Here is a 454,655-nt window from a genome sequence, read left to right as displayed (position 1 = left end):
CTGCCGCAGCAGCGCCGCCGCGCCCGCCACGTGCGGGGTCGCCATCGAGGTGCCGGAGAGCGTGAGGCTGCCGCCGCCCGTCCTGGCGGCGGTGATGTCCACGCCGGGGGCGGTGATGTCAGGCTTGACGGCCAGGTCGGCGGTGATCGGGCCCCGGCTGGAGAACGGCGCCAGCTTGTCCTGCTTGTCCACCGCGCCGACGGTCAGCGCCTCGGGCGCGTCGCCCGGCGCGCCCACGCACTGGTCGCAGCCGTCGTTGCCGGCCGCCACCACGAACAGCGTGCCGTACTGCTTGCTGAGCTGCGTCGCGGCCGCGGTGAGCGGGCCGCCCGGCTCGCGGCTGCCGAGGCTCATGTTGACGATCTCGGCGTGCTTCTCGCCGGCCGCCCACTCCATGCCGTCGATGATCCAGGACAGCTGGCCGTAGCCGTCGGCGTCGAGCACGCGGCCGTTGAGCAGCCGCGCGCCGGGGGCGACGCCCTTGCCGATGCCGTCGGCTCCCGTGCCCGCGATGGTGCTGGCCACGTGGGTGCCGTGTCCCTGGGGGTCGCCCGTGACGTTCTGGCCGGTGAAGTCGCGCTGGTCGGCGACCTTGCCCGCCAGGTCCGGGTGGGTGGCGTCCACGCCGGTGTCGAGGACCGCCACGGTCGTGCCGGTGCCGTCGTACCCGGCGGCCCACGCCTCGGGCGCGCCGATCTGCGGCACGCTCTGCTCCAGCGCCGGCTTCACCTTGCGGTCGAGCCAGATCTTCGCCACGCCCGCCAGCGGCCCGGCGGCGCGCAGGTTCGGGGCGGACTCCAGCTTGGCCAGCTCCGCTCCGAACTGCGCCGCGTCCCGCTTGTCCACCTGGACGGCCGCGCCGCCGATGCTCTCCAGCGTCCGGACCTGCTTCGCGGCGGGGATGGCGGCCTTCGTGGTGTTGCCCGTGTACGTGAGGATGAGCGGGATCGCGGTGCCGAAGCCCTGCTCGGCTAATTCGGTCACGTTGAACAGCGCGGTGTCGAGCCGCTCGGGTACCAGGGCCGCGACGTCGTCGGGAATGACGGTCACGCCGCCGTCCGACTCCAGCACCTGGAACGTCGGAACGGACCCGTCCGCCCGCTGCGCCGGGGTGACGGTCACCGCGTGGTGCTCGCCGTCCACGGCACGCACCTGCACCTGGTCACCGGTGATCAGCGTGATCTCGCCGCTCGCCGGGGCGTTGGTGAACGACCCGGGCGGTACGGTGGCCGCGTGCGCGCCGGGAGCCGCCAGCACCGATGCGACCATGACCATGGAGACGGCCGCAGCCCCCCATCGCCCCATGGACGACCTCCAGAAAATTGGTAAGCACGAATACCGCATTCCTAGTCATCCGGATAGGGCGGTGTCTATGAGGCAGGTGTGGCAACTTCCCGACTTGTCGGGAATCCGCCACCGCACTTCGGCTGGAATCCTTCGAGGGAAGGGGTCCCAACCGAGGTACGGCCTGCACGCAGGCGGCCGACCGTGCTGGAAGCAGGTGAGGTCCGGATTGGGGGCGTAGGGACCTTGATTGCCGCCGCCGTCGGTGATCCCGCTCGGCGAACGCCCGTTGAAGGCGAAGACGTTGCCGGCCACCGGATCGGGGCTGGCGATGGCGCAGCGCGCCGCCGTGCATGGAGAAGACATTGACCACGCCGTGCACGGCGCAGCGGTCGACGGTCACCTCGTCGCCGTCCTAAACATCGCCGAAGCGGTCTCTTCACCATTCCCGGAAAGGCCGGTCAGGCGGGCCGGAATGCTCGGCTCCGCGCCGAGGCGATCAGGCGGCGGCCGAGCAGAGCCAGGTAGAGCACCCACCCGGCGGCCACCAGGCCGAGCGCGGCGACGGGCTGCCAGCCGGGCAGCTCCGCGACCGACCGCCGCACCACCGCGACGGTGATCGGCACCGTGTAGAGGGCGAAGAACCCCAGCCCGAGCACCCGCCCCACCACCAGGAACCACGCGTACACGCGGACGCTGCGGCGGGCCTGCCGCGCCCTGCCCGCGAGCACGGCACGCAGGTACGCCTGCGCGTCCGCCATCAGGTTCTTGTTCCCGCTGGCATTGGCGAAGGCGTAGTAGACGTCGGTACGCATGAAGAACAGGAACTGCCAGGCGATCTGCGACAGGCAGATGACCATGACCAGCCGCACGACGGCGAGGTCGGCGACGTACAGGACACACGCCCCCGCGCAGACGAGGAACCAGTCGACCCGCATGCCCGCCAGGTACGCACGGTAGCGTGCCCTCCTGGGCACGCCCCAGATGCCGGTGATCCTGGTCTGCACGACCAGGAACTGCAGCCGGGTGCCGAGCGACAGCTCCGCCCGCACGTTCAGGGACCTCGCGGCGGCGACGTGGCCGAGCTCGTGCGCCAGCACGAGGATCCACGAGCCGGCCGCGAAGGCCACCGTGAACGTGAGGCTGTCGGACCACACCAGCGACGAGAGGCCGGGCAGGATCTCCGGCCTGGCGACGGCGGCGGCCACCGCGGCCACGGTCAGCAGGGCCAGCACGGCGTGGGCGGGCCAGGAGAAGAGCCAGGCCACGTGGCCGGGGCGGATCCGGTCCCAGAGGTTCGGCGGGCGACTCGGCCGGCTGAGCAGGCCCGCCCCTTCGAGCCCGGTGACGAACTCGGCCACGTCCACGTCCACGCCGTGCTCGGCCAGCACCCGGGCGCGGGCCTCATCGGCCGTCCTGCTGCCGTCGAGTGCCGCGATCACGGCCGCCGCCACCCCCGGCACGTTGACGAACGTCTCGCCGTTGCCGATCACGTAGTCGTCCGGACCGTCGGCGACGACGGTGAGGAACGACAGATCGGTCCTCACCCGCAGACCTCGCAGTCGTCCGCCCGGTCGAAGTCACGGGCGGTGGTGGTGAGGGTGAGCAGGTCCAGCCAGACGCTCCTGCCCTCGATCGCGGGCACGCCGGTCCCGGTCAGGTGGCGGATCACCTCCGAGGCGAGCATCCCCGACACGATCCCGCACAAGGGCCCGAACGACGGGATCGTCCGTCCCGGGTTGTCGCTGACCGGCAACGTGGCGGCGCCGTAGCGCTCGGCGAGCGCGCGTTCCTGGCAGGCCAGGCAGCCGGTCTTGCCGGGCACGACCAGCGGCCCGAGCAGGCCGACGTGCTGGTTGAAGCCGCCGGTGACGAACGGCGTGCCCGCCTCGACGCAGGCCCGGTTGACCCAGCGGCGGATGTGCGGCTGCGGCGTGTCCACGGTGTTCACCACGAGGTCGGCGTCGGTGACGACGTCCGCCGGCCCGGAGATGCGCCGCTCGATCTGCCTGACCTCCAGGTCCGGACAGTGCTCGAGGAGGGTGCGCGCGGCGGCGACCGTCTTGGGCTCGCCGAGGTCGCGCACGGTGTAGAGGTGCTGGCGGTGCAGGTTGCTGAGCTCCACCCGGTCGTCGTCCAGGATCGTCAGCCGGCCCACGCCCGAGGTGGCGAGCTGGAGCGCGACGTGCCCGCCGATGGCGCCCGCGCCGAGCACCGCGACGTGTGTGCGCGACAGGTCCGCGATCGCCGCGGCCGCCTGCTCCGCGGGGTGGAACATGGACAGCCAGAGCCCGAACCGTGACAGCCTGGCCTCACCGGTCAGCCGGTCCAGTTCGTCCTCGGTGACGAGAATCCGCGCGGCCAGGAGTTGCTCCACCGCCGCGTCGATGTCCTCCGGATCGACGCCGTCGATGAGGGCGCGCAATTGGCTCTGCTCGACGGGCGACTCGGCGCAGAGCCGGATCAGGCGGCGCAGTGGCGGCGGGGCGGGATCCAGTATTTGACCGGTCGGCGGGAAATCGCCGAGCCGTACCCGCTCGTGTGCCTCGTCGATGAAAAGGGGAAAAGCCGGATTCACTTGAATCCTGGGCATGGAGGCGGCTCCAGGGCAGGTCGAGAGGTGGGCCTCCTGCGGATGGGGGCCTCCGCAGGAGGCCGCGAAGGCGGTCAGCAGCTGTTGCTGTTGCCCGTCGTCTCGACTTCTTCGACCTTCTTGATCTCGATCGTCATGCGCGATCCCTCCGTCGATCTCGATTGGTCGATGTGATCGTAAATAAAACGCCAGAGAAAGGGGAGGCCCAATTTGCGGAAATCGCGTTATGTCCGGCTGAGAAACGCGAGCGACCGCTTCCACATGAGCGCCGCCGACTCTTCCGAGTAGCCGGGCAGGCCGGGATCGGCGAACAGATGCCGATCACCCGGATAGACGAAGCACTCGATTCCCGCCCCCACCACTGTTGCGAGTCTGGCGATCTCCTCCTTGTCCACCCACGGATCATGCTCGGCGTAGTGCACCTGCACGGGAACGCCGTCGGGCCACTCGCCCTCGGGAGCCACCCCTCCGTGGAAGAGCAGCGCGCCCCTCGCCATCGGGTGCGTCGCGGCGAGCAGCTGCGCCCCGTACGCCCCCAGCGAGAACCCGGCGAACACCGTCGGGCCCGTCACCTCCGCCCCGATCCGGCGGAAGCGGCGGTCGAGCTCGTCAGAGCCGAGCGCGTCACGCTTGCGCAGACCCGGCTCGATATCGGCGAAGACCTCGCCGTCGTAGTAGTCGGGCGTGCGCACGACGTGCCCGCCCGACCGCAGAACCTCCGCCGCCACGCCCACCCCCGGGCGCAGGCCCTGCGCGGAGTGCAAGAGGACGATCTCTGCCATGACGACTGTGTACCACCGGGACGGAAGGTGGACCAGCGCGATCAAGTTGCTTAACGTGCTTAAGGCTGATTTATCACCTTTTTCATGGGGAGCCCCCTGATATGCATGATGACCGTAATCTGGTCGAGGCCCGCCTGAAGCGCGTGCTCGAGGAGCGCATCCGCCCGGCCGTCCACCCCGAGTCGGTGCCGCTGGACGTGGCCGTCTGGCATGCGCCGGGCGAGCCCGTACCGGTCGAGGAGGGGCTGGCGGCGACTCCCGAGCCGATCGCGCCGGGCGCCGCATGGGGTACGCCGTGGGGCACGAGCTGGTTCACGGTCACGGGCACCGTGCCGGCCGAGTGGGCGGGCAGGACCGTCGAGGCCCTGCTCGATCTGGGCTTCGACGAGAACATGCCGGGTTTCCAGTGCGAGGGCCTCGTCTACCGCCCTGACGGCTCCCCGGTGAAGGGCCTCAACCCCCTCAACCAGTGGGTACGGATCGGCTCCCCGGCCGAGGGCGGCGAGCGGGTGCGCCTGCACGTCGAGGCCGCCTCCAACCCGGTCATCCTCGGCGTCCCGCCCTTCCGGCCGACGCACCTGGGTGACAAGGAGACGGCGGGCACCGCCCCGCTGTACCGGCTGGGCCGCATGGACCTGGCCGTCTTCGACGAGACCGTGTGGCAGCTCGTGATGGACCTGGAGGTGCTGGGCGAGCTGATGGCGGAGCTGCCCGCCGACGGCACCCGCCGCTGGGAACTGCTGCGGGCCGTGGAGCGGGCGCTGGACGCCGTCGATCTCCAGGATGTCAACGGTACGGCGGCCGCCGCCAGGGCGGAGCTGACCGGCGTGCTGTCGTCCCCGGCGGTGCCGTCGGCGCACCGGATCAGCGCGGTCGGCCACGCCCACATCGACTCGGCCTGGCTCTGGCCGCTGCGCGAGACCGTGCGCAAGGTGGCCCGCACCGCCTCGAACATGACCGCGCTGCTGGAGGACGAGCCGGACTTCGTGTTCGCGATGTCGCAGGCGCAGCAGTGGGCGTGGATCAAGGAGCACCGGCCCGAGGTGTGGGCGAGGGTGGTCAAGGCGGTGGCCACGGGCCGGTTCGTGCCCGCGGGCGGCATGTGGGTGGAGTCTGACACGAACATGCCCGGCTCGGAGGCGATGGCCAGGCAGTTCGTGCACGGCAAGCGGTTCTTCATCGACGAGTTCGGCATCGACAACGAGGAGGTGTGGCTGCCGGACACGTTCGGGTTCGCGGCGGGCCTGCCGCAGATCATCAGGGCGGCCGGGTCGAAGCGGCTGCTCACGCAGAAGATCTCGTGGAGCCAGACGAACACGTTCCCGCACCACACGTTCCTGTGGGAGGGGCTCGACGGGACGCGGATCTTCACGCACTTCCCGCCGGTGGACACGTACAACTGCTCGATGAGCGGCCGTGAGCTGGCGCACGCGGAGCGCAACTTCAAGGACAAGGGGGCCGCGCGGCACTCGCTCGCGCCGACGGGCTGGGGCGACGGCGGCGGCGGCACGACGCGCGAGATGGTCGCCAAGGCGGCCAGGGTGCGCGACCTGGAGGGCTCGCCGGCCGTCACCTGGGAGACGCCCGCTGCCTTCTTCGCCAAGGCCGAGGCCGAATACCCGAACCCGCCGGTCTGGGTGGGCGAGCTCTACCTGGAGCTGCACCGCGCCACGCTCACCAGTCAGGCCAAGACCAAGCAGGGCAACCGGCGCAGCGAGTCCCTGCTGCGGGAGGCGGAGCTGTGGGCGGCGACCGCGGCCGTGCGCACGGGTGCTCCCTACCCGTACGAGCAGCTTGACCGGCTCTGGAAGACGGTGCTGCTGCACCAGTTCCACGACATCCTGCCGGGCTCCTCGATCGCCTGGGTGCACCGGGAGGCGCGCAGGACGTACGAGAGGGTGGCGGAGGAGCTGAACGGCATCATCGACGCGGCCCAGCGCGCCCTGGCGGGCGACGGCGATCGCACGGTGGTCTTCAACGGGGCCCCGCACACCCGCCACGGCGTCCCGGGAGGGGCCGCCAGGGTCGTCTCGGGTGTGCGGTGGACAGAATCGCGCGACCGGGACGGCGGCGGCTTCGTGCTGGAGAACGACCTGCTCAGGGTGGAGATCGACGCCCGCGGCCTGGTCGTCTCCGCGTACGACCTGGCCGCGGGCAGGGAGACCGTGGCCCCCGGGCAGGCGGCCAACCTCCTCCAGCTCCACCCCGACTTCCCGAACAAGTGGGACGCCTGGGACGTGGACGAGTTCTACCGCAACACGGTCACCGACCTCACGGAAGCCGACGAGGTGAGCCTCGACGGCGACGGGGTGCGCGTCCGGCGCTCGTTCGGGTCGTCCACCGTGACGCAGGTGCTCACGCTCGACGGCGGGCGGCTGGACATCCTCACCGAGGTCGACTGGCATGAGACGGAGAAGTTCCTCAAGCTGGCGTTCCCGCTGGACGTGCGCGCCGACCGGTACGCCTCCGAGAGCCAGTACGGCCACACCTTCCGCGCCACCCACACCAACACGAGCTGGGAGGCCGCCAAGTTCGAGGCGTGCAACCACCGCTTCGTGCACGTGGAGGAGCCCGGCTGGGGCGTCGCGCTGGTCACCGACTCGACCTACGGCCACGACGTCACCCGTACCGTCGGCGACTCGGGCACCACCACGACGCTGCGCGTCTCCCTGCTGCGTGCCCCGCGCTTCCCCGACCCGGAGACCGACCAGGGGGCGCACCGCTTCCGCCACGCGCTCGTGCCGGGCGCGACGATCGGCGACGCGGTGCGCGAGGGCTACTTCGTCAACCTGCCCGACCGCCCCGTGACCGGTGCCGCGGCGGCGGAGGTGGAGCCGTTGATCACGGTGGACGACGACGCGGTGGTGGTGACCGCCGTCAAACTGGCCGACGACGGGAGCGGCGACGTGATCGTACGCTTCCACGAGTCCAGGGGCGGCCGGGCCCGCGCCACGCTCACGCCAGGCTTCCCCGTCGCGGAGGTCGTGGCCACCGACCTGCTGGAACGCCCGACCGGCGAGGGGGCGCTGTCGGTGTCGCTGCGCCCGTTCGAGCTGGTCACCCTGAGGCTGAGGCGCGCCTAGTCACCCAGGCGGGGGGCGTACGTACGGTGGAAGACCAGGGAGGCCGCGCCGATCGCGGCGGCGTCGGCCGCGATCGGCGAGGTCTCCACGCGCACGGCGTGCAACCGCCTGGCCAGCGGCCTGCTCGACACGGCCCGCGCGATCACCTCGCGGTAGATCTCCCCGGCCTCCCTGAGCGCGGGCCCGCCGAGCACGAGCAGGTCGATGTCCAGCATGTTCACCACGCTCACGGCGGCGTCGGCCAGCCGCCCTGCCACGCGTTCGATGACCTGCCGCGCCTCGGGCTCGCCGGAGGCGGCGGCCGCGCAGATGGCGGCATACGGGACCGCTCCCCCGAAGGCGGCCTCGATGGCGCTCGGGCAGCACACCGCCTCCACGCATCCCCGGTTGCCGCAGTAGCACTCGGGCCCGTCGGGTTCGACCGTGATGTGCCCGAACTCGCCCGCGTTCTCCGACCGCCCCCGGTACACCTGGTCGTCCAGGAACATCCCGCCGCCGATCCCCGTCCCCAGGTAGAGGTAGGCGAAGCTGCGCGTGGTGCGGGCGATCCCCGCCCACCGCTCCCCGATCGCCGCCGCGGTGGCGTCGTTGTCCACGGTCACCGGGAAGCGCGTGTGCTCGTGCAGCAGCGCCCTGACCGGCACCCGGTCCCACTCGGGCAGGCGGGGCGGGCAGACCATCACGCCGTCCCGGTCGAGCGGCCCCGGGCAGGCCAGGCCCACGCCGAGCACCTTGCCGTCGGCCACTCCGGCCTCCCGCAGGATCCGCCGCGCCGCCCTGGCCATCTGCCGGACCACCGACTCGGGCTCGAGCCCCGGCCGTACGGGCAGGTGCAGCCGCGCGACCGGCCGCCCCGCCAGGTCGGCCAGCACGCACGAGATCTCCTCGGGGTCGAAGTGCACCCCGACCGCGTACCCGGCGCCGGGGTCCACGCGCAGGATCGTGCGCGGCTTGCCGCCGCGTGACGGCACGGACCCGTCCTCCACGACGAGCCCGTCCTCCAGCAGCCTGCGCACGATCACGGATACGGTCTGCGCGGTCAGCCTGGTGCGGGCGGCGATCTGCACCCGGCTGATGCCGTCGGACGCCTGGATCGCCTCCAGGACCACGGCCCGGTTGTAGCTCCCCACTTCCGGCAGATTCGTGCCGCGTCGCATGTGAGCCATGTCACCACAGAGTGTTGACTAAGTAAATCAAATTGATTTACGTTCACGGGCAAACCCAAGGCAACACGGGGAGACCGTGATGAAACGTGCGCTGGCCGGTTCCCTCCTCCTCCTGACCGCCGTCGCCGGGTGCGGGACCGCACAGGAAACGTCCAGTAGCGGCAAGGAACTCGAGGTCCTCTACAAGGTCGAGCCGACGTGGCCGTATCTGGAGAAGATGCTCGGCAACGCGAAGAAGGAGTACGAAGCCGCCCACCCGGGCGTCAAGATCAAGCTCACGCCCGTCCAGGGCAACAACGAGGCGTACTACACGAAGCTCGCACTCCTCAACCGCTCCCCCGACTCGGCGCCCGATCTCTACTACCACGACACGTTCCAGGTCAACGCGGACGTCGCGGCCGGCAAGCTGGCCCCGCTCGACGACTACCTGGCCAAGTGGCCCGACTGGAGCACGCAGTTCCCCGACTCGGTCAAGCAGGCCGCCAAGGGCGGCGACGGCAAGATCTACGGCGTGCCGATCAGCACGGACACGCGCGGCCTCTGGTACCAGAAGGACGTCTTCGCCAAGGCCGGACTCCCGGTCCCGTGGGAGCCGAAGACCTGGAACGACGTCCTGACGGCGGCCCGCACGATCAAGCAGAAGCTCCCCGGCGTCATCCCCTTCAGCATGTACTCCGCCAAGATCCACGGTGAGGCGTCCACCATGCAGGGCTTCGAGATGCTCCTGTACGGCACGCCCGGCGGCACTCTCTACGACGAGACGCAGAAGAAGTGGGTGGCCGGCGGGAAGAACTTCACCGACGCCCTGACCTTCGTCAACACGATCTACCGCGAGGAGCTGGGGCCGAAGCAGGCCGACGCCCACAACGCCAAGCTCGGCGACAAGGTGACCCTCGAGTGGTTCCCCGCCGCCAAGCTCGGCATCTCCCTCGACGGCGCGTGGGCCAGCTCGGCCTGGAAGCCGGCCGGCACCAAACCGTGGGCCGAATGGACGCAGAAGATCGGCTGGACGCCCATGCCGACGCAGAACGGCGAGGCGCCGGGCGCGGTCAGCATGTCGGGCGGCTGGGTCATGGCGATGAGCGCGTACACCAAGCACAAGCAGGAGGCGTTCGACTTCATCACGACGGCCACGAACAAGGAGAACTCGATGGCGTACTCGGTCGGCACAGGTGACCTGGCCGCCCGCAAGGACGTGGCCGCCGACCCGAAGTACAGCGCCGACAACCCGAGCGTCAAGTTCTGGACCGACCTGGCCTCCGTCACCCACTACCGGCCGGCTTTCGAGGCGTACCCGAAGGTGTCCGCGCAGGTTCAGGAGGCCATGGAGGCGGTCATGACGGGCTCCAGGACCCCTGAGGAGGCCACCGCGAGCTACGCCAAGGCGCTGCCCGCGGCGGTCGGCGGTCCCGGCAAGGTCCTGGCCCGATGACGATCGTCACGGCCCCGTCCCCGTCCGTGACGAGCCGCCCGGTACGCGGCTCGTCACGGCGGGGCGTCCTGCGCTGGCTCGTCCCCCTGGGCCCGGCCCTCGTGCTCCTGGCGCTCTTCCTGGCGGGGCCGATCCTCTGGAGCGTCTACATCGCCTTCACCAACGAGACGCTCACGGGGTCGGCCTCGGTTCATTCGCGTTTCGTCGGCGTGGCCAATTTCGTCAAGCTCTTCGGCGACCCGAACTTCCTCAATTCGTTCCTGCTCACGTTCGTGTTCGTGATCGGCTCGGCGGTCATCGGCCAGAACACGCTGGGCCTGATCATCGCGCTGCTCCAGCGCGGCCGCGGCCGCGTGACGCGCAGCGTCGTCAACGGCGTGGTGATAGCCGCCTGGGTGGTGCCGGAGGTCGTGGCCGCGGCGTGCTGGTTCTCCTTCCTGGCCGAGGAGGGCACCTTGAACACGGTGCTCGGCATCTCCCAGGAATGGCTCTACACCGCCCCCATGCTGGCGGTGATCCTGGCGAACATCTGGCGCGGCACGGCCTTCTCGATGCTCGTCTACTCGGCCGCCCTCTCGGAGGTCCCCGCCGACCTGCTGGAATCCGCCGCCGTGGACGGCGCGGGGCCGGGCCGCCGGCTCCTCCACATCACGCTCCCGCTGATCCGCCGTTCCGTCATGGCGAACCTCATGCTGATCACGTTGCAGACCCTGGCCAGCTTCGGCCTCATCTACGCCCTGACGGGCGGCGGCCCCGGCACGGCCAGCCAGACGACGCCGCTGTACATGTACGAGCAGGCGTTCCGCTATTTCGAGATCGGCTACGGCTCGGCGATCGCGCTGGTCATGCTCGTGATCGGCGCGCTGTTCTCGCTGATCTACCTGCGCCTGATCAAGGTGGAGGACGCATGACGCGGCTCGCCGCGCGCGGCGCCGCCTGGCTCGCGCTCGCGCTCATCACGCTGGCCTTCCTGGGCCCGTTCCTCTGGGTGCTGATCGCCTCGCTCGAGCCCGAAGCCACGCTGGCCGCCCAGCCCACGCTCTCCTTCTCGCTGGACAACTTCAAGGCCGTGCTGACCTGGGACACGATCATCCTGCCCCTGATCAACTCGATCGTCATCTCGGGCTCGACGGCGGTGCTGACGGTCCTGGTGGCGGGCCTGGCCGCGTATCCGCTGTCGCGTTACCAGCTCCGCTACCGCCGCCACTTCATGCTGACCCTCCTGTTCACCACGGGCCTGCCGGTGACGGCCATCCTCGTGCCGGTCTACGCGATGTTCTTCCGTTTCAACCTGTACGGCTCGGTGCCGGCGATGGTGCTGTTCCTGACGGCGAGCTCGCTGCCGTTCTCCATCTGGATGATGAAGAACTTCATGGACGGCGTGCCGGTGAATCTGGAGGAGGCGGCCTGGGTGGACGGCGCCGGCTGGGTCCGCTCGCTGACGGCGGTGGTCGGCCCGCTGATGGCCCCCGGGATAGCCGTGGTCGCCATCTTCGTGTTCGTCGGGCAGTGGGGGAACTTCTTCGCCCCGTTCGTGCTGCTGGACACCCCCGAGAAGCAGCCGGCCGCCGTGACCGTCTACACGTTCTTCTCCCAGTACGGGCAGGTGGCCTACGGTCAGCTGGCCGCTTTCTCTATCCTGTACACGGCGCCGGCCGTGGTCCTGTACGTAGCCGTCAACAAGTACCTGGCCAGCTCCTTCAGCTTCGCCGGTTCGGTGAAGGGCTAGGACCCGTCCTCCAGGCCTCCGGGTCCGGCGCCCGGACCGCCGGCCCCTCCGACTTCCCAGGGGGCCGTGTCGTTCTGGCCTCCCGGGCCGCCGTGGCGGGCCCGTTTCTTGGCGTGGCAGGCGGCGGGGTCCTTGGCATGCCTGCACGGTGCCGTGTAGGAGATCGTCTCCGTGGCGCCGGCCGGCCCGGCCGGCGCCGTCACCGGGGCGACGAGGGCCGACGCCGTCATCGCGCAGGCCGCGAGAGCATTGCGGCTCTTCATCATGAGAGATCACCTCTTGCCGGTCGTTGTCACTTTCAAGCTAGGCGCGGGGATGGCCGGCGGAGGCAAAGGTCAGGCCCGGATGAAAGAGATTCCCCTGGACGACGCCAGGGGAATCTCCAAGGGAGCCTCAGGCGCAGGTGTAACCGGAAGGCGTCTGTGTGTTGCCGCTCGGCCGGCTCACCTGGAAGCCGAAGGTGGTGCTGGCGTTCGGGGCCAGGGTGCCGTTGTAGCCGAGGTTCTTGGCGGTGACGGTCTGCCCGCTGACGGTGAGGGTCGCGTTCCACGAGCCGGTCAGCGTGTGGCCGGCGGGCAGGGTGAAGGTGACGGTCCAGCCGCTGATGCTGGAGGTCCCCGTGTTGGTGACGGTCACGGGCTGGACGACGTACCCGGTGCTCCACTGCGTCTGGAGGGTGCCGGTGGCCGTGCAGCCACCGCCGCCACCGGGGCCGGCCGTCGTGGTGAAGGCGCCCAGGGCGGAGTCGGCCGACACGTTCCCGGCTCCGTCACGTGCCCGCACGTACACCTGGTACTGGGTCGAGGGGCTCAGCCCGGTCAGCGCGAGCGAGTTGGTCGTGGACTGGCCGAGCAGCTGATCGGTCGCGCCCTGCTCGCGGTAGACGTCGTACCCGGCGAGCCCGCTGCCGCCGCTGTCGGTGGAGGCGGTCCAGGTGAGCGTGGCCGAGTTCGAGGTCACGTTGGCCGCCGAGGGCGTGCCGGGCGTGGTCGGCGGGGTGGGGTCGGTGGTCGAGCCGCCGGCCAGCGCGTCGTGCACGGCGGTGTACGACGGCTTCTTCTGGTAGTTCTCGTCGTAGATCAGGGCCGCGCCCTGCCCGGAGAACGTGTCAGGCACCCAGGAGTACTTGTCGGTGAAGCCCCAGATCGTCACGCCCGCGCAGGCGGTCACCGCCAGGCAGGCGTTGACGACATTGCGGTAGTAGGTGGCCTGCGTGGCGTCCTTGGTGGCGTCCCTGGGCATCACCATGCGCACGTCCAGCTCGGTGATCCGCACCTGGACGCCGAGGGCGGCGAAGCGCTGGAGGTTCTGCTGGAAGTCGCTGGGGAAGCCGTACTGGATCGCGAGGTGCGACTGGAAGCCCACGCAGTCGACCGGCACGCCCTGCTGGCGCAGCGACGAGACGAGGTTGTAGATCGCCGTGCTCTTGGCGTTGATCCCCTCGGTGTTGTAGTCGTTGATGCACAGCTTCGCGTCGGGGTCGGCGGCGCGGGCGGCGCGGAAGGCGTCGGCGATGTAGCTCTGGCCGAGCGTGTTGTACCAGAACGACGTGCGCAGGTTGCCGCTGTCGTCGAAGACCTCGTTCACCACGTCCCAGGAGACCACGGCCGGGTTGTTCGCGTAATGGCCGACGACCTGGCTGATGTGGTTCTGCATGGCCGCCCGCATGGCGCTGGCGCCGAGGCTCTGGACCCAGCCGGGCGTCTGGTTGTGCCAGACGAGCGTGTGGCCGTGGACCTGCATGTTGTTCTGGGTCGCGAAGGCGACGATGGCGTCGCCGCCGGAGAAGGTGAACTGGCCCTGGCTGGGCTCGGTGGACTCCCACTTCAGCGCGTTCTCGGGCGTGACCTGGCTGAACTCCGTGGCCGCGGTGGTGCGGTACGTGGCCTCGTTGGCGAGCTGGCCGGTGGCGAGCGCCGCCCCGATGAACTTGCCCCGGCCGGCCGCGTGTGTCCGCAGGGGCGCGGAGGCCTCGGCCGAGGTGGTCGGGAGGAGGAAGGCTGCGAGCATCCCCACCAAGGTGAGGACTCTGACGAGTAAGGACGAATGCACGGACATCTACCTCCGGAGGCAGGCACTCGGTTCCGAAAGTTTTCGATCACGTCGGATCGCATTGCAGACGGTATTGACATGCGAGAGAAGGGTCAACACCGGGCACGTACAGCTACTGAAGCAGCAGTTGGACGCCAGAAATTATCGGAGAATAAGTGAAACTTTCACAACTAGCGGGACGTACCTACCGGTCGGTACTGTGATTTATCCAGAATAATCGTCCACCAGCCGGGAGTTCTGCGCCATGTCCCTTTCGCACGCCCAGGTCCAGGCCCAGCTCACCGGACCCGGCCAGCTGTTCGAGATGGAGGAGATCGGCGACACCGGGATACGCACGTGGAAGCACGCGCCGGCGCACTTCCGGGCGCTGCTGGAGATGAGCAGGTTCCACGGCGAGAAGGTCTTCCTCGTGTACGAGGACGAACACATCACGTTCGAGGACCACTTCCGCCGCGCCGCCACCTTGGCGGGCCGCCTCATCGAGGAATACGGCGTGCGCAAGGGCGACCGGGTGGGCGTGGCCATGCGCAACTATCCCGAATGGGTGGTCTCGCTGTCGGCCGCGCTGGCGGCGGGGGCCGTAGCCGTACCGCTCAATGCCTGGTGGACGGAGGCCGAGCTGGCCTATGCCGTGAACGACTCCGGCATCAAGGTGCTGATCGCGGACGGCGAGCGGGCCACCAGGCTGGCCTCGACGGGCGTCCCGCTGATCGTCACCCGCGGCGAGGCGCCGGCGGGCGCGCGCGGGTTCGACGAGGTGATGGGCGAGGTCACCGCCGACGTCCGGCTCCCCGAGGTCGAGCTGGCCCCGGAGGACCCCGCCACGATCTTCTACACCTCCGGCACGACCGGCAACCCCAAGGGCGCGCTGGGCAGCCACCGCAACCTGGGCCAGTCCCCCATGACCGTCGCCTACGGCCTCATGCGGGCGGTGGCGATGGCGGGCAAGGACGTCGCGGCCGCGGCCGGCACCCGCAGGGTGACCCTGCTGACCGTCCCCCTGTTCCACGTCACGGGCTGCTTCTCGGCCCTGACCACCACCATGTTCGGCGGCGGCGGGCTGGTGCTCATGTACAAGTGGGACCCCGAGCAGGCGCTGCGCCTGATCGAGCGCGAACGCGTGACCGCCATGATCGGCGTGCCCACGAACGCCTGGCAGCTCATGTCCCACCCCGACTTCGGCAAGTACGACCTGTCGTCCCTGAGCACCCTCGGCTACGGCGGCGCCCCCGCCCCGCCCAGGCTCCTGGAGCGCATCACCCGGAACCTCCCCGACCGCGCCCCCTCCAACGGCTACGGCATGACCGAGACGACCGCCCTGGCCATCGGCAACGGCGGCGCCGACTACCAGGCCAGGCCCGACAGCGTCGGGCTGCCCTCACCCGTGGTGGACGTGCGCGTGGTGGACCCGGCGGGCGAGGAACTGCCGCCCGGTGAGGTGGGCGAGCTCTGCGTCCGCGGCCCCAACGTCATCATGGGCTACTGGAACAAGCCGGAGGCCACGGCGCAGACCTTCGTGGACGGCTGGCTGCACACCGGCGACCTGGCCAAGATCGACGACGAGGGCTTCGTCTACATCGTCGACCGGGCCAAGGACATGGTGATCAGGGGCGGCGAGAACGTCTACTGCGCGGAGGTGGAGGCGGCCCTGTTCGAGCACCCGGCGGTGGACGACGCGGCGGTGATCGGCGTGCCGCACGAGGAGCTCGGCGAGGAGGTGGGCGCAGTCATCCGGCTGGCGCCGGACGCCTCGGTCACCACGGAGGAGCTCCAGTCGTTCCTCAAGGACCGGATCGCCAAGTTCAAGATCCCCGCCTACTTCTGGTTCCGGGAGGGCGAACTGCCCCGCAACCCCGGCGGCAAGATCCTCAAGACCCACCTGCGCAGGGAAGTGCTGGGCGCGTAGCCCACGAAATAGGCCGCCAGAATTCGGGGGAATTCTGGTGCGACATGCTGTATTCCGGCCACGCCCGTCGATTACCAGGATGGCCTGCTATTGTGGCGCGCGGCGCCAATGGGGTGGCGTTCTCTGCGTGGGAGAACTCGGGGATAGTTGGCAATGCGCTGGCTTATTGGTTTGGTTGCTTGCGCGGTCCTGGCCGACTGGAGGCAGAACAGCTCGGGGCAGCTCGGCCTCGGCGACATCGTCAACCGCACCAGCCCGGCCCAGGTGGGCACCTTCGCCACACGGGTCACCGGCCGGGTCGTCGTCTACGGCCTGGCCGGCGGCGAAGCCGCGATCACCGACTGGAAACTGGTCTACAAGCACCAGATCCACCTCATCGGCCTGAACATCGGCACCCTGGTCCAGGCCGCGCCACAGATCTTCGGCGAGGTCATGGCCCAGTTGTTCGAGCTCCTCGCGGCCGGCCCACCATCTATGAGCTGCCGGTCCCGCTGGGGCCATCAAGTCATCCCTACAGCGATCCACGCCGCCTGATCAGGATCTCCGCCACGACGAGGTTGACGATCCACCCGAGAACCTGCCCGATGGGGATCATGGACTGAGCGTTGGCGCTGATCGAACCCGCGTTCACCGTGTCGCTGAACGGCACCTGAGCCAGCAGCAAGAGCGGCACCAGGACTCGGGAGGTGACAGCGAGGAAGGTGAGCGCGTAATTGCGCATCATCCAGTTCCGATGCCGTAGGAAGTCACGGCGGCGGGCGGCCTGGAAGGCCAGCCAGCCGGTAAGGAGCCACAGGACAGCGGGGATCACCAGGCCGATCTGAGTCATGAGACGGCCCGAGAGCAGCGCGACCGGTATGGCGGTCAACGCGGAGGGCATCACCCCCGCAAGGAGGTAACAACGGCCGATCGTCCGGTGAACCCGTCTGCGCGCCCGAATCGCCGGAACGAACTGGAGAGGGCCGAGAACGAGCGCGACCAGCGCCGTGAAGACGTGCGCGACGAGCAGGTAGTAGTGCGGCCCGCCGCCCCCGTCGAGCCGGCTGTCGCGGACGTCGAACCCGAGATAAGGGCCGACGAGCACGGCGCCGAACACAGCCGCGACGACCAGCATCAGCCAGATTCGGCGAGCTGTCGCTGGAGCAGTGCCGGCCGGCCCGCTTCGGTTATGGATCATGGCTTGCTCCCGTTGGCGATCCGACAGCGCCTCATCATGCGCCGGCGGCCGACCGGCCCACATCCGCCCTGGGGCGGCGTCCCCGCTACCCCCATGGGCGTACGCAGGCGCCCTCCATTACGTCACGGGTAATCGCGCTCCCTACGTCCCGGCTGGCATCGTTCAGGTGTCGCAAGAAACCGCCACAAAGGGGAGCCCGACATGACCACCGCCCTGACCGTCACCGCCGATCGGACGAAGTTCCTGCGCCTCGCGCTGGCCGCCGACGCCGTCGTCACCGGCGTCAACGGGCTGGTCTACCTCGCCTTCGCGGCCCCGGTGAGCGATCTGCTCGGCCCCGGCGCGGGCCTCCTGCGCGAGATCGGCACCTTCCTCCTCGTGTACGGCGTCGCGGTCGGCCTGCTGGCCACCCGCCGCGCGATCAGCCCGGCCGCCACCAAAGCGGTCATCGCGCTGAACATCATCTGGACCCTGGGCAGCGTCGCCGCCGTCGTCACCGGCGTCGCCGGCCTCACCACGGTCGGCGCGATCTGGACCATCGCCCAGGCCCTGGTGGTCGGAGTGTTCGCCGAACTCCAGATCACCGGCCTCCGCAAGACCCGCAGCAACTGATGACCCGTAATCGCTAAGAACCGATTGAAGCAGAGGAAATGACCATGAGCCTCATCGACCGCTACATCGCCGCCTGGAACGAGACCGACGCCGAGGCCCGCGCCAAGGCCGTGGCCGAGCTGTGGACCGAGGACGCCACCTACACCGACCCGCTGGCCGACGTGAGCGGCCACGCCGGAATCGCCGCGGTGATCGAGGGTGCCCAGGGCATGTTCCCCGGCCTGGTGTTCAGCCCGGGCGAGGTGTACGACGCCCACCACCACATCGCCCGCTTCACCTGGCACCTCGGCCCTGAGGGCGGGGAGCCGGTCGCGGTCGGGTTCGACGTGGTGGAGCTGGCCGAGGACGGCCGGATCCGCTCGGTCCTCGGCTTCCTGGACAAGGTCCCGGCCGCCTGACCCCGAACAGCCCACTCTCGAGGCCCCCGCTCCCCGCGGGGGCCTTCGGCTTTCCGGCTGAAAACGATTTGCCCAGATCATCTGCCCCATCGGACAATTGACCCTCGTGCCCGATGGACTGAAGCGCCTGCTGCGCAACCTCTCCATAGACCTGAGTCCCCTCCGCGACTCCCGCGACTACCGCCTGCTGTTCAGCTCAGGCGTGGTCACGATGTTCGGCACGATGATCACCATGGTCGCGGTGCCGTACCAGATGAAGGAGCTCACGGACTCCTACCTCGCGGTCGGGCTGGTGAGCCTCGCGGAGTTCGTCCCGATGGTGGTGTGCGGCCTGTGGGGCGGGGCGATCGCCGACGCGCTCGACCGCCGCAGGATCATCGTCCTGAGCGAGCTGGGTCTGCTCGTCACCACCGCCGCCCTCATGGTCAACGCGCTGCTCCCGAACCCCCAGGTCTGGGTCCTGTACGTGATAGGCGGCATCTCCACGGGCATTTCCTGCCTGCAGCGGCCGAGCCTGGAGGCCGTCTTCCAGCAGGTGGTCAAGCACGAGCAGCAGGGCGCGGCGGCGGTGCTGTCGAGCATGCGCTGGAACTTCGGCGCCATCGTGGCCCCGGCCCTGGGCGGCCTGCTGGTGACGGCGTACGGCCCGGCGGCGGCGTACGGCATCGACACGCTGAGCTTCGTGCTGTCGCTGGTCCTGCTCTGGCGGATCAGGTCACTGCCACCCGCCGAGGACGCCGCCCCGGCGTCGCTGAAGTCGCTGGTCGAGGGTGTGCGGTACGCGATGGGCCGCAGCGACCTGATGGGGACGTACCTGGTGGACATCGCGGCCATGGTGTTCGCGATGGCGACGTCCCTGTTCCCGTTCCTGGCCGACGAGCTGCGCGCCCCGCAGGCGCTGGGGCTGCTGTACTCGGCGTCGGCGGTGGGCGCGCTGATCGCCTCGCTCACCGGCGCCTGGACGGCCCGCGTCAAGCGCCAGGGCCTCGGCGTGATCGTGGCGGCGACCCTGTGGGGCGCGGGGGTGGCCCTGTGCGCGCTGACCCCTAACGTCTGGGTCCTGGTCGTCTGCATCGCGTTCGCGGGCGCCGCCGACATGGTCAGCGGCATCTTCCGCACGACCATGTGGAACCAGACCATCCCGCAGGAGCTGCGCGGCCGCCTGGCCGGGATCGAGCTGCTGTCGTACGCCTCCGGCCCGATGCTGGGCAACGCCCGGGCCAGCCTGATGGCCAATATCGGCGGCACCCGCTTCTCCCTGGGATCGGGCGGCCTGCTCTGCGTGGCCGCCGTCCTCGGCCTGGCCGCCGCGCTGCCGAAGTTCCGCAGGTACGACGCCCGAACGGACGAGCACGCCCTGGCGGAGAAGGCCCGCAGGGACGCGGCCGTCGCCTAGCTCACCAGCCGGCCGCCTGGCTCACCGGTTTTCCGACTCGGCGAACGCCCGCAGCGCCTCGGCATCGGAGTAGACGCTGGTCACGTAAGCCGCCACCCACTCCTCGATCCCGCCGAACCCGCTCTCCCTGACCAGCCGCTCCCCCACCCGGGCCGCGTCGAGAGGGGTCCGGCGCAGGGTCACGGCCCCGGTCCCGCCGTCGAGCAGCGCCCAGTGCGCCCCGTCCTTGCCGTACGGCATGCCGACTGACCCGGGGTTGACGACCAGCACCCGGTCGGCCAGCCGTACGAACGGCATGTGCGTGTTCCCCACCACCACGGTGTCGGCGCCCTCCCCCGCCAGCACCTCGCCCCACCGCTCCAGCGAACTGTCCACGAGGATCATCTCGTCATCCCTGCGCGGCGTCGCGTGCACGAACAGCGTGCTCCCCAGCCGCCCCAGCTCGACCACCTGCCGATCGGGCAGCCCGGCCAGCAACTCGACCTGATCGTCCCGAAGCTGCTCGGCCGCCCACTGCGACACGGGATACGGGCACTCCTTCCCCCGGACCGCCTCCACCAGCTCCCTGTCGGCGTTCCCGTTGACCCACAACGCCCGCTCGCCCAGCGAGACGAGCACGTCGAGCGTCTCGACAGGCATCGGCCCCGCGGCCATGTCCCCGGTCAACGCGATCAGATCGGCCGCGGCCACCTCGGGCTCGGCCAGCACGGCCTCGAGCGCGGGCAGGACCCCATGAATGTCCGACAACACAGCGATACGCATGCCGCCACTCTCCACTGCCCCACCGCGTCACGGATAGCCCGTTCGCGACCGACGAACGATCATGCTAAATGTATGTACGCATTCACAGGGCGTGAGCACATTAGATTGGTAGCGTTGGAGCATGACGGCCGAAGCGGTGATCGAAGAGATGACGCATCCCTCGCTGCCCGACTGGGTGTTTCCTCCGCCAGGAGGGTTCGTCGCGGAAGACCTCGATCACATTCCGGATTTGCCTGCGCACACAGAGTTGATTGATGGAAGCTTGGTGTTCGTGAGCCCGCAAGCCTCCTTCCATGCGCTGATCGTCGACCTCCTCGTCGTCGCCCTGCGCCAAGCCGCCCCGAAGGACTTCCGGGTGCGACGCGAGATGAGCGTCATTCTGGGCCCAAGCCAGCGCCCAGAGCCTGACCTCATGGTGATCAAGGCCGAAGCCGTACGCGACGACGACGAGACCTTCTACGAGGCGCGAGATGTGGTCCTCGCCATAGAGGTCGTCTCTCCTGAGTCCAAGGACCGCGACCGTCACCGCAAACCGCAGCTCTACGCTGAAGCCGCGATTCAACACTTCTGGCGGATCGAGAAGATCGCGGGCAAGCCCGTAGTCTATGTTTACGAGTTGGACCCCGCATCCAACGCATACGTCATTACTGGCATTCACCACGACTTCCTGAAGGTATCCGTACCCTTCGAGCTTGCCATCGACTTGGCCGAGGTCGACCAGCTCTGAGCGGGCTCAACCCGCCTCGCGCCACCCTTCGTACCGCTCCACCAGCTCATCCACCTTGGCCAGCGCACCCTCGTCCAGCCCTTCGACGACGACCAGCCACTGCGCGTCCTCGGCGTCGTCCTCCCCGGCCAGCGTCTCCCGCACCACCCGTGGCACCCCGAGCGCCGGGAACCACTCGCCGAGTGTCTCCGCGACCTCCTCGGCGTCGTCCCGCTCGGCGAACACCAGCAACTGCCTCATCTTCCTCCCATCCTCATCTTCGTTAGCGTATGCAGTCGTTTACGTGGCGTGAGCCCCATACATTGGTAGCGTTGAACCATGACGGCCGAAGCGGTGATCGCAAGGATGACGCCTCCCTCGCTACCCGACTGGGTCTTCCCGCCGCCAGAGGGCTTCGTAGCAGAAGATCTCGATCACATTCCGGATTTGCCTGCGCACACAGAGTTGATTGATGGAAGCTTGGTGTTCGTGAGCCCGCAGCGATACTTCCACCAATCGGTCATCCGCCGACTGTGCAACGCCTTGGAAGATTTCCTGCCACCAGGCCACGAAGTGGTCGATAACATGAGCGTCAAGCTGGCTCGACAGCAGCGCCCGGAGCCGGACCTGATGGTCGTGGACCCCCACGCGAACTTCGACCTCGACGTCACCTGTTTTCAGGCCGGCGACGTCATCCTCGCCGTGGAAGTGGTCTCACCCGACTCCGAGCTACGCGACAGAGAGCGCAAGCCCGTCCTCTACGCAGAGGCGGGGATTCCCCACTTCTGGCGTATCGAGGAAGTCGGTGGCAAACCGGCTGTCTTCGTCTTCGAGCGCGACCCTGGCACGAAGACCTACGCGCTCGCCGGCGTCCATCATGACAGGCTCAAGCTCACCGTTCCCTTCGACATCGACATCGACCTCACCAAGCTGTGCAAGCGCAGAACGCGATAAGGGCCGGCACGGCAGCCGCCGTACCAGCCCCTCACCCGTATCAGGCGCTACGCAGCTGAGCCCCTACGCGGTCGGCCGCCATGGCCACCGCCGCGTCGCGCGCCGCCGTCGTCTCCTCGACCGTCAACGTCCGGTCCGCGGCCCGGAAGCGCATCGTGTACGCGAGCGACTTGTTGCCCGCGCCCACCTGCTCCCCCACGTACACGTCGAACAGCCGGATCGACTCCAGCAGCTCGCCCGCCCCGTCGCGCAGGGCGGCCTCCACGTCGGCGACAGGCGTGAAGTCGGGGACGATCAGCGCGACGTCCTGCGTGGCCACCGGGTAGGCCGACACCGCGGGCGTCTGGACCGGCCCGGGCATGGCGGCCTCCAGGCGGGAGATCTCCAGCTCCATGGCCACGGTCCGCTTGGGCAGCCCGTACGCCTCGATGACGCGCGGGTGCAGCTCGCCCGCGTGTCCCACCAGCGTGTCGCCCACGTAGAGGGCGGCGCAGCGGCCGGGGTGCCAGGGCTCGTGCTGGTCGGCGCTGATCGACAGCTCCAGCCGGGCCTCGCCCGCGACCGTCCGGGCGGCCTGCACCGCGTCGGCCCAGGAAGCCTCGCGCCCGCCGCCCCACCAGCCGGACCGCTCGAACTCCCCGGCCAGCACCACCGCGACCCGCAGCGGCTGGTCGGGCAGGGCCGCCTCGATCGAGGCCAGCTCCTCGGCGGTCGGGCGGCGCTCGACCCCGAGCACCGGCGCCACCTCGGGAGCTCCCTCGCGTGGCCGGTAGACCGGCCCCGTCTCGAACAGCGCCACGTCCGAGAAGCCGCGGCCGACGTTGCGCACCAGGGTCTTGAGCAGCCCCGGCAGCAGCGTCGTGCGCATCAGCGGCTCGTCCTCCGACAGCGGGTTGGCCAGCCGCATGGCGTGGCGGCGCGCGTCGTCGGCGGGCAGCAGCAGCCGGTCGAAGTCGTCGGGGCTGATGAACGGGTAGTTGAGCACCTCGACGTAGCCGCCCTCGGCCAGCGCCCGGCCGATCCGCCTGCGCAGCCGCTGCCCCTCGGTGAGGCCCGCGCCGGCAGGGGCGGACGGCAGCACCGACGGCAGGCTCTCGTAACCCTCCAGCCGGATGACCTCTTCGGCCAGGTCGTTGGGGTCGGTGAGGTCGGGACGCCACGACGGCGGCGTCACTGTGATCATGTCGTCGCCGGTGACGGCCAGCTTGGCCGCCAGCGCGCCGCCGGTGACGACGCCGGTCGGGTCGACGCCGCCCTTGCGCACGGCCGGGTCGCTGCCGGGCGTCACGACACAGCCGACCTGCTCCAGCCGGGCGATCACGGTGTCCCGGGAGTAGTCGACGCCCGCGACGGTGCCGGGGTAGCCGGACGGGATCGCGATGCGCGGCGGCGACACCTCGACCTCGGCGTGCGTGACCCCGGGCTGGATGGTGGCGCCGCCCAGCTCGGCCAGCAGCTGCACGGCCCGCCACGAGGCGACGAGCGGCAGCTCCCGGTCGACGCCGCGCTCGAACCGCTTGGACGCCTCCGACACCAGCCCGTGCCGACGCGACTCGCGCGAGATGCCGGTCGCGGAGAAGTGCGCGGCCTCGATGACGATGTCGGTCGAACCGTCGGAGATCTCGGTCTCCAGCCCGCCCATCGTGCCGGCCATCGAGATCGGCCCCGACTGGTCGGTGATGAGGATGTCGTCGGGGTCGAGTTCGCGTACGACGTGGTCGAGCGTCTCGAGGCGCTCGCCCGCCGCGGCCCGGCGCACGACGATCTCGCCGGTCAGCTTGTCGCGGTCGAACGTGTGCAGCGGCTGGCCGAGCTCCAGCATCAGGTAGTTGGCGATGTCGACGGCCAGCGACACGGGCCGCATGCCGGCGCGCGTGAGGCGTACCCGCATCCAGAGCGGGCTCTGGGCGGCCGGGTCGAAGCCGCGGACCTCGCGCAGCACGAACCTGTCGCAGGCGGTCGGGTCGGCGATCGAGGCCGGCCACGACGGGCCGGTCTCGGCGGGCGGCTCGACGCCGGCGGGGTCGCGGAACTCCACCCCGAACGCGGTCGCCACCTCGCGCGCGACGCCCCTGATCGACAGCGCGTAGCCGATGTCGGGCGTGATCTCCAGCTCGATGACCTCGTCACGCAGGCCGAGCAGCTCGACCACGTCCGCGCCGATCGGGGTGCCGGGCGGCAGCACCATGATGCCGCCGTGATCGTCACCGAGCCCGAGCTCACGCTCGGAGCAGATCATGCCCTCCGACATGCGCCCGTACGTCTTGCGCGCCCCGACCTCGAACCCGCCGGGCAGCACGCCACCGGGCAGCACGACGGGCACGCGGTCGCCGGCGACGAAGTTGGTGGCGCCACAGACGATCTCGCGTGGCGTCGCCTCGCCCGTCTCGACCTTGCAGTGCCTGATCGGCTTCTTGAAGCCGGTCAGCTCCTCGATCTCGAGGACCTCGCCGACGACGACGTTCTTGACGTCGTGGCCGTGCGAGGAGATGGACTCCAGTTTGAGCCCGGCGGCGGTGAGCTTGTCGGCCACCTCGTGGGCGGTGGCCGCCGGGAGATCGACATACTCCCGCAGCCAGGAAAGCGGGACCTTCATCAGATCTCCATTCCGAACGGGAGGGTGAAGCGCACGTCCCCCTCGACCATGTCACGCATGTCCTCGGCGTTGTGGCGGAACATCAGCGTACGCTCGATGCCCATGCCGAACGCGAACCCCGAATACCGCGACGGATCGACCCCGCAGGCGACCAGCACGCGCGGGTTGACCATGCCGCAGCCGCCCCACTCGATCCAGCCCTCCGACTTGCAGGTGCGGCAGGGCGGGTTGCCGGGGACGGCCGAGGCGCCGCGGCAGACGAAGCACTTGAGGTCCATCTCGGCGGACGGCTCGGTGAACGGGAAGTAGTTGGGCCGGAACCGGGTCGTGATGCCCTTGCCGAACATCACCTCGGCGAAGCGGTCGAGCGTCCCCTTCAAGTGGGCCATGGTCAGGCCCTCGTCCACGGCCAGCCCCTCGGTCTGGTGGAAGACCGGCGTGTGGGTGGCGTCGAGCTCGTCGGTGCGGAACGTCTTGCCCGGCGAGATCACGTAGACCGGCAGCTCGCGCTGGAGCAGCGCGCGGATCTGCACCGGCGAGGTCTGCGTGCGCAGCACCATGCCGGAGTCGGTCGACCCCACGAAGAACGTGTCGTGGTCGGAACGGGCCGGATGGTCCTTCGCGATGTTGAGAGCGTCGAAGTTGAACCATTCGCCTTCGAGGTCGGGGCCCTCGGCCACCTCGTATCCCATGGCGACGAACGCGTCGGCGATGCGCTCCTGCAGCGTGGTCAGCGGGTGGCGGGCGCCGCGCGGCCGCCGGTCCCACGGCAGGGTGACGTCGACGCTCTCCTCGACGAGCACCCGCGCGTCACGCTCGGCCTCCAGCTCGGCCTGGCGGCCGGCGAGCGCCTCGTTGATCGCCTTGCGGGCGGTGCCGACGCGCTTGCCGGCCTCGGCACGGGCGGCCGGCGGCAGGGCGCCGATCTCGCGGTTGGCCAGGGCGATGGGCGAGCGGTCGCCGGCATGCGCCAACCTGGCCTGCTTGAGTGCGTCGAGGCTGTCGGCCGCCTTGATCGCCGCGATGGCGTCGGCCTCCATGCGCGACACCTCGTCGGCATGCAACGGTGTCACCTCGACGGGGTCGTAGTCAGACAAGAGTGAGCTCCGTATCCAGGGCTTGAGCGGAAAAGAGTCTAGTGGGCCCGCCCACCGGGGCCGACTCGATCGCTACGGGGTGGCGAAGTCGGGCGTGCCGGTGGGCACGGTAAATCGAAACTCCGCCCCGCCCTCGGGCGCGCGCTGCACGATGATCGTGCCGCCGTGCGCCTCGACCAGGCCCTTGACGATGAAGAGGCCGAGCCCGGTGCCGCCACGCCTGCGGCTGTTGCCGCCGCGCCAGAACTGCCTGAAGACGCGCGGGGCCAGCTCGGGCTCGATGCCCTCGCCCTCATCGCGCACCGACACGGCAACTCCCCATCCGACGGACTCGATCTCTATTGTCACAGTGCCACGCCCGTGACGCAGCGCGTTCTCCACCAGATTACCCAGGATCTGGTCGATCTTGTCCTGGTCGAGCCACATTTCCGGCAGGTCATCGCCGACCACCAGGCGAAAACGGTCCTCGGCCTCCCCCGCCGCCACACGCCCGGCGACGAGCCGGCGCGCCCTGGCGGGGACGTCGACGACCTGGCGGCGCACCTCCAGACGGCCCGACTCGATGCGTGAGACGTCGAGCAGCTCGGTGATGAGCCGGGTGACGCGGTCGGCGTCGTTGTTGACGGTCTCGAGCATGACCCGCTTCTGCTCGTCGGTGAAGCGGGACCACTTGGCCAGCATGGTCGCGGTGAACCCCTTGACGCTGGTCAGCGGCGAGCGCAGCTCGTGGGCCACGGTGGAGACCAGATCGGCCCGGCTGCGCTCCAGCCGGGCGCGGGCGCCTCCGTCGCGCAGGGTGATCGTGACGCGCTCGACCTCGCCGCAGCGCTCGGGCTCGCGTACGAGCCTGGCCGCGACGTAGAGCTCCTGGCCGCCGGGCAGGTGCAGCGGACGCTCCGGCACCCTGCTCCTGATGGGCAGCCCGCCCTCCGGGTCGAGCGCCTTCCACCAGTCGCGCCCGTCGTGATCACGGAAGGGGAACACGTCGTTCATGTGCCTGCCGACGGCGCGCTCCACGGCCACCCCGGTGAGCCTGGCGGCGGCCCGGTTGACGGCCAGCACACAGCCATATCGGTCAGTCACGATGAGGCCGTCGGGAAGGTCGTCGATGGCTATCGTGCACGCGGCGGCCACTACTCGCCCGTCGGTGTCTGCGCCGTGCACGACCTGCCTCCTCCGCCTACAACGCCGACAATAGCGGGTTTCCCGCCGCCTAGGGCACTCGCTGCGCCCTAGCAGAGGAGTAAAGGCATACCGCCGCGGCGGCGGCCAGGTTCAGGCTTTCAGCCTGTCCGTAGATGGGCACTCTGACCACATCGTCCGCCTCGGACAGTATTTCCTCCGGCAGCCCCCAAGCCTCGTTGCCGAAGATCCACGCGGTGGGTCCCGTGAGATCGACATCGTCGAGCGTGTGCTTGCCCGCGCCGTCAGCCGCCAGCACGCGCAGGCCCCGCTCCTTCAGTTGACGCACGGCGGCGCTCACCGGTGCACCGATGACGACGGGCAAGTGGAACAGGCTGCCGGCGCTGGCGCGCACACATTTCCCGTTGTACGGGTCGACGGAGGCGTCGGTGAAGATCACGGCGTCGGCGCCGGCCGCGTCGGCGGCCCGCATGACGGTGCCGGCGTTGCCCGGGTCGCGCACGTGGGCGAGCACGGCGACCAGGCGGGGCGTGCCTTGCAGGGCTTCGTCCAGGGGCACGTGCACAAGCTTGCAGACGGCCACCAGCCCCTGCGGGGTCACGGTCTGGGACAGCTCCGCCATGACCTCGCCGCTGGCCCGGTGCACGGGCACACCCTTGAGCGTGGCCTCGGTGATCAGCTCGGGGTGGCGCAGCTCGGCGTCGGCCGTGCTGAACAGCTCCAGCGGCACGCCCTCGAGCTTGAGCGCCTCGCGCACCGCCTGCGGCCCCTCGGCCAGGAACCTGCGGTCCTGATCTCTGAAGGCCCGCTTGGTGAGCCGCCTGGCCGCTTTCACCCGCGGCGACTTCACGTTGGTCAGCTCGGACCCGGCCATGGTCTCCCCCGTCGCATACAGCAGTCGCGTACAGCACTTTCGCATACAGCAAAGGGCCCACCGTCATCGGTGGGCCCCTCTGGTTAAAGCAATTGCCTCAGCTCGCGGCTTGTCAGCTCGCGGCCGGAGCGTTCACGTTCGCCGGCAGCGCCTTCTTGGCGGCCTCGACGAGCGTGGCAAACGTCTGGGCGTCGTTGACCGCGAGATCGGCGAGGATCTTGCGGTCGACCTCGACGCCGGCCAGGCGCAGACCCTGGATCAGGCGGTTGTAGGTCATGCCGTTCTGGCGGGCAGCGGCGTTGATCCGCTGGATCCACAGACGGCGGAACGCACCCTTACGGTCCTTGCGGTCCCGGTAGGCGTACGTCATCGAGTGGAGCATCTGCTCCTTGGCCTTGCGGTAAAGACGTGACCGCTGGCCACGGTAACCGCTCGCCCTCTCGAGGACGACCCTGCGCTTCTTCTTGGCGTTGAGCGCCCGCTTCACGCGTGCCATGTTTCTTCTCCCCGGGGAATCGCGCTACTTACTTGGCGAGCAGCTTCTTGATCTTCTTGGAATCGGCGTCGGAAAGGACGACCTCGTTCTTGAGACGGCGCGTCAGCGTGGACGACTTCCACTCGTTGTAGTGCGCGCGGTTGGCACGGCGGCGCTTGATCTTGCCGGTGCCGGTGAGCCGGAACCGCTTCTTCGCACCGCTGTGCGTCTTCATCTTCGGCATGTCGCCGTCTCTCCTCGTTTCGGTCGTGCCTGGGGCCGGGCCGGTGCTGGGCCGACCCGGTCGCGGCGTCTTTCGGCTGCTGGTGGCTGAATCGGGGTGCTCTGTAAGGCTAACCCCAACCGCGGGTCATGCTTCCTGTGGGGAAGAGTCCTCTAGGGAAGTGTCCTCGCTGCCACGCTGGGCCTTGGCGGCGGCCTTTTCGGCCTTCGCCTCGGCCTTCTTCTTGTGCGGACCGATCACCATGATCATGTTACGGCCGTCCTGCTTGGCGTGGGACTCCACGAACCCCAGCTCCTGGACGTCGTCCGCCAGCCGCTGCAGCAGCCGGAAGCCGAGCTCCGGCCTGGACTGCTCGCGACCACGGAACATGATCGTGACTTTGACCTTGTCCCCCGCCTTGAGGAACCGCACCACGTGACCCTTCTTGGTCTCGTAGTCGTGCGGGTCGATCTTCGGCCGGAGCTTGATCTCCTTGATGATCGTGTGCGCCTGATTCTTGCGCGCCTCGCGCGCCTTCATCGCGGACTCGTACTTGAACTTGCCGTAGTCCATGAGCTTGCACACGGGCGGTCGAGCCGTGGCCGCGACCTCGACGAGGTCAAGGTCGGCCTCCTGGGCGAGCTTGAGGGCGTCGTGAATCGAGACGATGCCTACCTGCTCGCCGTTCGGGCCCACGAGGCGAACCTCGGGAACTCGGATACGCTCGTTGATGCGGGGCTCAGTGCTGATGGGGCCTCCTAGGTTTGCGATCCCTACGTGCTCGTCGTGACCGGGACTCCTCGCTGAACGCGAAAAGCCCCGCACGTCGCGCATGCGGGGCCACTGAGCTCTTTGGCTTCGTGGCCTTTGAGCTCCCCGGAGTAGTCCGGCGTGATCCTGGACCCGGACGCCTTTTCGGCGACTCAGGTGGGAGGGAGACCTCCGCTTGCGCGTCCAGCAAGGCATGCCGGACCGATCAGAGAGCTACATTACCACAACCACGAGACTTCCCCGAATCATCCCTCCCAGCCAAAGTCCTCCACTAGACTCTTTATCTGTCCAGAAAACTAGTCAGAAAGAGGGCGTATGACCGTAGAGCAGCTCGAATCGACCAAATGGCAGCTACAGGAGGCCAAACAGCGCTTCAGCGAGGTCGTCCGCAGGGCTCACGACGAGGGACCGCAGATCGTCACCCGACACGGACAGGATGTGGCGGTGATCCTTGACATGGAGGAATATCGCCAGCTCAAGGGCAAGCAGCCGGATTTCAAGGAGTTCTTGCTCTCGGGTCCGGACCTGGGGGCGCTCGACCTCGCCAGAGACAAGAGCACCGAGATGCGCGACCTCGAGCTCGGAGGCGACGAGTGAGCTACATCCTCGACATCAACGTCGTGTCGGAGATGACCAAGCGCACCAGAGACGGCAGCGTGCAGGCGTGGCTCGACACCATCACCGGCCCCAGCCTTTACCTGAGCGTCATGGTGTTCGGAGAGATCCGCAAGGGCGTCGAACTCCTGCGCCGCCGCGACCCCGTGCAAGCGAACGGCTACGAGTCCTGGCTCGGCCGTCTTCAGCACGAGTTCAGGACAAGGGTGCTGCCTGTCACCGCCGTTGTCGCCGAGGAATGGGGGCGAATCCAGGCCATGCGCCCGCTCCCGATCGTCGACGGCATACTTGCCGCCACCGCACGCGCCCACGACTGCACCCTCGTGACCCGCAATGTGAAGGACTTCGCGGGGCTTGACGTGAAAGTGCTCAATCCGTTCGACTGGCCGACCGCCTAGCGAGCTCCGCCTCACCGGCCGCGCGCATGATCTCCACCGGCACGTCCGTACGGCCCGTCATCAGCTCCACCTGCCGCACCGCCTGGTGGAGCAGCATCGAGAACCCCCCGACCACGGTGCCACCCGCGGCCTGGACCGCCGCCGCCGCACTGGTCGGCCAGGGCGAGTAGACCACGTCGAAGAGCGCGGGCACCCGCGCCAGCCGGTCGGCGAACGCGTCAGCCGCCCCGCCGGGCAGCGTCGACACCACCAGGTCCACCCGGGTCAGGGCGTCGAGCTTGTCGAACGTCTCCACCGCCAGCGCCACGCCCAGCCGCTCCGCCACCTCCACCGTCTCACCCGCCCGCGCGGGGTCGCGCACCAGCAGCGTCGCGGAGAACAGCCCGAGGTTGCGCAGCGCCGCCAGCGCCGAGGCCGCCGTGGCCCCTCCGCCCAGCACGGTCGCCGAACGCGGCGCGGGCACCCCGGCCTCGGCCAGCGCCTGCTCGATGCCGTGGACGTCGGTGTTGTGGCCGTGCCGCAGCCCGTCGCGGAACACCACGGTGTTGGCGCCGCCGACCTCCAGCGCGAGCTCGGACACGGTGTCGAGCAAGGGCAGCACGGCCCGCTTGAGCGGCATGGTCAGCGACAGCCCCGCCCAGGCGTCCGCGTCGTCCGGTCCCTGACCGCGCACGGGCACCAGCTCACCCAGCAGCCCGGGCAGCCGCGCCTCATCGCACTCGAACGCCTCGTAGCTCCACCCGTCGAGCCCCATCGCCTGGTAGGCGGCCCGGTGCAGGTAGGGCGAGAGCGAATGACCGATGGGCGAGCCCATCACCGCAGCCCGCATCCCTACTCCTTTCGACCAGGAAGACCTTATCGCCATCCGTCCAGAGCGCTGCGCACCTGGACGGACGGCGCTTCCCGGCCGTGACGGTCAGCCGCCGCCGCACCCGCCGTTCTTGACGCACTTGGCCACCAGCGCCTGACGCTCGGCATCGGTGGTGGCGAACTCCGTGACGCCGCCGCCATTGGGGTCAGTGGCCACGAAGAACAGCCAGGGACCCTTCGCCGGGTTGAGCGCGGCCTCGATGGCGTGGTCGCCGGGGTTGGCGATCGGGCCGGGCGGCAGCCCCGCGTACTTGTAGGTGTTGTAGCGGGACGGGGTCTGCAGTTCGGCGTGGGTGGCGTAGGTGCGGTACTTGCCGAGCGCGTACATGACCGTGCTGTCCATCTTCAGGTTCATCGGCGGCTTGAGCTCGAGCCGGTTGTAAATCACGCGCGCGATCTTCGGCATGTCCTCGGGCCGGCCGGCCTCGGCCTGCACGATGCTCGCGATGGTCATGATTTCCTGCGGCGTGTAGCCGAGCGCCTTGGCGCTGCCCGGGAGGTCCATGGTCTCGGCGGTCTGGTTGAACCGCTTGACCATGGCCGCCAGCATCTGCTTGGGCGTGGTCTTGGGCTGGAACTCGTACGTGGCCGGGAAGGCGTACCCCTCGAGCTTGTTCTTGGCGTACGGCGGCAGGTCGAGCTCGCCGACGTCCTTGGCCGCGGCGGTGAACTCCTTGACGGGCTTGCCGGTCGCCTTGGCGAGCGTGTTCAGGGTGTCGGAAAGGCGCAGGCCCTCCTTGATCGTCACCCTGGCCAGCAGCCGGTTCTCCGGGCCGAGCATCGACACGGCCTGCGCGGCCGACATCTGCTTGCGCAGCTTGTACGAGCCGGGCTGCAGCGAGCCGCTCTTGTTGGCGTTGCCGATCGCGTTGGTGAACGCCCTGGCGCTGGCCACGACCCCCAACTTCTCCAGCTCCACCGCCACGTCCGAGGCGCTCTGGCCGTCCTTGATCTCCACGACGACCTCGCCGCTGCCCTGACCGGTGTAGTCGTCGGGCACGAGCGCGTCACTGAGCCACAGGTAGCCGTAGTATCCGCCGCCGCCGATGATGCCCGCCAGCACGACGAAGGCGAGCAGCGGCGCTATGAAGCCGCCCCGGTTGCGGCGCCTGCGCCGCCGGCGCCCGCCGCGCTTGCCGGAACCGCGAGGACGGCGCCGGGCACGACCCTCGTCGTCCTCGGCGCCGAGCAGAGTGTTCAGATCGAGATCGTTCATAGGTGCGCTGGCCAATCTCCCGGTACGGCCAGCCAGGCGTCAAGCGAAACTGCTGAACCGGCTGGTTTCGTCACCGAGCGGAACGGGGGGATCCGCCGGACATGCTCCCACGACCAGCGGAGAGCACTCTGAGTAGCCATGCTAAGGGATGAAAAGAGAGCGCATGTCCCGTTTGGGGCCATTTGAGCCGGAACGGGGGGAGTTTCGTCGAACATCAGTTCGTCCCGAGGTTCTTTTTCAACTCTTCCCGGTATCTCACGAACTCGCTCTCTTTGTTGGTGAATTTGGTGATTCTATGCGCGGGATCCGTCGTGACAAACCAGTGCCAATCGCCGTTTGCCGGGTTCAGGGCCGCTAGCAGCGCCTTCTCCCCCGGATTCGCGATGGGTCCCGGCGGCAGTCCCTTGTGGCGATAGGTGTTGTAAGGGGAGTCGACCTTGGTGTCGCTCTCCGTGATCCTCAGGCTCCGGCGGTTCTGGGCGTACAGGATGGTGCTGTCGATCTCCAGCTTGGTGCCCTTCTGGAGGCGGTTGTAGATCACTCTGGAGATCTTCGGGTAGTCCGCGTCGGTCCCGCCCTCAGCCTGGATCATGCTGGCCACCGTGACCGCCTCCAGCGGCGTCAGGTGCCTGCGCGCCGCCTGCTCCTCCAGGCCCACCTGCCGCGCGGCGACACCGAACCGCTCCACCATCGCCGCCAGCACGTCCACGGCCGAGTCGCCGGGCTCGATCTCGTACGTCGCCGGGAACAGGAACCCTTCGAGCCCCGGGGCGTATTTGGGCAGCCCGACGAGGCCCTTGTCGACGCTCTGCAGCTCCTTGAGCGGCAGCCCGGTCTGCTTGGCGACCCGGGCGAGCACCTCGGACGTGCGCATGCCCTCGGGGATCGTGACCCGCCGCACGACCCTGGAGGCCGGGGCGAGGAGCAGGTCGAGCGCCGCCCCGGCCGCCATGCCCTTGCGCAGCCGGTAGTGTCCCGGCCGCAGCCGGTTCGCGACCGCGCGCTCCTCGGCCACCCGCACGAACGACCGCGCACTGGCCACCACTCCGGCGTCGGCCAGCGTGGAGCCGACGTCCTCCGCGCTGGAGCCCGGCGCGATCCGCACCGTCACGACACCGCTGCCGGGCCCGTCGAAGTCGTCGGGGCTGAGGTACGGCTTGAGCACCACGATCGCTCCCGCCCCCAGCGCCACCAGGGACGCGGCCAGGCCCGCGGAGACGATCCCGGCCTTTCGGAGGGCCTGCCTGCGACGCGCCGGCACGGTCCCTGCGCCCGGCACGGTCCCTGCGCCCGGTGCGATCCCTGCCCCGAGGCCGCCCCCCGCTTCCGGAGCGGTCGCTGCTTGGGGCGCCGCCCCTGTTTCATGCGCCGCCGTTGCTTCGGGTACCACCGCTGTTTCGGGTACCGCCGCTGTTTCGGGTACCGCCGCTGTTTCGGGTACCGCCACTGTTTCGGGTACCGCCACTGTTTCGGGTACCGCCACTGTTTCGGGTACCGCCACTGTTTCGGAAGCGGCATCCGTCTCCGGCACGGCTCCCGCCACCGGCGTGGCGGCTGCCTCGAACTCGGCCGCCGCCTCGGGCTCACCCGCCGACTGCAGATCGGCCGCTCTGGACTCCGGCTCCGGCTCCGGCTGGAGGTCGGCACGCGACTCGAGACCAGACTCGGCCTCGGGCTGCGGCGGCTCGGGTTCCTCCGTCGTGGAGTCGTCGGAGCTGAACGGGATCACATCGCCGATGTCGTACTCGTCCTCAGGCGGCCGGTTCACGCGACCACCCCGCAGTCTCCCTGCCGGGACGCCGCAGACCGGAACTCTGGTGAGAGCCGCACGGACCGGGGTCCCACCGCAGCCTCCGACGGCCCGCATGGGCACGTCTTCGGCGCTGGTGCGACCCCCGGGACGCGCGCGCTCATGAGGCAGGGCCGTCGGCCGCTGGGGGCGGTGCGACGGGCCTGCCTGGGGGTCTTTCCGTGGCACGCTCGGAGTCGAGCGCGTCCTGCAGCAGCACGACCGCGGCCGCCTGGTCGATGACACCGCGCTGCTTCTTGGCCTTCACGCCGCTGGCCCGCAGCCCCTGCGTCGCGGCGACCGTGGTCAGCCGCTCGTCGAACAGTCGCACGGGCGTGGGCGCGAGCCGGACCGCGAGGTCGGCGGCGAACTGGCGGGCCAGTGAGGCCGCCTGCCCCTCGCGTCCGGACAGCGAGGTGGGCAGCCCCACGATCACCTCGATCGCCTCGTACTCGGAGACGATCGCGGCGATGCGGGCGAGGTCGCCCTTGCCCCGCTTGACGGTCTCGACCGGCGTGGCCAGCAGCCCGGAAGGGTCGCTACGGGCCACGCCGATGCGTACGGACCCGACGTCCACGCCGATCCGTGTGCCGAACCTCATGTCAGCCGAGCTGATCGGCGATGGCCTGCTCGACCTGCTGCAGCGCCTCGCCGATCCCCTCCGGTCGTGTGCCGCCACCCTGCGCGACATCATCCTTGCCGCCACCGCCACCCCCAAGAGCCTTGGCGGCGACGCCGACCAGCCGTCCGGCCTTGAGCCCCCGCTCGCGCCCCGCCTCGTTGACCGCGGCAACCACCACTGGACGGTCGGAGGGGACGCCAGCGATCACGATGACCGCCGGCCGGTCGGCCGGGAACCTGCCACGCACGTCAAGCGCGAGCTTACGCAGATCATCGGCACCTGTGCCATCAGGCGCGCGGTGTGTCACAACGGAGACTTCCCGCAGGTCACGGGCCTTGGCCGCCAAATCACCCGCAACCTGGAGCACCTGCGCGGAGCGGATCTTCTCCAGCTCCTTCTCCGCCGTGCGCAGCCGCGTGACGATGCCGTCGATGCGCTCGGGCAGCTCCTCGCGGCGCGCCTTGAGCTGCTCGGTGAGCTGCGCGACCAGCACGCTCTCACGGGCCAGGAAGCGGAAGGCGTCGATGCCGACGAGCGCCTCGACGCGGCGCACGCCCGCGCCTACCGACTGCTCGCCCAGCACCTTGACCAGGCCGAGCTGGCCGGAGCTGTGGACGTGGGTGCCACCGCACAGCTCGCGCGAGTAGTCGCCGATCTCGACCACGCGGACCTCGTCGCCGTACTTCTCGCCGAACATCGCCAGCGCGCCCATCGCCCTGGCCTCCGCCTGCGAGGTGTAGAAGGCGTTGACCTGGAGGTCGTTGATGAGCACGGCGTTGACCTCGTCCTCGACGTCACGCAGCACGCTCTGCGGCACGGCGCCCGCCGCGGTGAAGTCGAAGCGGAAGCGACCGGGAGAGTTCTCCGAACCCGCCTGCGCGGCCGTCTCACCCAGCGCGTTCTTGAAGCCGCGGTGGACGAGGTGGGTCGCGCTGTGGCTGCGCGAGATCGCGCGGCGGCGCTCGACGTCGATCTCCGCCTGCGCGTCGTCGCCGACCTTGACCTCGCCGCTGCGGACCTTGCCCCGGTGGACGACGAGGCCCGCGAGCGGCGACTGCACGTCGACGATCTCGATCTCGCCGCCACTCGTGCGGATCACGCCCTGGTCGGCGAGCTGGCCGCCGCCCTCGGCGTAGAACGGGGTGCGCGCCAGCACGACCTCCACAGTCGTCCCCGCGCCCGCCACCGGCACGTTCACGCCGTCGACGAGGATGCCGACCACGCTCGTGTCGGCCTCGGTCTGGTCGTAGCCGAGGAACTCGACCTTGCCCGCCTTCTCCAGCAGCTGCCCGAAGACGGAGATGTCGGCGTTGCCGGTCTTCTTCGCAGCGGCGTCGGCCTTGGCGCGCTGCCGCTGCTCCTTCATGAGCCTGCGGAAGCCCTCCTCGTCGACCTGGAGCCCCTGCTCGGCCGCCATCTCCAGCGTCAGGTCGATCGGGAAGCCGTAGGTGTCGTGGAGCTGGAACGCCTGATCGCCCGAGAGCGTGGTGCCGGACTTGCGCTTGGTCTCCTCGACCGCCACGTCGAAGATCGCGGTGCCGGTGCGGAGCGTGCCGAGGAAGGACGCCTCCTCCGCGTCGATGATCCCGTGGATCTGCGAGGCGTCGGTCTTGAGCTCGGGGTACTGCTCGCCCATGACGTTGATCGCGACGTCGGTCAGCTCGTGCATGTAGCGGTCGTCGCCGGAGCCGAGCAGCCGCAGGTTGCGTACGCTCCTGCGCAGGATGCGGCGCAGCACGTAGCCGCGGCCCTCGTTGCTCGGCAGGACGCCGTCGGCCACCAGCATGGTGCCGGTGCGGACGTGGTCGGCGATCACGCGCAGGCTCACGTCGGCCCGCTGGTCGCGCCCGTAACGGGTCTTGGTGAGCTCGGCCGCCTTGTCGAGGATCTTGTACGTGGTGTCGATCTCGTAGATGTTGTCGACACCCTGCAGGATCGCCGCCATGCGCTCCAGGCCCATGCCGGTGTCGATGTTCTTCGCCGGCAGCTCGCCCGCCACGTCGAAGTCGACCTTGGTGCGGACCGCGCTGAGCTGGTACTGCATGAAGACGAGGTTCCACACCTCGAGGTAGCGGTCCTCGTCGGCGACGGGGCCGCCCTCCTTGCCGTACTCGGCGCCGCGGTCGTAGTAGATCTCCGAGCAGGGACCGCCGGGGCCGGGCACGCCCATGTGCCAGTAGTTGTCCTCCAGGCCGCGGCGCTGGATGCGGTGCTCGGGCAGGCCGACCTTGTTACGCCAGATGTCGAACGCCTCGTCGTCGTCGAGATAGACCGTCGCCCACAGCTTGTCCTCGGGGAAGCCGAAGCCGCCGTCGGACTCGGAGCGGGTGAGCAGCTCCCACGCGAACGGGATCACTTCGGCCTTGAAGTAGTCGCCGATCGAGAAGTTGCCCAGCATCTGGAAGAACGTGGCGTGCCGGGTCGTCTTGCCGACCTCGTCGATGTCAGGGGTGCGCACACACTTCTGTGCCGTGGTCAACCTGGACGCCGGAGGCTTGCGCTGCCCCAGGAAGTACGGCTTGAACGGCGCCATACCGGCATTGACCAGGAGAAGCGTGGGGTCCTCAGCGATCAGGCTGGCCGAGGGCAGGACCTTGTGCCCACGCTCCTCGAAGAAGCGCAGGAAGCGGCGGGCGATCTCTGCCGACTCCATGTTGGCCATCCTTTGCGTTAGTTGTTTTCTTCAGCCTTGTCGAGCCCGAAGCGTGCTCGCAACTCGGTTTCGCGCTCCGCGGCCTCGCCGAGCGCGTCGAAAGTAAAGTCTCTCACCTGCCGGAGCATCCCCGCGGCGCTGTCGGCCGTCCTGCGCGCGACATGGTTGGGGTGGAGCGCCTGCAGTCTGCGCATCACCCAGAAGGTGATGAACGCGCCCAGCGACAGGTAGAACAGCCGCCTGATCATCGCGTCCGCCTCGGCGCGGCCCTGAGCCTGGGCGTCCGGCGGGCCTCGATGGCGCGCCGCACGCCGTACGCGAGCGACGACACCTTGACCAGCGGCCCCGTGAAGATCGTCTGGGTGACCGCGCTGAGCTTGGCGGCGTGCCCGCTGACCTGCTTGACGTCCTTGGCGATGGCCTCGACGGCGACCAGCTGCCTGTTGGTCTCGTTGACCGTGACGCTCATGTCGTCGAGCAGCGGCATCAGGCGTTCGTTCAGGTCGGAGACCGCCTTGGTGGTCTCGGTGAGCAGCCTGGCGAGCTTGACGAGCACCATGGCGAGAACGCAGACCAGGACTATCCAGCCGACGGCCGCGATCAGCCCGGCGAGCTCTCCAGCGGTAAGCATCCGCTCATCTCCCTCGTACGCTGGGCCGGAACGCCAAGACCCTATCGCGTCACGGCGACAACCTTGGTGAGGTCGCCGACCCTGATCGGCACGCCGCGCCGGACGCCGGCACTCCCGCGACCACCTGCCAGCCGCGCCCGCCCGACCTCGCGAGCCGCTCCGGACCTCATGAGCCCGAGGCCGCGCGTCGCCCTGGCACCATGCGACGCCGGTCGAGCGGGGCCCGGCCGCGCCCGGCACGTCCGCACACCCAAACTTACGCCATCCCGAACCCCGGACCGCCGCCCGTGCATCGCGATCCCGTCTCACGCTTCGAGCATCGCCGCACTACAGCCGGGCAACGCCGAGGCCTTTACAGTGTAGATCACAAATGGATCAGGTTCCCCGGAGGAAGTCGCGGATCTTGGCCCAGCGGTCGGCCACCGGAGCCTCCGCGCCGTGGCGGGTCGGCTCGTAGTAGCGCCGGTCGCGCACCTGCTCCGGCGCGTACTCCTGCCGCACCAGCCCGTGCTCGAAGTCGTGCGGGTACTTGTAGCCGTCGCCGTGGCCGAGCTTGGCCGCGCCCGGGTAGTGGGCGTCGCGAAGATGGCCGGGCACCTGGCCGATCAGGCCGCGCCGGACGTCGCCGACGGCCGCCCCGATGGCCTTGACCACGGCGTTGGACTTGGGCGCCATGGCGCAGTGGATGACCGCCTGCGCCAGGTTGATCTGCCCCTCGGGCAGCCCGATGAGCTGCACCGCCTGGGCGACGGCCACCGCGGTCTGCAGGCACGTGGGGTCGGCCATGCCCACGTCCTCGGAGGCGAAGATGACGATGCGGCGGGCGATGAAGCGCGGGTCCTCCCCCGCCTCGATCATGCGGGCCAGGTAGTGGAGCGCCGCGTCGGCGTCGGATCCGCGCATCGACTTGATGAACGCGCTGATCACGTCGTAGTGCTGGTCGCCCTGCCGGTCGTAACGTACGGCGGCCTTGTCGACGGCCTTCTCCACCACCTCCACGGTGATGTCGTCGGCCAGCAGCGCGGCGGCCTCCAGGTACGTCAGCGACCTGCGCGCGTCGCCGCCCGCCAGGCGTACCAGATGATCGAGGGCCTGAGGGGCGAGCGTGGCACGACCGCCGAGGCCGCGCGGGTCGGAGACGGCGCGCTCCAGCACGGCGCGCACGTCGTCATCGGACAGCGACTCCAGGGTGAGCAGCAGCGAGCGCGACAGCAGCGGCGAGATGACCGAGAAGAACGGGTTTTCGGTGGTGGCGCCGATGAAGGTGACCCAGCGGTTCTCGACGGCGGGCAGCAGCGCGTCCTGCTGGGCCTTGTTGAAGCGGTGCACCTCGTCCACGAACAGCACGGTCTGACGGCCCGTCATGCCCAGCTCGCGCCGCGCGGTGTCGATGGCGGCCCGCACGTCCTTGACGCCGGCGGAGACGGCGGAGACCTCGACGAAACGGCGCTTGGTGACGTTGGAGACGACGTAGGCGAGCGTGGTCTTGCCGGTGCCCGGCGGGCCCCACAGGAACAGCGACATGGGAGCCTCGCTCTCGACCAGGCGTCGCAGCGGGGTGCCGGGGCCGAGCAGGTGCCGCTGGCCGATCACCTCGTCGAGCGTGCGCGGGCGCATCCGCACCGCGAGGGGCTGCGGGGTGGCCTCCTCGGCCGCCGAATCGAACAGGCTATCCACAACGTGAGATTACATGCCCCAGACGGCTCTCGCTCCCGAGTCGCCGGCGCGGAAGACGTAGTAGCCGGCGGCTCCGGCCAGCACCAGCGTCACCGCCGACAGTGCCAGCGTGGTGGGCCGGCCGAACCTGTCGCGGCCGACCGAGTCGCGGGCGGGGCGGGTCGCGTACACGAGCAGGAGAGCCGAGGCGGCCAGCCCGAGCACCGACAGCAGCAGCGGGTTCGCGAAGCTCTCATGCGTCGAGATGCGGCCCCCGAGCTCGCCGTCCGCCGTGGCGAAGCGGGCCTCCTTGAGGCGCTCGCCGCTCTCCTTAGCCGCGAACACCGTCACGGGCGCCGCCAGGGAGAGCAGGACCACCGCCCACGCCGCGTAGGTACGCCAGCGCGGCACCAGGGCGTAGCCGACGGCGGTGGCGACCAGCAGCGGGGTCAGCACCACGGCGAAGTGGATCATCAGGGAGTGGGCCGGGAGGCCCAGGATCTGGTCGAACACGAGGGGCTCCTTAGTTCTCATTTCAACTACGAATCCGAGCACCATATGGTTCGCGACCTCATCTGTCGCATGCACGGCTTACGCCACTTACGTCCGGCACATATCGGAGGCCGGTAGCATGCGCGGAAGCTGTTTGGTCATGCACTGGCAAAATGAGAGGACATAGCGGTGAGCGGCGACGACCGCCAGAACGAGGAAGACCGCCAGAAAGAGCTGGCGCGGGAGCACAAGGAACGGCAGGCGCAGCGCGCCGCCGCCCAGACCGCCAAGGCGAGGCGGAACACCTTCATCGGCGCCGGCGTGGCCGTCGTGGTGGTCGCGGGCGGCATCTTCGCCGCGACCACGCTGGTCAACAGGGACACCCCGAGCGAGGTGGCCGCGAAGAGCAGCGCCTCCCCGAGCGCGAGCCCGGCCCAGACGGAGCCGTCCGCCACGCCGACCAGGACCGGCCCGGTCACCTGCACCTACAAGCGGGACACCTCGGTGCCGAACAAGTTCGTCGGTCTGCCCGGCAAGAAGCCGAACATGAAGCTGAAGAAGATGACGATCACCACCAACCGTGGCACGGTCGTCGTCGACCTCATGACCGACGCCGCTCCGTGCTCGATCAACTCGCTGGCCTACCTGGCGAAGAAGAAGTTCTACACGAACATGAAGTGCCACCGCCTGGTCACGCCCGACGTGGCCGCCGGCGCGCACATGCTGCAGTGCGGCGACCCGCTGGCCAAGGCCGACGGCAAGAACCCGACCGACGGGCAGGGCACCGCCGGATACGTCTACGCCGACGAGAACATCGACATCCCCATCGCCAAGGGCGTGGTGTTCATGACCCAGCCGTCCGAGGCGGCGGGCCAGAACAACAGCCAGTTCGCCATCTCGCTCTCGGACGAGAACGCCAAGATCGGCGCGGGCTACAACGTCATCGGCATGGTCAGCGAGGGCATGGACACGCTGCTGGGGCTGGCCAAAAGCGGCGAGGACCTGATCGTCAACCAAGCCGACCTCATGGGCGACGGCGGCACCACCGTGCCCAAGAAGCCGGTGATCATCAAGAGCATCACGTTCAAGTAGGACGACACGACAACGGCGGGCACCGTGGCCGGTGCCCGCCGTTCTCACATGCCTAGACCTGCCTAGACGTCGGCTTCGGCTTCGGCCTTGGGCTTGGCGTCGACGCCCGCCTCCTTGCGCTGCTCGGCCGTGATCGGCGTGGGCGCGCCCGTGAGCGGGTCGAAGCCGGAGGCGGTCTTCGGGAACGCGATCACGTCACGGATCGACTCGCCGCCGGACAGCAGCATGCAGATGCGGTCCCAGCCGTAGGCGATGCCGCCGTGCGGCGGGGGCCCGTACTTGAACGCCTCCAGCAGGAAGCCGAACTTGCTCTCCGCCTCCTCCTTGGAGATGCCCAGCACGTCGAAGACGCGCTGCTGCATCTCGGCCCGGTGGATACGGATCGAGCCGCCGCCGATCTCCATGCCGTTGCAGACCATGTCGTACGCGTACGCCAGCGCCTCGCCCGGGTGGTCCTGGAAGTTGTCGGCCCACTCCGGCTTGGGCCCGGTGAACGGGTGGTGCACGGCCGTCCAGCCGGTCTCGCGGCCCACCTCGTCGTGCACGGGCTCGAACATGGGGGCGTCGACGACCCACAGGAACGCCCACGCGGACTCGTCGATCAGACCGCAGCGGCGGCCGATCTCCAGGCGGGCGGCGCCGAGCAGCTCGCGCGAGGCGTGCTGGAGGCCGGCCGCGAAGAAGATCGCGTCGCCCGGCTCGGCTCCGACCTTGGCCGCGAGCCCGGAGAGCTCCTCCTCCGAGAGGTTCTTGGCCACCGGGCCGCCCAGCGTGCCGTCCTCCTGGACGAGCACGTAGGCCAGGCCCCTGGCGCCGCGGCTGCGGGCCCACTCCTGCCAGGCGTCGAGCTCCTTGCGCGTCTGGGAGCCGCCGCCGGGCATGACCACGGCGCCGACGTACTCGGCCTGGAAGACGCGGAAGGAGGTGTTGGCGAAGTAGCCGGTCATCTCGACCAGCTCCTGGCCGAAACGCAGGTCGGGCTTGTCGGAGCCGTAGCGGGCCATGGCGTCGGCGTACGTCATGCGCGGCAGCGGGGTCGGCAGGTCGTAGCCGGCGACCTCCTTCCACAGCCGGCTGATCAGCTTCTCGCCGACCGCGATGACGTCCTCCTGGTCCACGAATGACATCTCGACGTCGATCTGCGTGAACTCCGGCTGCCGGTCGGCGCGCAGGTCCTCGTCGCGATAGCACTTGGCGAGCTGGTAGTAGCGCTCGAGGCCGGCGACCTGGAGCAGCTGCTTGAACAGCTGGGGCGACTGGGGCAGGGCGTACCAGCTGCCGGGCTGCAGGCGTACCGGGACCAGGAAGTCGCGCGCGCCCTCAGGCGTGGAGCGGGTCAGGGTCGGCGTCTCGACGTAGACGAAGCCGAGCTCCTGCATCACCTCGTGGGCGAGGTAGGTGGCCTTGGAGCGGGTGCGCATCGCGTTGGCCACCTGCTGGCGGCGGATGTCGAGGTAGCGGTACTTGAGCCGGGCCTCCTCCGACACGCCCACGTTGCCCTCGATGGGGAACGGCAGCGGCGCGGACTCGCTCAGCACCTCCACCCGCTCGGCCACGACCTCGATCGCGCCGGTGGGCAGGTCGGGGTTCTCGTTGCCCTCGGGGCGCACCCTGACCTGGCCGACGACCTTCACGCAGTATTCGGCCCGCAGGTCGTGGGCGTGGTCCTCCTCGCGGAAGACCACCTGCGCCGAGCCGGAGGCGTCGCGCAGGTCGATGAAGACCACGCCGCCGTGGTCACGGCGGCGGGCCACCCATCCTGCGAGCGTCACCTGCTGCCCGGCGTGCTCCTCGCGGAGCGACCCGGCCTGATGCGTGCGGATCACTGCACTTTCCCTTTCAAAACGTCGACGACCTCGGCCAAGGGCACCTCGGTCTGCTCAGCGGTGGTCAGGTCCTTCACTTGCACGGCCTCGGCCGCCAGGTCACGCTCGCCCAGGATCAGCGCGAAGCGGGCACCGGAACGATCGGCCCCCTTCATCGCCCCCTTGAGCCCCTTGCCGCCGAAGGACATGTCGGCGGCGACACCGGCCGCGCGCAGCTCGCTCACGAGCTTGAACATGGCCCGCGCCGCCTCGTCGCCCAGCGCCACACCGTACACCTCGCAGCGGGCACGGGTGGCGAGCTCGATGCCTTCCCGCTCGAGGGCGATGACGGTGCGGTCGAGGCCGAGCCCGAAGCCGATGCCGGGCAGCGCGGGACCGCCGATGGCCTCGGAGAGCCCGTCGTAGCGGCCGCCGCCGCCGATGCCGGACTGCGCGCCCAGCAGCGGGTGGTCGAACTCGAAGGTGGTGCGGGTGTAGTAGTCGAGCCCGCGCACCAGCTTGGGCGTGTCCTCCCACGGGATGCTGAGGTCGGCCAGGAGCTGCTTGACCCGGTCGTGGTACGCCTTGCAGTCGGCGCACAGGTGGTCGCCGATCAGCGGCGCGTTCTCGAGCTGGGCGCGCACCTCGGGACGCCTGTCGTCGAGCACGCGCAACGGATTGATCTCGATCCGCGCCCGGGTGGCCTCGTCGAGGTCGAGCCCGCGCAGGAACTCCTGCAGCCGCGCGCGGTAGATCGGCCGGCACTCCTTGCAGCCCAGCGAGTTGAGCAGCAGCCGGACCTGGGTGAGGCCGAGCGCGGAGTACCACTGCCAGGCCAGCGCGATGGTCTCGGCGTCGACCGCCGGGTCCTCGCTGCCGATGGCCTCCAGGTCGAGCTGGTAGAACTGCCGGTAGCGGCCCTCCTGGGGCGCCTCGGCGCGGAACACCGGGCCGTCGGTCCACACCTTCACGGGGAGCTGGCCGCGGTGCAGGCCGTACTCCAGGACCGCGCGCAGCACGCCGGCGGTGAACTCCGGACGCAGCGTCAGCGACCTGCCGCCGCGGTCGGTGAAGGTGTACATCTCCTTGCTCACGACGTCGGTGGACTCTCCGACGCCGCGCGCGAACAGCTGGGTGTCCTCGAAGACCGCGGTCTCGAGGTAGGCGTATCCCGCGCGCCTGGCCGTCTCCGCGAACGCTCCGCGGATCGCGTAGAACGTCGAGGCCTGCGGTGGAACGTATTCCTTGACCCCTTTAGGTGCTTGGAAGCTCATTAGATCCCTCGTGTGGGACCGGCTTGCGGCGCCGCTTCTCTCAAGTATGGATTGGTGGCGCGCTCGCGGCCGATCGTGGTCTGTGGTCCGTGGCCCGGCAGGACGACCGTATCGTCAGGCAGCGGCAGACACTTGGTGGCCAGGCTGCTCAGGATGGTCGCGTAGTCGCCGCCGGGAAGGTCGGTGCGGCCGATGGAGCCGGCGAACAGCAGGTCGCCCGAGAACATGATCTCGTCACCGGGCAGCCGGAAGCTCACCGACCCCCTGGTATGGCCGGGTGTGTGGTCGACCACGAGCTCGAGGCCGGCGAGCTCGAGCACGGCGCCGTCGGACAGCTCGCGCACGTCGTCGGGCTCGCTCAGCTCCAGCCCGCCGAAGAGCGAGGCGCTCGTGCCGGACCAGCCCGCGGCAGGGTCGCTCAGCAGGTGGCGGTCGTCGGGGTGGATCCACGCGGGGACGTCGCGCGCGCCGCAGACCGGGGCGACCGACCAGACGTGATCGAGGTGGCCGTGGGTGAGCAGGACCGCGACCGGCTTGAGCCGGTGCTCGCGCAGCAGCTCGTCGACGCCTTCTGTCGCGTCCTGACCTGGGTCGACGATCACGCATTCCTCGCCGGGGGCAGGCGCGACAACGTAACAATTGGTCTGGAAGGCCCCTGCGGGGAAGCCGGCGATGAGCATCTGCCTCAGGTGATCTCGTCGAAAAGCCAATGGGAATGTAACCGAAGGGTACCGGTGCGGGTCGCCGGGCTGCGAATCATTACCCGTTGGCCGATACGATTCGCCCACCTCAGTTGATTGACTATGGGAGGCAAAGCGGTGGCCACGGGGAAGGACCGGCAGAAGCAGCTGGCGCGTGAGCACTACGAGCGGCAGATGCAGCGCCGGCTCGAGCGCGAGCAGAAGGCCAAGCGCACGGCGATCATCGGCTCCACTGTGGGCGTCGTGATCGTCGTCGGCGGCATCGTGGCCGCGGTCGCGCTGTTGGGCGGCAACAGCACGGGGACCGACGCGGCCTCCTCGCCCACAGCGTCCGCCGCCGACACCGCCACGGCGGCGCCGAGCGCGAGCGCGAGCGCGAACACGGGGCCCAAGCCGTACGACGCGGCCACGGGCACCTGCGACTACGTCAAGGACGCCGCGGGCGGGAAGATCAAGGACGTCGGCATGCCGCCGAAGAAGGTCAAGACCACCCCGGCGACGAAGACGATGACGTTCAAGACGAACCTGGGCGACATCGTGGTCGAGCTCAACAACGCCAAGGCGCCCTGCACGACCAACTCGCTGGAGTACCTGGCGAAGAAGAAGTACTACGACGGCAGCAAGTGCCACCGGCTCGGCAGCGACAAGTTCCCGATGCTGCAGTGCGGCGACCCGTCGGCCAAGGCCGACGGCAAGAGCCAGGACGGCTCCGGCGGCCCCGGCTACGTCATGGCCGAGGAGAACCTCCAGGGCGCCCAGTACAAGCGCGGCATGATGGCGATGGCCAAAACGCAGGCGCCGGGGAGCACGGGCAGCCAGTTCTTCCTCGTTTTCGGAGACATCGGACTCACGCCGGATTACACGCCGGTGGGTACGATCACCAAGGGGCTCGACATCCTGGACAAGGTGAACAAAGCGGGCGTCATCGCCGACATGGGTGACGGGACGGGAGCACCGAAGCAAACCGTCGAAATCAAAGACGTGACAATCGCCAGCAAGAGCTGACGTAATACAAACTAGGGACGAAGTAGTCCCGAAGGGTCTGATGGAAAGTGCGGGAGGACACGGTGAGCACCGACCCGTGGGGCCGGGTAGACGACGACGGCACCGTCTACGTGCGTACGGCTGAGGGAGAGCGGGCCGTCGGCTCCTGGCAGGCCGGTGAACCCGAAGAGGCACTGGCCTACTTCCATCGCAAGTACGACGAGCTGGCCGGTCAGGTGCAGCTGCTGGAGCAGCGCGTCAAGGGCACCGACCTGGCTCCGGCCCAGGCCGAGGCGAGCATCGCCAAGCTGCGTGAGGCCGTCGCCGACGCCCACGCCGTCGGCGACCTGGCCGCGCTGACGGCCCGGCTCGACGGCCTGACGGAGCTGGTCGCCCAGCGCCGCGAGGAGGTCAAGGTCGCGCGCGAGCACGCGCGCGCCGAGGCCAGGGCGGTCAAGGAGCGCATCGTCGCCGAGGCCGAGCGCATCGCCGACGAGACCACTCACTGGAAGTCTGGCGGCGAACGGCTGCGCCAGCTCGTCGAGGAGTGGAAGGCCGCCGACCGCATCGACAGGGTCACCGAGGCCGCGCTGTGGAAGCGGCTGTCGGCGGCGCGCACGGCGTTCGCCAAGCGGCGCAAGGCGTACTTCGCGGGGCTGGACGAGCAGCGCGAGGGCGTTCGCGCGGCCAAGGAGAGCATCGTCGCCGAGGCCGAGGCGCTGGCCGACTCGACCGACTGGGGCCAGACCGCGGCCGTCTACCGCGAGCTCATGCAGCAGTGGAAGAGCGCGGGGCGGGCCTCGCGCGAGGTCGAGGACGAGCTGTGGGCGCGCTTCAAGGGCGCCCAGGACCAGTTCTTCCAGGCCCGTTCGGCCGTCTTCGCCGAGCGTGACGCCTCGCTGGCCGCCAACGCGGAGGTCAAGGAGGTGCTGCTCGCCGAGGCCGAGAAGATCCTCCCGGTCACGGACGTGCGTACGGCCCGCGGGGCGCTGCGGAGCATCCTGGAGCGCTGGGAGGCGGCCGGCCCGGTGCCGCGCGAGCAGCGCGACCGGCTGGAGGGCGGCCTGCGCAAGGTCGACGAGGCCGTGCGCAAGGCCGAGGACGCGGAGTGGAAGCGGTCCAACCCTGAGGCCAGGGCCCGGGCGCAGAGCACCGTCGACCAGCTGCGCACCTCGATCGAGCAGTTGGAGAAGCGGCTGGCCAAGGCGCAGGACGCCGGTCGCGCCAAGGACATCAAGGAGACCGAGGAGGCGCTGACCGCCCGCCGTTCGTGGCTGGAGGAAGCCGAGCGCACGCTCGCCGAGTTCAGCTGACCCGGTGGAGGCCTTTCACGGCCTCCACCGGCCCACGGCACCCCGGGCTCCGGCTGCCTGCCAGGCTGCAGGCGCAACCGCAGCTCGGGAGCCCGCCGAGGCTGCAGGCACGACCGCGGCCTCGGCGACCTGCCGCACCGTGGACACGCCTTGCCGCACCGTGGACACGCCTTGCTGCTCTGCCGCACGTGCCCGGCTCCTGTGATGCGGCATGTGCGCGTCCCGCACGTGCCCCGACACGTCCCGTCCTCCCGCGTGCCACGGCCCTGGAGCGCCCGCTCAACGGCGCGGTCGCCTGACGTTGACACGGGGACGGCGCGCCCGAGGAGCGAGCGGGGCCCGGTGCGGGAAATGGGGCAACGGCGGAGGGGGCGGAGACCTAGGCTGGCGGGCATGGATCCGGTCAGCGCCGCGCGTGCCCTCGTCGAGGACATGTTCCCGGGAGCCCTGTACGCCTTCGTCGGCGGCAGCGCGCTCACCGAGCACCGCACCAGCACCTCCGACCTCGACGTCGTGGTGGTGCTCGACGGTCTGCCCACCCCCTATCGCGAGTCCCTGCGGTGGCACGAGTGGCCCGTCGAGCTGTTCGTGCACAGCGAGACCAGCCTCCACGCCTACCTCGACAAGGACTTCGACAGGCGCCAGCCGAGTCTGGCCCGCATGTGCGCCGAGGGCGCGGTGGTGACCGACCGGACGAGCGGCCGGGCCAGTGACCTCCAGGCGGCGCTGAGCGAGCGCCTGGCAGCCGGGCCGGGCGGTCTGACCAGCTCGCAGGCCGAACGGTCCAGATACGCCCTCTCGGACCTCCTGGACGACCTCTCGGGGGCCACCGATCCGGGCGAGCAGACGTTCATCCGCTGGCAGGTGGTGCAGGAGACGGCCAGGATGGCGCTCGGCCTGGGACGCAGGTGGCAGGGGAGCGGCAAGTGGCTGCTGCGCGAGCTGCGCGCCCATGACCCGGAGCTGGCCGAGAAGCTGCTCGCCGCCCACGACGACTCAGTACGGCTGTCCGGCGTGGCCTCGGACGTGCTGGAACGCGCTGGAGGGCGCCTCTGGGAGGGTTACCGGGCCGAGGGGGACCCCTTCCACCAACCTCTGCGTCACGTGCCCTCTGGGGAGCTCTCAGGCGAAACGGCGCAGAGCTCCGGCATGCGCCGGCTGGCCGCGATCAGCGGGGCCACGGCCGGATCCTCGCGCCTGTGGATGGGCCAGACCCACGTCGCCCCCGCCACCCGCTCGTCCGACCACCATCACGGGGCCTCGGAGACGGCCATTTACGTGGTCAGCGGCACGCCGTCGTTCGTGTTCCTGGAGGACGACCGGGAGGTGCGCCTGGACACCAAGCCGGGCGACTACATCTTCGTCCCGCCGTACGTGCCTCATCGCGAGGAAAATCCCGATCCGTCCCAGGAAGCCGTGGTCGTCATCGCCCGCAGCACCCAGGAGGCCATCGTGGTCAACCTCCCCGACCTCCGCCCTCGCTGAGCCGCCTTCCTGAGCGACCCCGGAGCTGAGCGGGTCAGCCGCCCGCGCCGCTGACCCGGTAGACGTCGAACACGCCCTGGATGGTGCGCACCGCCTTGAGCACGTGCCCCAGGTGCTTGGGGTCCCCCATCTCGAACGTGAACTTGCTGATCGCCACCCGGTCCCGCGACGTCGTCACGGACGCGCTCAGGATGTTGACGTGCTGGTCGGACAGCGTACGCGTGACGTCCGACAGCAGCCGCGGCCGATCCAGCGCCTCCACCTGGATCGCCACCAGGAACACGCTGTCGTCGCTCGGCGACCAGCTCACCTCGACCAGCCGGTCCGGCTGCGACTTGAGCTGCTGCACGTTGGTGCAGTCGGCCCGGTGCACGGACACGCCGTGCCCTCGGGTGACGAAACCGACGATCTCGTCGCCGGGCACCGGGGTGCAGCACTTCGACAGGCGTACCCACACGTCGGCGTCGCCCGCCACGACCACGCCCGCGCCGCCGCCGCGGGGGCGGCCGCGGAGCCGGGTGGGCAGGGAGGTCTCGGCGATGTCCTCCTCGGCGCTGTCGACGCCGCCGATCGAGGCCACGAGCTTCTGCACGACGGCCTGGGCGGCGATGTGCCCCTCCCCCACGGCCGCGTACAGCGCGGACACGTCGGGATAGCGCAGGTCGCGGGCGAGCGCGAGCAGCGCCTCGCCGGACATCAGCCGCTGCAGCGGCAGGCCCTGCTTGCGCATGGCCCGCCCGATGGCCTCCTTGCCCGCCTCGATCGCGGTCTCGCGGCGCTCCTTGGAGAACCACTGCCGGATCTTGTTACGGGCCCGGCCCGACTTGACGAACTTCAGCCAGTCACGCGACGGCCCGGCGTCGGGCGACTTGGAGGTGAAGATCTCGACCGTGTCGCCGTTGCCGAGCCGCGACTCCAGCGGCACCAGCCGGCCGTTGACCCGCGCGCCGATGCAGCGGTGGCCCACCTCGGTGTGCACGGCGTACGCGAAGTCGACCGGGGTGGCCCCCTCGGGCAGCGCGATGACCTGCCCCTTCGGGGTGAAGACGTAGACCTCGGAGACCGACAGGTCGAAGCGGAGCGACTCCAGGAACTCGCCGGGGTCGGAGGTCTCCTTCTGCCAGTCGAGGAGCTGGCGCAGCCAGGCCATGTCGCTGCCCGGCTTGACCTTGCCCGTGGGGCCGGCGGAGCCGACCTCCTCCTTGTACTTCCAGTGGGCGGCCACGCCGTACTCGGCCCTGTGGTGCATCGCGTGGGTGCGGATCTGCAGCTCCACCGGCTTGCCCTCGGGACCGATCACCGTCGTGTGCAGCGACTGGTACATGTTGAACTTGGGCATCGCTATGTAGTCTTTGAACCGCCCCGGCACCGGGTTCCACCGGGCGTGGATGGTGCCGAGCGCGGCGTAGCAGTCGCGCACGCTGTCGACCAGCACGCGGATGCCCACCAGGTCGTAGATGTCGTCGAACGCCACGTCGCGGGCGATCATCTTCTGGTAGACCGAGTAGTAGTGCTTGGGCCTGCCCTTGACCACGGCGCGGATCTTGGCATCGCGCAGGTCGCCGGAGACCTTCTCGATGACCTCCTGCAGGAACAGGTCGCGGCGCGGCGCGCGCTCCGACACCATGCGGGCGATCTCGTCGTAGCGCTTGGGGTAGAGCATCGCGAAGGCGAGGTCCTCGAGCTCCCACTTGATCGTGTTCATGCCCAGGCGGTGGGCCAGCGGGGCGAAGATCTCCAGGGTCTCGCGGGACTTCTGGTGGCGCTTGTGCTCGGGCAGGTAGCGCATGGTGCGCATGTTGTGGAGCCGGTCGGCGAGCTTGATGATCAGCACCCGGATGTCGCGCGACATGGCCACGACCATCTTGCGCACGGTCTCGGCCTGGGCGGCGTCGCCGAACTTCACCTTGTCCAGCTTGGTCACGCCGTCGACCAGGGACCCGATGGTGTCGCCGAAGTCGCCGCGCAGCTCGTCGAGGCTGTAGGCGGTGTCCTCCACCGTGTCGTGCAGCAGCGCGGCGCACAGGGTCTCGTCGTCGGTGCCGAGCTCGGCCAGGATCGTGGCCACGGCCAGCGGGTGCGTGATGTAAGGGTCGCCGGACTTCCGCTTCTGGTCGCGGTGGTGGTAGGCGGCGACGTCGTACGCACGCTCGATCAGGCGCAGGTCAGCCTTGGGGTGGGTGGCGCGGACCGTGCGGAACAGCGGCTCCAACACCGGATTCATGGCCCCACCCCCAAATCGCCTTCGACGCACCGCCGGAACACCGGGCGCCTCGGCACCACCGGCGTCGGTTACGTCGGATGCGACCACGTCACGGGGCACACAGACTCCTCACGCAATGGCTCCTCACGTTCGAGTCCAGGTTCCCCAGTGTATCCAGGCGGCGAACCTGGACCGTCGCGGGCCTGGACTCAGACGATCACGAGGGAGTGCAGCTCCACTCCCGGCAGACGCTCGCGTCCTTTGAGAAAGGCCAGCTCCATGAGCACGGCGATGCCGACGACCTCGCCTCCGGCCCTCTTCACCAGCTCCACCGCCGCCTTCGCGGTGCCGCCGGTCGCCAGCACGTCGTCGACCACGAGAACGCGGTCGCCGGGCCTGAACGCGTCACGGTGGACCTCGATGGTGGCGGAGCCGTACTCCAGATCGTAGGACTCTTCCAGGGTCGCGGCGGGCAGTTTTCCCTTCTTGCGCACGGGCACGAACCCGGCCGCCGCCCGGTACGCCACCGGCGCCGCGAGGATGAACCCGCGCGCCTCGATCCCCACGATCTTGTCCACTTCGGCGAGGCCGGCCAGCTCCTCCACCACGGCCGCCATGGCGACCGGGTCGGCCAGCAGCGGGGTGATGTCCTTGAACAGCACGCCCGGCTTGGGGTAGTCGGGCACGTCCCTGATCTTCTCCAGGATCATCGTGCTGAGCTCGGTCATGACATTTCCTCGCAATTCTCCACCGGCGGTGTGCCGGGCTCCATGATGGTGCATTCTCACCGCACACGACGACGCCCCCGGCCGGTGAAGACCGAGGGCGTCGTACGTGTGCTCTGGCTACCCCTTGGCTACCGCTGCGCTTTTGGAGCCCTTCGGGCCCTTGCCACCTCCCGTGGAGGCGAGCCGCTTGGCGATGGCCTGGTACTTCGGCTCCCGCTCCTTCAGCGTCACCAGCAGCGGCGTGGCGACGCAGAGCGAGGAGTACGTACCGACGATCATGCCGACGAACAGCGCCAGCGACAGGTCCTTCAGCACGCCCGCGCCGAGCAGCGTGGTGCCGATGAACAGGATCGCCGCCACCGGGAGGATCGCGACCAGCGAGGTGTTCAGCGACCGGATCAGCGTGTGGTTGAGCGCGTTGTTGGCCGCCATCGAGTACGTCATCTTCGACGTGTGGCCCAGCTTGGCCGTGACCTCCTTGATCATGTCGAACACCACGACCGCGTCGTAGAGCGAGTAACCGAGGATGGTCAGGAAGCCCAGCAGGGTCGCGGGCGTGACCTCGAAGCCCGACCACGCGTAGATGCCGGCCGTGATGACGAGGTCGTGGACGAGCGCGACGATGGCGGCCAGCGCCATCTTCGGCTCGAACGCCATCGACAGGTACAGGATGATCGCCAGCATGAACACGCCCAGGCCGATCCAGGCTTTCTGGGAGACCTCACCGCCCCAGGAGGCGCCGATCGACTGGGAGCTGATCTGGCCGGCGGGGACGTTGAAGTCCTTCGCGATGGCGCTCTGCACCTGGGCCAGGGTGCCCTCCTGGAGAGTCTCCGTGGTGACCCGCCAGCCGCCATCGGTCCCAGTCGTCTGCACGATCGGCTGGTGCACGCCTTCCGCGAGGAACTCCTCGCGGACCTGCTCGATGGTGGCGGTCTGCGCCTTGAAGGAGAAGACCGTGCCGCCCTTGAACTCCACGCCCAGGTTGAGGCCGTTGATCAGCAGCCCGGCCAGGGAGACGACCAGCAGGAAGCCGGACAGGCTGTACCAGAGTCTCCATTTGCCGACGAAGTCGACGTCGATCTCGCCGCGGTAGAGGCGTCGCGCGAGTCCCATCTCAGGCCTCCTGCGGTTTGGTCGGGCGGCTGGACGTGTGCGCCTCGCTCATGCGCTCGGAGTCCAGGCCGGACAGCGGGTGGCCCTTGGCGAAGAACTTCAGCCTCGCCAGCAGGGCGATGAACGGCTTCGTGAACAGGAACACCACGACGATGTCGATCAGCGTGGTCAGGCCCATCGCGAACGCGAAGCCGGCCACGCCGCCGACCGCCAGGAAGTAGAGCACGATCGCGGCGATGAACATGACGGCGTCGGCGATCAGGATCGTGCGCCGGGCGCGGACCCAGGCGACCTCGATGGCCGCGCGGAGCGACCTGCGACCCTCCTTCATCTCGTCACGTATGCGTTCGAAGTACACGATGAACGAGTCGGCGGTGATGCCGATCGAGACCACGAGACCGATGATGTGCGGCAGCGAGAGCCGGAAGTTGGCGTTGTGGCCGAGCACGACCACCGCCGTGTAGGTGATGATCGTGGCGACCGCGAGGCTCAGCACGGCCACGATGCCCAGGCCGCGGTAGTAGAGCATCGAGTAGACGACCACGAGTGCGAGGCCGATGGCGCCCGCGATCAGGCCGCCCTGGAGCTGGTCCTGGCCCAGGGTCGAGGAGACCGTGTCGATCGACTGGCGCGTGAACTTCAGCGGCAGCGCGCCGTACTTCAGCTGGTCGGCCAGCTGGGTGGCGCTGGTCTGGTCGAAGTTGCCGGTGATCTGCGCCTTGCCGCCCGGGATGGGGCCCTGGATGTTGGGGGCGGTGATGACGACGCCGTCGAGCACGACCGCGACCTGGTTACGCGGCGGCTGGGCGCTGTAGGCCTCCTGGGTGAGCTTGGCCCACGCGTCCGCGCCCTTGCTCTTGAAGTTGAGCTCGACGGCCCAGTTGACACTGCTCTGAGGGATGCCCGCGGAGGCCGAGTCGATGTCCGTGCCGACGACCTTGGCGACGTCGAGCACGTACTTGTAGCTGCCGTCGCTCTCGCAGGCGGCGTACTGCTTCGCCGGGTCGTCCTGGACGCCCTGACCGCGGTTCTCCTTCTTGGTGCAGTCGAGCTTGTTGAACTGGGCGAGCACTGCGGGGTCGATGCCCTGGGTGTTGATGCCCTGGTCCTGCGCGGGCGGCGTGCTCGGCTGAGCGCTCGGCGCCGCCGTCGGCGTGGCCTTGGCGTCCTGGCCCTTCTTCTGCTGCTTCTGGGAGCCCTGCGTGGCGGACGGCTGCGCGCTCGTCGAGGCGGAGGGCGCCTCCGCCGACGCGGCAGGGGTCGGCGCCGTCAGCGCCGACGACAGCGCCTTGCCCGTCGGGGACGTGCTGGGCTTGGGGGTGGAGACCTGGCTGGATTTGCCGGACTTACCCGACTTGGGGGTGGCGGTCGGGCTCGCCGAGCCCGACGGGGTCGGCGACGGCGCGTTGGTGGCCAGGTCCTGCGGCGCCTGGGTGGCCGCGCTGGCGAGCACCTGCCGGAAGCGCATCTCCGCAGTGGTGGAGACCAGCTTGAGGGCCTCGTTCTGCCCGACGCCCGGGATCGAGATGATGATGTTACTGCCGGACTTGGCGACCTCCGCGTCAGAGACGCCGGTGCCGTTGACTCGGTCGCGGATGATGCTGACCGCGCGGTCGAGGATCTCCTCCGGCGGTGCCGCGTTGTTGAGAGTCACCGGTTTCAGAGTCATCGTCGTGCCGCCGGCGAGGTCAAGCCCCAGCTTCGGCGTGAACGCCTTCTGCAGGAACATCGTCCCGCCCAGGGCGAAGATGAGCGCCAGCAGCACCAGGAGCGTGCGCCCCGGTCTGCTGTGGCGGCTTGTCGGTCGGGCCACTGGTCGTCAGTTCTTTCGGGTAGAGGTTTGTCGCAGAGCTTAGTCAGGACTGCTTGGTGCTGGAATCCTGGCCGCCTTCGCGCTCAACGGTGGCCTCGGACTCGTTCTTGCCCTCCTCGCCGGTCTCACCCTCCTCCGCGGGGGACTCATCGGCCTCGGTAGCGTCGCCCGGCGTGACGACGCGGCCGATCGCGGCCTTCACCCAGCGGGTCTCGATCCCGGGCGCCACCTCGAGGATCACGTCCTCATTCTCCACCGCGACAACGGTGCCGAACAGCCCGGTCGTGGTCATGACCCGGGCGCCGGGCGTCAAGGAGTTCTGCATCTGGGCCGCCTCCTGCTGGCGCTTGCGCTGGGGGCGGATCAGCAGGAAGTAGAAGACCACCACCAGAAGAATCAGCGGCAGGATACTTCCGAGTTGTCCCATGTCCATAAGGGGCACACCCTTCATTGTCGTACAAGGAAGTTGACACCGGCCTCGCGCCGGAAATTCCGTGCGTTGCGTCGGGCCGCGCCGCATCAGCCCGTCAGCCTACACAGCCAGCCAAGCCACGGAGTGTAGGCGCTTGTTGCGAAACGCGGCAACGAGGCAGCGTTTCGGCGCGCGGGGAAGTTCCCATTGTGAAACGGTTGCAACCGTTCTGTGATCAGTCGAAAAGGGATGCTCCGAACGCGTCGGGGGGCGGGGTCATGCCGAGGTGGCTCCAGGCGGCCGCGGTCGCGACCCGGCCGCGCGGCGTTCTGGCCAGCAGGCCCTGGCGTACGAGGAACGGCTCGGCCACCACTTCGACGGTCTCCGGCTCCTCCCCCACGGCCACGGCGAGCGTGGACAGCCCGACCGGGCCGCCGCCGAACTTCTTCAGCAGCACGCCCAGCACCGCCCGGTCGAGCCGGTCGAGCCCTTCGGCGTCGACCTCGTACAGATTGAGCGCCGCCGCAGCGATTTCCCGATTTATCACCCCATCGGCCCTTACGTCCGCAAAATCCCGCACCCGCCTGAGCAGCCGATTCGCAATTCGCGGCGTCCCCCTGGAGCGCCTGGCGATTTCGTGCGCCCCGTCCTCCGGCAGCGTGACGCCGAGCAGCGTGGCCGAGCGGTAGAGCACCTGTTCGAGCTCGCCGACCTCGTAGAAGTCCATGTGCGCGGTGAACCCGAACCGGTCGCGCAGCGGCGCCGGCAGCAGCCCGGCCCGGGTGGTGGCGCCGACGAGCGTGAACGGCGCGATGTCCAGCGGGATCGCCGTGGCGCCCGGCCCCTTGCCGACGACGATGTCGACCCGGAAGTCCTCCATGGCGAGGTAGAGCATCTCTTCGGCGGACCTGGCCATCCGGTGGATCTCGTCGATGAACAGCACCTCGCCCTCGGTGAGCGTGGAGAGGATGGCGGCGAGGTCGCCGGCCCGCTCCAGCGCGGGCCCGGAGGTGATCCTCAGCGGCGCGTTGAGCTCCGCAGCGATGATCATGGCCAGCGTGGTCTTGCCCAGCCCCGGCGATCCGCTCATCAGCACGTGATCGGGCGGCCGCTGCCTGCGCAGCGCGCTCTCGAGCACGAGGGAGAGCTGCTCGCGCACGCGGCCCTGGCCGATGAACTCGCTCAGCCGCTTGGGCCGGAGCGCCGCCTCGATCTGCAACTCGTCGCCGCCGGCGTCGGGCGACACCAGCTCCCGGTCAATCCCCACGTCCCCACCTCCTCCAGGCACCGTCGGCACCGCCGTGAGAACGAGCGCTCGCATCAGCCCCGTCGTGAGAACGAGCGCTCGCATCAGCCCCGTCGTGAGAACGAGCGCTCGCATCGGCCCCGTCGTGGGAGCGGGCGCGGGCGGTCATCGCAGGCTCAGGGATTGGAGCGCGGCCTTCAGGAGCGCGGCGACCTGGGGCTGACGGCCGGCGGCGAGGTCGGCGTCGGCGCGCGGCTCCACGGTGGCCACGGCTTCGTCGGCGTCCTTGCTGGAGTAGCCCAGCCCCACCAGCCCCGCGTGGACCTGCTCGCGCCAGGCCGCCACCCGCCGCTCACCGTTGAGCGCGGCGTTGACGGCCTCCTCGGGCGTGCCGAGCCGGTCCTTCAGCTCCAGCACAATCCGTTGCGCCCCCTTCTGCCCGATCCCCGGCACCTGCGTGAGGGCCTTGAGGTCGGCGGCGGCGACGGCGACGCGCAGGGCGTTGGGCGTGTGCACGGCGAGCATCGCCAGGGCCAGCTTGGGGCCGACCCCGCTGGCCGTCTGGAGCAGCTCGAACACGGCCCGCTCGTCGTCCGTGGCGAACCCGTAGAGGGTGAGCGACTCCTCCCGCACCACCAGCGACGTGGCCAGGCGCGCCTCCTCGCCGATCCGCAGCGTGGCGAGCGTGCCGGGGGTGCAGTGGGTGAGGATGCCGACGCCACCGACCTCGATCACGGCTCCGTCGGGAGCGATCGCGGTCACCTTGCCCGCCACCGACGCGATCACAGCCCACCATCCTTCCACGCCGCCACGGCCCGCACGCCGCGGCCAAGAGTCCCGTCGAGAGTCCCAGTAAGAGTCCGGGCGAGAGTCACAGCCCGACATCCTCTCGCATGACCGGCGCCGCCGCGCCGCGGGCACGCGGCGCGGCGGCGCATCGCACCGCCCGTCTCCCGGAAGGTCACGACCTGGCGTCCTTCCTGGTGGCCCTGGCCAGGGCCTCGGCGAGGCGGTGCTGGGCGCCGCCGCGCCAGACGTGGCAGATGGCGAGGGCGAGGGCGTCGGCCGCGTCGGCGGGTTTGGGCATCTCCGTCAGGCGCAGCAGCCGCGTGACCATGGCGCCGATCTGCTTCTTGTCGGCCGTGCCGCTGCCGGTGATGGCCGCCTTGACCTCGGACGGCGTGTGCAGCGCCACCGGCAGCCCGCGCCTGGTCGCGCAGAGCACGGCGATCCCGGCGGCCTGGGCGGTGCCCATGACGGTGCGTACGTTGTGCTGGCTGAAGACGCGCTCGACGGCCACCGCGTCGGGTCGTACGTCGTCGAGCCACTGCTCGATCCCGGCCTCGATGCCGACGAGCCGGGTGCCGAGCTCCTCGTCGGCTCCGGTGCGCACCACCCCGACGGCCACCAGTTGCAACGGCGCGCCAGGACGCCCTTCCACGGCGCCCACGCCGCACCGGGTCAGCCCCGGATCGACGCCCATCACCCGCACCGGCCCACCCCTCACGCGCTGCCGAACACCTGTTCGGCACGAGACTCTACCCCGGCAGAGGTGCCCACGCACCGGGAATCGCCCGTCACCGGGGTGATCCCGCCGCGAACGGCCGCCGGGCTGATCAGCGCACGGGATCAGAAGTAGTCCAGCATGTACGGCTTGGCGGCGAAAGCCGTGTCGAGGGCCTCGTCGTACCGTTCGTCGCCGGACATGAGCCCGCACATCCGCAGCGTGGCCGTCGGAACTCCGGCGTACAGCGCCGAGAACCCGTTCACGCTGAGCACGACGCCGGGCTCGGAGACCTCGATGGCCGAGCCCGAGCCGCCCGCGAACTCCAGCCGCCATGTCCCCCCGCTCCCCAGCGGGTCCTCCACGGTGACCACGGCGTCGCAGGCCACGTACGCCGGATAGCCCCGGCGCACGACGGCGGCGGCCACGTCCAGCACCCTGAACATCCACCGGGCCTGCGTCACCTGCTCCTTGGACCGCTCCCGCAGCAGCCACAGCACCGGGTCGTCCGGCGCCACGGAGGCGACGACGTCGTGCGCGATCGAGGAGGCGCTGCCCACCATGGACCACAGGGCCCTGGCGGTCTCGCCGGAGCCTGCGACGAGATTGTCGACCGAGATGCCGTCGCCGCGCCAGCGGTAGACGGCGAAGCCGTCCTCGGCGAGGTAGAGGAAGTCGTCCTCGTTGCCGAGCCACAGGCTCCAGGTGGCCTCGTCCCAGGAGATGGGCCCGCTGGAGCGGGCCGCGGCGTGGACGCGGTGGAGCACGGAGACGACCTCGGCCGCGTCTCCCGGCCCCATCCTGCGCAGCTTGACCTGCCCGGACGGCCGGATCCCGCGCAGCGACTCGGCGGGGAGCGTCACGGTGTGCCGGGCTCCGGCGTGCTCGTAGCCGATCGAGCGGTAGACGGGCGTGGTCGCCGGGAAGAGGGCGGAGACGGCGTCGCCGAGCGCGGTGGCCCGTTCGACGACGGCCCGCATGAGCTGGGAGCCGAGGCCGCGGCCACGGTCCTCCGGGCTGATGGTGACCCCGGCGACGCCCGCCATCGGCTGGGGCTTGCCGTGCCACCACTGCGTGAAGCGGCGCAGCCGGGCGGCGCCGGTGAGCCTGGAGCCGTCGAACGCGCCCAGGTAGCGGCCCTCGCCGAGCGCCGGGAGCACCGCCTGGCGCCACCTGTCGCGGTCGCTCGCGGAGACCGGCCCGAACGAGCGCTTGCGCAGGTCGATGGCGTCGTCCAGGTCTTCAGGAGTCAGGTCGCGGATTTCCACGAGGACCAAACCTATGCGGCGGGGGTACGCGGCCGCGAACCTTTTGTCGTGATGACGAGCCTGTCGAGGTAGAGCAGCTGAGCGGCCACGACGGCGATCAGCGCGAGGGCGACGACGGTCAGCGGCGTGGCGGCGCCGATGTCGGGACCGGCGGTGGAGAAGCCGCTCAGCTGCACCAGTTGCGCGACCGGCGAGGTGTACAGGGCCGGCTTCTGGGCCACGAGCAGCGGCCAGAGGAGGTCCTGAGCGTTCACCAGGGCGACGGCTCCGGCGAGGATGGCCGCCATGGGGAGCGACGGAAGGAAGACTCCGCTGAAGAAGTCCTTGTCGGTGCGCTCCGCCAGCCCCTTGCAGAGCAGGGTGAGCACCAGCAGGGCGGGGACGCTGACCAGGAGCAGCGGGAAGAGGGCCGGGAAGGAGTCGATGAGGCCCATGTTGCGGACGTTCTGCCAGTTCGCGACGCCCAGCGGGCCCGGGCCGACGAACAGCCACGGCGCGAACGCCAGCAGCAGCCACTCGCTCCCCCGCCCGAGCGGCCGCAGGCCGCCGATGCCGAGCGCGGCCAGATAGGCGACGCCGACCGAGACGATCGCCCCGGCGACCGCGGGCACCCAGGTGTTCACCTGGGCACGGAAGGCTCCCGCCGGGCTGTCGGGCGAGGCGAGCACGCCGTCGATCCACGGCCAGGCGCACACGAGGGCGACGGCCACGAAGACGACCAGCGCCGCCACCCCGACGGCCACGCCGACGGGGCCGGACCCGCGCTCGGCGGCCGCCTCTCCGTCGCCTTCCGCTGCCGCCGGCGTGACGCGCGGCGTCAGCGTGATGCTCAGCCGGGAGACCGCCACGATGACGACCGCGACGATGCCCAGCACGCCGAGGATCACCCCTGTGAGGGTCGCAACGGACGCGCCAGGGCCGAACTCGGCCATCCTGAAGGCGTGGTCGTACTCGAGGCCCGCGAGCGTCTCTGTGGAGCGCTCAGGGCCGCCCCGGGTGAGCACGAGCCCCATCGAGAACGCCTGGAGTCCGACGGCGACCATGGTGATCGCGAGGAGTGTCCCCACGACCAGCATCCCGGACACCACGCCACCACCGCGCGAACCGGGGGCACCCGGAACGGTCCCGCCGGACGGAACGGCGGCGGATGCGACGGACCCGGCACGCAGGGCAGGCAGGAACGCCATGACCGCCAGCGCGCACACCACCCCGAACGTGGCCGCGGCGACGATCAGACGGAGCGCTCCAGGGGCGGTCGCCGGCTCACGCAGCCCCTGGGCCAGGCCGGCCAGGCCCGAGGCCTGCGGCAGCAGCCCGCGCATCCACGCCGCCGCCACCCCCACCGGCGAGAACGTGACGACGGCCAGCGACAGCACGACCCGCCCGGCCCGCCGCGGCCACGCCCCCGCCCGGTCGAGCGCGAACGCCAGCAGCGGCGCCACCACCACGGCCACCAGCAACGGCACCACGGCCAGCGACAACGTGAACCACAGCGCCCGCCAGACCTCTCCCGCCCTCGCCAGCTCGTGGTAGTTGTCGACCCCCACGAAGTGGCTCTCCGTCAGGACGCCGCCGCTCTGGAGGCTGAGCCAGATCGTCTGGACGGTCGGCAGCACGAGCGTGATGAGGGTGCCGAACAGCGCAGGCACGGCCAGCAGCCAGCCGAGCGCTCGAGAGGGTGCCTGGGTAGGGGTGGGGGAAGTCACGTCGCCCGACCCTACGCTGCCCCGCCGCGTTCGCGCATCCGAAGAGCGCTCGGGTCCCGGCCGGGGCTCCTCCCGGCCGGGTCGCGAAGCCGTGTACGCAAGAGCAAGGGCCCGGCGACGAGCCGGGCCCTTGACCAGATCGGCCGCGCTAGTCCAGCGCCGCCAGCACCTCGTCCGGGACGTCGAAGTTGGCGAAGACGTTCTGCACGTCGTCGCTGTCCTCCAGCGCGTCGATGAGGCGGAACACCTTCTTGGCCCCCTCCTCGTCCAGCGGCACGCTCATCGTCGGCAGGAAGCTCGACTCCGCGGAGTCGTAGTCGATCCCCGCCTCCTGCAGCGCCTTGCGCACCGGCACCAGGTCACCGGCCTCGCAGACGACCTCGAAGGAGTCGCCGATGTCGTTGACCTCCTCGGCGCCCGCGTCGAGCACGGCCATCAGCACGGTGTCCTCGTCGAGCCCGTCCTTGGGCACGATCACGACGCCCTTGCGGTTGAACATGTAGGAGACCGAGCCCGGGTCGGCCAGCGAGCCGCCGTTGCGGGTCAGCGCCACGCGCACCTCGGAGGCGGCGCGGTTGCGGTTGTCGGTGAGGCACTCGATGAGCACCGCGACTCCGCCGGGCGCGTAGCCCTCGTACATGATCGTCTGCCAGTCCGCGCCGCCGGCCTCGAGGCCGCCGCCTCGCTTGCGGGCCCGCTCGATGTTGTCGTTGGGCACGGAGTTCTTCTTCGCCTTGAAGATGGCGTCGAAGAGGGTGGGGTTGGCGTCCGGGTCAGGGCCACCGGTCCGTGCCGCCACCTCGATGTTCTTGATGAGCTTCGCGAACAGCTTGCCCCGCTTGGCGTCGAGTGCGGCCTTCTTGTGCTTCGTCGTCGCCCATTTGGAGTGGCCGGACATTACCTAGAGCTCCCTCACCATGTCTACGAAGTAACGGTGCACGCGCGTGTCCCCCGTCAGCTCAGGATGGAACGACGTCGCGAGCAGCGGCCCTTGACGGACCGCGACGATCCTATCCCCAGGCTCGCACCGGCCCAGCACTTCGACGTCGTCGCCGAGGGATTCGACCCAGGGCGCGCGGATGAACACGGCGTGCACCCGCTCCCCCGCGAAGTCCAGATCGGACTCGAACGAGTCGACCTGGCGGCCGAACGCGTTGCGCCTGACCACCATGTCGATGCCGCCGATGGTCTGCTGGCCGGCGATGCCGTCCTCGATCCTGTCGGCCAGCATGATCATGCCGGCGCAGGAGCCGTAGGCGGGCATGCCTTCCTTGACCCGCATCCGCAGCGGCTCGAGCATGTCGAACGTCTCGGCGAGCTTCCACATGGTGGTGGACTCCCCGCCGGGGATGACCAGCCCGTCGACCGCGTCCAGCTCGGCCGGCCGGCGCACGGCGGTCGCCGAGGCGCCTGCCTCCTGAAGCATGCGCACATGCTCGCGCACGTCTCCCTGGAGAGCGAGTACACCGATCGTGGGCACAGTCGATCCTTCCGTCTGGGTGCGGGTTCAGACAATTCAACACCAGGATGGCCTGGGATCTTCCTACTGGGCCGTCTTGAGGCTACTGGCGCGCCGGTCAGTACGTCGGAACCGGCGCGGCGTCGTGCATCGTGTGGTCGTCGTCCACCCGGGACAGCGCGCGCAGGTGGTGGCGCCTGACGTACAGGATGGCCATGCCGACGAGGCAGCAGAGGGCGCCGAGCGCGTACGGGACGGCGACGCCGATCTCCTCGCCCAGTTCGGTGGCGATGAACGGGGCCAGCGCGCCGCCCATCCAGCGCACGAAGTTGTAGCCGGCGGAGGCGACGGGCCTGGGCGCGTCGGAGACCTCCATGGCCGCCTCGGTGAAGACGGTGTTGTTGAGGCCGATGGGGATGCCGGACAGGACGGTGAACACGATGATCCCGGCGTGTCCGGACAGGGCGATGCCGATCTGGAACACGGCGAGCAGCGCCAGCGCCAGGTGGAGCACGTTCACCGAGCCGATCTTGCGTTGCAGCGGCGGCGCGGCGAACACCGAGGACAGCGCCACGCAGACGCCCCAGCCGAAGAAGACGGCGCCGATGCCGTAGGGGGACATGTGCAGAATGAACGGGGTGAAGGCCAGCACCGTGAAGAACGCGAAGTTGTAGAAGAGCGCGGTGAAGGCGGTGGTGGACAGGCCGCCGTGGGCGAGCGCCCTGATGGGGGCGGTGAGGCCGGTCCTGGCCGCCGGCCTGGGCGGCGCCTTGAGCAGGGTGACGATCAGTACGAGGCCGACGGCCATGAGGGTGGCGGTGCCGAAGAACGGGGCCCGCCAGTTCCAGTCGCCGAGCAGGGCGCCCACGAGAGGGCCGGCGGAGATGCCCAGGCCGAGCGCGGCCTCGTACAGGATGATCGCCGACTCCGCGCCGCCGCTGGCCGCGCCCACGATGACCGCCAGCGCGGTGGCCACGAACAGCGCGTTGCCGAGGCCCCAGCCGGCGCGGAAGCCGACGAGTTCGGCGACGCTGGTGGAAGTGCCGGCGAGCGCGGCGAACACGATCACCAGCGTCAGCCCGGCCAGCAGCGTCCGCTTGCCGCCGATGCGGCTGGAGACCCAGCCGGTGATCAGCATGGCCACCGCCGTCACCAGGAAGTAGCTGGTGAACAGCAGCGAGACCTGGCTGGGCGTGGCGTTCAGGCCTTGGGCGATGGAGGGGAGGATGGGGGTCGACGAGACCGATGCCCATGAAGGCCACGACCGCCGCGAACGCGGTGGCCCAGACGGACATGGGCTGGCGAAGGATTCCGCCGCCGGATTGCATGGTGCTCCTTACCGGGGGTTGCTGCCGAGCTTGGCCAGGACCGGCAGCGCCGCCGCGAGCGTGGCGCGCTCGTCGTCGGTGAGGGCGGCCAGCCCCTGGCTGAGATGGGCGATCCTGGCCCGCCGCACGGCGAGCAGCCGGTCGCGGCCCTCGCCGGTCAGCTCGACCGTCCTGACGCGCGCGTCGGCCGGGTCGGAGCCGCGTGCCACCAGACCGGCGTCCTCCAGCCGGTTGATCTGCACGGTCATGGTGGGGAGCTGGACGGCGTGCTCCTCGGCCAGCTCGGTCATGCGGCGCGGGCCGTGTTCGAGCGAGCCGAGCACGGCGTACTGCTGGCTGGTGACGGGCTGGCCGGCGACGGTGCGCCGGAGCAGGAGGACCAGGTGGCGCAGCACCGTGGAGACCTGCTCGGCCAGGCGGGTGGGATCGTCCCTCATGCTTGGCCAAACTAACTTAGCCTGGCTAATATTCCCACCGGAGAAAGGGCGGCACCCCGTGGGGATGCCGCCCTCCGCGGAGTTACGGGCGCTCGGTCTCCCAGCGGACCGTGTCCTCCACCGTCATGTCCTGCGCGGCGCGCAGCGACGGGTCCATCGGCCGCAGGTACGTCTGCTGCACCCCGGGCACCCGGTCCTCCACGACGAACGTGGCCCGCGTGTAGACCTCGGCCCCGGTCTCCTGCACCCGCGGCACCACCCTGAAGTCCGCCGTCATCTGCTCGCGCTCGATCTTGGTCAGCACGTAGCCGCGCTGGTTGTTGTAGAACTTCAGATGCGGGTTGATCTTCAGGTACGGATGCGTGGCCGGGTCCGAATCGGCGCCGTCGCCGCCGGTCGAGATCGAGGTGGCCACCAGCTCGGACCCCACCGAGGGCCCGGTCGGGTCGTCGTAGTCCAGCTTGAGGTCGCTGGCCCAGTGCGCGTGCACGTCGCCGGTCAGCACGACCGCGTTGCGCACCTTGGCGTCCACCCAGCCCTGCGTGATGCGCTGACGGGAGGCCACGTAGCCGTCCCAGGCGTCCATGCTGGTGACCTTGGCGGGCCCGGCGTTGTTGTCACGCTGGGCGAAGAACACCTGCTGGCCGATGATGTCCCACTGCGCCCGCGACTTGTGGAAGCCGTCCACCAGCCACGACTCCTGCTCCGCCCCCGTGATCGAGCGCTCCGGGTCCACGGCGGCCGGGCAGTCGCGGTAGCCGTCGCCGCAGCCCTGGTCGTCGCGGTACTGGCGGGTGTCGAGCATGTGGAACGTGGCCAGCCGCCCCCACCGGATGCGCCGGTAGAGCTGCATGTCGATGCCCCGCGGGATGGAGGTGCGGCGCAGCGGCATGTTCTCGTAGTAGGCCCGGAAGGCGGCCTCGCGCCTGGCCAGGAAGTTCGGCTGGGGGACCTCGGGCTTCTCGGGGATCTCGTCGGCCCAGTTGTTGTCGACCTCGTGGTCGTCCCACACCACCAGCCACGGCGCGGCGGCGTGCGCGGCCTGGAGGTCGGGGTCGGCCTTGTACTGGGCGTGGCGCTGGCGGTAGTTCGCCAGGGTCTCCGTCTCGGGACCCTCGTGGTCGCGGACGTTTCCGCCGGGGATGGTGTAGGTGTCCTTGGTGTACTCGTACTGGTAGTCGCCCAGGTGCAGGACGAGGTCCGGGTGGTCCTCGGCCAGCCTGCGGTACGAGGTGAAGTAGCCGTGCTCGTACTGGGCGCACGAGACGAACGCCATGGCCAGCGGGCCCCCGTACGAGAGCGGGTGCGGGGCGGTGCGGGCGCGCCCGACCGGCGAGACGTACCTGCCGACGCGGAAGCGGTACCAGTAGTCGCGGTCGGAGCTCAGCCGGTCGACCTCGACGTGCACGCTGTGGCCCCACTCGGGAGTGGCCACGCTGACGCCCGAGCGGACGACGCGGCGGCAGTGCTCGTCGGCGTAGACCTGCCACTGCACCGTGAACGGCCGCTGCGGCATGCCGCCGAACCCGTCCTCGGCCAGCGGCTGCTGGGCGAGCCTGGTCCACAGCACGAAGCCCTCGTGGTCGGGGTCCCCGGAGGCGACGCCCAGCGTGAACGGGTCGGTGGTCAGGTCGCGGGAGGCGGCGGCGTACGCGGCGGTGGCGGGGACGGTCGCGGCCGCGCCTGCGGCTAACCCCGTGACGAGGAAGTGCCGGCGGTTCAGCTTGGACATGGTGCTCCTGTGACGCTCGAGGGTGAGGGGGACGCCGGGTAGCTTTACTGAGGATCATGACTACGGGGTGAACATCACACAACACGAAAAAGGCGACATCCTTCGTGGATGTCGCCTTTTTCGGCAATTTTCACCGTCGCGTCGTGGTGCACCCTGCCTGCCGTATGACAGGCACCACTACCCTGCGGCGAGCCGCGGAACGCGTCCCACCACGTGTGATCATGTCACGGAGAAAGGTCAGGTGACCTGCAACGACGCGCCGACTACCAGCCGCGCTCGGCCAGACGGTGCGGCTGCGGGATCTCGTCGACGTTGATGCCGACCATGGCCTCGCCCAGGCCGCGCGAGACCTTGGCGATGACGTCGGGGTCGTCGTAGAACGTGGTGGCCTTGACGATGGCCGCGGCGCGCTTGGCCGGGTCGCCCGACTTGAAGATGCCCGAGCCCACGAACACGCCCTCGGCGCCGAGCTGCATCATCATCGCGGCGTCGGCCGGGGTGGCGATGCCGCCCGCGGTGAACAGCACGACCGGCAGCTTGCCGGTCTTGGCGACCTCGGCGACCAGCTCGTACGGGGCCTGCAGCTCCTTGGCGGCGACGTACAGCTCGTCTTCGGGCAGCGAGGTGAGGCGCTTGATCTCGGCGCGGATCGTGCGCATGTGGGTGACGGCGTTGGAGACGTCGCCGGTGCCGGCCTCGCCCTTGGAGCGGATCATCGCCGCGCCCTCGGTGATGCGGCGCATGGCCTCGCCCAGGTTGGTGGCCCCGCACACGAACGGCACGGTGAACTGCCACTTGTCGATGTGGTTGGCGTAGTCGGCCGGGGTCAGCACCTCCGACTCGTCCACGTAGTCGACGCCGAGCGCCTGCAGCACCTTGGCCTCGACGAAGTGGCCGATGCGGGCCTTGGCCATCACGGGGATCGACACGGCGCTGATGATGCCGTCGATCATGTCGGGGTCGCTCATCCTGGACACGCCGCCCTGGGCACGGATGTCGGCGGGCACGCGCTCGAGGGCCATCACGGCGACCGCGCCGGCGTCCTCAGCGATTTTGGCCTGCTCGGGGGTGACGACGTCCATGATGACGCCGCCCTTGAGCATCTCGGCCATGCCGCGCTTGACACGGGCGGTTCCGGTGACGGGGGTGCTTTCAGGCGTGCTGGTGGACACGGTCATCCTCACGGCTCTCACGGCTGGTCGGTAAGTTATCAACCCCATGGTAGGTCCTGATGGACCCCTCCCCCGACATGCCAAGATGTCAGGATTTATCGCCGTACTTAGACACATCGGCGACCAAGAATCACCGCTGCCGAAGGAGCTCGACCTTAGGGGATGACGGGCTTGCGGCTGGCCAGCGCGATCCACACCTGGCCCGGCGCGAAGTTCATCGGCTCGCCGCTCTCCGTGGTGAACGTCGTGCCGACGTCCTCCGATTCCCGCTCCCAGTTCGCGTTGTACGCCTTGCCGTCGCGCAGCACGATCGCCTTGCCCTTGCCCGTGGTGTGCACGAGCGGCGTGTAGCTCTGGTTCTTGTCGTGGAACTCCGAGCGCTCGGTCTTGGTGTACTGCACGACGATCGTGGGCGCGCTCAGCTGGCCGCCCTCCGCCGCCATGTCCTTCTTGCCGTCCTGCCAGATCAGCCACTGCTGCTTGGCCTCCGACCAGGCGAAGGTGAAGCGCGCCGCGGGCCACTTGACCGTGTACGACTTCTTGTCCACGCCGCCCTCGGCGGGAGCGTCGCCGAAGGTGAGGCCGATGTCCTTGGCCTTGCTCGCCTTGGGCGCCTTGGACAGGAGATCCTTGGTGTTGGCGAACAGGTTGTAGGGGGCGAAGCGGCCGGGCTGGCGGAAGAACGCGCCCGGATTGCGCGTGTCACCCACGTCGAACAGCGACGCCTTGGCCACGAACGGCAGCATCTTGGTCTGCACGCCCGAGTAGGCGAAGGCCGGCTTGCCGAACTGCGGCGTGATGTGCAGGTCGGAGATGCGGGCGCTGCGGACGGGGCCCACCTTGGGGGGCAGCTTGGAGGAGAAGATCGCCATGAGCCGGGTCAGGCCCGCCTCGACCTGCTCGATGTAGACGAGGTCCGCGCTCTTGAGCCCGAGCTGCGGCTTGCCCGCCGCGGTGTTCTCGATCTTCACCGCGAGCACCGGCTTCAGCGCGTCGTACGGCTTGCCGGTGAACGGATGCCCCTTGGCCTCCTCCGTGGGCTCCTCGCTGGGTGCCGCCGTGGCCGCCTGGGGCGCCTTCCCCGGAGCGGGCTCGTCCGAGGAGCAGGCCGCCACGGGCAGCAGCACGGACGCGCCCGCCAGTGTGACCGTGATCAACCGGGATAGCCGCACGTCAAACACACTCCTCGCTTCAGCCCAGAAAACGGGATGAAGCTTACTGGCTTCCTCAAATCAGGTCATTCAGTTGCCATAGTCGCCGGCGGATTGTCATCAATCTCGAAGAATCGCGGATATTCCGTATGCCCCGCCAGGCGCAGGGTTCTGGCAAGCCAGCGCCGCTGAGCGGTACGGGTGACCGCCACGGCGTTGTTGTAGAAACGGCGCGAGTAGACCACCTTGGCCACGGCGGCGTCGAGCTCCTCCAGCAGGTCGCCGCCGCCCGGCGATTCCGAGAGCTTCTCCCTGAACCGCTCCTGGTCCACGGCGGCGCGCAGGGCACGCGACAGGTCGCTCTCGGCGTGCTCACGCTCCTCGGGCCCGGCCGTCCTCGCCTCGTGCGCCGCGGCGGCCAGCACCAGGGACGTGGCGGGGTCGAGCAGGCGCGACCCGGCCAGCTCCAGCACCACCGCCCTGCGCCGCATCAGCGCGGCGTCCAGCGACTCCTGGGCCAGCTCGAGCCGGATGTGCAGGCGGTCGAGCCGGCCCGCCCGCCAGGAGATGTAGACGGCCGTGAGCACCACGACGATGCCCACGATCAGCACGATCATGGTCGAGGTCAACGGTCACCCTCCGCGTGCCGACAAGCCCGCCCCAGAATCACAGGTCACCCTCCACACGCCCGGAAGCGCGCCGCAGCGTCACAGGTCCTCCTCCACGCGTCCGGCGCCACCCGTGGTGACGGTCTCGTAGACGCGTACGACGTCGCGTGCCACCGTCGACCAGTCGTACTTCCGCACCGCCACCAGCGCCTCGGCGGCCAGCTTGGCGCGGCGCTCCGGCGCGTCGAGCAGCGCCGCGGCCTCGCGCGCCAGCGAGGCCGCGTCGCCGTTGGCGAACAGCGCCCCCGCCTGCCCGTCGCCGAGCACCTTGCGGAAGGCCGGGATGTCGCTGGCCAGCACCGTCGCCCCGGACGCCATGGCCTCGGCCAGCACGATGCCGAAGCTCTCGCCCCGCGTGTTGGGTGCGCAGAAGACGTCGACCGAGTGGTACGCGCGGATCTTGTCGGCCTCGCTCACCATGCCCAGCACGGTCACCCGGTCGTGGAACTGCTTTGGCACCCGCTCGTACACGTCCTTGGCGTCGCCCGGCCCGGCGATCAGCAGCTTCACCCCGGGCCGCTCGGCCGCCAGCGTCCTGAACGCGTCGAGCAGGATCGGCAGGCCCTTGCGCTCCTCGTCCATCCGGCCCAGGAAGCCGATCGTGGTGCCGTCGGGCCCCCAGCCGTCGAGCGGCTCTGCCTCGGTGTAGCGGGAGACGGTGACGCCGTTCGGGATCAGCACGGCGTCGCCGCCGAACTGCTCGACCAGGCTCTTGCGGGCCGCGTCGGAGACCGCGATGCGGCCCATCAGCTTCTCCAGCGCGCTGCGCAGCAGCGGCTCGGCCACCGCGATGGCCCGCGAGCGCGTGAACGACGCGTGGAACGTGGCCACGATCGGCCCCCTGGCCGCCCAGCAGGCCAGCACGCCCAGGCTCGGGATCAGCGGCTCATGGATGTGCAGCACGTCGAACTCCCCCGTGCGCACCCACCGCCGCACCCGCGCGGCCGACAGGAAGCCGAACGACATCCTGGCCACCGACCCGTTGTACGGCACCGGCACCGCCCGGCCCGCGCCCGTCACGTAGGCGGGCAGCTCGTCGTCGTCGGCCGCCGGCGCGATCACCGAGACGTCGTGCTCCTGCGCCATCAGAGCCTGGGCCAGGTCGTCGATGTGCTGTTTGACCCCGCCCGGCATGTCCCACGAATAGGGGCAGACGATGCCGATTCTCATCGCGGGAGGTCCTCCAGCCACAGCCGCTGCAACATGTGCCAGTCCTCCGGATGCTCGGAGATGCCCTTCTCGAAGACGTCGGCCAGCGCCTGCGCCACCGCCGCGACCTTCTCCTTCCTGGTGCCCTCGGCGGGCACCGGGATCTCCTCGTGGATGTGGATGCCCCAGTCGTCGCCCACGTTGTAGAGGATGGCGGGCAGCAGCGCGGCCCCCGTCTGCACGGCCAGCAGCGGCGGCCCCGCGGGCACCTTGGTGGCCGCGCCGAAGAAGCGCACTTCGACACCGCTCTTGGTCAGGTCGCGCTCGGCGGGCAGGCACACCACGCCGCCCCTGCGCACCCGGATGGCCAGCGTGGCGAAGTTGTGCCCGTCGCCGCCGGTGAGCGGCAGCACCTCCATGCCGAGCCCCTCGCGGAAGGCCACGTACCGGCGGAACAGCGACTCCGGCTTGAGCCGCTCGGCCACGGTCGCGAACGGGTGGCCGACGCCCACCAGCCACGCGCCCGCCTGGTCCCAGTTGCCCATGTGCGGCAGCGCGAGCACCACGCCCCTGCCGGCCGCCACGGTGGTGTGGACGTGCTCGGCGCCGATGACGTGGCTGCGGCGCACGATCTCCTCGACATCCATCGACGGCAGCCGGAAGATCTCGTGGAAGTAGCGGAAGTACGAGCGCATGCCCGCCCTGCTGAGCTCGCGCAGCTCACGGCTGCCCACGTCGAGCCCGGTCACCCTGGCCAGGTTGGACTCCAGCCGGCTCACGGACCTGCCCCGCCTGCGCCAGATCCGGTCGGCCAGGAAGCGGAAGACCGCGGCCGTGGGCCGCTCGGGCAGCAGCGGCACGAGCTTCCAGCCGGCCGCGAAGCCCGCGGCCACGACGCGGTCGGCGAAAGACGCGTTATCGCTCATCTCTCCTCGTCTGCTGGTAGACCGCCACCACACGCTGCGCCACGGTGATCACGCTGGCCGCCGCGAGCAGCCACATGCCCACAGGCAGGATGTACGGAACGCCGAGCCCGGAGAAACAGGCCGCGACGAGCGCCACGACCAGCCGCTCCGGCCGCTCGGCCAGCCCCACGTCGGCCGTCAGCCCGAGCCCCTCCGCCCTGGCCTTGGCGTACGAGACGAGGGCGCCCGCGATCAGGCACACCAGCGTCACCGCGGCCATCAGCGTGTCATGCCGGGAGATGAAGTAGAGGATCAGCCCGGCGAAGATGGCCGCGTCGGCCACCCGGTCGAGCGTGGAGTCGAGGAACGCCCCCCAGGTGGTGCCGCCCTTCCCGCCGAGCCTCGCCACCACTCCGTCGAGCAGGTCGAACAGCACGAAAACGGTGATCACGAGGGCGCCCCAGGTCAGCTGTCCCAGGGGGAAGAAGAGCAGGGCCGACACCACCGTGCCGAGGGTGCCGATCGCCGTGACGGCGTTCGGGCCGATCCCGCGGCCGACGAGGGCCCTGCCCAGCGGGGTGAGTATCCGGGTCATGGCCGGGCGCAGGAGTTTGAGCATCGCCGTCCGATCGTAGGCCATGGAACGCCTGACAACTTTCTTTGCCCCGCCCCCCTTGTGATATCCGCCACACGGGTATTTGGTGAACACACCGCGTCCATGCGGTTTCTGTCACCTTCCGCGCGGGTGCGGTCACGGGATCGTCGCCTGCACTGAGGAGCGGAGAAGCGTAGCGACCAGCGTTGAGGGAAGTCGACGGGTCCCGGCGTCGGAGCCAAGCCTCACCCAGATGAGGCCGTGACAAGGCGAGGGAGCGCCGCCGCCTGGACTGAGGAGCGTCGGGAGCGAAGCGACCGGAGCGACGAGGGAAGGCGGCGGCTCCACAGCGACCGAGCCGGCCTCACGGAGTGAGGCCAATGAACAAGGAGGCCGAAGTGGCAGAACGGAACCCAGGCGCCGTGGGAGCCGCGGGCAGGGCACCCGCGGCCGACAGGGCGGAAGCGATACGCAATGTCGTACTGGTCGGCCACTCAGGAGCGGGTAAGACGACCCTCGTCGAGCAGCTGCTGACCGCGACGGGCACCATCCAGCGCCCGGGACGCGTGGAGGACGGCAACACGGTCAGCGACTTCGACGAGGTCGAGGTGCGGCAGCAGCGGTCGGTGAACCTCTCCGTGGCGCCGCTGGTCCACAACGGCATCAAGGTCAACCTGATCGACACCCCGGGATACGCCGACTTCGTGGGCGACCTGCGCGCCGGACTGCGCGCGGCGGACGCCGCCCTGTTCGTGGTGTCGGCCGCGGAGGGTATCGACGGGCTGACGCAGATGCTGTGGGAGGAGTGCGCCCAGGTCGGCATGCCGCGGGCGGTCGTGATCACCAAGATCGACCACCAGCGGGCCGACTTCGACGAGGTGCTCACCACCTGCCAGGACGTTTTCGGCGACGGCGTCGCGCCGCTCTACCTCCCGGTGATCACCAATGGCAACGTCAACGGGCTGATCGGGCTGCTGTCCGAGAAGTTCTACAACTACGCCACGGGCACGCGTACGGAGAAGGAGCCCGGCGCGGACTACGCGGCGCAGATCGAGGAGCGCCGCGGCGAGCTGATCGAGGGGATCATCCAGGAGAGCGAGGACGAATCGCTCATGGAGCGGTACCTCGGCGGCGAGCACCTCGACACCAAGGTCCTCGTGGCCGACCTGGAGAAGGCCGTCGCGCGCGGCAGCTTCTACCCGGTGCTGTGCAGCGGGCTCGGCGTCGGCGCCGAGGAGCTGCTGGAGATCGTGACGCAGGGCTTCCCGTCGCCTCTCGAACATCCCATGCCCGAGATCACCGACCTGTCCGGCAAGCCGGTCAAGTACATCACGTGCGACGCGGACGGCCCGCTCGTGGCCGAGGTCGTCAAGACCACCAGCGACCCGTACGTGGGCCGCATCAGCCTCGTACGCGTCTTCTCCGGCACGCTGCGCCCCGACATGACCGTGCACGTGTCCGGCCACGGCCTGGCCGACCGCGGGCACGAGGACCACGACGTGGACGAGCGCATCGGCACGCTGACCAGCCCGCTGGGCAAGCAGCAGCGCCCGGCGGCCAAGGGCGTCGCGGGCGACATCGTGGCGGTGGCCAAGCTGTCGCGGGCCGAGACCGGGGACACGCTGTCCGACGCCGACCACCCGCTGCTGATGACCTCGTGGGCCATGCCCGACCCGCTGCTGCCGGTGGCGATCAGGGCCAGGTCGAAGGCCGACGAGGACAAGCTCGCGCAGGCCCTCGGCAGACTGGTGGCCGAGGACCCGACGCTGCGCCTGGAGAACAACGCCGAGACCAAGCAGCTCGTGCTCTGGTGCATGGGCGAGGCGCACACCGACGTGCTGCTCGACCGCCTGGCCAAGCGCTACGGCGTCGAGGTGGAGCGGGTCGAGCTGCGGGTGCCGCTGCGCGAGACGTTCGGCGGCAAATGCCAGGCGATGGGCCGCAACGTCAAGCAGACCGGCGGCCACGGCCAGTACGCGATCTGCCATCTCGAGGTCGAGCCGCTGCCGTCGGGCGCCGGGTTCGAGTTCGTGGACAAGATCGTCGGTGGCGTGGTGCCGCGGCAGTTCATCCCGTCGGTGGAGAAGGGCGTGCGGGCCCAGATGGAGCGGGGCGTCGTGGCCGGCTACCCGATGGTGGACGTGCGCGTCACCCTGTACGACGGCAAGGCCCACTCGGTCGACTCGTCCGACATGGCCTTCCAGATCGCCGGCCAGCTCGCGCTCAAGGAGGCGGCGTCGAAGGTGCCGACACTGCTGCTGGAGCCGGTGGACGAGCTGTCGGTGCTGGTGGCCGACGACTACGTGGGGTCGGTGATGTCCGACCTGTCGTCGCGGCGCGGCCGGGTGCTCGGCACCGAGCCCGTCGGCACCGGGCGCACGCTGGTCAAGGCGGAGGTACCCGAGCTGGAGATCACGCGGTACGCCATCGACCTGCGATCCATGTCACACGGCACGGGGACGTTCCAGCGGACGTTCCTGCGCTACGAGCCGCTGCCGCCCAACCTCGCGAGCAAGCTGGCATCCGCCGGGGAGTAGGGCCTGGAGCGAGGCTGTGAGGAGCCGGGAGGGGACATTGCTCCCTCCCGGCCCAGCCCAGCTCTTTTGTCACAGTAATATCACGAGTCGATTTCGATTTTCCGTCCCGAGCATCCCGGAGCAGCTGCCACACTGGGTGGCATTATGCGAACTGGACGCCCACTTCTGGCCGCTGCTGCCCTCGCGGTCGTCACCACCGCCGCCGCATATGTCTTCGGCCCCGGAGCCGGGGAGAGCCCAGCAGCGAGCAAGAAGAAGACGGCCGTCGCCGCCGCCCCGGTCGCGGCCTGCAAGGCCGACGCCCGCTATCCCAAGCGCCAGCTGCGCGGGTTGTGGATCGCCACGACCACCAACCTCGACTGGCCCTCCAAGCCCGGGCTCTCGCCCGACCGGCAGCGGGCCGAGTACGTCAAGATCCTGGACGCCGCGGCCAAGCGCAACTTCAACGCGGTCTTCGTCCAGGTACGACCCGCCTCCGACGCGGTCTACAAGTCGTCGCTGGAGCCGTGGACGCAGTACCTGACGGGCAAGGCGGGCAAGGACCCGGGGTGGGATCCGCTGCCGTTCCTCATCGACGAGGCGCACAAGCGGGGCATGGAGTTCCACGCCTGGTTCAACCCGTACCGCGCCTCCTACGGCGACGACCCCGCCAAGCTGCCCGCCAACCACCCGGCGCGCCGGCATCCGGACTGGACGGTCAAGTACGGCGGCCGCCTCTACTACAACCCGGGCCTGCCCGCCGTCCGCGACCACGTGACCAAGGTCATCACCGACGTGGTGTCCCGGTACGACGTGGACGGGGTGCACTTCGACGACTACTTCTACCCGTACCCGGAGCCGGGGCAGACGTTCGACGACTCGGCGGCGTTCGCGAAGTACGCCGACGGCAAGAAGCTGGCCGCCTGGCGGCGCGAGAACGTCAACAAGCTCGTCGCCCAGGCGGACAAGGCCGTCCACGCCACCAAGGACTACGTCAAGTTCGGCATCAGCCCCTTCGGGATCTGGCGCAACAAGTCGAACGATCCGACCGGCTCCGACACTTCGGGCATGTCCGCGTACGACTCGATTTATGCGGACGCGCGCGCCTGGATCAAGGCGGGCACCGTCGACTACGTGCTGCCCCAGCTCTACTGGCCGCGCGGCCACAAGCTGGCCGACTACGACACGCTGGTCTCCTGGTGGTCCAAGGAGGTCAAGGACACGGACGTGCAGCTGTACATCGGCGAGGGGCTCTACCGGGTCGGCGCCAAGGACGACCGGGCCTGGACGAAGCCGGGCGAGCTGGCCGCCGAAGTGGGCTCGAACCGGGAGCACAAGCAGGTCAAGGGCGACGTCTACTTCAGCGCCGCCAACCTGCTCGCGAACCCTCTGGGCGCGATCGACCGCGTCGCCAAGACCTACTACGCCCGTCCCGCCCTGCTGCCCCTGATCGAGGACCGCGGCGGCGACGCCCCGGCCCCGCCCGCCGGGGTGAAGGCCTCCGGCTCCCAGCTGTCGTGGACGCCTTCCCAGGGGGCCCGGGCGTACGCGGTGTACCAGGTGCCGAAGTCCGGCAAGGACTGCCACAGCACGGACGCCCGCAACCTGGTGGCCATCGTCACCAGCCCGTCGTTCACGGCCAAGTCGGAGGGCACCTACCTGATCACGGCGCTTGACCGGCTCCAGCACGAGAGCAAGGGGGTCAAGGCGAAGGTGGAGGCCGTCTGACCTCGTGACGGCGCCCCCGGCACGTACACCCGCACCCGTCACCCCAGGGAAACGGTGCACGTGATACATGCGGCGCATGAGAGGGTAGGCGGGTCTGGTGGCGCCGGAACATGACCTTGCTCAACCGTGCCACGCAACATCGATCGCGGGAGGTCATCGGGGTGAGGCGCGCGCTAGTCGTACTGGCCGTGCTGATCGGCCAGATACTGGCCGGTCAAGGGCTGTTCACCGGACCGGCCCAAGCAGCCGGACAGGAGACCGCCGGACGGGTGGCGCTCATCGGCGTGTCCGGGCTGCACTGGAACGACCTCACCCAGGCCGACACCCCCAACCTGTGGGAGCTGGCCAGGTCGAGCGCGATCGGCTCGCTGTCCATCCGCACCGTCGGCAGTGTGACCTGCCCCTACGACGGATGGCTGACCGTGTCGGCGGGCACCAGGTCGGCGGCCGGATACTGGTGCGGCGCGCCCCCCACGCCCGAGCAGCAGGGCGCGGGCGCGGTCATCCCCGACTACCGCTACCTCACCGACGTGGCGGGGCAGCGCAACGCCGGCACCCTGGGCGAGTCGCTGAAGGCGGCCGGGCAGTGCTCGATCGCGATCGGTCCCGGCGCCGCTCTGGCGCTGGCCGACCGTGAGGGCGCGGTCCAGCGGTACCACCCGTCCCCGCTGCAGGTCGGCACCGCGGACCTCCAGCAGTGCCGGATGATCGCCATGGACGTGGACGACCTGGTGCTCCCCTACCTGACCGGCGGGAAGCTGCCCAAGGTGCCCGACGCGCTCAGCCCCGCCGAGCGCCGCGACGCGCTGCGGATGGCCGACGCCAAGGCGGGCGCGCTGCTGTCGGTCCTGCCCGCCGACACGACGGTGCTGCTGGCGGGCCTGGCTGACACCGGCTCCGTGCCCCACCTGCGGGTGGCCGCGCTGCGCGAGCCCGGCGCGCAGGGGCATCTCCTGGGCGCGGCCTCCACGCACCGCGAGGACATCTCGATCCTGCCCGACCTGACCGCCACCGTGCTGACCAAGCTCGGCGTGCCGGTCCCGAGCACCGTGATCGGCGTGCCGCTGCAGGTGGGCGGCCCCGGCGCGACGTTCCAGCAGCTCCAGCGGGCCGACGCCACCGCGCAGGCCATCCGCTCGATCAAGGGCATCTACTTCACGGCCGTGGCGGTGCTCCAGGTGCTGTTCTACCTGGTCGCGTTCCTGCTGCTGCGCCGCCGCAAGGGCCTGGCACCGGTACGTTTCGCGGCCGTCGCCCTGGCCTCCCTGCCCGTCTCCAGCTACCTGGTCAACCTGCTGCCCTGGTCGAGCCTGCCGCAGCTGATCGCCGGGGTGCTCGGATGGGCCGCGGTCGTCACCGGGGTGGCGTTCGCGGGGCCGTGGCGGCGCAGACCGCTCGGCCCGCTGGCGGTGGTGGCCGGGCTCACCGCGCTGACGCTGGCGGGCGATCTGCTGACCGGTACGACGTTGCAGCTCAACAGCGTGATGGGCTACAGCGCCGACGTCGGGGCCCGCTACTACGGGCTGGGTAACATCCCGTTCGCGCTCCTGGCCACCGGCACCCTCCTCGCCACCACGGTCATCGCGCACCGGTGGCCCGGCAAGGTGGGGCTGGCCGCGATCGTGGTCCTGGGGGCGTTCGCGATGGTCCTCGGCGGGTCCGGGATGGGGAGCGACTTCGGCGGTGTGATCGCGTTCGTGCCGGGCATCGCGGTGACCGCGCTGATCCTGGCGGGCAAGCGGGTCTCGCTGGTGAAGCTGGGCGCGTTCCTGGTGGCCGGCGGGGTGATCGTGATGACGTTCGCCTGGCTCAACTACCTGAAGCCGGCGGACGAGCAGACGCACCTGGGCAGGTTCGTGGGGCAGGTGCTGACCGGCGAGGCGTTCGACGTCATCCTGCGCAAGCTGCAGGCCATGCTGGCCACCCTGCTCAGCCCCAACCTGATGCCCATCGTGATCGCCGCCGCCGCGTTCCTCGTGTACGCGATCATGCGGCCCGAGCAGGCGTCCGCCGGGGTGGTGCCGGCCGCGTTCGAGCACTCCCCCGCGCTGCGTGCCGGGCTGATCGGCACGCTGGTCAGCGGAGTGGTGGGCATGCTCGTCAACGACTCGGGCGCGGCCGTGCTCTCCATGGCGCTGGCGCTGGCCGTACCGCTCCTGCTGGCCACCGGCATCGGGGCCCTGCGGCGCGACCGCGAGCCCGTCGCCGGATCCGTCTCGGACTTAACTCCCGCGACGAAGTGACGCCGCCCCGCGGGTGGCGCCACCGGAGCGTGGCGGGCCGGAGGGTCAGTCCCAGGCGTCGGCGAGCAGTTGGCGGGTGTCGCGGAGCAGCTGCGGCAGGACCTTGGTCTGGGCGACGACCGGCATGAAGTTCGTGTCGCCGCCCCACCTGGGCACCACGTGCTGGTGCAGGTGCGCGGCGATGCCCGCCCCGGCGACGTGGCCGAGGTTCATGCCGACGTTGAAGCCCTGCGCCCCGCTGGCCTTGCGCAGCGCGCGCAGCGACTTCTGCGTGAACTCGCCCAGCTCCACCAGCTCGGCCGCCACCAGCTCGTCGTAGTCGGACACGTGCCGGTAGGGGACCACCATCAGGTGGCCGGAGTTGTACGGGTAGAGGTTGAGCACGGCGTAGACCGTCTCACCCCTGGCGACGATCAGGCCGTCCTCGTCGCTCATCTTGGGGATCGCGTCGAACGGGCAGCCGTCCTCGGGGCCGTTGCCCGTCGGTTTGTTCTCGCCCTTGATGTAGGCCATGCGATGCGGGGTCCACAGACGCTGGAAGTTGTCGGGGGCCCCGGCCCCTGCCTGATCGTGCATAACTAGCAGCATAGGACCACGGGCGAACAGGGGCCTCTTCCGGCGGGCGGGCGGCCCTTAGGGTGAGGGCCATGACGGATCAGCTCTCCCCCATGCCTACCGACTGGCAGCGCGCACTGGCCATCGTCGCGCACCCCGACGACCTCGAGTACGGCTGCGCGGCGGCCGTGGCCTCCTGGACCGACGAGGGTCGTGAGGTCGCGTACGTGATCGTCACCAGGGGCGAGGCCGGCATCGACACGCTCTCCCCCGCCGAGGCCGGGCCGCTGCGCGAGAGGGAGGAGCGGGCCAGCGCGGCCGTCGTCGGAGTGACGAGCGTGGAGTTCCTCGACCATCCCGACGGAGTCATCGAATACGGCACCGCGCTCAGGAAGGACATCGCCGCCGCCATCCGCAGGCACCGGCCCGAGCTGTTGATCACCCTGAACCCGGACGACACGTGGGGCGGCGGAACGTACTGGAACACGCCGGACCACCGAGCCGTCGGCAGGGCCGTGCTGGACGCCGCCGGAGACGCGGGTAATAGGTGGATATTTCCGGACACGGAGGCCGAGCCCTGGAACGGCGTCCGCTGGGTCGCCGTCGCGGGCGCCGACTCCCCCACCCACGCCGTCGACGTCACCGACGGCCTGGAGCGCGGCGTGCGCTCGCTCATGGAGCACCGCGCCTACATCGAGGCGCTCACCGATGAGGACCCCGAGACGTACGCCCGCGACCTGATCGAGGGCTTCGCCCGCCGGCAGGCCGAGCGCTTCGGCGGCCGCCCCGCCATTACCTTCCGCCTGTTCACCCGCTGATCTCATGAGAACGGCGGAGCCGGTGGCCGGCTCCGCCGTTCTTCAGTGACAGGTCAGACCTGGACCCGACGCTCCACAGCGCTGACAATCTCGGCGATGGCCTCGTCGATCGCGACGCCGTTCTTCTGCTCCCCGCTCCGGTAACGGAACGACACGGCGCCGTTGGCGATGTCCTCGTCGCCGGCCAGCAGCATGTACGGGACCTTGGCCTTCTGCGCGTTGCGGATCTTCTTCTGCATCCGGTCGTCGGAGGCGTCCACCTCGATCCGGATCCCGCGCTCCCGCAGCTTCTTGGCCACGTCCTGCAGGTACGGGATGTGCGCGTCGGCGATCGGGATGGCCGTCACCTGCACCGGCGCGAGCCAGGCCGGGAAGGCGCCCGCGTAGTGCTCGGTGAGCACGCCGAGGAACCGCTCGACCGAGCCGAACAGCGCCCGGTGGATCATGACCGGGGTCTGTCGGCTGCCGTCCGCCGCCTGGTATTCCAGCCCGAAGCGCTTGGGCTGGTTGAGGTCGAGCTGGATGGTGGACAGCTGCCACGTGCGGCCGATCGCGTCCTTGGCCTGCACGGAGATCTTCGGCCCGTAGAACGCCGCGCCGCCCGGGTCGTCGACCAGCTCCAGCCCCGACTCGGTGGCCACCTGGTGCAGCGCCTGGGTGGCCTCCTCCCACTCGGCCGGGTCGCCGATGAACTTGTCGGAGTCGTCGCGGGTGGACAGCTCGAGGTAGAAGTCCTCCAGGCCGAAGTCACGCAGCACGCTGAGCACGAACCTCAGCAGCGACTTGATCTCATCGGCCATCTGCTCCCTGGTGGTGTAGATGTGCGCGTCGTCCTGCGTCATGCCGCGCACCCGGGTGAGCCCATGCACCACACCGGACTTCTCGTACCGGTAGACCGAGCCGAACTCGCACAGCCGCAGCGGCAGCTCGCGGTAGGACCGCCCGCGCGCCCTGAAGATCAGGTTGTGCATCGGGCAGTTCATCGGCTTGACGCGGTATTCGATGCCCTCCAGCTCGAAGGCCGGGAACATGTCGTCGGCGTACCAGGGCAGGTGCCCCGAGGTCTCGAACAGCGACGACTTGGTGATGTGCGGCGTGTTGACGAACTCGTAGCCCGCCTCCGCCTGCCGCCGGCGCATGTAGTCTTCCATCTCCTTGCGGATGATCCCGCCCTTGGGATGGAAGATCGGCAGGCCGCTGCCCAGCTCCGGCGGGAAGCTGAACAGGTCGAGCTCCGCGCCCAGCTTGCGGTGGTCGCGCTTCTCGGCCTCCTCCAGCAGCTTGAGGTATTCGTCCTGCTTGTCGCGGGACTCCCAGGCGGTGCCGTAGATGCGCTGGAGCTGCGGGTTCTTCTCGCTGCCGCGCCAGTAGGCGCCGCCCGAGCGCATGAGCTTGAACGCCGGGATCGACCTGGTGGACGGCACGTGCGGGCCGCGGCACAGGTCCTTCCACTGCAGCTCGCCGCTCTTGGGGTCGAGGTTGTCGTAGATGGTGAGCTGCCCGGCCCCCACCTCGACCGACTCTTCGTCGGCGGCGCCGCCCTTGAGCCCGATCAACTCCAGCTTGTACGGCTCAGCCGCCAGCTCCTCGCGCGCCTCGTCGTCGGACACGGGCCGGCGGGAGAACAGCTGCCCCTGCTTGACGATCTCCCGCATCCGCTTCTCGATGCGCTTGAGATCGTCCGGGTGGAACGCCTGGGCGACGTCGAAGTCGTAGTAGAACCCGTTGTCCACGGGCGGCCCGATGCCCAGCTTGGCCTCGGGGAACAGCTCCTGCACCGCCTGCGCCATGACGTGGGCGGTGGAGTGGCGGACGATCGCCCGGCCTTCCTCGCTGGAGATGTCGATCGGCTCGACCACGTCACCCTCGGACAGCGGGTGGGCCAGGTCGCGCGCCTCACCGTTGACCCTGGCCGCGATGACCGTGCGGCCGTCGGCTTCGAGTGCCTCGCCGGCCGTCGTGCCGGCCGCCACCACACGCTCGGCTCCGGCGAGGGTGATGTGTAGCTCGGCTGACACGGTGACTCCCTTTGATCGCGCCCCGGCGCTCGACACCGGAGCTGCTTCGATGGTGAACACCGATGCTATCGCGGGTGAAACCCCAGCTTTGTCAGCTCCTGCCGGCTCCCGTGGAAGACATTGCGGTCGAGCGGGCTGTGGACGTATTGGTGGATCGTCCAGTCTCGCCAGGGCCGCGGCGTTATGGGCCGGCCGCGCGGTCTCTCCGGAGCGGCGATCCACAGCGGGTATTCGCCCAGGCCCGCGCAGTTCCCGTCGCGCGCGAACGACAGGAAGGTGTAGACGAACGGCCGCACGCCGCCGTGCCGCTCGATGTGGTGGCACCAGCGGCGCGCGTACCGGGCGACCTGCTCGGGCCGGAGCCCGTCGTTGGTCTCCAGGTCGAGGGCGACGAGGTCGCCCGCCCCCTGCAGCCCGCCTGCCGCCCTGACGGTGCGGAGGAAGTGCCGCGCCTGTTCGACCGGATCGCCCTGGGGCCTGGCGAAGTGGTACGCGCCGCAGACGAGCCAGCTCTCGCGCATGCCGTTCCAGTTACGCGCGAACCGTTTGTCGGTGTAGTCGCCGCCCTCGGTGGCCTTGGCGAACGCGAAGGACACCCCGTCCTCCGCGTGATCGGCCCAGTCGACGGTCCCCTGCCAGTTGGACACATCTATGCCATGGAGCAAACGGTTCACCCCGCCGAAGCTTATCGAGCTGTCTTCCGATCAGCCCTTTGCCGCGCCGATCAGGAGGTTTCGCGTGCGGTCCTTGGCCGCGAACACCGACCCCACGAAGTCGGTCACGCCGGCCTGCCGCAGCTGGTCGATCTTGGCCAGCACGGTGTCCTCGTCGCCGACGATCGCGATGTCACCCGGGGTGGCCGCGCCCTCCTTGTCGAGCATCGCACGGTAGGAGGGGAGCTGTCCGTAGATGGCGAAGATCTCGTTCGCGCGATCGACGGCGGCGGCGGGGTCGTCGGTGACGCAGATCGGCAGCGCGCAGACGATCCTGGGCGCCTCCCGGCCCGCCTCGGCGGCGGCCGCGTTGATGGTGGGCGCGACGTGCTCGGCGACCGTCCTGGGGCCGGTCATCCAGAGGACGGTGCCGTCGGCCACGGTGCCCGCGAGCTTGAGCATGCGCGGGCCGAGCGCGGCGAGCAGCACGGGGAAGCCGGCGCCCGGCGTCGTGAGCTGGAGGTCGGCCTTGAGCGTCTCGCCGTCGTACTTGACGTGCTCGCCCCTGCGGGCCGGGAGCAGGATGTCGAGGTACTCCTTCATGTGCCGGTAGGGGCGCTCATAGCTGTAGCCGTACATGCCCTCGATGACCAGCTGGTGTGACAGGCCGATGCCCAGCGCGAGACGCCCGCCGAGTGCGGCGTTGGCGGTCATGGCCTGCTGGGCCAGAACGGCCGGATGGCGCGGGTAGGTGGGCACGACGGCGGTGCCGAGCTCGATGCCGGGCACCTGGCTCCCGGCGGCGGCCAGGGCGGTCAGCGCGTCCAAGCCGAAGATGTTGGAGAGCCAGGCGGAGGCGAAGCCGTCCTGCGCCGCCTGGGCGATCTGGTCGCGCAGCCCGCCGATCGGGTCTGGCCCTTTCGGCTCGGTCAGGTAGTAGCCGAATCTCATGACAGAACCCCGTTCTAGTGACTGAGGCGACTGTACCTTCCCACGCCGACGTGCGGTCATCCGCCGGGCCGGGCCGGATTTTTGACTTCTCCCCCGCGCGAACGTGAACGCCCGGGAGCTGCCCACGTCGCCGTGGGGGCGCGGTCAGCTCAGGGCGGCGGAGACCAGGGAGCGGGCCTCCTCCTGGACTTTGACCAGGTGGTCGGGGCCCCGGAACGACTCGGCGTAGATCTTGTAGACGTCCTCCGTCCCCGAAGGCCGCGCCGCGAACCAGGCGTTCTCCGTCGAGACCTTCACCCCGCCCAGCTCCGCCCCGTTGCCGGGCGCGGCGGTCTGCACGGCCGTGATCGGCTCGCCCGCCAGCGACGACGCCGTCACCTGCTTCGCCGACAGCTTCCCGAGCACCGCCTTCTCCTCGCGCGTCGCCGGGGCGTCCACCCGGGCGTACGCGGGCTCCCCGAACCGCTCGACCAGCTCACGGTAGTGCGCGCTCGGCGACTTGCCCGTGACGGCGAGGATCTCCGAGGCCAGCAGCGCCAGGATGATCCCGTCCTTGTCGGTCGACCACACGGACCCGTCCCGCCGCAGGAAGGACGCGCCCGCGCTCTCCTCGCCCCCGAAGCCCAGCGACCCGTCCAGCAGCCCCGGGACGAACCACTTGAAGCCGACCGGCACCTCGTAGAGCCGCCGCCCCAGAGAGGCCGCGACCCGGTCGATGATCTGGCTGCTGACCATGGTCTTGCCCACCCCGGCGTCGGCGGGCCAGCCGTCGCGGTGCGTGTAGAGGTAGGAGATGGCGACGGCCAGGTAGTGGTTGGGGTTCAGCAGGCCGCCGTCGGGGGTGACGACGCCGTGCCGGTCCGCGTCGGCGTCGTTTCCGGTGGAAATATCGTATTTGTCTCGGTTGGCGATCAAGGAGGCCATCGCGTACGGCGACGAGCAGTCCATCCGGATCTTGCCGTCCCAGTCGAGCGTCATGAACCGCCACGTCGGATCCACCAGCGGATTGACCACGGTCAGATCGATCCGGTGCCGTTCGGCGATCTCCCCCCAGTACGCCACGCTGGCCCCGCCCAGGGGATCGGCCCCGATCCGCACCCCGGCCGCCCGGATCGCGTCCAGGTCGAGCACGGACGGCAGGTCGTCCACGTACATCCCGAGGAAGTCGTAACGTCCCGCCGCGCCCACGGCCTTGGTGTACGAGACCCGCAGCACGCTCTCCAGCCCGCTCGCCAGCAGCCGGTTGGCGCGGTCCTGGATCCACGTGGTCGCGTCGGTGTCGGCGGGCCCCCCGTGCGGCGGGTTGTACTTGAAGCCGCCGTCACCGGGCGGATTGTGCGATGGCGTGATCACGACGCCGTCCGCCAACCCGGTGGTCCGCCCCTGGTTGTGCCGCAGGATGGCGTGCGAGACGGCCGGGGTCGGCGTGTAGCCGTCGCGCGTGTCGATCAGCACCTCGACCCCGTTGGCCACGAGCACCTCCAGCGCCGACACCCGCGCGGGCTCGGAGAGCGCGTGCGTGTCGATGCCGAGGAACAGCGGCCCGTCGGTCCCCTTCGACCGCCGGTACTCGCAGATGGCCTGCGTGGTCGCCAGGATGTGGTCCTCGTTGAACGCCGTCTTCAGTGACGACCCCCGGTGGCCCGACGTGCCGAACGCCACCCGCTGCCCCGCGTCGCCGGGGTCGGGATGCAGGGCGTAATAAGACGTCACGAGCCTGGCGACGTCGACGAGGTCGGCGGGCTGGGCTGGCTGTCCTGCGCGTTCGTGCGTCATAGAGGTCACTTTACCGAGAAGCCACCGAAGGGCCCTCGCCGATACGACGTGTCCAACGCGGGCATGAGGCGGGTCCAACCAGGACGGGAGGCGATTCAGCCCGGGGTCAGTTCCGGGGCGGTGGCGGTGGTCATGCCGGTGCGGCCGAGGTCGGCGCGGCGGCCGGCCGCCACCCCGTCCCGGTAGCCCGTCCCTCTCGTACGGGGCACGCTCACCCGGATGTCCGGGTAGTGGGCCGCCACCACCCGCTCCACCTCGGCCCGCCGGTCCGCCAGGACCAGCGCGGCACCCGTACCGACCTCGTCCTCGGCCCGGGACTCCGCGGCGCACAGCAACCGGTACACCTCGTCCGTGAACCCCAGCAGCCACGACCGCCGGTACGCCCGCGCGGAGGTCACGTCGCCGGGCACCCGCACGCGCGCCAGCCCCGTCGCCATCTGCAGCAGCAACGACGTGGCGAGCAGGTCGGCCCGCTCCAGATCGGCGGCGAACCCGAACACGTGCACCCGCTGGCCGCCCACCTCCCCCCGCCCGATGAGCAGCGGACGGCACCGCACGGCCTGCGCGACCAGACTGACGAGGCGGGCCTTCTCCCTGGCCCAGGGGTTGGGCAGGGTGACGATCCGGTCGCCGGGCGTCTGCCGTGTGCCCGCCGGGGGGAGCGAGTCGATGCCGTGCTTGGCCATCAGCGCCGACGCGGCCGCCATGAACGTCGCGCGCTCGTGCTCGTTGTCCGTGCGTTCGGCCTTGGCCAGGAGTTTCCTGACGCGTTCGAGCGTGCGCTCCCGCAAGCGTGCTCCCCCTACGACTTGGTCAGCACCCTCCCGTCGGCCGCGATGGCGGGGAAGGCGCCCGTGTCGACGATGCCGTGCTGCTGGAACAGCGCCTCGATGAGGGCGTGCGCCTGCGGCTCGAGCTTCCACAGGGCACGATACTCGCGCGCCGTGGCCAGCGAGATGCCGATCTCCTGGGCGATGTCCACCGTGCGAGGCACGATGCCCTTGGCGATCTGGCTGTCCCAGTACGCGCGGGCCTTGCGCATCAGCGCCGCCCGCTGGGCGGTGTCGACCACCTGCGGGGTGGTGTCGAGCACCTCGATGTCGTCCTCCTCATCGACGAGCTCGGCCAGCGCGGGCGGCAGCGCCGGGCGGGCGGGCACCGGGCGCTGCTCGGGCTCCGGCTCCCAGGGCACGCGGGGGTCGGCGTCGATGAGGGCTGTGGTGTTGTACAGGGCGGCGATCTGGGCCAGCAGCGCCTCCTGGCGGGCCTGGTCGACGGCCAGGCCGGTGTGCTCGACGGCCTGGTCCATGGCCTTGTCGAGCTTGGCCAGCGCGGCGCGCATCTTGCGCTCGGAGGCGCCCCCCTCGCGCAGCGCCTTGGCCCGCTTGGCGGCCAGCGCGACGCGGGTCAGCCTGCGGTGCGCGTCGACCTCGCTCGCCGTACGGTCGCTGACCTCGGCCAGCCCCATCCTGACCAGCAGCCGCTCGGGCGTCAGACGCCAGTTGATCCGGCCGGTGCCGCGGATGCGGTGGCGTTCGATGGCCATGCCGCGCTCCCACAACCAGGCGGCCACGAGGGGGGCGGCGAGCCTGAACACCGCCTCGGGGAGGCTGCGCGCGTCCATGCTGGACAGCACGGCGGTCAGGCACGTCAGCGCCCACACGGCGATGCCGTCGATCCCGGCGGAGAAGTTCTCGCGCATGTTGCGGCGGGCGCGTACCGCGCTCGTGATGATCGCGACCTCGATGAACGCGAACAGCAGCAGCCTGAGCGGCCCGTCCAGGCCCAGCACGTCCCCGGAGAAGCGCCACATGCCCTGCGCGGACACGCCGGTGGCGATGGAGGCGGCGACGACGGTCAGCACGTCCTCGATGGGACGGGGGGCGACGTATCGCGCGAACAACCAGGCGCAGACGCGCCAGGCGATCCTGAGCACCAGGAACGCCAGCACCAGCCCCGCCAGGCTCAGCAGCGCGATGACGGCGGTGGCGAGCGGCTTCTCGGTGACGAAGGCTGTTATTTCCTCAAATGTCGGCATCAGTCACTATCCGTGATGGCTCAAACTCCGGCTCTATGCGACGAGATCATCGCAGAATGTCGTCATCTTGTACGCCAAACGACAGCTGGCGCCCCATTTTGCCCCCGTTTCCCTGCTGTTCCGGGCTTGAGGGGAGGTGCGCCAGACGCCCGAGAGCGGCCTCGGCGATGACGACGGACCGGGACAGGGTGACCACGGTGCCGACCGGAAATTCCTCCTTGGGGAGGGCAACATCCGCCGTCCCGGGTGGCACCATCTATGCAGGGATTTATCCCGACATGGTGTGATGCATCCCATCAGGACGGATATCGATGTCAGACAATGAGTTCCCACTCGTCCAGTTCATGCGTGAGGGGTTCGACCCCGTAGGCGAACTCGGGCGCATCCGGGCCGAGCACCCGGTCTTCCCCATGGAGATCCCGGGCGGCCAGACCGTGTACCTCGTCTCGCGCTGGGATGATGTACGGGGCGTCCTGAGCGACCACGAGCGCTTCAGCAACGACTTCGCCGGGGTGATCGGCCTCGGCTCCAACCAGGAGGACCCGGGCGGCCTGGGGTTCCGTGACCCGCCCGAGCACACCCGGCTGCGCAAGTACCTGACGCCCGAGTTCACCATGCGCCGCCTGCGCAGGCTGGAGCCGCGCATCGAGGCGATGGTCGAGGAGCACCTGGACCGCATCGAGGCCAAGGGCTCCCCGGTGGACCTGGTCGAGGAGTTCGCGCTGCCGATCCCGTCGCTGGTGGTGTGCGAGCTGCTCGGCGTCCCGTACGAGGAGCGCGCGGACTTCGTCAAGATCAGCAAGGACCGGTTCGACTTCACGGCCGGGCCGGAGGCGTCGCTGCAGGCGATCAACGACGCCATGACGTACCTGATCGACCTGGTCGCGCGGGAGCGGCAGAACCCGGGCGAGGGGCTGCTCGGCCAGCTGCTGCGCGAGCACGGTGACGAGCTCGACGACCGTACGCTCGCCAGCATGGCCGACGGGCTGCTGACCGGCGGGCACGACACCAGCACCAGCATGCTCGCCCTCGGCACCCTGTGGCTGCTGCGCAACCCCGAGCAGGCCGCCAAGGTGCGCGAGGTCGACGGGTACGTCAACGACGTCGTCGAGGAGCTGCTGCGCTACATGACGGTCGTCCAGGTGGCCTTCCCGCGCTTCGCCCGCGACGACCTCGAGCTGCACGGCGTGCCGATCAAGAAGGGCGAGATGGTGCTCTGCTCGCTCACCGCCGCCAACCGCGACCCCGCCCTGGGCGAGGACATGGACGAGGTACGGCCCGGCAGGGAGACGGCGGGCTCGCACATGGCGTTCGGCCACGGCATCCACCGCTGCATCGGCGCGCCGCTCGCGCAGATGGAGATGCGCATCGCCTTCCCCGCCCTGCTGCGCCGCTTCCCGGGGCTGCGCGTCGCGGGCGAGGTGCCGTTCAGGGAACTCGCCATCGTCTACGGGGTCAAAGAGCTACCCGTCGCCTGGTAGAGAGGCTACGTTCGCAATGTGAACGAGCCTGTCATCGATCTGACCTCGATCAACGCCGTCGTGTTCGACACCGACGGCGTTGTCACCGACACCGCTCGGGGGCACGCGGCCGCCTGGAAGCACGTCTTCGACGCTTTCCTGCGCGGCCGCTCAGAGCCGTTCGACATCCGCTACGACTATCTGCGCCACGTGGACGGCCGCCCGCGCCTGGACGGCATCCGCGCCTTCCTCGGGGCACGCGGCATCACGCTGCCCGAAGGCTCGCCGGAGGACGAGCCGGGCGCGGCGACCGTGCACGGGCTCGGCCTGGCCAAGGACGAGATCTTCATGGGTCAGGTGGAGAAGTACGGCGTGGCCGCATTCCCGTCCACGGTGGCGCTCCTGCACGAGCTGCGTCAGCGCGGCGCCCGTACCGCGGCGGTCTCCGCCAGCCTGCACGGCCGCAAGCTGGTCACGTCGGCCGGCGTGATGCGCCTGTTCGACCTGCTGGTGGACGGCAACGACGCGGCGCTGATGAACCTGCCGGGCAAGCCCGACCCCGCGCTCTTCCTGGAGGCGGCGCGCCGCCTGGCGCTGCCCGCGGCCAGGGTCGCGGTGGTGGACGCGGCGCTGCCCGGCGTGGAGGCGGGCAGGAAGGGCGCGTTCGGGCTGGTCGTCGCGGTGGCCAGGGAAGGCGCCGCCGCGGCCGAGCTGCGCGCGGCGGGCGCCGAGGTCGTGGTGTCCGACCTGGCCGAGCTGATGATCAGGGGCAAGGTCCCGCCCGTCTAACCTTGGGTCGTGACCGTTCTCATCGATCCGCCCAACTGGCCCGGGCCGCGTGGCCTGATGTGGTCGCATCTGGTCAGCGACAGCTCGCTGGCGGAGCTGCACGACTTCGCCTCGCGGCTCGGGGTGCCTGAGCGGGCGTTCGACCGCGATCACTACGACGTGCCGGAGACCGTGCACGCCCGTGCGGTGGAGCTGGGGGCGGAGGCGGTCAGCTCGCGTGAGCTGCTGCTACGGCTGGTCGCCTCCGGCCTGCGCCGCCGCAAGCGCCGCCAGCTCCCGTGACATGTTCGCCCGTGCCCGCTCCTCCCACAGCTCGCGCGCGCGTCCGGTCCGGTAGAGGCGCGGTACGGCCAGCAGCCGGCGCAGCACCTCGGCCCGTCCCTTCCTGAACAGGTCGTCGGGCACGTGGGCGTACTCCTGCCGGATCCTCGCGGCGTACTCGTCATAGCCGGGCCGGCCGAGCACGGCCAGGTCGGCGTCGCACAGGACGGCGCCGTTGCGGTCCCCGGCGGCGAGCGTGTCGTGGGCGGCGGTGAGACGTACGAGCCGCGCGACCTCGGCCACCCGCGAGACGGGCACCCCGCACGCGGGCAGGCGTGACTGGGCGAGCTGGGCGCTGCGCTCCTCGTCCCGGCCGGGCCGCCCGTCGTAGACGGCGTCGTGGAACCAGGCGGCGAGGCGTACCGCGGCGGGGTCCTCCGCGAGAGCGGCGAGCGGGGAGATCGCGGCGAGCACCGCGGCGAGGTGGTCGAGGGTGTGGTAGCGGCGGTGCGGCTCCGACCAGCGGGCGATCAGCTCCGCCCCCGTGGCCAGGGAGGCGGGCGACTCCCCCGCCAGCGCGGTCCAGTCGTCGATCACCACCCCACCGTACCTTTGATAGCGTCCTGGGTATCGAGCCGAACCAGCGGGAGCCCCGGCGCCTGCCCCGATGGCGGGAGCTGAGGGCCGTCATGCCTGCGCGGCCCCGGCTCTCCAGGGCGCGGCGGGTGGCGGACGCCGCCGACGTCGCCGACCTCCGGCTGCTGGCCAGGAGGCGCGCCCCGCGCATGGTGTTCGACTACGTGGACGGCGCGGCCGAGGGCGAGCGCTCGATGGCCAGGGCGGTGGAGGCGTTCGACCGGGTGGAGTTCAGCCCGCGGGTCCTGCGCGACGTCGCCGCGGCCCCGACCGCCGTCGAGATCCTGGGCCGGCGGATCGCGATGCCGCTCGTGCTGGGGCCCACCGGCTTCACCAGGATGATGCACCGCGAGGGCGAGCGGGCCGTGGCGCGGGCGGCCGAGCGGGCGGGCGTGCCGTACACGCTGTCCACCATGGGCACCACGACCGCCGCCGGCGTGGCCGCCGCGGCGCCCGGCGGATGGAACTGGTTCCAGCTGTACGTGGTCCGCGACCGCGCCCGCACGCTGGAGACGCTCTCCCTGGCGCGGGAGGCGGGCATGGACGTGCTCGTGGTGACCGTGGACGTGCCGGTCGCCGGGGCGCGGCTGCGTGACGTGCGGCACGGGCTGACGGTCCCGCCCGCGCTGCGCTGGCGCAGCGTGCTGCAGGCGGTGCGGCATCCGGCGTGGTGGTTCGACTTCCTCACCAGCGAGCCGCTCAGGTTCGCCACCGTGAACGGGGCGCCCGACGACCTGGCCGGGATCACGAACCTGATGTTCGACCCCTCCGTGACCGTCGCCGACCTGGAGTGGATCCGGTCGGCGTGGCTGGGGCGGCTGCTGGTCAAAGGGGTGCAGCGGGTGGACGACGCCAAGGAGCTGGCGGCCGTGGGGGTGGACGGCGTCGTCGTGTCCAACCACGGCGGGCGGCAGCTCGACCGCGCCCCGACGCCGCTGGAGCTGCTGCCCCACGTGGTGGCCGCCGTGGGCGACCGCACGGAGGTCTTCCTGGACGGCGGCGTGCGGAGCGGGGCCGACGTGGCCGCGGCGGTCGCGCTGGGCGCGAGGGCCTGCTTCGTGGGCCGCGCCTACCTCTACGGGCTGATGGCCGGCGGCGAGCTCGGCGTGCGCCGGGTGCTCGACCTGCTCCACGCCGAGCTCGTACGCACCCTTCAGCTGATGGGCGTCGGCGGGGTCGCCGAGCTCACCTCCGACATGGTGCGCATCAGGGAAAGGTGACGGCCCCAGCACTCTCCATACCCGTCATCCATTGACAACACGGACGCGTATTTCGGCGCCTCCGTCGCCGCTCTGCTCCTTCACACGGGGACGACGTTCCCACCGCACAAGGAGATCGGAATGGCTACCGGAGAATTCCAGGTGATGAAGGTAACGGCCGAGCAGTTAGCCGGCGTTCTCCACAGCCAGGTTGTCGACCCCGGCGCTCAACCCACGAACGTCGTCTGCAGCACCGAGGGTTGGACCGTGGACGTGAACTGGGAGGTCACCGGCGAGCTCGTCGACTGGCTGTCGGGCCGCTGGAATGTGGAGATCATCGCCGACCTGGTGGGAGGTGGCGAGTCGAGGCATCCCTCATCTCCTGTGGAACTGACCTTCACCCCCGGCTCGGGCCGGTACACCGCGTCCGTCCCCATGCGCGGTCAGCTCGCTCCCGGCATCTATGACCTGGTGGTCAACCTCACCACCACGACCGCCGCCGGCACCGCGGGGGCGCTCGGCGGGTTCGTGGTGCTGAGCAAGATCGTGGTCAAGGAGTGACGCGCGCCGCCCCGGGCGGCCCGTCCGGGGCGGCCCGTCCGGGGCGGCGCCTGCTGCCGCTCGGCGACCTGCAAGCCCGTCGCAAGTCGGGCCTTCTACGCTCCTGGCGTGGCGGCCACGGGGGAAAGGCGGGCCGCCGGACGTATCTGACGCCGCTGGAGACGCTCTAACTCCTCGAGGCGAACCAACGGGAGACCCCATGGCCGACACTACGATGACCGCGGACGACGTCCTGCGCATCGCCGCGTACAAGGACCGGAGCCCGGCTCTTGAGGCGATGGTCATCGCCTACAGCTACCACCGCGTCGCGGGGGACCTCGCCCAGCACCTGGGCAAGGACGCGAACAACTGGTACTGCTACGCCACCTGGACCTCCAAGGCCGTCGGAGAGAGCCTCGACCTGGGCCCCGACTCGCCGTTCATCATGGACTTCAGCAGGAAGATGCGGGTGCCCCACCGCTTCAAGCGGGTGTTCAGGGCGGTGCTGCTCACCCTGCTCGGCCCCAGCTACCAGCTCGGGCTCGCGCTGGCCAACCGGGCCATCTTCCTGGAGACCGCGAGTCTGGCCGTCAACCTGTGGAACGACTCCCCCGACCGCTACCTCAGGGTGAGCCCGGAGTCGGACCTGACGCCGACCCCGCCGGAGTTCCTGACCGAACTGCTGGCCGAGGCCGACGACCGCTACCTGAAGGACGCCGCGCAGCTCCTGGTCGAGGCCAGGCAGGCCACCGACCCGGAGGCGCGGGCCGAGCTCATGTTCGGCGCCAGCATCGCGCTGTCGGCCTACGAGCAGGCCCGCGCGCAGAAGGCCCTGGAGCTGGTGCTCTACCGGCCGGTCAGGTGGCTGACACGGGTGTCGTGGCGGTCGCTGCGCTCGCTGGTCACCCGGCGGCCCTTCCCCCGCTTCCGCCTGTACGCGGCGCGGCACGAGGACCAGCCGTGGCTGACGCGCTGGCTGGAGAAGCAGTGGTCCTCGCTCTACACCCGCCACCTGTTCGCCGTGAAGACGCCGCTCAGCGACGTCAAGGTCGGCAGGCCGCTCACGGCGCCGGCGGGGGTGGACATGGCGAAGGTCTGGGCGCCGATCCAGAACGAGAAGGTGCGCAAGCTCGCCGAGGCGTTCATCACCGAGGACCAGGAGGCGTCCACGGCCGGGGTGACCGACTGGGTCTCCTATCCCGACCGCATGCGCTTCATCGTCAGCTATTTCCGCGTCTACCAGCACGTCGCCGCGCTCTACGACGTGCCCTTCGCCAAGGACGTCGCCGACGGCCTCGCCGAGGAGATGCGGCGCGGGCTGGTCCCCCAGGCCGTCAGCGGCATGCTCGCCCGGGGCGGCCGCAGGGTCTACCGCTACCCGGCGGAGTCCGACCCGGACGCGTACGAGATGGCGCACTTCGACTTCGAGCCGTTCCTGGAGGCGATCCAGCTTGACCCGTCGGCGAAGTGAGCGAAGTGAGTCAGTCCAGGAAGTCGCGGGTGATCTCGCGGGCCTGAAGGAGGCCGCGTAGCTTCGCGAAACAGCGGGCTCGGGTGGGCCCGATGCTCCCTACCGGCCTGCCCAGCCTGCGTGCCACGTCCACGTAGTGCGGCTCGGAGGTTTCCGTGAGCGCCCTGAACAGGACCCGCTGCGCTGCCGGCAGCTCCTCGACGAGCTCGGCCAGCGTGCCGGCCAGCCAGATCCTGGCCAGCTCCCTGTCCACGTCGTCGGTGCTGCCCAGCGTGTCGAGGTCGGGGGTGCAGATCTCCTTGGTCCGCTTGCTGAGCTTGAGGCACTCGCGGAAGGCGATCGTGGCCAGCCAGCCCGCCATGCGCTGGCCGTCCTCCACGCTCCTGAGGTTCTGCCAGGCCAGCAGCCAGGTCGTCTGGAGCACGTCCTGGGAGTCCTCGTGGCTGAGCCTGAACCGGCGGATGCGTGCCTTGAGCATGGGGCTGAACTCCTCGACCAGCCGCTCCCACGCCTCGGCGTCGCCGTCCTGCGCGGCCGAGACCAGGGTTGCCGTGTCGGGCCGTTCGATGGTGTCCACGTACATGTCGATCTCCCTGCCTGGCCGGGTGTTCGGGGGGTCGCCATTACCGGCCGGCACCCCTACGGTGCGCCGAGTGATCGCTTGGAGCTGTCTTGTGCGTGACAGTCCAGATGTGTTCCGCATCACACCTGGGAGATCGCTTGTCGCCGGCTGTCCCTGCGCGGGATGCGGCCTAAAGTTCTCGCATGAGCGGGTTTCCACGCGACATCCAGCCGGTCGCCGCCGTGCTGGCGGAGATCCCGCTGTTCCGCGTACTCGGAGAGAGCGGCATCGAGACCACGGCGCGGGCGGGGCTGTCGAGGCGCTACCGGTCGGGGCAGATCATCTGCCACCAGGGGGACCCGGGAGAGTCCTTCTACGTGCTGCTGGACGGCCTGGTGAAGGTGGTGTTCACGACCGAGCACGGCGACGAGATCGTGCTCAACATGCTCGGCCGCGGCGACACCTTCGGCGAGATGGCCCTGCTGGACGGCTCGCCGCGCTCGGCGTCGATCGTGACGGTGCGCCCCGCGTGGGCGTTCGTGCTGCCCAGGGCGCGGCTGCTGGAGCTCATGCGGGAGCATCCGGCGCTGGCCGACGAGTTCCTGCGCATGCTCGGCCACATGGTGCGCAGGCTCACCGACCAGGCGGCCGACCTGGCCTTCCTCGACCTGGGCGGGCGGCTGGCCAAGCTGCTGCTGCAACTGGCCGACAAGCACGGCCAGGCCGACGGGGTGGTGGACCTGCCCGGGATCACCCAGTCCGACCTCGCCGCGCTGATCGGCGCGTCGCGGCCGGCGGTCAACCGGGCGCTGCAGTCCCTCGTCGCGAGGCGCCTCATCGCCGTCGAAGGCCGCACGATCACGCTGCTGGATGTCGCCGCCCTGCGGAAACGGGGTGGCCTCTGACCGAGATCTGGAGTACGGGGTAGATGAACGATCATGACCGCTGGCCGGAGGAGAGGTTCCGGCAGCTGAGGCAGCAGGCCGACCCGGACATCGACAAGGTGGTGGCCGGCTATCTCGACGACCAGCCCGCGGGCACGGGGCCGCTCGAGCTGGTGAAGGCGGTGGTCCAGGAGCTGTCGGCGGCCAAGCAGGAGGCCAGGGCGCCCTCGGGCGAGCCGCCCGCCTCGGAGATCTTCGCGGCCATCGACTTCGCCGCGGACCTGCCCGAGTGGGGCGACGACCGCGAGCTGCTGGCCAAGGGGCAGGCCGTGTTCGCCGACTACGGGCTCTACCAGGCGGCCGCGCTGTTCTGCAAGTGCCTGCCGATGGCGTACGTCGAGGTGTCCAGCGCCAAGGTGCTGGCCGGCGTCTCGCGGCTGGCCACGCACGGCCTCACCCGCCGGGTGGCCGAGACCGGGCAGATGCTGGTCGACGTGATGGGGCTGAAGGCCGTCAACAGCCTGGAGCCCGGCCGTCCCGGCCACACCACGGCGATCGGGCTGCGGATCCTCCACTCGTTCGTGCGCGCGCTGGTCAACGAGCGCTTCGCCGGCCACTGGGACACCGCGCGGTTCGGCCCGCCGGTCAATCAGGAGCTCCTGCTCGCCACCATCTTCGACTTCTCCGTGGTGACGTGGGAGGCTCTGGAGAGCATGGGCGTGACGCTCTCCGACGAGCAGCGCGCGGCCCACCTCTACACATGGAGTGTGTTCGGCCACCTCATGGGTGTGGAGGCCTGCCGCGACAGACCTCTCACGCTCGACGACGTCGAGCCGGTCAGCGAACGCCTGGGCCGCCTGTACGAGTCCAGCGACGAGGGCCGCCGGCTGATGGCCAGGCTGCTCGAGGAGATGGAGGGGTTCATGCACCTGGGGTGGCGCAAGCTGCCGCGCAGCCTGGTGCACTGGGTCTTCCGCGACGCCAGGTACGGCGCCGACCGCGTTCCCGAGCTCCTGGGCGTGCCGAAGCCGGCCTGGTGGTTCACGGGGCTGTTCACGGTGGCGCGCGCGGCGCACCGGCATTCCAGGCTGGCCGGGCCGGTCGACGGCGTGGTGCGCTGGCTGGTGCGCCGGGTTGGGCGGCAGCTCGTGATCGCCCTGATCGACCGCCACTCCGACGGGCAGGCGGCGTTCCGGATCCCCGAGGAGCTGGCGCGTGCCTGGCGGATCAGGCAGTCGCGTCCGGCGGTGAAGACGCGCGCGATCCGCCGCACCGTCCGCAAGACACTGCGAGCGCCCGTCCAGGGAGGGTCGCGCAGGTGACCGTTCTGCACGCGCCCGGCACGCTGACCACGGCGACGATCCTCTTCACCGACGTGGTCAGCTCCACCGCCATGCGGATCAGGCTCGGCGAGGAACGCGCCAACGTCGTCTTCCGCCGCCTGTACCAGCTGCTCCGGTCCGTGGTGACGGCCAACGGCGCCACGTTCACCAAGAGCCTGGGCGACGGGCTGATGGCCGTCTTCGACTCGGCGACGGCCGGGCTCGACGCGACCATCGCGGTGGAGCAGGCGGTGGCCGACGAGAACGAGCGCGCCCTGGAGAAGATCTCCATCAGGGCCGCGCTCGCCGCGGGCGACGTGTGCTGGGGCCATGACGACGTCAGCGGGCTGCCGACCGTCGAGGCGGCCCGCCTGGTCGCCATCGCCGAGGGCGGCCAGGTGCTCTGCACCGATCTCGTACGGCGGCTGGCGCAGGGGCGGAGCCGGCACGAGTTCAAGGACCTGGGTCGGCTGCCGGGCAAGGGCCTGCGCGAGCCGATGCACACGTACGAGCTGCACTGGCAGGCCGCCGACCACCACGAGATGGGCGGGCTGGCCCCGTGGCTGGACGACGGCCACGTGCTGCCGTTCGTGGGCAGGGACGAGGAGCTGCGGGCGCTCGACAGGGAGCTGGCGACGGCCGAGTTCGGCAGCGGGCTGGTGGTCCTCCAGGGTGACCCGGGGGTCGGCAAGACCCGGCTGGCGTCGGAGGTGGCCAGGCGGGCGCTCAAGCGGCAGTTCACGGTGCTGGCGGGGCGGTGCACCGATCCGGCGCGGCAGGCGTACGAGCCGATCGCCGGCGCCGTGGAGCGGCTGGCCCGCACCTCGCCCGCGCTGCTGCTGCGGGCCGGGGTCGACCAGCAGTGCGGCCAGCTCGTCCGCCTCGCGCCCTCGCTGGCCGCTCCCCCGCTGTCGCTGCAGGTGCCGCCGGCCACCGAGCCCGTGTCCGAGCGCTACCACCTGATGGCCGCGGCGCGCACGCTGATCGAGCGTCTGACCACCGTACGGCCGGTGCTGCTGGTGATCGACGACCTGCAGTGGGCGACGCTGGAGTCGCTGCAGATGCTGAACGCCCTCATGTGGGACTCCGAGTCCCTGCCGCTGCTGGTCCTCGCCACCTCCCGGCCCGTGCCGGTCGAATCGGCCATGCCGGAACTGCACAAGCTGACCGCCGACGGCCACCTGATCGAGGTCCCCTCCTTCGGGCCGGACGAGGTCTCCCACGCGCTGGCGGAGGTGCGCGGCGGGGGCGACTCCGCGCTGCTGCACCGGATCACCGGCGGCAACGCGTTCCTCATCAGCGAGGTGGTCAGGGAGCTGGCCGCGGGTAAGGACCTCGACGCGCTGACCGTGCCCGACTCGGTGACGCGGATGGTCATGGCGCGGCTGGCGCAGCTCCACCCGGACGCCAGGGACCTGGTCAACCTGCTGGCCGTCGGCGAGCGCATGGACTCGGCGGAGCTGCGGCTCGGGCTCGACCTCGACGAGGGCAGGTTCGTGGCCGCGGTGGAGGAGGCCATGGGCGCGGGCCTGGTGACCATGTCGGACGGCGGGGCCTGCCAGTTCTCCCACGAGCTGACCAGGAACGCCCTCTACTCCAAGCTCTCCGCCCCGCGCGCCGGGCTGCTGCACGGGCGGGTGGCCGACGCGCTGTGCCAGACGGATCCGCGTGCCATGGAGACCCGGCCGTACGTCGTGGCCGCCCACTTGATGGCCGCCGCCGAGCACGGCCACGACCCGGCCCGCGTCGGCGCCGCGGCCGAGGCGGGCGCGCGCGCCGCCCAGCACGCGCTGGCCGGGCTGGCGCACCGCGAGGCGGTCACCTGGTACCAGCGGGTGCTCGACCTGCTGCAGGACTTCCCCGGCGCCACGCTGGAGCGGCGCGCGGAGCTGCTGGTGGAGTGCGGCAGGGCGAAGTGGCTGGCCGGCGACCCTGACGCCAGGCAGACGCTGGCGCAGGCGGCCGACCTGGCCAGGCAGTGCGAGCGCAACGACCTGATCGTCATGGCGGCGCTCGGCGGCGACCGCGGCTTCTCCACCATCTCGGCGGCGCCCGACCAGCAGCGCATCGCGCTGCTGACCGAGGCGCGCAGGCTGGTCGACTCCACCGATCTGAGCACCAGGGCGCTCCTGGCGGCCAAGCTCGCCTCGGAGCTCATCTGGGCGCCCGACGGCGAGCGGCGCTTCGCGCTGAGCGACGAGGCGGTGGCCCTGGCCCGCAAGTCGGGCGATCCGCGCACGCTCGCCGGCGTGCTCGGGCTGCGCAGCCTCACGATCATCCCCGCCGACCCGCTGCACCAGCGCCACCGCGACGGCGACGAGATGCTGGAGGCGGCCCGCCGCACGGGCGACGACCTGGCGCTCTTCCACGCGTACGTGCAGCGCACTCCCCCGGTGCTCGACCACGGCGACGTGACCAAGGCCGCGACCCTGCTCGACAGGGCCGACGAGCTGGCGCACCGGCTGGCCCAGCCGCACCTCAACTGGCTGATCGGCTACTCCAAGGCCGGGCTGACGCTGATGCAGGGCGACCTGGCGCAGGCCGAGTCGGAGGCGGTGTCGGCCATGCGGCTCGGCTCGGAGATCGGCCGCCGCCTGGAGGCCGTGGCCATCTTCTCGGAGCAGATCGCCGAGATCCGGCGGCTGCAGGGCCGGCTGTGGGAGCTGGGCGACCGGCTCCGCCGCGCCGCCCAGGCGCCGCGCGTGGACCCGGTCCACGCGGTGCTGCGCTACCTGTGCGAGATGGCCGACGAGGAGGCGGCTCCGCTGCTGGAGCGCATCCTCGCGTACGGGGGCGCGACGCCGCCGCGCAACATGGCCCACCGGCCCGCCCTGGACAACCTCGCCGTGGCCGCCTCCCGCCTGGGGCGGGCGGAGCTGGCAGGACAGCTGTACGACGCGCTGGCCTCCGACGGGGAGACGTTCGGGCACGGCACGGTGGCCCACCACTGCGGGCACCACTACCTGGCGCACCTGTGCGTGACGATGGGCTCGCCGCAGCGGGCCGCGGAGCACTTCGAGGCCGCGGCCGAGGTGCACGAGCGGCAGGGGGTGCCGCTCATGCTGGCGGAGTCGCTGCTGGACTGGGCCGACCTGCTGGAGCAGAAGTCGATGAGCGGGCCCAAGCCGGCGGACCTCCGCAAATGGTGCGCCTCGCTGCTGTCCGGCCGCGGGGCACTGCTGCTGGAGCGGCGGCTCCGTTGATCTCGCGGGTCAGCGGAGGTAGGAGGCGCCGTTGAGGTCGAGCACCGCGCCGCTGGCCCATTCGGCGGCCGGGGAGGCCAGGTAGACGACGGCCGCGGCGATCTCGTCGGGCCGCGCCACCCGCCCGAACGGGCTCTGCGCCTGGATCTCCTCCCCCCTCGGGGCCTTGAGGTACTCGTTGGTCATGTCCGTCTCCACGAACCCGGGCGCCACCCCGGCCACCGCGATCCCGCGCGGGGCCAGCGCGATGGCCAGCGACTGGCCCAGCGCGTTCAGCCCGGCCTTGCTCGCCCCGTAGGCCGGGGCGTCCGGCTCGCCGCGGACGGCGCCGCGCGATGAGACGTTGATCACGCGGCCGCCGGCGGGCATGTGCCGGACGGCGCACCAGGTGACGTTGGCCGGGCCGATCAGGTTGATGTCGAGCGTGCGCTGCCAGGCCGCTCGCCACTCGTCGTAGGACGTCTCGGTGAGGGGGTGGAGGAAGTAGACGCCGGCGTTGTTCACCAGGACGTCGATCCCGCCCAGCTCCCGCGCCGCCGCGTCCACCATGCGCCGCGCCGCCTCGGGATCGGCCAGGTCGGCCTGGACGATGACGTGACCCTGGCCGGGCAGCTCCGCGACCAGGCTCTCGGCGTCCTTCGCCGAGTCCCGGTGGTGGACCGCCACCCGGTCGCCCTGCGCGGCGAACGCCGCCGCGATCGCCCTGCCTATGCCCCTCGACGCACCTGTGACAAGAACTCCACGCCCACTCATGCGCCGCACCCTAGCAGGGCCCTTGATCGCGGCGGAGAGCAGGTGCTGATCGCTCAGAGGCGGCGTTCGGGCTCGCGGGCGGGTGGCGCCCAAAGGGGCGGCGCGCCGGTCCGGCCGGCCGGGAGGCGGACGGTGAAGGTGGCGCCGGCGCCGGGGCGGCCGTCCGCGGTGACGGTGCCGCGGTGGCCCTCCACCACCTCCCGTACGAGCGCCAGCCCCAGCCCGAAGCCTCCGCCCACGAACCGGGTGAAAAGGCGTTCGGCCTGCGCCGGATCCAGGCCCACCCCGTCGTCGCGGACCTTGAGCAGGACGGTCTCGCGGTCCCTGGAGAGAGTCATCCAGATGTGGCCGCCCACGCGCGTGTGGCCCAGCGCGTTGTCCAGCAGGGCCGAGATCACCCGGCGCAGCGCGGACTCCACGCCTCGCACCACGTGGTCGCCCGGGCCCTCGCATCGGACCTCGATCGTCACCCCCTGGGCCTCCGCCCGGGCGTTCTCGGCCACCGCCAGCTCCGAGGCCAGCACCGCCAGGTCCACGGGGCCGAACGGGCGGCGGAAGCGCTGGAACTGTGCCGACTGGAGCAGGTCCTCCACCACCTCGCCCAGCTGCCTGGTGCCGGTGACGAGCTGGTCGACCTCGTCGAGGAGCAGGATCCGGTCCGTGTCGCCCCGCAGCCGGCGGGACAGGAGCTGGGCGCGGGTGTGCAGGCGGGTCAGCGGGGTGCGCAGCTCGTGGCTGACTTCGGCGGCGAAGCGGCGCTGGCGCGCCAGGGCCTCGCCCAGCGGGGCGATGGCGCGGCGGGAGATGACCTGGCCGACCAGCAGCGCGGCCAGCAGGCCCGCGACCTCGGCGCCGCCGAGCGTGCGGAGCAGCCGCCGGCGTTCCGCGACCTGGTAGCGCAGGTCCATCGCGGCCTGGACCGTCGTGTCGCCGCGCCGCTGGGTGCGGATGAGGTACGCGTGCTCGCCCACCTCGACCTCCTCGACCCGTGACAGGGAGCCGGCGGCCAGGCGGTCCAGGCGTACCGGGAGCTCCTCCGGCGCGCCGGGAGAGCTCCGCACGGCGCCGTCGCGCAGCTCGGAGAGCCACACGCAAGGCGGAGGGTGGTCGATGGAGGCACCGGTCGCGGCGGCGGCCAGGTCGCGCTGCGCCGAGTCGGCCTGCTGGTGCACCACGAAGCAGTAGACCAGCATGCCGCCGAGCGTGAGCACCACGGAGATCGCGCCCGCGACCTGAACGGTGAGGCGGCGGCGGGCCCGCCTCAGCAGCCGCCTCTCGAAGTCCTGCCGGTGCGGATCGGCCCGCCCGCCGAACACCGGCAGGCTCATAACTCACCCAGGCGGTAGCCCACGCCTCGCACGGTGTACACGACCCCTGATCCCAGCTTGTTGCGCAGGTAGTAGACGTACGTGTCCACGATCGATTCCTTCTGGGCACCGTCGAAGACCCGCTGCCGGAGCGACGTGCGGGTGTGCACCTGCCGCGGCCGGGCCGCCAGGGCGCTGAGCAGCCGGCATTCCTGCCCCGACAGCGCCACCTGCTCGCCGCTCGGCAGCCGGACGATGTGCGACTCGGAGTCCAGCCAGCCCGCGCCGAGCGGCAGCAGCCTGGCGTGGTCGATGTTCCTGCGGTGCAGGGCCCGCACCCTGGCCAGCAGTTCGTCGATCTCGAACGGCTTGACCAGATAGTCCTCCGCGCCCGCGTCCAGCCCGCCGACGCGGTCGGCGAGCGAGCCGAAGGCGGTCAGCATGAGCACGGGCGTGGTGACCGCCCGCCGGCGCAGCCGCCGGAGCAGGTCGATCCCGTCGAGGGAGGGCAGGCCGCGATCGACGATCAGCACGTCGTACGCGCGGCTCAGCCCCAGGTGCAGCCCCCGCTGCCCCTCCAGCGCCAGATCGACGGCGTAACCCTGCTCCGTGAACAGGTCGACGAGCATGTGCCCAAGCTCGCGGTCGTCCTCGATGATCAGCAGCCCACGGACCGCACCCGGTGAAGCAGCCACGTGACCACGGTTACACCACCACTGGCGGTATTACAAGATCCACTCGTCAGGAAACCGCAGGCACCCCGGCTCACCTGCGCGATCACGACGGATTGGACCTGACAAGCTCGGGAGGTTCGGCCACCTTGGTCGCGTTCTCGAGGCGCTCGGGCAGGGCCAGCTTGTACAGCGGCAGGGCGCCCGCCGTCGTGATGACGGCCACGAGCACCAGCATGGCGAAGAGCGCGTCGGTGATCATGCCTTGGGCCAGGCCGATGTTGATGAAGATGAGGATCATCAGCCCGCGGGCGTTCATCAGGGCGCCCACCGCGTACGACTCCCGGCGGCCGAACCCGAGACCGCGCATCGCCAGCGAGCACCCGAAGTACTTGCCGCTGAACCCGGCGAGCAGGATCAGCCCGAACGCCAGCACCATGCCGCCGCCCGCGATGCCGCCGAGATGGGTGTTCAGGCCGGAGAAGGTGAAGAACGCCGGCAGCAGCAGCGTCGAGACGACCTCCATCATGCGGCCGTGCAGCGCCTGGCGGAACGCCGGGTCGCGCGGCATGGCGAGGCCGGCGAAGAAGCCGCCGAAGACCGAGTAGACGCCGATCCAGTCCGTCAGCCAGCCGGCGGTGAGCGGCACGAGGATGACGACGTACATGCCGGTGGCGCCGAGCCGGCCGGTGCGGGCCACGGTCCTGCCCAGGGGGCGCAGCATGGGGGCGACGACCTTGAGCATCACGACGGCGAACACCGCGGTCAGGCCGATGGTGGGCAGCGCGCCGGTGGGGCCGGAGCCGAGGTGCATGGCCGACAGGACGGCGAGGAGGCACCAGGCCAGCGCGTCGTCGATGGAGGCGGCGAGGAGGGTGAGGCGGCCGATGGGCGAGTTCTCCAGGCCGCGTTCGTACAGGATCCTGGCCAGCATGGGGAACGCGGTCAGCGACAGCGCCCCGCCGACGAACAGGGCGAACTGGAACGGGCTGACCTCGGGGCGCGAGAGCATGTCGTACAGGAGGAGCGCGGCGCCGAAGCCGAGCAGCAGTGAGGGGACGATGCCGGCGGCGGCCAGCGCGGACGCCTTGCGGACCTCGCCCGGTGTCCGTGCGCTGTGGTCGAGGCCGGCGCCGACCAGGAACATGTAGAGCGTCAGCCCGATGGTGCTCAGCACGTACAGGACCGGCCTGACCTCCCGGGGGAACAGGGCCGCCTGCGCCTCCGGGAACAGCCAGCCCAGGAACGTCGGGCCGAGCAGCACGCCGGCGACCATCTCGCCGAGCACGCGCGGCTGCATCACCATTTGCGCCAGGCGGCCGCAGATCGCCGCCGTGATCAGGATGACGACGAGGGCGGGCAGGACCTTGAGTATGAGGGCGAGGTTCGGGTCGGGGGCCGCGACGCGGGCGATCAAGAGGACGGGCATGTCAGTTCTCCGCTGAGTGGTGGAAGTGGCGCTCACAGAGCCGTTTCCGGCGGGCGTCCCAGACCATGTACGTGCCGAGGACGAGTTGCACGAGGCTGCGCCAGACGTCCTCCCAGCGGTCGCGGACCCGCATGAAGGCGAGTACGGGCCGCACGCGCCGGGGCGCGCCCAACGGCGTGAGCAGACACGGTCCCCGGTTGGGCAGGGAGCGGGTGTGGGCGGCCGAGGAGTCCAGGGCGTACCGGTGCAGGACCTCCCGCGCCGCGGTCCGCATGGCGATAGGGGCCAGCCGCCAGGCGGGACAGGGGCGGTTGGCGGCGACCCCGAACGGGATGTGGTTGAGCTCCTTGGCCGGCTGGGAAGAATGCGCGAAGCGGCCGGGGTCGAAGCGCTCAGGATCGGCGAATCCGGCGCGGTGGAAGTCGGGGTAGTTGAAGCAGAGCACCGCCCCGGCCGGGATCGTGGTGTGCTCGTCGAGCGGGATCTCGCCGGTGGTGATGCGGTGGGCGATGCCGAAGAGCGGGTAGAGCCGCAGCGTCTCGGCCATCACGTGGTCGAGGTAGCGGTCGTCGCCCGTGCGGGCCCCGTCCTGCACGCCGGGGTGCTGGGCGAGGACCATCAGCAGGTGGGCCGTCGCCTCCGACATCTGGACGACAGCGGTGGTGAAGAAGGCGCCGTGCAGGTAGTACGCCTGTTCCTGGGGCGACAGGCCGGCGGGGAGGGGGATCCGCACCTGTGACAGGCGGCCGAGCAGGTAGCGGGTCAGGCGCCGGCGACGCTCCATGTGCCGCAGACCGGTGCATTTGAGCGAGGAGACCACGTCGTCGGCGTTGCCGACGATCAGGTCGCGGGCCTCGCGCGGGCACGGCTCGGCGAACACCAGCTCGTACGAGAACTCCGCCCACAGCGGCATCACCACGTCGCGCAGCCGCACCAGCCCCCGGAGGCCCGCCAGCGTGCGGGCGGCGCAGCGGCGCGTGAGCTCCTCGGCCTCCGCGCGCGGCACGGCGAGCAGCCCGCGCGTCGTCCTGGCCACGGCGTCGTACCGCTCGCCCGCCTCCAGGTGCTCCTGGTGCATCTCGGGGCCGGGCGACAGCCAGTACCAGAACAGGTCCGACAGCGCGGCGCCCTTGCTCCGCCCGCTCGCGTTGGGGTGCGAGTAGACCTCCTTGAAGCGGTCGATGCCCACGAGGTCGCCGGGGACGGGGATGCCCTCGTCGCCGTTGATCCGGTTGAACACGCGTACGCGCAGCGCCACGACCCTGCCGGGCAGCCACCATGGCAGGCTCACGACGACGGCCAGCGCGACCAGCATGATCAACACAGCCGTCGCACCATGCCCGGCTCGAGGTCGCTGACGGACGCGCAGCCGCACAGGGTGAGCGCGTGCTCGACCTCCGCGCGCAACCGGCCGAGCACGCGGGTCACCCCCCGCTCGCCGTCCGCGGCCAGCCCCCAGATCACCGGGCGGCCGACCGCGACCGCCGCGGCCCCGAGCGCCAGCGCCTTCAGCACGTCGGTGCCCCGCCTGACGCCGCCGTCCAGCAGCACGGGCACGGCTCCGCCGACCGCCGCGACGACGTCCGGCAGCAGGTCGATCGTGGCGGGGACGGTGTCGAGCTGCCGTCCGCCGTGGTTCGAGACCATGATCGCCGAGACGCCGTGGCCGAGGGCGAGCCGGGCGTCCTCGGGATGCGTGATCCCTTTGAGCACGATCGGCAGCGCGGTCATGTCCCTGAGCCGGTCGATGTGCTCCCACGACAGCCCGGGCGACATGGCGATCGGGCGCACCCGGTCGCCGTCGCGCATGTTCTCGCAGCACAGGTGCTCGGGCAGGTCGTGGAAGCCGTTGCGCAGGTCCCGCTCGCGCAGGCCGAGCACGGGCGAGTCCACGGTGACGACCAGCGCCCCGCAGCCGGCCGCCTCTGCGCGGCGCACGACGGCCTCGGTGAAGGCCGGGTCCGGCTGCACGTACAGCTGGAACCAGAGCCGGGCTCCGGGCGCGGCGGCGGCCACGTCCTCGACGGCGACGGTCGCGGCCATGCTGACAATCATGATCGTCTCCGCGGCGGCGGCCGCCCGCGCCGTGGCCCGCTCGCCCTCCGGGTCGGCGAGCCGGTGGAACGCGGTCGGCGCCACCAGCACGGGCATGGCCGCGCGGCTGCCGAGCAGGGTCACGCCCGTCTGGAGCTTGACCGTGCCGCGCAGCACCCTGGGCAGCAGGCCGAGGCGTTCGAACGCGACCTCGTTCGCGCGCACGGTGATCTCGTCTCCTGCCCCGCCTGCGAAGTAGTCGTAGTGGGCGGGCTCGAGGCGGTCGTGGGCCGCGGCCTCGAACTCGCGCAGGCTCAACCGCTCCATCACACCGGAACCGCGGCCGTGCGGCGGGCGAAGAAGGCGCGCAGCGGCTCGACGTGGATCTCCGGGGAGGTCCACTCGTTCTCCAGGTTCTCGGTGATGTGGTGGGCGACCGGGGCCTGCCCGGGCACGTGGTGGCGGACTACGGGGTGGAGGTAGTGGCCCTCGTGGGCGCGGGCCGAGTCGCTCTGCCGGATGCGGCCCACCTCGATGTCGAAGGGGTCGATCTTGTCGTGGTCGGGGCCGTACTCGAGGGTGATCGCGAAGTGGCCGCGGTCGCCGATCGGCGGGCCCTGCAGGTCGTACGGCAGCTCCTCCAGGTAGCGGGCGGCGCCGTTGTCGAGCACGATGACGTCGGCGAGCAGGCCGAACTGCTGCCACAGCGCCGACGTGCGATTGACCCGCTCCAGGACCGCGGCCGCGAGCGCCGCCGGGTCGGCGGGCAGCTCTTTGGCGGGCCAGGGCACGTCGTGGTAGCGGGACTCCAGGACGCGGTGCAGCGCGCGGACCCCGTACCTGAAGCCGTGGATGAAGCCGCTGGTGCCGTGCTTGAAGTCGCGCGACTGCGTGATCGTCCCGGCGAAGTGGAGATCCGGCACGTTGACGGACTCGTAGGCCGGGGTGAGCGCCGGGAACCTGTCGTTGATCACCAGCTCGGGCCGGCAGCCGTCGCCGAAGAGGGACGCGTCGAAGCGGAAGCCGGTGCAGAGGATCACGCGGTCGTACGGGATGTCCTTGGTGACCTCGTTCACCCGGGCGAAGGAGACCGTCACCAGGTACGTGCCGTCCGGTTTCCGCTCGATGCGCTTGATGTCGCCGTCGAGGATCGCGTTCTGCGACTTGAGCTGGTAGGTGTCCAGCAGGCCGTTGTTGACCGCGCGCAGGTGGCCGACGTAGTGCGTCCGCCAGGCCATGCGCACCGAGTGCGGGCCCGCGACGTGGATCACCGCGGCGGTCTCGATGAGGTTGTCTGCCGTCTCGAAGGCCGAGTTGCCCTTGCCGATGATGAGCACCCGCTGGTTGAGGTAATCAGCCGGGTCGACGGAGGCGGTGGCGTACAGCTCGGCGGTCTCGATGCCGGGGATGGGCGGGATGTTGGCCTGGGTGACGCCGGTCGCGACGGTGATCTGCTTCGCCTCGTACCTGCGGCCGGACTCGTCCGTCACCTGGAACAGGCCCGATCGGTCGATGCGGACCACACGTGAGCCGTACGCGATGCGCAGGCCGCACTTGCCGGCGAAGTCGGACAGGTAGCGGACCATGTCGTCGGCGGGCGGGAAGTACCGGTCGCTGTAGCGGGTGAACAGCAGGTCCGGGTCGTCCGACAGCAGCGAGTTCCAGTCCATCCTGAGGTTGAGCTCGGGGTCGTCCCACCCGGTGTGCTTCTTGTTGCTCGAGATGAGCGTGCGATGGCGCGGGAACGTGCGGAAGAACTGCCCCGGTGCGGGACCCGCCTCGAGGATCAGGTAGTCCCGCCCCTGCTGCTGCAGGAAGTACCCCAGTTGCAGGCCCGCCGGGCCCGCGCCGATCACCAGGTGGTCCAGGGTCGTGTCCGGCACTGACGCCTCCGTCACAGCGATGTGATTGAACGGTCAACGTCAGTGTTGGCGGGCAATTCTCAGAATTTGCTCAGAGAGGGCGCGTTTGTCGGGCTTTCCGCTGGTGGCGAGCGGGACGGCGGACACGATGGTGATCGTCTGAGGGACGCTGTCCTCGCCGAGCTCCTGCCGTACCAGCGCTCTCAGGGCGTCGCGGCCGGGAGCCCGTCCCGCGGACGGGACGACGAACGCGTGCACGGCCTCGCCGGTGCCCTCGTCGGGGGCGCCCACCACGTACGCCTCGTCCACGTCGGGGTGAGCGGTCAGCACGCGCTCGATCGGGCCGGCGTACACGACCATCGCGTTGACCATGACCACGTCGCGGGAGCGGCCCGCCAGGTGGAGGAATCCGTCCTCGTCCACATGGCCGAGGTCGCGGGTGCGCAGCCAACCGTCCCGCAGGGTCGCGCGGGTCTCCTCATCGTCGCCCCAGTAGCCCTTCATCAGGTACGGGCTGCGTACGTGGATCTCGCCTTGGGTGTGGCGAGTGACCTCCTCGCCGTCCTCGTCGCGCACGCTGATCTCGACCCCGGGGTGCGGGCGGCCAACCGGCTCCAGCACGCCCGCGGCGATGTGTTCCGGGGTGAGCATGGCGATGTTGCCCGCCTCCGTCTGCCCGTACCCCTGGTAGACGACGGGCCCGAGCCTCTGGGCCGCCGCGGCCAGCCGCCGGGGGCTGATCGGCGAGCCGGACACCATCAGCGCCCGCAGGCTACTCACATCCACCTCATCCAGAAATTTCAGCATCTGGGAAAGTTTCGGCACGGTGATGATCGAGCCGGTGATCCGGTAGCGCTCGATCGCGTACGGGAACATGGGCCGCCCGTCGTCCTCGTGGATCACCGCGGTGCCGCCGCCGAGCAGGCACGGGGCCACGAACTCCATGACGACCATGCTGGCGAGCGTGCCGAACAGCAGGTAACGCTCGAATCCCCTGGCGAGCCGGGCCGCGACGGGCGACCACCGGCGCGGCTGCCACAGCCAGTGCTCGGTGAGCGCCCGGTACGTGATCGCGCACCCTTTGGGCCGGCCGGTGCTGCCGCTGGTGAAGGTCAGCAGCGCCACGTCGTCGGGGCGGGCCGCCACGTCCAGCGCCCTGCCGTCGCCGGGGTGCCGCAGGAGCTCGTCAAGGCGTAACACGGGCTTTCCGGGCAGATGGCGCGCCGCGGCCCTGACCAGGTCGGGCGCGGCCGTCGCGGGGTCGGCTGCGGGGCCGGTCGCGGGACCGGTCGCGGGGCCGGTCGCGGGGCCGGTCGCGGGACCGGTCGCGGGACCGGTCGCGGGGCCGGTCGCGGGGCCGGTCGCGGGGCCGGTCGCGGGGCCGGTCGCGGGGCCGGTCGCTGAGTCCACGAGGAGGGCGTCGACGTCCATCCCGAGGATGTGGGCGAGCTGCCCCTCCGGGTACCCGGGCCGGATGCCGACCACGCGGCAGCCCAGCGCGTGGGCGGCCATGTGCGCGGCGAACGACTCGGGCGTGACGGCCGTGCCGATCGCGACCGCCCGTCCCGGACCGAGGCCCGCCGCACGCAACGCGCCGGCCAGCCGCCCGATCAGCTCCAGCAGCTCGCCCCGGGAGACGGTCCTGTCGCCGTGCTCGAAGGCCGTGCTGCCGGGCGTCTCGCGCAGCGCGTCGAGAAGGGAACTCGGGAAGAGCATGTGCGGCTCCTCTGTGCTTTGATCGGCGGTAGGCGTACAGGCCGTTTATCGGGATTCATCGCGACGGTAGACAGCACAGATCAGAGCCGCATCAGAGACGCGCAAGGCGGTGAGCACCAGGTGAAGGTGATCGGCGCGGGCTTCGGCCGTACGGGCACGAGGTCCCTGCAGACGGCGCTCGAGATCCTCGGTTACGGGCCCTGCTACCACATGTCGACGGTCATCGCGGAGCCGTACCGCGTGCGACAGTGGCTGGACATCGGCGAGGGGCGCTCCTACGACTGGGACACGCTGTTCGCGGGATTCCGGTCCGCCGTCGACTGGCCCGTGCCCGACGTGCCGTTTCCGCAGGTCAACGAGCGGGGGCATTCCGCGCGAAACGGCCGCGGCGGCTGCTGCGGCTGATCGTACGGGGGCGCTGAGCACAGCAGGGTTCGCCCTTCGAGCGAGCCCTGCCGAACATGCCCGGGGGCTACCTTCCCGCTATGCCGGTGAGCATGATCCCCCTGATGAAGTACTTCTGCGCCGCCAGGAACACCACGATGACCGGAACCAGCGCCAGGATGGACACCGCCATCATGAGGTTGTAGTCGTCGGAGTACTGGCCGCGGAACAGCGAGATGCCGAGCGGGATCGTGTAGTTCTCCGTCGAGCGCAGGTAGATCAGCGGGTCGATGTACTCGCCCCAGGCCCCGACGAACGACAGCAGCGTCACGGTCGCGATCGCCGGTTTGGACAGCGGGATCATGATCCGCCAGAGGATCCGCAGTTCCCCCGCCCCGTCGATGCGGGCCGCCTCCACCAGTTCCTGCGGGATCGTGGTGAAGAACTGCCGGAGCAGGAAGATGTACAGCGCGGTGCCGAAGAAGTTGGGCAGGAACAGCGGCCAGAAGGTGTCCACCAGATCCAGCTTGGAGAACAGGAGGAACCGCGGCACGATGACCACCTGCGCGGGGATCATCATCGTGCCCAGCATCAGCGTGAAGGCCATGCCGCGCATCCGCGAGCGCAGCCGCGCGAAGGCGTAGGCGGGCAGGATGCAGGAGATGAGATTGCCCACGATCGACAGCGTGGTCACCACCACGCTGTTGACCAGGAAGGTGTTGAAGGGCAGGCTCATCCACGCGTCCGGGAAGTTGGACCAGGTGAAGACGTCGGGGATGAACCTCGGCGGAAACTCCAGCACGGCTCCGGCCGGTTTGAGCGCGGTGGTGAGCATCCACAGCAGGGGAAGCAGGCTGGCCGCCGAGGCCAGGACGAGGAGCGCGTAGGCCGTCAGACGCTGGACCCGGCGGATCCGCTCGGCCTGGGCGGGGGCCGCGGGCCGCTTCTCCACCGGGCGGGCCTGTGCGGGCAGGACCTTGATTGCCATCTCGTGACCTACTTGACCTCGTAGTGGACCCAGCGGCGCGCGAGCCCGAACTGGATCACGGTGAACACGATGACGAGGAAGAACAGCGCCCAGGCGATCGTCGAGGCGTAGCCCATCTCGAAGTACTTGAAGGCGTAGCGGTAGACGTACAGGCCCAGGACCAGGGTGGAGTTGGCCGGCCCTCCGTCGGTCATGAACAGGATGAGCTGGTAGGCCTGCAGGCTGCCGATGAATCCCACGACCAGGTTGAAGAAGATGACCGGCGACATCATCGGGACCGTCACGTTCCTGAACCTGCTCCACCAGCCGGCGCCGTCGATGTGCGCGGCCTCGTACAGCGAGACGGGCACGCCCTGCAGACCGGCCAGGAAGATGATCATCGCGTTTCCGGTGGTCCAGGTCGTCATGATGACCAGGCCGGGGATCGCCCAGCTCGCGTCGGTCAACCACCCCGGCCCCTGCACGCCCAGGAGACCGATCAGGTAGTTGACCAGGCCGTAGTCGGGATGCAGCACGTGGATCCAGAGCAGTGCGGTGGCGATGCCGGAGATCACCGACGGCATGTAGATGATCGTGCGGAAGATCGCCTGCCCGCGCAGCTTGATGTTGAGCAGCAGCGCCGCGGCGAGGCTGTAGACGACCCCGGCCGTGGCGGAGGCGGCGCCGAAGTAGATGGTGTTCCTCGTCGCCACCCAGAAGTCGGGATCCCGGAGCAGTTGCACGTAGTTGTCCAGGCCCACCCACTCCGGGGCCGACAGCAGCTCGTAGCGGGTGAAGCTGAGCACCAGCGACACGATGATGGGCCCGCCGGTGAAGAAGACGAAGCCGATGGTCCACGGCAGGGCGAACAGGTGGAACCGGCGGGCCTCGCGCCGGACGAGCGGGGAGGCGGCCATGATCAGACGTTCTCCGCCAGCATGGGAGTGACGCGCTCGGTGACCTGCTTGAGCCCTTCGTCCACCGACAGCGAGCCCGACATGACCCGCTCCCAGATCGGCTTGGTCAGGTCCTCGAGCTTGGGCGTCGCGGGCAGCCTCAGCACGCCGTCGCTGGTGCCGTACTTGTGCAGCGACTCCTTGGTGGTGTCGATCACCGCCTTGTCGAGCTTGAGCGCCTGGAGGTTCTCCTCGAACGCCGACAGCCGCGACGGCGGGGTGTCGAGGAAGAAGCGGTGACCGGCGTAGGAGCGCAGGGAGTTGAGCACGATCCACGCCGCTTCGGGGTTGCGGGTCTTGCTGGTGATGCCGAAGGCGCTGCCCAGGACCGGGGTGAACCGGCCCTCGGGACCGCTGGGCACGTGCGTCAGGCTCCAGTCGAACTGCTGCTCGGCCGGCAGGGTGAGCAGGGTGACGATGTTCCACGCGCCGCCGACGTACAGGGCTCCCCTGTTCAGCGTGAACGGCTCGACCTTCGCCGTGGCCTGCGTCTCGGCCAGGTCCGGCATCGCCTTGTCCTTGATCAGCAGGTCCATCCAGCGCTTGAGGACGTCGCGGCTGGCCGGCTCCTCGATCACGCACTTGCGCTCGTCGGCCGTCAGGTAGCGGCCGCCGAAGGCGAGCAGGAACGTCGCCGTGAGGTCGCTGGTGGGCTTGGGCACCGGCGTGAACCCGAAGATCTTCTGCGCACCCGTGCCCGAGACCAGCCCGCGCGCGGCCTCCATGAGCTTGTCCCAGGTCCAGGAGGCGTCGGGCACCTTGGCGCCCGCCTTCTCGAAGATCCCCTTGTTGTAGAAGAGCAGCTTGGGCGCCGAGTCGGTGCCCAGCGCGTAGAGCTTGCCGTCACGCTCCCAGTAGCTGAGCGCCGCCTTGGAGAAGTCGGCGCGGTTGAAGTCGGGCGTTTCCGCGATGAAGTCGTCCAGCGGGAGGTACAGGTTGTTCTTGATGAAGCTCTGCCCCCACTGGAACTGCGAGTACATCACGTCGGGCAGCACCCCGCTGGCGGCGCCCGTCAGGTACTTGGTGCGGAAGTCGTCGAACGGCGTGACCTCCACCTTGATCTCGATGTTCGGGTGCCGCTTCTTGAAGAACTTGGCGAACTGGGCGTGCCGCACCTCGTGCCGCTGACCCGGGATGATCGCGACGGTGACGGTGACCTTGGAGGTGGGTTCCGGCACTTTGGTCGTGGGCCACGGCAGCGAGTCGAAGAGCTTCTCCGCCTCGTCGTAGGGGAACAACGCGCTCTCCGGCCGGTCCGGGTTGATCACCTCGGAGCTGCTCGACGCCGAGGAGGTCGGACCGGCCTGGCGGGTGCGCGGGCCACTCCCGCAGGCGCTGAGGGGTACGGCGGCCGCCGCCATGGCGGCGAGGCTGAGAATCTGGCGCCGGTTCAGGCCGGCGGTGTCCAGGCCGCGCAGGGGGTTGTTCATGGGGGGTAACGCCTTTCAGAGGAAGAGCTCGATCACCGGGACGGCGACATCCGGCGGCTGTACGGGAAGCTCGAGGGTGAGGGTGCCCTCGGGCAGCGTGAAGTAGTTGACGTTCCCGTTGTCGACCTTGGGGTCGGGCGCCCACATGCGGATCTCCGACTTGTCGTTGAGCAGCTGCGCGTAGCGGACCTTGCCCGCCAGGCCCGGCAGGTGCAGGTGCCGGTACGGCCAGGACAGGACGTGCACGTACAGCCGGTCGCCGCGCTGGGTGTAGCGGCAGTCCTCCGGGGCCTGGAACTGGCTCACCCCCGCGCCGTGGATCGACTGGCTGTGCAGCCGCATCCAGTCGCCGATCTCCCGCAGCGTGTCGAGTGCCCGCGGTTCGAACTCGCCCCGGCCGTTGGGGCCCACGTTGAGCAGGAGGTTGCCGTCCTTGGAGACGGAGTCGATCAGCATGCGGATGAGCAGTCCTGGCGACTTCCACGCGTGGTTGTCCCGGTCGTAGCCCCAGCTTCCGTTCAGCGTCTGGCAGGCCTCCCAGACCGTCGGCAGGGGGCCAGGCGGCTGGAACTGCTCCGGTGTGGTGAAGTCGCCCGGCAGCTCCAGACGGTTGTTGATCAGGATGTCCGGCTGGATGCGGCGGATCTTGTCCACCAGCTCCTCCGAGCGCCACTCGGCCTTGCCCTTGCCGCCGTAGACCGGCTTGCCCTGCCTGACCCGGCCGGCGTAGGAGAAGTCAAACCACAGCGTGTCAAGGGGGCCGTAGCGGGTGAGCAGCTCCTCGACCTGCCCGTGCAGGTAGTCCGCGTACTTGGTGACATCCCGGTCGGGGAACGTGCCACCCTCGACGTACGCCGGATGCAGCCCGTCGATCGGGAAGTCCGGGTGATGCCAGTCCAGCAGCGAGTAGTAGAACCCGACCCCGAGCCCTCTGCCCCTGAACGCCTCGACGAAGGGACCGATCAGGTCCTTGCCGTGCGGCGTGCCACTCACGCAGTAGTCGGTCAGAGCCGAGTCCCACAGGCAGAAGCCGTCGTGGTGCTTGGCGGTCAACACGGTGTAGCGCATCCCGGCCCGCTGCGCGGCCTCGGCCCAGGCGTCGGGGTCGTACAGATCGGGGTCGAAGCGCTCGAAGTATCGCTGGTACTGCTCATCAGTCTGGTTCTCGCGCTGCTTGACCCACTCGTGGCGGGCCGCCAGCGCGTAGAGCCCCCAGTGGACGAACAGGCCGAACCTGCGCTGCCGGAAGTCCTCGATACGGGAATCTGACATCCGTGACACCCTCTGCCGTTAGGGAGGTGCGAAATATTTCGCACGTCTCGACTTGCGGGTAACGTAGGCGAAACATCGGATGTGGTCAAGGCTCTTGAGTCAGAAGTCGACTGGGAGCCCCCGCTTCTCCCTTGATGCCCCGGAGACGCCCTCCGGGCTGCTGATGTCGTACAGGACCGATGGACGGTCGGCACCGCCACGGTGCCCCATGCCGCGCCGCCGGGCGTCGCTCCGGCGCGATCACATCCGATGTTTCCACCGCAGCGGCTTGCGAAACCTTCCGCAGACGGCCAGGGCGAACCCAGCGGGATCCATCGAGTGCATTTATCCACGATTGACGAGCATCTAGCCCTTTGGCGTGCTTCGTAAGCTTTTTCGCACTTCATCCTGTAGAGATATATTTTCCCCGCAATTATAAGCGAGAAGAATATCCCCAACCTTAGGGATGCCAAGCCTTTCTCACGCCGTTTTATCGTGGAGTCATCAGGGAGCAACAAACTCTCAAGAAAAGTCCACAGCCCCCCAAACCGCAAGGAGTACGGCGATGTCAAAGTTGTACGCATCATGGCACCACGGATTCACGGCAGTGGCCGAGAACCCCAACACGAGCGCACTACGTCAGGGATTCGGCGTGACCTTCTCGCTTCCGGCGAACGGGGGCGACTGGATCCACCTGCCCATCCCCACCCCGGTCATCGTCGAAGACCGCCGGGCCACCCTGGACAGGGTGCTGATCCTCTTCGACGCGCGGGAGACCAGCGCGCTCGTCGCCGTGCACGTGTGGGACGGCCCGAACCGCATCCTGGTCAGGGAGGGCCTCAGGATCGAAGGCGACCACGCGCACGGCCTGAGCGGCGACAACGTCTTTCCCGTAGGCCACGACGGCATCGCGTGGGGGTGCGGGATCTCGATGTTCTTCACCGCCGGTGCGATCGACAGCCACGTCTTCATCGCCGGTTTCGGCGGGGACTTCTCGCACAACATCTGACGGGATCGGCACTCCTCGGCGGGGTTGGCTCCCCGCCGAGGAACCCATCCCATGGCGCCTTGGCTCCGCTTCCGGTTCACGGCCGGGGACGGAGCCTTTCGCATGTCAGCGGTGATCGCGAGGCACGGTCACGCAACTGCCAGGGGGTGATTGCGAGGCACGGTCATGCGACTGCCAGCGGGTGATCGCGAAGCCTGGTCACGCGACCAGGCGCAGCCAGGCCGCCGCGAGCGCGGCGTGACCGGCCGGTGTCGGGTGCACGCCGTCCGCGGCCCAGTACTCCGGCCCGGTCGTCGCGGCGAGCTCGGCGAACATGCCGTCGGCGGCGAGCAGGTGCGCGCCGTACTTGCGGGCGAGCTCGCGCACGACCTGGATCTTCGGGTCCAGGTCGGCGCGCCACTCCTTGCGGACCTCTTCGCCGAGGTGCACATCGCCGACCTCGACAAGGCCGCGAATCGGCAGGAGGAACGGCTCGATGAGGATCAGCTCCAGGCCGGCCTCGGCGAGGGGCGCGAGCAGGCGGTCGTAACCCGCCGCGAAGTCCTCCGCGGGGATCATGTAGCCGTCCGGGTCGTACGAGTGCCAGCCCACGTCATTGCCGCCGACGAGGATCGACACCACGTCCGGGCGCGCGTCGAGCACGTCCGCCTGCCAGCGGGCTTCGAGATCCATCACCTTGTCGCCCGCGATCCCGGAGTTCAGCCAGGTCACGGCCCGCTCCGGGTGCCGGAGCCCCCACTCCCCCGCGATGCGCAGCGGGTAGCCGAACCCGAGGCCCTCTTCGCTGTCCAGCCTCTGGCAGTCGGTGATCGAATCGCCGGTGAACATCACGGTGCTTCCCGGTCGGAGGGTGATCGTCATATGTGCTCCTGACATTCAGCTGAGGAGAGGAAAGGTTTATATCGGTGCCAACATTGACATTCAGGCGGCTTATGATCGCGCTCTCCCTTCCCGGGCGGGGTTTGAAAAGCCGGCGCCGGCTGCGCGGGAACAAAAAGGATTTAGATTGCCGGACTACCGAACCAATGGCCGGCCACCCGCTCGAACGCTTCACGATCAGGGTCACGATCACCTGCCCAGGCGACTATGCCGTCAGGTCGGACCAGCACGGCGCCTACTCCGAGGTCATTCATCGCGGGCCCGGCCGCATAACGCATCCGGCCCTCCCAGCTCATCGCTGAATCGTGGAGGCATCGGCCGATGCTGAAATCGAGCACGACACCTCGTCCGTCCTGCATCAGGTCGCCGAGGCGGGTGCCGTCCTCAAGACGAAGGTCAGGGGCGTTCCGGCCGACCAGCGGGTGCTCGCTGCCGAGGTCGTAACGGATCGACGATCCCGATGTCCTGTCGAACACGTAGGTCGTCCCGTCACGGGTCCCGAGCAGATCGCGAACCACTCCTTGGATCGCCTGTGCATGCGGGTCCGGCCTCATGACCGCCGCCTGGGCGCGCGTCCAGTCGAGCACCCAGGCGCCGATCGGACGGCGCTCGCGGGTGTAGGTGTCGACCAGCCCGTCCGGTGCGTGCCCGTGCACGGTCGCCGCGAGCTTCCATCCCAGGTTCACGGCGTCGCCGAGGCCGAGGTTGAGTCCCTGCGCCCCGAGGGGAGAGTGGATGTGAGCGGCGTCGCCCGCGAGCAGGACGCGCCCCTGCCGGTAGGTCGTCGTCTGCATCGCCCGATCGGTGAAGCTCGAGGCGAGCTGGACGTCGCTCAGCGTCACGTCGGTGCCGGACACCCGGCGCAGAACCGTCTGGAGATGTTCGCGACCCGGCCGCTTCGAGCGATCGAAGGCGCCGCCGTCGAAGTCCAGCATGCCGACGTACCCTTGCGCGGGCGTCCGCAGGTACATGCCGGTCGGCGTCAGATTGAACCCGGGGCGCAGCTTCTCGGGATCGGTGATGGTGGCGAGCATGGTGTAGCCGGTGAACTGCGGCTCGGTGCCGACGAAGTCGAAGCCCGCGAGCCCGCGCACGGTGCTGCGTCCGCCGTCGCAGCCGACGAGCCAGCGCGCCGCGTACTCGTGCTCGCCGGCCTGCGCGACCACGGTCTCATCGTCCTGCGCGACGGCTGAGACCGTGACGCCGCGCCTGACCTCCACGCCGAGCATGGATGCCCGCTCGTACAGCACCGTCTCGACCGCTTCCAGGGTTGTCATCACGCCCTCCATCGCCGGGCTGGGAAGCCGGAACGGCAGGGAGGCGACGTCGACCTTGGCCGGATCGAGCATCATGCCGGCGAAGTGGCCCACGCCACGAGGGGGTGCCGGCTCGTCAGCGTCGGGATAGTCGTTGACGCCCGACGCCTTCAGCAGCGGGTGCAGCATCCCACGCCGGTAGAACGCCTCGACCGACGTGGCGGACAGGCCCCGCATCCCGAGCGGGTCCGCCTTCCACGGGGAGCGGGGCTCCGGCTCCCGCTCAAGCACCAGGACACTGCAGCCCGCGAGGCCAAGCTCGCAGGCAAGGAACAGACCAACCGGGCCGGCCCCCACGATCACTACGTCATGCACGAGAACTCCCCTTCCGAAGCTCGCCACCCTGTTCTCTTCAGGCACGCAAAGACTGAGGCGGGCCGCTCACACGGGGCACACACGGCACTGACGCGGGCGCACATGGCGCTGACACTCCCTGGTTTGGGGGCTCGAGGGTGCGTGCGCGAGGATCAGGAGATGGACGGGGATGCGCGGCTTCGCGTCACACTGCTCGGCGCCTTTCAGGCGTCTCGCGGTGACGTCGCCCTGCCCGTACGGGGTGCGCGGTTGCAGGGTCTGGTCGTACGGCTGGCGCTCGCAGGGGGGCGCGCGGTCGAGCCGGGCGTCCTGGTCGACGCGATCTGGGCCGAGGACCCGCCGGCCGGCCCCGCCCACGCCCTGCAGACCCTCGTCTCGCGGCTGCGCCGGGCGCTCGGCCCGGGCGGCGACGTCGTGCAGGTCGCGGGCGGCTACCGGCTGGACGTGGACGCGGCCGACGTGGACGCGCTGCGGTTCGAACAGCTCGCCGCCGCCGGCCGTGACCGCCTGCGCGCCGGCGACCCGCATGCCGCGGCGGCCGTGCTCGGCGAGGCCGTGGCGCTGTGGGGCGACCGTCCCGGCGCCGAGCCCACGGTCGTCGCCGCGGTGGCGCCCGCCGCCGCGACCCGGCTGGCCCACGTCTCGGTCGAGGCCGTCGCCGACCTCGCCGACGCCGAGCTGTCCCTGGGCCGTGCCGACGCGGCCGCCGCCCGCCTGACCGCCCTGCTCGCCGAACAGCCCGTCCACGAGCGGGCGGCCGGGCTGCTCATGGACGCGCTCGCCGCCCAGGGCCGCCAGGCCGAGGCCCTGGGCCTGTACGAGCGGGTCCGCGCAACCCTGGCCGACGTCCTCGGCACCGACCCGGGCGACGCCCTGCGCGAGCGCCACCTGCGCCTGCTGCGCGCCGAACGCCCCGCCCCGGCCGCCGACGCCGCGCAGACCAGGCCGGATAACCTGCCCGCGCCGCTGACCAGCTTCATCGGGCGCGACGACGACCTTGCCCGGATCGACGCGCTGCTCGCCGCCGGGCGCCTGGTCACCGTCGTCGGTCCCGGCGGCGCCGGCAAGACGCGCCTCGCCGTCGAGGCCGCCCGCCGCCACCGCCACGCGTACCGCGACGGCGCCTGGATGATCGACCTCGCCTCGGTCACCGAGCCGGTCAAGGTCGGCGCGGCCGTGCTCGCCGGGATCGGGCTGCGCGGCGGCGCGATGTTCGAGGCCCGGATGCGGGTCGAGGGCGACGAGCTGGACGTACTCGCCGACCGGCTCGGCGGCCGGGAGAGCCTGCTGCTGGTCGACAACTGCGAGCACCTGATCGACGCCGTGGCCCACCTGGTCGCGGCGCTGCTGCCCCGATGCTCCGGGCTGCGCGTGCTGGCCACCAGCCGCGAACCCCTCGCGGTCGACGGCGAGGCGCTGGTGCCGCTCGGCCCGCTCACGCTGCCCGGGCCGGACGACGGCGTCGAGCAGGCCCGGCGGGCGGCGTCAGTACGCCTGTTCACCGAGCGGGCCGCGGCCGTGCGCCCGGGCTTCGGCATGGACGAGACCACGCTGCCCGAGGTCCGGCGCGTGGTCCGCAGCCTGGACGGGATGCCGCTGGCACTGGAGCTGGCCGCGGCCCGGCTGCGGACGCTGTCGCTGCCCGAGCTGGCCGACGGGCTGTCCGACCGGTTCCGGCTGCTCACCACCGGCAACCGCACCGCGCTGCCCCGGCACCGCACGCTGCGCGCGGTCATCGCCTGGAGCTGGGAGCTGCTGAGCGAGCACGAGCGCACGGTCGCCGAACGCGTCTCGATCCTGCCCGGCGGCGTCACGCCGGCCTCGGCCACCGCGCTCTGCGCCGGCACCGCGGTGCCGGCTGCCGAGATCCCCGAGCTCCTCGCAGGCCTGGTGGACCGGTCGCTGCTGCAGCTCGCGCCCGACCCGGGCCGCTACCGCATGCTGGAGACGCTGCGCGAGTACGGCATCGACCGCCTGGCCGGGATGGGCGACCTCGGCACTGCCCGCGACCTAGCCGCCGGCTACTTCGCCGGGCTGATGGCCCGCTACGACCCGCAGCTGCGTGGGCCCGGCCAGCTAGCGGCCATGCGGATCATCAGCGCCGAGTACGACAACGCGCTGGCCGCACTGCGCCGGCGGTGCGACACCGGCGACGCCCCCGGCGCGCTCGCTCTCGCCCTGAACCTGACCTGGTACTGGCACATGTTCGGCCGGCACCGCGACGCGGCCTACTGGCTGGGCGAGGCACTGGCGGTGCCCGGCGGCGAGCCGGCGCCCGACCGCGACTGCGCCCACGCGATCTACCTGATCAACCGGGCGAGCACCCGGTCGGGGACGAACGCCGAGGAGGCCGCCGACGACCAGGGGCAGCTGCGCGAGCTGGCCGACCGGCTGATCGCGTACCCGGAACTGCCGGGTCCGTACGGCGCACTCACCGCGCTCCCGCCCGCGTTCCTGCCGGAGAGGACCGCGCTCGCGATCATCGAGCGCCTGGCCGACGGCGACGACGTGTGGCTGTCCGGGCTGGCCCGCATGTTCCGGGCCCAGTTCGCCGAGAACGCGGGCGAGCTCGACAAGATGCGCCCCGACGTGGAGGCGGCCCTCGCCTGCTTCCGGCAGGCCGGCGACCGCTGGGGCCAGGCCACCGTGCTGCCGTTACGCGCCCAGCTGCGGCAGTACGACGACGATCTCGACGGCGCGCTGGCCGACCTGCGCGAGGCTCGGTCGCTCGCCGGCGAGTTCGGCTCGCTCAGCCTCGGCGACGAGGTGTTCGACGACCTGCGCTGGATCGACCTGCACCTGCGGCGCGGCGACACCGACCTGACGACCGCCGTGATCGACTCGGCCCGGGAGCGGGCAATGCGCGCGGCCTCGCCGGAGATGCTGGCCCTGGTCGGCGCGTGGGAGGCCGTCTTCTGGGTGAGCCTCGGCGACCTGGACCGGGCGCGGCACCTGCTCGACGACGCCGAACGGGGCCTGCACGGCGACACCACGTTCCCCGGTGACCACGCGCGGACGCTGGTCGGCAGCGCACGGGCCTCGCTCTGCCTGGAGGCGGGTGACCTGGCAGGCGCGGAGAAGGCGCTGGAGCAGGCGTACGCGGCGGCGCTGGAGGCCCGGGACCTGCCGGTCCTGTCGCTGGTGGCGGTGAATGCGGCCGCGCTCGCCGAGGCGCACGGGCGGCATCACGAGTCGGCAGTCCTGCTCGGGGCCGCCTCCCGGCTGCGCGGCGCTCACGACCGCACCGATCGGCAGGTTCGCGAGCTCACCCGCCGAGGGCGGGCCGCGCTGGGCGAGGAAGCCTTCGCCGCGGCGTACGGGAAGGGCTGGGAGCTGGACGGGAAGACGGCCGTGACCGAAGTCGACCCCGTCCGGCATCAACGAAGATGTATCGCCACGCCGCCACGGTCGTAGACGAGGACGGCGCTCGAACCGCCGCACGGCCGCGCCCCCACTGTGCGACGGAACGGAGAAGAGGCCATCAGTCAGACGTCGCCGAACATGCGGTTCCTGTCGCTCTCCGGAGCGTCAAGAGCGCGGAGTGCCTGGTTCAGGGAGCCTTCCTCAAAGCCGAAATGAGCCTTCATCGAGCCCTTGATCTCACTGATCTGCCGGAAGAGCTCCTGCGGTGATGATTGCGGATCGTCGAGGCTCAGCTGAAAGTCGGCCAGGAGGCGCGCGAGGACCTCGTGCTCGCGACCCAGGCGGGCGATCGTCGGCTCCAATTCGGGCATCTGCTCCAGCAGAGCCGGGAAGAAGTCGCTGTCCTCGCTGCGGTGATGGCTGCCCAGGGCGGAGCAGAACGTGTAGCAGAAGTCGCGGAGTTCGGGTTTGAGGCTCTCGGCGCGTCCGCCGGAGCGGATGGCCCTGCGGGCGTCCTCCAACGCCTTTTCCAGGCGGTGGTGCACGTCCTGCAGCTCCCGATGCCAGGCGAAGACACGGTTGCGCAGCACTCCGGTCCCCGGAATCATTCTTGCCGTCCTTCCCCTGTCGGCGCTTGGCCGCGGTCACGCGCGGCGAGCAGTTTCGGTAGCTGCTCCAGCAGGCTCTCGTGCCAGGCGATCTCGGCCCGCAGGCGTGCCGTGGTGTGATCGAAGCTCATCGGCTCCAGCCCGCGCAGGTACGGCTCGGCCTGCTCGCGCTGGTGCAGCCAGGCCGCCAGCCGGACGATCAGCGCGTCGCGCCGGTCGCCGATCAGTGCCCGCAGGTCCTCTTCGGCGAGATCGTCGGCGTAGTGCAGCGCGAGATCCACCGGGTCGGGCCGCAGCCGGACCTCGCGCAGCGTCCGGTCGCGCAGCGCGATGAACTCCTCGCGCCCGGCAGGGGTGAGCGCGTACACCGTCCGCGCCGGTCCCGCCGCCTGCTCGGTGCGCACCACCTCGATCGCGCCCTCGGCGACCAGCCGGTGCAATGCCCCGTACAGCGAGCCCACCTTGATGTCGGTCCACAGCTCGGTGCGGTCCAGTTGCGCTTGCCGGCGGATCTGATGCCCGTGCATCGGACCGCGCAGCAGCGCGCCGAGCACGAACATGCGTGCGTCACTCACTCAGGTACTCAAACACGAGCACTTCAACTAGTCAAACGCGAGTAGTTCCGGCGAAGAGGGCCGAGACGCCAGACGCATCTGTACGCGCTGCTGAACGGCAAAGTCGCCGACACCCGAAATCCGCGCCGCACGCCGACGCCGCGACCGGGGCAACGCGCTACAGAACCTGCACGACCAAGACGAGCTGACTCACAGCGCCAACCGGCTGTCCGCCGGTTCCTTACCCCGAAGGTGACACCCCCTCGCTCGGGCTTTTCGCTCGAGACCGGTTGAGGGCGACGGTCCCTGCGCCGGCCGCGAAGAGCGTTGCGGCGAGGAGCATGGTGCCGCCGGGTCCGAAGGTCCCGGCGAGGGCGGCGAGGGCGGCGGCGCAGAGAATTTCGCCGGCGTACTCAGCCTGCGCCAGGAAGGAATGGGTGGTGGCCCGGATGTCGCTGTCGGTGCGACGGTTGACCCAGATGGTGGTGACGGTCCGTACCAGGGGCATGGCGATGCCGTTCGTGGCGATCACGGCGGCGACCGCGACGGGGAGGCTCGACGCCAAGCCGAGGAGGACGAGGCTGACCAGCCCGGCAAGACAGGAAAGGGCCAGGAAGGTGCGGGCGCCGCCATCGGAGTCGAGCCGGCGCTGGACGGCGGCGAGGGCGAGGGCCGCGGTGGCGTAGACGGCCAGGTTGATCGCGGTGAACCCGGCCATGCCGGAGGCGCCTGGCGGAAGCCCGAGGTCGGCGAGGTGCACCGGGTAGATCCGGCCGAAGGTGTCTGCCGCGCCGTTCACCAGGACGGTGACGACGACCAGCATGAGGATGGTGCGATCGGTGACCGCCAGGCGTGCGCCTCGGCGGGCGATACCGAGGGCGGCCTTGAGGTGGTCCTTGCGGACGCGGACAAAGTTCTTCTCGGGGAAGGCCGCGGTGAACCACGTCCCCAGCAGGAGCATCAGGACGCCCGCGCAGACGATGGCTGTAGGGCGATCCACGATGGCCGCGAGAACGCCGAATGCCACGATCCCGGCCCCCGCGCCGATCATCTGCCATCGGGCCTGAGCGGCGATCAGGAGGTGTATGCGGTCGGGCCGGTCGATCTCGTCGGTCGCCCAGGCGACGTCCGATCCGCTGGTGAAGGTCCAGGAGATGCCCCACAGCATCTGGGCCAGCATCAGCGGGACGAAGCTGGGGAACAGGCCGGTGACTGCCATGGCGGTGGCCATCAGGACGTGCGACGCGACGATCGCCTTCTTGCGTCCGAGGGTGTCGGCCACAACCCCGGCCGGGACCTCGAAGAGGATGCTCGCCACCCCCTGTGCGGCGGCGATGAGTAACAGCTGCGCAGGGGACAGACCCGCATCGACAGCCATGTAGAGGCTGGTGACCAGCCACCAGCCGTTGTGCAGCACCGCCCGCAGGAAATTCCAGACCAGGAAGCGGCGGGCGAGGACGCGAGGTCCGGGGTGCGGGTGCTCGGGGAAGGCGTCAGGTCCTGTGGGCGTCGGGGGATTCGAACGGCTCATGGCTCCTCGTGTGCAGGTCGGCGGTGGCTTCTGGGCACACAAGTCCGCGCATGGTTCGTCCCCGTCCCTCTCACTGGATCGCATACGACTGTTCGCCGAGATACTGCCGAGGCCGACTGCGTGCTGTCAACGCAATTCGGCGCAGTCCGACACACGAGGTTCGCCATGCATCTACGTGTGGCGTGCCGTCCGTGATGCATCTTCGGCGACGAGCCGGCGGGTTGAGCCCGAGGGTGATGTCTCCCCATCGACCCTCAGACACGAGAGAGGCCCGCTACTCATGACGAGCAGCGAGCCTCTCACCAGGGATCTTTCCTTTGGGGACCATGGCCAACCGCATCAGAGAGCGCCTTGATCTTCAGCTGCCACGTCGGTACAAGGATCAAGATGGAACTGCCGCGCGAGGCGGGTGCAGTGCTCACGGCGCCCCTCCAAGTCACGAGCCTATTGTCGCTAGCCTCATTCGCGAATGATGCGGGTAGCAATGACATCCGGTGGGCGGCCTGCCAACGAGGGTTGGGCAGTGATCATTGTGGACTCGTATCAAATGTGCGATTCGCGCGTCCGATGCCGAGCTCAAGGGCCTCTCGGGCGGCCGGTTTCGGTTCGGACAGGGCGGATAAGTTGGGCGCGATAACGCGATCTTCAATGTTTCGGAAGGTCGTGCCGCACGTGCTTTATGTCCGCCCGCGCCAGGCCTGCAGGGCACCTCATGATCGTGAATGTGGGCTCTGGGCCTATGGGGGCTGACTGCCCAGGTCCTCCGCAGTGGCCGAGACCCGCCCCACCCGGAGATCCTTCACTAACGCCAGCGCCGACTCCGGCCACCTCGCCTTCACCCTCACAGCAAGACGAACGACCAGGATGACAGACTTCAGAATCCCCGAAGTCTCATCGACACCCATTTCGGATGAGCACCCGGCCGGCTGGCGAAGCTGATCGGTTTCCCGCTTCACGCGAGGGTCAGGGCATCGGTTCCCCCGGCGATGAGGATGTCGTAGCGGTCCTCGCTCTCCTCGAATCCGGGGTCGGTGAACACGTACTTGGGCTTGGCCGAGGCGAACTGCTGCTCGCCGATGGTCAGGCGGGTCGAGCCACCGGCCACGGCCAGCCGTACCGGAACGCCGGCGGGACGCCGGAAAGTGAGGTCGGCCGCACCTCCGGCGACGCGGACAGGCACCCGGCCATGCGGCTCGGGCAGGTCCACATGCACGTGCTCGACCCCGCCCTGCAGGTCGATCCCGGCCAGCCACAGCCCGCGCAGGTCGGCGTTCACACGGGAGGTGCGGCCCTGCACCTCCACCGCCCACGGCTCGGCGGCGTTGAGCACGATCTGGCCGCCATGCCGCCGGTCGCCGACGTGGAAGCTGCGCGGGAAGTCGACGACGACTCCGTCGGTGACCGGCCGCACCTCCGGCAGCACACCGTCGAAGCTGAGCTTGTACGGCTCGGCCATGGCCGGGTCCACCTGGAGGGTGAGGTCGGCGGCACCAGGGACAAATCCGATCTTCATGGTTGCTCTCCTGCTGTGTTGTCGATGATCAGGACCGTACGCAGCAGCGAGATAGGAGTAATCAGTCACATAGCGGTCGTCGCGACTTAAGACGGCTTAAGTAACATCTTGGGATGCTCTACGGCAGGACCCGCGAACAAGAGACGCTCGACCGGCTTCTCCACGAGTCGGCCAGAGGCGTCAGCGGTGTCCTGGTCATCAGCGGCGACCCGGGTGTCGGCAAATCCGCGCTGCTCGATCACGCCGTGGAGCGAGCCGGTGCCGAGTTCACCGTGCTGCGCGGTGTGGGCGTGGAGTCGGAGGCGGAGCTGCCCTACGCGGGGTTGCATCTGCTGCTGATGCCTGTGCTGGGGCAGGTGGAGGAGCTCTCGGAGGTGCAGGCGACGGCGTTGCGCGGAGCGCTGGGCATGACCGCGGCTCGGGCCGGTGACCGGTTCCTGGTCGGGGTCGCGGTGCTGAGTCTGCTGGCGGCCGTGTCGGCGGAGCGGCCCCTGCTGTGCGTGATGGACGACATGCAGTGGCTGGACCGGGCCTCGGCCGACGCCTTGCTGTTCGCCGCGCGCCGGCTGCGCAGCGAACGGGTGGCTCTGCTGCTGGCCGCGCGCGAGGAGTTCCAGGCCCCCGGCCTGCCCGAGCTGCGGATCTCCCCGCTGGAGGCTGCGGCGGCGGGTGAGCTGGTGAACGCGATCGCTCCGGGCCTGGCCGTGGACGTGCGCGAGCGCGTGCTGGCGGAGGCGGGCGGCAACCCGTTGGGGCTCATCGAACTGCCCCGGAGCTCGTCAGGCGGCGATCTGGGCGAGCTGCCGCTCACGCGGCGACTGCTGGAGGCCTTCGGGCAACGCGCCACCGCCCTGAGCGAACCGGCCGGGACCCTGCTGCTGGTCGCGGCCGCCGAGGACACAGGTGAGCCGGCCCCGATCCTGCGTGCCGCGGCCCGCCTGGGCGTCGATGAGCAGGCTCTGGAGGAGTGCGAGCGCTCCGGACTCATCGAAGTGGCCGGGGCGCGGGTGCGTTTCCGCCACCCGCTGGTCCGGTCGGCGGTCTATCAGGCGGCGGGCTTCGCCAGGCGCAGGGCGATCCACCGAGCGCTGGCTGAGGTCAGCGAACCCGAGCGGCGGATCTGGCACCTGGCGGCGGCGGTGACCGAACCGGATGAGCGGCTGGCAGCCGAGCTGGAGCGGTCAGCCGAGACATTCGTACGGCGCAGCGGGCACGCCGCCGCGGCGGCGGCGTGGGAACGTGCCGCACTCCTCACCCCCGAGGCGGACCTCCGGGCCGTGCGACTGGCCAGGGCCGCCGAGGCGGCCATCTCCGCCGGCCGGCTGCGCCGGGCCGCCCAGCTCACCGACCAGGCGGTACGCCTGACCAGTGACGAGCTCGTCCTGGCCCATCTGGCCAACCTCCGGGCCGATGTCGACTTCGAGCACGGCGCCGTCGAGAGCGCGAGCCTCACCCTGCTGGAGGCCGCCAGACCGCTGGCCGACGCGCATCCCGACCGGGCGGCCTCGCTGCTGATCCAGGTCGTGCGCAACGCCTGGTACGCCCATGACCTCAAGCTCGCCCGCCAGGCCACCGATCTGCTGATCTCCCTCGGCCACGGCACCGACCCGGCACGACCGGCGCTGGCCATGGCCTCCGGGATCACGGCGCTGCTCGAGGACGATCCGGCACGGGCCCTGCCGCTGCTGCGCGAGGTGATCGAAGGCGGGAGGCGCATCGACCGCGGCGAGCACGGCCTGCGCAACAACGCTCTATCGATCGCCCTGCTCATAGGTGACCACACCACCGCCCTGAGCATGGCTCGTGCGCTGGCCGCCGAATGCGCATCCCTCGGCATGGTGGCCTGGCTGCCGCACACCCACCTGGCGCTGGCCGCCGTCGAGCTCCTGAGGGGCCGTCACCTGGACGCGGCCGCCGACGCCGACCACGCCGAGCAGGTGGCGGCGCAGACCGGCCAGACTCACCTGGAGGCACAGGCGTGCGGAGTGCGGGCCTGGCTCGCCGCGGTCCGCGGCGCCGAGGAGGACTGCCGGGCGCTCGCCGAGCGGGCAGCGGCGATGCCTTCGGGCCAGGTGTGGGCGCAGTGGGCGCTGGGCCTGCTGGAGCTGGCCCGAGGCCGTAACGAGCAGGCGGCCGATCATCTGGCTCGCGCTGCCCGGCAGCAGCCCGCCGCCGCACCCGACCTGGTCGAGGTCCTGGTCAGGCTGGAGGAACCGGAGCGTGCCCGCGCGGCCCACGACCGGTTCGCCCTCTGGACGGCGGCCGGCGGCCAGCCCTGGGCACAGGGCTTGCTGGCCCGCTGCCGGGCACTGCTGGAGGGCGACGAGCAGGACTTCGCCACGGCGATCGACCTGCACCAGGCCGCCGACCGGCCCTTCGACGCGGCGCGCACGCGGCTGCTGCTGGGCGAGCAGTTACGGCGCGAGCGGCGCAAGCATGAGGCCCGTACGGTCCTGCGGGAGGCAGCGGACACCTTCGAACGGCTGGGTGCTCTTCGCTGGCTGGATCGGGCTTCGTCGGAGCTGCGCGCCACCGGCGAGTCCCTCGCCAGGAGCGCCGACGCGGGGTTGCTGTCGCGGCTCACGCCGCAGGAGCTTCAGGTGGTACGGCTGGCCGCAACCGGAGCCAGCAACAAGGAGATCGCCGCCCAGCTGTTCCTCAGCCCCCGGACCGTCGGACACCACCTGTACAAGGCGTATCCGAAGCTGGGCGTCACCACCCGGACCGAGCTGGCCGGCCTCATCCTGTCGTGACGCGCAGCGGGATCTCCATGATGAGCGCGGCGACCACGACGGCCGCCACCGCGATGACCGTCAGCGCGGTGAAGGCGGTCTGGATCGATCCCACCTCATACAGCGCGCCGGTCATCGTCACTCCGGTCACACCGCCGAGCTGGCGCAGGAAGGGACCGGCGCCGCTGGCCACACCGACATCCGCGGCCGGGACGCTGTTCTGCGCGACGAGAGTGACCAGTTGCATGAGCATGCCGGCCCCGAGGCCCAGCACGACCATCACGGCCCAGCCGGCACCGGTCAGCGCTATGCCCGCCGTACCGGCCGCGGTCAGAGCTGTAGGTGGAGCGGGAGATAAGTGACTGAAGAGAGCATCACCGCGCCCTGGAGCGGGGCGAGGATCGCGGCGAGGGTGAAGTTCCGCACGGCCAGCAGACGCGGCGGCAGCACGGCCAGGTAGTCGGCCAGGCGTCTGGCCCGCCTCACTCGTGCCGGTGGCGGGAGTCGGACGGGAAGGGTCAGCGCCACGAGGGGGACGGCGCCCGGCGGAAGATTGATCAGGTAAGCCCAGCGCCAGGACAGCGCGTCGGTGAGCAGCCCGCCCGCCAGCGGGCCGCCGATCATGGCCACGGCCGTCACCGCGGTGACATAGCCCCGATATCGAGTGCGTTCGCGGGGCGGGAGCAGTGCGACGATCACGGTGACGACGCCGACCATCAGCCCGCCCGCTCCGGCGCCCTGCAGCGCCCTGGCCGCCACCAGCTGTGTCATGTCCTGCGCTACCGCACAGGCCGCCGACCCGATCTGGAACAGCACCAGCGCGCTCAGCAGCACCCGCTTGTGCCCGAGCAGGTCCCCCGCCCTCCCCCACAGGGGCAGGGTGAGGGTGGAGGCCACCGCATAAGCCACGACCACCAGCTGGACCTGCTCCCGGCCGCCCAGCTCGGCGACGAGGGCGGGGGCGAGGACACCGGTCAGCGTGGTGTCGAGCGTGGCCAGCAGCAGCAGGATCAGCAGACTCGCGAAGATGGTCCGCACAGCTACTTCATCATCGCGGCGGACATCTGCTTCTTCAGCGGCGGCACCGCGTTGAAGAAGCGGAACATGATCTTGGTGAGGAAGCGCTGCACCGGGCTGGCGCTGACGCCCATCTTCAGGTTCCGCATGGCCAGCGCCACCGCCTTGAAGGCATAGTCGAGCATCTCCACCTCGTAGGCGTGCACCGCGTCCAGCAGCGTCCGCCGCCCGTTGACGTGGTCGATCAGGTGCGCGCACAGCAGCCGGGCGTCGAGGATCGCGGTGTTGGCGCCCACTCCCGCGGTGGGTGGCATGTTGTGGATCGCGTCGCCGATCAGGGTGACGTTGGTGGTCTGCCAGGGCTTGACCGGGGTGGAGCTCTTCAGCGGGAAGATCGAGATGCTGCCGGGGTCGCTGCGGGCGATCAGCTTGTGCAGCCGGGGGCTCCAGCCCTTCAGCGCCCGGAAGGCGACCTGCTGCAGTCCGGCGCCGTCCATGCGCTCCAGCTCGACGCGATCGCCCAGCTTGTCCCAGGTGGTGACGATGTTCCACATGATGTAGTCGGCGCTGTTGTCCAGCAGCAGGCCCCCACTGGGGGCCTTGGCCACCGAGCCGCGGGTACGGAACTCGTGCGCCGCCAGGAAGACGGCCTTGCCCTGTGGCCCGAACAGGAACCCCGAACCGGCGAACAGCTGCCTGGGCAGAAGCTTGCGGGTCTCCTCGTCCAGCGGGACCTTGGCCGAGAGCGACAGCGCGCCGGTGTCGATGCGCTCGGCTTCCGGCAGCAGCTGCTTGCGTACCCGCGAGTTGACCCCTTCCGCGCCCACCAGCAGGTCGCCGTCGGCGTGGGTGCCGTCGTCGAAGTACGCGCGCACCCTGCCGTCCGGGCGCTGCTCGTACCGCGTGAACGTCTTGCCGTACTGGACGATCCCTTCCAGCTCGCTCAGCAGCACCTCCCGCAGCGAGATGCGGCTGACGGACTTGAAGCTGTCGATGTAGTGCTCGGGCGCGTCCGGGTCCCCGATGGCCAGCAACTCGGAGAAATCGGAGTCGTAGAAGCCCAGCGTGGTATTGGGCTTGCCCGACGTCGCCACGAACCGGTCATACAGCTCCTCCGGCAGGCACTCGTGCAACGCGGCGCATCCCTTGGGGGAGATGTGGATCCGGTAGCCCTGCAGCCGGTCGTCCTTGGCCCGGTCACGCTCGTAGACCGCAACCGAGATGCCGGCCTTGCGCAACCCCTGGGCGAGCGTGAGCCCGCCGATGCCACCACCGGCGATCAGAACATGGAACGACATTGTGCCCTCCGCAGCAGATGAGGTGTTGATCACGAAACGATGACTCCGACGGTAGGGGTCCGGCCGCTACCAGGGCATCAGGCATCCGACTTAGGTAGCGACCATCCTGGTGACCGATACGCTCGACAATGCGTCGGCTGTCGTTCGAGCTGCACTTGCTGGAATGCGGCGACGGCCGCCATCTTGGCCTCGCGCAACAACCTGGCTTACACCTATGAGTCGGCGGGGATCTGGGCGGGGCAATCGCGTTGCATGAAAGCACGCTCGCCGACTGCGAGCGGGTGCTGGGCGCCGACCATCCCGGGGGTGGTCATATCCGGAAGCCGGGAAGATCAAACCCCAGCAGCTACGCGCCGATCAGGTGGATGAGTGGCTCGACCAGCTCACCGGCAAGCCGGCCACCACCCTGCGAGAGATCCACAGCGTGCCGAAGAGGGCCATCCGGCAAGCTCAGGCACGCGACATGGCGCTCAGGAACGTTGCCGAGCTGGTCATCACGCCCAAGGGGACGGATGGCCGGCCCGGCAAAGCGCTCACCCGGCAACAGGCAGAGGCAATGCTCAAGGCCGCCGAATCGTCCGAACTCCACACCTACGTGGTGATCAGCCTCACCACGGGGTTGCGCAATGCCCATCGTACGTTCGCGGCATCCAGTGGAGTGTCGCCGTCTTCGGCGACAAGCCGACGGTTTGAGTCCGAGTCAGATGGCTCCCGATCGGCTTCCATCGACTCTCGGACATGAGAAAGGCCCGCTCCTCATGACGAGCAGCGAGCCTCTCACCAGGGATCTTTCCTGTGGGCGATACTGGGATCGAACCAGTGACCTCTTCGGTGTGAACGAAGCGCTCTCCCGCTGAGCTAATCGCCCGCCCTGTCGGTCCCTCTCGGTGCCGACGGGGAAAACCATACCGCACTCTGGCACCTGCTGGCGAAGCGAAGCGGTCGGGTGGCGGTTGGGTGGCGGTCGGCGGGTGGTTCGGGCGGGTCGTCGGGGGCTGGGACGAAGGCGGGGAGAGGGATTCGGGTGAAACGTGGCGGTTGCCCACCGGCACGGTGGGTCGGTGGCATACCATCGTGCTGTTCCGGTTGGCATCGGTCGTGATCTTTTGGCGAGAAACGTTCATGGTCGGCGCGCCGGGACAGGCTCCGCAAGACGCAAAACCCTTGTAAATACGACCCGGTTGATGCCGTTTAGCCTGGTAGATGCCTAAATGTCCAGCTGTGATGTGCGTTACAGAAGGCCCTTGGAGCGGAATCTTTCCTACAGGTTTCTTCGTTCCGCGTCATAGCTCAGGACGAAGTCCGTCAGAGCAGTGAAAGCCCCGTAGAGGGGACCTACGACGAAAAGGTTTGGCTGACGATGAACAGCACCACCGTCTCCGCCGAGCTTGGCCTTCGGCTTGTGGTCCCCGACCGTACTACCGTCCCCCTGCTCGCCGGACTGAGTTATACAGCCGACGATCCGTACGCCATCCGCATGGCCTTCCACGTAGGGAACGACGAACCGGTCGAGTGGATCTTTGCCCGTGAGTTGCTGACCGTGGGCATCGTGAGGCGTGTCGGCGACGGCGACGTCCAGGTGTGGCCCGCGCGTGCCGATGGCGAGCGGACGCTCCATATCAGTCTCACGTCCCCCTTCGGTCAGGCGCTCTTCGAAGTGCCGCTGGCACCCCTCACCGAGTTCCTCCACCGTACGTACGAGAAGGTCCCGGCAGGGCGGGAGACCGACTACATGGACCTGGACGCCGAGCTGACCAACATGCTCTGGCCGTCCTGACGATCTAGGTGACTGGTGTTTTTTGATCTATCTCGCGTCGGTCTCGCCTGTTGTGCCATGGTGATCGGTGTTGGTCACCGGGAGCGGGGAGAGACCGAGCGATGGCAGTGGGCCAGACTCCGATGCAGCCGGGGTTGCTGTCTTCCACGGTGAGTTTTGTCGAGGGTCGGCTGGCGCCGAACTCGATCTACACGGTGCTGCACCGTGAGTGCCGGAATCTGTTTCCGGACGAGATGTTCGCCGACCTGTTCGCTGAGGATGGGCGCCGGTCGGTGCCGCCGATGATCGTGGCGGTGGTGATGGTGCTGCAGCGGCTGGAGGGGCTGTCGGATCGCGAGGCGGTGGATCGGTTCGCCTTCGATGTGCGGTGGAAGTACGCCGCCGGCGGGCTGGACTTCGACCATCCAGGGTTCGTGCACACCGTGCTGGTGGACATGCGGGCCCGGCTGGCCGCCTCCGACCGGCCAGACCGGATCTTCGAGCGGACCGTGGAGGTGGCCGCCCGGGCCGGGCTGATCGGCCGCAAGCGGGTGCTGGACTCGGCACCGATCTATGACGCGGTGGCCACCCAGGACACCATCACGCTGATCCGCTCGGCGATCCGGGGCGTGCTGCGCGCCTCCGACCGGGAGTTGCGGGTCGCGCTGCGGGCGGTGATCTCCAGCGGGGACGCCTACACCGATCTCGGTAAGCCGGTCATCGACTGGACCGAACAAGCGGAGCGGGAGGCGCTGATCGACTCGCGGGCCCGCGATGGGTTCGCGCTGCTAGCCGTGCTGGACGGACGGAAGGTGGCTGAGGAGGTCGATCAGGCGGCACGATTGCTGGCCACCGTGCTCGGCCAGGACCTGCAGCACGGCGAGGACGGGGTGTTTCGGATCGCCCGCAAGGTGGCCAAGGACCGTGTCATCTCCACCGTCGATGCCGAGGCGCGACACGGCCGCAAGACGGTGGAGCGCTCGTTCGACGGATACAAAGGCCACATCGCCGAAGACCCCGACAGCGAGATCATCACTGCCACCCGGGTGACGGCAGGCAACGTGGGCGATGCCGAACCGGCCGCCGAACTCCTGGCTGACCTCCTGTCCGAGCAGGCCGAGCAGGCCGAGCAGGCCGAGCACGCCGAGCAGGCCGAGCAGGCCGAGGTTTATGGTGATGCCGCCTACGGCACCGGGCCGATGCTTGCCAAGCTCGACCGGGCGCAAATCGAGGCGATGGTCAAGACGCAGCCCTCCAGCGCGCCCGGAGGTCGCTTCACCAAGGATGCCTTCACCGTCGATCTGGAGGCCGGGCGGGTGATCTGCCCGAACCAGATCGTCAAGGAGATCCGCTGGCATCGCAATGGCAGTGGCGTGGCGGCCTTCGGCTCCGCATGCGCGGGATGCCCGCTCCGGGAGCGGTGCACCACCGCCAAGGACGGCCGCGACATCAACCTCAGCCCGCACGAGGCACACTTGGCCCGGGGCCGGGCCAACAGTGCCGATCCCGGCTGGCTGGCCCGATACCGCGCCACCCGGCCCAAGGTCGAACGCAAGATCGCGCATCTGATGCGGCGACGGCATGGCGGACGCCGCGCCCGCATGCGCGGCACCACCAAAGTCGACGCGGACTTTTCTTTGCTGGCCGCCGCTGTCAACCTGGCACGCCTGGCGGTGCTCGGCGTTACTTCCACCTCAACCGGGCGATGGGCAGCGACAATGGCCTGACCAGGGAGAACAACCGCACGCCACGGTTACGGAAGGCCAGCGGACACCCTTCGGAACCCCTGTGGATAACTCGGCAGAGCAGGGCTGACCCGAACCCCGCAAAGGCCGGGCCACCCAAGCTCGATCACAGGCCCGGCTCAGCAGATCGCGATCGAGATTCAACCGGCCGGGATCGACCGCTTAACACCAGCGACCTAGGCGGGCAGGCTCTCCAGGGCCTTCCGCATGCGGGCGATCTCGATGCTCTGACCCGAGTACACGTCTTTGGCCAGCAGCCGCATGCGCCGGTCGCGGCCGGTGGCCAGTTCCTCCCCCGCCATCTTCACCGCGCCCTCGTGGTGCCGGGTCATCAGCTGCAGGAACATGCGGTCGAAGGTCGTCCCCCTGGCCGCGCTCAGGGCGTTCAGCTCCTCCTGCGTCGCCATGCCGTACGCCGCCGTCTGAGCGTGCGCGTGGGCGGCGGGAGCGGGGCGGCCGAGCTCGGCCAGCCATCCGGTCATGGCCTTGATCTCCGGGGTCTGCGCGGCCGTGATCTGGCGGGCGAACGAGCGGATGGAGGCCGTGGTCGTGCGGTCGTTCACCAGCGCGGTCATCTCCAGGGCCTGTCGGTGATGCGGGATCATGGCCTCGGCGAAGCGGACGTCCGAGGCCACCGTCGCCGCCGGCGTCTGCCCCACGCGCTCCCCCGGCGTCGCGGTACGGCCGGCCGCTCCCGGGCTTCCCGGCACGATGACGGGCGCCTCCGTCCCCACGGGTGAGGGTCCGGCGGGCTGCTGCTGGGAGCAGGCGGCGAGGGCGAATGTGGTCATAACTGTGATGAAGACCGTACGCGGCCGCGAATCTCCTGGCATAGCTTCCATAGTGAGCTACGAGACAAAGGGGACGCGCGTTGATCTCTGCCACGTTGCGCGGAGCGTTGTTGGGTACGGTGCTGTTACTGGCCTCCGCCTGCGCGGCAGGCCCGCAGCCGGCCGAGGCGCCGACGCCCGCCACCTCGACGCGCGAAACCAGCGCCCCGGCCGCCACGTCTTCCGCCGCACCCACCGGTGACGTGATGACGAGCGACAACGTCAAGTTCGTCGCCAACCTGCCCAGGACCGCCCCCCTGAACGGCAAGGACGACATCGACACGGACCTCGCATTCCAGGGCGACTACGCGTACCAAGGCAACTTCGGCGGGTTCGCCATCTACGACATCAGCGACCCGGCCACACCCCGCATCGTGAGCCAGGTGGCCTGTCCGGCGCAGCAGAACGACGTCAGCGTGTACGGCGACCTGCTCATCCTCTCGGTCGACGAGCCGCGCGCCGGCGAGGAGTGCGACGCCGGCGACGGCAGCCGCGAGTGGGAGGGCCTGCGGATCTTCGACATCAGCGACAAGAAGAGCCCTGAGTACGTCGGCGCGGTCAGGACCGACTGCGGCTCGCACACGCACACAATGGTCCCTGCCGGGGAGACGCTGTACGTGTACGTCTCCTCGCCCGGCCCCGAGCCGGAGTCGAAGACCTGCCCGCCGCCCCACGAGCTCATCCAGATCGTAGAGATCCCGACAAAGTCGCCTAAATCCGCAAAAATCGTGGCGAAGCCGGATATCTTCCCTGAGCGCCAGCACTCCGATCTCGCCTCAGGGTGCCACGACATCACCGCGTACCCGGAGAAGAAGCTCGCCGCGGCCGCCTGCTTCGGCGACGGCGTGCTGCTCGACATCTCCGACCCGGTCAAGCCGAAGGTGCTCCAGCAGATCACCGACACGGAGAACTTCCAGATCTGGCACTCGGCGACGTTCAACAACGACGCCACGAAGGTCGTCTTCAGCGACGAGCTGGGCGGCGGCGGCCAGGCCACGTGCGACCGCAACACGCCGGCCACGAAGGGCGCGGACGCCGTGTACGACATCGTGAACGGCAAGCTGGAGCGACGCGGCTACTTCAAGATCCCCAGAGAGCAGCAGGAGAACGAGAACTGCGTGGCCCACAACGGCTCGCTGATCCCGGTGCCGGGCAAGGACGTCATGGTGCAGGCGTGGTATCAGGGCGGGGTGTCGATCTGGGACTTCACCGACTCCGCCCACCCGAAGGAGATCGGCTACTTCGAGCGCGGCCCGTTCCCCGGCGGCGACATCGCGGGCTCCTGGTCGGCGTACTACTACAACGGCTACATCTACTCGAGCGACATCCGTGAGGGCCTGGACGTCCTGAGGATCGACGATCCGCTCACCGACCCGGCCAAGAAGGTCAAGATGGACGACTTCAACGTCCAGACCCAGAAGTCGTACTGAACACACCGCGGTGGCCCCGCCGCCGATGGGCGGGGCCCACTGACTCAGGGGTTCAGGTCGGCGGCGGAGCGCTCGGCGAAGACCCGCATGGCCTTCGTGGTGATCGGGCCGGGAGCGACCGGCAGCTCCGTGTCGTCGACCAGCTTGATCGGCTGGACGTCGCGGGTCGTGGAGGTCAGGAACGCCTCCTCGGCCTCGTACAGCGCCGACAGCGGCACGTCCGCCTCCTCGGCGCCGCACCATTCGACCACCAGCGCCCTGGTGACCCCGGCCAGGCAGCCCGACTCCAGCGTCGGGGTGAGCAGGCGGCCGTCGCGGACGATGAAGATGTTGGAGCCGGTGCCCTCGCAGAGGTTGCCCGCCAGGTTGCCGAAGATGGCCTCGCCGCCTCCGCGCTTCTTCGCGTACAGCAGGGCCTTGGCGTTGTCGCCGTACGAGGTGCTCTTGACCCCGGACAGGGCGCCGCGCTCGTTGCGCGGCCACGGGACGACGGAGACGTTGGCGGTGGCCGGGAACGGCTTCTGCTCGTCCACGATGACGACGGAGGTGGTGCCCTGGTCGCCGCGGTCGGAGCCGAGCGGGCCGGGGCCGCTGGTGTAGGTGACGCGGATGCGGCCGAGCGCCCAGGCGGGCGCGACCGCCAGCAGCTTGGCGATGCCGTCGGCGATGGCCTCGACGTCGGGCTCCGGCAGGTCCATGCGCTGGGCGGAGAGCGTGAGCCGGTCGAGGTGTCGGGTGAGCGCGAACGATTGGCCGTTCACGATCTTGATCGTCTCGAAGACGCCGTCGCCGACCATGAGCCCGTGGTCGAAGACCGACACGCTGGCCTGCGCGGGGTCGAGCAGCTCGCCGTTGACCCAGACAGGGATGTTCATTCAGTTCCTCCTGTGGATGCCAGTGCGATGAGCCTGGCTGCTTTGAGCTCGGTCTCGAGCCATTCGCGCCCGGGGTCGCTGCCCCAGGTGATGCCGGCTCCGGTGCCGAACCGGATCTCGTCATCGCCGTGAGCCAGTGCCGAGATCCAGAATGTTCTGATGCCCACGGCCAGCGCCGCCCGGCGGCGGTCGGCGTCGACCCAGCCCACGGCCCCACAGTACGGCCCGCGGGGTGCTGGTTCGAGCTCATTGATGATGCGCAGCGCCGACGACTTGGGCGCGCCCGTGACAGATCCGGGCGGGAAGGTCGCGGCGAAGAGCTCGGGCCAGCCCGCCCCCGGCGCCAATCGGGCCCGGACGGTGGAGACGAGGTGGACGAGACCGGGGTGCTCCTCTACCGCGCAGAGCGACGGCACCTCGACCGAGCCGACGGCGGCGACGCGGCCGAGGTCGTTGCGGACGAGGTCGACGATCATGACGTTCTCGGCGTAGTCCTTGTCGAGGAGGTCGCCGGCGGTCGCGCCCGTGCCCTTGATGGGCCTGGACTCGACGGTGTCGCCGTCACGCGAGAGGTAGAGCTCGGGCGAGGCGGACACCACGCTGAGCCCTGGCACCTGGATGACGGCCGCGTACGGTGCGGGATTGCCCGCGGCCAGCCGGGCGGCCAGCGCGAGCGGGTCGGCGTCGGCCGGGACGGGCGCGGTCAAAATGCGGCAAAGATTTGCCTGGTAGACCTCACCCTGCTCGATGTAGGCGCGGATGGCACGCACGCCGCGCTCGTAGGCGGCCCGGTCGAGTGAGCTGCGCCACTGATCGGGGCGCGGCCCGTGCCAGGAAGCGGCGGGCGCGGGCAGGGGCGACTCGCGCACCCGGTCGAACCGGGCGCACGTCACCTTGCCCTCGTAGTCGACGACCATGGCCCACCAGCCCTCGCCGTCGAGCGCGGCCAGGTCGGAGGTCACGTCACGCAGCCCGGTCGCGTGCTGACCGCCTAAATAGGCGAAGCCGTCGTACACGCCTTCCATTCTCCCAGCATTTCGACGAGCTCCAGCGCGGCGGGCAGTGGCGTCTCGGGCAGGGCCGCGTACACCTTCCGCACGGGCGCCGTGCCCAGCAGGGGCCGCAGCACCAGATCCGGCGGTACGGCCCGCGCCGCCAGCTCCGGCACCAGCGTCACGCCCAGCCCGGCCGCGACGAACCCGAACTTGCCCGTCCACTCGGCCACCCGCAGCCCGCCGCGCGGCGTGAACCCGGCCGCCGCGCACGCGGCCACCAGCAGCGTCGGCTGGCCGCGCGGGGCGGCCTCGATCCATGTCTCCTCTGCCAGGTCCCGCAGGTCCACCTCGGCGTCGCCGGCGAGCCGGTGCCCACCGGGCAGCGCGACGAGCAGGCGGTCCTCGCGCAGGAGCACCGTGTGCGCGGCCTCGGCGGGCAGCCCCGCCGGGTAGTCGCTGATCACGGCCACATCGAGCGCGCCCGCGCGCAGCCGCTCCATCAGGCGGGCCGTGAGCCCCTCCACCAGCCGCAGCTCGACGCCGGGCCGCCGCTCCACGAACCGTTTGAGCGTGCCGGGCACCAGGTCCACGTTGGCCGTGGCGAACGCGCCCAGCCGGAGCGTCCCGCCCAGCCCGCCGTGGATGGCGGCCAGCTCTTCGCCGGCGCGCTCGAGCCGGTCGAGCACGGCGACGGCGTGCCGGTGGAGCGCCTCGCCGGCGGGCGTCAGGCGCACCCCTCTGGCCAGGCGCTCGAAGAGCGGCCCTCCGGCGGCACGCTCCAGCGCGGCGATGCGGCGGGAGACCGCCGACTGGGTGTATCCGAGCAGCTCGGCGGCGGCGGTGAACGAGCCGCTCTCGGCGATCTCGTGGAACAGCCGCAGCACATCCGCGTCAAAGGCATTCACATTTTGCATGGCTGATATGCAACCTAGTTGTTTGTGGAATGGATCGGGTCCCGGTTCACTGTGGGCATGACGACTTTTCTCGGACAGATTGCTTTTCTTGGACAGGGACGCATGGGCGTCCCCATGGCGCGGCGGCTGGAGCAGGCCGGGCACAAGGTGACGACGTGGCGGCGCGGCAGCGGGGTGAGCGCGGCGGAGGCGGTGGACGGGGCCGAGCTGGTCATCACCATGCTCAGCGACCCGGCCGCGGTGCGGGAGGTGCTGACGGCGGCGCTGCCGGGGCTGCGGCCCGGCGCCACGGTGGTGGAGATGTCCACGATCGGCCCCGAGGCGGTGCGTGAGCTGCGCGCGCTGCTGCCGGCCGGGGTGGGGCTGGTGGACGCTCCGGTGCTGGGCAGCGTGGGGCCCGCGGCCGAGGGCACGCTGACGGTGCTGGCCGGGGGCGACGTGTCGGGGTGTCGCGAGGTCCTGTCGGTGTTCGGTTCCGTACGGGAGCTCGGGCCGCTGGGCGCGGGCGCGGCCATGAAGATCGCCGTCATGAGCGCGATCGTGCCCGCCCAGGTGCTGCTGGCCGAGACGTTCGCGTACGGCGAGGCGCACGGCGTGGACCGTGGCGCGCTGATCGACGTGCTGTCGGGCACCCCGCTGGGCACGCTGGCGGAGCGGCTGCGCGTGCCGTCGGACGAGACCCGCTACTCGCTCGCGCACGCGACCAAGGACCTGGAGCTGGGCGCCTGGGAAGGCGCGTCGACGGCGCCCTCGATGATCGGGGCGGCCCGGGCGAGGCTGCAGGAGGCGCGGGCGGCCGGGCTGGGCGAGCGCGACCTGACGGCCATCGCCGAGCACGTCGCCGAGCACGTCGGAGGCGGCCCGGCCCCTCGGGCCGTGCCGCTGAACCTCTCGACGATCCCCGCCACGAACGGCTTCTACTCGCACGCCGTACGCGTCGGCGACATGCTCTACGTCTCCGGCCAGGCCGCCTTCGACGAGCACGGGAACATCGTCGGCGAAGGGTCCATGACGGCCCAGGCGGAGCACGTCTTCCAGGTCATCTCGCGCATCCTCGCCGATCAGGGGGCGACGTTCGACGACGTCGCGTTCCTCCGGACGTACCTGACGGACATGGACAAGCGCGTCGAGTACGGGCAGGTGCGCAGGAAGTACATCACCGGCACACCCCCGGCCAGCACGACCGTGGAGGTGTCGAAGCTGTTCATGCCGGGGCTGCTGCTGGAGGTGGACCTCATCGTGGCGCTCAGGCCAGGGGGCCGGTGACCGATTCGGCGGCCGCCACCACGCCGCCGTCGGCGACCAGGCGTACGGCGGAGTCGATCTCCGGCGCCAGGAACCGGTCGGGGCCGGGCGCGGGCACGGTCTCGCGCAGCGCCCTGACCACGGCCGCCGTCGCGGGCGCGGGCTCGAGCGGGGCGCGCAGGTCGAGCGCGCGGGCGGCGGTGAGCACCTCGATGGCCAGCACGCGGGTGAGCCCGTCCACCGACCTGCGCAGCTTGCGCGCCGCCGACCAGCCCATGGACACGTGGTCCTCCTGCATGGCCGAGCTGGGGATGGAGTCGACGCTGGCGGGCACGGCCAGGCGCTTCAGCTCGGAGACGATGGCCGCCTGCGTGTACTGGGCGATCATGTGGCCCGAGTCGACGCCGGGGTCGTCGGCCAGGAAGGCGGGCAGCCCGTGGTTGCGGGCCACGTCCAGGAAGCGGTCGGTGCGCCGTTCGGACATCGAGGCGAGGTCCGCGGCCACGACGGCCAGGAAGTCCAGCACGTACGCGATGGGGGCGCCGTGGAAGTTGCCGTTGGACTCGACGCGGCCGTCGGCCAGCACGGCGGGGTTGTCGACGGCGCTGGCCAGCTCCCATCCGGCCACGGTGGCGGCGTGCGCGATCGTGTCGCGGGCGGCCCCGGCGACCTGGGGGGCGCAGCGCAGCGAGTAGGCGTCCTGGACGCGGGTGCAGGCCTCGGGGTCGCGGTGGCTGGCCATGATGCCGGAGTCGCGCAGGATCTTGGTCATGTTGGCGGCGGCCAGCGCCTGCCCGGGGTGCGGCCTGAGGGCCTGCAGCTCCGGCATGAACACCCGGTCGGTGCCGAGCAGCGCCTCCACGCTCATCGCGGCGCTCACGTCGGCGGTCCTGACGAGCCTGGTGAGGTCCTCGATGGCCAGGATGAGCATGCCGAGCATGCCGTCCGTGCCGTTGATGAGCGCCAGGCCCTCCTTGGCGGCCAGCTCGACGGGCTCGATCTGGGCCTGCTTGAGCGCCTCACCGGCCGGCTGGAGGTTTCCGGAGCTGTCGCGTACGACGCCCTCGCCCATCAGCGTCAGCGCGACGTGCGCCAGCGGGGCCAGGTCGCCGGAGCAGCCGAGGCTGCCGTACTCGTGCACGATCGGCGTGATCCCCGCGCTGATCAGCGCCGCCAGGGTCTTGGCCGTGGTCGGCCTGATGCCGGTGTGGCCGGTGGCCAGCGTGTGCAGGCGCAGCAGCATGAGCGCGCGCACGACCTCGGTCTCCACCTCGGGTCCGTTGCCGGCCGCGTGGGAGCGCACCAGGGAGCGCTGGAGCTGGGTGCGCAGCGCCGGGTCGATGTGCCGCGTGGCGAGGGCGCCGAAGCCCGTCGAGATGCCGTACGCGGGGACCGGGCTCTCGGCCAGCTCATCCACCCGCTGGCGGGCAGCCGAGACGGCGGCCAGGGCGTCGTCGGTGAGCCGGACGGCGGCTCCGTGACGGGCCACCTTGATGACATCGTCGAAAGTCAGGGGTTCGGGGCCGACGTTCACGACTTCGTTGTCGCGCATGGTGCGTCTCTCTCGCTGCTAGGTAACCGGCGTACCCGATGTTAGCTCCTTACGTGAGAACAGCGCGGACAGCCCCTCCCTGCCCTCGTCGGTGAGGACCACCGCCCTCGGCACCTTCCCGCGCCGGTACCAGTCCCGCTCGAGCAGCACCCCCGTGATCGCCGCACCCAGCGCGCCGCCGAGATGCGACCTGCGCTCGGTCCAGTCCAGGCACTCGGGCGCGAAACGCCTCCTCGACCGCCGCGCGCCGGCCACGTCCACGCCGAGGCCGCCCAGCAGCCGCTCGCCCTCGTCGGTCAGGTCCTGCGCCGCGTAGTAACCGCCGTCCCTGAGCTGGTCGAGCAGGCTCACGCCGGCCCGTCCCGCGAGGTGGTCGTAGCAGGTGCGGGCCTCCTCCAGCAGCCTGGCCTGCCGGGACTGGCGCAGCGACCGCACGGGCGGGCGGGCGCTGACCCTGGCCAGCACCTCCAGCACCTCGGCCACATCGTGCCCGGCCAGGCGGTAGTAGCGGTGGCGGCCCTGGCGCACGACGTCGACCAGCCGGCCGTCGAGCAGCCTGGACAGGTGGGCGCTGGCGGTGGCGGCGCTCACCCCGGCCACCCGGGCCAGCTCCCCCGCCGCCAGCGCCCGCCCGTCGAGCAGGGCGGTCAGCATGGCCGCCCTGGTCGGGTCCGCGATGAGCGCGGCGACGGGCGCTATGTCGGCGTCACGAGCGATGTACTCCATGCCTACGACGCTAGTACCTGGACATTTCGTCCTGCGACGAAGCGTCAGGTGTGCTTGCCGAGCCCCTTGCGGATCATCTCCCGGGCCCGCTCCATCAGCGCGATCGGCGTGCCCATCAGCATGTTCTTGGTGGCGCTCTCCGTGCCGGGGTGCGGGCGCAGCGGCGCGAGGCTCTCGGCCGCCCGCACCGCGGCCGCCATGGCCCGCCGCTCGACGGTGGAGGTGTTCGCGCGCAGCTTGGCGAACTCGTACCGCTCCTCGCTGCGGGCGTGCATGGTCACGGCGGTACGCAGCTCCCCGAGGCGCTCCCAGAACTGCGGATGGTCCACGCCGCCCTTGTGGAGCTCGAGGAGGAGCTGCTTGGCGCGGTTCTCCTCGGTCAGACGGTCGCCCACCACGCCCTGGCCGTTGTCCAGCTTCCTGCGCGCGTACGGGTGGACGATCTCCTCCTCGGCCGTCTCATGCACGGACAGCATCCGCGTCAGCCGGTCGAACGCCTCCTCCAGCTTGTCCGGAGGCGCCTGCTCGACCTCGTCGAACAGGTCCCTGATCTGGCCGTGCTGGGCCACCAGCAAATCGATGACATCTTGTTCACCCACGTCCGCGCCCTACCCGGCCCCTCCCCCGACACGCGCCTCCTTACCGAACGCGGGCCGTTCGAGGACCGAACGCGGAGCTTGCCCGATGGTGCCCCGGGTAGCGCAGCCACATGGCCTTCGACCCACTGCAGGAGCGGGGTGTCCCGCTGGACGACCAGGTGCGCGGCTGGCGCGAGCTGAACGTCGAGCCCATCGATCCCGACCACGCCGACCCGTACACCAGGTGCCGGATCATCACCATGAACGGCATCGAGACGGACGCGATCGTCTTCAGCCACCGTCTCGCCCGCCACTGCCCTGACACCGAGATCAGGCGGCAGCTGGCGCGGGTGCGTTACATCGAGGCGCAGCAGCAGAAGGTGGTCAACTGGCTGCTGCCGGGGGTCTCGTCGGTGCTGGAGACCACGCTCGCCTACGAGCAGGCGGCGGTCGAGCTGACGGCCTGGGTGGCGCGGATGGAGGCGGACGGGTATCTGAGGCAGGCGTACGAGTTCGGCGTGCTGGAGCACGTCGATCATCTGTACCGGTTCGCGAACCTGTACGAGACGGCCGAGCACCGCAGGGCGGAGAAGGTCGTGGACCGACTGACCGAGGTGATGCCGGGGCGGCCGACGTACCTGCAGCACAGGGACCCGATGGACAACGTGCGGGAGCCGTACCAGAGGAGGTCGACGGAGCCGCTGTCGCGCCTGCACACGCTCATGGTCACGGCGGTCGAGCAGCAGGCCATGAACTTCTACATGACCGCCGGCCCCATGCTCCTGAAGCCGGCCGCCCGCGGGCTCTACCAGGAGATCGCCATGATCGAGGAGGGGCACGTCACGCACTACGAGTCGCTCGTCGATCCGGGCCAGAGCTGGTGGGAACGGCTGCTCAACCACGAGTACAACGAGTGCTACATGTACTACTCGTTCGCGCAGACCGAGGCGCATCCCAGGGTGCGCACCATCTGGGAGCTGCACCTCGGCATGGAGCTGGAGCACCTGCGGCTGGCGGCCGAGCTGTTCAAGCGGTTCGACGATCGCGATCCCGACCAGGTGCTGGCCCCGGCCTGCCCGCCGCCGGTGACGTTCGAGCCGAACAAGGCGTACCTGCGCGAGCTGATCGCCGCGCAGAGCGACTACACGACCGTGGGGCCGGGGTACACGCGGGAGGCGCACGAGCGCTTCCGCAAGGCGCAGGACGCGCTCATGGGCGGCGACAGGGCGCCCTCGGAGCAGGTCGTCGACCGCAACCGCGCCGTCTCCGGCCAGGAGTATCTCCTGGAGACGGAGGGGCCGCATCCCGCGGAGCTCCAGGTCCGCCGCTAGCGCCTAGAGTGGGGGCTCATGACAGCAGTCGCCCTCGTCACCGGCGCGTCGCGCGGCCTGGGAGCCGTGATCGCGCACAGGCTGGCCGCCGACGGCCTGGCCGTCGCGGTCAACTACCGTTCGGACGCCGCCGGAGCGGAGCAGGTCGTGGCCGCGATCCGGGACGCGGGCGGCGCCGCGGAGGCGTTCGCCGCCGACGTCACGGACGAGTCCGAGGTGGCCGGCCTGGTCGCCCGCATCACCGGCCGCCTCGGCCCGGTGCACGTGCTGGTGGTCAACGCGACGGGCCCGCAGCCCTCCATCCCGCTGGAGGAGCTCACCTGGCAGTCGCACCTCGACCAGCTCACGTTCTTCGTCAAGAGCCCGACGCTGCTGGTGCAGGCGGTGCTGCCGGGCATGCGGGAGCGCCGCGGCGGCCGCGTCATCCAGATCGGCTCCGACGTCGTCGACCGCAACCTGCCGGGCATGTCCGCCTACATCGCGGCGAAGGGCGCCCAGCACGCCATGACCCTCACCTGGGCGCGGGAGCTGGGCCCGCACGGCATCACGGCCAACATCGTCGCCCCCGGCTGGATCCCGGTGGAGCGGCACGCGGGCCTCGACGAGAGCGGCTATCTCGCGGAGGTACCCCTGGGCCGGATGGGCACGCCCGAGGACGTGGCGGCCACGGTCTCGTTCCTCGCCTCGGAGGGCGGCGAGTTCGTCACCGGCCAGCGCATCTCCGTCAACGGCGGCCACACGTGACCTATTCAGTTTGGGTGTGGCTCGTTCTGAGGGAGTGATTGAGCTGGGGAAAGGCGTTGACTAGGCAGCCGTGGTTGTTGTCGCCCCCGTATTCTTTCTGCCAGACGGATGATCATTTGGGCGGTGGAACGATACGTGATGGCGGAACTGACGGCGTACGAGGCCGGATGGCGTAAGGTCTGCAACGGCCTGGACAACCATCCCGGAATCGAGATCTCTTACGGCCTCGAAGGGCAGGTCGATACAAGCTTTGCTGACGCTGTCGCCTCGTGGGAGGCTTTGGTGGGTTCCCGGGAGATCGAGGCGCCCGCTGGATTGGAGCAATGTTATCTACGCTTCCAAGAGCTGGGGCGGCAGTGGGGCGCCGCGGAGGCGAACGTCGACGGTGAGTTCTATTTGACCCACATCGCGCGGGCGGTTAGCCCGGCCGATCTGACGTGGATTTCTTCGGTCGAAGGCGACGAGCGGTTTCCATCATCGGAGCTGCGTATCATCGACGAGCACCCCATCACCGGGACAGGCCACTATGCCGCACTACGGGCGCTCCCGGGTAGAGGAGAACCCGAGATCTGGTGGGTGGCCACCCCACGCTATGGCGCCTGGAAGATGGGCGTTGGCTATCGCGAGTACCTGGAGATGCTTCAGCTGACCAAGGGCGCCTTCGGCTGGCAGTTCTTGTTCACCTGGGCACCGCTGGGAAATGAGGAGTTCAAGCGCGTGTGCGGTCGAATTGAGGGCATGCTCGACGCATTACCACTCTTGTTCCCCGAGCACGACTACGAGCCGCTCAGAGAACGCTTCTCTGCGCGGCTTCGAGATGGGTGTAGCTAGATCTCACCGACCTAGCGATCAAGTGGTGAGTGCGTATTCCCCTGGTGATGGGTGGAATGAGTGCGGTGGTGTTCGCGGTCGAGGTGGTAGGTCCAGTAGGCGTCGAGGTCGCCGTTGCTGATGATGGCTCTGAGTTTGAGGATGGCCTCGGCTCCGGCCAGGCCCCAGCGTGCTCCGGCGAGGTCGAATCTGTCGGCGATCAGATGGCAGCAAGCGCCTTCGATCACGCCGGTCGCGATCGGCCATCCCGCCTCTAGCGCCTGGTCATAGCGCAGATACTCGAGGTTGTTGGTGAGGTAGCGGATGCACGCGTCGATGCCGTCGCGGCGGTGGGCGGCCGTGGTAGTGGCCTGGCCGGATAGCGCGGTGATGACGTGGCCGGTGTGCCCGGCCAGCAGGGCCAGAGCGTGACCGGCGACCCAGTCCTCCGCGGCCGGCGCCGCGGGCGGGTGCAAACTCCATGCAGCAGCCCATAACTTCTCCAGCACGTGCACGAAATCGATCACGATGTGGACGCGGATGCGGCGCCGGGCGGCTTCGGCGATGATCAGGTCGAGCTGGTGGCGGGCCCCGTCGACGAGCACGACCCAGGGACGGGCGTGCGCGGGATCACGGGCCTCGGCATGGTCGAACACCTTGGCGATCACAGGGCCGGGGCCGGTGATGACCGAGCCGCACAGCCACTTGCGCGTCGCGTTCGGCCGGGCCCGTGGCAGGCGCCGGCTGGATCGCCCGCCCGGGACGGCGATCACATCGTGCGGCCGCCGCGGCGCCGGTTCGGCGTCGTAGACCACCCCTAGCGTCGCCATCCGTTTGCGCGCCGGTTTCTCCCCGGCCGCCAGCCGCGTCCGGAACGTGGCTCGGGCGCGGGCGGCGGCCTTGGCGGTTGCGGGCCGCAGCGCCTCGGGGCGCATGGCGATGCCTTTGCCGTCCACGCTGATCGCCAGCACCGTGCAGGCGGTGCACGGCAGCGGCGTCCGCGCGGCGTAGAAGGCGTCGACATCGACCGCGGCCTGCACGATCGCCTGCTCGATCTGCCGTTTGCCGATCACGTTGCCGCAGCGCGCGACGAGCGCGGCGTGCGCGGCGTCGAACGAGCCGCGCACCGTCTCGATGACTGCTAGTTTGGCCAGCCCGGCCGAGTGCCGCACCGCCGGCAGTGACAAGGCGGCGTCGGCCGGATAGAGGTTGCGCACGCCGGGGGCGCGCCAGGCGCACCGGGTGACGGTCACCGTCCCGACCATCGTGGCCAGCAGGCGGTGATGCCCGGTCTCCAGCCGTGGCCGCGGCACGCCGTCGGGCCCCACCACCGGTGTGGATGCTCCTGCGGCCGTGTCCTGGCGGGCGTGATGCGCCTGCTGCCACTCGCGCAGCGCCCGCAGATCAAGGTGTGCTTGCAGCAGCTGGCGTTGCAGCTCACGGCCCTGCTCGACGATCGTCTCTTCCAGCCGGTCATGGGTCAGCAGGCCGGACGCCGGATCGGTGAGCTGTCCGATGAGCCAGTTGAAGGTGTTCTTCGCCTCCGCAAAGACGTCAGCGGCCAGGCCGGCGTCGTACGGTGCCTGCATAGGGCTCTTCTCTCGCCGGGGACATGTGGTTGGCACCTTTGAACCTGACGGCGGAAGAGCCCTGCCGCAATCACCCGCCCGGTGACGAAGCAGATGACGACGCGATGCCGTCCCGTGACCCTCCGTTGCCCCGCGCGGACATCTCACGCGTCACCGGCTCGGTCACCATGAACAACCCCGGCCCTTCTTCCCGTGCCCAGCCGCGTTCCACCAGCCGCTTCAGCTTCGAGCGCAGCCCTTCCCGCTTGGCGGCCACATCCGGCAGCCCCATCGCCACCGCGATCTGCCCGGCCCGCATCGCCCGGCCGGCATCGACCATGATCTCCACCGCGTCCCGGTACGCGCGCGGCAGCACCGCCGCCTTCATGCCCGGCCGCCACGGCGGCACCGTCACCACACCGAGCACCGGCGGCCGTGCTGGCACCGCGCCGGCCGTGTCGATGCCCCCGCCTGCGATTTCGGCCGTTTCCATGGGCTCACCGACCAGCTCGGCCGCCTCGCCCAGGATCTCCTCCACCGTCTCCCGCGTGATCACCAGCCGTGACAACCGATCGTGCTCGTCCTCCAGCCGTGACTCCAAGGCGGCGATCTGCTCGCGGATCTCCGCGATCCGCTGCCGGGCCACAGCCTCACGCCGTGCCAGCTCCTCCAGCAACGAGCCCACCGTCACCACCGCCTCACCGTCTGCACTCACAGTAGAATGCGGTTCCCGGACTAAACAGTCACGACCACAAAAGCCCAGCTCAGGCACTCACTGAGAAAGAGCTACACCCATTCAGTTTGGGGACTGGGCCAGGATTCGCTAGAGTTCTCTCGTCGCCCGGCGTGAGCGGGGCGCACGCGGAAGTGGCTCAGTGGTAGAGCATCACCTTGCCAAGGTGAGGGTCGCGGGTTCGAATCCCGTCTTCCGCTCGGAGCTTCCGGCTCGGTGGCGTGGCCGAGAGGCGAGGCAGCGGCCTGCAAAGCCGTCCACACGGGTTCAAATCCCGTCGCCACCTCCAAGGACGATTAGCTCAGCGGGAGAGCGCTTCCCTGACACGGAAGAGGTCACTGGTTCAATCCCAGTATCGTCCACCATGATCAGAGGGTCAGGTTCACAGCGAACCTGACCCTCTGCTCTTTCACCGTCATTTCGCGCCGTGCTTCTTCACCTTGACCTTCTTCACCTTCACGGTCTTGGTCTTGGCCTTCGGCGTCTTGACCTTCTTCGCGGTGGTCGTCTTGGTCCTCCTCGCCGGTGCGTGCGGGGCGCCGGCCGCCTGCGTGGAGACGGACTGTGTCGTACGGGCGGGCTCCGGTTCACGCCTGCCGGCATGGCGCCGGGCGACGACTTCGCGAGCCTGGAGCGCCGTGGTGTCCGGCGCGAGCGTGGCCGGAGACGGAGTGGGCTGGGCCACGGTCGCCGGAGAGGGCGCGCCCGGATCGCCGCTCCACCGCGACGCCGTCGCCAGCACGCTGACGATCAGGGCCGCGACGGCGGCCGCCTGCCGCCAGTGCTCGGTCGCCCGCTGCCGGAACGGCGTCCCCTTCCCGAACGGCCGATCGCCGGACGAGGCGGTGATCCGCCCGCTGTCACCGTCAAGGGTCGGAGCGTCCACAGAGACCGGAAGGATCGGCGACTCGCACAGCGCGGACAGTTGCTCGTACGCGCGGTCCGCGTCCGTGCGCCGGTCCGGATCCTTCTCCAGCAGTCCGGTGATGATCGGGGCGAGCGGCCCGGCGTGCTCGAACGGCTCCGGCGCCGAGGTCAGCACCGCGGAGAGGGTGGCCAGTTCGCTGCTGAGCCCGAACGGGGCACGGCCCTCGACCGCCGCGTACAAGGTGGCGCCCAGCGACCACAGGTCGGCCTGCGGCGTGGCGGGGCCGCCGCGCGCGCGTTCGGGGGCGATGTAGGCGGGCGTGCCGACGACGATGCCCTCCTGGGTGCGGCGCCCCTGGTCGTCCAGGGTGCTGGCGAGCCCGAAGTCGGTCAGGATGGCGTGCCGGTCGTCGGTGATGAGGATGTTGGCCGGCTTGATGTCCCGGTGCACGATGCCGCCGGCGTGGGCGGCGCGCAGGGCGTCCAGCATCTCGAGCCCGAGCCGGGCGACCGAGATCACGGGCAGCGGCCCCCGTTCCACGATCAGCTGGGCGAGGCTGGGGGCGGGGACGAACTGCAGCACGATCCACGGCCGCTCGTCGGCGACCACCACGTCGTACACGGCGGCGATGCGCGGGTGGCTCAGCCGCGCGGTCAGGCGCGCCTCGCGCAGGGTGCGCCCGAGCAGCTCCTCGCGCTCCGGCCCCAGCTCGTGCGGGATGCGCAGCTCCTTGACCGCCACCTGCCGGTCCAGCAGCTCGTCATGGGCGCGCCAGACGCGGCCCATGGCGCCGCGGCCCACTTCGGCGAGCAGTCTGTACCGACCCGCCAATAACCAACCTTCATAGCCTGTAACGGGCATGAGGACAGGCGTACCCGGTGATCATCCGATCATGCAAGCGAAATCTTCCAGAAAACCGGCCTGACGCGGCGCTCGCCGTACGGACGGCCGTGGCGGCCCAGCGCTCTGGTCATCGGGCGCGCGCAGCGCGACGATCTGCATCATGGACATACAGGAGATCGCCGACCGGCTGCACATCACCGACCTGCTGGCCCGCTACACCCACGCCGTCGACTCCGGCCGGTGGGACCTGCTCGACGAGGTGTTCACCCCCGACGCCGTGATCGACTACCGCACCGCGGGCGGCATCAGGGGCACGCGGGACGAGGTCAAGGCCTGGCTCGCGGAGGTGCTGCCGCACTGGCCCGGGCGCCTGCACCTCGTCGGCGCCCCGCGGATCGACTTCGCGGACGGCGAGGCGCGCGTGAGCGCCCCCTTCACCGACACCCTCGCCCCCACCAGGGACCTGGTCACCGCGGACACCGAGGGCTTCCTGCACGGCGGCGGCTGGTACCACCACCGCATGCGGCGCACGCCCGGCGGCTGGCGCAGCGTTGAGCTGGTCGAGGAGCAGTCCTGGCGTACCGCCCGCTGACCACCCCGACCCCGCACCCGGCCGTCGTTCACCGCGACGAGACGCAGCGGCACTGCCCAGATTGACAACACTACGTTTAACGAAGTCGCGTCCGGCGAATACCGGGCGATGCGGAAATACCGCGAAAAATACGGGTTCGGGGCTTTCGCCATGAGCGTCTACCCCCAGGAGATGATGGCCACATCGTCGGACAGGTTTCCGCCCGGACAGGGTGCGATTTTCAGATGGCGCGAAGATGCTTGATGGATGACCGGCGAAGAACCCAGCGATCTGATCCGCAGCGTGTCACGCGCGCTCCGCGTGCTGGAAGAGGTCTCGCGGGCTGACCGGCCGCTGTCGGTCAAGGTCATCGCCCGCCGCTGCGGCCTCAACCTGTCCACCTCCTACCACCTGGTCCGGACCCTCTGCTACGAGGGCTACCTGCACCGGCGGCCGGAGGGCGACTACCTGCCCGGCTCCAAGGTGGCCGAGCGCTTCCACGAGATGCTGGAGTCGTTCGAGCGGCCGCCGCGCGCCGCCGAGGTGCTCCGGCGCCTGGCCGACTCCTCCGGCCACACCGCCTACCTGGCCCAGCTCGCCGACGCGCGGCTGATGGTGGTGGACCTGGCGGAGGGGCCGCGCTCCCCGTGGCTGGAGGACCTGCAGGCGGGCCTCGAGACCGCGCCGCACGCCACCGCGCTGGGCAAGGCGCTGCTGCTCCCCCTGCCGCCAAGGGTCCGGCGCGAGGTGCTCACCGAGCACGGCCTGCGCCGCTTCACCTCCGTGACTCCGGCGAGCGTGGAGGACGTGGAGGAGGAGCTGGCGGGGCTGCGGCCGGGGCAGGTGGTGGAGGAGCACGGGCAGTTCAGGGAGAACGTGGCGTGCGCCGCCGCGGTGGTGCCCGGCACGCAGTGGGCGATCGGCATCTCGACCCGCGGCCTGACCGTCCCCCCTGCCGCCGTCGCCCACCTGGTGCTCGCCGTCCGTGACCTGGCGGGGCCTTAATCCGTTGCACCCGGGAACGGACCTTCGCCACTCTGGGCGGCATGAACGTTCCCTACCGGCAGATCCGTGCCGCTTACGGTGGACCGCGTCCAGCGGTCCACCGCAGGTAGCGGACGGAGTCCGCACCTATACCGAGGAGTCGATCACCGTCTACCAGGCTTACGACGCCGTCATCGCCGAGCCCGCCGTAGCGGCGCAGCGCTTCGTGGCGCCGTTCAAGCGGGAGCGGATGACCTGGATCAAGCCGTCGTTCCTGTGGATGATGTACCGCTGCGGCTACGCGACCAAGCCCGGGCAGGAGCGGGTGCTGGCGATCTCTGATTGAGGAGGAAGGCGCTGTCTCCCCGCTAATCCGATCCGCTCCCCGCAGCAACTCTGGTGTCTCATAACTGTGGTCAGCTTAATGTGCTTCTCATGTGCGGCGTGTAGAGCATGCGTGGTCTTGATAACCAACTGCCATTCCTGCTCGTCACGCAAAGAGCCTCACCACAGTACGGGGACCGAATCAGCCCTGCGATGTGTACGCCGGCGACCAGACGCTGTGACGTGATGCTACGTGCCAGATCAGCGCTCTCGTCGACGCTTGGCACGGTGATCAGGACCTGCATGTAACCCTTCACTTCCAGGTTCCCCTTAAGCAGAAGGTAGTGATCACGTACGTCATACAGAAAGAGGACGTCATCCAACGCCAAAGCCCGGTTCCGCGTGGAGGCGTAGTTTTCACAGCTGAGGTTCAAACACCTTCAATCCTGCCAGTAGCCTCGCATCGCAACATCCGGGGCAGCAGATCATTTCACTAGAAGTGAATCTCCGAAAACTACTGAATATACATCGACACCAGCTATCGTGGTGGTTTGGAGTTTTAGGCGCAGCACGTGGCTCACATCAATATCAACCCTATCCGATCTCCCGAGAGAGAAGTCCTTCCTGTATAGCCGTTTCCCGTCCCCGAAGATTTCGACTCGAGCTTTGGCGTCAGCGGGCGCATCGTCTCGCACGCCAAGGACGGCTCTAAAGCGCCGCCAATCACGCGAGAGATTGTATTCGGCCATGTCGGCACCTTGCCATGGACTATTGGGAGAAAGGGTGATGCTATTAACATAGCGTTCGCCGTTCACATCAGCCGATTCAGATACGGGTCCGCCTGCCACCGGCGTGAGCTCTCTTAGATATTGCACGACACTCTCGGGGGTGGGGCCGGCAGAACCATATTCATGGCTATCTGGCGGCGTGGACGAGTTCATTGCAATCGTCCACGCTCCCGACTCCAGGCCGACATCGCCACACCCATAAATAAAGATCATAGTAGCGACAGTGCATACTATTCCTCTTATGCAGAAAGTGATGATCATTTTTCATCACTTCCCCCCGTTCTTACTCTGATTGCCCGCCAGAGCAATCTGTTCTATCGCGCCACCCACACCAATCCCAATTGTGCCGATCAGCGTAAGATAGGATCCGCCAGCAAGGACACTGCCGCCCTCTTGACCTTGAGATGCAAGGAATGCAAGCAATATAAATAGAACGAAGGCAAATATTCCTCCAGTAAGCATTAGTGCTATTGAAACGCCGCTACGCCTAGAATCGTTGGGAGGCCCCCCGACCCCGATAAGCACCGCCGTCAAAGCGATGACCGCAGTTAGCGGAATCAGCCACAGCGCTGCTAGCATGCTCGCCGTTGGATCTCCAGAATCTGCAGATTTGACTTCAGCTGCAGCATTCGCGAGTTGAATTCCCGTGGCGTTTACCATTAGAAAACTACTGACGTACGGGATGGCAAAAAATGCCACAAGCACTACGATGGAACTAACAGCTGAAATCGTATATCCAGGAAGGAATTGCTCTCTAGAAGTTGCGCTTCCAGCCATTACGACACTCCTCTCCCGCACTATCTTCTGCCGTACTTGCAGCTTGCAATTGGGTGCGTCGAAAGGTTATTCGGCCCGCACTCCTATATGCTCAGAGAATGAGTCTCAGATATAACTCTGAAAAGTATTCCGGTGTGCCTCGGGAGCCGACAGGATGAGCTTGTCCTCCATTGAGGCTTGTGAGCACCGCAGCCGTCTACCAGGCTCAGTATGATCCCTCCCCAGTTAGGCACTACCGGCCCTCCTACAGACGATATGCATTCATCGCAGCTTGAACGAATGCAGGGACATGATAGACGTAGACCCCAAACTCTTGCACCACACCATAATCGAAATCGGCTACCCTGTGCCCGACCCTGACAGCCTGATCATCCGGAGCGACAATTCCTGCGCTATGAATATCACTGAGGAATTGCTCATCCGCGCCTACCCCCGACAAACCCTCACGCGGCCGATATGCATTCATCGCAGCTTGAACGAATGCAGGGACATGATAGGCGTAGACCCCAAACTCTTGCACCACACCATAATCGAAATCGACTACCCTGTGCCCCACTCTGATAGCTTGATCGTCCGGAGCGACAATTCCTGCGTTATGAATATCGCTGAGAAATTGCTCATCATTGAGGTCCGACCGATGAGTCAGGTTTATAAAACTCCATTCGCCTTCGGCTGCCGAGATTCGCAGCTCGCTGCCATTCACTTGTCCGATTGCGTTCGCTTCAAGTGGGGCAGCAAGAACGGTGGCTGCCGCGAGTGCTACTGTCCCTATATATTTGATCATTCGCGGAACCATTTCCTCCGCTCCTCTGACGGGATCTATATGACTTATTCGTCCGCAGTTATCAAGCGCTCGTTGATCTACACTCCCAGCTTTGCGTTATAGGACTTTGCCGCCGAATAGGCCATTACGATCCCAGCGATCCATACGATCAACCCTATAAAGATCCCAATGACAACCCAAATCAGCAGCAAGCTAACCAGGAACGCCACAAGCAAACCTATCCCAGCCCCTGTATCTTTTACGTACAGGTTCCCGAGACCTGGGATGAGCACCGAAAGAAACACGGCGACGGCTATAGACTTTTTCACCGCAGCCTCCACAGCTGTGTGAAGCGGTTTAGGGAATACCTAGCTTCTCCAAGAGCCGGTTCCGTGGATAGAGGAGTACAGATGCCTCAACTCGTGTTCCAATTAATAGCTAACCTGCTGTTCGGCGCAAAGGGAAGACTTCAGGCGCTGCTATGGCAAGGATATTGCGGACCTTTGGGGCCATATGGGCTTAGCATCTGAAGTCGCCGAGATGGGCTTGCCTCGGGTTGAGCCACACTCAGCTTGTTCTTTATCATCCGAATTATTGCGCTGAGCGGAGGAGCCATCGTTTCGCGGACAGCGAGACAGCCTTGTAGTGATCATGTGCGGTGCTGAGCCGCTGCCGATCATTACAAGGCAGCGAGGGTAACTCTGCTCAGCGATGTCCCGGTGTCGATTCCTCGAGGTGTTATCCCGTTTCCGGAACGACGTCTACGCCTGCCTCCGTGCGCGGGCTGCTGCGTTGTTCGAGCTGACGGACGCGCTCTCGTGCGAGCCGGGGCCGGTGCGCTCATCGGTGGATCTGACGTCGTCGCCGGAGTACCGGCGCGGATGTGTCCGGCCTGCTGCCGTTGGAGCGGCCCTACCCCTTGACCGGCGGCATCATGGAGACGATCGGGGCGGACGCCGGTCAGCGTGAGCGACGGAAGCGGTCGGTGGCCTCGATGAGCAGGCGGCGGGTGCCGGGCTCGGAGCCGCCGTGGCCGGCGTCCTCCACGATGTGGAGCTCCGCCTCGGGCCAGGCCTGGTGCAGGTCCCACGCCTGGCTGGGCGGCGTCTTGACGTCGTAGCGGCCGTTCACGATGACGGCCGGGATGTGGCGTATGCGGTCGATGCCACCGAGGAGACCCTGCTCGGACAGGAAGGCGCCGTTGGCGATGTAGTGGTGGGTGATGCGGGCGAACGCCACCAGCATGGCGTCGTCGAGGTCGGGCAGCGGCACCGGCAGCAGGGTGTTGGCGGACAGCTCCCAGCCCATCCAGGCGCGGGCGGCGGGGACGTGGACGGCGGGGTCGGGGTCGTTGATGCGGCGGCCGTAGGCGGCGACGAGGTCGTCCCGCTCGCCGGCGGGGATCGGGGCGAGGAAAGCCGCCCATTCGGCGGGGAACAGGTGGGCCGCGCCCGCCGGTGTGAAGGCCCAGGCCACGTCCGAGGGGCGGACGAGCCACACGCCGCGCAGCACGAGCTCGGTGACCCGATCGGGGTGCGCCTGCGCGTAGGCCAGGCCGAGTGTGGTGCCCCAGCTGCCGCCGAAGACGAGCCAGCGCTCGATCCCCAGGTGCTCGCGCAGCCGTTCGATGTCGGCGACCAGCCGCGGGGTGGTGTTGTGCTCCAGCGACACCTCCGGGTCCCCGGCGTAGGGGCGGCTACGACCGCAGTTGCGCTGGTCGAACAGCACGATCCGGTAGGCGGCCGGATCGAAGAACCGCCGGCTGTCGGGGAGCAGGCCTCCTCCGGGGCCGCCGTGCAGGAACAGCGCGGGTCTGCCCGCGGGGTTGCCGCAGGTCTCCCAGTAGAGCTCGTTGCCGTCGCCGACGCCGAGCATCCCGGAGTCGTACGGCTCGATCGGCGGATACCAGTCCATCACACCCATGGGACCCTAGTACGGAACGCCGACGCTCAACGAATGGCATGTCATGAAAGTGATCCTTTTCGGGGCGACCGGGATGATCGGGCGCGGGGTGCTCAGGGAGTGCCTGCTCGACGACCGGGTGACCGCCGTGCTCACGGTCGGTCGGGCGCCTACGGGGCTCGCGCACGACAAGCTGCGCGAGATCCGGCACGACGATCTGCTGGATCTGGGCGCGATCGAGGATGAGCTGAGCGGCTACGACGCCTGCTTCTTCTGCCTCGGGGTCTCGTCGGCGGGCATGAGCGAGGCGGACTACCGGCGGGTCACGTACGACTTCACGCTGTCCGCTGGGCGCACGCTGGCGCGGCTCAGCCCCGGCTCGACGTTCGTGTACGTGACCGGCGCAGGGACCGACGCCCAGGGGCGGTCCATGTGGGCCAGGGTCAAGGGCGCGACCGAGAACGCCCTGCTGGAGCTGCCGCTGGAGGCGTACATGTTCCGCCCGGGCTACATACATCCGATGCACGGCGTCACGTCCCGCACCCGGCTCTACCGGGTGGCGTACGTGGTGGCACGTCCCCTGTATCCGATCCTGCGCCGGATGTTCCCGTCGGCGATCACCACGACGGAGCAGATCGGGCTCGCCATGATCGCGGTCGCGGAGCACGGCGCGCCCAAGCGCGTCCTCGACCCCTCCGACATCAACGCTCTCGCTTCGTAGGGGCCATGGTGGAATATCCCAGGAGGGCTGAGCGCTACCGTAGCCGTCAAAGATTCAACAGTCCTGGATGGTGACTAAAGTGCAGTTCGGAATCTTCAGCGTGGGCGACGTCACCACGGACCCCACCGCGGGCAGGACGCCGACGGAGCACGAGCGGATCAAGGCGATGGTGGCGATCGCGCTCAAGGCCGAGGAGGTCGGGCTCGACGTGTTCGCGACGGGCGAGCACCACAACCCGCCGTTCGTGCCGTCCTCGCCGACCACCATGCTCGGCTACATCGCGGCCAGGACGGAGCGCCTGATCCTGTCCACCGCCACCACGTTGATCACGACCAACGACCCGGTAAAGATCGCCGAAGACTTCGCCATGCTGCAGCACCTGGCGGACGGGCGGGTGGACCTCATGCTGGGCCGGGGCAACACCGGGCCGGTCTACCCCTGGTTCGGGCAGGACATCAGGAACGGCATCCCGCTCGCGCTCGAGAACTACGCGCTCCTGCACAAGCTCTGGCGCGAGGACGTCGTCGACTGGGAGGGGCGCTTCCGCACGCCGCTGCAGGGGTTCACCTCGACGCCGCGCCCGCTGGACGGGGTGCCGCCGTTCGTGTGGCACGGCTCGATCCGCAGCCCCGAGATCGCCGAGCAGGCCGCCTACTACGGTGACGGCTTCTTCGCCAACAACATCTTCTGGCCGAAGGAGCACTTCATGCGCCTGATCCACCTCTACCGGCAGCGGTACGCCCATTACGGCCACGGCACGCCGGAACAGGCCGTCGTGGGCCTGGGCGGCCAGGTGTTCATGCGCAAGAACTCGCAGGACGCGGTCCGCGAGTTCCGCCCGTACTTCGACGTCGCCCCCGTGTACGGCCACGGGCCGTCGCTGGAGGAGTTCATGGCGGAGACCCCGCTCACCGTGGGCAGCCCGCAGCAGGTCATCGACAGGACTCTCGAGTTCAGGGAGCACTTCGGCGACTACCAGCGCCAGCTGTTCCTGATGGACCACGCGGGGCTGCCGCTGAAGACCGTGCTGGAACAGCTCGACATCCTCGGCGAGGAGGTCGTGCCGGTGCTGCGCAAGGAGTTCGCCAAGGACCGTCCCGCCGAGGTGCCCGACGGGCCCACCCACGCGTCCCGCATCCCCGCCGTCACCGCCTGAACCCCGGAAAGGAGATCGACGAGATGAAGATCGTCATCGTCACTGCCGGGCTGACGCAGCCCTCCTCCACCCGCCTGCTCGCCGACCGCCTGACCGACGCCGTCACGCGGCAGCTGGAGGCCGACGTACGCGTGATCGAGCTGCGCGACCTCGCCGTGGACATCGCGAACAACTTCGTGACCGGCTTCCCGAACGGCCGGCTGCGCGAGGCGATCGAGGCGGTGACGGAGGCCGACGGGCTCATCGCGGTCACGCCCATCTTCAGCGGCTCGTACAGCGGCCTGTTCAAGTCGTTCTTCGACGTGATCGAGAACACCGCGCTGGCCGGCAAGCCCGTGCTCATCGCCGCCACCGGCGGCACGGCCCGCCACTCGCTGGCGCTGGAGCACGCGCTGCGCCCGCTCTTCGCCTACCTGCGCGCCGTCGTGGTCCCCACCGCCGTCTACGCGGCCGCGGAGGACTGGGGCGGTGCGAGCGACACCTTCACCGACGGCCTCGGGCCGCGCATCGCCCGCGCCGCGGAGGAACTGGCCGGCCTGCTCCGGCACCGCGGTCCCAGGGCCGAGACCAAGGAGGAGGTCGTTCCGTTCGAGGAGCAACTGGCGGCACTACGTCCCTTGAGTTAGTTTTCCCCACACGGCATGCGCTCCGCGAGTATGGTTCGTTAGGAAGGTTTCCTAACAACTCCCTCTCCGACAGGAGCGCATGTGCTCACCGCCACACTCCTGACCCTTTCCCTCACTGTCACCGGCGCCGCCACGGCCTCGACCTCGGCCTCGGTTGACCTCACCGATCCGCACAAGAAGGACATCGCCATGCAGCTGGTGTCCAGCGCGGAGAACTCCTCGCTCGACTGGAAGGCCCAGTACGGCTACATCGAGGACATCAAGGACGACCGCGGCTACACGGCCGGGATCATCGGCTTCTGCTCCGGCACGGGCGACATGCTGGAGTTAGTCGAGCTCTACGCCGAGCGCAAGCCCGGCAACGTCCTGGCCAAGTACCTCCCGGCCCTGCGCAAGGTGAACGGCACCGCCTCCCACATGGGTCTCGACCCGAACTTCACCAAGGACTGGAAGACGGCCGCCAAGGACTCCGTCTTCCAGCAGGCCCAGAACGACGAGCGAGACCGCGTCTACTTCAACCCGGCCGTGAATCAGGCCAAGCAGGACGGGCTGCGGGCACTCGGCCAGTTCGTCTACTACGACGCCATGGTCATGCACGGGCCCGGCAGCGACAAGCTGAGCTTCGGCGGCATCAGGAAGTCCGCCCTGGCCAAGGCCAAGCCGCCGGCGCAGGGCGGGAACGAGGTGACGTACCTGAACGCGTTCCTCGACGCGCGGAAGGCGGCGATGAAGGCGGAGGAGGCGCACGAGGATACGACGCGGGTGGACACGATGCAGCGCGTGTTCCTCAAGAACGGCAACCTCGACCTGGACCCGCCGCTGACCTGGAAGGTCTACGGCGACAGCTACACGATCAAGAAGTGACATCCGCCCTGGGCGGGTGAACGCGCCGGCCCGCACCCCTGAGAACCGAACGCGGGCCGGCTCCTCTCCTCCCCTTCATGTTAAGCACCTTGACATCACGAAGGCAACTTATTGCCAAACGACCCTAGAGAGGATCGACAACAACAGGACAAGTCATTTGGAAACTTGTTGCCAAACGCTTGGCAATCCTGTTACGGTTTTGCCATGACGAACTCACGGCAACTCGCCAACCGCACCGTTCTGATCTCCGGCGCCAGCGTGGCCGGCCCCGCCCTGGCCTACTGGCTGCGCCGCTACGGATTCACCCCCACCGTCGTCGAACTGGCGCCCGAACTGCGCGAGGGCGGCTACAAGGTCGACCTGCGCGGCGTGGCCATGCAGGTCGTCGAGCGGATGGGCATGCTGGAGACCGTACGGCGGTCGAGCACCGCGATCCGCGGCGGCTCGTGGGTCGCCAAGAGCGGCAAGCCGCTGGCCACCCTGGGCCCCGACCTCATCGGCATGCGCGCTCCCGGCGACGACGAGGTGATGCGTGGCGACCTCGCCCGGCTCCTCTACGACGCGACACGTGACAGCTGCGAATATCTGTTCGGCGACACCATCACTTCTCTCCACGAGGGTCCCGACGGCGTCGACGTCACCTTCCGCCACGCCCCGCCCCGCCGCTTCGACCTCGTCATCGGCGCCGACGGCCTGCACTCGACCGTGCGACGCCTGGCCTTCGGTCCGGAGGAGCGCTACGTCCACCCCCTCGGGATGCACGCGGCCGTCTTCACCGTCCCCAACCACCTCGGGCTCGACCACTGGGAGCTGCTCTATCCGACGCCCGGCAAGGTGGTGAACGTCTACGCCACCCGGCCCGACACCGCGAAGGCGCAGTTCGTCTTCCCGAGTCCCGCCGTCCTGCCCGACCGCTACGACAGGGCCGCCCAGCAGCGCATACTGACCGAGGCCTTCGCCGGGGTCGGATGGGAGAGCGAGACGCTGCTGCGGGCCATGCCGTACTCGCCGGACTTCTACTTCACGCCGGTCAGCCAGGTCCGCATGGACCACTGGTCCGCCGGCCGGATCGCCCTGGTCGGCGACGCCGCCTACAGCCCGTCCCCGCTGTCCGGGCAGGGCACCAGCCTCGCTCTGGTGGGCGCGTACGTGCTGGCCGGCGAACTGAGCGCGGCGGCGGGCGACCATCGTGCGGCTTATGTCGGATATCGGGAAGCGATGCGCGAGTACGTGGATGTGAACGTGACGCTCGGCGCGAGCAACGCCGCGCAGATGGTCGCGGGCAGCCCGGGGGCGATCAGGATGCAGACCACGATGATGCGGCTGGTCAACCGCCTGCCGTGGAAGGATCTGGCGATGCGGCCGATCATGAAGCCGCTCAACCAGGCCGCCAACGCGCTCACGCTCGCGGCGTACTGAGTGGGTGTCTCCCCCTGTCTGGTCCCCGCCCGCGGCAGATCGCCTGAAGAAGGGTCAGGGAGCGATGGCGACCACCGTGTACGGCGTGTCAGGGGTCGGGGTCGTCGTGAAGCGGGCGTTGGGCAGGTAGAGGCGGTCACCGAAGGTGGCCACCGTCGTCGGAACGTCGAAGCGGGGATCGGTCAGCCGTTTCACGACCTTGCCGGACGAGCCGTCCCGCGCCAGGCTCACGACGGCGACCGTGTTCAGGCGGTTCTGCACCGCGTACAGGGTCCGCCCGGACAGCAGCAGGCCGTCGCCGTTGACGAGCGACTCGCCGCCCAGGTCCACCTCGGTGGTGACCCCGGAGGACGGGTCGGCCTCGAACAGCTTGCCGGTGTTGGACTGGACGATCAGCAGCGACTCGCGGTCGGGGCTGGGGGCGATGCCATTGGCGTTGTTGCCTGTCGTGTACTGGATGGCGCCCGAGAGCGGGATCTTGACGGCCTCCCCGGGCAGCGAGCCGCCGCGCCCGAGCGGGAGCTTGTAGAGCACCGGGTTGGTGGAGTCGGTGAAGTACGCGGCGTGACCCGTGAGGATGACGTCGTTGACGAACGACGGCCCCGTGGCCAGCGTGTACGACTTGAGCACCTCCCCGGTACGCAGGTCGATCACCCGGGCGTTCCCCCCGCTGCCCCCGGCCACGAACAGCCGCCCGCGCCCGTCGGTCTTCAGCCCGAGCGAAGGCGTGCCCGGGCCCTTGCTGATGACGGACCCCTTGCCGGTGCGCAGGTCGGCCCGGTAGATGTCGCCGGTCGCGCGGGAGCCGAAGTAGGCGTACGGCCCCGGCCCGGTCGCGATGCCCTCCGGCTGGAACCCGTTCGGCAGGGCGAACGTGTCGGGCTTCGCCCCGGCCTGCGCGGGCGCGCTGACCAGCAGGACGGCGGCGAAGGCGCTGAGTGCGGTCTTCAGGATCGCGGATCTCATGCGCCCCACGATGCCCGCGGCCGCGGCCCCGGCAAAGGCCCAGGCGCGGCCTTCACAGGGAGTTTTCAGCAACACACCCCGCCGAGGCGGTCGGAGGGTAGCTTTGGACAAAGGCGAACAAACGGGGTGGAGTTATGTCAAACGGTGCCCGTCACGCTCTGGGAGTGGTCGCTGGACTGCTCCTCCCTCCTCTGGTAGCCGCCGGGCTGTGGTTCGGCGTCGGTGAGATCCTGGTCGTGTCCAGGGCGACGTTCCAGATCTCCTGGCTCGGACTGGCCGTGGTCGCCGCGTCGGGCATCGTGCTCGCGCTCCTGGCCGGCTCGCGGCTGTCGCCCGTCGCCTCCCTGATGGGCGGCCTGGCGTTCACGGCCCTGGGCGTCCTGCCCACGATCGAGATGCAGGGGGTACGGGTGCTGCCCGACCGGTGGCTGCCGGCCGGCATGGAGGCGGGGTTCCAGACGGTGGCGTACTCAGGGGTGCTGCTGTTCCTCGGTGTGGCGCTGCTGGTCGTCTCGCTGTTCCCGTCGCGGTGGCGCTCGTCGGCGAGACACATCGAGTACGCGGACCCGTACGGCTCGTCGGCGCCCTCGCCGTACCTGCCGCAGGGCGGACCGGAGGACGCCACGCGGCCGATGTTCCGCGAATGACGGGCGCGCGGCCTGGCAGAATGCGGGCATGCGCGACACAAGGATCGTCGACTTCCTGGCCGAACTTGCCGACAGAGCGCCTGCGCCGGGAGGTGGCGCGACGGCGGCCCTGCACGCGGCGCAGGCCGCCGCGCTGCTCGGCATGGTCGCCCGCTACACGACCGGGGAGAAGTACGCGAGCCACGCCGAGACCGTCGTCGCCGCGATCGCCGAGACCGACACGTTGCGGGCCCGGTCGTTGCGGCTGGCCGAGGAGGACGCGGCGGCGTTCACCGCGGTCACCGACGCGTACCGGCTGCCGAAGGGCGAGGAGCGCAGCGCCGCCATCGCCAGGGCGCTGGCCGGCGCGGCCGAGCCGCCCGCCAGAGTGGTCGAGGCCGCCAAGCGGGTGATCGAGCTGTGCGAGGTGCTGCTGCCGATCTCCAACCGCAACGTCGTCACCGACGTGGCCGCCGCCGCGGAGGCCGCACGCGCCGCGCTCACCACGGCCAGGGTGAACGTCGAGGTCAACTTGTCAGGCATCAAGGACGAGCGGGTACGCGAGCAGCTGAACCACCGTGTCTCCGGCGTGGACGCGGCCGTCGCCAGGGCAGACTGGGTGACCGCCGAGGTACGCGAGGAGATCAAGTCGTGAGGACGCTGACCGGGAAAGAGCTGGCCGCCGCCATCCGGGCCCAGACGGAGGCCGAGGCGGCGGCGGGCCCGCAGCCGCGGCTGGCCGTGGTCGTGGCCACGGCCGACGAGGCGAGCCTGTGGTACGTCCGGTCGATCGCCAAGGCGGCCGCCAGCGTGGGCATCGCCTGCGACGTGGTCGACCTCGGCGCCGAGGCCGCGCCGGAGCGGATCGACGACACGCTGGCCAAGCTCAGCGCCGACGCCAACGTCCACGGCGTCATGCTGCAGACCCCGCTCCCGGCGGGCGCCTCCGCGCAGCGGCTGGCCGCCGCCATCGATCCGCGCAAGGACGTCGACGGCGCCAACCCGCTCTCGCTCGGCCGGCTCGCCGCCGGGCTGCCCGCGTTCGCGCCCGCCACGGCGGCGGCCGTGCTGGCGCTGCTCGACCACTACGAGGTGGAGCTGCAGGGGCGGCGGGCGGTGGTGGTCGGGCGTTCGACCGTGGTGGGCAAGCCGCTGGCGCACCTGCTGCTCGACCGGCACGCCACCGTCACGGTCTGCCACTCGCGCACCCGCGACCTGGCCTCCGTCACCTCCACCGCCGAGGTGCTGGTCGCGGCGGTGGGCCGGCCGGCGCTGATCGGCGCCGGGCACGTCGCGCCGGGCGCGGTGGTGATCGACGTCGGCACCAACCCCACGGACGACGGCGGGCTGATCGGCGACGTCGACTTCGGCGCGGTGGCGGAGGTGGCGGGGGCGCTCACCCCGGTGCCCGGTGGCGTCGGCCCGGTGACGACCGCGCTGCTGCTCCGCCACACGGCCCGCGCGGCGAACCTGCCATGACCACGTTAACGGCGCTCTCGTGACCCGGTGGACGTGCCCGGAGTGCGATCGGGAGTTCGGACGCGCGCGGCAGTCGCACGTGTGCGTGCCGGGCTGCACGGTGGACGAGACGTTCGCGCCGCACCCGCCGGTCTACCGCGAGATCTACGACCGGCTGGTCGGGCGGCTCAGGCGGCTCGGGCCGCTCCACGAGGACGCGGTGCGGGTCGGGGTGTTCCTCAAGAGCGAGCGCAAGTTCGCCGAGATACGCCCGAAGGCGCGCAGCCTCAACCTGTGGCTGGAGCTGCCCAGGCAGGTCGAGCACCCGCTGATCGCCCGGGCACTGCCGATCGCCGGCGGGCGGACGGCACACGTCTTCAAGCTCAACCGCGTGGCGGACGTGGACGAGCAGATCTTGGACTGGATGGCGGAGGCCTACGATGAGTGACGTGCTGATCATTCAGAACAGCAGGAGCGGCGGCCCCAGCCGGCTGGGCGGCTGGCTGGAGGAGGCCGGGCTGGGCCTGGACGTCGTGCTCGCCCACGAGGGCGCTGCCCTGCCCGCCCGCCTCGACCACGCCGCCGTCGTCATGCTCGGCGGCGGCTACCTACCCGGCGACGACGACAGGGCGCCGTGGCTGGCCGATGCCAGACGGCTCGTGGGTCAGGCGCTGGAGGACGGCGTGCCGATGTTCGGCATCTGCCTGGGCGGCCAGCTGCTCGCGGAGGTCGCGGGCGGCGAGGTGACCGGCGACACGGGAACGCCGGAGAACGGCAGCCTGCCGCTCACGATCCGGCCCGAGGCCGCCGCCGACCCGCTGTTCCACGGGCTTCCCCGTCAGGTGCCCGCGATCGAGCACCACAAGGACGCGATCACCCGGCTGCCCGCCGGGGCCGTCTGGCTGGCGGAGACCGATGCCTGCCCGTACCAGGCGTTCCGGGTGGGCGAGCGGGCCTGGGGCGTGCAGTTCCACCCCGAGGTGCTGCCCGCGCGCATCCGGGAGTGGTCGCCGGACGGGTTCGACCCCGAGCAGGTGTACGCGCAGGCGGTGGCGGACGAGCCGGTGTCCACGCCGATCTGGCACCGGGTGACCACCCGCTTCGCCGCGTTGGCCGTTGGGGCGGGAGACGTACACCGAGAGGTCAGCGCGAGTACGAGTCCCAGCCCAGCTTGATCGCCACCGCCAGCCCGCAGGCCGCCGCCACATAGCGCAGGCTGTCGCCCGGCAGCCTGCGGGCGATCGTCGGCCCGATCCACCCCCCGACCAGGAACCCGGCCGCCAGCGGCACCGCCGCGCCCCAGTCCACCGGTCCGAACAGCGCGAACCCGAGTGCCGCCACCGCGTTCGCCAGCCCGGACATCACGTTCTTCATCGCGTTCAGCTTGGCCGCCGAGTGGCCCAGCATGAAGGCCAGCACGGCGAACACCATCAGCCCTCCCGCCGCGCCGAAATACCCGGTGTAGATCGTCACGGCGAACAGCAGCACCCGCCCCAGCACGCCGTGCTCGCCGCTCGCCCGTACCGACGGCGGCCTGACCAGCAGCAGCGAGGCCATCGCGATCAGCCATGGCGCGATCAGCTCGAACGTCCTGGACGGGGTCACCAGCAGCAGCAACGCGCCCGTCGCGCCGCCGATCGCGGCCACGGGGCCCAGCTTGAGCACGCGGCCGCCCTCGCCGGCCAGCTCGGGCCGCGAGCCGGCGGCGGCGCCGATGCCGGTGAAGACGAGCGCGACGGTGTTGGTGACGTTCGCGGTCAGCGGGGGCAGGCCGAAGGCCAGGAGCGCCGGATAGGAGACGATCGAGGCGAGACTGACGACCGTGCTCACCAGCCCGGCCGCGACGCCGACTCCGAGCAGGCCGAGAATGTGTCCGACGATCATCCGGATATGTTATGGCTTGTACCTTTTTGTCCTGGTGGTCAGGGGCCTTCTCGCGAGGACGAGCGCCAGGATCGCGGCGCCCGCCCCGGCCGCCGCCCAGCGGCGCTGGCGGGCGACGCGCCGCTCCACCTGCGCGTACGGGGTGGTCGAGAACGAGACGAGCTCGTACCGGGAGACGTAGCCGGGCACCACGCGCTCGAGGGCGTGCTCGACCCGCTTGCCCGCCAGGAACGTCCGGGAGCCGACCTTGTCGCGCATCTCCACGAAGTTCTCCAGGGCCAGCCGGGCGATGACGTCGGTGTCCGCCTTGCGCCGCTCGAACAGCTCCAGCGCCGCGGGGAAGTCGTCCCCCGCCTCGTCCAGGCAGCGGTCCAGCTCGACACAGTCCTCGAAGCCGCAGTTGGCGCCCTGGCCGTAGAAGGGCACGATGGCGTGCGCGGCGTCGCCGACGAGCCCGATCGTGACCGCCTCGGTGGTGACGTGCCAGGGCGCGCAGCGCATGGTGACCAGGTGCCCGACCGGGTTGTCCAGGTACGCCGGGACCAGGTCGGGCATCAGCTCGAACGCGTCCGGATAGTGCTCGGCGAAGTACGCCTTGATCTTCCCCGGGCTGTCCAGGGCGGCCAGGCTCTTGTGCGGCCAGAACAGGGTGCAGGTGAAGGATCGGTCGGCGTTCGGCAGGGCGATCATCATGGAGCGGCCGCGCGGCCAGATGTGCAGCGCGCCCGGCTCCATGGCGAACCGGCCCTCGCGCGGCGGGATCGACAGCTCCTTGTAGCCGTAGTCGAGGTAGTCCTGGCTGAAGCTGACGCCGGGGAACTGCTGCAGCCTGGCCCGCACCGCGCTGTACGCCCCGTCCGCGCCGATCACCACCCGCGCCGTCCTTCCCGGGCCCGGATCGAACTCCAGCTCGCCGGTCCGCTCGTCGAGCCCGACGAGCCGCTGACCGAACCGCACCTCGACGCCGGCGTGCGCGGTGGCCGCGTCGAGGAGCTCCCTGTTGAGCTCGGCCCGGCCGATGGAGTTGATCGCGTGCCTCCGGTCGGCGCTGTAGGGCTGGAAGGTGAGGGCGCCGTCGGGGGCGTGCATCATCCGGCCCGCCATGGGGAGCGCCGCGTCCAGGACCTTCCCGTCGAGGCCGAGGCGGCGCAGGGCGTCGATGCCCCGCTCGGAGATGGCCAGGTTGATCGACCTGCCGCGGTCGGGGCCGTGCGCCCGGGGGTCCGGGCGGCGCTCGTACAGGACGACCTGGTGACCGCGGCGGGCCAGGAAACAGGCGAGCAGGCAGCCGACCAGCCCGGCGCCGACGATCGTGACCTCCATGCTTCCTTCGTACGGTGGGACGGGGCCGATGTCCAGGACGCTAGTGCCTCAGCGCGCTCACGATGGCGCGCGCCGTGGACTGCCAGATCGGGGTTCCCGGGTGGATGACGTCGAAGTGGTCGGCGGGCATTTCGACGTAGGTCACGTCGTCGCCGGCCTCCTCGGCGGCGCGTGCGTGGCGGCGGCTGAAGTCGACCAGGTCCAGGTCGTCGGCGGTGCCCTGGACGATGAGCTGACGTACGTGGAGCGGGACCCGGAGGAGGGGCGATGACTCCGCGTACAGCCGCGCGGCCTCGTCGTCCGCGGGGTGGCCGGGCGCGGATGCGGCGGCGGGGGCGGGCGCGGGTGCGCCCAGTGCGGAGCCGACGGCGCCGGAGCTGAGGCGGCGCCTGTCGCCCTGGACGAGGTCGAGCACGCCTGCCAGCGAGACCGCCAGCACGATCCGCGCCTCACCGCCCAGTGCTCCAGACTGAGCAGCGCGGTCGGCCGCGGCGCGCAGGGCGAGCTGGGCGCCCGCCGAGTGCCCGACGACGGCGACCTTGCCCAGGTCCAGAGCTGCCGCCGCCTCGGAGATCGTCGTGAGTGCGGCCAGCCCGGCCGCCACGTCCGCCGTGGTCGCGTGCCAGCCGTGCAGGTCGGGCCGCCGGTATTCGAGGTTCCACACCGCGAACCCGCGCCCCGCCAGGTCGGCGCAGAGCGGCTCCATGAGGTCGGCCGCCCAGATGGACCGCCAGTACCCGCCGTGGACGAGCACCACGACCGGCACCGCCTGTCCACCCTCCGCCCCGCCCGGCAGGTACAGCTCGCCCCACTGATCCGGCAGCTCCCCGTACGCGATCCGCCGGGACGGGTGCCGTACCCGGTGCACGGCGTGCCGGATCCCCCAGGCCAGCCCGCTGATGCCGCGCCCGTGAAGGTGCGCGGCACCGGCCCCCGCCATCACCCCGTCGGCGCGCTCGACGTCCACCCAGACCACCGCCCCGAGCGGCCGCCCGATCAGCGCGCGCACCTCGTCCGACGGCCCGGGCAGCACGACCGCGGAGGCCGCGCCGTTCACCAGGGACAGGACATGGGAGGCGTCGCGGGCGTGGACGAGCGTGCCGGAGACGCCGAGAGTGGCGAACTCGCGCGTGGCGATCTCTTGGAGCAGCGCGGCGTCGGCCACCACGCCAGGACCGACCACCACCAGCACTTCGCTCATGATTCCGACCCTACAGACGTGCCCTCAAGGAACCCGTCATCACCTGCGCGGTTGCCCCGTGACGCGAAGACGACCATGATCGTTGCATCATGTCCGGTGACGCTCGGAGCGGCTCATGGTGGGGATCAGGCCCCTTGTTCTCGGTCTGTTGATGGTGCCCGTTCTCGGCCTGGCGGCCTGCTCGGGCGAAGGCGAGGGCGGCGCCTCCACCGCGGCGAGCGGGGGGAGCGGCGCAGGATCGCAACATCCGTCACCTGCGTTGCCCTCCTTGAAAGGAAAGACGCTCGACGCCGTCAGCAGCGAGGTGGGGCGCTCCTGGCCCACCTATACCACCGCGTACAGGGCCCTGCCGGACGGTCATCTGTTCGACGGCGAGTCCTACTCCGGTACCTGGATCGTCTGCACGCAGGTCGAGGACCCTCAGGCGAAGAAGGTGGAGTTCGGTTTCCTGCCCCCGCAGGTGCCCTGCCCGCCCGACGGCCGCGTCACCAACTGGCCCGTCGTGCCGAACTTCGTCGGCAAGACCGGCAATGAGGCGAAACAGGCCGCCTTGCAGCTCGGCTTCCCGTACGTCAGCGGCGAGCCCATCGTGACCGAGGGATACGACGACAGTTCACACCTCGAACGCACCGTCTGCACCCAGGACCCGCCGGTCGGCCAGAGCATGCGCCTGCACTACGGCACGACGCTGGACCTGCGGGTCGCCGACAGCAAGGGGGCATGCGCCCCGTAGCCGCCCGCCTTCGTCGTGAACGACCGCCAAGATCAGAATGATGTACCTGGTGGAAGGTACGACTACATCATCCAGAACGCCCAATAGTGCTTGGTCACGTCAAGTAGTACGGCGACTGCGGCTCCAAGAATGACGCCGTACAGCATGTATCGACGTTGAGTGCCTTGGCCGCGCTTTTCGACGCGTTGAGCCACGACGTCGATCTGCTGGGCGAGCAGGACGTTGAAGGCGTCAGCCTCTTCTTTTCGTCGCGCCGCGACCTCACGGCTCGAGTCGGCTTCACGTCTGTTGGCCTCCGCTTCGGCCGCAAGCCTTCGGGCAACGGCTGCACGGGCCTTCATCGCGGCCTCCAGCTCAGCCAACTCGTCGAAGGTGCCTTCCAGACGGCGGGCCAGATCGGCGAACTGGACCTCGAGACTTTCGTCGTCGGCATCGTCCAGGGCGTGACCGTGTCGCGGGTTCGCCTGCGTGATGAGTCTCTCGAGATGTGTGAACTGCTGCTCTGAACGAGTCCGATCGCGGAGCACTGAGGCCCCGATGAGGGCAAGAAGGATGAGCGTCACACTGTGGACAAGCTCCCCCGTCGCCGCCGAAGAGACCACCTCCTCGGGGAGTACGCCGACAACTCCAATGACGATGGCCAAGGCCAGCGCTATCGCTCCATCTGCGTTGCGTGCCAGCCAGGCGACGAACCGACGTACTGCGTAAGAGGCCATCCTCGCTCCGCTGTTCCCGAAGAGCCCATCAAGGTCATGCCAACCTCTGGTGAGTATCCCAAGAGGGATCTAGGGCAGAAAGCGGTATCTCAGCGATTCTGGACATAGCAACGCCGGCGAGCCAGGACGTCCGCGATCACCTGCCCACTCAGGTGCGCCCGCCCGCCGCCCTTCATCCGCACACGCTTGTCGCCCTGGCGAAACCGTGGAACAGCGGCCCAGGCCCGTTTCTCCACGGTTCGGAAGCCCGATTCAGGCGCGGTGGTGGTGGGATTTGGATCCACGACCTCTTCGCCTCGAACGAAGAGGCATACGTTAGGGCGGGTGCGGATCAAGCAGCTTCACCCGTGGCCCACCACCATCGCCGAGGCCGAGTCCATCCAGGACCGCCTCCGCGGAGACGTCGAGCTCACGGGACCCACCGCCTTCTCCCTGGTGGCGGGCCTCGACGTGCATTACCGGAGCGACTCGCTGACAGCCGCCGTGGTCGTCCTCGACGCCGGCACGCTGGCGACGGTGGAGGAGGTGACGGTCGAGGGCGAGGCGGCGTTCCCGTACGTGCCGGGCCTGTTCGCCTTCCGCGAGCTGCCCACTCTGGTGGAGGCGCTCGAACGGCTCACCGTAACGCCTGACCTGCTGGTCTGCGACGGGTACGGGCTGGCGCATCCGCGCGGCTTCGGCCTCGCCTGCCACCTGGGGGTGCTGACCGGGCTGCCCGCGCTCGGCGTCGGCAAGACTCCCTTCGTCGGCACGTACGACATGCCCGGGGCGGAGCGGGGCGACTGGTCGCCGATCGTCCACGAGGGCGCCGTCGTGGGGCGGGCGCTGCGCACCCAGCGGGACGTCAAGCCGGTGTACGTCTCCCAGGGCCACCGAATCTCCCTGGACACGGCCACCGACCAGGCCCTCCGCCTCGCCCCCCGCTACCGCCTCCCGGACCCGATCCGCCGCGCCGACCACCTGGCCCGCCACCCGGCTGACCACACCCGCCGGGCCGGGCCCGGCAGAAGGGGTCGTCGGTATCAGCCGTCCGTCTTGACGAGGGTGGCCAAGAGCTTGTCCAGCTTGGCGTCGACCGACTCGAAGCGCTTCTCGAACCGCGTCTCCATCTCATCCAACCTCGCGTCGACCGACTCCAAGCGCTTGTCGACCGACTCGAAGCGCTTGTCGACCGCTTCGAAGCGCTTGTCCATCAGGTCGGTCAGGCGCTGTTCGAGTGCGTTCAGGTGCTCCTTCGTCGCGAGTGTGGCGCGACCGGCCATGATCTCGCCGAACACCGGCTCGGTGTAGTTGAGGATCTCCTCACGGATCCTTGAGGAGAGGGACTTGTTGTTCGCGCCTTCGCCGCCGTCGACGAAGGCCCAGTCCTCCAGCCGCTGGACGCGGTCGGCGAGGTGTGCGCAATGGTGGGGAGCGGTCATGCCGCAATGATAGACGTTCACGGCGTGCGACGCCGCAAATACTCAGCGTTCAAGCACCGAATCGAGCCGGCGAAGGGCGCCAGGCCCAGACAAGGAGCCAGACGCTGAGGCCGAAGATGGCCATGGCGAGGGGCACGTGCACCGCCAGCACACCTGACCCGCCCATGGCGGACTGGAGGAAGCCGAGCAGCAGCACCGCGAGGCTGACCAGCGCGGGCCAGCCCGCGACGCGGCCCGGGCGCCACAGCAGGACGGCCGCGACGAGCTGCGCCAGCCCCAGCACGTGCACGGCGAGCGCCCCCATGCCGTGGGCGCCCACCCCTCCCCCGCTCATCAGCTGCCCGGCCGTCACGGCCTGGGCCAGCACGGACAGCGTGTTGAGCACGACAACGGCCTTGAACGCGGTCACATACCCGCTCCCCTTGGCGACCTGGGTTACCACTGGATTTCTCCTTTGACCTCGGGTGAAGGTCTCCAGGATCTTGCCGGTGCCGCCGCCGGCGCATCCGCCGGTCGTCGTCATCCCCGATACGCCGCCAGTCGTACGCCCCCGATACGAGACGTCCCGTTACGCGACGTCCCGTTACGCGACGCCCGAGTGGGAGATCGGCGGGAGGACGGCCTGGGCGTCGGCGCCGCCGAACCAGAGGCCGATCATGAACGCCGCCGTCGCCTCCAGCAGCGTGGCCCGCGCCAGCCCGCCGCCGTCCACGGGCGTGCAGCCGAGGTCGGTGACCAGCGTGCGCACGGCAGCCAGGGCCGCCGGGTCGTCGCCGCACAGCGGCACGGCCAGCGGCCTGCCGTCGAACACCGGAGGCGTCATCCGCCAGACGTCCACGTGGCACAGGTTGAACGCCTTCACCACATGACCGCCTGTGAGATCGCGGATCATCGTGGCGATCGGCCGGGTGGGGTCGAAGGGACCCTCGGCGTTGGCGACGTCGATGACGGGCTTGCCGCGCAGCGCCGCACCTGCGGCCTGGAGCACGCCGGCGAGCCCAGCCTGCCTGACGGCCACCATCACCACCTCCCCGAACTCCGCCGCCTCCGCCCAACCGCCGGCGCGCACGACCGCGCCGTCCGCCTGCGCGGTCATGCTCGCCGCCCGGGACGCGCTCACCGCCGCGTCCCGCCCGCTGATCATCACCTCGTGGCCCGCCCTGGCCCACTGCGTGCCCAGGGCGTCCGCCATACCGCCCGCCCCCAGGATCCCGATCCGCATGTCCGTCCTCCCATGTGTGAACTGGTAGAAGGACTGTAGAAAGGACGTCACACACCATTCGGTGCCTAACGGAGGCTCCCTTGTTCGTCGCCGACTGCCAGGCGAGGCTGGCCTTCGACCTGCTGACCAACACCTGGAACGCCGTCGTCCTCTGGGCGCTGCGCCACGGACCGCGCCGACCCGGACGGCTGCGCGAGGAGATCGGCGGCATCAGCACCAAGGTCCTCACCGAGACGCTGCGCCGCCTGGAGTTCAACGGCCTCGTCGCGCGCCGCGCCTACGCGGAGGCCCCGCCCCGCGTCGAGTACGAGCTGACCGACCTCGGCCGCAGCCTCCTCGGTCCGATCGAGGCGATCGGAGCCTGGGCGTACGACCACGCCGACGAGGTCATGGCCGCCCAGGACCGCTGGGAGGCCTGAGGCAGGCGTCAGCCGTAGAGGGACTCCAGCACGGCGGCCACCCCGTCCTCGTCGTTGGAGAGCGTCCGGTGCTCGGTCGCCGCCAGCACCAGGTGGTGCGCGTTGGCCATCGCGTACCCGGCGCCCGCGTACGCGAGCACGGCCAGGTCGTTCGGCATGTCCCCGAACGCCACCACCTCGCCGGACTCGATCCCCCGCTCCTGGCAGAGCATGTCGAGCGTGCCCGCCTTCGTCACCCCCGGAGCGCTGATCTCGAGGAGCCCGTCCACGCCGGAGTGCGTGACCTCCGCCTGGCCCTCGATCGCCGCGATCACGGCCGTGAACATCTCGTCCGCGGTGTGGCCGGGCGACAGGGCGAGCAGCTTGACGATCGGGTCGTCACCGTCGAAGACGGAGCTCACCTCGCGGTAGTACGCCAGGTCGTGCTCGACGCGCCGGGTGTAGGCGGCCTCGGCGAGCAGGTTCCTGCCCGTCTCGACGGCCAGGCCGACGCCGGGCAGTGCCTCGGACAGGGCCTGCGCGACACGCGCCGCCGCCGCCCGGTCCAGGAGGTGACTGGCGGTGATCTCGTCGGTGGCCAGGTCGTACACGATCGCGCCGTTGCTGCAGATCGCGGTGCCCGAGACGCCCGCCTGGCCGGCGATCGCGCGGATGCCGCGCGGCGCCCTGGCGGTGACGAAGACGATCTCCGCTCCGGCCGCGCGGGCCAGCTGGAGAGCCTTCCTGGTACGGGGAGTGATGACGCCGGATGAGTTGAGCAGGGTGCCGTCGAGGTCGGTGGCCACGATGCGCGGGAGAGTCAGGGAGCTCACGGCGCCGATTATCCCGCCGCGTCATCCCGGCCGGGATCAGAGCCGCATCTCGGGCGGGAGCCGCGTCGCCGCGTTCGTCAGCTCCAGGCCCAGGAGCTGCCCGGCGCCGCCGAAGTCGAGCACGACCCCTTCCACCGCGACCTGCCTTGCCACCTCACCCGGAACTATTTCGTGCTTCATCGCGACATAGGCGATATCGCGGTTCTTGTCCAGGCTCACGTACACCGTCTGCGGGCGCTGCCCCGACGGCGCCTCGTCCCAGTGGAGCAGCCCCTCCTTCGCCTCGTGCGAGCCGGCCAGCGCGGCCCGCACCATGACCAGGGCCAGCTCGATCGCCTCGAGCGAGTCGAGCCCGGTGACCTTCCGCTCGTGCTCCCACCCGTCAAGCCCGTCGATCCGGTACGGGCACGACCAATCCCCCGTCGGCTCCTCATAGGGCACGCCGACCGTGACGGTGACATCGCGCGGCGGATCGGTACGCAGCACCAGCACCCGTTGGGCGATCTCGTACATGTAGGCTGATCTACCCCCAAGGCAACTCCCAGAAGACACCTGTTCATATCGTCACGGCAGTAAACATTCCTGGCCGTGGCCGCCGGGGCTAGGCTGCGTAGGTCGTAAGGGGGCCCTTTGAGATGAACGAGTCGTTCGGGACACGCCTGCGAGCCAGGCTCGACGAGTACGGACCGCTCTGTGTGGGCATAGACCCGAGCCCGGCGCTGCTCCACGCGTGGGGGCTCGACGACTCGCCCGCCGGTCTGGAACGCTTCAGCCGCACGGTGGTCGACACCGTGAGCGACGTGGCGGCCGTGGTCAAACCGCAGTCGGCCTTCTTCGAGCGCTGGGGCAGCCGCGGCATCGCCGTGCTGGAACGCACCATCGCCGACCTGCGCGAGGCCGGCACGCTGGTGCTGCTCGACGTCAAGCGTGGCGACATCGACAGCACGATGGCCGCCTACGCCGAGGCCTACCTCGACCGGGGCAGCCCGCTGGCCGTCGACGCCGTGACGCTGAGCCCGTACCTCGGGTTCGGGTCGCTGGAGGGGGCGATCACCTCGGCCGTGGCCAACGACGCGGGCGTGTTCGTGCTGGCCCGCACCTCCAACCCGGAGGCGGCCGCGCTGCAGCGGCTCGTGGCCGGCCAGGTGCTCGCCGGCGCCGCCGCGGCGAACGCCGGGCACACGCCGTTCGGGTCCGTGGGGGTGGTCATGGGGGCCACGCTGCCCGAGCTGGAGGACTCGCTGCTCGACCTCAACGGGCCCATCCTCGCTCCGGGGCTGGGCGCCCAGGGCGCCACCCCCGCCGACGTGGCTCGCCTGTTCGGGCCCGTACGGCACGCCGTCGTGCCCTCGGTCTCCCGTGCCGTGCTGGAGGACCCCGAGCTGCTGCGCTCGCGCGTCCTCTCCTTCCGTGACGAGTGCGCGGCCCACCTGGACGCGAGGATCGCCACTCAGAAGTGAGTCACGATCCCGAACGCCTCCCGTAGCCGCGCCATGTCGTGCAGGTCGCGCTCCCTCGGCTCGTACCCCTGGTGGAAGTGCACCTGCTGGGCGGCCGACAGGCAGGGCACCCGCGCCCCGTCGATCACGCCGGTGACGAAGGCGGCGGCCGGGTAGGACAGGGCGCCGCCCCGCTCGTCGAGGCGCTGCAGCGCCGAGCCGTCCGGGGCGAACCGCAGCGGGTGCAGGTCGAGCTCGCGGCCGTGGGGGCCGGCCATGACGAAGCGGGCCGGCCGGCCCGGCACGACGCCCTCGCGCTCGGCGTACCCTGCCGCCTCGAGCGCGGCGATCACGGCGGGCTCCTGCTCGACGCGGTGGAGCAGGTCGAGGTCGCCGTGCTCCCGGGTGACGCGGCCCACGAGCGCGTCGATCCCCCAGCCGCCGGCGATCCAGACCTCGCAGCCCGCCTCCCCCAGCGTCTCCAGCACGCGGAGCACGTCACCCGCCTCGAACATCCGGCCTCCTCAGGTCCGGTGATCAGCCTGGCACATCCGCCAGGACGCGGTTGACCGCGGCGAGCACCGCGTGGACCGAGGCGGTCAGCACGGAGGTGTCCTGGGCCGCGCCCCAGCGGGTCGCGCCGTCCACGCGGGCCTCCACGTACGCGATGGCGCGGCTGCCCCGGCCGGGGTCCAGGGCGTGCTCGGCGTAGTGCAGGATGTCGACGTCGATCCCGTCGGCGGCGAGCGCGGCGGTCAGCGCGGACAGCGGGCCGTTGCCGGTGCCGTGCAGCCGGCGCCCCGACCGCAGCGTGCCGGCGAACTCGTGGGCCCCCGGCCCCGTCTCCCGCGTGCTCCATTCGGCCAGCGCACTCGTCTCCCCCGGGGCCAGGTAGGTGGCGTGGAAGAGCTCCCAGAGCTGCTCGGCCGTGATCTCCTCGCCGCTGCCGTCGGTGGCCCGCTGGACGACCGAGGAGAAGTCGATCTGCAGCCTGCGGGGCAGCTCCAGGCCGTAGCGGGTGCGGAGGAGGTACGCGACGCCGCCCTTGCCCGACTGGCTGTTGACGCGGATGACCGCCTGGTAGTCGCGGCCCACGTCGGCGGGGTCGATGGGCAGGTACGGCACGTCCCACGGCGCCTGCTCCGGCGGCACGCCCAGCTCCGCGGCCCGCTTGGCGTGGTGGGCCATGCCCTTGCCGATGGCGTCCTGGTGGGTGCCGGAGAAGGCGGTGTAGACGAGGTCGCCCGCGTACGGGTGGCGGTCGGGCACCGGCAGGCGGTTGCAGTGCTCGACGACCCGGCGCACCTCGTCGATGTCGGACAGGTCCAGCATGGGGTCGACGCCCTGGGAGTGGAGGTTGAGCGCGAGGGTCACCAGGTCCACGTTGCCGGTGCGCTCGCCGTTGCCGAACAGGCAGCCCTCCACCCGCTGCGCGCCCGCCAGCAGGGCCAGCTCGGCGCAGGCCACGCCGGTGCCGCGGTCGTTGTGCGGGTGCACGGAGAGGATCACCGCGTCCCTGCGGTCCAGGTGGCGGTGCATGTACTCGATCTGGTCGGCGTACACGTTGGGCGTGGCCACCTCGACCGTGGCGGGCAGGTTGTGGATCACCGGGCGGTCCGGGGAGGCGTCCCACAGGGCCGTCAGATCGTTGCAGACCTCCAGTACGTAGTCCGGCTCGGTGAGGTTGAACACCTCCGGCGAGAACTGGAAGCGCACGTCGCGGCCCTCCGCGAGCCTGGCGACGTGCGCGGCGGCGTCCATGATCAGGGTGCGCAGCTCGCGCCTGTCGTGGCCGAGCACCACGTCACGCCAGGTGGGGGCGGTGGCGGTGTACAGGTGCACGACCGCGCGGGGCAGCCCCTCGATCGAGGCGAACGTGCGCTCGATCAGGTCCTGCCTGGCGGCCGTGAACACGACCACGGTCAGGTCCTCCGGCATCACGCCAGGCGCGGCCAGCTCGCGGACGAAGTTGAAGTCGAGCCGGCTGGAGGACGGGTAGCCGACCTCGATCTCCTTGAATCCCATGCCGGTCAGCAGGTCGAACATCCGGCGCTTGCGTGCCGGGTCCATCGGCTCGGCCAGCGCCTGGTTGCCGTCGCGCAGGTCCACGGGGACCCAGAGCGGGGCTCGCGTGATGCGCGCGGACGGCCAGGCGCGGTCGGTGAGCGGCACCTCGACGCGCTCGTGGGCGGGCTTGTAGCGGTGGTACGGCATGGCGCTGGGGCGCTGCCGGTTCCAGTCGTACACGGCTGACTTCCTTCTCCGTCGTCGGTGGGAAGGACCGGCGGGCACCCTGACCGCCGCGACGGGGTGCCGGTCCGGTCAGGCCCCGTCGCGGCGGCCGAGAAGGAGACCACGCAACGTCATGTCGGCTACACTAACCACAACACAGGTCCTCAGACAACCTGAGAGGTACGTCCGATGCCGCTCGGCTCACTCCGCCCCAGCCCGCTCGTCGAGCAGGCCACCGAGCACCTGCGTGAGCAGATCACGCAGGGCGAGTGGCCGGTAGGCACGCGCCTGCCCGGCGAGAACGCCCTCGCCAAGGCGCTCGGGGTGGGCCGCTCGACCGTGCGGGAGGCGCTGCGCGCCCTCGCGGGGGCGGGGCTGGTGCAGGCCCGACAGGGGTCCGGCGTGTTCGTGATCGCCACGGAACCGGCCGAGGACTGGCCGGCCCGGCTGCGGCGGGCCGGCATCGCGGACGTCTACGAGGTGCGCATGATGGTGGAGACGCAGGCCGCCCGGCTGGCCGCGCGGCGGCGTACGGACGAGGACGTCGCGGCGCTCGAAGCGGCGCTGGCGGCGCGGGCCGGGGCGGCGTCGGGGGACGACGCGGCGTTCGTGGACGCGGACATCGCCCTGCACCGGGCGGTCGTGGCGGCGGCCGGCAATCCGGTGCTGACCGATCTGTTCGCGGAGTTCGCGCCCGCGTTGCGTGGAGGGCTGATCGATCTGGTGGAGGTGCTCGGGCTGCGATCGCACGATCGCAATCCCGGGCACGACACGCACGCGGCACTGGTGGCTGCCATCCGGCGGGGCGACGGGGAGGCGGCCGGCGACCTCCTCCAGGCAGAGCTGGAGCAGACCCTCGCCCACCTGCACGGTGACCACGGTGACCGCCTCTGACGGCGCCCCGCGTCCATACGGCTAGCCTGTGGGACCCGCGTCCGGGCGGGTGACATCCTCGTCCTCGTCCGGCTCCTCCTCCGGCTCGGGCTCCTCCCACTCCTCCGGCGGATTGGCAGGTACGGGACGGCGGGACTTCGGAGTGCTGGCGCAGGACCGTTCCGCGACGAGGTCGCTCTCGCCGTCGATGCCCCGCACCGCTTCGGGCAGTTCGTCGGACTTATCGGTCATAGTCACCACCTGCCCCGGAAAACGGCCTTGTTACCGTTCAACGGTGATCATCCGCACCCAGCGCCCCACGGGCCGCGTCATCCTGGCCTCTCCCGATGACCGCGTCCTGCTGTTCCGCTTCGTTCCGCCGGACCCGTGGCCCAAGGAGCACGCCTGGTACCTGCCCGGCGGCGGGCTGGACACGGGAGAGACCCCGGCGGAGGCGGCGGCCCGCGAGGTGCTGGAGGAGACCGGCCACGTGCTGGATCCCACCGCCCTCGGCGACCCCGTGGCGGTGAACGAGCACGCGTGGTCCAACCTGGGCCGGCACTTCTACTCCGTGCACACGTACTTCTTCGCCCGCGTGGCGGCCTCGACCGTGGCGCCCACCGCTCTGGAGGGCTACGAGACGGAGGCCTTCCGGCTCGGCCATCGCTGGTGGAGCGCCGGCGAGCTGGCCGCCACCCGGGAGCGGGTGTTCCCGCCTGGGCTGGCCGGGCTGCTGCCCGATCTCCTGGCCGGCTTACGGCCCGCCGCCCCGGTCAGGCTCCCGTCGATGCACGAAGACCTGCAGCGGGGATGACAGACGGGGCTGACGTCACGGAAGGGCGTTCTCGATCTCGTACCGGCTCGGCATCGAGGTGCTGGCGCCCTCACGCTGCACCGACAGCGCCGCCGCCGTGGACGCGAAGGCCAGGGCGTCCGCCATGCTCTGTCCCTCCGACCTGGCCACGGCCAGCGCTCCCACGAACGTGTCGCCCGCCGCCGTCGTGTCCACCGCGTCCACCTTCGCGGCCGGCACCCGCAGCCGCTCCCCCGACCTCGACCCGTACAGCGCGCCCTCGGAGCCGAGCGTGATCACCGCTTCCTCGACCCGCTCCAGCAGCGCGTCGAGTGCGGCGTCCGGGGCGGTGGCGCCGGTGATGGCGGCCGCCTCGTGCTCGTTCGGGACGATCGTCGTGACGGCGTCGAGCAGCTCGTCCGGCAGCGGCCGCGCGGGGGCCGGGGTGAGGAAGACCGGCACGCCGGAGACCTGGGCGGCCTGGGCGGCCGCGACGACGGCCTCCAGGGGCAGCTCGAGCTGGAGCAGCAGCGCCTCCGAGCACGCGACGGTGGCCAGGTCCTCGCCCGAGGGGCCGGTGACGGTGCCGTTCGCGCCGGGGACGACGATGATCGAGTTGCCGCCGTCGTCGTCCACGACGATGTGGGCGATGCCGCTGGGCCCGGGAACCTGGCGCAGGCCGCGTACGTCGATCCCGGCTTCCACCAGCGTGGCGCGCATTTCCGCGCCGAACCCGTCGTCGCCCACCGCCCCCAGGAAGGACACCTGCGCGCCCGCGCGGGCGGCGGCGATGGCCTGGTTGGCGCCCTTGCCGCCGGGCACGGTCCTGAACCGGTGCCCGGTCACCGTCTCGCCCCGCTTGGGGGCTTCGGAGACGTACGCGACGAGGTCCATGTTGGCGCTGCCGAAAACCGAGATCATGCCCTCATCATCTCCCGTGTCCTGGCGGCGAGCGTGTCCAGCCCCACCCCGTCGAACCCGGTCAGGCTGCTGGCCAGGCTGTTCCGCATCCGCCAGCGGTCTGGCACACCCGCGTTGAGCGCGCCCGCGACGGACCCCGCCGTGGCCCCGGCGGAGTCGGTGTCCCACCCTCCGGCGACGGCTCCGGCGATGGCGGCGGTGAAGTCGCCCCGGCCGTGGACGAGCGTGGCGGCGATGAGGGCGGCGTTGTTGACGGTGTGCACCCAGTGCAGGGCGCCATGGCGTTCGTGCAGGAGGTCGATGACACGTTCGAAGTCGTCCTCGCGTGCGGCGTCGGCCACGGCCAGGCGTACCGCCTCGTGCAGGCGCGAGCGCTCCGGCACGACGGACAGGCCCGCCCGTACGACCTCCTCCACGTCCGCGGCGACCATCGAGGCCGCGCACATCGCGGCCACGAACATCGCCCCGTAGATCCCGTTCGCGGTGTGCGTGAGCCTGGCGTCGCGCCAGGCGTGCTCCGCGGCCGTGGCCGGGTCGCCCGGGTTGACCCAGCCGTACACGTCCGCCCTGATCAGCGCGCCGATCCACTCCCTGAACGGGTTGCGGCGGGTGGCGGTGCCCGGCGGCTCGACGCCGTCCAGGAGGTTGCGGTACGCGACGCGCTCGGCGGTGAACGTGCGGCCCGCGGGCAGCTCGTCCAGCCAGAGCTTGGCCACGTCCTCGGTGGTGAAGCCGCGGCCGTGGCGCTCGAGGACGGACAGGGCCAGCAGCGGGTAGTTGAGGTCGTCGTCCTCGGGGACGCCGTCGATGTTCTCGGCGAGCGAGTTGACGGCGCTGCGGCGGTTCCACGGCCAGCGGCGGGCCACGTCGTCCGGCAGGCCCTTGGCGGTGAACCAGCCGCGGATGGGCCAGTTGCCGGTGGCCTCGGCGATCTCCCTGATGCCCGCGCGCGGGATCTTCTCCACGGGCTTGCCCAGCACGCACCCGGCCGCCCGCCCGAGCCACGCGCCCAGCACACGCGCCGGATCGGCCTGCCCGGCACGGCGGGTGCCAGGCCAGGCGGGGCAGGCGGCGATGATGGCGGCCAGGTCGGAGGGCTCGTCCAGCGGCGACGGGATCGTGGCCAGCTCGTCCAGCAGCTCCTCCGCCAGTCCCCGCAGCCGTGCGGCCACCGGCTCCGAGGCGCCGGCGCGCGGGGGCGCGTCGTGGCCGCCGGCCGCGTGCCACCGGTCCGCGATCGCCCGTACCCGGCCGCCGTCGGGGCCGGAGGCGCGGCCGTCCTCGGCGGCCTGGCGGAGCTCGTGCCCGATCAGGTCCTCCGGCTGGACCCAGGTGAGGCGGATCACGGGCGGTCCAGGGCGGCGAAGGCGGCTTCGTGGCCGCGGCGCCGCGCCAGGTCGTCGGCGTGCACCCGGCGCGCCACCTCCGCGATGGAGAGCCCCGGAGCCACCAGGTCCGTACGGCTGGCCGCGCCCACCTGCGCGACCCACTCCGACGGGACCGCCGCGAGGCCCCCGAGCGCGCCCGCGATGGCCCCGCCCATGGAGGCGATCGAGTCGGCGTCGCGCCCGTAGTTGACGCCGCCCAGCACGGTGTCGCGGTAGTCGCCCTTCGCGATCACCAGCAGGCCCAGCGCCAGCGGCAGCTCCTCGATGCTGTGCGTCCGGCTCGGCCGCCGCGCCCCCAGCCCCTGGTCGCGGTAGGTGTCGGCGACCGTGTCGTAGGGCCGCATGGCGGCGCGCAGCGTCTCGAAGGACCCTTCCCAGTGCCCCAGCCCGGCGGCGGCCTCGCAGACCGACTCGATGGCGGCCCTGGTGCCGTCCTTGGCCAGCCGCAGGCACGCCGCGACCACGGAGTCGGCGGTGGCGCCCGGACGCATGGCCTCGGCCACGGCGGCGGCCATGACCCCGGCGGCCTCGCGGCCGTAGCTGGACTGGTGGGCCCCGGTCAGGTCGATGGCCTCGGCGTAGGCGGCGTCGGGGTCGGCGGCGTTCACGATGCCGACGGGGGCGACGTACATGGCCGCGCCGCAGTTCACGATGTTCCCGGTGCCGGCCTCGCGCGGGTCCACGTGCCCGTAGTGCAGCCTGGCCACGATCCACTTCTCGGCCAGGAAGATCCGCTGCAGCGGCAGCGCCTCGGCCTCCAGCTCGGGGATCCACCGCCGCTCGCCCATGAGCTCCGGCACCAGGTGGTCGGCCATCGCGTACGCGTCCAGGTGCCCGCCGGCCTTCTCGTACACGCGGATCAGGGCGTGCGTCATCAACGTGTCGTCGGTGATGTGGCCGTCGCCCTTGTGGTACGGGGCGATGGGGCGGGCGTTGCGCCAGTCCTCGTTGAACGGCGGCACGACGCCCTCGACGCGCCCTCCGTACCTCTCGACGATCTGCTCGGGGGTCCAGCCCTCGGTGGCGCCGCCCAGCGCGTCACCGACCGCCGCCCCCGCCACGCAGCCAGTGGCCCTGTCCTCAAGCGGCGTCATGCGATTCCCTCCGTGAGATTGCTCGTGAGATTGCTCGCTAGTTCGATCAGATCTTGGCCCGCCAGGTCAGGCAGGCAGCAACCGGCCAGCGTGCGGGCCGAGGCGATCCACCACTCGGGGATCGCGGCATACCCGCCGCAGGCTCCGGCCAGCGCTCCGGTCAGCGCGGGCGCCGAGTCGGCCAGCGCGGCCAGGCAGGCCGCCGCGGGCACGGCGCGGGCGAGCTCGCCGCCCGCCGCCTCGGCCAGCGCCAGCGCCACCGGCACGGTCTGCGCGGCGCCCACGCCGTAGCTGTAGACGTGGTCGATGAGCGCGGCGTCGAGCGCGGGCACGGCCGCGAACGGGTCACCCGCCTCCCTCGTGGCGGCCAGCGCCAGGCGGGCGTTGTGGCCGATGGCGGTGTCTTCGGGCAGTACGGCCAGCGCCGCCTCCACCGCCGCCGCCGCCGATCCCGACGCCACGGCCTCGGCCACGGCGGCGGCCATGGCCTGGGCGCCCAGGACGCCGTCGTAGGCGTTCGTCACCTGGGCGTCCTGTGTGGGGTCCCTCCCCAGCGCCCCGAACGCCACGGCCCTGACGGCGGCGGCGTCGTCGAAGTGGTGCGGGTTGTCGCGCCCGGACGCGGGCGGCTCGACCCCCTTGGCCAGGTTGTCGAGCGCGGTGGCCACCGAAATGCGCGCCCGCACTCCCTCGCGGATCCTGGACGTTCCGCCGTCGAGCAGCTCCCTGAACGCCTCGGCCCTCGGGCGGTCGATCGTGAGCACCGTCCAGGCCAGCCACTCGGCGTCGTCGGACGGACCGACGGCCAGCGGGGCGGTGGGCTGGTTGAGCGCGAACGGGACCGGCAGCGTGGTCACCCGGTGGTCCTCGGCGAACGCGTCCAGCTCTCTGTGCAGGCGCCTGCTCCAGGGGGCGTGCAGGGCCGCCCGGTGCCTGGCCGCGGGCCAGCCCACGGCGTCACCGACGGCGAGCCCGGCGAAGGCCCCCCTGATTCTCTCCCCCGACATGGTGATCTACAGTCCTCCCGCCAGTTCGTCGGCGACGTCCAGCACGTGCTTTCCGGCCACGACGGGCAGGCATTTGCCTGTCACGGGTCCGATCCTGGCCGCCCAGCGCTCGGGCACGCCGCGCTCTCCCCGGATGGCTCCGGCGACGGCCCCGGCGATGGCGCCGATCGTGTCGGCGTCGCGGCCCAGGCTCACCCCGAACGTCACGGACGCCTCGACGTCGCCGCCGCCTGCCAGCACCGCCGCGAACGCCAGCGCCACGGCCTCGGGGGCCACGTCGGTCCAGGGGTAGTGCTTGACGACCACGGCCTCGTGCAGCGCCTCGACCAGCCCGTCCGCGTCGGCCGCGCCGGGGTCGCCGAGGACGGCGCAGGCGCGTACGACGTTGCGGGCCGTCCACGAGTCGGCGGGGATCACCGACAGCGCCGCCCGCACCGCGTCCTCCGCCGAGGCGCCGCCCATCGCGGCGGCCACCGCCCCGGCGACCGCGCGGCCGCCCGTGATGCCCTCGCCGGACGCGCTGACCAGCCCGTCCTGCTCCACCAGCCGGGCCGCCTCCGCGGGATCCCCCGGGCAGAAGATCCCGTACGGGGCCGCGCGCATGGCGAGCCCGTCCGACCATCCGTGCGAGTGCACGAGCCCGGTCAACGGGGGCTCCAGGCCGCGGCGAAGCGCTTCGACGGTGCCCAGTTCGGAGAACCCGGCCCCGCGCATGGGCCCGGTGACCCGCGGGATGACCTCCCGCCGGTACGCGGCCGCCACGTCGGCGTACGTCAGCGCGTGCCCGTGCCGGAGCAGCAGGGACACGGCGAAGATGGCGTACTCGGTGTCATCGGTCCCCCCGCCCTCGATCTCGGTGAGCCGGCCCCACCGCCGCCGGATCTCCGACGGCGGCAGGTTCTCGGCCGGGGCTCCGAGGGCGTCGCCGGCGGCGAGGCCGAGCAGACACCCCCGGGCTCTGTCGCGGAAATTCACCGCTGGTACCGCTCCAACACCTTGTTACCGTCCTCGACCAGCTTCGAGGCCGCCTGGTCGATGGTGATCTTATTGCCGAAGTACTCCTGCAGCACCGGCGTGGCCACCTTGCTCTTCCACTCGTCGAACCCGTTCACCTTGAGGAACGGGGCCACGACGAGATTCTTGGCGGAGGCGGTGGCCACGTCCCAGCCGTTCTCCTTGGTGGTCATCGCCGGGTCGGCGGCGGCCGTCTGGGAGGTGGGCAGGAGCCAGTCTCCCTTGGCGAGCTTGGCCTGGTTCTGGCCGTTCAGGAAGAACGCGATGAACTTCATGGCCTCGTCAGGGTGCTTGCTCTCCTGCGCGATCGAGAGCGTCTGCGAGACCGCGCCCTGCTGGGCGCTCGTGCCCTTCGGCGCCGGGAGCGTGACCCACTCGAACCCGTCCGGGGCCTGCTCGGCGACCTGCTGGCGCAGGTACACGCCCGCGGGCAGCAGCGCGAACTTGCCCTTGTAGAAGGCCGGCAGCGGGTCGGCGGTGCCCTGGCCGAGCGCGGCCGGGTCGGCGGACTTGTCCTTGTAGAGCTGGTCGTGGATGCGCTGGAGCACCTCGCGCTCCTCGGGGCCGACCTTGACCGTGGTCTTGCCGTCGGCCGTCTGGAAGAACGTGCCGCCGAAGTTGAGCGCCAGGTTGAGCGTCTTGTTGACCGGCGACTTCATCGGCCAGGCCACGCCGAAATTGCCGTCCTTGGTCATCTTCTTGGCCGCGGCGGAGAACTCGTCCCACGTCCAGGGGTTGTCGGACGTCGGCACGCGCACGCCGGAGGCGTCGAGCAGCTTCTTGTTGGCGATGATGACCTGCGACTCCTGCAGGAACGGCACGCCGTACACGCCCTGCCGGCCCTTGCCGTCGTCGAAGGTGACGGTGTCCCAGGCGGCCTGCGGGATGTCGCTCTTGAGCTCGGCGGGCAGCTTGTCCTTGAGGTCGAGGAGGTAGCCGTCGGAGGAGAAGCCGGCCAGCGCGGGCGAGTCGTTGTGGATGACGTCGGGCGCCGTGCCGCCGGCGAACTGGGTGACGAGCTGGTCGTTGACGTTGTCCCAGCTGCCCTGGACGTACGTGACCTGGATCTTCGGGTTGGCCTTGTTCCACTCGTCCACGAGCTGCTTGTTCGCGGCGAGTGACTCCTTCTGCCACGCCAGGCTGAGGAAATTGATCTTGACTGGCTCGTTGGGGGCGGCCGACGACTCGCCGCCGCCTCCCCCGCTGCACGCGGCGGCGAGCGTGAGGACCGCCGCAGCCGCCAGAGCGGACCTGATTCGCATATGAGCCTCCTAGCCCTTCACGGCGCCGGCCATCAGGCCGGACTTCAGTCGCCGCTGAATGATTGCGAAGAAGATCAGGCTCGGGATCGTCGCCATGAGCGACGCCGCGGCCAGCGGGCCGAGCCTGGCCACCCCCTCCGGGCCGGTGAACCTCACCAGCGTGAGCGGGAGCGTCATGACATCCGGGTTCTGCAGGATGACGAGCGCGAACATGAACTCGTTCCACGACGAGATGAACGAGAACAGCAGCGTGGCCACCACGCCGGGCGCGAGCAGCGGCGCGACCACGCTCGCGATCGAGCGCAGCCGGGTCGCGCCGTCCACGGCCGCGGCCTCCTCCAGCTCGCGCGGCACCGCCCGCACGTATCCCTGCAGCATCCACAGCGCGAACGGCAGCGTGAACGTCACGTGCACCAGCACGAGGCCGGGCAGCGTGTTCACCAGCGCCAGGTCACGCATGATCATGAAGAGCGGGATGATGATCAGGATGAACGGGAACACCTGGCTGACCAGCACCCACCCGATGGCGATCTTGTTGAGCAGGCCGCGGTAGCGCGCCATGGCGTAGGCGGCGGGCAGCGAGACCAGCACCGTGAGCACGCTGCTGAACAGCGCCACGACCAGGCTGCGCAGCGCCGCGCCGACCAGGTCCTGCTCGCCGAACGCGTCGGCGAAGTTGGCCAGCGTCGGGTCGCGCGGGATCCAGGTGGGGTCGGCCATGGCCATCTCCCGCGGCGTCTTCAGCGCCGTCGAGAGCAGCCAGACCAGCGGGAACGCCAGGAAGACGATGTACGCGACCAGCGCCGCGTACTGCGGGACACGCCTCATCACTTGGCCTCCCTCATCTGGCGCCACAGGTACAGTCCGAGCACGGCGAGCACGACGATCGCCATGGCGAGGCCCAGCATCGAGGCGTAACTGGCCATCCGGTACCTGAACGCCTCCTCGTACGCGAACAGCATCGGCAGCCGCGTCTGCCCGCCCGGCCCGCCCTGCGTGAGCACGTAGACCAGGCCGAACTGGTTGATGTTCCACACGAAGTCGAGCGAGGTGATCGCCACGACCACCGGCCGCAGCTGCGGCAGCGTGATGTTCCAGAACCGCCGCCAGCGGGTCGCGCCGTCCACCTCGCCCGCCTCGTAGAGCTCCTTGGGGATGCCCTGCAGACCCGCCAGCAGCACCACCGTGGTCTGCGGCATGCCGGTCCAGACGCCGACCACGATGATCGCGGGCAGCGCGAGCGAGAAGTCGGCCAGCCAGTTGACGTCCGTGCCCAGCAGGTCGTTCAGGATGCCGGCGTCGGGGTGGTAGACGAGCTTCCACATCAGGCCGATGACCACGGGCGGCATCGCCCACGGCACCACCGCCAGCACCCTTGCCACGCTCCTGAAGCGCAGGTTCTGGTTGAGCAGCAGCGCCAGGCCGAGCGCGGCCAGGAACTGCAGCACGGTCACGGAGACGCTCCAGATCGCGCCGATCTTGAACGAGGACCAGAACTCGTCGTCGGTCAGCAGCCTGCCGAAGTTCTCGAGGCCGACGAAGCTCGTCTCGTGGACGCGGGTGTTGCGGGCGTCGGTGAACGCCAGGCCGATGCCGTACAGCAGCGGGCCGACACTGAACAGCGCCACCGGCACCAGGGCCGGCAGCATGAGCAGCCACATCTCGCGCGTCTGGCGCGGGACCCGGCGGCGGGCGCGCCGCGTGCCCCGCGGCGGCGCCGGTCTCGTCACGGTCGCCGTCACGCTCTCTCCCTTTCGTCTGCCGACTCCGCCGACTCCCCGGCGGTGGAGGCGCGGATCACGAGTCGGGGCGGGACGGTGACCAGCCTTGGCTCGCGATCGCCACCCTGCAGCCGTTCGAGCAGCAGCTCGGCGGCGGCCTTGCCGCGCTCGGCGGACCCGAGCGAGACGCTGGTCAGCGCGGGCCAGGAGGCGGCGGCCAGGTCGGTGTCGTCCATGCCGACCACCGCCACGTCGTCCGGCACCCGGCGCCCCGCGGCCCGCAGCACGTCGAGCGCGCCCAGGGCGATCAGGTCGTTCGCGCACAGCAGCGCGTCCACGTCGGGGACCCTGGCGAGCAGCTCCGCCACCGCGCGGCCCCCTTCCGCGCGGTAGAAGTCGCCGATCTGCACGAGGTTCTCGTCGTAGGGCACGCCCAGGTCCCGCAGCGCCTCACGGTAGGCCTCACCGCGGGAGGCGCCGGGGACGGTGTCCAGCGGGCCGTTGACCATGGCGATCCTGCGGCGGCCGAGCGCGTACAGATGATCGACCGCCAGCCGGACGCCGGTCCGCGAGTCCGCCCGCACGTTGTCCACGCGGGTGCCGTCGGGCACCGAGCCGATGATCACGACGGGTGCCCTGGCGGCGGCCAGCATCTCGAGGTGGGCCTCGGTGACCCGCAGCGGGCTCATGATCAGCCCGTCCACGTACCGCTCCCCCAGGCTGTGCAGCACGTCGATCTCGTCAGCCACGACGGCGTCGGTGGAGTGCAGCACGAGCCGGTACCCGGCGGCCTTCAGCACGGGCTGGATCTGACGGAGCATCGCCAGGTAGGCGGGGTTGCCGACATCGGCCATGGCGAAGGCGACCTGGTGGGTGCGGCGCGACTTGAGCGACCTGGCCACGGCGTTGCGCACGTAGCCGAGCTCGTCGGCGGCGGCCATCACCTTGCGCACGGTCTCCTGCCTGGTCGGCAGGCCGTTCAGCACCCGCGAGACGGAGGCTATCGAGACACCGGCGCGCTCGGCGATCGTGTTGATCGTCGGTCCGTCGGCCACGGCTGTCCCTTCCCTGATGGGTGTAAACGTTTACGATCAACTGCCGTAAACGTTTACCGCGTGTGGGACATGAAACCTGGATGTAACTTGCAGGTCAAGTCACGATCCCGCAACGCGACCTGCGCCTGCCCCACCGGCGAGCGCGCGGCAGGGCAGGCGGGACGGCGCGCAGATCGGTCAGTCGCGGGCGCTGGCGGGGGCGGGATCGCCCACGTCGGCGGCGGCGGGCGGGAGGCGGGTCAGGGAGCGGATCGCGGGGGCGCCGGTGAGGCTCACGACGGCGGCCAGGACCGCGGGGATGATCAGCGCGATCGGGAGCGAGGACGCCTCCGCCACGTACCCCAGCACCGCGGGCCCCAGGAGCAGGCCGCTGTAACCGAAGGCCGTCACCATGGCCAGCGCGCGCCCCACCCGCCCGCCGACGGCGCCGACCGCGCTGAACAGGACCGGGACCACCGTGGCCAGACCCACACCGGCGAGGGCCCAGCCGGTCCAGGCGCAGACGACCCGCAGCTCGCCGGTCGCCGGCGACGCCAGCACCAGGACGTAGCCGGCCGTGGCGAGGAGGCCGGCGAGCTGGATGGTGCGCACCGAGCCGAGGCGGGCCCTGATCGGGTCACCGAGCAGGCGGATGGAGGTCATGGCGACCGAGAAGATCGTGTACGCGAGCGGCGCCATCGCGGGATCCGTCCGCAGCACAGAACGGGCGTGCAGCGCGGCCCAGTCGATGGCGGCGCCCTCGCTCAGGTGGCCGGCGAAGGCGGCCAGGCCCAGGAGCGCGATCAGCCCCCAGCCCAGCGACGAGCCCCGGGTGGCGCCCGGCTCCGGCGAGGAGGCATGCGCGGGCGGGTCGGGCAGCAGCAGGCGCGCCGCGGCCACGTACAGGAAGGGCACCACCAGCGCCGCCACGATCAGCAGCCACTGGGGATCCACACCCACCTTGAGCATGAGCGAGGTGAGGCCGCCGCCGGCCGCGCCGCCCAGGCTCCACGTGCCGTGGAAGGCCGAGATGATCGGGCGGCCGTAGCGGCGCTCGACCTCGACGGAGTGGGTGTTCATGCCGACCTCGGTCACCCCCAGCCCGATCCCGAACACCACCGCCAGCACCACCAGCGCCCAGTACGAGGGCGCCAGCGCGGGCCCGAGCAGCACCAGCCCGGAGAAGGGGCCGCCGATCCAGCACACCCGGCGGCTCGACCACCGGTCCACCAGGGGCCCGGCCACCAGCATCGACACCAGCGCGCCGCCGGAGATCAGCAGCAGGACGCTGCCCAGCCTGGCGAAGCCCAGGTCGAGCCGGTCGTTCAGGGACGGGAGCCCGGCGGCCCACAGACCCATGACGAATCCGGCGAGAAAGAAGAATCCAAACACTCCGATACGGGCACGTCTGGCATCAAGGGGGATTTTGTTCACGGCTAGAGCATAAACTGTGAACCGTGATCGGTGCTACGACGAGTGGCGAGCTTCGCGCGCACAACCGGGTACGTCTGCTGCGCGCCGTACATGACTGCGGGGCCACCCGCACCAGGTCGCAGCTGACCCGCGACCTCAACCTCGCGAGAGGGACGGCGTCGGTGCTGGTCGCCGGGCTGGCCGAGGACGGGCTGCTGCACGAGGAGCCCGCGCGGGAGCACGCCAGGGGACGCCCGACGCAGGTGCCGGGACCGCATCCGCGCGGACCCCTCGCGCTGGCCGTGGACGTGCGCGAGGACGCCTGGGAGCTGGCGGCCTGCGAGCTGGGCGGCCGGACGACGGTCCTGGGCCTCCAGCCGCACGACGGCACGCCCGAGGGCGTTCTGGGGCCCCTGGGCGACGCCCTCGCGGCCCACCGGCGCCGCCTCGGGCACCGGGTGGTCGGCGTCGGGGTGGCCCTGGCGGGCCCGGTCCGGCACGGCGGCCTGGTGGACATCGCCCACCTGGGCTGGCGCTCGGTCGACGTGCCGCAGCTGCTCGGCCTGGAAGGGGCGGAGGGGCCGATCGTGGGGAACGACACCGCGTTCGCGGCGCTGGCCGAAGCACGGCGCGGGGGGCTGCAGGGTGTGCGGGTGGGGCTGCACCTGCACGTGGACTTCGACCTCGGCGGCGTGCTCGTGGTCGAGGGCCGGCCACTGGCCGGGGCGAGCGGCACGGGCGCCGAGTTCGGCCACATGCCGCTCACGGGCGGCGACCGCCTCTGCCCGTGCGGCGCGATCGGCTGCTGGGGCATGGACGTCGGCGCGAACGCCCTGCTCCGCCACGTCGGCCTCGCCTACGGCGGCGGCAGGGGGCGCGCCCAGGCCGAGCAGGTGCTGGCCACCAGCGAGGAGGCGGTCGCGGCCAACGCGAGAGCGCTCGGACGCGGCGTCGCGGCCCTCGTGAACGCCCACGACCCCGAGGTGGTGACCCTCTCGGGCCACGGCGTGGAGCTGTACGAACGGGCCGGGCAGGCGCTGATGGACAGCTGCGGACCCGGCCTCATGGCGATCCGCCGCGACCACCCGCCGAGGATCGAGGGCTCGGCGCTGGGCTGGCGGGGCGCGCTGCTGGGCGCGATGGAGTCGGTCTTCGACGCCTTCCTCACCCCGGAGGGCCTCGAAAAGTGGCGGGAAAACCACCCTGACCAGGGTCGCGACACGCCCGAACGACAGAATGTGACGCATTCCACGCTGAAGGGGGCGAAGCCGCTATAGCTCGCTCGGGTTCCACCCATGCTAGCGATCTTGCCGCGCCCGGCCAAGGGGTTGTACGCATGAGGAGGAAACCCGAGGAACCTGGGGGCAGCAGGCGTGAATCTGGAACTCGCGCTCCGCATGACCGAGGCGGCCGTCAGGCAGGCGGTCCGCGAAGGCGTGGCCATCTCCGTGGCGGTCGTGGACGAGGGCGGGCATCTGGTGTCTTTCCAGCGTATGGAGGGTGCGGGCATCGCGGGGCCGGCGCTCGCGCGGGGCAAGGCGTACACCTCGGTGGCCCTGCGCGGGTCCACCCTGGAGCTGGCCGGGCGGACGGCTCCTGGGGGCGACCTGCACGGGCTGCCCCGGGAGGGGTTCGTGTGCGTCGGAGGGGGCGTCCCGCTCTGGGCCGACCACGGTGAGGGCTGGCGCGTGGTGGGTGGCATCGGGGTCAGCGGGGGCACGGTCACACAGGACGTGGCATGCGCGGAAGCGGCCGCCGAGGTGTGGCGGACACGGTGAGAGGGCGCTTTCTGCAACACGAACCGCTGGTATCCGCCATGATTAGCCACTGCACCACGGGTAACAGGAACCCGAACGTAAACTCCCCGAGGAGAGAACTGAGATGGCACTTCCCACTCTCACCCCCGAGCAGCGTCAGGCGGCTCTGGCCAAGGCGGCCGAGGCGCGTGCAGCCCGCACCGCTCTGCTCGCCAAGGTCAAGGCCGGCGAGCTGACGTTCGCCCAGCTGCTGGAGCGCGACGACGACATCGCGAAGAAGATCAAGGTCTCCCAGGCGCTCCGCGCCGTCAAGGGCGTGGGTCCGGCCAAGGCCACCGCGCTGATGGAGGAGGCGGGCGTCGACGAGAAGCGCCGTCTCGGCGGCCTGGGCGCCCAGCAGCGCAAGAAGCTGGTCGACGCGCTCGGCTAAATCCCCGAGCGGCCAGGTCCGCGCGCGGCGCCGCGCGGACCGGCCAGCCCCCCGGAAGAGATGGATCAGGAACGCAGATAGGTGAGTACGGCGAGCACCCGGCGATGCTGGTCGCTGTCCTCCGCGTAGAGGCCGAGCTTGTTGAAGATGCTCCGGATGTGCTTCTCCACGGCTCCGTCGCTGATCACGAGCTGCCGGCCGATGGCCGGATTGGACTTCCCCTCGGCCATGAGCCCGAGCACCTCCCGCTCCCGCGGCGTCAGCTGCGCCAACGGGTCGTCCTTGCGCCTGCGCACCATCAACTGGGACACCACCTGCGGATCGAACACCGTGCCGCCCGCGGCCACCCGCCGCAGGCCCTCGAGGAACTCGTCCACGTCGACGACCCGGTCCTTCAGGAGGTAGCCCACCGCGCCCCGGGCGTCGGCGAGCAGGTCCTCGGCGTAGGAGACCTCGACGTACTGCGAGAGGATCAGCACGGGCGTCCCGGGCACCCTGCGGCGCGCCTCCACGGCCGCCTTGAGCCCCTCGTCGGTGAACGACGGCGGCATGCGCACGTCGACCACCGACACGTCCGGCTTGTGCTCGGCGATCGCCGCCACGAGCGCGTCGCCGTCACCGACGGTCGCGACCACCTCGAAGCCGAACTCCTCCAGCAGCCTGACCAGGCCCGCCCTGATCAGGACCGCGTCATCGGCCACGACTACCCGCACGGCACCTCCGCCACGATCAACGTCGGCCCGCCGTCCGGCGACTGCACCTCGAGCTCCCCGTCCACGGCGCGGAGCCGGTCGGCCAGGCCGGCGAGACCGTGTCCCTTGGCGACGTGCGCGCCGCCGACCCCATCATCCCCGATCGTGAGCACGAGAGCGTTACCGATGCGGACAAGCTGGATGGCGCACGTGGTGGCGCGGCTGTGTTTGGCCACGTTGGTGAGGGTCTCGGCGCAGACGAAGTAGATCGCGTTCTCCACCGCGGCCTGGTAGCGCTCGACGGTCTGCACGTCGAGGTCGACGGGGACCGTGCAGCGCCCGGCCAGGGCGGCCAGCGCGGGCGCGAGGCCGCGGTCGGACAGGATGGGCGGCGCGATGCCGCGCGAGAGCGCGCGCAGCTCGTCGAGCGTCTCGCGGGTGGCGGCGATGGCCGACTTGATCGTTTCCTGCGCGGCCTCGGGGTCCTTGGCCAGCTGCCGCTGGGCCCTGGACAGCTCCATGGCCAGCGAGACCAGCCGCTGCTGCGGCCCGTCGTGGATGTCGCGCTCCAGCTTGCGCAGGGCGTTGGCCTCGGCGGAGACGGCGGCGGCCCGGCCCTCGGCCAGGTCGTCGATGCGCTCCTGCAGCTCGGCCACGCCGGTCAGCAGCGCCCGGCCCAGCCCCGCCCGCAGCAGCGCCGCGCCGCGCGTCCCGAACGGCAGGACCAGCGTGAAGACCAGGCCGAGGGCGAAGTAGAAGACCGAGTTGACGACGTAGCCGTCGCCCAGGCCGAGCAGCTGGGGCAGCTCCTCGTTGCCCGGGATGCGCGTGGTGATGATGCCGTACAGCGGGTAGGTCAGGCCGGCGAGCGGGAGCGCCCAGAACACCACCGTGAGCACGAACGACACGATGGCGAACGGCAGGTTGACGATGCCGTGCAGCAGGTCCAGCCAGGACTGCCCGCTGGTCAGCGGGTTGACCAGCCGGCGGAAGCGGCCCGCGCCGGGCGGTGCGGGCTTGTAGCGGGGCCGTACGGGCGGCCGCTTGAGCACATCGGACAGCCAGCCGCGCTCCGCGTCGGCGAAACCCCGCGCGGCCACCAGCGTGCCCGCCAGCAGCGGCACGCCCAGCCATACGACCATGGTGCCCACGCCGGCCGCGAAGCCGGCAAGCATGATCACGAAGCCGATGACGGCCGTCGGGAAGCCGACCAGTGTGTAACGGGTGTCGAGTAAGACACGCCTCATCCTGGAGCGCATGGCATCACGGTATGGCCTGCGACCGTCAGGGACGAGCCGGTGCACAGGTGTGTGGGGGTAGGGCCAGCCCTACCGGCCGGGGTGACGTGATCACGACCCGAAGACGGCGGCGAGCGGCAATGTGCGCGGACGCCCGCGACGGGAGTCTTGAGCCATCAACCCCTCCGAATTCGAGGCCCCCCATGACCGTCCTGCTGGACCGCCCCATCGCCCCGGTCGAACAGCGGCCGCGCCGCTCGGCGGGCACGCGCACAGCCGTGCGGGACCCCTTCATCGACCTGCTGCGGGTCTTCGGCATGGCGCTGATCGTGTTCCAGCACTGGACGATCCCCGTGCTGACCTACGACGACGGCCGGCTGAGCACGGGCAACGCGCTGTCGACGCCGGGCGTGTGGGTGGTGACGTGGATCAGCCAGGTCATGCCGCTGGTGTTCTTCGCGGGCGGCGCGGCGAACGCGATCAGCTTCGGCCGCTCGGCCGGCAGCCCGCAGCGGTGGCTGGCGGCCCGGCTGCGCCGGCTGGCCTGGCCGCTGCTGCCGCTGGCCGCGGTGTGGATCCCGCTCCCCCACGTGCTGCTCACGCTGGGCGTGCCCGAGCAGCCGCTGGAGGTGGGCGCGCGGCTGACCGGCCAGCTCCTGTGGTTCCTCGCCGTCTACCTGATCGCCGTCACGGCCACCCCGCTCGCGCTGCGCCTGCACGAGAGGTACGGCCTGCTGGTCCCCGCGTCGCTGGCGGCCGGGGCGGTGCTGACGGACGTGGTGCGCTTCTCGACCGGCTGGGACGCCGTGGGCTACCTGAACATCGTGTTCGTCTGGATGGCGGTCCACCAGCTCGGCTTCTTCTACGCCGAGGGACGGCTGCCTCGCCCGTGGGCACTGGCGCTGGGCGGGTTCGGCGTGGCGGCCCTGCTGGTGGCGTACGGCCCCTACCCGGGCAGCATGATCGGCCTGCCGGGCGCCGAGGTGTCGAACATGGCCCCGCCCACCCTCGCCATGCTGGCCGTCGGCATCGGGCAGGTCGGGCTGGCCGCGCTGCTGCGGCCGTGGCTGGTGCGGCTGCCCACGCGGCGCCTGCTGGACTGGGCGGGCCCGCGCATCATGACCGCGTACCTGTGGCACATGCCGGCCCTGTTCGCGGTCACCGGCGTGGTGGTGGTCCTGCTGGGCATCGACACGCCGCGGCCGGGCAGCGCGTTCTGGCTGGCGGGATGGCCGGTCTGGTTCGGGCTGCTCTGCCTGGTCATGTGGCCGCTGCTGAAGGGCTTCGCCAGGTTCGAGGCGCCGCCCGCGCTGCCGTACGGGCAGGCCGGGTGGGGCGGCACGCTCACGGCGGTCGGCCTGGTCGGCGGCGGGGTGCTGGCGCTCACGGTCGGCGGGTTCGCGCCCGGCGGCGTGCCGTTCCTCGCGGTGCTCGCGCTGCTGGGCGGGCTGCTGATGACGGCGCCCCGGTCACGGGCGTGAGAGTCCGGAAACACCCCTGTCACAGGCCGTTGGGGAGAATGTGGGCCATGACGAACGTCCGGAACCTTGCCGAGGCCGATCTGCCGGCCGTCGCCGACATCTACGCCCACTACGTGACCGGCAGCGTGGCCACGTTCGACGAGACGCCGCTCGGGCTGGACGCGTGGCGGGCGAAGGCGGACGGCATCGTGGGCGCGGGGCTGCCGTTCCTGGTGGCCGAGGTGGACGGCGCGGTCGCCGGGTACGCCTACGTCTCCCAGTACCGCCCCAAGCCCGCCTACCGGCACACGGTCGAGGACACGATCTACCTGGCGCCCGGCCTCACGGGACGGGGGCTCGGCAGGCTGCTGCTCGGCGAGCTGATCAGGAGGACCGGTGAGACACCCGCCCGCCAGATGGTCGCGGTGATCGCCGACTCCGGCGACCCGGCCTCGGCGCGGCTGCACAAGAGGTTCGGGTTCGAGGAGGCCGGACGGCTGCGGGCGGTGGGATTCAAGCACGGCCGCTGGATCGACACGGTGCTGCTCCAGCTCGCTCTTGACCAGAACGGTTCGACCACCCGGCAAACTTCGGCAGGATAGAGGGCGTGAGCCTTCTCGTTGACCGCCTGCCCGAAGACATCGACGCCGAGCCGGACGCCATCTTCGACGCGTTCGTGCAGTGGAACTCCGAGCGGGGGCTCACTCTCTATCCCGCCCAGGAGGAGGCGCTCATCGAGGTCGTCTCCGGCAGCAACCTGATCCTGGCCACGCCGACAGGTTCGGGCAAGTCGCTGGTGGCCGCGGGCGCCCACTTCGCCGCGCTGACGCGCGACCAGCGCACCTTCTACACCGCGCCGATCAAGGCCCTGGTGTCGGAGAAGTTCTTCGACCTGTGCGCCGTCTTCGGCACCGAGAACGTCGGCATGATGACCGGCGACGCCAGCGTCAACCCGGGCGCGCCGATCATCTGCTGCACGGCCGAGATCCTGGCCAACGTGGCCCTGCGCGACGGCGCCGCGGCCGACATCGGCCAGGTCGTCATGGACGAGTTCCACTTCTACGCCGAGCCCGACCGCGGGTGGGCCTGGCAGGTGCCGATCCTGGAGCTGCCCAACGTGCAGTTCATCCTGATGTCGGCCACGCTCGGCGACGTGTCGATGTTCGAACGCGACCTGACCAGGCGCACAGGGCGGCCGACCGCCGTGGTCAAGCACGCTGAGCGGCCGGTGCCGCTGGTCTACTCGTACCGGATGACGCCACTGCACGAGACGCTCGAGGAGATGCTCAAGACCGGGCAGGCGCCCGTCTACGTCGTGCACTTCACGCAGGCGGCGGCGATGGAGCGGGCCCAGGCCCTGATGTCCATCAACATGGCGACGAAGGCCGAGAAGGAGGCCATCGCCGCGATGATCGGCGGGTTCCGCTTCACCACCCGGTTCGGGCGGGCGCTGTCGCGGCTCGTGCGCCACGGCATCGGCGTCCACCACGCCGGGATGCTGCCGAAGTACCGGCGCCTGGTGGAGCGGCTGGCCCAGGCGGGCCTGCTGAAGGTCATCTGCGGCACCGACACCCTCGGCGTCGGCGTCAACGTGCCGATCAGGACGGTGCTGTTCACGGCGCTGTCCAAGTACGACGGCAACAAGGTGCGCCGCCTGCGCGCCCGCGAGTTCCACCAGATCGCCGGCCGGGCGGGGCGGGCCGGGTTCGACACCATCGGCTACGTCGCCTGCCAGGCCCCCGAGCACGACATCGAGAACGCCAAGGCCCTCGCCAAGATCGGCGACGACCCCAAGCGGCGGCGCGGCTACGCGCGCAAGAAGCCGCCGGAGGGGTTCGTGGGCTGGAGCGAGGACACCTTCCAGAAGCTCCAGGAGGCCGAGCCGGAGCCGCTCAACTCGCGCTTCAAGGTCAGCAACGCCATGCTGCTCGCGGTGATCAACCGGCCGGGCGACTGCTTCCAGGCGATGAAGCACCTGCTGACCGACAACCACGAGGACCGCAAGTGGCAGCGGCGGCACATCAGCCAGGCCATCGCGATCTACCGGTCACTGCTGGCGGGCGGCATCGTCGAGCAGTTCGCCGAGCCCGACGAGCAGGGCAGGCGGGCCAGGCTGACGATCGAGCTGCAGGAGGACTTCGCGCTCAACCAGGCGCTGTCCACGTTCGCGCTGGCCGCGTTCGACCTGCTCGACCGCGAGTCGCCGTCGTACGCGCTGGACATCGTCTCGATCGTGGAGTCGATCCTCGACGACCCGCGCCAGATCCTGTCGGCGCAGCTGAAGAAGGCGCGCGGCGAGGCGGTCGCGCAGATGAAGGCCGACGGCATCGAGTACGAAGAGCGCATTGAGCAGCTCGCCGAGGTCATGTATCCGATGCCGCTGGAGGACCTGCTGCTCGGGGCGTACGAGACCTACCGGCGCGGCCACCCGTGGGTGGGCGACTACACCGTCAGCCCCAAGTCCGTGATCCGCGACATGTACGAGCGGGCCATGACCTTCAGCGAGTACATCCAGTTCTACGAGCTGGCCAGGTCCGAGGGCACGGTGCTGCGTTACCTGGCCGACGCCTACCGCACGCTGTCGCGCACGGTGCCCGAGCACCTCAAGACCGAGGACCTCGTCGATCTGATCGAGTGGCTCGGCGAGCTGGTGCGCCAGGTCGACTCCTCACTCATCGACGAGTGGGAGAAGCTCACCAACCCGGCCGAGGCGCTGGAGCAGAAGGACCAGCTGGAGACCAAGGTGCGCCCGGTCACGGCCAACCCGCGGGCCTTCCGTGTGCTGGTGCGCAACGCGATGTTCCGGCTGGTCGAGCTCTGCGCCATCGAGAAGGAGGACGAGCTGGAGGAGCTCGCCCCCGACGTCGACTGGGGCGCGGCGCTGGACGCGTACTACGCCGACCACGAGGAGATCTTCACCGACGCCGACGCCCGCGGGCCCGCGCTGCTGCGGATCGAGGAGGAGAGCGGGCTCTGGAAGGTCCGGCAGACGATCAAGGATCCGGCCGGCGACGGCGACTGGGGCATCGACGCCCAGGTCGATCTGGCCGGGTCCGACGAGGAGGGCCGCGCGGTGCTGCACGTGATCGGGCTCAACCGGCTCTGAGACGCCGCGCCGGGGGCGCTGGGGCTGCCCCCGAAGCCCAATGCAACCCCAGAAAAGCGACAAGCCGTGTGCCGGAACGGACTGGCAAGGGCGCCCCGGCACAGGCCTGTCGATCCAGTGTCGTCCGGATTTGGTCGAGGTCGTGTCATGATCGTGTCCCGAGATCGAGACATTTCTCGCCATCAGCAATCGGCAATGGTGCAGATCTTAGCGAGCATGCGCTTGGTGTCCCGCGTCTGCTGCCCGAAGTCGTCCTTGCGAGGCTTACCCCACTCGCCGGCCACGGTGTAGAGAATCAGGGCGTTCGCGCGGCGGGTCACGATCGCCCGCTCGCCTCCGACGCCGACCTTCTTGCCCTGGTACGCCTGGCCGGTGACCTTCAGCGCCTGGTCGCCGAGGTCCACGGTGACGGCGGAGTAGCGGTAGCCGGATCTGGAGCAGGAGCGCGCGGCGGCTCCGAGGTCGCGCAGGGCCTTGCCGGCCGCTGCCGCCGACGCGTAGAGGATCACCTGCTCCGACTTGGAGTAGTCGGGGACCGCGGTGTAGATGAGCGTCCTGGCCTGCGTGCGGCCGCTCTGGCCGAGCCCGGCCTTCTCGCACGGGTTGACGACGAGGGCGGCCGTCCGCTTGCTGCCGGCCGTCCAGCTCGTCTCAGGGTTCTTGTCCTTGGTGGCGGCGGCCTGCTCGTACAGCAGGAAGTTGCCGGGGATGGCGACGGCGACGGCGAGTAACAGCGCTGGCATCATGGGACAAAATGGTAGGGGTGAACGACGAAGAGATCAGGCGCGTCCTCGGGCTCCTCTATCAGGAAGAGACGTTACGGGCCTTCGCCTCCCTGGTGCTCGGTGACACCGACGGCCTGCCGCCCAAGGCGCTGCGCAAGCTGGCCGCAGGCGGTCTGGCGGCGTGCGACGAGAGCGGCAAGTGGCAGGCCACGCCCGAGCGCTTCCGCGACCTGCTCCGGGCGCGGGCCGAGCCGGCCGAGGAGCTGAGCGCCGAGGAGCGGGTGCTGCGCACGTTCCTGGTGGACGGGCGGCTGACGACCATGGGGATGCGGCGCGACAAGCGGCTGGTGGTGCTGCGCTACATCGCCACGGTCTTCGAGCCCGGCGTGCGCTACCCGGAGAAGGACGTGAACGTGGCCCTGCGGGCCTTCCACGACGACTACGCGGCGCTGCGCCGCTACCTCGTGGACGAGGGGCTGCTGTCCAGGGAGGGCAACGTCTACTGGCGCAGCGGCGGTCACGTGGAGGTCTAGCGGGACCTCAGGTTGCTGGTCCAGGCGTCGAGTTTCGCCTGCCAGCCCTCCGGGTCCTCGGGGCGTCCCGGCACGCCCGGCCGGGTCTGCCAGGGCAGCGGTCCGTCCGCGCGCCGGTACTCCACGCCGAGCGCGTCCAGCCGGGGCAGGTGCGCCGCCAGCCGGGCCAGGAAGTCGTCCAGGTCCCGTTCGGGAGAGCTCCACACCGTCTCGGCGAAGGCCGCCAGCCGGGGGAAGGCCATGTAGTCCGCGTGCCGGCTGGAGTCGATCAGCTCCGTCCAGAGGCCGCACTGCGCGCCCAGCACGTGGGCGGCGGCGGGTTCGCCGCGCAGCTCGGCCGGCACCGGCTCGAAGGCGTAGACGTCCTCCAGCGTGAGCACCGGCCCGAACGGCACCGGCTCCTCCTCCCCCGGTCCCTGCCGGTAGTCCAGGTAGAGGCTCGTGTTGGAGCAGTTGATCACGTCGTGGCCGCTCCTGGCGGCGGCCACCGCGCCGAGTTCGCCGCGCCATGACGCGACCACCGCGCCTGGCGCCAGGCCGCCCTCCAGGATCTCGTCCCAGCCGACCAGCCGGCGCCCGCGTGCCGTCAGGTAGGCGTCGAACTGGTGGATGAACCAGCTCTGCAGCTCCTCCTCGTCCCGCAGCCCCAGCTCGGCGATGCGCCGCTGCGCCGCCGGGCTGGCCTTCCACTGGTCCTTGCGGCACTCGTCCCCGCCGAGCACGATGTACGGGCTGGGGAACAGCTCGAGCACCTCGTCCAGCACGTCCTGGAAGAACTTGATCGTGCTGTCCTCGACGTTGAGCACGTTGTGGCCGACGCCCCAGGTCGTGCGCACCTCCAGTGGCGTGTCCAGGTTGCCGAGCTCCGGGTAGGCCGCGATGGCGGCCTGCGTGTGCCCCGGCAGGTCGATCTCGGGGACGACCGTGACGTGCCGGGCCGCGGCGTACGCGACGATCTCCCTGATGTCGTCCTGGGTGTAGTAGCCGCCGTGCGGGCGGCCGTCCATGGCGCCGTTCCAGCCGGTCTGGCTCTCCTTGCGCCACGCGCCGGCCTCGGTCAGCCTCGGGTGGCGGCGGATCTCGATCCGCCAGCCCTGGTCGTCGGTGAGGTGCAGGTGCAGGACGTTCAGCTTGTGCAGGGCGAGCAGGTCGATGAAGCGGAGCACGTCCCGCTTGGGCATGAAGTGCCGGGCGACGTCGAGGAGGGCGCCGCGCCAGCCGAACCTCGGCGCGTCCTCGACGTACGCGCCGGGCACCTCGAAGGGTCCGCGCGCGGCCTTCCTGAGCGCGGCGGGCGGCAGGAGCTGCCGGAACGTCTGCGCCCCGTAGAACGCGCCGGCGGGGCCGCCCGCGACGATCTCCACCGTGGCGCCGACGGCCAGCCGGTACGCCTCCGGCGGCAGGTCGCCGAGCGCCAGGGTGATCGTTCCCGAGCCCCCTGGCAGCAGCTGGCCTCCGGTGACGGGGGCGAGCTCGCCGCGCAGCCAGGCGGCCACCTCGCCGAGCGCCGGGTCGGCGGCGAGCGAGGTCTCGCGGTCGAGGACGAACGCACCCGGCCTGGGCTCGTGCTTGACGGGCTTGGGAACGATCAACAACGGCAGACTCCTTACTTACAGTTGATGGCGGCGTCGGCGAAGTCGGCGTGGTCGGAGGTCGCGTTGTCGCCTCCGTTGGTCGCGACCAGCCGGACGTATCTGGCGCCCTCGACGGACGCGGTGACCTTGCGGGCGGGCATGGCGCCGGTGAGCACGCCCGAGTGGGCGACCCGGCCGCCGTCGGCCCAGACCTCGAAGTCGGCCGAGCCCGCCGGGCCGACCTCGTCGTCGATCCCGGCCTGGAACTCCACGGTCGAGCAGCGCCCGGCGGTGTAGAACTCGATCTCGGCGGGCGCGTGGGTGCCGAGGCCCTTGGCGTACGTGACGCCCTCGATGGTGATCGGCCTGCCGTCGCCGGCCGCCTTGTCACCGTTGCTGGTGTCCTTCTCGACCGGGCCGAAGTAGTTCTTGGCGCTGGTCCAGGCCACGTCACTGAGGGAGGTCCGCCCCGGGCCCGGCGCCGTCGCGACGGTGACGACGGCCACGGCGCTCTGCGTGCCCTGCGTGAAGGTGAGCTCGTAGGTGCCGGGCGCGGCGCCGGCGGGCGGGGTGACGGCCCACTTCACGGTGAGCGTCTCGCCGCCGTCCAGCTTGCCGGCCCTGGTGGGCGTACGCGCGGCGACCTGCCACCCGTCCGGTACGCGCGCCGCGACCTCGACGTCGCGCAGGCGCGCGGTGGCCCCGGTGTTGGTGACCCTGGTCAGGATCTCGCCGCTCCTGCCCGGTTCGAGCACCGAGGGCCGGTCGTCGCCGAGGAACTTCGGCGGGTCGGCCTCGAACGTCACCAGCGGCGGCGCCTGCTCGCGGCTCTCGGCGACCCGGTAGAGCAGGGCCGCGTGCGCGGGAACCTGGGCCGCCAGCTCGCCCTTGGACGAGGCGACCGCGCCGCTCCACAGCTCCTCGACCCGGTAACGCGAGCCGCCGAGCTTGGTGGAGACGGTGGCCGCCCGGTCGCTCTCGTTGAACAGCGCGACGGCCCCGTCGCCGCCCGCCAGCGGCTTGGCCAGCACGTGGTACCAGCCGTCGGTCCTCACGAACGTGCCGTGCGCGCCCAGCGGGTCCTGGTCGACCGCGACGACCTTGGGGTTGGCCACGATCGCGGGCGGCGCGGCGGCCGGGTCGGCCTGGAGGATCAGCGGTGACGCGCCCATCGCCCAGAGCGTGACCTGGGTGCGGTACTCGGTCTCGGTCATCCCGCCGCGCCCGGCCTGGATCAGGTCGGGGTCGGCCCAGCTGCCCGCGCCCGCGTACTCGGCCCTGAGCTGGTTGGTCTCCCAGATGTCCACCATGGTGGGGTAGGCGTCGGGGATGGGGCGGTTGTAGACGTTCGTGCGCCAGGTGGTGGCGCCCGCGCCCTTGCCCCAGAGCCACGGCACGGTGCTGCCGTCCTCGTTGTTCATGGCGAACACGACACCGTCGCCGAGGGCCTGGCGCATGCGCGGGTAGAGGGTCTGGGCGATCTGCTGCACGTTCTGGCCGGGGAAGTCGGCCGTGGGGATGGCGCACCAGTCGTACTTGACGTAGTCGACGCCCCAGCCCTTGACCTGCTCGGCGTCGGCGGCCTCGCTCCTGTACGAGCCAGGACCGCCGCCGGAGCACGCCTTGGTGCCCGCCGACAGGCTGAGGCCCAGCTTCATGCCCTTGCCGTGCACGTAGTCGGCGAGGGCCTGCACGCCGCCGGGGAAGCGGGTGGCGTCGGGGGCTAGGGCGCCGCCGGTGCGCTGGGTGGCCAGCCAGCAGTCGTCGATGATGACGTACCGGTAGCCGAGCGGGACGAGGGGCACGAGAGCGTCGGCGGCCTTGCGTACCGACGCCTCGGAGACCGAGCAGCCGAGCGAGCGGCTGCTCCAGCCCATCGGCGGACCGGAGGCGGCTTCCGCGGTGCTCGATAAGGGCACGAACGGCATGGCGAGGAGGGCCGCCGCGGTGGCGGCCGTGAGGATGCGCATGGGTGGTCCTGTCAGGCGGGGTTGAGTCTGGCGGCGCCCGGCTCGATGACGAAGGAGCCGGAGGTGTAGGCGGGGGCGTACGGCTCGGTGACGCGCGACAGCGACCGGAAGTCGACCTTCATCTCCTGCTGCGTGATCTTGGTGCGTACGTAGCCGCGGCGGCCGTTGAAGAACTTCACGTGCGGGTTCTCATTGAGCAGGACCTGCGTGTTGGGGTACTCGTCGAGGCCGTTGCCCGCGCTCGTCACCGAGGTGGTGACCAGCTCCACGGCGACGGACTTCGACCCGGGGTCCTGGTAGTCGCGCTTGACCTCGCCCGCCCAGTGGGAGTGCACGTCGCCGGTGAGCACGACGGCGTTGCGCTTGTAGGTGTCGATGGCGGCCGCCAGGCGGTTGCGGGAGGCGACGTAGCCGTCCCAGCCCTCGTTCGAGTAGCCCTTGCCCTCGCCGTTCGTCCAGTCCATCTCCATGAGGAAGACCTGCTGTCCGAGCAGGTCCCAGGTGGCGCGCGAGCCCTTCAGCTCGCCGTCGAGCCAGGCCTCCTGGTCGCGGCCGAGCATCGTCCGGTTGGGCTCGAGACGGTCGAGGCAGTCCGGGCCGATCGTGCCGCTCTTGCCGGTGCACGCGTACAGGTCGCGGTACTGGCGGGTGTCGAGCATGTGCAGGTTGGCGACCCCGCCCCAGCGGATGCTGCGGTAGAGCTTGAGCGCGGAGCCATGGGGCTTCTGGGCGCGGCGCAGCGGCATGTTCTCGTAGTACGCCTGGAAGGCCGCGGCCCGGCGCGCGAGGAACGGCGGGTCGGGCTGCTCGGGCACGTCGCCGGCCCAGGCGTTCTCGATGTCGTGGTCGTCCCACACCACGACCCAGGGGGCGATGGCGTGGGCCAGCTGCGACTCGGGGTCGGCCTTGTGCTGGGCGTGCCGCAGCCGGTAGCCGGCCAGGTCGAAGCACTCGCCGCCGGCCTGGTCGCGGACCGGGTACTTGTAGTCGCCGTACTCGTAGATGTAGTCGCCGAGGAAGGCGATCAGGTCGGGCTGGTCCTCGGCCATCCTGCGGTACGGCGTGAACCAGCCCACCTGGTAGTCGGCGCAGGAGGTGAACGACAGGTTCAGCGCCCGGCTGCGGGTGCCGGGGGCCGGGGCGGTGAGGGTGCGGCCGACGGGGCTGATCTCGCCCTCGGCCCTGAAGCGGTAGAAGTACTCGGCGCCGGGAGCGAGTCCGTCGAGCTCGACGTGGACGCTGTGGGCGGCGTCGGGGCGGGCGATCTCCACGCCGGCCCGTACGACATGCCGGAAATTTTCGTCTTTGGCGAGCTGCCACTGGACCGGCACCGGCCGCCCCGGCATGCCGCCGAGGCCGTCGAGCGCGATCGGGTCCACGGCGAGCCGGGTCCACAGGACCACACCGTCAGGCGTGGGCTCGCCCGAGGCAACGCCGAGCTGGAAGGGGTCGGAGAGAGGGGCGCGACGGGCCGCCGCGCGCACTGGGGTGGCGCCCAGTGCGGCGGTGAAGCCCAGGCTCGCGCCCCCGGCGAAGAGTGAACGCCGGGTGATCATGGGGGTCCTTACTTGACGGTGGCGTTGCCCTCGGTGACGGCCTGGTCGGCGGCGGCCTGCGGCGTGAGCTTGCCGAGGTACATCTCGTTGAAGATCTGGTTGAGCTTCGTCTCGAAGCCGGTGAAGCCGGTGGTGATCGGCAGCGGGAAGGTGGAGCCCTCGGCCTCGTTCACGAACGGCGTGACATCGACCTTCTTCGACTTCCAGTAGTCGACGTAGCCCTGGCTGAGGCCGTTGAGCGCGGGGAGGATGTAGCCGCCGTCGGCCATCATCTTCTGCGGCTCCTGCGTGCCAAGGTATTCGGCCAGCTTCATGGCCTCCTTGGGGTGCTTGCTCTTGGCGTAGACGGCCTCGGCCAGGCCGTTCAGGTTGACCGAGCGGCCCTTCGGCCCCTCCGGCATGGCCGCGACGCCCATCTCGAACGTGGCCTCGGGCGCCACGAACGGCAGCAGCGCGTTGTTGGCGGGGAACATCGCGACCTGGCCCGCCTTGAACATGTCGGTGACCTTGCCGGTGGGCGGGTTGGTCTGGGTGGCGGGCGGGGAGACGTGCTCCTTGTTCACCAGGTCCACCCCGAACTGCAGCGCCTGCACGGACGCGGGGTCGTTGAAGGCGTACTTTCCGAAGGGCTTGTCGACGAGCTTGCCGCCGTTCGAGACGACCCAGTTCATCCACTGCGTCTGGTAGTGGTTCCAGGAGGCGAAGCCGTACGTCTTGACCTTGGCGGGGTCGAATCCGGCGTCGCCGGGGTGCTTGCCGGCCTCGTCCACGGTGAGCTTGCGTGCCGTGTCGAGCAGGGTGCCGCTGCCGTCGGCCGCCCAGGTCAGCTTCTCGGGCATCTCCACGCCGGCCTTCTTGAACAGGTCCTTGTTGTAGAGCAGGCCGACGATGCCCCAGTCCTTGGGGACGCCGTACAGCTTGCCCTGGTAGCTGAAGGAGCCGACGACGGTCTGGTGGTACTTCGACGCGTCGACCTGGACCGGGCTGAGGACGCCCTTGGTGACGTACTCGGGGAACTGGGTGGGGGTCATCCAGAACACGTCCGGCGCGGTGCCCGCGACGACGTCGGCGGTGAGCTTCGTCCAGTACTGGTCGTACGGCAGCAGCTCGATGTTGACGTCGATGCCGGGATTGGCCTTCTCGAAGGCGGCCATGACCTTCTCGTAGCCGACCTTCTGCTGGTCGTCCCAGAGCCGGTACGTCAACGTGACCTTCTCTGACTCGCCGCCGCCGCCTGAGCCTGAGCCGCACGAGGTGAGGGCGAGCAGGACGGCGCCGAGCAGCGCCCAGCGAATCGGGGGGTTGTGCAACATTCGCTGACCTCTTCTTACTTGAGACCGGAAAGGACGACCGATCTGACGATGTGCTTCTGGAAGAAGACGAAGACGGCCACCATCGGCACCAGCGCGATGAGACTGCCGGCCATCATGAGGTTGTAGTCGACGCCGATGCCCTGCTTGAGCGTGGCGATGGCGACCGTGATGACCTTGGTGTCGTCGCTGCTGGTGATGATCAGCGGCCAGAGGAAGCTGTTCCACGAGGAGATCACCGTGATGATCGCCAGCGTGCCGAGCGCCGGGCGGCAGAGCGGGAGCATGACGCGCACGAGGACCGTCAGCGGCCCCGCCCCGTCGATCCGCGCCGCCTCCTCCAGGCCGGCGGGCAGGGTCTTGAAGAACTGCCGCATCAGGAAGATCCCGTACGGGGTGCCGAGCACGTACGGGGCGAGCAGGCCGTACCAGGTGTTGATCAGCTCCAGCTCCCGCATGATCAGGAACAGCGGGATCATCGTGACGGCGCTCGGCACCATCATCGTCGCCACGAACAGCCAGAACAGCACGTCCCTGCCCCGGAAGCGGAGACGCGCGAACGCGTACGCGGCGAACGTGGTGAACACCAGCTGGCCCGCCGTCAGCAGCGCCGTCATCCCGGCCGTGTTGAGCAGGTAGCGCGGGAAGTCACCCGCCAGCATCTTCGCCAGGTTGTCCGCGGTCGGCGGCAGCCCGGGCAGCCAGGGGGCCGTCCCGCTCAGCTGGGCCTGGGTCTTGAAGGCGGTCAGCACGACGAGCAGGTACGGGAAGACGGAGACGAACGCACCGACCGCGAGAACGGCGTACAGGAGGATTCGCTTGGCCATGGTCTTCTCTCAGCTCAGGTCGTAGGTGGTGCGCTTGCCGAAGAACCTGACCTGCGCCATCGTCACCAGGAAGATGATCAGGAAGAGCAGCGTCGACAGCGTGGCCGCGTAGCCGAAGTCGAACTCCTTGAACGCGGTCTGGAAGATCCTGAAGTTGATCACTTCGGTGGTGTGGCTGGGGCCGCCGTCCGTCATCGCGTACACCGTGTCGAACACCTGGAAGGAGCCGATCAGGTTCGTCACGCTGACGAAGAACATCGTGGGGTTGAGCAGCGGCAGCGTCACCCGCCAGAACCGCTGCGCCGGGGTGGCGCCGTCGGTCTCGGCCGCGTCGTGCAGCTCCTTGGGGATGCCCTGGAGCCCGGCCAGGAAGAACAGCATGTTGTAGCCGGTGTACTGCCAGACGCTGACCAGCGCGACGGCGGGCAGCGCCCACGTGGGGTCCGACAGCCAGTCGGGGCCGGTGACGCCGACCAGGGCCAGGGCGCTGTTGATGGCGCCGTCGCGGGGGTCGAAGATCCAGCCCCAGATCAGGGCCAGGACGATGGGGGTGGCCATCCACGGGACGACGAAGAGCGACCGGTAGAACCTGACGCCCTTGACGCGCTGGTTGAGCAGCATGGCCAGGCTCAGGGCGAGGACGGTCTGCAGGGGGATGCAGAGCAGGACGTACGCGATCGTCACGCCGAGCGAGTGCCACGTCTGGCCGTCGCCCGCCAGGCGGCGGTAGTTGTCGAGGCCGACGAACGTCGGGTCCGAGAGCAGCTGCCAGTCGAAGAGGCTGAGGACGAGCACGATGACCATGGGCAGCAGCAGGAAGGCCACCACCCCGAAGAGGCTGGGCACCACGAACAGGTACGCGTGCCAGCCGCTCCCCCGCCTGCGCCGCCCCTTCGCCACCTGGACGTCCGTCCCGAGGCTCCGCTCCGCGGTGTGGCTGGTCACGACGGGTCCGTCGAGGTCGGGACCATGAGGCGCCTGGTCGTCTCCAGGCCCCAGTCGTCCAGGGAGGCGATCGGGTCGCTCGATCCGCGCAGGCCGCCCGTGCCGGCGATGTGGGCCGCCCACTCCTCCCGCGCCTCCACCTCGGGGCGCAGGATGATGCAGTCGGGGTCGTTCACCCACCAGCGGGCGTGCATGAACTCGCGGGCCGCCCCGGTGAGGCGGGCACCGAGCTGGGAGGGCTGGCTGATGTCGCCGGACTTGGGCTGCAGGGTCGGCGCGATGTCCGGGCTGACCCGCATGATGTCCACCAGGCCGATGCTGGGCAGCATCGGGGCGCCGCACCCGTGCAGGGTCGCCGCCACGCCGGCGCCCCGGCGGATCAGCTCCAGGCCGCGCCGGTACGCGGCGATCGGGTCGAGGTCCTCGTGCCGCTCGCCCGCGAGCGCTCCCGCATAGATGAAGTCGAGCTTGAAGTGGCTGATCCCCATCGCGCTGAAGGTACGGAAGACGTTCACCAGGTGCTCGGCCGCCTCCGGGTGGGTGATGTCGAGCACCGCCAGCTCCTGGTCCCACATGCGGCCCGCGTACGCGCCCCGGACCAGCCAGTCGGGGTGCTCGCGGAAGATCCGGCTGCGGTGGCCGACGAGGAACGGCGCGGTCCAGATCCCGGCCCGCCGGCCCGCGTCCGTGACGGCGTCCACGGCCCGCGCCAGGGAGCCGAACTCGGGGCGTCCCTCCAGCCAGTCGCCGATCTCGGCCTCGTAGCCGTCGTCGATGAGGAACATGTCGGCGCCCAGGCCGAGCCGCTCGGAGAGCTTCAGGTTCTCGATGACGTCGGCGTCGGTGACCTTGTCCCAGTAGCCGTACCAGGTGCACCACATCGGCGGGACGGCGGGGAACGTCCGCTTTTCCGCAATGGTGTCCGCCCAGTCGCGCAGGGCCTGGTCCAGGCCGCCTTCCACGCGGTGGTGGCGTACCGGGTCGTCGGCGGAGACCACCAGGCGGCCGTCCTCCTCGCGTGCCCTGATCGACGGCACCTGGAGGGGGGTCGGCGCCGACCAGAGCTCGACGGACCCGTCGCCCGGCTCGACGGCCAGCAGCCCCTCGCCCTGGAACACCCCGTCGGGGATCGGGGTCTCGGGGCGGTAGGCGAGGATCTGGATGGTCTCGTCGGCGGGCCGGGGCGGGGTGTCCGTCAGGCGGTACGCGCCCGTGGGGCTCCACGACTGCCAGCCCTGCTCGAACACCCGGGTCTCCCCAGGGCCGCACCTGATCTCGCCGATGTCAGCGAAGGCCATCCTGATTCCTCTCGACTTTCAAAGGAGCCCTTCATTAGTAGCACCGGCGTTCACGCGGGGTCAATGACCGTCTTTTCCTCGTAATAACGGGAGATGTGCGAGGCGTGCACACCAGTCGATCGCTGGCATAATCTGTGGTTACAGAGGAGACCTACTTAAGGATGGCGATGGCGGACGTTCGCGGCGGCGACCTGTCCCGGCTGCGGCAGCTCAACTCGCTGACAGCCATCCGGGAGCTGCGCAGGGCGGGCCCACTCACCCTGTCGGCGCTCGCCGAACGCACCGGCCTGTCCCGGCCGTCCATGAAGGAGGTCACCGACGAGCTCATGGAGCTCGGCTGGGTGGAGGAGGTGCCGCCGAGCCCCGGCAGCATGGGCCGGCCCGCCCGACGCTACCGCTTCCGCGCCGACAGCGGCTATCTGGTCGGGGTGGACATAGGGGGTCACAACATCCGCGCCGCGCTGTCCGACCTGGACGGCGAGATCCTCGCGGAGACCCGGCAGCCGGTGCTGCCCGACGCCCCGATCGAGGAGCGCCTGGCCGCGATCGAACGGGCCGTCTCCGGGTGCCTGGCGCTCAGCCGTACGTCGGTCTCCGACCTGTGGACGCTCTCGGTGGGCACCGTCGGCGTGATCGACGTCGAAGGACGCGTCATCTACTCGGCCGCCGTCCCCGCCTGGCGGGACCTCGACCTGGCGGGCAAGATGCGGGAGATGTTCCCCTGCCAGGTGCTCATCGAGAACGACAGCCGCCTGGCCGCCATGGCCGAGTCCAGGCGCGGGGTGGCCAAAGGCGCCAGAGACGTGGTGTTCCTGCACGTGGGGCGGCGCATGGGCGCCGGCCTGATCATCGGCGGGAAGGTGCACCGGGGGTTCGGGGCGGCGGCCGGGGAGATCTCCATGCTGCCCGAGGCCCGCTGGTTCGACGCTCCCGAGCACCTCAACACCTGCCCATCCGTCCCCGAGGGCACCCCGCCCGAGGACGCCGCCGGGTTCACGCTGGCCGCCGCGCGCAACGGGGATCCGGCGGCGATCGCCTCCGTCGAGCGGTACGTGGACGACCTCGCGGTGGGCACGGCTGCGATGGTGCTCATCCTGGATCCGGAGATGGTGGTGCTGGGAGGCGGGTTCTCACGGTCTGCGGACGTGCTGCTGGAGCCGTTGCGGGAACGCCTGGAGCGCACCTGCATGCGCATGCCGGAGGTCCGCGCGTCCACACTCGGGGACGAGTGCGTGGTGGTGGGAGCCATCGACTACGCCGTCGACCACCTGGACGACCAGCTCTTCACCCCGGACAGAGGCCCCCTCCCTGTCACCCGTTAACCGCTGCGGAGGCGGGCGCGGTAGTCGCGGGGCGGCAGGCCGTACTCGCGCTTGAACGCCCTGCTGAAGTGGAACGGGCTGACGAAGCCGGACGCCGCCGCCACCTGCCCCACGTCCAGGTCCGTCACCTCCAGCAGGCTCGCGGCGTGCCGTACCCGCGCCTCGCGGACGGCCTGCATCGGCGTGCGTCCGGTCTCGGCGGCGAACAGGTGGGCGAGGCGGGACGGCGAGAGTGCGACGGCGCGGGCCAGCGAGGCGACCGAGTGCGGCGCGCCGGGCTCGGCGGCGATGAGCGCGAGGACCCGGCGTACCCGCTCGTCGCCCTCGTCGGACCGGCGCGCCCCTTGCGGCCGGGCGGAAGCGGTGGCGAGCACGAGCACCTCCTCGACGGCGCCCAGCACCAGCTCCCTCGCCGCCCCCGCCACGACGACCGCGGGGCTCGGGGCCACGGACACGGGAGGAAAGGGCGCGTCGGGGACCCAGCGGGCGTCCTGGAGCGCCCGCCGGAACGCCAGCCCGATCCGCTCGTGCACGCCTGCCGGCACTCCCCCGACCAGGTGGCACCCGTCGGCGAGCGCGTACGGCCCCAGCCACGCCCCCCACGAGGGCCGCGGCTGGAAATGCACCCACCAGAAGCGCCACCGCTCCTCCCCCGGCAGCACCCGGTAGTGCTGCGACACCCCCGACCCCAGCACCACCAGATCCCCGGCCCGGGCCGCCGACGACACCCCGCCCTGCTCCACCAGCCCCGCCCCCGCCTCGGTCCACAGCAGCAGCCAGCTCGGGGAGCCGGTGGGGCGGCGCGTGGCGTAGCCGAGGGCCTTGTCGTAGTGGCCCACGATCGTCAGCTCGGCAGCAGGAACAGACAGGTCCTCAGCGGTCACAGGCATACCGTTCCACGATCCGGCTCCTTAGCGTGGAAGACATGAGGCTCAACGACTTCCACGATCAGGGATTCTTGCTGGTGCCCGGCCTCCTCGCTCCGGAAGAGGTGGCCGAGCTGCGCGAGGAGTTCATGGCGCTGCACGCCAGGGGACCCATCCCCGGGCATTTCTCCCCAAAGCCGCAGGAACCCGGCCAGCCGTACGACATTCTCCGTGACTACCCGCGGATCATGCACCCCCACCAGGTGAACGACCTGGCCCTGCGCTACCTGCTCGACACGCGCATCGCCGCGATACTCCGCGACCTCCTGGGCGAGGAGCCGATAGCAGCCCAGAGCATGTTCTACTTCAAGCCGCCGGGCGCCAGGGGCCAGGCGCTGCACCAGGACAACTTCTACCTCCGGGTCGAACCGGGCACGTGCGTGGCCGCGTGGGTGGCGCTCGACCGGGTGGACCGGGCGAACGGCGGCCTGGAGGTCGTGCCGGGGACGCACCTGATGGACCTGTTCTGCCCGGAGGAGGCCGACCAGGACATCTCGTTCACCAGGGAGTACGTCCCGCCACCCCCCGGCCTGGAGCGGGTGCCCGTGGACATGGACCCCGGCGACGTGCTCTTCTTCAACGGCAGCCTGGTGCACGGCTCGGAACCGAACAGCACGGCCGACCGCTTCCGGCGCAGCTTCATCTGCCATTACGTCGGCCGCTCGGCCGAGCGGATCGCCGAGTACTACCCGACCCTCACGATGTCGGGCGAGCCCGTCCAGCTGGAGACGGCTGTCGGCGGCGGCCCCTGCGGCACCGAGGCCACCGGCCCCCATTAGGAGGCTGCTTCAGCAGTCGGGTGAGGCGTCTCGACTGAGGGGCTGCACGGGCTCGAGAGATCTGAGCGATCCCGACGGTGACGTGGAAGCGAAACGGCCCGGGTGGGGTGGTCTTCGTCGGGTTCGACGACGACGAAGCTGTTGCCCAGGCACCGCAGGCAGCAGGTGCTCATCCGCATGTCCGGCCGGCCCACGGGCATGGCGTCGGGGTGCGCGGCGGCCGACGCCTACGACCGAGGGCGTAGTCGTGGGGACATCCGCGAGAGGATGCGGACCCGAGCAGAGATCGAGACGCTGATCTCATGCGAACGAAGCAGTTTCCGTTGCTGCTGTTGGCCGCCACCATGGTTCTCCTGCAAGGCTCAGCGCACGCGTATGCGGTGGAAGATCTCGATCAGGCCACTGTGCGCACCGCCCAGGGCACCCTACGCGGCGTCGTCGGCTCCGAAGCGCATACGTTCTTCGGTATCCCGTACGCGGCGCCGCCGACCGGTGCGCGGCGGTGGAGGCCGCCGGGTCCCGCGCCGGTGTGGGCAGGGGTGCGCGACGCCACCAAGCCCGGCAGCCCCTGCCCCCAACTCGACGGCAGCCCGCCCAAGGTGGTCGGCAGCGAGGACTGCCTCTTCCTCAATGTCACCACGCCTGCCACTCCCCCATCCGGAGCGCTTCCGGTCATGGTCTGGTTCCATGGCGGCGGGTTCGTGCAGGGCGCGGGCAGCGAATACGACCCGACCCGGCTGACCTCCCAGGGGGAGGTCATCACGGTGACCCTCAACTACCGACTGGGGGCGTTGGGTTATCTCGCCCACCCTGAACTGCAAGACCCCTATGCGGGCAACTACGCACTCGCCGACCAGCAGGCCGCGCTGCGTTGGGTGAAGCACAACATCGCCGCCTTCGGTGGTGACCCGGCCAATGTCACGATCTTCGGCCAGTCGGCCGGTGGCTTCAGCGTGTGCGCTCATCTTGGGGCCCCCGGATCGCGTGGTCTTTTCCACAAGGCGATCGTGCAGAGCGGTCCCTGCGGCAACACCTTCGTCACGCTCGCGCAGGCCCGCGCACGCGCCAGGAGGATCGCAAGCGACCTCGGCTGTACGACGCAGGTGATCAGCTGCCTGCGAGCCACGCCCGTGGCGGACCTGGTGCCCATCGGGTCCGACCGGGTCTTCACCGCGACCGCCCGCATCGGCGACCTGCCGTGGATCTTCACCGCAGGCACAGCCGCGCTTCCGCTACAGCCACTGGACGCGCTGCGCGGGGGACGCACGGCGCAGGTGCCCCTGATCCAAGGCGGCACCCGTGATGAGCTGCACCCCTTCGTCGCGGTGCAGTTCGACGCGCAGGGCCGGCCCGTGACGGCGCAGCAGTACCCGCAGATCCTCGCCGGCCTCTTCGGCGACGACGCCAAGGCCGTGCTCGATCGCTATCCGCTCAGCCGTTTCCCCACACCCAGCCTGGCGCTGGCCACCGCCCTCAGCGACTGGGGCCGTAAGCTCGGCACCTGCTCTCAACTTCCGGCAGCCGACGCGGCGGCCCGCCGTACACCCGTCTACGAATTCGAATTCGCCGAAGACTCTGGAGAGCAGATCGCCGGTCTCCCACTCGGTGCCGCGCACGGCAGCGACGTGCCTTACCTCCTGGACGGCCCCGGCGCGGAGCCCACGACCCCCGAGAGGCAGGCGTTGTCACGCGACATGATCGCCTACTGGACACGCTTCGCTGCGACCGGCAACCCCAACCGACCCGGCTTGCCGCATTGGCTTGCCTACCACCCTGGTGGAGCCGCGCTCTCGCTCACTTCCGGTTCAGACGGCATCCGACCGATCGACCTTGCCGCACGCCATGACTGCGTCTTCTGGAACGGCCGCTGAACGAAAGCGAAGGAGATCTCCGTGGACACGGGACATGCCTCCCAGACAACAAGCAACAAAGCAACGTTCAGCCGATTCCATGACGCTATCAACAGCGGCGATGCGGAGGTCATCTCGAAAACGATCGACGAGGTCGTCGCTCCGGACGTGCTGTTCCACACGCCGGAGCCCATCGATACGACGGGGGCGCAGGCACTCAAGCACGTGTGGGCGGTGCTCCTTCGCGCGTTCCCCGACGTTCACGTTGCGGTCGAGGATGTGATCGCGGAGGGGGACAAGGTCGTCTGCAGGAACACGGTTACCGGGACACACCAGGGCGAGTACCGGGGTCTCCCACCGACCGGCACATCCGTCACGTACCACGAGATCTTCATCTTCCGCCTCGCAGGCGGCCGAATCGCTGAGATCTGGGGGGGTCGTCGACGCCTTGTCCCAGCTGCGGCAGCTCGGCCTGGTTCCCGGGGCCTTCAATGACCACAGCAACGGAGAGCCTGGTGGTGGCAGGCCGGAATGACTCTTTGATGCCGACATCGACACCGACGACTTCAGGAAACCCCCTCAATGAATGTGTTCTTGTGGATGGTGCAGGCGATCCTGGCCGCCCTGTTCGCCATGTCCGGCCTGGTGAAGGTCCTCCGGCTGAAGGACAAGCTGGCCGGCAAGTATCCGTGGATGCAGGACTTCTCCCAGGCGACCGTGCGGTTCATCGGTGCGATGGAGGCGCTCGGCGCGATCGGGCTGGTCGTACCGGGCGTGACCGGAATCGCACCCGTCTTGACACCGATCGCCGGCACCGGGCTGGCGGTCATGATGGTCTTGGCGGCGGGCACACACATCCGCCGCAAAGAGCCGTCCGGAGTTGCGGTCAGCGCCATCCTGTTCATGCTCTCCGCGTTCGTCACCTGGGGCCGATTCGGCCCCTACGGTTGGTGACCGCCCCAAGGTGTGCCTCGGCGACGCCGGGCGGCGTGTCACCCCCCTGAGATGTCGGACTCGGCGTCACCGTCGGGGAGCGCGCAGTCCCAGGGGTCGTCCAGCCACCCGTCCGGGAGAAGCACCTTGGATCGCTCCCCCGACTTCCCCCGGGGCGTGTCCGTGTTCGGGGGCCACGGCTGATCGTGCTCCAGCTTCGCCAGCCCCTCGCGCAGCCTATCGAGCGACTCAGCCGTGGCCAGCTCCCGCCGCAGCTCGCTCCCGACCGTGAACCCCTTCAGATACCACCCGACATGCTTGCGGAAGTCGGCGACGGCGTACCGCTCGATGTCGAAGCACTCGGTCAGCCCCTCGGCGTGCCTGGCCATCACCTCGGCGACCTCGCCGAGCGTCGGCCGCGCCCGCTCGGGGCTGCCGTTGAACGCGTTCTCCAGGTCCTTGAACAGCCACGGCCGCCCCAGGCAGCCGCGCCCGACGACCACGCCGTCGCATCCCGTACGCGCCATCATCCGCAGGGCGTCGTCGGCGCACCAGATGTCCCCGTTGCCCAGCACGGGGATGTCGGCGACGGCCTCCTTCAGCCGGGCGATGGCCTCCCAGTCGGCCACGCCCCCGTAATGCTGCTTGGCCGTACGCGCGTGCAGCGCGATCGCCGCGACCCCCTCCTCGGCCGCGATCCGCCCGGCGTCGAGATACGTCAGATGATCGTCGTCGATGCCCTTGCGCATCTTCATCGTCACGGGCAGCGGCCCCGCGTTGGCGACCGCCTCCCGCAGGATCCGCCGCAGCAGATTCCTCTTGTACGGCAGCGCGGACCCGCCGCCGCGCCTGGTCACCTTGGGCACGGGGCAGCCGAAGTTCAGATCGATGTGATCGGCCAGGCCCTCCTCGGCGATCATCCGAGCCGCCCGCCCCACGACGCCGGGATCCACGCCGTACAGCTGTATGCTCCTGGGCCGCTCCGACTCCGCGAACCTGATCATCCGCAGCGTCTTGGGATTGCGCTCGACCAGTGCGCGCGTCGTGATCATCTCGCACACGAACAGCCCCGCGCCCTGCTCCCTGCACAGCACGCGGAACGGCGCGTTCGTGATGCCCGCCATCGGCGCGAGCACCACCGGCGGCCAAACCTCAATCGGCCCAATCTTCACTTCGACAGTTAACCGCAGGTCGGTCCGTAACGGGTATTCGCGGATAGGCTGTTATGCAGATCGTCGTTGGAGGGGACGGATGCTGCTTCGCGTGCGCCTGGCGCTGCCCGACAGGCCGGGGTCCCTGGCACAGGTGACCAAGGTCCTGGGCGTGGCGGGCGCCGACATCACGCAGGTGACCGTGCTCGACCGGGGCGCCGGCTCGGCCGTCGACGACATCACGATCTTCTGTCCGGAGAGCACGCCCAGGCAGGCTCTGGTCAAGAGCCTGGAGACGGTGGAGGGCGTCGCAGTCGAGGGCATCTGGACCACCAGGGAGGCCCCCGGCACGTACCCTGAGCTGGAGATCCTCAAGTACATCACCACGGCGGGCGACCGGGCGCTGACCACGCTCGTCGACTCGCTCCCCGTCCTCTTCAGCGCCGACTGGGCCGCCACGACGTCCGGCGATCGCGTCCTGTACGCGAGCTGGCGCGCCCCGAAAGACCTGACCGTCCCGGAGCAGACGCCCTCCCGCCCGACGGCCCTTACCCTCGAGGACGACCTCCACGCCATCCATGCCCCGCTGCCGCCTCTGGCCCTCTCCCTCATCCTGGCCCGCTCGGAGGGCCCGGCCTTCCACCGCATCGAGGTCCACCGGCTCACCCGCATCCTGGAGATCTTCCTCAGCCTGCCCGCCACGGAACGCAGCGTGACCCGGCAGCTTCGCAAGTAGGGCGCACTCCGCAACCTGCCGTGGACCGCTGAACGCGGCCTACGGTGAGCATCTGGTCGGCAAACGCGCTAGAGTTATCGAAGCAACGCGGAAGTGGCTCAGTGGTAGAGCATCACCTTGCCAAGGTGAGGGTCGCGGGTTCGAATCCCGTCTTCCGCTCGGAGAGGTTCGACTCGGTGGAGTGGCCGAGAGGCGAGGCAGCGGCCTGCAAAGCCGTCCACACGGGTTCAAATCCCGTCTCCACCTCCAAGGGACGATTAGCTCAGCGGGAGAGCGCTTCCCTGACACGGAAGAGGTCACTGGTTCAATCCCAGTATCGTCCACCAGGCTCCATAGCAGATCAGGCCAGACCTGATCAAAACGGTTGTACGCATACGGCTGTCGCGTTCAGGCAGAATGCCTGCATGGTCTCTGTAGTGCAGAATGTGGCGATCGATTGTGCGGACGCCTACGAACTCGCCCGGTTCTGGAGCGAGGTAACCGGCTGTCCCATGGATCCCGAGGCCCGGCCCGGGGATGAGGAGACGCAGGTCCTGCTGCCGCAGGGACCGCTGCTCTACTTCAACCAGGTGCCGGAGCCCAAGACCGTCAAGAACCGGCTCCACCTCTGCCTGCGTCCGGAGACCTCGCGCGACGAGGAGGTCGACCGCCTGCTGGGGCTGGGCGCTTCCTTCGTCACCGACCGCCGCAACCCCGATGGCACGGGCTGGGCCGTTCTCGCCGACCCCGAGGGCAACGAGTTCTGCGTCCTCCGCAGCGAGTCCGAGCGGGCGGCGACGACCCCGTAAGGCCGGTAACCATTGGGTTACCGAGCACTTCGCCCTGTTTGCCGGGAGATCACAACGGATATCTGATGAGGGCGCTTGTCGCTCAGTGGCCCTCCATCCAGGCAAAGGGTGTAGATGACAACAACCCTCCCTTCCTTCCCCGCTGCGAACGAACCGCCCCTCGACACCTGTGTCCGGCTCCGGGAAATCGGCCCGGTGGTCCAGGTGGAGTTCCCCGGTGCCGCATCCAGCGTGAGGACACGCCTTTGAGGCTGTTGACCAGCTTGGACAGCGCGATCTTGGGCGGGAAGTTCACCAGGAGGTGGACGTGGGTGGCCTCGCCGTTGAACTCGGCCAGTTCGGTTTCGAAGTCGGCGCAGACCGATCGCGTGATCTCATCCAGCCGGGTCAGGTGGGTGCCAGTGAAGACCGGATGCCGAAATTTGGTGACGAAAACCAAATGTGAATGAAGGGCGAAAACGCAGTGTCTGCCGGTTTTGGCATCGGTGAACTCGGCTATAAACCAACTCTAGAATGGGCCTCGTGCAGCTTCGGTACGCCTACCGGATCGACCCGACCCCCGCCCAGCGCATCGCGTTGGCCAAGGCGTTCGGGTGTGCGCGGGTGGTGTTCAACGACGCGCTCGCGCTGCGCAACCACGCCCACCAGGTCGGCCTGCCGTTCATCACCGATGCCGAGCTGTCCCGCCGGGTCAGCACGCAGGCCAAGCGGCGCCCCGAGCGGGCCTGGCTGGGCGAGGTGCCGGCGGTCGTGCTCCAGCAGGCCCTGTCCGACTGCACCACCGCGTTCCGCAACTTCTTCGCCTCGCTGTCCGGCAAGCGCCAAGGGCCGAGGATGGCCCCGCCCCGGTTCCGGTCCCGCAAGGACCGTCGGCAGGCGATCCGGTTCACCAAGAACGCCCGCTTCGCCGTCACCGCCTGCGGGAAGCTGCGCCTGCCGAAGATCGGGGACGTGAAGGTGCGGTGGTCGCGCCCGCTGCCCGCGCCACCGTCCTCGGTCACCGTCATCAAGGACGCGGCCGGCCGATACTTCGCCAGTTTCGTGGTCGAGGTGCGCGAGCAGCCGCTGCCCACCGCATCTGCCGAGACGGGGATCGATCTGGGGCTCGGCCATTTCGCCGTCCTGGCGGACGGCCGGAAGATCGACTCTCCGCGATTCCTGCGCCGCGAGGAGAAGAAACTCAAGAAACTCCAGAAAGCGCTGTCGCGTAAGCAGAAGGGATCATCGAATCGGGCCAAGGCCCGGGTGAAGGTGGCCCGCCAGCATGCGAAGGTCGCGGGTGCGCGCCGTGAGTTCCATCACCAGCTGTCCATCAAGATCATCCGTGAGAATCAAGCGGTGTTTGTGGAGGACCTGGCGGTGAAGGGGCTGGCGCGCACGAGGCTGGCCAAGAGCGTGCATGACGCGGGCTGGTCGTCGTTCGTGAGCATGCTGGAGTACAAGGCGAAGCTGTATGGCAGGCAGTTCGCCAAGGTCGGCCGGTTCTTCCCGTCGTCCAAGCTCTGCTCGGCCTGCGGGACTGTGGCCGAGACGATGCCGTTGAACGTGCGGGAATGGTCCTGCGCGTGTGGTGCCATCCATGATCGGGACGTCAACGCCGCGATCAACATTCTCGCCGCCGGACGGGCGGAGAGACTAAACGCCTGTGGAGGGCCGGTAAGACCACCGCTCGCGGCGGCACGGGCCGAGGAAGCAGGAAGCCGAGGAAGTGCCGCCGCATGACAGCGTGGCACAGGCCAGAATCCCCGGCGTACGCCGGGGAGCGCGTCAACGCCACTCGGTGATGATGACCAGCTTCCGGTTCACCGCGGAGGACGTGACCATCTCCGGCGTGCGCATCCCCAAGGGCAACGCGGTCGGCGTGGTCTACCAGTCGACCGGCATCGACCCACCCGGAGGAGTACGGCGACACCGCCGACCAGTTCGACATCACCAGGAAGCAGAGCGGGCACCTCGGGTTGGGCCACGGCCCGCGGTACTGCATCGGCGCGCCGCTGGCCCGGCTGGAGAGCCGGCTGGCTTTGGAGTCGCTCTACCGGCGGCTGCCGGAGCTCGGCCTGGCGATCGAGCCGGGTGACATCCCCTACTCCCCGTCGTTCTTCACGGTCGGACCGCTGTCCTTGCCGGTCCACCTCGGTTCCGCGAGGTCCTGACCTACCGTCGTCGATCCCGGTGGCCCGCGGTTCGCCGGGATCGACCACGCGCACGCCGGCTACTGGGCGGGGGCCTCCGCGAGCGACAGGCTGTTGCCGTCCGGGTCGAGGACGTCCACGTGGCGCACGCCGTTGCCGTAGGTCTCCACGGGCTCGTGCTCGATGCCGTACGCGGCCAGCCGGGCCAGGATGCCGTCGAGGTCGGTCACGCCGAGTGTGATCATGGTGCCGCCCACCCGCGCGGCTCGCATGTGCCGGTCGTCGATGACGACCCACGCGTTCTCACCGACCTGCCACAGGCACTCCTCGCCGATGATCTCGTCCGCCGGCCGCCCGAAGAACGCCTCGAACCACTTCTGCGATGTCGCCCGGTCACGCACGCACACGACGCTGTACAGGTCCACCGGAGCCGCTCCTTCCAGTCGTTTCGGGAGTGAGACCACCCCCGCGACCGAAACTCATCGGAGTGCTGGGAACGCCTTGCGATCAGATGTTAAGGCGGGTGGCGATGCCGTCGAGGAGGCAGTCGAGGCCGACGTCGAACTGCCATCGGGTGTCGTCCTTGCGCGTGGCGGTGCGCAGGTAGTGCTGGTAGGCGGGATAGCGGCCGGTCCGCATGTGCCAGGTCATGAGCGGGGCCAGCTCGGTCCGTAGTTCCTCCCCGCTGGACAGGTTCTGCTCGCTCATGAAGGCGCTGACGGCGCTCTCGTAGCTCATGGCGCCGTGCACGTACGCGTCCACGCTGCGGAAGACGCTCATCCTGGTGTCAGCGTCCAGGCCGAGGCCGTCGAGCACTGCCAAAGCCTCCTCGGCCACGGCCATCCGGCTGGGCGTGAGGGCGAGCTTGGCCTGTGGCGGGAGCTGGGCCAGCCATCGGTGGTCCAGCATCAGCTCGCGCGTGCGTACGGCGAGCGCGCGCAGGCTTTCCCGCCAGCCGAGGCCGCGGGGCAGGCGCAGGTCGGCGTAGACATGGTCGACCATGAGTTCCAGCAGGTCGTCCTGGCCCGCGCGTTCCCGATCCACGACATCCAGCTCAGCAAGGTCGGTCTGGACTACTTCGACGCTTGGCTCGAGGAGGAGACCGACTACGCCCGCATCCTGGCGGGCGATTCCGTCGATCTCTAGAGTGATCATTGGAGCGCCCGAGCCTCGTTTGTTGATCCGCGCGTTCAACGCCTTTGGCTGTTAGCGTTATCGGTGAGGGGGTGAGCCTCGGTGAGATCCAGGGACGGCAGGCCCGCAGTGCTCATGGACGTCGCCGTGCTCGCCGGCGTTTCCGCCATGACCGTCTCGCGCGTGCTCAACGCGCCCGACCGGGTGAGGGCCGAGACCAGGGCCCGGGTGCTGGCCGCCGTGCGCGAGCTCGACTACCGGCCCAACCAGGCGGCGCGGCAGCTCGTCACCGGGCGGTCCGGGGTGCTGGGCGTCGTCAGCATCGACACCACCCTGTACGGCCCCGCCTCCACCCTCTACTGCATCGAGCAGGCCGCCAGGAACGCCGGGTTCAACGTGAGCATCGCCAGCCTGCCCTCGCTCAACCGCAGGTCGATGGAGGAGGGCGTGGAACGGCTGCGCGCCCAGGCCGTCGACGGGGTGATCATCGTGGCGCCGCACGAGTCGGCCGCCGACGGGCTGCGGCATCTGCCGCCCGAGATGCCGGTGGTCGCGGTCGACGCCGGTGACGACATCCCCGTGCCCGTGGCCAAGGTCGACCAGCGGGCCGGGGCCGTACGCGTGACCAGGCACCTGCTCAGCCTCGGCCACCGGACCGTGTGGCACGTGGCGGGGCCGGTCGACTGGCTCGACTCCAACGGCCGCATCGAGGGGTGGCGCCAGGTGCTGGAGTCCGCGGACCGACCGGTGCCCGAAGTGCTGCGCGGCGACTGGAGCTCGCGCTCCGGCTACCAGCTCGGGCGGGAGCTCGCCCAGGATCCCGAGGTCACCGCCGTGTTCGTGGCCAACGACCAGATGGCGCTCGGCGTGCTGCGCGCCCTGCGCGAGGCCGGGCGGCGCGTGCCCGAGGACGTGAGCGTGGCCGGGTTCGACGACATCCCCGAGTCGGCCTACTTCTGGCCGCCGCTGACGACCGTACGGCAGAACTTCGGCGAGGTCGCCAGGCACGCCTTCCACCTGCTGCTCGACCGGATGGCGGGCACCGAGCCCGACCGGCGGCGGCTGGTCGAGCCCGAGCTCGTGGTGAGGGAGAGCACCGGCCCCGCCCCTGGCTGAGCGCCCCCGCCTCTGGCCGATAGCCCTCTCTCAGCCCAGTCGGATCACGTTCCACGAGACCGGGGGCAGGAGCACGCGGGCCGGGTCGTGTTCCACGTCCGCGTTGGGCCGGGGTGCGACCCGGTCCGGGTCGTCGGCCGTGTTCCGGGCGTACACGTCCGTGTGCGTCAGGGTGGTGGCCTCGAGGATGCGCGCCCCTCCGAGCGCCCGCGCGTCGATCTCCAGGGAGAGCGGCCCGTCGGTCGAGCGGTTGACGGCGAACAGCGTCGTCCCCTCCTCCGAGTGCGTGGCCACCGCGTGCAGCAGCGGCACCTCGCCGTACTCGGCCGTCTCGTACGACGGAGAGACCGACTCCACCCGCAGCACGTCACCGGCCGCGAGCCGGGACGCCTGCGCGAACGGGTGGAACGTGGTCTGCCGCCAGGCCCGCCCGCCCGGCTCCGTCATGATGGGTGCGATCACGTTCACCAGCTGGGCCAGCGACGCGGAGGTCACCCGGTCGCTGTTGCGCAGCAGCGTGATCAGCAGCCCGCCGAAGGCGACGGCGTCGGCCAGGTGGTAGTGGTCCTCCAGCAGCGGCGGCGCGACCGGCCAGTCGGCGGGCGGCGCGGCGTTCTGGAAGCGCGACAGGTACCAGACGTTCCACTCGTCGAAGGAGATGTCGATGCGCTTGCGCGACTTCAGCCGGGCCCCGACGTGGTCGGCGGTGGCCACGACCGAGCGGATGAAGTACTCCATGTTGGTCGAGCAGGCCAGGAAGCTGCCGAGGTCGCCGTCCTTCTCCTCGTAGTAGGCGTGGCAGGAGATGTAGTCGACCAGGTCGTACGTCTCCTCCAGCACCTCGGCCTCCCACGTGCCGAAGGTCGGCATCGACGAGCTCGAGCTGCCGCAGGCGACCAGCTCCAGCGAGGAGTCCACCATGCGCATGGCGCGGGCGGTCTCGGCGGCGAGCCTGCCGTACTCGCGGGGGGTCTTGTGCCCGGTCTGCCAGGGGCCGTCCATCTCGTTGCCCAGGCACCACATCCTGATCCCGTGCGGATCCTTGGAGCCGTTGGCGGCGCGCAGGTCGGACAGCGCGGTGCCGGACGGGTGGTTGCAGTATTCGAGCAGGTCGAGCGCGGCCTCGATGCCGCGGGTGCCGAGGTTGATCGCCATCATGGGCTCGACGCCGGCCTTGCGGCACCAGCGTACGAACTCGTCGACGCCGACCTCGTTCGTCTCGGTGCTGTGCCAGGCCAGGTCCAGGCGGTGGGGGCGGCTCTCCCGAGGGCCGATGCCGTCCTCCCAGCGGTAGCCGGAGACGAAGTTGCCGCCGGGGTAGCGGACCGTGGACACGCCCAGTTCCCTCGTCAGCTCGAGCACGTCGCCGCGGAAGCCGTCGGCGTCGGCCGAGGGGTGGTCCGGCTCGTAGATGCCGGTGTAGACGCAGCGCCCGAGGTGTTCGACGAACGTGCCGAAGGTGCGCCGGCTCACCGGGGCGACCTTGAACGCGGGATCGAGCGTGAGTTTTGCCTGATGCACGGAGGGGTCTCCTGGGTTTCGCGGGCGTTACGTGATCCGAATTGTTAGCGATAACAAGGAGGCCGGTCAAGCGCGAAGCGCCAGGTCGCCCCGGCAGCCGACGGTCTTGACAGGAAACTTGTTACCGCTAACACTCGGGTAACCCCGACGTAACACCAGCTTCCGGCCCCCTGAAAACCAGCCCAGCGACGGCTCGTAGGAAGAGGCCACCGTGCAAGATCCTCCCGACATCTCCCGCAGGCTCCTCCTCGGCGGCACCCTCGCGCTCGCCGGCGCCGCCGCCGCAGGATGTGCGATCCCGATGGGGCTCGGCTCGTCCCAGACCCGCGTCAAGTACTGGCACTTCCTCGGCGCGAGCGACGGCATCATCATGAACAAGATGGTCCAGGCGTTCGCCAAGGACAATCCTGAGATCTTCGTCGAGGAGAACGTGCTCGCCTGGGGCGAGCCGTTCTACACGAAGATCGCGATGGCCGGCTCCGGCGGCCGCTCCCCCGACCTGGCCACCTTCCACCTGGCCCGGCTGGCCGGGATCGGCGCCGGCGCGACGCTCGACCCGATCAACGTCAAGCTGCTGGAGGAGAACGGCCTGACGGCCGCCGACTTCAGCCCGCCGATCTGGGAGCGCGCCCACATCGACGGGGTGCTGTACGCGATCCCGTTCGACGCCCACCCGATGGTGCTGTACTACAACACCGAGATCTGCGGCAGGGCGGGACTGCTCGGCCCCGACGGCAAGCTCAAGCCCACCAACGGCGTCGACGAGCTGATGGCCGCGCTGCGCAGGACCAAGGACGCCATGGGGGGCAAGCCGCCGCTCGCCTTCGACGCGCTCGGCCTGGGCACGGTCGGCCCCTGGCGGGTGTGGTGGACCCTCTACGCGCAGAGCGGCGGCGCCCTGCTCTCCGCCGACAACACGAAGATCGCCATCGACGACGCCAAGGCCCTCGAAGTCCTCCGGTTCATGCAGCAGCTCGGCAAGGACGGGCTGCTGGACTGGCGCACCGACTACGGCGCGTCCGTGGCCAACTTCACCAACGGCCAGGCGGCGTTCCTGTGGAACGGCGACTGGGAGACCACGGGGCTCAAGGAGCGCAAGACGCCGTTCAGCATGACCCGCTTCCCCAGCGTCTTCGGCACGGGGGCGGCGCAGGCCGACTGCCACTCGTTCGTGCTGCCGCACCAGCGCAACCGCGATCCCGAGGTCGAGCGGGCCACGTACCGGTTCATCGCCTACCTCGTCAAGAACAGCGCCGACTGGGCGGTCGCCGGTCACGTGCCCGCCTACCTTCCGGCGCTCAAAGAGCCCGACTATCTCAAGCTCGAGCCCCAGTCGGAGTACCGCTCGGTCATCACCGAGGTCGCGCTCGATCCCCAGGTGTGGTTCGCCGGCTCGGCCTCGCGGCTGTGGATCGAGTTCGGTCAGGCGTTCTCCCCGGTCATCGGCGGTCAGCACACCCCGGAGGAGGGCCTGGCCACCGCCAAGGCCGCGCTGAACCGGCTCCTGTCCGCCCCGAACCCCTTCCCCGACCAGGAGCGATGATGACGACCACCGTCGCCGCCCCCGCGGCCGCCGCCCCCGTCACCGAGGCCAAGGTCCGGCGCGGCTGGACGCAGCACGGAATGCTGTTCGTCGCGCCCTTCCTGCTGATCTACGTGGCCTTCCTGGTCTGGCCGGTGCTGCTGGGCCTGCGGATGAGCCTGTCGAGCGTCAACGTCGCGGGCACCAACAACCACTTCATCGGTTTCGGCAACTACGCCGAGGCGTTCAGCGACCCGCTCATGTGGCACTCGCTCTGGAACACCGTGGTCTTCACCGTGCTGAGCACGATCCCGCTGGTCCTCCTGGGCCTGGTGTTCGCGCTGCTGGTGCACAACCTACGGTTCGTGCAGTGGCTGTGGCGCCTGTCGTTCTTCGGGCCGTTCCTGCTGCCGTCGGCCGTGGTGTCGATCCTGTGGCTGCAGATGATCTACCCGCCCGGCTACGGCCTGATCAACGGCACGCTCGGCACGGACGTCCCCTGGCTGACCGACACGTCCACGGCCATGCTGTCCGTGGTGCTGACCACGGTCTGGTGGACGGTCGGCTTCAACTTCCTGCTCTACCTGGCCGCCCTGCAGTCGATCCCCCAGCACCTGTACGAGGCCGCCGCCATCGACGGCGCCTCGGCCTGGCAACGGCTGCGCTCCATCACCCTGCCGCTGCTCGGCCGCACGACCGCGCTCATCGTGGTGCTGCAGCTGCTGGCCTCGCTCAAGGTGTTCGACCAGATCTATCTCATGACGGCCGGCGGTCCCGAGAACTCCACCAGGTCGATCATCGAGTACGCCTACGACATGGGCTTCACGGGGTACCGCACCGGCTACGCGTCGGCGGTGTCGTACATCCTGTTCGTCCTCATCGTCATCGTCTCCCTGGTGCAGCTCCGGCTGTTCCGCAAGCGCGCGGAGGTCTCGTCATGACCAAGCGGTTCAGCCCCGGCCAGCTCGTCCTGATGGTGGTGGCGCTGGCGTTCGCGGTCATCTGGCTGGCCCCCATCGCCTGGGCCGTCGCCACCTCCCTCAAGCCCGAGTCGGAGACCACGAAGATCCCGCTGCAGTGGTTCGGCAGCGAGCTCACCTTGGACTCCTACCGGCTGGTCCTGGGCACGGGCGGCATCGTCAAGTGGGCGATCAACTCCACGGTCACCTCGTTGGTCGTCACGTTCCTGACCGTGCTGTTCTCGGCGATGGCGGCCTACGGGTTCGCGCGCACGCAGTTCAAGGGGCAGCGGGGGCTGCTGGCGGTGATCCTGGCCGGGATCATGGTGCCGCCACAGGTGCTGATGGCGCCGCTGTTCGCGGAGATGGTGGCGCTCGGGCTGGTCGACACCTGGTGGTCGATCATCCTGCCGCAGGTGGCCGCGCCGCTGATCGTGTACATCCTGTACAAGTTCTTCCAGGACGTGCCGCCCGAGCTGGAGCAGGCGGCGTTCGTGGACGGGGCCGGGCGCTGGCGGGTGTTCTTCACGATCGTGCTGCCGCTGTCGCGTCCCGTGCTGGCCGCGGTGTCGATCTACACGTTCATCGGGAGCTGGAACAACTTCCTCTGGCCCTTCCTCGTCTCCACCGACCCGAACACCATGACGCTGCCGGTCGGCCTGGCCAACGTGGTGCAGGGGACGTTCGGGCTGCGGTACGCGCAGATCATGGCTTCCGTGGTCCTGGCCGGGCTGCCGCTGCTGGTGATCTTCGTGCTCTTCCAGCGTCAGATCGTCCGCGGCGTCGCGCATACAGGCCTCGCCGGCCAGTAGTGTGATTCATCCCTTAATTTCCTGGCATTGCGCGCTCTTTACCATTGCCAGGGAATTGCCAGGAACTGTCGGTAGTCTGCCTCGGCATGAACTGGCAGCGCACAATGAACAAAGCGTTGGTCAGGTTCACCGGATTCCAGATCGAACGGGTGGGGAAGGCTCCCTCTTCCCCGCCCGTCCCCGAGATCAGACCGCCCGCGGATCCGCTAACCGACCGGCTGCTCGAAGCCCCTGTGTTCCTCCTTTCGCCCGTCCGGTCCGGTTCGACGCTCCTTCGCGCGATACTGAACGCCCACTCCGCCCTGCACGCCCCGCACGAGCTCCACATACGCCGCCTCCGCGTACAGTTCGCCACAAACCTCGCCTCCAAGGCGATGACCGCGCTCGGGCACAACCAGGCCGACCTCGAGCACCTGCTGTGGGACCGCGTCCTGCACAGAGAGCTGGTACGCAGCGGCAAGCGGTTCGTCGTGGACAAGACGCCCGCCAACGCGTTCGCCTACGAGCGCATCGCCACCTGCTGGCCCGACGCGCGCTTCGTCTTCCTGCTGCGCCACCCCGCCTCGATCGCCACGTCGTGGCACGAGGCCGGCCCGGACAGGCGCACCCCGGAGGCGGCCGCGCTGGACGCGCTCCGCTACATGAAGGCCGTCCAGCGGGCCAGGTCGGCGCTGCCCGGCCTGACCGTCAGGTACGAGGAGCTGAGCGCGGAGCCGGAGCGGGTGACCCGCGAGATCTGCGCGTTCCTCGGGCTCGAGTGGGAGCCGCGGATGCTCTCGTACGGCGAGCAGCCGGTCCTGGAGAAGGGCCTCGGGGACTGGCGCGAGAAGATCCGGTCCGGCACCGTCCAGCCCCCACGCGAGCTTCCCTCCGAGGACCAGATCCCGGACGTGCTGAAACCCATCTGCCGGACCTGGGGGTACCTCGCGTGAAGATCCGCTATCTGATGCTGCACGCCTACGGCATGGGCGGCACCATCCGCACCGTCGTCAACCAGGCCAACGCGATGGCCGCGGCCGGCCACGACGTCGAGCTGGTCAGCGTGGTACGGCGGCGCGACAACCCGCGGTTCACGCTCGACCCGCGGGTCCGGATCACCGCCCTGGTCGACCAGCGCGGCGGCACCCGGCCGGACTCGGTCGGGCGCCGGGCCTGGCGCCGGGTACGCGGCAAGATCGTGCCGCGTGGCGAGTTCGCGGCCGACTACTTCACCGAGCGGGTGGAGTGGGCCGCCATGGAGTACGTCTCCCGGCTGCGCGACGGCATCCTGGTGACCACCAGGCCCGCCCTGAACCTGATCGCCGCCCGCCGCGCCCCCGGGAACGTCGTCAAGGTCGCCCAGGAGCACATGAACCTGTCGGCGTACCCCGACAGCATCCGCAGGGAGATCGCCCGCCACTACGGGCGGTTCGACGCGGTCACCGTGCTGACGCGCACCAACCGGCTCGAGTACCAGCGCCTGCTGCCCAAGACCCCCATCGTGCAGATCCCGAACGCGGTCGACCGGGTCGACCAGGAACGTTCCCAGCAGGTCAACCCCGTCGTGGTCGCGGCCGGCCGGCTGGTGCCGCAGAAGGGCTTCGACCTGCTCATCCAGGCCTTCGCGCAGGTGGTCCAGGAGCATCCGGACTGGCGGCTGCGCATCTTCGGCACCGGGCCGCGCAGGAGCCAGCTGGAAGGGCTCGTCGCGCAGCACGGGCTGGGCGGGCACGTGGAGCTGCCCGGCCGTACCGAGCGGCTGGACAAGGCACTCGCGGCCGCCTCCGTGTACGCTCTGAGCTCGCGTTTCGAGGGCCTGCCGATGGTCATGATCGAGGCCATGACACACGCGCTGCCGGTGGTCGCGTACGACTGCCCGACCGGGCCGCGCGACGTGCTGACGGACGGCGTGGACGGCTTGCTCGTGCCGGCGCGCGACGTGGACGCGCTGGCCGCGGCGCTGAGCCGGGTCATCGGCGACCGGGAGCTGCGGGTGCGGATGGGGAAGGCGGCGGTCAGAGCGTCGCGTGCGTACGCTCCGGAATTGGTGATGCCATTGTGGGAGGATTTGTTCTCAGAGCTGCTGGCGGGTGAAAGAGTGGCCGACAACTTCTGGAGCGCTCACTGACAGCGCTCAGGACATAGCCAGGAAAAGATTTACCTACCGATTCCTCCGGCTGTATCGGCGTTTCCGCATGCCCTTTCGCAAAATTCCCCTCATTTCGACTAAAGCATGCTAAAGGGCACGGCAGCCTGGGTGAATGCGTATCCGGAAAGCCCGCCTGGCCGCCGTGGGAGGCGCGCTCGCCCTCGCCACGGGGCTCGCCGCGCCCGCGTATGCCCAGGTTTCCGCCCCTGCCGTGGCCACCGTCCGGCAGCAGGCACCCGCGGTGTACGCCAACGCCGCGTACCTGATGGACGCCTCGTCCGGCAAGGAACTGTTCGGCAAGAACGCCGGCGAGCGCCTGCCGATCGCCAGCGTCACCAAGACCATGACCGCGTACCTCGTGATGAAGACCGCCAAGCCCACGGACGTGGTGCAGATCAAGCGGGAGGACGTCCAGTATGCCGAGGACGGCGGCGGCACCACCGCCGACCTGCAGCCCGGCGACCGCATCCCCGTCGGCGAGCTCCTGTACGGCCTGATGCTCCCCTCGGGCGCGGACGCCGCGCACGCGCTGGCCCGCACGTACGGGCCCGGCGTCAAGGGCTTCGTCGCCAAGATGAACGCGACGGCCCGCGAGCTCGGCATGAAGGAGACCGAGTACGTCAACGCCGACGGCCTGCCCACGCCGGACGGCGACGGCTACTCCACGGCCCACGACCAGACCGTGCTGGCGGCCAAGGCGCTGCAGGTGCCGCTGATCAAGCAGGTGGTCGGCACCCGGTACCACTCGCTGGACGCCAACGGGGAGCACGGCACGTACGGCTGGCGCAACACCAACCGGCTGCTCGGGACGCCCGGTGCGATCGGGGTGAAGACCGGGTTCACCCGGGCGGCGGGGTACACGCTGGCGTTCGCGGGCGAGCAGGACGGCCACACGCTGGTCGGCGTGCTGCTCGGCGAGTCCGACTCCAGCCGCCGCTTCGACACGGCGGAGGCCCTGCTGTCGTGGGGCGCGGCCCGCGCGGCCGCCTGACCGGGGTTCTCAAGGTCGTCCTGGCCATGGACGGTGTTGATCCTTTGGGCTAGTTTGCCCGACATGAAGCTTCGATTCGCGTTAGGCGCGCTGTCAGCGGCGGCCGTCGTACTCGCCGCCGCGCTCCCCGCCCACGCCGGGACGCCCCGGCTCTCCTGGGAGCTCAAGGAGACCGGGGTGACCGCGCGCCTGCGCGGCCTGTCGCCCGTCAGCCGCGACGTGGCCTGGGCCTCCGGCTCGGGCGGCACCGTGCTGCGGACCGTGGACGGCGGGCGCAGCTGGGAGAACGTCTCACCGCCCGACACCGCCGCGCTCCAGTTCCGCGACATCGAGGCCTTCGGCGCGCGCCGGGCCGTGGCGCTGTCCATCGGCGAGGGTACGGACTCGCGCGTCTACCGGACTGAGGACGGCGGGCGCACCTGGGCGGAAGCGTTCAGGAACGACGAGCCGAAGGCGTTCTACGACTGCCTCGCCTTCTTCGACCGGCGGCACGGGCTGGCCATGAGCGATCCCGTGGACGGCAGGTTCCGCATCCTGGCGACGGAGGACGGCGGGCGGAGCTGGCAGGTACTGCCCGCCGACGGGATGCCGGAGGCGCTGCCGGGCGAGGCGGGCTTCGCGGCGAGCGGGCAGTGCCTGGTCACGGCGGGCGGCCGGGACGCCTGGCTGGCCAGCGGCGGGGCGGAGCGGTCACGGGTGTTCCACTCGGGCGACCGCGGGCGCACCTGGACGGTGGCCGACACCCCGATCCCCGCTGGGGACGCGGCGCGCGGCGTGTTCGGCCTGGCCTTTCGCGACCGCCACCACGGCATCGCGGTCGGCGGCGACTACCGGCCCGACCAGCCGTCCCCCAGCGCGGGCGCGGTGACCGCCGACGGCGGCGCCACCTGGCGGCCGGCCACCACGCCGCCTCCCGCGTACCGGTCGGGGGTCGCCTGGCTCCCGCACCTGCCCTTCGCGGCCATCGCGGTGGGGCCTTCCGGCAGCGATGTCACGTGGTCGGGCGGGCGGAGCTGGGAGACGTTCGACAGCGGTTCCTTCGACACGGTGTCGTGCACCCCTGACCTGACGTGCTGGGCCTCGGGCGAAGGGGGCCGCGTCGCCCGCCTGACCCTGAGGTAACCGCAGCCTCGGCCCCGCGCCGCCGCCCTCGGGCGCGGGCTCGCGTCGTCGGCGGACTCGAGCGTGGGGCGTCGGCGCGCGACGTGCCCGGAACCCTGAGGGGGCCGTCAGCGAACCCCGCGGGGCCGGAACTGGATGCTGATGCGCGGCCCCGTGGGCCGGGCCGTCTTCGGGATCGCGTGCTCCCACGTACGCTGGCAGCTCCCGCCCATCACGATCAGATCCCCATGCCCCAGATCGCGCCGGATGGACGGCCCGCCGCCGCGCGGGCGGAGCAGGAGCGGGCGGGGATCGCCGACCGAGACGATCGCCACCATGGTGTCCTCGGTGCCGCCCCTCCCGATCGTGTCGCCGTGCCAGGCCACGCTGTCGCGGCCGTCGCGGTAGAAGCAGAGCCCGGCCGTACGGAACGGCTCCCCCAGCTCCTCCTCGTAGTGCTCGTTGAGCGCGCGCCTGCAGTCGTCGAGCACCGGATCGGGCAGGGTCTCGTCCTCGTCGTAGAACTTCAGCAGCCGCGGCACGTCCACCACCCGGTCGTACATGTGCCGCCGCTCGGCCCGCCACGGCACCGTCTCGGCCAGCCGCTCGAACAGCGTGTCCGCCCCCGACAGCCAGCCCAGCCGCAGGTCGATCCAGGCGCCGCGGTCGAGGTGCGTCCTGCGGACCGTGTCGCCGAGCGGCCCGACCCCCAGCTCCTCGTCCAGGCCGAGCAGAGATGCTTGGAACGGGGCATTCATGGTGTCGAGTCTATGCCATGGTTCAAACGTATATTCGACTCTGGGCTCCCTGGCCACTGATCAGCGAGTTGATTCGCGGATCACGAGTGTGAAGGGAGCTATGTGTTCACCGGCCTGGCGGAGCGGGGCGTGAATGCGATTGATCAGCAGTTCGACGGCCTTCGCGGCCATCCACCGGTGGTCGGGTGCCACCGTGGACAACGACGGGACCATGAACTCCGACTCGGGGATGTCGTCGAAGCCGATGAGCCGTACGTCGTCGGGGACGCGAACACCGCGGTCGGCGAGACCGCGGAGCACCCCTTGGGCGACAGTGTCGGTCACCGCGACCACGCCGTCGATCCCGCCGCCGGAGTCGGCCAGGCGGCGGCCCGCGTCGCGGCCGGAGTCCATGGTCATCCCATCGATGGCGAAGAACAGCGCGGGATCGGCGGAGAGCCCATGTTCGGCGAGGGCGGCGAGGTAGCCCCGATAGCGGCGCGTCACCACGTTCACTCCGTCGAGACCGCTGCCGGTGACGAGCGCGATCCGGCGACATCCCCGGTCGATCAGGTGTGCGGTCGCCGCCTTCGTGCCTTCCTCGTTGGGCATGGCGACGTGGTCGAACTTCGCGCCGAAGTCCTGCTCGCCCAGCATCACGATGGGGTAGCCGGCGTCAGCCAGCCGCGGATCAGCGCGGTCGAGCTCGACCGCGCTGAGGATCAGGCCATCGAAATGGAGCGTGTGCGAATGGGCGATCGCGTCCATTTCACCGGCCGCGGCCGCGCCGGTCTGCTCGATGGAAACATGGAAGCCGTGCTGTGCTGCCTGGGCGATCACGTGGGCGGCGAGCTGGCCGAAGTACGGCCGGTCGATCTCGGGCACGGCCAGCCCGATGACGCCGGTCCGCCCGGATCTGAGGGTCCGGGCGGAGACGTTGACGCGGTAGCCCGACTGACGGATCGCCTCCATCACCCGGCGCCGGACCGGCTCGCTGACTCCGGCCCGGCCGTTGATGACGTTGGAGACCGTCATCTTCGACACCCCGGACAGCTTGGCGACGTCGCTCATGGTGACCATGCCGCTCCTCAGCTCCTGCATCCTTCGGCCGGAATCAGATCCGACCGGCTCCGACCGCGGGTCGCCGACGTCTTGAGCCTACTGCGCCTCACAGAAGGCAATCACTGCCCTCGCGGACGAACACCGGGATGCGCTCCAACGGAGTGGCGGCCTCGATGGTGCCGCTGTCGTAGACGTCACCGGTGGCGAGCTCCACCCAGCGCGTGCCCTGGGGCAGGTAGACGCTCCGACCGGCCGCCGCGGGGGCCAGCACGGGCGCGACCAGCAGGTCCGGGCCGAGCATGAACTGGTCGTCCACGGCCCAGGCCCGTTCGTCGCCGGGGAAGTCGAACAGCAGCGGGCGCAGCACAGGCTCGCCCCGCTCGTGCGCGGCCTCGGCGAGCCTCATCAGGTACGGCTTGAGCCGTTCGCGCAGGAACAGGTGCTCGCGGAAGATCTGGTAGGCGCGCTCGCCGTAGGACCAGACCTCGTTGTCCGCTCCGGTCTGCCCGGCGGTGAACGGACCGGACGGTTCGCGTACCCCATGCAGGCGCATGATCGGGCAGAACGTACCGAACTGGAACCAGCGGATCATCAGCTCCCGGTACTCCTCCGAGGAGGGATCGCCGCCGTGGAAGCCGCCGATGTCGCTGTTCCACCAGGGGATGCCGCTGAGTGCGACGTTCAGACCGGTGCGGACCTGAGTGGCCAACGCGTCCCAGGTGGGCCGGATGTCTCCCGACCACAGGGCCACGCCGTACCGCTGGCTGCCCGCCCAGCACGAGCGGACGAGTGAGAGCGGCCGCGCGACTCCCGCCTCGGTCAGGCCGTCGTGGAGGCCGCGGGCGTGGTAGTGGCCGTACATGTTGCCGACCTGCCGTCCCGGGCCGGCCCCGTACAGCGCCTGCTCCGCCCTGCGCGGGGTCAGATCGGGCTCGCAGGCGTCCAGCCAGAACGCCTCCACGCCCAGGTCGAAGTAGTGCTCACGGAGTTCCCGCCAGAGCTTGCGCCGGGCGTCGGGGACGGTCGCGTCGTAGTAGGCCGAGGGTACGAAGCTCTCGCCCCGTCCCTTGGCCGGCCAGTCCTGGGTGAGCAGGCCACCCTCCACGCTGCTCACCAGGTGCCCGGCCGCGCGCATCTCGGGGTAGTTGTCGCTGTCGGCTTCCACGGTCGGCCAGACCGACACCACCAGCTTGACGCCGAGCTGGTCGAGCTCCTTGACCATCGCCTGCGGATCGGGCCAGAACTCCGGGTCGAAGCTCCAGTCCCCCATGCGCTCCCAGTGGAAGTAGTCGGCGACGATCGCCGAAAGCGGCAGGCCCAGCTCCTTGTGGCGTCTGGCCACGGCGAGGAGTTCGGCTTGTGTGCGATAGCGCAGCTTGCTCTGCCAGAACCCGGCCGCCCAATCCGGAATGAGGGGGGCGTGGCCCGTGGCGTCGGCATAGCTCGCCATGATCTGGGCCGGCGATTCGCCGGCCGTGATCCAGTAGTCGATCTGATGGGCGGAGTCAGCCACCCAGCGGGTGGCGTCGTGTGCCAGTTCCACCCTGCCCATCGCGGGGTTGTTCCACAGCAGCCCGTATCCGCGGGAGGAGAACAGGAACGGGATGGTCGTGGTGGTGTTGCGCTGGACGAGGTCGAGCACGCAGCCCTTCTGGTCCAGCAGGCCGTGCTGGTGCTGGCCCAGACCGTAGATGCGTTCGTCGTCGTAGGCGCGGAAGTGCTGCTCGATGCGGTAGCCGCCGTCTCCGAGCGGAGCGTGCACGCGCGGCCCCTGATGCCAGACGTAGGGCTGCTTGTCGGCGAGCAGTTCCCTGCCGGTCTCGGTGTGGAAGAAGCGGAGGCGCCCGGCCTCCGCCTCGGCGGTGATCCGGCCGTTCACCATGGTGCTCCCCCGCTGCTGTGGGCGGGCCCCGGCGGGTGGAGTGGTGAGCGCGCCGGGCAGGTCGTGCCTGATCGCGTGCGGTGCGGAGCGGACCCGGAAGGCGTGCGGGCCCCACGGTTCGACGTGCAGGATCTCCTGCGGACCGGTTTCGATGATCAAGGAATGCTCCTGACGACAGCAGTGACGAATGACCAGGGCGGCAGGTCCACGGTGTCGCCGCCGGTCGTGATGACGACCGGTGCCACGGGTGATGCGGTGAAGGGTTGTCCTTCGTCGGGGTTCGCACCGGCGAGCGTCGTCACCGTGGCGACCGTCTGCTCGAGCGGTTCGGCGAGTCGGATCGTCGCCACGCGGGCGGTGGGATGGGCGTTCACCACACGGATCACGTACTCGGTGGTCCCGTCGGCCGCCGTCCGCGAAGCCGCGCCGGCGACCACCCGGTGCTCGGGCCGCAGGTCCTGTTCGTAGTCGTGCCGCAGTTCGCCGTCGATCCACACGCGTACGCGCGCACCGTCCAGGCGTACTCTGACGCGCACCGGGATGCCCGTGCGCACGCCGTGCCAGTGCAGCGGCCCGTGATCGTCGTTGGTGATGCCGTCGTCGCCGCGTATCACGAGGGTGGATCTGTTCTGCCAGGCTCCGACGTGGACCTGCAGGTAGCTGTCACCGCCGAGTTCGACGACGAACCCCTCGTCGCCCGCCCGTCTGGTGGCGGTGAGCTCGAGGGTGGCCGCGGCGGGGTCGATGCCGCCGAGCTCCACGGGTTCTCCGCCCGGGTCGGTGGTCACAGGATGCCGTACGAGGCCGTCGAGCACGATGTCGGCGTAGTCGACGCTCGCGCCCTGCGACATCAGCCGTACCGAGCCGGTCTCCGGCAGCGTCACGGGCTCCGGTTCGACGCCGCCGAGCGTGACGGGGTGGAGCCTGGTCCCCCGTTCACGGGAGAACATGCCCTGGACGTGGTAGGAGGCCGAGGGCAACACCTCGGTGGCGGTGAAGTAGATCAGATCGGGGGTCCACTGAGCGTGCCCGACCCGGGCCAGGAGGGGTGCGTAGGAGGCCAGCCGCACCACGCCGGGGTTTCGCTCCAGGCCGATCATGTAGGCGGCCTCGGCCAGGGCGGAGCGCAGGGTGTTGCTGCGCGCGGCGTACTCCCCGAGGTAGACCTGAGGGCCGGGCTCGTAGGTGCGGTAACGGTCGACGTTCTGGTGGAACCAGCGCGGGTTGCGGTAGCCGTGCTCATCGACCATGGCAGTGCCGCGGGCGCGGGCGAACGCCCAACCGGCCTCGAAGTCGGGGCCGAAGGGCTGGGGCCCGACCGTGCCGATCACGCAGATCTCCGGATGGCGGCCGCGTACGGCGTCCTCGATGCGTGCGTAGCGGTCGCGGAAATCGTCGGTGATCTCGTCCTCGTTGCCCAGCCCAAGGTAGCGCAGCCTGAACGGTTCCGGATGGCCGAGCGCGGCACGGCGCGCGCCCCACAGGGTGTCCGCCGACCCGTTCGCGAACTCGATGAGGTCGAGTACGTCCTGGATGTAGGCGTCCATGGCGTCGTCGGCGATCGCCTGAGCGCCGCCCGGGTAGTTCTGGCAGCACACTCCGGCCGCGACCACCGGGAGCGGCGTGGCTCCGGTGGCCTGGCACAGCTCGAAGTACTCCAGGTAGCCGATCTGCCGGGACTGGTGGTAGCCCCACGAGTTGGGGATCTGGGCCCGCTCGTGGCGCGGCCCGATCGTGGTCTTCCAGTGGTAGATGTTGTCCAGGCCGAGCCCGTGCGCGACGCAGCCGCCGGGGAAGCGGATGAAGCTCGGCGACAGGTCCTTCAGCGCCTGGAGCAGGTCGGGCCGGAAGGTCAGCGGCTCACCGCCTGGGCCGGTCGGCCGCAGTGAGACATGATCGAGGTCGACGACGAGTCCCGCCGGGATCTCGATGTGCAGCCGGCCCCGGCCGTCGGCGACCGCGGTGAGGGTCGTCTCGCAGCGGTGCCAGCCGCCGGCCGGCACCATGACCTGTGCGCGGGCAAGGCTGCCGCCGTTCGAGCCGATGGTGACCGTCAGGCGCGCCGGTTCCGCTCCGGCGCGGGCGAAGAACGAGAGCAGGAAGCCCTGCCCGTCGCTGGTGCCCGTGCCGTCCCATCCTTCGTTGACCAGGGTCACGGGCCCGGTCAGGCGCAGGTAGTGCGCGTTGTTCGGATGGATCGGGGCATCGGTGCGGACCTCTACCCGATCCGCGACATCGGCACTCCACGCGGTCAGCGCGTCCCAGCCGTCCCGGTCGGCGGCGTTGAACTCGAAGTCGCCGTTGCGGAGGCATTCGGCGTTCAGGCCTCCGTCGAGCGCGTCGTTGAGGTCCTCGATGAACAGTCCCCACAGGTCCGGGGCGACCTCGACGCCCTGCTGGGCCCCGACGTCGATGGTGATGCGTTCGTGCGCGGTCATGCGAGGCGCCCCTCCACGGTGACGAAGGAGTGTGCCGGCAGGTGGACCCGAAGCCCGGAGGCGGTGGGCGTGACCTGCTGGTGGGAGCGGGGCGCGACGGCGTCGGGCGCCTCGGGCGTGTTGTGGGTCTGCGGCTTGTCGGCGGTCAGGATGCGGGCGCGGACGTCGGCCACCGCGCCGCCACGCAGGTCCAGGTCCACGTCGACCGGCTCGGCCGCGTCCAGGTTGGACAGCGAGACGAGCACACGCCCGTCCTTGCGGCTGGCCGAGACCGAGACGGTCTGCAACGTCTCACGGGTGGGCACCCCCGCGGGGAGGTCGACCCGCAGCGAGGCCGCGTCCTGGTGACCCTTGTTCATCTCGAACACGTGGTACGTCGGCGTCAGCACGAGCGCGCCCGAGTCGGGATCGGTGAGGATCATGGCCTGGAGCACGTTCACCGTCTGGGCGATGTTGGCCATCACCAGCCGGTCGGCGTGCCGGTGGAAGATGTCGAAATGCACGCCGGCCACCAGCGCGTCACGCAGGGTGTTCTGCTGGTAGAGGAAGCCGGGATTGGTGCCGGGCTCGACGTTCCACCACGTGCCCCACTCATCCACGACCAGGCCCACGTTCTTGCCCGGGTCGTAGCAGTCCATCACGTTGGAATGGCGGGTGATCAGCTCGTCGATCCGCGCGGCCTGGACCAGCGTCCGGTAGTAGTCCCCGGTGTCGAACACCGTCGCGTCGCCCTTGTCCTGCCAGGTACCCGGGATCGTGTAGTAGTGCAGCGAGAGCGCCTGGTAGAAGGGCTGGGGCCGGTAGGCGCAGCCCAGGTCGCCGAGCTGCTTCATCAGCGTCTCGGTCCAGGCATAGTCATCGGAGTTCGCCCCGGCGGCGATGCGGTACAACTTGTTCTCACCGTGATCACGGCAGTACGTGCCGAACCGGCGCGCCTCATGAGCGTACTGCCCGGCGGTCATGTGCCCGCCACAGCCCCACGCCTCGTTGCCCAGCCCCCAAAAACGCACCCGCCACGGCTCGTCCCGCCCATGGGCCTTACGCAGCCGCACCATCGGCGAGTCACCCTCACGGGTGAGGTACTCCACCCAGTCGCTCATCTCCCTGACCGTGCCGGACCCGACATTGCCGCTGATGTACGGCTCAGCGCCGAGCAACTCGCACAGGGCCATGAACTCGTGCGTCCCGAAGTGGTTGTTCTCCTCGACGTTGCCCCAGTGCGTGTTCACCATCGCCGGACGCCGATCCTTCGGCCCCACCCCGTCCATCCAGTGGTACTCATCAGCGAAACAACCACCCGGCCAGCGCAGATTCGGGATGTTCAGCGCGCGCAACGCCTCCACCACATCCAGCCGGATCCCGCCCGCGTTCGGGATGTCACTGTCCTCGCCCACGTAGAACCCGCCATAGACGCACCGGCCCAGATGCTCGGCGAAATGACCGTACAGATGCCGACTGATCAACGGACCCTCGACATCGACATTGACGATGGCGGGCACGACATTGTTGCTCATCTGTGAATACCTTGCGTTCGATGGAAGGAACCGGCCTTGCGCAGCGCCCTGCTCCTGGCCGCGTACACCGCGCAGACGACCGAGAACAGCAGGCAGCCGACGACATCGCGGGTCAGCAGCGCCCCGACCGCGCACGCGCCTGCCCACCACAGGACGGCCGCGCCGGGCCGGGTGCCGATCCGCCAGGCCAGCCAGCCGGTGACGAGCGCCACGAGCAGCAGGACCAGGCCGTAGACGCCAACCACGGCGGAGGCGCCGGCGATCAGACTCTCGCCTGCGGAACCGGCCGCCACCTGCTCGAACCACATCCGGTAGGGGAACAGCGTGACGAGCGCGAGGAGGCCGGTCCAGACGGCTGCGGCCACCAGGAGCCGCCGTTCGAGTCGCCGTTGCACGGATCTATCCCTTCAGACCGGCGTTGAGGTTCAGGGAGCTGAGGAAATAACGCTGCGCCGCCAGGAACAGGACCGTGGTGGGGATCATCGCCAGCACGGCGCTGGCCATGAGCTGCCCCAGCTTGGAGTAGTCGCCGAACATGTTCTGCAACAGCAGCAGCCCGGCGGTGATGGGCATCCGCTCGATGTCGTTGAACACGATCGTGGGCCACAGGAAGTCGTTCCACGAGCCGGTGAACGAGAACAGGAAGACGACGATGAGGACCGGGCGGATACTCGGCAGGATGACCTGGGCGAAGATCCGGAAATCACCTGCCCCGTCGACGCGGGCGGCCTCGTCCAGCTCACGGGGCACACCCGCCATGAAACTGCGTACGAGGAAGACGTTCGCCACACCCGCCAGACCGGGGATGATCATGGCGAGCGGCGAGTTGACCCACCCCAGAGTCTGCACGATCTTGTACGAGGGGATGAGGTTGACGACACTGGGGAACAGGGATATCCCCAGCAGCGTCAGGAACAGAGCGTCCCTGCCGGGGAAGCGCATCCGGGTGTAGCCGTAGCCGGCGAGGGCGACCACGACCACGGTGAGCGCGGCGTGCGAGGTGGAGATGACCAGAGAGTTCACGAACCACTGGAGCACCGGATAGCTGGAGGCGCCCTCGACGAGCGTCACGTAGTTCTCCGCGACCCAGTGCGCCGGCAGCAGGCTGAAGCCCGAGTAGGCGATCTCGGTCGCCGACTTGAACGACGTCGCGATCGAGTACGCGATGGGAAGCAGCCATACCAGGGCGAGCGTGGCCAGCGCGACGTAGCAGATGATCAAACTCGTCCGCCGCCGCAGGCGTCCGCCGTCGCCCGGCGGCACTGTCGTCGACTCAGCCACGGATCCCCCTGTGCATCACGGAGAACTGAACCGCCGAGATGAGCATCAGCACCACTCCGAGCAGCATGGACATGGCGGCGGCCATCCCGGCGATGGACGCTCCCGTACCGAAGGCGAGGTCGCGAATGTTCATCATCAGGACCTTGGTGCTGCTGTTCGGCCCGCCCTTGGTGAGCATCATGGGCTGACCGAACACGTTGAAGCTGCCGACGGTCGTGAGGACCATGGTGTAGAGCAGGGGGAACCGGATCGAGGGCAACGTCACGCTGAGGAAGCGCCGCACCGTGCCCGCGCCGTCGATCTGCGCGGCTTCGTGAAGCTCGCGCGGTACCGCGGAGATCGCCGATCGGTAGATCACGAGGTTGCCGCCGATGCCGGCCCACACGGTCAGGACGAAGATCGTCAGCCAGGCCCACGGCTGTGTCGTGATGAAGCTGATGTCGGTGCCCAGGAGGTTGTTGAGCGGTCCGAGTTCGCGGTTGAACATCAGGACCCAGGCGATCGCGCCGGCCGAGACCGAGATCAGTCCGGGGATGTAGAAGACGCCTTGGAAGAATCCCGCGCCCTTGAGGTCCTTGCGCGACAGCCCGGCGGCCAGCAGCAGCGGGATCACGATCAGCAGCGGCACGGAGACGGCGACGAAGATCAGCGTGTTGACCAGGCCGTTGACGAACTGGTCGTGGAACACCGACTCGGTGTCGAACAGAATCTCGTGGAAGTTGTCCAGGCCGACGAACTGGGGGTCGCCCAGGAGGTTCCACCGGGTGAAGCCGATGTAGAGGCCGTACACGCCGGGAAGGAGACCGAACACGGCGAACAGCACCAGGTGCGGGCCGATGAAGGGCGCCGCGCGAAGGGCACGTCTCATCGCCGGGTCAGTCACGCTTCGTTCCCGCGGCGTCGGCTTCGGCGATCTTCGCTTCGATCTCCTTCTGCATCGTCTCCAGCCCTTGGGCGACCGGGACGCGGCCCCAGACGATGTCCTTGCTGTGGTTCCACAGCGCACCCGAGATGAAGCCGGCGTGCGGCGTGGCGTCGATCTTCAGCATCGACTGCTGTTCGGAGGTGGCGGTGAGGAAGGACTGCGGGTACTTGGCGTACTCGGGGCTCTCGAAGACCTGGCGGCTGGCCGGGATCTGGCCCGAGTCGGCCCACTTCAGGGAGTTCTTGCGCACGAACTCGACGAACGCCGCCACCGCCTTGTCGCGCTCCTTGCCGCGGCTGCCGTCCTTGAGCTGGACGAACTGGTGGGAGCCGAGGACGTTGACCGGCTTGTCGGGCGACATCTGAAGAGCGTTCGTGAGCCCGAAGTTCAGGCCCTTGATGGCGCGGTGGCCGCTGAGCCCCCAGGTGCCGTCGGGCAGGAAGAGGGCCTTCCCACTGTTGAACACCTGCATCGAGTCCGAGTCCTCGGGCGCGATGAGCCCATCCTTCTGAAGCTGTACCAGCTTGCTGTAAACAGTGGTGAACTGCGGAGAGGTCATCTCGACCTTGCCGGGCTGAGGTTCGGCGCTGCCGCCCAGGTTACGCACGCCGGCGTCCACCACGCCGGGGATGAACAGCCCGGCGAACGCGTAGGTATCCGGAGGAAGCTTGCCCTTGAGGGTGGCGAGCTCGTCGAGCGTGACCACCTTGTCGTCGAGGAAGCCTTCGGCGCCGTACTTGGCGACCAGGTCCTTGTTGTAGTACATGATCACGCCGTGGAGGTCGAGCGGGATGCCGTACGACTTGCCGCCGACCGTGCCGGCGTCCCACGCCGTCTCCTGATAGTTGTCCCGCTTGAGCTGGGGCTGGGCAGCCGTGAGAGTTTCGTCCGTCGTCAGGACTCCAGCGCCCGCGAACTCCGGGATGCGCGCGGCGTGCATGATCATCACGTCGGGGATGTCGTCCTCGGCGTTCACCACGCTGTAGACCTTCGTGTACAGGTCGGCTTCGGCCATGGGCTGGAAGGTGACCGGGTACTGGGGCTTGGTGGCGTTGTAGTCCTGGACGATCTGGCGCATGTAGGCGCCGTCGTCGCCGGTGAGCGGGTTCCAGAAGGTCAGCGTGTTGCTCTCACTCGAAGAGCAGCCGGTGAGCAGCGCGGCGACCATGGCAGCGGCCGCGAACACCTTGGGAGTTCGTCTCATTGCGTGTTCTCGCTTCGATGGGGACCTGGCGACGTGGGGGAGTGAGGCGCATCACTGTATCGATCCATGTATCGATAAAGTGAGGTAACTTTATCGATACATTCTGATCTGTCAAGAGGCTCCGACCAGTTCACGGCCCGCAGAGGAAGCATCGGCCAGGTCCCGCCGGTTTCGCCGTGGTCACGCAGGACCCGCGAAACGAATGCCGGTACGGCGGGGCTCCCCGGGCCCCCGCCGTACCGGCAGGAGAGGCGGTCAGCCGCCGCACGCGGCGAAGACGAACGTGTCCTTGAGCGTCGTGTACTTGTCCCTGACCTTGACCGCGCCCGTCTCGGTGTCGATCTGGACGATCGTCATCCGGTCGCCACCGGACAGCATGTGGAGGGTCACCTGGGTGTCGCCGGTCCAGTCGACCATGTCGACGTCCGCGTCCGGGAGCTTGATCTTCTTGCGGCTGGTGACCTGGTCGGTCTGCAGGTCGTACAGGACGAGCTGCGGCTTGCTCCCCTGCACGACGTTCGCGACCGTGCGGCCGTCGGCGGACAGCGCCTGCGGCCCGTTCGACGCGACGACCTGCGGCGGCGCGACCCGTACGGCCTCCTCGCCCGTGTCGCTGTAGACCGCCAGCTCGGTGACGGACTCGTCGCCGTCGACGGTGGTGAGGAGCTCGTCCCCGTCGAAGCTGAAGCCCAGCACCGATCGGTCGGCCGGCACGGTGCCGAGCCGGGCACCGGTGCCCGTGTCGAACACGCGCGTGCTCGCCGGCTTGTCGCCGCCGATGATCGCGGCCAGCCGGCCGCCGTCGTCGGACAGGAGCAGGGTCACGTCGTTCTGGGCCACGCGGGGCAGCGCGTTCTTGGCGAACACCTTGACGCCGCCGCCGAGCGTCCGCACGGCCAGACTGCCGGTCTTGGTGAAGTACGCGATCCGCCGGCCGTTCCCGCTGACCGCGATGGGCGCCGGGGAGTAGCGGACCGACTTGCCCTTCGCGTCGAGGGCGACCCCCTGGGCGTCATGCAGGACGCTCTTCTCGCCGCTGTGCATGACGAGCCGCCAGTCGCCGCACGGCCTGTCCCCGCCCTTGGACGTGCACTTCTTGATGGAGGCGTACCGGATGCTGTCGTGCCCCTGATGAAAGTCCGCGTGCGGCCCAGCGTACGCGACGCCGGGGGCCGCGACCAGGCCGGCGGCCACGAGGACCGCGATGATCTTCACTCTCATGTCGTTCACTTCCCCGCTTCGACGTGCTCGAACTTGGTGTTGCTGATCGTGTATGCGTCGGTCTGCGTGGCCTTGCCGGACTGAGGATCGACGGTGAGCACCCGTACCACCGCCGCCTCCCCGTCGTCGCCGCGCCGCACCGTCGCGCGGATCCGGCCATCCGGCCCCCACCAGGCCGTCTCCGCCTCCGTGTCCGGCGTGAGCGGCAGGTCGGCCCCCGCCGACAGCTCGCCGCTCTCCAGGTCGTACGTCCGCACCCTCGGCGGCTTCTTTCTGTCGGCGTTGCCCGCGATGAACGCGGCCACCGTCCGGCCGTCGGGGGCCAGGGCCAGGGCCTCCGCGCCGTAGACGACCTGGGGCGGCGTCCGCTTGATCGAGCCGCCGCCGAGCCGGTACGCGGCCAGCCGCGTGGTGTTGTCGCTCAGGTCGCGGCTGGTCAGCACCTCGTCGCCGTCACCGCTGAACCCGAGCATCGAGTCCCCGAGTGGCAGGGTCGTGGTCTGGCCGGTGGCGACAGTGATCACCTTGATGGGCCGGCTCACGGGCTCGTTCCCGTAGTCGATCATCACTCTGTCGCCCTTGGGCGACAGCATGACGCTGAGGTTGACAGCGCCCGCCGACTTCGGCAGCAGCTTGGCCGGGCCGCCGGTGACCGGCTGGACGACCAGGCGGTGGTCGCGGGCGCGCTGGTAGGCCAGCACGCGGCCGTCGGCGCTGATCGCGAACGCGGCCGTCTCGTCCTTGGCACCGACCTTGCTGCCGGCCGCGTCGCGCACGACGACCTGCCTGCCGTCCCGCATGACCAGCTTCCAGTGGCCGCAGGGGTAGTCGGTGTCGTCCTTCTTGTCGTGGCAGGACTTGATCCAGGCGGCGCGGGCCGCCGGTGTCCCTGCCTGGGCGTGGGCGGCGCCGGGTGTGAGCCCCAGCCCGCCGATGACCGCCGACGCCAGCAGCGCCGCGGTCACTGAGGGGTGCCTCATGGTTGGGATCCTTTCGCTCAACCCGTTAGACACCCACCTGATGTGCGCGGTTGGTCACAGATCAGCCACGTTCGAACGGAGAGCGCGGGGTGTTCATAATGTGCCACCGTGAGGATCATCCAGCGCCTCGGTGTGGTGGCGGCTTGCCTCGGGGGGCTGACCACGTCCTCCGTGCAGGCGCAGTGGGAGCCGGTGGAACCGCCGGAACTGGAGGCTCCTTCGGAGTGGGCCGGTCTCCTGGCCCTCGGCCCGCGCGACGTGTGGGCGGCCGGTTCTGAGGACGGCCCCGACGGCTTCTCCTGGTCGTACGAACCCGGCGCCAAGAACGCGGGTCGGCCCGTCCTCCAGCGTTGGGACGGCACCGCGTGGCGGCGGACGGAACTACCGGATTGGCACGGTGAGCTGCACGCGGTCACCGCCCTGGGCAAGGACGACGTGTGGGTGGCGGGCGTCGACGCCGAGCTCCAGCCCGGGCGGGTCATGATGCTGCACTACGACGGGCGGAGCTGGACGAGGGAGTTTCTGAGATCGGCGGGCACGGTGCACAAGCTCAACCTGGCCCGCGTCCCCGGAACATCGCAGCTGTGGCTCACCAACTCCCGTGGGCCAGGCTACAGCGACAAGCCTGTCGTCTTCCGCCGCCGCTGAGGGAGGAGCCAGGTCGGCTACAGGTACGACCTGGTCGCGGTCACCAGCTCGGGTGTGACGTCGCCGGTGTCGATGGTGACGGCGGACTCGGGGGTGCGCTCGCGTACGTCCTGGTCGCGGATGGCGAACACGGCCGGGACCACCCCCACGTCGCCGTAGCGGCCCGCCACGGCCTCGCCGATCGCCCGCCGCACGTCGCGGACCACGTCGTGCGAGGTGTGACCGGGACCGGAGGCGGCGAGGTAGCCCAGCATCCCCGCGAAACGCAGCTCCGTCTCGGCCGCCGGACGCTGCTCCGGCAGCACGGGGCGGTCGAGCCAGAACACCTTGCCCACCAGGAACGCCTCGTAGCCGGCCCCCTCGCGGCCCAGCACGCGCGCGCTCTCGGCGAGCAGCTCCCCGAACTCGGCCAGCTCCGCCTGGGGCGGCAGGTCCGTGGTGACGAACAGGGGCACGATCAGCGCGTCGAGCATTGGACTCATCCCTCCGTGAGGTGCCTCATGGTAGGACGTCCCACCGACAATCCCGGTCCGCGCCACACCCGCCGTCCGTGGCCGGGCATTCGTCTAACGCGCGACCCACTCGTCTTCCGGCGCCGAGTGCACGATCGGGTCGCGCCACCCCTGCGGTGTGTGCACGTGGTGCCGGATCCGGCCCTCCTCCACCATCCCGGCGGTCAGCATGGCGAGCTGGGCAGGCAGGTTGGCCGGGGAGCGGGCGCCCCAGACGCGGTGCAGCCCGAGCCCCTTGAACCCGAACGACAGGATTGACCTGCACCCCGCCGTGAACGGCGAGGATTCCCGTCCCGCCTGCGGCGGGAACTCTCGGCGCGGACGCCGCGAATTGTGGAACGGGGTGCTTGACGTTTCACAGACCCGACCACCGTCTGGAGGTCTCCACGCCCTGAGACGACCGGCCCGGCCGCCTTGTAATTGCGTTCCGTACAGGCTTGATTATCGCCCGTGTTCAAAATAGCAAAGGCCCCGGGACCGCGCTACACGCTCCGGTAACGCGATTCCCGTGATCCCTACAACCCTTGTCAAGTGGCAAGTTGACTACCGTAAGCCCGCGCGACAAGTTCGGCGACGGCGCTGTGAGAGCCGAGCGGTTCGGCGTGCCCGGCGCTGATCGCCGCGGCGGCCTGCGCGACGATGTCCGCCGGGGCCTCGTGTCCGATCAAGCAGGGCGCGATGGCCAGCCGTTCGGCGCCCGCCGCGCGCAGCCGCTGGGCCGCCATGGCGACGCCCGGCTCGCTGTCGAGGGAGGCCGACACGACGGGCAGCGTAAGCCTGGAGGCCAGCAGCACCGCCGTGGCCTGCACGGCGTGCACCGCGCGCTCCCCGCCGACCGTGGCGAGGATGACGGCGTCGACGGGGCTGGAGACGTTCAGCAGGCGGACGCGGTCGACCCTGGCCAGGCCGCGCTCCGCGAGCCTGATGTGCAGGGCCTCGGCCAGCAGCGGGTGCGGGCCGAGCGCCTCGGTGACGACGGCGCCGGTGCCGGCGGCCGCCACGGCCTTGCCGATCTCGGCCAGGACGACGGGGTCGTCCCAGGTGAGCAGGGGCACGATGACGGCGTCGCGGCCGGTGGGCAGGGAGTCCGCCAGGTTGGTCACGCTCGCCAGCCGGACCTCGATCTGCGGGTTGTCGACGCGTACGACAGCCGCGATCTCCTCGGCCACGCCGGCCGTGTCGCCCGGGGTGGCGAGCACGAGCACAGGGGCGTCCGGCGGCAGGGACGTAGGCACGGGACGGCGGTGGCGGCCGCCGCCCGGCCGGGGGGAACGTTCACGTACAGGCAGGCTCACAGGCGCGCAGTTTATGCCTATTCGGGGGCTGTTGTTCTGGGAATAGATGGCGATTCCGTCACAACGCCGGCGGTGTGAACGAGATCACATCGTGATCCCTCAAAACGTTGACTTATCCGTACAAAACGGAAGGCTTGGAGCAACTAGAAACGCGTTCTAGAGCGACATCCCGCCCGACACAGTCCGAGGACCGTACGCCGGAGGATGGGGAATGAAGCCGTTCTATGTCCGCGAGCTCAACGTCTACCCGGTCGGCGGCCGCCGGATCTTCCTGCTGGCGACAGCGGTGCTGGCCAGCCTGGTGGCTAACTTCGAGACCACCGTCGCCACCATCCTGCCGCTCCTCATGGACGACCTGAGGATGTCGCTCACCGAGTACGGGCAGATCGCGGCGCTGTCGGTGCTGATCGGCGGGATCTCGGCCGGGTTCGGCGGCATCCTGTCCGACCGGTGGGGCCGGGTGGCGATCCTGGTGCCGACCCTGACCGTCACCGCCGCCTGCAACTTCCTGCTCGCCACCGTGGACAGCGTGGCCGGGCTGTTCTGGGTCCGCTGCCTGATGCTGTTCATCGAGGGGGCGGGCATCACGATCACCGCGTCGCTGGTGCGGGACTTCTCGCCGCGCATGGGGCGGGCGCAGGCGTTCGCGTTCTGGACGTGGGGGCCGGTCGGGGCGTCGTTCCTGGCCTCGTTCATCGCGGGGTTCACGCTGCCGCTGTTCGGCAACGCGTGGCAGTCGCAGGCGATCATCATGGGCTTCCTGTCGCTGGCGATGTGCGCGGTCGTCATCTGGCAGATCGCCGAGCCGTCGGCGGCGCTGCGGGCGCAGGTGCTGCAGGCCGAGCAGGCCGTGCAGGCCGAGGGGCACACCCCCCACGGACGGCTGAGAGAGCTGTTCAGGCACCCGCACCTGTGGGCGCACGTCTTCGGCAACACCGGCTGGCAGGTGCTCTACTGGACGTTCGCCATCTTCGGCCAGACCATCCTGACCACCGCGTTCGGCATGGACGCGGCCGCGGCCAACCGCGTCGTGGCGCTGGGCATCGTGCTCAACGCCCTGGCCGTGGTGGTCGTCGGCCGGATCTCCGACCGGATCCAGCTGCGCAAGCCGTTCACCGCCGCCGGCACGGTCCTGACCGTCGCGGCGCTGGCGTACTTCGTCGCCATCGTCGGCCCCGGCGTGCCGGCGGCGCAGGTCACGATCGTGTACGCGCTGCTCTACCTGTTCATGGGCATCGCGTACGTGCCCTGGATGGCCAACTTCTCCGAGGACGCCGAGGACGTCGAGTCCCGCCTGCAGGGCTCCGCGCTGGGCATCTGGGGCATGGTCGTCCGCGTCATGATCGTGGTCCTGCTGGTGGTCTCCCCCGTCGTGGTGAAGGCCGGCGGCTGGCAGACGTGGCTGACCGTGGCGCTCGCCGGCCAGGTCGTGTTCCTGATCTCGATGGCCGCCTTCAGAGGCAGGTGGTCTACCGGGCCGGCACCACGACCGACTGCGGATTACCCGGGGCGTACACCGTGATGCCCTGCGGCAGCGACTTGAGCTTCTCGATCTCGGCGCAGGCGGGGCACTTGTCGTAGCCCTCCTGTCTCGCCCGGTTCGCCTCCGCCTCTGCCTTGGCCTGGGCGACCTTCGCCTGGGCCTCGGAGACGGCCGCCGAGGCGGCCAGCGAGCGGTCCACGGCCTGCTGCACCTCGCCCGGCAGCGTCACCTTGACCAGCGTGAAGCGCAGCCCGGTGAAGAAGTCGCCGCCCAGCGTCGCCGGCAGGTCGCGGGCCAGGGAGGCGTTGACCGCGTCCTGGACCTTGACGATGGTGGTGTTGCTGTCCTGCGGCTTGAGCGCGGCGCTCTCCAGCAGCGAGCACGACGGCACCAGCTCCGCGCAGCGCATGGCGCCGATCTGACCGCGCAGCGCGTTGTCGATCACGGGCCGGACGGCCTGGCCGAAGAAGGCCGACCAGCCGTCGTCGCCGTCCCACGGGTAGAGCGAGCGGTCGTCCTGCGTGCGGAAGGTACGGGTGCCGTACTTGTCGTCGAACGTCTTCAGCGTCGCGTGGTCCCGGTTGAGCGTGAAGTAGAGGGTGCCTTCGATGCCGAGGTTCACGCCGTCGCTGCTCGGCACCGTCACCACGTCCACGCCGAGTCTCGTGGCGCGCTTGGCGTCGGCGGTGATCGTGTAGAAGCGCTGCTGCGCCGGGTAGAGGTGGGTGGACGACCACATGCCGGTCCAGGTCAGGCCCGAACCGGGGTCGATCACCTGGCGTACCCTGTTGTCGTCGAGGGGGCCGCCGTCGCGAATGACGGCCACCTCGCCGCCGCCCGTGCTCTCCAGGCCCCCCACGCCCCCGATGAGCAGGGGGACGGCGATGAGCGCGGCGATGATGATCAGGGTGATTCTCATCCGGGCCCTTCCGCGCGGGCGGCGGAGGCAGCCGCCGCCCGCGGCTTTCGCGGCGATTTCCAGTGATGTCTCGCGGGTGCGGTGGTGAGCGGAAGGCTCAGGCGAACGGGCCCACCTGGCCGGGGAGCGGGGTCCTGGCCTCGGGGGCGTCGGCGAGGTCGAGGTCGCGGGTCTCCGGGGCGATGGCCAGGCCCAGGGCCGTGACCGCCAGGGCGGCGACCACGTAGATCGACACCGCGAGCGTGGATCCGTACGCCTCGAACAGCTTGAGCGCGATGATCGGGGCCAGCGCGCCGCCGACGATGCCGGCCACCTGGTAGCCCATGGAGGCGCCGCTGTAACGCAGGCGCGTGCTGAACAACTCGGCGATGAACGCCGCCTGCGGCCCGTACATCGCGGCGTGGGTGACCAGCGCCACCACGGCGGCCAGCGCGATCAGCGGGAACGACCTGCTGTCGAGCAGCGGGAAGAACGCGAACGCCCACACCGCCGCGCCCACCACGCCTACGAGGTAGACGGGCCGCCGCCCGAACCGGTCGGACAGCGCGCCCGCCAGCGGGATCAGCACGAGCTCCAGCGCGGACCCGATCAGCACCGCGTTCAGCGCGTACGAGCGCGGCAGGTGCAACACCGTGGTGAGGTAGACGATGATGTACGCGGTGAAGATGTAGAAGGCCGCGTCCACCCCGATCCGCGCGGTGAAGGCCGACAGCAGGGCCCTCGGGTGCGTACGCACCACCTCGAGCAGCGGCATCCTGGCCTTGGCGCCCCGCTCCTCGACCTCGGCGAACAGCGGCGACTCGCTGATCCTCAGCCGCACCCACAGGCCCACGAACACCAGCACCCCCGACAGCAGGAACGGCACCCGCCACCCCCACGACAGGAACGCCGCGTCGGACATCGCGAACGACAGCACCGTGAGCAGCCCGGTGGCCAGCACGTAACCGGCGGGCACGCCGACCTGCGGCCAGCTGGCGTTGAAGCCGCGCCGCCGCCCGTCGCCGTGCTCGATCGACATGATCACCGCGCCGCCCCACTCGCCGCCGAGCCCCAGACCCTGCACGAACCTGAGCAGCGCCAGCAGGATCGGCGCCGCCACGCCCACGCTCGCGTAGCCGGGCAGCACGCCGATGAGGAATGTCGAGACGCCCATCACCAGGAGCGTCACCACCAGCACGGTCTTGCGGCCCGCCCGGTCGCCGAAGTGGCCGAACACGACGCCGCCGAGCGGCCGGGCGACGAACGCCACGGCGTTGGTGGTCAGCGACGCCAGCGTCGCGTTGAACGGGTCGAGCGAAGAGAAGAACAGCTTGGGGAAGACCAGGGTCGCGGCCGTGGTGTAGAGGAAGAAGTCGTACCACTCCAGCGACGTGCCGATCAGGCCGGCGAGGATCACCCGCCGGGTCTGTTGCGCGGAGCCTGTCATTCGATCGCTCCTCGATCTCAGCTAAGGGGGTTCTTCTCAACATAAGAATCGTTGAACAATTCGACAAGAGTTTTGCTCCATGATTCCCTGTTGAATGTGGATGACGTGGTTGCCGACCTCGCCCAGGACCGTTCCCGGCTGGGCCGCACCAGCACGGCGGAGCGGGTGGCCGACATCCTGCGCGACCGCATCAGCGAGGGCTTCTTCCGCCCTGGGCAGCGCCTGTCGGAGGAGTCGATCTCTGAGGGGCTCGGCGTTTCCCGCAACACGCTGCGCGAGGCGTTCCGGCTGCTCGGCCACGAGCGGCTGCTCGACCACAAGCTCAACAGGGGCGTCTTCGTCCGGCTCCCGTCCGCCGAGGACGTCGCCGACCTCTACCGGGTGCGCCGCGTGCTCGAAGGGGCCGCGGTACGCCTCAGCCCGCCCCCCGAGGCGCTGGCCGTGATCAAGGAGGCCGTGCTCGACGCCGAGCGGGCCGCCGCGCAGGACGACTGGCAGGGCGTCGGCACCGCCAACATCCGCTTCCACCAGGCGCTCGCCGCGCTCAACGGAAGCCCGCGGATCGACGAGGCCATGCGCCAACTGCTGGCCGAGCTGCGCCTGGTCTTCCACGTGATGGAGAATCCGCGGGCCTTCCACCAGCCGTTCGTCGACCGCAACCGCGCGCTGCTCGGCCTCATGGAATCGGGACAGCCGGAGAAGGCCGCCGCGTACCTGGACGACTACCTCGACCACGCCGAACGGCTGCTCATCGACGCGTACGCGCCGTAACGTGTGGCGCATGGACCGGATCTTCACCGTTGACGAGGCCCGCGCGCTGCTCCCCGAGGTGATCGAGGACGCCCGCGCGCTGACGGAACTGGGCTTTGCCGGGCGCCGCCCCCTCGGCTAGCATTCAACTCACAGGTTGATAAACCGAAGGGTTGAATGCCATGCTCCTTCAGGACAAGGTCGCCGTGGTCTACGGCGCGGGCGGCCCGATCGGCGGCGCGGCGGCGCGGGCCTTCGCCCGCGAGGGCGCGCGGGTCTTCCTCGCGGGCCGCACCCAGGCACCGCTCGACAAGGTCGCCGCCGATGTCCGCGCCGCCGGAGGGACGGCCGAGACGGCTCTGGTGGACGCGCTGGACGAGAAGGCGGTCGGCGCGTTCGCCGACTCGGTGGCCGAGCGGGCCGGCGGCATCGACGTCTCGTTCAACGCCATCGGGGTCCAGGACGTGCAGAAGCCGCTGCTCGAGATCTCCCCCGAGGAGTTCCTGCGGCCGATCGAGGTTGCCGCGAGGACGCAGTTCCTGACCATCAGGGCCGCCGTCAAGCACATGATCCCCCGCGGGTCCGGGGTGATCCTGCTGTTCGGCGGCGGCGGCCCTCAGACGTCACCTGGGCTCGGCGGGTTCAAGGTCGCGCTCGACGCCATGGAGGGCATCCGGCGGCAGTGGGCGTGCGAGGCCGGTCGGTACGGCGTCCGCGTCGTCACCATGATCACGGGCGGCGTGCCGGAGAGCCTGCCCGGCGACTATCCCGGCAGGGACGACCTCGAGGCCGCGCTGCGCGAGCCGACCCTGCTCCAGCGGACCGCGACGCTGGCCGACGTGGGCGACGTCGCCGCCTTCGTGGCCTCGGACCGGGCCAGGACCATGACCTCCGCGACCGTGAACGTCTCCTGCGGCGCCATCGTGGACCACTGACGTGCCCGACGACCAGCTGAGCCGCACCTTCGCCGCGCTGGCCGACCCGACGCGCCGCGCGATCCTCGCCCGGCTGGCCGAGGGCGAGGCGACGGTGAACGAGCTGGCCGAGCCGTTCGACATCAGCCTTCAGGCCGTCTCCAAGCACCTCAAGGTGCTCGAACGCGCCGGGCTGATCAGCCGGGGCCGCGACGCGCAGTGGCGGCCCTGCCGCATGGAGACGGCTCCGCTGGACAGCGCCGCGGAGTGGATCGTCCGCTACCGCGACCGCTGGACCGACCGGTTCGACCGGCTCGAGCAGGAGATCAGGAAGATCCAGAGGGGTGAGCATGAGTGACACCGAGTTCGTCATCGAACCCGGCCGCCAGGACATCGTCATGATCCACGTCTTCGACGCGCCCCGCGAGGTGGTGTTCCGGGCGGTCACCGACCCGGAGCTGGTGCCCCGGTGGTGGGGGCCGCGCTTCCTCAGCACCCGCGTCGATGTGATGGAGCTCCGGCGGGGCGGCCTGTGGCGGTACGTGAACAGCGACGCTCATGGCCGGGAGTACGGCTTCCGTGGCGTCTATCACGACGTGGTGGCGCCCGAGCGGTTCGTACGGACGTGGGAGTTCGAGGGCACGCCCGGGGACGTCGCGCTGGAGACGGTCACCCTGGAGGAGGTCCCGGGCGGGACCCGCTACGTCGCGCGATCCGTGCACCCGTCGGTGGAGGCGCGGGACGCGATCGTGCGGGCCGACGGGCCACGGGGCGGGCGCGAGTCCATGGAGCGCCTGGCCGAGGTGCTGGCTCAGAGGCCCACCAGGACGTAGGGGGCCCACAGGTCGGGCTCTGCGGGACCGTACAGGTCGCGGAGTTCCAGTACGGCCTCGCGCAGCGCCTGGGCGGGGGCCGTGCCGGAACGCAGCCTGGTGTGGAAGTCGCGCATCAGGGCCGCGGTGACCTCGGCGGAGACCGGCCACAGCGGGAGAAGCACCGATCTGGCGCCCGCATGCAGGAGGGCGTGGGTCAGCCCGGCCAGGTCGTCCCCGCTCGTGGCCCCGCCCTCCTGGGCGGTGAGGACGACGAGCCTGGCGTCCAGGTTCATGCTCATGAGCCGCCTGGCGGTCAGGAGCCCGTCGGCGAGCCTGATGCCCGAGCCGAACGGGTCGCGGGCGTCGTACACGGCCTGGCACGACAGGTGCACCACGTCCCAGGTGCCGGAGAGTGTGGTCGCGGTGGCGTCCGGGCCGGTGAGGGGCTGGGTGCCGAGCAACGCGGCGACGTCTTCGAGCCCGGCCTGGCTCCTGGGTTCGGCGGTGCAGCCGAGGACCAGTGACCGTGCCGCGGTCGAGGAGGCCCGCTGTGCGAGGCGGGCCAGGGCGGCGACGGAGGGGGCGTACGTCACGGGGAAGCGCTCGATGAGCGGGCGGCCGTTCGGGGCGAGGGCGTGGAGCGGGACGCGGTGGAGTCCAGCGTGCGGGACCAGGTAGAGGTGGTCCAGGCCGTCCTTGAGCGCGTCGAGCGCGTCCGCGAGGAGGAGGTCGGCCAGGCGGCGCCAGAGGGCGGCCCGGTGGCGGCGCGCCTCGATGTCCAGCAGGTCCGGCCGCAGCCCGTCGATGGTGGCGGTGAAGGCGGCCAGCAGGTCGTGGCCGACGGTGGTGGGGAAGACGCGCGGCTCGGGCCAGCCGGTGCGGTGGGCGAGCACCGTCACGCTCTCCTCGCCGACGTGGAAGCCGACCAGGGCGGTCGCTCCGCCCTGGTCGGAGGCGACGCGGGCGGTCGCTCCGCCTGCCTGGCCGGGGGCGGTCGCTCCGCCTGCGTGGCCGGGGGTGACGAGGGTGTCGAGCTGCAGGCGGCCGGGCGGGGTCCCTCGGCGCAGCGCCACATGACCGGGGGCGAAGGGCTCCATGCGCCGCCACAGCGCCTCGACGTCGGCCCGCGCGGCACGGGCCCGCCGGATGAGCGCCGCGGCCTCCGCCGGGTCGCGGGTGTTGCGGGCGGCCGCCATGAGCGTCCGCACGGCGTCGAGCCCGCGCCGCTCGTCCTCCAGCAGCTCGCCGGGCACGTCGCCGTGGCCATGCGCCACCCCGAGCCCTGGCTGCGCGGCCAACGTGCGGGACTTGGCCTGCTCCACGTACCTCCAGGCCGTCATCCCGCGTCCCAGGCGGACGGCGAGACCGATGGCCCTGTCGGAGTCGTGGCCCAGCTCGCGGGCGCGTTCGGCGTCGGCGAGCGCGCCCGCCGGGTCTCCGAGTTCCTCCGCCGCGAGCGACCGGTGGTGCAGGGCGAGACCCAGCTCCAGGTCGTGGCCGAGCTCCTCGAGCAGCTCCACGGCCTCGGTCAGCCGCCAGTGGGCACGGGTGTACGACCCGGCGGCCAGGTCGAGCGCGCCGAGGCGGCCCAGGGCGAGCGCCGCTCCCGGCCAGAAGCCGATGCGCTGAGCCAGATCCGCGGCCTCCTCCAGAGAGACCTCCGCCCCGGCGGGGTCCTCGAGGCGGGCACGCATGATGAGGGCCAGGACGACGCCCCGGGTCCGCCCGCCGGCGCGTTCGAGCTCCAGGGCCCGTCCGGCGAATCCGCCGGCCTGCTCCCTCTCGCCGCGCAGCGCGCAGACCAGGCTGAGGTCGGCGTAGGCGTCCGCGAGGTCCGGCCGGCCGCCCAGTTCCTCCCCGATCGCGATGGCCTCCCGGTACCGGGCCTCGGCCTCCGCCAGCTCGCCCAGCTTCAGGTGCAGCGCGGCGCGTCCGGCCAGCGAGGAAACCCGCAACGCGCGCCAGATCGGCGAGGACACCAGCTCCAGGCCCTCGTCGAAAGCCTCGGCGGCCTCCTCCCAGCGGGCCTGGTCGGTGCGGACGCGGCCGAGCAGGTCGAGCGCCCGTACGAGATCGGCGGGGAGCGCGGCGTCCGCGTCGCGGGCCAGGGCGACCGCCTGGGTGAGGTGCTCGGCGGCTTCGTCCGGACGGCCCAGTCCCCTGGCCGCCGCGCCGAGGTTGCGCAGGTGGTCGATCACGAGGCGGTCGCGCAGCTCGTAGCCGCGGGCGGCGTACGCGTGCGCGGCCTCCAGGTCCCCCAGCGCGCGGCAGAAGGCGGAGAGCTTGACCAGCAGGAACGAGCGGTGCCCGGACGCGGTGGAGCGTCCGCCCACGCTCAGCTCGGAGACGACGGAACGGCTGTTCAGGGCGCGCTCGGCGAGGGCGCGGGCGGTCTCCAGGTCGCCTGCGGCCTCGGCCTCCTCGATGCGGAGCCACGTCTCCAGCCGCTCCGTCTGGTCGCCGCCCGCCCTGATCGCCTCCGCCAAGGTCGCGTGGCCGCGGGTGACGTCCCCGAGGGTGAGCTGGATGCTCGCCAGCCGCGCCAGCAGCTCCGCGTCCAGCCCTCCGCCTCCGCCCATGGCCGCGATGAGCTCGAAGGAGCCACCGGACTCCGCCGAGCCACCGGCCTCCGCCGGACCGCCACGCTCCCCCGGACCGCCACGCTGCCCGGGACCGCCGTCTTCACGCGCGCCGCCTGGCTCGATGGAGCCGCCACGCCCTGCCAAGCCGCCGCTCCCGGTCGAGCCGCGGCCGACGTGTGTCGGGTGGAGGCCGGCGCGCGTCCGGCCGAGGCCATCGCGTGGCGAGCCGAGACCGTGGCGGCTCCGGGCGACGTCGTCGCGTGTCGGCTCGATGCCACCAGAGGTCAGCTCGATGCCACCGGAGGTCGGCTCGACGCCGTCCAGTGCCGGGTCGAGGCCGGTGAGGCCGGATTCGAGGGCTGTGCGGGCGCGGTGGAACTCGCCGCGTGCCTCCAGAGCGAAGCCGAGCTTGATCGAGGTGAGCGCCGCCAGCTCCCGCAGCCCGCTCGCCAGGAAGCCCGCAGCCGCCGCCTCCAACGCCTCCACCTGCGCAGCCAGCTCACCGGTACGGGCGGCCAGCGCAGCCAGCCGGTCGTGTACGACGGCCTCCTTGAGCGGGTCCCCGCCGGCCAGCCCCAGGGCCGAGCCGAGCCGTTCCCCGGCCTCCTGCCACGAGCCCAGCCGCGCGGCCAGCTCGGCCTGCCCCAGCGTGGCGGTGAGCAGGGCGGCCACGTCGCCCTCCGTGGCGGCCAGCTCCAGCGCGCGCTCCAGGTCCTCCGACGCGTCGTCCAAGCGGTCGAGGAGGATCAGGCAGGAGGCGCGCATGGTCAGCGCGGAAGCCTCCTTCGCGAAAGCGCTCAGCCGGGCGAACGCCTGCCCCGCCGCCCCGAACTCCTCCAGCGCCCGTTCGGTATCCCCCTCCGCGTACGCGAGCACGGCCAGGTTGTAGCGCGCCGAGGCGGCCCCGTCGTAGTGGCCGAGGGCTTCGTACTCGCGTTCGGCCAGTTGATAGGCCATCCTGGCGCCGTCGGCGTCGCCGCGTTCGCGGCGGCGGCGGGCGATGCGGTACCACTCGTCGGCGGGCTCGCGCCGCTCCCCCCTGCGCCGCACGATCTCCACCAGCCGCGTCTCGCAGGCGGCCGCGTGGCCGGGGTGGCCGCGACCGGCCAGGAGTACGGCCTGCGCGTCGAGCGTCCTGCAGGCCTCCTCCCACGCCCCGGCCGCCTCCAGCTCGATGGCGCACGCGGCGATGCGCTCGCCCGTGGCCGTGAGGTCGTCCTGGTCGAGGGCAGCCCTGGCGGCGGGGACGAGCACCAGGGCCGCCTGCCGGGCGTCGCCGAGTCCGAGATAGAGGTCGCGGGCCCTGGCCGCGCAGGAGACGGCGCCGACGGGGTCGCCGGCGGCCAGGCCGGCCTCGGCCGCGTACCCCTGCTGGGCCGCCTCCTCCGCGGCCAGGCCGGCGTCCTCGCACAGGGTGGCGGCCCGCTGGTGGTGTTCGAAGGCGCGGGCCGGGTGCCCCGACTGGAGGAGGACCAGGCCCATGTGCCCGAGCTGGAGCGCCTCGGAGCCGGCCGCGCCCAGCGAGCGGTAACCGGCCGCCGACCGGTCGAAGGACTCCAGAGCCAGGTCGAGCTCGCCCAGCTCCTGGTGGACGAGCCCCTGCTCGGACAGCGCGTACGCCATCCGGGCTCCCGCGCCGAACACCTCCGCGGCACGCCCCAGCACGGCGCAGGCCGTGCGCCGCCGCCCGAGCTCGCGCAGCCGCTGCCCGGCCTCCAGCAGGAACTCGCCGGGCGAGTCGGCCTGCCGCTCGGCGTACCGCAGCAGCTTGACCGCCACCTCGCCGTCCGGGGAGTCCGGCAGGGCCAGCGCCAGTTCGGTGGCGGACTGGGCGAGCTGCGGGTCCGGCGGCAGCGGTCCGTCGAGCATCGTGCCGAGCCGCGCCAGCAACTCGGGGTCCCCGTCCCTGGCGAGCGTGAGCACCTCGCCCAGGTCGCGCGGGTCGCCCTGGGCGGAGAAGCGCGCCAGCAGCGCCCGGCACAGCTCGCGCCGCGCGGAACCGCCTCGCCCGCCCTCCAGGCCGCCGTCGGAGTCCGGCGTCTGGTCGCGAACGGCCAGCTCGAGACCTTGGCGGGCGGCCTCCACCGCCTCGTGCAGGTCCTCCACCCGCCCCGTGTGCGCGGCCCGCCGGCGCAGCACCTCCGAGACCAGCTCGTACGCCTCCGCCCGGAACGCCGGCCGCTCACCGGCCGCCAGCGCCTCGCGCAGCACGGCGACGGCCTCGTCGGCGTGGACCGGGCTGAGGTCCAGGTGAAGCGCCCGGCCCAGCGTCAGAAGCGCCTCGGCCCTGGCCGGGTCCCGCTCGCCATGTGCCGCGAGCGCGGCGCGGGCGGCGGCGACGGGCTCGGCCGGGTCCCCCCCGGCCACCGTCGCCCGCTCGAGCAGCGCGTCCGCCAGGTTCGCGAGCTGCCTGGCGCGGTACGGGTGACCGTTCGGCATGAGCTCGGCCGCCTCGCGCAGGACCTCGATGGCGCTCTCCAGGTCGGCCTGCTCTCCGGTGACGCCGTAACGGTTCCAGCGGCGGTCGCCCAGCAGGCCGAGCCGGACGACCGGGTCGGTCCCGAGCCCCCGCGCCGTCTCGTCGGGCGCCACATGGAGGGCCTCCAGCATCTCGGTGCCGGCCTCCAGCGAGCGCTCGTCGCCCGTGACGACGAACCACTCGACCAGCCCGGCCGCGTACGGCGCCAGCACACCCGGATGGGCCCACTGCTCGTGCCAGAAGTCCAGCGCGCACTGCCCCACCCTGATGAAGGCCAGCAGGTCGCGGTCGGCGAACGACCCGGCCGACCGCGCGTACGCCAGCTCGACCAGCGCGAGCAGGGCCCGCGACCTGTCCTGGCCGCGCGGCGCCGTCTCCGTGGCCGCCAGGTACGCCCTGACCAGCTCCTCGTCACCGAACGCGGCCATGCCGAGCGCGGTGGCCAGCTCACCCGCGTGGGACGGCTCGGCCAGCGCCGCCCTGAACAGCACGTGCACCGCGTCGTCGATGTGCTCCCGCTCCCCCGTCACCCCGAACAGCCGCACCAGCCCGCCGCCCAGCACCGCGAGCGCGCCGGGCGCCCAGGCGGGGTCGGGCGAGCGCACCGACTCCTGTAACAGCAGCTCTCCGAGCCGGTCGGCCACCTCGGGCGTGGGGTCGGCCATGGCACGCGCCACCAGGGCGTGGACGAGCAGCCCCACATGCGGGTACGTGGCCGGGTCGACGTGCTGGAACACCTCTTCCACCAGCCCCGCCCACGTGTCGGCCGAGTCGTCCGACGGCGCCTTCGAGCCGCGCAGCCGCTCGGGAAGGCGCCCGGGGTCGGCCACGGCCACGGCGGCGAAGAACGCGCCCGCGACCGCTGCGTCCTGCGTGATGCGCTGGTCAAGCCGGTAGCGGGCCAGGTGCAGCATGCCGATCAGCCGCCAGGTGGCCGCGTCGGACCGGTCGCCGGCGCACGCGCGCATCGCCTGCTCGGCCTCGGCCGGCGCCGCGGGATCCCAGATCAGGCCGGGATCCGCGCTCTGCTCGAACCGCTCGATACGGGCGGCCAGCGCGCCGGCCGGTTCGGTCATGGGCACAGGCTCTCACCGGGTTGCGTACCCGTACAGAACCGTGCCTTCGACCACATCGCCCCGTACGGTATCGCGCCCCGGCGCGCGCGGTCGCCACTTTGCGGTGTCAGCCGCCTCCGCCCCGTGGCTTGTCCATTTCTCGTCCAGTCCTCGGCCAGCATCGGTGAGGTCAAGCCCGCGATGGGTAGCTCGGGATCATGCTCTACGGCAAGGAACACGTACAGCGTTATCGGGAGACCAACGGCGCGGAGGGGCACGACTGGAACAACACGACTGTCCTGCTGCTCACCACCAAGGGCCGCAAGTCAGGCCGGCCCTATACGACGCCGCTCATCTATCAGAAACACGGCGAGGACCACGTGGTCGTGGCCTCCAAGGGCGGGGACCCGGATCACCCGCAGTGGTACAAGAACCTCCTGGCCGACCCCGAGGTGGAGGTGCAGGTGCTGGGCGACAAGTTCCCGGCCCGCGCCCGCACGGCCTCGCCGGAGGAGAAGCCGGAGCTCTGGGGGCTGATGACCCGGACCTGGCCGGACTACGACGAGTACCAGAAGAAGACCGACCGCGACATCCCGATCGTGGTCCTGGAGCGCGTCGGATGACGCCTCGATCAAAAGAGCCCCGCCGTCGCGCGGCGGGGCTCCCTGAACTCACCTGATCTCGTAGGCCCTGACGACGGTCTCGGTGAAGGCGTTGCCGCCGCGGTCGGCGGCCGTGACGCGGAGCGAGGCGAACCTGCCGCGCGCGCTCACCGGGTGCCAGGTCTCGGCGGACCAGGCGTTCCCGCCTGACGGGTGCACGAGCGTGGGCAGTCAGGTGCGGCCGTCGTCATAGGAGATCTCCAGGCTGAGCGTGCGCAGGCTCAGGGCGGGCAGCTCGAGGTGCTGGCGGGGCCGGAGGAACAGGCCCGCTGGTACGTGCGGCTGCAGCAGGAGGCCAAGGAGGAGGTGCTGACCTTCGACCGGCCTCCGTACGTGCTGGACTACCACAACCCGCTGCAGACCGGCCTGCTGCGCAGCGGCGTCCGCTACCGGACCATCTACACGCCGGAGGCCTTCGATCACACGGGGGCGTTCGACGAGGTGGGCACCCTGATCAAGGCGGGCGAGGAGGCGCGGATCCTGCCGGAGCTGCCGTTCAAGATGGCCATCGTCGATCGGTGGCGCGCGGTCATGCCGCTGAGCATGGATCCGCCGCTCACGCGCGGGGTCCTGATCATGGGGTCCACCATGGTGGTGGCGCTGGTCGAGCTGTTCGAGCGGCTGTGGCGGGAGGCGCTGCCGGTACGTCCCGAGCTGTGGCAGGAGCCCGGCGCGCCGGAGCCCGCCGGTGAGGCGGCGTCCGAGCTGGGCGCCGAGGATCGCCGGCTGCTGGCCCTGCTGGCGGCCGGGCTCAAGGACGACGCCATCGCCCGCCAGCTCGGCACCAGCCCGCGCATTCTCCGGCGCCGCCTGCGCCACCTGCTGGACGAGCTGAACGCGGAGACCCGCTCCCAGGCCAGCCGCCGCGGCCTGGTGTGACCGGCCACCGTCCCACGACCCGCCGCACCCGCACTTCTCGCCGCCTTCGGCCCTTACGGGCGGGCTACTGCCCCACCCGGCCGTCGACGCATTCGCGGAGCAGGTCGGCGTGCCCGCAGTGGCGGGCGTACTCCTCGATCCGGTGAATCCACAGCTCCCTGACCGCGATGCCGTCCCGGCCCACCCGCTCGCCGAGATCCGCGTACTCGGCCAGCGCCGCGTCGGTTGCCGCCTGTTCGCGGGCGAGATCGGCGAATGCGCCGTCGACCAGCGCCTGCTCCGCGGCGGCTGCCTCGAAGTCGGCATCGCGCGCCCCGTACAGCTTCGGCGCCGGGTCCCCGGGCACGACCCAGTTGCGCCAGTCGCGCTCCACCTCGGCGAGATGGCGGACCAGACCCAGCAGGGACATGGTCGAGGGCGGCACCGACCGGCGCGCCAGCTGCTCCGGGTCCAGCCCCTCGCACTTCATCCGCAGGGTCAGCCGGTAGTTGGTCAGGTAGTCCTGCAGCGTCGCCAGCTCGCCGTCCGGGCTGGCTCCCTCGTTGTTGCGCGGATCCTTGTCGGGGTCGGCCCACATGTCGGGGTAGACGCTGGCCTGGGTCCACCGCTCGGGTACGTCGCTCATCGGGCTGATGATGCTGAGCGGCGGCCCGGCTCGCAAGCGAATATTCAGGCGCGCAGGGCCGCGTACAGGTCCATCGTGCGGTGGGCGATGCGCTCCCAGGAGAAGTGCTCGACGGCCCGCGCCCGCCCCGCCACCCCGAGCGCGGTCGCCCGCGCCGGCTCGCGGAGCAGGGTGTTGACGCGCTCGGCCAGGTCGGCGGCGAACCGCTCCGGGTCGTGCGGCGTGCCGTCGGGGCCCTGGGAGATAGGGACGAGCAGGCCCGTCTCCCCGTCGGCCACCACCTCGGGGATGCCGCCGGTGGCCGTCGCCACCACGGCCGTCTCGCAGGCCATCGCCTCCAGGTTCACGATCCCCATGGGCTCGTACACCGACGGGCACACGAACACCGCCGCGTGCGTCAACAGCTGGATCACCTCGGGCTTGGGCAGCATCTCCTGGATCCAGAACACCCCGTCGCGGTCGAGGCCGCGCACCAGCTCCGTGACCTCCGCCGCGATCTCCGGCGTGTCCGGGGCACCCGCGCAGAGCACGAGCTGGGCGTCGCGGTCGAAGGAGCGTGCCGCGCGCAGCAGGTGGACCAGGCCCTTCTGCCGGGTGATGCGGCCCACGAAGATGACGTACGGCCTGCGCGGGTCCACCCCGTGCCGCTCCAGTACGCCGGTGGCGTAGTCGGGGGCGTATTCGGCGGTGTCGATGCCGTTGTGGATGACGCTGACCTTCTCCGGCGGGATCTCCGGGTAGGCGGACAGCACGTCGCGGCGCATGCCCTCCGACACCGCGATGACCGCGTCCGCACCGGCCAGCGCGGTCCGCTCGGCCCACGACGAGATCGTGTAGCCGCCGCCGAGCTGCTCGGCCTTCCACGGCCGCAGCGGCTCCAGGCTGTGCGTGGTGATCACATGGGGTACGCCGTGGAGCAGCTTGGCGACGTGTCCGGCGAAGTTGGCGTACCAGGTGTGCGAGTGGACGACGTCCGCGCCCTCGCAGGCGGCGGCCATCTCCAGGTCCACGCCGAGCACCTGCAGCGCGGCGTTGGCCCCGGCGAGCCCGTCGGGCACGCGGTAGGCCGAGACGCCGGGCTCGGCGCGGTCGGCCCCGAAGCAGCGCACGCGTACGTCGGCCAGCTTCCGCAGCTCTCTGGCCAGGTATTCCATGTGCACCCCGGCCCCGCCGTAGACCTCCGGCGGGTACTCCCGGCTGAGCAGATCAACACGCATGACATGACCTTATTGGGGGTCGTGTCCGGTGGGCCACAGCGACAAGCCGAAGATCAGGAGCTCCCGATCGTGCATTGCACAACAAATCTGGACACGAAGGAAGTTCTCCATGCCGGGTTTCGTCGATAGATCGGCCATTTGAGGGTAGCGTCCTGGACATGAAGTCCCGAAAGGTGCTCGCGGTCGTGCTGGCAGGTGGAGAGGGCAAGAGGCTCATGCCGCTCACGGCGGATCGGGCGAAACCGGCCGTGCCGTTCGGGGGGATGTACCGGCTCGTGGATTTCGTGCTGTCGAACCTGGCGAACGGCGGCTTCCTGAAGATCGTCGTACTGACGCAGTACAAGAACCACAGCCTGGACCGGCACGTCTCGCGGACCTGGCGGCTGACCGCGATGCTGGGCAACTACGTGACCCCGGTGCCCGCGCAGCAGCGGCTCGGCCCGCGGTGGTTCTCGGGTTCGGCGGACGCCCTGTTCCAGAATCTCAACCTGATCTACGACGAGATGCCCGAGCACGTGATCGTGTTCGGGGCCGACCACATCTACCGGATGGACCCCCGGCAGATGGTCGAGCAGCACGAGGACTCGGGCGCCGACGTGACGGTGGCGGCGATCAGGCAGCCGCTGTCGCTGGCCGACCAGTTCGGCGTGATCGAGACCGATCCTGAGGGCCGCAGGATAGTGGCGTTCAGGGAGAAGCCGAAGGACGCGGTGGGCCTGGCCGACTCGCCCGACGAGGTGTACGCGTCGATGGGCAACTACGTCTTCAAGACGCAGTCGATGATCGACGCGCTGCGGGAGGACGCCCTCGACCCCACCAGCAAGCACGACCTGGGCGGCAACATCATCCCGATGCTCGTCAAGTCGGGCGGGGCCGACGTGTACGACTTCGCCAACAACATCGTGCCCGGCTCCACCGAGCGCGACCGCGGCTACTGGCGCGACGTGGGGACGCTCGACGCCTACTACGAGGCCCACATGGACCTCATCTCGGCGCATCCCGTCTTCAACCTCTACAACGACAAGTGGCCGATCTTCACGGGCCACGACCCGCTGCCGCCGGCCAAGTTCGTGCACAACGAGGGCGACCGGGTGGGGCACGCGATCGACTCGCTGGTCTCCCCCGGCGTGATCGTCTCCGGCGGCACGGCGATCAGGTCGGTCCTGTCGCCCAGTGTCGTGCTCCACTCGCACTCGCTGGTGGAGGACTCCGTGCTGATGGAGAACGTCAAGGTCGGCCGGGGCGCCGTCGTCCGCAAGGCGATCATCGACAAGAACGTCGTGATCCCCGACGGGGCGCGGATCGGGTTCGACCTCGAATACGACCGCACCCGGTTCGCGCTGACCAGGGGCGGGGTCGTGGTGATCGGCAAGAACGAGATCGTCGACCGCTAGCCGCGCAGCCTCAGCAGCCGGTCCACGTACGTCCTGGCGTGCTCGGGACCGATCGGCCGGTTGAAGAAGATCGCGTGGTAGTAGATCGGGGCGAGGACCAGCTCCATGAGCTCCAGCAGCCCGGGCGGGTCCTCGCCACGCAGCCGCGCCCGCTGCAGCATCGCCTCCAGTTGCACGGCCCGGTCCGTCATGTAGGTCTCGTGGTCATCGCCGCGGGTGCCGATGTGCGCCGCGCGCACGTACAGGCGGCCCAGCGGGCCGGCGACGTCCGCCGCCACCTGCGTCGCGTACGCCTCCAGGTCGCCGCGGAGCGAGCCCGTGTCGGGCACCGGCGAGCCCTTGGAGAGCTGCTCGGTCACCGTGTCGTCGACCAGCGCGGGCAGCGTGCCCCAGCGGCGGTAGATGGTCGCCTGGTGGACGCCTGAACGCTCGGCCACCCTGGCGATGCTCAGCGTGTCCCAGTCCTCCTCGCGCAGCAGCTCGAGGACCGCGTCGTGCACGGCCGCCCGGACCTTCGCGCTACGGCCGCCGGGCCGTCGTGCGGGTTGCATGCCCCTTACTTTAACGCGAAATCTCTTGCGTTAGCCATCGGCATGGCTTTACCTTGAAGCGAAATTCTTCGCATTAAGGGGTGAGTTGTGAACCGTTCCCTCGTCAAGGTCCTCGTCTGGGACGTCCTCCCGTCGGTCGCCGCTTACTACGCGTTACGCGCGCTCGGGTCGAGCGAGTACGTCGCGCTGCTGACCGCCGCCGCGGTGGGCTTCGTGCGTGCCGCCTATGTCGGGATAAGCGAGCGCAAGCTTGACGGCTTCGCCGCCTTCATGGGCCTGATCTTCGGCCTGGGACTCGCCCTCGCCTTCGTCACCGGCGACGAACGGTTCCTGCTCGCCGTCAAGTCCTTCACCACGGGCTCGGTAGCGGCCGTGCTGGCGGCCACGTGCCTGGCGAGGCGCCCCGCGGCGTACGCGATGGCCAAGCGGTTCGGCGCGGAAGACGCCGCCACGGCAGCCCGCTGGGACCGGCTGTACGAGGCGGACGCCCGTTTCCGGCGGGTGTACGTGGTCATGACGCTGACCTGGGCCGGGGCCCTGCTGGCCGAGTCGGCGGTCCGCATCCCGCTGATCTACCTGCTGCCCGTGGACGTGATGGCCGGCCTGTCGTCGGCGCTGCTGATCGGCACCCTCGCGCTGCTGGCCGTCTGGAGCGCCTGGTACGGCCGCCGCGGCGAGCAGGCCGCCACCGCCGCCCAGCACCAGGCCACGTGACCCGGGGGCACGCCACGGCGCGCCGCCGCTCAGCCGCCGTCGTCCCAGGCGCGGCGGGCGCTCCACCCCGGGCTGCCCCACCGGATGACCCAGGCGGGTTGCGGGGGCCGGCTGGGGTGGCGGTCGAGGTAGACCGGTCCGGGGTCGCCGGCCATGTGCGGGTCGCGACCCCAGACGGTGCGGTACCAGGTCTCGTAGTCGTCACATACGGGGCGTGAGACACCGGAGATGCCCAGCTCGCAGAGAGCGGCCTCGGCGGCACCGGCCGGGCAGAAGAGCGCGGCACCGGCGATCAGCACTCCACCTGTGGCCATGAGCTTACCTTTCATGATCCCCCCTTTGTCATCATGAAGTGACGACACGATCACTCTAGGAAGCGACGTCCGTATCGCGGCGGAACGGCACGCTGCGAGGCTGCATTCTGTAGGGCAAATGGGCTTTTAAGACGTTCTGATCAGGAAGACGTCGCCGTTGCCGAGCGCCGCGCCGCCCTTCGGGGCGCTCACCCGGCCCCGGGTGTATCCGGCGACCTCGACCTCGCCGCCGGCCAGCGGGGTCACGGCGGCGCCCTCGTCGGCGGCGGGGGTCGCGAGCGTGTGCTGCCAGCGCCGCGTGCCCTGGCTGGTGTAGGCGACGGTGCGGGCGTCGCCGCCGCTGCGGCCGGTGGCCACGGCCAGGCCCGTGGTGGTGATGGTCACCGCGTTCAGCCGGTCGCCGGGCGTGCTCCCTGCTGCGGCGGTCCACTTCCTGGTGCCGTCCGTGGTGAATCCGGCCGTCGCGGGGCGGCGCCGGGCCCCTGCCTGGCGCCGCCCCCTGCTCAGTGCCTCCCCACGGCCGCTCAGCGGCGGAACAGCTCCAGCAGTGCCTCCGCTCGCTCCGTGCGCGTGATCCACACCTCGCGGCCGCGCCGCTCCCTGCTGATCAGGCGGGCGGCGCCCAGCCGGTCGCAGTGGTACGTGATGCTGCTGGGCGTGATCTGCAGGTCGGCCGCCAGCCGGCTCATGGTCATAGGCCGTCCTAGCGCGCCGAGCAGGTCCGCGCGGACCGGCCCGACCAGCGCCGACAACTCGTCGGGCACCGGTGCGGCGGGCGCCCGCCACAGCGTCTGCGCGCCGGGCACCGGGTACGCGATCCAGACCGCCTCCTCGTGGTCCAGGCTGACGATGATCGCGTCCTTGCCCGCCAGCATCGGCACCAGGACGATCCTCCGCTCGCCCAGCTCGTATGTGCTGGGCTCCAGGTCGGCGATGAGCAGGCCGCGCTCGCCGTGCACGATGCGGCCGTTGAGCGCGCCGAGCAGCAGCTCCGGGCCGCCGCGGACGGCGGCCACGCCGACGCGCCGGATTTCCCTGTCCAGCAGGGGACGGGCGCGCCTCCACAGGGGTTCGGCGGCGCTCCAGACGTCGGCGAGGGCGCTCGCGTAGCCGTCCAGCCAGCGGCCGGGCCGCTCGGCCGCCGGGCGCCAGTGGGCGGGCAGCGGTCCGGAGCCGAACGTCTGGTCCAGATCCTCGATCAGGTTGTCCGGCGAGAGGTCGCGCAGGGCGGCGATCTGGGTCTGGACGGACACGTCGCCGCTGATGGGCGTACGCGGCACGAGGCTGTCGGGGACCACGGAGCAGCCGGGTGCGGCGAGGGGGCGTACGGCCTGGTGTCCCTGCCTGCCGACCCGCGAGCTGAGCGCTCTGCGCCAGGGCTCCGGCAGGCCGCGGCGGCGGCCGGCGAGGGCGTCGGCGATCATGGCGAGGGCGGTCAGGTGCGGGGAGATCGAGATGGACAGCTGGGGCGTGGAGGTCATGCGCAGTTCGCTCCACACAGCGGTGCTGGTTACGTCGGCTCCTTCAGGTCGGACTCGATCGAGCAACGGGGTCCGAACCTATTCCTGACGCTTTCCCCTTACTTGACGCCCGCTTGACGTGACACTTTTCTGCGGTGCACGGTCATCGCCGCGCCGAGGGCCAGGGCAGCATATCCGCAGGTCACGGCCAAACCTGCCCAGGGCGGGAGCGGGTAGTAGCCCCCGAACAGAGACGTCCCCACATCCACATGCGCGAACGTGGGGACGCTCTGCGTGATCGCGAAACCGGCGGCAGGGGTGATCATCAGCAGCCATGGCGCCAGGCCCGCGATCGCCAGCAGGTCGGGCACGACGACCAGCGCGATGGCCAGCCCGACGGCGACGGCGGCCCGCCTGACCAGCGCGGCGAGGCCCAGGGCCAGTACGGCGGCGGCCGCGGTCAGCGCCGCGTAGCCGACGATCACCCGCAGCTCGGTGCCCAGGGTGATCGGCTGAACCGGGTTCTGATGGGCACGCAACAGCGCCAGTCCGACGGGGACCACGACCCCCGACGTCACCAGCCCCGCCACGAACGCGACCGCGCCGACCACCACGGCCTTGGCCGCCAGCATGCGCGTCGGATGCCGCTCCGCCCCGATCAGCCCCCGCCGGTGTTCCGCGGCGAAGGACGTGACCGCCGCCACCAGCACCAGGATCAACCCCAAGGCCCCGCCGATCAGCATGAGGTCGGCGCGCACGCCGCCGTCCACCGTCGCGGGCCCGATGTCACCGCCCCCGGTCACGATGAGCTTGTCGCCGGACTCGACGACCCCGCCCGGGTGGTGCGGGGTCTTGCCGTCGGACTCCAGGACGACGCCGACGTCGTCGTGGCGCCACGGACCGTTCGCGCCCTGCAGCGTGATCTGGTCGAAGGTGGCGGTGGCCTGGGCGAAGGCTTCCGCCGACCCCCACAGGGCGCCGGGTGAGGTGGCGAACAGCCCGATCTCGACCGTCTCCGGCAGGCCGGTCAGCTTGACCGTGCTGACCTCGGTCCACGTCTTGCCGTCGTCCGACTCGTAGCCGGTGATGGTGCCGCCCGACCTGGTCAGCCGCAGCCACTGGGGGCCGTTGTGCGGACCGCCGGGCACGTCGTGGGTGTAGTTGTCCTGCATCCGTACGCCGTGATCTCCGGTGAGCATGACGGCGGCGTACGGTGTGCCCTGCTTGAGGCTCTGCCTGACGAGGAGTCCCGCCTTCGCCCACGGCACCACTCCCTCCACGACGTTGCGCACGCCGGGTACCGCGTCCGGCAGCCGGATCTGGCCGGTCATGTTCGACACGCGGGCGGTGATGCTGCCGTTCCCCTTGAGCGGCTGGTGGACGAAGTAGTACTTGTCCTTCACCGCCGTGCCATCGGGTCCCACCAAAGGCGCGGGGCAGGCGCCCTCGCCCTTCCCGGTCACGCAGGTGGTGCGGACGCCCCCGGCGATCAGCAGTCCGAGTGACACGGTGATCAGCACGGAGGCCGCCATGGTGAGCACCCGGCCGCGTGCGGAGCGGAACCTGGTCCACTCCGCGTGCAGCAACGCGGAGAAGCCGGGCCGTAGGCCGGCTCGGTGAGGCGTGAATGAACTCATGCCGATCGGTTGTACGCGGCACCCGGTTCCAGCCGGGTCGCAGCCGCTGCGACCCGGCTGCGACCGGGGTTCTGGCATCGTTGCAGGCATGGCATCTCGACCTGGCGGCCGGTCGGCCCGCCCTGCCCGCACGACGACCGGCGGTGAGTGGCGATGAGGGTCCTCGTCGTCGAGGACTTCGAGGTCCTCGCCCGTTCCATCGGAACCGGGCTGCGCCGCGAGGGCATGGCCGTCGACGTCGTCCTGGACGGCACCGCCGCTCTCGACCGCCTGGCCGCCACCCGCTACGACGTGGTGATCCTCGACCGCGACCTGCCCGGCGTGCACGGGGACGAGATCTGCCGGCGACTCGCCCACAGCCGCTGCCAGACCCGCGTCCTGATGCTCACCGCCTCCGGCACGATCGAGGACCGCGTCGACGGGCTCAGCCTCGGCGCCGACGACTACCTGCCCAAGCCGTTCGCGTTCGCCGAACTGGTCGCCCGCGTCCGTGCCCTGGCCCGCCGCGCCACCCCGCCGCTACCGCCCACCCTGGCATGGGGGGACATCACCCTCGATCCGGCCCGCCGTACCGCGTCCCGGGCCGGGCGGCGCCTCGAGCTGAGCCCCAGGGAGTTCGCCCTGCTCGAATGCCTGCTCGCCGTGCCAGGCCTGGTCATCTCCGCCGAAGAACTGCTCGAACGCGTCTGGGACGAGGCCGCCGACCCCTTCAGCAGCGCCGTCAAGCACACCATGCACCGGTTGCGGGGCAAGCTCGGCGACCCGCCCGTGATCGAGACCGTCCGCGAAGGCGGCTACCGCATCGGACCGGCATGACGTCTCGAAAGCGGTCCCTGCAGACGCGGCTCGCGCTCGCCTACGCGGCGGGCATCTACGCCGCCGGGGTCCTGGTGGTCGTCCTGCTCGCCGTCCCGCTCGCCGGCGTCCAGGCGACCACCCCCGAGGGCCACCCCTCATCGGGCGCGATCACCGGGACCGGGACCGGGATCAGCCTGCCCCAGCTCCTCACGGGATCCGCCGCCGCCCTGGTCGTGCTGATTCCCGTCGCCCTGGCTCTCGGCTGGTTCGTCGCCGGCCGGTTCCTGCGACCGCTGCGCGCCATCACCGCCACCGCCAGAATCATCTCAGCCGGAGACCTCCACCGGCGCCTCGACCTCGGCGAGCCCACGGACGAGCTGACCGAGCTCGGCCACACCCTCGACGACCTGTTCACCCGCCTCGAGGCCGCCTTCGACGCCCAGCGCCACTTCGTCGCCAACGCCTCCCACGAGTTGCGCACCCCTCTGGCGGGCCTGCGTACCCTGCTTGAAGTCGCGCTGGCCGACCCCGACGCCGACGCCGACACCCTGCGCGCGGCCTGTCAGGAGGCCCTCGCTCTTGGCGGGCACCAGGAGCGGCTCGTCCAAGCGCTGCTCGCGCTGGCCATCAGCGAGCGGGGCGTCACCCGCTGGGACACCCTCGACCTCGCCCACGTCGTCGAAGGGGTGCTCGCCTCCCGCCGCGACCAGGCCGCGGAGGCAGGCATCGACCTTGCCGAACACCTGACGCCCGCGGTGACGGCCGGAGACCCGAGACTGATCGAAAGCCTCGTCGCCAACCTCATCGACAACGCCATCCGCCACAACCACGCGGACGGGCACGTCAAGGTGGCCACGCAGACCTCCGGCACGCTGGTGGCCCTCACGGTGACCAACAGCGGGCCGGTCATCCCCGACGACCAGATCCAGCGCCTCTTCCAGCCCTTCCAGAGACTGGCGCCCGATCGTCACGGCCGCCGCGACGGTTACGGCCTCGGCCTCGCCATCGCCGATGCCGTCACGCAGGCGCACCACGCCACCCTCACCGCCGCCGCACGCCCCGAAGGCGGCCTGTCCATCACCGTACGGTTCGCGCATGGACCTCATCCGGACCGTCCCTGACGTCAAGGGGATCGCCGGCCCTTGGGGGCTGCCTCACCACGGCAGCGCGGAGCGCCGCACCGAACCGGTCCGGTGCGTCCAGCCATGGATGGTGCCCCGCGTTCGGGACGATGACGGCCTCGCAGCCGAGGCGTGTCGCGAGACGTCGCAGGGCATCAGCAGGGCGACTGTCGCCGGCCCCGCCGATGATCACCGCGCCTGGCGGCAGGCACTCGCGCAGTTCGTCCACGCGTGATTCGAGCGGGTCGGCTCTCTTCGCCGCGTTGAGCTGGGTGTTCATCGCGTAGTTGACAGGCCGCAGCGTACGGGCTGATGCCAGCGCCCAGTCCCATGCCCGCGTCCGATCGGCGTGGTCGGTGAACCACGCCAGCGTGAGGTACTCGATCTCCTCGGCGTCCGTGCGCGATTCGATCGCGTCCAGTTCCTCGAGCCTGGCCTGCTGCTCGTCACTGCGTCGTGCTCGCTGTGCCGCCTGGTCGGCTTCCCGCCATGGGTCCAGGAAGGGCCCGGCGATCTGGATCAGTCCGGCCACGCGCTCCGGATGCGCAAGCAGGAAGTAGCCGGCCATATTGGTTCCGAACGAATGCCCCAGCAGAACGACCCGATCGTGTCCCCACGCGTCGAGCAACAACACCAGGTCGTGGACATGGCGGGCGATCGTGTGCTCTCCCTGCCAGGACGATCCGCCGGTGCCGCGCTGGTCGTAGCGGTGGACCAGGCACAGGTCGTCGATGATGCCGGCGACCGGCGCGAGATAGTCGGGGACCCCTGGACCGCCGTGCACCATGACCACGGGAAATCTCCGCGAACTCACCGAGCCCACGGTCCAGGTTCGTAGCCGTGCGCCGTCATCCGACTCGATCATGGTCGCGGTCATGGGCGCGAGTGTAATGTTCACGCCGCGGTGAGGGCCGGCGGCGGGTGGGTGAGCCGTCCCGCCGCCGTGCGGGCCATCGGACCAGCCCCCGGTCACCAGTCGTCGCCGCCGCCTTCGTCGCCCTCGAAGAACTCCTCGGCCACTTCCTCGACGATCTCTCCCGCGACGAGCCCTCCCACGACGCCCGCGGCGCCGGCGGCGGCCACTGTCCCCCACCCGGGACCACCGTGGTGCTCGCCGTAATGCCCGCCGTAGTGGCTGTCGTGGTGGCCGCCGTGGTGGCCGCCGTGAACGGTTCCGTAGTGGGCCAGGCCGTCCAGCCAGCGGCCCAGCTCGCTCTCCCAGTCCGTGTGGAGCGCGTCCTGGTGGCTGACGTGGAAGCGGCCGATGGCGTCGCTCGACGAGAAGCGCCCCGCACGCTTGTCCGCCTCCAGCACCACCTCCAGCCCGGCGGAATCGGCGACGAAGGTCACCTCGACCTCGCCCACCACGCCCGCGTAGCGGCCCGTCGGGTAGAACTCGATCTCCTGGTAGAACGGCAGATCCTGGTGCACCCCGTAGAGGTGGCCCGCCTCCAGGTCGGCCGACTTGAAGCCGAACCCGAGCCCCAGGAACGCCTCGAGGATGCGCAGCTGCGACGGCAGCGGCTCGATCGCCACCATGTCGAGGTCGCCCTTGTCGACGGCTTTGGCGATGGCCAGCTCGGTGCGCACGCCCACCGCCATCCCGGTCAGCGGCTGCCCGCCGATCTCGCTGATCGGCGCCTCCCACGGCACCGCCAGCTCGAAGCCGAGGACGCGCTCCTCCCCCTGGCGCAGCGTGAACGGGCCGGACACCCGGGCGCGGGAGAACTCACCGACCCCGCCGTGCTCGCCGTCCCCGTGCTCGATCTCCACCCGGGCCACCAGACCGAGGGTGACGTGCTCGATCTCGGCGTCGAAGTCGCCGCCCTTGAGCCGTACCTCCCCTCGCAGTGTCCCGCCCGGCTGGGTCCTCGGGGTGGACAGGACGGTGTCCACCGAGGGCGCGCCGACGCCGAAAGCACCCAGCATCCGTTTGAAGACCACGGCTCTTGTTCTCCTGTCGAAGATCGGTTGTGTGCCGCTGGGCTAACGATCCACGCGGACGCGCGAGTTCCTGGGCTCGGCACATGCACCTTATGTCCGGTATGGCAGCAAGGCGGGTCAGGAGGAAGGAGAGGGGTCGCCAGCGTACGGGCGTCTTGGACACGGACGAGACGACGTGGTGCCCGGACCCGTACCTGCCGGTCGACGGCTACCTGGAGCTGCGGCCCGACCGGCCCGGCTGGGGCGTGGAGATCGACGAGTCGGCCCTGCGCACCGACGACTACGTGCATGGGGAGCGCGTCCTGCCCATCCGCCCCGACGGCTCGACCGGGTACGTCTGAGACGTGCCTCACATTCGCCCGCACCCGTCACACTCGGGCCACCGGCCCTGCTCTCAGGAGGCATGACACAGAACACGATCCTGGTGACCGGCGCGACCGGCACCCTCGGGCGCCCTCTGGTCGAGCTGCTCGTCGCGGAGGGCGCCGCGGTCCGCGCCGTCAGCCGCGCTCCGCACGACGCCCGCCTCCCCGCGGAGGTCGAGGTCGTCGAAGGGGACCCGTCCAGGCCGGGCACGCTCGCCCGCCACCTGGACGGCGTCACCGCCGTCTTCCTGCACTCCCGCGCCATCGGCGAGTCCGCGGGCGAGCTGCTCGCCCTCGCCAAGGAGCGCGGCGCGGCGCGGGTGGCCGCCCTGTCGGCGACGAACATCGACGAGCCGCTCGACCGGCAGCCCTCCCGCTACCGCGGCGACAGGAACAAGGAGTCCGAGGCCGCCGCCGTCGCCAGCGGCCTGAGCTGGACCAGCCTGCGGGCCGGCCCGTTCGCCTCCAACGCGGTCCAGGCGTGGGCCGCGCAGATCCGCGCGGGCGACACGGTCCGGTACGTGTCCGCGTCGTTCCCCGAGGTGCCGCTGGACGACCGGGACCTGGTCGAGGTGGCCGCCCGCGCGCTGCTCACCGATGAGCTGGCCGGGCGGCGGGCCGAGCTGACGGGCCCGGAGGCGCTGTCCCACGAGGAGATGGTGGCGGTCATCGGCCGGGCGATCGGCCGGCCGCTGCGCTTCCAGGAGGTCCCGGCGGAGGCGTTCGAGCAGGGCATGATCAGGAACGGGCTGCCTGAGCCGTTCGTGCGGGCCCTGCTGAGCAGGTACGTCAGGAACGTCCCCGAGCCCGTGACCGACGAGGTGGCGAAGATCCTCGGCCGCCCGGCGCGGACGTTCGCCGAATGGGCGGCCGACCACGCGCGGCTCTTCGCCGGGAGCCCGAACGATAACGATTAGCTGTGAACCCTGCCGGCGGTGTGCCCCTTCCCCGCCACCCGTGGAACGCTACAGGCGTCACGATGACTGAGGATCGGGTGAGATTCGGTGGCATCGACTGGCAGGGGATGGATCAGGGGGCGGCTCGGCCGGGCGGTCGTGTTATCGGCGGCCGTGGCGCTGGTCATGACGGGCTGCTCCCTCGCGGACCGGGCGGAGCGGGGGACCACCGGCGCCCAGCAGGAGCGGCGGTCCCCTGCGGAGTCCCAGCCGGCGCCCGAGGACCGCCCGCGGGTGGACGAGGGCTGGCCGCGCTGGGGCTTCACGCACACGGGCGTCAGCGCCAACAACGTCAACCCGGACTTCGAGCAGGACGTCGCCAGGCGGCTGTCGCAGACCCCGATGCTGCAGAACCAGCACATCATGGGCTTCGGCGCGCTCAACCCGGAGCCGTACCGGGGGCAGTACTACTGGGAGGACCTGGACAGCCGGCTGAACCTCATGAAGGAGTCCGGCGCCGTCCCCGTCATCACGCTCTGCTGCGCCCCCGACTGGATGAAGGGCGGCCCCGAGGGTCCCACCGAGGGCTCAGCGTGGGGGGAGCATCTGGAGGACGCCCCCTATCCGGAGCACTTCGACGACTTCGCCAGGCTGGCGGCCGCCGTGGCCTCGAGGTACACGGACGTCAAGTACTTCATGGTGTGGAACGAGCTGAAGGGTTTCTGGCGGGACCACGCCAGGCCGGCGAACTACAAGGGCTACACCGAGCTGTACAACAAGGTGTACGAGGCGGTGAAGAAGGTCCGGCCGGACGCCAAGGTCGGCGGCCCGTACCTCGGGTTCGACAGCAACAAGGGCGGCGACTCCGAGCTGCGCGGCGACTGGGGGGTCGTCAACCAGAACGTCCTCGACGCCTTCGACTACTGGTTCGAGCACAAGAAGGGCGCCGACTTCGTCGTGGTCGACGGCGCCTCGCCCACCGACGCCCACCAACTGCTGCCCGACGAGTTCGGGGCGCTGGACAAGTTCGCCGCGGTCACCAAGTGGCTGCGCGACAAGGTCGGCGACCTGCCGGTCTGGTGGTCGGAGTGGTACATCGTGCCCGAGGACGGCACCACGTGGCCGGAGCCCAAGCGGCTCGCCGTACAGGCCGCCTCCATGATCGAGTTCGTGCGGAGCGGGGCCGCCACGGCGCTGTACTGGAACCCGCAGACCAAGGACGGAGCCTGCCCGGCGTGCCTGTGGGACCCGCGCAGCGGCGCGGAGACGCCGACCGGCCGGCTGCTGGCGGACTTCGCCAGGTGGTTCCCCGCCGGGGCCGAGCTGGAGCAGGTCACCTCGTCGGACGCCAAGGTGCGGGTGCTGGCCCAGCCCGAGCGGCTGCTGCTGGTCAACACCGCCGACGCCGAGATCACCACGACCGTGGACGGCAAGGAGTACGCGCTCAAGCCGTACGAGGTGAAGTGGACGGGCCGTTGAGGGACGCTTCCCCGGTTCAGCGGGCCTCGCGCAACAGGGCGAGAGCCGCCTGCTTGGCCAGCCGGGCGGCCTCGCCCTCTCCGTGGTGGTCGGCGAGCACGGTGGCGCCCTCCACCAGCATGAGCAGCTGCCTGCCCAGGGCCTCCGGCGCACGGGCGCCGGCCCGGCGGGCGATGTCGGTCAGCAGGTCGAGGTGGCGGTCGAGGTGCCGGGCGGCGACGGCCCGCGGCGGGCCCTCGTGCCACTGGGTGGAGGCGTTGACGATCGCGCAGCCGCGGAAGGCGGGCTCGGCGTACCAGCTCCCGAGCGCGTCGAAGACGGCGGCGAGCTGGTCGGCGGGGTCGCCGCCCGCGCCGGCCGCCGCCTCGCGCAGCCAGCGCACGACGTGGTCGCTGCGGGCCTCGAGCACGGCCTCGACGAGCCCGTCCTTCGAGCCGAAGTGCCGGTAGAGCGTCTCCTTGGACGCGCCGACGCGCGCGCACAGCTCCGCCACCCCGACGCCGTCAAGCCCCCGCTCGTACAGCAGGGTCGTGGCGGCGCGCAGGATCGTCGCGCGGGTCTGCGCGGGGTCGAGCGAGGCGCCTTTGGGAACGGGCATGCGGAAGATGGTACCGGACGGTTCCAACTCTCTGCTAAGTTCACTCATCGAACCGACCAGTTCGATGATGGAGATCTCGCATGGCTCTCAGTGCCCTAACTCCCCCGGCCAGCACTCCGGCGGTCACGTTCGACAGCGGCGGCGAGCGGCTGCTCGGCGTCCTGCACCTCCCGGCGGGTCCCGGGCCCCATCCGATCGTGGTGCTCCTGCACGGGTTCCCGGGGAACGAGCGGAACTTCGATCTGGCCCAGGCGTTGCGGCGGGCGGGCTACGCGGCGCTGGTGTTCCACTACCGGGGCTCGTGGGGTGTGGGCGGGTCCTACTCGTGGCGGCACATACTGGAGGACGCGGCCCGCGTGGTGGCGGCCGTACGCGAGGACTCCCGGCTGGACCCGGCGCGGCTCGGCGTGGTGGGGCACAGCATGGGTGGGTTCGCGGCCCTGATGACGGCCGCCGCCGATCCGGCGGTCCGTGCGGTCGCCTCGGTGGCGGGCTTCAACGTGGGACCGGCCGCCGTGGCGTGCCTCGCGGATCAGGCGGTGCGGGCGGCGTACGTACGGGATTTCGAGGGCGAACTGCTGCCGCTACGCGACACCAGCGGTGCGGCGCTGGTGGCCGAGATGGAGGACAACGTCCAGGAGTGGAGCCTGGCCTCGCTCGCCCCGCGCCTGGCCGACCGCCCCGTGCTGCTCATCGGGACCGGCCGCGACCCTGTCACCCCGGCGGAGACGCACCATCATCCGCTGGTACGGGCTTTCGACGCGCATCCGGTGCCGCGGCTGGAGCACCACCTCTTCCTGACCGATCACGCGCTCTCGGACCACCGGCTGGAGCTGATCGACACGGTCACGGACTTCCTGGACAGGACGCTACGCCCCTGACTCCGTCGGACCGATGAGTTTTCGGTGGGTCCGCTGTCAACACTTCGGACGAAGGAAGGAAGTGACCATGGCAGACCTCTCGCAGGGTGACGTGCGGTTGCTGGAGACCGACATCGCACAGCGCCTGCTGCACTCGACGATTCCCGCACGTCTCGCGTACGTGGCGACCGACGGGACACCTCGGGTGATGTCGACCTGGTACGTCTGGAACGGCGAGGAACTCGTCATGGCGACGTACGTCAACTGCCCCTCGATGGGGATCACCCGCCCGGCCGGGCGGCTCCGGGCCCTGCGCGCCAGCCCCGACGTCGCCATCACCATCGACACCGAGCCCCAGCCGCCGGACGTGCTCCTGCTGCGCGGCCGCGTCTCCATCACCGAAGTCGACGGCATGGTGCCCGAACAGGCCCAGGCGGCGCGCCGTTTCCTCGGGGAGGAAGGCGGCGCCGGCTACGTCGCCCAGGCCGATCATCCCGAGACGAGGATGGCCCGCATCGCCCTCCGCCCCACCTGGGTGGGCGTCCTCGACTTCCGGACCCGCGCGCCCGGCATCATCGGCGCCTGACGGCCGGGCCGGAAGGGGGCCGAGGGTCCTGCGGCTCTCGGCCCGCCGGTGCCCTCTGGTGAGGTTTCGGAAAGGATCTATACTTTTGTCCGAAAACTTCCCGGCATCCTCCCTTCACCCCTCAGGAGGGCTTCACCGTGGCACGCAAGAAGAAGACCCGTATCGGACTGGTAGCCGGCGGGCTGGGCGCGTACTGGCCGCAATTCCCCGATCTCCTGCCCCAGCTCCAGCGATCAGCCGCGCGGGTCTCTGAACGGATGCGGGAGCTGGACGCGGAGATCGTGGACGTCGGGTTCATCTCCGACGCCCAGGAGGGCGCGGTGGCGGCCGAGAAGCTGCGGGCCGCCGACTGCGACCTCATCGTCGGATTCCTCACCACCTACATGACGGCCACCATGCTCGTGCCGATCGCGCAGCGCAGCGGCGCGCCCGTGCTGCTGATCAACCTGCAGCCGACCGAGTCGATGGACCACGCCACGTTCGACACCGGCCAGTGGCTGGCCTACTGCGGCGCCTGCCCGCTGCCCGAGATGGCCAACGCCTTCCAGCGGTGCGGCATCCCGTTCCGCTCGGTGTCGGGCTACCTGGAGGACGAGCGCGCCTGGGCCAGGATCACGAGCTGGGTGCGGGCGGCCGGGGCGCGCGCCGCCCTGCGGCACGGCCGCCACGGGCTGATGGGCCACCTCTACCCGGGCATGCTGGACGTCTCCACCGACCTCACGCTCGTCTCGGCGAACTTCGGCGGGCACGTGGAGGTGCTGGAGTTCGACGACCTGCGGGTACGCGTGGAGAAGGTCACCGACGCCGAGGTCGCCGCCAAGCGGGCCGAGGCCGAGAAGATCTTCGAGCTGGCCGAGAGCGTCAACGAGGTCGACCTGGAGTGGGCCTGCCGCGTCTCCGTCGGCCTCGACCGGCTGGTCGAGGACTTCTCGCTGGACAGCCTGGCGTACTACCACCGGGGCCTGGACGGCGAGACGCACGAGCGGCTCGGCGCCGGGATGATCCTGGGCGCGTCCCTGCTCACCGCGCGCGGCATCCCGGCGGCGGGCGAGTACGAGCTGCGCACCAGCCTGGCCATGCTGATCATGGACCGGCTGGGCGCGGGCGGGTCGTTCACCGAGCTCCAGGCACTGGACTTCCACCGCGGCCACGTCGAGATGGGCCACGACGGGCCCGCCCACCTGGCCATCAGCGCCCGCAGGCCGCTGCTGCGCGGGCTCGGCGTCTACCACGGCAAGCGCGGATGGGGCGTCTCGGTGGAGTTCGACGTCAAGCACGGGCCGGTGACGGCGTTCGGCATCATCCAGCGCCGCGACGGCCGCTTCGCCCTGGTGGCCTCGGAGGGCGAGACCGTGGACGGGCCGCACCTGCAGATCGGGAACACCACTTCCCGCGTGGACTTCGGCCGGGATCCCGGCGAATGGACCGACGACTGGAGCGCCACCGGCATGTCCCACCACTGGGCACTCGGCACCGGCCACCGCGCGGCCGAGCTGAAGGCCCTCGCTCACCTGCTGGACGTGGAGTTCGTCCAGATCTGATCCCCGCCGCTCCCCGACCCCCCGGCCGCCGATGTGGGCGCGGCCGGGCCGGCGGCCCCGCCGCATAACATGACGGACATTTCGCGATTACGTCAACCGGTATCTTCCTCACCGCCCTTTTCCTAGGTCTATGCGCTAGCGCAACGTAAGCAATCTGCTACTTACGCGCGGGTATCCTGCCCGATATGAGTGGTTTTCGCCGATTCTGGTGTTCGCGTGACGGGCGCTAGGCGGGCCGAGGCGGCGCAGGGGAACGTCGCGCCGCCGAGCCGCTCGTCCCGCCTGGACGAGCTGCTGATCGACGCCGTCGCCAGCACGGGAGCGCACATCGGCGCCACGTACCTCATGGACGAGGACGGCACGGTCCTCCGCATGGACGCGCACCTGGGGCTCCCCGCGCTGATCGCCAGGGCGTGGGCCAGGATCAGGACGAACGACCCGGTGCCGATCGCCATGACGGTGCGCCGGCGGCGGCTGTTGTGGCTCGCCGGTCTGGAGGACCTGGCGCGCATGTCCCCGGCCGCGGCGCTGTCCCTCCCCTACCACTTCGCGGTCGCGGGCTCGCCCATCTGCAGCGGCGACACCGTCTGGGGCGGGTTCCTGCTGCTCTGGCCGGGCGGGCGGGTGGCCCGGCTCTCCCAGCACCAGCTCGACCTCATCGAGGACGTCACCGCCAGGATGGCCGGCGTACTCCAGGAGGCGGCCGAGCAGGGCCGCCCGATCCGGCCGGAGCCGCAGCCCCGCGCGCTCGACCTGCGGCCGGAGGCCGACCCGAAGGCCGACCTGGTCGCCCTCGACTGCCTCAACCGCCTGCCCGAGGGCTACTGCTCGCTGGACACGGAGGGGCACGTGACCCTCCTGACGGCCGCGGCCGCCGACCTGCTGCGCAGCTCCACGTCCGAGCTGCTCGGCAGGCGGCTGTGGGACGCGCTGCCGTGGATGGACGACCCGGCGTACGTGGACCGCTACCGCGCCGCGGTCGTCGGCAGCCAGGAGACCCACTTCACGGCGCACAACCCCGCGGGGCAGCAGCTGTCGTTCCGTCTCTTCCCCGGCCTGACCGGGATCTCCATGCGCATCACGCCGAGTGCGGGTGCCCGCGCCCCCGGCCGGCTCGCCGGCTGCGCCGAACGGTCGTCGAAGACGGTCGCGCTGCACGAGATGCTGCAGCTGGCCACCGCCCTGTCCCGGGCGGTGACCGCGCAGGAGGTGGTCGACCTGGTGGCCGACCACGTCATGCCGCTCTACAACGTCCAGGCTCTGTGCATCCTCACCTCGAAGGGCGGCCGGCTGCGCGTGGACGCCTCGCGCGGCTACAGCAAGGCGGCCATCGAGGAGTTCGACGGCCGTCCCGTGATCCTGCCCAATGCGGCCAACCACTCCTTCGACGCCTGCCAGCCGGCGTTCTACTCCACGTGGGACGAGCTGCGCCGGGCCTATCCGGACGCGGTCCGCTCGGACGACATGTCGGCCTGGGCGTTCCTGCCGCTGGTCACCTCGGGCCACCCGATCGGCACGTGCATCCTGGCGTACGACCGCCCGCACCAGTTCAGCGCCGACGAGCGGGCCACGCTCACCGCGCTCGCCGGGCTGATCGCGCAGGCGTTCGAGCGGGCCCGGCTCTACGACGTCAAGCACCAGCTCGCCCAGTGCCTGCAGCAGAGCCTGCTGCCGCGTACGCTGCCCGAGATCCCCGGCCTCGAGCTGGCCGCCCGCTACCTGCCCGCCATGCCGGGGATGGACATCGGCGGCGACTTCTACGACCTCATCCGCCTGAGCGGCACCATGGCCGCAGCCGTCATCGGCGACGTGCAGGGCCACGACATGACCGCCGCCGCGCTCATGGGCCAGGTGCGCACCGCCATCCACGCCCACGCCACCGCCGGGGCCACCCCCGGCGAGGTGCTCGCGCACACCAACCGGCTGCTCTGCGAGCTGGCCCCCGACCGGTTCACCAGCTGCCTCTACATCAGCCTCGACCTGCGCAAACGCACGGCCTGCCTGGCCAGCGCGGGCCACCTGCCGCCGCTGCTGGCCCGGCCTGGCTGGCGCACCCAGATCCTCGACCACTCCCCCGGGCTGCTGCTCGGCGTGGAGCATGACGCCGAGTACACCACCTCGGAGCTGCCCCTGCCCCCCGGCTCCGTCCTGGCCCTCTACACCGACGGCCTCATCGAGGAGCCGGGGGTCGGGCTCGGCGAGGCCATCGGCGAACTGGCCGAGCGTTTCACACCCTCGACCGGCGAGCCCCTGCACGACCTGGCGGAGTCGCTGATCAAGGGGGTCGCCGTCGAGCAGCGTACGGACGACATCGCCGTACTTCTCTGCCGGACGTGAGCCTTCCTGGGCCGGCCCGCGCGGCCGGTCTTTGCGGGTGGCCGTCGGGGCGTGCGACGATCATCGAATGCGGGTGCGCTTCGTCGGCAGTGGGGACGCGTTCGGCAGCGGCGGCAGGTTCCAGACGTGCGTCAGCGTCACGTCCGGCGACCGCGCGTTGCTGGTCGACTGCGGCGCCACCAGCCTGACGGCGCTGAAGTCCCAGGCCATTGATCCGCAGTCGGTCGACGCCGTGGTGATCTCCCACCTGCACGGCGACCACTTCGGCGGTCTGCCGTTCCTCGTGCTCGACGGCCAGTTCAGCAGGCGGGCCAAGCCGCTGCACGTGTTCGGGCCCGCGGGCACGGGCGAGCGGCTCACCCAGGCCATGGAGACGCTCTATCCCGGCTCCAGCCGGGTCACGCGGCGCTTCGACGTCGAGGTGCGCGAGCTGCCCGCGGACGGGTCGCCGTCGGACTTCCACGGGTTGGCGATCCGCGCGTGGCAGGTCGTTCACGAGTGCGGTGCGCCGCCGCTGGCCGTACGGGTGGAGGACGACGAGTCGGCCTTCGCCTACTCCGGCGACACCGAATGGACGCCGGCGCTCGCCGAGGCGGCCCGGGGGGCGAGCCTGTTCGCCGTCGAGTCCTACACCTATGACCGGCCGATCCGCTACCACCTCGACTACCGGACCTTGCGCGCGCATCTGGACGAATTGCGCGCCGACCGCGTGGTGCTGACGCACATGTCCCCGTCGATGCTGGCCAGGCTCGCCGACACGGACCTGCCCGCCGCGTACGACGGCATGGCCCTCGACCTGTGATCCCCCTTCACGTGCCGTCGGTCAGGACAGGGTGCGATCCAGGAAGTCGCGGGTGAGCGCGACGATCTCGTCGAGGTTGGTCTCGAGCGCCCAGTGCCCGGCGTCGAGCAGATGCAGCTCCGCGTCAGGCAGGTCGCGGAGGTAGGCCCTGGCGGACCCCTCCGGCATGTAGCCGTCGTGCGGGCCCCAGACGATCAGCGTGGGCGGCCGGTGCTCGCGCAGGTACGCCTGCTCCTTGGGGAACCATTCGAGCGTCGTCGCCCGAGAAGCGGTCGCGGCCGGGCGTGCCGCTGTAGCCGAAGCCCGGCAGGTCGGGCGCCACCAGCCGCCTACGGTCGCCGAGCGCGGGCAGGAGGTTGCGGAATTCGTACGAGGAGCAGGGATAGCCGTGCGGCAGCAGGAGGACGGGCGCGTCGGGCGGCCCGGCCTCCCGGTAGAAGATCTCCACCCCGTCAACGTCGATGGTCCGGTGCGTGACCGACACCGGTCTGGTCTGCGTCATGGGAGGCCCACGTACCCATCCGGCCAGGCGATATGCGCCCTGGCCCGCCCGGTGCCGGTACGGCTAGCGCGTCAGGTGCCGCCCGCCCGCCACCGAGAGCACCTCGCCGTTGGCGTGCCCGTTCGCGGCCGAACCCAGATAGGCCACCGCGGAGGCGACGTCCTCCGGCGTGCAGATGCGCCCCGTCGGCGTCTTCGCCCCCTCGGCGTCCACGGCCTCCTGCCCGAACTGGGGCCAGGTCAGCGCCCTCTCCGTCAGCGTGAAGCCCGGCCGTACGACGTTGGTGAGGATGCCGTGCCGGGCCTCCCGTACGGCGAGCACCTTCGCCGCCGCCTCCAGCGCGCTCTTGGCGGCGGGGTACGCCACGCCCGCCGGCAGCGGCTGGTCCACCACATCGGACGAGATCAGCACCAGCCGCCCCCATCCGGCGCTCCGCATGCCGGGGAGCACGGCGTCGACCAGTGCGAGCGTCCCCGCCACGTTGGCGGTGAGTCCCCCGGTCAGGGTCTCCCACGTCTCCGGCGCCGCCACCGGCCAGGCGACCGCGTTCGCCACCAGGACCGCCACGTCGCCGAGCTCCTGCTCGACCTGGCGCGCCGCCTCCTGCGCCGACCCGGGGTCATGCTGGTCGGTCCGCACGGTGATCGCCTTCCCGCCCGCCTGGTTGATCGAGTCGACGAGGGCGAGCGCCCGCTCCTCGTTGCTGTGCCAGCCGGCGGCGACCAGCGCTCCCTCCGCCGCGAACGCCCTGGCGATCGCGCGGCCGATGTCGCCCGACGCCCCGGTGACCAGCACGACCCTGCCGTTGAGTCCGAGATCCATCAGCATCTCCAATAGTTAGCCGACTACTTATTAGCCGACTATACACCGGTAGGGTGGATGGTGTGGATCCAAGTGAAGTGGGGCGCATCAACCGGGCGCTGAACAAGATGAGCAAGCTCTACCGCGTCGCCAAGGCGCGCAAGCTCGCGGCGATCGGGCTGCACCCCGGGCAGGATGTGCTGCTGTGGCTCCTGACCCAGGAGCCGGACGGCATGACCGTCAAGGAGCTGGCGGCGCGGCTCTCGATCGAGCCGCCCACCGCGACCCGCACCCTGGCCCGGCTGGAGGGCGGCGGCTGGTTCCGGCGGGAGCCGGTGCCCGGCGACCGCCGCCAGGTGCGCATCCTGGCCACGGAGGCCGGCCACGCGCTGGTGCCCGCCATCGAACGCGCATGGGCGGAGCTGGCCGAGGAGGCCCTGGGCGAGACGGGCGAGGAGTGGCGCGAGATCGCGCTCACGGTGCTCGAGCAGGCCAACGACCGGCTCCGCCGTATCGTCGGCGACGACGTCCTGGCCGAGGAGTGAGCCGGCCGGTCCCACGGGGCGCGCCAGGGACCGGCCGCCTTCTCATCGTCCGCGGCGCAGCCCCCGCAGGAAGCCCCACAGCCCGGAACGTGACGCCGGCTGCCCGGCCCCATCCGCCGGCGCCGGATGTGCCGCCGGTACGCCGCCGTCGGCACCGCGGCCCACGGCGGGGACGTAGCTGTCGGCGAACTCGTACTGGACGGGCAGCGAGCGCAGCGCCCGCATGAAGGGAGAGGGACGCCAGGGCAGCTGGTCGGCCGGGAGCGCCAGCTTGACCTTGGAGAGCCGGGCGAAGAGGCGGCGCACGGCGGTCGTGGCGATCTGAACCGCCAGCCGCTGCCCCAGGCAGCTGTGCGGGCCCGCTCCCCAGGCCAGGTGCGCCCGGGTGCTGCGGATGGCCTGCCGGTCGAGCGCCCCCGAGAACCGCGGATCGGCGTGGGCGCCCGCGACGGAGAGCATCACCGCATCGCCCGCGGCGATCGTGTAGTTGCCCATCTTCACGTCCGCCCTCGGGAAACGGAAGGTCAGGTTGGCCATGGGCGGGTTGAGCAGGGCGACCCGGTTCACCGTCTCGTCGATCGCGCCGACCGACAGGCTGGCCCGCACGTCGGGGTTGGAGACGACCTCGACGACCACGTTGCAGACCAGGCTTGCGGTGAAGTCGAGCAGGCCGGGCAGCATGAGCAGCTCGCGGGCCAGCTCGTCCAGCGTGAAGTCCGGGTTGGCCGCCATCATGTACGAGGCCAGGTCGTCGCCGGGGCGTTCCCGCACGGTCGCCGCGAGCTCCGTCATGGCCGCGTACAGGCGCTCGAACGCCGCCGCCGCATCCGGCCCCGCGTCGACCAACCGCCAGATGTCCATGACCACCTCCTCGCCGCGCTCGGCGGTGAAGCCGAGCATGCGGTTGGCGACCATCAACGGGAGCGGCCGGGCGTACTGCGCCGCCAGATCCGCGAACCCCGTGGAGCCGCCTTCCGCCAGCACGCCGATGAGGTCGTCGGCGTACTGCTCGATCGCCCGCTCCAGCAGTTGGGCCTGCGGTTGGGACTGGTCCTGGAACGGCGCCAGCGCCTGCGTCCACGCGGCACGGAACCGGCGCTGCGCGGCGCCCTCCGAGAACGCCGAGTTGTTGATCTGGAAGACGGGCAGCAGCGGCCAGTCAGCCGGGATCCGGCCCTCCGCGCTCGCCCGCCACCTGTCCACACGCTTGCTCCAGAGGCCACCCTTGTTCTGCAGGACGTTGAGGACCTCCTCGTAACCAAGGACGAACCAGACCGGCACCCCGAGGAGATCGAGCGGGGCAACCGGGCCGTACCTGCCGCGCAGCCGTTCGTGGACGAGTGCGGGGTCCGCGTCATACGCCCTGGTCAGCAGCGGTTCCAGGGACATCGACTCCAGGGTTTCTGCGGGCTGCTGAGGCCACGGGCCGTTGATCACGGGGATGAACTACCTCTCTGGTTGCCGCCCCCTTGCAACGTCGATGCATATGTCACGGCACGAGTGACGCGCTCTGGGAGCTTTCGGCCGATTCGCTTAAGAGGTCTGCAAGCATCACGCATAGCGCCGATCATTGGCAAGAGCCAAATATACTCACTGTCTCGAAGTGCGGACGCTACGTGCTCCCGGCATAGTGGCTCGTTGGCCGGATTTGTCCTACTGTGGGGCAAGCGAGGGGAGTACTTCCCAAGCGTCGATCCGGTCAGTACGGACGCAGCCGAGCGTCCCCGGACGGCCGCCCGCACCCACGGGTGAAGGAGACCTCGAACGGCTTGAGCACGTTCGAGGAGGTTTCATGTCCATGGGGACACTTCTGGTTGCGCCCGATCAGGGCACCATCGCGTCACCCGGCTTGTGGGCGATCACTGTGGCCGGCCTGGTCCTGCTGCTGGGGATCGACGTCGTGCTGACCCGGCGCCCGCACGACGTGCACATGCGCGAGGCTGTGGCCTGGTCCGCCTTCTACCTGGTGCTGCCGGTGGGCTTCTGCGCGTACCTGTGGGGCGCCTTCGGCACCGGCACGGCGGTCGACTTCTTCACCGGGTACGTGGTGGAGAAGTCGCTGTCGGTGGACAACCTGTTCGTGTTCATGCTGCTGCTGACGGCGTTCGCGGTGCCGCGGGAGCTGACCCAGCGGGTGCTGCTGTACGGCATCATCGGGGCACTGGTGCTGCGGGCGGTCTTCATCGCGCTGGGAGCCGCGGCGCTGCAGAGCGGGACGTGGGCGTTCCTGCTGTTCGGGGCGGTCCTGATCGCCACCGCGGTAAAGGTGGTGAAGGGGGACGACCAGGAGGTCGACGTCTCCTCCATGCGCAGCGTACGGCTGCTGCGCCGCTTCGTCCCCGTCACCGGCGACTACCGCGGGTTCCGGCTGGTGGTGCGCGAGCAGGGCCGCCTGGCGATCACTCCGCTGGCCCTGGCCACCGTGGCGGTGTTCGCCACCGACATCGTCTTCGCCGTCGACTCGGTGCCCGCCGTGTACGGGGTGACCGAGGACCCCTTCCTGGTCTTCGCCACCAACGCCTTCGCGCTGCTGGGCCTGCGTGCCCTGTACTTCGTGCTGCGCGGCGCGCTCACCAAGCTGCGCCACCTCAACTACGGCCTGGCCGCCATCCTGGCGCTCATCGGCGTCAAGCTGGTGCTGCACTGGGCGCACGGCCTGTGGGCGTGGGTCCCGGAGATCCCCACCCTGGCCTCGCTGGGCGTCATCGTCGCCGTCCTGCTCACCGTCACGCTCACCAGCCTGTACGCCGACAGGCACGCCGCCCCGGCGCCCGAAGGCGGCGACGACGCCGGGTCTCCCGAGCCCGAGCCGGCCGACACCCGGCGCGACACCTGAACGCGCCGAGCGCGCACGACATGAGGACGTGCTCGGCGCCCCTCTCACCGTGTGCCGGATCCACGTCCCGCTCGCGGAAACGCACCGGCGGCTGAGAAGCAGGCACGCGCACCACCCTCAGGGTCTCGACCTTCGCGGTGGGCGGCACTCAGGTCGCGGGCGCGGCCGGCTGACGGCGGGCCGCCAGGCCGTCCAGGGTGACGGTGATGAGGCGGTCGGCGACCGGGGGCGACACGTGCTCGTGCAGCCAGGCGGCCGCGGAGGTGAGCGCGGTCACGTCCGCGCCCGTCGCGTCGGCCCGTACGGCGCCGGATTCACGTGCCCGCGCGATCAGCCGTTCGCCGATCGCGGCCATGCGCAGGCAGGAGTCATGCAGTTCCGACGCCTCGTCGTCCAGGCCGTCCGCCAGCAGAGAGGCCAGGCCGCTGTAGGTGGCGGCGTGCGCCGTCGCCGCACGGACCCAGGCGGCGAGCCGGAAGGACACCTCATGATCTTGGTCACCGGAGCCACCGGCTCCATCGGCACGCACCTCGTACGCCTCCTGCTCGATCAAGGGGCACCCGTCAGGGCGCTGGTCCGCGACGCGACCAAGGGACGGGCCCTGGGCTGCGACATCGTGGTCGGGGACTTCGACGAGCCCGCCTCGCTGGCCGCCGCCATGGACGGCGTGGAGCACCTCTTCCTCAACGCCGGCGGCGCCCAGCCGGTGGAGGGCGAACAGCCGATGATCCGCCAGCAGAAGGCGGCCATCGACGCGGCGCGGGCCGCCGGGGTGTCGCGGGTGGTGAAGGTGTCGGTCTGGGGCGCCCGACGGGGCGGGCGGCTGGCCGAGGGCGCGCACTGGGAGATCGAGGAGCACCTGAAGGCGTCCGGGCTCGGCTGGTCGATGCTGCGGCCGAGCGGTTTCATGCAGAACTTCATCACCGGGGCCGCCGCCTTCACCGCCGACGGCAGGCTCATGGACGCGTACGGAGGCGCCGGCGTGTCGTACATCGACTGCCATGACATCGCCGCCTGCGCCGCCGCCCTGCTGACGGGATCGCGCGGCCTCGGGGAGGCGTACGTCCTGACGGGCCCGCAGGCGCTCACCGCCGCCGAGATCACGCGGGAGCTCTCGGCGGCCCTGGGCCGGGCGGTCGGGCACGTGGAGGTGTCTCCGGACGACCTGGCCGCCGCGCTGCGCTCGCAGGGGCTGCCCGCGCGGTTCGCCGACGACGTCGCCGAGCTGTCCAGGAACGTCGCGGCCGGCTCGCTGGCGGCCACCACGACGGCGGTGCGGGACCTCACCGGCCGCGCGCCCCGCACGTTCGCGCAGTTCCTGGCCGCCAACGCCGAGGCGCTGCGGGGCGGCCTGCTCTCCCCGGCGCGCTCATGACGGTTGCGGCGCCGTCCAGGAGTGGTTCATGCTCGGCCTCCAGTGATCGACAGACTCAAGGAGGGATCGCCGTGGACACGTCCCTGGAGACCTATCTTCGGAACCTCTACCAGCGCGGCCGCGAGCACGACGCCCCACTGGCCGACCGGCTCCTCAGGCTGCGCAACATGACACCCGACGCAGCGGGCCTGATCGCGCTGCTCATCCGGGTGCAGGGCAGCCGGAACGTGCTGGAGATCGGCACGTCCAACGGCTACTCGGCGATCTGGTTCGCCGACGCCGTGCGGGACACCGGAGGGCGCCTGGTCACGGTGGAGCTCGACGGCGAGCGGGTCGAGCAGGCCCGCGCCAACATCGCCGCGGCCGGGGTGTCCGAGCACGTGAGCATGGTGCACGGCGACGGGGGCGAGGTGCTGGCGGCCACCGCGGAGGCGTCGGTCGACCTGGTGGTGCTCGACGCCGAGCGGCCCGCGTACGTGGACTACTGGCCCCAGCTGGTGCGGGTGCTCGTACCCGGGGGCGTCGTCGCCGTGGACAACGCCGTCAGCCACCGGGAGCAGGTCGAGGAGTTCCGCGAGCTGGTGGCGGCCCACGGGGACTTCGCCGTGCGGCTGATCGAGCTGGGCGACGGGGTGCTCACCGCGGTCCGCCGGCGCTAGCCGGCCGGCCGCCGACGCCCAGCGCGAGGCGGGCGTTGACGTTCTGTGGGCGACAGATGGAACAATGCACGCTTTGTGCCGTTTGAAGCTCACAGGTTCGAGGTGATGGATGCACGCGCGGCCGGCGTACGACGTCGAGACAGTGCTCGCGGCCGGGAAAGGCGATCGCGACGCGATCGACAAGCTGGTCAGGAGCCACCTGCCGCTCGTGTACAACATCGCCGGGCGGGCCATGGACGGCCACCCTGACGTGGACGACGTCGTGCAGGAGACGATGGCCAGGGTCGTGGCCGGCGTGTCCGGGCTGCGCGACCCGGGGAGCTTCCGCTCGTGGATCGTCGCCATCGCCATGAACCAGGTACGCGAGTGGCGGCATGCCAGGACCGCCGCCCTCGGCCTGGACGAGGCGCTGGGTCTGGCCGACGCGGCCTCCGACTTCGCCGCGCTCACCGTCACCCGCCTCGGCCTGTCCGGGCAGCGCAAGGAGGCCGCGGAGGCCACCCGCTGGCTCGACGCCGACGACCGCGAGGTGCTCGCGCTGTGGTGGATGGAGGTGGCGGGCGAACTGACCCGGGCCGAGCTGGCCGCCGCGCTGGGGACGAGCGAGCAGCATGCCGCCGTACGCGTCCAGCGCACCAAGGGCCGGCTGGAGACGGCCCGCGCGGTCGTGCGCGCGCTCGCGGCCCAGCCCCGCTGTCCCGACCTGGCCGCCGCGGCGGCGGCCTGGAACGGCGTGCCGTCCGACCTGTGGCGCAAGCGGCTGTCCCGGCATGTGCGCGACTGCCGCGCCTGCGCCGGCCGCCTCGCCGACCTGGTGCCCGCCGAACGGCTGCTGGCCGGGCTCGGGCTGGTCGCCGTCCCCGCGGGCATCGCGGCGGGCCTGCTCGAAGCCGCTCGTACGGCCGCCGCGCCGGTGCTCAAGGGCGGCCTGCTGGCCAAGGGCAAGGCCGCGGCGGGTTCCGCGCTGGCCGCCAAGCCGATCGCGGTCACCGCGGCCGGCGCCACGCTGATGGCCGGAGGCGTGGTCGTCGTCCAGACCCTGCGCCCCGAGACCCCACCCCGGCGGGCCACAGTGGTGATCGCGTCGTCCGCACCCGTCTCCTCGCCGCGTCCGCCCAGGAAGACGCCCGCGAAGACGCCTGCGAAGACGCGGAGCCCGTACGGGCGGACGGTGGACGCGGCCGACCAGGCCCCGCCCAGGAACCGGCCCCCGGCCCCGCTCCCCCACCGCCCCGCCGGCACGGTCAAGATCGGCGGCCGGCACGGGTACTCCAGGTACGGCGGCGCCCCGTCGATCACGCACAGGGGCGACTACGTCACCATCACCGGCAGAGGCTACGTCCAGGTCCGGTGGGGCATCCTCTACCGCAACCGGGTCGGCCTCTTCCTGCCCGCCACCTGGACCGGCCTGAAGGGCAAGCTGTTCCACGTCGCCTCGGGCGGCGGCCGGCGCATGGACGACGAGCAGGCGCCCGGCGTCACGTGGATGGGCTCGCCCGAGACCGGCTTCGTGCGGCTGCCCGGCGGCCACCAGCAGATGTGGCAGAACGAGTTCTACTACCTCGACGGCGCCGTCACCCTGCACAACAACGAGAGCGGCACCGACATCGACCTCACCGTCGCGCCCAGGACGTGGAAGGAGGTCTGGGACGACATCTCCGCCAGGCCCGACCCGGCCAGGGGCATCCTGCGCTACGGCCTGACCCGCGACACGGGCGACGACCGCGCCCCCGTCCCGCAGTACGTCACCAGGGCCGTGGACCCGGCGCGGGTGCCGCAGCGCAGCCGGGTCTGAGATTTCCGTTATCCGCGCCGCCCGCGTCCGTCTCCTGTGACGAGAGTGACTCCTGGGAAAGGACTTCCACGACCACGCAGCCCTCCCGCCGAAGCGTGCTGAAGGCGGCCGCCACCGTGGAGGCGGGCGCCGCCGTGCTGCCCGCCCTCCCCGCTGACAGAGCACGGCCGGAGGGTCGGTACGGCTGGAGTCGGTCAACCACCCCGGCCGGTTCGTCCGCCGCAGCGACGACCGGCTCCGCCTGGACAAGGCCGAGGACACGGCCCTGTTCCGCGCGGACAGCTCGTTCCGCCCGGTCACGCCGTCCTGACCCGGCCGGAGAGCGCTCAGAGCGTCCGGGCGCGTTCCGCGAGGACCTGCGCCCGGGCGAGCTGCACCTCCCTGGCCTTGCGGGCGGCGTACCGGAGCAGGGGCCCGAACGTCGCCCGCACCGTCAGCACGTCCTCCACCTCGGTCCCCTCGCCCTCGGCGGCCAGCCGGAACCGGTAGCCCAGCCGCACCCCGCCGGGACTGTCCACCTCGCCCTCGACGCCCTCGCGAGAGGCGCGCAGCGTCACCTCGATCAGGTTGTCGTACCTCAGGAACCCCAGGAACGGAAGCGCTCCACCGACACGAACCGGGACAGTCCCGGCTCCCGCCGCACGTCCCGCACCTCCACCACGAGCGGCGACAGGCCCACGTAACTCGACGGCTCGCTCAGGTGCACGAGCACCGCGGACGGCGGCGCCGCGACGTGGAAGACGTTACGCAGCAGGGTCTCCGGCACGGCTCGGCCTCCCTGGGTGGTCGATGGGCGATCTTCCCCAGTATCGGGGTTCACCGGGCGAGCCCCGCGTCCCGGGCGCGGATGATCGCCTCGGTGCGGTCGGCGACGTGCAGCTTGGCGAAGATGTTGGAGACGTTGTTGCGCACGGTCTTCGGCGACAGGAACAGCTCGGAGGCGATCTGCGGGTTCGACCGGCCGGCGGCGATCAACGCGAGGATCTCCCGCTCGCGCGGCGTGAGCTGGGGGAACGCGGTGTCGTCCGAAGGCGGCGGCGCCGTGAAGAACTCGGTCACGCGGCGCGCGATCGCCGGCCCGAAGATGGCCTCGCCGTGGGAGACGGCCTGGATGGCGCGGACGATCTCGGCCTGGTTCGCGCCTTTGAGCAGGAAGCCGCGCGCCCCGGCGCGCATCGCGGCGAACAGGGTGGCGTCCTCCTCCGACATGGTCAGCATGACGACCCCGATGTGCGGGCTGTCGGCCACACGGTCGGCGCGCTGACCTGGGCGGCGGCCATCTTCGTCTTCGGCACGAAAGGCGTCGGCGTGGGCGAGCGGGTCGTGGACCTGACCGGTCTGGTGTTCCAGCTCGGCATCTTCTGCCTGCTCTGGGTGCAGATGAAGACGCAGGCGATCGGCACCTCGCGGGCCGCCGCGGTGGCGCTCAGGCTCGAGGCGGCGGTGCTCGGCGTGGCCAGTGTGTGGTCGCTGCTGCACGGGCTCCTGCCGGACGGCCTCAAGGACGCGCCGTGGCTGTCGCCCATGGACCTCTGCTGGCCGCTGTCGATGCTGGGCATGGCCGCGATCAGCGTCAAGCTGGCCGCCGCCGGGCGGTGGCGCGGGCCGCTGCGCTGGTGGCCGCTGCTCGCCGAGAGCTGGGCGGTCGTGACCGTCCCCAGCTACATCCTGGTCGGCGAGCAGCTGGCGCAGTTGATCGGCGGCGGCCACCTGGTCATCGGGTACGCCACGCTCGGGGTGCTGCTGGCCCTGCGCCCCGACCGGGCGATCACGTCCCGTACGGCCTGACCCCTCAGTCCCCGTGCCACGAATGCCAGAGGGCGGCATACGTGCCACCCGCCGCGACGAGGTCGTGGTGCGTCCCGAGCTCGGTGAGCCGGCCGTCCTGCATGACCGCCACCCGGTCGGCGTCGTGCGCGGTCTGCAGCCGGTGGGCGATGGCGATGACGGTCCGGCCGGCGAGCACGGCGGCCAGGGCCCGTTCGGTGTGGCGGGCCGTTCCCGGGTCGAGGAGCGCGGTGGCCTCGTCGAGGATCAGCGTGTGGGGGTCGGCGAGCACCACGCGGGCCAGGGCCACCTGCTGCGTCTGCGCGCCGTCCAGGCGGTGGCCTCCGGGGCCCAGGTCGGTGTCCAGGCCGTCCGGGAGGTCGCCGATCCAGTCGGCGCCGACGGCGGTGAGTGCCGCGTGCAGGTCGGCGTCGGTGGCGGAGGGGGCGGCGATGCGGAGGTTGTCCCGTACCGTGCCGAGGAAGACGTGGTGCTCCTGGGTGACGAGGATGACGCGCTCGCGCAGCCGGTCGGGGTCGAGGTCGGCGACGGGCACGCCGCCCACGGTGACGGTGCCGGCGCGGGGCCGGTCCACGCCCGCCAGGAGCCTGCCGAGCGTGGTCTTGCCCGCGCCGGACGGCCCGACGATCGCCAGGCGTTCGCCGGGCTGGACGGTCAGGTCCACCCCGCGCAGGACGTCGGGGCCGCTGTCGTAGGCGTAGTGCGCGCCGGCGACCTCGAGCCGGTCCGAGGCCGGCACGGACGGGCCCGCGCCCGCCGGTTCCTGCCGCGAGGCCAGGGCGAGGCCCTCGACCCGGGCGAACGAGGCGCTGCTGCTCTGCAGGTTCTCCAGATGGAACAGGACGGTGTCCAGCGGGTGGGACAGCTGCCGCAGGTAGAGGGCCGCGGCGACGACCGTTCCCAGGGTCATGCCGCCGCCCTGCGTCATGACGCCGCCGATCAGCAGGACGCCGGCCACCGGGATGACGTACGAGACGTCCACGATCGGGAAGAGCACGCTGCGCAGGAACAGCGTGCGGGTACGGGTCCTGCGGCACTCCTCGACGGCCTGCCGGCACGCCTCGAGGCGGCGGCGCTCGAGCCCGAGGGCCTCGACGGTGCGGGCGCCGGTGGTGGTGGCGGCCAGCTGCTCGGCGAGTGCCGAGTTGGCCGCCCCCTCGTCCAGGTACGCGGTGACCGCGCGGCGCAGGTACCAGCGGGCGGCGAACCAGATGCCCAGCAGGCCGAGCACGCCGCACGCGCCCAGGAGCGGGTCGAGGGTGAAGACCGCGCCCAGGATGAACGCGGCCTGGACCGCGGCGATGAGCACCTCGGGACCGGCGTCCCGCAGCGTGGTTCCGACGGCCGCCACGTCCGCGGTGCCGCGGGTGGTCAGGTCGCCCGTGCCGGCGCGCTCGATCACCGAGGCGGGCAGGGCGAGCGCCCTGTCGGCGAACTGCTCGCGGACGCGGGCCAGCGTACGCTCGCCGAAACGGTGGCCGAGGTAGCTCGCGTAGCGCGACAGCAGGAGCTGGACCAGGGCGAAGGCGAGGATGACCAGGGCCAGCCGGTCCACGGCGCCGACCCCGGCACCGGCCTTGACCTCGTCGACGATGCGGCCGAGCAGCCACGGGCCGACCAGTCCGGCCCCGGCGGCCAGCGCGTTGAGTGCGATCACGGCGGCGAAGGCGCGGCCGTCGAGGCGGATCAGCCGGAGCGCGGCCCGGCGGACCCGGGAGGGCTCGGCGACGGGCAGGGACCCGGCGGCGGACGGAGTGCTCATCGGAGGGCCTCCTCGGGCCGGGCGCCGGTCTCGCTGTCCAGGTCGCTCGGGTCCTGCGGGTGGCCCGGGTCGTCCGGAGCCTCCGGGCGTCCGGTGTCCGCCGGGCCACCCGGGTCGTCCGGGTCGTCCGTGTCGCGGGACACCAGCAGGCGGTAGCCGGGATGGTCGCGCAGCAGGTCGCGGTGGCTGCCCGCCGCCGCGACGGACCCGTCCACCAGGTAGTACACGGTGTCGGCCTGGTCCAGTACGAGTGGCGAGGTCGTGGTGACCGCCGTGGCGCGGCCCTCGCGGGCGGCACGCAGGCGGGCCGCGATGGTGGCCTCGGTGTGGGCGTCCACGGCCGAGGTGGGTTCGGCCGCGAGGAGGATCTCGGGCTCGGCCACCAGTGCCCGGGCCAGGCGTACGCGCTGCCGCTGCCCGCCGGACAGGTTGCGGCCCTGAGGGTCGATGGGCGAATCGAGCCCGTCCGGCAGCCCGCGTACGACGTCCTCGGCCATGGCCGCGTGGACCGCCCGCTCGACGGCCGCCTCGTCAGGGTCCGCGCTGCCCGCGATGACGTCGCGCAGCGTGCCCGCGAACAGGTCCGCCTCGTTGTCCGCCACCAGGATCCGCTCACGCACCCGCGCCCGGTCGATGTCGCCGAGGCGGACCGCACCCCAGGTCACGTCCGATCCGGTGAACCCGCCGAGCCGGTCGAGCACCGCCGCGGACTCCCCCGGCCTGGCGCTGACCAGCGCGGCCAGCTCGCCCGGCGCGATCTCGACGCCGGAGCCGGGATCGCGCAGGACCGACGGTGAGGCGGGCGGGTCCAGGCGCGCGTCCCCGCTCGTGACGTCGGGCTCCAGGGTCAGCAGGCGAACGACCCTGCGGGCTGCGACGAGGCCGCGGTTGAGACCGTAGCTGCCCTCGATGAAGAACGTGACCGGCAGCACCAGCACGGCGGCATAGCCGTAGACGGCCACCAGTTCCCCCGTGGTGATGTCCCCCTGCGCCGCCATCCGGGCCGCCAGCCAGGTCACGGCGCCGAGGAACAGCGTGGGCAGGCCGACTCCCAGAGCCTGGATCCAGCTGGTCACCGCACCCACCTGGTAGCCCTTCTCCTGGAGCTCACGCGAGCCGCGCCGGTAGCGCTCGGCGTACACCTCCTTGCCGCCGATGCCGTTCAGGACCCGCAGGCCCGCGGCGATGTCCCCGAACCGGGCGGCCAGCTCCCCCTGCCGCGCCCGGTACGCCGTCTCGGCGCCGCTCAGCCGTCCCATCAGCGGGCCGAGCAGCACCGCGAGCAGCGGCACGCCGAGCAGCACCACCGCGGCGAGCAGCGGCGAGACGGCCAGCAGCAGCGCGGCCACGACGACGTAGGCGAGGACCGAACCGACGCCGGGGCCGGTGATGGTCAGCGCGTGGGCGATCAACCCGGCGTCACCGAACCCGATCGTGACCACTTCCCCGGCCGTGACCTTGCGCGAGAGCGTCGCGCCCAGCCGCGTCGCGTGCCGGGCCACGACCTGTGCGGTGCGGAAGGCGGCGTCCATCCGGACCCTGGTCATCGTGCGGTGGCGCATGATGGCCAGCCAGGCGTTCAGCACCCCGATCCCCACCACGGCGCCGACCCATCCGGCCAGCGCGTCCCAGCGTCCCGGCGTCAGCCCGTCGTCGATGGCGCGCGACAGGATGTACGGCGGCAGCGTCATGCAGACCATCCAGGCACTGCCCAGGACCGCGCCGGCGGCGATCCTGCCGCGCTGGCTCGTGACCAGCCACCACAGGTACCGTCCGGCGCTGCGACAGTCAGGAGTCCCGGGGGCCATGATCCGTTCCGTCATGCCCTCGACCCTAAAGCCCGATCCCCTTACCGGGCCGGGCAGGGGGCGTGCCTGCCACGGGCCGCCCGCCCGCTACCATCCACGCATGAGCGAGCACCCCCTGTGGCCCATGATCGGCGACGCGACCATCACCGCCTTCGCTATGCGGCGTGACGATCCTGCTCCGGCCGTCGTGGTGTTGCCCGGCGGCGCCTACCAGCACCTCGCCGAGCACGAGGGGGCTCCGGTGGCGCGGTGGCTCAACTCGCTCGGCATCGCGGCGTTCGTCCTGCACTACCGCATCGCGCCGCACCGCCACCCGCTGCCGCTGCTCGACGCCGCCAGGGCGGTGCGCTGGGTCAGGCACCACGCCACGGCGAACGGCGTGGACCCCGCCCGCGTCGGGGTGCTCGGGTTCTCGGCGGGCGGTCACCTGGCCGGGCTCCTCGCCACCGAGACCGGCGCCATGCTGCCGGAGGGGCCGCACGACGCCGTCGACCAGGCCGACGCCCGTCCCGGCCTGGCCGTGCTCTGCTACCCCGTCACCGCTCTCACCGGACCGGCCGCGCACCCGGGCGTCACCGCCAACCTGCTCGGCGACGACGCGCCCGAGTCACTGCGTACCGAGCTGACGCTCGCCCGCCGGGTCGGCCCCACGACGCCGCCCATGTTCCTGTGGCACACCGCCGACGACGCGGCGGTCCCCGTGGACAACAGCCTCCAGCTGGCTCAGGCGCTCGCCCGCCACCAGGTGCCCCAGGAGGTCCACGTCTATCCCAGCGGCAGGCACGGGCTGGGGCTGGCGGAGGCCGACCCCGTCGTCGGCGACTGGACCCACCGCTGCGCCGCCTTCCTGCGCGGCCGGGGCTGGTGATCCGTACGCCGGCGAGGGCCGTTCAGGCGACGTGGACGTGCGGCCGGCGTTCGCGGTGCGGCTCGGCCTGGCGCAGCACCTCCCTGGTCAGCGCCGGTACGTCGCCGCCGCCGAAGACCAGGTAGCGCAGCATCGCGACCACCGGGTTGCCCTCGGTCCAGTGGAAGTAGATGTGCGGGGCCGAGCCGGTGCGGTCCCGCAGGTGCAGCAGCAGCGCCGCCAGCGTGTTGGGCACGGCCGAGCTCTCGATCATCAGGATCTTGTGGCCGTACCGCTCCTCGCCCCTGACCCGCAGCTCTGTCTCGAACTCCGAGGCGTCCGGCACCGTCACCTCCACGAAGACCACCGGTTCCGAGGAGCGCAGCCGGTGGGCGAGCCAGGTCTCGCGGAGCTTCTCGTTGTACTCGTGCTGATCCCGTTTGTGCGGCTCGTTGGCGATCACGTGGATCTCGCCGCACGCCACCTCGTTGACGAACTGCTCCGCCAGCGGATCCAGGTGGACCGCCGTGACCCGCAGCTCCATCGAGCGGGTGGCCCGGGAGATCAACGACGTGGCGATGATGGCCCCGATGAAGAACGAGGCGATCTTGACGCCGTCGGGCCGCTCCCTGACATTGTCCACCAGGGTGTAGGCCAGCACGGCCGCGATGACCGCGTACCCCGCGGCCGCCCGGTGCAGGCCTCTCCTCCTGGCCGTCAGCGTCACCGCGACCGCGGCCGAGAGGATGAGCACCAGCACGCCTGTCGCGTACGCGCCGCCCTGGGCGTTGACGTCGGCGCGGAAGATGATCGTGATGCCGAACCCGATCGCCGAGAACACCAGCACGAGCGGCCGCACCGCGCCCGTCCACTCCGGCGCCATGCCGTACCGGGGCAGGTAACGCGGCACGAGGTTGATCAGCCCGGCCATCGCCGAGGCCCCGGCGAACCAGAGGATCGCGATGGTGGACACGTCGTACGCGGTGCCGAACCCGTTGCCCAGGTAGGCGTGCGCCAGGTAGGCCAGCGCCCGCCCGCTCGCCTTGCCGCCGTCCCGGAACTCCTGCGGCGGGATGAGCAGGGTGGTGACGAAGCTGGAGAAGATCAGGAACACGCTCATGATCAGCGCGGCGGTGGTGAGCAGCCGCCTGGCGCCCTTGATCCGCTCCTGGAGGTCGCCCTTGATCACCGGCATCACCGCGACACCGGTCTCGAACCCGGACAGGCCCAGCGCCAGCTTCGGCATGACCACCAGCGACAGCCCGATCATGGCGAGCGGGCTGCCGAAGCCGCCGCTCAGCGCGTGCTGCCAGTCCAGCACGACCCGGGGGGCCTCCAGCACGTGCACGATCGCGGCCCCCACGACGACCGCGTTCAGGCTCAGATAGATGAGGACGAGCAGTGTGGCGAGGCCGATGGCCTCGCTGAAGCCCATCAGGAACACCCCGCCCAGCATCGCCAGGAGCACGAGCGTGACCGGCACCCGCTGCCCGTCCAGGAAGGCCGGCACGAACGGGTTCTCCAGGATGTGCGCGGTCGCGTCCGCCGCCGACAGCGTCATCGTGATCACGAAGTCGGTGGCGGCGAAGCCCAGCAGGACCAGCACGAAGATCTTGCCCCACCACTGGGGCGCGAGCTTCTCCAGCATCGCGATCGAGCCCTGCCCGTACGGGCTCTCGACCGCCACCCTGCGGTAGACCGGCAGCGCGCCCAGCAGTGTGAGCGCCACCAGGAACAGGGTGGCCAGCGGCGACAGCAGCCCCGCCGCCAGCGCGGCGATGCCCGGCTGGTAGCCCAGCGTGGAGAAGTAGTCCACGCCGGTCAGGCACATCACCCGCCACCACGGGTGCTTCACATGGGGACCGTGCTCGATCTGGTTACGGTCGGTCTGCAGCCCCTCCAACAGCCAGGAACGCAGCGTCCCTTCCGTAGCCGCCGGCCGCTTCGCCAGCACCATAACGGTCACCCCTTTTTCAAGACCGCATGGCACACGTTCCACGAGGACGGGGTGATCGACCTGAACAGGGCGTCAAGAAAGCGTATAAATCGCAATGCCCGCAGGCTCGGGCGGGGCGGCGCTCCGGCCGTGCGTTCACGGCCGGAGCGCCAACGTATTTGGCGCCCCAGTCACTTTCCCTGACTGGGGCAAGTCGAGACTAGGGCTTTTCGTCCGGTTTGTATAGGTTTAGGGCTAAGTTTCATGACAATCCGGGGTCGGTCGGCCCGCCACCGAGAATGTCGGTGGCCTGGCCTAACCTCTGGCGAATGGACATCATCCTGATCCCCGGGTTCTGGCTTGACGGCTCGTCGTGGGACGAGGTCGTTCCCGCCCTGACACACGCGGGGCATCGAACGCGCGCGCTCACGTTGCCCGGCATGGAGTCGAAGGACGCCAACCGCTCCAAGATCACTTTGCGCGATCACATCGACGCCGTCGTCGAGGCGATCGACTCGTACGACCCGGCCGGCGGCAAGGTGGTGCTCGTCGGGCACTCCGGCGGCGGCGCGGTCGCCCACGCCGCCGCCGACGCGCGCCCCGACCGTGTGGCCCGCGTCGTCTACGTCGACAGCGTCCCCCTCGGGGAGGGCGGGGTGATCAACGACGAGCTCCCGGTCGTGAACGGCGAGGTCCCGCTGCCCGATTGGTCACTGTTCGAGCCCGAAGACCTGGTCGACATGGACGACGAGCTGCGTGCGGCGTTCCGCGAGCGTGCCATCCCGACGCCCGAGCACGTCACGAGCGATCCGCAGCGGCTGTCCGACGAGCGCCGCTACGACGTGCCCGCCACCGTCATCGCGTGCGAGTTCTCCGGCGCGAAGCTCCGGGAGTGGATGGAGCAGGGGCAGGGGTTCGTGCGGGAGCTCGCGAAGATCCGCGACGTCGACTATCTCGACCTGCCGACGGGGCACTGGCCGCAGTTCACCCGGCCCGAGGAGCTCGGGCGGGCGATCCTGGCGAGCGTCGGCCCTGCCTGAATCGCTGAGGCCGGCCGAAACCACCAAGGCATTCTGATTACGGTAGATCTCGGAGAACCCTTGGCTAAAGAATCCCCTGTACCGGTCTCATCCGCAGGCAGGACACATGTAGACAGATAGCGTGAAGTTGCCCAGGGGACGCCCGTACCGGCTGCTGCTGGCGCGTCCCAAACTCATCGCCGTCCCGCTGAGCATGGTCGTCGCGATCGCGCTCACGGACCTGCTGACGCCTCGGAGCATCCACCTCGCGCCACTGCTGGTGGCCGCCCCCGCGGTCACGGCCTCCTTCGCCGGCCCCTGGGTGACCGCCGCCATCGGCGTCCTGGCGCTGGCGTCCGAGGTCTTCATCGACGTGCACCATCATCTGATGAGCAACCAGGACGTGCAGGCCGGGCTGGCCGGCTTCGCCCTGGTGTCGCTGTTCGTGGTGCTGTTCGCCGTCGTCAGGGACCGCCAGCGGCGCGAGCTGACGCAGGTCCGCTCCGTGGCGACGGCGGTGCAGACGGCCCTGCTGCGTCCGGTCCCCGAGCACCTCGGCCCGCTCCACCTGGCCTCCGTCTACCTGGCCGCCGAGGCAGAGGCCCAGATCGGCGGCGACATCTACGCCGCCGTCCGCACGCCGCACGGCACCCGGCTGATCATCGGTGACGCTCGGGGCAAGGGCCTGCCGGCGATCTCCGAGGCGGCCGCCCTGCTCGGCGCGTTCCGCGAGGCCGCCCGCCGGCGCGCGGAGCTGCCCGACCTGGTCGCCGACCTCGAGGAGAGCTTCGACCTCACATGCCAGGGCGAGGGTGCGGAGCAGGCGTACGCGGAGAGCTTCGTGACGGCCGCGATCGTCGACATCCCCGACGATCGGCCGGTGCTCACGATCGCCAGCTGCGGCCACCCGCCGCCGCTGCTGCTGCGTGACGGTCTGGCCGTCTCCCTCGACTGCTCCCAGCCCGCGCCGCCCCTGGGCCTCGGCGGGCTCAGCGGCCTCGGCGAGCCGCAGAGCATGCTCGCCAGTTTCCCGTTCGAGCAGGACGATCTGCTCCTGCTCTACACCGACGGCGTCATCGAGGCCCGCGACGCCACGGGCACGTTCTTCCCGCTGGCACAGCGGGCCGCCCTCCGGACCGAGGAGCAGCCGGACGCGCTGCTCGAGGACATCTGCCACGACCTGCTGGCACACGTCGGCGGCCGCCTCGGCGACGACGCCGCCCTCATCGCGATCCGCCGCCACGCCGCGGTGTGACCCCGGCCCCGCCACCGGCGCGCTACCCGGCCGAGCGGGCCGCCTTCCACTGCGGGCTGTCGAGGAAGTGGTTGTCGTACAGGTCCTGCGAGTCGAGCAGCTCCTGGAGCGTGGCCTCTCCCTTGCGAGCTCATTACCCGTTCGCGTGGATCCGGCGGTACTTCGGCTGCCACATGGTGTCCTGCACCCTCTGGATGGGATCGTCCAGCTCGACGCGGGCCAGGTCCTCTTCGGCGGCCTGCCGGGCGACAGCCACGGCGACCGTGGCCGAGATCTCGCGCAGGTTCTCCACCTGAGGCAGCAGGCAGGCGCCCGGGGAGGAGACGTCGACCATGCCGCCGACGGCCTCGGCCGCGGCCTGGAGCATGCCGTCGCTGATCCGGCGCGCCCGCGACACGATCGCGCCCAGCCCCAGCCCCGGGTAGAGCAGGGCGTTGTTGGCCTGGGCGACGGCGTACGTGACGCCGTTGTGCGTGATCGGGCTGACCGGCACGCCGGCGGCGATCAGGGCGCGCCCGTCGGTCCAGCGCAGCAGGTCGGCCGGGTTGGCCTCCATCCGGTCCGTCGGGTTGGAGAGCGGGAAGACGATCGGCCTGTCGACCTGCTCCGCCATCGCCTTGACGATCTCCTCGGTGAAGGCGCCGTGCACGGTGGAGGTGCCCACCAGCATCGTCGGACTGACCCGCCGCACCACCTCGGCGAGCCCGAGGCCGCGGACATCCTCCTGAGCGGGGCGGGCGTAGGGCTGCTGGAAGTCGCGCAGGTCCGGCATGTCCTCGGCGAGCAGGCCCGGCTTGTCGATCAGCCAGATCCGCCGGGTGGCCGCCTGGCGGTCCAGGCCGTCGCGGACCATCGCGTCGCGCAGCTGGTCGGCGACGCCGACGCCCGCGGTGCCCGCGCCGAAGACGACGACGCGCTGCTCACGCATCGGCGTGTCCGTCACCCGGACGGCGCCCAGCACGGCGGCCAGCACGATCGCGCCGGTGCCCTGCATGTCGTCGTTGAACGTGGGAATCCGGCCGGTGTACCGCTCCAGGATGCGCCGGGCGTTGGACGGGCCGAAGTCCTCCCAGTGCAGCATCGCGCCGGGGAACATGCGGGTGGCCGTGGTGACGTAGGCGTCGATGAAGTCGTCGTACCGCTCGCCGCGCACCCGCGAGTGCCGCTCGCCGACGTACAGCGGGTCGTTGAGCAGCGCCTCGTTGTCCGTGCCGACGTCGAGGGCGACCGGGATCACCCGGCCGGGGTCGATGCCCGCGGCGGCGGTGTAGACGGCGAGCTTGCCGGCCGCGATGCCGGCGCCACCGCCCACTCCCCAGTCGCCGATGCCCAGGATCTGCTCGGCGTCCGAGGCGACGATCAGATCCACCTCGTCGGCGCCGAGCCCGACGTTGCGGAGGGCCCGTTCGATGCCGCCGATGTCGTCGATGGACAGGTACACGCCCCGCGGGCGGCGGTACTCGCGGCTGTAGCTCTTGATCGCCTGGGCGACCGTCGGGTCGTACACGACGGGCAGCATCTCGCGGAGATGATCGCCGAGCAGCCGGTAGAACAGCACCTCGTTGCGGTCCTGCAGGGCCGACAGGAAGACGTTCTTGGCCAGGTCCGTGGGCTGGCGGCCGTACTGCGCGTACGCGCGGCCGGCCTGTTCCTCGAGCGTCTCGACCACCGGCGGGATCAGCCCGTCCAGCGCCAGGCTCTCGCGCTCCTCCCGGGTGAACGCCGTGTCCTTGTTGAGGAGCGGGTTCTCCAGCACGGCCAGGCCGACCTCCGACGTGACGTAGCCCCCGTCGGGCGTTTCCACGAAGTCGCGGTGCCTGCGCTGGTTCATCGAGGTTGCTCTTCCCTTGCCTGGACACGACGCGTTCGTCGTTTCCCGGCCCGGGTATGGCTACGCGCCGGGCACCGGAGATCAATCCTCATGACCGCCAGGGCGTCCGCTGCGTCGGCGCGGCCGGCCCTGCTTTCTTCATCCGGCGTTCATCATCCGGACAACGGTCGGCGCGATCGTCTTCTCCATGACATCGTTGGGTCGGCTTGTGTAAAGCGTCCCCTGTTGGAGGCAATGTCCCATGCCCTCACCTGTATCCCGTCGTTCCTTCCTCGGCCACGCCACCGCGGGCAGCCTCGGCATCGCGTTCGCCGGCAGCATCGAGGCGATCTCCGGTCCCCCCGCGTTCGCGGCCTCGAAGCCCCCTGCCGGCTACGGCCCGCTCGTCACCGACCCGAAAGGGGTGCTGGCCCTGCCCAAGGGCTTCTCGTACAAGATCGTCGCTCAGGCGGGGGTGACGCTGCTGGAGAGCGGCGAGCCGACCCCCAGCGACCCCGACGGCACCGCGAGCTTCCCGCACGGCCGGGGTGCCACGCTGGTCAACAACCACGAGGTCGGCGGCGGCGAGCCGTACCGGATGCCCACGCTGCCCGGCCTGACCTACGACCCGGGCGCCGGCGGCGGCACCACGAACATCGACGTGGACGCGCGCGGCGAGCGGATCCGCGAGTACGTCAGCCTGGCCGGCACGCACAACAACTGCGCCGGCGGCAAGACACCCTGGAGCACCTGGCTGACCTGCGAGGAGACCGAGCAGCGCGCCGGTGGCGCCTTCCAGAAGGACCACGGGTACGTGTTCGAGGTCGATCCGTTCGACCGGCAGGCCAACCAGGACCCGGTGCCGCTGAAGTTCCTGGGCCGCTACTCGCACGAGGCCGTCGCGGTCGATCCGCACACGTCGGCGATCTACCTGACCGAGGACGCCGGCGGGCCGAACGGGCTGTACTACCGCTGGACGCCGCCGGGCAAGTTCCGCGGCGGCAAGGGCGCGCTGCGGGCGCTGGCGCTGGCCGAGGGCGGCGACACCGCGGGCAAGCTGGAGGCGATGAGCTGCTACCAGGACGACCAGCACATCGCCGACCTGTCGCAGGCGACGGCGCCGGGCACGCGGTACAAGGTCCGCTGGATCGAGGTGCCCGACCGCGACGCGAAGACCACGTCGACCCGCAAGCAGTTCACCGACGACCAGATCACCCGCAGCCGCAAGCTGGAGGGTGCCTGGTGGGCCGACGGCGGCGCGTACTTCGTGGCCAGCTTCGCCCGCCACACCGACGGCAGCGTGAACGAGCACGACGGCCAGGTGTGGTTCTACGACCCGCGCCACGAGACGGTCACGCTCAAGGTGCTCTTCGGCGTCAACCCCGACCCCACCCAGGACACGAACTTCGACGGCCCCGACAACATCACGGTCTCGCCGTACGGCGGCGTGATCCTCGCGGAGGACGGCGAGGGCATCCAGCACCTGGTGGGCGTCACCGATCGTGGCCAGACGTACCCGATCGCGCGCAACGAGATCAACGACGGCGAGTTCACCGGCCCGAACTTCAGCGCCGACGGCCGCATCCTGTTCGCCAACATCCAGTCGCCGGGTTACGTCTTCGCGATCACCGGCCCGTGGCGGCGATCCGGCCACGCCGAGGAGGACTGAGGCACTGACGCCCCTCGGTACACGGACCGCCCGGGTGCGGCCGTGTACCGAGGGCGTCCCCGTCATCCGGTGAAGCGGATCGTCGCCCCCGTGGCACTGATCGACAGCACCCGGAAGTCGAGCTTGTTGATGCCTCCGGAGGTGCCCTCTCCTCCGAAGGCGCTGCTGCCTCCGCTCCACACGGCGACGACGTCCGTGCCGAACAGGTCGCTCCACTCCTTGGCGACGTGGACCCAGCCGCTCAGGCCGTACTTCTTGGCGACGCGGAACTTCACTGGCTTCGTGAATGTGAACGTGCACTTCCCGTCGTAGCACGCGCGCAGGTTCGGCTTGGCCGCGGCGGCGGCCGGGGTCGCGGTGAGAGCCGGCGCCGCGAGGAGGGCGCAGGCGAGGGTCAGGGCGGTGATGGCCTTGCTGTGCATGGTCCCTCTTTCTTCGGGTTTCGTGGGATGTTGTCTACCGGCCCTTCTCCGGGAGGGGTCCCGGCACAGCGCATGAACCACGAAGGGGGATCCGATGACGGTGGATCGCGAGCGGAGCGTGGTGTTCGGAGAGGCGGTCGAGCAGTACGACTCGGCCAGACCCGACTATCCCGCCCAGCTCATCACCGACGTGCTGGAGTACGCGCCACCCGGCCCCGCGCTGGAGGTGGGCGCGGGCACGGGCAAGGCCACGGCGGGCTTCGCCGCCCGCGGCGCTGATCTGACCTGCATCGAGCCCGACCCCAGGATGGCCGCCGCGCTGACGGCGAAGTGCCCGGGCGCCCGGGTGGAGATCGGGTTCTTCGAGGCGTACGTCCCCGACAGGGCGTTCACCCTGCTCTACTCCGCGCAGGCCTGGCACTGGATCGACGAGCGCAGGCGCTGGGACCTCGCCCACGCGACCCTGGCGCCGTCCGGAGCGGTGGCGGTCTTCTGGAACCACTACGTCGTCACCGACCCCGACCTGCGGGCCGCCCTCGCCGCGGTGGACAGCCGCTACGGAGTGACCACCTCGAGCATGCACCGGGACGGCTCACCCCGGGCTGAGCGGTCCGAGCACGAGCTGGCGCACGACCCGCGCTACACCGACCTCGACCAGCGCCACTACACGCGCACCGACCGGTACGGAACCGGCCGCTACCTGGACCTGGCCCGCTCCGTCTCCGCCTACCGGATCCTGGCCCCGGACACCCGCGAGGAAGTGATGGAGGAGTTCGCCGCCCTGCTGGGGCGCGACGGCGTGGACCTGACCTTCACCACCGACCTCACCCTGGCCCGCAGAGCACGCTGAGATTCAGGCCGCGCCGGAAGACCGGCACCGCCACCGGACGAGACGCAGGGTGCCCGCGCCCGCGACGTACACGAGCAGGGCCACGATCGGCAGACCGGTCAGAGCGTGACCGCTCGGGCCGGTCACCGCGAGGGTGAGCAGCCCCGCCACCACACCGGCGATGCCGAGGAAGGTGAGCACACCCGCCGCCGCCCCGGCCGTCGCTCCCGCCCCGGGACGGGGACCGGCCCGCCGCTCGACGGGACCGAACACCGTGACCAGCACGCCGAGGATCAGGGCCAGGGCGGCGAGCCAGGGCAGCCGCAGCAGCAACCACATGGGCGTCCCCGGAGGCGGCGCCGGCAGCAGCCCGGTCGGATAGAGCGCCGGCGCGCCGATGACGACGGCGGTCATGTGCCACAGGAAGAGCGTCATGACGATCGAGTTGACCGCCACGACGGCGGTCCAGGGCCGCGGCCGCCGCAGCCACCGGCCGGCCGGGCCGTGGACCGACAGAGCCAGCCCGGTCTGCGTCGCGGCCAGCGCGAGCAGCGCCAGGGTGGGCGGGGAGGTGTTCTGGATCCCCTCCCCCGCGATCCCGACCATGCTGATCGGATACGGGCCCACCACGGTGAGCCCGACCAGGGTCGCCAGCCCCGAGAACGCCAGCGGCAGCCCGACACGGGGCCGGGCGGGCAGGCGCCCGTCCTGCCAGGCGAAGCCCAGCTGATGCACGGCCAGCCAGGCGAACAGGAAGTTGCCCTGCCCCAGGGCGGGATCCCGCAGCGCCAACCGGGCCACGTCACCGAGGCCGACCAGCACGGTCAGCGCGATCGGCACGGCCAGGCCGTACCGGCGGTGCAGGGCGTGCGTCAGCGGGGTGAGGGCCACCACGGCCAGGTAGGCCACCAGGAACCAGAGCGGGATCCCGGCCACCCACACCCCGATGCCGATGAGCCCCGGATCGACGCCCACCACCCGCGCCAGCAGGGCAGCCGCCGCCAGCACGGCCAGCAACACGGTGGTGGGGCGGATGAGCCGGTCGGTACGGCGCAGCGTCCAGCAGGTGGCGTCGCCGCCGAGCGCCCGGTGGGCGGCGAGCGAGGCGGCGTTGGCGTACCCGCCGACCAGGAAGAAGACGGGCATGACCTGGAACAGCCAGGTCAGCGGGCGCGTCCACGGCACCAGCTCCAGCGCGCTGCCGCCGCGCAGGCCCCCGTCGTAGCTGACGTGCACCGCCAGCCAGTGGCCGACGACCACGGCCGTGATGGCGATGGCGCGGAGCAGGTCGACCGTGCGGTCCCGGTGCGCGGGCGTACGCTCGGCCAGCCGCCGCATCCTTCGCCCCCGTGACTAGCTCGACTTCACCGGACCGCATACCCAGGAGGAGCCGACGCCTCACCCGCGGCGGTGAACGCGGCGAAGCCGCTGGTCTGCCAGGTGCGGCCGCGCACGGTCACCGCGTACGCCTCCAGGCCGGGCTGCTCCTCGACCCAGTCCCGGGCGGCCTCCCCCATGGCGAACGCGGCGGTCGCGTACGCGTCCACGGCGGTAAGGCGGGCCCCGACGAGAGTGAGGGACGCCAGGTCGGCGGCGGGGAGACCGGTGTGCGGGTCGATGATGTGCGGGCCGCGCTCGGCGCTGCCCGAGGTGGCCACGGCGAGGTCGTGGCCGGTGACCACGGCGGAGAGCTCGCCGTGCCGCAGAGGGTGGGCGATCCCGATCCGCCAGGGGAAGGGGTCGGGACCGAGCTGGATGTCGCCGCCGCCGTTGACGCAGTGGCGGGGCGCGCCCGCCTCGGTGAGCAGCTGGGACGCGTGCTCGATCGCCCATCCCTTGACCAGGCCGGACGGCTCCAGACGGCCGCCGGGAAACGCCGTGAAATATCCGTCGGTCTGCCGTTCGGTCTCCGCGCACAGCGCGAGCACCTGTCCCACCTCGGGCGGGCAGTCCGCCGGCCCGAGCTCGCCCCGGGCCAGGCGGCTGACCGGGCTGTCCGGCCGGTAGGTGGAGAAGACCTCGTCCACGTGGTGCAGCCAGGCGACGGCCCGCGCCACCGCGTCATCGGCGTCGTGGCGCACGTCGAACGAGAAGACCGTGCCCATCGCCTTCTCGACGTGGCGCGTCACAGCCCCGCCCGGTCGATGGCGCTCTGCAGGGAGCCCGCGTAGCCGTCGCTGGTGTACGTGGCCCCGGAGACGGAGTCGATCTGGGCGCTCTGGGCCGAGAGGGCCTCCTGCTGGAGGATGGGCAGCGCCCTGTTGTTGATCTCGATGTCACGCCGGTTCTCCTGCGGGGCCTGGAGCACCTGGATGTCGGTGATCTTGCTGCCGGAGACGACGATCCGTACTTGCACGGGTCCCCAGCGGGTGTCGACGGCGTCCCCGTCGAAGGTCCGGGCGCCGGCGGACTTCGTGGAGCCCCGCGGCGACGGCGAAGGCGAAACCTGGGCGGGGGCGACGGCGGCGGGCGGCTGGGCGACACCCGCCATGTCGTGTGGCTTGAACGACAGCAGCAGCACCAGGCCGATGGCGGTGACCAGCACCGCGAACAGCACCCTGCGCATGGCGTGACCTCTCATGACGTGAAGAATCGGAACTCAGAACTCGAACGACTCGTGATGGATCTGGCGATGGGGCACGCCCGCCGACCGCAGCGCCTTGATCGCCGCCCGCGTCATCTCGGGCGGCCCGCACACGTACACGTCGTGCTCGCGCAGATCGGGCAGCAGGCGCCCGAGACCGTCGAACAGGTCCGGGGACCTGGGCCCGGTCGAGAAGTACGCCGTGGCGTCGCCGCGGGCCGCGATGATCTGCTCCAGTTCGTCCTTGAAGAGCATCTCCTCGGGCGTGCGGGCCCGGTAGAGCAGCGTCACCCGTCCGGGCAGCGTCTCGAACAGGGTGCGCAGCGGGGTGATGCCCACGCCGCCCGCGATCAGCAGCGATCTGCCGCCCCGGCCGAGACGTGCGGTGAACCCGCCGTACGGCCCCTCGGCGAGCACCGGGGTGCCCGGCCGCAGCCGGGCGAGCGCCGCACTGTGGTCGCCCAGCGCCTTGACCGTGATGCGCAGCCCTCCGGTGTCGGGCACCGCCGACAGCGAGTACGGATTGGCCGACCACCACAGCTCGCGGGTCAGGAACCGCCAGCGGAAGAACTGGCCCGGCTCGGCCCGCAGCCGCCGCAGCCCGCGCCCCGTGAGGTGGATCGAGACCACGCCGGGAGCGTCGGCGGTGACGCCGGCCACGCGGAGCCGGTGCCGCGCCCACAACCTGACCGGTCCCAGGAAGCGGTACCAGACCAGCAGCGCGGCCACCCCGAGGTAGAGGGCGTACCACGCGAGTCGCGCCACGCGGTCGCCGGTGAACTGGGCGCCGGTCGCGAGCTGGTGCCCGAACGCCAGCCAGGCCGCCAGATAGGTGTAGAAGTGCAGGTAGAACCAGGTTTCGTAGCGCAGTCTCCGGCGCGCGGCACGGGCCGACACCACGGCGATGCCGAGCAGCAGCAGGCAAGCCGCCGTCGCCTTCAGCACGTCGGGGAAGGACAGCACCATGGTCACCGTCTCGTCCACCACGCCGACGCGGTCGGCCACCGCGTACCCCCAGATGGTGGCCAGCACGTGCGCCGTGACGAGCCCGATGACGTACCGGCCGCCCATGGCGTGCCAGCGGGCCAGGCGGTCGCTGCCCACGCCGTGTTCCAGGGCCGGGACCCTGGCCATGAGCCCGAGCAGCACCGCCAGCCCGTACCCGGCCAGCAGGCCCGTGACGCGGCCGCTCTCGGTCAGCCAGCCGTCCGGTCCCGACACCGAGGGCGTGCTGTGCCACCACAGTGCGATGACCGCGACCCCGCCCGCGGCCACGGCCGCCAGCAGCGCCTCGGGCCGGAAGCGGCCGCGCCGTGGCATCGCCGACGTGCGGACTGCAGTGTGAACCGTCGTCATGAGGGACAAAGTGCCAGGCCAGTCTCTGTTTTTCCTCTCAAAGGTATCTTTAAGAGGATTTTCAGAGGAGGCTCCTATCATCCAAAGGATGAGCACCCTGTCGCGCCCGGATGGCACGCCGATCCGCGTGCTCGTCGTGGACGACGAGCCCGACCTGCTGGAGGTGCTGGACAGGACGCTGTGCCAGGAAGGCTGGCAGGTCCGCGCGGTGGCCAGCGGGAGCGCCGCCGTCCAGGAGGCGGAGCGGTTCGCGCCCGACGCGGCGATCCTGGACATCATGCTGCCCGATCTGAACGGGCTTGAGCTGATGCGCCGGCTCAGGGAGCGGGCACCCGAGCTGTGCGTGCTGTTCCTGACCGCGCGGGACGCCGTGGAGGACCGGATCGAGGGCATCACGGCGGGTGGCGACGACTACGTGACCAAGCCGTTCAGCCTCGAAGAGGTGCTCGCCCGCCTGCACGGGCTGCTGCGCCGGGCCGGCATGGCGCGCCAGGGCGACGGCGACCGGCTCGTCGTGGGCGATCTGTCCATGGATGAGGAGGCCCGGGAGGTGACCAGGGGCGGCACGCTGATCGACCTGACGCCGACGGAGTTCGAGCTGCTGCGGCTGCTCATGTACAACCCGCGCAGGGTGCTGACCAAGGCGCAGATCCTCGACGACGTCTGGTCCTACGACTTCGGCGGCCAGGCGCACGTGGTGGAGCTCTACATCAGCTACCTGCGCAAGAAGATCGACGCGGGCCGCCGGCCGTTGATCCACACCGTCCGCGGCGTCGGATACGTGCTCAAGCCGTGAACCTCCTGCCACGCACGATCAGAGGCCGGATACGTGCGCAAGCCGTGAACCTCGTGCCGCGCACGATCAGGGGCCGGCTGATCGCCGGTCTGCTCGTGCTGCTGGCGCTCACGTGCGCGATCGTCGGCTTCGCCACGTTCCGGGCGATGGACAGCTTCCTGCTCGGCCGCGTCGACCAGCAGCTCGCCAGTTATGGGGTGCGCTTCGCCGCGAGCCTGGAGCACGGCGAGGACACCCGCGGGCAGGCCCCGGGCATGTTCGGCGCGCGACTGGTCGGCGGGCGGGTCACCCAGGCGGCGGTCGTGGCGCGGGCGGACGCGCTCCCCGTGCGGCTGAGCCGCCAGGACGAGGAGACGCTGGCCGCGGTGCCGGTCGACGGCCCTCCGCTGACCGTGGACCTGTCCGTCCTGGACGACTACCGGGTCCAGGCCGTCGCGGGCCGGGACGGTGACGTCCTGGTCGAAGGGCTCTCGCTGCACGGGGTGGAGGAGACCCTTGGCCGCCTGGCGCTGCTCGAGCTGGCGATGTTCACGGGCACACTCGCCGTCGCCGGCGTCGCCGGCACCCTCTGGGTACGCCTGTCGCTGCGCCCCCTGCAACGCATCGCCACGACCGCCCGCAAGGTCAGCGAGCTGCCCTTGGCCAGCGGTGAGGTGAGCCTGGCCGAACGCGTGCCCGACACCGACCCGCGCACCGAGACAGGTCTGGTGGGCGCCGCGTTCAACCGCATGCTCGGCCACGTGGAGGCCGCCCTGGCCCGCAGGCACGCCGTCGAGCAGCGGCTGCGCTCCTTCGCCGCCGACGCCAGCCACGAGCTGCGCACGCCGCTCGCGTCGATCCGCGGGCACGCCGAGCTCGCGCTGCGCGAGGCGATGTCCGACGACGTACGGCACGCGCTGAACAGGATCGACGCCGAGTCCGGACGGATGAGTGAGCTGGTCGACGAACTGCTCCTGCTGGTCCGGCTGGACGAGGGGCGCCCGCTGGCCAGGGAGGAGGTCGATCTGACGCGCCTGGCCATCGAGGCCACGGGCGACGCGCGGGCCGCCGCCCCCGGCCACCGCTGGCGGCTGGAGCTGCCGGAGGATCCTGTCACGGTGACCGGCGACCCGCTCCGGCTGCACCAGGTGCTCGCCAACCTGCTGAGCAACGCCGCCGTCCACACGCCGGACGGCACCACGGTCACCGTGACCGTCCGGCGGCTGCCGGCCGACGTGAATGCTGGCCGGCCGCCCCCCGGCGGAAAGGCTGATCGGCCGCTGTCCGACGTGGAGGTCAGCGTCACGGACGACGGGCCCGGCATACCGGCCGGCCTCTCGGAGGAGATCTTCGAGCGGTTCTCCCGCGCGGACCCCGCCCGGTCGCGCGCCACCGGCGGGGCCGGGCTCGGCCTGGCCATCGTCCGGGCCGTGATGGCCGCCCACGACGGCTCGGTGGACGTACGAAGCCGCCCCGGCCGGACCGAGTTCCGGCTGCTCCTGCCCGCCCGGTGACGGCCCCCGCGCTCCGCCCAGCACGCAGATCGCCGCCGCGTTGGTCCTGCAGAACGCGCCGTCGAGGTCCGCACCGCTGCCGGCCCCGCCGTCCATCGTGAGCGGCGTGGCCGGCGCGACGATCTTCCGGGCCGGTGTGCGCCGGTCAGGTCGGCGAGGTCGCGCGCAGCACGGCGACGCCCGCAGGCGGCAGGGTGACGGCGGAGACGTTCTCGCCCGAGAACGCGTCGGTCCACTCGCCGCCGAGCGCGATGTCGTGCTTGTCGCCGGTGTGGTTCAGCAGGATCAGGAAGCGGCGGCCGGCACCGGCGCGTACGCTCGCCTGGACCCCCTGGGGCAGGCCCTCGACCACGGGAGCCACGCCCGCGTCGGCGAGCGCCCGCGCCAGGACCGCCCGCATGGTGGGCTCGTCGAGCCGCGTCGAGAGGTAGCGTGCGGTTCCCGCGCCGTACTCGTGCCTGGTCACGGCCGGGCGGCCGGCCCAGTCGGGGGCGTCGAAGACGAGCTCGGGCTCGGCCCCGGTGAGCCGCAGGTCCTCCCGCCACAGATCGGCCACCCCATCGAGCTGCCCGAACGCCCCGCAGCCGCGCACGGCGAACGTCTCGTGCTCGTCGGCCGGGCAGAACTCCTCGACCCGCACCCCGAGGACCTCGCGGAGCGGCGCGGGGTAGCCGCCCAGGTGGACGCGGTCGTGCTCGTCGACGATCCCGCTGAAGAACGACACGACCAGCGCGCCGCCGCCGGAGACGTACGACGACAGGCGGCCCGCGTCCTCGCTCGACAGGAGATAGAGGTTGGGCACGACGACGAGGGCGTAGCCCGTCAGATCAGCCGAGGGCGGCACGACGTCCACGCCGGCGCCCAGGTCGAACAGCGGGCCGTAGTGGTCGAGCAGGCGGTCCTCCTGGCGCACGCCGTCCGACGGATGGGAGTCGAGCTCGAGCGCCCACCAGCTGTTCCAGTCGAGCAGGACCGCCACCTGGTTGCTCACCCGCGTGCCGGGCAGGTCGGGGACCGAGGCCAGCTCCTGGCCGAGCGCCGCGATCTCGCGGTAGACCCTGCTGTCGGCCCCCGCGTGCGGCACCATGCCCGAGTGGAACTTCTCGGCGCCGCCGCGTGACTGCCGCCACTGGAAGTAGAGGATCGCGTCGGCGCCCTGGGCGACCGCCTGCCAGCTCCACAGCCGCATCCGGCCCGGCTGCTTGATCGCGTTCCTGGCCCGCCAGTTGACCGCGCTCGGCGCCTGCTCCATCAGGATCCACGGGTCGCCTCCCCCGGCGCCGCGCATCGTGTCGTACACCAGGCCGGTGACGAGATGCGGCCGCTCGTCGTTGGGGTCGGGGTAGCAGTCGACCGCCACGACGTCCATCCGCGGCGCCCAGCCGAAGACGTCCACCGCTTTGAGGCCGGCCAGGAAGTTCGTGGTGATCGGCACGTCGGGGGTGACGCGCCGAAGGATGCCGGCCTCCAGGTCGTAGCAGGCGCGCAGCGCCTCGTCGCTGAAGCGCGCGTAGTCGAGCTGCTGAGCCGGGTTGGGGTACGTGGGAGCCACCCGGGGCGGCTGGATGTGCTCGAACCTCGCGTAGCGCTGCGACCAGAAGTCGGTCGACCAGGCGTCGTTCAGCGCCTCGATGTCGTCGTCGTACCGCTCGCGCAGCCAGCGCCGGAAGTCGGCCGCCGACACCTCGCAGTAGCAGGCGGGGATGTGGCAGCCGTACTCGTTGCCGACGTGCCACAGCCCGAGGGCCGGGTGGCCGCGGTAGTGCTCGGCCAGCCGCTCCACCAGCAGCGCGGCCCGTTCCCTGTAGACGGGGCTGGACGGGCAGAAGTGCTGCCGCCCGCCGGGGCCCAGCACGGTCCCGTCCGCGGTGACCGGCAGGATCTCGGGGTGCTCGTACGCGAGCCACGGCGGCGGCGACGCCGTCATGGTGGCGAGGTCCGCGGTGATCCCGTGCGCGTGCAGGTCATCCAGGACCTGGTCGAAGAGGGAGAAGTCGTACGCGCCCCGGGCCGGCTCCACGCGGGCCCAGCCGAACACCCCGACGGTGACGAGGTTGACCCGGGCCTCGGCCATGAGGCGCAGGTCCTCGGCCCTGGTCTCGGCCGGCCACTGCTCGGGGTTGTAGTCACCGCCGAAGGCCACGCCGCCGAGCCGGCGCCAGAACTGCTGGACCGGCATGACATCACGAGATACGGCATTCATCGTCGGCGCGGCGGCCCCGGCAGGCGAAGGCGCCGCTCCTCCCTTCATCGGGTCGGGGGTCACGGGCGGGATGGCGGTGGGGCGGTGCTCTGCCTGACGACCAGCTCAGGGGCGACGTACGCGGTGTCGGCAGGCGCCGCGCCGGCCTCGATCTGGTCGATCATGAGCGCCACGATCCGCTCAGCCACCACGTCGAAGTCCTGCCGGACGGTGGTGAGCGGCGGGGACAGGTAGGCCGACTCCTCGATGTCGTCGAACCCGGCGATGCTGACGTCGTCGGGGATGCGGCGGCCCGCCTCGGTCATGGCCCGCATCACGCCGAGGGCCATCTGGTCGTTGGCGGCGAAGACGGCCGTCACGCCGGGCCGCCTGGCCAGGACGCGGCCGGCCTCGTATCCGCTGGCGGCGCTCCAGTCGCCGAACAGCACCCCGGGCACCGCGGCCCCTGCCTGCTTGAGCGTCGCGTGCCAGGACTCCGCCCTGCGCTTGGCGGCATAGGAGTCCTCGGGCCCGGCGACGTGCCAGACCGTCTCGTGGCCGAGGTCGAGCAGGTGACGGGTGACGAGCCGGGCGCCCTGGACCTGGTCGGTGTCGACCATGGGATGGCGGTGGCTGACGTCGCCGTCGGCCATCACGACCGGCACCCCCGGCGGCAGGCGGAGCGCCGGCGTGTCGAGGATCTGCGCCTCGATGAGCACGATGCCGTCGACCGCCTGCATCGTGAGCTGGTCGAACGCCTCGTGCACGGCCTGCTCGGTCTGCGACTCGATGGCGATCATGTTCACGGTGTAGCCGGCCCGCTGGGCCGCCTTGGTGAGGGCGTCCACGGTGCGGGCGTTGCCGAAGCTGGCGAGCCCGAAGCTGATCAGCCCCAGGGCGCGGAACTGGCCGGTGACCAGGGCGCGGGCGGCGGTGTTGGGCCGGTATCCCAGCATGCGCATCGCCGACAGGACCCGCTGGCGGGTCTCCTCCTCCACGTTGCTCCGGTTGTTGACCACCCGGGAGACGGTCTGGCTGGAGACCCCGGCCAGCGCGGCGACGTCGGCCATGGACGGCCGTCTGCGGGTGCGCCGTCCCGGCGCCGTTTCCTGTGTCGCCCCGTCCACTGTCACCTCTGCTCGTCCGATGCTCTCGGCAGATGTTTACGTAAACATGGCCCGCCCGTCAATGCAGCCCACCAAACGGGTCGAAATCGCCATGGATGTTAACTGACGGTTACCTGTTGACATGATTCAGCGGCCGGTTCAGACTACGGGACACATTCTAAATGTTTACGTAAACATTCGATCATCGTGGCTAGCCGTGCGATGTCCCTGACCACCACCGACCGCCCAGGAACGCCCACGTCCCGGACAAGGAGAGTGCAGTGCCAGTCTTCGTGGCAGCGCGAACATCGCCCAGGAGCGCGGGATGACCGCGCAGGCCGCCGAAGCCGGGCGCCCCGGCCTCGCCCGGCCGTTCCTGCGCCTGCGCGTCGCCGGCTACGCGTTCTTCCTGCCGTTCTTCGTGGTCTTCCTGGTCACGGTGGTCGCGCCGCTGGCGTACGCCATCTACCTCAGCCTCTTCCAGGACCGCCTGATCGGCGGCACGGTCTTCGCGGGCCTGGCCAACTACACGCGCGCCCTCGGCGACGCGCTGTTCGGGGCCGGGCTGCTGCGCGTGGCGCTCTTCCTGGTCGTACAGGTGCCGATCATGCTGCTCCTCGCCCTGGGATGCGCGCTCGCCATCGACAGCGGCAGGCTGCGCTGGCCGTCCCTGTTCCGCATCACGATCTTCATGCCGTACGCGGTGCCGGCCGTGGTCGCGGCCCTCATGTGGGGCTACATGTACGGCGACCAGTTCGGCCTGGTCGGCCAGATCGGCCACGCGCTCGACGTCACCGTGCCCGACCTGCTGTCGCGCTCCTGGATGCTGACCTCCATCGGCAACATGGTGACCTGGGAGTACGTCGGCTACAACATGATCATCCTGTACGCCGCGCTGCGGGCCATCCCCGAAGAGCTCTACGAGGCCGCCGAGATCGACGGGGCGGGCGCCATCCGCACCGCCTGGAGCATCAAACTGCCCGCCCTGCGCCCCGCGCTCCTCGTGGCGACGATCTTCTCGATCATCGGCAGCTTCCAGCTCTTCAACGAGCCGAACATCGTCCAGAAGCTCGCACCCGCGGTGATCAGCACGAGTTACACGCCCAACATGTACGCCTACAACCTCGCGTTCAACGGCCAGCAGATCAACTACTCGGCCGCCGTCGCCGTGGTGCTCGGCCTCGTCACCGTCGTCGTGGCGTACGCGGTGCAGCTCGTCACCGCGAGAAGGGAGAAGACGCTGTGACGGCCGTCGCCGAGGCGGGCCCCGCCGTGACCGCCCGCCACTCCCCCGCGGCCAGGCGCCGCCGGGGCAAGAGCCCCACCCTCACCGTGATCATGCTGGTGATGTTCGTGTACGCGGTCCTGCCGCTGTTCTGGCTGCTGGCCAACGCCAGCAAGAGCGGCGCGGACCTGTTCTCGACCTTCGGGCTCTGGTTCGGCGGGGACTTCCACCTGTTCGCCAACATCGGCGACACCCTGAGCTACCAGAACGGCATCTTCCTGCGCTGGTTCGGCAACACCGTGCTCTACTCCGTGGTGGGCGCGGGCGGGGCCGCCCTGCTGGCCACCATCGGCGGGTACGCCCTGGCGAAGTACGACTTCCCCGGCCGCAGGCTGCTGTTCGCGATGGTGCTCGGCGGCATCTCCATCCCGGGCACGGCCCTGGCGGTGCCGACGTACCTGCTGTTCAGCCGCGTCGGGATCGTCGACACCCCGTGGGCGGTGCTCATCCCGGCGCTGTGCAGCCCGTTCGGGCTCTACCTGATGCGGGTCTACGCGGCCGACGCGGTGCCCGACTCGATCCTGGAGTCGGCCCGCATCGACGGCGCGGGCGAGTTCCGGATCTTCCGGACCATCGCGCTGCGGCTGCTCGCCCCGGGCTTCGTCACCGTCCTGCTCTTCTCGCTGGTCGCGACGTGGAACAACTACTTCCTGCCGCTGATCGTGCTGAACACGCCGGACTGGTTCCCGCTCACCGTCGGGCTCAACCAGTGGAACGCCCAGGCCAACAGCGGCACCTCCGGCGCCGGTGACGCCACCTACCAGCTGATCCTGACCGGCAGCCTGCTGTCCATCGTGCCGTTGATCATCGCCTTCCTGGCGCTCCAGCGGTTCTGGCAGTCGGGCCTGGCCACCGGAAGCGTCAAGCAGTAACCCCCCGTGAGTGAGGAAACATCATGAGATCAATTGTGCGGACCGCAGGGGTGGCCGCGGCCCTGTCGGTGGCCCTGGCCGCGTGCGGCAGCGGCGGGTCCGGCGGGGGCGGGAGCGCCTCCGCACCGGCCGCCGCGCCGAGCGCGTCGGCGGCGGTGCAGGATGCGTTGAGCAAGCCGGCCGAGCTGACGTTCTGGACGTGGGTCACGGGGATCGAGAAGACCGTCGCCCGCTTCCAGGCGAAATATCCGAACATCAAGGTCAACGTGGTGAACGCGGGGCAGTCCGCCGACCAGTACACCAAGCTGCAGACCGCGATCAAGGCCGGTTCCGGCGCGCCTGACGTGGCGCAAATCGAGTACTTCGCGCTGCCTCAGTTCGCGCTCTCCAAGCAGGTCGTCAACCTGGCCGACTACGGCGCCGCCGCGCTGAAGGACAAGTTCGCGGCGTCGGCGTGGTCCCAGGTGGCGATCAACGGCGGCGTCTACGGCGTCCCGCAGGACACCGGCCCGATGGCGATGTTCTACCGCAAGGACATCTTCGACAAGCTGAAGATCAAGCCCCCGACGACCTGGGCGGAGTTCACCGAGGCGGCCAGGAAGATCAAGGCCGACAACCCGGATGCGTTCATCACCACGATCGACCCCGGGGACGCCGGCGGCGTGGACAGCATGATCTGGCAGGCGGGCGGCACGCCGTTCAAGACCTCGGGCGAGAGCTCGGTCAGCGTCACGCTCGCCTCCGACCCCGGCGTCAAGCAGTGGGTGAGCACCTTCAGCACCCTGCTGAGCGAGAAGCTGGTCGACCCGCAGCCCGGCTGGACGGACGAGTGGTGGAAGGGCATGGGCTCCGGCAAGTACGTGACCTGGCTCACCGGCGCCTGGGCCCCGAACGGCATCGTGAACTCCATCCCCAAGACGAAGGGCAAGTGGGCGGTCGCCCCGATGCCCCAGTACGACGCGGCCAAGCCGATGAACGCCGAGAACGGCGGCTCCTCGGTGGCGGTCATCCCGCAGAGCAAGAACATCCCGGCCGCCGTCGCCTTCGCCGAGTGGCTGAACTCCGACCCGGAGGCCGTCAAGTCGCTGAACACCGAGGCCGGGCTCTTCCCTGCCACGAAGGTGCTGCTCGACGACCCGGCGTTCCGCGACGCGCCGCTGGACTTCTTCGGCGGCCAGAAGATCAACCAGGTCCTGGGCGACGCCTCGACCGCCGTCCGCCCCGGCTGGCAGTACCTGCCGTTCCAGGTGTACGCCAACAGCATCTTCAAGGACACCGTGGGCCAGGCCATCGACGGCGGCGGCGACCTGTCCGCGGCGCTGAAGTCCTGGCAGGACCGCATCACCGCCTTCGGCACCGAGCAGGGCTTCACCCTCAGCGGCGGCTGACCCCCGACCGGCCCCGGTCGACGTGAACCGGGGCCGGAACGGAGAACGTCAGCGCTTCATGAGCGCGAACACGCCCCAGCCGAGCAGGCGCCGCTCGTACCTGGTGTAGCGCAGCGGCACGGTCGACAGTTCGTCCCTGAGCTCAGGGGCGAGCTCGTCGTCGGGGTTGGCGTCCAGCCAGGTACGGACGTTCAGCCACTGGGCGGCGCGGTAACGGTCATAGCTGTCCTCGTCGGCCAGGACCATCTCGACGAGGTCGTAGCCGAGGCCGGCGAAGAGCTCGACGAGCCCGGGCAGCGTCGCGAAGTCGTCACGGGATCGGGCGTGACAGGCTTCGACGGCTTCCTGGCTGGGCGGCTCGGCCCGCCAGAAGGGCTCGCCGATCAGCATCAAGCCGCCGGGGCGCAGGCTGCGCTCCAGCAGCGCGACGGTCCCGGGGACGCCCTGGCCGATCCAGGTCGCCCCGACGCACGCCGCCACGTCCACCGGCTCGCCCGCCACGTGGCTGGCGGCGTCGCCGTGCACGAAGGTCACCTGGTCGGTGACGCCGAGCTCGGCGGCGCGCTCGCGCGCGGCGGCCAGGAAGACCGTGCTGATGTCCACGCCGGTGCCGGTGACGCCGTGGTCGCGGGCCCAGGTGGACAGCATCTCGCCCTTGCCGCAGCAGAGATCGAGCACGGAAGCGCCCTTGCGCAGCCCGATGGCGGCGCCCAGCGTGGCGAGCTTGCCCGGGGTGAACGGGTTGAGGATCCGGTGGCTGCTCTCCCGGATGGTGAAACTACGTGGCAGATCCAAGGGATGGAGTCCTTACATGTGATGACGGGTTTACCGAGGTGGACTGGTAACGAACGCCATCGACACGCATAAAGCAACTCCTCCGTCACGAGATGATGTTCGGCGACGTTACCCCTTGCCCGGGTGGGCGGCAACTGAATTTCCCGCGTGCCGATGCAGCCGGGCGGCCGCGTCTCGTGCCAGGTCACGTAGCCCGGGCAGGTCGGCCAGGAGGCGGCCGTCGCGCTTTCGCGCGACGCCTCCGACGAGCACCGTGTCGACGGTGGAGACGTCGGCGTTGGCCACCACCACGCCGACGGGGTCGCCGGCCGGCATCGTGTTGATCTGGTCCGTCCGTACCGTCACCAGGTCGGCGCGCTTGCCCGGGGTGAGCGAGCCGGTGATGTCACCCAGCCCGCAGGCGGCGGCGCCGCCCGCCGTCGCGAAGCGCAGCACGTCACGGGCGGTCAGGCCCGGCCGGTAGGGCGCGTCGGGGTCGTCGGGCACCGTCTCCGCGCGGGCCTGGCTGAACGCGGCGCGCATCTGCGAGAACATGTCGCCGGGCCCGCTGCTGACCACGTCCGCCCCGAGCGAGGGAAGCAGCCCCTGCGCCAGAGCGCGGGCGATCACGGGGCGGCCGTGGCCCATGACCATCTCCACGTACGGCGAGACCGACACGTGGCCGCCACTGTCGGCGATGAGCTTCAGCTCCGCGTCGGTGGCGATCGTGCAGTGCGAGTACACCGTTCCCGCCCGCAGCAGCCCCCGGGCGTTCAGCTCCTCGATCGTGTGCGAGGCGGGCCAGGCGCCGGCCGAGCGGACGCACGCGTGCAGGGTGGCCGGGACGTCCAGCTCGGCGGCCAGCGCCCAGTCGGACTCCCCGTACGGCGCGCCGAAGGCGATGCCGAAGGTGAGCAGCCGGTCGTCCTGCCGGGGGCGTAACAGCTCCCGTACGTACTCCGCCTGCTCAGGGGAGCCCCACGGGCGTCGCACGCCGAAGACCGAGCCGTGCGCGTAGAGCGCCCTGATGCCTGTTTCGCGCAGCGCGCGGATGCCTGCCTCGGCATGCTCGAGCGTGGGGTTGAGATGGGCGTAGTCCAGCACCGTGGTGATGCCGGCGTTCAGCGCCTCCCAGGCCCCGAGCAGCGTGCCCGCGTAGACGTCCTGCGGCTGGACGGCGAACGGGAGCGAGCCCTGCACCGTCTGCTGGTAGCCGCCCAGGGTCTCGTCCGCCTGGGTGCCGCGCAGAACGGTCATCCACAGGTGCCGGTGCGTGTCGACGAAGCCCGGAAGGACGACGGTGTCGCGGGCGTCGATGACCTCGTCCGCGCCCGCCGGGTCGAGGCCCGGTTCGACGGCGGCGATGAGGTCGTCCTCGATCAGGATGTCGCAGCCGGGGCGATCGCCCACGGCGTCGTCCATCGAGACGACGTGGCCGCCTCGCACCAGGATCCGGTGGGTCATGCGCTGTCTCCTTCGGGGGTGTCCGGCCGGGCGCTCCGGCCAGGGTGGCGGTCCGGGTGGCGGTCCGGGTGGCGGTCCGGGTGGCGGTCGTCGTCGGCGATGAGCTTCGGCAGCCGCCGCAGGACCTCGTCGTGCCAGGCGACCTCCGTCTCCAGCCGCGCGAGCGTGTGCTGGAACGTCATGCGTTCCAGGTCGGTGAGGTAGGCGTCCACCTCCTCGCGCATGTTCCGCATGGCCTGCAGTTGCGTGGCGTACGCCTCGCGCCGGTTCCGCAGGACGCCGCCGAGCGTCTGCTCGGCCATGTCGCCGGTGAACAGCAGCGCGAGATCGGCCGGGTCAGGCGGCAGGGACACCCGGCGCAGCGCCTCGTCCCGCTGGGCGTGCAGCTCCCGCCGGCCCTCCTCGGTGATGCCGTAGACCGTCCGTGCGGGCATCCTGCCCTCCTGCTCGGTGCGGACGGCCTCGATCAGGCCCTCGCCCTCCATCCGGTGCAGCGCGCCGTACAGCGATCCGGGTTTGACGTCGGCCCACATGTCGGTCCGGTCGATCTGCGCGGCTCGGCGGATCTGGTGCCCGTGCATGGGCCCCTTGCGCGCGAGCATCCCCAGCACGAAAAGCCGTGAACTGTTCACCCGACTACTCAAACACGAGTAGTCTCGTGAGAGCAACCCCGGTTATGCGCACACGTTCCGGTAGGGCACGTCCGCGAGGTACCGGTTCCACTCAGCGGGCGAGAGCGTGCGGCCGGCCCGCGCGCACACCTTCCCGGCCACGAGCGCGTCGCCGACAGGCACCTCGTACACGACGCCGGCCTTCAGGCCGGCCTGCGTGCCCACGTACAGGACGCTCCCGTCGGCGCTGAAGGCCATGGAGGATGGGTCGAACTCGCCCGCCGCGTACGAGTTGCCCAGTCTGCGCCTGGCCTGGACGTCCCAGAGTTCGAGCACGCCCCCGTCGGTGACGGTAGCGAGCGTCCTGCCGTCCGGCGAGAATTCCAGGGCGGCGATGGCGCCGACGGCGCGGGGCAGAGCGGGAGGCAGGGCGTCCGGTGCGGCCGGGTCCTTGACGTCCCATAGGCGGATCCTGTGGCTGGCTGACTCGTGGACGGCCATGAGCCCGTCGCGGCTGATGGCCAGCGCGTTGGTCTCGCCGAACCCGGCGCCGACGGGCTTGCCGGTCATCAGGTCCACGAGCCTGCCGTCGAGCGAGGCGAACACCTGTCGTCCCGGGATGAAGGGTCCGTCGGTGATCCGGGTCTTGTACAAGGCCACCACATGGCCGTCGGCGACGTCCAGCACCAACTCTTCGACCTGCGCGTTCTGGCCGTAGTGAAGGGTCATGGCGAGCCGGCGCCCGTCGGTGCTGAAGTGGGCGAATAGAGGAGTGTAGTAGCCGCGGCTCGCCCGCCGCGACCACAGCTTCTTACCGGTGCCGAGATCCCAAAGGGTGACCGTTTCCTCGCCCACGGTGACGAGCTTGGTGCCGACGTCATCGAAGTTCTCACTGAGGTCGTCTTCCTCCGCGAGAGGTATGCGGCGCACCTCCTTGTGCGTCCGGAGGTCGAACACGCTCAGGGCGGAGCTGTTCTTCCTGGCCAGCGCCCAGCGGCCGTCGCGGCTGAGTTGCGGAGTGTCGGGCAAGGCGACAGCCGGGATGCGGGGCTCGAGGTCCACGCTGATGACGGTGTCGTCGACGAGGTAGCGCAGTGTCCTGCCGTCGGGGTCGAAGCGGACGTCGCCGAGATCGCCCTCTGCACGGTAGCGCAGGATTTCCGTCTGGTCGCCGATCCGCAGGACCTCCACATCGCGGCCTTTGAAGCCGGCGATGTAGAGACCGTCGGCGCTGAACCTGAGCCGTGCGAATTCGTCGCAGAGATCGCAGTTCAGCACCTCCTTCAGCGCGCGCTTGCGCCCGGTGACCGCGTCCAGGAGCACGATGTCCCCGGCGGCGTCGACGCAGGCCAGGGTCTTGCCGTCCTGGCTGTACGCCGCCAGCACGTGGCTCTTCACGCAGGCCGGGAAGGGGCGCTCGACCGTCCAGCCGGGCAGGGCGAGCTGGTCGAAGCGGTGGCCGGGCAGCAGCAGGTGCCTGCCGGTCAGGTCCACGAGCGGCGCGGGGGTCTGCGCCCACGTTCGGTTCTCATAGACGAACCGGCCGAACCGCTTGCCGGTGCTCACGTCAATGAGAAAAGGGACGTCCTCGGCGACAGTGACCACGAGCGTCGTCTCGTGCTCGCCGAACACTACGCCGTAGCCACCGTTCCCGGTCGCCGGCAGAGGCATCCGCACCAGCGACTTACCGGTCTTCAGATCCCATACCCCGAGCTCGTCCGTGGTGGTCTGGGCGAGCAGGCGCCCGCTGCGGCTCAGCGCGGGATTCTGGAGGGTCATCCCTTTCAGGGTCATCTTGGGCCAGCTCGCCGTCCGCCTGCCGGTGCGCACGTCGTACACGTTGACGCCGCCCTCACTGAAGCTGACGAGCGTGCGCCCGTCGCGGCTCAGCACCCGCCGGCTCACGCCCTTGACCGGTGGATCGCGGAAGACGGCCGTCTCCCGCTGCTGGAGCGAGCCCATCAGGCTGGAGCGCGCCTCCGGCTGCGGCGACACCCGGTAGGCGGCCACGCTGAGCAGCATGGCGAGGGTCGGATCGGCCGTACGCAGGCGGTCGGCCTCGGCCGCGACCTGCTTGGCGGTCAGGATGTCGAGCCGCTCGACGGCCTGACCGCGCTGCCACACGGCCACCCCGCCCGCCGCCAGCGCCACCACCAGCAGCCCCGCCAGCGCCGAGGTGACCAGTGTCCTGCGCCGGCCGCGCTTCTTGGTCAGCTCGGTGCCCGCGCGCAGGAAATCGCGTTCGAACGGGGTCAGCGTCAGGTGCCTGCGGCCGGTCGCCGCCCAGCTCAGCGCGTCCTCCAGGCGGCTGCCCTGCAGCACGTCGCCGTCGCGCCGCCCGTGCTCGTCCCAGTGCCGCGCCGCCGCGTTGATCTCGCCCAGCACGGCCAGTCCGGTGCGGTCGGCCTCCACCCACATGCGCAGGCGTGGCCAGGCCCGCAGCAGCCCTGGGCGCGACAGGACGATCGAGTCGTCCTTGACGGCGACCACGTACGAGAACGCATCCAGGACGCGCCGGACGGCCGCCGCCTCCGGTTCGGGGCGGCCGCCGAACAGCTCCTCGGGGGCGGCCCGGCGCAGCGTCTCCTGGCCGTCGGCGTTCACCGCGACCAGCCGCAGGAACACCTCGGCCGCCAGGTCGCGCTCCTCGGGGCCGAGCGCGCCGTAGGCGTCCTCGGCGATCGTGCCCAGCGCGGGATCACCCTGGTCGGGCCCCCGCACCCCCTCGGCGCTGCGGATCCCGGCCGCCAGCAGCCCGCGCGTGTCGGACCCGTCGCCGCTGACCAGCGCCAGCAGCAGGTCGCGGGCGCTGGGCCGCACCGACGGGTCCTTCTCCATCGCGGCCTCGACCAGCGCGGCCAGCCGGGGCGGCAGAGCGCTCAGGTCGGGATGGTGGGTCAGCACGCGGTGCATGACGCCGCCCAGGTTCTCGCCGCCGAACGGGTCGGACCCGGTGGCCGCGAACACCATGATCGCGCCCCACGCGAACACATCGGCCGCCGCGCCCGCGCGCTGCCCGGTCAGCACCTCCGGCGCCATGTAGGTGGGGGTTCCCGCCAGCTCGCCGGTCCTGGTCAGCGACATGTCCAGGGTTCTGGCGATGCCGAAGTCGATCACGCGTGGCCCGTCGGGGCCGAGCAGCACGTTGTCCGGCTTGAGGTCGCGGTGGACGACGCCCGCCTCGTGGATCGCGGTGAGCGCCGTGGCCACCGCCGTCGCCAGCCGGTGCAGGTCGTCCCCGGTGAAGCGCCGACCGTCCCGTACGGCCTCGCGCAGGCTCGGACCTGGGACGTACTCCGAGACCAGGTACGGCTTGCCGCCGTCAAGCTCGGCGGCCAGCAGCCGGGCGGTGCAGAACGAGGCCACCTGCCCCGCCGCGGCCGCCTCCTTGGCGAAGCGCCCGCGATCGCCGGCCGCGTGCAGCACCTTCACCGCCACCCGGCGGCCCTCGGGGTCGTAGGCGTCGTACACGACGCCCTGACCTCCCGCGCCCAGACGCCCGGCCAGCCAGTACTCCCCGATGCGCTGCGGATCCCCCGCGATCAACGCCTCCACGGCGGATTAGATGCAGCCGGCCGCGTCAAAGTTGCCCTGTTGTGCCAGGTGGCTGCCGCGCCTACTCCGTCTCGCGGCGGCGGCGGGCGGGGCGCTGTCCGGAAGGTGCCCGGCGCGTCTGGCCTCTGGTGGGGCGGCGCGCGGCGACCGGCTCCTCCTCGGGCTCCTCTTCCTCCTCGTACTCTTCCTCTTCGGCCCGTCGAGGCTCTTCCTCCTCTTCGGGCTCTTCTTCCTCTTCCTCCTCCTCAGGCTCCTCCTCTTCTTCCTCCTCCTCTTCTTCCTCCTCCTCGGGCTCTTCCTCTTCGGCCCGTTCGCGCTCCTCCTCTTCGGCCCGCTCGGGCTCTTCCTCCTCGTACTCTTCCTCTTCCGGCCGCTCTTCCTCCTCCTCGGCCTGCCTGGAGCGCTCCTCCTCCATCGCCGTCTCGTGGTCCTTGACGACCTGGCTGTCGCGGATCTCGCCGCGCCAGCCCTCGCCGACGTCGTCGGGATGCAGCAGAAGGTGCGACATCACGTGCCGCCTGAAGTGCTTGAGCTCCAGCCTCGCCCGCCTCCCCTGGGCGCGCCACAGGTTGCCGGTGCGCTCGAAGAGCCCCTGCGGGTGGTACTCCAGCACCACCAGGACACGGGTCAGGTCGTCGGTGAGCGCATGGAACGTCACGGCGCCGTCGACGTAGCCCTTGGCGCCCTCGGACCGCCAGATGATGTGCTGGTCCGGGAGCTGCTCGACGATGGTGGACTTCCAGGTCCGGTGGGACCAGAAGACCTGGGCCTTCCAGGAGACCTTCTCGTCGCTCTCCTGGTTGACCGTCTCCACCTTCTTCATGAAGGTCGGGAAGTCCTGGAACTGGGTCCACTGGTCGTACACCAGGCGGCGTGGGGCGCCGATGTCGATCGTCTCGACGATGTTGACGATCTTCAGTTTGCCGCCCTTACCACCGCCCTTGCCGGTGATCTTCTGCCAGAGCCCCTTCACGCCTGCCTTCAGCCCGCCGGTGACACCGCCCTTGAGCCCGCCTTTGAGCCCGCCCTTGAGGGCGCCGCCCAGCACGCCGCCGGGGTTCTCCGAGCCGGTGACCGCGCTGAGGAGGCTCTTGCCCCCGTTCTCCGCGTAGTCGGTCAGCCGGTCGGTGAGGTCCTCGACCTTCTCCTCCGCGGTCTCGATCAAGCGCTCACTCAACGCCTGGAGCAGGTTCTGGGCCTCCTGGACGAGCCGGTGAGTCGGCAGGCCCTCGATGATCGCGCCCCCGGCCTTCTTGACCGTCTCCGCCGCCGCACCGGCCGCTCCTTGACCGGCGCTCCTGGCTGCGTCGGCCGCTCCTTGACCGGCGCTCCTCGCCGTACCGGCCGCTCCTTGACCGGCACTCTTGGCCGTGCCCGCGACGCTCCTGGCCGTTCCCGTCACCGCTCGCCCGGTTCCCCGGACCGCCTGACCGGCCCGGCCGGCTCTCGTCTCAGTCACCCGAACTCACCTCCGCGACTGGCCGGCTCCTCGCACAGGACGGGCTCGCCGCTGCACCCTCCGAGGCGGGAGCTCCTCCTCTTCCTCGTAGTCCTCGCCCTCGTCCTCGTAATCCAGGTCCTCGTAGTCTTCTTCCTCCTCCCTGGCGGGCCTGCGGGTCTCCTGCGCCGTCCCCTGCGTACGCAGAGACTCGGCGCGTTCGTGCAGCCTGTTGCTCAGAGAGTCGATCTGCCTGCTGGTCGCCGCCACCGCCGCCGCCTTGCCGACCTCCATCAGGTCCCCGCGGAGGCGGTCGGTGATCTCACCGATCTCAGCGGAGGAGCGCAGGGCCTTGAGCCCCTGCCCCAGCAGGCCACCGCCCTCGGCCATGCGCGCGCGACCCATCAGCCCTGCCAGCGCCAGCGCCGCGGCCATGCGCAACTTGCGGCGCCGTCCGAGGTAGTAGCCCGCGAGCACGGCAAAGGCTATCCGTGACGTGTTCGACATGATCAGTGCTCCTTGTTCTCGAAGCCTGTTGCCGTGGCCGAGGCACTTGCCGGTGGGCTGCCCTCAAACAGGACAAAGAACCCGATACCGGCGAAAGTTGCTCAGACTTTGAGCGGCAGAGACCAGAGATTTGCGGTCATGGTCGCGGCGCCGGCGCCCTCACCTGCCGCACACCGCTCAGGCCGCCTCCGCGGCCTCTCCCACCTCCCGCAGGACGGCGAAGCGGTGCTGGCCGGCCAGGAAATGGCCGATGGCGACGATGCCCACGACGGGCCATTCGACGATCTCCAGCACGCCCAGCGCGAGGAGTGCCGCGTAGAAGGCGAGATGCTCGGGCTCCGGCAGAGTGATCGTGCCGAGCACGGGCAGCGCGACCTGGGGCCGGTGCTCGACGGTGGTGGGCCTGACGACCATGGTGCCGCTCCTTCGATCGACGACTCCCCGTCCGACTGCCCCCCGGCGGATCCGGTAACTCGCGACGGGGTAAAGCTTCGAGGAGCGGTCACTCCTTGAGCCGGTGGGGCGGTGCGCCGCCCGATCATGACTGATTGCTACTATCCGTGTTGTTCGGGTTACTGTCCCGGACAGATCACGACGACTCCCCCCGAGTACCTCTCAAGGGGGGACGAGATGACAGACATGGAGCATCCACCGCCTTGCTCTTCCGTCATAGAGGCATGGATCGGTCAGGTTCTCCTGCTCGCCGGCGTGAGACCGCTCACTGACGCATCGCTCCCGTGCCCGCGGCAGACTCCGCCGAAGCCGCCGCTGTCCCGCGCCCGGTCCGACGAGCCTTGAAAGACCGGCTCCGAACCGGGAGAAGCACGAAATTCCCGGCCAAGAAAGAAAAGGACGCCGCCCGTGCCGGCCTGATTCTTCAGCCGCACGTAAATTAGTCGCCCTGTCCTGGCCTGACCGCCCGCATCAGGCCGTTCTCCGAGTTTATTGCCGTGACATAACGGACAGCCATCACTCATGCCATGGGGGAAAAGACGCAAGCGGCCGATGCGGCCATGATGTTCGCCCGCGCCGCAAATCTCTGGCGACGACATGGCCGCGTCTCCGCGCGGGAAGGAGGCGGAGCCTCGGACGTCGATGAGGCGTACCGGCACTGCGAGCAGATCATGCGCAGTCAGGCCCGTAACTTCTCGTACGGTCTGCGGCTGCTGCCGGCCCCCAAGCGGCGCGCGCTGAGCGCCGTCTACGCGCTGGCCCGCAGGATCGACGACATCGCCGACGGGGACGGCCCGGCCGGGCAGCGGCTGGAGCGCCTCGACAGGGTTCGCGAGCTGCTCGACGGGACCGCGCCCACGGCGCACGACCTCGTGCTGGTGGCGCTGCTGGAGGCCGCCGACCGCTATCCGATCCCGCTGGCGGCCTTCGCCGACCTGGTCGACGGTTGCGCCGCCGACGTGCGCGGCAGGACCTACCTGACGTTCGCGGACCTGGAAGGCTACTGCCGGTGCGTCGCCGGATCGATCGGGCGGCTCTCGCTGGGCGTGTTCGGCTCGGACGACGTCGAGGCGGCCACGCCGCTCGCGGACGCACTCGGCGTGGCCCTGCAGATCACCAACATCCTCCGCGACCTGCGGGAGGACCGCCTGGCCGGGCGGATCTACCTGCCCGCCCAGGACCTCGAGCGGTTCGGCTGCACCCTGGACGTCGACCCGTCCGGCCGGTTCCGCGACCCGCCGGAGCGCCTGGCCGGCCTCGTCCGGTTCGAGGCGGACCGGGCACGTGACTGGTTCACCACCGGGATGCGCCTGCTGCCCATGCTGGACGCGCGGAGCGCCGCCTGCACGGCGACCATGGCCGGCATCTACCGGTGCTTGCTCGACCGCATCACCGCCGACCCCAGACGGGCGCTGAACGCCCGGCTGTCCCTGACGACGAGGGAGAAGTCCATGGTCGCGGTGCACGCCCTCACCCAGGTCCGGCGGGTGAGAGAACGTCCGGCCGATCGGACCGGATCCCCTTGATCACTGCCGCGCTGCTCGCGGTGCTCGCGGCGCTGTCCAACGCCGTCGCGTCGGTTCTGCAGCGACGCGCGGCCCGGTCGGTGCCGCCGGAGCTGGGGTTGCGGCTGGGCCTGATCTGGGCGCTGCTCCGGCATCCGGTGTGGCTGTGGGGCATCGTGGCGCTGATCGCGGGCTTCGTCTTCCAGGCGGCCGCGCTGTCGATGGGCGGCATCGCCCTGGTCCAGCCGGTCCTGGTCGTCGAGCTGCCGTTCACCATGATCATTCTGTCGGGGGCGTTCGGCACGGTCCTGGACAGGCGGTCGTGGCTGGCGATCGGCGCGCTGTCGGCCGGGCTGGCGACGTTCCTCACGGCGGCGGCTCCCGGCACCGGCCGGTGGTCGCCCGACGCGACCCGATGGATCGTCGCCACCGTCGTGACCGCGGGCACCATCGCCGTGCTGGTGGCGGCGGCGTCCCTGACCAGGAGTGCCGTCCGTCCCGCGGCGCTGGGCGTGGCGGGAGGACTCGGCTTCGCCTTCACGGCCACGCTCATCAAGGAGTGCACGTCGATCGCGCAGGAGGACCTCGGCGCGCTGCTGGTGTCCTGGCCGCTGTACGCGATGGTGGCGGCGGGCCTGTGCAGCCTGTTCCTGCTGCAGAACGCCCTGCACAGCGGCTCGCTGGTGGTCGCTCAGCCGGCGCTGACCATCAGCGACCCCATAGCGGGCATCCTGTACGGCGCGCTGATGTTCGGTGAGCCGATCCGCACCGGCCCGTGGATCGTGTACGAGGTGGCGGGCATCGGGCTCATGGTCTTCGGCGTCATCGAGCTGACCAGGTCGCCGCTCATCCAGGGCCAGGGCGTGACCACCCCGACAGGGAAATGAGACCGGCCTGCACCGGCATCGAGGAGAACAGCGCGGACGCCCGGTCCGTCTGGCGCTTGCGCGACCGCGCGTCCTCGAGGAGGTCCAGCACCGCCAGCAGCGCCGGCGTGGTGCGGGTGTGCAGGCTCACCCCGGCCCTGGCCATCGCCCGCGCGCCGTCGCGGCCGTGACCGGGGATCGGCCGGTGGACGATGACCGGCAGTCCCGCCGCGAAAGCCTCCTCGCAGGTCAGCCCGGCGCCGTTGTCGACCAGCGCGTACGCGGCCGCCATGAGTTCCGGCACGTCGTCGCGCCAGCCGAGCGCGGGGCCCAGCCCGGCCTCCCGCAGCCGCCGCCGCAGGCCGGCGTTGCCGCCGCACAGGACGACCGGCGTGTACCGCCCCGACCCCGCCAGGGCGCGCGCGGTCGCGACGATCTCCCCGACCCCCCATGACCCTCCCGACACCAGCACGAGCCGGGCGCCGGGGTCCACGCCGAGGCCGGCGGCCACCTCTCCGGGATCGGCCACCGCCCGCGCGAACTCGGGGCGTACGACCGGAGCGCAGCGGAGCACGGGCCGGCGGGTCAGGGCGGCGACCTGCCCGACGATGCCGGGGTTCGGGCACAGGTACCGGTCGTTGCCGCGATGGACCCAGAGCCGGTGCACCGCGAAGTCCGTGACCAGGACCGTGCTCGGGCAGGGCAGCGCGCCGCGCTCGCGCAGCCGTCCCGTGAGCTGCGCGGCCAGATGGAAGGTCGAGACGACCTCGTCGGGCTGGCGGGAGGCGACGAGCCTGCGCAGGCGGGAGGCGGCGAGCACCGTGAGCGGAGACGTCGCCGGCGCCCGTTTGCCGACGAAGAAGACCTGGTAGATGAGTTCGTAGAGCCAGGGGGCGCGCAGGATCATCCAGCGGTACCCGCAGCGCAGCGCCGATCCCAGCCGGAGCGGGAAGAGGCGGAGGACATCGATGATCTCTGAATCCGCATTCTCGGCGGCGAGCCGGGCGGCCAGCTCGGCGGCCACGCCGTCATGGCCGGTGCCCATCGACGCGCTGAGGATGAGCACTCGCCGCGCCGTGCCCTCCGGCGACCTCCCCTGCCGCACGAAGGGGAAGCGGCGGTTCATGACCGGACACCCTGGGCGGTAGGGCGATGAACCGTCTCGTCCTGCCGCTCGGGCTGGCCTGCCTGGCGCTGGCGCACGCGGGGCCGGCCGCCACCTGGCTGCCCTCGGTCCGGAGACGCTTGCCCGCGCTCGCCGGTGCCGGCGACCCCGGCCACGTGGCGCTCACCTTCGACGACGGACCCCATCCCGGCTCGACCCCGCGCTTCCTGGACGAGCTGGGCCGGCTCGGCTGCCACGCCACCTTCTTCGTCCTCGGCGAGCTGCTCGAACGCCACCAGTGGCTGGGCCGCCGCATCGTGGCCGAGGGACACGAGCTGGCCGTGCACGGCTGGGGGCACGGCAACGCCCTGATCGCCCCGCCGGGCCGGCTGACGGCCGAGATCGGCCGGACCGCCGACCTGGTGCGGGCCGTCGGCGGGGTCAGGCCGGTGTGGTACCGCCCGCCCTACGGGGCGCTGAGCCTCGAAGCGCTGGTCTCGGCCCGCCTGCGAGGGCTGCGCCCCGTGCTGTGGACGGTCTGGGGCAGGGACTGGGAGGAGGCGGCCACGCCGGACTCGGTGCTGGCCACCGTCGCGGCCGGGCTGCGCGGCGGGGCGACCGTCCTGCTCCATGACTCCGACCACGCCTCCGTTCCGGGTGCCTGGCGATCGGCGCTCGACGCCCTGCCCGCGCTCGTGGAGCGCTGTCGGCTGATGGGCCTGAGAGTGGGGCCGCTGCGCGCCCACGGCGTGCCGGCCCGTATTTCCATAAAAGCCACTCCCCCTTTTCCAACGCATTCAAACGACCATTTCCCGGAGCCCGTCACTGCGTAAATGCCGGGCCAATGAAATGGAAACAGAATATGGTGGCGGGGCCATCGGGTTTGCGCCGCCCAGCGGGGGATAATTTCCCTGTCGTGCTGTCACAGAGGGGCCATTCGCGGGAGCTGGCGGAAAAGGCGCGCCGGGAGAACTTCCCGGTGGCCTCGCGGCTGCTGCCGCGCCGGCACCGCGACCACCTCATGGCCGTGTACGGCTTCGCGCGGTCGGTGGACGACGTGGGTGACGAGGAGCGTCCCGACGACCGCCTGCGACTGCTGGCGGAGTTCGAGACCGATCTGGCCCGCCTGTACGACGGCCAGGTCCCTGTGCTGCGGCCGGTCCGCGCGCTGGCCCGCACCGTCCAGGAGTGCTCGATTCCCGCCGAGCCGTTCCATCACCTCATCGAGGCCAACCGGCGTGACCAGACGGTCACCCGCTACGAGACGTTCGACGAGCTCCTCGGCTACTGCGAGTTGTCGGCCAACCCGGTCGGCCGGATCGTGCTGCACGTGTTCGGGGAGACCGGCGGCGACCACCAGGCCCGGTCGGACCGGGTCTGCTCGGCGTTGCAGGTCATCGAGCACTGCCAGGACGTGGGCGAGGACTACCGGCGCGGGCGCGTCTACCTGCCGCAGGAGGATCTGCGGCGGGCGGGCTGCCCGGCCGTCCATCTCGCGGCGGCGGCCACGTCACCGGGGCTGCGCGAGGTGGTCGCGGTGCAGGCCGCGCGGGCCGGCAGACTGCTGGCGGAGGGCGAGCCGATCGTCGCCTCGCTGTCCGGCTTCGCCCGTACGGCGGTCGCGGGCTACGTCGCCGGCGGCCACGCGACCCTGGCGGCGCTGAGAAGCGCCCGCTACGACGTTCTGGCCCGTACTGTCCGGCCACGCCGCGCGCGCCTGCTCGCGGAGTGGACACGTGTCCTGATGACCATGAGGTGGCCCGGTGCGGGCCTCCAACGCCTGCCGTCGGCCTGAGATCCGGGCGGGGAGCCTCCGATGAGCATCACACCAGAGCCGCGCAGGGCTCCTCCGACGGGCATCGCTCCGGTGGCGGTCGTCGGCGGCGGCCTGGCCGGCATCTCCGCGGCCATCGCCCTCGCCGAAGCGGGATGCCCCGTGACGCTGTACGAGGCCCGCCCGAGGCTGGGCGGCGCCACGTACTCGTTCCAGCGCGGCGGACTGACGGTGGACAACGGCCAGCACGTCTTCCTCCGCTGCTGCACGGCGTACCGGGGACTCCTGGAACGGATCGGCGGCACCGCGCTGGTGGACCTGCAGAGCCGGTTCGACGTGCGGGTGCTCGGCACGGCGGGCCGGGCCGGGCGGCTGCGCCGCGCCGCGCTGCCGGGGCCGCTCCACTTCGTGCCCGCACTCGCGGGCTACCGCCTGCTCGGGCCGGGCGACCGGATCCAGGCCCTGCGCGGCTCGATCGCGCTGGGCCGGCTCGATCCGGCCGATCCGCTGCTCGACACGGTGACGTTCGGGCGCTGGCTGGCGGCGCACGGCCAGCGGGCCCCGGTGCGTCAGGCGCTCTGGGAGCTGCTCGCGGTGGCCGCCCTCAACACGGGGGTCGACGACGCCGCGCTCGGCCCGGCGGTGAAGGTGTTCAAGACCGCCCTGCTCGGCCGGCCGGACGCCGCGGACCTGGGCATTCCCCTGGTTCCGCTCGGCGAGCTGCACGACACCGCCGCCAGGGCCGCCATCACGCGGCGCGGCGGCGCCGTACGGCTGTCGGCGAAGGTCACGGCCATCGAGCCGGGACCGGCCGTCATCGTGGACGGCGCCAGGGTCGAGGCGTCGGCGGTCGTCGTGGCCACGCGCCACGAGCAGGCCGCCAAGCTGGTACCGGCGGGGGCGGCGCCCGGCCAGGACAGGTGGAGCGGCCTGGACGCGAGCCCGATCATCAACGTCCACGCGGTCTACGACCGGCCGGTCATGCGGGTGCCGTTCGTCGCGGTCACCGGCTCGCCGGTGCAGTGGGTGTTCGACAAGACCCGCGTCGCGGGGCTGCGCGGGGGGCAGTACCTGGCGGTGTCCGTGTCGGTCGCGGACACCTGGATCGACCGGCCGACCGCGGACCTCCGCGAGGTCTTCGTCCCGGCACTGCGATCGGTGTTCCCGGCCGCGCGGCGGGCCCGGATGACGGACTTCTTCGTCACCAGGGAACGGCGCGCGACGTTCCGCCAGGCCCCGGGCAGCGGGGCGCTCCGCCCGCAGAGCGCCACCCGATGGCCCGGCCTCTACCTCGCCGGCGCGTGGACCGACACCGGCTGGCCCGACACGATGGAGGGGGCCGTGCGCAGCGGACTTCACGCGGCTCACCTGGTCAGGCAGCACGTACGAGATCAGGAGAGCGCACCATGACCCTGACCCTGCCACCCGCCGAGGCGGCCCGCGAGCTCGTCGAGCCGGTGCTGCGCGAGGCCGTCGGCCGCCTCGACCCGCACACCGCGCGCGTCGCCCGCTACCACTTCGGCTGGACCGACGACTCCGGGCAGCCCCGCGCCGACGGCGGCAAGGCGCTGCGGCCCACGCTCGCGGTGCTGTCGGGCCGGGCGGCCGGCGCGGACGTCGCGCGGTGCCTGCCCGCGGCCGCCGCGGTGGAGCTCGTGCACGCGTTCTCGCTGCTGCACGACGACGTCATGGACGACGACCCGGTACGCCGGCATCGGCCGGCCGCCTGGACCGTCTTCGGCCGCTCGGCGGCGATCCTCTGCGGCAACGCCCTGCTCACCCTGGCCGTGGATCTCCTGCTCGAACAGGGCACCCCCGGCTATGTGGCGGCGGCCCGCGCGCTCAACCTCGCCACGCTCTCGCTCATCGCGGGCCAGGCCCAGGATCTGGCGTTCCAGGACCGCGACGACGTGACGAGGGAGGAGTGCCTGCGGATGTCGCGGCGCAAGACCGCCGCGCTGCTGGCCTGCGCCTGCTCGATCGGCGTCACGGCGGTCGAGGGCCCCGCCGGTCTGGCCGCCGCCCTGGCCGCGTTCGGCACCGAGGCGGGGCTGGCGTTCCAGCTGGCCGACGACCTCCTCGGCATCTGGGGCAGGACCGAGGTGACGGGCAAGCCGGTGCTGTCGGACCTGCGGACCCGTAAGAAGAGCCTGCCCGTGGTCGCCGCGCTCACCGGCCCGACGGAGGCCGGACGCCGCCTCGCCGACTTGCTGGCCCGGCCGGAGCCGCTGACGGAGCCCGACCTGCACGACGCCGCCCGCCTGATCGAGCAGGCCGGCGGCCGGGCGTGGGCCGAACTGGAGGCCGAGCGGCGCCTCGACGCCGCGACCCGGCACCTCGCCGACGCGGACATGCCCGCGGACGTACGGGACTCCTTTCTGCACATCGCCCGCTTCCTCGCATTCAGGGACCACTGACATGACCACCCTCGAGACCCGGAGCCCGCTCGCCGGCGTCGAGCACGCCCTCGAGTCCGCCTGCGACCACCTGATCGGCCTGCGGTCGGCGGAGGGGTGGTGGAAGGGCGAGCTGCAGACCAACGTGACCATGGACGCGGAGGACCTGCTGCTGCGGGAGTTCCTCGGCATCCGCACCGAGCCGGAGACGGCCGAGGCCGCCCGGTGGATCCGTTCCGAGCAGCGGGCCGACGGCACGTGGGCCAACTTCCACGAAGGGCCCCCCGACGTGTCCACCACCGTCGAGGCGTACACCGCGCTGCGGCTGGCGGGCGACCCGCCCGAGGCGGACCACATGCGCGCCGCCGCCGGGCAGATCCGGTCCATGGGCGGCGTCGAGGCGAGCCGGGTGTTCACCCGGGTCTGGCTGGCGCTGTTCGGGGAGTGGCCGTGGCGGGACCTGCCCGTCATGCCTCCCGAGCTGATGTTCCTGCCGTCGTGGTTCCCGCTCAACATCTACGACTGGGCCTGCTGGGCCAGGCAGACGATCGTGCCGCTGACCGTGGTGACCGCGTACCGGCCGGTGCGGCGGCTGCCGTTCGGGCTGCCCGAGCTGCGGACCGGCCGGGCGCCGCGCCGCGCCGCGCGCGGCGGCTGGGAGGCGGCCTTCGGCGCGCTGGACAAGGCGCTGCACCGGTACGAGCGGCGCCCGGCGCAGGCCCTGCGGCGGGCCGCTCTGAGGCGCGCCGTCGAGTGGATCGTCGCACGTCAGGAGGCCGACGGATCCTGGGGCGGCATCCAGCCCCCGTGGGTGTACTCGATGATCGCGCTCCATCTCGCCGGCTACCACGTCGACCATCCGGTGATGCGCCGGGCGATCCGGGGGCTCGACCGGTTCACGATCCGCGACGAGAAGGGGCGCCGGTTGGAGGCGTGCCAGTCTCCTGTCTGGGACACCGCGCTGGCGGTCAACGCCCTGCTCGACGCGGGCACCCCCGCCGATCATCCGGCCATCACGGGGGCCGCCGACTGGCTGCTGCGCGAGGAGGTCACGAGGGCGGGCGACTGGGCCGTGCGCAAGCCGGCGCTTCCGCCCGGCGGCTGGGCGTTCGAGTTCGACAACGACGGCTACCCCGACACCGATGACACCGCGGAGGTCATCCTCGCGCTGCGCCGCCTCGACCGGCCCGGTATACGGCCGGCGGTCGAGCGCGGGCTCCGCTGGATGGCCGGCATGGCGAGCCGCGACGGCGGCTTCGCGGCGTTCGACGCCGACAACGACCGCGCGCTCTGCACCAGGCTGCCCTTCTGCGACTTCGGCGCGGTGATCGACCCTCCGTCCGCCGATGTCACCGCGCACGTCGTCGAAGCCCTGGCCAAGGAGCGGCCCCACTCCCCCGTGCTGCGCAGAGCCGTCGTCTGGCTGCTCAAGGCGCAGGAGCAGGACGGATCGTGGTTCGGCCGCTGGGGCGCCAACCACGTCTACGGCACCGGGGCCGTGGTGCCCGCCCTCGTCGCCGCCGGGGTCCGTCCGGGGCATTCGTCCGTACGGCGTGCCGTGACCTGGCTGGAACGGCACCAGAACGGCGACGGCGGCTGGGGAGAGGACCTGCGTTCCTACCGCGACGCCACCTGGATCGGCCGCGGCGCCTCCACCCCGTCGCAGACGGCCTGGGCGCTGCTGGCCCTGCTCGCCGCCGGCGAGCGCTCGCCGGCGGTGGAGCGCGGGGTGCGCTGGCTGGTGGAGCGGCAGCGGCCGGACGGCACGTGGGACGAACCGCACTTCACGGGCACCGGCTTCCCCGGCGACTTCTACATCAACTATCACCTCTACCGGCTGGTCTTCCCGATCAGCGCCCTGGGACGTTATCGGGAGCTGTCATGAGCGGCCTGCTCGTCTGTGCCGCACTCGGCATCGAGGCTCGCGCGATCAGGCGCGGTCTGTCTCCTCGCCTCACCGGCACCAGGGTGATCGCCACCGGGATCGGCCCGCGGCGGGCGGCCCGCGCGGCCGCGCACCTGGGCGATCAAGAGGCGATGGCCGTGGTCGGGTTCGGCGGCGCGGTCGGCGGGAGCCTGCGGCCGGGCGACGTGCTGGTGGCGAGCGAGGTCCGGTTCCGGGGGCAGGTGCATCCCTGTCCGTCGGCCGCCCCGCTCGCGGAAGAGCTGGCCCGCGCCGGCCTGCCCGCCATGGTCGGGCCGTTGGTGACCGCCGATCGCGTCGTCAGAGGGGCCGAGCGTCGGCGCCTGGCCGCCCTCGGCGCGTACGCCGTGGACATGGAGACCGGGCCGCTGGCTCTCGTCGCGGCGGGACGGCCGCTGGCCGCCGTGCGGGTCATCGTGGACACTCCGCAGGCGCCGCTGCTGAGCCCGGCGACGCTCGCCCGCGGCCTCGCCGCCCGCCGCACGCTCCGCGCACTCGGCCCGGTGCTGGTCCGCTGGGCGGCAACCATCCCGGGGACCGTGCCGTTCCCGCTACCGGAGGAGTCGCTGCCATGACGATCCCGCTTCGGCAGAGCCTGCGTATCGGCGGCTACATCCTCGGCCAGCGGCTCCGGGGACGGACGAAGTTCCCGCTGCTGGTGGAGCTGGAGCCGCTGTTCGCGTGCAATCTCAAATGCGCCGGCTGCGGCAAGATCCAGCACCCCGCCGACGTGCTGAAGCAGCGCATGCCGGTGGAGCAGGCCGTGGCCGCCATCCAGGAGTGCGGCGCCCCCATGGTCTCGATCGCCGGCGGTGAGCCGCTCATGCACCCGCAGATCGGCGAGCTGGTCCGCCGCCTCGTGGACATGAAGAAGTACGTGTTCCTCTGCACGAACGCGCTGCTGATCCCCAAGAAGATCGACGAGTTCGAGCCCTCGCGGTACTTCACCTGGACCGTGCACATCGACGGCGTCCGCGAGCGCCACGACGCCGCGGTGTGCAAGGAGGGGGTCTTCGACGAGGCCGTCGCCGCCGTGCGGGAGTGCCGGCGGCGCGGCTTCCGGATCACCACGAACACGACGTTCTTCTCCACCGACAGCCCGCAGACCGTCATCGAGGTGCTCGACTACCTCAACGACGAGCTCGCCGTCGACCAGATGATGGTCTCCCCCGCCTACGCGTACGACAAGGCGCCCGTCCAGGACCGGTTCATGGGCGTGCGGGAGACGCGCGCGCTCTTCCGCGAGGCCTTCGCCGGCGGGCGGCGGCGCCGCTGGCGGTTCAACCACTCGCCGCTCTTCCTGGACTTCCTGGAGGGCCGGATCGAGCTGCCGTGCACGGCCTGGGCCATCCCGTCGTACTCGCTGTTCGGCTGGCAGCGGCCGTGCTATCTGATGGCGGACGGGTACGCGCGGACGTACCGCGAGCTGATCGAGGAGACCGACTGGTCGGCGTACGGCCGGGGCCGCGACCCGCGCTGCGACAACTGCATGGCGCACTGCGGCTACGAGCCGACCGCTGTCCTGGCCACGCTCGGCTCCCTGAAGGAGTCACTGCGTGCCATCAGGAGCGGCTGACCCCTAAGCCCTCCCGAAGCGCCGCGCCAGCGCCCGGAACGGGCCGGGTGCCGCTCCGCGCAGCCTGGCCGGCACCCGCAGCCAGCCGGGCACGAAGGACTCCGGCCGGCCGTGCCGGATCGCCGCCACGATCGCCCGCGCCACCCGCTCCGGCGCGATCGGCGCCGGCCAGCCGCGCGTGTACGGGGCGCCGCGCCGTACGAAGAAGGGCGTGTCCACCACGCCCGGCAGCAGGACGGACACGCCGACGCCCGGCACGTGGCGCAGCTCATGGCCCAGGGCCTCCGCGAAGGCCATCAGCCCCGCCTTCGTCGCCGAGTAGACCGCCTCCTGATCCACGCCCACCGCCCCGGCGATGGAGGCCACGAACACGAGGTGTCCCCGGCCCGCCGCCACCATCCCCGGTAGCAGCAGCCGCGTGAGCGCGATCGGCGCCGCGAGGTTGACGGCCAGCAACTGCTCGACGCGGCCGGCCGGCATCCGCACGAACGGCCCGGCCCACCCCACGCCGGCGTTGTTCACCAGGACGTCGACGTGTCCGGCGCGCGTGGCGAGATCGTGGGCCTGCGTGGCGACGTCGCACACCAGCACGCGCCCGCCCGTCGCCGCGGCGACCGCCGCCAGGCGTCCGCGATCGCGACCGGCCAGCGTCAGCCGCGCGCCGGTGACCGCCAGCGCCCGCGCGGTGGCCGCCCCGATCCCCGAGGAGGCCCCGGTGACCAGCACGTGGGCGTCCGCGAGCCTCATGGCGTCGGTTCGCAGGCAAGCATCGGCCACCTATCCGCAACGGTGCGTATCACGGCGTACAGTCGTGTGCTTTTCCACTCCCGGGGAGTCTCAACCAGCCGCCGGCGGACCGCTCAGCATGAGCAACGGCATAGACAAGTCGCAGGTGGGCAGGGTCGCTCCCGCGGAGCATGTGGGGGCGTCATGGCCATGTCGCGAAGCGTCTTCAGGCGCAAACCGGTGGAGCAGATCGCCGCCGAGCACGAGGGGGAGCTGTCCAGGTCGCTCGGCCTGTGGCAGCTCACCGCCATCGGGGTGGGTGGCATCATCGGCGCGGGCATCTTCGCCCTGGCCGGCGCGGTGGCCAACCAGACCGCGGGGCCGGCCGTGCTCGTGTCGTTCCTGATCGCGGGGATCGCCAGCGCCGCCGCCGCCTTCTCGTACGCCGAGTTCGCGGGCCTGATCCCGAAGGCCGGGTCCGCCTACACGTACGGGTACGCGGTCCTGGGGGAGATCGTCGGCTGGTTCATCGGCTGGGACCTGCTGCTGGAGTACACCGCCATCGTCGCGGTCGTGGCCATCGGCATCTCCGGCTACTTCGGCTTCCTCGTCCAGCAGCTCGGCTTCACGCTGCCCGCGTGGATGCTCGGCGCGCCCGGCACCGGCCGTGGGCACGTGGTCGACCTGTTCGCGGTGCTGCTGTGCCTGCTCATCGCCTTCATGCTGAACCTCGGGATCCGCGCCGCGGCCCGGTTCGAGACGTTCGTGGTGGCCGTGAAGGTCGCCGTGGTGCTGCTGGTCGTCGTGGTCGGCTTCTTCCACATCAACACGGCCAACTACACGCCGTTCTTCCCGTACGGGGTCAGCGGCGCGATCACCGGGGCCGCCACCGTGTTCTTCGCGGTGTTCGGCTACGACGCGATGAGCACCGCGGCCGAGGAGTCACGGGACGCGCGGCGGCACATGCCGAAGGCGATCATGTACTCACTGATCATCTCCATGGTCCTGTACGTGCTGGCCACGCTTGTGCTCACCGGCATGCAGAACTACCGGCAGATCGACCCGGAGAGCGGCTTCGCCTCGGCGTTCGCCGCCGTCGGGCTGTCCGGGCTGGCGAGCCTGATCGCGGCCGGGGCCGTGATCGGCATCCTCACGGTGATGTTCACGTTCATGCTCGGCGTCACCCGCGTCTGGTTCTCGATGAGCCGCGACGGTCTGCTGCCGCAGTGGTTCGCCAAGCTCCACCCGGTACGGCGGGTGCCCACGCGGGTCACGTGGATCGTGGGCGTCGCGTCGGCGGCGATCGCCGGGTTCCTGCCCATCCGTGAGGCGGCCGAGCTCACGAACATCGGGATCCTGCTGGCGTTCGTGGTCGTGTGCGTGGCGGTGATCGTGCTCCGCTACCGGCAGCCGGACCTGCCGCGGTCGTTCCGCATGCCGGGGATGCCGGTGGTGCCGGGTCTCGGGGCGCTCTTCTCGATCTGGCTGATCACGTTCCTGAACCCGGTGACGTGGCTGCGCTTCGCCGTGTGGTTCGTGATCGGGCTGATCGTCTACTTCGCCTACAGCCGCAGGCACTCGATGCTGGATTGACGGCTCACCTGTCCCCCCTGTCACGCTGAGCTTGCGTTTGCACACATTTAGCAGATCAACTACGGTCCTTGACTGCTCTTTACTTTTTGTGTGCATGCGTGGAGTGATCAAGTGAAATATCCCGGAACGGGAACCGGCATCGCCCTCACCACGACCGTGACGGCCCTCTGCCTCACCGCTCTGTCACCGGCCTACGCGTCCCCGACCCCCACCACGACCCCCTCCCCGACCGCCACCGCCAGGACCCAGAGTCTCGTCGCACCGCTGAAGTACCAGCTCAGCCTCAAGGGCCAGCGGCAGGAGACCAACTACTTCTGCGTGCCGGCGTCCTCGTCGATGAGCCTGTCGACCTTCGGCGTCAACGTCAGCCAGGCGACCCTCGCCAAGAAGATGAAGACCACCCCGTCCCACGGCACCCAGCGGGTGAACGCGCTGCCGGTGGTCAACTCCTACGTCAAGTCACGCGGCTACACGTACACGGTCCCCGGCGACACGGACGGCAACCCGGCCCTGCTCATGAGCCGGGTTGCCGACAACGTCGGCCAGTTGCACCGGGCGCCGCTGCTCGGGGTGTGGATGGAGCAGCTGCCCTGGAACAAGGGCAAGGTCAAAGGCACCAAGGTCGGCCATGCCATCATCGCGTACGGCTATGACAGGATGGCCGGCACCATCACCGTCTACGACCCGTGGAAGCCGACCGGCGGCACCCACACCATCAGCGCCTCCACGCTGGCCGGCATCCTGCAGCCTGGTGGCATGTACTACATCTCCAAGCTCTGACCGGCTCCAGCGGGTCGTCGGGCGACGGCCCGCTGCGGACGGCAAAATTTAGCGTCCTCTTTCGTAACACATGCCCCCTGCATCCCCATTTGCACATCATTGACCGATTACCCGCCGCCGTTGACTACTCTTTGCTCCATTTGTGTGCATATGTGGAGTTGTCACGTGAAAAACCTTAGATCGGCGACCGGCGCCGCCCTCGCCATGGCTGCGACGGTGGGAGCGCTCTGCCTCACCCCTCTGTCACCGGCCTACGCCTCGTCCGGCACCCTGGCCGCCGACCCCAGGTCGGACCAGCTCGCCAAGCCCTTGAAGTTCCAGCTCAGCCTGGACACCCAGCGGCAGCAGACCAACTACTTCTGCGTGCCCGCCTCGTCGTCGATGAGCCTGGCGAGCTTCGGCATCATGGTCAGCCAGGCGACCCTTGCCAAGAAGATGAAGACCGCCCCGCCTTACGGCACCGAGGGTGTGGACGCCGTTCCGGTGATCAACTCGTACGTCAACTTCCTCGGTTACAAGGTCACGATGCCCACCGACGCCGACGGCAACCCGGCCGTCCTCATGAAGCGGGTCTCCAAGGACATCGGCGAGCTGCACCGGGCACCGGTGCTCACGGTGTGGATGGACCAGTTGCCCTGGAACAAGGGCAAGGTCAAGGGCACCAGAATCGGCCACGCGATCCTCGCGTACGGCTACGACAAGTCGGCCCGCACCATCACCGTCTACGACCCGTGGAAGCCGACCGGCGGCACCCACGTCATCAGCGCCTCCGCCCTGGCCGACGTCCTGCAGCCGGCCGGCAACATGTACTACGTCTCCAAGCTCTGACGCGTCCACCTACTGGGCCCGCGCACTGAACGCCGGAGCGGCGCCACGCGTATCCCCACGTGAAGTCGGCCATGAAGCAGGGACTTCGCGAGGAGGCATCGTGGTGACCGTGCCGACATGGCTCGGGCGGACAGCGGCGGCCGTGACTCTGACGTCGGCCGCGCTGGCCTCCAGCCCGGGCGCCGCCGTGGCCGAGCCGTCGCCGGCCCAGACCAGGGCCAGGCTGGTGAAGCTGAACGAGCGGGCCGATCAGGTGGTCGAGCGCTTCAACCAGGCCACGGAGACGTACAAGAAGGCCAAGAGGAAGTACGACGCCCTCGACGCCGAGCTCGGCCGCAAGGACGCCTCGGCCGGCGCCCTGCGCGAGGACGTCGTCAGGGTGGCGGTCGGCGACTACCAGCTCGGGCCCTTCAGAGGGTGGGAGCGCTTCGCCGGGCAGGGAGACCCCGAGGCGATCATGGGCGGCATGGCCTCGCTCCAGGAGATCGCCGAGGCCAGGGCGGCCAAGGTACGCGCCTATGAGGCGGCCACCAAGGAGCTGCGCGATCGGCGCGACGACGCCAAGAGAGCCCTGGCGGAGGCCGAGGCCGCGCGTGACAAGGTGCGCGACGAGCAGGCCAAGATCGAGAAGCTGATCGCCGAGCAGACCAAGCTCCTGCGCGGGCTGGGCACGTTCAAGACCGGGAACCCCAACAGCCCGGGCATCCCGTACACCGGCCCGGCCTCCGGCAGCGCCCGCACGGCGCTCCGGTTCGCCTTCGCTCAGGTGGGCAAGCCGTACCGGTACGGGGGCACCGGGCCCGGCTCGTACGACTGCTCCGGCCTGACCCAGGCCGCCTGGCGCGCGGCGGGAATCCAGCTGCCCCGCACCACCTGGACGCAGTGGAGCTGGGGAGCCAACCGCCGCGTCCCGCTCGACCGGCTGCAGCCCGGAGACCTGCTCTTCAGTAAGGGGCTGGGACACATGGGCATGTACGCCGGCAACGGCAAGATGGTCCACGCGCCCCAGACCGGAGACGTCATCAAGGTCGTCAACCTGGACGACTACTGGCGCAACCGCCTCGCCGGCGCGATCCGCCCTTGACGCGCCGCCACCCTACGACCGTGTGAGGCCCCGCCACCGACGGGCGATCACGGAGACGACACGACCCAAAGTGCCGCCTGCCCAAGGTGCCGCCCTGTCGCCTCAGGCAGGACGCTCAGGAGGCCCGTACCGGAAGGCTGGTCAGGCCGTGCATGAGCAGGCCCGGGCGCCAGGCGAGCCTGTCCTCGGGGACGGCGAGCCGGAGGCCGGGGAAGCGCTCGAGCAGGTGGCCGAAGGCGACCGCGCCTTCGGTACGGGCCAGCGGCGCGCCGAGGCAGTAGTGGATGCCGTGCCCGAAGGCGACGTGCTGGCCGGGCGCGCGGGTGACGTCGAAACGGTCGGGGTCGCCGAACTGCGCCGCGTCCCGGTTCGCGGACAGGAAGGACACGAGGACCAGCTGCCCCTGCGGGATCTCCGTGCCGCCGATGGTGACGGGCTCCTTGGTGAACCTGAGGGTGGACGTGCTGACCGGCCCGTCGAAGCGGAGGAACTCCTCGATCGCGCCTGGCAGCAGCCCCGGGTCCGCGCGGAGCGCGGCGAACTGCTCCGGATGGCGCAGCAGCGCGAGCATGCCGTTGCCGATCAGGTGCACGGTCGTCTCGTGGCCGGCCACCGTGAGCAGGAACGCGGTGTCGACGAGCTCCCGCTGACTCAGCGCTCCCGCCTCGTCCTGGGCCTGCACCATGGCGCTGAGCAGGTCACCGGTCGGCTCGGCCCGCCTGGCCTCGCAGAGCTCGCCGAGGTAGGCGGTGAAGTCGACGGCGGCCCGTACGACCTCCTCGGGGTCCAGCACGGCCCCCTCGATGGTGGTGTTGGACCATTCGATGAGCCGCGGCCAGTCGCTCTCCGGGATGCCGAGCAGCTCCCCGATCACCATGGCGGGCAGCGGCACGGCGTAGTCGCGCAGCAGGTCGAACTCCGGGCCCACCTTGTCGAGGAGCCCGGCGCTGATCTGCTCCACGCGCGGACGGAGCGCCTGCACGCGGCCGGCGGTGAACACCCTGCCCACCAGCCTGCGCAGCCGCGCGTGGTCGGGCGGGTCGACGAAGAGCATGTTGTGGGGCACCACGGCCTCGTAGCCGCTGCTGTCGCCGCCCTCCAGCTCGTTCGCCTTGATCAGGTGGGGGTGGTTCGTGAAGTCCTTGCTGAGGCGCGGGTCGGTGCAGGCCGCCTTGACGTCCTCGTAGCGGCTCACCACCCAGACCCGCACGCCCTGCGGTGTGGCGGTCTGGAAGACGGGCCGTTCCGCGCGGAGCCGCGCGTAGACCTGATGTGGGTCACGCAGATAGTCCTGATCGAACAACGTCTCGGCCATCGTCGCCCTTTCACATGCGGAATGGTTCCCTTGATCACTGGACTACGCGGGAGGCTATCTGATCAGGGCCTGCCAGGAGGGCGGCATGTTGCGGCCGACCTCGATCGCGGAGAACACCGACGGCTCCTGCGGCCCGTGCTTCTTCGCCCAGGCGGCCATCTGCGCGAGCCCCTCGTCCAGCGGCACCGAGTCCGCGCCCACGCCCAGGATCTGCCTGGCCTTGTCGTGCGCGGAGAAGGCGTGGACCACCTCGTGCCTGGCCTCCAGGTGCCGCACCCGCAGCGGGGCGTCCATCGCCTCCGCGACGGCCCGGGCCAGCTCGTTGACGGTGTAGGGGGTGTCGCCGCCGATGTTGAAGACCTCGCCGTAGGCGCGCGGGTTGCCGATCGAGCGGGCGATCGGCAGCGCTACGTCGTCGATGTGGCTGAAGGCGCGGGTCTGCTCGCCGTCGCCGAAGACGGTGCACTCCTCGCCGCGCAGGATCTGGTTCATGAAGATGCCGATGACGTTGCGGTAGCGGTCGCCGATGTTCTGCCGCTCGCCGTAGACGTTGTGCGGCCGGAAGATGATGTACGGCAGGCCGAACATCTCGTGGCTGACCTTCAGCTCCTGTTCGACCGCGTACTTGGCGATGCCGTACGGGTCCACCGGGGCGGGCGTCAGGTCCTCGGTCATGGGGGGACTGGCGTGGCCGTAGACGGCGATGGAGGAGGTGAAGACGAAGCAGCGCACGGTCCCGGCGTTGACGGACGCGTTGATCAGGTTCACGCTGCCGATCACGTTGTTGGTGTAGTTGTAGCGCTTGATGAAGTGGCTGAGCCCTTCGGCGGCGTACGCGGCCAGGTGGAAGACGTAGTCGAACTTCCACGTCGCGAACAGCCCGTCCACGGTCTCCGGGTCGCACACGCTGCCCTCCTGGAAGTGGGCGCCCTCGGGCACGTTGGCCGCGTCCCCGCCCGACAGGTCGTCGAGCACCACGACGCGGTGGCCCGCGCGGAGCAGGTCGGCGGCGACGTGGGAGCCGATGAACCCGGCGCCCCCGGTGACGAGTGTGGTGGCGGTCATGACAGTCGTTCCTTTCCGCTGATGGTGACTCCGCTGGTGGCGGCGTGGTGCTGCTCCGGCCCGGATGGGGGCCCGGCGGGGTTGAAGAGCTTGAGCAGGCGGAGCGCGGGCACCGCCATCACGGTCGTGACCAGGGCCATCAGCACGAGCATGGCGAAGACGCCGACGCTAAGTCCGGTGCTGAGCACGACGATCTCGGTGACGCCGCGGGCGTTCATGAGCACGCCGAGTCCGAGCGCGAGCCGCCTGGGCATGCCTCCGGCCAGCGCCACCACGGAGGCGGTGCCGAGCTTGCCGAGCACGGCGACCGCGGTCAGCACGAGAGCCAGGACCAGGCCGCGGGCCGGCGCCGGCAGCAGCCGCTGCTCGGTCTCCTCCATCGGTCTGTCAACGCGCATGTTCCACCCCGGTCAGTTGACGAGACTGCGGTCCGAGCCAGCGGAGGATCGCCCCCGCATGGATGAGCTCACCGAACGCGATCAGAATCACCGCGCCGAGCGCCCCCGCCCACGGCACGACGACGAACGCCAGCGCCCCGATCACCGCCAGCGACAGGGCCGCCCCGACTGCGGTCGCGTGCAGCGCCTCGCGGGTGGCGTTCTCCATCACGTAGTTGGCGCTGCCGACGGCGAAGATGACGGGGACGCAGGCGATGTAGAGGATCACGACCCCGGCGTCCCCGTGCGGCCGCAGCACGGTCAGCGCCAGCACCAGCAGGGCCAGCACGTACGGCGTGCCGGTCAGCATCAGCAGGCGCAGCCAGCGCGACAGCCGCTGGTAGGCGGCGGTCAGGTCCCGCTGGTGCAGCGCCCTGGACACGTCGGGCTGCAGGATGCGCAGCAGGTAGGAGAAGGCGTTGAGCAGGGTCGAGGAGGCGGTGGACGCCATGTAGAGCCCGGTGCTCTCGGCCTGCGCGCCGGCCACGGACAGGGCCAGGAACATCAGGCTCATCGTCATCCCGCCGGCCAGGTCGGGCACGGCCATCCGCAGCGACGTCCCGACGGCGGCCCTCTTGAGCGTGCGGCGGCGCAGTCCGCGGAAGTCGGGCCGCAGCCCGGCCAGCAGGGCGAGGTTGAGCACGGCCACCGCGCCGACGTACAGCGCCAGGAACGTCACCGGCGTGATCTTCAGCACCAGTGCCGCCCCGGTGCAGGAGGCCAGCGCCGCCGATTGCACAAGTTGGTTGGCCACGTCGCGCGCGGGCTTGCCGATGGCCCTGGTCAGGCCGACGAGCACCTGGTTGAGCCCCACGCCGATCTGGCTCAGTCCGGCGAGCGCGGCCAGCGGCCACGGCCCGTTGTGCCCGAGCGCCAGCAGGCCGCCGAGGACGGCGAGCGCCGCCACGAGCAGCAGCCCGGCGAGCGCCACGAAGACGCCGACCAGCGCGGGGACGGTGTAGCGCAGCCGGGGGATCAGCTTGAGCGCGCACTTCTCGATGCCGGTCGAGGCGATCAGGGCCAGGACGGCCGCGCCACCCATGGCCTGCGCGTATCCCGCGTAGACCGGCGAGCCCCAGGCCGCCAGCAGCGCCACGTTGGCCACCAGCAGCGTCCCGCGGTACACCGCCCGCCCGCCGACCAGCGCCGCCAGCCGCCTGGTGGTGGCCGGTGCGGGGAGTTTCATGCGGAGTAGTCGGAGGTGACGAACCTGCCCTTGCCGCCCGGCGTGATGAGCACGGACTCCGCCTGCACCACCTCCAGCGGGAACTCCCCTCCGGCCAGCCCGAACAGCTTCTCCCGCGCGGTCGCGAACACCCGCTCGGCCTCCTCCTCTCCGCTCGGCACGACGTGGAGGCGTACCAGCCCGTCGGCCTCCTGGTGGACGAAGCACTCGCTGATGCCGGGGTGGGTGGCCGCCAGGTGCAGGAACGCGTCCGGGTAGAGCCGCTCCCCCGACGGCAGCGTGACGTAGTCGTTGCTGCGTCCCGTGGTCAGGCGCAGGGTGCGGAAGCGGCGGCCGCAGGGGCAGCGGCCCGGCTCGATGACGCCGATGTCGCCCAGGCTGTAGCGCAGCAGCGGCATCGCCTGTTCGAGGAACGAGGTGACCACCACCCGGCCGGGCTCGCCGTCCGGGACCGGCTTGCCGCGGTCGTCCACGATCTCGACGTACACGCGGTCCTCGCCCAGGTGGGCGCGGCCGTGGCGGCAGTCGTAGGCCACGTTGAGCACCTCGAAGGCCGAGTACTCGTCGAAGACCGGCGCCGCGAACTGCGTGGCGAACATGGCGCGGTGCTCGGGCAGCAGCAGCTCCGACTCGGTCATCACGATCCGCAGCGTCCGCCGCAGCCGCGCCAGCTCGTCCGGGGTCAGCGACCGCAGCAGGGCCCGCAGGTGGACGGGGTAGCCGATCAGCACCTTGGGGCGGTTGGCCAGCAGCTCCGCCTTGATCTCCGCCATGGGCCGGTGCGAGAGGATGACGTGCCGCCTGAACAGGCCGAACCGCTCGAACCTGCGGGCGGGCGGCGCGAACGGCCGGATGTGGCTGAGCCGGTCGGTGGGCAGGTAGCGGCCGGTGGCCAGGAACCTGCGCACGCACGCGGCCATGTGGTAGTCGTGGCCGTCCTGGTCGTGCAGGATCCTGACCCGCCGCCCGGTGCTGCCGCTGGTCTGGAACGACAGGCACCGCTCCGGGTCCACGCCGTCGGCGAGCATGTGCTCCAGTGGCTGCTCACGCAGCACCTGCTTGTCCAGCACCGGCAGCTCGGCCAGCTCGGAGAGGGAGCGCAGCGGCCCCCCGGCGTAGCGCGGGTCGTCGCGGTAGTACGGCACCCGGGTGCGGGCGAGCTCCAGCACCCGGTTGAGCCCGCGGAGCTGGCGGCGGCGCAGGGCCGCCGCGCTGCCGTACTGCCGCGCGATGGTGAGCGGCACGTACGCCGCCTCGCGCACGAGCATCGCTACGCGCTCTCGGTCCGGGTACGGACGAACCGCAGCCTGAGCCCGTCCCACCAGCGCTGCGGACTGAAGAACACCGCCAGCGCCAGCACCACGTGGACGATGATGAACGCGTACGCCTCGTACTTGGTGGGCTCGTGGCCGAGGAACACGGTCATGTGCGAGGCCCAGTCCCACACGTCGGGGATGGTGGCGTAGGCCGGGTCGGTGTGGTCGTTGACCGTGAGGAAGGCGAAGTCCTCCAGGCCGGACAGCATCAGCAGCAGCATGCCGTAGGAGAGCCTGCGCACCAGCGACGCCGAGCCGCCGCCCAGCCGGAAGGCCAGCACCATGGCCAGGATGAGGAAGGGCGTCACCGTGAGGACGTGGTAGTACAGGCCGTAGAACGCCTCACGGCTGCGCTCCTCCACTCCGCCGAAGAAGAAGATCTTCGGCACGAAGTAGAGGAAGTACACCAGGAACGCGGGTGGCACCGTCCACAGCGCGAGCCTGATCCGCTTGGCCCACTCGACGTCCAGCCTGGCCAGGGCCTCGGTGGCGAAGACGAACGGGAGCAGCTTCACCAGGAAGACGCCGAGCGACTTCACCTCCCGGTCATGGGGCAGGCCGAACCAGACGAACGCCGCGGCGGCGACGGCGAGCGCCAGGAATATCAGGAAGCCCAGCGGCTTACGGGGGATCATGGGGAACCTTTCACATCGGGCTCGATCTTGAATTGGAGCGTCCGCAGGGCCCGGTTCAGCGCGTCCTCCAGCAGCTCCCGCGTGTCGGCGACCAGGACCAGGTAGCCGAGCTTGTGCCCGGCCTGCGTGTAGGCGCGTACGTGGTCGCCGGGGGACTTGAACACCTGCACGTCCACCACCTCGGGCATCCGCCTCAGCTCGGCGAGCCCCTCGACGGCGGTGAGCACGCCGTCGACCTCGGCGGCCAGGATGCGCAGCGCGGCGGTGCGCCGGTGGGTGACGTCGATGGTCAGCGGCTCGCCCAGGGCCAGCCGGATGGCCGCCTCGACCGTGTTCAGGCCGAAGGCGTGCCGGACCATCAGCGGCATGCCGTTGCCGCCCAGCCTGGCGCCCATCTCGATGAAGCACAGGTCGCCGCCGGGGGTGAGCACGAAGTCGAAGTTCACCGGGCCATGCCGGTGCCCGACCTCGGCGCAGATGGCGGTGATCGCCTCGCTCAGCCGCGCGTACACGGACGGGTCGAGGGCGGCGGGCACCACGTGCGCCAGGCTGATCATCGCCGGCGGCCCGGTGATGACCCGGTCGGTGACGGCCATGAACGCCAGCCGCCCGTCGGCGAAGAACGACTCCACCGCGCCGTGGCTGCCCTCGATCAGCTGCTCCAGGATCACCTGGCGGGAGAAGGAGTTCTTGCGGGCGTGCTCGATCGCGCCCGCCAGGTCGGCCTGCCGATCTCCTGGGCCGTTCAGCACGGTGATGCCCTTGCTGCCCGACGAGTCGGCCGGCTTGACGATCAGCGGGTAGCCCAGGTCCGCCGCCGCCGCGGTCAGCTTCTCGATGTCGTCGTCCTGCGCGTAGCGGTACGCGGGCAGCCCCAGCCGGTCGATGACCTGCCGGAAGAAACCCTTGTCCACCGTGCACCGCAGGGCGTCGGGCGCGGTCTGGTGCGGCGTGCGGTAGATCCGGCGCAGCTCGGCCACCGCCTCCTGGGCCGCGTCGCTAGCCGGGGAGATGACGGCCGCGACGTCGATCGGGCCGAGGACGCGGGCGATGCCCTCGGGATCCCTGCTGGTCATGCAGAGGAACTGGTCGGCCTCCACGGCGCCGAGCGCGTCGGGGCGCTGGTCCACGCCGATCACCCGGTAGCCGAGCCTGCGCCCCTCCCGGTAGGCGGGGATCTGGTCCTCGCCTCCGCCGAGCACGATGAGGTTTCTCAACTGACGTTCTCCCAGACTTCGGCGACGACATAGGGCGTTTCGTGGCCGTACAGGGCCTCGTCCGCCCGGATCGGGATGTTGGCCTCGCGGATCTGGTAGCGCGGCATGCCGATCGCCTGCACGCGCATCACCCGTACGAGGTAACGCGCGACCACGGCGAGCAGGACGAGCGTCACCAGGGCGGTGAGCAGGGCCGCCAGGTCGACCGCGAGCGGGGTGACGCGGCCGGCCAGCGCCAGCGCCGCGATCGCGATCCCCCCGGCCCACGCCACGCCGGCCAGGCCGACGAGCCAGGTCAGCGGCCGGAACGAGAACCCGACGAACAGCTCGACGGCGTGCGTGAACAGCTTGCGCAGGTTCCACTTGCCGGTCCCGTCCACCCTCGGCTGGTGCGCCGTGGGCAGCGTGGTGTAGCGGGCGCCGAGCAGCGGGGCGGTGGCGATGAAGTACGGCGTGGACAGCTTGCTGTCCACCACCTTGCGCGCCACGCTGGTCCGCACGATCCGGAACACCGACGCGCCCTGCGGCAGCTCGATGCCGAGCCAGCGCTGGGCGATCGTCTGGTGCGCCCAGGTGCCGAGCTTGCGGTACCACGCGTCCTGGCGGTTCTCGCGCACGGCGAAGACCACGTCGTAGCCCTCCATCGCCTTGGCCACGAGCCGGTGCATCTCGCGCGGCGGCGACTGCAGGTCGGCGTCGAACTGCACCGTCCAGGCCTTGGAGGCGTACTTGAACCCGGCGGAGAAGGCCGCCTCCAGGCCGAAGTTCCTGGCGAAGGAGATGTACTTCACCCGGGGATCGACGGCGGCGAAGCCCTTGATCGCCTCCAGGGTGCCGTCGGTGCTGCCGTCGTCGACGAACAGCAGCTCGGCGTCGTCGTACTTGCTCAGCTCCGCCTGGATCTCCTGGTACGCGCGCTCGACACAGGCGATCTCGTTGTAGCACGGGATGATCGCGGTGATGCCGGGGGGCGGCATGCGGACGTCCTTCATGCCCGCATGCGCCCCTGTCTGATGGATTAAGTCGGACATCTGTCAGTCGAACATCGCGTGCATGGTCTCGTGAGTGGCCTCCTTCTTGGCGTCCGACTCACTGGCCCAGCAGGTGTTCAGGATGATGCGCGTCCGGTCGGCGTTCAGCGGGATCGTGCGGTGCAGGGTGGTGTCCGAACGCAGGAAGTACAGGTCGCCGGTGACGTGGCCCCAGGTCCTGATCGGGTGTTCCTGCAGGTACTCCTCCACGCGCGGGTCCTGCTTGTTCCAGTCGGTGTGCGGGACGGTCTGGAGCTGGCCGCCGTACTTCGCCTCCGGGGCCTCGATGATCCAGATCACCGTGAAGCTGAAGTCGCCCCAGTGCCAGCCGTGCGTGTCGCCCTGCTTGTGCTGGCGGATGGCGATGTACTTCTCCTCCTCCCACGGGCACAGCACGACCGGCTGCGCCGCCAGCCGCGACAGGAAGTCCATGAGCGCCTGCGACTCGTAGACGGCCGGGATCAGCTCGCTGTCCTTGGCGATGGCCTGCTGGCTGATCGTGCTCATGTAGCGGGGCGAGTTGCCGGTCTCGGCCAGGTGGATGTCGATCCGCTTCTCGTGCAGGTCGAGCAGTCGGTGGACCTCGTCGGTGACCTCCGAGAACAGCGACTGCGGGACCAGCCCGGGCAGCTTCACGTAGCCCTCGCGGCGGAAGTGCTGCGAGAGCTTGCGGACGGCGTGGTCATCGGTGTACGTGCTCTGGAGGTGCTCGGCGATGCGCTGGTCGATGGTTGCTTTCAGCGACATGTGGCAGTGACCTTTCTAGGTTGTGGACGAGTCACCGGAAAGCACGGGGTCTCCGTGGACTTTCACGATCTTGATCTTTCCGTTGGCTTCCGGGGCGATGTGGGTCGCCGTCCGCACGGTGGCCTCCAGGCCGGGCGCCCTGCGGCGGAGCGCCTGCTCGATGTCGGTCGTGAGGTCGCGGCGGGCGTCCGCCGTGGGGACGACCACCACCTCGATCGCCCCCGGGCGGTACTGGATCAGCTGCATCCGGGTCACCTCGGGGAAGTCCTGGATCACGGAGGTGAGGAAGCTTCCGTAGTAGCGCCGGCCGTCGGCGGCGGCGATGCGGTCCTGGCTGCGGCCCAGCACCTCGCGCACGATGGGCGTGCGGGCCACTCCGCAGGGGCAGTCGCTCGAGGTGATGTGCACCCGGTCGCCGAGCCGGTAGCGGATCAGCGGCATGGCCTGGCCGCGGAGCCTGGTGAGGAGGATCTCTCCCTTTCCGTCCTCGACCGAGACGGTGCCGTCGTCGTGCTCGACCTCGACGACCAGGTCGGAGGTGCGCAGGTGCAGGCTGCCCCGCGGGCAGGCGCGGGCGATGGTGAACGTCTCGACGCAGGCGTACACCTCCTGGTAGGCCGCGCCGAAGTAGTCGAGGATGTGCGCGCGGGCGGCCGGGGTCAGCCGCTCACCGCCGAACAGCACGGTCCTGACGCTGTCGTAGGCGATGCCGCGCCGTTTGAGCTCGTCCACCACGCTGCCGATGACGTTGGGGAACCCGACGAGGAACGTGGGCCTGGCCGCCAGGAACGCGGCCACCTGCTCGTCCAGCGGCCGGTCGGTCGGGATGTGGAAGTTGCGCAGCACTCCCAGGCGTTCGAGCGGGTGGCGCAGGAACGGGTTGACCCGGAAATAGGCGATCCGGTCGGTGGGGCGCAGCCCGCTGGAGAGCATGTCCTGCAGGTAGGTGGCGCGCAGGTAGCCGAGGTCGCGTTCGGAGTTGCGGATGGTGATCGGGATGCCGGAGGAGCCGCTGGTCGTGGCCGAGCGGGTGCCGGCCTCGGTGAACCCGTCCGCGAGCAGGGCGGCACCGTGGTGGTGCAGGTCCATGCGGTCCAGCACCGGGAAGCCCGCCAGGTCGTGCGCGGTGCGCAGTGCTTCGACCCGGGCGGGGTCGTACGTGCGCCGGTAGTGGGGGACGTCGGCGTAGGCGTGCCGGACGAGGGCGCGCAGCCGCTCGGCCTGGAGCCGCAGCTGCTCCTCGTGGCCGCGGCGCTCCCTGCGGCGGATGGCGGCCAGGTGGTAGGCGACCGGCGCGAGGCCGAACGTGGCCCCTCTCACGAGGCCACCGCCTCGCGGGTGGTCAGCACGGGGGTGCCGTGCCGGCCGCAGCGCCCCACGGCGAGGTGGGCGGTGCCCGGCACGCTGATGCCCACCAGGGTCGGCCGCCGCCGTCGCAGCAGGGTGAACAGCGGTCCCGCCGGGGTCTGGCGGACGTGCACGCGCCGCCAGTTCACGTGGACCTGGCCGCAGTCCCGGTCCCGGCCGCCGAGATAGCCCAGCCGCGCGTCGTGCACCACATGCCCGTGGGCGTCACGCTCGTGGGTGGCGTGCTCGTGGGCGTGCTCGTCGGTGTCGAGGTCCGTCAGGGGCAGGCGTACGAGCAGGCGTGCCCGGCCCGGATGATCGGGCAGCTCGGCGAGCTGGCCGGCGTCGCCCAGCAGGGCGGGCTCGCGGGCGGCGCGCAGGGCGCGCAGCCCGGCCGCCCTGGTCTCGGGGTCGGCCACCTCGGCGTCCGCGCTCAGCACGACGTGGTAGCGCGCCCTGCCGACCCGCCGCCAGTCCAGCAGTGCGCGGCGCACCTCGAACAGCGGCCGCTCACCCCGGTACGCCCCGGTCAGCCTCAGCGCCTCCAACAGCTCGGCGGGCTCGCCGATCCAGCCGGGCTCCTCCCGCCGCCGCTCGTACGGCGCGCCCAGCGGGTACAGCCCGGCCAGCACCTCCTGCAGCCGCGTCACCGGCGTCGGCGCCGGGTCCTCCCGCCGTGCGCCCGCCTCGGCCCACATCTCGCGGTAGTACGGCACGGTGCCGAACGCCCGTGCCACCGCGGCCCGGTACGCCTGTTCCCAGGCTCGCTCGGAGAACCCCGATCCGGCCATCTCAGCGGAAGGTGTTCTGGTCGTGGACGAGAAGCCACCGCCCGTCCGCCCGGGTGAAGTAGAGGGTGAGGTAGTAGACCTTCTGGTACGGCTCGCCCTCCGGGTCCAGGTCGTCGTACTCCACCGACAGCAGGGCGAAGGCGGCCTCTCCAAGGGTCTCCGCCCGTACGGTCTCGGCCCGCAGCGACCAGTCCGGATCGCCGAACCAGGCGGTGTGGAACTCGGCGATCGCCTCCTTGCCGCGCAGCAGCGTCCCGTTCGGCAGGATCACGGAGGCGTCCTGGTGGACGGTGGCCAGGTAGGCCTCCAGGTCACGGGCCTCTATGGCCTTCAGGTGCGCGTCGAGCGCCTGTGAGAACTCCACGGTCGTTCGCCTCTCGAGATGTCGGACGGTCACCACGCGGCCAGCACCGCGGTCTGGGGAATCAGCTCGCACCCGAACCGCTGCTTCAGCTCGGCCATCCCCTTGCCGAACTCGCATCCCTCGCGGCCGTGCCTGATCATGTAGTCGATCTCGCGTAGGTACAGGTCGAAGTAGAGGTTGCGGCGGCCTCCGTCGCGCACGTCCAGCGACCCGGTCACCGTGGTGACCAGCCGCCGGCCGTCGTCGAAGGCCAGGTCGAAGCAGAGCAGCCGGTCTCCGTCCAGATGGCCGAAGTACCGCACCCCTTCCTCGCCGCCGAGCACGTGGAAGTAGCGGGCGGGCAGGGGCGCGTCGGAGCTGCCGTGCTTGCGCAGGGTGGCCCGGGCCAGCGTGCCGGCCTGCGCCGGGTCGATCTCGCCCGCGCCCGCCAGCACCCGCGTGCCCTCTCCGGCCTCGGCCTGGATCTTGCGTAGCCGGCGGCGCCGGTCGCGCGGCAGGTCGGCGAAGTACGCGTCCATGTCGCTCCAGCGGTTGCGCAGCAGCGTGTTGGGCGCGGTCGTGAGCCGGGGCCGGGACCGCCGCGCCACCACCGGCAGCAGGTCCGCGGTGACCTGCCGGTAGACGATGCCCAGGCAGCGCCGGCCCAGCAGGCGGCGCAGCGCCTTCTCGAACGCGGCGAGCACGGCGGCCCTGTCCCGCTCGGACAGCTCGGCGGCGAAGGCGAACCCGCTGGTGAAGCCGATGGGCAGGCGGCAGTTGAACCACCCCGCCGGCGGCAGCCCCCCAGGCTCGGCGTATCTGCCCCGGCTGGGCGGCAGCCCGGCCACCTCGCCGGTGAACAGCGCGGCCACCTGGCCCCCGTCACGCACGATCCCCAGCCGGATGGGGCGGGTGGAGCACCAGGCGACGGTGGTCAGCGCGTCCGCCTGCCAGGCCGCGATCAGGCCCTGCTGCTTGCGGAAGAGCTCCCAGTCGGCGGGCACCGGCTGCACCGTGGGGTCGACGATCTCAACCCGCATCGGCATCACCCGGCCTGAGCCGGCCGAGCACCCGTTCACGCAGCGGGCGCTCGGCGCGGTCGGCGTAGGCGCGCACGGCGGCGACGAGCCCGGCCCTGCCGAAGCTCTCCTCCAGCCGTCGCAGCGGCGGCCCCGACTCGGTGCCGAACAGGGTCAGGTAGAGCGTCCGGTACGACGCGCGGGTCCAGCGTTCCGGCAGGTCCCCATCCACGAGCAGGTCCCCGGGCTCGGCCTCGGACGTCCGGTCGATCCAGCGGTGGCCCCGGCGGCGGCTGTCGTGGGCCAGCCAGGCGTGGGCGTGGCGCACCCGTTCGGCGGCGGCCGGCCCGAGCCGGGCGATGACACGTTCCACGTCGTAGCAGTGGGACTGGAGCAGCCCGAGCACGTGCCGCATCCCCGGCAGCGGGCCGGCCTCCTCGCCCTCGCCGGCGATGAGATCGTGCAGCGCCGTCGCCCGCCGCTCCCCCGCCCGCACCCGGGCCAGGAAGCGGTCGTAGGCGTCGTAGGCGGCGACGAACGGGGCGAAGTCCAGGCTGATGCGGAAGTCGGACAGGCAGTTCGGCCTGCCGTACAGGAACAGGATCAGCCGGGGCGGCATCACCCGCATGAGGTCGGCGAGCGTCATGCCGCCCCCACGCGAGCCCGACACCTTCCCGCTGTCGCTCGACTGGCGGACCAGGCCGTAGGGCACGATCACCGGCTGGTGCGCGCGCAGGTACTCGCGGTAGATCGCCCGGGTGCGGTCCATCGTGCTGCCCGCGCTGCAGTGGTCCTGGCCCGCCGGCTCGCAGTCGATGCGCTCGTGGGTGACGCGCAGCGTCCAGTCGAGCGCCCACGCCGGCTTGACCAGCTCGGTGCGCCGCGTGCTGGCGAGAGCGCCGCAGGAGTCGCAGGCGTAGCGCACCCGGTCGCGGCCGAGCCTGAGCGTACGCGTGCCGCCCCGGCCGCACTGCTCGCAGTACACGCTGAACAGGTGCTCGGGCGCCTGCCCGAGGAGCTTGCCGAGCCGGCCCGCGGCGCGGAGGTAGCGCCGCTGGAGCGGCACGTAGGTGCCGGCGAGGTAGCGTCCGTGCTGGTAGTGGGTCTGCCAGTCGGAGTCCGCCGGGGTGCGGCCGTCGGCGTCGGCCTCCGCCGGGCAGATGCCCATGCGCTTCAACTCGGCGATGTAGCGGCGGCAGATCCGCCTGCTGCGCTCGGTGGCGGCGCCCAGCGGGCGGGCCCCGTACCCGGCCAGCTCCGGGTCGCGGGCGGCCTGACTGGGGCGGATGGGGTCGTAGTCGTCGAAGCTGAGCAGGATCAGCGAGTCCTGCCCCAGCCGCCGCAGCGCCCGGTGGACCAGGTACGCGCAGGCGGTGTCGCGGAAGTTGCCGACGTGGAACCAGCCGCTGGGCGACATGCTGGTCTGGATCACCACGCGCCGCTCCGGCCCGTGCCGCTCCATCAGGCGCCGCGCGTAGTCGTAGGCCCAATGCGGCTGGGAACGATCCTGTCTGAACAGGTCGGTGTAGCCGACCCCCGCAGTGGTGCTCATGTGCGTCGTCCGCCGCCCGTCGTCTCAGGAGGCCGTGCGTGCCAGGTTGCCCACGGTCCAGAGCTGCGGATGCTCCTGGAACCAGGCAATGGTGTGCCGCAGCCCGTCCTCGATGGGCGTCTTGGGCGACCAGCCCAGACGGGTCGTCGCGAGCGTGATGTCGGGACGGCGGATCTTGGGGTCGTCCTGTGGCCGCGGCACGAACGTGATCTCCGATGCGGAGCCGGTGAGCTCTTTGATCCACTCGGCCAGGGAGAGCATGGAGATCTCATGCGGGTTGCCCAGGTTGACGGGGCCGTCCATGTCCGAGTTGAAGACGCGGAAGACGCCCTCGACCAGGTCGTCCACGTAGCAGATCGACCGGGTCTGGCTGCCGTCGCCCGACACGGTGATCGGCTCGCCGAGCAGCGCCTGCCTGATGAACGTCGGGATCGCGCGGCCGTCGAACGGCCGCATCCTGGGGCCGAACGTGTTGAAGATCCGCAGGATCGCGGTGTCGACGCCGCAGGCCCGCCGGAAGGCCATGGTCATGGCCTCGGCGAAGCGCTTGGCCTCGTCGTAGACGCCGCGCGGGCCGACCGGGTTCACGTTGCCCCAGTAGGTCTCCGGCTGGGGGTGGATCAGCGGGTCGCCGTACGTCTCCGACGTGGAGGCGAGGACGAACCGGGCGCCCTTCTCCTTGGCCAGCTCGAGCGCGTTGAAGGTGCCGCTGGAGCCGACCCTGAGCGTGTCGATGGGCAGCCGGAGGTAGTCGGTGGGCGAGGCCGGCGAGGCGAAGTGGAGGACGGCGTCGACCGGGTCCGCGAGCACCAGGTGCTGGGACACGTCGGTGCGGATCAGCCGGAAGCGGTCGTCGGCCATGAGGTGCTCGACGTTGGCGACCGCTCCGGTGAGAAAATTGTCAACACAGTAAATGCGGTAACCTTCAGCCAGAAACCGCTCACAAAGATGGGAGCCGAGAAAACCGGCGCCGCCGGTAATGGCCACAGCGGGGCGCCTCATATGGTCTTCTCACCAACTCTTGCGCAATTGACGGCAGCCGAAAAGAACATGCTTGGCCCCCCGCATTCAAAAACCTGTGAGCGGGCCCCCCGCAGAGCGCTCAGGAAGATCAGCTTCGATGCACCCGCAGGCTACGACGGGCGTGTCGCCACCGTCAATATTCACTTACCGCCATACAAAGGTATATATCAGACACGCCTCCAGCAATGAGAGCACCAGAAATATAAACCCGTTACTCCACCAATCATGATGAGCTGCCGTTCTGTTATGCGGTCAGCACACGCGGCATTTCTGACAGTCAGTTCCGGTGAAGAGACGCGGGCGGCGGGAGTTTCAGGACTTCTCGCACCACACGCGGTCGAGGAAACCGGCGACGAGCGGGGCGATGTCGGCCAGATGCGTCTCCAGGGCGAAATGGCCGGTCTCGAAAAGGTGGAGTTCGGCGTCGGGCACGTCGCGCAGGTAAGCGCGGGCTCCGGGCTCGGGGAAGAACGGATCGCCGGTGCCCCAGACGATGAGGGTGGGCGGCGTGTGCCGGCGCAGCCACGCCTGCCAGCGGTCGTAGCTCTCGACGTTGGTGTGGTAGTCGAACGCGAGCGCCACCTGGGCCTCCTTGCGCCCGGGCAGGTCCAGGAAGTGCTGGTCGAGGGTCCACCCGTCGGGGGCCAGCAGTTCGGGGTGGGCGACGCCGCTCTCGTACTGGAAGCGGGTGCCGGACGGCGTGAGCAGGTCGCGGACCGTCTTCTCGGCGCCCGGCGTCTCGGGGCGCAGCGCGACGAAGTCGCGGGCCGCCTGCGACAGTCCTTCGGCGTAGGCGTTGCCGTTCTGGACGACCAGTCCCGCGATCCGTTCGGGGTGCCGCTCGGCGAGGCGGAAGCCGACGGGGGCGCCGAAGTCGAAGACGTACATGGCGAACCGGGTCAGGCCGAGCCGCTGGACGAAGCCCTCCATCACGTCGGCGAGGCGGTCGAAGGAGTAGGTGAAGCCCTCCGGAGCCTGGGTGTGACCGAAACCCGGGTAGTCGGGGGCGATCAGCCGGTAGCGGGCTCCGAGGGCGTCGATGAGGCGGCGGAACTGGTGCGAGGCGGACGGGAAGCCGTGCAGGAGCAGCAGCACGGGCGCGTCGTCCCGGTCGGGCAGCGACTCCCGGTAGAAGACGCGGACGTCGTCGACGTCGAGGTGACGGTGGACGGTACGGGCGATCGACATCTCTAATGCCTTTCAAGCGGGATGATGCATTAGATATAGCCTACTTCTCCCTAATGCGTCAATCCGGCTTGATACCATTAGAGGCATGAGCGATCTCGTCCCCCTGACCGGGGAGCCGCTGGCGCTGGACCTGGTCAACACCCGCCCGGCCACCGGCGACCTCCTGGCCACGCCCGACGACCTGCGTGCCTGGCTGGGCCTGCAGGCCGACCGGTTCCCCGAGGCTCGAGAGCTCGCCGCCGCCGAGCTCACCGCCGCCGATCTGGCCGCCGTCCACGCCGTACGCGAGCACACCGCCGGCGCCGTCGAGCACGCCCGCAACGCCACTCCGCCCCCTGCCGAGGACCTGGAGCACCTGAACCGGGCCCAGCGCGAGGCGCCCGCCATCAGCGAGCTCGCCTGGAACGGCGAGGCGGTCACGGCGACCCTCCGCCGCACCGGCTCCCCCGGGGCCCGGCTGGCGGCATGGCTGGCCGAGGCCGCCGCCGGCCTGCTGGCCGACCCGGCGGTCACCCGGGTCCGCCAGTGCGAGGCCCACGACTGCGTGCTGCTGTTCCTGCCGGCCCATCCGCGCCGCCGCTGGTGCTCGGCCGCCCGCTGCGGCAACCGCACCCGTGTCGCCCGCCACTATCAGCGCCACAAGCCGGCCTGAGCTCGCGGGCGTGTCGCTATGACCCGGCCGCCAGTTCTCCCCGACCGCAGGTCCGGGATCTTCTATCCGACGTGGAGAAGCGGAGCGTGTCGGATCTGTTACATGCTGTGATGCGAGCTGCTCAGGCGGCTCTCCCCCGAACAGCACGAACACGAGGAGACACGGCAATGAGGTCGACGACACGCGGCATGCGGATCGCAACAGGCGCCGGCGCCATCGCGCTCGCCATGGTGGCCTGCGCCACCCCGGCCACAGCGGCCGCCCCCGCCTCCAGGACGTCCGGTGACATCTGCCTGTGGAGCGGGCGGGACTACTCCGGCGCGTCGTGGTGCTGGAGCCCGGACCACGGCTACGTGGACGTGCCCCCGGCGCTCCACGACAACGTGGGGTCCTTCATCGCCCACGCCGACGGCTGCTTCATCAACTGGATCAGCGTTCCCGACAGAAAGGAGACCCGCGTCGTCCGTGACGGCGACTACCGCAGGGTGTACAAGGACGACTTCGGCGGCAAGATCGACGCTGTGGCACCCAACTGCTAGATCGCCGGACGCCGAGTGAGACGACGGGCTCTGGGCGGTCGCAGCGCGAACAGAGCCCGTCCCCGGGGCACGGGCCGCGGGCCACACCGTTTGGTGCGCAAAGTTGTGACATATCACTTTTGTGCCGTCTTAGGCGAAATGTAACTTGTGTGTTCTCAACGGCCCCCGAAACTGGAGAAGGACCCAGGCGCGAGCCCGGGACCGATCGAAATCGGGGGGATCACAGTGAAACGAGTGCTTCTCGCGGCGGCGCTGGCGCTGACCGCCAGCACCGCCGGCACCGTCGCCCATGCTTACGTTCGTACGCCCACGCCGGAACCGTCGGAGACGTCCATGCCGGAAACCTCGCCGGCGCCGGAGGAGACCTCCACCATGCCCGAGGTCTCACCGTCACCCGGAGAGGTGTCGCCGGGCGCCACCGCGACCCCGTCCGGGCCTGGCTGCTCCGCAATGGAGAGCGAACTGTCCGGCATCGCGGACAAGCCGGTCGCCACCGCCCTCTCGCAGGTCACCGAGCTCTCCACGTTCTCGGCCGCGGTGAAGAAGGCCGGGCTGGAGGAGAATCTGAACTCCGCCAAAGACATCACGGTCTTCGCGCCTGACAACAAGGCGTTCGACGCGATCCCGAAGGAGGCCCGGGACAAGGTCATGGCCGACAAGGAGAAACTGGTCAAAGCCATCAACTACCACGTGGTGGAGGGCAAGAAGGAGCCGGCCGACCTTTCGGGCGCCACGCTCAAGACGCTGCAGGGCGGCGAGCTGACCGTGAAGGGTTCCGGTGAGAACCTCACGATCAACGGCGCCAAGATCGTCTGTGGCGGCATCCACACGAGCAACGCCGTCGTCTACGTGGTCGACAAGGTCCTGATGCCCCAGTGAGGGACACGGGCCCCGGCCCGGACGGAGAGCACGATCGCCAGGCGAGGACCCGGCGACCGTGCTCTCGCCATGTCCGGCCGGGAATCGCGACGTCCGCAGGTCAAATGAGGCGAACAAGAACGTGAGGCCCTGCGTCTAATTCCTACACCTGACCGATCTTGATCGCCTCGCGGAGATTTGTGTCGATGCGTACCACCCGAACGACGGTCCTCCTGCTCGCCGCCGCGGTGCTCTGCGCGTGCGGAGCTCACTCGCCGACCACCGGGAATCGGACTGCGCCTGCGACGACGCCCCCGCCTGCCTCGCCCTCCGTGACCGGGTCGCCGTCCGCGGCCAGGTCGCCGTCGGCGAGCGCGGCCCCTGCCGGAACCCTCGTCCGGGAAGGGCTGGTGGGCCTGCACGGCTCGAACCCGTTCAAGGTGGAGGTCAAGGCGCTCGAGCGCGGCAGCGACCTCACCGTGCTCAAGATGGAGATCACGGCCACCGGCGAGGGCGGCTCCAGCGGCGACTTCGGCTACGACGGGTTACCTACGCAGAGCGTGAGCTTCGGCAAGTTCCGGCTGTTCGACCCGGTCGGCAGGAAGGTCTACTTCACGCTGCGGGAGTACGACGCCGAGGGCAGGGCGTTCGGCACCCGTCACGGCACGCCCACCACGGAGAACTATCCCGACGACTTCCGTGCCGGCGTGCGTTACCCCGTCGAGGTGTACTTCCCGCCGCTGCCGGCCGGGGTCCGGCAGGTCTCGATCGTGCCGGACATGGCCATGGCCCCGTTCACCGGCGTGCCGGTCACCGACGGCGCCGCCCCGCCCGTCGCCAGGCAGCGCGACGAGACGGACACACCCGCTGCCGGCTCGACGTTCCAGTGGCCCGTGGTGCCGCCGTCGGGCAAGATCTGGTCGGGGGTCTCCGACGTGCACGAGCTGATCGAGACCCCGCAGAGGACGACGGAGCAGCAGGGCGCCCAGGAGACGATCGGGCTGCGCACGGACGTGCTGTTCCGCTTCGACAAGGCGGATCTGTCGGACAAGGCCGCCTCCGTGCTGGACGAGGTGGTCGAGGAGACCCGCGTGCGGGCCGACCCGGCCAAGCCGCCGATCCTCATCGAGGGGCACACCGACAGCAAGGGCGAGCCCGCCTACAACCAGAACCTCTCGGTGAAGCGGGCGGAGGCGGTACGCGGGTACCTCGCAGGCAAGCTCGGCGACGCGTACGTCTACAAGGCCACGGGCAAGGGCGAGAGCGAGCCGATCGCCGACAACACCAAGCAGGACGGCAGCGACAACCCCGAGGGCCGCGCCCGCAACCGCCGCGTCGAGATCTCCTACCAGATCAAGCAGGACCTGCCCGGCACGACCACCACGACCGGACCGCCGGTGGACAAGGTGCGCGGCTCGGTGCGCGGACCCGCCCCGTTCCGCGCCGACGCGGGTCCGGTGGTGGGCTCGCTGAGCGTGAAGCACTTCAGCGACCGGCTGCGGGTGGACGTTCACCCGTTCTACCGCGACGGCGCCTACCTGGTGGCGGCCTTCGACGTCGTGCTGGAGAGCTCGGAGATGTTCATCCCGGTGCCGGGGCCGTTCAGCGGCGGGTCGCACGCGTTCTCCTCCGGTTCGGACTACGGCACGATCAGCCTGATCGACCCGGCGACGCAGGCGCGGTACCTGCCGCTGAAGATGAGCACCGAGTTCGTCGAGAACTCCGTGCTGACCCTGGAGAAGGGCGAGGTCAACAGGAGCTACGTCTACTTCCCCGCCCCCGCCGACTCGGCGCGGTCGATCACCCTGGAGGCGGAGGGCCTCGGCACCGTCCCCGACGTCCCGATCTCCTGAACCGAGAGATCGAGGATTGTTGACATCCCCGGTCCGGCGTTCCTACGTTGGTCGGCGGCTCAGGTGGCCGGGCGGTCCCGTCCGGCCCGGGCCGCCGGAAGACCGCGAACGACCGGGAGGCGCCTGTGGCGGGACCCGCCCACCGTCCCGTCATCACCGTGCTCTGCGGCGGGGCGGACAGCCGTCCCCCGCACATGGCGGCCGTGGAGGAGCGGGTGACCGTCCGCTACTGCGATCACGCGGGCCTGCCGGCGGCGATCGAGGGGGCGCACGCGCTGCTCCTGTGGGACTGCTTCTCCACCGCTGTGCGCGAGGTGTGGGACCGGGCGTGCGCGCTGCGCTGGATCCACGTGGCGGCGGCCGGCGTGGACCGGCTGCTGTTCGACGCGCTCGTCGGCTCCGACGTCGTGGTCACCAATGCCAGGGGCGTCTTCGACCGGCCCATCGCCGAGTTCGTGCTCGGCTCGGTGCTCGCCTTCGCCAAGGACGTCCATCGCAGTCATGATCTGCAGCTCGCGCGTACCTGGCGGCATCGCGAGACCCTGACGGTGGCGGACAGCACCGCGCTGATCGTGGGCACCGGCGCCATCGGGCGGGAGACCGCCCGGCTGCTGCGCGCCGTCGGCATGCGCGTCCGGGGCGCCGGCCGTACGGCACGAGCCGACGACCCCGACTTCGGCGCCGTCGTCCCGAGCGGCGACCTCGCGGCCCACGTCGGGTGGGCCGATCACGTGGTCCTGGTCACGCCCCTGACCGAGGAGACCCGCGGGCTGGTCGACGCCGAGGTCCTGGCCGCGATGAAGCCGTCCGCCCACCTGGTCAACGTCGGCCGCGGCCCCTGCGTCGTCGAGGCTGACCTGGTCGCGGCCCTGTCGGCCGGGCGGATCGCGGGCGCGACCCTGGACGTGTTCGACACCGAGCCGCTCCCGCACGACCACCCGCTGTGGGGGACGCCCGGCGTGGTGGTGTCCGCGCACATGGCCGGGGACGCGGCCGGCTGGCCCGGCGCGCTCGCACGCCAGTTCACGGAGAACGCCCTGCGCTGGCTCGACGGCAAACCCCTGATGAACGTCGTCGACAAGCGCCTCGGCTTCGTACCGTCCGCGCCGCACTGAGGAGACCGAAGCCGAGGAGACCGAAGCCGAGGAGACCGAAGCTGAGGGGACGCACGTGGACGATCTGGCCCGGCTGACCGCCGCCGAGCTCCTCGCCGGCTACCGTGACGGCGGCGTGTCCCCGGTGGAGGCGGCCCGCGCCGCCCTCGACGCCATCGCCGCCGCCGACCCCGCGGTGAACGCGTTCGTCCTGGTGGACCCCGACGGGACCCTGGCCCGACGACGCCCCCGCCACGCCGACGCCCTCGTGCTGCGTGCGTTCGGCAGGCGTGAGACCCATCACATACACTCTGGTCAGCGGTTTCGCGGCGGGCCGGCTCGTACCGGCCACCCGTCTGGCCTCGGCGGAGCATCAGGCGGCCGGCTACGACACCGGCGCGACCGCGGCCCTCGTCGGCACCCTGCGGCGCAGGGCAGGAACCAACAAGAAGAAAGATCATGCGAATTCTCGCGACTCTCATAGTCGGTGCCGCGTTCGGCCTCGCCGCCTGCGGTTCGTCCGCCGGCCGTGAGCCTTCGGGAGACCTCCATATCGGTATGGCCGTGTCGACGCTGAACAACCCCTATTTCGTTCAGTTCCGGGACGGCGCGGAGGCGGCTGCCCAGAACTTCGGGGTCAAGCTGACCGTCACCGACGCGCACAACGACACCGCCCAGCAGGCTGACCAGATCAAGGGCTTCACCGGCCAGAAGATGAAGGCGATCATCATCAACCCGGTCGACTCCAAGGCGGTCGGCCCGGCGGTCAAGGCCGCCACCCAGCTCAGCATCCCCGTGATCGCGGCCGACCGCACGGTCAACGGCGCCGAGGTCGCCGAGACCCTGACCTCCGACAACGTGACCGGCGGCAAGCTGGGCGCCCAGGAGCTGGCCAAGCAGCTCGGCGGAAAGGGCGAGGTGGTCGTGCTCGAGGGCACGGCCGGCACCTCCGCCTCCTTCGACCGCAGCCGGGGTTTCGCCGAGGGCATCGCCGCGTACCCGGACATCAAAGTCGTCGCCAAGCAGCGGGCCGATTTCCACAGGGGGAAGGGCCGGCAGGCCATGGCGAGCCTGATCCGGAGTCATCCCGACGTCACGGGGGTGTTCGCGGAGAACGACGAGATGGCGCTGGGCGCGGCCCAGGCCCTGGGGCCGAAGGCGGGGCAGCAGGTCAAGGTGGTCGGCTTCGACGGCACGCCGGACGGCATCAAGGCGGTGCAGGCGGGCACGCTGACCGCCACGGTCGCCCAGCAGCCGCGGCTGCTGGGCTGGCAGGCGGTGGACAGCGCCATCAAGGCGGCGAGGGGCCAGATCATCGCCAAGTCGGTGGCGATCCCGGTCAAAGTGGCGACCAAGGAGAACGCCCGGCAGTTCTGGACTTTCTAAATCTTTCCCGCGCCGGTCCGTCGCGGAGTTCAGGCCCACGCGGTGACGGCCGTGAAGGAGCTGTCGTCGCGGAACCCGGCGGTGCCGTCGTAGGCGTCCACCCAGAGCTCGTAGTTGCGGTGCCGCAGGAAGCGGCCGGGATAGTTGCTCGATTCGAGCCGCACCGAGCCGCTCGCGGTGCCGGGGACGGCGTAGAAGGTGGCGTCGGCCTTGAACAGCGCCGTCCCGTCGTCGGCGGCCAGTCGCACCCGCCATCCGGAGTGGCGCAGATACTGCCCGTTGGCGGCGCGCAGGGAGTAGCCGTTCGGCGCGGCGAGGCCCGCCACGATCGTGAACGTGGCGTCCTGCCGCGTCTGGGCGTCGCTGGAGGCGCTCACCTCGTGCAGGTAGCCGAGGTTGTTCTGGTGCCTGATGTAGCGGGCGGGGTAGTTCACCGAGCGCAGCGACCTGGTCGTCCCCGTCGGGAGGGTGGCGGTGCCGGGGACCCTGGCGTGCGTGAGCGTGCCGAAGCCGAGCTGGTCGAAGCCGCCGCTGTTGGGCCCGTAGTCACCGCCGCCGCCCTCCGGCCGCACCTGGGCGACGAACGCGGCCGAGTACGGCATGGGCAGGCCGCGCCTGATCGCGTAGTGGTGGTAGACGGTCTCCCAGACGGGGCGCACCTCGCCGCGGCTCGCCGAGGAGATCACGGTCTGCGTCTGCTGGGCGCAGTTCTGGCCGGTGCCCCAGGTGTAGGCGGTGAACGGGACGTCCTCGCCCAGGTTGTACTTGGCGATGTACTCGCACGCCTTGGCGAACCGGTTGCCGTCGTAACCGTACAGGTCGATGCCCTGGTTCCAGGCCATCTCGCAGAAGGCGCCCATCTGGCCGACGCCCATCATGGTGTGGCCCTGGTCGCGCCCGCTCTCCTGCCACTGCGCGAGCCCGCCGCTGTGCACGAACGGGATGGCGTGCATGATCGAGCCGTTGCCCGCGCCGGTCTTGAAGTACGTGACGGCCCGGTCGATGAGGTCCTGGCGGTCGCAGAGCACGCCGATGGCCAGGATCGAGTTCATGGTGCACAGATCCCAGTTGGCCCAGTAGTTGGTGATGCAGGCGTCGTTGTGGTTGGTGAGGAAGCTCTCGTTGAGCGGGAGGAAGACGTTGAGCATCATCCGCTGGAAGCGGGCCAGGTCGAATCCGCCGTAACCGCGCATGATCTCGCCGACGTTGGCGAACTGGTAACCGTAGATGCCCGCGGCGAGGAACCGGTCGGCGTTGCCGGCGACCGTGGTGAGCGTGCCTGACCAGACGTTGAGGATGTCACGTGCCTTGTCGCCGTGCGCGGTGCTGCCGCTGACCTTCCAGCGCAGCGCGTTCTGGTAGGCGGCGTGGATGTCGTTGTAGAGGATGCCGTAGTTCTGCCCGTCGCCGCCGCGGATGATCGTCGCCTGCGGGTTGGGCGTCCAGGTGCTCTGGGAGTGGGAGTTGGCCACGAGCCTGTCCCAGCCTGCCTTCCAGGGCTGGGCTCCGGCGTTGACCATGGACCGCATGCGGTCGAAGTCGGCCTGGGTGTGCAGCAGACCGGGGTGGCCGGCAGCGGCGGCGGGTTCGGCGCGGGCGAGCACGGCCGCGCCCGCGCCGGCGGCGAGCACGGTGTCGAACGCGGTCTTGAGCGCGGTACGGCGGCTGACGAGGGGATCGCGTGGGGACATGAACCTCTCCTCGGGAGGTGTTGCCTTCGGCCGGAGAGATAGAAAACGTTGTCTCCCAGAGACTAGGCCGCACTCTAGGGGTTCGACAAGATATTCGGGCCAGTTGATAGATACCGGTCTCTAGGCGGCGATCGCTCGGCTGCCGGCCGGGTCCTCGGCCGCCGCCCGGAGGGGCAGCGGCGGCAAGCCGGATCACGGTCCACGGAATAACCTGGGTGGTGAATGCTGTGCACGCTCGGGTTCGACCCGCGGCCTGGGCCGGCGACCAGGGGGATCGCCTTTCCGGGGGCTCCTTATGACGCTTTTGATGGATAAATCAACGTTTGTCGGGCGGACACACGAGCTGTCCGTGGCGCGAAAGGCGCTGTCGAAGGCGCGGCTGCTCACCTTGACCGGCACGGGCGGGGTCGGCAAGACCCGGCTGGCGTTCAGGATGGCCGAGCTCCTGCGGGACAAGTACCGGGACGGCGTCGAGGTGGTCGAGCTCGGCCCCCTGGAGACCGGCGACCTGCTGGAGCCCGCGGTCGCCGCGGCCCTGGGCCTGCAGGACGCGAGCCCCGACCTCACGGGCGTGCTGGTGGACTTCCTGTCGGCCAAGCGCATGCTGCTGGTCCTGGACAGCTGCGAGCACATGGGCGAGGTCTGCGCCCGCTTCGTGGACCGGCTGCTGCGGACCGCGCCCCATGTGCAGGTCCTGGTGACCAGCAGGCAGAGCCTGGGCGTGTACGGCGAGCAGGTGCTGAAGGTCCCGCCGCTGCCCGTTCCCGGCCCCGGTCCCGGCCCCATGGCCCCGGAGACCGGCCGCGCCCCGGACGACCGGCTGGAGGCGCCGGGCACCGGCCGCACCGTCCGGGAGGTCGCCCGGCACGCCGCGGTCCGCCTGTTCCTGGAGCGCGCGGCGAAGGTCGTGCCGGACTTCGCGCTGGACGCGGGAAACGTGGAGCGCGTGGTGCGGCTGGTGCGGCGCCTCGAGGGGCTTCCGCTGGCGATCGAGCTGGCCGCGGCGCGGCTGCGTACCCTGTCGCTGGAGCGGCTGGCGGACGAGCTGGACAAGCGCTTCGACGTGCTGGCCACCGGCGCCCCCACCGCGTTGCCGCGCCACCAGACGCTGCGCGCGACCATGGACTGGAGCTACCAGCTCTGCTCGGCCGAGGAGCAGCGGCTGTGGGCGCGGCTGTCGATGTTCCCCGGCGGGGCCGATCTGGACACCGCCGAGGACGTCTGCTCCGGCGCGGGCATCGAGCGGCTCGAGGTGCTCGACCTCCTGGCCGGGCTGGTGGACAAGTCGGTCCTGGCCCGGGACGAGAGCGGCTTCCGCATGCCGGAGAGCCTGCGCGCGTACGGCTCCGAACAGCTGACGCCCTCCGAGCGGCGGCTGATGCGCGGGCGTTTCGTCGGCCATTACCGGGAACTGGCGGAGGCGCACCGGATCGACCAGCTGGTCCCCGACCAGCTGGAGCGGTACCGGGTGCTGCGGCAGGAGCTGCCGAACGTACGCGGGGCCCTCGAGACGTGCCTGAGCGAGCCGCCGCTGGCCTCCGCCGGGCTGGAGACCGCCTCGGCGATGTGGTGCTACTGGCTGCTCTCCGGCGCGCTCACCGAGGGCCGCTACTGGCTCGAACGCGGCCTGGACGTGGTGCCGGAGGCCGGCCGGGCCCGGGCGACGGCGCTGTGGGTGGACAGCATGCTCGCCCTGCGCCAGGGCGACGCCGAGGCGGCACTGCCGCTGCTGGAGGAGTGCCACACGATCGCCCGGCGGCCGGGGAACGAGGACATCTTGCCGTACGCCGTACGGACCGCTGGGGTGGCGGCCTTCTCCAGCGGCGAGGGCCGGCGCGGTCTCGCGCTGCTGCGGGAGTCCATCGCCCTCCACCGGGCCCTGGACGACATGGACGGGGTCCTGTTCAGCCTCTACTTCGCGGCCGCGTACGGCTCGAGCGAGGACCCCGGCCAGGCCGTGGAGTTCGGCGAGGAGCTCCTCGAGCTGTGCGAGTCCCATCACTCCCTGGTGTCCCGCTCGTACGCCCAGCTGGTCCTCGGCATGGCGTGGTGGAACCTGGGCGACTGCGCGCGCGCCGAGGCCCTGGTGACGGCGGCCACGGAGTTCGCCGGGGCGAGCGACGACCGGTGGTGTCTCGTCCAGTGCCTGGAGGTGCTGGCCTGGTGCGCCGGCGTCCGGCAGGAGCATGAGAGGGCCGCCGAGCTGCTGGGGGCGGCGCACGCGCTGTGGCAGGCGGCGGGCGCCTCGCCCGAGCGGCTGTGCTATCACGCTTCTTCGCACGTACGGTGCGCGGACCAGGCCCGCCGCGCTCTCGGGAGAGCGGCGTTCACGTCCGCCTTCCGCCAAGGGGTGCGGCTCGGCACCGGCCGCGCCGTCATGTACGCGGTCCGGCCCGCTCGGGCCCGCCCGGCATCCTGAGACCCGCTCTAGCCTCCTCGCCAGATCCGCAGGTAGGCCTCGCGGTAGCCGCGCGGATCCCATGACGTGGCGCCGTCCACGTTCGCCGTCGTGGTCAGGTGCACCGGCGACACGTAGCCGCTCGGCGGGCGACCGGCGAACGCGCGGTTCAGCTCGTCGACGATCTGGCTGCCCTGCGCGTTCAACGGCTCGGGCACGGTCGCCTGCTGGAACTGGCGGTCGCGGATGCGCTCGAACGCCGACGGATCGCCGTCCCCCGCGCCGATCGAGTAGGGAGGCCCGCCGCCTGGCCGGCCGGCGTCGCGCAGCGCCGGAGCGGCGTCGGCCAGGTAGAGGTCGTTGATGGCGACCGAGTGCGTCCAGCGGTCGGCGAACCGTGCCAGCAGGGACGAGACCGCCTGCGGCATGCGGCTGCCCGCGTCGGGGAGCGGGATGTTCTCGTAGGAGAGGAGCTTGACGCCGGAGCAGCTCAGCAGGGTCTTCTTGATGAGCCGGGACTTGTTCTCCGCGAACGGGATCGAGGAGTCGGTGAAGATCACGACGCCGGCGTCGCCGTTCGACCTGGAGATGATCCAGTACGCGCTGATCCTCGCGACGTCCTCCACCCTGCTCGTGACGTTGGTGAACAGCTTGGGACGCGCGCTGGGACCGGGCGACCTGGTCGCGTGCCAGCCCACGAGCGGGATGCCGGCGGCGTCGGCCTGCCTGACCTGCTGGGCCACGGAGCCGGGGTCGAACCCGCCGATGACGATCCCCGACGGCCGGAGCGCGATCGCCTGGCCCAGGGCCGCCCGTATCCCGGCAGGCGTGCCCTGCCCGTCGATCACGCGGAAGCCCCACCGTACGGACCGAGCGGCGTCCCGTACCCCGCCGGCGGCGCCGGCCACTCCGGGGTTGGTCATGGTCGACGCGACGAAGACGACGCTCTTGCCGGGAACGGCCCGCGGCCCGCTCGTGGGACCGGTCCAGGGGACGTCCACCGCTTCGGCCCGCGCGACCTCCCGCGCCGCGGTGCGGACCACACCGGGGCACGGGCTCGCTGAGGGTGTCCGGCCGGGGGCGGGATACTCCGGGCCGCGCGAGCAGCCGCCCGCGAGCACGGCGGCCAGCGCCAGCGCCGCTCCGGCCCGGAGGAGGTTCATGTCCGGCTCCTCACCGGTCGCGGGCGTGCGCCCGCCGCCGCGCGGAGTAGCCGGCCAGCCCGACCGCGATCAGCAGGGTGATGCCGTTGAACAGGGGGGTCACCCAGAAGTCGGCTCCCAGCTGGCTGATGCCGGACAGTCCGATGGCCAGGACCGCGACGGCGACGACCGTGCCCCACGGGTTCGGCCGCCCGGGCTTGATCGTGGTGGAGCCGAGCAGGGCGGCCACGAACGCCGGCAGCAGGTAGTCCAGCCCGACGCTCGGGTTGCCGATCTGCTGCTGGGCGGCGAGCAGGATCCCGGCGAAGCCGGTCACCAGGCCGGAGATCGCGAAGGCGAGGATGACGTAGTGGCGGATCGGGATCCCGACCAGTTCCGCCGCTCGCGGGTTCGAGCCGATGACGTAGAGGTAGCGGCCCACGGCGAGCCGTTCCAGCATGAGCCAGAGCGCGGCGGCCAGGGCGAGGACGTAGAAGGCGGGCAGGGGCACGTTGAGCAGCCTCGACTCGTACAGGCCGGTCAGGCCCTCCGGCAGGCCACGAGGGCCCGGGAAGATCCGGGCGCCGTGGGTCACCCAGCCCGTGATCGCGTACAGGACGCTGCCGGTGCCGAGCGTCGCGACGAACGAGTCGATGCGGACCAGCTCCACGAGCAGGCCGTTGGCCATGCCGACCACGACTCCGCCGGCGAGCACGGTCAGGCAGGTCTGCGGCCACGGCCATCCGGCGTTCACGACGAGGAGCAGCGTCATGACATGCCCCAGCCCCAGTCCGTACCCGATGGACAGGTCGAAGTGCCCCGTGACGATGGGGATCATCGCGCCCAGCGCCAGGATCGCGATGATCGAATAGGCGGAGACGATGGCCGTCAGGTTGGCCATGGTGGGGAACGTGTCCGGCAGCGCGAGCGTGAACACGGCGAACAGGACGACGGCCAGCACGAGCAGTCCGTAGCCGCCGATCAGCCGGTCGGCGGAGAGCCGTCGCCGGCGCGCGGGATCGTTGATCAGCAACGGCCGGTCCCGTAGGCCGTGGCCGCGCGGGCGAGGGCGGAGGCGGTGAGGGCGGCGCCGCCCAGCTCGGCGGTCACCGCTCCCCGCGCGAACACCAGGGCGCGGTCGCACAGGTTCACGACTTCCTCGAAGTCGGCCGAGACCAGGAGCGCGGCCATCCCGGTCGCCAGGGCCTCGTCGAGCAGCCGCTGGATCTCGGCCTTGGCGCCCACGTCGACGCCGGCCGTGGGCTCCTCGAGGACCAGGAGACGGGGGCGGGCCGTGAGCGACCGTCCGATCAGCATCTTCTGCTGGTTCCCGCCTGACAGATCGCCGAAGGACGCCTCCGTGTCGACGGGGCGGACGTGCAGGCGCGTCATGAGCTCGGCCGTCTCGGCGCGCTCACGACGCGGGCTCAGCGGGCTCAGCGGCGATCGGCCGCGCGTCCCGGGGTTGGCCAGGAGGTTCTCCCGTACGCTCAGGTTCTCCGCGGCCCCTTCCTCGTGCCGGTTGCCGGTGACGAGGCCGACGCCCGCGCCGACGGCGGCCGAGATCGAGGCCGGCCGGTACGGGCGGCCGCCGAGCAGCACGCGGCCCGACAGCATGGGGCGCGCGCCGGCCAGCACGCGCCCGATCTCCCAGTGCCCGGCGCCCGCGAGCCCGACGAGGCCGAGCGCCTCGCCGCCCCGCAGGACGAATCCGACGGGACCGGCCTGGCTGGTGCGCACGTCCTCCAGGCGGAGGAGTACCTCCCGTGGCCTGCGGACGTGGCGCGGGTGGCGGCTGCCCTCCTGTCCGACGATGTCGCGTACGAGGCCGGCCGGATCGCGGCCGGCGAGCGGGCCCTGGCTGACGAGGCGGCCGTCGCGCAGGACGGCGACCCGGTCGGCGACCCGGTAGACCTCGTCGAGCCGATGGGTGACGTAGAGGATGCCGTGGCCGCGGTCACGGAGCGTGCACAGGACGTCGAAGAGCCGGCCGCGTTCGGCGAGGGGCAGGGAGGCGGTCGGCTCGTCCAGCACGACGATCCTCGCGTCTGTGGCCAGCGCGCGAGCGATGGCCACGAGGGAGCGCTCCGCGCGCGTCAGGTGAGCGACCGGCTCGTCCGGGTCGAGGTGACAGGCGACGATCCGGAGCGCGTCCAGGCAGCGGTCGTCCACCGCGCGCCAGGATATGAGGCCGCCGCGCCGGGCGTATCCGGCGCCGAGTGCGACGTTCTCCGCGACGGTCATCCACTCCACGAGGCCGAGGTCCTGGTGGATGAACGCCATGCGAGCGGCGGCGGCCCGGCTGCCCAGCGGGTGGCCGGCCACGGTCACCTCTCCCCCGTCGGCCCGGTGGATTCCGGACAGGATCTTGATCAGCGTCGACTTGCCGGCGCCGTTCGCGCCGAGCAGGGCCAGGATGTCGCCGCGGTGGAGCTCGAGATCCACGCCGTCCAGCGCGCGGATGCCGCCGAAGTGCTTGCGCAGCCCCCTGATCCGGATGAGCGGATCGGGGACGCTCGCCGATCCCGGCCTGGTCATCACGGTGCCTCAACCGGCCTGGCGCGCGGTCCACGTCTTGGCCACCTGCGACCTGGACGTGAAGTTCAGCTTGCGCAGGATGTTCTCCACATGGCACTCGGCGGTGCGCTGCGAGATGACCAGGGCATCGGCGATCTGCTTGTTGCTCAGTCCCCGGGCGACGAGTTCGGCGATCTCCCGCTCTCTGCGGGTGAGGATCGAGGTGACGTCGGACTCGGGCTGGAGGGCTTCCGTGGGCCGGGTGAGCTTCTCGTCCAGCGCGCACGCGGCGGCCTTGTCGAGGCTGAACTGCGAGCCGCGTTCGAAGGCCGCCTTGAACGTCGCCTCCTTGAGGTGCCGCCGGACGGCGGACTCGCACCGGTCGTGCAGGCCCGCCAGATGACCGAGCCCCGGCAGTGACGTGCCGATCGACCGCCAGACCATGTGGGCGGCGCCCAGCATCTGCGCGGCCTGCTCGTGCTGCCCGTCGTCGGCCAGGATCCAGGCCAGCCCCTCCAGGCACTGGGCGAGGCCCAGGTGGTCGTTGCAGCGCAGCTTCAGCCGGACGGCGTCCCGCATCATGCTCACCGCCGGCCGGTACGCGCCCTGCCGCCACCGGTCCAGAGCCACGACCCACAGCCCGTACGAGACCGACCATTCGGCGTTCGCCTGCTCGGCCGTCTCCAGGACCTCCTCGCAGAGCTTCGAGGAACGCGGATCGCCCATGAGGACGGCGGTCATGGCCAGCTGGAAGAGCGCCACCCAGGCGTTGCCCCGATGGCCCAGGGCGCGCCGCCGGGCCAGGGCCTCCTCCAGGAGCTCGAAGGCCCGGCCGAAGTCGCCGGCCAGCAACGTGGCGAACCCCGTGATGTGGACCGCGCCGGCGAGCTGGGCCTCGTCGCCCAGCCGGGCCGCCAGCTCCCGGCACTCTTCCAGCAGCGGCTTGGCGGCCTCCGCCTCTCCGCGGAGCAGCATGAGCCACGCGTCCACCCACAGGGCCTTGGCCCGTACGCTGCCGGCGTCGGCCTCCTGGGCCAGCGCCCGCTCCAGCCAGTGGTGGCCTTCGCTCGGAGAGCTCCACGAAAGCCGGTGGCTCCACATCGCGCCGGCGATCTCGAGCGCGGCCCAGGCCTCCCCCGGCTCGCTCAGGCAGAACTCCAGCGCGGCCCGCACGTTCCCCTGCTCCTCGGTGAGGCGGCCCAGCCACTCCATCTGGTGCTCGCCGAACCACTCGGTCTCGGCCTGCGCGGCCAGCCCGCGGCACCAGTCGCGGTGGCGCACCCGGAGGGATCTGTCCTGGCCGGCGGCGGCGAGCCGCTCCAGTCCGTACTGGCGCAGGGTGTCCAGCATCCCGAAACGGCCCCGCCCGCGGCGCTGCGCGATCGACTTGTCCACCAGCCGGCCGAGCACGTCGAGCATGCTTTCGGGGGCGATCCCGTCCCCCGAGCACACATGTTCGATCGCTTCCAGGCAACAGCCGCCGGAGAAGACCGACAACCGCTCCCACAGCGCCCGTTCCTCGGCGGAGCACAGGTCATAGCTCCAGTCCAGCAGCGCCCGCAGCGTCTTCTGCCGCGGCGGCGCGGTGGTGGGCCCGGTCGTCAGCAGCCGGAACCGGTTGGCGAGGCGCTCGAGGATCTGCTCCACGGACAGGACCTGCACGCGCACCGCGGCGAGCTCGATGGCCAGCGGGATGCCCTCCAGCCGCCGGCACAGCTCCGCCACCGTCGCGCTGTTGGCGTCGGTGACCCGGAAGTCGTGCACGACGGAGGCGGCGCGATCCTCGAACAGCCGCACGGCCTCGTTCTGCAGGGCGTCGTCCGTCGTCGCCTCGGCCGCCTCCGGCACCGTCAGCGGCGGAACCTCGAGGATCCGCTCCCCCGTGAGGTGCAGCGCCTGCCGGCTCGTGGCCAGGATGCTCAGGCCAGGGGTCATCGCCAGCAGTTCGCCGGCCACGGCGGCGCACTGGCTGAGCAGGTGCTCGCAGTTGTCCAGCACCAGCAGCGACCGCTTGTCATGCAGGTACTCGGCGAGCGAGGCCAGGTCCGGCTGGGGGCATCCGACGACGCCGGCGACCGTGTCCGCGAGGAGGTCCCCGGCCGTCAGCGGAGCCAGGTCGATCAGCCAGATCCCGTCACGGAACTCCCGCGACATCTCCGCGGCGATCCGGAGCGCCAGCCGGGTCTTGCCCACCCCGCCCACACCGGTGAGCGTCACCATCCGGCCGGTCGCGAGCAGGCGCTTGCCCTCGGCTATTTCCTGCCTGCGACCGACGAAGCTGGTGAGCTCGAGCGGGAGGTTCCCCGCACGAGATCGGGTCATCGCCTCCATAGCACCCAGTTCACCTGACTCAAGGAAGTCGCCGATGATGCGTAACGTAATCTTTCGGCTTTTTGACCTGGCTATCGGGATGGCACGCATGGCCACCGCCGCATTCCCCGCGACATGTTTACTTACCCGTGGCGGGTAATGCCATGGCACCGCAGGCGTAAATGCTGCTCTAGTCAGGCATCTTGGACGGGTGAGCACCACCTTTGACCTGACCCGGCGTGGCGTCCGCGCAGATCCAGTTCAACGAGAAGACGCTATGGACCGGGGGTCCGGGCTCGCCGGGCTACGACTACGGCAACGGGAAGAGCCCGTACGGCGATGATCGGCGATGACTGTCATCCCCGTTGGAGATGAGTCAGCGAATCAGGAGGGCGGCGAGGGCGGCGCGGTCGTTGACGCCGGTCTTGTCGTAGACGGCGTACAGTGTGTTGGCCACGGTGCGGACGGACACGACCAGCCGCTCGGCGATCTCACGGTTCGTCAGCCCCTGGGCGGCCAGCACCGCGATCTCGCGCTGCCTCGGCGTCAGGCCGGGGACGTCGAGGTCCATCAGGGCGAGCGTGCGGGCGCCCTGGCAGCGCTGGGAGAGCCGCCAGGCCCGGGTCTCCGCCGCCCGCGCGCCGCGCCACAGCCCGGCCTCGCGGTGGCGGGCGGCCGCCTGCGCCGCCGCCTCGGCCGCGTACAGCAGCAGGCCGAGCCGCTCGAAGCCCTCCGAGACCGCGTCGAGCTCCGCGCCGTCGCGGGCGGCGGCGTGCCGCGCGAAGAGCGCGACCAGCGGGCTCCGCACGTCGAGCGCGGCGAGCCTGGCGGAGACCAGGTCGGGACGGCCGAGCCGGACGACGTCGTGCAGCGCGAACGGCACGTCGCAGGGCAGCGCGCTCTCGGCGGTCTCCAGACAGAGATCGACGGCCCCGGCCGCGTCGCCGCGACCGGCCAGCGTCCACGCGCGGGCGAAGCGGAGAGGCAGGACGACGTACGGGCCGATCGGCATGCCCGTGGCCTCCGCCCGCGCCAGGGCCTCCTCGGCCGCGGCCAGGTCGCCGGCGAGCGCGTACGTGTGGGCGAGCTCGCCCAGACAGGCTCCGGCCAGTACGCCGGTGGCCGGCAGCCGCGCGACCGTGTCGCGGGCCCAGGCGAGCGCGTCGGTGAGCCGGCCGCGCAGCCGCAGCACACGGGCCTTCGCCGTGCCGAACTCCAGGACCGCCCGCGTCCAGCTGCCGAACCGGCCACCCAGGTCGTATCCCTCGTCGGCGAGCCGCTCGGCGGTGTCCAGGTCGCCGAGCAGCAGCGCGGCGTTGGCGGCGTGGCCGATCAGGGCGGCGGAGAGGCTGCGCATGGCGTCCGGTTCCTTCGCGAGCCCGGCGCGGACCTCCGCCACGCGGGCCAGGCATTCCGCGGCCCGGCCCCGCGCCAGCAGGACGGCGGCGTCGGCCCCCCCGATCATGCGTTCGCCGTGCGGGCTGAGCGGGCCCAGGTCCCGCGTCCGCGCGAGCAGGTCCTCGGCGGCGGCGACGTCGCCGGTGAGCGCGGCGAGGACGGCCCGCATGATCAGGATGCCCTGCCGCGCGCCGTCGCCGCGGGCGAGCCGGGTGGTCTCCTCGAGGACCGCGCGCGCCCGCGGGACGTCGCCGAGCCCGACGGTCAGGTTCAGTGCCCGCTGGACGCCCAGGTCGGTCCTGTCCCGTTCGGTCATCTCCGCCGCCCAGGCGGTGGCGTACATGTCCTCGGCCTCGGTGTGCCGGTCGGTGTAGAACAGCACGGTGCCCAGCGCGGCCAGCGCGGGCGTCCCGCCGCCCGCGGCCACCGCCGCGCGTCCGAGCCGTACGGCCAGCTCCAGGTCACGCACGACCCTGGCGCGCTCGCAGCCTGCCAGCAGCAGCCCGGGATCGCCGGGCAGGCCGCTGTCCAGCCGCCAGACGGCCACCCTGAGCACGTCCTCGCGCCGTCGCAGCCCGGCCTCGGTGACCGCCTGGGCCAGCCGGCGCATCATCGTGCGGGCGCGCAGCACGCCGCAGCCGTCCCTGATGACCTCGCCGTACAGGGGGTGCGCGAGCCGTATCTGGAGCCGCCGGCCGTCCGGCTGCACGGTGACGAGCTGCCGGTCCTCCAGGTGCTGGACGGCGTCGAGGGAGCCGAGGACGGCCAGCAGGTCGGCGCCGAGCGGCTCGCCGTACGCCAGGAGCTCCAGCGCCTCCCGCTCCCGCGGGGTCAGCTCGCCGATGCGGCCCGCGATGGTCTCGCGCAGCGTGGGCGTGATCGTCAGCGGCCCGCGCCAGCGCCACACGTCCCCGTCCTCGGTGAGGATCCCGGACAGCACGAGCTCGTGCAGGTAGAGGACGTTGCCCTGGCTCGCGCGCCACAGCCGGGCCACGGTCGCCGCCTCCACCCGGCCGCCCAGAGCGGCCTCCAGGACCGCCTCCGTCTCCTCCAGGGAGAACGGCTCCAGCTCCAGCCGCGGCACCAGATCGTCCTTCCACAGGGCGAGGACCGCGTCCGGCACGGGCGTCCGGCTGCGGAGCGTCGCGATCACGCGGGTGCCGCCCCGCGTCACGAGGTGGTGGACGAGCGCGGCCGAGGCCGGGTCGAGCAGGTGGGCGTCGTCCACCACCAGCACCGGCGCGCGCAGCGCGGCGGCCGCCCAGCCCAGCGGGTTGCCGGCGGGCGGCGTGGCGGGGAGCAGCGGGGCGAAGGCACCCAGTGGGATCTCCGCGGCGGCCGCGGTGGCCCGCGCCCAGGCGACCCCGTCGAGACCGTGTACGGCCTGCGCCGCCAGGCGGCTCTTGCCCGTCCCCGGCGGACCGGCGACGACCACGCCCCGGGAGGCGGACCTGATCTCCGCGAGTTGCGTCGCACGCCCGATGAACGGCCAGGAGGCTGCCACGGCGAAAGCGTATTTGAGTAGGCCATGCTCATGCGAGAGCGCCGTCGTACCCGCCATGCTGAGACCCATGACCGTGACGCTGACCACCGGCCTGACGGACCTCGTCCGCGCGAGCCTCGGCGACCCGCTGGCCGAGATCGCCGAGCAGCACGTCGAGCTTCTTCACCACGGTTCCGGGTCGTTGTCGACGGCCTCGCTCCACCGCGTGCGCGGCACGACGACCGGCGGCGTGAGCTGGTCGTTCTTCGTCAAGTCGATCCATACGATCAAGCACTCGGCCTGGTTCGCGAAGATGCCCGAGGAGTTGCGGGCCGAGGCGCTCGCGAACTTCCCCTGGCGGGCCGACGCGGACGTCTACCTGGCCCGCCCTTCCCTTCCCAGCGGGTTGCGGCTGCCCCGGATGTACCGGCTGGACGACCTGGGGGACGACCGGCTCGTCATGTGGCTGGAGGACGTGCCGGTCACTTCCTCCGCGTGGGACCTGGACCGCTACCGTGCCGCCGCCCGCCTGCTGGGCGACCTGGCCGCCGCGCGGCCCGTGGCGGGCCGGTCGTCCGCGCCGCGCGAGCCGCTCAACCGCAGCCTCCGCTACTACTGCGCGGTTCCGGTCGCCGGCCTGTTCCTGCCGATCCTGCGGGACCCGGCGACGTGGCGCCACCCGCTCGTCGCCGCGAACGCCGACCCCCTGTTGCGAGCCGACCTCCTGGCCCTCGCCGACCGGATCGGCCCGCTGCTGGACGCCCTGGACCGCCTCCCGCACACCCACGTCCACGGCGACGCCGGCCCCATGAACCTGCTGGTCCCGGCCGACGGATCGGCGGAGTTCGTGGCCGTCGACTGGGGCTCGCCGTCCCCGGCGGCCGTCGGCTTCGACCTCGGCCAGCTCCTGGTCGGCCGCGCGCACACCGGCGAGCTCGACCCCGAGGACCTGCCGGCCGTCCACGAGGCGATCGAGGCCGCGTACGCCGCCGCGACGGCCGACGTCGCGGATCCCGGCGAGGTCTCCTTCGGCTACGTCGCCGCGCTGGTGCTGCGCAGCGCGTGGACCGCGATCCCCTTCGAGCTCCTGGGCCAGGAGCCCACCCCCGAGCTGCACGACCTGTTCCGCAGGCGGGCCGCGCTCGCCCGCTTCATCGTCGACCTGGGACGCTCCCTGCTCCCCTAGCCGTGACGGATGCCGACCACGGCGGCGGGCCCGTGCCCGTACGGGCCGGCGGTCGAGAGGGCGAGGTGGTCGCCGGCCTCCCGGAGGTGGAGCAGGGCCGGGCGGTCCACGGTGATGTCCGGGCCGCCGGGCACGCGGAGCACGCCGGGTTCGTGGAAGACGGCCTGGACGACGCCGAGCGCGCCGTGCCGTACCGCCTGCAGCCGCGGGGTGTTGGCGAGCACGCTGATCGCCTCCGGGGCGCCGGCCTCGCCGGGGACCGCGAAGTAGGCGTAGGACGCGTCGCCGGGCCGCACGCCGTGGTCGATCCAGAGCTCGAGGATCGGGGCGCTGAGCGGGGCGTCGGGCTGGGAATGGTTGAGCTCCGCCCAGCTGCCCCGGCGCAGGCCCGCGCGTACGGTCACCGTGGCCGGCTCGGGGAAGACGTAGGTGACGCCGTCGTGGTGGATCCGGCGTACGTCCGGGCAGACGGTGGTGCCGCCCGGAGCGACCACGGCCGTGTCGCAGACGACCTGACCCGTCAGCGCGCTCTGGTCGATCGTGGTGTGCACGGGCGCGCCCGCGTCGTCGCAGCTGATGCCGGCGCCCAGGGCGACGTACTCGTCGGCGAAGAAGAACCAGGCCTTGCGGGCCTCGAGCCCGTCCCGTCGCAGGTGCATGGCGGCCAGGCCGTACTCGCCGTCGGACAGGCCGCCCGAGAAGCCGGATCCCCCGGTGTCCTCGTCGAAGCCGGAGGACACCGGCAGCGGGCCGGCCCGGTAGACGACCGTGGTGCCCGGCAGGTGCCGCCAGTCCCACACCGGCCACAGCTCGGCGTGCTCGCGGCCGGTCCGCCACAGGGGCGTGAAGCCGTCGCAGAGGTGCCGGCCCTTCAGCCCCTCACCGTTGCCGGCCTCGGACAGCACGGTACGGGTGGAGGACGTCTTCACCGCGGCCGACCAGCCGGGACGGTGCACCGCCAGGTAGTCGGAGCGCCAGAAGTAGCGCGCACCGGCGACCAGCGGCTTCCCGGAGTCCAGACGGTCGGCGAAGTCGGCGAGCTCCCGCCGGCGGGGCGCGTCGGTCAGGGCGCGGGCGGCCGCGGCCAGCTCGCGCGCCTGCGCGGAGTTGCCCTGCCGGGAGCTCTCGCGGCCCATGCAGGCGATGTCATACCGCCCGCCGTGCACCATCCACCGCTGACCGTCCAGGAGGAAGTCCGCGAGTACGGCGAGCGCCCGGCCGGAGAAGGCCAGCGGCGTCCCCGCGGCCAGGGCGGCCAGCGCCGCGGCGTCCCTGGCGAAGGCGTGGCCGTAGCCGCCGGAGTACAGCTGGGCGCCGTGCTGGTGGAAGCTCTGGTCGGCCTGGATCCCCTCGCCTTCCCCGACGGCCAGCGTGCCCTCCACGCGGCCGAACGCGTCGGCCAGGACGCCGAGATCGCCCGTCAGCAGGCCGCGGCGGATCGCGACCTCCGCCGCCCACAGCAGGTTCTGGCCCGCCATCCGGTCCCAGGCCGCCCGCTCCAGCACGTGCGCCACGCGGGAGCTCTGCTCGGCGGACAGGTGTGGGCGCAGCAGCAGGGCGGCGTCACCGAGCAGCCGCGGCGCGCCGAGCCGGTTGTACCACCAGTTGGGGCACTGAGGATCCAGCTCCAGCCAGGCGTCGAGGGCGCGTAACGCCTCGGCGGGGACGTCGCGGGCGAGCCCCGCCAGCCGGCACAGGTGCTCGAACGGCTCCCAGGCGGCCACGTCCCGGCCCGCGTAGTCGATGTCCGGCCAGGTCCCGCCGGGGCCCGGCGCGTCCACGAGGGCGGCCGGGTCCGCCAGGGCAGCCAGAAGACGGTCCCGCACGATGCCGATCGGGTTCATGCCGTCCGCCGTACCCGGAACGTGCGAATCCGGAACGGGCCAGGAGCTCACGGCGAGGTGAGCGGCTCGGCCTGGTAGGCGCGGTGCAGCAGCTCGACGAAGGACGGCGCCTCAGGCAGGGCCACAGCGCCGATCCGGTGTACCGCCACTCCCGGCGTCCATGAGTTCATGACCACGGCCCCGGCCAGAGCCGGCAGGTCGGACAGGGTGATCTCCTGGTCCCGCTGCGGGATGCCCAGGCGATCCAGCCGCCGGCGGACGACGGTCATCGTGATCCCGCTCAGCATCTCGGCCACGGGCCACACCACCGAGGCGCCGTCCCAGAAGGCCAGGTTCCAGATCGACGCCTCGCTGAGCCGGCCCCGGCGGTCCACGAAGGCGGCGTCGTCGAAGCCTTCTCCGGCGGCCTGGCGGAGGAAATAGGTCTTGGCCACCTCGCCGACGTGCTTCACGGCCGGGAGCATCCGCTCGTGCTCGACCGCCGCCAGCGCCAGCGGCCCCTCCGGGCCGGAGGCGGCGGGTCCGGTACGGACGAGCACCTCCGGCTCGGCATCGTCCCCGGCCACGGTGAACTCCCCCGCCGGTGAGTACACCGTGGCCGTCAGCGAGAGGTCGGCCGGGCCGTCCTCCAGGGCAGCCCGCAGATAGGACCGCATGCGGTCGTCGGGCAACGCCCGGCCGAACAGCTCCACCGAGGCGAGCCGCAGCCGCTCCAGATGGAGGTCCAGGCCCCGGATCCGGCCGCCACGCACCTGCATGGCGGTGAAGTGGGCGTAGCCCGCGAAGGCGAGCGGCGCCAGCTCCCCGGCGGCCACCGCCCGGCCGTTGCGTTGCACGACAGAAGAGGCGGCAACAGTGCTCATCGAAGTCTTCCCTCAGATCGTGGTCAGGTGGGGGTGCCATGCACGAGCCTGCCGCGGCGAGGCGGGGTGTTCCCAGAGCCCTGCTCCGCGTACGACCGGTGGTCCTACTACTGCCAGGGTCAGGCTCGTACGCACTCCACATGCCGACGATGGGGGACAATGGGCGATATGTGTTCTATGCCCGGCCTGCAGGGAGCGGACCCGGGCGGCGAGCAGCCGTTCGATCCGCGCGCCGAGATCGGCGCGTTCCTGCGCAGCCGCCGGGCCCGGCTGACGCCAGAGGCTGTCGGGCTGCCGGTCTTCGGGCGGCACCGAAGGGTGCCGGGGCTGCGCCGCGAGGAGCTGGCCCAGCTCGCCGGCGTGTCGGTCGCCTATCTGACCCGGCTCGAGCAGGGCCGGGGCAACAACGTGTCGGACGAGGTCGTCGGTGCGATCGCGCGGGCCCTGCGGCTGACGGACGCCGAGCACACGCACCTCACGCACCTGGTCAAGTGCCAGCACCGCAAGCAGTACTCGCCGCCCCACCAGCAGGTACGCCCCGAGCTCCGGCAGCTGCTGGCCTCCATGGACGGGGTGCCCGCGTACGTGACAGGGCCGCGCTCGGACATCCTGGCCTGGAACCGGATGGCGGCGGCCCTGTTCGGCGACTGGGACCGGCTGCCGTCCCGGGAGCGCAACTGGGCCCGGCTGGTGTTCCTGCGGCCCGATCATCGCCACCTGTTCGCGGACTGGGAGTCCAAGGCCACCGACGTCGTCGGAGCCCTGCGCCTGTACGCGGGCTGCTATCCGGACGATCCGCAGCTGTCGGCGCTCGTGGACGAGCTGTCGGCGCGGAGCGAGGAGTTCCGCCGGCTGTGGGCCAGGCACGACGTCAAGGAGACCAACCACGGCGTCCAGCGCCTGCGTCATCCGCTGGCGGGTGAGTTCACCCTCTCCTTCGAGTCGTTGCGGCTGCCCGATGACCCCGAACACGCCCTGACTGTCTACCACGCCCCATCCGGCTCCGCCGCGGCGGAGAACCTGAGGCTACTGGCCGGCTGAGGCAAGAGCGGCTTCGTCAGGCGCCTCACGGCGAGGACGTCGGAGGCAGGACGGGCTCGAGGTGGAACATCCCGGTGACCATCTCACCGGCTCCTTCGACCGGCCGGACACGTCCGGCGACGGCCGCCAGCACGTCACAGGCGGTGACCAGGCCGACCAGCCCGCCCCCGTCGACCACCGGCAGGGCGTCGCACCCGGCGTCCAGCATCGTCCCCGCCACCCTGGCCAGCGGGGTGCCCGGCCGGACCACCGGTCTGCGCTCGCGCCGCAGCAGCGCCCGCACCTGGCGGCCGGACTGCTCCTCCGGCCCGCCCGACCAGGACGCCGCCACCTGCTCCCGCGTCAGAATGCCCAGCACGCGCCGCCCGTCGACGACCGGCAGGTGATGCACGTCGGCGCGGCGCATCAGCTCCCAGGCCATCAACGGCGACTCGTCCGGCTTGACCGCCACCAGGACACGGCTCATCACCTGCCCGGCGGTCAATGATTCGACGGTCATGTCCCCTCCTTCGCGACAAGCCGCCACCTGCGTATCCCCACATATCGGCTCCTACCCGCACACTCAAGCCTGTGTCGCCTCGGCGAGCAGCTGGGCGAAGCGCCGGGGTGAGCCCGCCTGGGCCCACATCGTCCGCTGCCTGGCCGCACCCGTCCCTCGGAGGGCGAGGCCCTGCAGGAGCAGGGCGATCGGTTCGGGCTCGGGCAGGCGCGGCAGGAGGATCTCCAGCAGGTCACGGTGCGGCATGACGCGCGAGGTGTACGGGTCGACGGCGAGCGCGTCGAGGCCGTGGCGGGCGGCGGCGTTCAGCTCGGCGACGATCCGCCTGTCGCTCAGCGTGGGAACGGGCACGCCGCGGGCCACGTCGGCGATGGCCAGGGCGACGAGCGCCCGTGCCATGGCCGCCATCAGGAGGGTGTCCTCGACCGAGAGGCAGGTGTCCATGACGCGCAGCTCCACCGTCGGATAGCGCGGTGACAGGCGGGCGTGGAAGTACACGCTCCGCTCGTCCATGGCACGGCCGCGGCGGATCAGGCGGCACACGGCGGCGTCGTAGTCGGCCGCCGATCGCCAGACGCGGGGAGGCGCCGCCGTCGGCCAGCGGCTCCACTGCCGGTGGCGGCGGCTGACCCAGCCCGTGTCGCCGCCGTCGGCGATGGGCGAGTTGGCGCTGAGCGCCAGAAGCGTGGCCAGATAGGGCCGGAGCCGGGTGAGGATCTGCACGCCGAGCTCGCGGGAGGGGATGCCGACGTGTACGTGGCAGCCGCAGGTGCAGGAGCTCGCGACCAGGGAGCCGTGTCGGGCGGCCAGTTCGCGGTAGCGGGCGTCGGCCGTGAGGGCGGACAGGCCGGGCGCCTGCCGGGGGGCGATGCCGCAGGCGACCAGGTGGCAGCCGAGCTCCTCCGCCGCGCGCGAGGCGAGCGCCCGGTGGCGGGACAGCTCCTCCGCCACCTGCGCCAGGTCCGTGCACACACCGGTGACTGTCTCGAGCTGGTAGCGCATGGCCTCGGCTTTGATGCACGGGTCGCCGTCGAACAGCGCCAGGATCGCCGGCGCGGCGAGAGCCGGACGGCCTTCGGCGTGGTCCAGCAGCAGGAACTCCTCCTCCACCCCCACCGTCAGCGTCCGGGGACGCGCCGCCGGGATGGTCGTGCCGTACCCGCTCATCGCAACCTCCCCCGAAGCGATGACCCGCTCATCTAAGAGTCGCGCTTGGACGGCGTCCTAGGCAAGTCCGCAAAACGCCTGCTCAGTGGGCCCTTCTGAGGCGTTCTGCGGCGCTTCCGGGTGAGCGGTCGCCCGAGACGGCGTCGGCCCATTCGAGCAGGCGGTCCAGGTGCGGATCGGACGCCGCCGTGACGATGCGGGGGCTGCCGGCAGCGACCTCTCCGCCGGTCCCGTCGATGGTGACGAGCGTGCCCTCCGGGATGGCCCGCCCGCCGGCTCGCACGCGGGCGGCGGCCACGTCAACCTCGAGGTCCGCCGCTCCCACCACGGCGGGTCTGCCCATGGACCTGGCGACGACGGCGGCGTGGCTGGCCGGTCCGCCGCGTGCGGTGACGACGCCCGCGGCGGCGGCCAGGCCGTGCAGGTCGAGCGGGGAGGTTTCGGGGCGCACCAGGATGACCGGACCCTCGGCGGCCATCCGGGCGGCTGTGTCCGCGGTGGTCGCCACCCTGCCGGTCGCGACGCCCGGGCACGCGCCCACCCCTCGGGTGAGGAGGTCGAGCACGCCGGACGGGTCGATCCGGGGCGTGCGTACCTGGTCGAGCTGCCGTGGGGAGACGCGGAGCAGCGCCTCGCGGCGATCGATGACGCCCTCGTCGGCCAGGTCGACCGCGACGCGGACGGCGGCCCGCCCGGCGAGGCCGCCGGGCCGCACCTGCAGGATCCACAGCCGGCCCGCCTCGAAGGTGAACTCCACGTGGCACGCGTCGCGGTAGTGCCCCTCGACCCGGGACAGGGCCGCCAGGAGACCGGCCCACACCGCCGGCTCCCTGCCGGCCAGTTCGGCCAGCGGCCGGGTGATCGTCCGCCCCGAGACGACGTCCTCGCCCTGGCGGCCGAACAGGACCTCGCCGTACGGGACCCGCTCACCGGTGTTGGGGTCGCGGCTGAACGCGACGCCACTGCCGCTGTGGTCGCCGCGATTGCCGAACACCATGGCCTGCACGGTGACGGCCGTGCCCAGGTCGTGCGGGATCTCGTGCAGCTCGCGGTAGGTCCGGGCGCGCGGCGTGTCCCATGACGCCAGCACGGCCCCGACAGCCAGCTCCAGCTGCCGCGCCGGATCGTCGAGGACCGCGTGGCCGGCTCGTTCGCGGATGAGGGCCTCGAACTCGCCGATCCCTCCGGCCCCGCGGGCAGCCGGGTCCACGCCGAGGACCGTGGCGGCGAAGCCGGACAGGAACCGCAGGCGCGAGTCGAGCGCGAACCGCTGATCGCCCGTCTCGGCCGCCAGCCCCTCCGCGGCCTCGGCGGTGAGACCGAGGTTGAGGATCGTGCTCATCATGCCGGGCATCGACACGCTGGCGCCCGAGCGAACCGACACCGCCAGCGGCCGCTCGGCCCCGCCCAGGCGCCGCCCCGTGGCGGCCTCGAGCTCGGAGACGGCGGCCGCCAGCTCGGCGCCGAGACCGTCGGGAAACCGCCCGTCGCGGAGGAAGGCGCGGCAGGCCCCGGTGCCGATGACGAACCCCGGAGGCACGGGCAGCCCGAGACGTCGCAGGACGACCAGGCCGTACGCCTTCCCGCCGAGCACGGCCGCGCTCCCGCCGGTCTCCGGCGACAGGGGATGGATCCACGTCATCGCGGGATGCCCAGGGTGACCAGCAGATCTTCGTGCAGCTGGAACCAGACCGTGTGGTACGAGGCCATGCTGTCGGTCACGTACTCCGGCTCGCCGGCCTTGACGCGGGTGAGCGCGCCGGTGAGCCGGACCCGATACCGCCGGAACCGAGGCATCGCCGCGGCCAGGCCCGCGAGGACGGCGTCGGCGCGCCGGTCGAAATCGGTCAGCCGGTCCAGAACCCGGGAGTCGTAAGCGATGTCGGTGTGGTCGTTGAGCGTCAGGACACCGCCGGCTGACCGTGTCTGCCAGGCGCCGCAGAGGTCGAGCAGCTCGACGTTGAGCGGGAGGAAGGCGTCGTACGCCGCCGCCACCGCGGCCCGGGCCCCGGCCGCGTCCAGTTCGGCGGAGATCCGCTCGGCGTCCGCGGCGCGGCCGGCCTCGGTGAGACCCCAGCCGCCGAAGTCTCCCGGCGTGTGCGTGACCAGGCCGGCCACGGCGAGATCGATCAGCTCGGATTCGGCGTCGGCCTCGGGGAGCCCGCTCGCCTCGGCCACGCGAGCGAGAACGGTGAACCCCATGCAGCGCAGGGTGTGGAGCACCAGCAAGTCGGTGCTGGTCGGATGCGGCACGTCGGCAGGCCCTTCCTGTCGGTCGTCTCTGACGTCGGTGACATGCCGGGCGGCGCGGGTCATCGCCCGGCCTTCCCGGGTTCTGTCCTGGCCGCGCCGCCCGAGGTCGCCGCCGCGTGGGCGGCGCCTCGCCCCGAGGCCCGGGCGACGATCCTGCCGGACTGGACGCGTACCGCCGCCTCGGTGGCGTCGTCGGCGTCGGGGATGCCGACGGCCGAGGCGACGGTGGCGCGCTCGTCGAGGACGAGGCGGAGGTCCGGACAGGCGTCCGGGGTGAACACGCGGCGCAGGCATCCGGCGAGGTCGCCGATCCTGAGCCGGACGAGACGTCCGAGCTCGGCGGGGTCGCCGGTCACGACGACCACGGTGACGCGGTCGCCCGGACGGGCGGCGCGGACGGCCTCCTCGGCCGCCTCCAGCCGGCCGGTGCCGAGGACCGCGATCACCCCGTCGGCGTCGAACCCGGTCCGCCGCCCGGTGATCTGGTCCGTCAGCTCGGCGGGCGGCTCCCACACGTCCTGGACGGGCCGCGCGGGGGCGATGTACGGCAGGTGCGGCGGGTCCCATGCGTCGGCGAGGTCGAGCGCGGCCAGATGCCGGCAGGCGCCTGCCACGTCGAAGGGGTCGCCGAAGCCGGGCGCCGTGTCGGCCAGGTGGCCGGCGCCGGTCAACAGCGTGAGAACCAGCTCGGCCAGCCGCACCCGCCGCGGGTGGCAAGGCAGGCGTGACTCCAGCGCGCGGGCGAGCAGCAGCGCCTCCAGCCGGGCGATCTGGGCCAGCGCGGCGCGGCCCGGCCCGTCGTCGAACACCCCGGCCAGCGAGCGTAGCTGCAGCTTCCCACCTGCGGGGGTGTCGCCGGTCAACGGCAGCCGTTCGAGCCAGACGCGGGCGAACGCGCCCAACGCCTCGGCCAGGTCCGGCGGTGGCGTCGCCTCCGCCGCGTCCGTGCGCTCGATCGAGTCGGTCAGGACGGCCAGGTAGAGCGCGCGTTTGCTCGGGAAGTTCGAGTAGACGGCGCCCCGGGTCAGCTCGGCGCGCTCCGCGATCCGGTCGACCTTGGCGTCGGCGTAGCCGCGCTCGGCGAACTCCTCCCTCGCCGCGGCCAGCACGGCCGCGCGGGTGCGTTCCTGTTGCTGCGCCCGGGTCAGTCTGACCATCGCGCTCCCTTCCTCGGCCCCGATACAGACAGGATACAGCTAACATCCTGATGTTCTCGTCATCTGAGTTCTCGTGCACCTGACCTCAGGACTTTCGCCTCTAACGCTGACGGGCTCCGAGCAGAGATGGTGAGGGTATGCAGGTCGACTCGTCCGGACTTCAGGTGCTCTCGCGCGCGGAGTGCCTCGACCTGCTGTCCACGGCACCGATCGGGCGGATCGTGTTCACCGATCAGGCTCTGCCGGCCGTGCAGCCGGTCAACTTCCATCTCGACGGCCATTCCATCGTGATCCGCACCTCGACCGGATCGAAGCTGGCCGCCGCCACCAGAAGAGCCGTGGTGGCGTTCGAGGCCGACGAATTCGATCTCGAGCGGCGTACCGGCTGGTCTGTCACCGCGGTAGGGCTCGCGCGGGCCGTGACGGACCCGACCGAGCGCGACCGGCTGGCGGAGCTGCCGCTGACGACCTGGGCGCCGGGCAACCGGGACCACTACATCGTGGTCGAGGCCGAGCAGGTGTCCGGCCGCCGCATCGCCGACTGAGCCGGCCTCACAGCGCCGGCCTCACAGCGCCGGCCTCACAAGGGGGACCTGCCAGCACAGCCGGGTGCCGCCCTGTTCGGAGACGGCGAACCCCGCGGTGCCGCCCAAGCAGGCGGCCCGGTCCTCCACGTTGCGCAGGCCGCTGCGGCGTCCGGTCTCTCCCAGGCCGACGCCGTTGTCCGTGACCATGAGGACGAGTTCGGCATCGGCGGCCTGGACGAGAACGTCGGCGCGGGTCGCGCGGGAATGGCGGACCACGTTGGACAGGGCCTCGCGCAGGACGGCCAGCAGGTGCTCGGCGACCGGCTCGGGCACCAGGGTATCGATCTGCCCTTCCATGCGCAGGCCCGGCATGAATCCCAGGTGGCCGGCGGCGCCCTCCACGAGCGCCACGATCTGCCCGCGCAGGCTGGCTGCGGCCTGGGCGGAGCCCTGCAGCGCGAAGATGGACGAACGGATCTGCCGGATCGTCTCGTCCAGCTCGTCGATCGCGTGCTGGACCCGTTTGGCCGCCTCCGGCCGCTCCACCAGCCGGATCGTGCTCATCAGCGTCATCGCCGTCGCGAACAGGCGCTGGATGACCACGTCGTGCAGATCTCGGGCGATGCGGTCGCGGTCCTCCAGCAGGCCCAGCCGTTCGGCGTCCCGGCGCGCGTCGGCCAGCTCCAACGCGATCGCCGCCTGGCAGGCGAACGCCTGCAGCATCTGCTGATCCGCGTCGCTGAACGGCAACCGCCCGGTCCGCTTGGCCAGCACCAGCACCCCGCGCACGCTCGACACGTTCCCGAACGGCACCATCAGCACCGGCCCGTACCCCAGCCGCCGCAGCGGCGATCCGGGACGCGGGGCGCTCTGCATGTCCGCGTCGGACATCGGCTCGCCCTCGGTGAACACATGGCCCGCGAGCGTCTCCGACACCACGAAGACGGCGCCGAACAGCTCCTCCGCGCCCTCGCCCGCCGCGAACTCCACGATCAGCGACTGCCTCGACGGCTCGGGCATGAGCACCTCGACCAGGTCCGCGTCGGTCATCTCGCGGGCGCAGGTCGCCACCAGGTTCACCACCTGGTCCTGGTCGGCACCGGACAGCAGGCTCGTGCTCACGTCGGACGACGCCTGCAGCCAGGTCTCACGCCGCCGCGACTCCTCGTACAGACGGGCGTTGTCCACGGCGACACCGGCAGCGGAGGCCAGCGCTATCACGATGGCCTCGTCCTCCTCGTCGAACTCGCCGCCGCCGCGCTTCTCGGTCAGGTAAAGGTTTCCGAAAACCTCTTCCCGCACCCGGATCGGGACGCCGAGGAAGGAGCCCATGGGCGGATGGCCCTGCGGGAAGCCGTACGACTCCGAATGTTCGGCGATGCGGCCGCACCTGAGCGGCCGCGCATCCTTGATCAGCATGCCGATCAGGCCCAGGCCGCGCGGCCAGTGCTCGATCCTGGCGATCTCCTCCTCGGTCAGCCCCACCGGGATGAACTGGATGAGCGTGTTCTCCTTGCCGATCACGCCGAGCGCACCGTAGCTGGCGTCCACCAGCTTCGTCGCGGTCTCCGTGATGCGGCGCAGCACGGCCTCCAGGCTGAGCTCGCCGCCCACCGTCACGATCGCCTCGAGCAGCGCGTGCACCCGGTCCCGCGTGGCCAGCACGGCATTGAGCCGCATCTGCAGCTCGGCCAGCAGCTCATCGAGCCGCATCTGCGGCATCAACGGGTGACGCTCGCTCTCCACATCTCTCAGTGTCGCACCTGACCTGCGGCGATGCCCATCTCCGGTGCCTGGGTCGGATAGCGTCGTACATATGATTCGTGTGTTCCTCGTCGACGACCATGAGGTCGTGCGACGGGGTGTCGCGGCGCTGCTGGGGGCCGAGGAGGACATCGAGGTGATCGGCGAGGCCGGCACGGCCGAGTCGGCGATCGCCCGTCTCCCCGCGTTGCGGCCCGACGTGGCGATCCTGGACGTGCGCCTGCCGGACGGCAGCGGCGTGGACGTGTGCCGGGAGGCCCGCTCCCGGATGCCGGGGCTCGCGTGCCTGATGCTGACCTCGTTCGCGGACGACGACGCGCTGTTCGACGCGGTGATGGCCGGCGCCTCCGGCTACGTGCTCAAGCAGATCCACGGCTCCGACCTGGTCGACGCGGTACGCACGGTCGCCTCGGGCCAGTCGCTGCTCGACCCGCAGACCACCGCCGCCATGCTGCAGCGCCTGCGCGACCAGGCGGCCAGGAAGGACCCGCTCGCCACGCTGTCGGAGCAGGAAAAGCACATTCTCGACCTGATCGGCGAGGGGCTGACCAACCGGCAGATCGGCGAGCGGATGTTCCTGGCGGAGAAGACGGTCAAGAACTACGTGTCCAACCTGCTGGCCAAGCTCAACATGCAGCGCCGCACCCAGGCGGCGGCCCTGGCGGCGCGGTTGCGGGACGGCCGCCAGAAGTGACACCGGGCCGGCGGCGCCTACGTTCCCGAGGGGGCGCTCAGGAGATCGTCCTTGTCGAAGGTCACCACGGACCTCACGTCCACGACGCCCTCGACCGCCCGGATCCGTTCCGCCAAGGCGATGGCCTGTGATCTCCACTCCACCGCGCCGCTGACCGTCACCACGCCCTGGTCGATCTCGACGGCGAACGCCTCCGGGTCCGGAAGCACCTGCCTGACCTCCGCCTCCAGCTCACCCACCGGACGGATGAAGACCCGCAGCACGTCACGCTGGTGCAGCGTGCCGACGATCCGCCCCGAGACCTCGTCGACCACCGGCAGCTGCCTGATGCGCCTGACGTGCATCAGCCGGGCCGCCTCCCGCACCAACGTGCCCGGCGTGACCGTGATCGCCGGCGAGCTCATGAGCTCAGCCGCCGTCACACCCGCCGCCTTCTGATGCTCCTGCCGCTCCCTGCCCGACTCGTACATCGACACGCAGTGCCGTACCGTGTCGGTCTCCTTGAGCAGAAGATCGTCCTCGGACACCACACCCACGGGCCGCCGATCCCCGTCGATCACCGTGACCGCACCCACCGCGAACCGCCCCATCGCCTCCACGATCTCCACGAACGAGGCATCCATCAGCACGGCGATGGCCACCCGGCCCATGACATCTTTGACCTCGACCGACATGACATCCTCCTCGGCTCAGCTCTGCATCTCGCAGGGCATGGCCCAGCCGCCGAACCGGTCGGCCAGGTCCCGCTGCATCCGGAAAACCTCGGCACGCTGGGCATCGCGCGCCCTGACAGCGAACGCGGCGACCTCCTGATGCCGGGCCCGCCCGGACGTCAGCAACTGCTGGGACATCACGACCCCCGCCATCTGGTGGTCGGTCATGTCACACAGGAACGCCTCGTCCAGCGCGTCGCCCGACAGCCTGGACAGATCGCGGATCATCGGGGGGTAGCCGGTCTCCGTGCCCGAACGGCCCGGATACCACTGGTCCAGCCAGGCCTTCAGCGTGCCGAGCTCGGCGCTCTGCGTCTTCGTGATCGAGGCCCCGAGCGCACGCATCCTGGGCCGGTCCGAGCGCTGCAGCTGCCGGGCCGCCGCCACCGCCTCGTGATGGTTGGCCATCATACGGGCCAGGTAGTCGGCCTCATCGCTCACGTTCGCGTCGCGCATGGGCCGGTAAGGCGCCGTCATGCCCCGCTCGACCGGCGCGGCGCCCTGCTGCCCGGACGTGATCTGTGTGACCTGCTGCACCACGTCGGTGGCCGCGACGGTGGCGCCGGTCACCGCCACGGTCGCCAGCGCCGAGCCGGCCGCGATCCTCGCCACTGTCGACCGTTTCATGGCCGGCCCCCAACGCTCTTTCCCCCGATTGCACTTTCCGCTGCCTTCAAGACTGAAGGGGGCCGCGGTGCGGGGACAGGGCCGCAGGACCCTCATGACCAGGACCAACGTCCTTTGCCGATAGGGCCGAAGCGCCTGCCTCTCGGGTCGGATCGGCCCCGCGGCGCTCGGATGCCAGGGACATCGAGCTGCCTATCCACTCCAGCAGCGCGGTCCGCGACCGACTTTCCTCCCTGAATGCCCACCCGAGCGGTTGATGATCGCTTAAAGTCCCGTTATGTCGAGAACGACCCACGGCTTCCGGATCTTGGGCGGCGTGAAGGTCATGATCGAGACAACGGAGATCCTGCTGCCGCCCCAGCAGCGGACGGTGCTGGCGGTGCTGCTGCTGAACGCCGGCGTCCCGGTGTCGGCCGACTATCTGGCGGACGTCTTGTGGGGCGAGGCCGTACCCGATACGTACCGCTCCAGGATCCGCATGCTGATCGCCAAGCTGCGGGCCGCGTGCGGCAGCGCGCTGATCACCACCAGCGATCGCGGCTACATCCTCCACGTGGGACCTGGCGAGCTTGACTCCGAGGTGTTCGCCGACCTCGTGGGTCAGGCGCGGCGCGCCACCGCGGAGTACGCCCTGCCCCTCTATGAGAAGGCACTCGCCCTGTGGGGCGGCCCACCGCTGCCGGAGATCGACCACCCGTTCGCCGAGGCCGCGGTCGCGCGGCTCCGGGAGCTGCACGCCACCGCGGTCGAGGAGCGGGCGGAGCTGATGCTGGCCCAGGGGCGACCGGCCGAGGTCGTCACAGAACTGCGGGCCGTCGTCGTCGCCCACCCCTCCAGAGAGCGTCCGCACGCTCAGCTCATGCGGGCCCTGGCCGAGACCGGCAGGACGGCCGAGGCCCTGGACGTCTACCACAGGCTCCGCGACCACCTGCGCGAGGAGCTCGGCACGGAGCCGGCCCCTTCGCTCCGCGAGCTGCACGGCCGGCTGCTGCGCGCGAAGTCGTCGGCGGCGCCGGCCAGGCCCCGCCAGCTGCCGTTCGCTCCCGGCCGGCTGCTCGACCGGCAGGCCGAGCTCGACCGGCTCACCCTGATCAGCGAGGGAGCGGCCAGAACGGTCGCCATCGTCGGCCCCGCGGGCATCGGCAAGACGAGCCTGGCGCTGCACTGGGCGCACGAACACGCGGACCTGTTCCCCGACGGGCAGCTCTTCCTCGACCTGCATGGCTTCGACCAGGGCCCGGCCACCGCAGATCCACTCGCGCGGCTGCTCATCGCCCTGGGGCACCTGGCTCAGGACGTGCCGGTGGACCCGCAGGCGCAGCTCTCGCTCTACCGATCGTCGCTGGCCGGACGCCGGATGCTCATCGTGCTGGACAACGCGGCCGGCTCCGCGCAGGTGCGGCCCCTGCTGCCTGGCGAGCCGAGCTGCCTGACGCTCGTCACGAGCCGCGATCGGCTCACCGGCCTGGTGGCGCTGGAGGGGGCGCAGCGCGTCGCGCTGGACGGCCTGCCTCCTGAGTCCTCCCTTGAACTCCTGGCGAGCACCGCCGGCCGCGGCAGGATCGACGCCGAACCGGACGCCGCCGCCGAACTGGTCCGCCTGTGCGGGCAACTGCCGCTCGCGCTCCGGGTCGCCGGCGCCCGCCTGGCCGATCATCCGCACCTGACGATCGCCGGCTACGTGAAGCAGCTGACGGAGCACGGACGGCTGACGGGGCTGCACATCGAGGGGGACGAGGGCGCGGCCGTGCGTCAGGCGCTGTCGCTGTCGTACCAGGCGCTCTCCCCGGCGGCCCGCAGGATGTTCCGCCTGATGAACCTGGTCCCCGGTGACGGCATCACCACCCGCGCGGCGGCGGCCCTCGCCGACGTGGGCGTCGCCGAGGCGGAAGCCCTGCTGAACGCCCTCACCCGGGTCCACCTGGCCACCGAGACGGGCGCGGGCCGCTACACCTGCCACGACCTGGTGGCGGAGTTCGCGCGCGAGTCGGGCACCACGGAGGACGACCGCGCCGCCGTCCTCCGCCTGCTGGAGTTCTACCTGCACAGCGTCGCCGCGGTGGCGGACGTGGCCTACTCCCGCCCGGTCGACCTGCTCGACGATGCACCGGGCGAGAGTGGGCCGCCCGCCGTACGCTTCGACTCCCCCAAGGACGCGGACGCGTGGCTCACGAGCGAGTGGGTGAACGTCACCGCGGCCATCGAGCACGCCGCCGAACTGCGGATGGACGGGATCGTCTGGCGGCTCGCGCATGCCATGCGCGCCGTGCTCTACCGCAAGCGCTGGCTGCCCGTCTGGCTGCGCCTGACCCGGCTCGGGCTCGCGAGCGCGCAGCGGGACCGCGACGTGCTCGGCGAGGCCGCCATGCGCCTGTCACTCGGCCTGGCGCACGTCTGCACCGGCGACTACCGGCTCTCGGCCGAGGAACTGGGCCGCGCGACAGCCTCCTGCCGCAAGGCCGGATGGCGAAGCGGCGAAGCGGACGCCCTCCGCGCCGAAGGCACGGCGCTCGCCCTGGTCGGCTCGTCCAGGCAGGCCGTCACCAAGACGCGCCACGCGTTGCGGATCTACGAGTCGATCGGCGACAGGGGGCGCCAGGCCTCCAGCGTCAACAACCTCGGCGTGATGCTGCGCCAGCTGGGGAAGCTGGCGGACGCGGAGGAGTGCCTGGAACGGGCGATCGTCATGGCCGAGGAGATCGGCCCCAAGGAGCTGCACGCCCTGACGCTGGTCGGGCTCGGGATGGTCCGGCAGGAGCAGGGGCGGCTCGGCGAGGCCCTGCCCATTCTGCGGCGCGCGCTGAGGCTCGGCTCGTCGGCCGGGATGGTGTACGGGCAGGTGACGGCGCTGGAGGGGATAGCCGCCGTGCACGCCGACGCCGAGCGGCACCTGCAGGCGCTGCTGGCCAGAAGGGAGATGCTCGCCCTGGCCAGACAGATCGAGGACCACGGTCATGAGGTCCTCGCCCTCATCGGCCTGGCACGCGCGGAGCTCTGCCTCGGGCAGCCGGCCGGTGACCGGCTACGGGCCGCCTGGCGCCAGGCCGAGGACCTCGGTCACCGCCAGGGCGGCGTCGAGGCCGCGCTCGCTCTGTCGGAGCTGGCCTCCCGTGAGGGCCGCTACCGGGAGGCCCGCGCCCACGCCGGGTCCGCGCTGCGCAGGGCGGCTCAGGGATGGGTCCTGAGCGTGGGCAGGGCGCGGATCGCGCTGGCCGTCGCCGATCTCGGCGAGCGCGAGTACGACCAGTGCGTCAGGCAGTGCGAGCTGGCGGTGCGCACCTTGGCCCGCACCGGTCAGCGGCTCGACCTGGCCCGTGCGCTGATCGTCCTGGGGCGGGCACGCGAGCGGACGGGTAACGCGCGCGGCGCCCGTTCCGCCCGGCGGCGGGCGCAGGCGGTGCTGGCCGAGCTCGGCGCGCCCGCGCAGCACGGCGTACTCGCCGGACTCTGAGCGTCCCGCGGCGGCCCGTCGTGTCCGCATATCGGCCGTCTTGTGAGCATGCGCCCCGTATGCGGCTGTGCCGGAAGGTGGCCAGCGGTCGCTGTTCGGGTTGATCACGAGCGGGAGCACGGTTTGACTAAAGTGACCTTCGGTATCTTGGGGCCGGTATGCGTCCGCGTGGGCGGGACGCAGTCCATCGAGTTGAGCGGCAAGCAGAGCGTGGTCCTGGCCAGTCTGCTGCTCAACGTCAACACCACGGTGTCCAAGGACCGGCTGATCGCCGCACTGTGGGACAAACCTCCTCATTCGGCGGTCTCCAACCTGCACACGTACGTCGGGCAGCTGCGAAAGTCGCTGCCGACGGGGACCCGCCTCCTCACCAAGGGCTCCGGCTACCTGCTGCAGGCCGGAACGGAGGAGGTCGATCTGCTCACGTTCGACCAGGAGGTACGGCTGGCCCGGCTGGAGGCCGAAAGGGGCGAGACCGAGTCCGCGGTCGAGCGGTTCAAGCACGCGCTGGCGCTGTGGCGCGGGCGGCCCGCCGAGGGCATCCCGCTGAGGGACGACCTGCTCGCCGGCCTCGCCGAGGTGGAGGAGTGGCGCACGCAGGCGCGCCTCGACTACGCGGAGCTGAAACTCCGTCTGGGGCACTCGCAAGAGGTCACCGGTGATCTCCGCCGCCTGCTGACCGAGCAGCCGCTGCGGGAGAGAACGTGGTATCTCCTCATGCTGGCGTACGCGCGCGCCGGGCAGCGGGACAAGGCGCTGGACGCCTACCGTCAGGCCCGCGACGTGCTCGTGGAGGAGCTGGGCGTCGAACCCGGGGAGGACCTCAAACGCCTGCAGGCCATGATCCTCGGCGGCAACCTGCCGTCCATCACGTCCGGGCCGCAGGGCAGGGGCATCTGCCAGTTGCCGCCGGACATCGCCGACTTCGCCGGCAGGCAAGCGGAGCTGTCGTCCGCGATCGAGGCGCTCTGCCCGGGCCGGCAGCGGGCGACGGCGTCCGAGGGCGCCGTGAGGACGACGCCGACGTTGCCCCTGTGCGTGATCTCAGGCCAGGCGGGGGCGGGCAAGACCGCCCTGGCCGTCCACGTCGCCCACCGCCTCCGGCGGGACTTCCCCGACGGGCAGCTGTACATCACCCTGCGCGGCGAGGACAACCGTCCCACAGCCCCGGAGGAGGCGCTGGGCCGGCTCCTGCGCATGCTGGGGATCGACGGCGCCGCCGTCCCGGCGGGGCTGGAGGAGCGGGCGGAACTGTACCGCGGCCGGCTGGCCAACCGGCGCTACCTGGTGGTGCTCGACGACGCGGCGGACGAAGGACAGCTCACCCCGCTGCTGCCGGGCACGCCGGGGTGCGCGGTCCTGATCACCAGCAGGCGCCGCCTGACCGCCCTGCCCGCGGCGCGGATGATCGATCTGCCGCTGATGCCGCCCGGTGAGGCGCTCGAACTCCTGCGGAGCCTCATCGGCCCCGAGCGGGCGGCCGGAGCCCCGGGCGAGGCCGGCACGCTCGTGCGGTTGTGCGGTGGCCTGCCGCTGGCGGTACGGATCGCCGGCGCCCAGCTCGCGGCCCGGCCGCATTGGGGGCTGGACCAGCTGGTCACCAGGCTGAGCGACAGCCGCGGCCGCCTACGCCGGCTCACCCACGGCTCCCTGTCGGTCCGGGACGGCCTCGCCGTGGGCCTCCAGGAGCTGAACCCGCCGGCACGGAGGCTGTTCCGCCTGCTCGGCCTGCTGGAGGCCCCCGACTTCGCCGCCTGGGCCGCCGCCGCCCTGCTCGACCTGCCGCACACCGAGGCCGAGGACCTGATCGAGCAGCTGGTGGACGTCCGCCTCCTCGACGTCGCCGGCCGTGACCGGACGGGGCAGACGCGCTTCCGCTTCCACGACCTGACGCGCGCGTACGCGCGAGAATGCGCCGAGGCCGACGAGCCCGAGGACGAACGTCTCGCCGCGGTGCGACGCGCCTTGAGCGCCTGGCTCGCCCTCACCCGCCAGGCGCACCTCCGGTGGTGCGGCGGAGACCACCCCGTACAGCGGGCCCGCAGCGTCCTCTGGTCGCCCGGTTCTGAGACAGCCGAACGCCTCGTACGGGACCCGCTCGCCTGGGTGGACTCCGAACGAGCGGGCATCGTGGCGGCGGTCAGCCAGAGCGCGGCGCTGGGCGCGTACGAGCTGTGCTGGGAACTCGCCTCCGCCGCCACGCACCTGTTCGAGACCCGCGGCCGCTACGACGAATGGCGCACCACGCACGAGATCGCCCTGCGCAGCGCGCATGCGTCCGGCGACAGCCTCGGGCAGGCGATGATGCTCAACGGGCTCGCCCGCCTGCGCCTCGCCCGCGTCGACCATGCGCCGGCACGCTACGAGCCGGCGACCGGCGACCTGGCGCCGGCCGCCGGTCTGGGCACGGAGATCACCGTCATGTGAGGCACCGGCCGGAGAAGGCGCCTGGGTCAGCCGCCCGCGGCCGACCGGCGGGTGTTCAGCTGGTCGAACCCGACCGCGACGAGGATGAGCACGCCGATGGCGATCTGGAGGTAGAAGGCGTTGATCGCCAGGAGGTTGCCGCCGTTGTTGAGCACGCCCATGATCAGCGCTCCGGTGGCGGCGCCGATCGCGCTGCCTTTCGCGCCGAAGAGGCTGGCGCCGCCGATGACGCAGGCGGCGATCGCGCTGAGCTCGAAGCCGGTGCCGGCGGTGGGGATGCCCGCTCCCAGGCGGGAGGCGAGCAGCACCCCGCCGAGGCCGGCGAGCAGGCCCGAGATCATGTAGACCGAGATCGTCACCATGCGGACGGGGACGCCGGCGAGGCGGGCCGACTCCGGGATGGAGCCGACGGCGTAGATGTAGCGGCCGAAGACCGTCCGGGTGAGCACGAACCACACCACGGCGGTGACCACGGCGGCGATGATGAGCAGGTTCGGGATGCCCAGGACCGTGCCGTTGGCGATGGTCTGGAACGCGTCCGGCACACCCTGGATGGTCTGCGCGTCGGTGCTGAGCAGGACCATTCCGCGGGCGATGCCGAGCATGCCCAGGGTCGCGATGAACGGCGGCAGCAGGGCCCGGGTCACCAGCAGGCCGTTGACGATCCCGAGCCCGGTGCCGATCCCCACGCCGAGCAGGATCGACGGCACGATCGGCACGCCGGCGACCAGGAACTGCGCGGTGGAGGCTCCTGCCAGGCCGAGGACCGACCCGACCGACAGGTCGATCCCGGCCGTCAGGATGACCAGGAGCTGGCCGACCGCGATGATCGCGAAGATGGCGACCTGGCGGGCGAGGTTGGCCAGGTTGTTGCCGGTGAGGAATTCGTCGCTGGCGAGCGTGAGGGCGCCGATCGCCACGAGCAGCACGACCAGGCCGCCGCTCTCCCGTCCGGCGATGTCCCCGAGCGTGATGACCCGGGGCCTCGCGCCGGGCGCCTGCGCCGCCGCGTCGTCCGCCGCGCCGCCGGGCGGCCTGCTGGTGATCGTCGTGGTCTCGATCGGCTCACGCCAGATCAGCCTAGGCATCTCGGCCCGTCCCTCCCTGATCGCCCGGAGGAGCGGCCGGGGGCTCGCCGCCTCCGCTGCCGCTCGCCAGGCGCAGCACGTCCTCCTCGGTGGCGGACCCGGGCAGCTCGCCCGCGACCGCCCCGTCCCGCAGCACCAGGATGCGATCGGCGAGTCCCAGCAGCTCGGGGAGGTACGACGACACCACGATGATCCCCAGCCCGCTCGCCGCCAGGTCACCGATGACGGTGTAGAGCTCGCCCTTGGCCCCGACGTCGATGCCCTTCGTGGGCTCGTCGAACATCAGCACCTTCGGCTTGGTGAGCAGCCATCGGGCGAGCAGCACCTTCTGCTGGTTGCCGCCGGACAGCGTCGAGACCGGCTGGTCGTACGAACCGGCGCGCAGCCGCAGGCTGTCGAGCAGCCGGTCGGCCTCCTCGGCCTGTTCGCGGCCGGGCAGGAGACCACGGCGGGAGCCGCTGCGCAGGCTCGCGATGGTGACGTTCTCCCGGATCGACAGCTCCGGCAGCAGCCCCAGCACCTTGCGGTCCTCGGTGAGGAGCCCCACCCCGGCGTTCATCATCGCGCGCGGTCCGGACGGTTTCACCGGCCTGCCCGCGACCTCCAGCTGCCCGGCCACGATGGGAGCGGCGCCGAAGACGGACAGCAGCAGCCCGCTCCGTCCCGCCCCCAGCAGTCCCCCGATGCCGAGGATCTCCCCGGCCCCGACGTGCAGGTCGATGCTCGGCGAGCGGTCGAACCGGCGCAGCCCCCGGACCCGCAGCGCGGGCGTTCCCGCGTGCCGGTGGGTCTCCGGATACAGGGAGCTGATCTCCCGGCCGACCATGGCGGTGATCAGCCGGTCCTCGTCGTAGTCGCTGATCGGCCCGGCCTCGGACAGGCCCCCGTCCCGCAGGACGGTCACCCAGTCGCCGATCTCGAACATCTCCTCAAGCCGGTGGGTCACGTAGAGCATCGCCAGGCCGCGCTCGCGCAGCCGCAGGATGTGCTGGAGCAGCCGCTCCGACTCCGCCTCGGTGAGCGCCGTGGTCGGCTCGTCGAAGACGATCACTTTGACGGACTCCGCGGTCAGCACCTTGGCGATCTCCACGAGCTGGCGCGTGGCCGCCGGGAGCCGTTCGACGATCGCCTGCGGGCTGAGCTCCGTCAGGCCGATCTCGTCGAGGGCCTTCCTGGCCTGGGACTGCAGCCGGCTCCTGGCGATGATCCCGGTGCGGGCCGGAAGGCGGCCCATGAACAGGTTCTCCGCGACCGACAGGTGGGGCAGCAGGCTGAGCTCCTGGTAGACGGCCTGGACACCGGCCGTACGGAGTGATGCCGGGGTCGGCGCGGTGACCGGCCGGCCGTCGATCTCGTAGCTGCCGCTGTCGCGGCGCAGCGCGCCCGTCAGCACCCGGATCAGGGTCGACTTGCCCGCGCCGTTCTCCCCGGCGAGGCAGTGCACCTGGCCGGGCAGCAGGCGGAGCGAGACGTCGCTGAGCGCCTGGACGGAGCCGAACGCCTTGGAGACGCCGCGCAGCTCGACGACCGGACGCGCCATCATCCCGCCTTCATCGTCGGCGGGTTGAGCAGCTGCTTCACATCGGGCGCTGTCATGTTCTCCGTGTCGGCCACGACCGCCCCTGGATCGATGTCACGCGGCGGGATGCGCTCGACCGTGGCCATCCCGGCCGCGAGCACGCCCTGGTAGCCGAAGAAGTAGGGGTTCTGCACCACGAGCGCGTCGATGGTGCCGGCGGCCAGCGCGGCGTTCTCCTGCGGGTCGGAGTCGAACGCCACGACGGGCACCGTCGCGGTGGCGTGGTTGTCCTGGATCGCCCGGGCCGCGCCGACACCCGAGGTGTTGTTGTCGGCGAACACCCCCGCCAGGCTCGGGTCGGCGGTCAGCGCGTCGTTGACCTGCGACGCCGCGGTGTTGATGTCGTTGTTGTTGTAGCGCTGCAGCGCCACCTTGACCTGCGGGCAGTTGTTCGCGATGCCCTGCTTGAAGCCGGCGTCCCGATCGACGAGTGACTGGATGCCGGCCACGGACGATTCGATCATGACGCTGCCGCTCGTCTTGTTCTGCGCCTTGAGCAGCTCGCACATGCGCTTGCCCGCCTGCGTCCCGGCCTTGACGTTGTCGGTGCCGATGAACCCCTCCGAGGCCGTGGTCACGCGGCTGTCCACGGTGATGACCTTGAGGCCCGCCTTGCGTGCCCGGTCGATCGCCGAGTTCAGGGCGCTGGAGGAGTTGGGCGCGATGACGAGCCCGTCCACGCCTCGGGAGATGGAGTTCTCCACCAGCTGCACCTGCTGGTCGATGTTGGTCTCGGACGTCGGGCCGAAGGTGCTCACGTGGAGACCGAAGTCCCCGCCCGCCTGCTTCGCGCCGGCGATCATCGTCTGCCAGAACGAGGAGTCGCTCGCCTTGATGATCACGTCGATCTTCTTGCCGCTCGCCGCCCCTGCCGAGCCGCCGCCCTCCGGCCGTCCGGCCGAGTTCGTCGCCCGGCCGCCCACCACGCCGAGCACCAGCGCCACCAGCGCGATGGCCGCGACCAGCGAGAGCGAGAAGACGATACGGGAACGGGCCATGACTCTTCATTCAGCAAGAAGCTCGAAACGGTTGGTCCCTTCAGCAAAGCTCCGGACGTTACTGGTTGGAACCAATAACGGGAAAAGAACTCATTACCCAGGTCCGGGTGGCGGCTACAGCAGGATGCGCCGGTGCCGCACGTCCTGGTGCGGAACCTGGACCCTGGCGAGCTCCCGCAGCGCCCGCGACGCGCCGCTCTGCCGGGCCAGAGCGAGGGCCTGACGGGCCGTCTCGGCCCACCGCTCCCCTTCATGGGCGTCGGCGTACGCGTGGGCCATGCGGGCCATGGCGTAGGCGATGGCGTACGTCGGCTGCGCCTTCGGCGGCTCCTGTTCCAGGATCTCGATCGCGCCGCCGGCCTGCCCGAGATCGATGAGGCACCCGGCGCAGAGCGCGTGGCGCGCTTCTGCCGAGCTGTCGAACCGGTAGGGCGTGTCGTCGCCCGGCTCCTCCAGCGACTGCGCCGACTCCTCCAGGCGGCGATGGCACATGTCCACGTCCCCGGCGAGGGCGTGACCCTGCGCTTCGTGATGCCGTGACAGGGCGTCCACCCGCGGCGGGAGTTCGGCGCGTTCGCGGGCGGCGACGGCGAGATCGACGAGCCGGCCGGGAGCACCGGCGGTGTCGGAGAGACCGCCCCGCTGGGCCAGCGTGTACGCCTCCAGCGGCGCGTCCGCCGCCTCACGGGCGTCACGGATGGCCTCGTCCGACCACGCCAGCGCCCCGTCAGGGTCACCCGCCTCGTGGTACATGCGGCTGATCAGCTCCGCGTTCTCCGCGGCGAGCCCCAGGAGGGCCGGCCTGACGGACGGACCGGCGTCGCGGTGGAACTCCTCGATCCCGGCGAAGACCGGCTGCAGCACGTTGATCACGTCGGCGGGCCGCAGATCGGTCCGGCTGTAGGCGTCGAGTACGGTCCTGAAGTAACGCACCGTTTCCTCGTCGGCCCGCTGGGGCGCCTCGATCGCCCGGCCGGTGCGCTCCTCCTCCTCTGCCGGGAACATGCCCGACTGCAGCGGGATGCCCGTGAGGTAGTGCCACAGCGTGGTGCCGGCCGCGTCCCCGACGAACAGGTCCCCCTCCCCCAGGCCGAACGTCCGGCAGAGCAACTCCGCGTGCGACTCGTCCGGCCGCCGCTCGCCGGTCTCCCAGAGGTGGATCAGCGAGCTGAGCGCCTCCGGCGCGGGCAGCTGATCACGCGACGTCTCGTCCGCCGCGTCGTCCAGGCGCCTTCCCAGCTCCCGGCGGCTCCACAGCCGCGCGCGGCGCAGGACCCGCAGCCGGGCGGCCCAGATCGGAACATCGATGTCAACCATTGGAGTTCCCCTCACGTCCAAGTGGTTTATCCCTATTGTCCGCTTTCTGGGGTCGTCCCGTCAGCCCCGCATCGGTAGATCAGCCGAAGGCGGGGGCCGGCCCCGTCGTCCGGTGTCCGCTCGGGGTTCACGGCCGGTTCATCGTCCCGCAGTTCCACTGACGATCTGGCGGGTACGGGGGGCCGAAGCACGAGAGAGGCGAGGCGGTTGACGTGGATGAGGTGTTCCTTCTGGACTCGACGCCGGGCCTGCTGGTGGACGACAGCGACGACGACGATCCCGTACTGCTGCGCCCCGACGGCACCCGGGTCGACACCTGGCGCGAGCACTACCCGTACCAGGAACGCCTGGGGCGGGAGCAGTACCAGCAGTACAAGCGGCTGCTGCAGATCGAGCTGCTCAAGCTGCAGTACTGGGTCAAGGAGAACGGCGAGCGGCTGGTCATCCTCTTCGAGGGCCGCGACGCGGCGGGCAAGGGCGGCACGATCAAGCGTTTCATGGAGCACCTCAATCCCCGCGGCGCCACCGTGGTCGCGCTGGAGAAGCCGTCAGAGCGCGAACGTACCCAGTGGTACCTGCAGCGCTACATCGCCCATCTGCCCGCGGCCGGGGAGATCGTCCTGTTCGACCGCTCCTGGTACAACCGGGCCGGGGTCGAGCGGGTGATGGGCTTCTGCACCGAAGCCGAATGGCGGGAGTTCATGCTGCAGGCCCCGCAGTTCGAACGGGCGCTGGTGCGCGACGGCATCCACCTGGTCAAGCTCTGGTTCTCGGTGACCCGCTCCGAACAGCGCACCCGCTTCATCATCCGCCAGGTCGACCCCGTGCGGCAGTGGAAGCTGTCCCCGATGGACCTGGCCTCGCTCGACAGATGGGACGACTACACCGCCGCCAAGGAGGACATGTTCCTCAACACCGACATGCCTGAGGCGCCCTGGACCGTCATCAAGAGCAACGACAAGAAGCGGGGACGGCTGGAGGCGATGCGCCACGTGCTCAGCCTGTTCGAGTACGACAACAAGGACCACGAGGTGGTCGGCACGCCCGACCCGCTCATCGTCAGATCGGCCTCGGACATCTACGACGAGGACCACACCGGGCTGCCCGACTGACCCGACCCGCAGCGCGGGGACGCGCTCAGTCCGGCTGGGGACCGAAGAAGCGGCGCAGGGCGGGGACCACCGCCTGGGGGTCACCGCCGCGATCGGCGTTCCAGGCGGCGCCGTGGCCGACACCGGCCAGCTCGACGCGCTCGGCCGCGGGGAGGAGGCCGGCCAGGGCGGCCAGTCCCGCTCGCATGTACGCCGGGCTCTGCTCGGCGCCCAGGAGCAGGACCTCGGCGTCGATGGCGGCGAAGCGCATGATGTCCTGGAGCTCCTCGACGATGGCGACCTCGTAGGGAAGCGCCCGGGCCAGCTGCTCTGTCGAGGCGTAACGCCCCGGCTCTCCCCGGGCCTCGCGGCGCAGGGCGAGGCGCATGCCGGCCTCCAGGAGGCGCCGGGGAATGAGCTCGACCAGCCGCGGGGCGAGGCGGGTGACCTTCATGGCGGTGATCAGCATGCCGGGCACGTCGTCACGGGCGGCCTCGCGGTGGAAGCGGGCGATGAGCCTGGCCGGCAGGCCGTCGAGGTAGATGGGGGGATCGAAGGCCGCCACGCGCCGGATGCCGGGCAGCGCGCGGGCGGCCTCGAGAGCCACCAGAGCGCCGGTGCTGAGCCCGAAGACGTCGGTCGCGCCGGTGGCGTCGAGCACCGCGGCGAGATCCTCGACGTCTCGCGCGACCTGATGGCCGGGCTCGAACGGACGCGGGCTCAGCCCGCGGCCGCGACGGTCGGGCAGGATCACGGTGAAGGAGCCGGAGAGCATGCCGGCCAGTTCGACGAAGTTCTCGCACGTGCCCATGGCCCCCTGGACCATGACAAGGGCCGGCCCGGTTCCCACGCTGCGGTAGCCGATGCGGGTCTTGTCGGTCGAGATGACGGCCGCATCCGTGATGGTCAATAGCGATGTAGGCATGGAAAGGCCCTTCGATCGTTCATCCGCATCCGGTAGACGTACGTGTTTCGGCCCATCGTGAAGAAGCCGGCAACCAACGTGCCGGCGCTCCACCCCCCATATTCGTGGTCATGCTATTTAGTGGCTGACCATCGGGAAACCCCTAGAAAACAGCGTGCCGCCGGCCCTGCCTAGGGGCAGGAATCCCCCGGGCCGTCGTAGGCCCGGCGGGCTGCGGTGATCGCGGGGGCGGGCGTCAGTGGTGGTAGGCGTGGACCACCGCGTGCCCCTTCCCCCGTCCGATGATCCACTTGTTGATCGGGGTCGTGATGAGGAAGGCCACCAGCAGCGAGAACGCCAGCGCGCCCCAGAACAGCACGGTCCCGAGACCGGCGTCCATGGCACCGGGGATGGTCAGCATGACGCCGTTGTCGACGATCTCCATGACGAGGATCGACAGGGTGTCGGCGGCCAGCGCCAACCGCAGCGCCGTACGCCAGTCCACGCCGGCGCGGATGAGGCCGCGGAGCGTGAGCGCGTAGCCGAAGAAGAACGCCAGGACGATGGCCAGGATGATGCTGGGCCCGTTGCCCCAGCCCAGCGCCGTGGCGATCACCATGCCGAGCACCTCGCCGATGGCGCAACCGGTCAGGCAGTGCAACGTCGCGGACGCCGCCACCCCCCAGGTCGCCTTCATCGCATGCGCTTCATGCCCGTGATCATCATGGTCGCCACCCGTACCGGGGTCGTGGGGGTCGTGTCCAGCATGGTGCATCGATTCCGACATCGTTATCTTCTCCACTCAATCGGCCACTCTCGCCCGGAGACCCTATACCCCTATGGTGTATAGAACAATGGGGTATGGTGCCCTCAGTAACTCGTACATCCATGTACGAGATAATTGGAGGGTTGGATGACTGGCCATATCCCGGTCCACCTGCACGTGAACGGGCAGGCGCACGACCTGTCCCTCGACCCCCGCGTCAGCCTGCTCGACTGCCTGCGCGAGCACCTGCGTCTGACCGGCACGAAGAAGGGCTGCGACCAGGGCGCCTGCGGCGCCTGCACGGTTCTGGCCGACGGCGAGCGGATCAACTCGTGTCTGACGCCGGCCGTCCAGTGCGACGGCATGGAGATCGTCACCATCGAGGCCATGGCGGGCCACGGGCTGGGCGCCAGGGTGCAGGAGGCGTTCCAGACGCACGACGGTTTCCAGTGCGGCTACTGCACGTCCGGACAGATCTGCTCGATCGTCGCCATGCTGGCCGAACACCGCGACGGCCGGCCGAGCGCCGAGACCGGGGACCTGACCGCGCCGGTGGTGCTCACCGATGCCGAGATCAGGGAGCGGATGGCGGGCAACCTGTGCCGGTGCGGCGCCTACAACGGCATCGTGGCCGCCGTCAGAGAGGTGGCCGGGGCATGAGGGAGTTCGCCTACGTCCGCGCGGCGGACGTGTCCGGAGCGGTCCGGCTGGCGGGACCTCAGATGAGGTACCTGGCCGGCGCGACGAACCTGTTCGACCTCATGCGGGAGGAGGTGGAGACGCCCGAGCTGGTCGTGGACATCTCGCGTCTGCCGCTGTCCGCCGTCGAGGACCTGCCGGACGGCGGGCTCCGCCTGGGGGCGCTGGCCAGCAACTCGCAGGTCGCCGCCGACGACCGGGTCCGCAGGCGCTATCCCGTACTCGCGCGGGCGCTGCTGAAAGGGGCCTCGCCGCAGCTGCGCAACCGGGCGACGGTCGGCGGGAACCTCCTGCAGCGGACGCGCTGCCGCTACTTCTACGATCTCCACGCCGCCTGCAACAAGCGGGCCCCCGGCGCGGGGTGTGCTGCGCTCGACGGGTTCAACCGCACGCATGCCGTCCTCGGGGCAAGCCCGAGCTGTGTCGCCGTGCATCCGTCCGACATGTGCGTGGCGCTGGCAGCGCTCGACGCGACCGTCAACCTCACCGGCCAGGACGGCGAACGGAGCGTGCCGATCACCGACTTCCACCGCCTGCCCGGCGAGACACCGCACATGGAGACGGTGCTGCGCGAAGGCGAACTCGTCACAAGCGTGGACCTGCCGCCGGAGCAGCCGGGCCCCGGCGACTACGTCAAGGTCAGGGACCGGGCCAGCTACGCGTTCGCGCTGGTGAGCGTCGCCGCGTCACTGAGGGTCGAGAACGGCCGGATCGCCAGGGCACGTATCGCGCTCGGCGGGGTGGCGCCCAGGCCGTGGCGCGCGTACGCGGCCGAGGAGCTCCTGGTCGGCGCGGCGACGGGCGAGGCGGCGGCGGGCGAGGCGGCGGCGGGCGAGGCGTTCGGGCGGGCCGCCGAGGAGGCGGTCGCCGGAGCGGCCCCGCTGGAGCACAACGCGTTCAAAGTCGAACTGGCCCGGCGGCTGGTCCGGCGTACCCTCATCGAACTGGCAGGTCGCTCATGAACGTCGCCGCACGCTGTTTCAGCCTCGCCACGCGAGCCATGGGCAAGGTGGCCAGACTCCTGCCCGACGGCCGCCACGACCCGCTGTCCGCCCGGACCGGCGAGATCGGCCGCGACGTCGACCGGCTCGACGGTCCGGCGAAGGTGTCGGGCGGCATCCGGTACACCGCCGACCACGCCCTCGCCCGGCTCGCCTACGCCGTCCCCGTGCCCAGCGCGATCGCCAAGGGCCGCATCACCGCCGTCGACTCCTCCCGGGCGCTCGCGGCACCCGGCGTGGTGCTGGTGATGACCCATGAGAACGCGCCGCCGATGAAGCCCACCGGCGCGTACGCCACGCTCAAAGGCCCGGTCGCCGCTGCCGCCATGAGCCTGCCGATCATGAACACGGACCGGGTCTTCTGGCACGGCCAGCCGGTCGCCGTCGTCGTGGCCGAGACGCAGGAGCAGGCGGAGCACGCGGCCCGGCTCGTCAAGGTCGAGTACGCCCACGAGCCCGCACGGCTGTCGATGACGGACGAGGGGGCCTACACGCCGGCACACTCCGTACTGGAGGAGTCGAAGACCGTGGTCGGCGACGTGCGCGCGGGGCTGGCCGACGCGGCCGTCACCGTGCGAGGCGTCTACACCACCCCGCTCGAGTACCACAACGCGCTGGAACCCCACGCCACCGTGGCCGCCTGGGACGGCGACGAACTCACCGTCCACGACACCGCGCAGTACCCCTACGGGGTCAAGGAGATGCTGGCCAAGAAGTTCGGCCTGCCGCTGCGCCGGGTCCACGTGCTGGCGCCCTACATAGGCGGCGGCTTCGGCGGCAAGACGCCCGCCTGGCCGCACGTGGCGCTCACCGTGGCCGCCGCCAGACTGGCGGGCCGCCCGGTCAAGCTCGTGCTGTCACGTACGAACACGTTCCACATGACCGGCGGCCGGGCGCCCACCCGCAGCAGCATCGCGCTGGGCGCGGACGAGCGGGGACGCCTGACCGCCATCGTGCACGACGCCCTGGCCACCTGCACGACGGACGAGTTCGCCGAGGCCGCGATCGCCTCCTCCCGGCACCTGTACGCGTGCCCCAACATCGCCGCGCACCAGCGGGTCGTACGGGTGGACCGCATCCAGAACGCCTTCTTCCGCGGCCCGGGCGTGACCCCGGGGTCGTTCGCGCTGGAGTCGGCCATGGACGAGCTCGCCTGGGAACTCGGCCTCGACCCGCTCGAGCTACGCCTGCGCAACGAACCCGGCCGCGACCCGATCTCCGGCCGCCGCTTCACCAGCCGTCACCTGCGCGAGGCATACGCGCTCGGCGCGGAGGCGTTCCGCTGGGGCGAGCGCGCCCCCACGCCGAGCGCGACCCGCGACGGGCACTGGCTCGTCGGACAGGGCATGGCCGCCGCCATCAACCCAGACGCCGTACTCGTCGCCGCGGTCAAGCTCCGGCTCTCCGCCGACGGCACCGTCACCATCCACAGCAGCACGAACGAGCTCGGCGCCGGCACCTCAACCGCCCAGACCCAGGCCGCGGCCCAGCGACTCGGCGTCCCCATGCACAGGATCCGCTTCCTGCACGGCGACTCCGACGTGGCCAAGACCCGCATCCCCGGAGCCTCGGCCGCCACGACCACCCTCGCCTCGGCCATCTGGTCGGCCCGCGACGAGCTGGTACGCGAACTGCTCAAGCTCGCCGAGGACACACCACTGGCCGGGCGCAGAGCCGAGGAGGTGGAGACGCGTGACGAGGGGCTCTTCACCCGGGACGGTCGCGGGGAGACGTACCGGCGGATTCTGGAGCGGGCCGGACGCGACCATGTGGAGGTGACGGGCAGGTCGGCGCTGCCGTTCCAGACGATCAAGCGAGGCACCAGCACCTACGGCGCGCACTTCGCGGAGGTGCGGGTCGACGAGGACACCGGCGAGGTACGGGTCTCACGCTGGGTCGGCGCGTTCGACGGCGGTCGCATCGTCTCGCCGAAGCAGGCCGCGAGCCAGATGCGCGGCGGCATCATCCAGGGCATCGGCATGGCGCTGATGGAAGAGACACTGCTCGACGAGCGCTCAGGCCGGATCGTCAACGCCGGCCTGGCCGAGTATCACATCCCCACGCACGCCGACGTCCCGGACATCGAGGTCCGTTTCGTGGACCTGCCCGACCCGCAGACGCCGCTCGGCGCCAAGGGCATCGGCGAGCTGGGCATCGTGGGCGTGGCGGCGGCCATCGCCAACGCGATCTACCACGCCACCGGCAAGAGGGTGCGCGACCTGCCCATCACCCCGGACAAACTGCTCCAGCTCTAACCCCTACCCGGCATATCGGAACCCTACGCCGGTATGGTTCCATTAAGCCGTACATCAATGTTCAAGTTATGGAGGACGCATGAAGGACAAAGGCTGGGCCGTACTGGTCCTGCTCTGCCTGGCGCAGTTCATGTTGATCATCGACATCACCGTGGTCCAGGTCGCGCTGCCCACGATCGGCACCGACCTGGCGCTCACCCGCGAGGCGCTCACCTGGGTCGTGACCGCCTACACGCTCTGTTTCGGCGGGCTCATGGTGCTGGGCGGCAGGCTGGCCGACGCGGTCGGCGCCCGGCGGACGATGCCGGCGGGGCTGGCCCTCTTCAGCCTCGCGTCGCTGCTGTGCGGGCTGGCCACGACCGGATCGCTGCTGGTGGCGGGCAGGGCGCTGCAAGGCGTCGGCGCCGCGCTGCTCTCCCCCTCCGCGCTCGCCCTCATCACCACCACGTTCGAAGGCGAGCGACGCAATCGCGCGCTGGGCGTGTGGGCGGCCATCGGCGGCACCGGGGCGGCCCTCGGCGTGCTGCTGGGCGGCGTCCTCACCGCGGGCCCCGGCTGGAAGTGGGTCTTCTTCGTGAACGTCCCCATCGGCGTGATCCTGCTCGTGGCCATTCCGTCCCTCGTCGACGCCGGCAGCCCACACGGGAAGCGGCAGCGGCTGGACATACCGGGCGCGCTCTCCGTCACCCTGGCCACCGCCCTGCTCATCTACGGCCTCGTCACCGCGGGAGACGCCGGCTGGAGCGCCTGGGCCACGCTCGTCCCGCTGCTCGGGGCGGTGGTGATCTACGGAGGGTTCGTGCTGATCGAGCGCACCGCCCGCAATCCCTTGATGAGGGCGGAGACCCTCGCCCGCCGCCCGGTGATCTCCGGCACCTTCGTCATGCTGCTGGCCACCGGTCTCATGCTGGGACTGTTCTTCCTCAGCTCGCTCTACCTCCAGCACGTCCTCGGCTTCAGCGCCCTGCGGACCGGGCTGACGTTCCTGCCGGTCGCCATCGCCATCACCCTCGGCGCCCACCTCGGCGGCCACCTGATCGGGAAGGTCGGCGGCAGGCCGATCGCGGTCGCGGCCTTCGTGCTGACCGCCGTGGGGGCTGCGCTCATGACGCGGATCTCACCGGAGACGAGCGCCTACACCACCCTGCTGCCCGGCTTCGTCATCGCGGCGTTCGGCATCGGCCCGGCGTTCGTCACCGCCACCACGACGACCATGGCCAACGTCCCGCACGGGGAGACCGGCGTCGCCTCGGGCGTGATCAACACCTTCCACGAACTGGGCGGCTCCATCGGGGTGGCCGTCGTCTCCACGGTGGCGGCCGCCAGCCTGGCCCCCAATGTGGCAGCCGGTGCGGCGGGAATCGGCGGGTTCACCTCGGGGCTGACGCTCTGCGCGGTGGCGGCGGGCGCCGCGGCCGTCATCTCGCTCGTCCTGGTGCCGAAGGGCAGACCGGCGGCCGCCTTCGTGGGCCACGGCCACTGAGCCGTCATCCACCTGGACGATCCAGGTCCGCCCGGGCGCGCGTCGCGCCCGGGCGGACCTGACATCAGAGCCGGTCGAGGATCTTCTGCAACTGCTCCACCTCGGTCCGCTGGGTGGACTCGATCGCCTTGGCCAGCTCCTTGGCCTGCGGGTTCGAGCCGTTGGCCTGCTCGGTCCCGGCCATCTCGATCGCGCCGTCGTGGTGGGCGATCATCTGCTTGGCGAACAGCTTGTCGAACTCCTTGCCCTTGGCGGCATCGAGCTTCTTCATGTCCTCCTCAGACATGAGGCCCGGCATGCTGTGCCCCATGCCCGACTCAGCGGGCTTGCCCCACTCGGCCAGCCAGCCTTTCATTGTCTGGATCTCCGGGTCCTGAGCCGCCTTGATCTTCGCCGCGAGCTCCTTGATCTCCGGGTCGCTCGCGCGCGTCGGGGCCAGCTCGGCCATCTCGACCGCCTGCTCGTGGTGCGGGATCATCATCTGCGCGAACATGACGTCCGCGTCGTTGAAGGTGCTCGACGGCTGCGCGCTCGCGGTGGTGGCGGCAGGCGCGCTCGCGCTGCTCATCCCCTCGTGCGCGGCCATGGAGTCGCCGTTGCCGCCGCAGGCGGTCAGCAGGGCGAGCGTGCCGGCGGCGACGGTGAAGGACATCGTGCGGTTGATACGCATGGTTGATCGTTCTCTCGATGTGTGGGAACTGTCGGCCTGATCGCGGACCGTCGTCCGCGCGGTCATCGGCCTATATGCGCAGCATCGAGAGACCGGCCAGCCTCACAGACGTGGGCTTCGGCGGCGGCCTGGCCACCTGCCGCACGGGCGGGGGGCCTCCGACGCCGTCATACGTCGACCGCCCCACTCTGGCCCAGGCCGCCATCAGCAGCATGACCAGGAACGACGTCAGTATCGCCAGGCATACGCTGGTCGGGTCGAGCCCCGGCATCTCATGCTCGGGAACGAACGCCCGGAGCCCCGCCGGGACGACAAGAAGGGGTTCCTCCCCGACGCTCATCCCGTGCGCGTCGGACGAGGGGCGGCTGTGCCGGCCGTGGACGTGGCCCAGGGTGTGCATGCCGTACACGCCCATAGCGAGGACGACGAGCAGGAACGCGCGCGCGACTCGCAGCACGAGGCGTCGCCGCGCAACCCCCACCGGCCCTCCCTGGACAATCGGCACATCGTTAGCAGCAGTGTACTAACTAGCCTCGTAGCATCCTGCCAAGGACCGGCCGGAGTTCTGCCATTACGTCGGGCCTTCCACGCAAAGACATAGTAGATAGCGCGGCGCCGCAGGAACCGGCTCAGCCCACCCCCTCGCACAGCTGGGTGTGCAGGGTTCCGTACGCCCAGGCTTCCCACTCGACCGGCGACCAGCCGCGGTCGCGGACGAAGACGAGGTACAGGTCGGGGCTGAGCAGGCAGTACAGCAGGTCGGCCGCCATCGCGGCGGACAGCCCGGGGCGGGCGCCGGGCTTGGCGACCAGGGCCTGCGCGGCGGCCGTCTGCACCGTGAAGCGCGGATCCTCACCGGTCGGCCACATCGTGGCGATCTCGGGATCGTTGGCGGCGGCGGTCTCGAGGAGTTTCGCGATGGGGGCGACCCGGTCGAGGATCAGCCTGGTGCCGTGCACGTGCTGCCGCAGCTGGTCCGCAGCCGTCGCCGCCGCGCACGCCTCGCGGAACCAGGGACGGTCCATGGTGGCGATCGGCTCGTCGTCACCGGCGATGGTGGTGTCGACCAGTTCCTTCAGCAGCGCGCGCTTGTTGCGGAAGACGAAATAGATCGTCTGCACGGCGACGCCGGCCCGGTCGGCGACGTCCTGGAGGTTCGTGGCCCCATATCCATGCTCGAGGAACAGCTCCCGCGCCGCCGCGACGATCTTCGCGCGGGTCTGTCGGGATCGTTCGGTCCGCTTGTCCAGCCGCTTGACAGTGCTCACAGCTCAAGTCTATATCTAGAGTTGATATCTAGAGATAAACTCTAAATAGTTCCGGAGGACGAGATGAAGCTGGCTCAGATCACCTGGCGGCTCAGCAGCCTGGGAGGGCGCTCCGAACACGGCCGCGAGCTCGCCGTCAAGCGCACGCTGCAGGCCTACTACCTGTCCGGCAAGCCGCCGTGGGACAGCGGCATCCCGGCTCCCGAGCTCGTCGCCGCGGTCGAGGGGCCGTACGCGTTGCCTCCCGGGCCACTCCCGGTGCCCGGCTGCTGATGTTCGGGTACGGCCCGGAAGCGTTCGACGACGGCTTCACCGGCGTCACCGCCGACGAACTCCGCAGCCGCTTCACCGGCTGGGAACTCACCGACGTCACCCCTGGCACCAATCGCGTACCCACGTCCTGGTTCACGCTGCATCGCCGTTGAACCAGCACGGCGAATGGCTCCGAGCCGATCGGCTCGGAGCCATTCGCATGGAAGGGCCGGCAGGCGCCGACGCCGGGCAGGAGGTCGAGGCACCAAGCCGCTTGACAGATACCCCCCCATGGTATTTATTAAGCCTCGTTCGGGTACCCCACCCAGGTATATGAGTCGAACTTGGAGACCCTCATGTCCGCACCATCCCCACGGCGATGGACCGCCCTGGCCCTGATCGCCCTGGCCCAGTTCATCGTCATCATGGACACGTCGATCATCGGCGTGGCCCTGCCCCGCATCCAGGAGGACCTCGGCTTCACCCAGGAGAGCCTGTCCTGGGTGTTCAACGCCTATGTCGTCGCCTTCGGCGGGCTGCTGCTGCTCGGCGGACGCCTGTCCGATCTGTTCGGCGCCCGCCGGCTGTTCGCGGCCGGATGGCTGATCCTGCTCGCCGGCTCCCTGGTCGCCGGCGTCGCCCCCGAGGTGTGGGTGGAGCTGACCGGCCGCGCCGTCCAGGGCGTCGGCGCGGCCCTGATCGCCCCGTCCGCCCTCACCCTGCTGATGATGCTGTTCGGCCACGACCCCAGAGAGCTCACCAAGGCCCTCGCCCTGTACGGCGCCGCCGCACCGGCGGGCGGCACCGCAGGCGTGTTCCTCGGCGGCGTCATCACCGAGTACCTGAGCTGGCCCTGGGTCTTCTACATCAACATCCCCATCGCCCTGCTCGCCCTGCTCACCACCGGCCCGCTCATGCCGGCCGCCCAGACCCAGCGCGGCTCCATCGACATCACCGGCGCACTCACCGTCACCGCCGGCCTGGGCGCCGCCGTCTACGCCATCGTCCGCGCACCCGAGATCGGCTGGGACTCGCCCCAGACCTGGCTCGTGCTCGCCGCCGCCGTCGTCCTGCTCGGCGCCTTCGTCGCCATCCAGGCCCGCCGCCGCGAGCCCCTGATGCGGCTGTCCATCTTCCGCACCCCCGACCTGGCCGCCGCCAACCTCACCCAGCTCCTGCTCGGCGGGGCCTGGATCCCCATGTGGTTCTTCCTCAACCTCTACCTGCAGCAGGTCCTCGGCTACAGCGCCTTCCCCAGCGGCGCCGCCCTCCTGCCGATGACCGTCCTGATCATGCTCGGCATGATCACCATCGCCCCCCGAGCCATCAACCGGTTCGGCCCCAAGACGACCACCATCACCGGCCTGATCCTGCTCGCCGCAGGCATGGCCTGGCTCTCACTCATCAGCCCCGACGGCAGCTTCACCGCCGACGTCCTGCCCGCCAGCCTCGTCGCCGCACTCGGCATGTCGCTGGCCTTCATCCCCTCCCTCGGCACCGCCATCTCCTCCGCCCGCCCCGAGGAAGGCGGGCTCGCCTCCGGCATCGTCAACACCAGCTACCAGGTGGGCAGCGCCCTCGGCCTGGCCGCCATGACCGCCGTCGCCGCCGCCAACGGCGCCGCCCAACTCGGCAACCTGCCGGCGCTGACCAGCGGCTTCTCCTCCGCCTTCATCGGAGCGTCGGCCATCGCCCTCGCAGGCGCCCTGCTCGCGGCGGCGACCCTCCGTACCCGCAGAACGGCACAGCCGGCAGCCGCCGACGAGACCGCCACCTCCCGCACCTGACACACCGCCGACCATCCCGTGCATACGGCTCATGGCCCCGGCTCCTGGACTTCCAGCGAGCCGGGGCACACGGCTGAACGCCCTGACATCACCGCGCCGACGCGGCTCCGCCTGAGCGGATCACCCTTCGGCCGGCGAGAGCAGCGACAGCATGGTCTTGATCAGCACCGGCTCGACCTCCTCGGGCGCCAGCCGCCCCGCCTCGCGCTCCTGCGCGGCACTGTGGATGATCGAGAAGAACGTCGTCACCAGCCAGGCCAGCGGCAGGTCGGTCCGGAAGTCGCCGTCGCGCTGCCCGCGCGCGATGAGCCGCTCCACCCGCTGCAACGGCCGGTCATGGTGCTCCCGGATCCGCTCCGTGGCCAGGACCCGGTCGGCGGCCAGGAACAGGCGGCGGTGCCGGTCGAGCACCTCCCAGGACGACCGCAGCAGCCCCGCCATGGCCTCCGGAGCGGGTGCCGTGTCGATCGACTCGTCCGCCAGCACCGCGTCCGCCACGTCGACCGCGTGATCGAGCACCGCGTCCAGCAGCGCCTCCCGCGACGGGAAGTGACCGTACAGCGTCACTCTCCCCACTCCCGCGGCCTTGGCGATGTCGGCCACGCTCGCCGCGGCGTCAGCGCTGAGCAGCCGGGTCGCCGCGGCGAGGATCGCGGCGATGTTGCGCTCGGCGTCCGCGCGCCGAGCGGGTACGGGCTGTCGTGCCGCTGTCCTCACCATGCGATCCACCCTACGACGGCGGCCCCGCTGCCACGGGCCCCCCATGGCTTGGGGGGTGACGCGGCCGGGTCAGTCCTCGCCCACCACGCTCAGGTCGTCGCCCAGCGCGGCGGCGATCTCCGCGGCGCGCGAGTGATCGTCCAGCCGTCGCGTCACATAGGCACAGCCGTGGTGGTGCTTGAGCGACCACCAGGCCGCCGAGCCGCCGATCCCGCCCTTGGCGATCTTGCCGCGGTCTCGGACGAAGCCCAGCGTCCAGGTGATCCTGGTGCCGAAGACCTCGTCGACATCCGTGACCTGGGAAGCGAGGAGCTCGGCGTGCAGCTCCGGCCCGAGCAGGGCGCGCACCGGGCCGTCCGCTTCGATCAGCCGGGAGAAGAACCGCGCCATGGCGGTCGCCGTCGTGTGCAGGTTGACCGCCCCGAACACCGCCTGCCGCCAGGCCCTGGAGTTCGCCCGCTCGACGTCCAGGGTCCCGTCGGGAATCTGCAGCCACGGCGCGGCATGCAGCCGGCGCGGCCATTCCGGGTCGGCGTACTCCAGATCGGCGACGCGCTCGAGCGCGTCATCCGGCACCCCGAACCAGGCGTCGAGCCCCAGCGCGGGCCGTATCACCCCGTTGAACAACTCCCCCAGGGTGGTGCCGGCACCGGCGCGCAGGATCCCGTCCACCAGGTGCCCGTAGGTCAGCGCGTGCTCCCCGAGCGACGTTCCGGGAGCGTACTCCGGCGCCGCCTGCACCAGGCTTTCGCGTAGTCCGGCATCATCGAGCAGGTCCAGGCCCGCGGCCTCATCAGGGAACCGCGGCTGCCCGGCCCGGTGCGTGAGCACCTGGCGCAGCGTGGTGTGCTCCTTGCCCCTGACCCCGTATGCGGGCCAGTATCCGGCTATCGGCTCGTCCAGCGTCAGCGCGCCGTCGCGCACCGCCACCAGGGCGGCGAGCGTCACGAACGCCTTCGACAGCGAGTACGGCTGGACGAGGGTGTCGGTGCGCCAGGCACGGTGCCGCGCGGCGTCGGCCCATCCCCCGTTCAGCCGGACGACCTCCCGGCCGTCCCGCCAGACCGACACTCCGGCCCCGGTCTCCCGTCCGTCGTGCACCAGTCGCTGGAACGCTTCGAGCACCTTGTCGTACCCGTCCGCGACGAACCCTTCGACCGGTGCCGCAGCGGATATCCCCGACTCTTGCCCCACTCCATACCCCCTATACGTATGTCCCTTCTCGAAATATACGTAGGCAGGGTATGAACGACAATCCTCCAGAAGCCGGGCGTGCCGGCTTCCGGAGGGTTGTCGGCGCCGTCAGGAGTTCAGGACATCGCATCCGGCGGCCGCGATCGCGTCCTTGACTCGGCTGTCGTCGACAGGACCGTCGGTCAGGATGCTGACCTTCGACTCCTCGAGGTTCAGGTCCACGCCCACGACGCCGGGCACCAGGATGAGCTCGGACCGGATGCTCGCCAGGCAGTGCTCGCAGCTCTTCGTGGACAGCCCGCTGACGTGGTAGGTGACCAGACTGTAGGCGACAGTGATCATCCATGCTCCCAGTGTTGAAATGGTTGGAAACGGCGCGCCTGCTGAAGATCTTGCCCGCAGCGGGAGTCCCGTGACAGGCTTCGGGGCCTTCCGAGTCACGCCATGGCGAGAAACAGACATGTCGGGGCTTGGAGAAGCGCATGGCGCTATGTCATGGTTTCCGCGTTTGTTCGGCAACGACAGGGACCGCCACATGACCGATGCCTCGCCCACCGAGGAAGACCGCCTCGCCCAGGCCCTGTACGAACGCGTCCACACCAGAGGCGAAACCGTCGCCGACGCGTCCGCCGCGCTGGGCCTCACCGAGGCCCAGCAGAACACCGTGCGGGACCGCCTGATCCACCTCGGCCTGCTCAGCCCCGGATCCCAGCTCAGCGTCGAGGCGTCCGCGGCCCTGGCACTCAGCCTGGAACGCAGCCATCGGGCCCTGGACAAGCTGGTCGAACAGCACGTCCTGACCGCCTCTCTGGCCAGGAACTACCTTGGACTCAGCCGGCAGTCCGACGACGACACATCAGTGCACTTCTATCCCCGGCAGGAGCGCGCCACCCGCCTCAACCAGCGGCTCAACGAGCTGGCGGAGATGGCGCAGCACGAGATAGCGGAGCTGCACCCGGCCGCGAACTGGACCCCGCAGAGGCTGGACGGCGGCGTCGAGCGCAACAAGGTCTCGCTGAGCAGAGGCGTCCGTATCCGCAGCATCCACGCACAGATCTCGCTGTCCGACCCGCTCGTGCGCGATCATCTGCGCGCACGGGCGTCGGAGGGCATCGAGATCCGGGTCGCTCCCATCGTCCCGACACGCATGCTCGTGTACGACCGGCGCATCGCGATCATCCAGGCCGACCCCGAGGATCTCGAAGCCGGCGCCGTGCTGATCCGCGGCGGCAACGTGGTCAGATCTCTGGCCGCGATCTACGACTACCTCTGGCTGACGGCCTCGGAGCCGCAGGACGTACCGCGATCGGTGCACGGCATGGCGCTGACCGAGCAGCAGCACGCGGTCCTGCGCCTGCTGGCGACCGGCGCCAAGGACGACGCGATCGCCCGCAAGCTGGGCGTGTCGAACCGCACCGTGACCCGGGTCGTCGCCGAGCTGACGGCGATCCTGGGGGCGGAGAGCCGCTTCCAGGCCGGCGTACGCGCGGCCAAGCTCGGCTGGCTGGACTAGATCCTGATCAGTTATCCGTGTCGCGCGGGGTCAGTCGCCGTGCAGGCCGTCCGGGTCGCAGTAGTCGACCTCGTTCGTCGGCCTGAAGCTGGAGACGATGAGCTCCCGCTTGAACGGGCCGCCCTTCGGCACGTCCTCGGCCGACACCTCCAGCGTGAACGTCTGCATCGCCCGCAGCGCGCGGCCGGCGATGACGACCGGACGGCGCACCAGGTAGATCGCGGAGAAGGGGCAGCAGTAGTAGCTGCCGAACGGCTTCCCCTGGGCGTCGGTGGCGAAGGTAATCGCGCCGTTGTGCCGGGCGGCGTCGATCTCGGCCTGGATGCGCAAGGTGAGGGCGGGGGCAGGGTCGTAGTCCCACATCTCCTTGATCGCCTGGTGCGCCCGCGGGTCGGCCTGCCAGAAGCTCCGCTTCTGCGGATCGGTCAGGCACCACGGGTCGAAGTTGCGGGCGTCGGAGACCCTCAGGTTCGCGGGCGGGACGGCCTGCCGTACATCCGGTCCCTTGTAGCCGGTGATCAGACCGGGCATCGCGATCAGCTGGCCGAGGTGGTAGTAGATCTCCAGGGCTCGCTGCAGGCGCTGCTCGATGGCCTCGTGCATGCGCGGCGCCGGGTCGGCGTCGAGCAGGCCTTCGGCGTAGTCGGCGGTCGTCGCCGCCTCGGCGGCGAGCTGGCGCAGCCGTTCCAGCGCGGGGCGGTGCCTGTCGGCGTCGGCGACGGTCTGTTCGAAGACGCCGAGCGCGACCTCGGCGTGCTGACGGATCGCGCGTGAGGCGGCGAGCATGCCCTTCAGGTGCGGCAGCGGGCAGGGGCTGGCCTCGGCCCATTCGGGCAGGTCAGCGGGGAGCAGCAGCTCGTTCTCCACCAGGTAGCGGGAGTTCCCCGCGGCCTGGCGGGCTCGTGAGACCCAGTTCTCCACCTGGGAGAAGCAGGCGTCGACCTGCAGAGCGGTGACCTGCGGCACGTAGCCGACGGTGCTCGGGTCGGCGGCATAGTCGGCGTCGAGCAGGTGCTCCCCGATGGCCTGCAGAACGAACGCGTTCCACGTGCACAGCAGCTGCCCGGCGGCGGCCTGCGGGCCGTGCCACAGGTTCACCCCCTCGGCGGCTAACCGGGAGCGCAGCGCCTCGGCCCGCTCCAGCTCTGTGTAGACGAGCCCGCCCGCCCGGCGATAGGCCTCGAGCTCGTCGGCCCGGACCTCTCCCTTGAACGCCGCCGTCATCCGCGTCATGAACGACATGCATGCCTCCCCGTTGTTCCCCTTTCGTCGTAGCGTACGGGCGGGCATGATCCCCCAGCCGGAACATTTCGATCACGACTTATGAACACCGCCGTGGCCGCGCTCACGTACGCGGTGCACGTGACCGGGCCAGCCGTAGGGCGAGCAGCGCGACCAGCAGGTAGGCGACCGCGGCCAGCCGTTGATCGCCGAGCGGGTCCGGCGCGCCGGGCGGGGCCGCCAGCAGGAGCAGCACGCCGGCGCGCGGGATGGACAGGCTGAAACCCAGCAGCTCGTGGTACACGAGCAGGTTCGGGACGGGCAGCGCGATGATCGATCTCTGACAGGGTCAGCAGGTAGCTCAGCAGGCCCGTGACCACCCAGCCGAGCGACCACCGGCCGGCCGCGCGCAAGCAGGCCGCTTTCTGGGGCGAGGCGGGCGGGGTGGCGAACAAGCTGTGGTCCGGCTCGTACTTCGCCGGGTCGGTGGGCGGTGCTCCGTTGTCGATCATGCGCCAGTACATCGAGCAGCAGAACCCACCCCGCTGAGCCGCACAGACACCGGTTCGCCCGGCGGCGAATCGACTGCTCCTGCCCCACTACGCGGGACGGTCCACTTCACCCCTGACGCCGCCCGTCGAGCCGGGTCGCGATCAGGGCGAAGGAGGCCGCCAACCGCCACCGGTGACGGCTTCCGGCGTGCCCGTGTCCGTGTCCGGCGCCCATCAGGTGCTCCCGTCGCGTTCGGGGTGAATGGCGTCGGTGTGCTCGGTGTGGGCGAGCGCCAGGTCGAGCAGCATCCGTACGTGCGGGTCCTCCAGGCGGTAGTAGGCCATCCGGCCGGAGCGGCGCGCGGCGACGATGCGGTGCGCGCGCAGCAGCCGCAGGGCGTGGGAGACGGCCGACTCGCTCTGGCCGGTGACCGCGGCCAGGTCGCATACGCACAGCTCGCCGTCGAGCAGGGCGACCAGCAGCCGCAGCCGGTTGGGGTCCGACAGCAGGCCGAAGATGTCCGCGGTGTCGGTCAGGTCCTCGGCGGCCGGCATCCGTTCGCACACGGCGGCCACGCGGTCGGCGTCCACTACCTTGGCAGCACATCCATCCATCGCCAACACGCCCTCATCTGAAGAACCATTCATATGAGCAAGATAGGGCGAAGCCCGGATGCCGTGTCAAGAGCGCCCGTCCTGCCGGCAGACCTCGCGGCGAGCGGCCGCGAACCGATCGATGTCCTCCGCGGAGGTGAACAGAGCGGGCGTGACGCGGACGGCGCCGCCGCCGGCCATGCCCGTCCGGGCGACGGTGAAGATCCGGTGTTCGTTCATCAGGCGGTCGGCGATGGCGGCGTTGTCGGCTTCGGTGGTGCGGCCGCGGAGCCGGAACGCGGTGATGGCACTGTACATGCCGCATTCGTCCGGGGTGAGGATCTCCAGGTTCCCGACGTCGCGGAGCGGCTGAACCCAGCGGTCGCGCAGGAACCGCAGGCGGGCCTGTTTGACCGCGGCGCCGAGGTTGTCGTGGAAGTCCAGGGCGGCGTCCACGGCGAGGACGGGGGCGACGTTCATGGTGCCGGAGTGCACGCGGGAACGGATGTCGGTGGCGGGGTAGGGACGGGCTCGGACATGATGCCGTAGTAGCCGTTCTCCAGGTTGACGAAGTCGGGGCTCACCCGGAACTGACGGGCGACGCCAGCCCAGAAGCGCTCATCCCGGGCCACCTGCTCCGGGGTGGCGCCGCGCCATGCGAAGAGCACGTCCGCGGTCGCCGGGCCCGCGGCGATCGCGCCGAGCCCGGCGAAGACCCGGCGTCTCGACAGGGTCACGGAAAACACCACCTTTGACCTGCACCTCGCCCTGAAGGGACGAGGATTCCCGTGCCGCCTGCGACGGCAACCCACAGCGCTGGACGCCATAGGTTATGGAACGGGGTGCTTGACGCTTCACAGACCGGGCAACCCCGAAGTCTCCACGTCCTGAGACGACCAGCCCGGCCGCCTTGTTCCATAAAAGCGATCTCCCGCGCGGCTTGGTTATCGCTCGCTTGTTCGACCACCACCGACTGTAGACCCGGCCACGTCACTGCTGCAAGTGATTTCGGCAAGGTTCTGGTCCGCGCTGTGCGCTCCGGTCTGCCCCGCCTTCGGCGGGCCATCCCCTGGCGGGGCCGCATTCATCCACGGCCTGAAGGCCGATGGCTTTCTGCGGGTTCTTGGTAAGTCGGCAGGGATACGCGAATGTCCAGTGTCACCTGAATCGCGGCACGGTACGGCCTTCATTTATTCGTGTCGCGAGATGTCTTTCAGGATGAACGGCAGCTGGAGCTTTACCGGAATCTTTGATTTCGCCGGGCGCGTCCGGCGGGCTCCCGGGCATCATCACCAGTGATGCTCACGACACGAACGACCCGTTCTCACCGCCCGGCCGGACGGCTGACGGCGCGTGCGGCGGTCATGCTCGTGCTGCTCATCGGCGTGGTGTTCGCCCATGGCGGCGCGTGCGCGGCCGTGGAGTTGTCGGAGCCGGCCATCCATGCCGTGGACCCTGCCGTGGACCCTGCCGAGGGCGCTGCCGTGGACACCGCCGAGAGCACCGTCGGGGACACCGCCGGGTACGACGCGCGGTGCCTGCATCGCGAGTTGCCGTCCCGTCACCGGCACGGCACCGAACCGGACTGCTCGGCGATCAGTCTGGACGACACACCCCTCTCCATGGCCACGCCGGCGACCCGGTCGGCCGCGATGGCACATGGCGGCGCCGAGATCCCGATCGCCCCGGCGCGTGCGGTCCGCCTTGCCGCGCCCTATCTGGAGAATCTCTGCGTGATGCGCATATAGGAGTCACGACATCCTTAAGTCGTCCTATATCCACTCAGATTCGCGGCCGTTCCGTCATGCCAGCGAATTGCGTCATTCGCTTCCGGGAATTCACCCATGCCATCACAAACTGCTTTCGCGCGCCCGCAAGAGGCGCTCGTCACCGATTCAGCGTCGCTTTCGCTGACCGTCGGCGATACGCCGCTGGTGTTCATTTCGGAGCCCTTCGTATCGGGAGGGGGATTCTGGGCCAAGCTGGAAGGCTTCAACCCGGGCGGCATCAAGGACCGTCCCGCCCTGCACATGGTGTGCCGGGCGCGGGCCCGGGGAGATCTCCGGCCGGGCGCGACGATCGTCGAGTCGACCAGCGGGACTCTGGGACTGGGCCTGGCCCTGGCCGGGATCGTCTTCGGCCATCCGGTCGTGCTGGTGGACGACCCCGGGATGGAGCCGCTGATGTGCCGGCTGCTCGCCTCCTACGGCGTACGGCTGGAGATCGTCACCGAACCGCACCCGGTCGGCGGCTGGCAGCAGGCCCGCCGCGAGCGGGTCCAGCGCCTGCTCGCCGAGACTCCCGGCGCCTACTGTCCCGACCAGTACAACAACCCGGACAACGTCGACGCCTACGCCGGGCTCGCCCACGAACTGCTGGCCCGCCTTCCGCACATCGACACGCTGGTGTGCTCGGTCGGCACCGGCGGGCACAGCGCCGGCATCCACAACGTGCTGCGCCACCACTTCCCCGACCTGAAGCTGGTCGGGGTCGACACCGTCGGCTCGACCATCTGCGGCCAGCCCGCCAGGGCCCGGCTGATGCGCGGCCTCGGCTCCAGCATCCATTCCCGCAACGTCGCCTATGACGCCTTCAGCGAGGTGCACTGGGTCAGCCCGGCCGAAGCGGTCTGGGCCTGCCGCGCCCACGGCCTGCTGGGCACGGTGCCGGCCGAGGAGCCGGACCTGCTGGACGTACCGACCGAGCGGGAGGTGCGCCGCTGGACGCGCTGCGCCACCGTGACGGACCCACTGGCAGGCGCGAGATGAGCGGCGTGCTGCGGGAGTTCCGCTCCTTCGACCGGCCGATCCAGCTCCTGCAGGTCAACCAGGCGGGCATCAACCTCGGCTTCTACATGCTCATGCCCTATCTCGCCCAGCACCTGTCGAGCGGCGCGGGCCTGGCGGCCTGGACGATCGGGCTGGTCCTCGGCCTGCGGAACCTGAGCCAGCAGGGCATGTTCCTGATCGGCGGCACCCTGGCCGACCGGCTCGGCTACAAACCGCTGATCATGCTCGGCTGTGCGCTGCGGACCGCCGGGTTCGCGCTGTTCGGGCTGACCACGTCACTGCCGCTGCTGATCGTGGCCGCCGTCGTGACGGGTTTCGCGGGTGCGCTGTTCAATCCGGCGGCCCGCGCTTACCTGGCGGTCGCGGCCGGGGAGCGGAAGGTCGCGGCCTTCGCCGTGTTCAACGTCTTCTACCAGGGCGGTATCCTGCTGGGCCCGCTGGTCGGCATCGTCCTGCTGAAGACCGGCTTCACCGCCGTGTGCCTCTCCGCCGCGGCGATCTTCGCGGTGCTGACCGTCCTGCAGGGCTGCTGCCTGCCGGCCCGGCGCGGCCCGGCGGGGAAGGAGCAGCCGGTGCTGCGCGACTGGCGGATGGCGTTCAGGGACCGGGCGTTCGTCTCCTTCGCCGCGGCGATGATCGCTTCGTACGCGCTGTCGTACCAGATGTATCTGGCCCTGCCACTCGAAGTGCAGCGCCTCGGCGGAGGCGAGAGCGGCGTGACGGCCCTCTACGCCATCTCGGCGCTGCTCGGCATCGCCGGTCAGGTGCGCCTGACCGGCTGGTGCTCGGCCCGGTGGACCCGCGGGCAGGCGATCAGCCGCGGCCTGGTGCTCATGGGGATCGCCTTCCTGCCACCCGCCGCGGCCGCCCACCTGTCCCTCCCGCCGGGGTGGGCGATGGCCCCCGTCGTGCTCTGCACCCTCCTGCTCACCCTCGGCACGCTGGTCGCCTTCCCGTTCGAGATGGCCACCATCGCCGACATGGCGGGAGACCGGCTGATCGGCACCTACTACGGGCTGTACAACCTGCTGTCCGGCGTCGGCATCCTGGCCGGGAACCTGCTGTCCGGGGCCCTGCTCGACTCGTCCCGCGCCACCGGCCTGGCCGGTCTGCCGTGGCTGCTGCTGGCCGTCACGGGAGCAGCCTCGGCGGCGGCCGTCAGGCGATTGGACCGGCGTCACCGGCTCTCCCCCACCGGCCGGGTGGCGCTCGCCGGACTTGACTCTGAATAGTCAGCTTTTCGCCCGCTTCATGTGGCGCCGACCAGCGTGTGATCATCTTCAGGCCATGGTGATCGGGGGAATTCGAGGGTGACGAGGCTGGCCCAGAGCGCGCTGCGAGTCGGCCGACCCGTCTGACACGGGTCGCTCCCTGCTGCCTTCGCTCGGTCCAGGACCGTACGAACGACGGCTTCGACGCGCCGCCACCGGCGCACAGGATCGCCCGAGCGGTGCAGGCCCACGTGCTCGCGCAACTGGAGCGGCTGCGCGAGTATCCGGCCTTCCTCGTCGCGCTGCCGCTGTGTGTGGGCGTCGCCGTCGCCTCGGGGGTGCCCGCCGAGCTCGGACTGATCACCGGCATCGTCGGCGGCATCGTGACGGGGCTGCTGCCCGGCAGCCGGGCTGACGTGCTCGTCTACGAGGCCGTGCAGGCGTACGGGCTCGCCACCCTCGGCGGCGACAGCTCACGCCTGAGGCGTGTCAGTGGCCGCGTGGCAGTCGCCGATCTCCGTCTCGTCGGGCCGGATGCCGTGGTGCGTGGGGCCGTGGGGGTCAGCGCAGTGCTGCAGGAGGGTACGCGGAGCGCTGTCGTTCACGGCGTGGCCGTCGGGCTCGGCGTGGTCGACCTGCAAGGTGGTGTGCGTGATGCCGTAGCCCTCGTGCAGCAGCTCCTCGACGGCCAGGCGCGCGGCGTGGCAGTCGGCGCCGGGCGCGACCAGCACGTGTGCTGACAGAGCGGCGTATCCGGAGGTGACCTCCCAGATGTGCAGATCGTGCACCTCGACCACGGTGTCCAGGGCGGCGATCCGGCCACCGACCTCGGCGGGGTTCACCCCCGCCGGGGCGGCCTCCATGAACACCCGTCCGGCGTCGCGGACCAGCGCCCAACCGGCTTTGAGCATCAGCGCCGCGACGACGAGCGCGGCGACGGCGTCGGCGCGGCCCCAGCCGGTCAGCCAGACCACCAGGCCGGCCAGCGTGGTGGCGATGAAGGCGTACAGGTCGTTGAGGATGTGCTGGAAGGCGCCCTCGACGTTGAGGCTTGAGCGGTTGGCCTTGGACAGCAGCCAGGTGGCGGCCACGTTGACGGCGATGCCGGCCAGCCCGGTGACCACCACGTACAGGCCCTCGACCTCGGGTGGCTCGATCAGGCGGCGGATGCCCTCATAGCTGAAGTAGACCGCGAGCAGCAGCAGGGTGATGCCGTTGGCCTGGGCGGAGATGATCTCCGCGCGTTTGAGCCCGTACGTGAAGCCGCCGCGCGGCGGGCGGGCCGCGATGCGCATCGCGACCAGCGCCAGCACGATCGCCATCGCGTCGGTGAGCATGTGGCCGGCGTCGGAGATCAGCGCCAGCGACCCGGCGATCAGGCCGACCACTACCTCGATGGCCATGAAACCGACGATCAGGGCGAGCGCGCCGCTGAGGTAGCGCCGGTCCGCCTGCGCGCTGACGCCGTGCCCGTGTCCATGCCCGTGTCCGTGGCCATGCCCATGGCCGTCACTGCGTGCGTGGCTCTGGTCGTGCCCGTGTTCATCAGACATGCACTGAGCTCCTTCAACGGCTGGAGGTACGCAAGCAGTGCCCCCTGGTGGGCCTTCGCTCTCTCATCACGATATCTGTCTGAGTGTTCATATGTGCATATGATTTCGAGCGAGCTGCGCTCGGTCAAGACCTTTGCCGTCAACCGCGCGACCTTTATCTCTACACATGAACATCTATGGTCCGACCTCCCGGACTGCGGTCCCGGGCACTGCCACGACGATCACGAGCACTAGCCCCTCCCGCGCGGGCCGGCCCGGTGGCCCTTGCTGGGGCGTGCCCACTGCCATGGCACGGCACGCCCCAGCTGCCCCCCGCTACGCGTACGACGACTCCGCCGCGACCACGTGACCGGACCGGCCCGCCTTCGCCGCCCCGCTGTCGCACTGCCGTTACGTCGCACAGTCGTCAGAAAGGCCGCGCCATGTTCATGCCGCTCGAAGGGCCGGTGCTACCGCCGGCCCTTCAGATCTCGACCCTGGACGCCGCCCTGCCGGGCTGGACGACCTGGGCAGCCATGATCCTGATCGCGCTGCCCACGCTGGCGGGCGCCCACCTGGCGCAGCCAGATCGTCGGGGACGGGCATGGGCCGGGTCAGGCCGACGGTGGCGCGGCCGGTGTTGCCCTCGAGGTAGCGGCCCAGGGACGTGCGCCCGCTCCAGGTGCCCCCAGCGGGCGTCGCCGCTGGTGGCGGTGCGGGCGGCCCGCATCTCGCTGCGGTAGGCGGCTCGCACGCGGGCAGGCATCGGACGGCCGATCACCGCGGTTCCTCCTTCGCGGGTGAGCAGCAGCCGTCCGCGCAACCACCGGACTCGGTCCCGGGGATAGAGGCAGTGGGGACGGCGCAGCAGGCATCTCCGCGCCAGGCCTCACGCCCTTCCTTGACCGCTACGGCGGCGATGACGAGCGCGGCGATCGGGTCGGCCCAGGACCAGCCGAACAGACTGTTGAGCGCCAGCCCGACCAGCAGCACCGCCGAGAGGTAGGTGCACAGCAGCGTCTGCTTGGAGTCGGCGACGGCCGAGGCCGAGCCGAGCTCGCGGCCGGCGCGGCGCTGGGCGGACGACAGGAAGGGCATGACCACCAGCGAGAACGCGGCCAGGACCAGACCGGGGGTGGAGTGCTCGGCCTCCCCCACGCCAAGCAGGGCGCGTACGGCGTCGAAGGTGACGTACGCGGCCAGCGCGAAGAAGGAGAGGGCGATGACGCGCAGCGCGGCCTTCTCGCGGCGTTCGTGGTCGGCGGTGGAGAACTGCCAGGCCACCGCGGCGGCGGAGGCGACCTCGACGACCGAGTCGAGGCCGAAGCCGATCAGCGCCGAGGAGGAGGCGATGGTGCCGGCGGTGATGGCGACCACGGCCTCGATCACGTTGTAGGTGATGGTCGCGGCGACCAGCAGCCGGATGCGGCGCTGCAACGCGGCGCGGCGGGCCGGCGCCGGGCCCAGGTTCAGCGCGGTCATGACGCCGCCTCTCCCACGAGCCCCGTCCGGCCGGAGCCGGGGCAGAGCGCGACCGCGTGGCCGGTGGCGGCCAGCAGCTGCTCGGCGGAGGCGAGCAGGTCCATCAGCTCGGGGCGGGTCAGGGAGTAGAACGACTGGCGCCCTTGGGCCCGGTAGTCGACCAGGTGGCAGTCGCGCAGGCAGGCCAGATGCTTGGACACGGTGGACTGGGCCAGCCCGAGCTCGGCGGTCAGGTCCACCACCCGCGCCTCTCCCCTGGCCAGGCGCTGCACGATGCGCAGCCGGGTCTCGTCGGCCAGAGAGTGGAACAGTGCCGCCGCCGGAGAGATGCCGGCGGCGATGTCGGCACTCACGCAACGGCCGCCGTCGCTATCAATCGCCATATGGCGATGATAGCCCGATTCCGTCATGTCATCACAGTGGCTGGGCGCGATTCGGGCCTTCCCCAGGTTGATATGTCGTTCTATGTTCTCGTACGCCGCCCATTCGGGGAGAATGCACGAATTCGCGCAAGCCAGAGGAGCCTGTATGCGCATCACTTCGCGCCAAGGTGTCTTCCGCGTCCTCACCGTGGCCGCGGCACTCGCCTTACCCCTCACGCTCGTCCCCGCCGCGGCATACGCGGACCCGGCGCCGAACCCGGCCCAGAAGAAGCTGATCGACTCCATCACCGCGCCCGCCGTCAAGAAGCACCTGCAGGCCCTGCAGTCGATCGCCGACGCCAACGACGGCATCCGGGCAGCGGGCACCAGCGGGCACACGGCCTCCCGCGACTATGTCGTCAGCAAGCTGAAGAAGGCGGGCTACACAGTCACCGTGCAGCCGTTCGAGTTCGCCTATTTCGAGGAACTGTCCACCGCTTCCATGGAGCGGGTCTCGCCCAACCCGCGGGCCTTCACCCCGACCCCGCCCGACGGCTCGTCCGTCGGGGAGTTCGCCACCATGAGCTACTCCGGCTCGGGCAACGTCACCGCGACCCTGCAGAACATCGACCTCACCCTGCCACCGGGCCCGACACCGAGCAGCTCGAGCTCCGGCTGCGAAGCCTCCGACTTCGCCGGCTTCACCCCGGGCAACATCGCCCTGCTGCAGCGCGGCACCTGCAACTTCATCGTCAAGGCCCAGAACGCCCAGGCCGCGGGAGCCGTCGCCGCGATCATCTTCAACGAGGGCCAGCCCGGCCGGACCGAGACCCTGCGCGGCAACCTCGGCGAGCCCGTCTCGATCCCCGTCGTGGGCACCAGCTTCGCCGTCGGTGAGGAACTGGCCTCGGCCACGACCGTCGTCCACCTCAAGACCGACACCGTCAGCGAGTTCCGTACCACCTACAACGTGATCGCCGACTCCAAGTGGGGCGACCCGAACAAGGTCGTCATGGCCGGCGCCCATCTCGACTCCGTGACCGCGGGACCGGGCATCAACGACAACGGCTCGGGCAGCGCCGCCACGCTCGCGGTAGCCGAGGCGCTGGGCAAGATCCCCACCAAGAACAGGCTCCGCTTCGCCTGGTGGAGCGCCGAGGAACTGGGGCTGCTCGGCTCGGACTTCTACGTGGCGTCCCTGCCGGCCGCCGAAGCCGCGAAGATCAAGCTGTACCTCAACTACGACATGGTCGCCTCGCCCAACTACGCCTTCAAGATCTACGACGGTGACGACTCCGACGCCACCGGCGCCCCCGCCGGTCCGCCTGGATCCGACGAGATCGAGAAGCTCTTCGTGAAGTACTTCGACACCCTGCGCCAGGGCCACAACGGCACCGACTTCGACGGCCGCTCCGACTACGGGCCGTTCATCGCGGTCGGCATCCCCGCGGGCGGGCTGTTCACCGGAGCCGAAGGCGTCAAGACCGCCGAGGAGGCCGCGCTGTTCGGCGGCACCGCCGGCCAGCCCTACGACTCCTGCTACCACCAGGCCTGCGACACCATCGCTAACATCAACGACAAGGCACTCGCGCTGAACACCGGCGCCATCGCCACGGCGGCCGTGGTCTACGCCTTCAGCTCCGACCTGCCCGGCCCCGACACGCGGGCAGCGGCCGCCACCCGGCGCGCCGCCACCGCCGGCACCGGAGCCGACATCCAGGGCAGAGCCAAGAACTGAACGATCGAGAGAGATGGGCCCGGCGTGCGCCCCGCTTTCGGCGGGCGCACGCCGGGCCACTTCCTTTACAAAGTAGATTCGTAGCGGAGAGCACGCCATCCCTGCTATTACGATCGTTATATGGCAAGTTCACGGGACCGGATCGTCATGGGGGCGGCCGACCTGATCCGGCGGCGGGGGCTGGCCGGCAGCACCGTCCGCGACCTGGCCGCGCACTCCGGGGCTCCGCTGGGCTCGACCTACCACTACTTCCCCCGCGGCAAGCAGCAGCTGGCTGCCGAGGCCGTACGGCATGCCGGTGACCTCGTGTCCACGGCGCTGGCGCGCGAGCTGGCGGCGGGTCCCGTGGCCGGGTTGCGCGCCTTCCTGGCCCTGTGGCGGCAGACGGTGCTCGACAGCGGCTTCCGCGCGGGCTGCCCGGTGCTGGCCGTGGCGGTCGAGGAGCCGCCCGCCGAGGGCGTGGCCGAGGCGATCGCCGCGGCTGCCGCCGTGTTCGCCGCCTGGGAGATGCTGCTGGCGGAGGCGCTGCGCGAACACGGTGTCGCGGACGCCGGCCCGTTGGCCACCCTGATCGTCGCCTCGGTGGAGGGCACGGTGGCCATGTGCCGGGCCAAGCGCGACATCCAGCCGCTGGACGACGTCGCGGCCCAGCTAGAGCAGCTTCTTACGGACCGCCTCGGCCCGCTCGGCTGAGAAGACGCCGCTGTCGAGCAGGTCCAGGATGGACAGCACGCCACCCCTTGAGCCCCAGCTGCCCTAGCCGTACTATAACGAGCGTCATAGAGCGCTCTCGGCGAGGTCAGGGGCTGGAGCAGCCGATCAGTCGCCGGACCGCGTCACAGACGGCGGCACCTGCCGCCCACCACCACCCCGGCAGAAGGAGGCCAGTCGGAAACTCCGTGTGGAAATCGCCACGACAACCGTCAAGATATTCGCCGGCGGCTTTGTCGATCGGCGCCTGGCCGCACGCCGATTGTCTCGGCTCAGTGGAAATGATGTCCCGACAACGCTCTGAGCTGGGAGGCATCAGTTCTCCTGATCCGCCATGGACCTGGCTGGCTCAGTGAAAGTGATGCGTTCAGGATGCGCAGCCGGGTCTGGCGAGGAGCTTCCGACGAGCTCGCCTCAAGAACTGCTGATCATCCGTGTTCGTAGCGGCTTAATCAGGAACCGGCATGGGTCGGCGACTTCGTGCCGGATGCCATGGTCGTCGATGTAGTGGTAGCGGTCGAGGTATAGACAGCCAGTTTCCTCGTAGCCGAGCCGGAGATAGAGCGCGGCCGCGCGGGGGTTGTGGTCATCCACGCCCAGGCCTATGTAGTGGTTGCCGCGTTGAGCGGCGATAGCCTCGGCGGCCTGGATGATGGTGGTGCCGATGCCTTGGGATTGTCGGTCGGGCGGCCAGACGGCCAGGCCGTTGAGTTCGGGGCAGTCGGGGTATCGTTCGTGCACTTCGGCAGCCGCGCATCCGCGCCACCGAATCTCCCCGTGTCCCACTGGGATGTCATCGATCCAGGCGGTCAGAAACGTGCTCAGTCCCTGTTGCTGGCGATGGAAGCGGACTTCGTGAACGCGGATGCGGCCCGAGGGGATGTGGTGCTCCAGCAAGGAAAGGTCGTCCTCGTGGCACTCGCGGATGATCATCGTTCGAGTTCCTTCCCGAGGCGGTGCTGATCATGACTTGCCGTTGATCAACCATGAAGCAGCGCTGATCATCACATGCCAGACAGCGGTCGCGCATCACTTTTACTAAGCCCGCATCAGATCCAGTGAGTCATGGCATCGGATTGGCTGAGCCGCGTCAGATCCACTGAGCCAGGACACCGATTTTCCCTGACCAAGGGCCGTTCTCCACACCGCAACTTTCGGGAAAGTTGCACCCCTCCAAACCGCCCAGCTGAATGCTGAAAGTTTCAGCGCGGCGCTTTGCGCACCATCGGATTGCTCTTTCGTAGGAGCAGCTCAGGCGCGTTTCCCCGTGGAGAAAGACGGAGCGTGGCGGCCGGAGCCTTGACCGGGATTCGCCGGGTCGTATTTGCTCCGCCGTACCACCACCCCTACGCAGAAAGAGGCCGGTCCGCGGATCAGGCGTTAGCGCTAACAACGGGCTCGGCCGCCGCCCTCTCGAAGCAGAAAGGACAGCCGTGAAACAGAGGCTGAGAGCCGTTGTCGCGGCCGTTGCCCTACCGCTGCTCGCCGCGAGCGTCCTCCTGGGGATCCGGCCCGCCGACGCCGCGTCGCTGACCCGGGTGACCAACTTCGGCACCAATCCCACGAACCTGAACATGTACACCTACGTCCCGGACAGGGTCGCGGCCCAGCCCGCGATGCTGGTCCTGGTCCACTACTGCGGCGGTTCGGCCAGTGGAATCTTCAACTGGAACGGCCACGACTACGTCACCGCGGCCGACCGGTACGGGTACATCATCGTGCTGCCTGAAGCCACCAGGGACGGCCACTGCTTCGACGTGTCCACGGCGGGCGCGCTCAAGCGCAACGGCGGCGGCGACTCGACCGGCATCATGTCGATGGTGGCCTACGCCCGGCAGCGCTACAACGTCGACCCCGCGCGGATCGTGGTCAGCGGCTTCTCCTCCGGCGCGATGATGACCAATGTGCTCGCTGCCGAATACCCGGACGTGTTCGCGGCCGGCGCGGCGTTCTCCGGCGTACCCGCCGGGTGTTTCGCCACCACGAACGGCTCCCTGTGGAACAGCCAGTGCTCCGGCGGGAACCTCATCAAGACCGCGCAGCAGTGGGGCGACCAGGCCCGGTCGATGTATCCGGGATACACGGGCCGCTACCCGCGGATGCAGTTGTGGCACGGCACCACGGACACCACGCTCTCCTACCCGAACTTCGGGGAAGAGATCAAGCAGTGGACCAACCTGCACGGGTTGAGCCAGACCCCGGCGTTCACCGACCACCCGCAGTCGTCCTGGACCCGGACCAGGTACGGCGACACCGGGACCCGGGCGACCGTCGAGGGAATCAGCGTCAGCGGCGTCGGCCATGACCTGCCGATGAGCGGCATGCTGGCCTACGCCATCTCCTTCCTCGGCCTCGACGGGAACACCCCGCCGCCGACCGACCCTCCGCCCGGCGGCGGGACGGGCGCCTGCCGCGTCAGTGACACGATCAGCGCCTGGAACACCGGGCTGACCGAGAACATCACGATCACCAACACCGGTTCCACGGCCGTCAACGCCTGGTCCCTGGTCTTCACCCTCCCCAGCGGACAGACGATCACCTCCGGCTGGAGCGCCACGTACACGCCTGCCAGCGGCCAGGTCACCGCGAAGAACGTCAGCTACAACGGAACGCTGGCACCCGGCGACTCCACCACCATCGGGTTCCAGGCCAATCACACCGGCAACACCGCCGCGCCCGCTGCGTTCACCCTGAACGGAGCCGCTTGCACCGTCGCCTGACGAGCTGATCGGCCGCCGCTTCACCGGCGCTCCCCCTCGGAGAGCGCCGGTGACCGGGCAGCCGCTCGCCCGGTCAGCCCTACGAGGCCTTCAGCGGGAAGGTGCCGGGACCGACGTCGCCGAGCGTGGTGGTGTTCGCCGCGAGGAACTCGTCCAGGTACGGCGAGCGGTCACCCTGGGTCGGCACGTCGAACCTGGCGTTCAGCACGTTCAGGCTCAGCCGCGCGCCGGAGACCTTGACCGTGTTGCCCGAGGGCACGTCCAGCCAGCCCCAGCCGTCGGTTTCGACGATGGTCCCGAGCTGCACCCCCAGCCGGTGCCCCCGCTGGAAGGTCCAGTCGGTCGACTTCAGGTCGAACGAGATCGGTCCGCCCTTCTCGATCAGGGCGACGTTCTCGTCGAACATCGTCGCCGTGCCGTCCGGAGCGACGTCCCACAGGCGGGCCATCACGTTCCCGCTCGTACTCGCGTTCAGCCTGACCGTCGGCGTGGCGGTGAGCCGGAGCGTCCGGGTCGCGGGCGTGGACCAGGTCCAGAAGCTGTTGGCGGCGGCGTCGCCCCGCTTGGCCACGTTCTTCTCGGCGTCGGACAGCGGCCTCATCGGCGGCGCGTGCTCCATGTCCCAGCGGCCCTCCGGGGCGGCCTTCGCCGAGACCCCGCCGCCGTCGTCGACGTACCGGCCGGAGGAGAGCCGCGCGTCGTACGATGTCGTGGCCACCGGCCAGGTCAGCTGGGCGCGCCAGTGGCCGAGGCTGTCCTCGATGGCGTACGGCGGGTCGATCACCGACGGCCTGGTGCCGAGGAGGTACTGGTCGTAGAAGCGCATCACCTCGTCGAACCAGCCGGCACGACCCATCTGCAGCCGGCCGTCCCCGTCGGTGTCGTTGCCCCGCACGTGCGGCCACTGGCCGAGCCAACCGCGTTCGCGGCCCCGGTGGTTGGCCAGGTACTCGTCCATGTCCTCAGGCTTGGTGTTGGGTTCGATGAACCCCTGGGTCACGAACAGCGGCGTGGTGGTGCCGGCCGCGTGGGCGGCCAGGTTGCGGGCGCTCCAGTACGCCGACTCCGGGTCGGGGTTGTTGTTGTTGGTGAGGTTGTCGCTCAGGCACTGCGGATGGCTCGCCTCGTACGCCGCGTTCGCCTTGTACCGGTCGCTGTCGTCGGCCATCGAAGGCAGCGTCGCGATCGAGTTGTACGCCTGCGGCGTCCCCGTGACGTTGGGCCGCGGGATCTTGTTGCTGAACAGGTAGTTGTACATGTCCCAGACCGGCTCCTGGGCGACGACCGCCTTCAGGCCGGGCAGCTTGAGGTTGTTGCCCACCAGCCCGGTGACGGCGTCGTACGACTTGCCGTACATGCCGACCTTGCCGGTCGACCACGGCTGGCCGGCCGCCCACTCGACGGCAGCCTTGACGTCGGCCTGCTCACCCGGGCCGACCCAGTCCAGGCACCCGGTGCTGCCGCCGAACCCGCGCAGGTCGACCATCACGAAGGTGTAGCCGCGCGCCATCAGCTTGGCACCGTCGACGAAGTCCCGGAAGCGCGCCGACGGCCCGACCCGGTCCCACCCCTCGGGCGACGTCTGCCCCACGTGCGCGAAGTAGGGGCCCACCGAGACGATCACCGGCGTCTTCGCCTCAGCCGGCAGGTGCGCCGGCCGCAGCACGTCGGCGTGGAGCTCGACACCGCTGCCGTCCGAGGAGGGGAAGTACGCCTCCGTCCACGCGGCGCCCTCGGGGACGCGTGGGTTCTGCTCGTGCGTGACCGGGCCCTCGGCTGCCGCGGTCGCGGGTAACCCGCCCGCGGCAAGGGTAGCGACGGTGACCAGTGCACCGACAGCCGCGGCCGTCGATGCCCTTCCACGAAGATTCATTTACGCTCCCGTGATCATTGACTGCCACGGGAAGGGTAACGATTTTCGGTGGATTTGTCGCTACTTTACTTTCAGGTGGGGGCTGGTAATCCCCCTTTGGGAAATTCCGATATTCTTTGAAGTATTCAGAATTGTAGGATTACTCGATGATCTCCGACAGCGGGCGGCGGATCGAGTCCTTGTCGTCGAAGGTGACGCCCAGCCTCATGATCATCTGCGGGTATTCACCCGAGCAGAGCTGAATCCGCAGGAACTCGCGGAGCGGCTCCATCTCCAGCGCCTGCGTGTGGAAGGCGGCGCTGAGGCCGTACGCCGAGGCCTCCAGCAGCACGTGCTGCAGCGCCTGCCCCGCGTCGATCCAGTCCTGGCGGGTGTCGCCCCGTGTCGTGAGCAGCGCCACGACCCCGACGGCCGTCGCGCCTCGCTGGTCGGCCTCGCTGCCCCAGCCGTGCTGCCAGGCGTACTCGCGCTGCGGGAAATGCGGGTCGGTACGCGCCGCCTCACGCGGGTAGCCCTGGGCGGGCACCCCGTCCGTACGGCTGCTGTCAGGTGGCCGCGCCCAGCGGATCATCTCCAGGCTGAAGCGGCGATCCTGCGCCTGTACGCCCTGCGCGGCCTGGGTGAGCCCGGCGATCACCCTGATCGCGTCCGGGGAGCGGACGGGCGTCAGCCTGGCGCACTCCTCCATGGCCGCGAGGACCAGCCGCTCGACCACCCCGTCCGGGACGGCCACGTCGGCGAAGCCCGCCCGGTGCGTGCGCCGGCGTTCGATCTCGCCGCCCAGTGCCTTGATGGTTTCGTCCGCTTGCGCCTCGGTGCCCGGGCGGAGCGTGGCGAGCAACGAGGGACGGTCCGGGTCCGGGAGAGTACGCACCACCGGCTCGAAGCCCTCGCACCGCATCGCCGTACGCATGGTGAACAGGGCCGCGCCACAGCTGATCAGCAGCTCACGGCCCGAGACATCGCTCTCGCGCAGCTTCCGGTCCGTGTCGGCCCGCAGGCCGATCTCCTGTTCGGACACCACGAAGGTCCAGGGCTGCGTGTTGTGCACGGACGGCGCCCAGCGCGCGGCCTCCACTGCGGCTTCCAGCGCGTGCTTCGCGGAAACGACGGTCATGACCACCACCTCCGAGTCCAGCGCATCACGCCGGGGGCGGTCCGGTCAGGGCCGAAGGTCCCATGCTGCCAGGGACATCGGCCCTCCTTACGCAGGTCACGGAGGGTGCCGATGAGCTCGCCCGCGTACACCGCACCGAACGACCTCATCGACTTTCGGGACGGCATGCAGGACCTTGGCCTCTGGCGGGGGCACTGGTGGCTGACGTGCACTGGAGGTGTCGGACTCCACGGGAGCGCTGCCATGAATCTGCCGATCGCGATCGTCGTCATCTCCGTGATCCTCGCTGTCGTGGTCATCATCACGACCTTCATCGCACGCCCCCGGAAGTAGCGCGGCCCTCACGCGCGCACCACCGCCACCGGGCAGCGGACGTGGTGCAGGACGCTCCGGCTGACCGAGCCGAGCAGCACCGAGCTCAGGGCGCCGCGCCCGTGTGAGCCCACCACCAGCAGGTCCGCTCGTTCTGACGCGTCGGCGAGCGCGTCGACCGGGTGCGCGGACTGCACGTCCTCGACCAGCTTCACCTGCGGATAGTCCCTGCTGAAGATCGCCGTCCGGTCGCGGACGACCTGATGCTGCGCCGTACGTACCTCGTCCGTGTCGTAGGAGGCCTCCGTGGCGAAGGCATGCACCGGCAGCTGCCAGGCGTGTACCACCCGCAGCGCGCTCCCCCGGAGCTTCGCCTGCTCGAAGGCGTAGGCCAGCGCGGGCTCGCACTCCGGCGAGTCGTCGACGCCGACCACGACCTCCCCGTACGCCGGCCGATGTTCGGCCCGGACGACCACGACGGGACAGCGCACGTGACCGGCCACGTGCATGCTGACGGGGCCCAGCAGCGCACCGGCGAAACCGCCGAGCCCGCGGCTGCCGACCACGACCTCGGTGGCGTCCTTGGCCTGCTCGCGCAGGACCTCGGCCGGCGCGCCCTCGAGGTCCTCCGTCGTGACCTCGACGGCGGGCCGCCGCTCACGCACGAGCGCCTCCGCCTCGTTCAGGATCCGCTGTCCCTCTCGCAGCAGCACGTCCGGAAGGATGGAGTTGGGGTATTTGCCGATCTGGTACGGCGAGCGGTCCACGGCGTGCACGATCCGCAGCGGCACCCGCATGCGGAACGCGTCCTGGGCCGCCCACTCCACCGCGGCTCGCGCGGCCACGGAGCCGTCCACGCCTACGATGATCATGATTGCCTCCTTCGTCACCTCCATCGGACCGCGCCCGGCCCGGTCCGCAGCAGGGCCGGAGGTCGGTCACGTCAGGGACGAAGGGCCCTGTCTGCTGGAGAAACACGTGGGTAGCTTCATGGGCACCAGCAGCCAAGGAAGGACGCACCCATGACCGGCAGTGGTGACTTCGGCCGTCGCATCAGCTATCACCGAGACCGGCTCGGTCTCACCGTCGAACAGGTCGCCGACCGGGCGGACATGTCCAGCGGATACATCCAGTACCTGGAGAGCCATCTGGACATGCCCGACATGGGGACGGTGACCCGCCTGGCCGCCGCTCTGGAGACCACCATCCAGGATCTGCTGGGCGGCGGGCGCGATCGCCCGCCCGGCCCCGGTCCTGCCGCGGCCCATCCTGTCCTGGAGGTCCTCGAGCCCGAGGAGTGCCTGCGGCTGGTCGAGCCGGGCGGCATCGGCCGGGTGGCGTTCAACGGCCCGGACGGGCCCACGGTGCTGCCCGTGAACTACAAGCTGCACGAGGGCGCCGTCGTCTTCCGCACGGCCCGGGGCGGCCCCATGGACCAGGACCTGCGCACCGGCCTGCAAGGAGTGGAGATCAAGATCGGCTTCCAGGTGGACCGGATCGACGAGGCCCAGCGGGCCGGCTGGAGCGTGCTCATCCAGGGCCCCGCCCACCACGTACCGGAGGACGAGGTGGAGAAGGTGACCCACGCCGGCGTCACCCCATGGGCGGGCGGCGAGCGCCAGCTGTACATCCGCATCGTCCCGCACAAGATCACCGGCCGCCGCATCCACGGTCTCTGACCCGTCCCACCGGCGGGTGCCGCACGACTGCGCCCGGCGGGCCGAAGCCCGCCGGGCGCTCACGGAGCAGACGCCTTCATCGCGCCCCTCTTGGCGAGGGCATCCGGGGCAGGACGGGCTCGAGGTGGAACATCCCGGTGACCACTTCACCGGGCGTCTGGGCAGACCGGACACGTCCGGCGACGGCCGCCAGCACGTCACGGGCCGTGACCAGGCCGATCAGTCCGCCCGCGTCGACCACCGGCAGGGCGTCGCATCCGGCGTCGAGCATCGCCGCCGCGACCCGGGCCAGCGGGGTGTCCGGGCGGATCACCGGCCTGCGCTCGCCTTGCAGCAGCGTCCTGACCTGGCGGCTGGACTGCTCCTGCGGCCCGCCCGACCAGGACGCCGCCACCTGCTCGCGGGTCAGGATGCCCAGCACGTGCCGTCCGTCGAGGACCGGCAGGTGGTGCACGTCGGCGCGGCGCATCAGCTCCCAGGCCATCAACGGTGACTCGTCCGGCTTGATGGCCACCAGGACACGGCTCATGACCTGTTCGGCGGTCAGGGTCTCGATGGTCATGACTCCTCCTTCTCGCGTGGTCGCACGACGGCGACCGGGCAGGCCACGTGGTGCAGGACGCCGTGGCTGACGGAGCCGAGCAGCGCCGAGGCGAAGCCGCCGAGGCCGCGCGAGCCCACCACGAGCAGGTCGGCCGTCCCGGCCGCGTCGATCAGTGCTTTGACCGGGTGCTCGCACGGCTGCTCGTCGGTGATGACGAGATCGGGGTTCCTCTCGCGCCAGGGAACGACGCGCTCCCGCGCCGCGCGGGCCTCCTCCCGCATGAGATCCTCGATCAGGCTGCCGTAGGCGACGGCGTACGGCGAGAACGCCGGAAGCTGCCAGGCGGAGATGACGTGCAGCCCGGCCCCACGGGCTCTGGCCTGCTCGACGGCGTAGGCCATCGCGGCCTCGGAACACGCCGAACCGTCGTAGCCGACGACGACCCTGTCGTGCCGCAACGGGCTGGGAGCCCGGACGATGACGACCGGTCCGGCGGCGTGGCCGGCCACGGCCGTGCCGACCGACCCGAGCACCATCCCGGCGAGCCCGCCGAGCCCTCTGCTGCCCAGCACCAGGCTGTCCGCCGACGCCGACTCCGCGACCAGATCGTCGATCACGTCGCCGCTGAGCAGCTCTGTCGTCACCTTGACATCCCTGGTGAGCTCACGGGCGCGAACCGCGGCGGCCTCCAGCGCACCGGCGCAGTACTCGGCGCTCTCGCTGTGCGGCCACTGCTGGCACACGTGCACGATCCGCAGGGCCAGGCCGCGGCGCTGCGCGTCGGCGGCGGCCCACTCCACGGCCGCGGTCGCCGGCGTGGACCCGTCCACACCGACCACGATGTGACCTGCCATCACGCCCTCCCTTTCCTCTGTCCGCTCTCACCTCCACTTTCGCGACAGCGCGCTCGTCGCGCCCGGGGACGAAGTCCCGAATCGGGGGTGACGTTGGTCCTCAACCCGGACGGCTAAGCGTCGGCGTGCGCGGAAGGGTCGGTGTCACGCAGCCGACGGCCCGGCGGCGCCTTCCGCCTTCGAGGAGCCGGTTTGAGGTCGTCCAGAGCCTCGTGCAGGTAGCCGGGGAAGGCCCACACGTCGGGGACCAGCTTCCTGCAGGCGGTGAGGCCGATGTCGAGGCGGCCGTTGTAGGAGAAGGCCGTGATGTTGAGGCCGCCGCTCGCGTCGGTGAGCACGGACACCGGGTAGTGCGCCAGCAGCCCGGCTCCGGCGATCCGTAGCGGGAACTGCGGTCCGGGGATGTTGGAGACGACCACGTTGAGGGGCGGCGTCGTCCGTCCCACCAGTTCGAGCGCGGCGCGGTCGGCCAGGCCGTTCAGCGCGGCGGGCATGCTCGCGCTCAGGTCGCTGAGCAGGCGAGCCGGCGTCAGAGCGAACCGTTCCTTGATCTGCCGCATCGCCTCGCTGACGAGTTCGAGCCGCCGGCGTGGGTCGTCCACCTGCGTGGGCAGCTGCGTGATCATGATGGTGACCTGGTTGCCCTCGTTCGCGCCGGCCCGTCCGCGCACCGAGAACGGCACGCCCGCGACCAGCGGCGCCTCCGGCAGCGCCGCATGGGCCAGCAGCCAGCGGCGCAGTGCGGAGGCCACCAGTGTCATCACGACGTCGTTCACTGTGACGCCGAAGGCGTTCTTGACGCGCTTGATCTCCTTCAGCGGCAGCTCGGCGAAGGCGTAGCGGCGCCGGGACGAGACCGGACCGCTGAGCGGGGTATGGGGCGCGGCGAACTCCGGCAGCTCCGGCAGCGGGTGGGGCCGTGTCAGCCGCGACAGGCTGCTCGCGCCGGGCAGCCGGGAGAGCACGGGGAGCTGGTCCAGCACCGGCAGTGCCTCGCCCGCGAACCGCAGGAGGTGCATGGGGTTCGCCGCGAGGTGCCAGGCGCTCCTGGCCAGCATGTGCCAGAGCGCTGGAGGGGCCTGGGGCCGGCGCGCGACCGCTTCGGGGGCGGGATCCATGAGCGCGGCGAGCACCTCCGCCCCCGTCAGCCCGTCCACGGCGGCATGGTGGACCTTGGTGTAGATGCCGCAGCGGCCGCAGGACAGGCCATGGATCAGGTACATCTCCCAGAGCGGACGTTCCCGGTCCAGTCGCCGCTCGTGCAGGCGGGCCACCTGCTCGCCCAGCTGCGCGTCGTCGCCCGGAGCCGGCAGGGTGCGCTCCCGGACGTGATAGTCCAGGTCGACCTCGCCGTCGTCGGCCCAGTACGGGTGGTCCAGGCCGAAGGGGACGCGGACCAGGCGCTGCCGTAGCTGCGGCACCGCGGCCATGCGTTCCGCCAGCCTGTGCTGGATCTTCTCCCGGGACAGATCCTTGCCGAGTACGGCCAGCCCGCCGATGTTGGCGATGTTGGTGTCGGTCTCGAAGTTCAGGAACTGCGCGTCCAGCGCGCTGAGCTGCCGCATGTCTCCCACCTCAGGCCTGCTGTCCGTGAGCGGCCACGTGATTGGCACCCTTCACTTCCGTACCACGGCCACGGCACAGCGGGCGTGGTGCAACACTCCGTGGCTGACCGACCCGAGCAGCGCCGAGCGTATTCCGCCGCGCCCGTGCGCACCGGTGACCAGTCCTCCCTTTCTCCCATCGCACCCTGCGCGGCCCTGCCGTCCCAGGGCCATAAGTCCCTCGCGGCCAGGGCCAAAGACCACGGCAGACTCCCTCCGCCGGCGATCTTCGAGGGGGTAGAGCAGAGTCCCGACCGCGGACCCGCCGGTCAGTCGGGTTCCAGCTGAGATCTCCGAAAACGCCACGACACGTTCCGCTCAGGCGGGTGGACGGCGGCCAGCGCACGTGCCAGCGCCTCTTGTGGGGAAGCGCTGGTGTCGATCTCGATCGCGCCCGCCCACGGCGGCATGGCCGCGGTCATGGCGGCGCCGACGGTTTCGTCCGCGTCGGAGAGCTCCGGCGGGCGGGTGGCGAGCCGAGCGGAGGCGATCTGAGGCAGGACGGTGCACAGGAGCGCGACCATGTCGCTGGAGGTCCGGACGGCCACGTCCGCGGCCGTCGCACGATGCCGCTCTTCGCTCCAGGATGCGTCCAGGACGACCGGCTCGCCCTGTGCGAGCAGGAGTTCGGCGCGTGACAGCAGTTCGGCGTAGGTGCGGGCGGTGTGGCAGGGGTCGTAGATGCCCTGCCGGTACGGCGCGCTCGCGGACTGCGCCGGATCGAGACCGGCCAGTTCCTTAGCGGATGCGGTCACTGCGCAGCAGCGTGTACCCGAGCCGGTCGGCCAGCGCGCCGCCCAGCGTCGTTTTCCCGCTCGCGGGTGGGCCGCCGACCAGAACCAGCGTGACGGCTCCCGCGTGCAGATGGCGGAGCGCGAGCTCGGCCAGCCGCCGTGCCTCCCACTCGGCGTCTATGTCGCCTTGCCGGTGGCGCAGGCAGGCGACCTTGGCGCGGACGAACGCCCGGTAGGCGACGTAGTGGTGCCACAGCGCCGTCGGCGCCGGATCGCCGCTGAACTCGACGTACCAGCGCAGGAACAGCTCGGCCAGCCGCGGCGCTCCCAGCCATTCGAGGTCCATGGCGAGGAAGGCGGCGTCGTCCAGGCCGTCCACGAAGCGCAGGCGCTCGTCGAACTCCAGGCAGTCGAGAATCCGAGAGGCGCATCGCCGAGGGCCGCATCGTCGACGGCCACGGCGATCTGGGACGGGCGGTGGCACGGGGGTCGGGGTCGAACTCGCCGCGCAGCAGGTCCAGCTCGCTGACCACGCCGACCAGGCGGTCGTCGTCGTCCACCACCGGAGCGGCGGTGATGTCATGGCCGTACAGCGTCCGCACGGCCCGCCGCACCGGGTCGGCACCGCGGACCGTGACGGCCGGGCTGCTCATGGCCTCGCGCACGAACATGGCTACCGGTGCAGGCGGCCGTTGTAGTCGACGACCGCCAGCCTCTTGACGTCATGGGCATCCATGAGGCGAGCGGCCGCGACCACCGAGGCATCGGCGGAGATGGTGACAGCGGGGCTGGTCATCAGGTCGGCGGCGGTCATGCGCATGGCCCGTCAGCTCCTTTCCGGCTTCTACGCGAGGGACGCGCCGGAATCTCGCGCTCCTCCTTGTCGGTCGCTTTCATCACAGCTCCGGGCGGAGGCAGGGCATAGGGCCGGAAGTCCCGAGTGGTGGCGGTCGTTGGTCGGGGTCGTTCTCGCCTCTCCTGCGTCTGACCTGGTCAGCCCCGGTCCCGAGGACTTTGGGAACCCATGGGCGGGGACCTTCGGCCCTACTGCGGCCGTCGGAGACGCGCCAGCATGGAGTGATCCGGTAAGACGGTCTGCGCCCCGTGGCAGCACTCGACTGGAGGCGGAGATGAAGAGGAAGTTTGTCCATCCAGGCCCGTACAGAAGCCCCTTTGAGCTTTTCAAGCAGGCAGTGAACGGCACGGCGAAGGTCACGGTCTGTGGAGAGGTCGACGTCGCGACGGCGCCACCACTGGAGGACCTGCTTATCGGCACGATGAACGGCCCGAGCTCGACCATCGAGGTCGACCTGGGCGACGTGTCGTTCATGGATGTGTCGGGACTGACGGCGCTCATCCGCGCCGACGACAGAGCCCGGGACGTCGGCGCGCACCTCTACCTGTCCCGTGTCCCCGAACGCGTCGCCCGCCTGCTCAGGATCTTCGACCTGGACCACCGGTTCTCCATCCTCGCCTGATCACTGGGCCCCCTCCAGGTCCGGGTCAAAGCTCTGACCGCGAAAGGGCAAAGCCTCAGAACCAGGCCGTTGTGGCCTCCCGTACGGCGCTGTGGTCTGCCAAGAGTGGACATGTGAACGGGACAAGGGGCGTGGTGATCGGCTACGACGGCTCCGACCACTCGATGCAGGCCCTGGACTGGGCGATGGACGAGGCTGAGCTCCGAAAGCTGCCCCTCGTCGTCTGCCACGCGTGGCAATGGCCGTACGGCGACGGTGATCCGGCGGCCCGTGAGTCGCTGCGCCATGCGGCCGAGCACGTGCTGTGGCACGGCGCCGACTGCGCACGAGCCAGCTCCCCCGGACTGGACGTGCGCCCTGATCTGTACGAGGGCTCGACGACCGTACGGCTGGAGGAGCTGTCGGCCGATGCCGGGCTGCTCGTGGTCGGCTCGCGTGGACTGGGCGCCGTGGCGCGAGCGGTGATCGGCTCCGTGGCAGCCCATGCCGTGGCCCACGCGCAGTGCCCGGTCATCGTCGTCCGTGGCAGGGGTCCGCTGCCTCGCAGGCCCCGCGAGGGGCCGATCGTGGCGGGCCTGGCGGACGACGGCAAGGCCGACGCGGTGCTCGCCTTCGCCTGCGCGGAAGCGAGCGTACGCGGCCTTCCGCTGCTCGCGGTGCACGCCTGGCACCAGCCTCCGGTGGCCTGGGGAGGGATCGCGTTCCCGGCGCTCGACCCCATGGCCGTCCGAGACGCCGCCGACACCTGGCTGGCGCAGGCCCTCCGGCCGTGGAGGGAGAAGCAGCCGAATGTCATGATCGAGGCGCGTACGACACAGTCACCGGCAGGCGAGGCGCTCGCCGCAGTCACGGACGCGACCCTGGTGGTCGTCGGGAGCCCGCACGGACGGTTCGGCTCCGTGGCGGCGGCCATGCTGCGGCATGCGCCGTGCCCGGTCGCGATCGTGCGTTGAGCACGAGCCCGATGCGGTCCATATCCGGCATCCCGCCTCGGCGTCCGCCCTGCCGTTCGTCACCTCTTGGCGCGCCATGCCTTGGTCGGCGGCCGGCATGCGCCGCACTTCTTTATATTCACACCGTGTCGTCACACAACCTCGACCAACGTCCCTGGGCAGTACATCCAGCCCGATCCGTGGCCGATCGGCTCAGCGGCGGACGCGGTAGCGGATGTGGGTGGCCTCTGGGGTGTCGATCACCTGAATGATCTCCAACTCGATCTCCGACGGCAGGACGTCGAACAACCGGCGCCCTGCGCCCAGGAGTACTGGAATGTGGTGGATCTGCACTTCATCCAGCACTCCGGCCTGGAGGGCCTGCTGCACCGTGTACGCGCCGCCACGAATCTGGACGTCCCGTTCCCCGGCGGCGGCCTTCGCCTGCGCCATCGCGCTTTCGATCCCGTCGTTCACGTAGGTCACCAGCGGATAGCCCCACCTGGCGGCCGGGCCGGGCGGCCGGTGGCTGGGGACGAAGATCGGCAGACCGCCGTGAGAGCCGCCCCAGTGGTCCATGAGCTCAGCGGTCCGCCGTCCCGCGAGGATCGCACCAGCCCCGTTCCATTCGTCTTGGAACTGCTTGACCGGCTCGGGATGCTGGTCCGAGTCAGCCCACTTGTGCAGCCGCTCGCCATCGTCGCCACCGAGAAAGTCGTTGGGATCGGCGATGTACCCGTCGAGGGACATCGACATGTCGAGCACTGATTTGGACATGGCCCACTCCTTGTCTTCAACGGCGTGGCTCCTCGGCCACCGGCCGCTCCCTAGTTCGGAGATTAACTGTGTCCCCCGAACACTGTGTACGCTAGAGACAGTTTTGACGGATGGCAAGTGGGAGGCGACATGTCGGCCAACGAAGATCCAAGGGCACTGGCCGAACTGTTGTGGGGCCTGCGGAAGCCGCGCACCAGAGGCCCCCGGCCCGCTTTCGACCTCGCCCGGCTGGCCGACACCGCCGTCAAGGTCGCCGATACCGAGGGCCTGGAGGCGGTCTCCATGCACCGCATCGCCGCCGAGCTCGGCCTCACCAAGATGGCCCTGTACCGCTACGTCAACGGCAAGACAGAGCTGATGGCCATCATGATCGAGGCGGCGGTCGGCACACCCCCCGACCTGAGCGGGGCGGCCGGCTGGCGGGCCAAGCTGGAGGAGTACGCCCGCGAACTGTCCGCCGCCTGGCGGCGCCACCCCTGGCTGCCGTCGATCACCGTGGGCGACCGCGTCATGGGACCACGTGAGACCGCATGGCCCGAAACAGCCCTCAGCGCCCTCACCGACACCCCCCTGACCGAACGCGAACGGCTCGACGCGGTCATGATGGTGTCCCACCACATCCGCGCCACCCACCCGGCCGCCACCCAAGGCACTCAGACCTGGACGGACGGCAGCGCCGCCCCCATCATGCGCGACCTGCTACTCCTCAACGCCAGCCGTTTCCCGCTGCTGGCCACCACCGTGGCCATCCCCTCGACCACCACCACCCGGGAGTTCGGCCTCCTCGCCCTCCTTGACGGTCTCGAACGCACCATCACCCAACGCACCCACAACAACGGCGATGAACAAGCGGCTTCGCCCCCAGATCCTCCGTAAGCGGCGACCACCAGCGGGCCCCCGAACAGGACCTGCCCATCGCGGCCGGCACCTCGGTTCCGACGGGTGGATCCGCCCAAGGTCGCGCCCGACCACACCAAGGAGATGGTGTCACCGGGCTGGAACAGACCAGGCCAGCACGGGGTGTCCCGCCCGGACGAAGCTTGCGCCTTCCGGATCCACTTTGCAGCTCGGCGGGACGCGCCAGCATGAACCCCCGGACGGGCAGCGAACGGCAAGGTTCCCGACCTCCCAGGCACCGAATATGCAAAGTAGGTCTGAACGAAATCGCCGGATGCTGTTCGGACCTACTTTGCGACCCACAGGTCAGCGCGGACGTCCCCGGCAGAGTTCGACCGAACAGGACACCCGCCTCCCGTTGGCCGGAGGCGGGCGGTTGCGCGTTGTCGGCACTACTTCAGCCAGGGCGTGCGCCGGACGATCGGCAGGTTGCCGAGTCCGAGCGTGGTGCCCGCGCCGGCCAGGGCGAGGCCGATGAGGACGATCGAGTAGATGATGTGGTCGTCCATGAAGGGGTTGGTGTCCAGGGGCAGTTCGGCCGCCCACATGAGGACCAGCATGAGGCTGCCGGCGACCGCGGCGATCCGGGTGCCGACGCCCAGGACCAGCGCCAGGCCGACGCCGAGCAGGCCCCCCATGAACAGCCAGTCCACCCACGGCTGCCCGGCCAGCGAGCTGAAGAAGCCGCCGAGCGCGTTCTCACCGGTGCCCTTGAGGAAGCCGGTGGTGGGGCTGCCGCCGGAGATCCAGGCACGATTGGCAGGGGTGGCGAAGCCCCAGCCGAAGGTCTTGTCCAGGAACGCCCACAGGAAGATCCACCCGATCGAGATCCTGGTGATCGCCCAGACGTAGTCGACCGGGCGCCTGGCCGCGGGGGAGACAGTGGTCGGTGCGGCGGGCCGGTTGACACTGGTGGCCATGATGGCCCCCTTTCAGTGGTGATTCGTCGTCCTCGTCACACCACAAGCACACCGTCTGCGACCTTTCAGGAGCAGTGCCGTACGACCTACAGCACAGGGACCTTCGTCCCGCCTTGAACGGCGGACGCCGGCGCCCTCTGCGCCGAAGAGGTTGAACAGGTCGCCGGCACTGGCCCGGTCCACCTCGACCGGGCCAGTGCGCTCCTCGCGGCGTCCCGCTGTCATGACCAGGTCCAGCCACCGCCGCGCTCGGCGATGATCCGGTTGAGGTGCGCGAAACAGAAGTTCAGCCCGGGCGTGGTGCCCCGGTGACCCAGCAGGCGCGGCTTGACGTGCTCCGGCCGCAGCGGCTCCGTCAAGCAGCGGGTTGTCGAGCAGCGGACCTCACAACGGGACGTGCCAGCGCAGCCGCGTGCCCTTTCCCTCCGGGCCCGGGCTCTCCAGCTCTGCGGTTCCGCCGAGGCGGCCGGCCCGTTCCTCGATGTTGCGCACACCGCTCCGACGTCCGCTCTGCTTCAGGCCGACGCCGTTGTCCGAGACCGTGAGGGTGAGGCCGTCGCTCGCCACCTCGACGGAGACGGCGGCCCGGGTGGCGTGGGAGTGGCGGACCACGTTGGACAGGGCCTCGCGCAGGACGGCCAGCAGGTGCTCGGCGACGGGTTCGGGCACCAGCGTGTCGATCTGCCCTTCCATGCGCAGGCCCGGCATGAATCCCAGATGGCTGCCGGCGCCCTCCACCAGATCCACGATCTGCGCCCGCAGGCTGACCGCGGCCTGGTCATGAGAGACCTGCAGGGCGAAGATGGACGAGCGGATCTGCCGGATCGTCTCATCCAGCTCGTCGATGCCGCGCTGCAGCCGTTTGGCCGCCTCCGGATGGTCCACCAGCCGCACCGTGCTCATGAACGTCATCGCGGTCGCGAACAACCGCTGGATCACCACATCGTGCAGGTCCTTGGCGATCCGGTCCCGGTCCTCCAGCAGGCCGAGCCGCTCCGCGTCCCGGCGTGCCTCGGCCAGTTCCAGCGCGATCGCCGCCTGACCGGCGAAGGCATGCAGCATCTGCTGGTCCGCGGTGCTGAACGGCAGCCGCCCGCTCCGCTTGGCCAGTGCGAGCACCCCATGCACATGCGGCAGGGTGCCCAGCGGGATCATGAGCCCAGGGCCGTAACCCAGCCGCTGCAACGGCGAGTCCGGGTAGGGAGCGCTCTGCGGGTCCGCGTCGGACATCGGCTCCCCCTGGGCGAACACGTCGCCCGCGAGCGTGGCCGACACCTCGAAGGCGGTCCCCAGCACTTCCTCCGCGCCGTCTCCTTCGGCGACCTCCACCCGCAGCGAGTCGCCCGCCGGATTCGGCAGCAGCACCTGGACCAGGTCGGCGTCGCTCATCTCGCGGGCGCGGGCGGCCACCGCGGTGAGCACCTGACCCGGCTCGGCGCCGGACAGCAGGCTCGTGGTGATCTCCGAGGAGGCCTGCAGCCAGGTCTCGCGCCGCCGCGACTCCTCGTACAGGCGGGCGTTCTCGACGGCGACGCCGGCCGCGGTGGCCAGCGCGATCACGATGGCCTCATCCTCTTCGTCGAAGTCGCCGCCGCCGCGTTTCTCGGTCAGGTAGAGGTTGCCGAACACCTCGTCGCGCACCCGTACCGGGACGCCGAGGAAGGAACCCATCGGCGGGTGGCCGGGCGGGAAGCCGTACGACTCGGGGTGGTCGGAGATGCGGCGCAGCCGCAGCGGCCGGGCGTCCTTGATCAGCAATCCGAGCAGGCCGAGGCCGTGCGGCCAGTGCTCGATGCGGGCGATCTCCTCCTCGCTCAGCCCGACCGGGATGAACTGGAGGAGCGTGCTCTCCAGCCCCACCACGCCGAGCGCGCCGTAACTGGCGTCGACCAGCTTGGTCGCGGTCTCCACGATGCGGCGCAGCACTGTCTCCAGGTCGAGGTCGCTGCCCACGGACACGACGGCTTCGAGCAGCGCGTGCACCCGGTCGCGGGTGGCCAGCACGGCCGTGAGCCGTACCTGCAGCTCGGCCAGCAGCTCATCGAGCCGCATCTGCGGCATCAACGGACGGTGCTCGCTTTCCATGTCGATCAGTCTCGCACCGCGGCGGAACGCCGCCTAGCCTCCCACCACGAGCAGCCCCGTCTCCGGCCCCACCTGTCGGCCGGCTCCCCCGCGAGCAGGTCGCCGGCGAAGGAGCAGGGACCTTCGGCCCGAAGGTGAAGGTCGTCCGGCACTGTCCGCGCCTCGGCCCGTCAGACACCCTCAGTGATGGGGAGCCGTGTCACGTCCATGCCGTCCGGCCTGCGCGACACCTGACGAACGGGGGACCCGGCATGCATGAGGGATATGACGTACTGTTGCGCGACGGCGGCATCGCCCACGTGCGCCCGCTCCGCCCCGCCGACCGTGCGGCCCTGCACAAGCTGGTGGACCGCTCGTCGGAGCGCTCCGCGTATCTGCGCTTCTTCACCGGCGGCCGCAGCACCGCGCACGCCTACATCGACCGCATCACCGGCGACACGTACGCCGGCCGCGCGCGGGTGGCCGACCTGCACGGCCGGCTGGTCGCGGTCGCCGAGTACATCCCGATCGACGAGGGCCGCGCCGAGCTGGGCATCCTCCTGGACGACGCCGTACACGGGCACGGCCTGGGCACGCTGCTGCTGGAGCATCTGGCCGTGGACGCCGCCGAGCACGGCGTGCGCGAGCTGGTGGCCGACGTGCTGGCCGAGAACCGGCCGATGATCCGGGTGCTGCACGACCTGGGCCTGCCGGTGGGGCAGCACTTCGAGGACGGCGCGCTGCACGTCAGCATCGCCGCGGAGCCCACCCCCAGGCTGCTCGCGGCCATCGAGGCTCGCGACCACGAGGCCGGGCGGGCGTCCCTCGCCCGGGTCCTGGCCCCCCGCTCGGTGGCGGTGATCGGCGCCGGCCGCGACGAACACGCCGTCGGCCACAAGGTGCTGCGCAACCTCATCGACGGCGGCTACTGCGGGCCGATCCATCCCGTCAACCCCAACGCCACCGAGATCGCGGGGCTGGCCTGCCACGCGAAGGTACCCCACGGCGTGGATCTGGCGGTCGTCGCCGTGCCTGCCCGTCACGTCCTGGACGTCGCGCGCGACTGCGCGGAGGCGGGGGTGGCCGGGCTGGTCGTACTGACGTCGGGGTTCGCCGAGGCCGGGCAGTCAGGCGTGGAGTCGGAGCTGCTGGCGCTCTGCCGCGACGCCGGGATGCGGCTCATCGGCCCGAACTGCCTCGGCGTGATCAACACGGGAGCCTGGCTCAACGCCAGCTTCCTGCCGCACCGCCCGGCCCGGGGCTGCGTGGCGCTGATGTCGCAGTCCGGGGCCGTGGGAGCGGCGCTGCTGGACCGGCTGGAGGTCTCGTCGTTCGTCTCGGTCGGCAACAAGGCCGACGTCAGCGGCAACGACCTGCTGGAGTACTGGGAGGACGACGACGACACCTGCGTGATCGCGCTGTATCTGGAGTCGTTCGGCAATCCCCGCAAGTTCGCCCGCATCGCCCGCCGGGTCGGCAAGCGCAAGCCGATCCTGCTGGTCAAGAGCGGCCGCGGCGAAGCCGGCGGCCGGGCGGTGCGCTCGCACACCGCCGCCGCGGCCACCCCCGACGTGGCGGTGGACGCGCTCACCGGCGCTGCCGGAGTCATCCGGCTCGACAGCGTGAACGAGCTGATCGACACCGCCAAGCTCCTGGCCGCCCAGCCGCTGCCCGCCGGCCGCCGGGTGGCCGTCGTCGGCAACTCGGGCGGCCCGCAGGCGATGGCCGCCGACGCCTGCGAACGCCACGGCCTCGTCGTTCCCGAGCTGCCGCCCGGGCTGCTGACCGCCCGCGCCGCCGCCGCGCTGGGCAACCCGGTCGACCTGACCGCCGACGCCACCGCCGCCGAGATCGGCGCCGCCGTCGGGACGCTCGCCGCCTCGCCCGAGATCGACGTGATCCTCGTCGTCTACACCCCGCCCTTCGGCGACGGCCTGGAAGCGACCCGCCAGGCCATCGCCGACGCCACCAAGGCCGCGGCCAAGACCGTGCTGGCCTGCGTCGTCGGCCATGACGACCTGATCGACGGCCGCGTGCCCAGCTACGCCTTCCCCGAGCAGGCCGTCCAGGCCCTGGCCCACATGGTGCGCTACGCCGAGTGGCGCCGGCGCCCCGTCGAGCCTGTCCCCGTCCCCCCACAGGCCGACGAGAAGACGGCACGCGAGATCGTTCACGCGGAGCTGGAGGCGCATCCGGACGGCGGCTGGCTCTCCCCTGCCGACGCCGCCCGGCTGCTCGGCTGCTACGGCGTGACGCTGGTCGAATCCGTCGACGTGGACAGCCCTGAGACGGCCGCCGCGGCAGCCGCCCGCGTCGGGCTGCCCGTGGCGCTCAAGTCCACGGGTCCCGTGCACAAGAGCGAGGCCGGCGGCGTCCGGCTCAACCTCCGGACCCTCGACGAGGTACGGCAGGCCTACCACGACATGTCGGCGCGCATCGGCCCCGAGATGACCGGCGCGATCGTCCAGCGCATGCTGCCCGGCGGCGTGGAGATCATCGTCGGCGGCGTCAACTACCCGGCGTTCGGGCCACTGGCCATGGTCGGCATGGGCGGTGTGACGGCCGACCTGCTGGCCGACCGCGCCTTCCGGGTGCCCCCGATCACCGACGCCCTCAACATGATCGACGAGCTGCGCTGCGCCCCGCTGCTGCACGGCTACCGCGGCTCGCCACCCGCCGACGTCACCGCGCTGGCGGATCAGGTCGTACGGATCAGCAGGCTGCTCGAAGACCTGCCCCAGGTGGCCGAACTCGACCTCAACCCGGTCATCGTCGCACCGGAGGGCGCCACCACGGTGGACGCCCGGATCCGGGTGGCACCCTGCGAGCCGTCGCCCTCACCGCTGCTGCGGCGGATGCGCTGACGGCCGCGAGCGCCAGGGCGCACCTGCCCACCACGACCCGGGACGTTGGTCCTGGTCATCAGGGTCGCATGGCACTGGCGGGCCAGTGCCATGCGACCGCAGGCTCGGGGAAGGGGACACATGACGCGGGGGGCGACATGAAACGTCCGGCAACAGCGGCGATCGCGGTCGGGGCGGCGCTGGCCGCCGCGGCGGCGGTGACCGGCATCGCCGGCGCCACGACCGGCGCCACGCCTGGCACGACGGCCGGCACCACGCCGCCTGCGGCCGCCGGGCAGCCGACGGCCACGCCGACCGGCTGGGGTCCCATGGGCCCGTGCGGCTGGATGCACAACATGCACGTGAGCGACGAGGCCGGCTATCTCACCCATATGGTGGCCCACCATGAAGAAGCAGTAGCCGCGGCCCGGCAGCTTCAGCGCTCGAACCGGCCAGGGATGCGCGCCCTGGGCGCCTCGATCGTCACGACGCAGAACGCCGAGATCGCCACCATGAAGGAGTGGCTGGCCACGTGGTATCCGGGGCATCCAGGGGCGCGCGACTACCGGCCGATGATGCGCGACCTGTCCGGACTGTCCGGCGATGCGCTCGATGAGGCGTTCCTGCAGGACATGATTCCGCACCACATGGTGGCGATCAGGATGTCGCAGCAGCTGCTGATGTCCGGGCGGGCCGAGCATCCCGAGGTCGCGGAACTCGCCACGAAGATACGCGACAACCAGCATGCCGAGATGTTCCGGATGCGCCACTACCTGGCGGACTGGTTCGGTGAACGGGGTAGGCCCTGTGGAAGATGGGACAGGCCGGGCCCACACGGGCCGCGCCACATGATGGACTGAGCTCGGGCCGGCGGCGCTGACCAAGTCAGGCATGGCGGCGGACGACGGCGACCGGGCAGTGAGCGTAGTGCAGCACGCCGTGGCTGACGGAGCCCAGCACCGCGGACGCCATGCCGCCGTGCCCCCGGTTGCCCACCACGATCAGGTCGGCGTCCCTGGACGCGTCGGTGAGAGCCGCCACCGGATGAACGGAGGTGATGTCCTCGATCACGTCGACCTCGGGGTGCTTGGCCCGCCAAGGGGTGAGGCGATCGCGAAGGAACTCGTACTGGGCTCGTTGGAGCCGGTCCAGGTCGAGCGAGACCGCATGGACGGGGACAGCGTAGGCGTAGAGGGCCCGCAGCGCCGCCCGGCGCAGGGACGCCTCGGCGAAGGCATGGGCCAGGGCGGGCTCGCAGGAATCGGTCGCGTCCACGCCCACCACGAGCCGCCCGCGTTCGGCCGCCGCCTCCCGTACCACGACGACCGTGCCGTGGACATGGCCCGCCACCCCCAGGCTCACCGAGCCGAGCAACGCGCTGGCGAATCCCCCTCTCCCGCGGCGGCCGACCACCAGCTCGGCGGCCGACTCCGCCCGCACCCGCAGGTCCGCCACCGCCGATCCGGTCACCACCCTGGCGGTGACCTGGACGTCGGGCCATCCGGCCATGACCGTCCGGACCTTCTCCTCCAGCATCACCTCGGCGGCCTCGCCAAGCGTCTCGAGCAGGCCGGGGATGGGATAACGCGGAAGATCGTAGGTGCCGCGTTCGATC

Annotated in this window: 426 protein-coding genes, 7 tRNA genes and 4 pseudogenes (2 of these 437 cut by a window edge); 179 read left to right on the top strand and 258 right to left on the bottom strand. The window is 70.7% G+C overall.

The window, feature by feature from the left end:
- The 3 genes from ABD830_RS30655 to ABD830_RS30645 all read right to left on the bottom strand — a co-directional run.
- On the bottom strand, positions 1–1,305 hold the 5' portion of the coding sequence (locus tag ABD830_RS30655; RefSeq protein ID WP_344994910.1) for a S8 family peptidase. The gene continues 2,424 nt to the left of window position 1, outside the view; the window shows 1,305 of its 3,729 coding nt (coding positions 1–1,305); its start codon is at positions 1,303–1,305; the stop codon falls past the left edge of the window.
- 440 nt (positions 1,306–1,745) lie between these two features.
- Positions 1,746–2,831, bottom strand: a complete 1,086-nt coding sequence (locus ABD830_RS30650; RefSeq protein WP_344994907.1) for a PqqD family protein — start codon at positions 2,829–2,831, stop codon at positions 1,746–1,748.
- Positions 2,828–3,709, bottom strand: a complete 882-nt coding sequence (locus tag ABD830_RS30645) for a HesA/MoeB/ThiF family protein (RefSeq protein WP_344994904.1) — start codon at positions 3,707–3,709, stop codon at positions 2,828–2,830. The genes ABD830_RS30650 and ABD830_RS30645 overlap by 4 nt, the downstream gene beginning before the upstream one ends.
- On the opposite strand from ABD830_RS30645, the gene ABD830_RS30640 reads away from it, so the two are divergent.
- Positions 3,710–4,051, top strand: coding sequence for a hypothetical protein (locus ABD830_RS30640; RefSeq protein WP_344994902.1), 342 nt, complete (start codon positions 3,710–3,712; stop codon positions 4,049–4,051). It begins immediately after the preceding gene.
- A gap of 50 nt (positions 4,052–4,101) precedes the next feature.
- On the opposite strand, the gene ABD830_RS30635 is transcribed toward ABD830_RS30640, so the two are convergent.
- Positions 4,102–4,659, bottom strand: a complete 558-nt coding sequence (locus ABD830_RS30635; RefSeq protein ID WP_344994900.1) for a dienelactone hydrolase family protein — start codon at positions 4,657–4,659, stop codon at positions 4,102–4,104.
- Between the two features lie 101 nt (positions 4,660–4,760).
- Here ABD830_RS30635 and ABD830_RS30630 point away from each other — a divergent pair, with 101 nt between their 5' ends.
- Positions 4,761–7,742: an alpha-mannosidase gene (locus ABD830_RS30630; protein WP_344994897.1), complete on the top strand. Its 2,982-nt coding sequence runs from the start codon at positions 4,761–4,763 to the stop codon at positions 7,740–7,742.
- On the opposite strand, the gene ABD830_RS30625 is transcribed toward ABD830_RS30630, so the two are convergent.
- Positions 7,739–8,908: an ROK family transcriptional regulator gene (locus tag ABD830_RS30625; protein ID WP_344994894.1), complete on the bottom strand. Its 1,170-nt coding sequence runs from the start codon at positions 8,906–8,908 to the stop codon at positions 7,739–7,741. The genes ABD830_RS30630 and ABD830_RS30625 overlap by 4 nt on opposite strands.
- Positions 8,909–8,987: 79 nt before the next feature.
- Here ABD830_RS30625 and ABD830_RS30620 point away from each other — a divergent pair, with 79 nt between their 5' ends.
- From ABD830_RS30620 to ABD830_RS30610, 3 genes are read left to right on the top strand one after another with little or no spacing between them, the layout of a single operon-like run.
- Positions 8,988–10,340, top strand: coding sequence for an extracellular solute-binding protein (locus ABD830_RS30620; protein WP_344994891.1), 1,353 nt, complete (start codon positions 8,988–8,990; stop codon positions 10,338–10,340).
- On the top strand, positions 10,337–11,251 hold the full coding sequence (locus ABD830_RS30615; protein WP_344994888.1) for a carbohydrate ABC transporter permease: 915 nt from the start codon (positions 10,337–10,339) through the stop codon (positions 11,249–11,251). The genes ABD830_RS30620 and ABD830_RS30615 overlap by 4 nt, the downstream gene beginning before the upstream one ends.
- Positions 11,248–12,069 carry a carbohydrate ABC transporter permease gene (locus ABD830_RS30610; RefSeq protein ID WP_344994885.1) on the top strand — a complete coding sequence of 274 codons (822 nt, stop codon included), beginning with the start codon at positions 11,248–11,250 and terminating at the stop codon, positions 12,067–12,069. The genes ABD830_RS30615 and ABD830_RS30610 overlap by 4 nt, the downstream gene beginning before the upstream one ends.
- Here ABD830_RS30610 and ABD830_RS30605 read toward each other — a convergent pair.
- Both ABD830_RS30605 and ABD830_RS30600 read right to left on the bottom strand, forming a co-directional pair.
- A complete protein-coding gene (locus ABD830_RS30605) occupies positions 12,066–12,335 on the bottom strand; it encodes a hypothetical protein (protein WP_344994882.1) in 270 nt (89 codons plus the stop codon). The two genes, ABD830_RS30610 and ABD830_RS30605, sit on opposite strands and share 4 nt — an antisense overlap.
- Before the next feature lie 127 nt (positions 12,336–12,462).
- Positions 12,463–14,079, bottom strand: a complete 1,617-nt coding sequence (locus tag ABD830_RS30600; RefSeq protein ID WP_344994879.1) for an endo-1,4-beta-xylanase — start codon at positions 14,077–14,079, stop codon at positions 12,463–12,465.
- A 286-nt stretch (positions 14,080–14,365) separates the two neighbouring features.
- On the opposite strand from ABD830_RS30600, the gene ABD830_RS30595 reads away from it, so the two are divergent.
- Complete coding sequence (locus tag ABD830_RS30595; RefSeq protein WP_344994876.1) at positions 14,366–16,027, top strand: class I adenylate-forming enzyme family protein; 1,662 nt, start codon at positions 14,366–14,368, stop codon at positions 16,025–16,027.
- 153 nt (positions 16,028–16,180) lie between these two features.
- Positions 16,181–16,561 carry a hypothetical protein gene (locus ABD830_RS30590; RefSeq protein ID WP_344994873.1) on the top strand — a complete coding sequence of 127 codons (381 nt, stop codon included), beginning with the start codon at positions 16,181–16,183 and terminating at the stop codon, positions 16,559–16,561.
- Here ABD830_RS30590 and ABD830_RS30585 read toward each other — a convergent pair.
- A complete protein-coding gene (locus tag ABD830_RS30585; protein ID WP_344994870.1) occupies positions 16,539–17,141 on the bottom strand; it encodes a DUF2306 domain-containing protein in 603 nt (200 codons plus the stop codon). The genes ABD830_RS30590 and ABD830_RS30585 overlap by 23 nt on opposite strands.
- 264 nt (positions 17,142–17,405) lie before the next feature.
- Between ABD830_RS30585 and ABD830_RS30580 the strand changes: the two genes are divergently transcribed.
- The 3 genes from ABD830_RS30580 to ABD830_RS30570 all read left to right on the top strand — a co-directional run bounded on the left by ABD830_RS30580 (position 17,406) and on the right by ABD830_RS30570 (position 19,610).
- Positions 17,406–17,816 (top strand): hypothetical protein, encoded by a 411-nt coding sequence (locus ABD830_RS30580; protein WP_344994867.1) that lies wholly within the window; start codon positions 17,406–17,408, stop codon positions 17,814–17,816.
- Between the two features lie 44 nt (positions 17,817–17,860).
- Positions 17,861–18,214, top strand: coding sequence for a nuclear transport factor 2 family protein (locus ABD830_RS30575; protein ID WP_344994864.1), 354 nt, complete (start codon positions 17,861–17,863; stop codon positions 18,212–18,214).
- A gap of 106 nt (positions 18,215–18,320) precedes the next feature.
- A complete protein-coding gene (locus ABD830_RS30570) occupies positions 18,321–19,610 on the top strand; it encodes an MFS transporter (protein WP_344994860.1) in 1,290 nt (429 codons plus the stop codon).
- A gap of 21 nt (positions 19,611–19,631) precedes the next feature.
- On the opposite strand, the gene ABD830_RS30565 is transcribed toward ABD830_RS30570, so the two are convergent.
- Positions 19,632–20,372 (bottom strand): metallophosphoesterase family protein, encoded by a 741-nt coding sequence (locus ABD830_RS30565; RefSeq protein ID WP_344994857.1) that lies wholly within the window; start codon positions 20,370–20,372, stop codon positions 19,632–19,634.
- A gap of 121 nt (positions 20,373–20,493) precedes the next feature.
- Here ABD830_RS30565 and ABD830_RS30560 point away from each other — a divergent pair, with 121 nt between their 5' ends.
- Entirely contained in the window at positions 20,494–21,099 is a 606-nt protein-coding gene (locus ABD830_RS30560; protein WP_344994855.1) for a Uma2 family endonuclease, read from the top strand.
- 6 nt (positions 21,100–21,105) lie between these two features.
- On the opposite strand, the gene ABD830_RS30555 is transcribed toward ABD830_RS30560, so the two are convergent.
- A complete protein-coding gene (locus tag ABD830_RS30555) occupies positions 21,106–21,339 on the bottom strand; it encodes a hypothetical protein (protein ID WP_185077081.1) in 234 nt (77 codons plus the stop codon).
- A gap of 78 nt (positions 21,340–21,417) precedes the next feature.
- On the opposite strand from ABD830_RS30555, the gene ABD830_RS30550 reads away from it, so the two are divergent.
- Complete coding sequence (locus ABD830_RS30550) at positions 21,418–22,032, top strand: Uma2 family endonuclease (RefSeq protein ID WP_344994846.1); 615 nt, start codon at positions 21,418–21,420, stop codon at positions 22,030–22,032.
- Positions 22,033–22,072: 40 nt separating this feature from the next.
- On the opposite strand, the gene ABD830_RS30545 is transcribed toward ABD830_RS30550, so the two are convergent.
- From ABD830_RS30545 to infC, 7 genes are all read right to left on the bottom strand, one after another.
- Entirely contained in the window at positions 22,073–24,628 is a 2,556-nt protein-coding gene (locus ABD830_RS30545; protein ID WP_344994843.1) for a phenylalanine--tRNA ligase subunit beta, read from the bottom strand.
- On the bottom strand, positions 24,628–25,668 hold the full coding sequence (pheS, locus tag ABD830_RS30540) for a phenylalanine--tRNA ligase subunit alpha (RefSeq protein WP_344996021.1): 1,041 nt from the start codon (positions 25,666–25,668) through the stop codon (positions 24,628–24,630). The genes ABD830_RS30545 and pheS overlap by 1 nt, the downstream gene beginning before the upstream one ends.
- 129 nt (positions 25,669–25,797) lie before the next feature.
- Complete coding sequence (locus tag ABD830_RS30535) at positions 25,798–26,889, bottom strand: sensor histidine kinase (protein WP_344994840.1); 1,092 nt, start codon at positions 26,887–26,889, stop codon at positions 25,798–25,800.
- 49 nt (positions 26,890–26,938) lie between these two features.
- Entirely contained in the window at positions 26,939–27,742 is an 804-nt protein-coding gene (locus ABD830_RS30530) for a TrmH family RNA methyltransferase (RefSeq protein ID WP_344994837.1), read from the bottom strand.
- Between the two features lie 112 nt (positions 27,743–27,854).
- On the bottom strand, positions 27,855–28,238 hold the full coding sequence (gene rplT, locus ABD830_RS30525; RefSeq protein ID WP_344994834.1) for a 50S ribosomal protein L20: 384 nt from the start codon (positions 28,236–28,238) through the stop codon (positions 27,855–27,857).
- Between the two features lie 28 nt (positions 28,239–28,266).
- The gene (gene rpmI / locus ABD830_RS30520; RefSeq protein ID WP_043622108.1) at positions 28,267–28,461 is read right to left on the bottom strand and encodes a 50S ribosomal protein L35; all 195 of its coding nucleotides are present in this window, start codon (positions 28,459–28,461) and stop codon (positions 28,267–28,269) included.
- A 126-nt stretch (positions 28,462–28,587) separates the two neighbouring features.
- A complete protein-coding gene (infC, locus tag ABD830_RS30515; protein WP_425567200.1) occupies positions 28,588–29,265 on the bottom strand; it encodes a translation initiation factor IF-3 in 678 nt (225 codons plus the stop codon).
- A gap of 261 nt (positions 29,266–29,526) precedes the next feature.
- Between infC and ABD830_RS30510 the strand changes: the two genes are divergently transcribed.
- Positions 29,527–29,808: a type II toxin-antitoxin system Phd/YefM family antitoxin gene (locus tag ABD830_RS30510; RefSeq protein WP_344994831.1), complete on the top strand. Its 282-nt coding sequence runs from the start codon at positions 29,527–29,529 to the stop codon at positions 29,806–29,808.
- Positions 29,805–30,224 (top strand): type II toxin-antitoxin system VapC family toxin, encoded by a 420-nt coding sequence (locus tag ABD830_RS30505; RefSeq protein ID WP_344994828.1) that lies wholly within the window; start codon positions 29,805–29,807, stop codon positions 30,222–30,224. The genes ABD830_RS30510 and ABD830_RS30505 overlap by 4 nt, the downstream gene beginning before the upstream one ends.
- On the opposite strand, the gene ABD830_RS30500 is transcribed toward ABD830_RS30505, so the two are convergent.
- The 9 genes from ABD830_RS30500 to ABD830_RS30460 all read right to left on the bottom strand — a co-directional run bounded on the left by ABD830_RS30500 (position 30,196) and on the right by ABD830_RS30460 (position 40,174).
- Positions 30,196–31,053, bottom strand: coding sequence for a shikimate dehydrogenase (locus ABD830_RS30500; protein WP_344994826.1), 858 nt, complete (start codon positions 31,051–31,053; stop codon positions 30,196–30,198). The genes ABD830_RS30505 and ABD830_RS30500 overlap by 29 nt on opposite strands.
- An 87-nt stretch (positions 31,054–31,140) precedes the next feature.
- Positions 31,141–32,310, bottom strand: a complete 1,170-nt coding sequence (gene mltG / locus ABD830_RS30495) for an endolytic transglycosylase MltG (protein WP_344994823.1) — start codon at positions 32,308–32,310, stop codon at positions 31,141–31,143.
- A 214-nt stretch (positions 32,311–32,524) separates the two neighbouring features.
- Positions 32,525–34,078 carry an endolytic transglycosylase MltG gene (gene mltG, locus ABD830_RS30490; protein WP_344994820.1) on the bottom strand — a complete coding sequence of 518 codons (1,554 nt, stop codon included), beginning with the start codon at positions 34,076–34,078 and terminating at the stop codon, positions 32,525–32,527.
- A 142-nt stretch (positions 34,079–34,220) separates the two neighbouring features.
- Positions 34,221–34,700 (bottom strand): Holliday junction resolvase RuvX, encoded by a 480-nt coding sequence (gene ruvX, locus ABD830_RS30485; protein ID WP_344994817.1) that lies wholly within the window; start codon positions 34,698–34,700, stop codon positions 34,221–34,223.
- A gap of 1 nt (position 34,701) precedes the next feature.
- Positions 34,702–37,374 (bottom strand): alanine--tRNA ligase, encoded by a 2,673-nt coding sequence (gene alaS, locus ABD830_RS30480; protein ID WP_344994814.1) that lies wholly within the window; start codon positions 37,372–37,374, stop codon positions 34,702–34,704.
- A 17-nt stretch (positions 37,375–37,391) separates the two neighbouring features.
- Positions 37,392–37,622, bottom strand: coding sequence for a hypothetical protein (locus tag ABD830_RS30475; RefSeq protein WP_344994811.1), 231 nt, complete (start codon positions 37,620–37,622; stop codon positions 37,392–37,394).
- Positions 37,619–38,005 (bottom strand): DUF948 domain-containing protein, encoded by a 387-nt coding sequence (locus ABD830_RS30470; protein WP_344994808.1) that lies wholly within the window; start codon positions 38,003–38,005, stop codon positions 37,619–37,621. The genes ABD830_RS30475 and ABD830_RS30470 overlap by 4 nt, the downstream gene beginning before the upstream one ends.
- 375 nt (positions 38,006–38,380) lie before the next feature.
- Positions 38,381–39,622, bottom strand: a complete 1,242-nt coding sequence (locus ABD830_RS30465; protein ID WP_446686104.1) for a replication-associated recombination protein A — start codon at positions 39,620–39,622, stop codon at positions 38,381–38,383.
- A gap of 69 nt (positions 39,623–39,691) precedes the next feature.
- Positions 39,692–40,174, bottom strand: a complete 483-nt coding sequence (locus tag ABD830_RS30460) for a DUF2231 domain-containing protein (RefSeq protein ID WP_344994804.1) — start codon at positions 40,172–40,174, stop codon at positions 39,692–39,694.
- A 168-nt stretch (positions 40,175–40,342) separates the two neighbouring features.
- Here ABD830_RS30460 and ABD830_RS30455 point away from each other — a divergent pair, with 168 nt between their 5' ends.
- Positions 40,343–41,245 carry a peptidylprolyl isomerase gene (locus tag ABD830_RS30455; protein ID WP_344994801.1) on the top strand — a complete coding sequence of 301 codons (903 nt, stop codon included), beginning with the start codon at positions 40,343–40,345 and terminating at the stop codon, positions 41,243–41,245.
- Positions 41,246–41,307: 62 nt separating this feature from the next.
- On the opposite strand, the gene aspS is transcribed toward ABD830_RS30455, so the two are convergent.
- Genes aspS through ABD830_RS30440 form a run of 3 tightly spaced genes read right to left on the bottom strand, consistent with a single transcriptional unit; the run spans position 41,308 to position 45,004 of the window.
- A complete protein-coding gene (gene aspS, locus ABD830_RS30450; protein WP_344994798.1) occupies positions 41,308–43,071 on the bottom strand; it encodes an aspartate--tRNA ligase in 1,764 nt (587 codons plus the stop codon).
- Positions 43,068–44,324 carry a histidine--tRNA ligase gene (gene hisS / locus ABD830_RS30445; RefSeq protein ID WP_344994796.1) on the bottom strand — a complete coding sequence of 419 codons (1,257 nt, stop codon included), beginning with the start codon at positions 44,322–44,324 and terminating at the stop codon, positions 43,068–43,070. The genes aspS and hisS overlap by 4 nt, the downstream gene beginning before the upstream one ends.
- Entirely contained in the window at positions 44,324–45,004 is a 681-nt protein-coding gene (locus ABD830_RS30440) for an MBL fold metallo-hydrolase (RefSeq protein ID WP_344994794.1), read from the bottom strand. The genes hisS and ABD830_RS30440 overlap by 1 nt, the downstream gene beginning before the upstream one ends.
- A 138-nt stretch (positions 45,005–45,142) precedes the next feature.
- Between ABD830_RS30440 and ABD830_RS30435 the strand changes: the two genes are divergently transcribed.
- From ABD830_RS30435 to ABD830_RS30425, 3 genes are all read left to right on the top strand, one after another.
- Positions 45,143–46,030, top strand: a complete 888-nt coding sequence (locus tag ABD830_RS30435) for a peptidylprolyl isomerase (protein ID WP_344994791.1) — start codon at positions 45,143–45,145, stop codon at positions 46,028–46,030.
- A 62-nt stretch (positions 46,031–46,092) separates the two neighbouring features.
- Entirely contained in the window at positions 46,093–47,322 is a 1,230-nt protein-coding gene (locus ABD830_RS30430; protein WP_344994788.1) for a DUF349 domain-containing protein, read from the top strand.
- Positions 47,323–47,715: 393 nt separating this feature from the next.
- Complete coding sequence (locus ABD830_RS30425) at positions 47,716–48,807, top strand: cupin domain-containing protein (protein ID WP_344994785.1); 1,092 nt, start codon at positions 47,716–47,718, stop codon at positions 48,805–48,807.
- 34 nt (positions 48,808–48,841) lie between these two features.
- Here ABD830_RS30425 and ABD830_RS30420 read toward each other — a convergent pair whose 3' ends face one another.
- From ABD830_RS30420 to pgsA, 21 genes are all read right to left on the bottom strand, one after another.
- A complete protein-coding gene (locus ABD830_RS30420; protein WP_344994782.1) occupies positions 48,842–51,031 on the bottom strand; it encodes a RelA/SpoT family protein in 2,190 nt (729 codons plus the stop codon).
- 188 nt (positions 51,032–51,219) lie between these two features.
- Positions 51,220–51,738 (bottom strand): adenine phosphoribosyltransferase, encoded by a 519-nt coding sequence (locus ABD830_RS30415; protein WP_344994779.1) that lies wholly within the window; start codon positions 51,736–51,738, stop codon positions 51,220–51,222.
- A gap of 117 nt (positions 51,739–51,855) precedes the next feature.
- Complete coding sequence (gene secF / locus ABD830_RS30410; RefSeq protein WP_344994776.1) at positions 51,856–52,854, bottom strand: protein translocase subunit SecF; 999 nt, start codon at positions 52,852–52,854, stop codon at positions 51,856–51,858.
- 1 nt (position 52,855) lies between these two features.
- Complete coding sequence (gene secD, locus ABD830_RS30405; protein WP_344994773.1) at positions 52,856–54,667, bottom strand: protein translocase subunit SecD; 1,812 nt, start codon at positions 54,665–54,667, stop codon at positions 52,856–52,858.
- Positions 54,668–54,710: 43 nt separating this feature from the next.
- A complete protein-coding gene (yajC, locus tag ABD830_RS30400) occupies positions 54,711–55,100 on the bottom strand; it encodes a preprotein translocase subunit YajC (protein ID WP_344994770.1) in 390 nt (129 codons plus the stop codon).
- A gap of 214 nt (positions 55,101–55,314) precedes the next feature.
- Positions 55,315–56,346: a Holliday junction branch migration DNA helicase RuvB gene (ruvB, locus tag ABD830_RS30395; protein ID WP_344994768.1), complete on the bottom strand. Its 1,032-nt coding sequence runs from the start codon at positions 56,344–56,346 to the stop codon at positions 55,315–55,317.
- Positions 56,347–56,490: 144 nt separating this feature from the next.
- Entirely contained in the window at positions 56,491–57,111 is a 621-nt protein-coding gene (ruvA, locus tag ABD830_RS30390; protein ID WP_344994765.1) for a Holliday junction branch migration protein RuvA, read from the bottom strand.
- 175 nt (positions 57,112–57,286) lie between these two features.
- Positions 57,287–57,817 (bottom strand): crossover junction endodeoxyribonuclease RuvC, encoded by a 531-nt coding sequence (gene ruvC, locus ABD830_RS30385; RefSeq protein ID WP_344996015.1) that lies wholly within the window; start codon positions 57,815–57,817, stop codon positions 57,287–57,289.
- Between the two features lie 137 nt (positions 57,818–57,954).
- On the bottom strand, positions 57,955–59,097 hold the full coding sequence (locus ABD830_RS30380; RefSeq protein WP_344994763.1) for a GNAT family N-acetyltransferase: 1,143 nt from the start codon (positions 59,095–59,097) through the stop codon (positions 57,955–57,957).
- 11 nt (positions 59,098–59,108) lie between these two features.
- Positions 59,109–60,803, bottom strand: a complete 1,695-nt coding sequence (locus tag ABD830_RS30375) for a carbohydrate ABC transporter permease (RefSeq protein WP_344994761.1) — start codon at positions 60,801–60,803, stop codon at positions 59,109–59,111.
- 148 nt (positions 60,804–60,951) lie between these two features.
- On the bottom strand, positions 60,952–61,701 hold the full coding sequence (locus ABD830_RS30370; protein ID WP_344994758.1) for a YebC/PmpR family DNA-binding transcriptional regulator: 750 nt from the start codon (positions 61,699–61,701) through the stop codon (positions 60,952–60,954).
- Between the two features lie 3 nt (positions 61,702–61,704).
- Entirely contained in the window at positions 61,705–62,283 is a 579-nt protein-coding gene (gene pdxT / locus ABD830_RS30365; protein ID WP_344994755.1) for a pyridoxal 5'-phosphate synthase glutaminase subunit PdxT, read from the bottom strand.
- 97 nt (positions 62,284–62,380) lie between these two features.
- Positions 62,381–63,439: an MFS transporter gene (locus ABD830_RS30360; protein WP_344996013.1), complete on the bottom strand. Its 1,059-nt coding sequence runs from the start codon at positions 63,437–63,439 to the stop codon at positions 62,381–62,383.
- A gap of 159 nt (positions 63,440–63,598) precedes the next feature.
- Positions 63,599–64,027, bottom strand: a complete 429-nt coding sequence (locus ABD830_RS30355; protein ID WP_344994752.1) for a MarR family winged helix-turn-helix transcriptional regulator — start codon at positions 64,025–64,027, stop codon at positions 63,599–63,601.
- A gap of 82 nt (positions 64,028–64,109) precedes the next feature.
- Positions 64,110–65,759 carry an alkaline phosphatase D family protein gene (locus ABD830_RS30350; RefSeq protein WP_344994749.1) on the bottom strand — a complete coding sequence of 550 codons (1,650 nt, stop codon included), beginning with the start codon at positions 65,757–65,759 and terminating at the stop codon, positions 64,110–64,112.
- Between the two features lie 263 nt (positions 65,760–66,022).
- Complete coding sequence (pdxS, locus tag ABD830_RS30345; protein WP_344996011.1) at positions 66,023–66,937, bottom strand: pyridoxal 5'-phosphate synthase lyase subunit PdxS; 915 nt, start codon at positions 66,935–66,937, stop codon at positions 66,023–66,025.
- Between the two features lie 149 nt (positions 66,938–67,086).
- On the bottom strand, positions 67,087–68,103 hold the full coding sequence (locus ABD830_RS30340; RefSeq protein ID WP_344994746.1) for a DUF3048 domain-containing protein: 1,017 nt from the start codon (positions 68,101–68,103) through the stop codon (positions 67,087–67,089).
- A 65-nt stretch (positions 68,104–68,168) separates the two neighbouring features.
- Positions 68,169–68,711 carry a hypothetical protein gene (locus ABD830_RS30335; protein ID WP_344994743.1) on the bottom strand — a complete coding sequence of 181 codons (543 nt, stop codon included), beginning with the start codon at positions 68,709–68,711 and terminating at the stop codon, positions 68,169–68,171.
- Positions 68,712–68,789: 78 nt separating this feature from the next.
- Positions 68,790–69,920, bottom strand: a complete 1,131-nt coding sequence (locus tag ABD830_RS30330) for a glycosyltransferase family 4 protein (protein ID WP_344994740.1) — start codon at positions 69,918–69,920, stop codon at positions 68,790–68,792.
- Positions 69,917–70,825: a phosphatidylinositol mannoside acyltransferase gene (locus ABD830_RS30325; protein ID WP_344994738.1), complete on the bottom strand. Its 909-nt coding sequence runs from the start codon at positions 70,823–70,825 to the stop codon at positions 69,917–69,919. The genes ABD830_RS30330 and ABD830_RS30325 overlap by 4 nt, the downstream gene beginning before the upstream one ends.
- Positions 70,815–71,444 carry a phosphatidylinositol phosphate synthase gene (pgsA, locus tag ABD830_RS30320; protein ID WP_344994735.1) on the bottom strand — a complete coding sequence of 210 codons (630 nt, stop codon included), beginning with the start codon at positions 71,442–71,444 and terminating at the stop codon, positions 70,815–70,817. Before pgsA ends, ABD830_RS30325 begins: the two co-directional genes overlap by 11 nt.
- A 353-nt stretch (positions 71,445–71,797) precedes the next feature.
- Here pgsA and ABD830_RS30315 point away from each other — a divergent pair, with 353 nt between their 5' ends.
- The 3 genes from ABD830_RS30315 to ABD830_RS30305 all read left to right on the top strand — a co-directional run bounded on the left by ABD830_RS30315 (position 71,798) and on the right by ABD830_RS30305 (position 77,886).
- Positions 71,798–73,936: an elongation factor G-like protein EF-G2 gene (locus ABD830_RS30315; RefSeq protein WP_344994732.1), complete on the top strand. Its 2,139-nt coding sequence runs from the start codon at positions 71,798–71,800 to the stop codon at positions 73,934–73,936.
- Positions 73,937–74,080: 144 nt separating this feature from the next.
- Positions 74,081–75,643 carry a glycoside hydrolase family 10-like protein gene (locus tag ABD830_RS30310; protein ID WP_344994729.1) on the top strand — a complete coding sequence of 521 codons (1,563 nt, stop codon included), beginning with the start codon at positions 74,081–74,083 and terminating at the stop codon, positions 75,641–75,643.
- A 161-nt stretch (positions 75,644–75,804) separates the two neighbouring features.
- Positions 75,805–77,886 carry a hypothetical protein gene (locus ABD830_RS30305; RefSeq protein ID WP_344994726.1) on the top strand — a complete coding sequence of 694 codons (2,082 nt, stop codon included), beginning with the start codon at positions 75,805–75,807 and terminating at the stop codon, positions 77,884–77,886.
- 45 nt (positions 77,887–77,931) lie between these two features.
- Here ABD830_RS30305 and ABD830_RS30300 read toward each other — a convergent pair whose 3' ends face one another.
- Positions 77,932–78,462, bottom strand: a complete 531-nt coding sequence (locus ABD830_RS30300) for an HIT family protein (RefSeq protein WP_344994723.1) — start codon at positions 78,460–78,462, stop codon at positions 77,932–77,934.
- Between the two features lie 71 nt (positions 78,463–78,533).
- Between ABD830_RS30300 and ABD830_RS30295 the strand changes: the two genes are divergently transcribed.
- Positions 78,534–79,259, top strand: a complete 726-nt coding sequence (locus ABD830_RS30295; protein WP_344994720.1) for a PIG-L deacetylase family protein — start codon at positions 78,534–78,536, stop codon at positions 79,257–79,259.
- A gap of 53 nt (positions 79,260–79,312) precedes the next feature.
- On the opposite strand, the gene thrS is transcribed toward ABD830_RS30295, so the two are convergent.
- From thrS to ABD830_RS30265, 6 genes are all read right to left on the bottom strand, one after another.
- Complete coding sequence (gene thrS, locus ABD830_RS30290) at positions 79,313–81,277, bottom strand: threonine--tRNA ligase (RefSeq protein ID WP_378520838.1); 1,965 nt, start codon at positions 81,275–81,277, stop codon at positions 79,313–79,315.
- A gap of 65 nt (positions 81,278–81,342) precedes the next feature.
- Positions 81,343–81,951, bottom strand: coding sequence for a glycoside hydrolase family 25 protein (locus ABD830_RS30285; protein WP_344994717.1), 609 nt, complete (start codon positions 81,949–81,951; stop codon positions 81,343–81,345).
- Positions 81,952–81,981: 30 nt separating this feature from the next.
- A complete protein-coding gene (locus ABD830_RS30280) occupies positions 81,982–82,881 on the bottom strand; it encodes a TIGR03564 family F420-dependent LLM class oxidoreductase (protein ID WP_344994714.1) in 900 nt (299 codons plus the stop codon).
- Positions 82,882–83,025: 144 nt separating this feature from the next.
- Positions 83,026–84,657, bottom strand: a complete 1,632-nt coding sequence (gene pgm, locus ABD830_RS30275; RefSeq protein ID WP_344994711.1) for a phosphoglucomutase (alpha-D-glucose-1,6-bisphosphate-dependent) — start codon at positions 84,655–84,657, stop codon at positions 83,026–83,028.
- A 95-nt stretch (positions 84,658–84,752) separates the two neighbouring features.
- Positions 84,753–85,448, bottom strand: a complete 696-nt coding sequence (locus ABD830_RS30270) for a DUF2786 domain-containing protein (protein ID WP_344994708.1) — start codon at positions 85,446–85,448, stop codon at positions 84,753–84,755.
- Positions 85,449–85,459: 11 nt separating this feature from the next.
- Positions 85,460–86,695, bottom strand: a complete 1,236-nt coding sequence (locus ABD830_RS30265) for a hypothetical protein (RefSeq protein WP_344994705.1) — start codon at positions 86,693–86,695, stop codon at positions 85,460–85,462.
- 311 nt (positions 86,696–87,006) lie between these two features.
- Between ABD830_RS30265 and ABD830_RS30260 the strand changes: the two genes are divergently transcribed.
- Genes ABD830_RS30260 through ABD830_RS30250 form a run of 3 tightly spaced genes read left to right on the top strand, consistent with a single transcriptional unit; the run spans position 87,007 to position 89,226 of the window.
- Positions 87,007–88,176, top strand: a complete 1,170-nt coding sequence (locus tag ABD830_RS30260) for a cytochrome P450 (protein WP_344994703.1) — start codon at positions 87,007–87,009, stop codon at positions 88,174–88,176.
- 18 nt (positions 88,177–88,194) lie between these two features.
- Positions 88,195–88,944, top strand: coding sequence for an HAD family hydrolase (locus tag ABD830_RS30255; RefSeq protein ID WP_344994701.1), 750 nt, complete (start codon positions 88,195–88,197; stop codon positions 88,942–88,944).
- A gap of 9 nt (positions 88,945–88,953) precedes the next feature.
- Positions 88,954–89,226, top strand: a complete 273-nt coding sequence (locus tag ABD830_RS30250) for a DUF4031 domain-containing protein (protein WP_344994698.1) — start codon at positions 88,954–88,956, stop codon at positions 89,224–89,226.
- On the opposite strand, the gene ABD830_RS30245 is transcribed toward ABD830_RS30250, so the two are convergent.
- Positions 89,173–89,802, bottom strand: a complete 630-nt coding sequence (locus ABD830_RS30245) for an HD domain-containing protein (protein WP_344994695.1) — start codon at positions 89,800–89,802, stop codon at positions 89,173–89,175. The two genes, ABD830_RS30250 and ABD830_RS30245, sit on opposite strands and share 54 nt — an antisense overlap.
- A gap of 92 nt (positions 89,803–89,894) precedes the next feature.
- On the opposite strand from ABD830_RS30245, the gene ABD830_RS30240 reads away from it, so the two are divergent.
- The 3 genes from ABD830_RS30240 (at position 89,895) to ABD830_RS30230 (ending at position 93,051) form a co-directional block, all read left to right on the top strand.
- On the top strand, positions 89,895–91,061 hold the full coding sequence (locus ABD830_RS30240; protein WP_344994692.1) for an alpha-hydroxy acid oxidase: 1,167 nt from the start codon (positions 89,895–89,897) through the stop codon (positions 91,059–91,061).
- 120 nt (positions 91,062–91,181) lie between these two features.
- A complete protein-coding gene (locus ABD830_RS30235; RefSeq protein WP_344994689.1) occupies positions 91,182–91,601 on the top strand; it encodes a hypothetical protein in 420 nt (139 codons plus the stop codon).
- 199 nt (positions 91,602–91,800) lie between these two features.
- Entirely contained in the window at positions 91,801–93,051 is a 1,251-nt protein-coding gene (locus tag ABD830_RS30230) for a hypothetical protein (protein ID WP_344994686.1), read from the top strand.
- Between the two features lie 10 nt (positions 93,052–93,061).
- On the opposite strand, the gene ABD830_RS30225 is transcribed toward ABD830_RS30230, so the two are convergent.
- Positions 93,062–93,634, bottom strand: a complete 573-nt coding sequence (locus ABD830_RS30225) for an RNA polymerase sigma factor (RefSeq protein ID WP_344994683.1) — start codon at positions 93,632–93,634, stop codon at positions 93,062–93,064.
- Between the two features lie 182 nt (positions 93,635–93,816).
- Here ABD830_RS30225 and ABD830_RS30220 point away from each other — a divergent pair, with 182 nt between their 5' ends.
- The 3 genes from ABD830_RS30220 to ABD830_RS30210 are packed head-to-tail and all read left to right on the top strand — an operon-like array spanning position 93,817 to position 99,022.
- Positions 93,817–94,518 (top strand): Crp/Fnr family transcriptional regulator, encoded by a 702-nt coding sequence (locus ABD830_RS30220; RefSeq protein WP_344994680.1) that lies wholly within the window; start codon positions 93,817–93,819, stop codon positions 94,516–94,518.
- Positions 94,519–94,541: 23 nt separating this feature from the next.
- Positions 94,542–95,819 carry an oxygenase MpaB family protein gene (locus ABD830_RS30215; protein ID WP_344994677.1) on the top strand — a complete coding sequence of 426 codons (1,278 nt, stop codon included), beginning with the start codon at positions 94,542–94,544 and terminating at the stop codon, positions 95,817–95,819.
- Entirely contained in the window at positions 95,816–99,022 is a 3,207-nt protein-coding gene (locus tag ABD830_RS30210; protein WP_344994674.1) for an ATP-binding protein, read from the top strand. The genes ABD830_RS30215 and ABD830_RS30210 overlap by 4 nt, the downstream gene beginning before the upstream one ends.
- 9 nt (positions 99,023–99,031) lie before the next feature.
- Here ABD830_RS30210 and ABD830_RS30205 read toward each other — a convergent pair whose 3' ends face one another.
- From ABD830_RS30205 to ABD830_RS30170, 8 genes are all read right to left on the bottom strand, one after another.
- On the bottom strand, positions 99,032–99,775 hold the full coding sequence (locus ABD830_RS30205; protein WP_344994672.1) for an SDR family NAD(P)-dependent oxidoreductase: 744 nt from the start codon (positions 99,773–99,775) through the stop codon (positions 99,032–99,034).
- A gap of 53 nt (positions 99,776–99,828) precedes the next feature.
- A complete protein-coding gene (locus tag ABD830_RS30200; RefSeq protein WP_344994670.1) occupies positions 99,829–101,103 on the bottom strand; it encodes a sensor histidine kinase in 1,275 nt (424 codons plus the stop codon).
- Positions 101,100–101,777, bottom strand: coding sequence for a response regulator transcription factor (locus ABD830_RS30195; RefSeq protein WP_344994668.1), 678 nt, complete (start codon positions 101,775–101,777; stop codon positions 101,100–101,102). The genes ABD830_RS30200 and ABD830_RS30195 overlap by 4 nt, the downstream gene beginning before the upstream one ends.
- An 82-nt stretch (positions 101,778–101,859) precedes the next feature.
- On the bottom strand, positions 101,860–103,182 hold the full coding sequence (locus ABD830_RS30190; RefSeq protein ID WP_344994666.1) for a cation:proton antiporter: 1,323 nt from the start codon (positions 103,180–103,182) through the stop codon (positions 101,860–101,862).
- A 1-nt stretch (position 103,183) separates the two neighbouring features.
- Positions 103,184–104,497 (bottom strand): cytochrome P450, encoded by a 1,314-nt coding sequence (locus ABD830_RS30185; RefSeq protein WP_344996004.1) that lies wholly within the window; start codon positions 104,495–104,497, stop codon positions 103,184–103,186.
- Between the two features lie 2 nt (positions 104,498–104,499).
- Positions 104,500–105,543, bottom strand: a complete 1,044-nt coding sequence (locus ABD830_RS30180; RefSeq protein ID WP_344994663.1) for an alpha-hydroxy acid oxidase — start codon at positions 105,541–105,543, stop codon at positions 104,500–104,502.
- Positions 105,543–107,099, bottom strand: coding sequence for an NAD(P)-binding domain-containing protein (locus ABD830_RS30175; RefSeq protein WP_344994660.1), 1,557 nt, complete (start codon positions 107,097–107,099; stop codon positions 105,543–105,545). The genes ABD830_RS30180 and ABD830_RS30175 overlap by 1 nt, the downstream gene beginning before the upstream one ends.
- A 39-nt stretch (positions 107,100–107,138) precedes the next feature.
- On the bottom strand, positions 107,139–108,794 hold the full coding sequence (locus ABD830_RS30170) for an AMP-binding protein (RefSeq protein WP_344994658.1): 1,656 nt from the start codon (positions 108,792–108,794) through the stop codon (positions 107,139–107,141).
- A 120-nt stretch (positions 108,795–108,914) separates the two neighbouring features.
- On the opposite strand from ABD830_RS30170, the gene ABD830_RS30165 reads away from it, so the two are divergent.
- Positions 108,915–109,199: a sulfotransferase gene (locus ABD830_RS30165; protein WP_344994656.1), complete on the top strand. Its 285-nt coding sequence runs from the start codon at positions 108,915–108,917 to the stop codon at positions 109,197–109,199.
- A 67-nt stretch (positions 109,200–109,266) separates the two neighbouring features.
- Here the strand turns inward: ABD830_RS30165 and ABD830_RS30160 are convergent, their stop codons facing one another.
- The 4 genes from ABD830_RS30160 to ABD830_RS30145 are packed head-to-tail and all read right to left on the bottom strand — an operon-like array spanning position 109,267 to position 113,803.
- On the bottom strand, positions 109,267–110,166 hold the full coding sequence (locus ABD830_RS30160) for a carbohydrate ABC transporter permease (RefSeq protein WP_344994654.1): 900 nt from the start codon (positions 110,164–110,166) through the stop codon (positions 109,267–109,269).
- Between the two features lie 8 nt (positions 110,167–110,174).
- Positions 110,175–111,062: a carbohydrate ABC transporter permease gene (locus tag ABD830_RS30155; RefSeq protein WP_344994651.1), complete on the bottom strand. Its 888-nt coding sequence runs from the start codon at positions 111,060–111,062 to the stop codon at positions 110,175–110,177.
- Positions 111,063–111,064: 2 nt separating this feature from the next.
- A complete protein-coding gene (locus tag ABD830_RS30150) occupies positions 111,065–112,531 on the bottom strand; it encodes an ABC transporter substrate-binding protein (protein ID WP_344994648.1) in 1,467 nt (488 codons plus the stop codon).
- Between the two features lie 15 nt (positions 112,532–112,546).
- Positions 112,547–113,803 carry an alpha-L-fucosidase gene (locus ABD830_RS30145; protein WP_344994645.1) on the bottom strand — a complete coding sequence of 419 codons (1,257 nt, stop codon included), beginning with the start codon at positions 113,801–113,803 and terminating at the stop codon, positions 112,547–112,549.
- A gap of 544 nt (positions 113,804–114,347) precedes the next feature.
- Here ABD830_RS30145 and ABD830_RS30140 point away from each other — a divergent pair.
- Entirely contained in the window at positions 114,348–114,791 is a 444-nt protein-coding gene (locus ABD830_RS30140) for a DUF6623 family protein (RefSeq protein WP_344994642.1), read from the top strand.
- A gap of 198 nt (positions 114,792–114,989) precedes the next feature.
- Here the strand turns inward: ABD830_RS30140 and ABD830_RS30135 are convergent, their stop codons facing one another.
- Together ABD830_RS30135 and ABD830_RS30130 are read right to left on the bottom strand one after the other, a co-directional pair.
- Positions 114,990–115,652, bottom strand: coding sequence for an SGNH/GDSL hydrolase family protein (locus ABD830_RS30135; protein WP_344994639.1), 663 nt, complete (start codon positions 115,650–115,652; stop codon positions 114,990–114,992).
- A gap of 140 nt (positions 115,653–115,792) precedes the next feature.
- Positions 115,793–117,301 carry an FAD-dependent monooxygenase gene (locus tag ABD830_RS30130; RefSeq protein ID WP_344994636.1) on the bottom strand — a complete coding sequence of 503 codons (1,509 nt, stop codon included), beginning with the start codon at positions 117,299–117,301 and terminating at the stop codon, positions 115,793–115,795.
- A 159-nt stretch (positions 117,302–117,460) separates the two neighbouring features.
- Between ABD830_RS30130 and ABD830_RS30125 the strand changes: the two genes are divergently transcribed.
- Positions 117,461–120,715 carry an AfsR/SARP family transcriptional regulator gene (locus ABD830_RS30125; protein ID WP_344994633.1) on the top strand — a complete coding sequence of 1,085 codons (3,255 nt, stop codon included), beginning with the start codon at positions 117,461–117,463 and terminating at the stop codon, positions 120,713–120,715.
- Positions 120,716–120,786: 71 nt separating this feature from the next.
- Here the strand turns inward: ABD830_RS30125 and ABD830_RS30120 are convergent, their stop codons facing one another.
- The 4 genes from ABD830_RS30120 to ABD830_RS30105 all read right to left on the bottom strand — a co-directional run bounded on the left by ABD830_RS30120 (position 120,787) and on the right by ABD830_RS30105 (position 124,870).
- Positions 120,787–121,272, bottom strand: a complete 486-nt coding sequence (locus ABD830_RS30120; RefSeq protein ID WP_344994630.1) for a hemerythrin domain-containing protein — start codon at positions 121,270–121,272, stop codon at positions 120,787–120,789.
- A complete protein-coding gene (locus ABD830_RS30115) occupies positions 121,269–121,847 on the bottom strand; it encodes a PadR family transcriptional regulator (protein WP_344994628.1) in 579 nt (192 codons plus the stop codon). The genes ABD830_RS30120 and ABD830_RS30115 overlap by 4 nt, the downstream gene beginning before the upstream one ends.
- 220 nt (positions 121,848–122,067) lie before the next feature.
- Positions 122,068–123,357 (bottom strand): MFS transporter, encoded by a 1,290-nt coding sequence (locus ABD830_RS30110; RefSeq protein ID WP_344994626.1) that lies wholly within the window; start codon positions 123,355–123,357, stop codon positions 122,068–122,070.
- A 952-nt stretch (positions 123,358–124,309) separates the two neighbouring features.
- Positions 124,310–124,870 (bottom strand): hypothetical protein, encoded by a 561-nt coding sequence (locus ABD830_RS30105; protein ID WP_344994622.1) that lies wholly within the window; start codon positions 124,868–124,870, stop codon positions 124,310–124,312.
- 113 nt (positions 124,871–124,983) lie between these two features.
- Between ABD830_RS30105 and ABD830_RS30100 the strand changes: the two genes are divergently transcribed.
- Entirely contained in the window at positions 124,984–127,623 is a 2,640-nt protein-coding gene (locus ABD830_RS30100; RefSeq protein WP_344994620.1) for an ATP-binding protein, read from the top strand.
- On the opposite strand, the gene ABD830_RS30095 is transcribed toward ABD830_RS30100, so the two are convergent.
- Genes ABD830_RS30095 through ABD830_RS30085 form a run of 3 tightly spaced genes read right to left on the bottom strand, consistent with a single transcriptional unit; the run spans position 127,610 to position 129,917 of the window.
- On the bottom strand, positions 127,610–127,885 hold the full coding sequence (locus ABD830_RS30095) for a hypothetical protein (RefSeq protein WP_344994617.1): 276 nt from the start codon (positions 127,883–127,885) through the stop codon (positions 127,610–127,612). The genes ABD830_RS30100 and ABD830_RS30095 overlap by 14 nt on opposite strands.
- 47 nt (positions 127,886–127,932) lie before the next feature.
- Positions 127,933–128,640 (bottom strand): MFS transporter, encoded by a 708-nt coding sequence (locus tag ABD830_RS30090; RefSeq protein ID WP_344994614.1) that lies wholly within the window; start codon positions 128,638–128,640, stop codon positions 127,933–127,935.
- Between the two features lie 2 nt (positions 128,641–128,642).
- The gene (locus ABD830_RS30085; RefSeq protein WP_344994612.1) at positions 128,643–129,917 is read right to left on the bottom strand and encodes an FAD-dependent oxidoreductase; all 1,275 of its coding nucleotides are present in this window, start codon (positions 129,915–129,917) and stop codon (positions 128,643–128,645) included.
- Positions 129,918–130,278: 361 nt separating this feature from the next.
- Between ABD830_RS30085 and ABD830_RS30080 the strand changes: the two genes are divergently transcribed.
- Positions 130,279–130,659: a hypothetical protein gene (locus ABD830_RS30080; protein WP_344994609.1), complete on the top strand. Its 381-nt coding sequence runs from the start codon at positions 130,279–130,281 to the stop codon at positions 130,657–130,659.
- A gap of 54 nt (positions 130,660–130,713) precedes the next feature.
- On the opposite strand, the gene ABD830_RS30075 is transcribed toward ABD830_RS30080, so the two are convergent.
- Positions 130,714–130,785: transfer RNA gene (locus tag ABD830_RS30075), tRNA-Val, on the bottom strand.
- A 492-nt stretch (positions 130,786–131,277) separates the two neighbouring features.
- Here ABD830_RS30075 and ABD830_RS30070 point away from each other — a divergent pair.
- Together ABD830_RS30070 and ABD830_RS30065 are read left to right on the top strand one after the other, a co-directional pair.
- Positions 131,278–131,694: an SsgA family sporulation/cell division regulator gene (locus ABD830_RS30070; protein WP_103958541.1), complete on the top strand. Its 417-nt coding sequence runs from the start codon at positions 131,278–131,280 to the stop codon at positions 131,692–131,694.
- Between the two features lie 149 nt (positions 131,695–131,843).
- Positions 131,844–133,400 carry an IS1182 family transposase gene (locus ABD830_RS30065; protein ID WP_344994606.1) on the top strand — a complete coding sequence of 519 codons (1,557 nt, stop codon included), beginning with the start codon at positions 131,844–131,846 and terminating at the stop codon, positions 133,398–133,400.
- A 194-nt stretch (positions 133,401–133,594) separates the two neighbouring features.
- On the opposite strand, the gene ABD830_RS30060 is transcribed toward ABD830_RS30065, so the two are convergent.
- Positions 133,595–134,209: a DUF305 domain-containing protein gene (locus ABD830_RS30060; protein WP_344994603.1), complete on the bottom strand. Its 615-nt coding sequence runs from the start codon at positions 134,207–134,209 to the stop codon at positions 133,595–133,597.
- A gap of 110 nt (positions 134,210–134,319) precedes the next feature.
- On the opposite strand from ABD830_RS30060, the gene ABD830_RS30055 reads away from it, so the two are divergent.
- Positions 134,320–135,678 (top strand): LVIVD repeat-containing protein, encoded by a 1,359-nt coding sequence (locus ABD830_RS30055; RefSeq protein WP_378521052.1) that lies wholly within the window; start codon positions 134,320–134,322, stop codon positions 135,676–135,678.
- Positions 135,679–135,722: 44 nt separating this feature from the next.
- On the opposite strand, the gene ABD830_RS30050 is transcribed toward ABD830_RS30055, so the two are convergent.
- The 3 genes from ABD830_RS30050 to ABD830_RS30040 are packed head-to-tail and all read right to left on the bottom strand — an operon-like array spanning position 135,723 to position 138,462.
- Positions 135,723–136,553 (bottom strand): aminotransferase class IV, encoded by an 831-nt coding sequence (locus tag ABD830_RS30050; RefSeq protein ID WP_344994601.1) that lies wholly within the window; start codon positions 136,551–136,553, stop codon positions 135,723–135,725.
- Positions 136,550–137,578 carry a chorismate-binding protein gene (locus ABD830_RS30045; RefSeq protein WP_344994598.1) on the bottom strand — a complete coding sequence of 343 codons (1,029 nt, stop codon included), beginning with the start codon at positions 137,576–137,578 and terminating at the stop codon, positions 136,550–136,552. Before ABD830_RS30045 ends, ABD830_RS30050 begins: the two co-directional genes overlap by 4 nt.
- A complete protein-coding gene (locus ABD830_RS30040) occupies positions 137,545–138,462 on the bottom strand; it encodes a LysR family transcriptional regulator (RefSeq protein ID WP_344994595.1) in 918 nt (305 codons plus the stop codon). The genes ABD830_RS30045 and ABD830_RS30040 overlap by 34 nt, the downstream gene beginning before the upstream one ends.
- Before the next feature lie 57 nt (positions 138,463–138,519).
- Here ABD830_RS30040 and ABD830_RS30035 point away from each other — a divergent pair, with 57 nt between their 5' ends.
- Positions 138,520–139,728, top strand: coding sequence for a Rid family hydrolase (locus tag ABD830_RS30035; RefSeq protein WP_344994592.1), 1,209 nt, complete (start codon positions 138,520–138,522; stop codon positions 139,726–139,728).
- Here the strand turns inward: ABD830_RS30035 and hutH are convergent.
- From hutH to ABD830_RS30020, 3 genes are read right to left on the bottom strand one after another with little or no spacing between them, the layout of a single operon-like run.
- Positions 139,709–141,259 carry a histidine ammonia-lyase gene (gene hutH / locus ABD830_RS30030; RefSeq protein ID WP_344994589.1) on the bottom strand — a complete coding sequence of 517 codons (1,551 nt, stop codon included), beginning with the start codon at positions 141,257–141,259 and terminating at the stop codon, positions 139,709–139,711. The genes ABD830_RS30035 and hutH overlap by 20 nt on opposite strands.
- A gap of 18 nt (positions 141,260–141,277) precedes the next feature.
- A complete protein-coding gene (locus tag ABD830_RS30025) occupies positions 141,278–141,985 on the bottom strand; it encodes an ArsR/SmtB family transcription factor (RefSeq protein WP_344994586.1) in 708 nt (235 codons plus the stop codon).
- Positions 141,986–142,029: 44 nt separating this feature from the next.
- Entirely contained in the window at positions 142,030–142,584 is a 555-nt protein-coding gene (locus tag ABD830_RS30020; RefSeq protein WP_344994583.1) for a hemerythrin domain-containing protein, read from the bottom strand.
- Positions 142,585–142,694: 110 nt separating this feature from the next.
- Here ABD830_RS30020 and ABD830_RS30015 point away from each other — a divergent pair, with 110 nt between their 5' ends.
- The 3 genes from ABD830_RS30015 (at position 142,695) to ABD830_RS30005 (ending at position 145,469) form a co-directional block, all read left to right on the top strand.
- The gene (locus tag ABD830_RS30015; RefSeq protein WP_344994580.1) at positions 142,695–143,894 is read left to right on the top strand and encodes a hypothetical protein; all 1,200 of its coding nucleotides are present in this window, start codon (positions 142,695–142,697) and stop codon (positions 143,892–143,894) included.
- Positions 143,895–143,912: 18 nt separating this feature from the next.
- Positions 143,913–144,638, top strand: a complete 726-nt coding sequence (locus tag ABD830_RS30010) for an SDR family NAD(P)-dependent oxidoreductase (protein ID WP_344994577.1) — start codon at positions 143,913–143,915, stop codon at positions 144,636–144,638.
- 123 nt (positions 144,639–144,761) lie between these two features.
- Positions 144,762–145,469 carry a hypothetical protein gene (locus ABD830_RS30005; RefSeq protein ID WP_344994574.1) on the top strand — a complete coding sequence of 236 codons (708 nt, stop codon included), beginning with the start codon at positions 144,762–144,764 and terminating at the stop codon, positions 145,467–145,469.
- A gap of 18 nt (positions 145,470–145,487) precedes the next feature.
- Here ABD830_RS30005 and ABD830_RS30000 read toward each other — a convergent pair.
- Both ABD830_RS30000 and ABD830_RS29995 read right to left on the bottom strand, forming a co-directional pair.
- Positions 145,488–147,037, bottom strand: a pseudogene (locus ABD830_RS30000) (ISKra4 family transposase).
- 70 nt (positions 147,038–147,107) lie between these two features.
- Entirely contained in the window at positions 147,108–147,731 is a 624-nt protein-coding gene (locus ABD830_RS29995) for a hypothetical protein (RefSeq protein ID WP_344994569.1), read from the bottom strand.
- Positions 147,732–147,877: 146 nt separating this feature from the next.
- Between ABD830_RS29995 and ABD830_RS29990 the strand changes: the two genes are divergently transcribed.
- The 3 genes from ABD830_RS29990 to ABD830_RS29980 all read left to right on the top strand — a co-directional run bounded on the left by ABD830_RS29990 (position 147,878) and on the right by ABD830_RS29980 (position 148,114).
- Positions 147,878–147,949, top strand: a tRNA-Gly gene (locus ABD830_RS29990).
- 15 nt (positions 147,950–147,964) lie between these two features.
- Positions 147,965–148,038 (top strand) — tRNA-Cys (locus ABD830_RS29985).
- A 1-nt stretch (position 148,039) separates the two neighbouring features.
- Positions 148,040–148,114 (top strand) — tRNA-Val (locus tag ABD830_RS29980).
- A gap of 50 nt (positions 148,115–148,164) precedes the next feature.
- Here ABD830_RS29980 and ABD830_RS29975 read toward each other — a convergent pair.
- Positions 148,165–149,448 (bottom strand): serine/threonine-protein kinase, encoded by a 1,284-nt coding sequence (locus tag ABD830_RS29975; RefSeq protein WP_344994566.1) that lies wholly within the window; start codon positions 149,446–149,448, stop codon positions 148,165–148,167.
- Between the two features lie 172 nt (positions 149,449–149,620).
- Here ABD830_RS29975 and ABD830_RS29970 point away from each other — a divergent pair, with 172 nt between their 5' ends.
- The 3 genes from ABD830_RS29970 (at position 149,621) to ABD830_RS29960 (ending at position 151,361) form a co-directional block, all read left to right on the top strand.
- Positions 149,621–150,052 carry a nuclear transport factor 2 family protein gene (locus tag ABD830_RS29970; protein WP_344994564.1) on the top strand — a complete coding sequence of 144 codons (432 nt, stop codon included), beginning with the start codon at positions 149,621–149,623 and terminating at the stop codon, positions 150,050–150,052.
- A gap of 246 nt (positions 150,053–150,298) precedes the next feature.
- Positions 150,299–151,036 (top strand): IclR family transcriptional regulator, encoded by a 738-nt coding sequence (locus ABD830_RS29965; protein WP_344994562.1) that lies wholly within the window; start codon positions 150,299–150,301, stop codon positions 151,034–151,036.
- Positions 151,037–151,040: 4 nt separating this feature from the next.
- Positions 151,041–151,361: a DUF4291 family protein gene (locus ABD830_RS29960; RefSeq protein WP_344994560.1), complete on the top strand. Its 321-nt coding sequence runs from the start codon at positions 151,041–151,043 to the stop codon at positions 151,359–151,361.
- A gap of 463 nt (positions 151,362–151,824) precedes the next feature.
- Here ABD830_RS29960 and ABD830_RS29955 read toward each other — a convergent pair whose 3' ends face one another.
- The 4 genes from ABD830_RS29955 to pip form a co-directional block, all read right to left on the bottom strand.
- Positions 151,825–152,340 carry an NPCBM/NEW2 domain-containing protein gene (locus ABD830_RS29955; protein ID WP_344994557.1) on the bottom strand — a complete coding sequence of 172 codons (516 nt, stop codon included), beginning with the start codon at positions 152,338–152,340 and terminating at the stop codon, positions 151,825–151,827.
- 54 nt (positions 152,341–152,394) lie between these two features.
- Positions 152,395–152,904 carry a hypothetical protein gene (locus tag ABD830_RS29950; protein ID WP_344994555.1) on the bottom strand — a complete coding sequence of 170 codons (510 nt, stop codon included), beginning with the start codon at positions 152,902–152,904 and terminating at the stop codon, positions 152,395–152,397.
- 244 nt (positions 152,905–153,148) lie between these two features.
- On the bottom strand, positions 153,149–153,688 hold the full coding sequence (locus ABD830_RS29945) for a DUF732 domain-containing protein (RefSeq protein ID WP_344994552.1): 540 nt from the start codon (positions 153,686–153,688) through the stop codon (positions 153,149–153,151).
- Positions 153,689–154,627: 939 nt separating this feature from the next.
- A complete protein-coding gene (pip, locus tag ABD830_RS29940) occupies positions 154,628–155,590 on the bottom strand; it encodes a prolyl aminopeptidase (RefSeq protein WP_378520844.1) in 963 nt (320 codons plus the stop codon).
- 43 nt (positions 155,591–155,633) lie between these two features.
- On the opposite strand from pip, the gene ABD830_RS29935 reads away from it, so the two are divergent.
- The 5 genes from ABD830_RS29935 (at position 155,634) to ABD830_RS29915 (ending at position 160,355) form a co-directional block, all read left to right on the top strand.
- On the top strand, positions 155,634–156,290 hold the full coding sequence (locus ABD830_RS29935) for a Rossmann-fold NAD(P)-binding domain-containing protein (protein ID WP_344994549.1): 657 nt from the start codon (positions 155,634–155,636) through the stop codon (positions 156,288–156,290).
- Positions 156,291–156,369: 79 nt separating this feature from the next.
- A complete protein-coding gene (locus ABD830_RS29930) occupies positions 156,370–157,446 on the top strand; it encodes an LLM class flavin-dependent oxidoreductase (RefSeq protein WP_344994546.1) in 1,077 nt (358 codons plus the stop codon).
- 23 nt (positions 157,447–157,469) lie between these two features.
- Positions 157,470–158,072, top strand: coding sequence for an FMN reductase (locus ABD830_RS29925; protein WP_344994543.1), 603 nt, complete (start codon positions 157,470–157,472; stop codon positions 158,070–158,072).
- Between the two features lie 81 nt (positions 158,073–158,153).
- Positions 158,154–158,936: a chitosanase gene (locus ABD830_RS29920; protein ID WP_344994540.1), complete on the top strand. Its 783-nt coding sequence runs from the start codon at positions 158,154–158,156 to the stop codon at positions 158,934–158,936.
- A 204-nt stretch (positions 158,937–159,140) separates the two neighbouring features.
- Entirely contained in the window at positions 159,141–160,355 is a 1,215-nt protein-coding gene (locus tag ABD830_RS29915; protein ID WP_344994537.1) for an FAD-dependent monooxygenase, read from the top strand.
- A gap of 54 nt (positions 160,356–160,409) precedes the next feature.
- On the opposite strand, the gene ABD830_RS29910 is transcribed toward ABD830_RS29915, so the two are convergent.
- Positions 160,410–161,321 carry an NHL repeat-containing protein gene (locus ABD830_RS29910; RefSeq protein WP_344994534.1) on the bottom strand — a complete coding sequence of 304 codons (912 nt, stop codon included), beginning with the start codon at positions 161,319–161,321 and terminating at the stop codon, positions 160,410–160,412.
- Positions 161,322–161,485: 164 nt separating this feature from the next.
- On the opposite strand from ABD830_RS29910, the gene ABD830_RS29905 reads away from it, so the two are divergent.
- The 5 genes from ABD830_RS29905 to ABD830_RS29885 are packed head-to-tail and all read left to right on the top strand — an operon-like array spanning position 161,486 to position 164,580.
- Positions 161,486–161,968, top strand: coding sequence for a hypothetical protein (locus ABD830_RS29905; RefSeq protein WP_344994532.1), 483 nt, complete (start codon positions 161,486–161,488; stop codon positions 161,966–161,968).
- Between the two features lie 28 nt (positions 161,969–161,996).
- Positions 161,997–162,602: a cyclodeaminase/cyclohydrolase family protein gene (locus ABD830_RS29900; protein WP_344994529.1), complete on the top strand. Its 606-nt coding sequence runs from the start codon at positions 161,997–161,999 to the stop codon at positions 162,600–162,602.
- On the top strand, positions 162,599–163,426 hold the full coding sequence (locus ABD830_RS29895) for a bifunctional 5,10-methylenetetrahydrofolate dehydrogenase/5,10-methenyltetrahydrofolate cyclohydrolase (protein ID WP_344994526.1): 828 nt from the start codon (positions 162,599–162,601) through the stop codon (positions 163,424–163,426). Before ABD830_RS29900 ends, ABD830_RS29895 begins: the two co-directional genes overlap by 4 nt.
- Before the next feature lie 19 nt (positions 163,427–163,445).
- The gene (locus ABD830_RS29890; RefSeq protein WP_344994523.1) at positions 163,446–163,853 is read left to right on the top strand and encodes a DUF5655 domain-containing protein; all 408 of its coding nucleotides are present in this window, start codon (positions 163,446–163,448) and stop codon (positions 163,851–163,853) included.
- Positions 163,846–164,580 (top strand): type 1 glutamine amidotransferase, encoded by a 735-nt coding sequence (locus tag ABD830_RS29885; RefSeq protein ID WP_344994520.1) that lies wholly within the window; start codon positions 163,846–163,848, stop codon positions 164,578–164,580. Before ABD830_RS29890 ends, ABD830_RS29885 begins: the two co-directional genes overlap by 8 nt.
- Here the strand turns inward: ABD830_RS29885 and ABD830_RS29880 are convergent.
- The 3 genes from ABD830_RS29880 to ABD830_RS29870 are packed head-to-tail and all read right to left on the bottom strand — an operon-like array spanning position 164,549 to position 167,813.
- The gene (locus ABD830_RS29880) at positions 164,549–165,289 is read right to left on the bottom strand and encodes a sulfite exporter TauE/SafE family protein (RefSeq protein ID WP_344994518.1); all 741 of its coding nucleotides are present in this window, start codon (positions 165,287–165,289) and stop codon (positions 164,549–164,551) included. The two genes, ABD830_RS29885 and ABD830_RS29880, sit on opposite strands and share 32 nt — an antisense overlap.
- A 9-nt stretch (positions 165,290–165,298) precedes the next feature.
- Entirely contained in the window at positions 165,299–166,612 is a 1,314-nt protein-coding gene (locus tag ABD830_RS29875; protein WP_344994516.1) for an FAD-dependent oxidoreductase, read from the bottom strand.
- Positions 166,613–166,652: 40 nt separating this feature from the next.
- Positions 166,653–167,813, bottom strand: a complete 1,161-nt coding sequence (locus tag ABD830_RS29870; RefSeq protein ID WP_344994513.1) for an alpha/beta hydrolase — start codon at positions 167,811–167,813, stop codon at positions 166,653–166,655.
- A 268-nt stretch (positions 167,814–168,081) separates the two neighbouring features.
- On the opposite strand from ABD830_RS29870, the gene ABD830_RS29865 reads away from it, so the two are divergent.
- Entirely contained in the window at positions 168,082–168,546 is a 465-nt protein-coding gene (locus tag ABD830_RS29865) for a PASTA domain-containing protein (RefSeq protein WP_344994510.1), read from the top strand.
- A gap of 62 nt (positions 168,547–168,608) precedes the next feature.
- Here ABD830_RS29865 and ABD830_RS29860 read toward each other — a convergent pair whose 3' ends face one another.
- Positions 168,609–169,262 (bottom strand): hypothetical protein, encoded by a 654-nt coding sequence (locus ABD830_RS29860; protein WP_344994507.1) that lies wholly within the window; start codon positions 169,260–169,262, stop codon positions 168,609–168,611.
- Between the two features lie 324 nt (positions 169,263–169,586).
- Between ABD830_RS29860 and ABD830_RS29855 the strand changes: the two genes are divergently transcribed.
- Positions 169,587–170,552: an endonuclease V gene (locus ABD830_RS29855; protein WP_344994505.1), complete on the top strand. Its 966-nt coding sequence runs from the start codon at positions 169,587–169,589 to the stop codon at positions 170,550–170,552.
- Positions 170,553–170,732: 180 nt separating this feature from the next.
- Here ABD830_RS29855 and ABD830_RS29850 read toward each other — a convergent pair whose 3' ends face one another.
- A complete protein-coding gene (locus ABD830_RS29850; protein ID WP_344994503.1) occupies positions 170,733–171,125 on the bottom strand; it encodes a hypothetical protein in 393 nt (130 codons plus the stop codon).
- Between the two features lie 141 nt (positions 171,126–171,266).
- A complete protein-coding gene (locus ABD830_RS29845) occupies positions 171,267–171,905 on the bottom strand; it encodes an NADPH-dependent F420 reductase (RefSeq protein ID WP_344994501.1) in 639 nt (212 codons plus the stop codon).
- A gap of 80 nt (positions 171,906–171,985) precedes the next feature.
- Here ABD830_RS29845 and ABD830_RS29840 point away from each other — a divergent pair, with 80 nt between their 5' ends.
- Positions 171,986–172,324 carry a winged helix-turn-helix transcriptional regulator gene (locus ABD830_RS29840; RefSeq protein ID WP_344994498.1) on the top strand — a complete coding sequence of 113 codons (339 nt, stop codon included), beginning with the start codon at positions 171,986–171,988 and terminating at the stop codon, positions 172,322–172,324.
- Between the two features lie 8 nt (positions 172,325–172,332).
- Here the strand turns inward: ABD830_RS29840 and ABD830_RS29835 are convergent, their stop codons facing one another.
- Both ABD830_RS29835 and ABD830_RS29830 read right to left on the bottom strand, forming a co-directional pair.
- The gene (locus tag ABD830_RS29835; RefSeq protein ID WP_344994495.1) at positions 172,333–173,136 is read right to left on the bottom strand and encodes a Cof-type HAD-IIB family hydrolase; all 804 of its coding nucleotides are present in this window, start codon (positions 173,134–173,136) and stop codon (positions 172,333–172,335) included.
- 36 nt (positions 173,137–173,172) lie between these two features.
- Entirely contained in the window at positions 173,173–173,649 is a 477-nt protein-coding gene (locus tag ABD830_RS29830; protein WP_344994492.1) for a DUF6968 family protein, read from the bottom strand.
- Between the two features lie 122 nt (positions 173,650–173,771).
- Here ABD830_RS29830 and pyrF point away from each other — a divergent pair, with 122 nt between their 5' ends.
- Entirely contained in the window at positions 173,772–174,596 is an 825-nt protein-coding gene (gene pyrF / locus ABD830_RS29825) for an orotidine-5'-phosphate decarboxylase (protein ID WP_344994489.1), read from the top strand.
- Here pyrF and ABD830_RS29820 read toward each other — a convergent pair.
- Together ABD830_RS29820 and leuA are read right to left on the bottom strand one after the other, a co-directional pair.
- Positions 174,587–175,090, bottom strand: a complete 504-nt coding sequence (locus ABD830_RS29820; protein ID WP_344994486.1) for a nucleotidyltransferase domain-containing protein — start codon at positions 175,088–175,090, stop codon at positions 174,587–174,589. The genes pyrF and ABD830_RS29820 overlap by 10 nt on opposite strands.
- Positions 175,091–175,112: 22 nt before the next feature.
- On the bottom strand, positions 175,113–176,789 hold the full coding sequence (gene leuA, locus ABD830_RS29815; protein ID WP_344995996.1) for a 2-isopropylmalate synthase: 1,677 nt from the start codon (positions 176,787–176,789) through the stop codon (positions 175,113–175,115).
- Positions 176,790–176,996: 207 nt separating this feature from the next.
- On the opposite strand from leuA, the gene ABD830_RS29810 reads away from it, so the two are divergent.
- The gene (locus tag ABD830_RS29810) at positions 176,997–177,701 is read left to right on the top strand and encodes a FadR/GntR family transcriptional regulator (protein ID WP_344994483.1); all 705 of its coding nucleotides are present in this window, start codon (positions 176,997–176,999) and stop codon (positions 177,699–177,701) included.
- Between the two features lie 21 nt (positions 177,702–177,722).
- Here ABD830_RS29810 and ABD830_RS29805 read toward each other — a convergent pair whose 3' ends face one another.
- Positions 177,723–177,932 (bottom strand): hypothetical protein, encoded by a 210-nt coding sequence (locus tag ABD830_RS29805; protein WP_344994480.1) that lies wholly within the window; start codon positions 177,930–177,932, stop codon positions 177,723–177,725.
- Positions 177,933–177,975: 43 nt separating this feature from the next.
- Between ABD830_RS29805 and ABD830_RS29800 the strand changes: the two genes are divergently transcribed.
- Entirely contained in the window at positions 177,976–178,494 is a 519-nt protein-coding gene (locus tag ABD830_RS29800; protein ID WP_344994477.1) for an NUDIX hydrolase, read from the top strand.
- A gap of 15 nt (positions 178,495–178,509) precedes the next feature.
- Here the strand turns inward: ABD830_RS29800 and rbsK are convergent, their stop codons facing one another.
- The 10 genes from rbsK to ABD830_RS29750 form a co-directional block, all read right to left on the bottom strand.
- Complete coding sequence (rbsK, locus tag ABD830_RS29795) at positions 178,510–179,394, bottom strand: ribokinase (RefSeq protein ID WP_344994474.1); 885 nt, start codon at positions 179,392–179,394, stop codon at positions 178,510–178,512.
- Positions 179,391–180,740, bottom strand: a complete 1,350-nt coding sequence (locus tag ABD830_RS29790) for an ADP-ribosylglycohydrolase family protein (RefSeq protein ID WP_344994471.1) — start codon at positions 180,738–180,740, stop codon at positions 179,391–179,393. Before ABD830_RS29790 ends, rbsK begins: the two co-directional genes overlap by 4 nt.
- The gene (locus ABD830_RS29785; RefSeq protein WP_344994468.1) at positions 180,737–181,876 is read right to left on the bottom strand and encodes an ADP-ribosylglycohydrolase family protein; all 1,140 of its coding nucleotides are present in this window, start codon (positions 181,874–181,876) and stop codon (positions 180,737–180,739) included. The genes ABD830_RS29790 and ABD830_RS29785 overlap by 4 nt, the downstream gene beginning before the upstream one ends.
- Complete coding sequence (locus ABD830_RS29780; RefSeq protein ID WP_344994465.1) at positions 181,873–182,883, bottom strand: ADP-ribosylglycohydrolase family protein; 1,011 nt, start codon at positions 182,881–182,883, stop codon at positions 181,873–181,875. The genes ABD830_RS29785 and ABD830_RS29780 overlap by 4 nt, the downstream gene beginning before the upstream one ends.
- A 6-nt stretch (positions 182,884–182,889) precedes the next feature.
- On the bottom strand, positions 182,890–183,858 hold the full coding sequence (locus tag ABD830_RS29775) for an ADP-ribosylglycohydrolase family protein (protein ID WP_344994463.1): 969 nt from the start codon (positions 183,856–183,858) through the stop codon (positions 182,890–182,892).
- The gene (locus ABD830_RS29770) at positions 183,855–185,159 is read right to left on the bottom strand and encodes an ABC transporter substrate-binding protein (RefSeq protein ID WP_344994461.1); all 1,305 of its coding nucleotides are present in this window, start codon (positions 185,157–185,159) and stop codon (positions 183,855–183,857) included. The genes ABD830_RS29775 and ABD830_RS29770 overlap by 4 nt, the downstream gene beginning before the upstream one ends.
- A 9-nt stretch (positions 185,160–185,168) precedes the next feature.
- Positions 185,169–185,987: a carbohydrate ABC transporter permease gene (locus ABD830_RS29765; protein ID WP_344994459.1), complete on the bottom strand. Its 819-nt coding sequence runs from the start codon at positions 185,985–185,987 to the stop codon at positions 185,169–185,171.
- The gene (locus tag ABD830_RS29760; protein WP_344994457.1) at positions 185,987–186,901 is read right to left on the bottom strand and encodes a carbohydrate ABC transporter permease; all 915 of its coding nucleotides are present in this window, start codon (positions 186,899–186,901) and stop codon (positions 185,987–185,989) included. The genes ABD830_RS29765 and ABD830_RS29760 overlap by 1 nt, the downstream gene beginning before the upstream one ends.
- A complete protein-coding gene (locus ABD830_RS29755; protein ID WP_344994454.1) occupies positions 186,898–187,935 on the bottom strand; it encodes a LacI family DNA-binding transcriptional regulator in 1,038 nt (345 codons plus the stop codon). Before ABD830_RS29755 ends, ABD830_RS29760 begins: the two co-directional genes overlap by 4 nt.
- Positions 187,936–188,112: 177 nt before the next feature.
- Positions 188,113–189,306 carry an MFS transporter gene (locus ABD830_RS29750; RefSeq protein WP_344995994.1) on the bottom strand — a complete coding sequence of 398 codons (1,194 nt, stop codon included), beginning with the start codon at positions 189,304–189,306 and terminating at the stop codon, positions 188,113–188,115.
- 65 nt (positions 189,307–189,371) lie between these two features.
- On the opposite strand from ABD830_RS29750, the gene ABD830_RS29745 reads away from it, so the two are divergent.
- The 3 genes from ABD830_RS29745 (at position 189,372) to mihF (ending at position 191,514) form a co-directional block, all read left to right on the top strand.
- Complete coding sequence (locus ABD830_RS29745; protein WP_344994452.1) at positions 189,372–190,604, top strand: ROK family protein; 1,233 nt, start codon at positions 189,372–189,374, stop codon at positions 190,602–190,604.
- Between the two features lie 96 nt (positions 190,605–190,700).
- Positions 190,701–191,105, top strand: a complete 405-nt coding sequence (locus tag ABD830_RS29740) for a GlcG/HbpS family heme-binding protein (protein ID WP_344994449.1) — start codon at positions 190,701–190,703, stop codon at positions 191,103–191,105.
- 103 nt (positions 191,106–191,208) lie between these two features.
- Complete coding sequence (gene mihF / locus ABD830_RS29735; RefSeq protein ID WP_043641121.1) at positions 191,209–191,514, top strand: integration host factor, actinobacterial type; 306 nt, start codon at positions 191,209–191,211, stop codon at positions 191,512–191,514.
- A 65-nt stretch (positions 191,515–191,579) separates the two neighbouring features.
- Here mihF and ABD830_RS29730 read toward each other — a convergent pair whose 3' ends face one another.
- Positions 191,580–192,227 (bottom strand): response regulator transcription factor, encoded by a 648-nt coding sequence (locus tag ABD830_RS29730; RefSeq protein ID WP_344994446.1) that lies wholly within the window; start codon positions 192,225–192,227, stop codon positions 191,580–191,582.
- On the bottom strand, positions 192,218–193,453 hold the full coding sequence (locus tag ABD830_RS29725; RefSeq protein WP_344994442.1) for a sensor histidine kinase: 1,236 nt from the start codon (positions 193,451–193,453) through the stop codon (positions 192,218–192,220). Before ABD830_RS29725 ends, ABD830_RS29730 begins: the two co-directional genes overlap by 10 nt.
- A gap of 194 nt (positions 193,454–193,647) precedes the next feature.
- Between ABD830_RS29725 and ABD830_RS29720 the strand changes: the two genes are divergently transcribed.
- The 3 genes from ABD830_RS29720 to ABD830_RS29710 are packed head-to-tail and all read left to right on the top strand — an operon-like array spanning position 193,648 to position 198,010.
- Positions 193,648–194,925 (top strand): acyltransferase family protein, encoded by a 1,278-nt coding sequence (locus ABD830_RS29720; protein ID WP_344994439.1) that lies wholly within the window; start codon positions 193,648–193,650, stop codon positions 194,923–194,925.
- A 47-nt stretch (positions 194,926–194,972) separates the two neighbouring features.
- The gene (locus ABD830_RS29715) at positions 194,973–195,506 is read left to right on the top strand and encodes a GNAT family N-acetyltransferase (protein WP_344994437.1); all 534 of its coding nucleotides are present in this window, start codon (positions 194,973–194,975) and stop codon (positions 195,504–195,506) included.
- Complete coding sequence (locus ABD830_RS29710) at positions 195,503–198,010, top strand: DEAD/DEAH box helicase (protein WP_344995991.1); 2,508 nt, start codon at positions 195,503–195,505, stop codon at positions 198,008–198,010. The genes ABD830_RS29715 and ABD830_RS29710 overlap by 4 nt, the downstream gene beginning before the upstream one ends.
- Before the next feature lie 182 nt (positions 198,011–198,192).
- Here ABD830_RS29710 and ABD830_RS29705 read toward each other — a convergent pair whose 3' ends face one another.
- A complete protein-coding gene (locus ABD830_RS29705) occupies positions 198,193–198,756 on the bottom strand; it encodes a hypothetical protein (RefSeq protein WP_344994435.1) in 564 nt (187 codons plus the stop codon).
- A gap of 17 nt (positions 198,757–198,773) precedes the next feature.
- Between ABD830_RS29705 and ABD830_RS29700 the strand changes: the two genes are divergently transcribed.
- The gene (locus ABD830_RS29700) at positions 198,774–199,268 is read left to right on the top strand and encodes a DUF2087 domain-containing protein (protein ID WP_425567180.1); all 495 of its coding nucleotides are present in this window, start codon (positions 198,774–198,776) and stop codon (positions 199,266–199,268) included.
- Here the strand turns inward: ABD830_RS29700 and ABD830_RS29695 are convergent.
- From ABD830_RS29695 to ABD830_RS29665, 7 genes are read right to left on the bottom strand one after another with little or no spacing between them, the layout of a single operon-like run.
- Positions 199,265–200,869, bottom strand: a complete 1,605-nt coding sequence (locus ABD830_RS29695) for a beta-N-acetylhexosaminidase (RefSeq protein WP_378520848.1) — start codon at positions 200,867–200,869, stop codon at positions 199,265–199,267. The genes ABD830_RS29700 and ABD830_RS29695 overlap by 4 nt on opposite strands.
- 5 nt (positions 200,870–200,874) lie before the next feature.
- Positions 200,875–202,812, bottom strand: coding sequence for an NPCBM/NEW2 domain-containing protein (locus ABD830_RS29690; RefSeq protein ID WP_344994430.1), 1,938 nt, complete (start codon positions 202,810–202,812; stop codon positions 200,875–200,877).
- A gap of 11 nt (positions 202,813–202,823) precedes the next feature.
- Complete coding sequence (locus ABD830_RS29685) at positions 202,824–204,368, bottom strand: alkaline phosphatase D family protein (RefSeq protein ID WP_344994428.1); 1,545 nt, start codon at positions 204,366–204,368, stop codon at positions 202,824–202,826.
- Positions 204,369–204,376: 8 nt separating this feature from the next.
- A complete protein-coding gene (locus ABD830_RS29680; protein ID WP_344994426.1) occupies positions 204,377–205,681 on the bottom strand; it encodes an ABC transporter substrate-binding protein in 1,305 nt (434 codons plus the stop codon).
- Positions 205,682–205,695: 14 nt separating this feature from the next.
- Complete coding sequence (locus ABD830_RS29675) at positions 205,696–206,505, bottom strand: carbohydrate ABC transporter permease (RefSeq protein WP_344994424.1); 810 nt, start codon at positions 206,503–206,505, stop codon at positions 205,696–205,698.
- Positions 206,506–206,514: 9 nt separating this feature from the next.
- Positions 206,515–207,450: a carbohydrate ABC transporter permease gene (locus ABD830_RS29670; RefSeq protein WP_344994421.1), complete on the bottom strand. Its 936-nt coding sequence runs from the start codon at positions 207,448–207,450 to the stop codon at positions 206,515–206,517.
- Positions 207,447–208,748 (bottom strand): glycoside hydrolase family 36 protein, encoded by a 1,302-nt coding sequence (locus ABD830_RS29665; RefSeq protein ID WP_344994419.1) that lies wholly within the window; start codon positions 208,746–208,748, stop codon positions 207,447–207,449. The genes ABD830_RS29670 and ABD830_RS29665 overlap by 4 nt, the downstream gene beginning before the upstream one ends.
- Before the next feature lie 167 nt (positions 208,749–208,915).
- Between ABD830_RS29665 and ABD830_RS29660 the strand changes: the two genes are divergently transcribed.
- Positions 208,916–210,070 carry an ROK family transcriptional regulator gene (locus tag ABD830_RS29660; protein WP_344994417.1) on the top strand — a complete coding sequence of 385 codons (1,155 nt, stop codon included), beginning with the start codon at positions 208,916–208,918 and terminating at the stop codon, positions 210,068–210,070.
- Here the strand turns inward: ABD830_RS29660 and ABD830_RS29655 are convergent.
- Positions 210,067–210,960 carry a helix-turn-helix domain-containing protein gene (locus tag ABD830_RS29655; protein ID WP_344994415.1) on the bottom strand — a complete coding sequence of 298 codons (894 nt, stop codon included), beginning with the start codon at positions 210,958–210,960 and terminating at the stop codon, positions 210,067–210,069. The genes ABD830_RS29660 and ABD830_RS29655 overlap by 4 nt on opposite strands.
- Positions 210,961–210,995: 35 nt before the next feature.
- Here ABD830_RS29655 and ABD830_RS29650 point away from each other — a divergent pair, with 35 nt between their 5' ends.
- The 4 genes from ABD830_RS29650 (at position 210,996) to ABD830_RS29635 (ending at position 214,579) form a co-directional block, all read left to right on the top strand.
- Positions 210,996–211,775, top strand: a complete 780-nt coding sequence (locus ABD830_RS29650) for a phytanoyl-CoA dioxygenase family protein (RefSeq protein ID WP_344994413.1) — start codon at positions 210,996–210,998, stop codon at positions 211,773–211,775.
- A 302-nt stretch (positions 211,776–212,077) separates the two neighbouring features.
- Positions 212,078–213,646, top strand: coding sequence for a carboxylesterase/lipase family protein (locus ABD830_RS29645; RefSeq protein WP_344994411.1), 1,569 nt, complete (start codon positions 212,078–212,080; stop codon positions 213,644–213,646).
- A gap of 21 nt (positions 213,647–213,667) precedes the next feature.
- Positions 213,668–214,120, top strand: coding sequence for an ester cyclase (locus tag ABD830_RS29640; RefSeq protein ID WP_344994409.1), 453 nt, complete (start codon positions 213,668–213,670; stop codon positions 214,118–214,120).
- 87 nt (positions 214,121–214,207) lie between these two features.
- Complete coding sequence (locus tag ABD830_RS29635; protein WP_344994407.1) at positions 214,208–214,579, top strand: DoxX family protein; 372 nt, start codon at positions 214,208–214,210, stop codon at positions 214,577–214,579.
- A 38-nt stretch (positions 214,580–214,617) separates the two neighbouring features.
- On the opposite strand, the gene dusB is transcribed toward ABD830_RS29635, so the two are convergent.
- Positions 214,618–215,730 (bottom strand): tRNA dihydrouridine synthase DusB, encoded by a 1,113-nt coding sequence (dusB, locus tag ABD830_RS29630; RefSeq protein WP_344994405.1) that lies wholly within the window; start codon positions 215,728–215,730, stop codon positions 214,618–214,620.
- A 79-nt stretch (positions 215,731–215,809) separates the two neighbouring features.
- On the opposite strand from dusB, the gene ABD830_RS29625 reads away from it, so the two are divergent.
- The 5 genes from ABD830_RS29625 to ABD830_RS29605 all read left to right on the top strand — a co-directional run bounded on the left by ABD830_RS29625 (position 215,810) and on the right by ABD830_RS29605 (position 217,233).
- On the top strand, positions 215,810–216,445 hold the full coding sequence (locus ABD830_RS29625) for an ACT domain-containing protein (protein WP_344994403.1): 636 nt from the start codon (positions 215,810–215,812) through the stop codon (positions 216,443–216,445).
- Between the two features lie 87 nt (positions 216,446–216,532).
- Positions 216,533–216,604: transfer RNA gene (locus tag ABD830_RS29620), tRNA-Gly, on the top strand.
- Positions 216,605–216,620: 16 nt separating this feature from the next.
- Positions 216,621–216,694, top strand: a tRNA-Cys gene (locus ABD830_RS29615).
- 2 nt (positions 216,695–216,696) lie between these two features.
- Positions 216,697–216,771, top strand: a tRNA-Val gene (locus ABD830_RS29610).
- 78 nt (positions 216,772–216,849) lie between these two features.
- Entirely contained in the window at positions 216,850–217,233 is a 384-nt protein-coding gene (locus tag ABD830_RS29605) for a VOC family protein (protein ID WP_344994401.1), read from the top strand.
- An 82-nt stretch (positions 217,234–217,315) separates the two neighbouring features.
- Here ABD830_RS29605 and tnpA read toward each other — a convergent pair whose 3' ends face one another.
- Positions 217,316–217,672 carry an IS200/IS605 family transposase gene (gene tnpA, locus ABD830_RS29600; RefSeq protein WP_344994398.1) on the bottom strand — a complete coding sequence of 119 codons (357 nt, stop codon included), beginning with the start codon at positions 217,670–217,672 and terminating at the stop codon, positions 217,316–217,318.
- A gap of 83 nt (positions 217,673–217,755) precedes the next feature.
- Here tnpA and ABD830_RS29595 point away from each other — a divergent pair, with 83 nt between their 5' ends.
- Positions 217,756–218,955, top strand: a complete 1,200-nt coding sequence (locus tag ABD830_RS29595) for an RNA-guided endonuclease InsQ/TnpB family protein (RefSeq protein WP_344994395.1) — start codon at positions 217,756–217,758, stop codon at positions 218,953–218,955.
- Positions 218,956–219,119: 164 nt separating this feature from the next.
- Positions 219,120–219,386 (top strand): annotated as a pseudogene (locus ABD830_RS29590) (cytochrome P450); the annotation flags it as partial.
- Positions 219,387–219,445: 59 nt separating this feature from the next.
- Here the strand turns inward: ABD830_RS29590 and ABD830_RS29585 are convergent.
- Entirely contained in the window at positions 219,446–219,790 is a 345-nt protein-coding gene (locus tag ABD830_RS29585; protein WP_344994393.1) for a VOC family protein, read from the bottom strand.
- Positions 219,791–219,872: 82 nt separating this feature from the next.
- Positions 219,873–220,367, bottom strand: coding sequence for a TetR/AcrR family transcriptional regulator C-terminal domain-containing protein (locus ABD830_RS29580; protein ID WP_344994390.1), 495 nt, complete (start codon positions 220,365–220,367; stop codon positions 219,873–219,875).
- Here ABD830_RS29580 and ABD830_RS29575 point away from each other — a divergent pair.
- Together ABD830_RS29575 and ABD830_RS29570 are read left to right on the top strand one after the other, a co-directional pair.
- Entirely contained in the window at positions 220,356–220,511 is a 156-nt protein-coding gene (locus ABD830_RS29575; protein ID WP_344994387.1) for a hypothetical protein, read from the top strand. The two genes, ABD830_RS29580 and ABD830_RS29575, sit on opposite strands and share 12 nt — an antisense overlap.
- 90 nt (positions 220,512–220,601) lie before the next feature.
- On the top strand, positions 220,602–221,615 hold the full coding sequence (locus ABD830_RS29570) for a LacI family DNA-binding transcriptional regulator (RefSeq protein ID WP_378520972.1): 1,014 nt from the start codon (positions 220,602–220,604) through the stop codon (positions 221,613–221,615).
- Positions 221,616–221,645: 30 nt separating this feature from the next.
- Here ABD830_RS29570 and arfA read toward each other — a convergent pair whose 3' ends face one another.
- Positions 221,646–223,136: an arabinosylfuranosidase ArfA gene (gene arfA / locus ABD830_RS29565; RefSeq protein ID WP_344994384.1), complete on the bottom strand. Its 1,491-nt coding sequence runs from the start codon at positions 223,134–223,136 to the stop codon at positions 221,646–221,648.
- Between the two features lie 211 nt (positions 223,137–223,347).
- On the opposite strand from arfA, the gene ABD830_RS29560 reads away from it, so the two are divergent.
- From ABD830_RS29560 to ABD830_RS29530, 7 genes are all read left to right on the top strand, one after another.
- Positions 223,348–224,679, top strand: a complete 1,332-nt coding sequence (locus ABD830_RS29560; protein ID WP_344994381.1) for an extracellular solute-binding protein — start codon at positions 223,348–223,350, stop codon at positions 224,677–224,679.
- A complete protein-coding gene (locus ABD830_RS29555; protein ID WP_344994379.1) occupies positions 224,679–225,599 on the top strand; it encodes a carbohydrate ABC transporter permease in 921 nt (306 codons plus the stop codon). Before ABD830_RS29560 ends, ABD830_RS29555 begins: the two co-directional genes overlap by 1 nt.
- Positions 225,596–226,429 carry a carbohydrate ABC transporter permease gene (locus tag ABD830_RS29550; RefSeq protein WP_344994377.1) on the top strand — a complete coding sequence of 278 codons (834 nt, stop codon included), beginning with the start codon at positions 225,596–225,598 and terminating at the stop codon, positions 226,427–226,429. The genes ABD830_RS29555 and ABD830_RS29550 overlap by 4 nt, the downstream gene beginning before the upstream one ends.
- A 104-nt stretch (positions 226,430–226,533) precedes the next feature.
- Positions 226,534–227,361 (top strand): sulfotransferase family protein, encoded by an 828-nt coding sequence (locus tag ABD830_RS29545; protein ID WP_344994375.1) that lies wholly within the window; start codon positions 226,534–226,536, stop codon positions 227,359–227,361.
- Complete coding sequence (locus ABD830_RS29540; RefSeq protein ID WP_344994373.1) at positions 227,358–228,536, top strand: glycosyltransferase family 4 protein; 1,179 nt, start codon at positions 227,358–227,360, stop codon at positions 228,534–228,536. The genes ABD830_RS29545 and ABD830_RS29540 overlap by 4 nt, the downstream gene beginning before the upstream one ends.
- A 133-nt stretch (positions 228,537–228,669) precedes the next feature.
- Positions 228,670–229,548: a D-alanyl-D-alanine carboxypeptidase family protein gene (locus ABD830_RS29535; RefSeq protein ID WP_344994371.1), complete on the top strand. Its 879-nt coding sequence runs from the start codon at positions 228,670–228,672 to the stop codon at positions 229,546–229,548.
- 63 nt (positions 229,549–229,611) lie between these two features.
- A complete protein-coding gene (locus ABD830_RS29530; RefSeq protein WP_344994368.1) occupies positions 229,612–230,670 on the top strand; it encodes a WD40/YVTN/BNR-like repeat-containing protein in 1,059 nt (352 codons plus the stop codon).
- A gap of 107 nt (positions 230,671–230,777) precedes the next feature.
- Here the strand turns inward: ABD830_RS29530 and ABD830_RS29525 are convergent, their stop codons facing one another.
- The 11 genes from ABD830_RS29525 to ABD830_RS29475 all read right to left on the bottom strand — a co-directional run bounded on the left by ABD830_RS29525 (position 230,778) and on the right by ABD830_RS29475 (position 243,893).
- On the bottom strand, positions 230,778–231,407 hold the full coding sequence (locus ABD830_RS29525; RefSeq protein ID WP_344994366.1) for an alpha-ketoglutarate-dependent dioxygenase AlkB: 630 nt from the start codon (positions 231,405–231,407) through the stop codon (positions 230,778–230,780).
- 60 nt (positions 231,408–231,467) lie between these two features.
- A complete protein-coding gene (locus ABD830_RS29520) occupies positions 231,468–232,466 on the bottom strand; it encodes a LacI family DNA-binding transcriptional regulator (protein WP_344994364.1) in 999 nt (332 codons plus the stop codon).
- An 88-nt stretch (positions 232,467–232,554) separates the two neighbouring features.
- Positions 232,555–234,489 (bottom strand): glycoside hydrolase family 31 protein, encoded by a 1,935-nt coding sequence (locus ABD830_RS29515; RefSeq protein WP_344994361.1) that lies wholly within the window; start codon positions 234,487–234,489, stop codon positions 232,555–232,557.
- The gene (locus ABD830_RS29510; RefSeq protein ID WP_344994359.1) at positions 234,486–236,768 is read right to left on the bottom strand and encodes an alpha-L-arabinofuranosidase C-terminal domain-containing protein; all 2,283 of its coding nucleotides are present in this window, start codon (positions 236,766–236,768) and stop codon (positions 234,486–234,488) included. Before ABD830_RS29510 ends, ABD830_RS29515 begins: the two co-directional genes overlap by 4 nt.
- Complete coding sequence (locus ABD830_RS29505) at positions 236,765–238,282, bottom strand: alpha-N-arabinofuranosidase (RefSeq protein ID WP_344994356.1); 1,518 nt, start codon at positions 238,280–238,282, stop codon at positions 236,765–236,767. Before ABD830_RS29505 ends, ABD830_RS29510 begins: the two co-directional genes overlap by 4 nt.
- Positions 238,279–238,677, bottom strand: a complete 399-nt coding sequence (locus ABD830_RS29500) for a hypothetical protein (protein ID WP_344994353.1) — start codon at positions 238,675–238,677, stop codon at positions 238,279–238,281. Before ABD830_RS29500 ends, ABD830_RS29505 begins: the two co-directional genes overlap by 4 nt.
- Before the next feature lie 4 nt (positions 238,678–238,681).
- A complete protein-coding gene (locus tag ABD830_RS29495) occupies positions 238,682–239,563 on the bottom strand; it encodes a carbohydrate ABC transporter permease (RefSeq protein ID WP_344994350.1) in 882 nt (293 codons plus the stop codon).
- The gene (locus ABD830_RS29490) at positions 239,556–240,431 is read right to left on the bottom strand and encodes a carbohydrate ABC transporter permease (protein WP_344994347.1); all 876 of its coding nucleotides are present in this window, start codon (positions 240,429–240,431) and stop codon (positions 239,556–239,558) included. Before ABD830_RS29490 ends, ABD830_RS29495 begins: the two co-directional genes overlap by 8 nt.
- A gap of 7 nt (positions 240,432–240,438) precedes the next feature.
- Complete coding sequence (locus ABD830_RS29485) at positions 240,439–241,692, bottom strand: extracellular solute-binding protein (RefSeq protein WP_344994344.1); 1,254 nt, start codon at positions 241,690–241,692, stop codon at positions 240,439–240,441.
- Between the two features lie 255 nt (positions 241,693–241,947).
- Complete coding sequence (locus ABD830_RS29480; RefSeq protein ID WP_344994342.1) at positions 241,948–242,913, bottom strand: hypothetical protein; 966 nt, start codon at positions 242,911–242,913, stop codon at positions 241,948–241,950.
- 5 nt (positions 242,914–242,918) lie between these two features.
- Positions 242,919–243,893 (bottom strand): WD40 repeat domain-containing protein, encoded by a 975-nt coding sequence (locus tag ABD830_RS29475; RefSeq protein ID WP_344994339.1) that lies wholly within the window; start codon positions 243,891–243,893, stop codon positions 242,919–242,921.
- Between the two features lie 108 nt (positions 243,894–244,001).
- On the opposite strand from ABD830_RS29475, the gene ABD830_RS29470 reads away from it, so the two are divergent.
- Positions 244,002–244,541 (top strand): hypothetical protein, encoded by a 540-nt coding sequence (locus tag ABD830_RS29470; protein WP_344994336.1) that lies wholly within the window; start codon positions 244,002–244,004, stop codon positions 244,539–244,541.
- 17 nt (positions 244,542–244,558) lie between these two features.
- On the opposite strand, the gene ABD830_RS29465 is transcribed toward ABD830_RS29470, so the two are convergent.
- Positions 244,559–245,014 (bottom strand): hypothetical protein, encoded by a 456-nt coding sequence (locus ABD830_RS29465; RefSeq protein WP_344994333.1) that lies wholly within the window; start codon positions 245,012–245,014, stop codon positions 244,559–244,561.
- Positions 245,015–245,580: 566 nt separating this feature from the next.
- Positions 245,581–246,288, bottom strand: a complete 708-nt coding sequence (locus ABD830_RS29460; protein WP_344994330.1) for a sirohydrochlorin chelatase — start codon at positions 246,286–246,288, stop codon at positions 245,581–245,583.
- 271 nt (positions 246,289–246,559) lie between these two features.
- On the opposite strand from ABD830_RS29460, the gene ABD830_RS29455 reads away from it, so the two are divergent.
- Positions 246,560–247,870 (top strand): MFS transporter, encoded by a 1,311-nt coding sequence (locus ABD830_RS29455; protein WP_344994327.1) that lies wholly within the window; start codon positions 246,560–246,562, stop codon positions 247,868–247,870.
- On the opposite strand, the gene ABD830_RS29450 is transcribed toward ABD830_RS29455, so the two are convergent.
- Positions 247,818–248,750 carry an SPFH domain-containing protein gene (locus tag ABD830_RS29450; RefSeq protein WP_344994324.1) on the bottom strand — a complete coding sequence of 311 codons (933 nt, stop codon included), beginning with the start codon at positions 248,748–248,750 and terminating at the stop codon, positions 247,818–247,820. The two genes, ABD830_RS29455 and ABD830_RS29450, sit on opposite strands and share 53 nt — an antisense overlap.
- A 97-nt stretch (positions 248,751–248,847) precedes the next feature.
- Positions 248,848–250,176, bottom strand: a complete 1,329-nt coding sequence (locus ABD830_RS29445; protein WP_344994321.1) for an MFS transporter — start codon at positions 250,174–250,176, stop codon at positions 248,848–248,850.
- A 90-nt stretch (positions 250,177–250,266) separates the two neighbouring features.
- Between ABD830_RS29445 and ABD830_RS29440 the strand changes: the two genes are divergently transcribed.
- The 4 genes from ABD830_RS29440 (at position 250,267) to ABD830_RS29425 (ending at position 252,673) form a co-directional block, all read left to right on the top strand.
- On the top strand, positions 250,267–250,947 hold the full coding sequence (locus ABD830_RS29440) for a GntR family transcriptional regulator (RefSeq protein WP_378521137.1): 681 nt from the start codon (positions 250,267–250,269) through the stop codon (positions 250,945–250,947).
- A 161-nt stretch (positions 250,948–251,108) separates the two neighbouring features.
- Positions 251,109–251,861: an SDR family NAD(P)-dependent oxidoreductase gene (locus ABD830_RS29435; protein ID WP_344994316.1), complete on the top strand. Its 753-nt coding sequence runs from the start codon at positions 251,109–251,111 to the stop codon at positions 251,859–251,861.
- Between the two features lies 1 nt (position 251,862).
- Positions 251,863–252,198, top strand: coding sequence for an ArsR/SmtB family transcription factor (locus tag ABD830_RS29430; RefSeq protein ID WP_344994313.1), 336 nt, complete (start codon positions 251,863–251,865; stop codon positions 252,196–252,198).
- Positions 252,191–252,673: an SRPBCC family protein gene (locus tag ABD830_RS29425; protein WP_344994311.1), complete on the top strand. Its 483-nt coding sequence runs from the start codon at positions 252,191–252,193 to the stop codon at positions 252,671–252,673. Before ABD830_RS29430 ends, ABD830_RS29425 begins: the two co-directional genes overlap by 8 nt.
- Here ABD830_RS29425 and ABD830_RS29420 read toward each other — a convergent pair.
- Positions 252,652–258,792: a CHAT domain-containing protein gene (locus ABD830_RS29420; RefSeq protein WP_344994308.1), complete on the bottom strand. Its 6,141-nt coding sequence runs from the start codon at positions 258,790–258,792 to the stop codon at positions 252,652–252,654. The two genes, ABD830_RS29425 and ABD830_RS29420, sit on opposite strands and share 22 nt — an antisense overlap.
- A gap of 197 nt (positions 258,793–258,989) precedes the next feature.
- Between ABD830_RS29420 and ABD830_RS29415 the strand changes: the two genes are divergently transcribed.
- The gene (locus ABD830_RS29415; RefSeq protein ID WP_344994305.1) at positions 258,990–259,394 is read left to right on the top strand and encodes a nitroreductase family deazaflavin-dependent oxidoreductase; all 405 of its coding nucleotides are present in this window, start codon (positions 258,990–258,992) and stop codon (positions 259,392–259,394) included.
- A 48-nt stretch (positions 259,395–259,442) separates the two neighbouring features.
- Here ABD830_RS29415 and ABD830_RS29410 read toward each other — a convergent pair whose 3' ends face one another.
- Positions 259,443–259,592, bottom strand: a complete 150-nt coding sequence (locus tag ABD830_RS29410) for a hypothetical protein (protein WP_344994302.1) — start codon at positions 259,590–259,592, stop codon at positions 259,443–259,445.
- On the opposite strand from ABD830_RS29410, the gene ABD830_RS29405 reads away from it, so the two are divergent.
- Positions 259,587–260,312 carry a TrmB family transcriptional regulator gene (locus tag ABD830_RS29405; RefSeq protein ID WP_344994299.1) on the top strand — a complete coding sequence of 242 codons (726 nt, stop codon included), beginning with the start codon at positions 259,587–259,589 and terminating at the stop codon, positions 260,310–260,312. The genes ABD830_RS29410 and ABD830_RS29405 overlap by 6 nt on opposite strands.
- A gap of 64 nt (positions 260,313–260,376) precedes the next feature.
- On the opposite strand, the gene ABD830_RS29400 is transcribed toward ABD830_RS29405, so the two are convergent.
- On the bottom strand, positions 260,377–260,937 hold the full coding sequence (locus ABD830_RS29400) for a DinB family protein (RefSeq protein ID WP_344994296.1): 561 nt from the start codon (positions 260,935–260,937) through the stop codon (positions 260,377–260,379).
- Between the two features lie 44 nt (positions 260,938–260,981).
- The gene (gene glgA / locus ABD830_RS29395) at positions 260,982–262,154 is read right to left on the bottom strand and encodes a glycogen synthase (protein WP_344994293.1); all 1,173 of its coding nucleotides are present in this window, start codon (positions 262,152–262,154) and stop codon (positions 260,982–260,984) included.
- A 158-nt stretch (positions 262,155–262,312) separates the two neighbouring features.
- Between glgA and glgC the strand changes: the two genes are divergently transcribed.
- A complete protein-coding gene (gene glgC, locus ABD830_RS29390; RefSeq protein ID WP_344994290.1) occupies positions 262,313–263,548 on the top strand; it encodes a glucose-1-phosphate adenylyltransferase in 1,236 nt (411 codons plus the stop codon).
- Here glgC and ABD830_RS29385 read toward each other — a convergent pair.
- Positions 263,545–264,099, bottom strand: coding sequence for a TetR/AcrR family transcriptional regulator (locus tag ABD830_RS29385; protein ID WP_344994287.1), 555 nt, complete (start codon positions 264,097–264,099; stop codon positions 263,545–263,547). The two genes, glgC and ABD830_RS29385, sit on opposite strands and share 4 nt — an antisense overlap.
- A gap of 87 nt (positions 264,100–264,186) precedes the next feature.
- Here ABD830_RS29385 and ABD830_RS29380 point away from each other — a divergent pair, with 87 nt between their 5' ends.
- Positions 264,187–264,813 (top strand): VC0807 family protein, encoded by a 627-nt coding sequence (locus ABD830_RS29380; protein WP_344994284.1) that lies wholly within the window; start codon positions 264,187–264,189, stop codon positions 264,811–264,813.
- Between the two features lie 29 nt (positions 264,814–264,842).
- On the opposite strand, the gene ABD830_RS29375 is transcribed toward ABD830_RS29380, so the two are convergent.
- The 4 genes from ABD830_RS29375 to ABD830_RS29360 form a co-directional block, all read right to left on the bottom strand.
- Positions 264,843–265,142 (bottom strand): hypothetical protein, encoded by a 300-nt coding sequence (locus tag ABD830_RS29375; RefSeq protein WP_344994281.1) that lies wholly within the window; start codon positions 265,140–265,142, stop codon positions 264,843–264,845.
- 111 nt (positions 265,143–265,253) lie between these two features.
- Positions 265,254–265,511 (bottom strand): hypothetical protein, encoded by a 258-nt coding sequence (locus ABD830_RS29370; protein WP_344994278.1) that lies wholly within the window; start codon positions 265,509–265,511, stop codon positions 265,254–265,256.
- Between the two features lie 140 nt (positions 265,512–265,651).
- The gene (locus ABD830_RS29365; protein ID WP_344994276.1) at positions 265,652–266,608 is read right to left on the bottom strand and encodes an ArsR/SmtB family transcription factor; all 957 of its coding nucleotides are present in this window, start codon (positions 266,606–266,608) and stop codon (positions 265,652–265,654) included.
- Between the two features lie 98 nt (positions 266,609–266,706).
- The gene (locus ABD830_RS29360; protein WP_344994274.1) at positions 266,707–268,224 is read right to left on the bottom strand and encodes a DUF1349 domain-containing protein; all 1,518 of its coding nucleotides are present in this window, start codon (positions 268,222–268,224) and stop codon (positions 266,707–266,709) included.
- Positions 268,225–268,377: 153 nt separating this feature from the next.
- Here ABD830_RS29360 and ABD830_RS29355 point away from each other — a divergent pair, with 153 nt between their 5' ends.
- On the top strand, positions 268,378–269,040 hold the full coding sequence (locus ABD830_RS29355; RefSeq protein ID WP_344994271.1) for a response regulator transcription factor: 663 nt from the start codon (positions 268,378–268,380) through the stop codon (positions 269,038–269,040).
- Positions 269,037–270,143: a sensor histidine kinase gene (locus ABD830_RS29350; protein WP_344994268.1), complete on the top strand. Its 1,107-nt coding sequence runs from the start codon at positions 269,037–269,039 to the stop codon at positions 270,141–270,143. Before ABD830_RS29355 ends, ABD830_RS29350 begins: the two co-directional genes overlap by 4 nt.
- On the opposite strand, the gene ABD830_RS29345 is transcribed toward ABD830_RS29350, so the two are convergent.
- A complete protein-coding gene (locus ABD830_RS29345) occupies positions 270,100–271,020 on the bottom strand; it encodes an alpha/beta fold hydrolase (RefSeq protein ID WP_344994265.1) in 921 nt (306 codons plus the stop codon). The two genes, ABD830_RS29350 and ABD830_RS29345, sit on opposite strands and share 44 nt — an antisense overlap.
- Positions 271,021–271,112: 92 nt before the next feature.
- On the bottom strand, positions 271,113–272,087 hold the full coding sequence (locus ABD830_RS29340; RefSeq protein WP_344994262.1) for a sporulation protein: 975 nt from the start codon (positions 272,085–272,087) through the stop codon (positions 271,113–271,115).
- 155 nt (positions 272,088–272,242) lie between these two features.
- Between ABD830_RS29340 and ABD830_RS29335 the strand changes: the two genes are divergently transcribed.
- From ABD830_RS29335 to ABD830_RS29325, 3 genes are all read left to right on the top strand, one after another.
- Positions 272,243–272,428 carry a hypothetical protein gene (locus tag ABD830_RS29335; protein ID WP_344996065.1) on the top strand — a complete coding sequence of 62 codons (186 nt, stop codon included), beginning with the start codon at positions 272,243–272,245 and terminating at the stop codon, positions 272,426–272,428.
- 62 nt (positions 272,429–272,490) lie between these two features.
- Positions 272,491–273,369 (top strand): NAD(P)H-binding protein, encoded by an 879-nt coding sequence (locus ABD830_RS29330; RefSeq protein ID WP_344994259.1) that lies wholly within the window; start codon positions 272,491–272,493, stop codon positions 273,367–273,369.
- Between the two features lie 87 nt (positions 273,370–273,456).
- Complete coding sequence (locus ABD830_RS29325) at positions 273,457–274,827, top strand: GH39 family glycosyl hydrolase (RefSeq protein WP_344994257.1); 1,371 nt, start codon at positions 273,457–273,459, stop codon at positions 274,825–274,827.
- A 16-nt stretch (positions 274,828–274,843) separates the two neighbouring features.
- On the opposite strand, the gene ABD830_RS29320 is transcribed toward ABD830_RS29325, so the two are convergent.
- A complete protein-coding gene (locus tag ABD830_RS29320; protein WP_344994254.1) occupies positions 274,844–275,425 on the bottom strand; it encodes a TetR/AcrR family transcriptional regulator in 582 nt (193 codons plus the stop codon).
- Between the two features lie 80 nt (positions 275,426–275,505).
- Here ABD830_RS29320 and ABD830_RS29315 point away from each other — a divergent pair, with 80 nt between their 5' ends.
- The 5 genes from ABD830_RS29315 to ABD830_RS29295 all read left to right on the top strand — a co-directional run bounded on the left by ABD830_RS29315 (position 275,506) and on the right by ABD830_RS29295 (position 281,551).
- Positions 275,506–276,306, top strand: a complete 801-nt coding sequence (locus ABD830_RS29315) for an alpha/beta hydrolase family protein (protein WP_344994252.1) — start codon at positions 275,506–275,508, stop codon at positions 276,304–276,306.
- Between the two features lie 67 nt (positions 276,307–276,373).
- Positions 276,374–276,871 carry a pyridoxamine 5'-phosphate oxidase family protein gene (locus tag ABD830_RS29310; RefSeq protein WP_344994248.1) on the top strand — a complete coding sequence of 166 codons (498 nt, stop codon included), beginning with the start codon at positions 276,374–276,376 and terminating at the stop codon, positions 276,869–276,871.
- A gap of 137 nt (positions 276,872–277,008) precedes the next feature.
- Positions 277,009–278,412 carry an L-fucose/L-arabinose isomerase family protein gene (locus ABD830_RS29305; RefSeq protein WP_344994245.1) on the top strand — a complete coding sequence of 468 codons (1,404 nt, stop codon included), beginning with the start codon at positions 277,009–277,011 and terminating at the stop codon, positions 278,410–278,412.
- A gap of 216 nt (positions 278,413–278,628) precedes the next feature.
- Positions 278,629–280,749 (top strand): SpoIIE family protein phosphatase, encoded by a 2,121-nt coding sequence (locus tag ABD830_RS29300; protein ID WP_344994243.1) that lies wholly within the window; start codon positions 278,629–278,631, stop codon positions 280,747–280,749.
- Positions 280,750–280,816: 67 nt separating this feature from the next.
- Positions 280,817–281,551, top strand: a complete 735-nt coding sequence (locus ABD830_RS29295) for an MBL fold metallo-hydrolase (RefSeq protein ID WP_344994241.1) — start codon at positions 280,817–280,819, stop codon at positions 281,549–281,551.
- Positions 281,552–281,572: 21 nt separating this feature from the next.
- Here ABD830_RS29295 and ABD830_RS29290 read toward each other — a convergent pair whose 3' ends face one another.
- The 3 genes from ABD830_RS29290 to ABD830_RS29280 all read right to left on the bottom strand — a co-directional run bounded on the left by ABD830_RS29290 (position 281,573) and on the right by ABD830_RS29280 (position 282,875).
- Entirely contained in the window at positions 281,573–281,773 is a 201-nt protein-coding gene (locus ABD830_RS29290; protein WP_344995982.1) for an alpha/beta fold hydrolase, read from the bottom strand.
- A complete protein-coding gene (locus ABD830_RS29285; RefSeq protein ID WP_344994238.1) occupies positions 281,676–282,053 on the bottom strand; it encodes an alpha/beta fold hydrolase in 378 nt (125 codons plus the stop codon). Before ABD830_RS29285 ends, ABD830_RS29290 begins: the two co-directional genes overlap by 98 nt.
- 63 nt (positions 282,054–282,116) lie before the next feature.
- Positions 282,117–282,875, bottom strand: coding sequence for an SDR family NAD(P)-dependent oxidoreductase (locus ABD830_RS29280; RefSeq protein WP_344994235.1), 759 nt, complete (start codon positions 282,873–282,875; stop codon positions 282,117–282,119).
- A 62-nt stretch (positions 282,876–282,937) separates the two neighbouring features.
- Between ABD830_RS29280 and ABD830_RS29275 the strand changes: the two genes are divergently transcribed.
- Complete coding sequence (locus tag ABD830_RS29275) at positions 282,938–283,399, top strand: MarR family winged helix-turn-helix transcriptional regulator (RefSeq protein WP_344994232.1); 462 nt, start codon at positions 282,938–282,940, stop codon at positions 283,397–283,399.
- A 42-nt stretch (positions 283,400–283,441) separates the two neighbouring features.
- Here the strand turns inward: ABD830_RS29275 and ABD830_RS29270 are convergent, their stop codons facing one another.
- Positions 283,442–284,788: a cytochrome P450 gene (locus tag ABD830_RS29270; RefSeq protein ID WP_344994229.1), complete on the bottom strand. Its 1,347-nt coding sequence runs from the start codon at positions 284,786–284,788 to the stop codon at positions 283,442–283,444.
- A 409-nt stretch (positions 284,789–285,197) separates the two neighbouring features.
- Here ABD830_RS29270 and ABD830_RS29265 point away from each other — a divergent pair, with 409 nt between their 5' ends.
- The gene (locus ABD830_RS29265) at positions 285,198–286,235 is read left to right on the top strand and encodes a TerC/Alx family metal homeostasis membrane protein (RefSeq protein WP_344994226.1); all 1,038 of its coding nucleotides are present in this window, start codon (positions 285,198–285,200) and stop codon (positions 286,233–286,235) included.
- 148 nt (positions 286,236–286,383) lie between these two features.
- Here the strand turns inward: ABD830_RS29265 and ABD830_RS29260 are convergent, their stop codons facing one another.
- Entirely contained in the window at positions 286,384–286,719 is a 336-nt protein-coding gene (locus ABD830_RS29260; RefSeq protein WP_344994223.1) for an SbtR family transcriptional regulator, read from the bottom strand.
- Between the two features lie 3 nt (positions 286,720–286,722).
- Between ABD830_RS29260 and ABD830_RS29255 the strand changes: the two genes are divergently transcribed.
- The 4 genes from ABD830_RS29255 to ABD830_RS54370 all read left to right on the top strand — a co-directional run bounded on the left by ABD830_RS29255 (position 286,723) and on the right by ABD830_RS54370 (position 290,374).
- The gene (locus ABD830_RS29255) at positions 286,723–287,610 is read left to right on the top strand and encodes an NmrA family NAD(P)-binding protein (RefSeq protein WP_344994220.1); all 888 of its coding nucleotides are present in this window, start codon (positions 286,723–286,725) and stop codon (positions 287,608–287,610) included.
- Between the two features lie 71 nt (positions 287,611–287,681).
- Positions 287,682–288,269 (top strand): O-methyltransferase, encoded by a 588-nt coding sequence (locus tag ABD830_RS29250; protein ID WP_344994217.1) that lies wholly within the window; start codon positions 287,682–287,684, stop codon positions 288,267–288,269.
- Between the two features lie 109 nt (positions 288,270–288,378).
- Positions 288,379–290,064, top strand: coding sequence for an RNA polymerase sigma factor (locus ABD830_RS29245; protein WP_344994214.1), 1,686 nt, complete (start codon positions 288,379–288,381; stop codon positions 290,062–290,064).
- 184 nt (positions 290,065–290,248) lie between these two features.
- Entirely contained in the window at positions 290,249–290,374 is a 126-nt protein-coding gene (locus ABD830_RS54370) for an AbfB domain-containing protein (protein ID WP_378521139.1), read from the top strand.
- 16 nt (positions 290,375–290,390) lie between these two features.
- Here the strand turns inward: ABD830_RS54370 and ABD830_RS29240 are convergent, their stop codons facing one another.
- The 3 genes from ABD830_RS29240 to ABD830_RS29230 are packed head-to-tail and all read right to left on the bottom strand — an operon-like array spanning position 290,391 to position 291,312.
- The gene (locus ABD830_RS29240) at positions 290,391–290,621 is read right to left on the bottom strand and encodes a hypothetical protein (protein ID WP_344994211.1); all 231 of its coding nucleotides are present in this window, start codon (positions 290,619–290,621) and stop codon (positions 290,391–290,393) included.
- 20 nt (positions 290,622–290,641) lie between these two features.
- Positions 290,642–290,830, bottom strand: coding sequence for a hypothetical protein (locus tag ABD830_RS29235; RefSeq protein ID WP_344994208.1), 189 nt, complete (start codon positions 290,828–290,830; stop codon positions 290,642–290,644).
- A gap of 50 nt (positions 290,831–290,880) precedes the next feature.
- Positions 290,881–291,312: a response regulator transcription factor gene (locus ABD830_RS29230; protein ID WP_344994205.1), complete on the bottom strand. Its 432-nt coding sequence runs from the start codon at positions 291,310–291,312 to the stop codon at positions 290,881–290,883.
- On the opposite strand from ABD830_RS29230, the gene ABD830_RS29225 reads away from it, so the two are divergent.
- Positions 291,295–291,852, top strand: coding sequence for a hypothetical protein (locus tag ABD830_RS29225; protein ID WP_344994202.1), 558 nt, complete (start codon positions 291,295–291,297; stop codon positions 291,850–291,852). The two genes, ABD830_RS29230 and ABD830_RS29225, sit on opposite strands and share 18 nt — an antisense overlap.
- A 4-nt stretch (positions 291,853–291,856) precedes the next feature.
- Here ABD830_RS29225 and ABD830_RS29220 read toward each other — a convergent pair whose 3' ends face one another.
- A complete protein-coding gene (locus ABD830_RS29220; RefSeq protein WP_344994199.1) occupies positions 291,857–293,614 on the bottom strand; it encodes an ABC transporter ATP-binding protein in 1,758 nt (585 codons plus the stop codon).
- Entirely contained in the window at positions 293,611–295,437 is a 1,827-nt protein-coding gene (locus ABD830_RS29215; protein WP_344994196.1) for an ABC transporter ATP-binding protein, read from the bottom strand. The genes ABD830_RS29220 and ABD830_RS29215 overlap by 4 nt, the downstream gene beginning before the upstream one ends.
- 85 nt (positions 295,438–295,522) lie before the next feature.
- On the opposite strand from ABD830_RS29215, the gene ABD830_RS29210 reads away from it, so the two are divergent.
- Positions 295,523–296,290 carry an alpha/beta hydrolase gene (locus ABD830_RS29210; protein ID WP_344994194.1) on the top strand — a complete coding sequence of 256 codons (768 nt, stop codon included), beginning with the start codon at positions 295,523–295,525 and terminating at the stop codon, positions 296,288–296,290.
- Positions 296,291–296,312: 22 nt separating this feature from the next.
- Here the strand turns inward: ABD830_RS29210 and ABD830_RS29205 are convergent, their stop codons facing one another.
- Positions 296,313–298,226, bottom strand: a complete 1,914-nt coding sequence (locus ABD830_RS29205) for an APC family permease (protein WP_344994192.1) — start codon at positions 298,224–298,226, stop codon at positions 296,313–296,315.
- Positions 298,227–298,534: 308 nt separating this feature from the next.
- Here ABD830_RS29205 and ABD830_RS29200 point away from each other — a divergent pair, with 308 nt between their 5' ends.
- Both ABD830_RS29200 and ABD830_RS29195 read left to right on the top strand, forming a co-directional pair.
- On the top strand, positions 298,535–299,245 hold the full coding sequence (locus ABD830_RS29200) for an alpha/beta fold hydrolase (RefSeq protein WP_344994189.1): 711 nt from the start codon (positions 298,535–298,537) through the stop codon (positions 299,243–299,245).
- 121 nt (positions 299,246–299,366) lie between these two features.
- A complete protein-coding gene (locus ABD830_RS29195) occupies positions 299,367–300,479 on the top strand; it encodes a PP2C family protein-serine/threonine phosphatase (protein ID WP_344994186.1) in 1,113 nt (370 codons plus the stop codon).
- 133 nt (positions 300,480–300,612) lie between these two features.
- On the opposite strand, the gene ABD830_RS29190 is transcribed toward ABD830_RS29195, so the two are convergent.
- On the bottom strand, positions 300,613–302,310 hold the full coding sequence (locus tag ABD830_RS29190; RefSeq protein WP_344994183.1) for an NAD-dependent malic enzyme: 1,698 nt from the start codon (positions 302,308–302,310) through the stop codon (positions 300,613–300,615).
- A gap of 241 nt (positions 302,311–302,551) precedes the next feature.
- Here ABD830_RS29190 and ABD830_RS29185 point away from each other — a divergent pair, with 241 nt between their 5' ends.
- Complete coding sequence (locus tag ABD830_RS29185; RefSeq protein WP_344994180.1) at positions 302,552–303,958, top strand: alkaline phosphatase PhoX; 1,407 nt, start codon at positions 302,552–302,554, stop codon at positions 303,956–303,958.
- A gap of 62 nt (positions 303,959–304,020) precedes the next feature.
- Here ABD830_RS29185 and ABD830_RS29180 read toward each other — a convergent pair whose 3' ends face one another.
- The gene (locus ABD830_RS29180) at positions 304,021–304,380 is read right to left on the bottom strand and encodes a hypothetical protein (protein WP_344994177.1); all 360 of its coding nucleotides are present in this window, start codon (positions 304,378–304,380) and stop codon (positions 304,021–304,023) included.
- Positions 304,381–304,474: 94 nt separating this feature from the next.
- Between ABD830_RS29180 and ABD830_RS29175 the strand changes: the two genes are divergently transcribed.
- A complete protein-coding gene (locus ABD830_RS29175) occupies positions 304,475–305,230 on the top strand; it encodes a methyltransferase domain-containing protein (RefSeq protein WP_344994174.1) in 756 nt (251 codons plus the stop codon).
- 3 nt (positions 305,231–305,233) lie between these two features.
- On the opposite strand, the gene ABD830_RS29170 is transcribed toward ABD830_RS29175, so the two are convergent.
- Genes ABD830_RS29170 through ABD830_RS29155 form a run of 4 tightly spaced genes read right to left on the bottom strand, consistent with a single transcriptional unit; the run spans position 305,234 to position 309,149 of the window.
- Positions 305,234–306,547 carry an acyltransferase family protein gene (locus ABD830_RS29170; protein WP_344994171.1) on the bottom strand — a complete coding sequence of 438 codons (1,314 nt, stop codon included), beginning with the start codon at positions 306,545–306,547 and terminating at the stop codon, positions 305,234–305,236.
- A 26-nt stretch (positions 306,548–306,573) separates the two neighbouring features.
- Positions 306,574–307,338, bottom strand: coding sequence for an FAD:protein FMN transferase (locus ABD830_RS29165; RefSeq protein ID WP_344994168.1), 765 nt, complete (start codon positions 307,336–307,338; stop codon positions 306,574–306,576).
- Positions 307,335–307,790 (bottom strand): FMN-binding protein, encoded by a 456-nt coding sequence (locus ABD830_RS29160; RefSeq protein ID WP_344994165.1) that lies wholly within the window; start codon positions 307,788–307,790, stop codon positions 307,335–307,337. Before ABD830_RS29160 ends, ABD830_RS29165 begins: the two co-directional genes overlap by 4 nt.
- Before the next feature lie 18 nt (positions 307,791–307,808).
- Positions 307,809–309,149, bottom strand: a complete 1,341-nt coding sequence (locus tag ABD830_RS29155) for a ferredoxin reductase family protein (protein ID WP_344994162.1) — start codon at positions 309,147–309,149, stop codon at positions 307,809–307,811.
- 88 nt (positions 309,150–309,237) lie between these two features.
- Between ABD830_RS29155 and ABD830_RS29150 the strand changes: the two genes are divergently transcribed.
- Positions 309,238–309,945, top strand: a complete 708-nt coding sequence (locus ABD830_RS29150; RefSeq protein WP_344994159.1) for a response regulator transcription factor — start codon at positions 309,238–309,240, stop codon at positions 309,943–309,945.
- Positions 309,946–309,989: 44 nt separating this feature from the next.
- Positions 309,990–311,438 carry a sensor histidine kinase gene (locus ABD830_RS29145; RefSeq protein WP_344994156.1) on the top strand — a complete coding sequence of 483 codons (1,449 nt, stop codon included), beginning with the start codon at positions 309,990–309,992 and terminating at the stop codon, positions 311,436–311,438.
- A 145-nt stretch (positions 311,439–311,583) separates the two neighbouring features.
- Here the strand turns inward: ABD830_RS29145 and ABD830_RS29140 are convergent, their stop codons facing one another.
- Both ABD830_RS29140 and ABD830_RS29135 read right to left on the bottom strand, forming a co-directional pair.
- The gene (locus tag ABD830_RS29140) at positions 311,584–313,617 is read right to left on the bottom strand and encodes a beta-galactosidase (RefSeq protein ID WP_344994153.1); all 2,034 of its coding nucleotides are present in this window, start codon (positions 313,615–313,617) and stop codon (positions 311,584–311,586) included.
- A gap of 83 nt (positions 313,618–313,700) precedes the next feature.
- Entirely contained in the window at positions 313,701–314,690 is a 990-nt protein-coding gene (locus ABD830_RS29135) for a LacI family DNA-binding transcriptional regulator (protein WP_344994150.1), read from the bottom strand.
- A 361-nt stretch (positions 314,691–315,051) separates the two neighbouring features.
- On the opposite strand from ABD830_RS29135, the gene ABD830_RS29130 reads away from it, so the two are divergent.
- From ABD830_RS29130 to ABD830_RS29120, 3 genes are read left to right on the top strand one after another with little or no spacing between them, the layout of a single operon-like run.
- Positions 315,052–315,972: a carbohydrate ABC transporter permease gene (locus ABD830_RS29130; RefSeq protein WP_344994147.1), complete on the top strand. Its 921-nt coding sequence runs from the start codon at positions 315,052–315,054 to the stop codon at positions 315,970–315,972.
- On the top strand, positions 315,969–316,883 hold the full coding sequence (locus ABD830_RS29125; protein WP_344994144.1) for a carbohydrate ABC transporter permease: 915 nt from the start codon (positions 315,969–315,971) through the stop codon (positions 316,881–316,883). The genes ABD830_RS29130 and ABD830_RS29125 overlap by 4 nt, the downstream gene beginning before the upstream one ends.
- A gap of 23 nt (positions 316,884–316,906) precedes the next feature.
- Entirely contained in the window at positions 316,907–318,271 is a 1,365-nt protein-coding gene (locus ABD830_RS29120; protein ID WP_344994141.1) for an ABC transporter substrate-binding protein, read from the top strand.
- A 48-nt stretch (positions 318,272–318,319) separates the two neighbouring features.
- On the opposite strand, the gene ABD830_RS29115 is transcribed toward ABD830_RS29120, so the two are convergent.
- From ABD830_RS29115 to ABD830_RS29085, 7 genes are all read right to left on the bottom strand, one after another.
- A complete protein-coding gene (locus ABD830_RS29115; protein ID WP_344994138.1) occupies positions 318,320–319,066 on the bottom strand; it encodes an SAM-dependent methyltransferase in 747 nt (248 codons plus the stop codon).
- A gap of 108 nt (positions 319,067–319,174) precedes the next feature.
- Positions 319,175–320,509: an amidohydrolase family protein gene (locus ABD830_RS29110; RefSeq protein ID WP_344994135.1), complete on the bottom strand. Its 1,335-nt coding sequence runs from the start codon at positions 320,507–320,509 to the stop codon at positions 319,175–319,177.
- Entirely contained in the window at positions 320,506–321,141 is a 636-nt protein-coding gene (locus ABD830_RS29105) for a PadR family transcriptional regulator (RefSeq protein WP_344994132.1), read from the bottom strand. Before ABD830_RS29105 ends, ABD830_RS29110 begins: the two co-directional genes overlap by 4 nt.
- Before the next feature lie 42 nt (positions 321,142–321,183).
- Positions 321,184–324,675: a protein kinase domain-containing protein gene (locus tag ABD830_RS29100; protein WP_344994129.1), complete on the bottom strand. Its 3,492-nt coding sequence runs from the start codon at positions 324,673–324,675 to the stop codon at positions 321,184–321,186.
- 61 nt (positions 324,676–324,736) lie between these two features.
- On the bottom strand, positions 324,737–326,134 hold the full coding sequence (locus ABD830_RS29095; RefSeq protein ID WP_344994126.1) for an SRPBCC family protein: 1,398 nt from the start codon (positions 326,132–326,134) through the stop codon (positions 324,737–324,739).
- A 6-nt stretch (positions 326,135–326,140) separates the two neighbouring features.
- Positions 326,141–326,620 (bottom strand): hypothetical protein, encoded by a 480-nt coding sequence (locus ABD830_RS29090; protein ID WP_344994123.1) that lies wholly within the window; start codon positions 326,618–326,620, stop codon positions 326,141–326,143.
- A gap of 177 nt (positions 326,621–326,797) precedes the next feature.
- Positions 326,798–327,034, bottom strand: a complete 237-nt coding sequence (locus tag ABD830_RS29085; RefSeq protein WP_344994121.1) for a hypothetical protein — start codon at positions 327,032–327,034, stop codon at positions 326,798–326,800.
- A gap of 566 nt (positions 327,035–327,600) precedes the next feature.
- Between ABD830_RS29085 and ABD830_RS29080 the strand changes: the two genes are divergently transcribed.
- Positions 327,601–328,599 carry a phytoene/squalene synthase family protein gene (locus ABD830_RS29080; RefSeq protein ID WP_344994119.1) on the top strand — a complete coding sequence of 333 codons (999 nt, stop codon included), beginning with the start codon at positions 327,601–327,603 and terminating at the stop codon, positions 328,597–328,599.
- Positions 328,596–329,465 (top strand): DMT family transporter, encoded by an 870-nt coding sequence (locus ABD830_RS29075; RefSeq protein ID WP_344994117.1) that lies wholly within the window; start codon positions 328,596–328,598, stop codon positions 329,463–329,465. The genes ABD830_RS29080 and ABD830_RS29075 overlap by 4 nt, the downstream gene beginning before the upstream one ends.
- On the opposite strand, the gene ABD830_RS29070 is transcribed toward ABD830_RS29075, so the two are convergent.
- Positions 329,425–330,570 carry an MGDG synthase family glycosyltransferase gene (locus ABD830_RS29070; RefSeq protein WP_344994115.1) on the bottom strand — a complete coding sequence of 382 codons (1,146 nt, stop codon included), beginning with the start codon at positions 330,568–330,570 and terminating at the stop codon, positions 329,425–329,427. The two genes, ABD830_RS29075 and ABD830_RS29070, sit on opposite strands and share 41 nt — an antisense overlap.
- Positions 330,571–330,596: 26 nt before the next feature.
- Between ABD830_RS29070 and ABD830_RS29065 the strand changes: the two genes are divergently transcribed.
- From ABD830_RS29065 to hpnH, 7 genes are all read left to right on the top strand, one after another.
- On the top strand, positions 330,597–331,382 hold the full coding sequence (locus ABD830_RS29065) for a polysaccharide deacetylase family protein (protein WP_344994112.1): 786 nt from the start codon (positions 330,597–330,599) through the stop codon (positions 331,380–331,382).
- Positions 331,383–331,465: 83 nt separating this feature from the next.
- Positions 331,466–332,344 (top strand): squalene synthase HpnC, encoded by an 879-nt coding sequence (gene hpnC / locus ABD830_RS29060; protein WP_344994110.1) that lies wholly within the window; start codon positions 331,466–331,468, stop codon positions 332,342–332,344.
- Between the two features lie 21 nt (positions 332,345–332,365).
- Positions 332,366–333,733: a hydroxysqualene dehydroxylase HpnE gene (gene hpnE / locus ABD830_RS29055; RefSeq protein WP_344994108.1), complete on the top strand. Its 1,368-nt coding sequence runs from the start codon at positions 332,366–332,368 to the stop codon at positions 333,731–333,733.
- Positions 333,730–334,740, top strand: a complete 1,011-nt coding sequence (locus ABD830_RS29050) for a polyprenyl synthetase family protein (RefSeq protein ID WP_344994106.1) — start codon at positions 333,730–333,732, stop codon at positions 334,738–334,740. The genes hpnE and ABD830_RS29050 overlap by 4 nt, the downstream gene beginning before the upstream one ends.
- A gap of 1 nt (position 334,741) precedes the next feature.
- Positions 334,742–336,604, top strand: coding sequence for a squalene--hopene cyclase (gene shc / locus ABD830_RS29045; protein WP_344994103.1), 1,863 nt, complete (start codon positions 334,742–334,744; stop codon positions 336,602–336,604).
- Positions 336,601–337,218, top strand: coding sequence for a phosphorylase family protein (locus ABD830_RS29040; protein WP_344994100.1), 618 nt, complete (start codon positions 336,601–336,603; stop codon positions 337,216–337,218). The genes shc and ABD830_RS29040 overlap by 4 nt, the downstream gene beginning before the upstream one ends.
- Positions 337,215–338,219 (top strand): adenosyl-hopene transferase HpnH, encoded by a 1,005-nt coding sequence (hpnH, locus tag ABD830_RS29035; protein WP_344994097.1) that lies wholly within the window; start codon positions 337,215–337,217, stop codon positions 338,217–338,219. The genes ABD830_RS29040 and hpnH overlap by 4 nt, the downstream gene beginning before the upstream one ends.
- Before the next feature lie 3 nt (positions 338,220–338,222).
- On the opposite strand, the gene ABD830_RS29030 is transcribed toward hpnH, so the two are convergent.
- Positions 338,223–338,966: an SDR family NAD(P)-dependent oxidoreductase gene (locus tag ABD830_RS29030; RefSeq protein WP_344994094.1), complete on the bottom strand. Its 744-nt coding sequence runs from the start codon at positions 338,964–338,966 to the stop codon at positions 338,223–338,225.
- A 183-nt stretch (positions 338,967–339,149) separates the two neighbouring features.
- Here ABD830_RS29030 and ABD830_RS29025 point away from each other — a divergent pair, with 183 nt between their 5' ends.
- The 4 genes from ABD830_RS29025 (at position 339,150) to ABD830_RS29010 (ending at position 343,230) form a co-directional block, all read left to right on the top strand.
- Positions 339,150–340,538: an amino acid permease gene (locus tag ABD830_RS29025; RefSeq protein WP_344994093.1), complete on the top strand. Its 1,389-nt coding sequence runs from the start codon at positions 339,150–339,152 to the stop codon at positions 340,536–340,538.
- A 111-nt stretch (positions 340,539–340,649) separates the two neighbouring features.
- Positions 340,650–341,318 (top strand): C39 family peptidase, encoded by a 669-nt coding sequence (locus ABD830_RS29020; RefSeq protein WP_344994090.1) that lies wholly within the window; start codon positions 340,650–340,652, stop codon positions 341,316–341,318.
- A gap of 165 nt (positions 341,319–341,483) precedes the next feature.
- On the top strand, positions 341,484–342,146 hold the full coding sequence (locus ABD830_RS29015; RefSeq protein ID WP_344994087.1) for a C39 family peptidase: 663 nt from the start codon (positions 341,484–341,486) through the stop codon (positions 342,144–342,146).
- Positions 342,147–342,249: 103 nt separating this feature from the next.
- Positions 342,250–343,230 carry a C40 family peptidase gene (locus ABD830_RS29010; protein ID WP_344994084.1) on the top strand — a complete coding sequence of 327 codons (981 nt, stop codon included), beginning with the start codon at positions 342,250–342,252 and terminating at the stop codon, positions 343,228–343,230.
- A 115-nt stretch (positions 343,231–343,345) separates the two neighbouring features.
- Here ABD830_RS29010 and ABD830_RS29005 read toward each other — a convergent pair whose 3' ends face one another.
- The 16 genes from ABD830_RS29005 to ABD830_RS28930 form a co-directional block, all read right to left on the bottom strand.
- A complete protein-coding gene (locus tag ABD830_RS29005; RefSeq protein ID WP_344994082.1) occupies positions 343,346–344,545 on the bottom strand; it encodes a cytochrome P450 family protein in 1,200 nt (399 codons plus the stop codon).
- Positions 344,546–344,599: 54 nt separating this feature from the next.
- On the bottom strand, positions 344,600–345,610 hold the full coding sequence (locus ABD830_RS29000; protein ID WP_344994079.1) for an NAD-dependent epimerase/dehydratase family protein: 1,011 nt from the start codon (positions 345,608–345,610) through the stop codon (positions 344,600–344,602).
- Positions 345,607–346,008, bottom strand: a complete 402-nt coding sequence (locus tag ABD830_RS28995; RefSeq protein ID WP_344994077.1) for a cation:proton antiporter — start codon at positions 346,006–346,008, stop codon at positions 345,607–345,609. Before ABD830_RS28995 ends, ABD830_RS29000 begins: the two co-directional genes overlap by 4 nt.
- Positions 345,998–347,233 carry a hypothetical protein gene (locus ABD830_RS28990; protein WP_344994074.1) on the bottom strand — a complete coding sequence of 412 codons (1,236 nt, stop codon included), beginning with the start codon at positions 347,231–347,233 and terminating at the stop codon, positions 345,998–346,000. The genes ABD830_RS28995 and ABD830_RS28990 overlap by 11 nt, the downstream gene beginning before the upstream one ends.
- The gene (locus ABD830_RS28985) at positions 347,230–348,501 is read right to left on the bottom strand and encodes a phenylacetate--CoA ligase family protein (RefSeq protein WP_344994071.1); all 1,272 of its coding nucleotides are present in this window, start codon (positions 348,499–348,501) and stop codon (positions 347,230–347,232) included. The genes ABD830_RS28990 and ABD830_RS28985 overlap by 4 nt, the downstream gene beginning before the upstream one ends.
- Before the next feature lie 2 nt (positions 348,502–348,503).
- Positions 348,504–349,184, bottom strand: coding sequence for a hypothetical protein (locus ABD830_RS28980; RefSeq protein ID WP_344994069.1), 681 nt, complete (start codon positions 349,182–349,184; stop codon positions 348,504–348,506).
- Entirely contained in the window at positions 349,181–350,401 is a 1,221-nt protein-coding gene (locus ABD830_RS28975) for an ATP-grasp domain-containing protein (protein ID WP_344994066.1), read from the bottom strand. Before ABD830_RS28975 ends, ABD830_RS28980 begins: the two co-directional genes overlap by 4 nt.
- Positions 350,398–351,393 (bottom strand): glycosyltransferase family 2 protein, encoded by a 996-nt coding sequence (locus ABD830_RS28970; RefSeq protein ID WP_344994063.1) that lies wholly within the window; start codon positions 351,391–351,393, stop codon positions 350,398–350,400. Before ABD830_RS28970 ends, ABD830_RS28975 begins: the two co-directional genes overlap by 4 nt.
- 42 nt (positions 351,394–351,435) lie before the next feature.
- Positions 351,436–352,179: a HalD/BesD family halogenase gene (locus tag ABD830_RS28965; RefSeq protein WP_344994060.1), complete on the bottom strand. Its 744-nt coding sequence runs from the start codon at positions 352,177–352,179 to the stop codon at positions 351,436–351,438.
- 15 nt (positions 352,180–352,194) lie between these two features.
- On the bottom strand, positions 352,195–353,499 hold the full coding sequence (locus tag ABD830_RS28960; protein WP_344994057.1) for a phenylacetate--CoA ligase family protein: 1,305 nt from the start codon (positions 353,497–353,499) through the stop codon (positions 352,195–352,197).
- The gene (locus tag ABD830_RS28955; protein ID WP_344994054.1) at positions 353,496–354,317 is read right to left on the bottom strand and encodes a hypothetical protein; all 822 of its coding nucleotides are present in this window, start codon (positions 354,315–354,317) and stop codon (positions 353,496–353,498) included. The genes ABD830_RS28960 and ABD830_RS28955 overlap by 4 nt, the downstream gene beginning before the upstream one ends.
- Position 354,318: 1 nt before the next feature.
- On the bottom strand, positions 354,319–354,681 hold the full coding sequence (locus ABD830_RS28950; protein ID WP_344994051.1) for a YybH family protein: 363 nt from the start codon (positions 354,679–354,681) through the stop codon (positions 354,319–354,321).
- A 29-nt stretch (positions 354,682–354,710) separates the two neighbouring features.
- Entirely contained in the window at positions 354,711–355,700 is a 990-nt protein-coding gene (locus tag ABD830_RS28945; RefSeq protein WP_344994048.1) for a hypothetical protein, read from the bottom strand.
- The gene (locus ABD830_RS28940) at positions 355,690–357,231 is read right to left on the bottom strand and encodes a nucleotidyl transferase family protein (protein WP_344994045.1); all 1,542 of its coding nucleotides are present in this window, start codon (positions 357,229–357,231) and stop codon (positions 355,690–355,692) included. The genes ABD830_RS28945 and ABD830_RS28940 overlap by 11 nt, the downstream gene beginning before the upstream one ends.
- A 24-nt stretch (positions 357,232–357,255) precedes the next feature.
- Positions 357,256–358,233 carry a UDP-glucuronic acid decarboxylase family protein gene (locus ABD830_RS28935; RefSeq protein WP_344994042.1) on the bottom strand — a complete coding sequence of 326 codons (978 nt, stop codon included), beginning with the start codon at positions 358,231–358,233 and terminating at the stop codon, positions 357,256–357,258.
- 333 nt (positions 358,234–358,566) lie between these two features.
- A complete protein-coding gene (locus ABD830_RS28930) occupies positions 358,567–359,442 on the bottom strand; it encodes an alpha/beta fold hydrolase (protein ID WP_344994039.1) in 876 nt (291 codons plus the stop codon).
- 85 nt (positions 359,443–359,527) lie between these two features.
- On the opposite strand from ABD830_RS28930, the gene ABD830_RS28925 reads away from it, so the two are divergent.
- The 7 genes from ABD830_RS28925 to ABD830_RS28895 all read left to right on the top strand — a co-directional run bounded on the left by ABD830_RS28925 (position 359,528) and on the right by ABD830_RS28895 (position 365,824).
- The gene (locus ABD830_RS28925) at positions 359,528–360,094 is read left to right on the top strand and encodes a CGNR zinc finger domain-containing protein (protein WP_344994036.1); all 567 of its coding nucleotides are present in this window, start codon (positions 359,528–359,530) and stop codon (positions 360,092–360,094) included.
- Between the two features lie 188 nt (positions 360,095–360,282).
- Positions 360,283–360,633, top strand: a complete 351-nt coding sequence (locus ABD830_RS28920) for a peptidase inhibitor family I36 protein (RefSeq protein WP_344994033.1) — start codon at positions 360,283–360,285, stop codon at positions 360,631–360,633.
- 225 nt (positions 360,634–360,858) lie between these two features.
- Complete coding sequence (locus ABD830_RS28915; protein WP_344994030.1) at positions 360,859–361,512, top strand: fasciclin domain-containing protein; 654 nt, start codon at positions 360,859–360,861, stop codon at positions 361,510–361,512.
- A 185-nt stretch (positions 361,513–361,697) separates the two neighbouring features.
- Positions 361,698–363,344 carry an OmpA family protein gene (locus ABD830_RS28910; RefSeq protein WP_344994027.1) on the top strand — a complete coding sequence of 549 codons (1,647 nt, stop codon included), beginning with the start codon at positions 361,698–361,700 and terminating at the stop codon, positions 363,342–363,344.
- Positions 363,345–363,538: 194 nt separating this feature from the next.
- Positions 363,539–364,459, top strand: coding sequence for a D-2-hydroxyacid dehydrogenase (locus tag ABD830_RS28905; RefSeq protein WP_378521140.1), 921 nt, complete (start codon positions 363,539–363,541; stop codon positions 364,457–364,459).
- A 55-nt stretch (positions 364,460–364,514) separates the two neighbouring features.
- The gene (locus ABD830_RS28900; RefSeq protein ID WP_344994022.1) at positions 364,515–364,922 is read left to right on the top strand and encodes a hypothetical protein; all 408 of its coding nucleotides are present in this window, start codon (positions 364,515–364,517) and stop codon (positions 364,920–364,922) included.
- Entirely contained in the window at positions 364,898–365,824 is a 927-nt protein-coding gene (locus tag ABD830_RS28895) for a substrate-binding domain-containing protein (protein ID WP_344994019.1), read from the top strand. The genes ABD830_RS28900 and ABD830_RS28895 overlap by 25 nt, the downstream gene beginning before the upstream one ends.
- 29 nt (positions 365,825–365,853) lie before the next feature.
- Here ABD830_RS28895 and ABD830_RS28890 read toward each other — a convergent pair whose 3' ends face one another.
- Positions 365,854–367,515 carry an AbfB domain-containing protein gene (locus tag ABD830_RS28890; protein WP_344994017.1) on the bottom strand — a complete coding sequence of 554 codons (1,662 nt, stop codon included), beginning with the start codon at positions 367,513–367,515 and terminating at the stop codon, positions 365,854–365,856.
- Positions 367,516–367,864: 349 nt separating this feature from the next.
- Between ABD830_RS28890 and ABD830_RS28885 the strand changes: the two genes are divergently transcribed.
- On the top strand, positions 367,865–369,934 hold the full coding sequence (locus ABD830_RS28885; protein WP_344994015.1) for an ATP-binding protein: 2,070 nt from the start codon (positions 367,865–367,867) through the stop codon (positions 369,932–369,934).
- Positions 369,935–369,942: 8 nt separating this feature from the next.
- Here ABD830_RS28885 and ABD830_RS28880 read toward each other — a convergent pair whose 3' ends face one another.
- From ABD830_RS28880 to ABD830_RS28860, 5 genes are all read right to left on the bottom strand, one after another.
- The gene (locus ABD830_RS28880) at positions 369,943–371,076 is read right to left on the bottom strand and encodes a substrate-binding domain-containing protein (RefSeq protein WP_344994013.1); all 1,134 of its coding nucleotides are present in this window, start codon (positions 371,074–371,076) and stop codon (positions 369,943–369,945) included.
- Between the two features lie 10 nt (positions 371,077–371,086).
- Positions 371,087–372,088, bottom strand: a complete 1,002-nt coding sequence (locus ABD830_RS28875) for an ABC transporter permease (RefSeq protein ID WP_344994011.1) — start codon at positions 372,086–372,088, stop codon at positions 371,087–371,089.
- Positions 372,082–373,593: a sugar ABC transporter ATP-binding protein gene (locus ABD830_RS28870; RefSeq protein ID WP_344994009.1), complete on the bottom strand. Its 1,512-nt coding sequence runs from the start codon at positions 373,591–373,593 to the stop codon at positions 372,082–372,084. Before ABD830_RS28870 ends, ABD830_RS28875 begins: the two co-directional genes overlap by 7 nt.
- 9 nt (positions 373,594–373,602) lie before the next feature.
- Positions 373,603–375,894, bottom strand: coding sequence for a LuxR C-terminal-related transcriptional regulator (locus ABD830_RS28865; RefSeq protein ID WP_344994006.1), 2,292 nt, complete (start codon positions 375,892–375,894; stop codon positions 373,603–373,605).
- 364 nt (positions 375,895–376,258) lie between these two features.
- On the bottom strand, positions 376,259–378,784 hold the full coding sequence (locus tag ABD830_RS28860) for a LuxR C-terminal-related transcriptional regulator (RefSeq protein ID WP_344994003.1): 2,526 nt from the start codon (positions 378,782–378,784) through the stop codon (positions 376,259–376,261).
- A gap of 67 nt (positions 378,785–378,851) precedes the next feature.
- Here ABD830_RS28860 and ABD830_RS28855 point away from each other — a divergent pair, with 67 nt between their 5' ends.
- Complete coding sequence (locus ABD830_RS28855) at positions 378,852–379,949, top strand: hypothetical protein (RefSeq protein WP_344994000.1); 1,098 nt, start codon at positions 378,852–378,854, stop codon at positions 379,947–379,949.
- Here the strand turns inward: ABD830_RS28855 and ABD830_RS28850 are convergent.
- Together ABD830_RS28850 and ABD830_RS28845 are read right to left on the bottom strand one after the other, a co-directional pair.
- Positions 379,946–381,793 (bottom strand): polysaccharide lyase family 8 super-sandwich domain-containing protein, encoded by a 1,848-nt coding sequence (locus ABD830_RS28850; RefSeq protein WP_344993997.1) that lies wholly within the window; start codon positions 381,791–381,793, stop codon positions 379,946–379,948. The genes ABD830_RS28855 and ABD830_RS28850 overlap by 4 nt on opposite strands.
- Before the next feature lie 47 nt (positions 381,794–381,840).
- Positions 381,841–382,656, bottom strand: coding sequence for an aminotransferase class IV family protein (locus ABD830_RS28845; RefSeq protein ID WP_344993994.1), 816 nt, complete (start codon positions 382,654–382,656; stop codon positions 381,841–381,843).
- 168 nt (positions 382,657–382,824) lie between these two features.
- On the opposite strand from ABD830_RS28845, the gene ABD830_RS28840 reads away from it, so the two are divergent.
- Complete coding sequence (locus ABD830_RS28840) at positions 382,825–383,697, top strand: helix-turn-helix transcriptional regulator (RefSeq protein WP_344993991.1); 873 nt, start codon at positions 382,825–382,827, stop codon at positions 383,695–383,697.
- Positions 383,698–383,722: 25 nt separating this feature from the next.
- Here the strand turns inward: ABD830_RS28840 and ABD830_RS28835 are convergent, their stop codons facing one another.
- The 5 genes from ABD830_RS28835 to ABD830_RS28815 all read right to left on the bottom strand — a co-directional run bounded on the left by ABD830_RS28835 (position 383,723) and on the right by ABD830_RS28815 (position 388,773).
- The gene (locus ABD830_RS28835; RefSeq protein ID WP_344993989.1) at positions 383,723–384,196 is read right to left on the bottom strand and encodes a CBS domain-containing protein; all 474 of its coding nucleotides are present in this window, start codon (positions 384,194–384,196) and stop codon (positions 383,723–383,725) included.
- Positions 384,197–384,259: 63 nt separating this feature from the next.
- The gene (locus tag ABD830_RS28830; RefSeq protein WP_344993986.1) at positions 384,260–385,363 is read right to left on the bottom strand and encodes a carboxylate-amine ligase; all 1,104 of its coding nucleotides are present in this window, start codon (positions 385,361–385,363) and stop codon (positions 384,260–384,262) included.
- Between the two features lie 82 nt (positions 385,364–385,445).
- Complete coding sequence (locus ABD830_RS28825) at positions 385,446–387,005, bottom strand: pyruvate, phosphate dikinase (RefSeq protein ID WP_344993984.1); 1,560 nt, start codon at positions 387,003–387,005, stop codon at positions 385,446–385,448.
- The gene (locus ABD830_RS28820) at positions 387,002–387,679 is read right to left on the bottom strand and encodes a transcriptional regulator (protein ID WP_344993981.1); all 678 of its coding nucleotides are present in this window, start codon (positions 387,677–387,679) and stop codon (positions 387,002–387,004) included. Before ABD830_RS28820 ends, ABD830_RS28825 begins: the two co-directional genes overlap by 4 nt.
- Positions 387,676–388,773 (bottom strand): TetR/AcrR family transcriptional regulator, encoded by a 1,098-nt coding sequence (locus tag ABD830_RS28815; protein ID WP_344993979.1) that lies wholly within the window; start codon positions 388,771–388,773, stop codon positions 387,676–387,678. The genes ABD830_RS28820 and ABD830_RS28815 overlap by 4 nt, the downstream gene beginning before the upstream one ends.
- Before the next feature lie 137 nt (positions 388,774–388,910).
- On the opposite strand from ABD830_RS28815, the gene ABD830_RS28810 reads away from it, so the two are divergent.
- A complete protein-coding gene (locus ABD830_RS28810; RefSeq protein ID WP_344993976.1) occupies positions 388,911–389,318 on the top strand; it encodes a pyridoxamine 5'-phosphate oxidase family protein in 408 nt (135 codons plus the stop codon).
- Between the two features lie 21 nt (positions 389,319–389,339).
- Here ABD830_RS28810 and ABD830_RS28805 read toward each other — a convergent pair whose 3' ends face one another.
- A complete protein-coding gene (locus ABD830_RS28805; RefSeq protein ID WP_344993973.1) occupies positions 389,340–391,046 on the bottom strand; it encodes a sensor histidine kinase in 1,707 nt (568 codons plus the stop codon).
- 70 nt (positions 391,047–391,116) lie between these two features.
- On the opposite strand from ABD830_RS28805, the gene ABD830_RS28800 reads away from it, so the two are divergent.
- Positions 391,117–391,758: a response regulator transcription factor gene (locus ABD830_RS28800; RefSeq protein ID WP_344993971.1), complete on the top strand. Its 642-nt coding sequence runs from the start codon at positions 391,117–391,119 to the stop codon at positions 391,756–391,758.
- 17 nt (positions 391,759–391,775) lie between these two features.
- Here the strand turns inward: ABD830_RS28800 and ABD830_RS28795 are convergent, their stop codons facing one another.
- Positions 391,776–392,432 carry a CBS domain-containing protein gene (locus ABD830_RS28795; protein ID WP_344993968.1) on the bottom strand — a complete coding sequence of 219 codons (657 nt, stop codon included), beginning with the start codon at positions 392,430–392,432 and terminating at the stop codon, positions 391,776–391,778.
- 15 nt (positions 392,433–392,447) lie between these two features.
- Positions 392,448–393,098 carry a DUF305 domain-containing protein gene (locus ABD830_RS28790; RefSeq protein WP_344993966.1) on the bottom strand — a complete coding sequence of 217 codons (651 nt, stop codon included), beginning with the start codon at positions 393,096–393,098 and terminating at the stop codon, positions 392,448–392,450.
- 277 nt (positions 393,099–393,375) lie between these two features.
- On the opposite strand from ABD830_RS28790, the gene ABD830_RS28785 reads away from it, so the two are divergent.
- Together ABD830_RS28785 and ABD830_RS28780 are read left to right on the top strand one after the other, a co-directional pair.
- Positions 393,376–396,549: an AfsR/SARP family transcriptional regulator gene (locus tag ABD830_RS28785; protein ID WP_344993963.1), complete on the top strand. Its 3,174-nt coding sequence runs from the start codon at positions 393,376–393,378 to the stop codon at positions 396,547–396,549.
- 132 nt (positions 396,550–396,681) lie between these two features.
- Positions 396,682–398,976, top strand: coding sequence for an AfsR/SARP family transcriptional regulator (locus tag ABD830_RS28780; protein ID WP_344993960.1), 2,295 nt, complete (start codon positions 396,682–396,684; stop codon positions 398,974–398,976).
- A gap of 26 nt (positions 398,977–399,002) precedes the next feature.
- On the opposite strand, the gene ABD830_RS28775 is transcribed toward ABD830_RS28780, so the two are convergent.
- From ABD830_RS28775 to ABD830_RS28760, 4 genes are all read right to left on the bottom strand, one after another.
- Entirely contained in the window at positions 399,003–400,064 is a 1,062-nt protein-coding gene (locus ABD830_RS28775; RefSeq protein WP_344993957.1) for an ABC transporter permease, read from the bottom strand.
- Positions 400,057–401,607, bottom strand: coding sequence for a sugar ABC transporter ATP-binding protein (locus ABD830_RS28770; protein ID WP_344993954.1), 1,551 nt, complete (start codon positions 401,605–401,607; stop codon positions 400,057–400,059). Before ABD830_RS28770 ends, ABD830_RS28775 begins: the two co-directional genes overlap by 8 nt.
- Positions 401,604–402,641, bottom strand: coding sequence for an ABC transporter substrate-binding protein (locus ABD830_RS28765; RefSeq protein ID WP_344993951.1), 1,038 nt, complete (start codon positions 402,639–402,641; stop codon positions 401,604–401,606). Before ABD830_RS28765 ends, ABD830_RS28770 begins: the two co-directional genes overlap by 4 nt.
- A gap of 114 nt (positions 402,642–402,755) precedes the next feature.
- On the bottom strand, positions 402,756–403,958 hold the full coding sequence (locus ABD830_RS28760) for an NsdA family TPR-like regulatory protein (RefSeq protein ID WP_344993948.1): 1,203 nt from the start codon (positions 403,956–403,958) through the stop codon (positions 402,756–402,758).
- A gap of 212 nt (positions 403,959–404,170) precedes the next feature.
- Here ABD830_RS28760 and ppk2 point away from each other — a divergent pair, with 212 nt between their 5' ends.
- Positions 404,171–405,070, top strand: a complete 900-nt coding sequence (ppk2, locus tag ABD830_RS28755; protein WP_344993945.1) for a polyphosphate kinase 2 — start codon at positions 404,171–404,173, stop codon at positions 405,068–405,070.
- Between the two features lie 25 nt (positions 405,071–405,095).
- On the opposite strand, the gene ABD830_RS28750 is transcribed toward ppk2, so the two are convergent.
- Together ABD830_RS28750 and ABD830_RS28745 are read right to left on the bottom strand one after the other, a co-directional pair.
- Complete coding sequence (locus tag ABD830_RS28750) at positions 405,096–405,974, bottom strand: alpha/beta fold hydrolase (protein ID WP_344993942.1); 879 nt, start codon at positions 405,972–405,974, stop codon at positions 405,096–405,098.
- A gap of 235 nt (positions 405,975–406,209) precedes the next feature.
- Positions 406,210–406,650 (bottom strand): DUF4396 domain-containing protein, encoded by a 441-nt coding sequence (locus ABD830_RS28745; protein WP_344993940.1) that lies wholly within the window; start codon positions 406,648–406,650, stop codon positions 406,210–406,212.
- Positions 406,651–406,866: 216 nt separating this feature from the next.
- On the opposite strand from ABD830_RS28745, the gene ABD830_RS28740 reads away from it, so the two are divergent.
- From ABD830_RS28740 to ABD830_RS28725, 4 genes are all read left to right on the top strand, one after another.
- Positions 406,867–407,379: a 2Fe-2S iron-sulfur cluster-binding protein gene (locus ABD830_RS28740; RefSeq protein WP_344993937.1), complete on the top strand. Its 513-nt coding sequence runs from the start codon at positions 406,867–406,869 to the stop codon at positions 407,377–407,379.
- Positions 407,376–408,380, top strand: coding sequence for an FAD binding domain-containing protein (locus ABD830_RS28735; RefSeq protein ID WP_344993934.1), 1,005 nt, complete (start codon positions 407,376–407,378; stop codon positions 408,378–408,380). The genes ABD830_RS28740 and ABD830_RS28735 overlap by 4 nt, the downstream gene beginning before the upstream one ends.
- Entirely contained in the window at positions 408,377–410,674 is a 2,298-nt protein-coding gene (locus ABD830_RS28730; RefSeq protein WP_344993930.1) for a xanthine dehydrogenase family protein molybdopterin-binding subunit, read from the top strand. The genes ABD830_RS28735 and ABD830_RS28730 overlap by 4 nt, the downstream gene beginning before the upstream one ends.
- A gap of 79 nt (positions 410,675–410,753) precedes the next feature.
- Entirely contained in the window at positions 410,754–412,157 is a 1,404-nt protein-coding gene (locus ABD830_RS28725) for an MFS transporter (RefSeq protein ID WP_344993927.1), read from the top strand.
- 64 nt (positions 412,158–412,221) lie between these two features.
- Here the strand turns inward: ABD830_RS28725 and ABD830_RS28720 are convergent, their stop codons facing one another.
- From ABD830_RS28720 to ABD830_RS28710, 3 genes are all read right to left on the bottom strand, one after another.
- On the bottom strand, positions 412,222–412,827 hold the full coding sequence (locus ABD830_RS28720; protein ID WP_344993924.1) for a DUF305 domain-containing protein: 606 nt from the start codon (positions 412,825–412,827) through the stop codon (positions 412,222–412,224).
- A gap of 70 nt (positions 412,828–412,897) precedes the next feature.
- Positions 412,898–413,308, bottom strand: coding sequence for a hypothetical protein (locus tag ABD830_RS28715; protein WP_344993921.1), 411 nt, complete (start codon positions 413,306–413,308; stop codon positions 412,898–412,900).
- A gap of 148 nt (positions 413,309–413,456) precedes the next feature.
- On the bottom strand, positions 413,457–414,095 hold the full coding sequence (locus tag ABD830_RS28710) for a TetR/AcrR family transcriptional regulator (protein ID WP_344993918.1): 639 nt from the start codon (positions 414,093–414,095) through the stop codon (positions 413,457–413,459).
- Positions 414,096–414,158: 63 nt separating this feature from the next.
- Between ABD830_RS28710 and ABD830_RS28705 the strand changes: the two genes are divergently transcribed.
- The 3 genes from ABD830_RS28705 (at position 414,159) to ABD830_RS28695 (ending at position 416,134) form a co-directional block, all read left to right on the top strand.
- On the top strand, positions 414,159–414,368 hold the full coding sequence (locus ABD830_RS28705; protein WP_344993916.1) for a hypothetical protein: 210 nt from the start codon (positions 414,159–414,161) through the stop codon (positions 414,366–414,368).
- A complete protein-coding gene (locus tag ABD830_RS28700; protein WP_344993912.1) occupies positions 414,368–414,520 on the top strand; it encodes a hypothetical protein in 153 nt (50 codons plus the stop codon). Before ABD830_RS28705 ends, ABD830_RS28700 begins: the two co-directional genes overlap by 1 nt.
- Before the next feature lie 183 nt (positions 414,521–414,703).
- Positions 414,704–416,134 carry an MFS transporter gene (locus ABD830_RS28695; protein WP_344993909.1) on the top strand — a complete coding sequence of 477 codons (1,431 nt, stop codon included), beginning with the start codon at positions 414,704–414,706 and terminating at the stop codon, positions 416,132–416,134.
- Between the two features lie 120 nt (positions 416,135–416,254).
- On the opposite strand, the gene ABD830_RS28690 is transcribed toward ABD830_RS28695, so the two are convergent.
- From ABD830_RS28690 to ABD830_RS28680, 3 genes are all read right to left on the bottom strand, one after another.
- Positions 416,255–416,854, bottom strand: coding sequence for a TetR/AcrR family transcriptional regulator (locus ABD830_RS28690; RefSeq protein ID WP_344993906.1), 600 nt, complete (start codon positions 416,852–416,854; stop codon positions 416,255–416,257).
- Positions 416,855–416,923: 69 nt separating this feature from the next.
- On the bottom strand, positions 416,924–418,048 hold the full coding sequence (locus ABD830_RS28685) for a serine hydrolase domain-containing protein (protein ID WP_344993903.1): 1,125 nt from the start codon (positions 418,046–418,048) through the stop codon (positions 416,924–416,926).
- 108 nt (positions 418,049–418,156) lie between these two features.
- Positions 418,157–418,390: a heavy-metal-associated domain-containing protein gene (locus ABD830_RS28680; RefSeq protein ID WP_344993900.1), complete on the bottom strand. Its 234-nt coding sequence runs from the start codon at positions 418,388–418,390 to the stop codon at positions 418,157–418,159.
- A gap of 193 nt (positions 418,391–418,583) precedes the next feature.
- Between ABD830_RS28680 and ABD830_RS28675 the strand changes: the two genes are divergently transcribed.
- Complete coding sequence (locus tag ABD830_RS28675) at positions 418,584–419,561, top strand: helix-turn-helix transcriptional regulator (RefSeq protein ID WP_344993897.1); 978 nt, start codon at positions 418,584–418,586, stop codon at positions 419,559–419,561.
- A 30-nt stretch (positions 419,562–419,591) separates the two neighbouring features.
- On the opposite strand, the gene ABD830_RS28670 is transcribed toward ABD830_RS28675, so the two are convergent.
- Positions 419,592–420,803 carry a hypothetical protein gene (locus ABD830_RS28670; RefSeq protein WP_344993894.1) on the bottom strand — a complete coding sequence of 404 codons (1,212 nt, stop codon included), beginning with the start codon at positions 420,801–420,803 and terminating at the stop codon, positions 419,592–419,594.
- Positions 420,804–420,906: 103 nt separating this feature from the next.
- The gene (locus ABD830_RS28665; RefSeq protein ID WP_344993892.1) at positions 420,907–421,086 is read right to left on the bottom strand and encodes a hypothetical protein; all 180 of its coding nucleotides are present in this window, start codon (positions 421,084–421,086) and stop codon (positions 420,907–420,909) included.
- A gap of 68 nt (positions 421,087–421,154) precedes the next feature.
- Between ABD830_RS28665 and ABD830_RS28660 the strand changes: the two genes are divergently transcribed.
- The gene (locus tag ABD830_RS28660; RefSeq protein WP_344993889.1) at positions 421,155–421,331 is read left to right on the top strand and encodes a transposase; all 177 of its coding nucleotides are present in this window, start codon (positions 421,155–421,157) and stop codon (positions 421,329–421,331) included.
- Positions 421,332–421,507: 176 nt separating this feature from the next.
- Here the strand turns inward: ABD830_RS28660 and ABD830_RS28655 are convergent, their stop codons facing one another.
- The 3 genes from ABD830_RS28655 to ABD830_RS28645 all read right to left on the bottom strand — a co-directional run bounded on the left by ABD830_RS28655 (position 421,508) and on the right by ABD830_RS28645 (position 422,604).
- Positions 421,508–421,888, bottom strand: a complete 381-nt coding sequence (locus ABD830_RS28655) for an ArsR/SmtB family transcription factor (RefSeq protein WP_344993886.1) — start codon at positions 421,886–421,888, stop codon at positions 421,508–421,510.
- 66 nt (positions 421,889–421,954) lie between these two features.
- The gene (locus ABD830_RS28650; RefSeq protein ID WP_344993883.1) at positions 421,955–422,347 is read right to left on the bottom strand and encodes an aminotransferase class V-fold PLP-dependent enzyme; all 393 of its coding nucleotides are present in this window, start codon (positions 422,345–422,347) and stop codon (positions 421,955–421,957) included.
- A complete protein-coding gene (locus ABD830_RS28645) occupies positions 422,344–422,604 on the bottom strand; it encodes a hypothetical protein (RefSeq protein ID WP_344993880.1) in 261 nt (86 codons plus the stop codon). Before ABD830_RS28645 ends, ABD830_RS28650 begins: the two co-directional genes overlap by 4 nt.
- A 561-nt stretch (positions 422,605–423,165) precedes the next feature.
- Between ABD830_RS28645 and ABD830_RS28640 the strand changes: the two genes are divergently transcribed.
- From ABD830_RS28640 to ABD830_RS28630, 3 genes are all read left to right on the top strand, one after another.
- Positions 423,166–423,615 (top strand): hypothetical protein, encoded by a 450-nt coding sequence (locus ABD830_RS28640; RefSeq protein ID WP_344993877.1) that lies wholly within the window; start codon positions 423,166–423,168, stop codon positions 423,613–423,615.
- Positions 423,616–423,711: 96 nt separating this feature from the next.
- Positions 423,712–424,635 carry a PLP-dependent cysteine synthase family protein gene (locus ABD830_RS28635; protein WP_344993874.1) on the top strand — a complete coding sequence of 308 codons (924 nt, stop codon included), beginning with the start codon at positions 423,712–423,714 and terminating at the stop codon, positions 424,633–424,635.
- The gene (locus tag ABD830_RS28630; RefSeq protein ID WP_344993871.1) at positions 424,632–425,888 is read left to right on the top strand and encodes an MFS transporter; all 1,257 of its coding nucleotides are present in this window, start codon (positions 424,632–424,634) and stop codon (positions 425,886–425,888) included. The genes ABD830_RS28635 and ABD830_RS28630 overlap by 4 nt, the downstream gene beginning before the upstream one ends.
- Before the next feature lie 452 nt (positions 425,889–426,340).
- On the opposite strand, the gene ABD830_RS28625 is transcribed toward ABD830_RS28630, so the two are convergent.
- The 4 genes from ABD830_RS28625 to ABD830_RS28610 all read right to left on the bottom strand — a co-directional run bounded on the left by ABD830_RS28625 (position 426,341) and on the right by ABD830_RS28610 (position 429,264).
- Entirely contained in the window at positions 426,341–427,420 is a 1,080-nt protein-coding gene (locus ABD830_RS28625) for a cation diffusion facilitator family transporter (RefSeq protein ID WP_344993868.1), read from the bottom strand.
- A gap of 426 nt (positions 427,421–427,846) precedes the next feature.
- Positions 427,847–428,062, bottom strand: coding sequence for a DUF3703 domain-containing protein (locus ABD830_RS54365; protein ID WP_425567199.1), 216 nt, complete (start codon positions 428,060–428,062; stop codon positions 427,847–427,849).
- 114 nt (positions 428,063–428,176) lie between these two features.
- A complete protein-coding gene (locus ABD830_RS28615) occupies positions 428,177–428,881 on the bottom strand; it encodes a cation efflux transmembrane domain-containing protein (protein ID WP_344993862.1) in 705 nt (234 codons plus the stop codon).
- Positions 428,878–429,264: an ArsR/SmtB family transcription factor gene (locus ABD830_RS28610; RefSeq protein ID WP_344993859.1), complete on the bottom strand. Its 387-nt coding sequence runs from the start codon at positions 429,262–429,264 to the stop codon at positions 428,878–428,880. Before ABD830_RS28610 ends, ABD830_RS28615 begins: the two co-directional genes overlap by 4 nt.
- A gap of 145 nt (positions 429,265–429,409) precedes the next feature.
- On the opposite strand from ABD830_RS28610, the gene ABD830_RS28605 reads away from it, so the two are divergent.
- Both ABD830_RS28605 and ABD830_RS28600 read left to right on the top strand, forming a co-directional pair.
- Entirely contained in the window at positions 429,410–430,981 is a 1,572-nt protein-coding gene (locus ABD830_RS28605) for a M28 family metallopeptidase (RefSeq protein ID WP_344993856.1), read from the top strand.
- Positions 430,982–431,101: 120 nt separating this feature from the next.
- The gene (locus ABD830_RS28600; protein WP_344993853.1) at positions 431,102–431,674 is read left to right on the top strand and encodes a TetR/AcrR family transcriptional regulator; all 573 of its coding nucleotides are present in this window, start codon (positions 431,102–431,104) and stop codon (positions 431,672–431,674) included.
- Between the two features lie 432 nt (positions 431,675–432,106).
- Here ABD830_RS28600 and ABD830_RS28595 read toward each other — a convergent pair whose 3' ends face one another.
- Positions 432,107–432,625: a GNAT family N-acetyltransferase gene (locus ABD830_RS28595; RefSeq protein ID WP_344993850.1), complete on the bottom strand. Its 519-nt coding sequence runs from the start codon at positions 432,623–432,625 to the stop codon at positions 432,107–432,109.
- 500 nt (positions 432,626–433,125) lie between these two features.
- Here ABD830_RS28595 and ABD830_RS28590 point away from each other — a divergent pair, with 500 nt between their 5' ends.
- On the top strand, positions 433,126–434,412 hold the full coding sequence (locus tag ABD830_RS28590; protein ID WP_344993849.1) for an extracellular catalytic domain type 1 short-chain-length polyhydroxyalkanoate depolymerase: 1,287 nt from the start codon (positions 433,126–433,128) through the stop codon (positions 434,410–434,412).
- Between the two features lie 79 nt (positions 434,413–434,491).
- Here ABD830_RS28590 and ABD830_RS28585 read toward each other — a convergent pair whose 3' ends face one another.
- The 3 genes from ABD830_RS28585 to ABD830_RS28575 form a co-directional block, all read right to left on the bottom strand.
- The gene (locus ABD830_RS28585; RefSeq protein WP_344993846.1) at positions 434,492–436,285 is read right to left on the bottom strand and encodes a CocE/NonD family hydrolase; all 1,794 of its coding nucleotides are present in this window, start codon (positions 436,283–436,285) and stop codon (positions 434,492–434,494) included.
- Between the two features lie 139 nt (positions 436,286–436,424).
- Entirely contained in the window at positions 436,425–437,402 is a 978-nt protein-coding gene (locus ABD830_RS28580) for an Acg family FMN-binding oxidoreductase (protein ID WP_344993843.1), read from the bottom strand.
- A gap of 341 nt (positions 437,403–437,743) precedes the next feature.
- Entirely contained in the window at positions 437,744–438,586 is an 843-nt protein-coding gene (locus ABD830_RS28575) for a universal stress protein (RefSeq protein WP_344993841.1), read from the bottom strand.
- 150 nt (positions 438,587–438,736) lie between these two features.
- Here ABD830_RS28575 and ABD830_RS28570 point away from each other — a divergent pair, with 150 nt between their 5' ends.
- Entirely contained in the window at positions 438,737–439,393 is a 657-nt protein-coding gene (locus ABD830_RS28570) for a pyridoxamine 5'-phosphate oxidase family protein (RefSeq protein ID WP_344993838.1), read from the top strand.
- Positions 439,394–439,469: 76 nt separating this feature from the next.
- Here ABD830_RS28570 and ABD830_RS28565 read toward each other — a convergent pair whose 3' ends face one another.
- From ABD830_RS28565 to ABD830_RS28530, 8 genes and pseudogenes are all read right to left on the bottom strand, one after another.
- A complete protein-coding gene (locus ABD830_RS28565) occupies positions 439,470–439,955 on the bottom strand; it encodes a CBS domain-containing protein (RefSeq protein ID WP_344993835.1) in 486 nt (161 codons plus the stop codon).
- Positions 439,952–440,791: a universal stress protein gene (locus ABD830_RS28560; protein ID WP_344993832.1), complete on the bottom strand. Its 840-nt coding sequence runs from the start codon at positions 440,789–440,791 to the stop codon at positions 439,952–439,954. Before ABD830_RS28560 ends, ABD830_RS28565 begins: the two co-directional genes overlap by 4 nt.
- 113 nt (positions 440,792–440,904) lie before the next feature.
- Positions 440,905–442,356: a WS/DGAT/MGAT family O-acyltransferase gene (locus ABD830_RS28555; RefSeq protein WP_344993829.1), complete on the bottom strand. Its 1,452-nt coding sequence runs from the start codon at positions 442,354–442,356 to the stop codon at positions 440,905–440,907.
- 51 nt (positions 442,357–442,407) lie between these two features.
- Positions 442,408–442,569, bottom strand: a complete 162-nt coding sequence (locus ABD830_RS28550) for a universal stress protein (RefSeq protein WP_425567198.1) — start codon at positions 442,567–442,569, stop codon at positions 442,408–442,410.
- 95 nt (positions 442,570–442,664) lie between these two features.
- Positions 442,665–443,150, bottom strand: coding sequence for a P-loop nucleotide/nucleoside kinase family protein (locus ABD830_RS28545; protein WP_344993826.1), 486 nt, complete (start codon positions 443,148–443,150; stop codon positions 442,665–442,667).
- Positions 443,134–443,508, bottom strand: a complete 375-nt coding sequence (locus ABD830_RS28540; protein WP_344996062.1) for an AAA family ATPase — start codon at positions 443,506–443,508, stop codon at positions 443,134–443,136. Before ABD830_RS28540 ends, ABD830_RS28545 begins: the two co-directional genes overlap by 17 nt.
- Positions 443,509–443,647: 139 nt before the next feature.
- Positions 443,648–443,782: pseudogene (locus ABD830_RS28535) on the bottom strand (CBS domain-containing protein); the annotation flags it as partial.
- 20 nt (positions 443,783–443,802) lie between these two features.
- Positions 443,803–443,949, bottom strand: coding sequence for a CBS domain-containing protein (locus ABD830_RS28530; RefSeq protein ID WP_344993823.1), 147 nt, complete (start codon positions 443,947–443,949; stop codon positions 443,803–443,805).
- Positions 443,950–444,322: 373 nt separating this feature from the next.
- Between ABD830_RS28530 and ABD830_RS28525 the strand changes: the two genes are divergently transcribed.
- Entirely contained in the window at positions 444,323–444,607 is a 285-nt protein-coding gene (locus ABD830_RS28525; protein ID WP_344993820.1) for an STAS domain-containing protein, read from the top strand.
- Between the two features lie 113 nt (positions 444,608–444,720).
- Complete coding sequence (locus ABD830_RS28520; protein WP_344993818.1) at positions 444,721–445,560, top strand: universal stress protein; 840 nt, start codon at positions 444,721–444,723, stop codon at positions 445,558–445,560.
- Between the two features lie 192 nt (positions 445,561–445,752).
- Here ABD830_RS28520 and ABD830_RS28515 read toward each other — a convergent pair whose 3' ends face one another.
- Positions 445,753–446,316 carry a dihydrofolate reductase family protein gene (locus tag ABD830_RS28515; protein ID WP_344993814.1) on the bottom strand — a complete coding sequence of 188 codons (564 nt, stop codon included), beginning with the start codon at positions 446,314–446,316 and terminating at the stop codon, positions 445,753–445,755.
- Positions 446,317–446,445: 129 nt separating this feature from the next.
- On the opposite strand from ABD830_RS28515, the gene ABD830_RS28510 reads away from it, so the two are divergent.
- Complete coding sequence (locus tag ABD830_RS28510; protein ID WP_344993811.1) at positions 446,446–447,192, top strand: TetR/AcrR family transcriptional regulator; 747 nt, start codon at positions 446,446–446,448, stop codon at positions 447,190–447,192.
- A 413-nt stretch (positions 447,193–447,605) separates the two neighbouring features.
- On the opposite strand, the gene ABD830_RS28505 is transcribed toward ABD830_RS28510, so the two are convergent.
- The 3 genes and pseudogenes from ABD830_RS28505 to ABD830_RS28495 all read right to left on the bottom strand — a co-directional run bounded on the left by ABD830_RS28505 (position 447,606) and on the right by ABD830_RS28495 (position 450,218).
- Positions 447,606–448,133 (bottom strand): hypothetical protein, encoded by a 528-nt coding sequence (locus tag ABD830_RS28505; protein WP_344993808.1) that lies wholly within the window; start codon positions 448,131–448,133, stop codon positions 447,606–447,608.
- A gap of 245 nt (positions 448,134–448,378) precedes the next feature.
- Positions 448,379–448,511 (bottom strand): annotated as a pseudogene (locus ABD830_RS28500) (phosphoketolase family protein); the annotation flags it as partial.
- 6 nt (positions 448,512–448,517) lie between these two features.
- Positions 448,518–450,218 (bottom strand): sensor histidine kinase, encoded by a 1,701-nt coding sequence (locus tag ABD830_RS28495; protein WP_344993803.1) that lies wholly within the window; start codon positions 450,216–450,218, stop codon positions 448,518–448,520.
- A gap of 251 nt (positions 450,219–450,469) precedes the next feature.
- Between ABD830_RS28495 and ABD830_RS28490 the strand changes: the two genes are divergently transcribed.
- Together ABD830_RS28490 and ABD830_RS28485 are read left to right on the top strand one after the other, a co-directional pair.
- The gene (locus ABD830_RS28490; RefSeq protein WP_344993800.1) at positions 450,470–453,061 is read left to right on the top strand and encodes a GNAT family N-acetyltransferase; all 2,592 of its coding nucleotides are present in this window, start codon (positions 450,470–450,472) and stop codon (positions 453,059–453,061) included.
- 137 nt (positions 453,062–453,198) lie between these two features.
- A complete protein-coding gene (locus ABD830_RS28485) occupies positions 453,199–453,900 on the top strand; it encodes a DUF305 domain-containing protein (RefSeq protein ID WP_344993797.1) in 702 nt (233 codons plus the stop codon).
- Positions 453,901–453,925: 25 nt separating this feature from the next.
- Here the strand turns inward: ABD830_RS28485 and ABD830_RS28480 are convergent, their stop codons facing one another.
- Positions 453,926–454,655, bottom strand: the 3' portion of a protein-coding gene (locus tag ABD830_RS28480; protein ID WP_344993794.1) for a universal stress protein. The gene runs 113 nt beyond the window's last position; only the last 730 of its 843 coding nucleotides appear in the window; the start codon falls outside the window, past its right edge — the gene reads right to left on this strand; the stop codon is at positions 453,926–453,928.

The organism is Nonomuraea helvata (genome assembly GCF_039535785.1).
Classification (GTDB): domain Bacteria; phylum Actinomycetota; class Actinomycetes; order Streptosporangiales; family Streptosporangiaceae; genus Nonomuraea; species Nonomuraea helvata.
The sequence above is the reverse complement of the archived record's forward strand: the minus strand, read 5'-3'. Positions and strand labels throughout refer to the sequence as shown.

Coding starts and splice junctions, on each gene's coding strand:
- ABD830_RS30635 (WP_344994900.1), bottom strand. CDS start 4,659: ATGGCAGAGATCGTCCTCTTGCACTCCGCGCAGGGCCTGCGCCCGGGG.
- ABD830_RS30630 (WP_344994897.1), top strand. CDS start 4,761: ATGCATGATGACCGTAATCTGGTCGAGGCCCGCCTGAAGCGCGTGCTC.
- ABD830_RS30625 (WP_344994894.1), bottom strand. CDS start 8,908: ATGGCTCACATGCGACGCGGCACGAATCTGCCGGAAGTGGGGAGCTAC.
- ABD830_RS30620 (WP_344994891.1), top strand. CDS start 8,988: ATGAAACGTGCGCTGGCCGGTTCCCTCCTCCTCCTGACCGCCGTCGCC.
- ABD830_RS30615 (WP_344994888.1), top strand. CDS start 10,337: ATGACGATCGTCACGGCCCCGTCCCCGTCCGTGACGAGCCGCCCGGTA.
- ABD830_RS30610 (WP_344994885.1), top strand. CDS start 11,248: ATGACGCGGCTCGCCGCGCGCGGCGCCGCCTGGCTCGCGCTCGCGCTC.
- ABD830_RS30605 (WP_344994882.1), bottom strand. CDS start 12,335: ATGATGAAGAGCCGCAATGCTCTCGCGGCCTGCGCGATGACGGCGTCG.
- ABD830_RS30600 (WP_344994879.1), bottom strand. CDS start 14,079: ATGCTCGCAGCCTTCCTCCTCCCGACCACCTCGGCCGAGGCCTCCGCG.
- ABD830_RS30595 (WP_344994876.1), top strand. CDS start 14,366: ATGTCCCTTTCGCACGCCCAGGTCCAGGCCCAGCTCACCGGACCCGGC.
- ABD830_RS30590 (WP_344994873.1), top strand. CDS start 16,181: ATGCGCTGGCTTATTGGTTTGGTTGCTTGCGCGGTCCTGGCCGACTGG.
- ABD830_RS30585 (WP_344994870.1), bottom strand. CDS start 17,141: ATGCTGGTCGTCGCGGCTGTGTTCGGCGCCGTGCTCGTCGGCCCTTAT.
- ABD830_RS30580 (WP_344994867.1), top strand. CDS start 17,406: ATGACCACCGCCCTGACCGTCACCGCCGATCGGACGAAGTTCCTGCGC.
- ABD830_RS30575 (WP_344994864.1), top strand. CDS start 17,861: ATGAGCCTCATCGACCGCTACATCGCCGCCTGGAACGAGACCGACGCC.
- ABD830_RS30565 (WP_344994857.1), bottom strand. CDS start 20,372: ATGCGTATCGCTGTGTTGTCGGACATTCATGGGGTCCTGCCCGCGCTC.
- ABD830_RS30560 (WP_344994855.1), top strand. CDS start 20,494: ATGACGGCCGAAGCGGTGATCGAAGAGATGACGCATCCCTCGCTGCCC.
- ABD830_RS30555 (WP_185077081.1), bottom strand. CDS start 21,339: ATGAGGCAGTTGCTGGTGTTCGCCGAGCGGGACGACGCCGAGGAGGTC.
- ABD830_RS30550 (WP_344994846.1), top strand. CDS start 21,418: ATGACGGCCGAAGCGGTGATCGCAAGGATGACGCCTCCCTCGCTACCC.
- ABD830_RS30545 (WP_344994843.1), bottom strand. CDS start 24,628: ATGAAGGTCCCGCTTTCCTGGCTGCGGGAGTATGTCGATCTCCCGGCG.
- pheS (WP_344996021.1), bottom strand. CDS start 25,668: ATGGAGGCCGACGCCATCGCGGCGATCAAGGCGGCCGACAGCCTCGAC.
- ABD830_RS30530 (WP_344994837.1), bottom strand. CDS start 27,742: ATGGCCGGGTCCGAGCTGACCAACGTGAAGTCGCCGCGGGTGAAAGCG.
- rplT (WP_344994834.1), bottom strand. CDS start 28,238: ATGGCACGCGTGAAGCGGGCGCTCAACGCCAAGAAGAAGCGCAGGGTC.
- rpmI (WP_043622108.1), bottom strand. CDS start 28,461: ATGCCGAAGATGAAGACGCACAGCGGTGCGAAGAAGCGGTTCCGGCTC.
- ABD830_RS30510 (WP_344994831.1), top strand. CDS start 29,527: ATGACCGTAGAGCAGCTCGAATCGACCAAATGGCAGCTACAGGAGGCC.
- ABD830_RS30500 (WP_344994826.1), bottom strand. CDS start 31,053: ATGCGGGCTGCGGTGATGGGCTCGCCCATCGGTCATTCGCTCTCGCCC.
- mltG (WP_344994823.1), bottom strand. CDS start 32,310: ATGAACGATCTCGATCTGAACACTCTGCTCGGCGCCGAGGACGACGAG.
- ruvX (WP_344994817.1), bottom strand. CDS start 34,700: ATGAGGTTCGGCACACGGATCGGCGTGGACGTCGGGTCCGTACGCATC.
- alaS (WP_344994814.1), bottom strand. CDS start 37,374: ATGGAGTCGGCAGAGATCGCCCGCCGCTTCCTGCGCTTCTTCGAGGAG.
- ABD830_RS30475 (WP_344994811.1), bottom strand. CDS start 37,622: ATGATCAGGCGGCTGTTCTACCTGTCGCTGGGCGCGTTCATCACCTTC.
- ABD830_RS30470 (WP_344994808.1), bottom strand. CDS start 38,005: ATGCTTACCGCTGGAGAGCTCGCCGGGCTGATCGCGGCCGTCGGCTGG.
- ABD830_RS30465 (WP_446686104.1), bottom strand. CDS start 39,622: ATGCGCCCGCGCACGCTCGACGAGGTGATCGGCCAGCGGCACCTGCTC.
- hisS (WP_344994796.1), bottom strand. CDS start 44,324: ATGAGCTTCCAAGCACCTAAAGGGGTCAAGGAATACGTTCCACCGCAG.
- ABD830_RS30440 (WP_344994794.1), bottom strand. CDS start 45,004: ATGCTCATCGCCGGCTTCCCCGCAGGGGCCTTCCAGACCAATTGTTAC.
- ABD830_RS30425 (WP_344994785.1), top strand. CDS start 47,716: ATGGATCCGGTCAGCGCCGCGCGTGCCCTCGTCGAGGACATGTTCCCG.
- ABD830_RS30420 (WP_344994782.1), bottom strand. CDS start 51,031: ATGAATCCGGTGTTGGAGCCGCTGTTCCGCACGGTCCGCGCCACCCAC.
- ABD830_RS30415 (WP_344994779.1), bottom strand. CDS start 51,738: ATGACCGAGCTCAGCACGATGATCCTGGAGAAGATCAGGGACGTGCCC.
- secF (WP_344994776.1), bottom strand. CDS start 52,854: ATGGGACTCGCGCGACGCCTCTACCGCGGCGAGATCGACGTCGACTTC.
- yajC (WP_344994770.1), bottom strand. CDS start 55,100: ATGGACATGGGACAACTCGGAAGTATCCTGCCGCTGATTCTTCTGGTG.
- ABD830_RS30370 (WP_344994758.1), bottom strand. CDS start 61,701: ATGTCCGGCCACTCCAAATGGGCGACGACGAAGCACAAGAAGGCCGCA.
- ABD830_RS30355 (WP_344994752.1), bottom strand. CDS start 64,027: ATGAGGGACGATCCCACCCGCCTGGCCGAGCAGGTCTCCACGGTGCTG.
- ABD830_RS30350 (WP_344994749.1), bottom strand. CDS start 65,759: ATGTCCAAGCTGAACCGCCGGCACTTCCTCGTCACGGGGTTAGCCGCA.
- pdxS (WP_344996011.1), bottom strand. CDS start 66,937: ATGACCGTGTCCACCAGCACGCCTGAAAGCACCCCCGTCACCGGAACC.
- ABD830_RS30330 (WP_344994740.1), bottom strand. CDS start 69,920: ATGAGAATCGGCATCGTCTGCCCCTATTCGTGGGACATGCCGGGCGGG.
- ABD830_RS30325 (WP_344994738.1), bottom strand. CDS start 70,825: ATGAGCGATAACGCGTCTTTCGCCGACCGCGTCGTGGCCGCGGGCTTC.
- pgsA (WP_344994735.1), bottom strand. CDS start 71,444: ATGGCCTACGATCGGACGGCGATGCTCAAACTCCTGCGCCCGGCCATG.
- ABD830_RS30310 (WP_344994729.1), top strand. CDS start 74,081: ATGCGAACTGGACGCCCACTTCTGGCCGCTGCTGCCCTCGCGGTCGTC.
- ABD830_RS30300 (WP_344994723.1), bottom strand. CDS start 78,462: ATGCACGATCAGGCAGGGGCCGGGGCCCCCGACAACTTCCAGCGTCTG.
- ABD830_RS30295 (WP_344994720.1), top strand. CDS start 78,534: ATGACGGATCAGCTCTCCCCCATGCCTACCGACTGGCAGCGCGCACTG.
- ABD830_RS30280 (WP_344994714.1), bottom strand. CDS start 82,881: ATGAGATTCGGCTACTACCTGACCGAGCCGAAAGGGCCAGACCCGATC.
- pgm (WP_344994711.1), bottom strand. CDS start 84,657: ATGACGCACGAACGCGCAGGACAGCCAGCCCAGCCCGCCGACCTCGTC.
- ABD830_RS30265 (WP_344994705.1), bottom strand. CDS start 86,695: ATGCCGACATTTGAGGAAATAACAGCCTTCGTCACCGAGAAGCCGCTC.
- ABD830_RS30260 (WP_344994703.1), top strand. CDS start 87,007: ATGTCAGACAATGAGTTCCCACTCGTCCAGTTCATGCGTGAGGGGTTC.
- ABD830_RS30240 (WP_344994692.1), top strand. CDS start 89,895: ATGCCTGCGCGGCCCCGGCTCTCCAGGGCGCGGCGGGTGGCGGACGCC.
- ABD830_RS30235 (WP_344994689.1), top strand. CDS start 91,182: ATGGCTACCGGAGAATTCCAGGTGATGAAGGTAACGGCCGAGCAGTTA.
- ABD830_RS30230 (WP_344994686.1), top strand. CDS start 91,801: ATGGCCGACACTACGATGACCGCGGACGACGTCCTGCGCATCGCCGCG.
- ABD830_RS30225 (WP_344994683.1), bottom strand. CDS start 93,634: ATGTACGTGGACACCATCGAACGGCCCGACACGGCAACCCTGGTCTCG.
- ABD830_RS30220 (WP_344994680.1), top strand. CDS start 93,817: ATGAGCGGGTTTCCACGCGACATCCAGCCGGTCGCCGCCGTGCTGGCG.
- ABD830_RS30215 (WP_344994677.1), top strand. CDS start 94,542: ATGAACGATCATGACCGCTGGCCGGAGGAGAGGTTCCGGCAGCTGAGG.
- ABD830_RS30205 (WP_344994672.1), bottom strand. CDS start 99,775: ATGAGTGGGCGTGGAGTTCTTGTCACAGGTGCGTCGAGGGGCATAGGC.
- ABD830_RS30200 (WP_344994670.1), bottom strand. CDS start 101,103: ATGAGCCTGCCGGTGTTCGGCGGGCGGGCCGATCCGCACCGGCAGGAC.
- ABD830_RS30190 (WP_344994666.1), bottom strand. CDS start 103,182: ATGCCCGTCCTCTTGATCGCCCGCGTCGCGGCCCCCGACCCGAACCTC.
- ABD830_RS30185 (WP_344996004.1), bottom strand. CDS start 104,497: ATGCTGGTCGCGCTGGCCGTCGTCGTGAGCCTGCCATGGTGGCTGCCC.
- ABD830_RS30180 (WP_344994663.1), bottom strand. CDS start 105,543: ATGGAGCGGTTGAGCCTGCGCGAGTTCGAGGCCGCGGCCCACGACCGC.
- ABD830_RS30170 (WP_344994658.1), bottom strand. CDS start 108,794: ATGCTCTTCCCGAGTTCCCTTCTCGACGCGCTGCGCGAGACGCCCGGC.
- ABD830_RS30160 (WP_344994654.1), bottom strand. CDS start 110,166: ATGGCAATCAAGGTCCTGCCCGCACAGGCCCGCCCGGTGGAGAAGCGG.
- ABD830_RS30155 (WP_344994651.1), bottom strand. CDS start 111,062: ATGGCCGCCTCCCCGCTCGTCCGGCGCGAGGCCCGCCGGTTCCACCTG.
- ABD830_RS30150 (WP_344994648.1), bottom strand. CDS start 112,531: ATGAACAACCCCCTGCGCGGCCTGGACACCGCCGGCCTGAACCGGCGC.
- ABD830_RS30145 (WP_344994645.1), bottom strand. CDS start 113,803: ATGTCAGATTCCCGTATCGAGGACTTCCGGCAGCGCAGGTTCGGCCTG.
- ABD830_RS30140 (WP_344994642.1), top strand. CDS start 114,348: ATGTCAAAGTTGTACGCATCATGGCACCACGGATTCACGGCAGTGGCC.
- ABD830_RS30135 (WP_344994639.1), bottom strand. CDS start 115,652: ATGACGATCACCCTCCGACCGGGAAGCACCGTGATGTTCACCGGCGAT.
- ABD830_RS30125 (WP_344994633.1), top strand. CDS start 117,461: ATGGACGGGGATGCGCGGCTTCGCGTCACACTGCTCGGCGCCTTTCAG.
- ABD830_RS30120 (WP_344994630.1), bottom strand. CDS start 121,272: ATGATTCCGGGGACCGGAGTGCTGCGCAACCGTGTCTTCGCCTGGCAT.
- ABD830_RS30110 (WP_344994626.1), bottom strand. CDS start 123,357: ATGAGCCGTTCGAATCCCCCGACGCCCACAGGACCTGACGCCTTCCCC.
- ABD830_RS30105 (WP_344994622.1), bottom strand. CDS start 124,870: ATGAAGATCGGATTTGTCCCTGGTGCCGCCGACCTCACCCTCCAGGTG.
- ABD830_RS30100 (WP_344994620.1), top strand. CDS start 124,984: ATGCTCTACGGCAGGACCCGCGAACAAGAGACGCTCGACCGGCTTCTC.
- ABD830_RS30085 (WP_344994612.1), bottom strand. CDS start 129,917: ATGTCGTTCCATGTTCTGATCGCCGGTGGTGGCATCGGCGGGCTCACG.
- ABD830_RS30070 (WP_103958541.1), top strand. CDS start 131,278: ATGAACAGCACCACCGTCTCCGCCGAGCTTGGCCTTCGGCTTGTGGTC.
- ABD830_RS30060 (WP_344994603.1), bottom strand. CDS start 134,209: ATGACCACATTCGCCCTCGCCGCCTGCTCCCAGCAGCAGCCCGCCGGA.
- ABD830_RS30050 (WP_344994601.1), bottom strand. CDS start 136,553: ATGAACATCCCTGTCTGGGTCAACGGCGAGCTGCTCGACCCCGCGCAG.
- ABD830_RS30045 (WP_344994598.1), bottom strand. CDS start 137,578: ATGGAAGGCGTGTACGACGGCTTCGCCTATTTAGGCGGTCAGCACGCG.
- ABD830_RS30040 (WP_344994595.1), bottom strand. CDS start 138,462: ATGCAAAATGTGAATGCCTTTGACGCGGATGTGCTGCGGCTGTTCCAC.
- ABD830_RS30035 (WP_344994592.1), top strand. CDS start 138,520: ATGACGACTTTTCTCGGACAGATTGCTTTTCTTGGACAGGGACGCATG.
- hutH (WP_344994589.1), bottom strand. CDS start 141,259: ATGCGCGACAACGAAGTCGTGAACGTCGGCCCCGAACCCCTGACTTTC.
- ABD830_RS30025 (WP_344994586.1), bottom strand. CDS start 141,985: ATGGAGTACATCGCTCGTGACGCCGACATAGCGCCCGTCGCCGCGCTC.
- ABD830_RS30015 (WP_344994580.1), top strand. CDS start 142,695: ATGGCCTTCGACCCACTGCAGGAGCGGGGTGTCCCGCTGGACGACCAG.
- ABD830_RS30010 (WP_344994577.1), top strand. CDS start 143,913: ATGACAGCAGTCGCCCTCGTCACCGGCGCGTCGCGCGGCCTGGGAGCC.
- ABD830_RS29970 (WP_344994564.1), top strand. CDS start 149,621: ATGGACATACAGGAGATCGCCGACCGGCTGCACATCACCGACCTGCTG.
- ABD830_RS29965 (WP_344994562.1), top strand. CDS start 150,299: ATGACCGGCGAAGAACCCAGCGATCTGATCCGCAGCGTGTCACGCGCG.
- ABD830_RS29955 (WP_344994557.1), bottom strand. CDS start 152,340: ATGATCTTTATTTATGGGTGTGGCGATGTCGGCCTGGAGTCGGGAGCG.
- ABD830_RS29950 (WP_344994555.1), bottom strand. CDS start 152,904: ATGGCTGGAAGCGCAACTTCTAGAGAGCAATTCCTTCCTGGATATACG.
- ABD830_RS29945 (WP_344994552.1), bottom strand. CDS start 153,688: ATGATCAAATATATAGGGACAGTAGCACTCGCGGCAGCCACCGTTCTT.
- pip (WP_378520844.1), bottom strand. CDS start 155,590: ATGGGTGTGATGGACTGGTATCCGCCGATCGAGCCGTACGACTCCGGG.
- ABD830_RS29935 (WP_344994549.1), top strand. CDS start 155,634: ATGAAAGTGATCCTTTTCGGGGCGACCGGGATGATCGGGCGCGGGGTG.
- ABD830_RS29925 (WP_344994543.1), top strand. CDS start 157,470: ATGAAGATCGTCATCGTCACTGCCGGGCTGACGCAGCCCTCCTCCACC.
- ABD830_RS29915 (WP_344994537.1), top strand. CDS start 159,141: ATGACGAACTCACGGCAACTCGCCAACCGCACCGTTCTGATCTCCGGC.
- ABD830_RS29910 (WP_344994534.1), bottom strand. CDS start 161,321: ATGAGATCCGCGATCCTGAAGACCGCACTCAGCGCCTTCGCCGCCGTC.
- ABD830_RS29900 (WP_344994529.1), top strand. CDS start 161,997: ATGCGCGACACAAGGATCGTCGACTTCCTGGCCGAACTTGCCGACAGA.
- ABD830_RS29885 (WP_344994520.1), top strand. CDS start 163,846: ATGAGTGACGTGCTGATCATTCAGAACAGCAGGAGCGGCGGCCCCAGC.
- ABD830_RS29880 (WP_344994518.1), bottom strand. CDS start 165,289: ATGATCGTCGGACACATTCTCGGCCTGCTCGGAGTCGGCGTCGCGGCC.
- ABD830_RS29875 (WP_344994516.1), bottom strand. CDS start 166,612: ATGGAGGTCACGATCGTCGGCGCCGGGCTGGTCGGCTGCCTGCTCGCC.
- ABD830_RS29870 (WP_344994513.1), bottom strand. CDS start 167,813: ATGAGCGAAGTGCTGGTGGTGGTCGGTCCTGGCGTGGTGGCCGACGCC.
- ABD830_RS29860 (WP_344994507.1), bottom strand. CDS start 169,262: ATGGCCTCTTACGCAGTACGTCGGTTCGTCGCCTGGCTGGCACGCAAC.
- ABD830_RS29845 (WP_344994501.1), bottom strand. CDS start 171,905: ATGCGGATCGGGATCCTGGGGGCGGGCGGTATGGCGGACGCCCTGGGC.
- ABD830_RS29830 (WP_344994492.1), bottom strand. CDS start 173,649: ATGTACGAGATCGCCCAACGGGTGCTGGTGCTGCGTACCGATCCGCCG.
- pyrF (WP_344994489.1), top strand. CDS start 173,772: ATGAACGAGTCGTTCGGGACACGCCTGCGAGCCAGGCTCGACGAGTAC.
- ABD830_RS29820 (WP_344994486.1), bottom strand. CDS start 175,090: ATGTTCGAGGCGGGTGACGTGCTCCGCGTGCTGGAGACGCTGGGGGAG.
- leuA (WP_344995996.1), bottom strand. CDS start 176,789: ATGCCGTACCACCGCTACAAGCCCGCCCACGAGCGCGTCGAGGTGCCG.
- ABD830_RS29810 (WP_344994483.1), top strand. CDS start 176,997: ATGCCGCTCGGCTCACTCCGCCCCAGCCCGCTCGTCGAGCAGGCCACC.
- ABD830_RS29805 (WP_344994480.1), bottom strand. CDS start 177,932: ATGACCGATAAGTCCGACGAACTGCCCGAAGCGGTGCGGGGCATCGAC.
- rbsK (WP_344994474.1), bottom strand. CDS start 179,394: ATGATCTCGGTTTTCGGCAGCGCCAACATGGACCTCGTCGCGTACGTC.
- ABD830_RS29785 (WP_344994468.1), bottom strand. CDS start 181,876: ATGACGCCGCTTGAGGACAGGGCCACTGGCTGCGTGGCGGGGGCGGCG.
- ABD830_RS29780 (WP_344994465.1), bottom strand. CDS start 182,883: ATGTCGGGGGAGAGAATCAGGGGGGCCTTCGCCGGGCTCGCCGTCGGT.
- ABD830_RS29770 (WP_344994461.1), bottom strand. CDS start 185,159: ATGCGAATCAGGTCCGCTCTGGCGGCTGCGGCGGTCCTCACGCTCGCC.
- ABD830_RS29765 (WP_344994459.1), bottom strand. CDS start 185,987: ATGAGGCGTGTCCCGCAGTACGCGGCGCTGGTCGCGTACATCGTCTTC.
- mihF (WP_043641121.1), top strand. CDS start 191,209: ATGGCACTTCCCACTCTCACCCCCGAGCAGCGTCAGGCGGCTCTGGCC.
- ABD830_RS29725 (WP_344994442.1), bottom strand. CDS start 193,453: ATGAGGCGTGTCTTACTCGACACCCGTTACACACTGGTCGGCTTCCCG.
- ABD830_RS29720 (WP_344994439.1), top strand. CDS start 193,648: ATGACCGTCCTGCTGGACCGCCCCATCGCCCCGGTCGAACAGCGGCCG.
- ABD830_RS29715 (WP_344994437.1), top strand. CDS start 194,973: ATGACGAACGTCCGGAACCTTGCCGAGGCCGATCTGCCGGCCGTCGCC.
- ABD830_RS29705 (WP_344994435.1), bottom strand. CDS start 198,756: ATGATGCCAGCGCTGTTACTCGCCGTCGCCGTCGCCATCCCCGGCAAC.
- ABD830_RS29690 (WP_344994430.1), bottom strand. CDS start 202,812: ATGCGCATCCTCACGGCCGCCACCGCGGCGGCCCTCCTCGCCATGCCG.
- ABD830_RS29685 (WP_344994428.1), bottom strand. CDS start 204,368: ATGATCACCCGGCGTTCACTCTTCGCCGGGGGCGCGAGCCTGGGCTTC.
- ABD830_RS29680 (WP_344994426.1), bottom strand. CDS start 205,681: ATGTTGCACAACCCCCCGATTCGCTGGGCGCTGCTCGGCGCCGTCCTG.
- ABD830_RS29675 (WP_344994424.1), bottom strand. CDS start 206,505: ATGGCCAAGCGAATCCTCCTGTACGCCGTTCTCGCGGTCGGTGCGTTC.
- ABD830_RS29665 (WP_344994419.1), bottom strand. CDS start 208,748: ATGGCCTTCGCTGACATCGGCGAGATCAGGTGCGGCCCTGGGGAGACC.
- ABD830_RS29660 (WP_344994417.1), top strand. CDS start 208,916: ATGGCGGACGTTCGCGGCGGCGACCTGTCCCGGCTGCGGCAGCTCAAC.
- ABD830_RS29655 (WP_344994415.1), bottom strand. CDS start 210,960: ATGCCTGTGACCGCTGAGGACCTGTCTGTTCCTGCTGCCGAGCTGACG.
- ABD830_RS29650 (WP_344994413.1), top strand. CDS start 210,996: ATGAGGCTCAACGACTTCCACGATCAGGGATTCTTGCTGGTGCCCGGC.
- ABD830_RS29645 (WP_344994411.1), top strand. CDS start 212,078: ATGCGAACGAAGCAGTTTCCGTTGCTGCTGTTGGCCGCCACCATGGTT.
- ABD830_RS29635 (WP_344994407.1), top strand. CDS start 214,208: ATGAATGTGTTCTTGTGGATGGTGCAGGCGATCCTGGCCGCCCTGTTC.
- ABD830_RS29625 (WP_344994403.1), top strand. CDS start 215,810: ATGCTGCTTCGCGTGCGCCTGGCGCTGCCCGACAGGCCGGGGTCCCTG.
- ABD830_RS29605 (WP_344994401.1), top strand. CDS start 216,850: ATGGTCTCTGTAGTGCAGAATGTGGCGATCGATTGTGCGGACGCCTAC.
- ABD830_RS29575 (WP_344994387.1), top strand. CDS start 220,356: ATGGTCGACCATGAGTTCCAGCAGGTCGTCCTGGCCCGCGCGTTCCCG.
- ABD830_RS29580 (WP_344994390.1), bottom strand. CDS start 220,367: ATGGTCGACCATGTCTACGCCGACCTGCGCCTGCCCCGCGGCCTCGGC.
- ABD830_RS29555 (WP_344994379.1), top strand. CDS start 224,679: ATGACGACCACCGTCGCCGCCCCCGCGGCCGCCGCCCCCGTCACCGAG.
- ABD830_RS29550 (WP_344994377.1), top strand. CDS start 225,596: ATGACCAAGCGGTTCAGCCCCGGCCAGCTCGTCCTGATGGTGGTGGCG.
- ABD830_RS29545 (WP_344994375.1), top strand. CDS start 226,534: ATGAACAAAGCGTTGGTCAGGTTCACCGGATTCCAGATCGAACGGGTG.
- ABD830_RS29535 (WP_344994371.1), top strand. CDS start 228,670: ATGCGTATCCGGAAAGCCCGCCTGGCCGCCGTGGGAGGCGCGCTCGCC.
- ABD830_RS29530 (WP_344994368.1), top strand. CDS start 229,612: ATGAAGCTTCGATTCGCGTTAGGCGCGCTGTCAGCGGCGGCCGTCGTA.
- ABD830_RS29525 (WP_344994366.1), bottom strand. CDS start 231,407: ATGAATGCCCCGTTCCAAGCATCTCTGCTCGGCCTGGACGAGGAGCTG.
- ABD830_RS29520 (WP_344994364.1), bottom strand. CDS start 232,466: ATGGTCACCATGAGCGACGTCGCCAAGCTGTCCGGGGTGTCGAAGATG.
- ABD830_RS29510 (WP_344994359.1), bottom strand. CDS start 236,768: ATGACCGCGCACGAACGCATCACCATCGACGTCGGGGCCCAGCAGGGC.
- ABD830_RS29505 (WP_344994356.1), bottom strand. CDS start 238,282: ATGAGCAACAATGTCGTGCCCGCCATCGTCAATGTCGATGTCGAGGGT.
- ABD830_RS29490 (WP_344994347.1), bottom strand. CDS start 240,431: ATGAGACGTGCCCTTCGCGCGGCGCCCTTCATCGGCCCGCACCTGGTG.
- ABD830_RS29485 (WP_344994344.1), bottom strand. CDS start 241,692: ATGAGACGAACTCCCAAGGTGTTCGCGGCCGCTGCCATGGTCGCCGCG.
- ABD830_RS29480 (WP_344994342.1), bottom strand. CDS start 242,913: ATGAGAGTGAAGATCATCGCGGTCCTCGTGGCCGCCGGCCTGGTCGCG.
- ABD830_RS29475 (WP_344994339.1), bottom strand. CDS start 243,893: ATGAGGCACCCCTCAGTGACCGCGGCGCTGCTGGCGTCGGCGGTCATC.
- ABD830_RS29465 (WP_344994333.1), bottom strand. CDS start 245,014: ATGCTCGACGCGCTGATCGTGCCCCTGTTCGTCACCACGGACCTGCCG.
- ABD830_RS29455 (WP_344994327.1), top strand. CDS start 246,560: ATGAAGCCGTTCTATGTCCGCGAGCTCAACGTCTACCCGGTCGGCGGC.
- ABD830_RS29450 (WP_344994324.1), bottom strand. CDS start 248,750: ATGAGAATCACCCTGATCATCATCGCCGCGCTCATCGCCGTCCCCCTG.
- ABD830_RS29445 (WP_344994321.1), bottom strand. CDS start 250,176: ATGACAGGCTCCGCGCAACAGACCCGGCGGGTGATCCTCGCCGGCCTG.
- ABD830_RS29435 (WP_344994316.1), top strand. CDS start 251,109: ATGCTCCTTCAGGACAAGGTCGCCGTGGTCTACGGCGCGGGCGGCCCG.
- ABD830_RS29425 (WP_344994311.1), top strand. CDS start 252,191: ATGAGTGACACCGAGTTCGTCATCGAACCCGGCCGCCAGGACATCGTC.
- ABD830_RS29420 (WP_344994308.1), bottom strand. CDS start 258,792: ATGACCGAACCGGCCGGCGCGCTGGCCGCCCGTATCGAGCGGTTCGAG.
- ABD830_RS29415 (WP_344994305.1), top strand. CDS start 258,990: ATGCTCTACGGCAAGGAACACGTACAGCGTTATCGGGAGACCAACGGC.
- ABD830_RS29400 (WP_344994296.1), bottom strand. CDS start 260,937: ATGAGCGACGTACCCGAGCGGTGGACCCAGGCCAGCGTCTACCCCGAC.
- glgA (WP_344994293.1), bottom strand. CDS start 262,154: ATGCGTGTTGATCTGCTCAGCCGGGAGTACCCGCCGGAGGTCTACGGC.
- glgC (WP_344994290.1), top strand. CDS start 262,313: ATGAAGTCCCGAAAGGTGCTCGCGGTCGTGCTGGCAGGTGGAGAGGGC.
- ABD830_RS29385 (WP_344994287.1), bottom strand. CDS start 264,099: ATGCAACCCGCACGACGGCCCGGCGGCCGTAGCGCGAAGGTCCGGGCG.
- ABD830_RS29375 (WP_344994281.1), bottom strand. CDS start 265,142: ATGAAAGGTAAGCTCATGGCCACAGGTGGAGTGCTGATCGCCGGTGCC.
- ABD830_RS29365 (WP_344994276.1), bottom strand. CDS start 266,608: ATGACCTCCACGCCCCAGCTGTCCATCTCGATCTCCCCGCACCTGACC.
- ABD830_RS29360 (WP_344994274.1), bottom strand. CDS start 268,224: ATGAGTTCATTCACGCCTCACCGAGCCGGCCTACGGCCCGGCTTCTCC.
- ABD830_RS29355 (WP_344994271.1), top strand. CDS start 268,378: ATGAGGGTCCTCGTCGTCGAGGACTTCGAGGTCCTCGCCCGTTCCATC.
- ABD830_RS29350 (WP_344994268.1), top strand. CDS start 269,037: ATGACGTCTCGAAAGCGGTCCCTGCAGACGCGGCTCGCGCTCGCCTAC.
- ABD830_RS29345 (WP_344994265.1), bottom strand. CDS start 271,020: ATGACCGCGACCATGATCGAGTCGGATGACGGCGCACGGCTACGAACC.
- ABD830_RS29330 (WP_344994259.1), top strand. CDS start 272,491: ATGACACAGAACACGATCCTGGTGACCGGCGCGACCGGCACCCTCGGG.
- ABD830_RS29320 (WP_344994254.1), bottom strand. CDS start 275,425: ATGCCCGTTCCCAAAGGCGCCTCGCTCGACCCCGCGCAGACCCGCGCG.
- ABD830_RS29315 (WP_344994252.1), top strand. CDS start 275,506: ATGGCTCTCAGTGCCCTAACTCCCCCGGCCAGCACTCCGGCGGTCACG.
- ABD830_RS29310 (WP_344994248.1), top strand. CDS start 276,374: ATGGCAGACCTCTCGCAGGGTGACGTGCGGTTGCTGGAGACCGACATC.
- ABD830_RS29295 (WP_344994241.1), top strand. CDS start 280,817: ATGCGGGTGCGCTTCGTCGGCAGTGGGGACGCGTTCGGCAGCGGCGGC.
- ABD830_RS29285 (WP_344994238.1), bottom strand. CDS start 282,053: ATGACGCAGACCAGACCGGTGTCGGTCACGCACCGGACCATCGACGTT.
- ABD830_RS29280 (WP_344994235.1), bottom strand. CDS start 282,875: ATGGATCTCGGACTCAACGGCAGGGTCGTGCTGGTCACCGGGGCGTCG.
- ABD830_RS29270 (WP_344994229.1), bottom strand. CDS start 284,788: ATGTCCCTGGAACCGCTGCTGACCAGGGCGTATGACGCGGACCCCGCA.
- ABD830_RS29265 (WP_344994226.1), top strand. CDS start 285,198: ATGGGGACACTTCTGGTTGCGCCCGATCAGGGCACCATCGCGTCACCC.
- ABD830_RS29255 (WP_344994220.1), top strand. CDS start 286,723: ATGATCTTGGTCACCGGAGCCACCGGCTCCATCGGCACGCACCTCGTA.
- ABD830_RS29245 (WP_344994214.1), top strand. CDS start 288,379: ATGCACGCGCGGCCGGCGTACGACGTCGAGACAGTGCTCGCGGCCGGG.
- ABD830_RS29220 (WP_344994199.1), bottom strand. CDS start 293,614: ATGAGCACTCCGTCCGCCGCCGGGTCCCTGCCCGTCGCCGAGCCCTCC.
- ABD830_RS29215 (WP_344994196.1), bottom strand. CDS start 295,437: ATGACGGAACGGATCATGGCCCCCGGGACTCCTGACTGTCGCAGCGCC.
- ABD830_RS29210 (WP_344994194.1), top strand. CDS start 295,523: ATGAGCGAGCACCCCCTGTGGCCCATGATCGGCGACGCGACCATCACC.
- ABD830_RS29205 (WP_344994192.1), bottom strand. CDS start 298,226: ATGGTGCTGGCGAAGCGGCCGGCGGCTACGGAAGGGACGCTGCGTTCC.
- ABD830_RS29200 (WP_344994189.1), top strand. CDS start 298,535: ATGGACATCATCCTGATCCCCGGGTTCTGGCTTGACGGCTCGTCGTGG.
- ABD830_RS29190 (WP_344994183.1), bottom strand. CDS start 302,310: ATGAACCAGCGCAGGCACCGCGACTTCGTGGAAACGCCCGACGGGGGC.
- ABD830_RS29185 (WP_344994180.1), top strand. CDS start 302,552: ATGCCCTCACCTGTATCCCGTCGTTCCTTCCTCGGCCACGCCACCGCG.
- ABD830_RS29180 (WP_344994177.1), bottom strand. CDS start 304,380: ATGCACAGCAAGGCCATCACCGCCCTGACCCTCGCCTGCGCCCTCCTC.
- ABD830_RS29175 (WP_344994174.1), top strand. CDS start 304,475: ATGACGGTGGATCGCGAGCGGAGCGTGGTGTTCGGAGAGGCGGTCGAG.
- ABD830_RS29170 (WP_344994171.1), bottom strand. CDS start 306,547: ATGCGGCGGCTGGCCGAGCGTACGCCCGCGCACCGGGACCGCACGGTC.
- ABD830_RS29160 (WP_344994165.1), bottom strand. CDS start 307,790: ATGAGAGGTCACGCCATGCGCAGGGTGCTGTTCGCGGTGCTGGTCACC.
- ABD830_RS29155 (WP_344994162.1), bottom strand. CDS start 309,149: ATGACGACGGTTCACACTGCAGTCCGCACGTCGGCGATGCCACGGCGC.
- ABD830_RS29150 (WP_344994159.1), top strand. CDS start 309,238: ATGAGCACCCTGTCGCGCCCGGATGGCACGCCGATCCGCGTGCTCGTC.
- ABD830_RS29140 (WP_344994153.1), bottom strand. CDS start 313,617: ATGCCGGTCCAGCAGTTCTGGCGCCGGCTCGGCGGCGTGGCCTTCGGC.
- ABD830_RS29135 (WP_344994150.1), bottom strand. CDS start 314,690: ATGGCCGACGTCGCCGCGCTGGCCGGGGTCTCCAGCCAGACCGTCTCC.
- ABD830_RS29130 (WP_344994147.1), top strand. CDS start 315,052: ATGACCGCGCAGGCCGCCGAAGCCGGGCGCCCCGGCCTCGCCCGGCCG.
- ABD830_RS29120 (WP_344994141.1), top strand. CDS start 316,907: ATGAGATCAATTGTGCGGACCGCAGGGGTGGCCGCGGCCCTGTCGGTG.
- ABD830_RS29110 (WP_344994135.1), bottom strand. CDS start 320,509: ATGACCCACCGGATCCTGGTGCGAGGCGGCCACGTCGTCTCGATGGAC.
- ABD830_RS29090 (WP_344994123.1), bottom strand. CDS start 326,620: ATGTCGAACACGTCACGGATAGCCTTTGCCGTGCTCGCGGGCTACTAC.
- ABD830_RS29085 (WP_344994121.1), bottom strand. CDS start 327,034: ATGGTCGTCAGGCCCACCACCGTCGAGCACCGGCCCCAGGTCGCGCTG.
- ABD830_RS29080 (WP_344994119.1), top strand. CDS start 327,601: ATGGGGGAAAAGACGCAAGCGGCCGATGCGGCCATGATGTTCGCCCGC.
- ABD830_RS29070 (WP_344994115.1), bottom strand. CDS start 330,570: ATGAACCGCCGCTTCCCCTTCGTGCGGCAGGGGAGGTCGCCGGAGGGC.
- ABD830_RS29065 (WP_344994112.1), top strand. CDS start 330,597: ATGAACCGTCTCGTCCTGCCGCTCGGGCTGGCCTGCCTGGCGCTGGCG.
- hpnE (WP_344994108.1), top strand. CDS start 332,366: ATGAGCATCACACCAGAGCCGCGCAGGGCTCCTCCGACGGGCATCGCT.
- ABD830_RS29050 (WP_344994106.1), top strand. CDS start 333,730: ATGACCCTGACCCTGCCACCCGCCGAGGCGGCCCGCGAGCTCGTCGAG.
- shc (WP_344994103.1), top strand. CDS start 334,742: ATGACCACCCTCGAGACCCGGAGCCCGCTCGCCGGCGTCGAGCACGCC.
- ABD830_RS29040 (WP_344994100.1), top strand. CDS start 336,601: ATGAGCGGCCTGCTCGTCTGTGCCGCACTCGGCATCGAGGCTCGCGCG.
- hpnH (WP_344994097.1), top strand. CDS start 337,215: ATGACGATCCCGCTTCGGCAGAGCCTGCGTATCGGCGGCTACATCCTC.
- ABD830_RS29030 (WP_344994094.1), bottom strand. CDS start 338,966: ATGAGGCTCGCGGACGCCCACGTGCTGGTCACCGGGGCCTCCTCGGGG.
- ABD830_RS29025 (WP_344994093.1), top strand. CDS start 339,150: ATGGCCATGTCGCGAAGCGTCTTCAGGCGCAAACCGGTGGAGCAGATC.
- ABD830_RS29005 (WP_344994082.1), bottom strand. CDS start 344,545: ATGGCCGAGACGTTGTTCGATCAGGACTATCTGCGTGACCCACATCAG.
- ABD830_RS29000 (WP_344994079.1), bottom strand. CDS start 345,610: ATGACCGCCACCACACTCGTCACCGGGGGCGCCGGGTTCATCGGCTCC.
- ABD830_RS28995 (WP_344994077.1), bottom strand. CDS start 346,008: ATGCGCGTTGACAGACCGATGGAGGAGACCGAGCAGCGGCTGCTGCCG.
- ABD830_RS28990 (WP_344994074.1), bottom strand. CDS start 347,233: ATGAAACTCCCCGCACCGGCCACCACCAGGCGGCTGGCGGCGCTGGTC.
- ABD830_RS28985 (WP_344994071.1), bottom strand. CDS start 348,501: ATGCTCGTGCGCGAGGCGGCGTACGTGCCGCTCACCATCGCGCGGCAG.
- ABD830_RS28980 (WP_344994069.1), bottom strand. CDS start 349,184: ATGATCCCCCGTAAGCCGCTGGGCTTCCTGATATTCCTGGCGCTCGCC.
- ABD830_RS28970 (WP_344994063.1), bottom strand. CDS start 351,393: ATGAAGGACGTCCGCATGCCGCCCCCCGGCATCACCGCGATCATCCCG.
- ABD830_RS28965 (WP_344994060.1), bottom strand. CDS start 352,179: ATGTCGCTGAAAGCAACCATCGACCAGCGCATCGCCGAGCACCTCCAG.
- ABD830_RS28955 (WP_344994054.1), bottom strand. CDS start 354,317: ATGGCCGGATCGGGGTTCTCCGAGCGAGCCTGGGAACAGGCGTACCGG.
- ABD830_RS28945 (WP_344994048.1), bottom strand. CDS start 355,700: ATGCGGGTTGAGATCGTCGACCCCACGGTGCAGCCGGTGCCCGCCGAC.
- ABD830_RS28940 (WP_344994045.1), bottom strand. CDS start 357,231: ATGAGCACCACTGCGGGGGTCGGCTACACCGACCTGTTCAGACAGGAT.
- ABD830_RS28935 (WP_344994042.1), bottom strand. CDS start 358,233: ATGAGGCGCCCCGCTGTGGCCATTACCGGCGGCGCCGGTTTTCTCGGC.
- ABD830_RS28930 (WP_344994039.1), bottom strand. CDS start 359,442: ATGTCGATCGCCCGTACCGTCCACCGTCACCTCGACGTCGACGACGTC.
- ABD830_RS28925 (WP_344994036.1), top strand. CDS start 359,528: ATGAGCGATCTCGTCCCCCTGACCGGGGAGCCGCTGGCGCTGGACCTG.
- ABD830_RS28920 (WP_344994033.1), top strand. CDS start 360,283: ATGCGGATCGCAACAGGCGCCGGCGCCATCGCGCTCGCCATGGTGGCC.
- ABD830_RS28910 (WP_344994027.1), top strand. CDS start 361,698: ATGCGTACCACCCGAACGACGGTCCTCCTGCTCGCCGCCGCGGTGCTC.
- ABD830_RS28905 (WP_378521140.1), top strand. CDS start 363,539: ATGGCGGCCGTGGAGGAGCGGGTGACCGTCCGCTACTGCGATCACGCG.
- ABD830_RS28895 (WP_344994019.1), top strand. CDS start 364,898: ATGCGAATTCTCGCGACTCTCATAGTCGGTGCCGCGTTCGGCCTCGCC.
- ABD830_RS28890 (WP_344994017.1), bottom strand. CDS start 367,515: ATGTCCCCACGCGATCCCCTCGTCAGCCGCCGTACCGCGCTCAAGACC.
- ABD830_RS28880 (WP_344994013.1), bottom strand. CDS start 371,076: ATGAACCTCCTCCGGGCCGGAGCGGCGCTGGCGCTGGCCGCCGTGCTC.
- ABD830_RS28870 (WP_344994009.1), bottom strand. CDS start 373,593: ATGACCAGGCCGGGATCGGCGAGCGTCCCCGATCCGCTCATCCGGATC.
- ABD830_RS28865 (WP_344994006.1), bottom strand. CDS start 375,894: ATGACCCGATCTCGTGCGGGGAACCTCCCGCTCGAGCTCACCAGCTTC.
- ABD830_RS28855 (WP_344994000.1), top strand. CDS start 378,852: ATGACCGTGACGCTGACCACCGGCCTGACGGACCTCGTCCGCGCGAGC.
- ABD830_RS28850 (WP_344993997.1), bottom strand. CDS start 381,793: ATGAACCCGATCGGCATCGTGCGGGACCGTCTTCTGGCTGCCCTGGCG.
- ABD830_RS28845 (WP_344993994.1), bottom strand. CDS start 382,656: ATGAGCACTGTTGCCGCCTCTTCTGTCGTGCAACGCAACGGCCGGGCG.
- ABD830_RS28840 (WP_344993991.1), top strand. CDS start 382,825: ATGTGTTCTATGCCCGGCCTGCAGGGAGCGGACCCGGGCGGCGAGCAG.
- ABD830_RS28835 (WP_344993989.1), bottom strand. CDS start 384,196: ATGACCGTCGAATCATTGACCGCCGGGCAGGTGATGAGCCGTGTCCTG.
- ABD830_RS28830 (WP_344993986.1), bottom strand. CDS start 385,363: ATGAGCGGGTACGGCACGACCATCCCGGCGGCGCGTCCCCGGACGCTG.
- ABD830_RS28825 (WP_344993984.1), bottom strand. CDS start 387,005: ATGACGTGGATCCATCCCCTGTCGCCGGAGACCGGCGGGAGCGCGGCC.
- ABD830_RS28820 (WP_344993981.1), bottom strand. CDS start 387,679: ATGACCCGCGCCGCCCGGCATGTCACCGACGTCAGAGACGACCGACAG.
- ABD830_RS28815 (WP_344993979.1), bottom strand. CDS start 388,773: ATGGTCAGACTGACCCGGGCGCAGCAACAGGAACGCACCCGCGCGGCC.
- ABD830_RS28810 (WP_344993976.1), top strand. CDS start 388,911: ATGCAGGTCGACTCGTCCGGACTTCAGGTGCTCTCGCGCGCGGAGTGC.
- ABD830_RS28800 (WP_344993971.1), top strand. CDS start 391,117: ATGATTCGTGTGTTCCTCGTCGACGACCATGAGGTCGTGCGACGGGGT.
- ABD830_RS28795 (WP_344993968.1), bottom strand. CDS start 392,432: ATGTCGGTCGAGGTCAAAGATGTCATGGGCCGGGTGGCCATCGCCGTG.
- ABD830_RS28790 (WP_344993966.1), bottom strand. CDS start 393,098: ATGAAACGGTCGACAGTGGCGAGGATCGCGGCCGGCTCGGCGCTGGCG.
- ABD830_RS28785 (WP_344993963.1), top strand. CDS start 393,376: ATGTCGAGAACGACCCACGGCTTCCGGATCTTGGGCGGCGTGAAGGTC.
- ABD830_RS28775 (WP_344993957.1), bottom strand. CDS start 400,064: ATGCCTAGGCTGATCTGGCGTGAGCCGATCGAGACCACGACGATCACC.
- ABD830_RS28770 (WP_344993954.1), bottom strand. CDS start 401,607: ATGATGGCGCGTCCGGTCGTCGAGCTGCGCGGCGTCTCCAAGGCGTTC.
- ABD830_RS28765 (WP_344993951.1), bottom strand. CDS start 402,641: ATGGCCCGTTCCCGTATCGTCTTCTCGCTCTCGCTGGTCGCGGCCATC.
- ABD830_RS28760 (WP_344993948.1), bottom strand. CDS start 403,958: ATGGTTGACATCGATGTTCCGATCTGGGCCGCCCGGCTGCGGGTCCTG.
- ABD830_RS28750 (WP_344993942.1), bottom strand. CDS start 405,974: ATGCCTACATCGCTATTGACCATCACGGATGCGGCCGTCATCTCGACC.
- ABD830_RS28745 (WP_344993940.1), bottom strand. CDS start 406,650: ATGAAGGCGACCTGGGGGGTGGCGGCGTCCGCGACGTTGCACTGCCTG.
- ABD830_RS28740 (WP_344993937.1), top strand. CDS start 406,867: ATGACTGGCCATATCCCGGTCCACCTGCACGTGAACGGGCAGGCGCAC.
- ABD830_RS28735 (WP_344993934.1), top strand. CDS start 407,376: ATGAGGGAGTTCGCCTACGTCCGCGCGGCGGACGTGTCCGGAGCGGTC.
- ABD830_RS28730 (WP_344993930.1), top strand. CDS start 408,377: ATGAACGTCGCCGCACGCTGTTTCAGCCTCGCCACGCGAGCCATGGGC.
- ABD830_RS28725 (WP_344993927.1), top strand. CDS start 410,754: ATGAAGGACAAAGGCTGGGCCGTACTGGTCCTGCTCTGCCTGGCGCAG.
- ABD830_RS28720 (WP_344993924.1), bottom strand. CDS start 412,827: ATGCGTATCAACCGCACGATGTCCTTCACCGTCGCCGCCGGCACGCTC.
- ABD830_RS28705 (WP_344993916.1), top strand. CDS start 414,159: ATGAAGCTGGCTCAGATCACCTGGCGGCTCAGCAGCCTGGGAGGGCGC.
- ABD830_RS28700 (WP_344993912.1), top strand. CDS start 414,368: ATGTTCGGGTACGGCCCGGAAGCGTTCGACGACGGCTTCACCGGCGTC.
- ABD830_RS28695 (WP_344993909.1), top strand. CDS start 414,704: ATGTCCGCACCATCCCCACGGCGATGGACCGCCCTGGCCCTGATCGCC.
- ABD830_RS28690 (WP_344993906.1), bottom strand. CDS start 416,854: ATGGTGAGGACAGCGGCACGACAGCCCGTACCCGCTCGGCGCGCGGAC.
- ABD830_RS28680 (WP_344993900.1), bottom strand. CDS start 418,390: ATGATCACTGTCGCCTACAGTCTGGTCACCTACCACGTCAGCGGGCTG.
- ABD830_RS28675 (WP_344993897.1), top strand. CDS start 418,584: ATGACCGATGCCTCGCCCACCGAGGAAGACCGCCTCGCCCAGGCCCTG.
- ABD830_RS28670 (WP_344993894.1), bottom strand. CDS start 420,803: ATGTCGTTCATGACGCGGATGACGGCGGCGTTCAAGGGAGAGGTCCGG.
- ABD830_RS28655 (WP_344993886.1), bottom strand. CDS start 421,888: ATGGATGGATGTGCTGCCAAGGTAGTGGACGCCGACCGCGTGGCCGCC.
- ABD830_RS28650 (WP_344993883.1), bottom strand. CDS start 422,347: ATGAACGTCGCCCCCGTCCTCGCCGTGGACGCCGCCCTGGACTTCCAC.
- ABD830_RS28640 (WP_344993877.1), top strand. CDS start 423,166: ATGCTCACGACACGAACGACCCGTTCTCACCGCCCGGCCGGACGGCTG.
- ABD830_RS28635 (WP_344993874.1), top strand. CDS start 423,712: ATGCCATCACAAACTGCTTTCGCGCGCCCGCAAGAGGCGCTCGTCACC.
- ABD830_RS28630 (WP_344993871.1), top strand. CDS start 424,632: ATGAGCGGCGTGCTGCGGGAGTTCCGCTCCTTCGACCGGCCGATCCAG.
- ABD830_RS28625 (WP_344993868.1), bottom strand. CDS start 427,420: ATGTCTGATGAACACGGGCACGACCAGAGCCACGCACGCAGTGACGGC.
- ABD830_RS28615 (WP_344993862.1), bottom strand. CDS start 428,881: ATGACCGCGCTGAACCTGGGCCCGGCGCCGGCCCGCCGCGCCGCGTTG.
- ABD830_RS28610 (WP_344993859.1), bottom strand. CDS start 429,264: ATGGCGATTGATAGCGACGGCGGCCGTTGCGTGAGTGCCGACATCGCC.
- ABD830_RS28605 (WP_344993856.1), top strand. CDS start 429,410: ATGCGCATCACTTCGCGCCAAGGTGTCTTCCGCGTCCTCACCGTGGCC.
- ABD830_RS28600 (WP_344993853.1), top strand. CDS start 431,102: ATGGCAAGTTCACGGGACCGGATCGTCATGGGGGCGGCCGACCTGATC.
- ABD830_RS28595 (WP_344993850.1), bottom strand. CDS start 432,625: ATGATCATCCGCGAGTGCCACGAGGACGACCTTTCCTTGCTGGAGCAC.
- ABD830_RS28585 (WP_344993846.1), bottom strand. CDS start 436,285: ATGAATCTTCGTGGAAGGGCATCGACGGCCGCGGCTGTCGGTGCACTG.
- ABD830_RS28580 (WP_344993843.1), bottom strand. CDS start 437,402: ATGACCGTCGTTTCCGCGAAGCACGCGCTGGAAGCCGCAGTGGAGGCC.
- ABD830_RS28575 (WP_344993841.1), bottom strand. CDS start 438,586: ATGATCATCGTAGGCGTGGACGGCTCCGTGGCCGCGCGAGCCGCGGTG.
- ABD830_RS28570 (WP_344993838.1), top strand. CDS start 438,737: ATGACCGGCAGTGGTGACTTCGGCCGTCGCATCAGCTATCACCGAGAC.
- ABD830_RS28565 (WP_344993835.1), bottom strand. CDS start 439,955: ATGACCATCGAGACCCTGACCGCCGAACAGGTCATGAGCCGTGTCCTG.
- ABD830_RS28560 (WP_344993832.1), bottom strand. CDS start 440,791: ATGGCAGGTCACATCGTGGTCGGTGTGGACGGGTCCACGCCGGCGACC.
- ABD830_RS28555 (WP_344993829.1), bottom strand. CDS start 442,356: ATGCGGCAGCTCAGCGCGCTGGACGCGCAGTTCCTGAACTTCGAGACC.
- ABD830_RS28550 (WP_425567198.1), bottom strand. CDS start 442,569: ATGGCCCTGGGACGGCAGGGCCGCGCAGGGTGCGATGGGAGAAAGGGA.
- ABD830_RS28530 (WP_344993823.1), bottom strand. CDS start 443,949: ATGCGCATGACCGCCGCCGACCTGATGACCAGCCCCGCTGTCACCATC.
- ABD830_RS28515 (WP_344993814.1), bottom strand. CDS start 446,316: ATGTCCAAATCAGTGCTCGACATGTCGATGTCCCTCGACGGGTACATC.
- ABD830_RS28510 (WP_344993811.1), top strand. CDS start 446,446: ATGTCGGCCAACGAAGATCCAAGGGCACTGGCCGAACTGTTGTGGGGC.
- ABD830_RS28505 (WP_344993808.1), bottom strand. CDS start 448,133: ATGGCCACCAGTGTCAACCGGCCCGCCGCACCGACCACTGTCTCCCCC.
- ABD830_RS28495 (WP_344993803.1), bottom strand. CDS start 450,218: ATGGAAAGCGAGCACCGTCCGTTGATGCCGCAGATGCGGCTCGATGAG.
- ABD830_RS28490 (WP_344993800.1), top strand. CDS start 450,470: ATGCATGAGGGATATGACGTACTGTTGCGCGACGGCGGCATCGCCCAC.
- ABD830_RS28485 (WP_344993797.1), top strand. CDS start 453,199: ATGAAACGTCCGGCAACAGCGGCGATCGCGGTCGGGGCGGCGCTGGCC.